This window comes from Amycolatopsis dendrobii (genome assembly GCF_014145675.1).
In the GTDB taxonomy this organism is placed as follows: domain Bacteria; phylum Actinomycetota; class Actinomycetes; order Mycobacteriales; family Pseudonocardiaceae; genus Amycolatopsis; species Amycolatopsis dendrobii.
This window is the reverse complement of sequence record NZ_JACGZW010000002.1, coordinates 1-451,480: the sequence shown is the minus strand read 5'-3', so window position 1 is coordinate 451,480 and position 451,480 is coordinate 1. Positions and strand designations below refer to the sequence as shown.

Sequence of the window (451,480 nt, the reverse complement as noted above, 5' to 3'; positions counted from 1 at the left end):
CTGCGGCTGCCTCGGCGGACGGTTCAGGCGCACGTCGTGCGGTTGCTCGGGAAGCTGGACGCGCCGTCGCGCAGCGAGCTGGCGACCACGGTGGCGCGCCGGACGGGTTGACGAAAGTCGGGGGTCGTTGGCGACGGTCGGCAGGCGCGGGTGCCCCGGCTGGAACGGCAGAGTTCCGGCATGCGCTTCCGAACCGTCCTCGCCGCCGCCCTCCTCCTCACCGCCTTAGGGGGCACGCCCGCCGCGGCGGAGACCACTTTCGAACTGCCTGCGCCAACTGGACCACACGCGATCGGCGAACGCGACGTCCACCTCGTCGACCAGGCGCGGAACCGGGAGCTGATGATCAGCGTCTGGTACCCCACCCAGCCTGGTGCTGGGCCGAAGGCGCGGTATCTGCCCGCGGCGGCCGCGCCGTACTTCGACCAGGGCGCGGCACCGGCGTTGGGGCTGCCGACCGGCAAGGTCGACTGGGCGGCCGTCAAGACGCACGCCCGCGCGAACGCGCCGGTGCGGGGGCGGTGGCCGGTGGTCGTGTACTCGCCGGGCTGGGCGTCGCTGCGGGCGCTGGGCAGCGCGACCGCCGAGGATCTTGCCAGCCGCGGGTACATCGTGGTGACCATCGACCACACCGGCGAGGCGCCGTTCGTCGTCTTCCCGGACGGGCGCGTGGTGTTCTCCCAGCAGAGCAAGGACCTGGTGGCGGGGATGCGGACGCGGGTCGCGGACGTCCGGTTCACTCTTGACCAGCTGCCCGGTATTCCCGGCCTCGGGCAGTCGATGGATCTGAGCCGCGTCGGGGCGATCGGGCATTCGTTCGGCGGGGACACGGCTGCTGAGGTATCCACAGTGGACTCCCGGGTGGACGCCGCGGCCGATCTGGACGGGTGGCTCGCCTACGACGTCGACGGCAAGCAGCTCACTCGCGCTGGCGCGGACGGGGTGCCGCGACCGGTGCTGTTGATGGGTTCGTCCGGCAGCACCAGCGACGGCCAGGCACGCAGCCATCGGACCGCACCGGCGTGGAAGTCGTTGTGGGAGCACACTTCGGCCCCGAAGCAGGACCTCACCTTGGCGACCGCGATGCACTACAGCTACACCGATGTCCAGTGGTTCCTGCCGAAGCTGGCGCGGCAAGTGCCGGTCGATCCGAAGGTGCGGCAGACGCGGATCGGGACGATTGATCCCCGGGCGAGCATCGCCGTGCAGCGATCCGCGATCGCCGGTTTCTTCGGCCGCTACGTCTCGTGAGTCACGCTCGGGTCAGGCCGGTCGAGATGCTGCGCACCAGGTTCCGGCCGAGCAGCAGGAAGAGGATGATCACCGGCAGCACGCCCAGTGTCGCGCCGGTCAGCATCAAGGCGTAGTCGGTGAAGTAGCCGCTGGCCAGCTGGGACAGGACCACTTGCACGGTCGGCGTTTGCGCCGGGTCCAGGACTACCAGCGGCCAGAAGTAGTCGTTCCAGGCGCCGAGGAAGGTCACCATGGCCAGGACGGTCGCTTGTGGACGGATCGCCGGAACTGCCACGTGCCAGAACGTGCGCAGGATCGACGCTCCGTCCACAGTGGCCGCGTCCACCAGGTCCTGGTCGATCGACCCCTCGCACGCCTGGCGCATCCAGAACACCCCGAACGCGCTCACCAGCGCGGGCACGATCACCGCCTCGAGCCTGCCGTACCAGCCGAAATCGCTCACCACCAGGTAAAGCGGGACGACGCCTAGCTGTGCGGGCACCATCGCCGAGCCGACCACGATGAAGAACAACGTATTGCGGCCGCGGAACCGGAGCCGGGCGAAGGCAAAACCCGCGAAGCTGGACAGGACCACATTGGACACCATCACCGTCGTCGCGACGATCAGCGAATTGCCGATCGCCAGCCAGAAATCGACGGTGGCGAAGACGCGCTGGATGTTGTCGAAGAGATGACCGCCGGGCAGCAGCAGCGGAGAGGTCTCGCCGATCGCCGCGTTGTCCCGAGTGGACACCACGAACGACCAGTACAGCGGGAACAGCGACGAGGCGACCAGCCCCACCAGCACCGCGTAGACCCAGCCACCGGCCCGGCCCCGGCGGATCACGGAGCACCCACGAACCGGCGCACGAGCCGGTAGTTGAAGATCGCGAACACCAGGCAGATCAGGAACATCACCCAGGACAACGCCGCCGCGTATCCGGCGTCGAATTTGCCGAAGCCCTTTTCGTACAGATACATCGTGAGGGTCTGGAACTGCCGGTCGTTGCCGCCCGCGCCGCCGTTGCCGGTGGCGTCGAACAATTGCGGCTCGGCGAACAATTGGAGCCCGTTGACCGTGCCCGCGACCGCGGTGAACGCGATCGTCGGGCGGATGCCGGGCACGGTGATCGACCAGAACGACCGCCAGCGCGAGGCACCGTCGAGGGCGGCGGCCTCGTACAGATCCTGGGGGACCGCTTGCATCGCGGCCAGGTAGATCAGCGCGTTGTAGCCGGTCCAGCGCCACATCACCATGCTCGCCACCGCGAGATGCGACGACCATTGGTGCGATTGCCAGGAAACCGGCGGCACCCCGAACCAGCCGAGCACCTCATTGACCACGCCGTAGCCCGAACTGTACAGCTGCGCGAACACCAGCCCGACCGCGACCACCGACACCAGGTTCGGCAGCAAAAGCCCGGCCCGCCACCAGGTCGCCGCGCGCAGCGGCCGGTTCAGCAGCGCGGCGATGCCCAGCGCGAGGAAGAACTGCGGAATCGCGGCGAGCAGGAAGATGCTGACGGTGTTGAAAAACGCGTTGTAGAACCGCGGATCGCTGAACAGCTCCGCGTAATTCGCGAGGCCGAGGCCGCCTTCCGGACCGGACAGCAGATCCCACCGGTGCAGTGAAACCCACGACGTGTACAGCAGCGGGAACGCGCCGAACAGTCCGAAAAGGACAAAGAACGGCAGGATGAACGCGTAGGGGGTGAGCTTCCGGTCCACGACAGCTACTTGATCGCGTCGCGGCCCATCCGGACCGCGTCGGCCCACGCCTGCTCGACGTTCTCGCTCCCGTCCTCGATCCGGCCGAGCGCGCGGCCGAATTCGGGCCGCACGTCCGCGTCGTGCAGGCCGCGGTAATTGGGCCGCAGCTTATCCGCTGACGCCGCGTAGATCTGGCCGACCGGCGCGTTCGAGAAATAGGGATCGGTGTGCGCGACGACCTGCGGATCCTGGTACACGCTGGGCTCGCTCGGCAGGATTCCGTCGGAAAGGAAAAGCCGTTTCTGCTGCGCGGGCGCGGTCAGCCACTGCGCGAGATCGTAGGCTTCCTTCGGGTGCGCGCCTTGCTTCGGCACAGTCAGGAAGGAACCGCCCTGGTTGCCGCTGTTGCCCGGCACCGTGGTGACGTCCCACTTGCCGCTGCCCGCGTCGCCGCCGGCTTCCTTGATCTGTGTGAGCATCCAGGCCGGACAGGCGATGGTCGCGAAGCTGCCCTGTTTGATCGCGACGTTCCAAGCCTGCGTGTAGGTGGTCGCGCCGGCCGTTTCATGGGCTTGCGCGAGACCGCCGGACAACTGGAAAGCGGTGCGCACGCTGGGATTGCGATCGGCGATGTAGGAATCGTCCTTGGCGGAGAAGTAGTTCTCCGGAGACTGGTTGAGCATCGCGGTGTAGACCGTGCCCGCCGAATCGGCGAACTTCACCTTCGGCAGCTTTTCGGTGAACCGGGCGGCGACATTCGCGTACCCGGTCCAGTCCGGCATCAGCGCGGCGACCGCCTTGCGGTCGGTGGGCAACCCGGCCTGCTCGAACAGATCCCGGCGGTAGCACATCGCGAGGCTGCCCATGTCCGTGCCGAGCCCGAAGACGTAATCGCCCGAAGTGCCCTGCGCCCACTTCCACGGCGCCCATTGCTGCTTGAGCTTGTCCGCGCCGTAATCGGCCAGATTGACGAATTTGTCCTTGGCCCGGATGTACTTCGGAATGTACTGCTCTTCGACCGCGACGACGTCGGCCGCGCCGCGACCGGCCGCCAGCTGCGTGGCGAGGCTCTTGAAATGCGTGTCGAAATCGGTGACCCGGCTGCGGATCTCGATGTTCGGATGGTCTTTCTCGTACTGCTCGAACAACGGCGCGTAGCCGAACTCGCCGAACGTGGCCACGCTCAGCGTGATCTTCCCCGAGGACGCGGCGGAACCGCACGCGGCCGCCAGTAACAGGAATGCGGCGGCGAGCGCGGCAACGGCCGGGCGCCGGGTCAGCTTTCGCACGTGGTGAGCATCCTTTAAATCACTCCGGCGCGCAGCGCGTAGGCGACGGCGTGCGGACGGTTCCGCAACTTGAGCCGGTTCGTCATGCCGTAGATCACGTTCTTCACGGTCCGCTCCGAGTAGCAGAGCTTGTTCGCGATTTCCGCGGTGTCCCAGCCCTCGGCCATCAGCCGCAGCACGTCGACCTCGCGCGGCGACAGGTTGGTGCGGTCGCCGTTGCGGCGCAGGGTCTCCGCCTGCTGCAGCAGATCCCGCATCGAGGTCTCGCGTCCGGAAGCGGCGGCCACGATGCTGCGCACCAGCTGGTCGCCGCCGATCGCGTCGCGCGGCAGCACCGCGGCGACGTGCCAGGCGGCCAGCTCGGCCAGATCGTCGGCGTCCACGTATCCGGCGACGAACACGATGGCCGCGGGGGTCTCCGAGGCCGCGGCCCGCAGCGCCGCTTTCACCTCGCGGGTGACGCGGTTCGCGGCGAACACGAGCACCGCGGCTTCACCGCGCTGCTGGCCCGGCATCACCCGCACCTCGCGGCGCGTGCGCAAATGGTCGATGAGGCCCGCGAGGGTGATCGGGTCCGAAGCCCATGCCGCAACCTTGACCTGATTCATCGCTGCCTCCCCGGTGCAGAGCCTGTGCTTGCCGTGTGCCGGTCAGTGTGCCCACCTCGGCTTCACGAAATCTCTAGTCGGGACGCGCTCATTCTTCACAGCGTGAAGTTGGGCCCGCCGGTGGGGTTCGGTTACCGTCACGGAGACCTGTCCAGACCAGCAGAGGAAATGATGAAGGCGCACGCACGACCCCGCTGGAGCACCACAGGAGCCGTGAGCGCGTTAATGCTCATATGTGCACTTTCCGCGTGCTCCGGGGATCGTTCCGGTTCCGGAACAGCAACGCCCGCCCCGCTCGCACCGCCGAGCGCGGGGAGTTCGCCGCAAGCCGCTCCACCTGCGTCAACCTCGCCGGCGCAGACTATGCCGGGACGGGGGACGTGCGCTTCCGCGGTGTCGGCGATGGATCCGCGGGCACGCGTGGCGCAACTGGTGGTGCCAGGCGTCAACGCGGGCGACCCGGCGGGCGTCGCGGACCTCGTGCGGCGGCAGCAGGTCGGCGGGATCTTCGTGGGAGACAAAAAGACCACGCTGTTGCAAAATGGCGCGCTCGACGGGGTCCAGCGGGCGGCGAAGATCCCGGTTTCGGTCGCCGTCGACGAAGAGGGCGGCCGCGTGCAGCGCATCGACGACCTCGACGGCTCCCTCCCGAGCGCCCGGCAACTGGCGGCCTCGAAGACCCCGGACGAGGTGCGCGCGATCGGCGAGCAGCGGGGCAAGCAACTGCGAGCACGCGGGGTGACGGTCGACTACGCACCGGACGCGGACGTGAGCGACGAACCCGACGACGCGGTGATCGGCGACCGTTCTTACAGCCCGGATCCGGAAAAGGTGCGGCAGTACGCGATGGCCTTCGCCGAGGGCCTGCGCGCGGGCGGGGTGCAGCCGGTACTGAAGCATTTCCCTGGCCACGGCCATGGTTCGGGCGACTCGCATCGAGGAACCGTCGTCACCCCGCCGCTCGACCAGCTGCGCCGGGTCGATCTGGTGCCTTACCGGGATATCTCGGAGTACGGACCGGTCGCGGTGATGGTCGGGCATCTCGAAGTGCCTGGGTTGACCGGGGACGAGCCGGCTTCGCTGGCGCCTCAGGCGTATCAGTTGCTGCGCAACGAGTTCCACTTCACTGGGCCGGTGATCACCGACGACCTGGGCGGAATGAAGGCGATCACGGACCGGTTCGCGTTGCCGGACGCGGTGTTGAAGGCTTTGCGGGCGGGGGCGGATCAGGCGTTGTTCTCGTCCGGGCACAACGACGTGGGGGCGGTCGTGGACCGGCTTCAGCGGGCGGTGGAGAGCGGGGAGTTGCCGGGGGCGAAGGTGACGGCCTCGGTGGAGCGGGTGTTGGCGGCGAAGGGGTTTTGCACTCCTTGACCTGGCGAATGGCCTGGGTAGCGTCGGAGGGTGAAGCCGATTCTGCTGCTCGACGTGGACGGGCCGCTCAACCCTTTCGCGGCTGAGGCCCCGCCGCTCGGCTACGTCGAGCACCAGTGGCGTGTTTCGCGCTGGCGACGAAAGGCCGGGCGGCGGGCCTGGCTCAATCCGGCGCACGGAGCCGCGTTGCTCGCTCTCGCCGAGCGGACCGACGCCGAACTCGCATGGGTCAGTTCGTGGGAAGACGAGGCCAACGCCACCGTCGGCCCAGCGCTCGGGCTGCCCGCGCTTCCGGTGGTCGGAGTACGCGCCTACGAGCAGCATCCGGACTGGAAGTACGGCGCGGTCGGCCGCTTCGCAGCGGGGCGGCCCTTGGCGTGGCTCGATGACGACTTCGGGCTGTTCCCGGGTGCGCGGCAGCGGTTCCTCGAACGCCGTGGACGCCTCGCGACTGCCCTGATCCCGGTCCATCCAGCTGCGGGCATAGGTCCGGACCACCTCGCTGCGGTGGAAACCGCCCTCCAGCAAGGAAAATCCTGACTCACTCCTGAAGCTGAGCCCACACCGCGGCAGCGCTCACCGTCTGTGGATGGTCCTCCCCCAGCGCCCTTCGGCACCTCGGCAGCAGGTCCTCCAGCACCTCAAGCGCCGAAGCCCGGTCGCCGAGACGGAGGTGGATCTGGACCAGATTCCCGGTAGTCCGCAAGGTGCCCAGCGCATCTGACCCCAAAGCACGGCGGGTTCGGGCCAGGACGTCTTCCGTCTGGTCGCGGGCGCGTTCGTATTCGTTCAGCCCCATATACGCCACGCAGAGGTTGCTCGCGATGATCAGCGTCAGCGGGTCGTCCTCGCCCAGAACGCGGCTCGCGCGGGGCAGGAGGCCGGACAGCAGGTCGCGGGCCTCCGCGTGTTCGGTGGTGCCGATCAGGCAACCGGCCAGGCGGTTGGCGGCGGCGAGGGTGTCCGGGTGGTCCTCGCCCAGCGCCGTGGTCCATTCGGCGTGGATGAGGCGGCCAAGAGCGGCACCGGGATGAGCTTGGCCGGAGACGAAGAGGTAGCGCAGTACTCGGATGAGCAGCGCGCGACGCTCCGGCGGTTCGTGGCTGCGGAAGTCCGGTTCGAAGGCGGCCATCCGGATGGCGTTGGCGACCCGGCGGTATCCGGGCCACGATTCCTTCAGGTCGGGATCCAGGTCCACGGAGGCTGGGGCTTCCGACAGGGGCGGCAGCACGGGGTAGGGCGCGGGCTGATCCCAGAGGGATACGGGCGCACCTGACGCGGCGAGCAGGTTCGACGGACAGCCGCGTTCGTGGAAGAGGTCGCAGCCGGAACTGAGCACCGTATGCGAGCGGCCGGAGCAGAGAACGGGCACGGGGTACGCGTGGAACGGCTCGCCCTGGTTGTCGATGACCGTGGTGCCATGGCGGCCCGCGCACGTCCAGTCCACTTCCAGCCGCCAGGCGACCTCGTGGGTGGTGGTGATCGGTTCGATCTCGAACTGCTCGACGTCGGTCGCGCTGACGGTGAACGGAAAGTCCGGGCCCTGCGCGACCAGGCGCGGCGACGGGGCGTCGAAATCGGTCGTGAAGGGGCGTGGTTCCAGGATCCCGCCGACCCGGACCAGCAGGCAGGCCGGGCGCGGCGGGGTCCGCGAGACGACCACGACCCGCGCGGATTGCAGGACGACCGCTCGGGTCGTTCTGGCTTCCACCGTGATGACGTGGACCGTCCCGCCGGGCACGGCGACCCGCGGCGGATCGGTGTCGAGCACCAGATCGGCCAGGGTTCCGCCGGGTCGCAGCCGGACCGAGGCGATGAGCGGGTCGGCCAGATCCGCCGGACTGTCGCCCGATCGGCCGACGTTGATGTCGCCGTGCACCGCCCCGGCCATGACGACCTTGTCGAACTGGCCGCCGGTGATGCGGTTGGCAGAGGACTCTTCCGCGTCCGTCACCCGAGCGAGCCTAGCCGTTAACTCAATGAACGAAAGGTTCGTCCGGGGCCGGTGCGGGGTGACTATGGTCGCGCTCGCCCGTCGATCGAGGAGGATCGGATGTCCGGACGTTTCCGTGCAGGCGTTGCCGTACTAGCGGCGGCGATCGGGCTCGGGGTGCTCGCCGCGCCAGCATCGGCTGAAGCACTGCCGGCAACTGGATGCGGGCAGGCGGTGGCGAATCCCGGCACCACAACCGTCGAGCATCTGACCTCCGGCGGGGTCGATCGCGAGTACCGGATCTACGTGCCCGCGCGGTACAACCCGCACCGGCAGTACCCCGTCGTCCTCTCCTATCACGGGCACGGCCGCACCGCGGAGTACCAAGAAGAACTGTCCGGCTTCTCCGGCTCGGACGTGATCGCGGTGTACCCGCAGGGCGTCACCGGCACCGACGGCAAGTCCGCCTGGACCGGCGCGCCCTACTCGGCCCCGGTCGACGACGTCCAGTTCACCGGCGACCTGCTCACCTCGCTGCAGCACCGGATGTGCGTGGATCCGGCGCGGATCTACGCCGCGGGCAAATCGAACGGCGGCGGGTTCGTCGGCGTGCTGGCGTGCCGGATGGCCGACCGGATCGCCGCGTTCGCCCCGGTTTCCGGTGCGTTCTACCCCCAGGGCGGCGCCTGCCATCCGAGCCGGAAGGTCGCGCTGATCGACTTCCACGGCACGGCCGACACCACCATTCCCTACACCGGCAATCCGGCCAAGGGGCTGCCGTCCATTCCGGACTGGTTGAACGGCTGGGCCGCTCGTGACCGGTGTTTCCCTTACCCGGTCTCGGTTTCTCCGGTGCGCGGCGTGGTGAAGCAGTGGTGGCCGGGGTGTTCGCTGGTGCATTACCGGGTGGAAGGGGCCGGACACGTCTGGCCTAGCACCAAACCGAACAACGACTCCGACACCCCTGCCGTCATCGACGCCACCCCGGTGATTCTTCAGTTCTTCAAGGCGCACCGGCTCGCCGGAGCCTGAATTTCCGCGCCGGGCGATCGCCGAATGTGGCATGGTGACCGCGTGCACCTGCCATCCGCGGCCGACCAGATCCGGCGCTTCGAATGTCTCCGGATCACCGACATCGAGACCCGGGATTGGGCCGGCGTCCCCGGCGAGGTGCTCGGCGGGTGGGACGGCGACGACGTCGCCCCGATCGCCGAGCTCATCGCCGAACTGCCCGCCGGGAAGTTGCTGCGCTGTTTCTTGCCCCGCTACGGGATTCGCGCGCACGGTTCCGAAGGGGTCTTGTTCGAGATCGCCTTCTGCTTCCGCTGCAACGGCGCGCTGACCCTGCTCCCCGGCCGGGACGAGCAAGACCTCATCGCGTTCGATGCTGATTCCACGCCCGCCCAGCGCCTGCTCGAGAAGTTCAAGGCTCTCGACCCGCATCCCGCCGCACCTCGCGGCGTCCCCGGATAACCCGGATAACAACGCCTCGTGCGGGCGGCTCGGCTACCGCTGAGCTCGCCCGCGCGCGCGGCATCGCCTCAGCTGATCCGCTCCGCCGGTTCCCGCTTCTTGGCGAGCATCCGGCGGAATCCCTCGGCGACGATCTTCGCGGTGTCCTTGCCGTTGTCGGCGGTAATCCGCTTGACCATCTCCGCGGACTCCGCGGCGACCTTCTCGCTGCGGGCGAACATCCGTTCCTCGTGCAGGGCCAGCGCGGTCTCGACGTCGTCCGGATGCGCGGCGAGCAGTTCGGCGAGGTCGGAGCCGTCGAGCATGGCCAGGTTCGCGCCTTCGCCGTTCGGCCCCTGCAGGTGTGCCGCGTCGCCGATCAGCGTCACGCCAGGGATTCGCTCCCACCGGGGCACGACCGGCAACTTGTAGTGCTTGCGCACGATCGGCGCGGTGTCGCTGCCGGAGATCAGCTCGCGGATTTCCGGAGCCCAGTCGGCGAACTCGGCCGCGATCCGGGCGAGAGCGTCCGAGGGGTCGAGGCCTTCAAGCGCGTCGAACCACTCGGCCGGTTTCTTGAGCATCGCGTAGGTGTGCAAGGCGTTGCGTTCGCAGTGCACCATGATGCGCCGGTCCGGTCCCGGCGAGCCCATCCCACCGCCGCCCACGACCTTCGCGGCCTCCGGATGCCGGATCTCGGCGTCGTAAAGGTACGTCTCGACAAAGGTGAGGCCCATGTACTCCGGCACCACGTCGGACAGCAGCGGCCGCACCCTCGACCACGCGCCGTCGGCTCCGACCAGCAGTTTCGCGACGACCGAACCCCCGTCGGCGAAGGAAACCTCGTGGCCGCCGTCGACCGTGCGGACGCCGCTGACCTTCCGGCCCCAGCGGACGGCGCCCTCCGGGAGCGAGTCGAGCAGCATCTGCCGCAGTTCGCCGCGCAGGAGTTCGGGACGGCCGCCGGTGCCGTCGTCGGGGTGGTCCAGCAGGACGGTGCCGTCGGGATCGAGGACCCGCATCTGCTGGCGGCCTTCGAGGATCAGGCCGCGGAACTCGTCCATCAGCCCGGCCGCCTCGACGGCGATCTGGCCGTTGTAGTCGTGAATGTCGAGCAGTCCGCCCTGGGACCGCGACATCGGCGACGGTTCGGCCTCGTAGACCTCGGCCGGGATCCCGTGCAGGTACAGGACCCGGGCCAGGGTCAGTCCGCCGAGGCCGGCGCCGATGATGGTGACTGGAGTCTGCATTGTTCTCCCCGGTTAGCTGGTGACCTCTGAAGACTGGCGGCCGTCGCTGGCATCGGCCGCACACTTCGCTGGCAGTCCGCTGCCAGGCGCTGACAGCCAGTCAGGGTCTGGGATCCGAGACAGAATCGTCCGGCGGCTACTTGGCCGGCAGGGCAGCGCTGACGTTGAGTTCGTCCAGCGCATTCACCGAAGAACCGCAGGAGGGGCACGTGGCGGCCACATTGGAGCGACGCTCGATCGACCCGGTGCCGGAGTCCGAGCGGCACGGGCATCCGCGCAGCCTCTTCACCCTGTGGTTCGCGGCGAACACGCAGATCACGTCGGCGGTCACCGGCGCGCTGACCGTGCTGGTCGGCGTGCATCCGCTGTGGGCGATCGTCGCGGTCGTGGCGGGCAACGCGCTCGGCGGCATTCCGATGGCGCTGCACGCCGCGCAGGGGCCGAAGCTCGGCATCCCGCAGATGATCCAGTCGCGCGCGCAGTTCGGCGTGTACGGCGCGGCGCTCCCGTTGGTGCTGGTCGTGGTGATGTACCTCGGCTATTTCGCGAGCGGTTCGCTGCTCGGCGGTCAGGCGGTCGCTCAGATCACGCACCTGCCGACGGACGCCGCGATCGCGGTCTACGCGCTCGCCTCGGCGCTGATCGCGATCGTCGGATACCGGCTGATCCACCGGTTCGGCTGGATCGCGTCCGCGCTGTCGGTGGTCGTCTTCCTGTACCTGACGATCCGGCTGATCAGCGGGCACGATCTCGGCACCGTGCTCGCCGCGCCGCACCTGGACTTCCCGAAGTTTCTGCTCGCGGTCTCCCTGACCGCTTCGTGGCAGCTCACCTTCGGCCCGTACGTCGCCGACACCTCGCGCTACCTGCCGTCGGCGACGTCAGTGCGCGCGACGTTCTGGTGGACGTACGGCGGCACGGTGCTCGGCGCGGTGTGGGCGATGTCGTTCGGTGCGCTGGCGTACGCCATTGCCGGGAAGGCGTTCAAGGGCCACGAAGTCGCGTACGTCGTCGGTCTCGGCGGCGAGGCGCTGCTCATCCCGCTGCTGCTGGCCATCGCGCTCGGCAAGTTCACGGTGAACGTGCTGAACATCTACGGCGGCTACATGACGGTCGCGACCGCACTGACCGGTTTCGGCCGCCGCGCCGCGCTCTCCCAGGCGACGCGGATCGGCTATATCGCGGGCGTCGGGGTGGTCGGCGCGGTGATCGCCATCCTCGGCCGCGGTCAGTTCCTGTCGAACTTCGTGTTGTTCCTCGACTTCCTGCTGTACTTCCTCACCCCGTGGAGCTCGATCAACCTGGTCGACTTCTATCTGCTGCGCAAGGAGAAGTACGACCTCGACGCGCTCTACGACCCGAACGGCCGCTACGGTCGCTGGGCCTGGCCCGCACTGGCCGCGTACGTGCTCGGCATCGCGGTGCAGATCCCGTTCGCCAACGTCGAAGGCATTTTCGTCGGCCCGATGGCCCCGCTGCTCGGCGGCGCGGACATCTCGTGGCTGCTCGGCCTCATCGTGCCCGGCGCGCTGTACGTGGCGTTCATGCGCCGGTCGGCCGCACTTCGAGGGTGACCGTCCGGGCCGGGCTCGCGCCTTGGTCCGCGCTGGCGACGGCGAACGCGGTCAACGGCAATCCGCTCTCTGCGGCGAGCACTCGGGCCGCGGAGGACGCGCGAGCCAAGGAGACCGTCGAACCGCCGCTCGCCGGTCCGCCGGGCACAGCGACGCCGTAACCGATCACGGTGACGCGAATGGACTGTCCTTTGAGTACTTGCGCCCAGCCCGTCAGCGTCGTTCGCCCTACCTCGTTCGGAGTTGTCGCGTTAGGACTGAAAAGGTTGCGGTCGAAGCTGACGGTGACCGAGTCGGAAACGACCTTTGCGGACACACCTGGTGCCGCCAGCGTTTTGGCTAGCCGCTTCAGTTTTTCCTGCCGCTCCTTGGCCGCGGTCGCGTCGCGGGATTCCTCGCCGTGGAGGCGGTCCAGTTCTGCGCGGAGACCGTCGTCCGATTTGGCCACGGTAACGACCGGAGGAGGCGGCGACTGTCGCGTGGTCAGCACCATTCCGCCCGCGATCGCGCCGCCGATCACTGCCACCGCACTGGCAGTCAGCAGGTACCGGCGAACCGGCCGCCTACACAATCGTCCGGAATGGACTTTCGCGATCACCTGGCGTCCCGCCTCCGCAGCGGAATTTCCCGGCTGCAGGGCCAAGACGGCCGCCCACGCCGCGTCCGCCGCGGCGAGATCTCCGGACTGCGCGTGCACGCGAGCGAGCAGATCGAGCCGCGCGGGATCACCCGCCGAATCCGGTTCCAGAAGCGCGACGGCCGCCTCGTAGTCGCCACGCCGGGCGAGGTCGGCGCCTTCGGCGAGGACGAGTTCCCTTTCCAGCGCCTGCGAAAGCCCGGTCATTCCCGCTCCCCGCGAAGAATCCCGCCGCCTGGCTGACCTGGCCGGTCGTCCGGAAGCAAACGGCGCAACCGGCGGTTGACGTCCGGCAGCGCGGCCCAGTTCGACGTCGCGACCAGGTGCTCGCCCTCGCGGATCAGCTCCCGCGCGCGGGCCGGGTCCGACATCGTGTCGCGCGCGGCCCGCAGCGCGTTGAACACCTCCAGGTCCAGCGAACCGTCCCGGCGCAGCAACAGCACTTGCAGGTCCAGCGCCCGGTCGGACAGCCGCTCGCCCGCCTCGACGTCGTGCGATTCGGCGATGGCCGCGTACCGGCGCTCGATCTCGGCCAGTTCGGTCCGGTCCTCGTCCGCGCCGACCCGGTCGACCAGCTCGCGGCAGTGGTCGATCTGGTCCCGCAGCCGTTCCAGCACCTCGGGAACGCGCAGCTCCGCCTCGATGTCGTCAAGATCCGCCTGCACGTCGCGCATCCGCCGTTCCGCGGCGACCGCGGCCCCCTCGTCCGCGTCGCCCGAACGCACCTCGTCGCGGATCGCCGCGACGCTGCCCTGTTCGTCCAGCCGGTTCAGCAGCCCGCGCGCCCGGTCCGAGCGCGTCCCCTCGACCTGTGTCCGCACCTGCTCGTGCCGCGCTTCCAGCTCGTTCAACAGCCGGCGCAGGGTCTGCGGATCCGGCACGTGCTGCTGTTTGAGATCGATGACCGCCTCGAACTCGTTGTCCAGCAACGGAACCTCGGCCACCACCGACACCTGCCGCGAATCGTCCATCTCGAAAGTCATCACGACCTCGCTGCCGCGCGGCAGGTCGAACCGCACGTCCTTGGCCCGGATCTCGATGACGCCCACCTGCTGGTTCCGCTCGCCGCGGCGACGTTCGCCTTCCGCGACCGGAATCCGGATCACCGAGGACGTGTTCCCTCGCAACAATGTCGCCGTGGTGAAGAACGTCTGCCGTTTCGCCGCTGGCAGCGGCGCGTTCTTCATCAGCATCGGGGTGAAGGAACCGTCGGCCTCGGTCAGACCGACCGTGTTGACCACGGTCTGGCCCATCATTTCGTTGAGCTGGTGGGTGATCGTGAGCGAGCCCGGCCGCACCGGAACAGGCGCGCCGGCCGGATCGAGCAGCTCGATCTCGAACCGGTTCGTGCTCAGCTCGTCGAGGACCGCGTCGACGGTGAACGTGCCGTCGGCGGAAAGCGAAACCTCCGACGTCCGGTAGACCGGCTTGCGCTGCGGCGCGCTGAGCGCGATCCGGAAGCGCGCCCAGTCGGCCGAACCGTCCGTCGCGCAACGGCCGGACACCGGCACGCTCGGCAGGCTGGTGGTGGCCGGATAGGACAGTTCCAGCGAGTACTCGCCGCGTTTCGCCGGGCGTACCGTCCTCGGGCGCGCCACCGTTCCGGCGTAGGCAGCGGCACCGCGCGCCACCACCGTGCTCGGGTCTTGGCTGTGGTCGAGCGGAATGCCGAGCCCGGCCGACGGATCGGCCAGCAGCTCGCGCAACCCGGGCGCGAGCGTCGGACCGCCGACGAGCAGCAGACGGTCGATGTCCGCCGGGCGCAGATTCGCCGACTCCAGCGCGGTCCGGCACAGCTGCACGGCACGGAGGTAGAACGGCCGGGCCAGCCGGTCGACGTCCTCGCGGCGCACCACGCAATCGAACAGCTCGTTCTTCCCGTCGCCCCGGTCGAGGTCGATCATCACCTGAGTCTGTTCTGCCTGGGAGAGCTGGATTTTCGCGATCTCGGCCGCGCTGCGAAGCCGGGCGAAATTCCACCGCCAGCGCGGATTGCCCCGGGTGAACTCGCTGAACCCGAACTGCCGCGCCGCCTCCGGCGCGAGCAACTGGTCCAGTACTGCCTGATCGATGTTGCGGCCGCCGAGGTGGGTGTCGCCGGCGTGATGCAGCACGCTCAGTTCGCCCTCGACGGTGCTGACCACGGCGGAGTCGAACGTGCCGCCGCCGAAGTCGAAGACCATCCAGTGCGCGCCCTTGCTTTCGTTCTGGAATCCGAAGGCGAACGCCGCCGCGGTCGGTTCCTGCACCAGCGGGCAGTTGCCGGTGAACCCGGCCAGTTTCGCGGCTTCCCGCGTCGCCTCGGTCTGGTTGAGGAGGAACGCCGCGGGCACCGTGATCACCGCCGCGTCCGGCAACTCGCCGGACGCGGAACCGCGCAACGTGCGCAGCACCTCGGCGGACAGTTCCACCGGAGTCATGCTGACCCCGGCCTTCGGGAACTCCCGCCGCGCGTCCGGCAATCCCATGGACTGCTTGAATTCGATGTGCACGCTGTCCGGGTCGTCCTCGATCCGCCGCCGCGCACCCGCCCCGACCTCGATCACGCCGCGTTTGGGCATCCAGACCGCGGACGGCGTGTAGTCCATCTGCGCGTTGTTCTTGATCACCGTCACCGCACCGTCGTCGAGCACCGCGATCGCGCTGTTCGTGGTGCCGAGGTCGATCCCGAAATCGATCGTGTCACGCATCCGTTTCCCCGTTCCCCCGGGCGGCCGGGCGCCCGACGATGACCTGTCCCATCTGGATCCGGCGGCCGGTCAGGTAAATCGACGGCCGCACGGTCTCCACCACCCGCTCGACGTCCAGGTCCGGTTCGTCCTGGAACAACAGCACCTCGAGCGCCATCCCGGAGCCGAACGGGATCCGGTCGTGGTCCTGCACCAGCACTCCTGCCGCGTCGAGCGCGTCCTGGCTCGCGCTGAGGAACCGGCCCGCCTGCCGCGCCGTCCGGTCCTCGACCCCGGCGAGCTTGCGCCGCGCCCGCCACAACGCCGTCGCCGCCTCCGCCAAGTCCGATTCGGACAGTGGCGATGCGTTGTCCGCAGCGGGCAATACCGCGGCGAGCTTTTCGAGCAGTTCCCGCAACCGAGCGCGCTCGTCGGATTGAAGCCCAGGTTCGGCGATCCGGAATTCCTTGTGCTGCTTGCGCTGTCTCGCTTCTTCGCCCCGCCGGTCTCGCATCACAAGCCCCTCTGCACCCGAACGAACGGAGCGACGTACAACAGCGCCGCCGCGACGGCGACGGCCAGCCAATAGGGCGTCTCAACCACGCTGAGAGCCAGGTAAATCCCCACGTCCAGCCCGAGCAAAGCCGGATACCGTCCCGGGCTGGTCCACGGCCGGGCCGCCACGAAGCAATTCGTCAACGCTCCGGCAACCGCGCCGAGGAAAATAACCGCCAAGAGTGCTTCCCGCGGCAGCTTGAAGGCCAGGAACACCGCTGCCGCCACCGCATGCAGCAGCGCGCCGCAGATCCGAGCCGCCGACGGCTCCCGCTCCAGAGAAGGAGTGGGCACATACACCGTGGCAGCGATCTCGTTGCGCGACACGGCTTCCAGGGTCTCCGGGTCGCGACTGCAGCGCCGCGCGACCGCGAACACCTCCCGGACCAGGCTCGCGGACGCGCCGCGCATCTCCGCGAGCGCGACCCCGATGTTGTTCGCCACCACCGCGATCGACTCCGAAAGCGAAGCTGTCCGCCGGAATTCCGCTCGTGGAACCACCTCTTCGAGCCGGTCGAACAGCGGCGCGGTCTCTTCGATAGCTCGCTCCGCGGCCGACTGCACCCGATTCCCGTCCAGATCTCCCCGAAGGTCTTTGAGCAACGCCTCGACCCGCCGGTACGTCCCGTCGGCGATAGCGGTCCGCGCGTCCTCGACGGCATGCCGATCAGCCCCGAACAACGCGAGATACCCGGTGAACCGCCGCGGCTCAGCCGACCTCGTAGCTACTTCGATCAACGGCGCGAGCAACGCGTCCGGCAGCGCCGTCCGCAGTCCGTCCACCGTGGATTCGTCAAGCCGCCGGTCGCCCAGCTTCTCGACACGATGGTTCAGATGCCGCCAGAACGATTCGCTCCGCAGGACCACCGCCCAGCAACTAGCCGCTTCGGTCCACAAGGGAGTCGGGTGATCGTCGGTGCGGTCGGCTTCCGCGTCGAGGGCCGCGGCGTAGGCGGCGACCGCGTTGTCGTGCTTGCGATGCAACTGGAGCGGGCATCCGCAGTCGGTGGGCATGCCCCAGATCCAGAAGACCTCGTCGACGAGCCGGTGTTCGGTGTTGCCCAGCGCGTCGAAGGCCGCCCGCACCTCGTCGGCGGTCACGTCCGCGGGTACTCCGTCCGGCACCGCGCCGCCGACTTCGAGCACCCCCAGGACTCGAAGTCGCCGCTCCCGCACCTCCCGCCGCGTCGCGACCGCGGTGAGGCCGACGATCCGGAACGGGTTGAGCCGGTACAGCTCGGGGGTCGACACCTCCCGCACCCGCGCCGCGGCGGTCCGGCCGCGCCCCTCGTTCGCTCCCATGCCCGGGAAGGTAAAACGACCCGGCTGGGAGGGGTCCCGGAAGAGCCGGGCTAGCTGGAACCGCTGGACTCGCGGACGACCAGCGACACCGGCAGGATCTGCGCGCCCGGCGCGACGTCCTCGCCGTCCAGCAGCCGCATCAGCGTCGTGACCATCGCGTGGACCTGCTCGCGCGGATCCTGGTGCACCGAGGTCAACGGCGGCGTCATGGCCGGAGCCAGCGCGGCGTTGTCGTCGAAGCTGACCACCGCGACGTCGCCGGGCACGTCGCGTCCGGCGTCGGAAAGCGTGCGCAGCGCGCCCACCGCCATCATGTCGCTGCCGACGAACACCGCGTCGAGGTCTGGCACCCGCTCCAGCAGCGTGGCCATCGCTTTAGCGCCGCCGGCCAGGGTGAAGTCGGCTTCCTCGGCCAGCCCGGACGGGTCGATCCCGGCGTCCACGAGCGTCGCGCGCCAGCCGGCGAGGCGGTCGATCGGCGCGCCCTGGTCCTGCGGACCCGCGATGGTCGCGATCCGGCGGCGGCCGGATTCCACCAGGTGCGTCACCGCTTGACGGGCGCCGCCTTCGTTGTCGAAATCCACCAGGTGCACGCCGCGGCGCAGGTCGGCGGCCGGGCCGCCGAACACCGTGGGCAGCTTCAGCAACCGCAACGCCCTCGGCAGCGGATCGGCACGGTGCGGAGCGAAGACGAGGACTCCGTCGACATGGCCGCCCTCGAGAAACCGCACGGTACGCCCGAGGTCTTCCCGGGTATCGCTGAAGAGCAGCACCATCTGGCAGCCGACGTCGGCCAGTTCCCGGTAGCCCGCGCGCATCACCGCGGTCCGGTACGGGTCGTCGAGCAGTCGCGCTTCCGGCTCCGAGAGCACCACCGCGATCGCGCCGGTCCGCCGGGTGACGAGCGAACGCGCGGCCTGGTTCGGCGAATACCCGAGGTCCCGCGCCGCGGCCAGCACCTTTTCGCGCGAGCGCGCGCTGACGTACGCGTCGTCGTTCAGCGCCCGGGACGCGGTGGACCGCGAGACCCCGGCGAACGCCGCGACGTCCTCCAGCGTCGGCCGCTCGTCCTCGGACCGAGGCGCCACTCCGCCCACCCCCTGCCTGTTGATCGGGTCAGCTTAACGTGGTCTGGCCGGGAGCGCTCCCGGAGACTCCGGCCTTGACATCCCCCGTTACCTGCAACACACTCGTTCGGCATCTGGGAGCGCTCCCAGAACGACTTCCAAGGGGTTGACGACGGTGACAACGTTCCGGAAGGGCCTGGTGCTGGCACTGGGCATCACGATGACCGCGGTGAGCGCCGCGGCGTGCGGCGGTGGCGACGGCGACGTGCCCGCGGCGGCCGGGCCGAACGAGCACGTGGAACTGACGCTCGCGACGTTCACGGAGTTCGGCTACGAGGCGCTCATCCCGGAGTACGAGCGGCTGCACCCGAACATCAAGATCACCCACCGCAAGACCGGCCAGGGCGGGCCGTACGCCCAGGACATGATGACGAAGCTCGCGGCGGGCTCCGGACTGGCCGACGTGCAGGCCGTCGAGGAAGGCCACCTGTCGGACATCCTCAGCAAGTCCTCGAAGTTCAACGACCTCAGCCAGATCGGCCCCTCGGGCGTCGCGCCGGACCGGTGGCTTTCGTGGAAATACGAGGCGGGCAAGGACAAAAACGGCAAGCTCATCGGCTACGGCACGGACATCGGCCCGCTCGCCATGTGCTACCGCAAGGACCTGCTCGCCGCGGCCGGGCTGCCCAGCGACCCGGAGGCGGTGAAACCGCTCTTCGCCACCTGGGACAGCTATTTCGCGGCCGGCGCCCAGTACACCGCCAAGACCGGCAAGGCGTGGTTCGATTCGGCGGCGCAGAACTTCAACTCCATGGTCAACCAGCTGCCGGTCGGCTACCTCGACACCAACGACAAGCTCACCGTGGAGAACAACCAGGGCATCAAGGACGCCTGGGCGAAGGTGACCGACGCGGTCGCGAAAGGCGAATCGGCGAAGCTCACCGCGTTCAGCAACGAATGGAATTCCGGTTTCAAGCAGAGCGCGTTCGCCACGAAGGCCTGTCCGGCGTGGATGCTCGGCGTGATCAAGGAGCAGGCCGGGCCGGACAACGCGGGCAAATGGGCGGTCACCGCGGCGTTTCCCGGCGGAGGCGGCAACTGGGGCGGTTCGTATCTGACGGTGCCGAAGCAGAGCAAGCACCCGCGGGAGGCCGCTGAACTGGCCGCCTGGCTCACCGCACCGGAGCAGCAGATCAAGGCGTTCGAGGCCAAGGGCAACTTCCCGAGCCAGGCGAAGGCGCTGGAAAGCCCGCAGCTGCTCAACGCGACCGACGCGTACTTCGGCGGCGCGAAGATCGGCGAACTGTTCGCCGAGCAGGCGAAGAAGGTGGCGAAACCGCAGTACAAGGGCCCGAACGACGGTCAGATCCAGGAAAACGTGGCCAGCCCGGCGCTGCAGTCGGTGGAACAGGGAGCTTCGGCCGCGGACGGCTGGCAGCGGCTGGTCGACGGCGCGAAGAAACTCACCCGCTGACGATGACTGTCACCGACAAGACCGCTCCGGAAAGCCGGGCCACGACGCGGCGACCCGCCGCGGCGCGGCCCGGCCTGCGGGACCGGATGGCGCGCTGGGACGTCAAAATCTCGCCCTATCTGTACGTGGCACCGTTCTTCATCGTATTCGCCATCGTGGGCATGTTCCCGTTGCTGTACACCGCGTATGTATCGCTGTTTTCCTGGAAAGCCGGCGACGACGACCCGGACTTCATCGGACTGGACAACTTCACGGAACTGTTCGCGGACACGCAGTTCTGGCACGCGCTGGAAAACACGGTCAGCATCTTCCTGTTGTCCAGCGTGCCTCAGCTGATCATCGCGGTCCTGCTCGCCGCGGTGCTCACGCTGCGGTTGCGCGGCGCGACCGGGTGGCGGGTCGGCATTCTGCTGCCCTACGCGGCGAGCCTGGTGGCACTCGGCATCATCTTCGCCAACCTGTTCGGGCCGCGGTACGGGCTCGTCAACGGCGTGCTCCAGACGCTCGGACTGTCCCCTGTGGACTGGCAGGCCAACCGGTTCGCCAGCCACGTCGCGATCGCGATCATGGTGAACTGGCGATGGACCGGCTACAACGCGCTGATCGTTCTCGCTGCCATGCAAGCGATTCCGAAGGAACTGCACGAGGCCGCACTGATCGACGGGGCAGGAACCGTGCGCCGTTTCACTCACGTGACGTTGCCGCTGCTCAGGCCCACGCTGATCTTCGTCACCATCACCTCGACGATCGGCGGGCTGCAGATCTTCACCGAGCCCAAGCTGTTCGACGCGATGCCCGGGTCGAACAACGGCGGTTCCACCCATCAGTTCCAGACCGTGACGCTGTATCTGTACCAGACCGCTTTCGAGAATTTCAATCTCGGCTACGCGTCCGCGATCGCGTGGGTGCTTTTCCTGATCATCGTCGTGATCGCGCTGATCAACTACTTCGTCACCGGGCGGCTCGCGGGGAGGCGCACATGAGCATGCAAGCAAGCTTGCGGGCGCGCGCGGCCCGGCTCGGCAAACCGCGCAAGGCGACGTACGGCGTGCTGATCGTGTTCGTGCTCGGCTCGCTGTTCCCGTTCTACTGGTCGTTTCTCGTGGCCAGCCGCGACAACGGAATGCTCACCGAACGGATACCGCCACTGCTGCCGGGCGGCAACTTCTTCGCCAACGCGGCGCGGGTATTCGACACCGTTCCGTTCTGGCGGGCGCTGGCGAACAGCGTCATTGTGTCCGGCACGGTCACGCTCACCACGGTGCTGTTCTCGTCGCTGGCCGGATTCGCCTTCGCCAAACTGCGCTTCCGCGGCTGCAACGGCTTGTTCGTGTTCATCGTGGTGACCCTCGCGGTGCCGACCCAACTCGGCATCATCCCGTTGTTCATCGCGATGTCAAAGCTCGGCTGGGCGGGCGGGCTGCAGTCGGTGATCGTGCCGAACCTGGTCACCGCCTTCGGCGTGTTCTGGATGCGGCAGTACACAGTGGACGCGTTGCCGTACGAGCTGATCGAAGCCGCGCGCGTGGACGGCTGCAGCATGATCCGGGTCTTCTGGAACGTGTGCCTGCCCGCCGTCCGCCCGGCCGCGGCGATCCTCGCGATGTTCACGTTCATGACGTCCTGGAACGATTTCCTGTGGCCGCTGGTGGTGCTCGACGCGGGCAATCCGACCGTGCAGGTGGCGCTGGAGAAACTGCAGAGCGGCTATTACGTCGACTATTCGCTGGTGCTCGCGGGCACCACGCTGGCCACGATTCCGATCCTCATCGTCTTCCTCCTGCTCGGCCGCCAGATCGTGGCCGGGATCATGCAAGGCGCCGTGAAAGGGTGACCATGTCCGCACAGCCGATCCCCGACGTGCTCGCGTTCCCGGACGCGTTCGTCTGGGGCGCCGCCACGGCGGCCTTCCAGGTCGAAGGATCGACCACAGTGGACGGACGCGAGGCGTCCGTCTGGGATACCTTCGCCGCGCGTCCGGGCGCGGTGGCCCGCGGCGACACCGGCGACCCGGCGGCCGACCACTACCGCCGCTACGCCGACGACGTGGCGTTGATGCGCTCGCTCGGACTCACCGCGTACCGGTTTTCCCTTTCCTGGCCCCGAATCCTTCCGCACGGCAAACCGGAGCCGCGCGGAATGGACTTCTACGACCGGCTCGTGGACCGGCTGCTGGCCGCGGGCATCCAGCCGTGGGCGACGCTGTATCACTGGGATCTTCCGCAGTCGCTGGAGGATCGCGGCGGCTGGACCGCGCGCGACACCGCGTACCGGTTCGCCGAATACGCCGAGACCGTCGCGGCCCGGCTCGGTGACCGCGTGGCGAGTTGGTCGACGCTGAACGAACCGTGGTGCGCGGCGATGCTCGGCTACGGTTCAGGCGTCCACGCGCCCGGCCGGACGTCGCCGGAAGGCGCTGTGGCGGCGGCGCATCACCTGCTGCTGGGACACGGACTGGCGATGGACGTGCTCCGGCAGCACACCAGCAGCCCGTCCGGGATCACGCTGAACCTGTACCCGGTCGTCGCGGATTCCCCGGCGGACGCCGACGCCGTCCGCCGGATCGACGGGCTGCAGAACCGGTTGTTCCTCGACCCGCTGCTGCGCGGCGGTTACCCCGCTGACCTGCGCGAGGACCTGGCCCGGTTCGGCTTCGACGCCGTGGTGCGCGACGGCGACGAGGCGGTGCTCGGCAAGCCGATCGACTGGCTGGGCGTGAACTACTACCGCGGCTACCGGGTGGCCGGTTCGGCGCGGCCGGGAAGCACGCCGGCGGGCCGGGAATGGCCCGGAGCCGACCACGTGCACTTCGTCCCGGACCCGGCCGCGCCGCGTACGGATTCCGGCTGGGAGGTGCGCCCCGGCGGGCTGACCGAATCGCTGCTGCAAGTGCATCGGGACTATCCGCCGGTGCCGTTGTACGTCACGGAGAACGGCGCGGCGTATCCGGACCTCCTGCGCGACGGCGAGGTTTCCGACGACGACCGCATCGCCTTCCTCGACGCGCATCTGCGGGCCGCACACGACGCGCTGGCTCACGGAGTTGATCTCCGGGGGTACTTCTACTGGTCGCTGCTGGACAATTTCGAATGGGCCGAAGGGTACGCGAAGCGCTTCGGTTTGGTGCACGTCGATTACCGCACTCAGCAGCGCACGCCGAAGCGCAGCGCACGGTGGTACGCGGAGGTGATCGCGCGCAATGCGCTGAGGTGACCTACTCCCGGGTTTATCCGCACCGCCGGGAATGACTTTCTCTTCCGGTTTCGCGTCACGAGGTCCGGACGCGGCCGTCGGACCAGTGCCGGGGCCGCCCCGAACGGCCCCGCGAGCGGAGACTGGAGTGTCCGATGACGGTGCGGAGCCGGGTGACCGACGAGGTCACCACGTGGCTGACCGGGGAATTCGCGGGCCGGGTGCCCGCCGAGGCGGTCAAGGTGGTGGTGCGGGCGGCCGGACGGGACCTCGACGGCAGGGTCGTCCCGGACGAGCACGGCGACCTGCTCTACCGAGTGGCGCGGGCCCGGTTGGTGCGGATGCTCTCCGCACCGGAAGAGCCGCGCATCCCGCGTTCGCGCGGGTAAGCCGAGATTGTGCCCGGACCCGCACGGGTCCGGGCACAAGACTTCTCCGGTGGCGTGCGGTAACCAGGCGCGCGCCGACCGTGTCCGACGCGTGCCGAGAGCCGCTACGAGCCCGGCATCCTGCTGCTCAGCGGCGCGTGCGAACGCTCCGGCGGCCACCAGACCTGGGCGGGCGGCGGGGGAACGTCGTCGTCCGGAAGCTCAAGTGCGTCCGCGCCGCTCTGCCAGCGGTTCCAGTGCACGGAACACAATCCGCGCCACAAGGAATCCTCCGCACAGTCCCGCCGGCGACACCTGCGTACCTGCTGCCCGCTATCAATCACGTCCACGACTCCAAACCGCGCTCAACCTCCCCGCCGGCTCCAGTCTGCCTCGGACCCGGCGGGAACGCCCCGTACTCGCGCCAACACAACCCTTGTGCAGCAACGGAACGAGAGATCTCACCCTACTCCAGCCGCCGGTGCGCGCACCGCGCGACCACAGTGCACTCTTTCAGCGGTTGACGCGTTCACCGCCCGGCGTCAGCGGTGAATCTCCTGTGCCGCAACGGAGAGTGCGCACCCGACGGCATACCGTAGATATGTCCACAATGGATGATCAACGCCGCGGATGGTGAGCGTCGTACTCGTGCGCGGCGGTGCGCTGGGTACGGGTGCGCAGGAGCTGCTCGTCCGGGGAGTCGTCCACATCGGCCAGTCCGAGCGCGACCGCGCGGCGGATCTGCTCGCGGTTGTCGCGCACGACGGAGGAGAAGAAGTCGTCGATGCGCGGATCCAGAAGGACTTCCAGCAGGACCCGGAAGGACGTGTCGACGGTGGCGCGGACGATCTCGTCGTGGAACGGCAGCCTGCGCAGTTTGCCGAGCTGCGGGTCTTCGGAGATCTTTTCGGTGATGATGGCGCGCAGTTCGGTCTTGTTTTCGCTGAGGGATTTGGCGAGGTTCTCCGGGTAGTTCCCGGTTTCGAGGACCTTGACCACTTCGTCGAGGACGGCGATGGTCACCGGCTTTTTGATGGCGCGGACTATGGGTTCGGAGAGTTTGTCCACCAGGCGGTAGGTGAACTGCTCCCCCACGGCGCGGTCGGCGGCCCTGCCCAGGCGGATGATCAGGAGAATTACGCCGAGCACGTGGTGGTTCGCGGTGAAGGCCGGATGCGCGACAGGGATCATCGCGAAGATTTCGTACCAGGTGCGGGCCAGGAACGCGGCACGCCAGGCTTGTTTGCGCCAGCGGTGGAGGAGTTCCAGGAAGAAGATGCCGCAGATGACGCAGTCCGCGATGAAGAACCAGTGGCTGATTTCTGGTGCCGGCGGGCTGATGAGGAGCCAGGCCAGCATGCCGGTGGAGACGACCGCCAGTGCGAGCATGATCCAGTCGTCGGCACGGACGTTGCCGGGGAGGATGCCGCTGTTGAGTTCGGCTTGGGCCGGACGGCCGGTGGTCATGCTGGCTCCCTGGTGGTGGAGGTGTGGCCGGGGGTGATGATCCCATGGGAGCGCCGGCGGGGCTGGGACCGAAGGGGCGTTTTGGACGGCTCGTGCTTCGCACATCGCCGGCGAGAGTTGCGGTGGGCCACCCCGAAGTTTGATTGTGCTGACGGTTCGGGGGTGCTTGTCAAGGCGGGAAAGATGCCTTGACAAGCACCCCCGAACCGCAGGGCGGCTTCGTATCGGGGTTGGGGGAGGGCTGGGTGCCTCGATGGGTGGGTGCGCTGACCGCGGCTTTGGCGGGCGGGGGTTTGGTGCTCAGGCAGGAGGCGGGGTTGGTGCACAGGCTGCGGTTTGGCGGGCGGAGATTTGGTGCACAGGCTGCGGGTTCGCGGTGGGCACGCGGCTTGGATGCTCGGCCGGGTCGGGGCTTGCGGCCGCTGCCCGGTGGGGGACGAGTAGCGCCCCAATGTGGCATTGGGTGCGCCAGACGCACCGAACGCCACATTGGGTGCGTCGTATGCACCGAACGCCACATTGGGGCACATCCCGGCGACCGTGGTGAGGCAGGGGCCGTGAAGGGAGACCTTGAGGGAATCCACGTCCGTGCAGGGCCCCTCACGGAACGGGCGAGTGCCGCGAGGGGAACCCCGAGGGACGCAGAGTCCCTGAAGGGGCCCTCACGGAACGCTTCGGAACCGGTTCACCTTGGAGTTCGCAGGGCGGACATCTTGACACCAAACACCCGGTACAGCAGGCTTTTCTCACGCCGCCTAGTTAGGAAAGTTTACTAACAAGGAGACCCCGAAAATGCCCGCTTCCCGGAAGGTGGCGTTGTTCGCCGCCGCTTCCGTTTCGCTTACCGCTGCGCTGGCCGGTGCTGGGCCCGCTGCCGCGGCTTCTGCTGCGCGGCCGTTTCCCGCGCACGTCACCTATCAGACCGGCGTCCGGCCCTCGGTCAGTCAGGCCGAGCAGGACGCAGCGGTCAAGAAGCAGTACGACTCCTGGAAGAAGACCTACCTCCGCCAGGCTTGCGGCGGTTACCTCGTCTGGGCGACCGACGACGCGCCCAACAAGGGCACGGTCTCCGAGGCTCAGGGATACGGGATGAACATCGTCCCGTTGATGGCGGGCTACGACGACCAGGCCAAGACGATTTTCGACGGGATGTGGAAGTTCGTCCAGGACCACCGGGACAGCAAGGGGCTCTTCCAGTGGGTGATCGACGGCAAGACCTGCAAGTACGCCGACGACGGCACGCCTGACTCGGCCACCGACGGCGACCTCGACGTCGGCTACGGGCTGATTCTCGCGGACAAGCAGTGGGGCGGCTACAGCGCCGCCGCCAAGGACTGGCTTGCCAAGATCTACAAGTACGACGTCGCGTCCGACGGGCATCTCAAGATCGCCGACGACGCGGGCAACGACGACACCCGGCCGTCCGACTTCATGCTTGACCACCTGCGCGCCTTCGCGAAGTACGACACCGCGCACGACTGGAACAAGGTCGTCACCCGGACCGAGCAGCTGATCACTCAGTTCACCGCCAAGTACTCGCCGGACGCGAATCTGCTGTCCGACTTCGTGGTCGGGGCGAACACCAACAGCCCGAAGCCGGCGCCCGCGGATCACCTGGAGAACCAGCCGGACAACATCGTCGGCTACAACTCAGTTCGCGTGCCTTGGCATATGGGCACCGACGCGCTGCTGTACGGCGGCAAGGTCGCGACCGAGGTCGCCAAGAAGGAATCGGCCAGCTACAAGAGCCACTCCGGCGGCAACCCGGCCAAGATCTATCCGCACACCAAACTGGACGGGACGCCGACCAAGACCAGCGATCAGTCCGAGGTCGCGGCCAACCCGGTCGGGGTCGCGGCGATGGTCGCGGGCGATCAGGCGTGGACCGATTCGCTGTGGAAGTACCTGGGAAGCAACCCATACGACGACACCTACTACGGCGAGACCATCAAGCTGCTCGTCTACCTGGTGATGTCCGGCAACTACTGGGCCCCGTGACCCCGGACCTGCCCGCGCGGACGGCTAACCGGCCGCGTCCGTGCGGGCAGGCGGGCACGTACCGCCGGGGGCGGTCAGCAGTTCGAAGTGCCACATCTCGTTCGCGTACACCTGGCACAGGCCGTATTTCTCGCCGTGCTGGATGAGCCAGTCGGCGGCTCGGGTGGGGGCGACGTCGACGGCCTTGCCGGACACGTGCGTCGATTTTTCCGGCGTGTTCACGAACTTCCGCGCCTCTTCCAGGCTGCCGTACTTTTCGATGCCGCCGTCGAGCAGCTTCTGCTGGTACTCCTTCGTCCGCCAACCTGACGCGATGTGAATGTCCACTTTGCGCTGACGGGCGTCGGTCGCCGCCTCCTGCAACGCTTTTCGCAATGCCGGATCGAGATTCCCGACGGCGGGGTAGCTCGTGTCGAAGGGCGTGAGCGTGACGCCTTCCGGGGCGCCGCCTTGAGCCGGGTCGTGGTCGGGATCGCCGTCGAGCACCGGGAGGCCGGAGCACCCGGCGACGAGGAACGCGGGCAGCATGAGCAGGATCTTGTTCCGCAGCACGCCGCAACTATCGCGAGCGGGTATCCCCGGAAGGTCCGGCGAATGTCCGCGCCGCGTAACAAGACCGCATGCTCAGGTAACGCCTCAGGCGGTCAGCCCGATCCCCGCTTCGGCGGTGTTGACCAGGAAGGTCAGCGTCTCGTAGAAGTACAGCTCCACAGTGGACGCGTCGTGGCTGGAGTATCCGATGGACAGATCCTGTCCGAAGTGGAGCTCGTAGTCGCCGCCGCGGGTGGACAGGACGCAGGCGCCGTTGATCGCGGGCGTGCGGATGAGTTCGCCGTCCACGATCTGCTTCAGGTGTTCCAGCACCGGATAACCGTGGTTGGCCGCCTCGTACGCGGCGGTGAACTCGTCGTCGCTGAGCAGGACGGTGTACGGGCCGGCCACGCCCGCGTCACGCAGTTCGGCGATCGCGTCTCCGATCGCCTTCGGGTAGCCCGGGGCCTCCGGCGGAAGCGCGATCGGCGACAGCGACGAGGCCGGCCGAATCCCGGTGATGCCCGCCTCGGCGAAACCGTCGAGCACGATCCGGTCCTCGGCGTACGCGATCTGCTGCGCGGCGTCCTTCACCGGCTGCCAGTCCGCGTCCTTCGCGCCCCATTCGACCGAATCGACTTCCTCGCGCGACACCGTGAACGGCACCCGCAGTTCCACGACCCGCTGCGCCGTGCGCAGGCTCGTCGCGACGCCGTCGAACTTGCCGCCGACGCGCTCGCGGCGTCCGGTGCCGACCGCGGCGAGTGTCGGGTCGCCGGTGACGACGACGTCGACCACCCGGCGCGCCGCGGCGAACTCGGCGAAGGTGCGCTTCGCTTCCTCTTCCAGATCCGCCCACGCGGCGGCGGAGATCGGGGCGAGTTCGCGATGCAGGTTGTTCATGACCGAATGCTCCTTCGCAGGCTTCCGATGCCCAGCGACGTCCCGGCGGGCGTCGCGGCAGCCGGCGGTTCCGGCTCGGGCGGGGCGTCCGGCGGATCTTCGAGGAAGTCCGCGGTCGGCACGTAGAACAGTGCGCCGGTGTGCGGCGTGGAGAAGTCGAGAATCCGGTCGTAGGTGCCCGGCGGCGACCCGACGAACATGTTCTCCAGCATTTTCTCGATCACCGCCGGAGATTTGGTGTAGCCGATGAAATAGGTGCCGAACTCGTCGTGCCCTGGACGGCCGAAGGGCATGTTGTCGCGCAGGATGTCGAGTTCGTTGCCCTCGTCGTCGGTGATCACGTTGAGCGCGATGTGCGCGTCGGCGGGCTTTTCCTCGTCCGGCATCTCCACATCGGACAGTTTGCGCCGTCCGATCACCAGCTCCTGCTGTTCGGTGGTGAGCGCGTTCCACGCCGCCATGTCGTGCAGGTACTTCTGCACGACCACGTAGCTGCCCCGGTTGAAGGGTTCGTCGTCGTCCACCAGCACCGCCTGGTTGACCCCGTTGCCGGTCGGATTCTCCGTGCCGTCGACGAAGCCGAGCACGTCGCGCGCGTCGAAGTACCGGAAGCCCTGCACCTCGTCGAGCACCGTCACCGAACCGCGCAGCCGGTCCATGATCAGCGATTCCAGCTCGAAGCAGAGGTCGAGCCGCTCGGCACGGAGGTGGAACAGCAGGTCGGCCCCGGCGGTGACGACGCTCGTGTGCTTCTCGCCGGAGAAAACCGGCAGCTCGTGCAGTTCCGCGGGCCGCGGACCGCCGTAGATCCGGTCCCAAGCCGCCGACGAGATCCCGGCGACACAGGTCAGCCCGGCCCCGGCGTCGCGGAAACCGACCGCGCGCTGCAACCCGGCGAGGTCGGCGAGGAGGTCCTTCGCGGTCTGTTCGGCACCGGCGTCGACCTGGACCATCAGGAAGATCGCCGCCCTGGTCAACGGCGCCGAAACGGCCTGCGGCTCAGGCGGTTCAAGGTCCCCCGCTTGCACGCTCGCGCACCCCTTCTCGCCCGGTGACCGTCCGACCGCATCCTAACCACGGACGGGCGAGTGCACCCGGCATCACCACTCGGGCGGGGTAACCGGCGGGGTAACCGTCAGACGAAGTGCGTGAGCAGCGCCGCGACATCGGCTTCCAAGCCGTCCGCGGCGGCGTCCTGACCGGCGAGTTGCTGCAGCAGAGCCCGCTGGAACAAGCCGTCGAAGGCGGCGTACGCGACCTCCGGCGACACCTGGGCCGGGCGGCCGGTGAACTCGGCGTAGCGCCGCACGACGCGCCACACCATGTCCTGACGCTGTTCGTCGATGTCGAGCACATCGCCGCGGAAGGACTCCTCGAACAGGCTCTGGTTGCGCAGGTCGTACCAGAGGCGGTGCATTGCCGCGTCGGTCCGCAGCGTGCCGGCCATCGCCGCGCCGAAGCCGTGTTTCAGCTCCTCGGCCGAGCCCGCCTCCGCCACCACGTCGTCGTAGCGGGTCACGCAGACCTCTTCGAACTTGCGGACCGCGTAGGTGAGCAGCTCGACCTTGTCCGCGAAGTAGTAGTGCAGGACGCCGTGCGAGAAGTCGGATTTCTGGGCGATTTCGCGCAGGCTCGTGCGGGCATAGCCCAGCTCGGCCAGCGCCTGCAGCGCGGACTCGGCCAGCTGCTCGCGGCGCTGGGCGAACTTGTCCACGGCGCGGCGGGAGATGCGCTCCTTCGCCTGTGTCACACCCGGCAGTCTAGCGCGCCACCGATTCTTGACGAGTGTCTAAGAAAATCTTGACGACTGTCCAAAGTTGGCTACGGTGTGACCTACACCGCACTCGCGGCACGTCTCAAGGAGGAGATGTCGATGGGTTCGTACGACCTGACCGGGCGCACCGCGCTGGTCACCGGCGGCGCACAGGGCCTGGGCCAGGGCATGGCCGAGGCGCTCGCGAAGGCAGGCGCGGCCGTGGTCATCGCCGACGTCCAGGAGGACCTCGGCCGTCAGACCGCCGACGCGATCAAGCAGAGCGGGGCCAGCAGCGGATTCGTCCGGCTGGACGTGACCGACGACGACAACTGGGCGCGGGCGGTCGAGGCCGTGGTCGGCGAGCACGGCGGGCTCGACATCGTCGTGAACAACGCGGGCGTGGAGATCACCGGTCTCGTCGCCGACCTCGACCCGGCCGACGTGCGCAAGATGCTCGAGGTCAACGTGCTCGGCACCTCGCTCGGCGTGAAGCACGCGTTCCGCGCCATGCGTCCTGGCGGCGTCGCCGGACGCGGCGGCGCGGTCGTGAACATCGCCTCGGTGGCCGCGACCATCGCTTTCCCCGGCATCGCGGGCTATTCGGCGACGAAGTCGGCGGTGGACCGGCTCACCCGTGTCGCGGCGATGGAGGCCGGGAAGCTCGGCTACGGCGTGCGGGTCAACTGCGTGTACCCAGGCCTGGTTCCGACGCAGATGGGCAACCAGCTCGCGGCCGACGTGGTCGACGTCGGCCTGTTCCCGAGCATCGAGGACGCGATCGGCGCGGTGGTCGCGCAGACCCCGGCCGGACGGCTCGGCGAGGTCGCGGACATGGCCGACGCCGTGGTGTTCCTCGCCTCCGACGCCGCCCGCTTCATCACCGGCGCCGGCCTCCCGGTCGACGGCGGCATGGGCATGTGAATCCCCTCCAGCGCTCCGGCACTTCAAGAAAGGAAAACCAGTCGTGACCAAGCCCGTCGTCGTTTACGGCGCGTCCGGCTACACCGGCCGCCTGATCTGCGAATACCTCCGCGAGTACAACGTGGCATTCACCGCGGCCGGCCGGGACAAGGCCCGGGTGCAGGCCGCGCTCGACCACATTCCCGGCCTCGACACGGTGGACCACGAGGTCGTCGAGGTCTCCCACGAAACCGGTCCGCTCACCGAGCTTTTCCGGGACGCGTCGGTCGTGTGCAACACCGTCGGCCCGTTCAGCGAATACGGTCACGAGGTCGTCCAGGCTTGTCTCGAATCCGGAACGCACTACCTCGACACCACCGGTGAGCAGGATTGGCTGATCTCCGCCGAAGAACGCTACGGCGCGGACATGGCCGCCAAGGGCCTGCTGCTCTCCCCCGGCATCGCGCAGATGTACACCACCGGCGAGATCGCCGCCAACCTCTGCCTTGAGACGCCCGGACTGGACACTTTGGACATCCTGGTGTTCTGGAAGGGCTACCCCACAGTCGCTTCCACGCAGACCATCCTGGTGAACGCCGCGCTGTCCGCCGCGTATTACCTTGAGCAGAACGAATACGCGCCATGGCCTGCCGACGGCGGACTGCAAGACGTCGCCGTGCCGGGGCACCACGAGATCGGGCTCGCGCTGCCGTGGGGCGGCACGTCGCATCCGGTGTGGTTCAAGAACGATCCGCGCGTGGCCAACGTGAAGGCGGTCGGCGGCGTGTTCGACCGGGCGCTGATGCAGGGCGTGCCGCAGATCGTCGCGGCCGTGCTGGAGCAGGTGAAAGACCTGCCGCTGGAAGAAAAACTCAAGGTGCTGCACGAGCAGGCGGCCGCGGTCCGGGACGAAATGCCGCCAAGGGAAAACCAGCGGATCAACACGTCGCTGGACTCGGTGCACGCGTCCGGTCCACTCGGCCGCGCGCATTGCGTGATCCACGGGACCTGCAATTACAAGCAGACTGGGCTGATGCAGGCGTACGCGGCGTACTCGCTGCTGCAACAGCCGCCGCGGCGGGCCGGGTTCGCGTCGGCGTGCCAGGCGTTCGGGCACCGCGAACTGCTCGGCGTGCTGCGGTCGTTCGGGCTGGTCTCGAATCCGGTTCTGACGGTGCAGTCCTGAGACGGGGAGACGAGCGGTGCGACTGACCGATTACCTCGACAAGGGCGCCTCGCTGGGTCCGTCGGCTCCGTGCCTCACCACGGACGGCGGTTCGCTCAGCTACGGCGAGGTCCAGCAGCTGTCCTGGCGGGTCGCCCGTGCGCTCGCGCGTTCCGGCGTGCGACCGGGCGACAAGGTGGCGATCCTCTCCGCCAACGACCCGGTGTCGTTCGGGTGCGTCTTCGGCATCAGCCGGGCAGGGGCGGTCTGGTGCCCGGTCAACCCGCGCAACGAAGCGGCGGAGAACCGGGAGTTGCTCGACCTGTTCGACTGCACGTGCCTGCTCGTGCAGGAGTCGTTCGCACCGCTCGTCTCCCGCATCGCCGGACAGCTGCCGAAGCTCGCCACCGTGGTGTGCCTCGACGGCTCGTTCGACGGCGCGATCCCGCTGGCCGAATGGCTCGACGGGCTTGCCGATTCGCCCTGGCAAGCGGATCCGCCGGACGACACGGCGATGCTCGTCGGCACCGGCGGCACCACCGGACGGCCGAAGGGCGTGGTGCTGACCGGGCACAACGTCGAAACCATGTCGGCGCTGACGTTGCTGAGCTACCCGTTCCAGCCGCGTCCGCGCTACCTCGCGCTGGCCCCGCTCACGCACGCCGCCGGGGTGCTGTGCTTCCCGGTCCTGGCGCTGGGCGGCGAAATCGTGGTGATGCCGTCGCCGGAGCTCGGCCGGTTCCTCGAACTGATCGAACGGCACCGGATCACGCACACTTTTTTGCCGCCGACGCTGATTTACCTGCTGCTGGACCATCCTGGACTGTCCACAACAGACTTCAGCTCGCTGGAATGCCTGTGGTACGGGGCCGCGCCGATGTCCGCTGCCCGGCTGGAGGAGGCGATCGCCCGGATCGGTCCGGTGCTCGGGCAGCTGTTCGGGCAGAGCGAGGCACCGATGATGATTTCCACGCTGGCCCCGGCCGACCATTTCCATCCGGACGGTTCCCTGGCGCGCGAACGCTTCACCTCCGCGGGCCGTCCGACGCCGCTGACGCAGGTGGCGATCATGGCCGAAGACGGAACCCTGCTGCCGCGCGGCGAACGCGGCGAGATCGTCGTGCGCGGGCCGCTGGTGATGCCGGGCTACTACCGCAATCCCGAGGCCACCGCGGACGTCAGCAGGCACGGCTGGCACCACACCGGCGACATCGGCTACCTCGACGAGGAGAACTTCCTGTACGTCGTGGACCGGGCGAAAGACATGATCATCACCGGCGGGTTCAACGTCTACTCGGCCGAGGTGGAGCAGGCGCTGATGACGCATCCCGCGGTGCAGGACTGCGCGGTGGTCGGCTTGCCGCACGAGAAGTGGGGCGAGCAGGTGACCGCGGTCGTCCAGCTCCACAACGGACGGTCCGCGGCTCCGGACGAACTGCGGGCCACGGTGAAGGACCTGCTCGGCAGCGTGAAGACGCCGAAGGAGGTCCTGCTCTGGCCGGATCTGCCGCGGTCGAAGGTCGGAAAGGTGCTGAAGACCGACGTCAGGGCGCAATTGCTGGCCGAGCGAGCTTAGAACTGCCCGCCGCCCGCGTGCACCGTCTGACCAGTGACCCAGCGGGCCTGGTCCGACGCCAGGAACCCCACGATGTCCGCGATGTCGCCGGGTTCGGCGATCCGGCCGAGCGGCGTCTGCTTCGCGCTGTACTCGACCACGCCCGGCGGCCCGTCCGCGAGGAGCGCCTCGGTGCGGACCGCGCCCGGGAGGACGCTGTTCACCGTCACTCCGCGCGGGCCGAGTTCCTTCGCCAGCACACGCACGAACTGGTCTCCGGCGGCCTTCGCGGCGCCGTAGATTCCGGTGCCGGGCCGGGCCGTCGCAACCACTCCGCTCGACACCACGACGATCCGGCCGCCGTCGCGTACTCGCCGGGCGGCCTCGCGCAAGGCGACGAAGGTGGGCCTCAAGTTGGTGGTGAAGATCAGGTCGTAGACCTCGTCGGTGGCTTCGGCGAGCGGCACGAACCGGGCGATCCCCACGTTCGCGACGACCACGTCGAGACCGCCGAGTTCCTGTTCCGTGCGGTCGAAAAGGCCGCGCAGCTCGGCGTCGTCAGTGACGTCCGCGCGCAGGGCGATCGCCTGCCCGCCGTCCGCGCGGATCTTGGCGACGACGGCCTCGGCCGAGTCCTGATCGGAGCGGTAGTTGACCGCGACGGAAAGCCCGTCCGCGCCGAGCCGTTCCGCGATGGCCCTGCCGATCCCGCGCGAACTCCCGGTGACCAAAGCCGCTCTTGTCTGCACGGCGTCATTCTAGTGGTGCCCGAAGTGCTGTCCCTCGTCGGCGAAACCGTGTGCGGCAAGGAAAACCATCGTCGCCACCGCGAACATCAGCAGAATTCCGACTGCCAGCTTCCGCCGCGGCGGTGCGGCTCCGAATTCCGTGACCAGCTGGTTTCCGGCCAGCAGAAGCAGCGGCTGCCAGCGGGGCCGCGCCGCAGGCGCAGGCAGATCCGCGACCACCTCGTCGAGTTCGTGCCGGTATCGCGCCGCATAGACGGCGGTGACCCGTTCTTCGACCTCGGCCAGGCTCAATCGCCCCTCGCCCGCCGCGTTGTTCAAGGCTTTCGTCGTCTGCTCGCGTTCGGCGTCGGAGTAGCGGACGGGTCGGTCTTCAGTCATGCTTTCCTCCCGGATACGGCTGGAATCAGCCGAACCGCCGCCTTCGCGAGCGGTTCGCGGACCACGAGCCCGAGCGCACCGACCCCGGCGCCGACCACGAACCCCGCGAGCACGTCGTGCGGGTAATGCGCCCCGACGTACACCCGCGAAATCCCCATCAGCACCGCGAAAACGAGCGCCCAGAGTCCCCACTTGCGGTTGACCAGCAACAACGCCACCGCGAACGCGGCGACGACGACCGTGTGGTTGCTGGGAAACGCGTAGTCGGCCGGCGGATCGCACGGCAGCAGCGTGTGCACGCCCGGAACCACCCGGCACGGCCGGACCTCGGCGAACACCGATTTCAGCACTGTGTCCACGGCGAGCGCCACCGCGATCGCGATCGGCACCCACGCCGCGGCCGCGAGCGCCGCCGGCCCCCTGGTCCGCGCGCGCCAGAGCAGCGCGAGGATCACCGGTGCCACCAGGAACACCCCGTACTCGCTGAACGTCGTTGCGATTCCAGCCAGCCAGTGCTGTGACCAGGCGAAATCCGTGACTTCGCGATATAAGCCAGCGTCGATCATCGCGTGGCGCTCCTTCGTGCGCGGACCAGTTCGACCAGCAGCGGGCTCAGCGAAAGCAGCACCACCACGGCGATGATCGGCAGCAGGTACGTGTCGATGCTGGGCACCGACGCACCCAGCCCGTACCCGGCGAGCGTCACCCCGACCGTCCACAGCAGACCGCCGAGCACCTGCCACATCGCGAACTTCGCGGCGGGCATCCCGGCGATGCCGACGAGCGGGTTCAGCACCGTCCGGACCACCGGGATGAACCGCGCCAGCACCACCGCCTTGCCCAGCCCGTATCGGGTGAGCAGCGCCGATCCGCGCGCGACGCCCTCGTGCAGGTGCTTGCTCCGCACGCGGACGAGCAGCGCGCCGCCGCCACGCCGGCCGAGGAGGTATCCGACCTGCGCGCCGAGCAGTGCTCCGGCGGCCGCGGCGACTATGACAGCGGCGAGGGGCAGGTGCAGCTTCGACGAGGCCGCCAGCACCCCTGCGGTGAACAACAGCGAGTCGCCCGGCAGGAAGAAGCCCACGAGCAGGCCGGTCTCGGCGAACATCACCGCGAAGACGCCGAGCGGGCCGAACGCGGCCAGCAGCCACTTCGGGTCGAGCATGCCCACCTCCAACTACTACACAACTGTCGAAATTCTACATGAACGTAGTAGCGAGCCGGGTTGCTTCGACAAACCGGTAGAATTTGGCTCATGCGCAACGGACGGGGCGAGAGCGCCCGGCGGGCTCCCGGCGAGCTGGAGGCCGAGGTGCTCGCGGTGCTGTGGGAATCCGACGAGCCGATGTCGGCCGCGGGCGTGCAGGAACGGATCGGCGGCGGGCTGGCCTACACCACCGTCGTCACGATCCTGTCCCGGCTGTTCGAGAAAGGCGTGGCGACCAGGGAGAAGCAGGGCCGCTCGTTCACCTACCGCGCCGCCGACGACGAACCAGGGCTCGCCGCCCGCCGGATGAGCAAGGTGCTCGACGCCGAGGCGGACCGGTCCAGCGTGTTGGCGAAATTCGTGTCGAATCTGTCCGAATCGGACGAGGCCGTGCTGCGCGACCTGCTGCGCCAGAACGGCGGCTGACCCGTGAACCTCGACCTGCTCGTTCCGCTGCTGCTGCCGCTGGCGTCCTGGCCGGTGGCGCGCTGGGTCGCGCCCCGGCTGTCGCCGCGGCTGGGCAGCTGGCTGCTCGCCGGTTCCGCGCTGGTGCTCGCCGTCGGCAGCACGGCGACGCTCGCGGTCCTCGCGGCGGCGGGCCTCGCGCAGCTGCCGTTTGTCGGCGAGCTGGGCGATTTCTCCGCGGTCGCGTTCCACGGGGCGGACGCGGTGAACCTGCCGCTGGCGATCGTCAGCGGAGTCGCGCTCGTCGTCGCCGGGGTCGCGTTGACGCGGGCGGCGATGCAGTACGCGCGCTGGCACCGGCAGGTGCACGCCGAGCTGAACACGCACACCCGCGAGGCTGGCTTCGTGTTGCTGCCGGGCGAGGAACCAGTCGCGTTCGCGGTGGCCGGAGGCGGCGGCCGGATCGCGGTGTCCAGCGGGATGCTCGCCGCGCTGGAACCTCAGGAACGCCGTGCGCTGCTTGCCCACGAACGCGCGCATCTGCGGTTGCGACACCACGTTTTCGCCGCGATCGTGACGGTCGCGACCACGGTCAACCCGGTGCTGCGTCCGCTCGGCTCGGCGGCCCGGTTCGCGCTGGAACGCTGGGCGGACGAAGCGGCCGCGGACCGGGTCGGCGATCGGAAACTGGTGGCCACGGCGGTCGCGAAGGCCGCGCTGGCCAGCCGGTCCCAGCCGTCGCTCGCGCTTGCCGCGACCGGTGGGCCGGTGCCGCAACGCGTGCGTGCGCTGCTTTCCGCCCCGGCGTCCGGTTCGCGACGGAACCCACTGGCAGCAGTGGCCGTGGCGGTCGTGCTCGGCGCGTGCGCCTGGTCAGCCGCCAGCACGCTCGACGCGGCGACCGATCTCCACTCCGGACTCGAGACCGCCCAGCACGCCGCTTGTGTGCTCGCGCAGGGGACCCACGGCGAGTCCGCGCTGCCGGCATTCCGACACCAGCACCGGGACTGCGCCAAGCGCTGACCGCCACGCTCCCGGCGCGGCGGCGACGTCGGAGTCGTGCAGCAGGATCGTGCCGCCGCCGGTCAGCTTTCGGCACACGGTGCGCACGACCGAGCGCGGAGTGGCTCGACTGGTCCAGTCGAATCCCCAGGTACTCCATAAAACGGGCCGAAGTCCAAGCATGCGCGCCGAGACCAAGGCGCTTGCGCTGAACACTCCGTACGGCGCGCGCAGCCACTGGGGTCGCCGGTTTGCGACGAGTTCGATCAGCTCGACGGTGTGCGCCAGATCGTCGTGAAGGGCCTTCGGCGAGCGGCGCAGGAAGCAGCAGTGATCCCAGCCGTGCACTGCGATCTCGTGCCCGGCCGCGGCGATCTCCCGGCCTAATTCCGGTGCCGCGGCCAGTTCCCTGCCCAGCACGAAGAAGGTCGCGCGGACGTCCAGTTTCTCGAGCTCTCGGAGGAACTGCGGGGTGGACTGCGGGTTCGGGCCGTCGTCGAAGGTCAGTGCTACGTGGCTGGGGTCGCCTCGTCCGGCCAGTTTGGGCGTTCTCAGCTGCGGCACGAAGAACGCCGCTGGTGCTGCGTGCGCGACGGCTGCCGCGGCGAGACCGCGGATCATCCGGCCGCCTTGACCGGTCGGCGCAGCAACCACTCCAGCTCCTCGGTGAGTTCGCTTGGCGAATGGACCCACGGCACGATGCCGTCGTTGTGCAGCACGGCGGCGTTCGCGCGGCCGTGGCCGGGCAGGCAGCGGTAGGTCAGCACTGGGAGGCCGGTCGCGAGTGCCTCGGACGTCGTCAGCCCTCCCGCGTTCTGCACCACGACATCGCACGCGCGCATCAATTCGGGCATCCGGTCGACCCAGCCGAATACGTGCCGATGTCCGGTTTTCCGCAGTCTTTCCGCCAGCGCTTCATTGCGGCCGCACACTACGACCGGTTCGACGAGGCCGGTCGCGAGGAGGTCGTCGGCGGTCTGTCCGATTTGGCCGACGCCCCAGGAGCCGGCCACGACCAGCGCGAGCGGGCCGTCGTGCGGAAGACCGAAGGCGAGCCGGAGCCGCAGCCGTTCGGTGATCCCGGCGGCGGGCCGGAAGGTGGGCGCGACTAGCGGACGCGAGACGAGCGTGCGACCGGCGCCGAGCGCTTGGGCCTGGCGGGCGGCGGTTTCGTTGGGAGCGACGGTGAGCGTCGCGTCCGGGCTCACGCACAGGCGGTGCACCGACGGGTCGGTGAGGTAGACGACCAGCGGCGCGGTCAGTTCGTTCGACCGCCGCAGCCTCGCGACGGCATGTGTCGCGAGCGGGTAGGTCGACACGACGACGTCGGTGTTCTCCCCCAGCAGCTCCCGCATCTTCGGCGTGGCGAGCCCGGCGAACCGGCGGGCGGCTCCAGCCAGCGCGGGGGTGCCGAGTGCGCTGAGGAGCCAGTCCCAGCTGCGCGGCATGGTGTTCAGCTGCTGGTGGTAGGCGCCGCAGAGCAGTTCGCCGAGCCTTCCCGGGAGCAGGTCCAGGAAATCGGCGCGGACGACGTGTGCGCCGCGGCCGGAAAACCACCGGTCCAGCTCCCTGGCGGCACCGTCGTGTCCCGCTCCGATCCGGGCGGACACGATCACCACGCGGGCCATCGGGCACCTCTTTCTGCTTCTACACGGCTGTAGTAAAACTACATCGCTGTAGAATGAGAGTCGAGACCGGACCGCCCGCGGAGATACACCCTCGGTCCGACATTCCGGGCGCCCTCTCCGCAATTTGGGGTAAGCGGTAACCCGTCCAGGTGAGACGCCCGCTACCGTGGGTCTTTCGACCACCGGATGTGGCAGGAAGAGGAACCCCGATGCGTCGCAAGACTTCCAGCGCGCTCCGCGTCGCCCAGGTGCTCCTGGCCGTAGTTTCGCTGCTGGTCCTCGGCGGCACCGCGTTCGCGTGGTCGAAGCTGAACCAGATCACCGACGGCCTGACCAGGTCCGATGTGATCGGCTCCGGATCGAACTCGCCGATGGACGAGCAGAACATCCTGATGGTCGGCCTCGACACGCGCACCGACGCGGAGGGCAACCCGCTGCCCGAGGACGTGCTCGACCAACTGCACGCGGGCGGAGCCGAGGACGGCGGCGACACGACCGACACGATGATCGTCGTGCACATCCCGGCGGGCGGCGGGAACGCCACCGCCATCTCCATCCCGCGCGACTCGTATGTCCAGCTTGCCGGGAAGTTCGGGAAGCACAAGATCAACTCGGCTTATACCTATGGGCAGACCGCCCGGAAGAACGAGTTGAAGGCTCAGGGCGAGTCCGGGGCGCAACTGGAGACCGACTCGGCTCAGGCTGGGGCCAAGACGGCGATCGAGACCGTGCAGCAGTTGACCGGGTTGACTATTACGCACTACGCGGCGGTTAACCTGGCTGGGTTTTACTACGTTAGCCAGGCCGTTGGCGGGGTGCCGGTTTGCCTCAAGGCACCGGTTCGGGATTCTTACTCTGGGGCTAATTTTGCCGCCGGGCCGCAGAATGTGGCTGGGGCGCAGGCGTTGCAGTTCGTGCGGCAGCGGCACGGGTTGCCCAACGGGGACCTGGATCGGATCAAGCGGCAGCAGGTCTTTATGGCCAGTATGGCTAAGACCATTCTTTCCGCTGGGACGCTTACCGACCCCGGCAAGCTGGATGCGTTGATTGGGGCGGTCAAGAAGGCTGTCGTTGTCGATACCAACTGGGATTTGCTCGGGTTTGCCCAGCAGTTGCACGGGATGAGCGCTGGGAGCATCAACTTCGTCACCGTGCCGGTGGTCAGCATTACGCTGAAGACGCCCAATGACGGGGATGCGGTGCAGGTGGATCCTCAGCAGGTGCAGAAGTTTGTCCGAGAGCAGACCGGGAGTGCTTCGTCGCCGTCGTCTTCGGCTTCCGCGCCGCCGTCTTCTGCTTCTGGGGATCCGGCGCTGGCCGGGTATGTGGTGGATGTGCGGAACTCTTCTGGCGTGGACGGGCTGGCGAACCGGGTTGCGGACAAGCTTGCCGCTGCTGGGTATCAGCGGGGATCTGTGACCAATAGCGCTACTCGGCGGACTTCTACCGTTTACTACGGGCGGGGGCAGCGCAGTCAGGCTGAGGCTATTGCGACGAAGCTTGGCGGGGTTGCGGTGGCTTCGGACAGTTCCCTGGACAAGGATCATTTCCGGGTTTATTTGGGGCAGAAGTATTCGGATGATGCCGGGGTGCATCCGGCTGCTGCTCCGGCGGTTATGGAGCCTCCGGCTGGGGGCGCTGGAAGTGCGCCGGAGATTACAGCTGATGGGGTTACTTGCGTGAACTGACTGCTCGTGCGTCGCGCATCGCGGGCGGGGTTGCGTGGGGCACCCCGAAGCTTGATTGTGATGACGGTCTGGGGTGGCTTGTCAAGGCGGGAAAGATGCCTTGACAAGCCACCCCAGACCGCATTCCGGCTTCGTATCGGGGTGCGGGGGTGGTGGTGGGTGCACTTCGAGTTGGGTGCGCTGGCCGCGGTTTCCGGCGCGTGGTTCGGGTGGTTGGCGGGGTTGTGCTTGCGGCCGCCGGTTGAGGGCGGGTAGCGCCCCAATGTGGCATTGGGTGCGTCAGACGCACCCAATGTGGCGTTCGGTGCATGCGATGCACCCAATGCCACATTGGGGCACATCTCGGAGGGCACAACTCGGAGGGCGCGGGGCGAGCGAGCGAGCGGGTCGTGAGGGGGACCCCTGACGGAATCAGAGTCCCTGCAGGTGGCCCTCACGTGCCTCGGACGGGGCGGCGGGGGACGCAAAACGGGCCGGCCCTAAGAGGACCGGCCCGTTGCTAAAGCTGGGTTATGCGTTAAATCAGGCGTTGCTGCGACGGCGGCGGACCACCAGGATCATCGCGCCGCCTGCGATCACCAGGGCTGCGCCGATGCCGATGGGCAGGGCGGCGTTCACGCCGGTGTTCGCCAGCGGGGTCTGGCCCGAGTTGTTGCCGCCGGCCGCGGGGGCGGTCGTCGCGGGCGCGGTGGTCACCGGGCCCGTTTCGGTCCAGGTGCCGGTCGCGGCGGCTTCGACGGTGCTCTTCTGCGACTGCGCCACGATCAGCGACTGCGCCGGCTTGTCCGCGTAGTTCTTGGCCACGAACAGGCGACCCGTGTTGACGTCACCAGCGGCCTTCACCGCGAGTTCGGCCGTGCCGGGCTTCGCGTCCTTCGCGACGTCCAGGAACAGCTTCGTGCCGTTCTTGATCGCCGAGGACTTGATCTCCTCGCCGTTCTCGCCGACGACCTTCACGCCCTCGGGGAGCTTGCTCGTGAAGTCGGTGACGCTGCCGGTCGTCGCGACGGTGAACGGGCCGATCTTCGTGCCCGCTTCGCCGCTTGCCTTGGCCGGCGTGATGCTCAGCGTCGGCTTCTTCTCCTCGACGCCGGTGTTGGCGTCGCCGGTCAGGTAGTTGTACAGCGCGAGGACGTCAGCCGCCTCGTCCGGGGAGCCGTTGGCCAGCGGGTTCTCGGCGTCGAGGTCCTTGCCGTCGCTGTAGTGCCACACCGCGGCCTGCGTCGCGGTCAGCGCTTCCTTCGTGGACAGACCGTCGTGGAGCTTGGCGCCCTTGTCGGTCAGCGTCTTCTCGAGCGACGCCGCGTCCTCGGAGGGGTAGCTGTGGTGCAGCACCCAGTTGATGTTCTTGTTGTTCTTGCGGAACGGCGACTTCGCGTCGGGGTAGTCGTTCCAGGCGTGTTCGACCATCGTCTCGCCGAAGCGCGCGCCGACCTCGATCTGCACGCAGTACATCTTCGAGACGGCACCGTCGGACAGCTTCAGGTTGAACAGCGTCGTCTGAACCGTGCCCTTGCCGGAGACGTTGACGTCGAAGCCAGAAGTGCCGCCGTGCTCCAAGGTGCCCGAGGCCGCGCCGCTGCGCGCCGTGGGGGCGTTGTCGTCGGCGAGGGCGACCGGCGCGGCGATCATGAGCGCCGCTGCCGCGGACACCACCGCGGCCCCTCCCCGGACCAGAATTGACCTGCCGTGCATGCTTTCTCCCATCCAGTCCCGAACCACGAACGACGGACCGCGTGAGACCACATCTCCCCGACCACGACGGCCACCAATTCGGGTGAAGAATCCACCCAGTCAAGCGATGGCGAAGCATACACAGGGCTCACATGTGCACTGTGGGTGGTCCCCTGAATGCGCTTTACTACCATCAGTCGGAGTCGTTCCTCCCCTTGCGTTGCTCTGGGTACATGTGCAAGGAGCTGCGAAAACCCGAGAGAAAGGGCGTAGAACGGTTGAACAAGCAACCTCCCGCGGACGTGCTCGCCGCGTTCGGCTGTGCCGGTGTCCCGGTTCGGCTGGAAGGCGGGAAAGGCGAGACCTGGCGCGCCGGGGACATCGTGCTGAAACCGGTGGAGTTCGCTCCGGAAACGCGATGGCGGGCGGAGGCGCTCGCCGAGGTGGCGGAGTCGGCGGAGTTCCGGATCGCCCGGCCGCTGCGGACTCTCGACGGAGAATGGATAGCCGGGAACGGGGCATCCGCCGTCCGGAATTCATCCGGCGGTCATCCGTCGCCCGGCTGGGAGGCGAGCTTGCTGGTCTCCGGCCGCCCGGACACATCCCGGCCCGACGACGCGATCCGGGCCGGGATCGCGTTCCATGAGGCGATCGCCCGGCTGCCGCGTCCGGACTTCCTCGACTTCCGCACGGATCCCTGGGCCGTCGGAGACCGGATGGCCTGGGGAGAATTGCCGCCCGAAGGCTCGGCGACCGCTCGTGACCTCCTCCGCCCGTTGTTCGAGGCGCGTCGTCCGGTCGAGTCGGCCGCGCAGGCGGTGCACGGCGATCTCCCCGGCAACGTCCTCTTCGCACCGGGAGAGCCGCCAGCGGTGATCGACTGGGCGGTCTACTGGCGTCCCCCGGCCTGGGCCGCCGCGGTGGCCGTCGCCGACGCGTTGTGCTGGTACGACGCGGATCCCAGCCTGATCGGCCGCTGGGCGCAGTTGCCGGAATGGCAGCAGATGCTGATCCGCGCGCTCATTTACCGCATCGTCACGCACGACGTCGCCGAGCACTGGACACCGGCCCAGTTCGCCGCCTACCAGCCCGCCGTCGCGGCCGTGCTCAGTTGACCAGGTTCTCCAGCGGCTCGCCCTTCGCGTAATGCGCGAGCTGCCGTTCGGCCAGCCGCTTCGCACGCGGGTAGAACGAGTCCGAACCGCCGGCGATGTGCGGGGTGATGATCGCGCCGTCGAGGGTCCACAGAGGATGGTCGGCGGGCAGCGGCTCCGGGTCGACGACGTCGAGCGCGGCGCGCAGGCGGCCGGCGGAGACCTCGGCGGTGAGCGCGTCAGTGTCCACGGCGGTGCCGCGTCCGACGTTCACGACCAGCGCCGTGTCCGGCAGCAAAGCCAGTTCCGCGGCGCCGAAGAGGCCGCGCGTCCGCGGGGTGTCGGGCAGAACCAGCACGACGATGTCCGCGGTCGGCAGGAGTTCCGGCAGTTCGTCGATGCCGTGCACACCGGCGCGAGCGGTGCTGGCGACCCGGACCACCTCGGCTTCGCCTGCTTCCAGGTACCGCTCGATGGCGCGGCCGATCGAGCCGTAGCCGACCAGGAGGACGCGGCAGTCGGCGAGCGAGCGCGTGTGCGCCCGGTCCCACGAGCCGGTCCGCTGCTGCGCGAACCAGCGCGGGAAATACCGTTGCGCGGCAAGGATCAGCGCGAGCGCGTGCTCGGCGACGCTGAGGTCGTGCAGGCCCCGGCCGTTCGCCAGCTGCACCCCGGACGGGACGAGCGACAGCAGGTTGTCGTAACCGGCGGACAGCGTCTGGACCGCGCGCAGCGACGGCAGTTCCGGGATGAGCTTGGCCGCCGCCGGGCCCTGGTCGTAGGGCAGGACGTAGAACTCGACGTCGTCGAGACCGTCCGGCGGGGTGCCGCGGCCGTCCCAGACGACCGCGTTCAGTTCGGCCGGAACGGAAATGTCGGACCAGGGCACCAGTACACGCGCGGTCATACTCGCCTTTCCTTCGTCTTCGCCGGAACCGCGAGCACCAGCACCGCGGCTGCGGCCATTGTCCCCGCCAGCATCAAGAACGCGGCGGCCGTGCTGCCGGTGGCGGATTCGAGCCAGCCGACCAGGTAGGTCCCGAGGAACCCGCCGAGCGCGCCCGCGGCGTTGACCACGGCCACCGCCACCGCGGCGGTCCGCTGCGGCAGGAGTTCGGAAATCATCGCGAAGAACGGGCCGTACGGCGCGTACAGGGCCACCGCGGCGATCGCCAGCAGCACGAACGCCCACCAGAAGTGCTGCTTGCCCAAGAGGTACGAACCGTAGAACGCGACCGCGCCGGCGAGCAACCACGGCCACACGAAGCGCCGCCGCGCCCCGGACCGGTCCGAACCGCGCGAGTTGATCAGCATCGCGACCACGGCGAACGCGTACGGGATCGCCGACAGCAGACCGGTCGCGCCGATCCCGGCCGACGAACCCGCCTTGACGATCGACGGCAGCCAGAACACGAAGCCGTAAACCCCGATGCTCCACAACAGATACTGCGCCGCCAGCAGCAGAACCGCCTTGGACCGCAACACTTCCCGCACCGGCCGCTCAGCCGGCTCCGGCAGCTGCGCCTGTTCCGTGGCGATCGCGCTCTCGACCGCGGCACGTCCGGCCGGGTCGAGCCACGGCGTGTCGGCGGGCCGGTCGCGGACCTGCGCGCGGAACACGAAAGCCCAGATCAGCGCCGGAATTCCCTCGATGATGAACATACCGCGCCAGGACGTCGCCTCGATCAGGTACCCGGAAGCCGCCGACAGCCACATCACCGTGACCGGGTTGCCGAGGATCAGGAAAGCGTTGGCCCGGCCGCGTTCCGCCTTCGTGAACCACCGCGCGAGCAGGACGACGAGCGCGGGCAGCACCGCCGCTTCCACCGCGCCGAGCAGGAACCGGACCGCGATCAGCACCGGCACCGAACTGAGCAGGCCCTGCGCGGTCGCCAGGACGCCCCACGCGAGCACCGACCAGAAGATCAGGCTGCGCACACTGCGGCGGTCGGCGTAGAGCACGCCGGGGACCTGCAGCAGGAAGTAGCCGAGGAAGAACGACGCGGCGATCAGGCCGGACGTCGTGCTCGTGAGGTTCAGTTCCTCGGCCATCCCGCCCGCGGTCGCGATCGAGAAGTTCGACCGGTCGAGGTAGGCGAGGCTGTAGGTGACGAAGACGATCGGGATCAGCCGCAGCCAGCGCTGCCTCCCGAGCGTGCCCGCCTGCTCGACGGTGTTCATTCGGTACTCCTGTCGCCGCTGACCCAAGTCCTTGACGAGCTTTCCGTAATCTGGAAAGCTATTCCGCAATGCGGTGAGAGGCAGTGTGCGTCGCCGCGCGCGGGACGTCAAGGGGGTCCGATGGCGGACATGGTCGGCAAGGCTTTACGGGTGCTGTCCCTGCTCGGCGGCTACCCCGAGGGCGTGCCGCTGTCCGAGCTCGCGCGCGCCGCCGGGTATCCGGTGAGCACCACGCATCGGCTGCTCAGTTCCTTGCAGAGCGAGGGATTCGCGCGCAATGACCCGGTGTCGAAGCGGTATTCGCTGGGGCTGCGGCTGTTCGAACTGGGCCAGTCGGTGTCACAGGCGCGCGGATTCGCCGGCGTCGCGCTGCCGGTGATGCAGAAGCTGTCCGCGGAGACCGGCGAGCCGACGCTGCTGGCCGTGCTGGACGGGCACAACCAGGTTTACGTGCACTCGGTGCAGGGGTCGCAGCGGCTGCAGATCCGCGGCGAACCGGGCGCGCGCGGGCCGTTGCACTGCACGTCGATGGGCAAATGCCTGGTCGCGTTCGCGCCCAACCGGGATGAGCTGGTCGCTTCGCTTGAACTGCCCGCGCTGGGCCCGCGCACGATCACCGCGCGCGAGGCGTTCGCGGCGGAGATCGCGGCAGTGCGCGAACGCGGTTTCGCGATCGCCGACGAGGAGCACGAGGAAGGCATCCGCGCGGTCGGCGTTCCGATCCGGACACCGGACGGGACCGCGATCGCCGCCCTGTCCACCGCGGCACCGGCTTACCGGCTGAGCGTTGCGCAGCTAGAGGAGTTCGTGCCTGCTTTGCGTGCTGCGGCAAGGGAATTGGCGGCGTTGCTGCCCCGCTGAGGTCGTGCGCGTTTATGCCGGTTCTCACCGGCATCGCCGCTCACGTGCCGATTTCGCCCCGGATCCACGAGACGAGCTGGTCCACGCGCGCCGCGGTTTCGATGCCGGGCTGCGGACAGTCCGGGCCGAAATTCTCGACCGCGATCAGCGTGTTCTTGCCCTTCACCGGCACGAAGAACGGCGAACCCGAGTCGTCCGGGCACGGGCTGTTCTCGACGGTGCGCTTCTTCAGCGGTTCAAGGGTGATCTCGTTCTTGCGCACCTCGTCGACCTGGAAGTCGCCGCGTTTGATGTGGTCGGTCTGCACGATGACCTTCGAGGACAGCGATCCCCAGCCGACGAAGGTCGTGTGCTGACCGGGATCCGGCGGACCGTCCGGCAGCGCGAGCGGTTCGATGTCGGTGACCGGCTCGGACAGTTTGGCGAGCGCGAGGTCGTTGACCGCGGACTGGCGCGTGTCCACGACCTTCAGCACGTGCCCGCGCGGATCGGAGTCGGTGAGCTTCCCGATCGCGGCGGTCATCGTGTAGTCGGGTTTGCCGCTGACGCGCGTGCCGTCGAGGTCGTGGAAGCAGTGGCCCGCGGTGACGATCCATTGCGGGGCGATCAGCGAACCGCTGCACCCGCCGGTACGGACGCCGCCGCCCTTCTCCGGAATGTCCTTTGAGGACAGTTTGACGCTGAACGGGGTAGGGTGGTCGGGCAGCGCGGGCGGCTGCGCCTTGCTGCTGGCACCGCCGACGTTGCCGGTCCCACCGCTGACTGTGCTGCTGGCGTTGCCCGCGTTGCCGCCGGCGCTGCGCGCGACCGCGACGTTCGACACCGGCTTGGCAGTCTCAGCCTCCGCCGTCCGGTGCAGGCCGACGTAGGCCCCGGCCAGCCCGGCCCCCAGGACCGTGGCGGCCGCCACGGCGCCCAGCCGAAGGCTCGCCCACTGAGCGGAACGTGACTTTGCGTGCACCACGGGGACCAAGATAGCGAAGTTGTTAAGCCGAATGAGTGAGTTTGCCCGATTAATCCGGTGACTTAGGTAGAAACTGACGCGCTTGATACGCCTAGTTTGGACTTGGTCACGGAATGCTAACGGCGCGGGGGTGTTTTGCCTGGACGCTGGGCCGTTTGGCGGCAGCGGCCGGATTGTGCGGGTTGCTCCCGATCAGTGGGACATCCGGCGGGCGCCGGGGTGGTTCGGACGGCCTTGAGGCGGTTACTTCCCGGGGGGCGTGGCGGGTTCTCGGGGGCGGCCTCGATACGGCTTCTCCGGGGCACGGCGCGCGGCGGGTTCCCGGCAGCAGCGCTCGGCAGGGCGATCCGGCTTCTCCGGGGCGCGCGCAGGTTCCCGGCGCGGCGCTCGGCAGGGCGATGCGGAGAACCAGCCGACGTGGCGCACCGGGCGGCTTCCTGCTGACGTCCCTGCACGCCAGGCCGTTCGTCGGAGGCGGAAACCCCTGCCGGGCTCAACGGCGACGGCGCGCGAAGCTCCCCTAGCCGACGGGCGCCGTCCTGCAGGTGCGAGCGGGAGCCGAGAGGCCCGTCCCGCGTTCACGCCCGCACGCTTACGCAGCGGGCAGGTACCGGGGTGCCTGCCGCGCGTGCGACGCCTGCTCGTACGCGTAGGCGAAGTTGAGCAACTGCGCGTCGTGGTATTTCGTGCCCAGGAACGAGATCCCGACTGGCAGCGGGCCGACGAACCCGGCTGGCACGGTGATGTTCGGGTATCCGGCGACGGACGTGTTGCGGGTGCTGCTCAGGAACCGCGGGTCGCCTGGGCGGTCCAGCGGTGAGGCGGGCAAGTCGCTCAGGGTGACGATTGCGTCGAGGCCTTTTGAGGCCAGTACGTCGTCGATCGATCGTTGCGCGATGCCCGTCGCGGTGGCGCGGTGGCGGCGGTAGGCCTGGTCGTTCAGGTTGCTGTCGGCCTTGTTCGAGTCGATCAGCAAGCTTTGGTCGAACAGCGGCATCTCGACGTCGCGGTGCTGATCGTTGTAGGCGATCAGTTCGGACAGGTTCCGCGGGTGGTTGCCGGGGGTCGCGGCGAGGTAGGCGTTCAGGTCGTGTTTGAACTCGGTCAGCAATGCGGGGAGCAGATCCGGTTTGACTGACCAGGAGATGTCTTCGACGTCTGCCCCGTCGACGACCGTGGCGCCCAGTGAGCGCAGAGTGTGCACTGTGGACTCGAAGATCCGGTCGGCTTGTTGGTCGATGCCGGTGTGGCCCTTTCGCCAGATGCCGATTCGCTTGCCGCGCAGGGCGTCGCGGTCCAGTCGGAAGTCTTTCGGGATTGTCGAAGCGGCGGCTACGGAGGCGGGGTCTGCTGGGTCGGCACCGGCTAGTACGGAGAGGGTTAGTGCGGCGTCGGTGACGTTGCGTGCGATCGGCCCGGGGGTGTCGTGCTGGGCGGTGATCGGCACGACGCCGGTGCGGCTCACGACGCCAAGGCTGGTTTTCACGCCGACGGTCGAGGTCGAGGCCGCTGGACACACGATCGAACCGTCGGTTTCGGTGCCGATGGCGACCGTTGCGAGGCCGGCTGCCGCGGCTACTGCCGAACCGCTGGACGAACCGCATGGGCTGCGGTCCAGTGCGTAGGGGTTGCGGGTCTGGCCCGCGATACCGCTCCAACCCGGGATTTGGCCGCCTGAGCGGAAGTTCGACCATTCCGACAGGTTCGCTTTGCCTAGCACGACCGCACCGGCGGCGCGCAGGCGTTGGACCAGGAACGCGTCTTTCGCTGGCCGTGAGCCGAGCATGGCGGTCGAGCCCGCGGTGGTGGTTTGCCGGTCCGCGGTGTCGGTGTTTTCCTTCAGCAGTACTGGGATTCCTTCCAGGGCGCTGCGGGAGGAGCGGGTTCGGCGGCGGGTGTCGCTTTCCTTGGCGGCCGACAGGGCGTCTGGATTGGTTTGCACGACGGCGTGCAGTTCGGGGTTCAGCTCTTCGATCCGGCGCAGGTAGCCGCGAGTGAGTTGTTCCGACGTCAGTTGCCGGTGGTCCATGGCGCGCTGCAGATCGGGAATTGTGGTTTGGTCCAGGAAACGAGAGGGCGAGGCGTCCGCCGCGGCGGGCAGGAGCAGGCCCGCCGCGGTGAGGGCTGCCACTGAAAGTCGCTTCAGTGAGGTGCGCATTGTTCTTCCTTTTACTCGCGGAGGCCAATGGCGTCGATGGGCTTGGCGTGCAGGGTGACCCGAGTGGACAGACCGAGCGAGACCAGGCTGAGCAAGAAGGCTCCGGCGATGATTCCGCCGAATACCGCGGGGGTTCCGGACGGCAGCGGGGTATCGCGCAGGGCAAGGTTGAGCAGTACCAACGGAATTGCTGCCACTACTGTGCCGAGCAATGCCGCGACACCGGCGGTCGTCAACGCTTCCAGGCGCATCATTCGCACGACTTGGCCGCGCGTGGTGCCGATCAATCGCAGCAGGGCGAATTCACGGGAGCGCTGCGCTGTGGTCATCACCAGCGTGTTGGCCACCGAGATCACTACGTAGCCAAGGATCACGCCGACGGCGACGAGGTTCAGGTAGAACTGTTGTTGTCCTGAAGCGCTTTCCACCGCGGAAACGGTGGAGCCTGGTGTCACGGTGAGACCTGGGTAGCGGGCGCTGAGACTGCGCAACGCGGCGGTCATCGCAGCGGGATCAGCGTTCGGGTCTTGGCGCACCAGAACGGAATTGTCCATCCGGTCGCCGGTGTGCGCGCGGGCGAGGCCGGCGGGCAGTACATATTCGCCGAAAGCCTGGTTGTGCGTGTAGACCGCGACCAGTTTCACCTTGGCCGGCCGTCCGTCCGCGAACCAGAAGTCGACCTCGTCGCCGATTTTCTTGTCGTACCAATCGGCTTCGCCCTTGCTCATCGCGACGGTGTCGCCGCGCAGGTCGGCCAGGTTCCCGGACACGACGCCGAGGTCGAGCACACCGCGGACCTGGTCGCCGTCCAATCCCTGCGCTGGGTACTTCATCACGCGCAGCCGTTTCTCCTCCGGGACCGTGGTGACGACATCGGTGCGGATCACCGAAGTGGCGGCCGCGACTCCGGGGAGCGCCCGCGCCGCCGCGGCGACCTCCGGGGAGAGCGCACCGGTGGTGCTCGTCAGGACGTGGTCCGCGGTGGTCGACCGGACGGCCTGCTCCTGCTTGGCCGCGGCGGCCGACGTCTGGCTGTAGAACATCGAGATCGCGAACGAGACCGCGAGCATCACCGGGGTGACCGCCGAGGCGAGCCGCCGGGCGTTGGCCTGGTTGTTCGCGGCGGCCAGGTAGCCGCTGATCCGCGAGACACCGGACAGCACCGGGGCGATGATCCGGGTCATGAAGGCGACCACCTTCGGCCCGAGCACGGAGAGCCCGATCACGACCACCAGCGCGGACATCGAGGAGGCCGCGAGCGCACCGTCGCCGGTCACGTACATCGGGACGGTCGAACCGCCGAAGCCGAGCACCACCAGCAGCCAGCCGATGAGGACCCGGGTCCGGCCCAGTTCGCGGCGTTCGACGGCCGCCTCGCCAAGTGCCTCGATCGGGCGGATCGACGCCGGACGCCGGGCCGCCGACCACGCGGCCAGCCGCGCCGCGCCCAAGCCGAGCAGGAACGCGACGACGAGCGGCAGCGGGCCGACCGCGAGACCGAAGTCGGGCGGAATCACGCCGATCCCGGCGAACGCGTTGCGCAATCCGTAGCCGACCGCCACGCCCAGCCCCGCGCCGAGCACTCCGGCGAGGGTCGCGACCAGCATGGTTTCGGCGCTGATCAGCTTGCGGATCTGCTTCGGCGTGGCCGCGATCGCCCGCAGCAGCGCGAATTCCCGCCGTCGCTGGTTGATCACCAACGCCAGCGTGCTCGAGACGACGAACACCGCGACCAGGATCGCGAACCCGCCGAACGAACCCGCGAGGGCGAACAGCAGCACCCGGGTTTGGCTCACGTCGAGGAATTCGACGGTGCTGCGGCTCATCCCGGTGGTCACCGTGACCGGTTCGCCGCTGACTGCCGCGCTGATCCGGTCTTCCAGCTCGCCCGTCGACACTCCGGGGGCGGCGAGCACGCCGACCGCGTGGACCTGGCCGGGCTTGCCGGAGAGATCAGCGGCGCGTGCGGCGGAGAAGAACAGGGCCGACTGCCGGGTCAGCCCGGTGCCGGATTTGGGCGTGGCGATGCCGGTGACGCGGAACTCCATCGGCGTGGAGCGAGTCGAAATCCGCACCGTGCTGCCGACCGAAACTCCGCTGCGGGCCGCCAGTTCCGCGTCGAAAACGACCTCGTTCGCTGCTTCCGGCGCATGGCCTTCGCGCAGAGAGAACGGGGCCAGCACGGCCGCGTCCCAGTTGTGTCCGCGCGACTGGGTGCCGTTCGGGCCGGTGAGCACCTGGCCGCTGGACGTCACGACGTTCGCCGGGAAGTCCTGCTCCGGTACTGCCTGCCGCACCCCGGGCACGTCGGCGATCCGCTTGATCAGCGTTTCGGGCACCGTGGTCTGTTCGGTGACCTGCTCGGACTCGCCGAAATCCGCGCCAGGGGGCTTCGTGGTCTGCACCCCGCCGACCACCACCGCCGCTTCGGCGTAACGCTGGGTCGGGACTCCGGCGCGAAGACCGGATTCCATGAGAATGCCGCAGCCCGCGACGAGCGCGGTGCCGCAGAGGATCGCGATGAACGCGCCGACGAACCCGCTCAGCCGGGTCTTCGTCGTCTGCCAAGCCAACGACCACATGGCGGTCACCACTCCCCGAGGTGGGTCATCCGCTCGGCGACCCGTTCCGGGGTCGGCTGCGGGAGATGGCCGGCGAGCTTGCCGTCGGCGAGGAACAGCACCCCGTGCGCGGCGGACGCGGCGACCGGGTCGTGGGTGACCATCAACACGGTCTGTCCCATCTGGTCGACTACGGTGCGCAACAGGTCGAGCACCTGACGCGCGGTACGGGTGTCGAGCGCGCCGGTCGGTTCGTCGGCGAGCACGACCTCGGGCCGGGTGATCAGCGCGCGGGCGATCGCGACGCGCTGCTGCTGACCGCCGGACAGTTCCGCCGGACGGTGCTCCAGCCGCTTCGCGATGCCGACGCCGTCGACGATCTCGCGCAGCCAGCGGGCGTCCGGCTTCTTGCCAGCCAACCGCATCGGCAGGGTGATGTTCTGCAGCACGTTCAGCGACGGCAGCAGGTTGTAGGCCTGGAAAATGAACCCGATCCGGGTCCGGCGCAATTCGGTGAGCGCGCGCTCGCGGAGCCCGCCGAGTTCGGTTTCGCCGAGCAGCACCTTGCCCGAACTCGGCTTGTCCAGTCCGGCCGCGCAGTGCAGGAAGGTGCTCTTTCCGGATCCGGACGGCCCCATCACCGCGGTGAACGAGCCTCGCTGGATCCCGACCGACACGCCGTCCAGCGCGGTGACCGCGCCGTCGCCGGAGCCGTAGATCTTGCGCACCGCTTCCAGCCTCAGGGCGTGTGTTCCGCCTGTGTTCATCTTCGTGTCGCTCCTCGGACCAGCAGATTCTCTGTCGGTAACGAAGCTATGGCGACAGGTGCGCGAAAACGATCCCGAGCGCGGGAGTCTTGGGGGTAGCGCAGGCACCACCACACCCGGTGAGGAAGTCCTAATGGGACACTGTGCGGGTGAAAGGCTGGCTGCGCTCGTGGTGGTCCGGACTCCGCTACTTGCTGGTCGGGGCCGCGACCTCGTTCCTCGCCATGCTGCTCTTTTTCGCCATGGCGGTCGTGCTCATGACGTGCCTGATCGGCGTCGGGATCCCCGCGCTCCCGGTGGCGCTGAAACTGATCCGCTACCCGCTGCGCTTCGAACGCCGTCGCGCCGGGCGCAGGCTCGGCGAGCCGATCGCGGAGCCGTACGCCAACGTTTCGCCGATTCGCGACCCGGCGAGTCTGCGGGACCTCGCGTGGCTCACGGTGCACGCGGTGCTCGGCTTCATCGTCGGCGTGCTCGCGTTCGGCCTGCCGCTCGGCGGGCTGCGCCAGATCCTCACCGGCGTGTTCTGGTGGCTGGTGCCCGGCGGAATCCCCAGTTCGCTGGCGTTCGTGGTGAACTCGTGGCCGCTGGCCGCGCTCTGCGTGTTCAGCGGGATCGTGATGATCGCGCTCACCTTTTGGGCCGCGCCGCTTGCTCGCTGGCAAGCGCTGGCGACGCGGGCGCTTCTCGGCCCGCGGCCCGGGGCTTCGCTGACCGACCGGGTCGTCGAACTGACCGCGACCCGCGCCGCCGCGCTCGAAGCGCACGGTGCCGAACTCCGCCGGCTCGAACGCGATCTGCACGACGGGACGCAGGCCCGGCTGTCCGCGGTCGTGCTGCAACTCGGGATCGCCGACCAGCTTTTCGAAGGAAATCCGGCCAAGGCAAGGGAACTGCTCAGCAAGGCACAGGACGCGGCGACCGAAGCGCTCGCCGAATTGCGCACGGTCGTGCGGAGCATCCACCCGCCGCTGCTGACCGACCGCGGCCTCGACGGCGCGATCACCGCACTCGCCGACCGGTGCGCGGTTCCGTGCACTGTGGACGTTCGCAGCTCCGCGCGCCGCCCGGCCGCGGTCGAGGCGGCGGTGTACTTCATCGTCGCCGAAACACTGGCGAACGTGACCAAGCATTCGGGAGCCGAACAGGCGTCGATTACGCTCGACGGCACCGTCGACACCCTGCGGATCCGCATCCGCGACGACGGGCGCGGCGGTGCGGACGAATCCCAGGGCAGCGGACTGGCCGGGATCCGGAAACGCGCCGAAGCTTTCGACGGGACGGTCACGCTCACGAGCCCGCCCGGTGGACCGACTGTTCTGGAAGTGGAGTTGCCATGCGGGTCGTGATCGTCGAGGACGACGCCCTGCTGCGAGAAGGTTTGGTGTTGCTGCTGGACACCTCGGGCATCGAGGTCGCCGCGGCTTTCGACAACACCGGCGAATTCCTCGCTTTCGTCCGCGAAGACCGCCCGGACGCGGTGATCACCGACGTCCGGCTGCCCCCGACGCACACCGACGAGGGCCTGCGTGCGGCCGTGCAAGCGCGGCAGCTGCACCCCGGGCTGCCGGTGCTGGTGTTGTCCGCGCACGTGGAAACCGGCTACGCGGCGGAACTGCTCGCGGACGGCAAGGGCGCGGTCGGGTACCTGCTCAAGGAACGCGTCGGCAAGGTCGCGAAGTTCCTCGACTCACTGCATCGGGTGGCAGACGGCGGCACGGCGATGGACCCGGAGGTGGTGACCCAGCTGCTGGCCCACCGCCGCGACCCGATCGACGCGCTGACCGCACGCGAACGCGAGGTGCTCGGCCTGATGGCCGAGGGCTACAACAACGCCACGATCGCGGAACTGCTGGTGGTCAGCGACGGAACGGTGCTCAAGCACATCCGCAACATCTTCGCGAAACTGGGCCTGCCGGAGGACAGCGGGCACCGGCGGGTGCTGGCGGTGCTGGCCTATTTGAACGGGAAGAGGTAGCGCAGGCGCTACCACGAAGTTGGGGGTCTGCGGCGTGGTTGACGCCCTCGCCTCTCCATAGTGTTCTCGGCATGGAAACTTCCCGTAGCCGCACCGCCGGCGGCCCTGTTGTGACTACCTTGCTGTGGCTGGTTTTTCTCGCCGGTGCCGCCGCCAATTCGCTCGGCCAGTTCGCCGGGCTGGAGGACACTTACCGGTACATCGGCGGCGGAATCGCGGCGGCGTGCCTGGTGTTGTTGCTGGTGCGTTTTCTGGCCCGCCGCAAGGATTGACCCGAAGAAGGGGCTGGGCAGCGCACACCCAGCCCCTTCAGTCTCAGGACACCTTGGGCGTCGCCCGCGCGCCGAAGTGCAGGTACGGCTCGCCGGTCGGCAGGGTGTAGAACAGCACCGGCGTCCAGAACTGCCCGCCCGGCATGCGGAGCACGAACAGCGTGTCCGAGACCGCCACCAGGTCGTATTCCTGGACCTTGTCCGGCATCAGCTCCGCCAGCGGTCCGGTCGTCGTGTACACGACCCGCAGGCCGCCCTCGCGTTCCACCACCTCGACGTGCGCGCCAGCGCGTTCGTACACGCCGAGGTGCCGGCTCACGTCGACGGTGACCGGCGTGGCCGGGGGTTCGAGCGGAAGCGGCATGGCGACGTCGGCGAGTTCGGCGAAGATTTCCCGGTACAGCTCGGTGAACAGGTCCCGGGCGTGGCCGCCGTTCGTCAGCAGCGTGACCGCGAGGCCCGCGTCCGGCAGCAGGCGCAGGAACGCCGACTGGCCGATCGTGTTGCCGTCGTGCCCGATGACGCGCCGGCCGCCCCACTCGTCGCGGATCCAGCCGAGGCCCCACGAATCGCCGAGCGTGTGCTTGTCCGGGACGTCCGCCTGTTTTTCCGCCATCGCGGCGGCCGATTCCGCCGACAGGATCCGCGTGCCGTCCTCGGTCAGGCCGCCGGTGAGGTGCAGGCGGGCGAACGCGAGGACGTCCTTCGCGCGCGCGGTGATCAGGCCGGCCGGTCCGGCCGAGCGGGGCAACTGCCAGACCGGGGCCGGAGCCGGATCCTGGTCATCCGGCGCGACGTGTCCGACGGCGGCGCGGAACAGCAGCGCCTCCTCCGGCAGCGTGACGGTGTGGGTGAGACCGAGCGGGGTGTACAGCTTGTCCCGCATCGCGGCGTCCCAGGTCTTCCCGGTGAGCTTCTCGATCACCCGGCCCATGAGGACGAAACCCGAGTTGCAGTAGGAGAAAGTCGCGCCGAGAGGATGGTTCTGCGCGGCCTCGTCCAGCAGGTCGACGAACTTCTCGACGCAGTCGTCGCCGCGGCCGGTGTCGGTGAAGATATCGCCGTCGATGCCGCTGGTGTGCGTCAGCAAGTGCCGCATGGTGACGCGCTTGGTCACCTCTGGGTCCGACAGGCGCAGTTCGGGCAGCACGTCGACGATCGGCGCGTCGAGGTCGAGCAGCCCCTCGTCGACGAGCTGCATCACCACGGTCGACGTCCATACCTTGGAGATCGAGCCGATCTGGAACAGCGAGTCCTCGGTGACCTCGACCTCCGTCTTCTTGCTCAGCACACCGTGGGTCGCGAACACCTCCTCGCCGGTGTCGACGCGCAGGATGCCCAGCGACGCACCGGGAACATCGTGCTTGCGCGCCAGTTCCGCCAGCCGCCGGCTCCAGTGCGCGGCCTCGATCGGCACCCGCGAACCGGCGTACTGCTCGACCCAGTCGACCACGCGCCGGTTGTAGTCGGCGCGGTGCGACGGCGGACCGTCCAAAACGAACAGATGCGCGCCGCCCGGGTACAGCACCAGGCGGGACGGCACGTCCCGCTCGCGCAGCGCGGTGAACCACTGCTCGGCCTGACCGACCGGGCAGCGGACGTCTTCGCCGCCGTGCAGGATCAGCGTCGGCGTGCGGACGTTCTCGACCTGCGCGTGCGGCGAGGAGTCCGCGTAGTGGCCCGACGAGAGTCCGGAGAATTCGTTGACAGCCATGAAATGCCCGCCGTCGGACGTGCCGGCCAGGCTGGTCAGGTCGCTGACCACGCCACCGGCGACGGCAGCGGCGAAGCGGTCGTCGCGGCTGGTCAGGTAGCAGGTCATGTAGCCGCCGTAGCTGTACCCGGTGACGGCGAGCCGGTCCGGGTCGGCGAGGCCTTCGGCGACGAGCTGGTCGATCGGTTCGAGGAAGTCCGGTGCGTCCGCTTGGCCCCACGCGCCGACCGCCGCGGTGTAGAACGCTTCGCCGTAACCGTCGCTGGCTCGCGGGTTGATCAGCAGCACTGCCCAGCCGCGCGCGGCAAGGGTCTGGTGGTACAGGTGAATCGAGTCCGCGGCACCGTTCCAGGCATTGTGCGGGCCGCCGTGGATGTCGATCAGCAGCGGCTGCGCGCCAGTGCGTTCAGCGTCGCGGATGAGCCAGCCCTGCACCACGGTGCCGTCGCTGATGGTGAATTCGCGCGATTCCCGGGTGAACAATTCCACTTCGGACACTGCGTCGCCGTGCTTCGTTCGCACGTCGACTTTGCCCGTGGCGCGGTCGAGGACGGCGACCTCGCCGAAGGATTCGTTGGTGGACAGCACAATCGCGGCCTGGTCGCCGACTAAGTCCACTCCGGACACCACATTGCCGTCACCGGTCAGCACCGCGCGAGGCTCGCCACCGGCAAGGTCCACTTCGTACAGATGAGTGCAGCCGCGGTCGCGGATCGCGAACAGCACGACGTCGCCCGCCTCGGTAAGCTGCGGCAGCGCACCCGGGTAGCCGGGGCCGCCGGGCATCACATTGCGGTCAAGGCTGGCGGCCAGGTTGACCGTCTCGCCGCCGTCGAGCGGAACGCGCAGCAGACCGAGGTGTCCAGTGGTGGTGTCGGTGCGGCCGACCACCAGCAGCGCCTTGCCGTCCTTGGTCCAGCCGACCGTGGCCGCCATGCCCTCGTCGGTGCCGACCAGGCGCGGTTCGGCGTTCCGCTCGGTGACGTCGAGGACGTAGGCGGCGGACCGGAAGGTGAGGTCGGCGTCGTCGTCCAGTGCCGCGGTGAACGCCACGTGCTTGCCGTCGGGCGACCAGGCGGGCTGGCCCGCGTGCCAATCGCCAAACGTGCGCTGCTGGACTTCGCCGGTGGCGACGTCGAGGACGTGGACGTGGCTGCGGAGCGTCTTCAGCAGGCCGGGGCCGTCGGACTTGTAGTCCAGCCGCTCGGCGACGATCGGCGTGTTCGCCGGCGGCGCTTCGACAACCGCGGCGAGGTCGATCGCCGCGGAGAACGCGATCTTGCTGCCGTCCGGGCTCCACACCGGCGCGCCCGCGCCGAGCGGGAGCTTGGTGAGCTGCTCGGCCTCGCCGCCGTCCGCCGGGAGAACCCAGACCTGCGGCGGACCGTCCTGGGCGCGCAGGAACGCCAGCCGCGAACCGTCCGGGGACCATTTCGGCGCCGCGTCCGCGTTTCCGCGTGTGAGCTGGCGGGCTTCGCCGGAGGAGGCGCCGACCGTCCACAGCGCGTCGACGTTCCGGTCCTCCTCCCGGTCCGCGGTCCGGACCACGTAGGCGATCCGGCTGCCGTCCGGCGAAAGGGCGGGCTGACTGGGCGCGGCGAGGTCGTACAGGTCATCGATGCCGAGACGGCGGGTCATACGCTGGCTCCTTGAGAGATCGCGGGCTCGTGGCCCTGGGATTCGGCACTGTGCTGATCGTTCCTGATCCGGCCACAGCCACGGCCCAATGGCTTCTTAGCAACGGTTACGTGCCGAGTGGGGGGCGGCCTTCTTTTGGCCGGATTCGGCGAAATGGCAGGCCGACGCGTGCCGCCGGGGCGCGGAGTCCTCGGCCGGATCGGCCTGGAGGCAGATCTCGCGGTCGCTCCGCACGAGAGGACCGACCGGGCAGCGCGGGTGGTACCGGCAGCCCGCGGGCGGATAGTGCGGATCCGGCGGTTCCGCGTCCGCGGTCGCACCGGGTTCCGCGTCGAACAGCGACTTGTGCGCCGACGGGGCGGCGTCGAGCAGGTCGCGGGTGTAGGGGTGTTGCGGATCGGCGAGCACCTGCTCGGCCGGTCCCGCCTCGACGATCCGGCCGAGGTACATCACCGCGACGAAATCGCTGAGATACCGGATCACGGCGAGGTTGTGCGAGATGAACAGCATCGACAGGCCGAGCTGCCGCTGCACCGAACGCACGAGGTTGAGCACCGCGCCCTGCACCGAAACGTCGAGCGCGGAGGTGATCTCGTCGGCGATCAGCGCCTCCGGCCGGCCCGCGAGAGCCCGGGCGAGCGCGACGCGTTGCCGCTGCCCGCCAGACAGCTGCCCCGGGAGATGCGTGGCCCGTTCGGGATCGAGATTGACCAGTTCCAGCAGCCGGGCGACCTCGGCCGCGCGGTCGGTCCCGCGCGGCATGGCTTCGGCGATCGACTCGCCGATGGTCATCCGCGGGTTGAGCGAGGAATACGGATCCTGGAACACCATCTGCAGCGGACGCCGGCGCGGCAGTTTCCGCACGTCGACGCCGCCGAGCAGCACCCGTCCGGCGCTCACCGGCGACAGTCCGACGGCTGCCCGCGCGAGCGTCGACTTGCCCGAGCCCGACTCGCCGACGAGCCCGACGACCTTGCCCGCCGGGACGGTCAGCGAAACGCCGTCCACCGCGGTGAGCCCGCGCCGTCCGCCGTACCGGACGCTGACCGAATCGAAAGCCAGCTCGCTCATTCCGCCCCTCCCGCCACGACGAGTCCCGCTTCTTCCGACAGTGCCGCATCCGGATGCCAGCACGCCACCCGGTGTTCCGGCGCGAGCACGGTCAGTTCCGGGTCCTCCTCGCGACACCGGTCGGTCGCCACCGGGCACCGGCTCGCGAACGCGCAGCCGGACGGCATCCGGTCCGGTTCCGGCGGACGGCCGGGGATCACCGCGAGCGGCGCGTCCGGGTCCGTGTCCAGGTCGAGTGTCGTGGCCAGCAGCGCCCGCGTGTACGGATGCCGCGGTGTGATGTCCGGTCCGGCGGCGGGCAGATCCTCGACGATCCGTCCGGCGTACATCACCAGAATCCGTTCGCACGTCTGGGAAACGACCGCGATGTCGTGGCTGATCAGGATGATCGCGGTGTCCCGTTCGGCGCGGGTCTGGGCCAGCAACCGGAGCAGCTGTCGTTGCACAGTCACGTCCAGCGCGGTCGTCGGTTCGTCCGCGATGATCAGCCGGGGGTCGCCCATCAGGCCCATGCCGATCATCGCGCGCTGCCGCATGCCGCCGGAGAACTCGTGCGGATACTGCTTCGCGCGCCGTTCCGCCGCCGGAATCCGTACCGCACGCAGCCGGTCGACGGCCCGTTCGAACGCCTTGGCCCGCGAAAGACCGTGGTGCTGCTCGGAAACCTCGGCGAGCTGGCGGCCGATCCGCCGGGTCGGGTTGAACGACGTCATCGGGTCCTGGAACACCATCGCCAGCGACGTGCCGAGCAGCGTCCGCAGTTCGCGTTCCGGCGTGGTGAGCACGGGGGTTCCGGCGAAGTCCAGCCGGTCCGCGGTCACCGAACCCGGCGATTCGATCAGCCGCGACACCGCGAGCCCGGTCAGGCTCTTGCCCGAACCGGATTCGCCGACCACTCCGATCGCCTCGCCCGCCCGCACCGTGAAACTCACACCGCGCACCGGAACCGTCCAGCCTGTCGGCCGGGGGAACGCGACTTCCAGGTTCTCGACCACCAGTACGGCGTCGTCCGCTGCCCCGGAGTCCACTTTGGACTTTCGGCGCACCCGGGGAGTCAACCGCGGCAACCGGGTCCGCACGCCGATCACCCCGGCGACAGTCTCGCCGAACAGGTTGAAAGCCAGTCCCGCGATCACCACCGCGACGCCGGGCGCGAGTGCCGCCGCGGGGTTGACGTAAATGCCGTTGAGGCCTTCGTTGAGCAGCCGTCCCCAGTCGTAATCCGGGGCCTGCACACCGATTCCGAGGAACGACAATCCGGAGAACGCCAGCAGCGAACCACCGGCGCCCATGGTGGCGTTGACCGCCAGCGGCTCGCCGATGTTCGGCAGGATGTGCCGGAACAGCAACCGGATCCGGCCCACTCCGGCGACCCGGGCAGCGGACACGAAGTCCCGCCCGGCCACCGAAGCCGACAACGTCTGCGTCAGCCGGGCGAACTGCGGCGTCAGCGCGAACCCGATCGCCATCACCGCGCCTTGCGTGCCCACGCCGAAGATCACCGCGAAGAACAGCACCAGCAGCAGGCCAGGGAACGCGACCGCGATGTTGATCGCCGCGGTCAGCAGTCTGCCGAGCGGACGCGGCAGTACCGCGGGCAGCATGCCGAGCACGAGACCGCTCGCGACACCGAGCGCCGCCGCGATCAGCGCCAGCACCACCGACAGCCGGGTCGCCACGAGCACGCGGTAGAAAATGTCGCGGCCCAGTTCGTCGGTGCCGACCAGGTGGTCGCCCGAGGGGCCCTGGCTGATCGCGTTCGTGTCGATCGCCGAAGCCGCGTTCTGCCACAGGATCGGGCCCAGCACCGCGAGCGCGATCACCAGCACGAGCAGGGCCGCGGAGAACGCGCCGAGCGGGGTGCGCACGGCGGCCAGCCATTGTTGTCCGCGCCGTTTCGCCATCTCAGTTCTCCCGGATCGTCGAACGCGGATCGAGGACCGCCAGCAGCAGGTCCACGATGAGGTTCACCAGCAGCACGCCGATGCCGTACACGAGCACGATCCCCTGCACCAGCGGATAGTCCTTCTGCAGAATGGATTGCGAGATCGTGGAACCGAGGCCCGGCCAGGCGAAGACGTTCTCCACCAGCACGGTCCCCGCGACCAGGGTGGTGAGCATCATCCCGCCGAGCGTCAGGGTCGCGGTCAGCGCGTTCGGCAGCGCGTGGCGGAGATAGACCAGGCGCGCGGGCAGCCGTTTCGCCCGTGCGGTGCGGACGAAGTCGTTGCCCAGCACGGAAAGTGCCTCCACCCGGACGATCCGGGACAGTGTCGAGGTCGGGCCCAGTGCCAGCGCGATGATCGGCAGCACCAGCGAGCCCGCGCCGTCGTGGCCGGCCACCGGGAACCAGCCGAGCTGCACCGCGAAAAACGCCACCAGCGCCACCGCGACCAGGAACTCCGGGATCGCGGCGAACAGCACCGTGGTCGAGGTGAACCCCAGTTCGGCGCCGCGGTGCCTGCCGCCGCGGGTCAGCACGGCGAACGTCAGTCCGATCGGGATCGCCAGCCCGATGACCAGCACGAAAGCGGGCAACGCCAGCTGCAGCGTCGCCGGGAGCCGGTCCGAGATGACGTCGCCGACCGGCTGCCCGGTCAGCATCGAGGTGCCGAAGTCACCGCGGAACAGGCCGCCGAAGTAGTCGAGGTACTGCTGCCACAGCGGATGGTCCAGGCCGAGCGCGGCCCGCCGGGCGTTGACCAGCTCGATCGGCGCGGTCAGGCCGAGCGCCGAGCGAACCGGATCGCCCGGGATCAGCTGGATCATCAGGAACGCCATGGTCACCAGCACCCACAGCGACACCACGAACCGCCCGAGGCGGCGGGCGCCGAAGGTCAGCCAGGGACTGACCTTCGGGCCCGCGACGGCGATCGCGCCGGTCATCAGGCGTACATCCGGATCGTGGTCGGCTTGATGTAGCCGTTGACGATCTCGAACTTCGCGTTGCTGCCGTAGGTCGGGATGACCGAGTTGGCGAACTGCACGACGTCCTGCTTCTCGAACAGCGCCGATTCCGCGGCCATCCAGTCCGCGCAGCCCGCCTGCCCGGCCTGCGTGGCCGCCTTGGCGACCAGCGCGTCGTACTGCGGGTTCTTGATGTGCGCGAAGTTCGTGCCCTGCGGCGGCTGTCCGCCGGACACGAACGGCACCAGCTGGCTGGGCAGCGTGAGGCCGAGCGGAGCCATCGAGATGTCCCACTCGCCGGTGGCGAACAGCAACTGGCTGAGACCCGGGCTGTCGACTCCCTTCAGCTTGACGTCGACGCCGACGCTCTTCCAGCCCTGCTGCATCAGCTCCGCGCCCGGGGGCATCGTCGGACCGGCCTGCGTGCCGTAGATCGCGGTCAGCGCGAGCCGCTTCCCGTCCTTCACGCGGATGCCGTCCGGTCCCGGTTTCCAGCCCGCCGCGTCGAACGCCGCCTTGGCCGCGGCGACGTCGAAGCCAGGGATCTTCCCGGTGACCGAATCGCCCTCGCACGGCCGCGGTTCGATGGTGACCATGCCCTTGACCGGCGCGCTGCCGTCGCGGGTCAGCACCTTCGCGACCTGCGGCAGGTCGATCGCCTGGGTCAGCGCGCGGCGCATCGCCTGGTCCGCGCCGAACCGGCCGGGCGCCTGGTTGAAGAACAGCTCGCCGAACGGGGAGACGATGTCGGCGTGGTACAGCCGCTGCGCCTTCAGCCGCTGCTGGTCCTGCCCGATCACCGAGCCGGCGTTGACCTCGCCGGACAGCAGCAGGTTCGACATCGTGGTCATGTTCGGGATGACCCGGATGTTGACCTTGTCCGGCAATCCCTGCTGCTTCGGGTCGAACTGGCCGGGCCCCCACGTGTAGTCCTTGCGCCGGGTCAGCGTGTAGTGGTCGTTCGGCACGATCTCGGTCATGGTGAACATGCCGGTGCCGTTTTCGCCCTTGGCGAGCGTCTTCCGGTCGGCCAGCCCCTTGGCGCAGACGATCGGCAGGCCGGCGATGTTGCGGAGCAGGAACGCGTCCGGCGCCCCGCTGGTGATCGTCACCTTGTCCGCGTTGGCGACCGCCTTCGTGCCGGGCGACACCGTGACGCCGGCGAGCGGGGACTTGTTCGCCGGATCGCCGATGAAGTTGATGTTCGCCGCGACGTCGGCCGCGGTGAGCGGGCTGCCGTCGGAGCAGGTGACGCCCTTGCGCAGGGTGAAGGACGCGGTGGTCGTAGTGGCTTCCCACTTCTCCGCGAGCGCCGCTTCCGGCTGGCCCTTCGCGTCGAGGTTGATCAGGGCGTCGTAGAGGAACTGGTCGAGGTTGCGGGCGACCGACAGCACGGTGATCGCCGGGTCGAGCGTTCCCGGATCGGTCGGGATGGCATAGGTGAAAGTCTTGCCGTCGACCAGTTTCTGGTTCGCAGTCCGGTCCGTCCCGGATTGCGCTGATCCCCCGCACGCGCTCACGGTCAAGGCCACCACGCCCGCCATCGCGGCGGTGAGCCGGGCAGTTTTCATGGGATTTCTCCTACGGGGTCACGCTCTGGAGGTGGTCGATCGCCAGCCGGGCGGCGGCGCCGATGGACGCGTCGACCGCGGGAAGGCGGTCTTCGAGAGAATGCGCGCGAGTGAACACCGCGACCGCGAACCGGCGGCCGTCCCCCAAGGTCACCACGCCTGCTTCGTTGCGGATTCCGGGCAGCGTCCCGGTTTTCGCCGCGACCCGCACGCCGGACGGGAAACCCGACGACAGCCGGTGCGGCCAGATCTGCTGCGCCATGATCGTGCGGACCCGTTCGCACGCTTGCGGTTCGCCCGCGCGGTCGGTCCAGATCGCGTCGAGCAATTCGGTGATCTCGCGCGGCGTGGACGACGTGGTGCGTTCCGGATCCCGGACCGACAGCTTGTCCATCTGTTCCGGCGTCGCTTCGCCGAACAGTGCCTCGAGATCCGAATCCGGGGTGCCGCCGAGATCCGCGACGACGGACGCGAACAGGTCCTCGCAGCAGCCGATCAGCCGGGTGCGGGCGAGCCCGAGATCGGCCAGCACCCGGTCCACCGTTTCCTGGCCGAGCCGGTGGTAGAGGACGTCGGTCGCGGCGTTGTCGCTCATCGTGAGCATGAAGTGCGCGAGGTCGCGCCAGCTCATCTCGACGTCGTCGGCGCAGCCCGCGGTGCCGATGCCGCCGATCCGGTACCGCGCGGTCACCTTCGTCCGTTCGGTGTCGTCCAGCCGTCCGGCGGCGACCTCGCGGGCATAGGCGAGCGCCACCGGGATCTTGAACACCGAGGCGAGGACGACCGGGTCGTCTCCGCCGACTGACACCGCGGGGCCCGGCACGCCGATCTCCCGGGCGTGCAGGAACCCGTCCGCGTAAGCGTCGGCGAAGACGGCCTCGATTCGTTCGCGGATCCCGCTCACTGGGAGACCCGTCGGTCCGCACGCCCGGTGTGGAGGAACTGCGCGTGGCCGTTGCCGTCGTCGCCGACGAACGCGTGTGCCATGTAGACACCGGGCAACTGCGCGGTTTTCGCGACGAACGTGTCACCCTGACTCGGCAGCAGTTCTTCTTTCCCCGAGGGTGCGCCGATCTCGGCGAAGATTCCCTTCGGAGTGCGTTCCATCCAGAGCTTGCCGTCTTCCTCGGTGACGACGGTGTCGGCGACCATCGACGAGTACTCGCCCACGTACCGGGAAAAGTCGGCCGGAGCGGCGGCGGAATTCGGCTCGGGCCGCGCCGGAACGGTGACGCCCGCGAGTTCGTCCAGCAGCTTCGTGAAAATCTCCTGGTAGACGTGCATCGGCTGACCGCCGTTGGTCAGCAGCGCGACCGCGACGCCCTTCTCCGGAACCACGCGCAGGAAGGCCGACTGGCCGATGGTGCCGCCGTCGTGGCCGATCACCTTGCCGCCGTCCCAGTCGAAGAGCATCCAGCCGAGCCCCCAGTGCTCGGCCATGCCGAGGTCAGGCACGTCGACCTGCGGTTCGCGCATCGCGAGCAGCGACTCCGGCAGCAGCACCTGGGTGCCGTCGTCGGCCTTGCCGTCGTTCAGGTGCATCCGGACGAACGTCAGCAGGTCGCGCGGGCGCATCGCGAGCGTCGACCCGGCGGGCGAGTTCGAGCGGGTGAGCGCCCAGATCGGCGCGGGCACCGGGTCGTCGCCCGGCTTCGGGGAGACGTGGCCGATCGCGGCCCGGCAGCGGATCGCGTCGTACGGGCCGGACGCCGCGTGGGTCAGGCCGAGCGGAGCGAAGAGGTGCTCGCGCACGCAGTCGTCCCAGCACTTGCCGCGCAGCACCTCGATGACGCGGCCGAGCACGCAGTAGCCGGCGTTGTTGTAGGAGAACCGCTCGCCCGGCGGGAAGAGCTGGGGCACGTCGGACAGCGTCGCGACGAACTTCTCCACCGCGTCGTCACCGACCCCGGTGTCGGTGAAAATGTCCCCTTCGAAACCGGCGGTGTGACAGGTCAGCTGACGGACGGTGATCGCCGCCGCGGCCTCGTCGTCGCCGAGCACGAACTCGGGAAGGTAGTCGCGCACCGGCCGGTCGAGGTCCAGCTTGCCCTCGTCGACGAGCTGCATCGCCAGCGTGGTCGTCCACACCTTGGTGATCGAGCCGATCTGGAACACCGAGTCCACAGTGGACTCCACGCCGGTGCCCTTGTTCAGGATGCCCGCCGCGTGGTCGATCACCTCACCGTCGGCGAGCACCGCGATCGCGGCTCCGGGGACCTGATGCTCGGCCAGCAGAGCGGCGAAGTTCTCCTGAAGCCAGGTCTCGATCTCGGAAATTTTCGACATGTGCACCTTCTGTCCGGGGGATGGTGGACCGGCGTTTCGGAAATGCTAGGTCGGTGGCGGACGTCACTTGTTCGTCCGGACCGAGGAGAGCGAGGGGAAAGTTCCTCCGCTCCGACGAATCAAGCCGCGCGCAGGGACTCCACTGCCGTCGCCGCGGCGAAACCGATGAACGCGTCGCGCTCGGGCACCCTCGACCGGGAATCCTCGGCGCGGGTGAACACGGCGACCGCGTACCGGCCGCCGTCCGGGTACTCGACCACGCCGACCTCGTTGCGCACGGCGGGCAACGTGCCGGTTTTGCCGCTGGTGCGGATGCGATCGTCCGGGAACCCGGAACGCAGCCGGTGCGGCCAGACCTGCAGTTCCATCCAGCGCCGGACGTCCGCGCACGCCTCCGGGGCGGCCGCCTCGTCGCGCCAGACCAGTCCCAGCAGGCGGGTCATTTCGGCGGCGGTGGTGCTGCAGGATTTCTCCGGTTGCAACGCGCGCAACCCGGAAACCTGTTCGTAGGTCAGTTCGGCGAGCGCCCGTTCGTCGTCCTCGTAAGAAACTCCGAGATCCTCGCCGATAGTGGCGAGCAGTTCACCGCAGTCCTGCGGCACGACGGTGTGCGTGAATCCGAGTCGCCGCAACGTGCTATTCACCGCGTCTTTGCCGACCTCGGCGAGAATGAGGTCGGTGGCGACGTTGTCACTGATTCCGATCATCAGGATCGCCAAATCGTGCCAGGACATCGAGACTTCGTGCCGGAAGGTGGCGAGGCCGTACGGGCTCGGCGTCGGATGCCCTGGCTGGACGGTGATCCGGGTACCGAGATCGAGCTTTCCTTCGGTGGCCTGACAGGCGAGTTCCAGCGCGATCGGAACCTTGAACACCGACGCGGGAACGACCGGGACATCCTCCCCGATGCCGAGACTGCGGGTGCCGTCGACCTCGGCGGCGTGCAGCCGGACCTCGACGCCGACCTCCTTGGCGCGGCGGGCGATCGTTTCGGATGCGGTGGCCATGACGCTCCTGTCTACTGTGGACTTCTCCGGCAGCAGGCAGGGAGTGGCTGGGGTGAAAGGGAACCTCGCTGTTCCGGCCTGCCGGGTTCTCATTGTGCGGGAGGTCGGACGGGAGCGGGTTGGTGCGATAGCAGGAAGGTTGCGGAGAGGTTTCCTGTTGGTGGAGCTGGGCGGGGTTCTCGTGAGTGTTTATGCCGGTTAGAACCGGCATTGCCACTCACGACGTCTCCTCGGCCCTCTCCACCCGCGGCAGCAAGTGCAACTGCACCATCGCCGCGAACCGGTCACCCGGATCGTCGAGATCGATCCCGCCGACCTCGGCCAGCCGGCGCAACCGGTACCGGAACGTGCTCGGATGCACGTACGCCGCCGCCGAAGCCGCGCTGATGTCCCCGAACGAATCGAGCCAGCACCGCAGCGTGTGCACCAGCTGGGACTGATGTTTGGTGTCGTACTCCAGCAGCCGCGCGATCGGCCCGGTCGCCACGTCGCCGCGCGCCGCGGAAAGGTCGGCCAGTTCCAGCATCAGCGCCTCGATGTGCGCGTCCTCGGCGGTGATCACCCGTTTCGAGCCGCCGTTGGTGAGCAACACGCGCAACGCCCGGTCGGCCCCGTCGCGAGACGCGCGCAGGCCGGATCCGTCGAGCGCCAAGGGGCCGATGCCGATCGCCGCGGCGACTCGGCGGCCGGTGCGCTCCAGGAAGGTCGACGCGACCCGCACCGAGCGTTCGCGGCAATCGCCGTGGTTCCCGGGCATCGGGACGATGCCGTACGCTACGTCGCCCACCAGCGCTACCGCCGATCGGGGCTGAACGGCGCTGAGGTGCATGGCGAACGCGTCGGCGACCCGCTGGCGTTCGGTGACCAACCGGAGGTCGTCGTCGGGCACCTCGAGCAAGCCCATGGCGAGCACGATCGTGGGCTGTCCCAGCAACCCGAGCCGCGCGATGGCTTCCTGCGCGCCGGAGCCGCCTTCGAGCGCGGTGCTGACCAGATCAGCTCGCAACCGCCGTTCGACGTCGGCACCCGCGCGGAGCCGAAGCATATGCAGCGCAACAATTTTCGACGCGTCGATCAACGCCGCGGTACGTTCTTCGCTGAGCTCTTTGTCGACAGCGGCCCAAATCGACCCGAGGACTTCGTCACCGGCCCGGACCGCGAGCGCGGCACGAATCATGACGATCTTCTTGTCGTAGCCGTCTCCCGGATAGACGTAAACCGGGCCCTGGTCGCGGTAGAGCCGCTCGAAAACGCCGTCTTTCTCCAGCTCGCGCGTGAACCGTTCGGGCACCTGACGGCCGAGAATCGTCTCGACGCGCGAGGGGTCGGCCTCGTCCTGACGGCCGGAGAACGCGAGCACGCGCGAGTTGCGGTCCTCGATGGTGACCGGCGCGTCGAGCAAGGCGGCGATGGCGTTGGCGAGCGCGAAAAGATCGCCGGACGGCATTCCGCCGAGCGTCTGCGGGGAAACGTCGCCGACGTCGCCCTCGGCGAGCAGCGTCCGGAGCATCGCGGCCAGCTGCGCCCATGACGCGCCGCTGGCGAGCCCGAGCAGCGCGACGCCGGAGGAAGTGGCCGCCCGCACGAGTTCCGTCGACGCCGCGACCGGCGACCGCACGACCAGCGCGGTCGCCCCGCGCGCGGCGACGGCGTGCACCAGCTGCACGATCTCGTCGGATTCGCGGACCCCGACGCCGAGGACCACCGCCTGTGCCGGGAATTCCGCGTCGTCGTGCGGGTCGTGAATCACCACCCCGCCGAGCTGCCGTCGCGTGTCGCGGCCGACGGCGACCGGTTCGAGGAGCACGTCCCCGAGAGCTTCGAGGACGCGTCCCAGACTCGTGTGCGGCTTGCTCGGCACCGGTGTCAGCACCCCCCGAAGGTAGATCCGGCCGCGGGCGGACCGGCTGGTCCGATCCGACCAAATCTACCTCCGGAATTCGTAGCTGGCTACGAACCGATCCACACCTTTGCCGTGGTCACCTCGTCGAGCAGCTCCGGAATCGGCGCCACGCCGAGGCCCGGTCCGGTCGGCACCGGCAGGTGCCCGTCGGAGAGCACGAACGGCTCGGTGATGTCGGTTTTGTAGAACCGGTCCGACGCCGAGGTGTCGCCGGGCAGGGTGAAGTTCGGCAGCGAGGCCAGCGCGACGTTCGCCGCCCGGCCGAGGCCGGTCTCGATCATCCCGCCGCACCACACCGGAATCCCGTGCGCCGCGCACACGTCGTGCACCCGCCGCGCTTCCAGGTAACCGCCGACGCGGCCCGGTTTGATGTTCACGATCTGCACCGCGCCCAGCTTGATGGCGTCCGCCGCCGCGCGCGCCGACACGATCGACTCGTCGAGGCAGATCGGTGTCTGGATCCGGCGGGCCAGTTCGGCGTGGCCGAGCACGTCCTCCTCTTCCAGCGGCTGCTCGATCAGCAGCAGCCCGAACGGGTCGAGCCGGGCCAGCTGCGGCGCGTCGCCGAGGGTGTAGGCGGTGTTCGCGTCGACCTGCAGCAGCACGTCGTCGCCGAAGCGTTCGCGGACCGCGCGCACCGGCTCGACGTCCCAGCCGGGTTCGATCTTCAGCTTGATCCGCACGTAACCCGCGTCGATGTATCCGCCGACGACGTCGAGCAGTTGCGGAATGGTGTCCATGATCCCGACCGAAACGCCGCACGGTACGGAATCGCGCACCGACCCGAGTTCGGCGGCGAACGACCGCTCGTGCGCGCGGAGTTCGGCGTCGAGAACCGCCATCTCCAGCGCGCCCTTGGCCATCCGGTGGCCCTTGAACTTGGCCAGCAGCGGCGTCACCTTCGCCGCGGTGATCTCGCCGGCCGCCAGCAGCGCCGGGATCAGGTGGTGCCGCAGCACGTGCTCGGCGCCGTCGTTGTACTCCGAGGAGTACACCGGACCGGGCATCGTCACGCATTCTCCCCAGCCTTCGCCGGCCGGCGTGACCGCGCGCAGCAGCAACAGGTCCCGGACGGACTGGGTGCCGAACGAAGTCCGGAACGGGGCGACGAGCGGCATCTGCACCCGGCGCAGTTCCACACCGCTGAGTTTCACTGCTCCTCCTTGGAGATCACGTAGAAGCCGGCTCGATCGAAGCCGGTCACCCGGCCGCCCGCGGCCATCAGGCCGCCGAGCGATTCGCGCAGCGCGGCCCGCCACGCGTCCGCCTTGCCGGGATCGGTGGTGCGCAAGCCTTCGATGTCCGGCGGTACCGAGACGAGCACCACCGGAGCGTCGGCTGACCTGACTGCCGGACCGCCGTCCGCGGCGACTTCGAGGGCCACCGCCGCGCCTTGGTCGAGCAACGCCTTCGCGTCCGTGCGGATCGGTTCGCCGAACGCGGCGGTCCGGACTGTCGGACTGGCCAGTTCCCAGGACACCATCAGCCGGTCGGTGTCGCCCGAACCGTTGATGCCGTCCGTCATCGGCCCGTAGAAGTCCCGCAGATAACGCACCGGGAGCGCGCCGAGTTTGCCGAGGTTGAAATACCCGTTGCGGCGCACCAGCGGGTCGAAGGTCCATTTGATCGTCGAGACGTCCTGCGCCAGCGCCCAGCCGCGCTGATGCAATTTCAGCGCGTATCCGATTCCGCGGCCCGCACCGGCCTTCGCGACTCCGGCGATGTGACTGTGCAGACTGCCTTTTCCGGGATTTCCGAAAAAGCCGACACACGCGCCGAGCATTTCTCCGTCGGCGAACGCGCCTGCCACGTAATTCCCCGCCGACGACAGCGCGCGCAGCAGTTCCGTGGTCACCGGCCGGGTTCCCGGCGCGGACCGCCAGATCGTCTCGAACAGCACTCCGACCGCTGTCATTTCCGCGATCTCGGTGATTTCCCGGACTTCGACCCCCGAGGCGGCGGCAGCCGCCCGAGCGGCCGCGACCGCCTCGTCGCACGTTTCCGCCGCGACGGGTCTTTCCGTGTTCATCGCAAGATTCGTCACGGGATGATCCTTTCCCGGCTTACCCACCGACGTCACCGTCGTGCTCGACCAGAATCGCCGTCCGGATTCGTCGGAATCGACGGACTTCCCTTGGTCAGCACGTTCTCCACCAATGCGGCCAGCAACGCCGTACGCCGCGGCAATTCCTCGACCAGGACATGTTCGTGATCGGCGTGCGCACCGCCGCCGACCGCGCCGAGACCGTCGAGCGTCGGCACGCCGAGACCCGCGGTGTAATTGCCGTCCGAAGCACCGCCGACGGCCGCCTCGGTCAATTCCGGCAACCCCAGTTCCGCGGCCAATTCCTTCGCCAGCCCGTACAACGCGGCCGAGGAAACCGCGTCCAGCGGCGGGCGGTTGATCCCGCCGGTGACCCGTACCTGTGCGTCTTCCAGCACCGGTCGCAACGCGCGCACCTCACGGTCGACGCGAAGCTGTTCTTCCTCGTCCCACACCCGCACGTCGACCTCGACCGCCGCTGCGGCAGGCACGGTATTCACCGTGGTACCAGCCGAAAGCACGGTCGGAACCACGCTGGTCCCGCGCTCCGGGCTGGCGAGCGCGGCGACAGCGAGCACCTGGTGCGCGATCTCGATCCCGGCGTTGATCCCCTTCTCCGGTTCAAGTCCCGCGTGCGAGGCGCGTCCGGTCACCTCGATCCGGTAGTGGGAAACGCCTTTGCGCCGGGTCTTGATCGCGCCGCCGTCCGCCGAAGCCTCCAGCACGAACGCCGCCGCGCAGCCCCGCGCCTCTTCCTCGATCAGCCCACGCGACGACGGCGAGCCCAGCTCTTCGTCCCCAGTGACCAAAATGGACAGTCCACTTCGGTCGGCCAGCGAGGCGGCGACGTGCAGCGCCATCACGACGCCGGTTTTCATGTCGAAGCAGCCCGGGCCGCGCAAGACACCGTCCTGCACGGAAAACGGATGCGTCTCCAGCGAGCCCGTCGGCCAGACCGTGTCATGATGGCCGAGCAGCAACACCCGCGGCGGACCGTCACCGAACCGCCAGCGCAGATGCGTCCGTCCATCCAGGACAATCCGCTCCGGCTCCACGCCAAGCAATGCCTTGCCGACGCCGGTCAGCACATCCGCGCTGCGCGCTACCGCGTCGAGATCAGCCGATGGGGATTCGCAGCACACCAACGTTTCGATGTCGGCGAGCAGAGCGTCCACATTGAACTCGGTCATCGCGGCTCACCTCGCAGCGGCTGGCCGGGGAAGGCGTCCGTGAGCAGCTGCCCGTCGCGCACCACCGGAGTGCCCGCGACGAACAGGTGCCGGACGCCGACCGCGGGCCGGGTCGCGTCGAAATATGTCGCGGTGTCGGTGATCGTGGCCGGATCGAGGACGACGATGTCCGCGTCCGCGCCGACGTTCAACCGGCCCTTGGTCCGCGCCCCGGGCGCGACCTCGTCGAGCACTCGCGCCGGAAGATAGGAGCAGCGCCGGAACGCCTCCAGCCAGGTCCATACCCCGGCCTCGCGCACCATCAGCCGCAGCGACTTCGAGAACGTCCCCGCCGTGCGCGGATGCGTCGCGCCACCGGACGGCAGCGGCCACTCAGTGGATTCGTTGGCCCCGTTCCGCCAGTACACCGGCATGGCGTCGCTCGCGACGATCGAATCCGGGAACGCCAGCGCCTGATGCAGCAGGGTGCGGTCGACCGGGTCCTCCTCGTCGAGAAACTCCAGAATGCACGGCGCCCCCGGCGTTTCCGCGCGGACCTGCAGCAACCGGCCCTCGTCCGCGATCCGCTCGCCGGTCTCCAGCAGGATCACCCGCGACGGGTTGAGGCCCTTCATCTTCAGCCGCTCCGGCGAGATGAAAGCCGCGCCGACCGCGGTGCTGCCCGCGCCGTACGGATAGGCCTCGACCGTCACCCGCGACCCGGCGGAACGGCCCGACTCCAGCGCGGCGAGCACGCGGTCGATGTGCCGTCCGGAGGTGCTGTTGACGTGGCAGTGGTGCATCGCCGCGCCGGTCTCGGCCGCGACGATCGCGATCTCCTCGGACCCGTCGGCAGGCGTGCCCGGGTCGACCTCGACCAGCTCGCGGACGTGCGTGTACGTCGGCGCTTCGGCCTGTTTGGCCAGCTTCGCCAGGGCCAGGAACTCGGCCGGGTCGCTGGCCGGCGCGTATCCGAGCAGCACGCCGACGCCGAGCGCGCCCGCCGCCAGCTCACCCTCCACAAGGGACAGCCAGGCGGCCAGCTCGGTCTTCGACGACGACCGCTGCCAGGCCGGATTGCCGAGCACGGAAAGCCCGGTGTTGATGTTCGCGTCCGGTTCGATGCCCGCGAGCACCTTCGCCCGCGCGGAACCCCACGAAGCCGAGAACCCGTAGTGCAGCGGACGACCCGCCGCGGCCGCCTCGGCGTAGGCCCGTTCGACCGGCATCAGCCCGGCCTCCAGGTCGAGCGCCGTCGTGACGCCGTCCATCGCCTGCAGCCGCTGTCCGGCGATCGAGTGCACGTGGCTGTGCAGATCGATGAACCCCGGTCCGACGATGTATCCGGCGACGTCGATCTCGACCTGGTCGTCCGCACTCGGCAATCCCGGTCCGACCGCGATCACCTCGCCGTCGGATACCAGCACGTCAGCTGTGCCGTCGAAGCCCGTATCCGGGTCGATGACGCGACCGCCACGCAGCAGTGTCCGCATGCTTGCCTCCTCGCCTCGCTGCTGGCGACCCTAGGAGGTTTCCCGGGCAGTACGTTCGTGCGCGCGGACGAATCCGGGGCGGCAGATCTCTCCGCGCGCACAAACCGGAATTCGCTGGGCCGGGGTGCGCGAGCGCCCTAAGCTCGCGGGATGGCCTGCCGGATCACCGAACTCGTCCTCGACTGCGCCGACCCGCAACGGATGGGTGATTTCTGGTGCGAAGTCCTCGGCTACGTCGAACTCGGCTGGGACGGCGACGACCTGGAGATCGGCCCTGAGGCTGGTTTCGGCGGCCCGCAGCCGACGTTGATCCTCAGCCGCAGCACCGACCCGAAACCGGCGAAACTGCCGCTGCACCTGGACGTGAACCCGACCGACCGGGACCAGGACGCGGAGCTGGAACGCCTGCTCGCGGCCGGTGCGCGGCCCGCCGAGGTCGGGCAGACCGGGGAGGAGTCGTGGCACGTGCTCGCGGACCCGGAGGGGAACGTGTTCTGCCTGCTCCGCCGTCGGGTCGACCCGGTGTCGTGAGTGGCGTTGCCGGTGAGAACCGGCCTCAGCACTCACGACCCCCAGCGCTGCTCCCGCCACTCCCCGTACCGAAACGGCCCGGCCCGGAGCAGGTCGCTCGCGAACACGAAGCCGTATCCGCCCCGGCCACGCCGCACCCGGCCCGCCGAGGGCGCGGGGAAATGCGTCGGCAGCAGGACGGAGTCGCCCGCCTCCTCGAGAATGCGGCTCCGAACCCTCGCCGCTTCCTCCGGATCGACGCAGTACCTCGTGCTCAGCTCCGGATGCCGGATCTGCACTCCGTGGTGCATCGTGTCCCCAGCGAGCAGCACGGTCCCAGCGCTGCCGCGGACCCGCACGCACACATTCCCCGGCGTGTGCCCAGCCGCCGGAACGAGTTCGGCGTGCTTGCCCAGCACCGCGTCCGGGGCCACAAAACTCAACTGCCCGGCCTGCTCGATCGGCAGGACGCTGTCGGTCAGGTAGTCGCCAGTCCGGCGCATGGCCGCCCCGCCGGCCTCGCTCGACCAGTACCGGAATTCCTCCTCGACCACGAAGTGCGGCGCGTCCGGGAAGACCGGTTCCCGCTGCACAGTGGCGGCCCCGACGTGATCGGTGTGCAAGTGGGTGAACACCACCGCGTCGACCTCCGCGGGGCGCAGCCCGGTCGCGAGGAACTGCCGCATCCACCGGTCCGGCAGCTGATCGAACTCCGCGCGCCGACGGTCCTTGCCCGCCCCGACGCACGCGTCGACCACCAGCACTTCGTCCGTCGAGCAGACGACGAACGACTGGATGGCGAAGACCAGCTTCCCCGCCGCGCGGTCGAACCACGGCTCCTGGGCGTACCAGCCGGCCAGGTCCGGTTCGAGTCCCGGGAAGAACTCCCCGGGCTCGATCAGCAGCCGGTCGTCCTCGATGAGGGGAACGACCGCGACGTCACCGAGATCGAACCAGTGCGCCATCGTGCTCCTTTCTCGCCTTCGGCCGCACCCGGCTCAGCCCCACCGCGCAAGCGATTGCGACCAGCACGGGAACGGCGGCCGCCAGGACGATCGTCTGCGCCGACAAGGCCAGCGCGAGAAGCAAACCCGCGACGCCCGGCCCGACGATCGACCCGATCCGCCCCAGCGCCGCGGCCCACCCGACGCCGGTGGTGCGCGTGTGTGCGGGATAGATCGAGACCGCGAGCGTCAGCTGGCCGATCTGCCCGGCCGTGACTCCGAAACCGGCACCGGCCAGCAGCACGAACAGCAGGGTCTCGCCGACCGGCACCGTCGCGACGAGGACCATGCACCCGGCCCCGATGGCGGGCATCAGGATCAGCGCGCGGGCGATGCCGATCCGCGCGGCGAGCGGGATGAGCACCAGGCCGCCCGCGATCCCGCCGAGGGTGAGGAACGCGAGTCCCAGCGGGGCCGTCCCGGCGGCGAACCCGTAACCGGTGAGCAGCGTCGGCACCCAGGAGATCAGCACGTACGCGGTGATGAAGATGAGGAACGAGAACGCCCAGATGAGCGACGTCGGCAGGCGCAGTCCCGGGCCGAACAGCCTGCTCACCTTGGCTTCCTGCTTCGCCGTGCGCTCCACCGCGGGCTCACGCGCGGGCAGCACCACGGCCATCACCGCAGCCAGCACCAACGGAGCCAGCCCGGCGACGTAGAAAACCCCGGCGGACCCGACGCTGTGCAGCAGCTTCCCGCCGAAGAACCCGCCGAGACTGCTCCCGGAAGCCAGCCCGAGGGTCACCGCCACGGAAACCAGCTCGCGACGGCTCTCCGCGCTGTGCTTCGTCGCGAGCGACACCCCGGCGGGCAGCACCAGCCCGAGTCCCAGCCCGGTGATCAGCCGGGCCGCGGCGAAGACCGGCATGGACTTCAGATGCAGGATCGCGGCGGTCAGCACGGTCGCGCCCGCGAAGATCAGGACGCCGGTGAGCACCACCGACCGCGCCTTCATCCGGGCGCCCACGTAACCCGCGGCCAGATATCCCAGGACAACCCCGATGTTGGTCAGCACCAGCGGCAGGGTGAAGGCGGCGGGGACGGAACCCCATTCGCGGGACAGAGTCGGGATCGTGAACGACAGCGCGGCGGTGTCGAAACCGTCCAGGAGAACAGCGAGAAAGCAGAGCAGGACGACGGGCCAATGAATACTCTTGCTCATGGCGTGTTCTCCAGTCTCTGAGGGGAATTCCCGATCCGGAAGCCGCTCTGCGGGCCGGGCTTGCCTGACCGCGCGAATTCGGTCCACCACAAGCGCATTTGGGTGCCTAGGCGTTCGACGTCAGCCCAGCTCGTGTCGCCCAGCATCGGGCTCCCGCGCCAGGATTCCGGGGTGCCCAGCAGGAAAGGCAGTTCGAGGCAATGGATCGCGCCGTAGCCGCCGTGGTCCGGAGTCCAGTCGAACTCGTAGGAGTACGCGCCGTACTGCTGTGCCAAGTCACGCGCCGGGCGAGCGAAAAGCGGCTCGGTCTGGACTGCGATCGCCTGCCGGATCCCGTCGTCGTGCACTCCGATCGCGAACGCCTCGCACTCCTGCGTGGTGTAGCCGATCATCAAGTCCGGCAACGGATCCGACAGCTGCACCTCGAGATCGACGATCCCGAACGGCGGCCGGGTCGACGTCGGATCCTTCGCCGCGTTCCACCGGAGAGTGCGCTGTTGCGCGGCCAGCAGCTGATCGACGGAAGCGGTAACGGGATCTCCGCCGACCGCGTCGACGAAATACCGGCCGATCTCCCGCGCTTTCCGGCGATCCTGGATGATCGCGGGATCGGGAGAACTCTGGACGATCGCCCGCCGGATGAGCGAGCGACTGTCCGGTTCGGACAGCAAGGCGAGCGTCGAAAGCGCGCCGGCGGACTGGCCGAAGACGGTGACATTGCCCGGGTCCCCGCCGAACGCCGCGATGTTGTCGCGCACCCATTCGAGCGCGAGCGCTTGGTCCGCCAGACCGAGATTGCCCTCGCTGACGCCGTCGTGGACCAGGTAGCCGAGCGCCCCGAGCCGGTAGTTGACCGACACGACCACCACGTCGCCGTCCGCGGCGAGCCGTCCGCCGTCGTACCAGGGCATGGTGCCGCCGCCGCTCAGGAAACCGCCGCCGTGCAGCCACACCAGCACCGGGCGGGCACCGGTCAGCGCGGGCGTCACGACGGCGAGGTTGAGGCAGTCCTCGGACTGGGGCGGTTCATCCCGCGGCGGCCCCATCGCGGCTTCCAGCCGCGAGCCGAGCTGCGGGCAGATCGGTCCGGGCAACACGGCGTCGGAACGGGGCTCGGCTGGCCGCGGCAGCTGAAACCGCTCAGCGGTCCCGTACCGCACTCCGCGGAAACGCAGCAGGCCGTCGTCGCTTGAAGCGCCGAGAACCGGACCGGACGGCGGCCGGGCAGTGACGGGCTGGCTTTCGGTCATCGCGGCTCTCCTTTGAGCGGGGTCCGGCACCTTCGACCCGCAGTCAGGCTAAGAAAGTCCGGAATGCCTGACCAATGCTCTTTGCCGCCCGAGACATGTTTGCCCGGCTATACCTCACCGCGAAACGCGGCTCCCCGCCTCGGCCGGCTCGGCGCGCACCATCCGATGCGCGGGCTCGGCCCGCTTGCCGCCGCCGGAAAAGATGTCCGCGAGCTTCCCGATCAGCATCCCGAGCAGCGGAAGCCAGATCGGGCACAGCATCAGCACCAGCAGTGGCCCCATGATCTTGAAAATCTCGAGGAATCCATGCATACCAGCGTCACGCCTTTTCGGTCTCGGCCAGCAGCGTCGCGAGCGTGCGCACCGCACGGTGCTGCAGCGCCCGGATGCTGTTGGGGTTCTTGTTCATCGTTTCGGCGACCTCGGCGACGGACAGTCCGGCGAAAAACCGGAGCCGCACGCACTCGCGCTGCGGTTCGCTGAGGTCGGCCAGGCACCGGCGCAGCGCCGCCGCTTCGATGCGGGCCAGCGCGAGCCGGTCGGCCCCGCCGCGGACGTCCGGCCCGTCGTGGTCCTTCCCGTCGAGGAGTTCACGCCGGTAGCGGGCCGATTTGCGGTGGTCGCGCAGCAGGTTGTCGGCGATCGTGTACAGCCAGCCGGTGAACGAGCCGACATCCGGGCGGAAGTCCGGCAGCTTCCGCCACGCGCGCAGGAACGCCTCGCTCGTCAGGTCTTCGGCGACCGTCGCCGTCGGCACCCGCATCCGCAGGTAGCGGAAGACCGGCGGCGCGTGTTCCTGGTAGATGACGGCGAACGCGGCCTGGTCGCCAGACCGCGCCCGCCCCAGCAGCTCCGTCTCCACGCGGCCTCAATCCTGCAGCCGCAACGCCGCGACCGGGCACGCCTGCACCGCCGCGTCGACGAACTGCCGGTCCGCCTCGGGCGGGGTCTCGTCGAGAACCTGCACCACGCCGTCTTCCCCGACCTCGAAGAACTGGTCGGCCATCGCCTCGCACATGCCGAGGCCCTCGCACTTTCCGCGGTCCGCGACGATCTTCAGCACGCCGCCTCCCGCACCACGGGCACGAAGTCGACCTTGTCGCGCACGCCGCAATCGGGGCACGTCCAGTCGTCCGGGATCTCCGACCACGCCGTCCCGGCGGCGAAGCCCTCCAGTTCGTTGCCCTCGGCGACGCGGTAGATGTAGCCGCAGCCAGGGCAGCGCGCGGCATCCACGTCGTCGGCCAGTTTCGCTCGGGTGTCGGCGGCGGGTTCGTCCGCGGCGGCAGCGACGACCGGGTACTTCTTCAGCAGCGACGGGAGTTTGCCCGGCTGCACGTTCGCCTGCCGGATGTCGCCGTCGAAATGCCGGTAGACCCGCGGGTCCATCACCTTGCGGAACCACGCCGGGACCAGCGCGACGACCATCATCCCGGTGTAGCCGGTCGGCAGGACCGGGCTTTCCTTGAAGTCGCGCAAGGTCTGGAACCGGCGTGTCGGGTTCGCGTGGTGATCGCTGTGCCGTTGCAGGTGGTACAGCAGCACATTCGTCGCGACGTTGTTGGAGTTCCAGGAATGCGCCGGAGTGACCCGCTCGTACCGGGTCTTGGCGCCGTTGACGACCTGCTTGCGCAGCATCCCGTAGTGCTCCATGTAATTCACGATCTCCAGCAGCGAGAACCCGAACACCGCCTGAATCACCAGATACGGCAGGATCCCGACGCCCAGCCAGGCGATCAGCGCGCCCCACAGCACCACGCTCATCAGCCACGCGTTGAGCACGTCGTTACCGAGGCGGAACGGGTGGCTTTGCTTGCGGGCATAGCGTTTCCGCTCGACGCCCCAGGCACTGCGCAGCGAACCGAAGACTGTCCGCGGCCAGAACCGGTAGAAGCTCTCGCCCATCCGGCTCGACGCCGGGTCCTCCGGAGTGGCGACGCGAACGTGGTGCCCGCGGTTGTGCTCAATGTAGAAGTGCCCGTAGAAACACTGCGCCAGCGCGATTTTCGCCGCCCAGCGTTCGGTGCTTTCCCGTTTGTGACCGAGTTCGTGCGCGGTGTTGATCGCGATGCCGGCGACCGTGCCCAACGTGATCGCGAGGCCGATCTTGCCGCCGACGGACAGCTCGCCGCGCGCGAGCATCCACGCGCCCGCCACGAAACCGGCGTATTGCAGCGGCAGGAACAGGTAGGTGATCCAGCGGTAGTAGCGGTCCTCCTCCAGTGCCTCCATCACCTCGTCCGGCGGATTGGTGTGGTCGTATCCGGCGACGAGGTCGATCAGCGGCACGAGGACCAGCACGACGAGCGGACCGAGCCACAGGACGGCGTCGGACCCGGTCGCGGCGTGCAACCCGATCGCGCCGAACGGCAGCAGCGGCACCACGAGCCCGAGCAGCCACAGGTGCCGCTTCCGGTCGTGCCATGCGGTTTCGCCGTTCGCTCCGGCGAGGCGGTACTTCTTCATGGCGGCCTCCACGCGGTCTGTCGTTTTCCCGAAGGTAGGAATTCGCGGGCGGCGGGACACTGTGCGCGGAACCGAAACGCTCGGCTGCGTTGGGTCCCGGGCACGAACCGGGCGTACGGTGCTGCCTGTGACGTCGACGGCTGCCGCCACGCTGGCCAAGGTCGCGGACTCGGTCCTGGCCGAGCTCGCGCTGCTCTGCGCGCGGATCGTGGAGGAGATCGCCGAGGCGGTCCCGGTCCTCGCACCCGACGCGCAAGCCGGGGAGCTGCTGGAAAGCTCGGTCCGGGAAAACCTCGTCGCCGCGCTGGGCGTGCTGAGCGGCGCCACCCGGCCCGCGGACGTCGGAGCCCCGCCTGCCGCGCTGGAGTTCGCGCGGCGGCTGGCGCAGCGCCGGGTGCCGATCACCGCGATGCTGCGCGCGTACCGGCTCGGCCAGGCCTCCTTCCAGCAGGAAATGATCGCCCGGATCGCGGCCGAGCCGGTTGCGACCGCGGAGATCTCGGCCGCCGCCACCGACTTGTCGCAGGTCGCGTTCACCTACATCGACAAGATCTCCGAGGAGGTGGTCGAGGCTTACCAGGCGGAACGCGACACCTGGCTGCGCCACCGCAACGCGGCCCGGCTCGCGAAGGTGCAGGCCGCGCTGTCCGGCAAGCCCGTCGACATCGCCGACGTCGAGAAAACCCTCGGCTACGCGCTGTCGGACCGGCACGTCGGCGCGGTGCTCTGGTGCGGTCCTGAGCTGGACGAAAGCGCGCGGCTGACCACCCTCGAACGCCACGCCGCCCTGCTCGCGAACGCCCTCGGGACCACCCCGCTGGTCGTGGCCCCGGACGCCTCGACCGTGTGGGCCTGGTTCCCGACGTCGACGCTCGATCTCGACGCGGTGTCCGCCGCCCTCGCCAGCTCACCCGATCCGGTGCGCGTCGCGTTGGGCGACCCGGCGAGCGGTCTCGCCGGGTTCCGCACCACCCACCAGCAGGCCCGCCAGGCCGAAGCCGTGGCGCAGATGACCGAGCGGACGCAACCGCGGCCAGTCACCGCGGCGGCGCAACTCGGGCCGTTGGCGCTGGTCGCGGCGGATCCGTCGGCGGTCGCGGGCTGGGTCCAGGCGGTGCTCGGCGCGCTGGCCGACGACGACGAGGGACACCGTCGCATGCGCGAGACGGTGTGGGCGTACCTGTCCAGCGGGAGCAGCCTGATGGTCGCCGCGCAGGAGCTCCACCTGCACAAGAACACCATCCAGTACCGGCTGCGCAAGGCCGAGCAGGAGCGGGGCCGTCCGCTGTCGGAGGGGCGGATCGACGTCGAGGTGGCGCTGCTGGCGTGCCGGCTGCTCGGTCCGGCGGTGCTGCGGCCGGTCGGCTGATTTGTGCCGCCGGACCAGTCGGGCCCCGGCCTCCCGGTCCGCGGACCGATGCCCTCGCCTGACCTCGGCGAGAAGACTCGGGCGAACGAGTTCGCCACCGCGCCTGCGAGGACAACGATGAACGACACCCGCGAAGAGACCGACGTCCTCGTGATCGGCTCCGGTTTCGGCGGTTCCGTGAGCGCGCTCCGGCTGTCCGAAAAGGACTACCGCGTCACCGTGCTGGAAGCCGGCCCCCGCCGTACCGAAGAGACGCTGCCCAAAACCTCGTGGGACGTCCGGAATTTCCTGTGGGCACCGCGCCTGGGCTGCTACGGAATCCAGCGCATCCATCTCCTCCGCGACGTCGTCATCCTCGGCGGCGCGGGCGTCGGCGGCGGTTCCCTCAACTACGCCAACACCCTCTACGAACCGCCCGCGCCGTTTTTCGAAGACCCGCAGTGGGCGCACGTCACCGACTGGCAAGCCGAACTGAAACCACACTACGACCAGGCCCGCCGGATGCTCGGCGTCACCCAGAACCCCACCGTGACCGCCGCCGATCAGGTGCTCCGCGAAGTCGCCGACGACCTGGGCGTCGGCTCGTCGTTCCGGCTCACCCCTGTCGGCGTTTTCTTCGGCGACAAGGAAACTCCGGCCGGAACCGTCGTGCCAGACCCGTTCTTCGGCGGTGCCGGACCAGCCCGCCGAACCTGCACCGAATGCGGGTCCTGCATGACCGGCTGCCGCGTCGGCGCCAAAAACACGCTGGACCGCAATTACCTCTACCTGGCTGAACAACGCGGCGCGAACGTCGTCCCGATGACCACAGTGCTCGACGTGCGCCCGGCGGACGGCGGCTACCTCGTCACCGCGGTCCGCACCGGAAAGTCGCCTCGCCGCCGCAAAAACGTGCGCACCTTCTTCGCCCGCGACGTCATCTTCAGCGCAGGCACCTACAACACGCAGAAACTGCTCCACCAAGCCCGCGAAACCGGTGCCCTGCCGCGAATTTCCGCCAGCCTCGGCCGGTTGACCCGGACGAACTCGGAATCCATCCTCGGCGCGAAATCGAAACGCAAGGACGTCGACTTCACCCACGGCGTCGCGATCACCTCGTCCGTCCACCCGGACGCGCACACGCACATCGAACCGTGCCGCTACGGCAAGGGCAGCAACGCGATGTCGCTGCTGCAAACCGCGCTCACCGACGGCGGAAAGCCTGTCCCGCGCTGGCTGACCTGGCTCGGCGCGTTCGCCAGGAACCCGCGGAACTTCACCTGGTTCTCGCCGCGCCGCTGGTCCGAACGCACCATCATCCTGCTGGTGATGCAAACCCTCGACAATTCGATCACGGTCTCGGGCAAACGCACCCGCACCGGACGGCACACACTGACATCCGCACCCGGCCACGGCGAACCGAATCCGACGTGGATCCCCGCCGGAAACGACGCCGCCCGCCGCGTCGCGGAGAAAATCGACGGCATCGCGGGCGGCACTACCGGCGAAATCCTGAACATCCCGATGACCGCACATTTCATCGGCGGCTGCGCCATTTCCGACGACCCGGCCAACGGCGTCCTGGACCCGTACCAGCGCGTCCACGGCCACCCCGGCCTGCACGTCGTCGACGGCTCGGCGATCTCCGCGAACCTGGGCGTCAACCCGTCCCTGACGATCACCGCGCAAGCCGAACGCGCGATGTCCTTCTGGCCCAACCGCGGCGAGGAGGACCGGCGTCCCCCGCTGGGCGCACCGTACGCACGCATCGCCCCAGCAGCCCCGCGTCATCCCGCGGTCCCGGCCGATGCTCCCGGCGCGCTCATTCCCTGACCGCACCACAAACCCCGGCAACATTTCCGCAGCGGAATTAAGTACGCACACAGAAGCATTTCGGCCGCGAACCAGAACAGATGCACCGCGCCGCATGTCTTTCCTGCAAAAACAAAACCGACACATCCGTCGGCCCAACTGATTCGACTGAACGCCTGAGTGTCAGCCCCTGGCAGTCCTGCTAGCGTGTTCTGCGCGGAGCACTTCGCACATCCGGAAAGTTCATCAGCGATCGCTATCGAACCCATAAGAAATGCCATCAGAAGTGCGTACAGAGGAGGACTGGTTTCCGTGAAGACCCTTCCCGAACGCTATCAGGCCCCTGAGGCCTCCTCGGTCGGCTGCTTCGCGACCGACACCCGCCGGCTGCGCCGCGGCGCCCGCGACCACCGCCGGCACGGACGTCGTCGCCGCTGAGCGAACGATCCCTTCGCGGGCGGCGAGTGCGGCCCGCTGAACTGATCTGACGTGGCTGGAGGTCGAGTGAACCGGTCTTCAGCCACGTTCGTCATCTCGTCATTCACTCGTTGAGAGCTGGCTGCCGTGAAAACCCTCCCCGAGCGCTACCAAGCCCCCAAAGCCCGCCCCGCAGGCCGTTTCGCCACCGTCACCCGCAGCTTCGGCCGCGGCAACCGCGACGCCATCCTGCACGGACTCCGCCGCCGCTGAACACACGATCACCCCGCTACTGACCCGGCCGGAAGCCGAGCCAGCCCACAGCCACGTCCGTCGTCCGAATCGAACCCGGTCGGTGTGCCGATGAACGCACTCTCGAGCAGTCTCGTCGTCCTCCCCGACTCGCCGGCCGGCACCGCGCTGTTGCCGCGAGTCCCTTACCGGCGGCCGAGCGTCCTGTTCCATTCCTCCGGCCGGCCGTGGCTGGCCGGCCGCTGGGAGCCGGGCGAAATCCGGGTCGCCATCACGGGCCGGGCGCGCGTCGCGGTGTTCGGGTTCTGCCCGATGCCGGTCGAGCGGCTGACCGCGTACACCGCCCGCCTCCGGACCGTCTCCGACGCGGACGCCCTCGCCCGCGTCCTGCCCGGCAGCGCGCACCTCATCGCGTCGGTGAACGGGCAAACCCGCCTGCAAGGCACTCTCGCGAACCTGCGCCGCGCCTTCCACACCCAAATCGGCTCCGTCCCGATCGCAGGCACCCGCGCCGACGTCCTGGCCGAGATGACCGGAGCCGACCTGGACGAGAACCTTCTCGCCGCGCACCTGACGGAAATGCAGCTTCTTCCGCCGCTGATCGAGAAATCCTGGTGGCGCACAGTGCATTCCGTGCCGCCGGACTCCGCGGTCGTGCTGACCGACGACGGACCAGCCAGCACGGTGCGATGGTGGCGCCCGCCGGAACCGGACCTGCCGATCCGCAAGGGCGCTCCCGCGGTCCGCAGCGCTTTGCGGGAATCGGTCGCGGAACGACGTCCTGCGCAAGGCCGGTTGTCGCTGGATCTGTCCGGCGGAATGGACTCGACCACGCTGTGTTTCCTCGCCGCCGCGCAGACTCCCGACCTGTTCACCTTCCGGTGGTCCGGCGGCAGTGTCGCCAACGACGATCCGATCTTCGCCGCCGAAGCCGCCCGGCTGCTCCCCGGCGTCGAACACCTGGAACGGTCCGACGCCAGCGCGCCCGCGTTGTTCGCACCGCCCTACGCGACGGGCGATCTCGAAGCGCCGTGGACGATGACCCGGGGGCTGAACGGCTCCGCCCACGGCGTGCGCGTTCTCGCCGAGCACGGCTCGGGCCTGCACTTGGCCGGACACGGCGGGGACGAGGTCTTCAGCGGATCGGCCGGCTATCTCCACACGCTGGTCCGCCGCCGCCCGCTCACCGGTCTGCGGCAGCTCCGGGTCTACCGCAGCCTCGGCCGGTGGTCGTGGCCGCAAACCCTTGCCGCGCTGGCCGACCGGCAGAGCTGGGGCGACTGGTGGCGAGATTCGGCTGACCAGCTCACCGACCCCCTTCCCCGCCCGGGGACACCGGACCTCGGCTGGGCCGATCCGGTCCGAGCCGCGCCGTGGGCCACCGGGGACGCGCTCGCGACGACCCGCCGGGTCCTGTACGAGATCGCCGCCGAGGCCGTCCCGCTCGCCGCCGACCGCGGCCAGCACCAAGCGCTGACCAGCCTGCGCGCCGCCGGGCCGCTGTGCCAGCAGATCCAGCGCGAGTACGCCGCCGAGGGTGTCCCGCTCGACCTCCCGTATCTGGACGACCGGGTCGTCGAGGCCGCACTCGCGGTCCGGACGTCCGACCGCTTCACGCCCTGGCGGTACAAACCGCTGCTCGCCGACGCCATGCGCGGGCTCGTCCCGGACGTCATCCTCGACCGCACCACCAAGGGCAACTACCAGGACGATGACGACGCCGAGGCGCACCGGCACGTGCCCGACCTGCTCGACTACTTCGCCGATTCGGCCTTGGCGGCACGCGGCCTGCTCGACCTCGACGCGTTCCGCGCCTGCCTGCTCGAACCGCGGCTGGACGACGAGGTGGAAGCACACCTGGAAACCGCGCTCGGCTGCGAAATGTGGCTTCGGGCGATCGCCGACGCGCGGCCCGCGACCGACCGGAGGACCCATGCACCTGCACCCTGACACCGCGCTCACCGACACTCCGGACGGCTCGGTCCTGCTCAACAAACGCACCGGACGCTATTGGCAGGTCAACCGGACCGGCACGCACACTCTCGACCGCCTGCTCGCCGGCGAAACCGCGGACCAGATCGCCGCCGACCTCGCTGCCCGGTACGACATCGACGCCGCCCAAGTGCAGGCCGACATCACCGCGATGACCGAAAGCCTGCTCGCCGCCGGGTTGGTCGAACCGTCGTGAGCCAGCCGACTGTGGTACCCCACCGAATTCGCCTGCCACTGCATCGAAAACTGCTGCCGCTGCTCATCGTCGGCCTCGCGACCGTGCTGACCGCGTTGTCCCCCAAGCATCTCTGCGCGATCCTGCGCTTCGCCCGCCGAGGCGCTCGCCCCGCCACCTTCGAACAAGCCCGCTTCGCGCGTCGATCGGTCGTCGCGATCAGCCTGCGCTGCGCAGGCGACGGTTGCCTGCTCCGCTCCGTCGCCGCCGCACTGCTGTGTCGCGTGCACGGCACCTGGCCGACCTGGCGCACCGGCGTGCGCACGCAACCCTTCAGCGCCCACGCGTGGATCGAAGCCGACGGCCAGGTCGTCGACGAAATCCATCCCGCGGGTTATTTCGCTCCGCTGCTGACCGTCGCCCCGCTAAGGACTGCCCGGAATGACCGTCACCGCCCCTGAAACCAGTACGTCGGCCACCGAGCAGCCCGCCCGTTCCCGGGTGGGTCTGCGCCATCTCTTCGCCGCCACCCGCGGGCACCGCAGAAACATCGCCGTCGCACTGCTTTTCACCCTGGTCGGTGCCGGACTTGGCTTGCTGCAACCAATGCTGGCCATGCAAACCATCGACGCCGTCGGAGCCGGCGGTGCCGTCGGCTGGCTGTTAGTCGCGCTCGTAACCGTGTTCGTAGCCGAAGCCGGCGCGGACACCATCGGCCGTTACTGGCTGGAACGCTCCGGCGAAGGCGTCGTACTAGGCCTGCGAGTTCGCCTGATCAGCCACCTCCTGCGCTTGCCGATGCGACTGTACGACCACCACCGCATCGGAGACCTGCTGTCCCGAACGACGGCCGACACGACCCTCCTGCGCGACACCCTCGCCTACGACCTGGTCGAAATGCTCACCGGCAGCTTCGTAGTCATCGGCGGCACCGTCGCCATGCTCTGGCTGAGCCCCCTGCTGTTCGGCATCGTGGCTGTCATCGTCGGCGGTGTCGGCGGCGTAACGCTGTTTGTGCTGGCACGCATCCGAAACGCCACCGAAAACGCGCAAGACAACCTGGGCCTGATGGCTGCGGAACTGGAACGAGCCCTCAGCGCCATCCGCACCATCCGCGCCACCCGCGCGGAAGACCGGGAAACCGCCCGCATCGGCCACTACGCCCACACGACGTATCAAGACAACGTCCGCGCCGCCCGCCTCAACTCGATCGCCGGCCCAGCAGTAACCCTCTCCGCCCACGGCGCCCTCATCGCTGTGTTGGTGACTGGCGGAATCCAAGTAGCCAACGGAAATCTCACCCTGGCCGAACTGGTGGCTTTCCTGCTCTACGTCAGCTACATCGCCGTCCCCAGCGCAGGCCTGTTCGAACTGGCCGCCACCATCCAAAGAGGACTGGCCGCGTTCCAGCGAGTCCACGACATGACCCGGCTCCCCACCGAAACCGACCACACTCCCACGTCCCTGGTTTCCCCAGCCTCCGCACCGGTCCTGGAACTACGCGACGTCTGGTTCAGCTACCACCCCGACCGCCCAGTACTGCGCGGCGTCTCCTTCACCGTCCCGCGCCGAGGCCATGTCGCTCTGGTCGGCCCTTCCGGAGCCGGAAAATCCACGATCCTCGCGCTGATCGAACGTTTCTACGAACCCGACCGCGGAACCATTCTGTTCAACGGATACCAGCCGTCGATCGCCGAATGCCGCCAGAGAATCGGCCTGGTAGAACAAACAACCCCCATCCTGCACGGCACCCTGCGCGACAACCTCACCTACGCCGCCCCCGACGCGACCGACGAGCAGATCCGCGACGTCCTGGAGAAAACCAACCTCACCGAATTCGTCTCCCGTCTCCCCGCCGGACTGGAAACCCCAGCAGGCGAACACGGCGGCATGCTCTCCGGCGGCCAACGGCAACGATTGGCCATCGCCAGAGCCCTGCTGGCACGCCCGGAACTGCTGCTCCTGGACGAGCCAACGTCCCAACTGGACGCAGCCAACGAAGCCGCTTTCGCGCAGACGCTGGATCAGGTTGCCGGAGAATGCGCGCTACTGGTCATCGCCCACCGCCCAGCTACCGTTCGACGAGCGCAGACAGTGATCGCCTTGGAGCAAGGACGGATCAGCACCGACGCGGGCCTAGTCCCCTAACGCCTCACTCTCCTACCTGCGAAAAGCAGCAGACTCACAGCCAAAATCGCGCCCCCAAGCCACGCCAGCCCCGTCCCCCACAACCCCGTGTAGTGATAAGGCCGCTCCGATTCGGGGACCGTCACCGCGATCTCGTCCACCCGATCCTGGATCTGCCGCTGCTCAGCCTCGCTCAACCCGCCTACCGCAAGGCCCTTGACCAAGTCCCCGATCTCACCGTTCTGCGCAGGCGTGAACCCAGGCAATGTCGTGCTGCCGCCGAACGAGAACTGCGGATACGCCGTGCAATCCATCGCCTCACCGGTGTCGACGCTCAAATGCAAGTGACGCTTCTCGTCGCAGGCATCACCCTCATGCCCAAACTCGATCCGGTAAGCGTCATCGACGTCGCCCTGCTGACCGAGCCCGGTGATCAGGCACCCGACACCGGAAAAGAGCGCCGCCGCAAGCAGAACGCGAGAGACGACCTGCCGCGCTGAAATCCTCATGACGCCCCAGTCTCAGCCATTCGCGCGGGACCGGTCCCGCTTCGCATACGGTTGCTGGGTGACCGATGGCGAGCAGCCAGACCTGGACGAGATCGAGGAACACTTCGTCGCACTGCTCGACGGGCGAATTACCCGCGACGCTGTCGACCGCTGGGCCGGTCGCTGGCTGGCCGACGACAGTCTCTCGTGGGATGAGCTGAACTGGTGGGCCTTGGGTCTTCTTCATGGAATCGACCTGCGCCACGGCCCCGGCGGCGCCTACCTGCATGACGACAGCCAGGTACAGGATTGGCTAGCCGAGTTCAGGAGCCGCCGCACCCGGTAACCGCTCGATACCGGCTGCCCATCGATCGGCCGACTTCGAAGATCAACGCCCCGGAAGACGGTAGAAGTTCTCTCATGCCTCTGCCCTCTCGGTCCGCCGCCCGACTCGCGACACTGGCCCTCGCGCTAGCCCTCACCAGCGGCTGCAGCCAGAAACCCCCCTACGTCCCCGAGGGCTACGCCAAGATGATGAAGCTCCCCGACATCGACCAGGCCAAAGCCACCTACACCGCCATGGTCACCGCCATCCGCGACCGGCTCACCGCCGAATTCGGCCGCACTTGGGAAAAAGGCTCCGAAGTCAACAGCTATACCTGCGGCATTGGCTACATCGGTGTTGGCTCCGACAGCTTGAAGCTGCATCTGCCCATGTGGAAGTCGTCCGGCAGCCTGGCTGAGGCCGACTGGCCCCGTGCCCAAGCCCTGGTCGGGCAACTCGCCGCGGGCTACGGCTTCAGACCCGCTCCTGAGGCCAATCAACCTGGCAACCACACCATGGGGTACACCGACCCCAACGGCGCGATGCTGCACTTCGGCACCGGCAACTTCACTGTCATCGAGGTAACGACAGGCTGCCACTTGACGGCCGAAGCACACCGCCGCGGCGGCCCCACACACGATTAGACCTCGGCGAAACCGGCTCCGCGTCAAGACCCACCCGGCGATCGAACGCAGCTGTCTCTGCTGACCGGGCAAGAACATCGAGGCGCACACCTGGTGCAGCGAAAACGGTGCCTCTGACGGGGTTCGAACAGCATCCCCACGAGCGCCGCCTGCTCGCAGAGCAGCCATTAATGCCGCGCGAAAACAGGGTTCGACTCGTCCTTCCCTCCAGGCTGGCGATCTCCGGCAGATCGGCGGGCAGTAGCTTGTCCTGGACCGCTGCCTCGTCGATGTACTCAACCGGGCACCCCCAATTGCAGGGGTCTCGAACAGACGACGGAGATGCTCTCCTTCCCCCGCTTGCCAGGATCGGCCCTGTCGGCATCGTCAAGTTCGGTGATAGCCGCCGGCACTGCCAGCCAGAGTGTGCTGCGCACGACCCGCCTGACAGCTAGACTTCCGAACACGTTCCGAATACGATGGGGCCATGATCCCCGCAGCAGACCTTTCCGGGGCGACTCGGCGCTCCTCGGATCTGAGCAAGCACTCGGCCGAGGTCTTCGCTGAGGCCGAAGACCACCCAGTGACAGTGACTCGCCGTGACGGCGAGGCGCTGGTCTTGATGTCGAAGCGTGAGGCTGAAGGCCGCTCGCGACTGCTCGATTTCGCAGCTCAGCTCATCACCGTCACCCTTGACGACCAGGGCACACTGGCTGACCGCATGGCCAAGGTTTTTCCATGGATGCTGGCGCTCTCGCCCGCGGACCGGGCGTCGTGCGCTCAGGACCTCGTCGACGCGGCGCGAGCATCCTTTTCGACCGACCAGCCTCATCTGGCGATCGCCGAGCTGACGTCCTGGAAGGAGACGGCTACGGCTGTCGCTGCGGGGCTGGGCCGCACTGACCTCGAATGGCTCGACGAGGACGAAACCGTGGAGCGTCCCTGACCGTGGCGGCGGCCAAGAAGGGGGAGCTGGTCCCTCGTCCGCCCAAGAAGATCGAGTACGAGATCCGCTTCGCCACCACTGACGCACTGAAGGGCTGGCGGGATCTCGTGGCCACCATTCGCAATGCGATGGCGGACACCTGGGACTTTCTGACGCGGACGCCACAGGCCACGACGCCGACGAATTACCGTCTGAAGGGCGAGCTGAAGACCGTCCAGCGGGGCGGCAAATCCTATGCGCGCTGGCAGCACAAGCCAACGGCTGGAGGGTCAGCGCGCATTTGGTTCTACGTCTCAGAGCGCACGGTCTATCTCGAGCAAGTGCATACACATCATCCGAACGAGACCAAGTAACCGCTGCTGAGTGTGTTTTTGCCTGCTGTTCAAGCGAAATCAGCGCGGCGCATGCTCGGACGGCTCGTGCGGTGGCCGGCGCAGTCCTGGCGTACGCGGCCCAGCAAAGCGCTATCGGTGCTTGTCCCGGCTGAGCGAAAGGCTTCGCTGCAGAAGTTCGAAGCGGACAAGCAGGCTACGGCAAGGATCTGCCGGATCTGATGCGTTGGCCTGCGACGCGTTAACCAGCTCAAGACGGACAACGGAGACCGCAAGCTGCCCGTGCCTTCCCGGCGGGTCGCGATGCTGCGCGAGCGACTGTGGATCGCCCGGAAGACAGCCGAGGTCCTACCAGCCCGGCCTTCTCGGACTCGCTGGGCGGGATTCGCGGCCCTTCGAGTACCCGGCGGGACATCCGCAACAAGCCGTCGATGACACAGGACGTGTACATGGACCGCTCGACGGTCCCACCGGCCAACGCCAGCGCACCGGAAAGCATGCGGCTCGACCCAGCCTCCGGCAATTCCGGGGATAAACCGGGGGGTTGCTCTTGGCCGAACCTCGGAAGAGTCGTCCTGACCAGAGAAAACTGTGCCCCCGACGGGGTTCGAACCCGCACTGGGTCGATTTTAAGTCGACTGCCTCTGCCAATTGGGCTACGGGGGCCCACCCACCCTAGCGAACCCCGGCCCATGCACGACAAAGCCGGGCCGCCCGAAGACGACCCGGCTTCACCAACGAACGGCTCAACCCTTGCTGGCCCGGTTGAACTCTTCCTTCGGGTTGTTGATCTGCCCCAGCGAGATGACCTCGCGCCGGAACAGCCCGCCCAGCATCCAGTCGAACAGGATGCGGATCTTGCGGTTCCACGTCGGCATCGCCTTGAGGTGGTAGGCGCGGTGGAAGAGCCACGCCGGGAAGCCCTTGATCTTCAGGTTCAGCGCGTCCGCAACGCCCTTGTGCAGGCCGAGGCTCGCGACCGCGCCCAGGTTCTTGTGGTAGTAGTCCTTCGGCTGTCCGCCGCGGATCACCTTGATGATGTTCTTCGCCAGCAGGCGGGCCTGGCGGACCGCGTGCTGGGCGTTCGGCGGGCAGGTCGCCGTCGGGTCCTGCTCGGTGCGCGAGAGGTCCGGGATCGCCGCGTTGTCGCCCGCGGTCCAGACGTCCGGGTGGCCGACTACCTGCATCGCGGCGGTGGCCTCGACACGGCCGCGCTTGTCGAGCGGCAGGTCCGAGCCGGCGAGGACCGGGTTGGCCTTCACGCCCGCGGTCCAGATGATCGTGTCGGTGTCGAACTCGGTGCCGTCCGAGAGCACGACGTGGCCGTTTTCGAACGACTTCGCCGCGGTTGACAGGTAGACCTCGATGCCGCGCTTCTCCAGCTGCTGCACCGTGTACACGCCCAGCGTCTCGCGCACCTCGGGCAGGATCCGCCCGGCCGCCTCGACCATCACCCAGCGGATGTCCGCGGGCTTGATGTTCGGGTAGTAGTTCTCGACCGCGAAGCGGGTCATGTCCTCGAGCTCGGCCAGCGCCTCGATGCCCGCGAACCCGCCGCCGACCACGGTGAACGTGAGCAGGCGCTTGCGCAGCTCGGGATCGAGCGTGCTGGCGGCTTCGTCCAGCTTGGTCATGATGTGGTTGCGCAGGTAGATCGCTTCGCCGATGGTCTTGAAGGCGATGCCCTCCTCGGCGAGGCCGGGGATCGGCAGGATCCGCGCGACGGCGCCGAGGGCGACCACGAGCACGTCGTAGTTCAGCGTCTCGATGTGGCCGTCGGCCGCCTCGACCGTGACGGCCTTGCGCTCGTTCTCGATCTTCGTGACCCGCGCGGTCAGCACGTGGCAGCGCTTCAGCACGCGGCGCAGCGGCACGACCACGTGCCGCGGCTCGATCGCGCCGGCCGCCGCCTCGGGCAGGAACGGGGCATAGGTCATGTGCGGCTGCGGGTCAACGACGGTCACGGAGGCCTCGTTGGCACGCAGCATCTTCTGAAGCCCGTACGCGGTGTACAGGCCGACGTATCCACCACCGAGGACGAGGATCCGAGTCGGTTCCGACTTCGCAGCAGCCATGTACCTATAGTCGCACTTCCGAAGCGGCTCCGCTCGGGTACCCCACCCCGCTGTGACCAGCATCGCCACGCTGGTTGTCACGATTCAGATGAGCCCGGCCGCCGAGGCCGCGGCGGTGAACGCGGTCACCACCATGGGCTGTGTCACACGACCGGTCTGGACATTGCGCGGTGACACGTGGTAGCAGCCGAACACCGCGAGGTCGCCGACCTGCATCCGGGCGCCGTGCGCGAAGGCCGGACGCGGTTTCGGCACCGGCCAGCCCGCGGCGGACAGCACCGGCAGCAGCGCCTGCCAGCCGAATGCTCCGAGCACGACGATCGAGCGCAGGGTCGGCCGCAGCAGGTCCAGTTCGTCGGCCAGCCAGTGGCGGCAGGTGTCCCGTTCAGCGGGGGTCGGCCGGTTCTCCGGCGGCGCACAGCGGACCGGCGAGACGAGCCGGGTGCCGCGCAGCGTGAGCCCGTCGCCGATGGCGGCCGACACCGGCTGCGAAGCGAGACCGACCTCGTACAGCACGCGGAAGAGGAAGTCGCCGGACGGATCGCCGGTGAACATCCGGCCGGTGCGGTTGGCCCCGTGCGCGGACGGCGCGAGCCCGACCACGGCCAGCGCGGCGTCCTCCGCGCCGAAGCCGGGGACTGGCCGCGACCAATACCTCTCGCCTGCGAACGCGGCCTTCGTCCCGGCCACGCCCTCGCGCCATTCGACGAGCCTCGGGCACGCGCGGCATTCGACCAGGGAAGCGTCGAGGTCAGCGAACGTGCGCATTGCGCCAATCTAACCGGGTCACGAGATAGGTTGGGGCCATGGCCGACACCACCGCGGACGAGACCGCCGAGAAGACCAAGGACGAGGAGACGAAGGCGGCGGAGCCCGTCGACGACCTCGTCACGACGCAGCACACCCTCACCGTCAAGCGGCGCAAGCTCGCCTACACCGCCCAGACCGGCCGGATCGTGCTCCGCCAAGAGGTCAAGAAGGACGGCAAATCCGAGGGCTACCAGGCCAAGGCCGAGGTTTTCCTCACCGCCTACACCCTCGACGACGCCGACCCCGGCACGCGGCCGGTCACCTTCGCCTTCAACGGCGGCCCCGGTTCCTCCAGCATCTGGCTCCACATGGGCCTGCTCGGACCGCGCCGGGTGCTGTCCGGCGACGTCAACGACCCGGTGCCGCCGCCGTACGGGCTCGAGGACAACCCGGAAAGCCTGCTCGCGCACAGCGACCTGGTGTTCATCGACCCGGTCCAGACCGGCTACTCGCGGGTGACCGAGGGCGGCGAATCCCAGCCGTACACCGGGTTCCAGGGCGACGTCGAATCGGTCGCGGAGATCATCCGGCTGTGGGTTTCGCGCAACCAGCGCTGGCTGTCGCCGAAGTTCCTCGCCGGCGAGTCGTACGGCACGCTGCGCGCCGCCGCGCTGGCCGGGCATTTGCAGGAGCGCTACGGCCTGTACCTCAACGGCCTGATGCTCATCTCGTCCGTTTTGGACCTCGGCACGTTGCGGTTCCACGAGGGCAACGACCTGCCGTACTCGCTGTTCCTGCCCACGTACGCGGCGATCGCGCACTACCACGGCCGGCACGGCGACCGTCCGCTCGACGACGTGCTCGCCGACGCCGAGGACTTCGCCTCGAAGGAACTGCCGTGGGCGCTTTCCCGCGGCGCGCGGCTGTCCACTCAGGACCGCACCGAGGCGGTGCAGACACTGGCGTCGCTCACCGGGCTCAGCGAGTCCTATGTGGACCGGGTGAACCTGCGGATCGAGCACATCCGGTTCTTCACCGAACTGCTGCGCGACCAGGGCAAGACCGTTGGGCGGATGGACGGCCGGTTCACCACGTGGGAACCGGACGGCGGCGTCGAGCACATGAGCGACGACCCTTCGGTGTCGCGGATCATCGGAGCCTACTCGGCCGGCTTCAACCACTACGTGCGCGCCGACCTCGGCTACGAGAACGACCTGCCGTACGAGATCCTGTCCTCTGACGTGTTCAAGTCCTGGTCCTACAAGGAGTTCGAGGGCCGTTCAGTGTCCGTTGTGGACACGCTGAGCGCGGCGATGCGGGCCAACCCGCATCTGCAAGTCCACGTCGCCTTCGGGCACTACGACGGCGCGACGGCGTACTACGCGTCCGAGTACGTGCTTTCGCAGCTGAAGATTCCGGAGGAGCTGCGGGAGAACATCGACACGGCTTACTACCCGGCCGGGCACATGATGTACGTGCACGAACCGTCGCGGGTGCAGCAGTCGAAGGACCTGGGCAAGTTCGTGAAGAAGGCGTCCAACCGCTGACCTCGTGAGTGCCTATGCCGGTCAGAACCGGCATAGGCACTCACAACCAGTCGTGCTCCCGCGCATACCGCGCCGCCTCGTGCCGCGTCCGCGTCTGCGTCTTCTGCATCGCGTTCGACAGATAGTTCCGCACGGTCCCCTCCGCCAGATGCAGTTGCGTCGCGATGTCCGCGACCGAATACCCCTCCCGCGTCGCCCGCAGCACGTCGATCTCGCGCACGGTCAACGGGCAATCGTCCACCACCGCCAGCGCCGAGACGTCCGGGTCGATCCAGCGTTTGCCCTCGTCCAGCGTCCGGATCACCGCCGCGATGTGCGCCGGTTCCGCCGATTTGCTGACGAATCCCTGCACGCCGAGCTTCAACGCCTTGCGCAGCACTCCGGGCCGGGCGTGCCGGGTCAGCATCAGGATCACCTGCTCCGGCCGTTCCCGCCGGATCCGCGCGACCGCGCCCAGTCCGTCCACATTGGGCATCTCCAGGTCGATCACCAGCACGTCCGGCCGATGCTCCACAGTGGCCCGCACCGCCGCCTCGCCGTCTTCAGCTTCGGCGAGCACGGTGATCTCGTCCTCCATCGGCAGCAACGCGGCCATCGCCTTGCGGAGCAGGGCTTCGTCGTCGGCAAGCACCACCGTCGTCATCGCGCCACCTTCTCCGGGAAGGCCGCGGCCGTCACGAATCGGCCGTCCTTCTGCTCCACGGTCAACTTTCCGCCCTGATCCGCCAGCCGGTCTGCCAATGTGGACAGTCCGCTCAGCACCGTTTCCTCGCGCTCCGGAACGCCGTCGTTGACGATGCTGATCCCCGTTTCGGTCAACGTGATCCGCACCTGCCGGGCCTGCGCGTGCCGGAGGATGTTCGTGGCGGTCTCGCGCAGCACCTGACCGAGCAGCTCGTCCGCACCCGAGCTGACCTGTGCGAGCCGATCGATCCGCACGTGGATTCCCGCCGCCTCGAAGAGGTTCTTCGCGTTCTCCAGCTCCGCGGACAGGTTGAGCCTGCGCTGGGCGTAAGCGAGTTCCTTGGTCTGCACGATGGTTTCGCCGACCAGAGTGTGCACCTCGCGCAATTCCTCTTGCGCGCGTTCGAGATCCCGGTGCAGCAGCTTCTCCGCGAGCGCGACCTTCAGCTTGACCACGTGCAGCGTATGCCCCTGGATGTCGTGCAGTTCGCTGGCGAACCGGACGCGCTCCCGGACCACCGCCAGTTCGGCTTCCTTCCCCCGGGACTCCTCCAGTTCCGCGACGAGGTCGTAGAGCTTCTGGCTGGCGAACATCAGCAGGGTCGACAGCGCCGAGCCGACCGCGGGGGTCACCACGTAGGCCAGCACTCGCGCGCCGAGATGGTCGTGGTGCAGCAGCAGAGTGGCGGAGCCGATCGCGCCGGTCAGCACGGCGAAGCCGACCAGCGCGGCGAACCGGTGCCGCGGCAGCGGCGGGATGAGGAACGACCCGACCATGCTCAGCCCGTAGAACGCCATCGGGCTGTTGTCCAGCGCGCCGGCGAGCCAGACGAACGCGGTGAGCACCAGGCACGGGCGCGCGGTGCGGATGAAGTCGCCCGCGGTCCAGCGTTCGGCGGTGGCGATCGCGGCCAGCAGCCCGATCACCTGGATGCCGACGTGCCACCAGGTCCGGCTGCTGACGATGATCAGCAGCACGCCGACCACCAGCAGCGGCGGCATCACCGTGACGAGGTTGAGCCGCCGCAGCCGGTACTGGACCGCGTCGCCGGACCAGGACATCCGGCGGGGCCGCGGCGGACGGATCTCGGTCATGGCGCTCCAGGTTCGGCCGGGCGGTTCGGCCCCAGCATGCCGCAGCCGCCGATGGCCCACCAGTGACGCAGCGTCATGTCTTCGGCTGACGTGGCCGCACTACCGCCGACCAGCGGATCCGGCTGGAATCAGAGCATGTCCACGACCCCAGTCATCGAAGTCGACCGCCTGAATCTCACCTACGGCGACTTCCAGGCCGTGCGCGATCTGTCGTTCCAGGTCGCCCGCGGCGAACTGTACGCGCTGCTCGGCACGAACGGCGCCGGGAAGACCTCGACGCTGGAGACCGTCGAGGGCCATCGCAAACCCAGCTCCGGCACCGTGCGGGTGTTCGGAAAGGACCCGCGCGACCGTGCTTCCGTGCGTCCCCGGATGGGCATCATGCTGCAGGAAAGCGGCTTCTCGCCGGACCTGACGGTGCGCGAGTCGATCCGGCTGATCGGCAGCCTGACCCAGCGCGACGACAACGTCGAGCGGCTGCTCGGCATCACCGATCTCACCCGCAAAGCCACCACCAGGGTGTCGCAGCTGTCCGGCGGCGAAAAGCGACGGCTCGACTTCGCGACCGCCGTCTACGGGACTCCGGACCTGGTCTTCCTCGACGAGCCGACCACTGGTCTGGACATCCAATCGCGCGACGCGCTCTGGGGTGCAGTGGACCGGCTCCGCGAGGACGGCACCACCATCGTCTTGACCACGCATTACCTCGAGGAAGCGCAGCAACGCGCCGATCGCATCGGGTTGATGCACCAGGGCACGCTCAACCGCGAAGGCACCGTCGCCGAACTGACCCGGACACTGCCCGCGACCATCCGCTTCGGACTCCCGCCGCACGCCCCGGTGCCGCCGCTGCAAGCGACCCGCGAAGAGGACGGCCGGTTCCTCATCGAGACCTTCGGCCTCCAAAAGGACCTGCACACCCTGCTCGGCTGGGCAGCGGACTACGCCGTGGAACTGGCCGAATTAGAAGCCGGACCGACCCGTCTGGACGACGTCTTCCGCGCCATCAGCAACGCGTAATCACCGAAAGGCTTTCCCATGCTCTCGATCGCCCGCGGCGAACTGCTCCAGCTCTTCCGAAATCGCCTGGTGCTAGTCACCTCACTGATCCTGCCCGTCGCGTTCAGCGCTTTCTTCATTTCCCGCCACGAAACCTTCGCGCAGGTCGGAAGTCTCGGCTACATCGCGGCACTGACGCTTTTCTTCATTACCGCGATCGGCCTGTACACCACCACCGTCACCACTCTCGCCGCCCGGCGGCAGAACCTCTTCCTGAAACGCCTGCGCTCCACCGCGGCCAGCGACCCCGGCATTCTCGTCGGCCTGCTCCTGCCGATCACCGCGATCACCACGATCCAGGTCGGCGTCATCCTCGCCGTGCTCGGTGCGGTCACCGGCGCGCCGAAGAACCCGCTGCTGCTGGTTGTCGCGGTCGTCGCCACCATCGCGATGATGGTCGCGCTCGGCTTGGCCACCGCCGGTCTCACGAACTCGCCGGAACACGCCCAGGTCACCACGCTGCCGATCACGATCGCGGTCCTCGCGGTAGCAAGTTGGATCGGAATCACCGGAACCGAACAGCTGTCCCTGCTGAAACGCCTTCTGCCCGGCGGCGCGGCCACCGAACTCGTATTGAATTCCTGGAATGGCGGAACCTCGGCAACCGACTCACTAGTCCTGATCGGCCCGATCGCCGCTTGGCTGATTCTCAGCGTTACGCTGGCGACCCGACTATTCCGCTGGGAACCGCGGCGCTGAAACCCCTTCCGGGACCGACGAGATCGGAGTAGCCTCGGCAACGCTCTCGATCGTCGACGTGTCCGCGGCAACGCGGCCGGAAGCCGGCCCCGACCGGCGGCCGAACCGCGGTTTCCGCGAACACAACTTGGTTTCGTGCACTTTCCCGTCAGTTTCCTGAGTTCGATTGATCTCGGCAAAGGATGGAAGACAGTGCGAAAACAACTGTTCGTCGCATTGGCGGCCGCCGCGTTGACGGTGACCGCCGCCCCGGCGTACGCGGCTCCCCCGAAGTCCGCGGTGAACTGGGGCGCCTGCCCGGCCGACGTCGCGGCGCCGCCGCAACTGCAGTGCGCGTCGCTCGACGTCCCGCTGGACTACCGGCAGCCGGACGGCAAGAAGATCAGCATCGAGATCTCGCGGCTGCAGAGCATCGATCCGGCCGCCCGGCGCGGAGTGCTGCTGTTCAACCCGGGCGGCCCCGGCGGCCTCGGCCTGACGTTCCCGCTGGACCTGGTCCGGGCAGGCATCCCGGCAAGCGTGCTCGCCCGGTACGACCTGATCGGCTTCGACCCTCGCGGCGTCGCCCACAGCAGTCCGGTGAACTGCAACCTGACCGCCGAGCAGATGGTGATCGCCCCGAAGTACGCGCACAACGAGGCCGACGTCGTCGAGGCCTCCGCCTTCGCCAAGGGGATCGCGCAACAGTGCGCGGCCTCGGAATCCGCTTCGGTGCTGCCATATCTGACCACCGCGAACACCGCGCGGGACATGGACCAGATCCGCGCCGCCCTCGGCGAATCGAAGATCTCCTACGTCGGCTACTCCTACGGCACCTACCTCGGCGGCGCGTACGCGACGCTGTTCCCGGACCAGACCGACCGAGTTGTGCTCGACAGCGTTCTCGGGCCGGGCGGGTACGACATCACCGCGGCCCGGCGATTCGCCGAAGGCATGCAGGACCGCTTCCCGGACTTCGCGAAATGGGCCGCCGTCCGCAATTCGAGCTACGGTCTCGGCGCCACCCCGACCGCCGTCACGGCGACCTTCGACAAGCTCGCGGACAAACTCGACGAGACCCCGGTGGCCGGCATCGACGGTTCGTACTTCCGGCTGGCGACGCACGGCTTGATCTACCAGAACCAGTCGTTCCCGAGGCTGGCCCAGGCGTGGCAAGCGCTTCTCGCGAACCAGGTCCCGTCGGGTGCGGTGCCGCCCGCGCCGACGCCCACCGAACAGAGCCAGACCGGCACGATGATCTCGATCCTGTGCGGGGACAACGCGTGGCCGCGGACCATTTCGACGTATCAGGACAACGTCGCGCAGGACCGAGCCGCGTACCCGATGATCGGCGCCTCGACGGCGAATGTCTGGCCGTGCGCGCACTGGCCCAAGCAGCCGATCGAAACGCCGGTCCAGTTCAGCGACCAGGGACCGTCGAACCTGCTGCTGGTCCAGAACACGCGTGACCCGGCGACCCCGCTGTCCGGCGCGCTCGAGACCCGCGCGCAGTTCGGCGACCGGGCCCGGATGGTCACCGTGGACCAGGGCGGCCACGGTGCCGCACTCCCGTTCCTGAACAGCTGCGGGTTCAGCGCGGTCACCGACTTCCTGGTGAACGGAACGCGCCCGGACACCGACAAGTTCTGCGGTGCCGAAGCGAGCGCACGCGGGCTCAGCCAGCAGCAACAGCAGGCGGCCGACAAGATCCTCGACCGGATGACCCGGCACTGAACCAGACGATGGGTGGGACGATGAAACAGACGGTGGGGCGGGTTTTCCGCCCCACCGTCGTTCTCGCACGCCCTCCCGCGGATTTCCGAGTTCGGCTATCGATCAAGGAAGGAAAACCGTGCGAAGAACATTGCTCGTCGTATTCGCCGCCGCCGCGTTGACCGCGACGGCGGTTCCGGCGTCCGCCGCACCTTTGAGATCCACAGTGAACTGGGGCCCGTGCCCGGCCGACGTCGCCTCTCCAACCCTGCAATGCGCGTCGCTCGAAGTGCCGCTGGACTACCAGCATCCGGACGGCCAGAAGATCACCGTCGAAATCTCCCGCCTCCCCAGCACCGATCCGGCGAAACGACGCGGCGTCCTGCTGTTCAACCCGGGCGGCCCTGGCGGCCCCGGGCTGGCCTTCCCATCGACCTGGGCGAATAGTGGAGCACCGGCAAGCCTGCTCGCCGAGTACGACCTGATCGGCTTTGACCCGCGAGGCGTCGACCACAGCACCCCGGTGAGCTGCGATCTGCGTCCCGACCAGCTTGTGCTCGCGCCGAAGTACGCGCACAACCGGGAAGAAGTCGTCCAGGCCTCGGCCACCGCGAAGCAGATTGCCCGGCAATGCGCCGATTCGGCATCCGCGCCGATCCTGCCGTACATCACCACCGCGAACACCGCCCGGGACATGGACCAGATCCGCGCCGCCCTCGGTGAGCAGAAGATCTCCTATTTCGGCTTGTCCTACGGAACTTACCTCGGCGGGGTCTACGCCTCGCTGTTCCCGGACCGGACCGACCGATTCGTGCTCGACAGCGTCGTCGGACCGAGCGGTGTCGACGCCACCACGGCTCGGCGCTTCGGCCAGGGAATGCAAGACCGCTTCCCCGACTTCGCGAAATGGGCCGCGGCCCGCAATTCGAGCTATGGCCTCGGTGCCACGCCCGCCGAAGTCACCGAGAACTTCTTCAAGCTCGCGGACAAACTCGACCAGCACCCGGCCGGTGGCATCGACGGCTCGCTCTTCCGGCTGGGAACGCACAGCCTGACTTACCAGACGTTGCTATTCCCCAGACTGGCGCAGACGTGGCAGGCCCTCCTCAACGGCCAGGCGGTCCCGGCCGGTTTGCTGCGGCCAGCGGCCACGAATTCGGAGCAGAGCCAGCGGTCCACCATGATCTCGGTGCTGTGCGGGGACAACGCCTGGCCACGGCAGATTTCGACCTATCAACGGAACGTCGCGCACGACCGGGCCAAATACCCGATGCTCGGGGGCGCGGCGGCGAACGTCTGGCCCTGTGCGCACTGGGCCAAGGAGCCGCTCGAACCCCCGGTGCAGTTCAGTGACCAGGGACCGTCGAACCTGCTGCTGGTCCAGAACCTGCGCGACCCGGCAACCCCGCTGTCCGGCGCGCTCGAGACCCGCGCGGCGTTCGGTGACCGGGCACGAATGGTCACTGTGGACCAGGGCGGACACGGCGTCAGCCTCCCGTATCTGAACGGCTGCGGCTTCAACGCCGTCGCTGACTACCTGGTCCACGGAACCCGGCCGGACACCGACAAATTCTGCGGTTCCGAAGCGAATTCGGGCCGAAAGCTGACCCCGCAACAACAGCAGGCAGCCGACAAGATCATGAACCGCCTTCGGCAGTACTGAAACCGGCGGTGGGGCGGAACCCCCGCCCCACCGCCGCTCGTTCAGCGCAGGTGCGCCGAACCCCGCGTCACCGCGGAATAGGCGTCCACCGAACCATGTCCGTAGAACCCGTTGAACGACGCGTCACCCAAGCAGGTAGCCGTGAACGAAGCGTCCCGGCCCTCCTTCAGGTAGTCGACCGTTCGCGGCACCGGGCACGCGATCGGCGCGGCCGTGCCCTCCAGCACCCGCTGCACCGCGTCCGGATCCATCGAAGCGGAATGCCCGGTCTTCTTGCCGTACTGGGAAACGATCAGCGCCGCGACACCAGTCGCGTGGGGAGCGGCCATCGAAGTTCCTTGCAGCCACTGGTAATAGCCGACCCGGCCGTCCGCCGCCGTCGCTTTCTGCACGCCAAGCGCGACGCCTGCCGGGGTCACATTGCCTGCCGCGTCGATGTTTCCGGCCGCCACCCCGACATTGCGCGGATACGTGGACAGGATTTCGTTCTCCACCGTCCGGTACCAAGGAGTGCCGTAACCGTCACGGAAGAAGCCGCCCGGCGCGGAAACGGAGATCTGCTCGGTGCCGTAGTTCGAGTAATCCGCCTTCGCCTGCGTCGGACCGAACGAGCCGACACCGATGGTGTGCGGGCCTTCGACCGGCAGCGAGAAGCACGAAGAATTGTCGATCTTGCGCGGATGCGTCCCGTTCGCCGGGTAGTCCGGGCTCGTGACGTCGTCGTGCGGCGCGGCCAGTTCGTCGTGCTGGTTGCCGAGCGCGACCACCATCGTCACGCCTTTGCGGTGCGCGTAGTTCAACGCCCGCGTGGTGGCTTCGATGACCGTGCGCTGTTCGGCCTGCTCCGCGGCGGAATCGGCCGGGTTCGAACGGCAGTTGTAGAGCCACGGATCCACGTAGAAGCTCATGTTGACGACGTCGAGCCCGGCGTCGCCGGAATACGTCAGCGCGTCGACCGTCGGTTGAAGGAAGAAGTACCCGGAATCCTGACCGGCACGGACGTTCACCAGCGTCACGTTCGGGGCCACCCCGGACACGCCGAATCCGTTGGCAGCCGCGGCGATCGTACCGGCGACGTGCGTGCCGTGGCCGTTGTCGTCGTGGTCAACCGGGTCGACGCAGCCGCGGTATTCGCACGGGCCGTCGACCACGGTGCCGTTGACGTCAGCGACGATGTCCTTGGTGAAGTTGCGCGAATCGGCCTTGTCGAAGTTCGGCGCGATGTCCGGGTGACTGCCGTCGACGCCGGTGTCGATGATGCCGACCTTCACCCGCTTGTCGCCGGCCTGCTTGGTGCGCGCGAGGTCGGAGCGGGTCGATTTGAGGCCCCAGAGCTGGTCGTCCAGCGGATCGGTGCCGACCGCCTTGTTCGCCGCGGCCTTGCGTGACACGCTGCCGCGGCCTTCCTTCTCGACCGCGTCCGGCTTTTCCTTCTTGCCCGCCTTCGGCGCGCTGCCGATCGATTTCGCCTTCGCCGCACCGAATACCGCGCGGTTCGCCGAAACCCGCTCAGTGAAGCCGGCCGCGGGCGCGGTGGCGGTGATGAGCCCGACCGCCGCATTGGTCGCGACGATCGTGCCACCCGCGTCGCGCACGGCCTGCTGGGCGGCGGCGACGCTTTGGCCGTCCCGGGCCAGCACGCTGAATTCCGTTACCGGCCCGGCCGGTTGGGCCGACGCCGCGCCACCGGCGACGCCGGACACCGCACCGAACAATGGCACCGCGAGTGCCACAGCGAGCAATCTTGGTCTTTTCACGAGTCCTCCTGACGAAAACCGACAATGCAACGTACATAGCGGACACTGCGTGCGGCAATCGGCAAACCGGAGGAATCGCCTGGTTACGGAACCACCGACTTCTCCTCGGCGAAGTGACAAGCCGACAGATGCCCGTCCGTCCGCGGTTCCAGCTTCGGCACCTCCGTCGCGCAAATGTCCGCGGCCTTCCAGCACCGCGTGCGGAAACGGCAGCCCGACGGCGGATCGATCGGGCTCGGCACGTCGCCCTCCAGCCGGATCACCTGCCGCTGCCCGCGCACCGCCGGGTCGGCGACCGGCACCGCCGACAGCAACGCCTGCGTGTACGGATGAGACGGTCGCTCGTAGATCTCGTCCTCAGTACCGATTTCGACGATCTTGCCCAGGTACATCACCGCGACCCGGGTGGACAGATGGCGCACCACCGACAGGTCGTGCGCGATGAACACATAGGACAGTCCGAATTCGCCCTGCAGTTCCCCGAGCAGGTTCATCACCTGCGCCTGGATCGAAACGTCCAAAGCGGACACCGGCTCGTCGCAGATGATCACCTTGGGCCGCAACGCCAGCGCCCGCGCGATGCCGATGCGCTGCCGCTGCCCGCCGGAGAACTGGTGCGGGTACCGGTTCACGTGCTCGGGGTTGAGCCCGACCACCTCCAGCAGTTCCTGCACCTTCTTCGCCCGCGAACCCTTCGGCGCGACCTCGGTGTGGATCTCGAACGGCTCGCCGACGATGTCGCCGACGGTCATCCGCGGATTCAGCGACGTGTACGGATCCTGCAGCACGATCTGGATTTCCCGGCGCATTCGCCGCAGTTCCGCACCGCGCAGTTTGAACAGGTCGCGACCCTCGAAGGTCGCGCTGCCGCTGGTCGGCTCCTCCAGGCGCATCAGCACCTGGGCGAGCGTCGACTTGCCGCAGCCGGATTCCCCGACCACGCCGAGCGTTTCGCCCGGCTGCAGGTCGAAGGACACCCCGTCGACGGCCTTCACCTGTCCGATCGTCCGTTTGAACAGCACGCCGGTGCGCACCGGGAAATGCTTCACCAGTTCGCGCACGCTGAGAATCGGCTCACCCACGGCTCTCCACCACCTCCTCGGCGAAGTGACACGCACTGACCCGGCCGAACCCGAGCGCGTGCGAGGACGGCCGCTCGTCGCGGCACCGCTGCTCAGCCCGCTTGCAACGCGGGTGGAACGGGCATCCGGACGGAATGTCGAGCAGGCTCGGCGGCAGGCCCTTGATGGTTTCCAGGGTCTGTCCTTTGAGGTCCAGCCGGGGCAGCGAATCCATCAGCGCCGCGGTGTAGGGATGCCCTGGCGAGCTGAACAGTTCCCGCACGTCGGCCTGTTCCACGATCCGTCCGGCGTACATCACCGCGATCCGGTCCGCGACCTCCGCGACCACGCCGAGGTCGTGCGTGATGAGCACGAGCCCCATCCGCCGTTCCCGCTGGATGTCCGCGAGCAGGTCCATGATCTGCGCCTGCACGGTCACGTCCAGCGCGGTGGTCGGCTCGTCCGCGATCAGCAGATCCGGGTCGAGTGCCAGCGACATCGCGATCATCGCGCGCTGCCGCATCCCGCCGGAGAACTGGTGCGGGTAGTCCTTCACCCGCCGTTGCGCGGCCGGGATCCGCACCAGGTCGAGCAGTTCGACCGCGCGCTTGCGCGCATCCTTTTTGGACATTCCCAGCCGGACGCGCAACTGCTCCTCGATCTGGAACCCGACAGTGAACACCGGGTTCAGCGCCGAAAGCGCGTCCTGGAAGATCATCGCGATCTCCGCGCCGCGCACCTGCCGCCGCCGGTCGGCCGACGCGGTGAGCAGATCCTCGCCGCGATACCGGATCGACCCGCCGGTGATCACCCCCGGCGGGGTGTCGAGGATTCCCATGATGGTCTGCGCGGTGACGCTCTTGCCGGAGCCCGATTCGCCGAGCACGGCAAGGGTTTCCCCGGCATGCACCGAGTAGCCGACCCCGTTGAGCACGTTGGCCACGCCGTCGGAAGTGCGGAACTCCACGTGCAGGTCTTCGACCTCGAGCAGCAGCTCGTGCTCCGCCGTCGGACCAGCTGGACTGGACACTGTGGACATTGCGGCTACCTCGACTTCGGGTCGAGCGCGTCGCGGATACCGTCGCCGAGCATCACGAACGCGAGCACGGTGATGGTGACGAACGCACCGGGGAACAGGAGCATGTGCGGGACCGCGCGGAAATAGTCGCGCGCGTCGCTGATCATGACGCCCCACGACACCACCGGCGGCCGCACGCCGATGCCGAGGTACGCCAGCGTCGCCTCGGCTCCGATGGCCGCGCCGAGCGCGATCGTGGCGTACACGAGCACCGGCGCGAGCGTGTTCGGCAGCAGGTGCCGGAACACGATCCGCGGCGTGCTCGCGCCGAGCGCACGGGCCGCCTTCACGTAGTCCAGTTGCTTGGCCACCAGCGTCGCGGACCGCATGATGCGCATCGCCACCGGCCAGGTCAGCACCGCGATCGAACACACCACCTGCACGATGATGGTGACCTGCCCGGGATTCGTGCCGGGCGCGTTGAACGTGGTGAGGATGACGATCGCGCCCAGCACGAACGGAAGGCCGGCGAAGATGTCGCCGAGCCGGGACAGCAGGCTGTCGACGATCCGGCCGTAGTAGCCCGCGACGATGCCGATCAACGATCCGAAAAGGACAGTCAGCAGCGTCGCGAAAACGCCGACCAGCAGCGATGCCCTTGCCCCGTAGATGGTCCGCGCGTAGACGTCGTAGCCCTGGTTGTCGTAGCCGAACCAGGCGTCCGCCGACGGACCTTCGTTGGCGTGGGTCAAATCGCTGTATCCGGCGGGACGGTGCGAGAACAGTCCCGGCGCGATCGCGATCAGCACGATCACCAGGATGATCAACGCGGAGATCACGAACGTCGGCTTGCGGCGCAGCTGCCGCCACGCGTCGCCCCACAGACTGCGCGGTTTCTTCGGACCGGCGTCGGCCGAGCTGTCCACATGCGACAGCTGTGCCGCGTCGACTCCTCCGCCGCCGACGAGATTCGGGTCAGTCATAACGGATCCTCGGGTCGAGAACGGCGTAGAGCAGGTCGACGATCAAGCTCATCAGCAGATACACCAGCACCAGCAGCACGACGACGCCGACGACGGTCGCGCTTTCCCGGTTCTGGAGGCCGCGGAAGATCAGCCCGCCGAGACCGTTGATGTTGAACACGCCCTCGGTCACGATCGCACCGCCCATGAGCGAGCCGAGGTCGGTGCCGAGGAAGGTCAGCACCGGGATCACCGAGTTGCGCAGCAAGTGAATGCCGATGACGCGACTGTTGGGCTGCCCCTTGGCGATGGCGGTGCGGATGTAGTCGGCGTGCCGGTTCTCCGCGATCGACGTTCTCGTCAACCGGGCGACGTAAGCCATCGACAGGCTGCCGAGCGCGATGCCGGGCACGATCAGCTCGCCGATGCTCGGATCGTCGGAGACGCTGGCGTCGATGATGCCCAGGTTCACGCCGAGCACGATCTGCAGCACGATCGCGGTGACGAACACCGGAAGCGAGATCAGGAACGTGGTCGAGACCAGCACCAGGTTGTCGAGGAAACCCTTGCCGCGCAAGCCGGTCAGCACCCCGGCGGTCAAGCCGATGACCGCTTCGATGAGCACCGCGACGAGCGCGAGGCGCAGCGTGATCGGGTAGGAGGTGGAGATCAGTTCGCCGACCGAGGAGCCGTTGAACGTCTCGCCCCAGTCGCCGCTGAACAGGCTCCCGAGGTATTTGAAGTACTGGACGATCAGGTTGTCGTTGAGGTGGAACTTCTCGGTCATCAGGTCGATATAGGCCTGCGGGCAGGCTTGCTGACCGCATTTTCCGGAGAACGGGTCCCCGGGCACGGCCCACACCAGTGCGTAGATCAGGAAGGTGGTGCCGAAGAACACCGGGATCAACTGGAGCAGGCGGCGCAGGACGTAGCGAATCATGCGTGGTTCCTCAGAGTGCGCGCCGGGCCCGCGAGTGCCCGCGCCTGCTTGTGGCCGGCGCGAGCACTCACGAACCGCGTGGTGGGAACGGACTAGTCAGCGCTTCACTTCTTGAGGACCTCGACCGACGAGTAGTCCGCGCGGCGGCGGAAGTCGAGGACCACGGTCTTGGTGTGCTTCGACTTGGCCGCGACGCCCTTCTCGTCCCACACCGGGATCGAGGGCAGGTCCTTCGCGATCAAGTCCTCGGCCTGCTGGTACAGCTTGACCGCGGCGTCCTTGTCCGCCGTCGAGTCGGCCTGCTTCAGCAGAGCGTCGACCTGCGGGTTGGAGTACGTCGAGTCGTTCGACGAGGCCCCGGTCCGGTAGAGCGGGTTGAGGAAGTCCTCAATGGAGGGATAGTCCGCCGCCCAGTCGGAACGGCCCATGCCGGTCAGCTTGTGCCCGGTCACGATGCTGCGCCACTGGCCGAAGTCGGTCGCCGGAACGAAATCGCATTCGACGCCGAGGGTGTTCTTGATGCTGTTGCACGCGGCCACCAGCGGCTCCTTGCGGCCGCCGTCGGCGTTCGAGGCGATGGTGAGCTTGCCCTTGAACCCGGACTTCGCGAAGAACTCCTTGGCCTTCGCCGGGTTGAACTTGCAGTATTCGCCGCACACGCCGGGCCGGAAGCCCGCGATGCCCTGCGAGACATAGCTGTCGGCCGGCACGTAGGTGTCGTGCATGACCGTCTTGGTGATCTGCTCGCGGTCGATCGCCATCGAGATCGCCCGGCGCAGGTCGAGGTTGTTGTAGCCGGGAACGTAGTACGGCACCGCGATCGTGCTGATGCCCAGCAGGTGCCCGGTGACCAGGTTGTCCTTGAGGTCGGTCTTGTACTTCTCCGCGGTGAGCGCGGACGGCGGCAGCGTCTCGATGAAGTCGAGCTTGTTGCTCAGCAGGTCCTGGTAGGCGGTTTCCTGGCTGGCGTAGATCTTGACGTCGAGGTCCTTGAACTTGACCTTGTCCGGACCCTGGTAGTCGTCGAACCGGGTCAGCTTGATGTCGACGTTCGGCGTGCGGCTGACGAACTTCATCGGGCCGTTGCCGATCGGGTGCTTCGCGAAGGCGGCGGGGTCCTTGAAGAAGGAGTCCGGCAGCGGCGCGAACGCGGTGTAGCCGATCTTGGTGGTGAACACGGAGAACGGCGCGTCCAGCGTCACCTGGAACTCGTAGTCGCCCTTCACGGCCAGCCCGGACATCTTGTCCGTGGTCGGCTTCGCCCCCTTGTCGGCGGGGTGGACGTCGGAGTAGCCCTGGATGTTCTCGAAGAACGTGCTGTTGATCTGGCCGTTCGCCGAGTTGGCCCCGTAGTTCCAGGCGTCGACGAAGTTCTTCGCCTTGACCTCGGTGCCGTCGTGGAACTTCCAGCCGTGCTTGATCTTGATGTCGTAGACCTTGGAATCGGCCGTGGTGATCGACTCCGCCATCAGGTTGAACGGTTCGCCGCTGTCGCCCTTGTACGCGACGAGGCCGGAGAACATCGGGTCGACGGCCTTGGAACCGCCGAGTTCGTTGGTGTTCGTGGGGATCAGCGTGTTCTGCGGTTCCGTGCCGTAGACCGTGAAGGTCCCGTTCGGATCCGCTTCTCCCGACGACCCGCTGCTGGATCCGCCGCCCCCACAGGCGGTCAGGAGCAGTGACAAGGTTGTCACGACTGCGGCCGCGCTCCAGAGCCTGGATGAACCCCGCATGTCCCCTCCGTTTCTCGCGTCCGAATAGCGAGATGGAGGCTAGCTGGATCAGCGCTTCGTAACCGGATCGCCGGGTTGCACCTGAATAACAACACCGTTCATCACCCAGTCAGCTCACAACTAACTGCGCTTGATGACTTTCGGTGGCTTTGGTACGGGTGCGCGCGTCCGGTGACCTCGCCGCTGCGGAGCGTTCAGGCGAGCGACAAAGCGATGCCGTCGAGGATGTCGTGCTCGCTGACCACCAACTGGTCCGGACCACCGCGCGCGGCGAGTTCTTCGGCGAGCACCTGAACGACGACCGCGCCGCCGCCGATCACGTCGACCCGGCCGGGGTGGATCACCGGGTTCTCGGCGCGGGTCGCGCGGGCGGCCGCGAGGAGCTGTCCGGCGAGCTCGTCGATCTGGCCATGCGTCAGCTTCGACAGGTGCACGCGCTCGGAGTCGTACTCGGGCAGGCCGAGCGAAACCGCTGACAACGTGGTCACGGTGCCGGCGACGCCGATCCAGGTGCGGGCCTTCGCGACGTCCACGACATTGAACGCCTCGGCGAGGATGCCGCGGGCGAGTTCCCGGGCGGCGGCGATCTCGTCCGCGGTCGGCGGGTCGTCCTTCAGCGCGCGCTCGGTGATCCGGACGCAACCGATGTCGACGGATTTCGCCGCGATCACCTCGGCCTCGCGGCCGTTCCAGGTGCCGAGGACGAGTTCGGTGGAGCCGCCGCCGACGTCGACGACCACGAACGGCCCGTCGTCCGGGTCCTGCTCGCCGACCGCTCCGGTGAAGGACAGCCGGGCTTCCTCGTCGCCGCTGATCACCTCGGCCTCGACGCCGAGCGTTTCGCGGGTCATCGCGAAGAACTCGTCGCGGTTGCTCGCGTCGCGGGTCGCGGAGGTGGCGACCATGCGCACCTTCTCGACGCCCTTGCGCCGCGCGGCGACGGTGTAGTCCGCGAGTGCGGCGCGGGTGCGTTCGAGCGCTTCCGGCGCGAGCCTGCCGGTGGCGTCGACGCCCTGGCCGAGCCGCACGATGCGCATCTCGCGGTGCAGGTCGCGCAGGTCGACCGTGCCGTCGTGGCGCGGCGTCAACTCGGCGACGAGCAGGCGGATGGAGTTGGTCCCACAGTCGATCGCAGCTACCCGAGGCATGGCTCCGACTTTACTTGGTCTCCGGCGGTTCGCAGGCGAGGCGGGCATAGGCGGGCCCTATGCCCCCTCACCGACATTTGATCTTTGCCTTTTCCTCTGTTCCGGTCCTACGGTTGACGTGTTCGCCGCATTTCGTTTCGCGGCGGTTCTTTCTCCTTTATCGAGAGGTTCATTGGCATGCCCGATTACGGGATTGCGGGAAAGCGCGCGGTCGTCACCGGCGGTTCCCGCGGAATCGGCGCGGCAATCGTGGCGCAATTGCTGGCCGCGGGCGCGACGGTGCTCACCACCGCCCGGTCGGCCGGCCCGGCGCCGGAGGGAGCGTCGTTCGTCGAGGCCGACGTCCGCACGCAGGCCGGAGCCCAGACGGTCGCCTCCGCCGCACAAGACGTCCTCGGCGGCGTCGACCTGCTGGTCCACAACGCGGGCGGCGCGCGTCCGCACCCCAGCGGCCTGGCCATCCCCGACGACGAATGGCAGGACGCGCTGTCGGTGAACCTGCTGGCCGCGGTCCGGCTGGACGCACTGCTGGCCCCGGGCATGCGAGACCGCCGATCGGGCGCGATCGTGCACGTCTCCACCGCCGCGATCCGTCCGCCGTTCCCGCCGTTCTTGCACTACGTGGCGGCGAAAACGGCGCTGGAGGCGTACAGCCGGGGCCTGGCCGCCGAACTGGCCCCGTCCGGCGTCCGCGTCAACACCGTGTCCCCCGGCCGGACCGCCACCCCCGGCGGCTTGGCGACGCGAGAGCAGTGGTCGAGCCTGTCGCCCGGCTTCGCTCTCCCCGATGTCCCGCTGGGCCGCGACGGCGAGCCCGACGACATCGCCAACGCGGTGTTGTTCCTGCTGTCCGACCAGGCGAACTGGCTGACCGGAAGCGGCCTGGCCGTCGATGGAGGCGAATACCCGCGATGAATAACTACCAGGGCAAAACCGCGGTCATTACCGGCGGCAGCGCGGGAATGGGTTTCGCCACGGCGAAATTGTTCGCCGACGGCGGAGCTCGCGTAATCATCACCGGCCGCTCGCAATCCCGTCTCGACGCGGCTTTGGCCCGGCTCGGCGAAGACGCGCTAGCCGTCCGCGGCGATGTGGCGTTGCTCTCCGATCTGGACGCGCTGGCCGCCCAGGTACCCGGCCCGATCGACGCCCTGTTCGTCAACGCCGGGATGGCCCGGACGGCACCGTTCGAGTCGGTCACCGAGGAGCAGTTCGACGCGGACTTCGCGGTCAACGTCAAGGGCGCGTACTTCACCGTGCAGAAGCTCGCGCCGCGGCTGCGTTCCGGAGCGGGCGTCGTGCTGACCACTTCGACCGCGAACGTCATGGGCCTGCCGGAAACCAGCGTCTATTCAGCAGGCAAGGCCGCACTGCGGTCGATGGCCCGCACGCTCGCCGCCGAACTGCTCCCGCGCGACATCCGGGTCAACGCGATCAGCCCCGGCCCCATCGACACCGAGATTTTGGAAGCCGGGATGTCAGCCGAGGAAGCCGCGCAGTTCAAAGCCGCGCGAGCCGCCGCCAACCCCATGAAGCGGCTGGGCACCCCCGAAGAGATCGCCCGCGCGGTCGCCTTCCTGGCCTTCGACGCCACCTTCACCACCGGCATCGAACTGGTCGTAGACGGCGGCGACACCCAGCTCTGAGCTTTCAGGCGGCCGGAGACACTGGCTGATACCAGGTCTCCTGCCGCAAAAACTCGAGCAACGCCATCTCCGCGGGCCCCGCGCCCGGCCGGACCGCCGCGACGACGGGCTGGGACACGACCGGAAACACCGGCCGGACGAGATGCTCATGCCCCTCCGGCACCGCCGACGCCGGAACGAGCGTCACTCCCAGCCCGTGCGCGGCCCATCGCACCGCTGTCGAGGTCTGCGACACCCGCGCGACCGCGGTCGGCTTCAACCCGTTGTCTCGCAACACTTCGGTCAGGAACCCGTCGAGTGCACTGGCCGGGTCGAACCTGATCCACTCCTCTTTTTCCAGCTCCCGCAACGCGATCCGGTCCTTCTTGAGCAACCGGTGTTTCGCGCCGAGGACGACCACGAACTCCTCGTCGCCGAGGTGATGCCCCTCGTACAGCCCCTCGTCGCACGCCGAGCCGATCAACGCGAGGTCCAGCACCCCACGCCGGGCCAGCTGCTCCAGCTCAGCCGGATTCGGCTCCTCGAACACGGTCACCGCCAGCCGCGGATACTTGCGCCGCAACGCAGCCAGCGCCCCCGGCAGCTGCCGAGTCCCCAACCCCATCTGCGCCGAGACGAGCAACTCGCCGACCAGCTCGTCCGCCCCCGCCCGCGCGGTCGCCTGCGCCCGCCGCGCGGCCCGCACCGCGACCTCAGCGTCCCGGAGAAACGCCCGCCCGACGACGGTGGGCACGAGCCCGGTGGGCGTCCGGGAGAAGAGCTGCACGCCGAGTTCCCGCTCGAGCCCCCGGATCTGCTGCGAAACGGACGGCTGCGCGACGTGCAGCACTTCAGCCGCAGCGGTCACCGACCCCGCCTCAGCGACCGCCAAGGCGTACTCGAACTGACGAAGACTCATCGTCTCCCCTGCGGACGTTTGTAATGGTGTAATCGAGGCTACCTGTTGTCAGCCCGCGGCCGTGGTACTGCTCTCCGGGTTGCTGCTCGACGACGAGATGCAGGTCGGAGTGGTCGACGTCGTCGCCGAGGTCGGTGCGGTACTCGATCCGCACGTCGAACTGCTGGTGGTCGGCTCTCCAGAACTGCTCGAAGGCGGCCCGGACGGACTGTTTTGCGGCGGCAGCCCGGTAGGCGTGGGCGTCACCGCCGGACCACCCGTTGCGGCCGGCGGCAACGCCGACTCGGTAGTCCTGGGCCGGTCCCCCGGATTCGCGGGCGGCGCGGAACTGGCCGTGGCCGGACCGACGGGAACCGGACTGTCCGGCACCTGCGCGACGCCCTTGCGGTAAGCCTCCGCCCAGAGAATGACCGTGGTGACGTAGGCGTCGGAGTTGTTGTAGCGGTAAATCGCGGTCCGCAACTGGTCCGGATTGGCCAGATCGAGCCCGCCGGAGCAGAGGTAGCGGGCCGCCGCGAGCGAGGCGTCGAAGAGATTGCCCGGGTCGGCCTTGCCGTCACCGTTGCCGTCCGCCGCGTAGGTCCGCCAGGTCGCCGGAATGAACTGGAACGGCCCCACCGCGCGATCCCACACCGGATCCTGGTCGAGAACGCCGTGATCAGTGTCCGGAATCGCCGCATACGGACCAGTGCCGTTGAGCTGAGGCCCCAGAATCGGCTGGATCGTGGTCCCGGCAGCGTCGACGTACCCGCCCCGCGCGTGATTCGACTCGATCCGCCCGATGCTCGCGACGAGCGCCCAGTCGATATGGCACCCCGGCTGTTCTTTCCCCAACACCTCCGCCGCGTGCCGATACGCAGCAAGCGCAGTAGCCGGAATCCCCAGCGGCCCGTCCGGAAGGTCGTACGCAGGCAGCGGTACCGGCGCGGGCGCATCCGGCAGCCGCCCGTCGACAGCGACCCCGCGGATGCCCGGGTCGTACCCCTGATCAGGCATAACGTCCGCCGAACGCACCACCGGCATCCGCCCGGCCCACCCGACGACCACACCCGCGCCGACAGTCGCCGGAAGCACCCCCAGCACTCCAGCGAGCACCGCGACGGCCGTCCGATGCCGCGAAGCCACCCGCCGAGCCCGATAGCGCGCCCGCCGCGCCCGCACCCGCCCACGCAACCGCGCCCTATCCCGCGGCGGCCCGACGAGCGCCGGGGTTCTTTTGGTTCTGGCCGTTTCTGCCGCCACGTCCTGAGCGGCTGCTGCTTCGGCGGTTTTTCCGGCGGCTACTTCGCTGTTGCCGCTTTCGTCGCTCGTACCGGCGACGACCGTTTTGCCCGCAGCCTCACCGTCGCTGCTCTCGCCATTCGCAGCGCCGACAACCGCTTCACCAGTTACGTGGCCGCCACTGTCCGCGCCACCAACACCGGCGGCAACCGCTTCACCCGCGACCTCCCCACCGCTGCCCGCATCGTCGGCATCCGCTCCGCCTGCAACCGCGTCACCACTGTCCGCGCCACCGACACCGGCGGCAACCGGTCCACCCACGCCGCCGACAACCGGTCCACCCGCGACCTCCCCACCGCTGCCCGCATCGTCGGCATCCGCTTTGCCCGTGTCCTCGCCGCCGCTGCCCACGCCACCCACACCGACGAGAACCGCCCCGGCCGCTGCGTCGTCGCCACTGCCTGCGTCGTCGGCTTCCGCTCCGCCTGCAACCGCGTCACCACTGCCCGCGCTGCCCGCATCGTCCGAGACCGCTCCGCCCGCAACCTCGCCGCCGCCCGCAGCGCCAGCAACTGCTCCGTCCGCTACCTCGCCGCCCGCACCAGCCAACTCGCGACCAGCGGCCTCGTCACCAAAGCTCCGTCCGCCAACCGCCGCGCCACCAGCAACCGCGCCAGTGCCAACCGACCCGGCACCGCCGGCTCCGTCGCCAGCCACTCCCGCACCAGCACTCACCGAACCATCGGCAACCCGCTCGCCCGCGCCCTCCGCGACCGGCTCACCCTGACTGTCCGCGGCAGGAGACGCCTCAGCACGCACCGACCGCCGAGATCTGCGTGGCACCCGCACTTTCCGCCCCTCCCCGGCGCGCCCGGCGGTGCACCCGGGCTCGCCTGCTCGGTGTGAAGCTCCGGTGCGCGCCGCGAAGCATTCCCACCCAGGCGGGCACCGGCCTCTGCTGTGCCTATCCGCGCCCGAGACCGGAGCGTTACCCGGCGCAGTCGCCCCTCGGCCAGCCCTGTTCGCGGACCCAGGCGAGGGTCTCGTCACCGAACGGGTTCACCCCTGGCCCGGCCGCGAGCGTGTGCGCGAGGTGGACGTGCAGGCATTTCACCCGCCCGGGCATGCCCCCCGCGGTCACCTGCGTGCCGAGCGACTCGATGGCATCCCGCTCAGCGAGGTACGTCTCGTGCGTGCGCTGGTATGTCGCCGCGAGTTCCGGATCGGTGGTGAGCCGTTCGGTCATCTCCTTCATCACGCCGGACGCTTCCAGCGTGCCCACCATCGACGTCAGCCGAGGGCAGGTCAAGTAATACAACGTCGGGAACGGCGTTCCGTTCTCCAACCGCGGGCTGGTCTGGACCACTGAGGGATGCCCGCTGGGACACCGCGCGGCCACCGCCCGCAAGGCCCGCGGCGGGCGTCCAAGCTGCTGCGCGATGACCTCCCGGTCGGCATCGGTGACGGGCTCGAATCGGGGTGTCTCCGTGCTGCTGTTCACGCTCTCCAGGCTAATGCCGCCGTCCGCCCGCCCCCTCGCGACCTCCGCCGAAACAGCCGAGTTGTCCACAACCGGCACACCGTGTGGACAACTCGCTCCGTCCGCCTCCGCCGCCCTTCCGATGTGGTTAGCGTGGAAGGCAGTCGAAGCTTCGCCACGAAACCAACCCACCGGAAAGAAAGGCCCAGCAGAAAAGCTGTTCGAAGATCCGGATCTCAGGCCCCGCGCAGATCCCCGCATCGAGAACTACCTGCATCCGCAACCGTGAGGAGCGTGCCTATCGAACCCATCGCCCCGGCTCCGCGAGTTCACTGGCTACCCGCCCGGCCAGGAACCTCCAGCCGAGGTCGCACCCCCTGGATACGCGACCGTGCCGCGAACCCGCGACCAGCCGACAATCTGGCTTGGCACCGGCCAGCCTGCTCGGTAACCGCGACCGGCGAGCTAGCTGCCCGGCACAGCGACGACCCACCTGGCAAGCCAACGATCCCGCCGGACCAGAAGCTCGCCAAACATCGGCCCTTACCCGGTCAGCGCGCACGGCCAAGACTTCAGCGGCCCGTCAACCGCATCCGCCAGCGATCCTGTCAAGCAACCTCAGCCCCCGGAAACCTGCGCCCACAGGTTCTCGTACCAAGGTGCCTGCGGAGCAGGCTGCTGCCCCGGCTGGGCAGCAGCCGGCGAACCAGGCTGGTCCTCCGGCAACTGGACCATCCACGGGGTCTCGCCAGGCTTCACGTACCGGAGCCGACGGCGGGCTTCCGCCTCGATCTGGGCCGGGTCGCTCAGCTGGGCTTTGCGGTCGCGCAGCTGGGCGACCTCGTGCTGGAGCTGGGCGAGCTGCGCTTCCTGGTCGCGGACCTCGGAGCGTTGGGAGAGGTAGGTGCGCAACGGGACCGCGACGGTGAACGCCAGCGCGCACACCACGATCGCCACCACGGCGGCGCGCCGGGTGGTCGACATGCCGAGCACCTTGGCCGCACCGGAGGCGCGTTTCGCCGCTAGGCCGCGGCGAAGCCGGGCCCTGGTCGTCTCCGTCGTGCCCGCGCCGGTGCGGCGCCGGGCAGACGCGGGACGGCGGGCCCTGCTGGACCCGCTTCCCGCTGCCCGGCCGCCGCGGCGGCTGCGCGCCCTCCCCCGGTCGGCCATGTGCCCCTCAGGCCTCCGCGCTGAACCGCGGGAAGGCGAGGTCGCCGGCGTAGCGCGCGGCGTCCGCGAGGGTCTCCTCGATGCGCAGGAGCTGGTTGTACTTCGCGATCCGCTCGCCGCGGGCCGGAGCGCCGGTCTTGATCTGGCCGACGCCGGTCGCGACCGCGAGGTCGGCGATGAAGGTGTCCTCGGTCTCGCCGGACCGGTGGCTCATCATCGACTTGTAGCCGTACGACGTAGCCAGCGACACCGCGTCCAGCGTCTCCGACAGCGTGCCGATCTGGTTGACCTTCACCAGCAGCGCGTTCGCCGCGCGGCGGGTGATGCCCTCCTCGAGCCGGTCCGGGTTGGTGACGAACAGGTCGTCGCCGACGAGCTGGACCTTGTCGCCGATCTCGGAGGTCAGCTGGACCCAGCCGTCCCAGTCGTCCTCGCTCAGCGGGTCCTCGATGGACACGAGCGGGTAGTCGCGCAGCAGTTCGCCGTAGTACGCGGACATCTGCTCGGCGCTGCGCTTCGAACCCTCGAAAGTGTAGGCGCCGTCGGAGTAGAACTCGGTCGCGGCGACGTCCAGCGCGAGGGCGACGTCCCGGCCCGGCGCGTAGCCGGCCTTCTCGATCGCGGCGAGGATCAGGTCGAGCGCCTCGCGGTTGTTGCCGAGGCTCGGTGCGAAACCGCCCTCGTCGCCGAGGCCGGTGGACAGGCCGCGGCCCTTCAGCACGGACTTCAGCGCGTGGTACACCTCGGTGCCCCAGCGCAGCGCCTCGCGGAACGACTCCGCGCCGATCGGCGCGATCATGAATTCCTGGATGTCGACGTCGGTGTCGGCGTGCGCGCCGCCGTTGAGGATGTTCAGCATCGGCACCGGCAGCACGTGTGCGTTCGGGCCGCCCAGGTAGCGGAACAGCTCCAGTTCGGACGATTCCGAGGCGGCCTTCGCGACGGCGAGCGAAACGCCGAGGATCGCGTTCGCGCCGAGCCGGGACTTCGCGGGCGTGCCGTCGAGGTCCACCAGCTTCTGGTCGACGATCCGCTGGTCGACCGCGTCGACGCCGACCAGGTCCGGGCCGATCTCGTCGAGCACTGCGGCGACCGCGCGCTCCACGCCCTTGCCGTTGTAGCGACCGGTGTCCCCGTCGCGCAGCTCGACCGCTTCGTGCTCGCCGGTCGACGCCCCGGACGGCACCGCCGCGCGGGCCAGCGTGCCGTCGTCGAGCGCCACCTCCACCTCGACGGTCGGGTTCCCGCGCGAATCGAGAATCTCGCGCGCGCCTACCTGCTCGATGAGAGCCACGCTCTGCTCCTTGGTGGGTCGTGCCTGCGGTGACGCCGCCCAGAGTAACCGCCCAGCGGGTTCACCCGTTGGAGGCCAGGCCGGTGCGGGGCCGTTCCGCTGCGTGTTCTCCAGCTCAGCCGGGCACTTCGCCGGTCTCCTCGGCGTCCTGGTCCTCCGGCCGGACTTCGCGCCACCCCGACGGCAGCTCGACCTGGTCGGTCACCTGCTGCCAGAACGTCCAGCTGTTGCCGCCGGGATCGGCCACGGTGAAGATCCGCGCGCCGTAAGGCTGGTCCTGCGGCGGTTCCGGCGCGGCGTCCTCGCCGAGCGCCGCGGACACGCGCTCGTGCTGCGCGTCGACGTCGGTCACGTACACGACGTTCAACTGCCCGACCGGCCCTTCGACCCCCTTGGCCTCCCAGTATTCGGGACCGACCCCGGCCAGCTGCAGGCGCGCGTCGCCCGCGCGGAGCGTCGCCTGGAAAACCTCGCCGGCCCCGTCCTCGAAGCGGACTTCCTCGGTGAAGCCGAACACCCTGGTCAGCCACGCGAGCGCGGCGGTCGCATCGCTGTAGTAGAGGTACGGCGCCAGTCCCACGTAATCGGGTTCCTGATCGCTGCTCATGGCGGAACAGTCCATCACGACTCGTCTGACGGTCGTGCAACGCCCTCCGCGCCGGTATCGTGAAGCGACCATGACGGACGCCGCAGCAGCCCCCGAACCCGACGGCGAATCGCGCTTCCGCAGGTTCCGCAACGCCGAGCATCTGGTCGCGCGGCGACGCCCGCTCGACGCGCTCAAGGAGCTAGAACCCCTGCTCGCCGACGAGCCGGACAAGCCGAGCGTGCAACTGCTCGCCGGGCGCGCGTACTTCCATTCCGCCCAGTTGCGCCGTGCCGAGAGCGCGTTCACCCGCGTCCTGGAACTGGACCCCACCGACCACTACGCCCGGTTCGTGCTCGGCCGCACCCTCCAGCGCCTCGGCCGTTTGGCCGAGGCGCTCGCACAACTGCGGATGGCGTCGGCGATGAACCCGGTGCCGGAGTACCTCGAGGCGATCAGCGAGGTCAGGGCGAGGATCACGCTGAGCGACCGCTGAGCCCGCGTGTCCCGAACGTGCACCCGCGGAGGCACGCGCGTGCAACCGCTGGATCCAGTACGGCCTCGGCGCGTCTTCTGAAGTGAACAGGGCAGCGGGGAAGCCTGGCCATCCGGCGACCCGGCTCGGCCAGTCGGCCGATCCGGGCAGACCGGGCGAAGCGCGATCCTTGGTGTCATCACAGAGAGCGATTAGAGGAGGCCGACATGACCGCGCTGACCGTGATCGGAGCGACCGCCGGGCTGCTCGTGCTGGTGCTGATGGCGCTGGCACCTGCGCTCGTCGAACTGAACGAACGCCACCCGGTCCAGCCGCGCAAGCAGCCCGTGCGCACCGAGGCCCTGCCGCAGAAGCCGGTGCGGGTGAGCGCCGCTTTGCCGACCCACTGACTGCGGATCTTGCCGAGCGGGCCACGGTTTCAGCTGTTTACCGCTGCATGACCCACGGTGAAAGACCGCACGTGGCGCGACCGGTCCTGAGGCGAGTGGCCGAAGTCAGGCAAGGGTCCGCCCGACCGCTGAGCGGTCAGGACTGCTCGCCGCGCTCAGCTTCCAGCCAAGCCAGGGGCAAGCTGCTGGTTGTCAATGAGCGACGGTCAACCGCGGCAGCCCGTACCTAACCGAGGCAAGCGCGCCGAGCCACGACGATCCAGGGCCCCACGCTCGCCACCGCACAGAAATCGGCCGGAGCGACCCGCCGAGCCGCCACGGGCCATCCAGCCAGCTCACGCCCACCCTCGCCGTCGCCAGAAATCGGCTGCGGCGCACAAGCCCGCCGACCCGCCCAGTCAGCTCAGGGCGCCACGCTCGCCGCCGCATAGTTGTCCGCGGCGGTGAAGACGTCCTGCACGTAGTTGACCGCCGGGTTGTAGAGCAGCATCGCTTTCCACCAGCCCGCCGGTGCGCCGAGGTCGTCATCGCCGGAGCAGAGGTAGCGGGCGGCCGTGAATGCCGCGTCGTCGAGGTTGCGGGGGTCCGCGGCTTTGCCGTCGCCGTTCGCTCGCTGGGCGTGTTTGTGCCAAGCGGCGGGCATGATCCGCAGCGGGCCGACCCGGTGGTCTGCCGTGCGGTCGCCGTCGAGTTTTCCGGTGTCGGTGTCCGGGCCTTCCGCGCCACCAGGGGCCACCGTCAAGGTGCCGTCCGGGCCGGGTTTTTCCGTGCCGAAGGCCAGATTTCCGATCGCCGCGAGCGTCGCCCACGACAGGTGGCACGACGGTTTTTGCCGTTGCATCCACATTTCCGCTCGTCCGTACGCGGCGAGCACTCGCGCGTCCAGATGCGTCTTTCCGGCGACTCGGGTGGCCCACGCGTCCAGTTCCGCTTGGTCGGACACGAGCGGGCGGTCCGGCGGCGCGGCCAGTCCGACCCGCGGAGCTTCGGAGCCGGGTTGCGGGCGCGGTTCCGCCTTGGCCGACACCGGCGGCGGAGCGGCCGCTGCGGGAGGAGCGGGCGGGTTCGGGTTCTGGATCCCGATCGTCACCACCAGCACGACCCCGGTCAGCACCAGCCCCAGCGCGAACGCGATACGGCTCGGGTAGCGGCGCGGCGGAACCGCCGGCGACGGCGTAATAGTCGGCTGAGTGGTATCGGCCACTCGGACAGGTTACTGATGAACCCGCCAGGGGGACGCTGGACTGGGCGAATGGCAAGCGGACGGTTAACTCCCCGCCTGGGCCGCCCAGGTCACACAATTCGTTACGTGACTCCTCAGCGACGCTCTGACCTGCGGTTACCCTAACCTAACTCCTGCCAGAACGCCGTTTTGCGCGTTTTGCCCGGCCCGCTGAGCGAACCTCCCTCTGGACTTACAGGCAAGCCTTACCTAAAAACATCAGGTCAGGTAGTCGAAGGAGGGCTGAACAGTGGTGTTTTCGAGCGCGCTCATCGGGCTGCGCGAAGGCCTCGAAGCCGCGCTTGTGGTGAGCATCCTGGTCGCCTTCCTGGTGAAGACCGAACGACGGCACGCGCTGCGGTTCGTGTGGCCGGGAGTCGGCGCGGCAGTGCTGCTGTCGGTCGGCGTCGGCGCGATCCTCACCTACAGCACCGCTCAGCTGAGTTTCGAGCATCAGGAACTGCTCGGCGGAAGTCTTTCCATCGTCGCGGTCGTCTTCGTCACCGCGATGATCTTCTGGATGCGCAAGGCTTCCCGGCACATCGCGGCCGAGTTGCGCGGAAAGATGGAGGACGCGCTCAAGGTCGGTCCGGCGGCGGTGCTGCTGCTGTCGTTCCTCGCCGTGGGCCGCGAGGGGCTCGAAACCGCCGTGTTCTTCTACTCGGCCGTGCAGACCGCGCAGTCCGACACCCTGCAGCCGCTGATCGGGTTCGTGGTCGGGATCGCCGCCGCGATCGTGCTCGCCTACCTGCTTTACCGCGGCGCGGTGCGGTTCAACCTGGCGAAGTTCTTCACGATCACCGGCGTGCTGCTGGTGTTCGTCGCCGCCGGCGTCCTCGGCTACGGGCTGCACGACCTTCAGGAAGCCGGGTTCATCCCCGGTCTGACCACGCTCGCCTTCGACGCGTCGAGCACGCTGCCGGAAACCTCCTGGTACGGCGCGCTGCTCAAGGGGATCTTCAACTATTCGCAGCAAACCACTGTGCTGCAAGCGATCGCGTGGGTCGCCTACGTGGCGATCGTGCTGCCGCTGTTTCTCAAGCCCGCCCGCAAGAACAAGACCGAGTCGGCTCCTGCCGCCCCGGCCGCCGCCAAGGAGTGACCGTGCCCCAGTTCCGCAAAACCTCGACGGCTGTGCTCACCGGCCTCGGCGCGCTTGTCGCGCTGACCGCCTGCGACAGCACGAACTCCGCGTCCGGTCCCTCCGGCGCGGCCGCGGGCGGGCCGATCAAGGTCGAGGCGTCCGACACCGCCTGCTCGGTGTCGGCGACGACCGCGGCCGCGGGCACGCTGACCTTCGAGATCGCCAACAAGGGCAGCAAGGTCACCGAGTTCTACCTCTACGCCGAGGGCGACCGGATCATGGGCGAGGTCGAGAACATCGCGCCGGGGCTGAACCGGCGGCTCATCGTCGAGGTCCCGGACGCGGGCAAGTACCAGACCGCGTGCAAGCCGGGCATGGCGGGCAACGGCATCCGCGGCGACTTCACCGTCACCGGCGGCGCGCAGGGCCAGAGCAACGCCAGCGCGCAGAAGACCGCTGCCACCAAGAGCTACGCGACCTACGTCGAGAACAACAGCGCGGCACTGGAGACCGAAACCGCGAAGTTCGTCGCTGCGGTCAAAGCGGGCAAGGTCGACGAGGCGAAGACCGAATACGCGCGCACTCGCGTGTTCTACGAGCGGATCGAGCCAGTCGCGGAGAAGTTCGGCGATCTAGACCCGTCGATCGACGCCCGCGAGGCCGACGTTGAGCCGGGCCAGCAGTTCACCGGCTTCCACCGGCTGGAGAAGGACCTGTGGACCACCGGCCTGAAGCCGGACAGCACGCAGATCGCGGACAAGCTCCTCACCGACGTCAAGGCACTCGTCGCCAAGACCAAGACGCTGCAGCTGAGCGTCCTGGACCTGGCCAACGGCGCGAAGGGCCTGCTCGACGAGGTCGCGACCAAGAAGATCACCGGCGAGGAGGAGACCTTCTCGCACACCGACCTCTGGGACTTCCAGGCCAACCTCGACGGTTCCAAGGGCGCGATCGCCGCGCTGCGGCCGATCATCCAGGAGCGCGACGCGGCCCTGGTGTCCACTTTGGACAAGGAGTTCGCGAACGTGCAGGGGCTGCTGGACAAGACCCGCTCCGGCGACGGTTTCAAGTACTACAACGAACTGTCCCAGGACCAGATCAAGGCGTTCGCCTCGGCGGTCGACGCGCTGAGCGAGCCGCTCAGCAAGGTCGCGGAGGTCGTGTCGAAGTGACCGAGGAGGGAACGCAGGTTTCCCGCCGGAAGCTGTTCGGGCTGGCCGGCGCGGGTGTCGCGCTGGCAGGCGCGGGCGCGGCGGCCGGGGTCGGCATCGACCGGCTCGGCGGCGGGACCCCGGCATCGGCCGCGGTGTCCACTGTGGACTTCCACGGCGAGCACCAGGCCGGGATCGACACCCCGACGCAGCAGAACCTGCACTTCGCCGCGCTTGACGTGACCACCAAGGACGCCAACAAGCTCCGCGAGCTGCTGCGCACCTGGACGGCCGCGGCGCGACGGATGACCGCGGGCCAGGACGTCGGGCCGAACGGGGCGCTCGGCGGGTCGGCGCAGGCCCCGCCGGACGACACCGGCGAGGCGCTCGACCTGCCCGCCTCCGACTTGACGCTGACGATCGGCTTCGGCCCTTCGCTTTTCGACGACCGATTCGGCCTCGCCGCGAAACGCCCGCCGCAGCTGATCGACCTGCCCGCGTTTCCGAAGGACAAACTCGATCCGGCCCGCAGCGGCGGCGACCTCTGCATCCAGGCCTGTGCGAACGATCCGCAAGTGGCGGTGCACGCGGTGCGCAACCTGGTGCGGCTTGGCTTCGGCGTCACCGAAGTGCGCTGGTCGCAGCTCGGGTTCGGCCGCAGTTCGTCGACCTCGCGTTCGCAGCAGACGCCGCGCAACCTGTTCGGTTTCAAGGACGGCACCAACAACATCAAGGCCGAGGACACCGACGTGCTCCGCGACCAGGTGTGGGCGCAGGCCGGTGACGGACAGGCGTGGATGGCGGGCGGCACGTACCTGGTCGCCCGCCGGATCCGGATGCACATCGAGACCTGGGACCGCGAAACGCTCGCCGGACAGGAGCAGATTGTCGGGCGCACCAAGGGAACCGGTGCCCCGCTCGGGCAGACCGGCGAGTTCGACCAGGTCGATCTGCAGGTCGGCGGCGCGGGCGGGACCCCGCTGATCGCCGAGGACGCGCACATCCGGCTGGCCTCGCGCCAGACGCGCAAGGGCGTGCAGATCCTGCGCCGCGGCTACAACTTCGTCGACGGCTCCGACGGTGTCGGGCACCTCGAGGCGGGGCTGTTCTTCCTGGCGTTCAACCGGGACACCCGCACGCAGTACGTCCCGATGCAGCAGGTGCTGTCGTCGAAGGACGCGATGATGGAGTACCTGCAGCACACCGGTTCCGCGCACTTCGCGATTCCCCCGGGCCTCACCCCGACCAGCAACTGGGGTGACGGGCTCTTCGCCTGACCAGTACAAACCTCCCCTTCCCGCCACTGCGTGGGACCGGTTGCCGGTGCCCTCCGGGCAAGCGACGGTGACCGCGTTCATCCGCGCGAGGTGAGGAGTTGGGTCGTGGTCGCTGTGGCACAGCCGCGGTTCGGGGTGTGGGCGGTCGTCTACGGGTCGTGGGGCCCGTTCGATCATCCGGACGATCCGGTGGACGCCAGCTGGGAGCGCAACCGGCGGCTGATCGTCGAGGCCGACCGGCTCGGCTTCGATTCGACGCTCATCGCGCAGCACGTGGTGAACCCGTTCGGCGACGAACTGGACCAACTGGAGACGTGGACGTCCGCGGCGGCGCTCGCCGCGCTCACCGAGCGGATCGAGATCATCGCCGCGATCAAGCCGTATCTCGTGCACCCGGTGGTGCTGGCGAAACAGGCGCTGCAGATCCAGGAGATCAGCGGCGGCCGGTTCGGGCTGAACCTCGTCAACGCCTGGTACAAGCCGGAACTGGAGCGGGCGGGCATTCCGTTCGCCGAGCACGACGAACGGTACGAGTACGGCCGCGAATGGATCAGCGTCGTGCGCGGACTGCTGGCCGGCGAGCGGGTTTCGTTCGAGGGCAAGCATTTCCAGGTCGACGGGTACCAGCTGCGGCCCGCGGGTTCGTCGCCGACCGTCTACGTCGGCGGCGAGTCGGACCCGGCGCGAGCGCTGGTCGCGGACAAGGCCGACGTGTGGTTCGTCAACGGGCAGCCGCGGGAGAACGTCGCCCGGCTGATCGAGGACGTCGCCGCCCGCCCGCGCGTCGGCCCGCCAGTCCGATTCGGGCTGTCCGCGTTCGTGGTCGCGCGCGAAACCGACGCCGAGGCGGAAGCGGAACTTGCGGCGTTGTGGGAACTGGCCGAGGCGGGCAAGGCACGCTGGGAGGCGCTTGTCGCGGACGCCGATCCCAAGGCGGTGATGTTTCAGACGTTCGCGAAGTACCCGCACATAGGCACGAACGGCGGCACCGCGGCTGGGCTGGTGGGCAGTTACGACACCGTCGCCCAGCGGATCCGCGAATGGGCTGACCTGGGAATCGAGACGTTTATGCTGCAATTTCAGCCCTTCGAAGCGGAGATGCGGCGGTTCGCCGAGCACGTGCTCCCCCGCGTGCGCTTGACTTCAAGCAAACTTGAACTTGCACGGTAGGTGCATGTTCACCGAAGCGGAACTCACCTACCTGGCCACCCAGCCGCTCGCCCGGGTCGCCACCCAGCAGCCGAACGGAACTCTGCAGGTCAGCCCGGTCGCGTTCACCTGGAATCCGGAGACGCGGACGATCGACGTGACCGGGTACAACCTGACGAAGAGCCGGAAATACCGCAACGTCGAGGCCAACGGCCAGGTCGCCATCGTGATCGACGACCAGCCCTCGACGAGCCCCATGCGCATCCGCTGCCTGGAGATCCGCGGCCGGGCGGAAGCCGTGCCGGACGCCTTCGAACCGGACGGTCACCTCGACGGAGGTGTCATCCGCATTCACCCGCAACGCATCATCAGCATGGGCATCGACGACCCCGACCGCGAACCACTGGAGGTGAAGCCGCACAACCGCAACGTCTGAAACCGCGCCGGTCCGCAGTCCCGCCCCTGCCCGGGGGAGGGACGGGACTGCGCCTGGCTTGCCGTTCCACTGGTTCATCTTCGAGCGCCCGCCACCGTGTACGCCGCCGTTCCCGCTGCGAACAGCAGCCCAGCGGTCCACCATGCCGCCGTGGAATCCGCCGTCGCCATCGGCCAAGCCACGACGTCGTAGACCTGACCGACAGCACTCGGGACGAACACCGCCGTCATCGCCCAGCCCAAGGGCAGCGTCCAGCCGAACTGGCCGCCGAACAGCGTGGCCGCCAGCCCGGTCAGGCCGATGAGCCCGGCCGCATTGCGAAGGATCCAGCCGGATTCGATCGGGTGATCGACAAAGCCTTGTACCGCGAGCATTACTCCACCGGCCACCGCACCGATCAGCAGCAGGTGCACGAGCCGCCGCGGCGGCCAGCGGAAGGAGGCCGTGCGGTCCAGATCGATGTCCTGCCCGCTGAGACCCACGCCTGCCACCGCGACCGCGGCACCGAGGGTGACTGTCGCGAAGAACGTCCTCCAGTTGTCGCCCAGCAGCGGCGGAAGAACGACGGCGCAAAGCACCACCGCCGCCAGCGACACTGAGAGGTGGCGCGACCGCGCGTACAGCGCTGTCCACCGCATCAGCGCGCACCTTCCGTGAGGACCTTCAGCGGGTCACCAGTGCAGGTCAGTTCCAGCTGCCGCGCCGAAGCGACCCGGGCGGTCTGTTCCGCCTCCGGCACCGCCTTCAAGGCGGCCCACGCCGGATCCGTCCGAGTCCGCAGCGGAGGCTGGGCGGACGAGGTCGGCGGCGTGTACGAGCCTGCCAGCCACTGCGCCATTACCCAGCGCGCGGCGTCCTCTCGATCGTTCTGCTCGCCGCCGTAGGACGCGGCGTGACAAGGCAGCGTGCCAGCGCCACTCAGCAGCGTCAGAGTGAGGCGGTGACCGCGTTTGTCATACATCGCATAGTCGTCCTGCTGCATCAGCAGGCGAGAAGGATCTCGCGGACCCACCTTGGTGGTGCCGAACGACACTGTCGATTCCTCGACCCGGCCGGGACGTTGCGGAAGTTTCTCCAGCAGCCGTAGGGCTTCCTTGCCAGGACCGGCCACTGTGGACAGCCAATCCTCGTGCAGCCGCGTGACGCACACCGGGCCGTCGCACACAAGGGCGGCAGCTGCCTTGTCGACGGTGTAGTTGTTCTCCAGGGTGGGCGGAAACAGCGGCAAGGCCGCCGCCAGCCCGGCTGCCACCGGAACCAGCGCGAGCGCTTTGATTCGCGGCGAACCGGCGAGCAGCAACAGGAATCCCGCCGCGGAGAGCCCTAGCAGCCAGCACAGCTGTCCGAACTGCGCCGAGGGCACCGGCACGTCGAACGGACCGCGCGGCTGCAACTGTCCGATCCCGAGCAGCACGGCCCGATTCGGCACCCGTGCGGTCTCGCCCGACATCTGCAGCACCAGTCCGCCGACCAGGGCGAGCACTGTGAGCGCCGGAGCAGTGATCGGATACGGCAGCAACCGCCCGAGGCCCAGCCCCAGCGCTACCCCGGCGACCACGGACAGCACGCCGAGCAGTAACTGCATTACCCACGCCGAGGTGACCATCCCGCCGTCGGCCACGACCTGCCCGACCCCGGCGGCGACCAGCACCAGGTAGCCGACCACGGCGGCGAGCCCGACCGCGAACGCGAGCGTCCTGGCCCGCTGCCCGGCGGGCCGCGGCGTGGACTGGAACAGTTCGCCGACTCCGGCGCGGGCGTCCCGCATGCCCTGGATCGCCGCGGCTCCGACGATGATCGGCCACAACAGCACCAGCAGGTAGCGGGACCATCGGACCGCGGTCAGCCAGGTGGCGTCCCAAGCCGCGGACCCGTGGCCCCACGGCCCGCGGGAGAACAACAGAAACCCCAGCCCCACCACCAGGACCACAACGGGCACCCACGGTGCGATGGTGCGCCGGAGTTCGATCCGGAACACGCTCATCACCAGGCTCCCTTCCCCTGTGCGTGGCCGAGCAGCGCCGAATAGCCGCGCTCGATCGGACTGTCGCCGACGTCCGCTTCGCTGCCAGCCGCAGCCAGATCGGCTGGCGTGCCTTGGAAAACCAGCTTCCCGCCCTCGAACAGGACGACGTCCGAGCACGCCGCGGCGACGTCTTCGACCAGGTGGGTGGACACGACGACGCACGCGTCCCTGCCGATTTCCTGCAGCAGCTCCCGGAAACGCAGCCGCTGCGCCGGATCGAGCCCGGCGGTGGGCTCGTCGAGCAGCAGGAGCACCGGGTCGTTCACGATCGCCTGCGCGATGCCGACCCGGCGGATCATGCCGCCGGACAGCGTCTTCATTTTGTCCCCGGCGCGTTCGGCGAGACCGACCCGCTCGATCGCGCGCTGCACCGCGCCCGGCACCTCGCGTTTGGGCATTTCCTTGAGCCACGCCAGGTACTCGACGAACTCGCGGACGGTGAACCGCTTGTAGTACCCGAAGGTTTGCGGCAGATAGCCGATCCGGCGGCGCAGGCCGCGCTGGTCGAAGTGCCCCCCGACAGGCTCTCCGAGCAGCGCCAGCCTGCCTTCCGTCGGCCGCAGCACCGTGGCCAAGGTGCGGATCAAGGTGGTCTTGCCCGCTCCGTTCGGCCCGAGCAGCCCGTGCACCCCCGTGCCGAGTGCGAGATCGAGGCCGTCGACCGCCATCTTCTTGCGGCCGACCCGCACTTTCAGTCCCTGTGCCTGGATTTCCCAGGCGTAGGTCGCCGGAGCGACCTCGGCGGCTTCCACAGCCCGCATCGGTGTCCCCTCTCGTTTCCGTCAGTGATGCGCAGCAAGCTGCGTGAAGGTGTTCCGGCGAAGCACTACGAACACGGTCGCGACGACGGCGGCCGCCAGCCAGCCCGGCCAGGCGACGTCCTCCAGCAGCACCGTGCCCCCGAACGCGACGCTCGGCACCACCAGTGCGCCGAGCCACAGGCCGACCAGAATCGATGCCGCCCAGGCGACACCGATGAACGTGCCGAGCGCGAGAGTCCCCGTGGTGAACGCGAGACTCGGCAGCAGCCCGAACCCCATCCGCGCGCCGACCAGCCAGCCCGCGGCGAGCAGTACCGCCAGCACCGGCACCACGACCGCCGTGGTCCGGCGCAGGATCAGCTCCAGTCCGGCGCGCGGGGTGGCCGCGGTGAGTTCGTACGACGGATCGAGCCCGCGGGTCCACGCCGCCGCCACCCCGAAGACCGGCAGCACGGGGGAAAGCAATTGCACGAACGACAGCCCGTCGTGCAATGCCCGGTCGAGGTAGACCGACAACGCGCCGACCACGAGGACCATCAACAGCCACGGCACCATCACCGGGGTCGCCCAGCAATGCAGCCGCGCCGCGGCCCGGCGCGGCATCGGCTGAGGTGCTTGGGCGAGATCCGGCTCCAGCCCGGCCCACACGGTGTCGAGCAGGCCGGTCACCTCGGCGGTGGACGCGCCGGCGAGCCGCGCCCGGCATTGCGCGCAGTTCTCCAGGTGCCCTTCGATCGCCCATGCCTCGTCCCCCGGCAGTGCGCGACCGGCGACGTAGCCGGCGAGCATCCGGTCGGATACGTGGTTCATGGCTTGACCTCCTTCAGACAGTCCTGGTTTCACGACAACGCCTCCCGCATCGCGATCCGGGCGCGCCGGGCCCGGGTTTTGACCGTGCCCTCGGGCAGGCCGAGCAGGATCGCGGTCTCCCGAACCGACAATCCGTCAAGCGCCATGGCTTGCAGGACCTCGCGCAGCTCCGGCGCGAGACTGCGCAAAGCGTCACCCACCGAATCGCCGACCGTGCCCGCCAGTGCCTCCTCTTCGGCGGCGGGCGCGGACAGCGACTCGTGCACTCCGGGCGGCGGATGCGCGTGGTGCGCACGCCGCCGGAACGCGTCGATGAGCCGCCGCACCGCGATCGTCCACACCCAGCCCACCGCGGAGCCGCCTGCGACGACGCCCGCGAACGAACCAGCGGCGCGCCACACGGCGAGGTAGGTCTCCTGCATCACCTCCGCGATGATCTGGTCATCGGAGCAGCGGTGCCGCAGGCGTATCGCGAGCCACGGCGACGTGCGGCGGTACAGCTCTTCGAACGCCGCACGATCACCGCGGGCGGTGCGCCGGAGAAGGTGTTCCTCGTCCGGCTCCCTGGGTGGCTTGTGCTTCACACCCGGCAAGACGCCACCTCCGCGCTTACGGTTCTCTAAATTAAGTGATCTGAGTCACACTTTGAATCGAGATGTCGGACGCCATCGTGCCCGGGTGGCGGCGGAGGGAGGGGCGGATGGGGCGGGGCTCCGTCGTTCGAGTGAGGGCGGTCGGCCCGGCAGGGCGCGCGCTCTGGTGTACGGGCGGTGGTGCGGATGGAGGCGGGCAGATTCTGCCTGTGCTGCGGCGAACTTGCCTCTCCAGGCCGATCCCGGGCGGCTGCGGGAGCGGGAGGAGCCCGCCGAACCGCGGGCGGCAGTGGACTGGGTGCTCGTGAGTGTTTGTCCCGGTTCTAACCGTTGCAAACACTCACGAGCACCCGGCCGCCGGTCACCAGGCTTGGGACAGGTCCGCGTGCTGGCACGGCACCACGGCACCACGGCACCACGGCACCACGGCACCACGGCACCACGGCACCACGGCACCACGGCACCACGGCACCACGGCACCACGGACGACGATCGTGTCAGGCCCCGGAGAACGCAAGTCGCGCACCGGATCCACGTAAGGCCCGGGAAAGCAGGCCGCGCCGGATCCCCAGGCGAAAGATCCCGCCAGCCGTCAATCACACCCTCGCCGCGGAAACCCCAGCACCGCAGCGAAACCGGCTCAAGCCGAGGGCCAGAACTTTCGCCAGCCTTCGGCTTCCAGCGTCGTCGGTTCGACCCCGGCCTTCCTCGCCGCCGTCTCCGCCGCGCGGATGTCGCGGGCGAACTGCTTGGCCACTGCCCTCAGCTCACCCTCGGGATCCAGCCCGCCCCGACGAGCGGTGGCCGCCGTTCGGAAGAGTTGGGCGGGGGCCGAGGTGTCCTGCGGGAACAGGTCCAGCGGGATTCCGGCCCGGCCGCTGCGCTGGCCCAGTTTTCCGGCCAGGGCGACCGCGGGCTGACCCAGTGCGACGCCGTCCACAATGGACTTGCGTTGCTTCTCGGCCTGCTTCAGCTCTTCCCACTTCAGTTCTTGATGCTCGGCCGAGGCGATGCGGGCTGCGTCGGCGAAGACGTTCGGGTGGCGGCCTACCAGTTTGTCCACTAGGTCGCGGGCTACGTCGTCGATGGTGAAAGGTGCGCGGCCGTGTTCGGCCGCTACGCGGGCGTGGAACAAGACCTGAAGGAGGACGTCGCCCAGTTCTTCGCGCAGGGCGGCGCGGTCGTTGTCCTCGATGGCTTCCAGTAGTTCGTACGTTTCCTCGACCAGGTACTGCCGCAGGGATTCGTGCGTCTGCCGGGCGTCCCACGGGCAGCCGCCAGGTGAGCGCAGGCGGTCCATGACCTCGACCGCTTCGACTAGCGGGGGTGCGGGGGTTTCGATCAGCCGCGCGCCAGCGGCGAGCATGGCAGCCGCGGTGGGTTCGGCGCGGGAAGCCGCGAGCAACACGACATCCGCGAAGGACTCGCCTATTCGCGGGACGCCGAACTGCGCCGGGTCGACGTCGGACGCGGCGTACACGGCGCTTGTGCGAAGCAGGGGCAGGGCGGCCGCGGGCAGGGTCGCGCCCCGGACCAGGACTACGGTGCCGGTCACTGCTGCGCCGGGGCACCGCCGTGCAGCGGCACGGCCACGCCCGTCACCTCGGCCGCACTGGGGGCGAGGTTCATGCCGACTGCGTCCCACACGCCGTAGCGCGGGTTGATTTTGAAGTCCACGTTGCCAACGTACGGCTGGAGCATCCGCACGCCGATCGCGCCCAGCTGCGCCGCGGTCGGCTGCTGGACCTGGTCGGTGGCGACCTTCGCGTCCGTCGTCCGCTTCCGCACCACGGCGGTGACCCACCAGGTCGGCGCGCTCGCCGGGTTCGGCTGAAACGCGATCGCGGTGTTCGCGGGCACGCCGAACAGCACGGTCGCGGCGTCCTGCGGCGACGAGAGCGCAGGAGCCTGCTGGCCCACGTTGCCCTGCGTGCCGCTCTGGATGTCGGCCTGGATCTTGCCCGGGTCGCTCGCGTATTCCTCAGCCTTGGCGATGGCCTGGCTGCGCGCGGCCTTCGGGTCGATCGACGGGGCCTGGCTCTCCGAGGTCGGCGCGCCGATGCTGGTGTAGTCGAAGTTGACCGAGAGCGTCGGCAGGTACTTGAGCGCGATTCGCTGCTGCAGATACTGATCGGTGACGGCCTCGCGGTGGTCGCGCAGCCGCCAGACGAGCTGGGTGACGGCCGCCGACTGGTCCTGCGTGACGGACTCGGGCACCGGCGACGCGAGCGGATCTTGTTGCATGGCCTCGCTGACGGTGGCCTCGTCGACGGAAATGCCTTCCTTCTGTGCGGCCTTCACGACGACCTCGTGCAGCAGCGTCTGCCGGACGATCTCGCGCCCGACGAGGTCGAGCTGATGCCGCGAGGCGAGCTGCCGGGCGTACGGCTGCTCCTGCACGGCCCGGTCGAGCAGCGCCTGGACCTGGTCGATGGTGGTCACCTGACCGTCGACGACCGCGGCCATGCCCACCTGACTGGGGCCGGTACCGCATCCGGCGAGAAGGAAAGCTCCGGCGAGAACGGCGCCCAGCGCACGGCGGCGCCCCATGATCCGCATCACAGGCCCTACCCTCTCACATGGCCTCGAAACGCAACACCATCGAGGCATTCAGCGGGCTATTGTCGACATATGGACTCTTGGTTGTCGATCGAAGTCCTCGACGGGGCCTTCGCGGCGAGCGCGTGGCAACGTGCTCACGGCGACCGGCTGACCGAGGCCGCGCTGACCAACGGCGCCGAACAGTGGACGTGGCACGTCCATCGCTGGGGCGTGACGCTGGAGATCGAGTTTTCGTCGGAAGAGAAACGCGATCGCTTCCGGCACTTGCCCGCGGTGACCGCCGCTCTCGACGCGGTGCCGGATCCGGAACGCGGCCTGCTCGTGTACCCGGGCCGCGGCGGTGGTTCGGGAGCCCGGGTGCCGCGGCATCCCCGGCCGTTGCCGATGTCCGGATGCGGGGCGCTGCCTACGCCGCAGGAGGAGGTGGCACTGCGACTGGCCACGGCGCAACCGCCGGGGTTTGAGGTCTGCTCGGCTAGCTGAACCACCGCTTGGCCACGGAAAGCGGCAGAGTCTCGCCGGGAAACCGCTGCGGGCACCGATTTCGTACCGCAGCAAAGTGTTCGGGCCGCGGCGGCACCTCGCCATCGAGGCCGCCGCGAGCACCGATTTCGTACGGAACCGGCGACGGCGGCGGCGAGGTCCGCCGCAGCACTCACACCGCCGCTGGGGTTTTCGTCAACTGCGCCAACAGCTTTGTGCACCAATCGAGCAGTTCCTGGTCTCGCAACACCGGCGCGCCCATCCGGCCGCCCGCCGGGCCTTCGGTGGGTTTAGGCACCGACACCGTGTTGGTGACCGCCTTGTACAACGCCTTGGGGTACAAGCGTTTCAGCCGCACCAGCTGCGAGTCCATCAACGGCAGCGGCGCGAACCGGATCGTGTTGCCTTGCACCGCGACCTCCGTGACACCCGCCGCGCGGCAGGCGTGCCGGAACGCTGCGACCGCGAGCAGGCGGGTGACCGGGGCCGGCGGCTGGCCGTAGCGGTCGACCAGTTCCTCGCGTACCGCGTCGAGGGCCGCGGTGTCGGGAGCTGAGGCGATCTTGCGGTACGCCTCCAGCCGCAGTCGTTCGCCGGGGACGTAATCGTGCGGGATGTGTGCGTCTACCGGCAGGTCGACGCGGACTTCGGCCAGTTCCTCGTCCTCCGCGGGCTCCGCGCCCGCGTGCCGCCGGAATGCTTCGACCGCTTCGCCGACGAGCCGGACGTACAGGTCGAATCCGACGCCCGCGATGTGTCCGGACTGTTCCGCGCCGAGGATGTTGCCCGCGCCGCGGATTTCGAGGTCCTTCATCGCGACCGCCATGCCCGCGCCGAGTTCGGTGTTCTGCGCGATGGTGGCCAGCCGGTCGTGCGCGGTCTCGGTGAGCGGGGCCTCCGGCGGGTACAGGAAGTACGCGTACCCGCGTTCGCGCCCTCGCCCGACCCGGCCGCGCAGCTGGTGCAGCTGGGCCAGGCCGAGCATGTCGCCGCGTTCCACGATCAGCGTGTTGGCGTTGGAGATGTCGAGGCCGGTTTCGACGATCGTGGTGCAGACGAGGACGTCGTACTCGTTCTCCCAGAAGCCCTGGATGATCTTTTCGAGCTTGTCCTCGTTCATCTGCCCGTGCGCGGTGACGACGCGCGCCTCCGGCACCAGTTCGCGGATCCGCTTCGCCGCCTTCTCGATCGACGACACCCGGTTGTGCACGTAGAACACCTGGCCGTCGCGCAGCAGCTCGCGCCGGACCGCGGCGCCGACCTGCTTGTCGTCGTACGCGCCGACGTAGGTCAAGATCGGGTGCCGGTCTTCCGGCGGGGTGAGGATGGTCGACATCTCGCGGATGCCGGCCAGCGACATCTCGAGCGTGCGCGGGATCGGCGTCGCCGACATGGTGAGCACGTCGACGTGCGTGCGCAGCGCCTTGATGTGTTCCTTGTGCTCCACGCCGAACCGCTGTTCCTCGTCGACGATCACGAGGCCGAGGTCCTTGTAGCGGATGCCGGTCTGCAACAGCCGGTGCGTGCCGATGACGATGTCGACCTCGCCGTCGGCGAGCTGTTCGAGGATCCGGTCCGATTCGGCCTTGTGCGTGAACCGCGAAAGGCCCTTGATGGTGACCGGGAAAGACCGCATGCGTTCGGTGAACGTGTTCAGGTGCTGCTGCGCGAGCAGCGTCGTCGGCACGAGCACGGCCACCTGTTTGCCGTCCTGCACCGCCTTGAACGCCGCGCGCACCGCGATCTCGGTCTTGCCGTAGCCGACGTCGCCGCAGATCACGCGGTCCATCGGGACGCCGCGTTCCATGTCCGACTTGACCTCGCCGATGGCCGCGAGCTGGTCGTTGGTCTCGGTGAACGGGAAGGCGTCTTCCAGCTCGGACTGCCACGGCGTGTCCGGGCCGAACGCGTGGCCGGGCGCGGCTTGCCGGGCGGCGTAGAGCTGCACCAGTTCGGCGGCGATCTCCTTGACCGCTTTCTTGGCGCGCGCCTTGGTGTTCTTCCAGTCCGAGCCGCCGAGCTTGTTGAGCGTGGGCAGTTCGCCGCCGACGTAGCGGGAGACCTCGTCGAGCTGGTCGGTGGGCACGAACAGCCGGTCGCCGGGCTGGCCGCGTTTGGACGACGCGTACTCCAGCAGCAGGTACTCGCGGGTCGCGCCGGCGACCGTGCGCTGCACCATTTCCACGAACCGGCCGATGCCGTGCTGGTCGTGCACCACGTAGTCGCCCGCCTTGAGCGCCAGCGGGTCGACCGCGCCGCGGCGGCGCGACGGCATCTTCGTGTTCAAGTCCTTTGTGGACGATCCGGCGGTGGCGCCGCGGCCGGTCAGGTCGGCCTCGGACAGCACCACGAGGGCGCGCTCCGGCGAGACGAAGCCCTCCGCGAGCCCGCCGCAGGTGACCGTGACGACCCCGGCCGGCGGCACATCGGCGAGTGCTTCGACGTGCTTCGCCGGGACCTCGGCCGCCATCAGCTGCTCGACCGCGCGGCTGGCGGTGCCCTGTCCGGCGACGACGAGCACGCCGGTGCCGCCGGACGCGAGGTGCGCGCGCAGGTCGGTCATCGCGCGCTCCAGCTCGCCCCGGTACGCGGGGGCAGGCTCGATGCCGACGCGGTACACGTCCGGGTCTTCGCTGGTCAGCTGGGTAAGCGTCCACCACGGGCGCTTCGTTTCCTGCGCGTGCGCGGCGATCTCGGCCAGATCGCGGTACGCCGACGCGCCGAGGTCGATCGGGGCCTGCCCGCCCGCCGCGGCGGTGGTCCAGGAGGCTTCGAGGAACTCCTGCCCGGTGCGGACGAGGTCGGCCGCGCGGGCGCGGATCTTCTCCGGATCTGCCAGCACCACGTGGCTGCCCTGGGGCAGGGCGTCGGTGAGCAGAGCCAGCTCGCCCTCGCAGAGCACCGGGATGAGCGCCTCCATGCCCTCGACCGGGATGCCGTCCGACAGCTTGGTGAGCATTTCGGCCAGGTGCGCGTCGGCCTCGTACGTGGTGGCCAGCTCGGCGGCGCGCGCCTTGACGTCCGGGGTGAGCAGCAGCTCGCGGCACGGCGGCGCGGTGACCCGCTGGATCTCGCCGGGCAGCGATCGCTGATCGGCCACCGCGAACGCGCGGATCTCGCTGACCTCGTCGCCCCAGAACTCGACGCGGACCGGATGCTGCGCGGTAGGCCCGAACAGGTCGAGGATGCCGCCGCGGACCGCGAACTCGCCGCGCTTCTCGACCATGTCCACGCGCGTGTACGCCAGCTCGACCAGCCGTTCGAGCAGGTCCTCGAAGCTCTGCTCCTCGCCGACGACCAGGTCGATCGGCGCGAGCGAGCCGAGCCCGGGGGCCATCGGCTGGATGAGGCTGCGCACGGTCGCGACCACGACCCGCAGGTCCTCGTCCCCGGTGTGCAGGCGGTGCAGCACTTCCAGCCGCCGCCCGACGGTGTCCGCGCGCGGCGAAAGGCGCTCGTGCGGCAGCGTCTCCCAGGACGGGAAGTCGGCCACGCGATCGGGGCCGAGCAGCGCGCCGAGCGACGCGGTCAGCTCGTCGGCCTCGCGTCCGGTGGCGGTGACGGCCAGCACCGGACGGCCCGCGCCGCCGCGCTCGGGGTCTTCGGCCAGCGCGGCGGCCACGAGCTGCCGTACGGCGACAGCGCCTTGCAGTTCGAGCAGCGGGGCGCCGGCGCGCTCGACAACGCCGCGCAGCGCCGGGTCGGGAAGGATGGCTTGGAGGAGTCCGGACAGTACAGCGTCGGTCACCGTCCCAGCCTACGTCGCGGCACCGACAGGTTTCCGCTCCCCGGCGATCACCTCCGCCAACAGGGGCAGCTGCCGCTCGACCGCACCGGGTTCCAGCGAGCCGACGCGCAGCAGCACGTGTTCCGCTCCGGCCTCCGCGTATCGGCGCACCGTCGCCGCGACTTCCTCGATCGGGCCGGTCACGGTCGCCTGAATGGTGCTGATCTGCGCCAACGGCCGTCGATAAGTCGCCTGTGCGTAGTCCTCCAGGACGCGAAGGCCACGACTGCGGTCGGGGTCGACGTAGGCAGTCAAGAACAGCGACGGCGTGACCGTGCGATCACTGGTGGCGCGGATCGTCGCGAGGCCGGACGCGTAATCCGCGGGATCCGGCGGGTACGGGAGCCAGCCGTCGTAACGCAGCGCGGTGCGGCGGAGCGCGGCCGGCGTCGCGCCGCCCAGCCAGATGGGCGGTCCGCCGGGGCGCGCGGGCCGGACCGCCTGCGGCAGCCAGTCGTAGTGCAGGACCTTCCCGTGGAACGACTGCGGCTGCCCGGTCCACAGCTCGCGCCAGAGCGTGACGACGTCGTCCAGATGCGAGAACCGCGTCCGGAAATCGACCCCGGCCAGCTCGAACTCTCGCTCGCTGAAGCCGGGGAAGCCCGCGCCGACGCCGACCGCCAGCCGTCCTTCGGAGATGAGGTCGACCGACGCGAGCGTCATCGCGGTCTGCACCGGATTGCGGTGTGCGGGCAGCAGCACGGCAGTGCCGACCGTGACGTGTTCGGTGGCCTGCGCGACCGCGGTGAGCAGGGTGAGCGGTTCGATCCTGGGCCGGGAAAGCGAGTCACCGGCCCAGATCGACGCGAATCCGAGCCGTTCGGCTTCGCGAGCCAACGCGACGAGGGCACGCGGGGTGCCGCCTGCTTCGAGCTGTGCCTGTCCGGCAGGAAGAAGTAGTCCGAATTCCACGCCGTCGACGATCCAGCGCGGCCGGGCGCCCCGGCAATTCCCTGCGGGGAATGGCAGGCGGACCCGAGCACCGGCCAGAATCGCGCAGGTGCCCACCACGTTCGCCGACGCCTTGCGCGACGCCCGTTCCCGCCGTCGGCTCAGCCAGCTCGACCTTGCCCTGAAAGCCGGGACGACGCAGCGTCACGTCAGCTTCATGGAACGCGGCCGTTCGCTGCCCGGCCGCGGCATGGTGGTGCGCGTCGCCGAGGCGCTCGGCCTGCCGCTGCGCGAGCGCAACGCCTTGCTGCTGACCGCCGGGTACGCGCCGGTCTACCCCGAAACGCGGCTGGACGACCCCGCGCTGACGCCGGTCCTGGAGTCGCTGCGCGCGCTGCTCGCCGGGCACGAGCCGTATCCGGCGCTGGTCGTGAACCGCTACGGCGACCTCGTCGCGGCGAACGACAGCTTCGATCTGCTCACCGAAGATGTCGCCGCCGATCTGCTCGAACCGCCGATCAATGTGCTGAGGCTGGCGTTGCACCCGCGCGGGATGGCACCGCGCATCCTGAACTTCGCCGATTGGGCGCAGCACGTCCTCGAACGCCCTCGCCGCGGTCTGGCGCACGGACCTGATCCGCGACATCAGGCGTTGCTGGACGAACTCACCGGCTACCTGCCGTCGCCCGGCGAACCGTCCGGCGACCATCTCGGCTTCGCCGTGCCGCTGCAAGTGTCCAGTTCAGCGGGCGAACTGCGACTGCTCACCGCGATCACGCAGTTCGCCACCGCGGTCGACGTCACGGTCGCGGAGCTGAGCCTCGAGACCTTCCTGCCCGCCGACGCTTCGACAGCGGAACTGCTCAAGGCGCGACCCACCCGGTGACCTGACCCATCGTCAGCTCCACGCCCGCCCACAGCAGTGCCGCACACAGGCTTCCGACGAAGAAGCGTCGGTACGACAGTCCGGCGGAACCGGCGACGCGCGGCACGAGAGTGCGTACGCCCGCGAGGCACCGCCCTAGAACGACTGCGGGCACGCCATAACGCGCGACGGTCGCTTCAGCCTTGTCCCACTTCGCTTCGCCGATCCGTTGCCCTACGCGCGACCGTCGCAGCTTCGGACCCCACAGTCGTCCCTCCCAGTACGCGAGCTGGTCCCCCGCTAACGCCGATGCGACACAGACTGCGAGCGCTGGCCACAGCTGTAAAGTCCCTCGTTGCACAAGGAACCCCATGAGCAGCAAGGTGGACAGCGTCGGCAGCACGATGCCGGGCAACAGCGCTGTCTCGGCCATGATCACCAGTGCGCAGATCAGGTAGACGAGCGGCGCGGGAGCGTCAAGAAGTGGCTGAAGCAGGCTGTCCATAGCGGTCCAGTCCCGACCGCACTGGCAAGGCCGCGCGGTACACGTACGCCGGCGGCAGGTTCCGCCAAACCACACTGGTGCGTTCGACAACCGCGAAGCGGCTTCGCAGCAACCGTGCGAAGCGACGCGCTGGCGGCGTCCAAGCGGTGTGCGCGTACGCGAAGGTGGTGAAGCGGCCTTGCGGCGAAAGCACTTCGCAGACGGCATTCAGTACCGCGGCCTGTGGCGCAGCGTGCATAGCTGTCCACGGCAAGCCGGAGACGACCACGTCGACCGGCATGGTCACGTACGCGGCGACGTGTTCCGCAGAGCCTTCCGCAATGTGCAACGACGGGAAGCGGGTACGTAGCTCCTGCACGAGGTGCGTGTTGATTTCTACCGCCGTGAAATGCGCGTCGCGCTGGAGCATGCGAAGCAGTACTTCGGTGAACACGCCCGTTCCCGGCCCTAGCTCCACGACGCTGTGCGCGCTTTCAACGCCCAGGCCCGCAGTCATCACTCCGGCCAGCCGTGCCGAGCTCGCCGCGATCGCGCCGGTACGCATCGGATGCCGGAAGAACTCCCTGGTAATCGACATGTTTGTGACGGTAGGAAGCGACTCGGTCGTCGCGGATCACCTCGTTCGGCGGGAAAAGTCGTCCGCTCGGAGGACCACAGCCATCCTCCGGAACGACGCGCGCGACGACGCCCGCGAGTTACGTTCGTTTCGTGCGGGGACTGGTGATGTGGGTACGCAAGCAGCGTTGGTTGCTGGACTTGCCGCTGTACGCCGTCTTCGTCGCCTTCGGCCCCAACATCGCGGATCAAGAGACGTGGCTGATCCGCATGGCTTCGATGCTGTTCCTGCTGCCGCTGTTGCTGCGTCGCCGCTTCCCGCGCACAGTCGCGCTCCTGATCCTCATCGGCGTAGCAATCGTCTACACAAACGAAGTGTGGGCATACGACCGCGGCCGCAGCGACCTCGCGATGGCAGTCATGCTGTACACGCTCGTCAAAGCCGGCGACAGATGGTTCATTGGCTTCGCGGTTGCTGTCGTCGGGCTGGACGCCTTCTGGGGATTCACCTGGGGCACCAACACCCTGAACCCGACGCTCACCATCTTCGGCGCACTGCCGCTGTACCTGGCAGCCTGGGCGCTCGGTGCGTTCTTCCGCACGAAGGAACACCTCGCCGAAGAAGAACGGTTAAGAGCGGAACTGGCGGCGTCCGAGGAACAAGCCCGCAGTCGCGCTTCAGTCGCTGAAGAGCGCACACGGATCGCGAGAGAGCTTCACGACGTACTCGCACACAGCATGAGCGTGATCGTCCTGAACGCCGAAGGAGCGAAGCTCGCACGCCATCACGATCCCGACGCTGTCGACCGTACGCTCGACACCATCAGCAAAACCGGCCGTTCCGCGCTCGCCGAACTGCGGCGGCTGTTAGAAGTGATGCATGCTGGCGAACCCGCACGCGCTCCGCAGCCGACGCTCGACCAGTTGCGCACGCTCGTCGCGCAGTCCGGCCGCGACATCACACTCGAAGTCGACGGCGACATCGCCGACCTGCCCGCCGGAGTCGCGCTTCAGGCGTACCGCATCGTCCAGGAGGCCTTGACCAACATGCTCAAACACGCGCCGCCTGACGCGACCGGCCGGGTCCGGGTCGTCTTCGCCGGTCCGGAAATCCACGTCGAGGTGACGAACTCCGGCGGACGGCAACCGGTCGAGGCCGGACTGCCCGGGTCCGGGCGGGGGCTCACCGGCATGGCCCAGCGCGTCGCGATGTACCACGGCAAGCTCGAAACCGGCGCGCTGCCGGACGGCGGCTACCGCGTGTCGGCCACGCTGCGGACGGACGCCGCATGACGTCCGTGCTCATCTGCGACGACCAGGAACTCGTGCGCGTCGGCCTGCGGATGATCGTCGACAGCCAGCCCGACCTGGAGGTGGTCGCCGAGGCGGGCGACGGCGCGGAAGCCGTCGAACTCGCCCGCGCGCGACGCCCGGACCTCGTGCTGATGGACGTCCGGATGCCGGTGCTCGACGGCGTCGCGGCCACCGCGCAGATCTGCGCCGAACTGCCGGACACCTCGGTCTTGGTGATCACGACCTTCGACCTCGACGAGTACGCCTACTCCGCGCTGCGCGCCGGGGCCAGCGGATTCCTGGTCAAGGACGCGCCGTCGGACGAAATGCTGGTGGCGATCCGAGGCGTGCTGCGCGGTGACGCGATGGTGTCGCCGTCGGTCACGAAACGCCTGCTCGACCGCTATCTCAGCGCGCACCGGACGCCGCTGGACGAGCAGAAGCTGGAGACGCTGACCGAACGCGAGAAGGACGTGCTCGGCCTGATCGCGCGCGGACTGTCGAACACCGAGATCGCCGCGACGCTGTTCATCGGCGAGACGACGGTGAAGACGCACGTCGGCCGGTTGCTGAACAAGCTCGGGCTGCGGGACCGGGTGCACGCGGTCGTGTTCGCGTATGAGTCCGGATTGGTACGCCCGGGCGGCTGAATCGAGGCATGCTTGGACTCATGCGTCTCGTCGCGTTGCTCGCCTCTGTCCTGCTGCTCGCCGCCTGCTCGGCGGCGCCGGCGAGTTCCCCGGCGAAGCCGGAGCCGAGCCGGTTCACCGTACGAGAAGTCGCGGGCGGCCTCGAACACGGCTGGGACGTCGCCTTCCTGCCCGACGGTTCACTGCTCGTGCCGCAGCGCCCCGGCAAGCTCGCGCTGGTCCGCGACGGCCGGACGACCGACGTGCACGCCGATTTCTCCGACGTCCTCGTGCAGGGCGAAGGCGGCCTGATGGGCCTGGTCCTGGCGGCGGACTTCGCGACCTCGCGCGAGTTCACCACCTGCCAGACCCACCAGGAAAACGGCCGCGCGGTGGACGTCCGGCTCGTCACCTGGCGGCTCGCCGACGACGGCGCGAGCGCGGCGAAGGTGCGCGACCTGCTGACCGGCCTGCCGGTGAACCCGAGCGGACGCCATTCCGGCTGCCGCCCGACGCTCGCTCCCGACGGCGCGCTGCTCGTCGGCACCGGCGACACCGCGCGGTCCACCGTCGCGCAGGACCGGCACAGCCTGGGCGGCAAGGTGCTGCGGATCAACGCGAAGACCGGAGAACCGTTGCCGGGCAACCCATTCCTGTCCTCCAGCGACCCGAACGAACGCCGGATCTACACCTACGGACACCGCAACGTGCAGGGCGTCGCGATCCGGCCGGGCACCGGTCAGGTGGTCACTTCCGAACACGGACCGGCGTTCGACGACGAGGTGAATCTCCTGCGTCCGGGCGGAAATTACGGCTGGGACCCGTCGAAGGGCGGCACTGACTCCAGCTACGACGAGAGCGTGCCGATGACCGACACCAAGCGGTTCCCGGACGCGGTTCGTCCATTGTGGACTAGCGGGCAGATCACCGAGGCGACCAGCGGTGACGCCTTCCTTACCGGCAAGCAGTGGGGCACGAACGAAGGCGCGCTGGTCGTGGTCGCTTTGAAGGGACAGAAACTCCTGCTGCTGCACTTGGACGCGGCTGCGAAGGTCACCGGAGTCACGCTGCCAGCGGAATTCAACGACAAGTTCGGCCGGTTGCGCGCGGCGCGAAGCGGACCGGACGGCTCGCTGTACGTGACGACTTCCAACGGCAGCAACGACAAAGTACTGCGCGTGACCCCCGGCTGAGGTCAGCCGACGTACGCGCCGCCGTTCACGTGCACGACCTGGCCGGTGACGTGTCCGGCCTCCGGGGAAGCCAGGAACCGCACCACTTCCGCGACGTCCTCCGGCTTGCCCGCGCGCTTCGTCATCGTGTTCTCGACCAGCCGCTCCTGGCGCTCGGCGGAGAGTTTCCCGCGGAAGAATTCGGTGTCCACGATCAATCCCGGCGCGACGATGTTCGCGGTGATCCCGCGCGGACCGAATTGCCGTGCGGTTTCGGTATTCCACACTTCCACCGCGGCTTTCGCCCAGCCGTACGATTCGGCGCCGGTGTGTCCGGCGATCGAACCGATCGTGACGATGCGGCCGTTGTCGGCCAGTCGCTCCTTCAACGCCGTGGTCACGAACGCGGCGCTGAACAGGTTCGCCCGGAGGTTGGCCGTCCAGGCGGCATCGAGCGCTTTCAGGTCTCCGTCGTCCGCACGCAGGAAATCCGTGTTGCCGCCGGCGTTGTTCACCAGCACGTCGATCCGTTCGGGCAACTGGTCGCGCGCTGCCTCGACCGCCTCGGGATCGCTCGCGTCGAAGCTCACCGCACGCGCGCCGAGCAGCGTCGCCGCCTCGGTAAGCACCTCCTCGCGCCGTCCGGTGATCGTGACCCGGTCGCCCGCCCTGGCAAACGCCGCGGCGATCGCGTACCCGATTCCGGTGCCGCCCCCGGTTACCACTGCTTCCCGATTCATCCCCACGTCCTTTATTGCTAAAGTACCTCTTGTGGACGACGGTACCGGCGACGGGGAAAACCCGTCAAGCGACGAGGTGGACGAGATTCAGCGGGCGTGGCTGCGGGAGCGGCCGGGCACGCCGGTGTCGTCCATCGGCGTGATCACGCGGATCTGGCACATCGCGAAACTGCTGGAGGACGACCGGCGCGCGACCATGCTCGAACTCGGGATGGACGCCTCGACCCGCACCCTGCTCAGCACGCTGCGCCGGGCCGGGCCGCCGTACCGGCTCAGCGCGGGCGAACTCGCGAAACGCTGCCGGGTCAGTCCCGGCGCGATCTCCCAGCAAACCGCGCGTGCCGAACGCGACGGGCACGTCCGCCGGGTGAAGTCCACTTCGGACCGTCGCGCGGTATACGTCGAGCTGACCCAGGCCGGCCACGAGTTGATCGAGCGAACCGTCGGCGATCTGCTGGAACACGAGGAGACCCTGGTGTCCTCGCTGTCTCCGGAGCAGCGCGATCAGCTCGCCGATCTCCTGCGCATCCTGCTCGCGGGCCTGGACCGCCGGGCGCGGAGGTAGGGTGGCTGACATGCCCACCATCGACAAAGTCGCCTGGCTGCACGTGGTCGACGGCAAGCTGCTCGCCGCGCGCTCGGCAGGCAAGGACACCTGGTACCTCCCGGGCGGGAAACGCGAGGAGGGCGAGTCGGACGTCGAGACGCTGATCCGGGAGATCGCCGAGGAACTGAGCGTGACGCTGGATCCGGCTTCCGCGCAGCCGGCCGGAACCTGGGAAGCGCAGGCGCACGGCAAAGCGGACGGCGTCGTGGTGCGGATGACCTGCTACACCGCGAAATACACCGGCGAACTGAAGCCGAGCAGCGAGATCGAGTCGTTCGGCTGGCTCGCCCACGCTGATCGCGACAAGGTGTCGGCGACAGTCCAGCTGATCCTCGACGACCTGCACACGCAAGGAAAACTGGTCTGATGCTGCGACTCGGGACCACGGTGCTCGGAGTCGCCGACCTCGAACGCGCGATGCGGTTCTGGTCCGCGGCGCTCGGGCTGGTCGAGGACCCGGAATGGGCGAGCGAGACGTGGCGGACGCTGGCTCACCCGGGCGGCGCGCACGCACTCGGGCTCATGCGAAGCGACTCGCCCGCCGAACCCATGCCGCGGCTGCACCTGGACCTCTACACCGACACCGCGGACGAACAGCGTGCCGAGGTGGAACGGCTGATCGGGCTGGGCGCACAACGGGTCGACTGGCCGCACTACCCGCCGGAGCCGGACTTCGTCGTCCTCGCCGACCCGGACGACAACCTGTTCTGCGTCGTGGATCTGAGCAACGCGCCGTCCGGCAGCTGAACGCTCAGCCGAGCAGCCGGGGCTTGTTTTCCAAGTGGGACAACCCGTTCCAGGCGAGATTCACCAGATGCGCGGCGACCTCGTCCCGCTTCGGTTTGCGCGCGTCCAGCCACCACTGCCCGGTGAGCGCGACCATGCCGACCAGCGCTTGCGCGTAAAGCGCGGACAGCTTCTCCTCATACCCGCGCGCGGCGAACTGCTGCGCGAGGATGTGCTCGACCTGGCTCGCGATGTCGTTGAGCACAGTCGAGAAGGTGCCAGTGGAACTGGCGACCGGGGAATCGCGGACGAGAATGCGGAAACCGTCGTGGGAATCCTCGACGTAGCTCAGCAACGCGACGGCCGCCTGCTCCAGCATCACCCGCGGGTGTCCACCGTGCAGCGTCGAAACCATCCGGTCGAGCAGCAGTTGCGTCTCCCGGTCGACGACAACGGCGTAGATGCCTTCCTTGCCGCCGAAGTGCTCGTAGACAACCGGTTTGGACACGTTCGCCCGCGCGGCGATCTCCTCGACCGAGGTGCCGTCGAAACCCTTTTCGGCGAACAAAGCGCGCGCCACGTTGAGCAACTGCTGCCTGCGCTCGCTGCCGGTCATCCGCACCCGGGCGACCGGTGCGGCCGGCCTCGCACCGGTGACCGCCGCTTCTCGCTTCGCCCGTCGTCTCCCCGCCATTCGCAGCAGGGTAGTCGTGAGTGGCAATCACGGTTCTAACCGGGATTGCCACTCACCACTGTTATTTACTCTCAGCCGCGATCCGGGCCAGCCGCTGCGGAGTCGGCCACCTGACGTCGTGCACCCAGCCGAACTTTTCGAACATCCAGATCAGCCGCGCCGACATGTCGATCTGGCCGCGCTTCACGCCGTGCCGAGCCGAAGTCGGGTCCGCGTGGTGCAGGTTGTGCCAGGACTCGCCGAAGGAGAAGATCGCCAGCGGCCAGAAGTTCGCCGAACGGTCGCGCGCGGCGAACGGGCGCTCGCCGATCATGTGGCAGATCGAGTTGACCGACCAGGTCACGTGGTGCAGCACGCACACGCGGACCAGGCCTGCCCAGAAGAACGCGGTGACCGCGCCCCACAGCGACCACGAGATCAGGCCGCCCAGCAGCGCCGGTCCGAACAGGCTCACCAGCGACCACAGCCAGAACAGGTCGTCGACCTTGCGGATGGCCGGGTCCTTCACCAGATCCGGCGCGAACCGCGCCTGGTTGCTCTGGTCCCGGTCGAACAGCCAGCCCATGTGCGCGTGCCAGAAACCCTTGGCGATGGCCAGCGGCGAGGTGCCGTACGCCCACGGGGAGTGCGGGTCGCCGTCGCGGTCGGAGAACGCGTGGTGGCGCCGGTGGTCGGCCACCCAGGTGATCACCGGGCCCTGCAACGCGATGCTGCCCGCGATCGCCATCGCGACGCGCAGCCACGGCTTGGCCTTGAACGAACCGTGGGTGAAGTAGCGGTGGTAGGCGACGGTGATGCCCAGCCCGCTGATCCCGTAGAACACGACGAAGAGCGCGACGTCCAGCCAGGTCAGCCCCCAGCCCCAGGCGAACGGAACCGCGACCAGCAGCGCCACGATCGGCAGCAGCACCCCGAAGTACACCGACAGCTGGACCCCGATCGACCGCTGTCCTTCGATGATCGGCTTGGGGCCCTTCGGCGGGTCGCCCGCTGACTGAGAACGATCGAGGGTGGCCGTCATGCGCTCACTTCTTTCCTCTCACAACCCCTTGCGAAGGGTGCCCTTACCTACGGTGTCGTAAGTTACGGTACAGGAGGTTTCCGGCGCTGTGGAGGCCCGAAAAGTCCGATTGCCCGGTGCCCGGGACGGCCCTGTGGCGCACGCCTCCCCCTCCTGGCGCCCCCGTCCTCGATCATCGCTATCCTGACCTGGACCGATCCGCCGTAGTGTAATCGGCAGCACTTCAGATTTTGGTTCTGACAGTTCAGGTTCGAATCCTGGCGGCGGAGCTGCACATCCGGCGAGGGCGATGGGAGTGGGGGCGGCTGAGCGAGGAACCGAGCGACCCCGCGGGCGCCCGTCGCCCGACCCTGGTCGAGATGTCGGACGCGTGGCTGGTCGGGCGCGCGCGGGAACTCATCGCGGCCGTTCAGCGCCAGGAGCACGAGAACCAGCTCGAGATCGTCAAGATCATGGACGAGCTGCTCGAAGAAACCCTCCGCCGGGGTGAGCCGACCCTCGTCGCCCAGCTGCTGCGCGCCTCCGCATTCTCCCGGCTCGTCACCCGCGGCCTCGCCGCCGAGGCCGAACCCCGGCTCGACGAGATGCTCGCGCACACCCGCCGGCACGGCCTTTCGCTGCTGCGCGCGGACGCGCACGCGCTGCGCGGGCGCCGGCTCGTGCTCGCCGCGCAAGAGGACGCCGCGCTCACCGAGATCGCCCGCGCGCTCGCGATCCTCGACGACTCCACGATCCCGGACCGCCAGGTCGGCGTCCGCAACTGGAACCGCATGCAGTCGATGGCGCTCATCGACTGCTGGATAGTGCTCAACCAGCTCGGCGTCTACGAGGCCGCCGAAGAGGTGATCGGCCGCGCGCACCAGGCGATCCGGGAAAGCGCGAGCCCGCACGAGATCACCCTGCAGCTGATGAACCGGGTCAAGATGCTGCTCGGCTGGGGGCTGCGGCTCGAGCGGATCGAGCAGTACGACGAATCGGCGGAGAAGTTCCGCACCGCGGCGTCGATGGCGGTGGCCGCGGAAGGCCCGTTCGCCGAATCGCTGTTCCCGCGCAAGATCGGCGTGTCCGCGGTCGACCAGGTCGGCGTGCTGGCCGCGGCGCTCGCACTGCACGACCCGTCGGCCGAACACGTCGAACGGCTGCAGGGCATGCATCTCGGCCACCACTATCCGCACGAGCAGGAACTGGTCGCGATCGCGCTGGCCCGCTGCCTCGACGCGGCCGGGCGCCGCTCCGACGCGCTGCAGGTGCTGCGCGAGTCTCGCGACGTGCTGGCCGAGGACGTCTCGCAGCCGTCGATGCGGCTCACCCTCTCCCGCGAACTCGCGCGGCTCGACCCGGAAGCCGCGAGCCAGTCGCTGATCGACTACGCGACCGCGCTGGAAACCGAAATGTGGGCGCTGCGCGAATCGCAGATCGCCACGCTGAACGCGCGCCGCGAGCATGAACGGCTTTCCGCCGAGCACGGTGCGATCACCCAGCAGGCACTGCAGGATCCGCTCACCGGCCTGCCGAACCGCCGCGCGCTCGACGAACGGCTGCGCTCGCTGGCGTCGTCGGCGGACGCCCAGCCGCTCGCGGTCGCGCTGGTCGACCTCGACGGGTTCAAGGGTGTCAACGACAAGCAGTCGCACGCCGAGGGCGACAACGTTTTGCGTGTTGTCGCAAGCACTCTGCGCGACGCTTTGCGCGGCGACGACGTGGTGGCCCGTTACGGCGGCGACGAGTTCATCGTGCTGCTGCCCGGCGCACCGGCGTCGGCGGCGAAGATGGCTCTCGGCCGCGCGGCCAAATCGGTCGCGACGCTCCCGCATCACCTCTCGCACGGTGTGACGTTGTCCATCGGCCTGGTATCGCTGCGTCCGCAAGAGCGGGCCGAACAGGTGCTCGCGCGCGCAGATGCGGCGATGTACGAAGCAAAACGCGGCGGTGGCAACCAGGTGGCGTCGGCCAACTCGATGGCAGGCGACGGCATGGGCGGCTGGCCTGGGGAAACGGCTCCGACCGACCCCGCGTGGAGCGCTGAAGACCCCACGTAGGATCGTTGGTGCTCGTCAACGCACCGGTGAATCGTTGGGAGACTCGTGAGCGGCCCGCTGAGCACGCTGATCCTCGCTGCGGGTGAGGGCACCCGCATGCGTTCCTCCACTCCTAAGGTGTTGCACCCGATCGCCGGAAGGCCGCTGGTGGAACACGCCGTGCGCGCCGCCGCCGGCCTCGCGCCGCAGCATCTGGTGGTCGTGATCGGACACGGCCGCGACGCCGTGCGCGCCGAACTCGATCGGGTCGGCGAGGCACTCGGCCGCGAGGTCTCCACCGCCGTGCAGGAAGAGCAGAAGGGCACCGGGCACGCCGTTTCGTGCGCGCTCGCCGAACTGCCGGAAGGACTCACCGGCACCGTGATCGTCAGCTACGGCGACGTTCCGCTGCTGGACACCGAAACCCTCGAGTCGCTCCGCGCCGAGCACGCCAAGACGGGCAACGCGGTCACCGTGCTCACCGCCGAGGTCGCCGACCCGACCGGCTACGGCCGCATCGTGCGCGGTGCGGACGGTTCGGTCAGCGCGATCGTCGAGCACAAGGACGCGACGCCGGACCAGCGCGCGATCACCGAAATCAACTCCGGTGTCTACGCCTTCGACGCGGCCGTGCTGGTCGACGGCCTGTCGCGGCTGTCGACCGACAACGCGCAGGGTGAGCTTTACCTCACCGACGTCCTCGGCATCGCCCGCGAGGACGGCAAGGGCGTCGGCGCGCTGGTGGTCGACGACCCGTGGGTCACCGAGGGCGTGAACGACCGCGTCCAGCTTTCGGTGCTCGGCGCCGAGTACAACCGCCGGATCGTGCGCCGCTGGCAGCGCGAGGGCGTCACGGTCACGGACCCGAACACCACCTGGATCGAGGCGGACGTCACGCTCTCCCGTGACGTGCTGATCGAGCCGAACACCCAGCTCAAGGGCCATTGCACGGTCGGTGAGGGCTCCGTGGTGGGTCCGGACACCACGCTGACCGACGTACAGATCGGCGCGGGCGCGTCGGTCGTCCGCGTGCACGGTTCGGGCTCTGAGCTGGGCGACGGCGCCAACGTCGGTCCGTACACGTACCTGCGGCCGGGCACGAAGCTCGGCGCGAAGGGCAAGCTGGGCGCGTTCGTCGAGACGAAGAACGCGCAAATCGGCACCGGGACGAAGGTGCCGCATCTCACGTACGTAGGCGACGCGATCGTCGGCGACCACAGCAACATCGGCTGTTCCAGTGTCTTCGTGAACTACGACGGGGTGGCCAAACACCAGACCGTTGTCGGTTCGCATGTCCGGCTTGGGGCGGACAACACGCTGGTCGCGCCGGTGCGGATCGGGGACGGCGCTTACAGTGGAGCCGGTGCGGTGATCCGCGACGACGTTCCGCCTGGCTCTCTGGCGCTGTCGGCCGGCCCGCAGCGCACCATCGAAGGCTGGGCGGTCCGGCGCAGGCCGGGCACGCCCGCGGCGGAGGCGGCGGAAGCCGCTCTCGCCGCCCAGCAGCAGGACACCGTTGTGTCCGAGTCAGCAGCAGGAACCGACGGGGAGTCGCCAGCATGAGTCCGAAGTCAGGTACGCCGAAGAAGAATCTGATGCTCTTCTCCGGCCGTGCGCACCACGAGCTCGCGGAAGAGGTCGCCAAGCACCTCAACGTGACGATCACCCCGCAGACCGCGCACACGTTCGCCAACGGCGAGCTGTTCGTGCGGTTCGAGGAGTCGGTGCGCGGTACCGACGCGTTTGTGATCCAGGCGCACACCACGCCCATCAACGAGTACGTGATGGAGCAGCTGATCATGGTGGACGCGCTCAAGCGCGCGAGCGCCAAGCGGATCACCGTGGTCATGCCGTTTTATCCGTACGCGCGGCAGGACAAGAAGCACAAGGGCCGCGAGCCGATCTCGGCGCGGCTCATCGCGGACCTGTTCAAGACCGCGGGCGCGGACCGGATCATGACGGTCGACCTGCACACCGCGCAGATCCAGGGCTTCTTCGACGGCCCGGTCGACCACCTGATGGCGCAGACGGTGCTCGCCGACCACATCAAGGCGACTTACGGCGACGCGGACATCACGGTCGTCTCGCCGGACTCGGGCCGCGTGCGGCTTGCCGAGAAGTGGGCGCAGCAGCTCGGCGACCGGCCGATCGCGTTCATCCACAAGACCCGCGACCCGGACAAGCCGAACCAGGCCGTGGCCAACCGCGTGGTCGGCAAGGTCGAGGGCAAGCTCTGCGTGCTGATCGACGACATGATCGACACCGGCGGCACGATCGTGAAGGCCACCGAGGCGCTGCTCGAGGAGGGCGCGGCGGACGTGGTCATCGCGACCACGCACGGCATCCTCTCCGACCCGGCCACCGAGCGGCTCTCGCAGTGCAAGGCCCGCGAGGTCATCGTGACGAACTCCCTGCCGATCCCGGAAGAGAAGCGCTTCCCGGGACTGACGGTGCTGTCCATCGCGCCGATGCTGGCGGAGGCCATCCAGCAGGTCTTCGAGGACGGCTCGGTCACGTCGCTGTTCGACGGCAACGCCTGAGTTTCCGCGGTTTCTGAACGACGCGGCCCGAGGTGGCGGCGCGGCCTGAATCAGGTCGGGTCGGCTGGCTCGGGTCGCGTCGTTTGGCGACCGAGCCTTTCGCCGGGACGAGGCGTGCCGGACCACGCCGCTGGCTGGCGGCGTGATACGTCCCGAACCACGGATGGGCTTCTGCTCCCGCAGACGTCCGTGAGAGGAACCCTGCGAGGGTGTTGTGGAACCTAGGTGGTCAGTCTTTGAGGTCTTCCGCTAGGCGGCGTGCTGCTTCGGTTTCGATGGGGCCGCGGGGTTCGATGTGTTCGTCGGCGAGACGCGCGGCCATGAGCCGGATCATCGCGAACTGGATCATCGCCTCGGCGCGGGCGGTTTTGCGTTCGTAGTCGCGGGTCAAGCGTCTGCACCTCGTGAGCCAGCCGAAGGTTCTCTCCGCCACCCACCGGCGGGGCAGCACCTGAAAGCCTGCCACATCAGCATTCCGCGGCACCGCCACGATCTCCGCCTTCTCTTGTCGGCGCGCCCAGTCGACGAGGGTGGCGTCCTCGGAATTGACGTAGCCCCGTCGGCCCACACCAGTTCCGGCAGGGGGAAGGCCCGCCGGATCCCGGTCAGGATCCGGCGGGCTCCGGGACGGTCCTGCACCGACGCCGACCCCACGGCCACGCCCAGGATCAGCCCGAGCGTGTCGACCAGGACATGCCGCTTGCGGCCCCGCACCCGTTTGCCCGCGTCGTAGCCGATCCGCTCCCCGCCCTCGCTGGTTTTCACCGACTGCGAGTCCAGGCTCGCCGCCGACGGCTGCGGGTCGCGGCCGTCGCGTTCGCGGACCCGGTCGCGCAGCACGTCGCGCACGCGTTGCCAGGTCCCGTCCGCGGTCCAGGCGGCGAACACCCGGTACGCCGTGGTCCACGGCGCGAGATCCCGCGGCGCCGACCGCCACGCGCACCCGCTGGCCAGCACATAACTGATCGTGTCCACCACCAGCCGACGCGAATGCACCCGCGGACGCCCGCCCACGCTCGGATGGGCCCTGGGCAGCAACGGCTCGACCACCGCCCACTGCGCGTCAGTCAACGACGAGTCATAACCCGGCTTGCGCACACAAACGCACACTCCACCGGATGATCACCACGCCACGCCGCTACCACAGCCGACACACCGAGCCGACCACCAGGTTTCACAACACCCGCTGAGGGAATCAGATTTCCTCGGGGTTTCCCTTCACGACAACAAGAACCAGCAGCCGCGCCCCCGTTGTCAGCCTGTGCGCCTCCCGCCCCGCGGGTGTCCTCACACACCTCCCATATCCGCCGACAACCACCTCTCCGGCCGCATATGGATCGCCATGTGCTCCCCCAACTGCGTCCGCTCGAACTCCACATACCCGGCCACCTTGTCGGCAGGCAGGTACCGCGAAGCCATCTCCCACGTCAACTCGTAGCTGCCCGGCCGGGTCCGCACCACCGGTCCCTCCACCGACACGTACCGGACCGTCGGCTCGACCCGTTGCACCATCAGGCTGAACCGCCCCGCCGCCTCGATCGCCTTCGCCTTGCGCGATTCCGGTTGCGTGATCACCCACAGCTCGCCGCCCGGCGTGTACTGGTACCAGATCGGCACCGTCAACGGCGCGCGGTCGGGGCGCTCGACCACCGAGAGCGCGCCGATGTGCGGTTCGGCCAGAAACTGTTCCCGTTCTTCGCTCGACAACACCATGCCCTCGAAGCTAGCGAGGGGGTACGACAAAAACCGGGTTCCGCCGGCGGCGAAAACCGGTGCGTCACCCGTACGGGACTGGCTAGCGTCACAGCCATGGGGAAATTCGAATTCGGCGTCAGCCTGCGGCTCACGGCCAACGGCACCGAGTGGACCGAAAAATGCAGGCGGGCCGAGGAGCTCGGCTACGACCATCTGACCGTTCCCGACCATCTCGGGCCGGGGCGGCTGTCGCCGTTCCCCGCGCTCACGGCCGCCGCGGCAGTGACCGAGCGGGTGCGGGTCGGCACGTTGGTGTCCAATGTGCCCTTCTACAACCTCGCGCTCTTCGCCCGCGATGTCGCTACTACCAACAAACTCACCGAAGGCCGCTTCGAACTCGGGCTCGGCTCGGGCCACATGAAGCACGAGTTCGACGACGCGGGACTGCCGTGGCGCAAAGCCGCTGACCGAATCGCCTACCTCACCGAAGGGCTCGACGAACTGCGCACGCGCGTCGAGGACGAGGGCGGCATGCCGAAGCTGCTGATCGCGGGCAACAGCGACGGCGTGCTCAAGCTCGCCGCGGAACAGGCGGACATCGCCGGATTCGCCGGACTTCGCCAGGACCGCGGCCGTCCGCCGGGCACGTTCGTGCTCGACAACGACGTGGCGATGGACGAACGGGTCGCGTATTTCCGTTCGCTGGCAGGGGATCGCGAGGTCGACTACAACATGCTGATCCAGCGCGTCGTGGTCACCGACGACCGGCGCGCGGCCGCGGCGGAGTGGCACGCCGAGACCGAGGAACGCAGCGCGGCGGACGTCGATGAACTGTTGCGCGCACCGCAGCTTCTCTTCGGCACGGTGGACGAGATGGTGCAGCAGCTGATCGCGCACCGCGAACGGTACGGCTTCTCCTACTTCACCGTTTTCGAGGCGATGATGGAGACTTTCGCTCCGGTGGTGGCTGAGCTGCGAGGTCACTAGCCGCCTGCACCTTCGCGACGGCGTCTCCGGCGATGAGCGTGAGCACCCGGCCGAGGAGCCCGTCCGGCACGGCTTCGTCGTCGATGTCGGCCTCCACGGCCAACCCATTGCTCAAGGCGAGCAGCACGACGGCGAATTCCTCGGCGGGCAAAGGAAGTTCGAGGGCCAAACCCTCGGCGAGCCGGTTCAGGGCGCGCGCGATCGTGTCGCGAACCTCCCGGCGGCGCCGGCGCAACGCGTCGCGCCGCCGGTCGTCGTGGTGCGCCATCGCGAAAAACTCGGCCAGCAGCCGGTGCCACACCGCGTCAGCGCGCATTTCGTACATCAGCACCGCGGCGACGTTCGCCAGCCCGGCGCCGCCGTCGTCCGCTTCGGCGAAACTCGTCAGGCTCGCTTCGAGCCGGTGCGCGGCGTGCTCTTCCATCAACGCCAGCACCAGTTCGTCTTTTGACGCGAAGCTCGAGTAGACCGCGCCTTTCGTCAGCCCGGCCGCCGCGGCCACCTCGGTCAGTTTCGTCGCGGCGATGCCCTGTTCCCCGAACACGGCGAAGGCGGCGTCGAGAATGCGCCGCCGCGTCTCCGCCCGCGTCGGCCGCGTCCGGCCGGTCATCGGCTTCTCCCTCATCCGGGGGTTGACAGTGGCTCAGCCCGCTCAATACCTTCAGGTATCCAATACCCACGGGTATCCAGTGTCAAGGACTCTGTCAAGGACGACAGGGAAGGACCGCTCCGATGAGGTTGCGTATCGTCCTGGCCGCCGCGGCATTGCTGACCGCCGCGTTCGCCGCCCCAGCCACCGCCGCCCCGACCGGCGGCGTCAACGATCCGGCGTGCCGGCCGAGCAGCGCGCATCCGCGCCCGGTGGTGTTCCTGCACGGACTCGGCGCGACGTCCTATGAGGACTTGAACTATCTCCAGGATCACGTCGCTGCCAAGGGATATTGCACCTTCAGCCGGACTTACGGCGCGTACCCGCAGTTCCCGCTCGTCGGCGGACTCCGCCCGATCGCCGACTCCGCAACGGAAATCAAGCAGTTCGTCGGCGAAGTACTGCAGGAAACCGGTGCGGCGCAAGTGGATCTGGTCGGCCACTCCGAGGGCGGATTCCAGTCCCTGTACGTCACGAAAACCCAAGGCATCGCCGACCGGATCGGCTCCGTCGTCGCCATCGCGCCGCCTGCGCACGGCACCACCTTCGCCGGCCTGACGAAGCTGGCGTACCTGCTGGGCGCGCGCGAAGAAGTGGGCAAGGCGCTCACCGCGTTCGGCTGCCCGGCTTGCGACAACCTGATCACCGACGGCAGCGCGGTCCAGACGCTCACGAACGGTCCCATCGCGCAGCCCGGCGTCCGCTACACCGTGCTCACGTCGCGCTTTGACGAACTGGTCACGCCCACCGAAACGTCTTTCGTGCGCGAACCGGGCGTCACGAACGAATACGTCCAGGACACCTGCCCGTTCGATCCCGTCGGGCACATCGGCGAGGCCTACGACCTCAACGTCTGGAACCTGGTCACCAACGCGCTCGACCCGGAGCACGCCACGAAATTCCTGTGCACCGCCGGATCTCCCGGCTGACCCGGCAGCAGAAAACCCGGTGGCGCCACGAGCACCACCGGGTTTTCGCGCGCTCAGTACGCCAGGGTGAACCGGGCGCGCGAGTGCTTCGGCTCCTCGATCTCGTCCAGGAACGCGATCGCCAGGTCCGCGCCGCTGATGTGCGAGCGGCCGTCGGCGTCGCTGACCAGCACGTCGCCGCCGAGGCGGAACTTGCCGGTGCGCTCGCCGGGGATCCAGGAACCGAACTCGGCAGCCGGGCTGAGGTAGAACCAGTCGACGTCGGACGGCAGCTCGCGCAGCGCCTCCAGGACGAGGACGTGGCTGCCCGCCTCCGGCTTGTACTCCTCCGGGAACTCCGGGGTGTCGATCACGCGCGGACCGTCTTCGCTGACCCGCAGCGAACCGGCACCGCCGACGATCGCCAGCCGCGCGCCGTTCGCGCGGGCCGCCTCCACCAGGATCGGCAGGGCGTCCACCAGGCGGCGGCCCTGGTCGTCCGCGCGGCCCGGCGTCGCGACCACGAGCACGTCCGCGCCCTTGGCCACCGAAGCCACGAATTCCGCGTCGTGCATGGACCCCGACCGCGCTTCGACCTCCGACGGCAATCCCTCGGCCTTGCGCGCGACCCCGGTCACGGAGTGCCCGCGCCGCAGCGCCTCGTCGGTGATCCGGCCACCGGCGAATCCCGTCGCGCCGAACACCACCAGCTTGCTCATTGCCGCTCCTCGAAAAGAAAATCCGTATCGACGCCACCGATGGTAAGGACCGGTCTTCGGCTACTTCAACGGAAGAAACGCACCTCGAGGTGAGCGTGCAGGTCAGCCGCCGAGCGCGGCGAAAGCGGTGGCCAGCTTCGCCTTCACCGCGTTCGCGTCGACCGGCGAACGCACCTCGGCGACCGCCGTCGGCTTCGCCAGCACCTGGTAGCTCGCGGTGCGGTTGGGCAGGGTGAATTTCACCGAACAGGACATCGTGATGGTCGCGTCCGCGGCGGCGTCGCCTTCGGTGGCACAGCTTTGCGAGCCGAGCGTGTCCGCGCTGATCTCCACCGAAAGCTTGATGTGCACGTTCGGTTTCGAGCCAGGCTGATTGCCGACGACGCTGTTCGAAACGTCCACTGTGGTCTTGCAGGAACCGACGTAGTCCTGGCAGTCGAGTTTGTCGTTGAGCACCGTGACGCTCGCCTGCGCGAGCCCGTCGAACGGCTGCCCGATGGCGTCGACCGCGGCGTTGAAGTCGTTGTGGAACTGCTTGATCTCGGCGTCGCCCAGCGGACGGACGCGGAACGCCGCACCCAGCTTCGGGCCGCCGCGCGGATCGAGCAGCGCGGGCGCGAACCCGGTGACCCGGTGCGGTTCGGCAGTGGTCACCTGCAACGCGCCGCCGAGGTCGTACACCTCGGTGCCGTCCGGCAGCTTCTGTTTCCGCGGCGCACCGGAACCGAGTCCGCCGAGCGCCTTGCGCAGTTCTCCGGCGAGCTTCGGCGGGGCCATCCGCACGGCCGGGTCGACCGGCAGTTCGCTGCCGACGGTGTGCACCCACCCGCTGCCGAACTGGGTGCTGTTCTCCTCCAGGCCGTGCGACTTCCAGTAGTCCGCGTCGGCCGCGAGGTACAACTGCCCGTCCGGTTCGGTCAGCCGCACCGGCTTGCCCTCCAGCGGCAGCGCGCCGAAACCGTTGCCGTCACGCGCGACGCGGTACGTCAACGTCGCCGGATTGCCGGCGCCGTCCTTCAGCGTCGCGTCGTATTGCAGCGCCGGTGCTTGCTCCAGCGCTTGCAGCGCGACGTCGACCGCCGTCTGCTGCTGCGCACGCTGAGTAGCCAGCTGCCGGTCGGCATCGGACAGTCCCGCCGTGCCGGTCACCGCGACCTGGCAGCCCGCGAGAAGCCCACCAAGCAGCACCAGTGCTGTCGCAGTCCATCGAGCCCGCATGTCGGCCGCCCCTCTTTCCGCGGAAATCATGCCACTCCCACCAGATCGGCGGGCGGGACGGGATTTGTGTCGTCACCCACCCGCGCGGGGGAGGCTGCCCGGACCCGGTGCGCGCCCGCGCGGACCGGCTGGTTTACACTTCTCGGGTTGTCTCGGCGAGGCGGGTGCGCCTGTAGGTGCCCGGCGTGATCGACGCGGCGGCTCGAGAAGCCCCGTGGCCCGCTCACGCCCGCAATCTCGCCGCCGTGCACAACCGCCCCGAGCAGAGATCGACGATCCCCGCCGCCCCCTGCCGCACGTCGTGTGATTGAAGGAGTGCTACACCGTGTCCGAGGTACGTCTTTCCGTCGAACCGCGCACCGAGTTCGGAAAGGGTGCCGCCCGCCGCACCCGTCGCGCCGGCAAAATCCCCGCGGTGCTCTACGGGCACGGCTCGGACCCGCGGCACTTCGCGCTGCCGGCCATCGAGTTCGCCCGCGTCGTCCGCGAGAACGGCACCAACGCCGTCATCACGCTGGACCTGGAGGGCTCCAGCGAGCTGGCGCTGACCAAGACCATCGTGGTCCACCCGCTCAAGAACTACATCGAGCACGTCGACCTGCTGGTCGTCAAGCGCGGCGAGAAGGTCACCGTCGACGTCCCGGTCGTCGTCACCGGCACCGCGGGCCCGGGCACCCTGGTCGCCCAGGACCTCGACACGATCCAGGTCGAGGTCGAGGCGCTGCACATTCCGGAGCAGTTCGAGGTCTCCGTCGAGGGCATCGAGGCCGGCACCCAGATCACCGCGGGCCAGGTCTCCCTGCCCGCGGGCGCCGAACTGGTCACCGACGCCGAGGCGCTCGTCGTCGCCGTCAACGAGGCGCCGCGCGGCTCCGCTGACGAGGACGCCGAAGCCGAGGAAGCCTCCGCCGAAGCTGCCGAATAAACTCGCTTTCGTGAGTGAAGACCTGCCCGGGGCCGGCGAGCTGATTCTGCTCGCCGGCCTCGGCAATCCAGGGCCCCAGTACGCCGGGAACCGGCACAACGTGGGGTTCATGGTGCTCGACGAACTGGCCGGCCGGATCGGCGGGAAGTTCAAGGCCCACCGCAGCGGGGCCGAGGTGCTCGAAGGCAGGCTGGCCGGTTCCCGCGTGGTGCTGGTGAAGCCGCGGTCGTTCATGAACCTCTCCGGCGGGCCGGTGGTCGGCGCGGCCCGGTTCTACAAGGTGCCGCCGTCCGGCGTCGTGGTGGTGCACGACGAGCTGGACGTCGATTTCGGTGCGCTGAAGCTCAAGCTCGGCGGCGGCGACAACGGGCACAACGGACTGCGGTCCATCACCAAATCGCTCGGCACGCGTGACTACTACCGCGTGCGTTTCGGCATCGGGCGGCCGCCGGGCAGGCAGGATCCGGCGGATTTCGTGCTGAAGGACTTTTCGACGGTCGAGCGCAAGGAGCTCCCGTTCGAGGTCGACCGGTGCGCGGACGCCGCCGAGGCGTTGATTTCGCGGGGGCTCGCTGCGGCGCAGAACGCGTTTCACGCCGCCTGATCTGTCTGATTTTGCCCCGGCTGGGTCCCGACGCACCCGGTGAGGTTTTCTCAGCCGCTGTGGTGCGCCCCCCAGCGGCGGCGAACCGCGTCCTCGATCAGGGCAGCTTCGTCCCCGTGCTCGCGGGGTTTCTGCCCTGGTGCGGGGGCAGGAGTGCGGTGGCGAGCTCAGCGGAAGAGAAGCTGCCGCGCATCGCGCCGCCGAGAACCCTCGGCGAGGCGTTGGGGCCGCTTGAGCCGTTGTGCGTGTGGGTGAGCAGCCGTGGCCGTCCGTGATGGATTTCTCACTCGATGGGCGGCTTCTGGGGCCCTGATCGAGTCGTCCGGGCGGGTGCGGGCTTCCCGGGGTGGCCGGGACCGGTTAGGACGGACTGCAGGAGTTCGCACCACCCCGACCCTGAATCGGAGAATGATCCATGCCGTTTACCGCCGAGGATCTCGCTGAGGTCGCTTTCGGTAACGCCCCGATCGGCCGCCGCGGCTACGCCAAGCAGGAGGTCGACGACTTCGTGCGGCGGATCGCCAAGACGATCGCCGACGAGGACGATCTCACCGCGGCCGAGGTCCACCACGTGCTGTTCTCCAAGCCGTTGATCGGCAAGCGCGGATACGACGAGCGCGAGGTCGACCAGTTTCTCGACGAGGTCGAGACGCAGCTGGCCGACCGCTCCGGACGGCGGGCTCCGCTGATTCCGGGAAGCCGGGACCACAGCGAGGCGACCGCGGGACGCGCCTCCTGGCCTGTGGTCACCGAGGCGCCAGCGGAACGGCTGCCCGGCCGATAAACCTGACGCGAAGGCCGCTGCGAGGATCCCTCGCAGCGGCCTTCGGCGCGTTCGGGCGCTATCCGCGAACGATCAAGCGTCCGCGTTCTTGGCGATCTTGTCCGCGTACTGCACCGCGGTAGCTGCCCGCTTGACCTTGCCGGACGGGGTCTTGGGCAGGCTTCCGGCCGGAAGCACCACGACCGCGAACGGGCGCATGTCCACCGCGTCTCGCACGCGGGCGGCGATTTCCTTGGCCAGCCGGTTTTCCTCAGCGGCGGCACCGGCCAGTTTGGACTCCACGACCACGGCGAAGCGTTCGCGGCGGCTGCCCGCGTCCAGGCGGACGGCGACCGCGTTGCCCGCCCGGACGCCGTCGACCGAGCCCGCGGCGCGTTCGATGTCGGTCGGGTACAGGTTGCGGCCGCCCATGATGATGACGTCCTTGCGGCGGCCGCAGATCACGATCTGGCCGTCGACCAGGTAGCCGAGGTCGCCGGTCTTCATCCAGCCGTCCGGGTCCTGGGTGTCCAGCGGGCCGTCGACGGTCAGGTAGCCGGGCGTCACGGCCTCGCCGCGCAGGCGGATCTCGCCGACCTGCCGTTCGCCCAGCACGGCACCGGATTCGTCGACGATGTCCGCTTCCAGACCGTCCAGCGGGCGGCCGAGCAGGGCGAACGAGCGCACCTCGTCCGTGCCGCGGCGGGGGTCGCCTTCCGGCACCGGGACCGCGCGGTTGTCGGCTTCCAGCGCGTCGGCTTCGACGACGTCCAGCGTGAGTCCGGTGAACAGCGGCGCGAACGAGACCGCCAGCGTCGCCTCTGCCATGCCATACGCGGGGAACACGCATTCGGGCGGCATGTTGAAGCGCTTTCCGGCGTCCACAAAGGTCTCGACGGCCGTCTCGTCGATCGGTTCGGCACCGTTGAGCGCGATGCGCAGCTTCGACAGGTCGTAGGCGTTGTCGTCCTCGACCCGGGCCATGCGCTTGCCGACGATGGCGTACGCGAAGTTCGGCGCGGCCGTCGTGGTGCCGCCGTACTTGCTGATCAGCTCCGGCCAGATCAGCGGACCGGTCAGGAATTCAACCGGGGTGATCTTGACCAGTTCGACGCCGAACGTCATCGGCACGGTCAGGAAGCCGACCATGCCCATGTCGTGGAAGGTCGGCAGCCACGACACCATCACGTCGGTGTCGAACTCGAACTCGGCGCGGTCGACCATCGCCTTGACGTTGGTGTACAGGTTGCCGTAGGTGATCCGGACGGCCTTCGGCTCCGCGGTCGATCCGCTGGTCAGCTGCAGCAGCGCGGTATCGCCCTCGGCGGTCTTCACGATCTCGGCGAGCGGTTCCGCACCGGCCAGTTCGGAGATCAGCCGGTAGCTGATGCCCTTGCCTTCGAGCACCGGGGCGAGCTGGTCGAACGGTTCGCCCAGCACGACCAGCTCGGCCCCGATCATTTCGAGCACCTTGACCGTGTCCTCGGCCCATTCGGCGAGGTCCGTGCGCGGCGTCGGCTGGTGCAGCATCGTCACGCTGCCGCCGGTGAGCCACACCGCCTGCACGGTCGGCGCGATCAGCACCGGTGCGGCGGCCAGCACCGCCACCGCGCTTCCCGGCTTCAAACCGCCGCTGACCAGCCCGCCGGCGATCCGGCGCGCTTCGTCGTGCACCTGCGCCCAGGTCCGGCGCACCGGCTCCTTGGGCTCGCCGGTCACCATGCCGCGCCGTTGCCCCCGGTCCGCCGCGTTCCCGACGAGTGTGTCCACAAACCGACTCATGTGCGTCAGATTACTGTCCGGTTTTCCGGCACTGCCCGCGGCGGCGTGAACAGCGGATGTCCGGCGTCAGGCGGGTTGCGGACGGACCGGTCCAGATGGGCCTGCGGCGGCTCGTCGCGGGTCGGTTTCCGGAACTCCGGCAGCGCGAACGTCGCCGTCCGTCCGCCGATTTTCTCGTGAGTCACTCGGCGAGTTCGGACGTCTCCAGCCACCGCGCCTCGACGTCGTCCTTCTCCGCCAGGACGGCCTTCAGCTCGGTGTTCAGCTCGATCAGCTTCTCCGGGTCGGTAGCCGCCTCCGCCAAAGCGGCGTGCAGCTTCTCTTCCCGCTTCGCGAGCTGGTCCAGCTTTCGCTCCAACCGGCCCAATTCCTTTTGCGCCGCACGGGTTTCCGCCGCACTGCGCTTGGCCTCGGTCTTCTCCGCGGCCGGTGCTTCGCGACGCGGCGCGGCCTCCTTCGCGCGAGCGCGGCGTTGCAGGTACTCCTCGATGCCGCCCGGCAGGTGGGTGACCTTGCCGTCGCCGAGAAGCGCATACGTGGCGTCGCAGACTCGCTCGACCAGGTACCGGTCGTGCGAGACCACCACCATCGTGCCCGGCCAGCCGTCGAGGAGGTCTTCGAGCTGTTGCAGGGTGTCGATGTCCAGGTCGTTCGTCGGCTCGTCCAGCAGCAGCACGTTCGGCTCGGCCATCAGCAACCGGCACAGCTGCAGCCGGCGACGCTCACCACCGGACAGGTCGCCGACCGGCGTCCACTGCCGAGCCGCCGGGAAGCCGAGCTTTTCGCCGAGCTGCGACGCGGTCATCTCCTGCTTGCCGAACACGACGCGACCGGAGACCTGCTCGATCGCTTGCAGCACGCGAAGGTCAGCGGGCAGGTCGTCCAGTTCCTGGCGCAGGTGCGCGAGCGCGACCGTCTTGCCCTGCACCCGCCGTCCGGTCGGCGATTCGACGTCGCCGCCCAGCAGCTTCAGCAGCGTGGTCTTGCCGGAGCCGTTCACGCCGACCAGACCGATCCGGTCGCCAGGGCCGATCCGCCACGTCACGTGATCTAGCAAGGTCCGGTCGCCAACCCGCAGCGATGCGTCTTCCAGCTCCAGCACCGTCTTGCCGAGCCGGCGCTTCGCGAACGCCATCAGCTCCACCGAATCGCGCGGCGGCGGCACGTCGGCGATCAGCGCCTCGGCGGCTTCGACGCGGTAGCGCGGCTTCGAGGAACGCGCCTGCGGACCGCGCCGCAGCCACGCCAATTCCTTGCGCGCCAGGTTCTGCCGCTTCTCCTCCGCGGTCGCGGCGAGGCGGGCGCGTTCGGCGCGGGCGAAAATCCAGTCGGCGTAACCGCCTTCGTACTGCTCGACCCGGCCGTTCGCGACCTCCCAGGTGAGGCTCGCGACGGTGTCGAGGAACCACCGGTCGTGCGTCACGACCACGACCGCGATCCGGCGGCCCAGCAGATGGTCGGCGAGCCAGCGAACGCCTTCGACGTCAAGGTGGTTAGTGGGCTCGTCGAGCACCACGAGGTCCAGCTCGCCGGTCAGCGCGGCGGCCAGCGCGACCCGACGGCGTTCGCCGCCGGACAGGTTCGCGGTCGGGGTGTCGAGTCCGATCGCGGTGATGCCCAGACCGTCCACAATAGACCGGACGCGCGCGTCGGCGGCCCATTCGTGCTCGGCCCCGTAACGTTGCAGCACCACGTCGCCGACCGTGCTGCCGGTCGGCAGTTCGGTGCGCTGGGTGACGACGGCCATCCGCAGGTCGCGCACCTGGCTCACCCGGCCGGAATCCGGTTCGCTCAGTCCGGAAAGGACTTCGAGCAGCGTCGTCTTGCCGCCGCCGTTGAGCCCGACTACGCCGATCCGCTGCCCCTCGGCGACGCCGAGGGAAACGTTGTCCAGCAACGGCTTCACGCCGTAGGACTTGCTCACCGATTCCAGGTTGACCAGGTTGGCCATCCGGATCCTTTCCACTGTGGACTATTGATTCAAGCTTTGCGGTTCAGGCGTGCACGCGCGGCGGCGCGTTGCGCGGAGCGTCGTCGCCGCCGACCACCCTGGCCCCGGGCACCGGGCCGTGCGCGACCCGCACCGTCCGGCATACCCCCGCGCCGGACAGCTCGGCGGCCACCTCGACCGCGGTTTCCGCGTCGGAGCACAGGAACGCGCACGTCGGCCCGGAGCCGGACACGCATCCGGCAAGCGCGCCCGCGTTCACCCCGGCACGCAGCGTGCGGCGCAGGCCGGGCCGCAGCGACACCGCGGCCGCCTGCAAGTCATTGCCGAGCAACAGGGCGAGTTGGCGAGGATCGCCCGACGCGAGCGCCTCCACGACCGGCGTGTGCGACCCGATCCGCGGCGGCTTGCCGTCCGCGCGCAGCCGGTCGAGTTCGCCGAACACCTTGGGCGTGGACAGGCCTTCCTCGTCGAAGGCCAGCACCCAATGGAACGTGTGGCGCGCGAGCACCGGAACGAGCTGCTCGCCGCGGCCGGTGCCGAGCGCGGTGCCGCCGTACAGCGCGAAGGGCACGTCGCTGCCCAGCCGGCCGGCGATGGTGGCCAGCTCGTCGCGGGTGATGTCGAGTTTCCAGAGCGACGAGAGCCCGACCAGCGCCGCGGCCGCGTCCGCGCTCCCGCCCGCCATGCCGCCCGCGACCGGAATGCCCTTGCGCAGCACGATTCGCACCTTCGGCTCATCCGCGTCCGGCCGTCCGGCGTAAGAGGCCAGCTCGCGCGCGGCTCGCCAGGCGAGGTTGGCGCCGTCGGTGGGCACCGTGCGCTCCCCCTCGCCGTACACCTCGAGCCCTGGCTCGTCGGTGGCCGCGACGGTCACCTCGTCGGTGAGCGAAAGCGCCTGGAAGACGGTGACCAGCTCGTGGAACCCGTCCGCCCGCAGGTCGCCGACGGCCAGGTGCAGGTTGACCTTGGCCGGGACCCGGACGGTGACTGGTGGTGGAACGACGGCGAGCACCCGTCCAGCCTACGTGGCTGTCGCTGACCGGGTGCCGTCAGGAGAAAACGTTGGCACGGAAGTTCCCCCAGTCGTCGCTCCGGAGTGGCCAGCCGGACTAATTTGGAACTACTTTGTAACTATGCGCACGCCGGAGGTCAACCTGTCCGAGCTGTCCCTGCACCCGCGCCGGGTCACCGACCAGCTCGAAGGTTCGCCGACCCGGTCGGTCCGGATTCGCCGACGGGAGAAGGACAAACCCGATCTGGTGCTCGTCACCGCCGAGCGCGCCGAGCAGGCGGCGGCCGGGTTTTCGGCGGCCGTCGCGATCCTCGTGGAACTGCTGCGCCGCAGTGCCGAGACGGTCGCGCTCGCCGCCGAGGCGCTGCCCGCCGCGTTCCCGTGGGCGCGCTACCTGTCGGCGGAAGAGGTGCGGACGTTCGTCGGCGAACTGGCCGAAACCCTGGAGCGAACCGAATCCCTCGGCAACCCGGCGCCGTTCGCCGCCCTCGTGGCGAAGTGGAAGCAGGCCGCCGAGGCGCACGCGGATCCGGAGCTGGCGGAGATCGTGCGCCGGAACGACCACAATGGACAGACTTCAGGACGCGTGTCCTAGAACCTTGACCGCATGTCCTGATCTCTCGGGCGATGCGTCCCGCAGATGCGGCGAGGGCCGCCCCAATCGAATGGGACGGCCCTCGGAAAACAGCTCGGTGAAAGGGAAATCAGGCGGCGACGACGCTCTGCGGACCGCGCGCCGGCTGGCTCACGTGCGCGCCCCGGTCGGAGATCCAGGACAGCGCGGCATCGGCCCGCTCGCCGCGGACGCCGAGGCGGAACCGGGCGATCGGGGTGTCCCCGATGCGGGTGAGGCCGCCGCCGATGGTGGCGAGCTCCACGTCGAACCGGCTGGCCGCCTCGGGCAGCAGGGCGCCAACCGAAGCGAAGCCGATCAGGACGACGTCGACCGCGCGGTCGTACTTCGCGGACTGGGCGCGCGAGGTCTCGACCGACGGCAGCACCGCCTGCGCGGTCCAGCTGTCCGGCGTCGAGATCAGGTCGAGCACCGTGCCGCGCTCGACGATCGCGCCGTTGTCGAGCACCGCGACGTCGTCGCAGACCCGGCGGACGACGTCCGCGTCCGGCGTGGTGACGACGATCGTCACGCCCAGCTCGGCCCGCGCCCGGTCGAGCACGGCGAGCACCGCGCCCGCGTCCTCGGCCGCGATCCCGGCGGTCGGGTCGTCAGCGAGAAGCACGGCCGGTCCGGCGGCGAGCGCCTTGGCGACCGCGACCCGGCGGAGCTGGCCTTCGGTGAGTTCTTCGGGCTTCTGCGCGGCGCGGGCGGTGAGGCCGACCAGGTCGAGCAGCGAGCCGACCCGGCTGCGCCGCTGCGGGCCGTCGACGCCGAGTTGCTCCAGCGGGCTGGCGATATTGCCCGCGATGGTGCGTTCGGCGATCAGCTCCGGCTTGGTCCCGACGACGCCCAGCTGGCGGCGGATCTCCCGCAGCCGCTTGCCGTCGAGCGTCGCGGTGTTGAGGCCGTCGAGCCGCACGACGCCGCGGTCGGGGCGCTCCTGCAGCGCGATGCAGCGGGCGAGGGTCGACTTGCCGGAACCGGAGGGACCCACAACCCCGAACAGCGAACCGGCTTGCACGTCAACGCTCACGTCGCGCAGCGCGGCGACACGATTTCCGTGGAAGGGAAAGGACTTGGACACGTTTTCGACAGTGATCACGAAAGGGCTCCAGGCAAACGAGGCGCAGCGCCGATTCCGGGCGCGCCAGGCGTCATCGAATTACCGTCCACTGTGGACGGCGCAAGAAACTGCGGAAAAAACGATCAGGCGATGACCATGGAGCGTTGACACGCACATACCGAGCGGCGACCTTCGTCGACTACGCGCCGACGGGTCAGCAGGAGCGGGCGGGTGACCCTCTTCATCGAAAACAGCCTCCATCGGTCCTGGCGGTAGCACCTGCCCTGCGGAGGGTGGTTGCTGCGACTTCGGCGAGCCAGGTCTCTCAGTCGCTCGGGATGGACGCTTTCGAGTAAAGCCGATCCCATTGGCTGAACGCAAGCGCGTTGGTGCAGATCACACGTCTGGTGGTGCCCGCATGCCGGAACACCGCGTCCAAGAACCGGAAACCCGGAACCTCGGTCGCCGAACAGTGCCTCGACCTGCGAAACACCCGCGGCGGACCTCGGCGGCGAACTAGTTCGTTCCACTGTGGACGATCAAGGATCGTTGTGGAACAAGAGTTTTCTCGTTGTCAAGTGGCGGCGGTTCGCGAGCCTCGACGCTCGGCTCACGGAGGCCTCGACCGGGTCGAGATAGGTCAGCGGAGCGAAGCACCTCGGGTCGGCACCGCTGAACAATCCGGAGCGCGGAGCAGCCGGACTCCCCCGAATGCCGAGCTGCTCGTCACGGGTGGAGGGCGGTTTCTGCCGTAGCCGCGTGATCACTAAGAGTATCTGGATGGCGGCGGGTGACTCACAATCAGCGACGACACAAGATCATCGGACAACGCAGCGAAACCAGGGAATACCCGCCGCCCCGCCGGAGTTGGACGGCACAAGCGAGCGCCGCGAGAGGGGGTCAGCTTCCGGCAGCCGCGATCCGCGCGAACGCGTGCACGTCCAACTGCTCCCCGCGCGTCTTCGGGTCGATCCCCGCCTCCGCGAGCAGTTCGCCGGCCCGCTCGGCAGAACCGGCCCACCCGGCCAGCGCGGCCCGCAAAGTCTTGCGTCGCTGCGAGAACGCCGCGTCGACCACCGCGAACAGCCGTGCGCGATCCACGCCGGAAACCGGGTCGGTCCGGCTGAACGAGACCAGCGCGGAATCGACGTTCGGCACCGGCCAGAACACCGCGCGCGGCACCGCGGCGACCTTCCGCGCCGGGCCGTACCAAGCGAGCTTCACACTCGGCACTCCGTAGGTGCGGCTTCCCGGACCCGCTGCCATCCGGTCAGCGACCTCGGTCTGGACCATTACCAGCCCGCTGCGCAGCGACGGCAGCTCGGCCAGCAGGTGCAGCACCACCGGTACCGCGACGTTGTACGGCAGGTTCGCGACGATCGACACCGGCTCAGCCGGGAGATCAGCGGCCCGCACCCGCAACGCGTCCGCGCCGACGACGGTCAGCCGCTCCGCTGCCTCAGGCGCGCGCTCGGCCACTGTGCGCGGCAGGCGGGCGGCCAGCACCGGATCGATCTCCACGGCGACCACCTGAGCGCCCGCGGCGAGCAGGCCCAGCGTCAGCGAGCCGAGGCCGGGACCGACCTCCAGGACGACATCCCCGGGCTGCACGCCGCCGAGTTCGACGATGCGGCGGACCGTGTTGGGGTCGTGCACGAAGTTCTGCCCGAGCTTCTTCGTGGGCCGGACGTCGAGTTCGTCGGCCAGCCCGCGGATTTCGGCAGGCCCCAGCAGTTCCACCACCGCACGAGCCTACCCAGCGCCGTCAGCGCCCCGGCAACGCGGAGTACGAAAACAGGCGGCCGTGAGCTCGAAACTCACAGCCGCCTGCCGGGAAAACTCAGGTCACGCCTTCGCGCCGCACACCGGCCAGGCACCGTAGCCGCCACCGCGAGCGGCACGGACCTTCTCGGCCACCGCGATCTGCTGCTCGCGGCTGGCCTGGCTCGGCAGCGCCGCGTACTGGTCGCCGCCGTAGGCGTTCCAGGTCTGCTTGTCGAACTGAAGGCCGCCGTAGTAGCCGTTGCCGGTGTTGATCGACCAGTTGCCGCCCGACTCGCACTGCGCGATGCGGTCCCACGCGGATCCGTCGCCGATCGCCGGCTGCGGCGGCTTCTTGGTGCCGACCTTGATGATCTTGGCCTTGGCCTCGACGAGCACCTTCTCCGAGACCTGCTCGCGCGCGACTTCCTCGCCGTTTTTCTTCGTGACCTTGTAGGTCACCAGCTTCTTGCCCGGCGTGCCCGGGTCCTCGACGCTCTGCTGGCCCTGCAGCTGCGTCGGGTCGTCGACCTTCTGCACCTCGGGGTCGATGGTCTCTTCCTGGTTGACCATCGACACGCCCATGCGGCTGACGTGGACCTCGGCGCCGTTCTTCAGGCTGACGTCGAGGCCGCCCTCGATCGCGTCGTCCGGGCCCAGGTTCAGCTTCAGGTCGGAGGCGAGCTCCTTGGTGGTCACCGCGGTGGTGTCCACCTTGCGGGGCGCGTTGGTGCCGTCGAAAAGCGTGATGTGCTTGAGGGTCTTGACCTGGACGGTCGAACCCTCCAGCGGCAGTTCGCCGGACGACGGCATCGACGTCCACGCGCCCTGGGAAAGCATGCTGCCCATGCCGAGCTGGCCCATGGCCTCGCCGAGCGTGGTCGCGCGGACCCACGAGGGCCGGGACACGCCGTCCACGACGAGGTTCAGCTGACGGCCGCGCTCAAGCTTGATGACGCCGCCGTCGCCGACCGCCGCCTGCGGCGAGGGCGAAAGCGCGTCGTGCTCGCCGACCGACAGGCCCGCGTCCTCGAGCACCTCGCCGACGGTGCCGCCGTAGCTGTGCACGGTCTGCTGGTGGCCGTCGACGTCGACGGTGATGCTCTTGTTCATCGCGAGCGCCGCCGCGCCGCCACCGCCGACGGTGACCAGCAGCGAAAGCACGGCACCCTTGAGGAAGCGGCGCTTCCAGGTCTTGGTCGCCTCGCGCAGCCCTTCCTCGACCGCGGCCTTCTTGGCCTGCGGGGAGGCGGTGCGGTCCTGCTCGACCTCGTCCGGGAGGACGAGCGGCGGAAGCATCGTGGTTTCCGCGTTGATGAGGCGGATCAGCTCGTCGACGTCGACGTCGATTTCCGACATCAGCATGTCGGCGTCCGGGCCGAGCGCGGCGAGCACGTCCTGCTCGGTCACCCGGAGCTCGTCGGAGAAGTCAAGCTGCCCGTAAGCGGTGTCCTCAAGCTCGCGGTCGAGCACGGCCACCGAGGACGCGGAGGAGGAGAAATACGCCGAACCCGCGTCAAGACGCGAGTCATCCTGCCGACTACCAGTCACCGGGTCGTTCCCTTTCCCAAGACACCGCGCGTCGTTCGCGCGTCGTCCTTCGTTCGCGACGCACCCTCGGGCGCGCCTCTCAAGTCCGACACCCCCAGCCAGCGCCATCGTCACGGTCCCGAGTCGTACCAACCTCGGTTCCGCTTCCCCGACGTGCACTGACGTGACTGGTGGGCGTATCAGCCGGCTCCGCGTCGCGGTACCGACCGGCACGATCACGGGACAGTAACGGGTGTTGGCAGGTTGCGCAAACACCCCCCGGAGTGTCGTGACTTGTGTCACTCATCAGGTGGACGAATGCGCGGTCTCGAATGTCGCAATCCGTGCAACTCGTTGTGACACTACGGAATCAGGCGGGCAGCCGATATGCGCGTTCGGCAGTGGTCCGGACCGCTTCGGCCACCTCGTGGACCGCTTCGCCGCGCAGCTGAGCGAGGAAGCGAACGGTGTAGGCAGTGCAATACGGCTCGTTCGGCCGCCCACGGTAGGGATGAGGCGTCAAAAACGGCGCGTCAGTCTCCGCGAGGAACTGCCCACGCGGCACGAGACGCGCGGCCTCATGCAGCCCGCGCGCGTTCTTAAAGGTGACCGTGCCCGCGAAGGACAGGATGTAGCCCTTGTCGACACAGCGGCGCGCGATGTGCTCGTCGCCAGAGAAGCAGTGGAAGACCACCGTCTCGGGCGCACCTTCCTCGTCGAGGATGCGAAGCACGTCCTCGTGCGCGTCGCGGTCGTGGATCATCAGAGCCTTGCCAAGCCGCTTCGCGAGGTCGATGTGCCAGCGAAACGCAGCCTGCTGCGCATCGTGCGGCGAGTAGTCCCAGTAGTAATCGAGCCCCGTCTCGCCGACCGCGACCACCCGCTCGCCACGCGCCAGACGCTCCACTTCGGACTGTTCGGCGGCCCCGAATTCCTTGGTGCGCGTGGGATGAATAGCCACTGCGGCAAACACCCGCGAGTCCCAGGTGGACGCCTCGGACGCCCAACGAGCAGCAGCGAGGTCGTCCGCGACAGTGACAACCCGCGCGACCCCAGCCCGTTCCGCGCGGTCAACCATCTCCGCGACGTCAGCCGCAGTCTCCGCACCGCACGCGTCGAGATGAGTGTGCGCGTCAACCACCGTCACCGGCAGCCGGTCGGGAATCGGGGGAAGTTCGCGCTTCTCGTCACCCATGACCCCAAGCTACTGCGCCCCCGCCCGCAGATGCCGTGAGGGGAACCCTGCGGGACCCAGATTCCCCAGGGTTCCCTTCGCGACCCGCACCCGGGTCGCGAGGGGCCCCTTCACGGACCGCCCGCCCAGCGCAGCCGCAGGGGTACGCCCCAATGTGGCGTTGGGTGCATCCCACGCACCGAACGCCACATTGGGTGCGCCACATGCACCCAACGCCACATTGGGGCGCTAGCCCCACTCACAAACCGCAGCCGACGCACCCACCGACGGAGGCACCCCACACCGCCCCCAACCCCGCTCCGAAGCCGCCCTGCGGTTCGGGGGTGCTTGTCAAGGCATCTTTCCCGCCTTGACAAGCACCCCCGAACCGTCAGCACAATAAAACTTCGGGGGTGGGGCCACCCCGAGCGCAATGTCGCCCCCAGGGCGACGAGCCCGCCCGAGACCTCAATCAGTCACGATCGGAGCCCACTCCGGCCCAGTCTCCCCCAACTTCGGATCCAGCTTCGTGAACAACGGAGTCGGCTTCTCCAACGGCCGCCCAACCTCAACCGGCTGAGACTCCCACTTAGCCTGCTCCCCGGCGTAATCCCCGGTCAGAATCGGATTGACCCGCCCAGGCAGGTCAAGATCCTCAACCTCCTGAAGCTCAGGCTGCGCAGCCCAAACCCCAGTCCCGCCAAGCGCCTCGTGCACCTTCTGCGCCGAATGCGGCAGGAACGGCGTCAACAACGTATTGGCGTCGCTGACCACCTGCAACGCCGTGTGCAACACCGCGTCCCGCCGGTCCGGATCGTCCTTGAGCTTCCACGGCTCCTGATCCGACAGATACCGGTTGGCCGCCGTAACCACCCGCATCGCCTCAGCCGCGGCCAGCTTGAACCGCGACCGCGCCAGATGCCCCCCAGCGGTCTCAAACGCCTGCCGGGACAACGCCTTCAGCTCCTCGTCCGCGGGCGCAGGCGCGGTCGGGGCCGGAATCGCCCCATTGTTCTTGTGCGCCATGGAAATCGACCGGTTGACGAGGTTCCCCCACTCGTTGGCCAGCTCGAAGTTCGTCCGCCGCACGAACTCGTCCCACGTGAAGTCCGTGTCCTGCGTCTCCGGCCCGGCCACCGAGATGAAGTACCGCAGCGCGTCCGGCCCGAACTCCCGCAGGAAGTCGTGCACGTAGATGACGGTTCCCCGGGAGGTGGAGAACTTCGACCCGCTCATGGTGAGGAACTCGCTGGACACGATCTCGTCCGGCAGGTGCAGCTTGCCGTACTTGCCCGGCTCGCCGCCGCGGTCGCCGCTGCCGTTCTGGCCGAGCAGCAGCGCGGGCCAGATCTGGGCGTGGAAGGTGATGTTGTCCTTGCCCATGAAGTAGTAGGCGCGCGCGGCGTCGTTGGCCCACCACTCCTGCCAGGCGTCCGGGGTGCCGTTGCGGCGCGCCCATTCGACGCTGGCGGAGAAGTAGCCGATGACCGCGTCGAACCAGACGTAGAACCGCTTGAGCGGCTGGTCGCGCCAGCCGTCCAGCGGGATCTTCACGCCCCAGTCGAGGTCGCGGGTGATCGGCCGCGGCCGCATGTCGTCGATCAGGTTTTTGGTGAAGTTGAGGACGTTCGGGCGCCAGTCGGTTTTGGTGCCGAGCCAGTCGCCGAGGGTCCGGGTGAACGCGGGCAGGTCGAGGAAGTAGTGCTCGGTCTCGACGAACTTCGGCGTCTCGCCGTTGATCCGCGACTTCGGGTTGATCAGCTCGGCGGCGTCGAGCTGGTTGCCGCAGTTGTCGCACTGGTCGCCGCGCGCGCCGTCGTAGCCGCAGATCGGGCAGGTGCCCTCGATGTAGCGGTCGGGCAGCGTGCGGCCGGTGGACGGGCTGATCGCGCCGCGGGTGGTCTTCGGGACGACGTAGCCGTTGCGGTTGAGCGCGAGGAAGATCTCCTGCGTCACCGCGGCGTGGTTGCCGGTGGTGGTGCGGGTGAACAGGTCGTAGGAAAGGCCGAGGCCGCGCAGGTCCTCGTCGATCTGGCGGGTGTACTTGTCCGCGGTCTGCTGCGGGGTCATCCCCTCTTTGTCCGCCTGGACGGTGATCGGCGTGCCGTGTTCGTCGGTCCCGGACACCATGAGCACCCGGTTGCCGGCCATTCGCTGGTAGCGGGAGAAGACGTCGGACGGGACGCCGAATCCGGACACGTGGCCGATGTGGCGGGGGCCGTTGGCGTAGGGCCAGGCCACCGCGGTCAACACAGGGGTGCTCATACCTGTTTAGCCTACGGATGCGCTCCAGGGCGTTTCCTGGCGGTCGGGGAAGGGAGAGCCGGTGTCGGCGACGCGTCTGCTGGTGCTCGGGGTCGTGCGGATGTTCGGCCGCGCGCACGGCTACCAGGTGCGCCGCGAACTGCTGTCGTGGTCGGCGGACAAGTGGGCGAACGTCCAGCCCGGTTCGATCTACCACGCGCTCAAGAAGATGGCCGCCGAGGACCTGCTCGAGAAGATCGACGTCGAACCGGGCGACGGCGGTCCGGACCGGGTCGCCTACCGGCTCTCGCAAGCGGGCGAGCAGGAGTTCCAGATCCTCATCGCGAAGGGCTTGTCCGATCCGGCCGCGAGCAACGCGGAGCTGTGCGCGGCGGTGAGCCTGATGCCCGCGCTCCCGCGGAAGTACACGATCAGCCTGCTCAGGCAGAACCTGGTCCACTTCGAGGCGGAAGAGCGCCGATCGCGGTTGAGCCTCGAGGACGACACCTGGGGGAAACCGCCGCACGTCGCCGAACTGTTCCGCCTGTGGGGCGGGATCGCCAGCGCGAGCCGGGAATGGCTCACCGGCCTGATCGGCAGGCTCGAGGCGGGCGAGTACGTGATGGCCGACGACCCGGGTTCGGCCTTCGCTCCGCCAGCCCCCGAGTAATCAAATTTGACTAACCCCTCCTTCCTCGGGCACAGTGTGCGCGTCAACTAGTCAAGATTGACTAGTTGATCTTCTTGGGAGGAGAGGGGCAATCCATGATCACGGCACGCGGACTCGAGCGGCGGTTCCGCCGCAAGGGCCGAGCCGGTGGCGAAGTGCACGCGGTGAAGGGGGTCGATCTCGACGTCGAGGCGGGCGAGCTGGTCGGGTTCCTCGGCCCGAACGGGGCGGGCAAGACCACGACGCTGCGCATGCTCACCACCTTGTTGAGACCGACCGCGGGCACGGCGACCGTCGGCGGGCACGACCTGCTCACCGACGCGGCGGGGGTGCGCCGCAACATCGGGTACGTCGCCCAGGGCGGCGGAACCGCGCCTGAATCGCGCGTCGGCGAAGAGCTGGAGCTGCAGGGCAGGCTGTACCGGATGAGCAGGGCCGACGCGATCGCGCGCGGCAAGGTGCTCGCCGAACAGCTCGACCTGACCGGGCTCGAACAGCGGGCCACGAAGACGCTCTCCGGGGGTCAGCGGCGCAGGCTCGACATCGCACTGGGGCTGATCCATTCGCCGGGGCTGGTCTTCCTGGACGAGCCGTCCACCGGGCTCGACCCGCAGAGCCGGGCGAACCTGTGGGGACACATCCGGCGGCTGCGCGCGGAGCAGGGCGTCACGATCTTCCTGACCACGCATTACCTCGACGAGGCGGACGCGCTGGCCGACCGGCTGATCGTGATCGACGACGGCCGGATCGTCGCCGAGGGGCATCCGGACGCACTGAAGGAGCAGGTCTCCGGCGACGGGGTGGCGATCGAGGTGGATCCGCGATCCGCCGAGGCCGCCGCCGACCTGGCCCGGCAGCTGCCCGGCGCGCACGAGTTCGCGGTGCGCGAGGGGTCGATCCGGTTCCGGGTGCCGCGCGGCGACACCGCGATGCCGGAGCTGCTGCGCGCGCTCGACGCCAAGGAGATCGCGACGACCTCGATGCAGGTCACGCGGCCGACCTTGGACGACGTATTCCTTACCCTCACCGGCCGGTCGCTGCGCGAAGCCGAGCAGCCCGCGCCGGCGGAACCGGAGGTGTCCGGTGTTGCATGACACCTGGCTGATTTTCCGGCGCGACATGGCGGGCGCGCTGCGGAATCCGGCGTGGCTGCTGATCGGGCTCGCCCAGCCGTTGCTGTACCTGTTCTTCTTCGGCCCGCTGCTGGTGAAGTCGCTCAGCGCGCAGGGGATATCCGAGGTCGACGGCTGGATGGTGCTCACGCCCGCGCTGATCGCGCAGCTGGCGCTGTTCGGCAGTTCCTTCGTGGGCTTCGGGCTGCTGGCCGAGTTCCGGTCCGGCGTGGTCGAGCGGCTGCGCGTCACCCCGGTGCACCGGGCCGCGCTGCTGCTCGGGAAGGTGCTGGCGAACGCGTTGCAGGCGACCGTGCAATCGGTGCTGATCATCCTGCTCGCCTACCTGGTGTTCGACCTGAACGCCCCGGTCGGCGGCGTGCTGCTCAGCCTGGCGATCGTGTTCCTGCTCGCGCTCACGCTGGCGTCGTGCTCCTACGCGCTGGCGCTCACGCTCAAGAGCGAGGAGGCGTTCCCGGCGCTGCTCAACGCGGTGCTCATGCCGTTGCTGCTGCTGTCCGGGATCCTGATCCCGATCACCGCCGGGCTGGCCCCGAAGTGGCTGTACACGATCTCGCAGATCAACCCGTTCCGGCACGTGGTCGACGTGGAGCGCAACAGCTTCCGCGGCGACTTCTCGATGGACGCGCTGTTCACCGGGAGCGTGGTCGTGCTGGTCATGGCCGTTTTGGCGATCTGGTGGGGAACGCGCACCTTCCAACGGGAAAACGCCTGATCAAAGCCTATCGACACGCCGGGAAAGGTCACCCCGCTCCGGAATTCCGGACGTAGGGTGGCCTTTCACCCGTCGTGGGGCTTGTCAGGGGTGCGAGGTGGCGGAACCGGAGAGTGGGCGCGGACTCACGCTCACTCATCGCGAGCAAGTGCTCGATTGGGCGGCGGTGCGCGGCGCCGACGTGCGGTTCGCCTCGGTCACGATCAGCGAGAACGTCAACTGGAGTGATCCGGGCGCGGAACGGACGCTGGCCGCGGCCCAGCACGCGGGCATCCACACCGGGGCCCGGCACTACGCGCGTCCTGGAGCGGTGCACGACCAGGCCGACCATTTCGTCCGGACGGCGAGCAGGCTCGGCGCGTTCGCACCCGGATCGCTCGCTCCCGCACTGGAAGTGGACGCGCAGAGCGTCGACGACCGGTTCGTGAAGGCGTGGATCAAGCACGTGCGGCACGCGGCGCGGATCCGCCGGGTCCTCGTGTACGCCGGGCACGACTGCTGGGCGCACCGGCTGCACCCGGACCGCTGGGCCGATTCCGACGTCGTGCTGTGGCTGGTGCGGCACAACGGCATCCCCGGACGGCCCGGCTGGTTCCATTCGCGGCTCGGGCTGCACCAGCACGCCTTCGCGCCGGACGTGCCCGGCGTCGACGGGCCGGTGGCGCAGGACGCGGTGGTGTATCCGTTCGCGCTGTCCGATGTGCTGCTCTGATCACCTTTTCCGCTGGTCACCGCCGGTTTCCGGCACAATGGCGCGATGCGTTTCCAGCGGCTGCGGACCGACCTGACCCCTTCTCGGGTGCTCGTTCTGCTGTCCGTGTACGCCCGGGCGCACGGCCTGCCCGAACCCGCCGCGGTCTGCGGGAACTGGTTCGGGTCGCCGGCGGTGGTGGCGCCGTTCGTGGCGGTGACTCCGCGGCCCTTCCCGTCGGCCTTTTCGGTCTCGGGTCCGTCCGAGCGGATCGGTGGCGGGTGGTTCGGGTTTCTGGCTTACGACCAGGCGGATCCGTCCGGCCGCTCCACCGGGGTTCCGGAGTCGGCCTGGGGCTGGGCGGATCACGTACTGCGCTGGGACGCGGCGGGAGTGTGCTGGTTCGAGTCGCTCGAAGGCGACGCCGACGCGCAGCTTGCCGTGATCGAACGCGCGCTGGCTGGGTCCGCGGAGCTGTCGTGGTCCGCCAGCGCGTTGGACCGGCCTTCCGGACACGAGCAGGCGGTGAAGGCGTGCGTGCACGAGATCGAGGCAGGCGAACTGTTCCAGGCGAACATCTGCTCGCGGTTCACCGGGACGTTCGAGGGGTCGCCCGCCGCGCTGTTCGCCGAAGGGGTGCGACGGCTGGCTCCGCGGCGGGCGGCTTACGTCACCGGTGAATGGGGTTCGGTGGTTTCGCTGTCGCCAGAGCTGTTCTTGGCACGCCACGGCCGACGCGTGCGGTCGTCGCCGATCAAGGGGACGTTGCCCCGTCGCGGTCCGGCGGATGACGGCAACGCGCTCCGGTTGCGGAAGTCGGCGAAGGACGTCGCGGAGAACGTGATGATCACCGACCTGGTGCGCAACGACCTCGGGCGGGTGTGCGAGGTCGGCAGCGTCGTGGTGCCGGAACTGCTTGCCGTGCATCCGGCTCCCGGCGTGTGGCATCTGGCGTCCACAGTGGAGGGTCGGCTGGCGGACGGCGTGACGGATGCCGGGTTGCTGGCGGCGACGTTCCCGCCGGGTTCGGTTACCGGCGCGCCGAAGATTCGGGCACTGGACCTGATCGCCGAGCTGGAACCGACGGCGCGCGGCGTATACACCGGCGCCGCCGGAATGCTGTCGCCGCTGGCGGGGCTGGAGCTGAACGTGGCGATCCGGACGTTCGAGATCAGCGGGGACCGGATCGCGCTCGGCGTCGGCGGCGGGATCACCGCGGACTCGGACAGCGCCGCGGAATGGCAGGAATGCCTGCACAAAGCCGCGCCGCTGGAGTCCTTGCTGGCCAGCCCTCGTGAGCGGTAAAGCCGGTGCTAACCGGGTTTACCGCTCACGAGCCTTACTTACGCGGGTCGAGCAGCAACTTGCCCGTCGTGCCTCGGGACCGCAGCGCCTCGTGCGCCTTCCGCGCGTCCGCCAGCGCGTACTCGCCGCCCGCGATCGCGCGGAGCTTGCCGTCCTGCACCATGGTGAACAAGTCGCTGAGCGCGGTGCCGAAAACGTTGCCCGGCAAGCGGAACACGTGCGGCAGCCACATCCCGGCGACGGTCGTGCTGTGGCCGAGCAGATTGCGCAATTCGATCGGCTTCGGCGACCGGCGGCCGGCCATCCCGTAGAAGACCAGGCGGCCGAACGGGGCCAGCGCGGCGATGCTCTGGTCGGTCGTGGTGCCGCCGACCATGTCGAGAACGATGTCGACCCGCTTGCCGCCGTTGGCCTCCCGCAGAACCTCGGTCATGTTCTCCGCGCGGGAATCGACCGCGACGTCCGCGCCGAGTTCGATCGCCAGTTCGCGCTTTTCCTCGCTGCTCGCGGTCGCGATCACCCGGCCCGCGCCCCACGCGTTCGCCAACTGCACCGCGATCGATCCGACCCCGCCCGCCGCGGCGTGCACGACCACGGTCTCGCCTGGCTCGAGGTGGGCGTTCTTGCGCAGCATGATCCACGCGGTCGCGCCCTGGACCAGCATCGACAGCGCGTTCAGGTCGTCGACGCCATCCGGAACCGGAAACGTCATGGCCTCGTCGGCCACGACGCGCTCGGCGTAGCCGCCGCCGTCGTTGAGCAGCGCGACCACGCGCTTGCCGTCCGCCGTGCGGCCGACGACCTCGCCGCCTGGCACGAGCGGCAGCTTGCTCGGAGCGAGATACGAGTTCTCCGCCTGATGCGTATCCGCGTAATTCAGCCCGACGCGGTCGACCTCGATCAGCACCTGCCCCGGCCCGGCCACCGGATCCGGCAGCTCGACCGGCTTCAGCACCTCCGGACCGCCGAACTCGGTCACCTGCACAGCACGCATCTTCGCGGCTCCTCTCGTCGTGAGACATCCTGCCATACGTCTCACCTCTGGGACACTCTCTGCTAACGTCTCACCCATCGACACGCCACTGTCAACCCGCACCTCGCGACCCGACGCGGTCGCGGCCTTCCGCCTTGCCCGCGCCCGGTTCCTCGCCGGAGACCGCGTCGACATGCGCGACCTGGCCGGCGACCTCGGCGTCAGCCGCGCGACCCTGCATCGCTGGGTCGGCAGCCGGGACCATCTGCTGAGCGAAATCCTGTGGGCGGAGACCTCCTCGGTGCTGGATAACGTCAGTTACGCGGGCCGCGGCGGGGACGGCGTCGCGGAGGCGATCGGGACGTTCGTGCGCACGGTCAACGCTTCCGAACCGTTCCGCGCGTTCTTGCGCCGGGAGCCGGAGCGTGCGCTGCGGTTGCTGACGACCAAGGCGAGCCTGGTGCAGTCGCGGACCATCGAGAAGGTGCAGGCGTTGCTGTCCGACGAGGTCGCGGCTGGGCGGCTGGAGTCACCGCTGCCGGTAGCGGATCTGGCGTATCTGCTGGTTCGGGTCGGAGAGTCGTTCATCTACACCGATGCCATCACCGGCGAGGAGCCGGACGCGGAAAAGGCTTTGGTAGCGGCGAAAATGCTGTTGCGCGGTCGGTAAAGTTTTCTGGTGACTGCTGTCCAGGCCATCGCCCGGATCCCGACCGCTTCGATCGGCAAGCTGGTGTGCCATCCGAAACTGCCGCTCGTCGCCGGGATCGATCAGGACCGGCCCGCGGTGCATCTCTACTACGCCGAGCGAGTACTCCGCGAAATCGGCTCGGTAGGCGCGGATTCCGCGGAATACGGGAAGTTCGACCACTGGCCCGTCGTCGCCTGGCATCCGGAGCGGCCGGAACTGGTCGTATCCTCTGGCGGGGAAACGGTTCGCTGGACTCGGTCCGGCACCTCCGCGCTGGACATCGCTGTCTCCGACGACATGGCCTTCAGCCCCGACGGCCAGTCGCTGTGGACGTCGACCGATCTCTGCGACCGTTCGGGTGTGGGTCACCGGGGTCGCCGCGCATCCTGCGGGAGGGCTGGTCGCCACGCTGCAGAGCGACCAGGGCGCGACCTTTGTTCTCTTCTCCCGCCCAGGCGAGAAGCTGCGGTTCCTCGACTGGGCCCTGATTCTGGAATCCAACTGCTGGGGGCTTCCAGTCTTCAGCTCCGACGGGCGGTACCTGGCGATTCGCGGCAACACCTACGAACACCAGGTCCTGGTGTTCGAGTTCCCTTCGCTGCGCCGGACCAGGAAGATCTCGCTCGGCGACCCGAAACGGCCCAACCGGAATTTCTCCTGGCTCTGGGAGAACGTCGCCTTCGGTGCGCGGCCCGGCGTACTGTGGATCGGGACGCCGTCCGGCACCTTGCTGGAGCGGGACGTCGAGCGGTGACCTCGTGGTCGCCGAGGACGACGAACTCGCACTGGTGCCGGTTCCCGGTTCCCGCACCGCCGCGGATCCGGCCACCGTCGCCGAGTTCCTCTCCAGCACAACGGAAATCCCCGACGACGGCCTGCTGGACGACCACGTCGTGCACACCAACAGCATCCGCACTTGGCGACCGGAGGACCTGGCCACGATCACCAAAACCTCACCCGGTGACCCGATGTGGCTGCAGTTTTTAGCCGAGGACAATGCCCGGCGCTGACTCACTTCCGGGCCGCGAGCACCGCCGCGTAAAGCTCCTTCGTGGACACCCCAGCCGCACCGGCCACCTCGGCCGCGACGGTCTTCAGCCGTTCCCCCGAAGCGACCCGCTCCGCCACCTCCGGCACCAGGTCCGCCACCGACGCCTGCCGAGGAGCCGCGCCCTCCAGCACCACCGAGATCTCGCCGCGGACCCCGTCCGCTGCCCACTCGGCAAGTTCCGCGAGAGTGCCGCGTTTGACCTCTTCGTACGTCTTCGTCAGCTCCCGGCACACCGCGGCCCGCCGAGACCCGCCCAGCGCGGCGGCAGCGTCCGACAGCAGGGACGCGATCCGGTGCGGCGATTCGAAGAACACGACAGTCCGGCGCTCGCTCACCAGCTCCGCGAACCACTTCGACCGCTCGCCAGGCTTGCGCGGCGCGAAGCCCTCGAAGCAGAACCGGTCGCAGGGCAGCCCGGACAACGCGAGCGCCGTCGTCACCGCCGACGGGCCGGGAAGGCAGGTGATCGGCAGATCCTCCTCGACGCACGCGGCCACGAGACGGAAGCCCGGATCGGACACGCTCGGCATCCCGGCATCGGTCACGACCAGCACCGTCTCGCCGCCGTGCAGCGCCTCCAGCAGCTTCGGCAACCGGGCGGTCTCGACGTCCTCGTAGAAGCTGACCACCCGCCCGGTTGGCGACACGCCGAGCGCGGAAGCGAGCCCGCGCAGCCGCCGCGTGTCCTCGGCCGCGATCACGTCTGCCGAGCCCAGCGCCTCGATCAGCCGGGCGGACGCGTCGCCGGGATCGCCCAGCGGGGTGGCGGCGAGGACGAGCCGGCCGGAGGCAGAAGTCATGGCAGTCAGCCTAACCAGACGCCACCGGTGGATCAGGCCGTACTATCGGGCCCCGTGACCGCGCTGCTGACCCGTGCCGACGACGAGAGCGTGCGGCCGGACCCGGTCGACGCGCGCCGTCCCCCGACCGACCGCGAAGCCACCCTGCTCGGCCGGGCCATGCCCGCCGACCGGCTGCGCGGCTGGATCGTCACGATCGTGCTGACCGTGATCGGCGGCGTCGTCCGGCTGCAGAATCTGGGCCTTCCCACTGACCACAACAGTCCCGTCTTCGACGAGAAGCACTACGTGCCCCAGGCCGCGCAGATGCTGCGCAACGGCGGGTACGAGGACAACGCCGGGTACGAGCTGATCGTGCACCCGCCGCTGGCCAAGGACTTCATCGCGTTCGGCGAGTGGCTCTTCGGCTACAACGGCTGGGGCTGGCGGTTCATGTCGGCCGTGGCCGGCACGCTGATCGTGCTGCTCACCGTGCGCATCGCGCGCAGGCTGACCCGCTCGACGCTGCTCGGCGGCATCGCGGGCGTGCTGGTGATCTGCGACGGCGTGCTGCACCTGCAGTCGCGGATGGGGATGCTCGACATCTTCATCGCGTTCTTCGTGCTCGCCGCGTTCGCCTGCGTGCTCTGCGACCGCGACCAGGTACGGCAGCGGCTGGCCGTCGCGGTGCGCGAGGGCTGGGTCGGCGAATCGCAGTGGGGGCCGAAGCTCGGCTTCCGGTGGTGGCGGTTCGCGGCCGGGCTGATGATCGGCCTGACCTTCGGCGTGAAGTGGTCGGCGCTCTACTACATCGCCGCCTTCGGCCTGCTCACCGTGTTCTTCGACGTCGCGGCCCGGCGCGCGGCGGGCGTGCAGCGGCCGTGGGTCGGGACGATCCGCCGCGACGTCGCGCCCGCGCTGTGGGCGATCCTCGTCGTGCCGGTGCTGATGTACCTGGCGGCGTACTGGGCGTGGTTCGCCAGCGAGACCGCGACGGACCGGCACTACACCGAGATCAAGAACCTCGACCCGGGCATGTTCGGCTGGATCCCGCCCGCGCTGCGCTCGCTCGGCAGCTACACCGCCAACGTGCTGCATTTCCACGAAACCCTGCTGACGCCCAAGGACAATCCGCATCCGTGGGAGTCGAAGCCGTGGACGTGGCCGATGGGCCTGCGGCCGATGCTCTACTACTACGACGGCAACGTCACCGGCTGCGGCGAATCGCGCTGCCTCGGCGCGACGATGCTGATCGGCACGCCCGCGATGTGGTGGCTGGCCGTCCCGATGCTCGGCTGGGGCCTGTGGCGCTGGTTCTTCCGCGCGGACTGGCGCTACGCCGCCGTGCTCACCGGTTACTTCGCCGGCTACCTGCCCTGGTTCACCAACATCGACCGGCAGATGTACTTCTTCTACGCCACCCCGATGGCCCCGTTCCTGGTGCTCGGGCTGGTACTGGCGCTCGGGCAGATCCTCGGCAGCGCCAAACGCGGATTCGAACGGCGGGGCACCGGTCTGCTCGTCGTCTCGCTCTACGTCGGACTGGTGGTCGCGAACTTCGCCTGGCTGTGGCCGATCCTCAACGGCATCCCGATCACGAACGACCATTGGCAGGCGGAGATGTGGCTGCCTTCGTGGCGCTGAAGTAGGCGCCCGGCGGCGGATAGCAGGGGCGGCGCTACGGCCGTCGGCTCCAGCAGCTCGAACGCCTCGTGAGTGTTGATCACCGTTCTAACCGTGATCAACACTCACGAGGCTCACCGGGACGACCGGCGCGGCACAATCTGCGTGACCGGCCCGTCCAGTGCCTTGCCCTGCCGGCTCAGCCAGCCGTCGACCTCGCGCCGCACCGAGTTCAGCGTCGGGCGGCGGCGCGGCTCCGGGTCCAGCGACGCCGCCAGGATCCGCGCGTGCACCGAACGCTGCGGCAGGTGCGTGACCGGATCGGCGCGCGCCGCGGCCATCAGCGCGGCCATCGGCGTCTCGCGGGTGCCGCGCGGCGGCTGGCCGGACAGCGCGTAGCTGACCGTGGCGGCGAGCTGCCAGGCGTCCGACGCCGGGCTCGCCGGGGACCCCATCGCCTGTTCCGGCGCGACGAAATCGGGCGTGCCGATCATCATCCCGGTGGCGGTCATCTTGGAATCGCCCTGGCTGCGGGCGATGCCGAAGTCGATGAGGTGCGCGATGCCCGCCGGGTCGAGGATGACGTTGGACGGCTTCACGTCACGGTGCAGGACGCCCCGCTCGTGCGCCGCGACCAGCGCACCCGCCATCGTCGACCACAGCCGGCCGGCGGCGACGTCGTCGATCGGGCCCTGTCCGTCGACCACCTCGGCGAGCGGGCGGCCCTGGAGGTACTCCATGACGAGCGCGAGCCCGTCCGGTTCCTCGACCAGGTCGTACACGCGGACGCAGTTGGGGTGGTTCACCACGGCCAGCGCCCGCGCCTCGCGCTGCATGCGCTCCTCGGTGTCGCGGTCGGGCGCGTGCGCGATCTTGAGCGCGACAGTGCGGTTGAGCTGCGTGTCGACGGCTTCCCAGACCGTGCCGAACCCGCCGTGCCCGAGCTGGCGGACGCGCCGGTACCGGCTGCTGCCCGCGTTGCGCGAACCGGGCGGCGGCGGGATCGCGCCGGGCGCGGCGGCCAGCATCCCGGCGGGCGGCGGCTCCGGAGCGGACGCCAGCGCGGTGGCCGGGTACTGCTTGTTCTGCGGCGGCGGAGGCGGCGGCAGCTGCTCCCGGCGCGGCGGAGGCGGCGCGGCGGGCGGTTCGTCGCGGCGCGGTTCCGGCCGGTTGATCACCGACCACGGCGGCGGGCCGACCAGCGCGACCGGGATCAGCCCCAGGATGCTGAACGGCAGGAAGCCGAGCCAGAAGTGCACGGCGGTGTTGGCCGACATGCCCGAGCTCGCGACCGCCATGACCACGAAGGGGATCCAGAAGAACCGCGACGGCCACTTCGGCCCGCGGCGGAAGGCGGTGCGCGCTTGCAGCATCACGAACAGCAGCGAGCCGACCGGCAGCACGGTGAAGGCGAGCAGGTACAGCGCGTACGACAGCTTGAGACCGCGCGGGTAGAAGAGCGTCTCGAAGACGTTCGGCCCACCGCCGAGGTAGGTCTTCTGCACGCCGATGAACGAGCAGTAGTTCGTGCTCAGCTTGGCGGTTTCGGAGGCGGACAGGCCGCTCGCGCTGCCCGCGTTGGCCGCGCGGAAAGTCTCTGAGATGCCCGAGGCCATCAGCCACGGCAGCACCAGGACGCTGACCACGCCGATGAGCCCGAACACGGTGAGCGTCGTCGCGTCGTACCGGTTGCCGGTCCCCTTGCGGACGATCGCCACGATCAGCGCCCCGGCCGCCGGGAAGAGCGCGACGAGCGCACCCGCTGTGGTCGTCGCCCACACCCAGTCGCCGGGGCAGAACCCCGGGCCGAACAAGGTGTGCGCGAGCGAGAGCAGCGCGCTCGCGATTCCGCTCACCGGCTGGTTCCCCTCACTGTCAGTGTTGTCCTCGTGCCGCTGCGCGGCCGTTCCCCACGGTCCAGCTTAGGACGCACACAGCCGCCGCGGGGTTGCCGGGTCGCGCCGGGATCGTGATCCACCGCATCGATCTCGCCTGACCTCGCTGACCTGCGTTCCGCCGCGGGAAAGGCCATCATGAGGGCAGATTCGGCCGTCTGAAGTCAAAGGAGACCTCGTGGGCGCGTACACCGAGACGTATCGGCGCAGTCTGGACGACCCGGAGCGGTTCTGGCTCGAGGCTGCCCGGGCGATCGACTGGACGCAGCGGCCCACCCGCGCGCTCGACTCGTCCGCCGCGCCGTTCTACCGCTGGTATCCCGACGGCGAACTGAACACCTCCTACAACGCGCTCGACCGGCACGCGGACGGCGGCCGCGGCGCGCAGGACGCGCTGATCTGGGATTCGCCGGTCACCGGCCGCAAACGCCGCTACACCTACGCGGAGCTGCGGGACGAGGTCGCGACCTTCGCCGGCGCTCTCGCGTCGCTCGGCGTGACCCGCGGCGACCGCGTGATCCTCTATCTGCCCATGATCCCGCAGGCCGTCATCGCGATGCTCGCCTGCGCGCGGATCGGTGCGGTGCACTCCGTGGTGTTCGGCGGGTTCGCGCCGAAGGAACTGGCGGCGCGGATCGAAGACGCCAAGCCGAAGCTGATCCTCGCCGCGTCGTGCGGGATCGAGCCGACGCGGGTCGTCGAGTACAAGCCGATCATCGACGCCGCTCTCGAGACCACCGAGCACCAGCCGGACCATGTCGTGGTGTTCCAGCGCGAGCAGGCGCGCGCGGAACTGTCCGGCGCCGACCTCGACTGGACCGAACTGGTCGCCGACGCCGACCCGGTCGATCCGGTCCCGGTGAAGGCGACCGATCCGCTCTACATCCTCTACACGTCCGGCACCACCGGGCGGCCGAAGGGCGTGGTCCGCGACGCGGGCGGGCACGCGGTCGCGCTGGCGTGGTCGATGGGCGCGCTGTACGACGTCCACGCCGGGGACGTGTGGTGGACGGCTTCCGACGTCGGCTGGGTCGTCGGGCATTCGTACATCGTCTACGCGCCGCTGCTGGTCGGCGCGACAACCGTGCTGTACGAAGGAAAACCCGTCGGAACGCCGGATGCGGGCGCGTTCTGGCGGGTCATTTCCGAGCACGGCGTGCAAGCGCTGTTCACCGCGCCGACGGCGTTGCGCGCGGTGAAGAAGGTGGACCCGGACGCCGACGAGCTCAAAAAGTACGACCTTTCCCAGTTCCGCACCCTGTTCATGGCGGGCGAGCGGCTCGACCCGGAGACCTACCACTGGGCGCACGACATCCTCGGCACGCCGGTCGTCGACCACTGGTGGCAGACCGAAACCGGCTGGCCGATCGCGGCGAACCCGCGCGGTCTCGAACCGATGCCGGTCAAACCCGGATCGGCGACGAAACCGGTGCCCGGCTGGGACGTGCGCATTCTTGATCAAGCAGGCGAGGAGCTGCCAGCCGGTCGAGAGGGCGCGATCACGCTGAAACTGCCGCTGCCGCCGGGTTCGCTGCCGACGCTGTGGGGCGACGACGAGCGCTACCGCGAGGCGTACCTGTCGCGCTACCCCGGCTACTACCTGACCGGTGACTCGGGTTACCTCGACGAGGACGGCTACCTGTTCGTCATGGGCCGCACCGACGACGTGATCAACGTGGCCGGGCACCGGCTGTCGACCGGTTCGATGGAAGCCGTGCTGGCGTCGCATCCGGCGGTCGCGGAGTGTGCCGTGATCGGGGTCGCGGACCAGTTGAAGGGGCAGGTGCCGCGCGGGTTCGTGGTGCTGAAGTCCGGCGTGGAGGTGCCTGAGGAGCAGTTGCGGGACGAGCTGGTGGCGCTGGTTCGCCGCGATATCGGGCCGGTGGCGGCGTTCCGGGACGTCTCGGTGGTCAGCGCTTTGCCGAAGACGCGCTCGGGGAAGATCCTGCGCAAGACGATGCGCGGAATCGCCGACGGACGCGACGAGGCGGTTCCGTCGACGATCGAGGACCCGTCGGTGTTGGACGCGCTGCGGGCGATCCTGCGGCCCTGAGCATCGTCCCCATGGGGTTTTCTCAGCAGCGTGCTGCGCGGCGGGATCCCTCTCGCGATGCTCGCCGAGGGATGCGCACCACCGCTACCGAGAAACCCGCAATGTGGCATTGGAGCGCTGCGGGCATCCCGGCGAACGGGACATCAGGTGTCAGCCGACCCTTTCGGACGTTGTCAGCGGCGTGCGAAGTGGTCTATACCTCTTGGAGTCCGCCTTCTCCGCGACGCGACCGGAGGTATGCCGTGAGGAAGACCCTGTCCAGGGCCGTGCTTGGGGTGACCGTGCTCGGGCTCGCCGCGGTGGGAGTGCCCGGGCCGGCCGCGGCGAGTCCCGCGCCCAGCGAACGGCAGGTCACCGACCTCGTACCGATGCCGGTGCATGCCGTGGCGAAGGCGGACGCCACCTTCCGGCTCACGCCGCTGACCGTCATCCGCGCCGGGCACGGCACCGGCGACGTCGCCGCGTACCTGCGCGGCCTGCTGCGCCCCGCGACTGGCTTCCCGCTGCCGGTCGTCCCGGCGAGCCCGGGATTGTCCGCGATCTCGCTCGACCTCGGCCACGCCGACCCGCGCGTCGGCGACGAGGGATACCAGCTCGACGTCACGAAGAACGGCGTCCGGCTGCGCGCCAACACTTCCGCCGGGCTGTTCACGGGCGTCCAGTCGCTGCGGCAACTGCTGCCGTCGGCGATCGAGGCGAAGAGCGTGCAGCACCGCACGTGGACGATCGCGGGCGGCAGCGTCCTCGACTACCCGCGCTTCGCCCACCGCGGCGCGATGCTCGACGTCGCGCGGCATTTCTTCACTCCTGCGCAGGTGAAGAAGTACATCGACCAGATCGTCCAATACAAGATCAACACGCTGCACCTGCACCTCAGCGACGACCAGGGCTGGCGCATCGAAATCAAGAGCTGGCCGCGATTGGCGACCGAGGGCGGCAAGACCGCGGCCTACGGCGACCCGGGCGGCTACTACACGCAGGAGCAGTACCGCGACATCGTCGCCTACGCCGCGAGCCGACACATCACGGTCGTGCCGGAGATCGACATGCCCGGGCACACGAACTCCGCCCAGTCGGTGTACGCGGAACTGAACTGCGACGGGGTCGCGGTCCCGCCGCGCACCGACATCGAGGTCGGTTACAGCTCGCTGTGCATCAATTCGCCTACGACATACCGATTCGTCGAAGACGTGATCCGCGAACTCGCCGCGATCACGCCTGGCAAGTACATCGCGATCGGCGGCGACGAAGCACATTCGACGTCCGCGGCGGACTACAAAACCTTCTACGAGAAGGTAAGCCCGATGGTCGCCAAATACGGCAAGCTGATCACCGGCTGGCACGAAATCGTGAAGACGCCGCTGCCGACGTCCGCCGTGCCGCAATACTGGGACCAGGGCGGCCCGAACGCGGACATGGCCGCCGCCGCGGCGCGTGGGAACAAGTTCATCATGTCGCCCGCCAACCACGCTTATCTCGACATGAAGTACACCGAATCGACAAAACTGGGCCAGGATTGGGCCGGTCTGGTCGAAGTCCGCGACGCCTACGAATGGGACCCGGCGACGCTCGTCCCGGGTGTCGAGGAGAAGTCCGTGGCCGGTGTCGAAGCTCCGCTGTGGACGGAAACCATCCGGACCAACGACGACATCGAGTACATGGCGTTCCCGCGCCTGCCCGGCGTCGCGGAAATCGGCTGGTCGCCGCGAGCTTCCCGAACCTGGGACGGATATCGGGAGCGAATCGCCAAGCAAGCGCCGCGCTGGGAAGCGCAGGGAATCGACTTCTACCGCTCACCGCAGGTCGACTGGAAGTAACCCCTTCGCCCGGTCCACTTTGGACTTGATCCCTTTGCGATAGCTTCCGGGCAGTACGGTCGACTTCAGCACGCGCTCGGCCAGCTCCAGCATCGGCCGCGGTTCAGGCAGCTGCGCGTAATTCGCCGACGCGACCAGAAAGGTCTCCGCGACGGTCGGCCCCTCGGCCCGCTCCACGAGGTCGAGCGGGCCAGCCGTCGGGACCATGCCCGGACGCAGCACGCGCAGATACCAGCCGCAGCGATTCGTGCTGATCATCGCGGGAACGACGTCCTTGCGCCCGGTCCGCATCGCGAGCTTGAAGCACGGATGCCGCGGCTGGGCGATCTGCACGAGCGCGTCGCCCCAAGCCCAAACATCGCCGATCCGCGCGTCGCTCTCGAGCATGCCTTCGACGGAGAGGTTCTCGCCGAAGTCGCCGTGCGCCACGGAGTACCCCTCCGCGGTCCACACCGGATAGTGCTCGGCCGGATAGACGTAGACGGCTTTGTCCGGGCCGCCGTGCACCGAAAGGTCGGCTTGGCGGTCGCCGTCCAGGTTGAGCTCGGACAGTGCCAGCTCCGGGGTGTCGACCCGGGTTTTCCGGATGGCGCTCAGGACAGGCTGGTCCCGCTGGTGGCCGAGAACGGTCGGCTCGCCCACGTAGACGTCTTTCAGCGACAGCATGAGCTGAACCTAGCAAGTTTCCTCGGCTACTTGGACCGGTCGGGGAAGCCAGAGGTGCGGCTCCGCACGTAGACCGTCTCCTCCGGACCGGATTTCACGAACGCCGAGAAGGTCGCGTGGTACGGCGTCTCGAGGCGGGTGTAGAGACTGGCCTTCGCCTTCGGATCGTAGGTCCAGCCGAACTGCCGCATCTCGTCCGCGTCGAACGGAGGCCGCGCCTCGTCATACGGCGGCCGCGCGTCGCCGATCGGCCACGTGCGGGTCGGGTTCGCCGGGTCATCGCCGTAGCGCTTCAGGAATTCGTCCACACAGGACTTCGGTGCCACGAAGGCGAAGGCGAGCCGTTCGGTGAGTCGCGGCTGGACGTCGAAATGGAATTCCTTCACCGGACAGGGCGGCAGCGTCATCTGGAACCGGGCGGAGGCCGCTTCCCAGCTGACGCCGCTCTCACTGCCCGGATACGCCCGCGGATCCGGTTGGCCATCGCAGCCGGCCAAAAACGCGACAGAAAGGAGAAGGGCAGCGACCGCTTTCTTCGTCATTCCTTTGACGCAGCCGTTAATTCGGGGCACCAGTGGTCAGACTCCAGGCGTACACCGTCTCCTCGGCGCCCGATTTGACGTACAACCAGAACGTCGATTTGTTCGGGGTCCGAAAACCGTTGTACAGAGCGGACTTCGCCGTCAAGTCATAGGTCCAGCCGTATCGCTGCGACTTGTCCTCCCGGAACGGCGGATGGTTGTCGTCCCGAGGCCATTTCAGCGCCGGGTGCGCGGGGTCCGAACCGTAATGCGCCAAAAAGCCGTCCACACACGACTTCGAGGCCACGAAGGTGAACACGAGATGGTCCCGAAGCCGGGGCTGCACGTCGAATCGGAACTCCTTGGTCGGACACGACGGCAACGCGATCGCGTACCGCGCGGCAGCCTCCTCCCAACTGACCCCGTCCTCGCTGCCGGGATATGCCCTCGGGTCCGGCGGCCCACTGCACGCGGCCACCACTACGGCGGCAAGCACCGCGCCCGCCACCGTCGCCCGCGACGCCATGACTTTCCCTTTCCGTTGACGCCCTTGCCGCAGCCGTCACCAGGACGGCTGCGGCAAGGGCCGAGCACTGACCGATCAGGAGCCGCCAGGCAGGTCGAGGTGCTGGTTCGTACTCCCTACCACGGTGTAGTCCCGCGCCAGACCGACTGTGGGCATCCGCGAGAGGTCCTTGACGTTGTACGGAACTCCCCACACCTTGATCGGCGGCTTGTCCGCGTCGAAGTTGTACTGCTTCCTCAAATCGACTCGGTAGTCACCGCTCAACTGCACCTTCCCCGGGCCGGTCACCCGTGCCGACAAGTCACCCGTGACCCGATACTCGAACGCATGCAGAGCCAGGATGTGATCCGGCACCTGCTCGAAGGTCAAGCCCAGCCAGTTCGTGTTCAAGTTCAGGGCGCACGTCGTTCCAACCGGACCAGTGCACTTGGCCGCGGCCTGGTCCGCGTAGATGCTCAGACTGTCGTTCAGCTTAGCCTGCCATTGCGGGTCGCTGAACAGGTCCCGCATCTGCCCGTCGCTGAGGACATAGTCAGACCCGCTCTTCTGGGCCCAGTGATTGAACAGTTCGCAGGCAATAGGCCGGTTGTGGCAAGCGATCAAGGCAGCAGCGGCCTGCTCGTCGGAGAGCGCCTTGATCAAGTCTTGAATCCCGAACCGTTCCCAGGCATCCGGCTCGTGGAACGCCGGGTGGCCAGCCTCGTCGTCCGAATACGGGTGTCCGTCCTCGTCGGTCAAGTCCGGCGGACCCCCGAACATCTCCCGGAAGTAAAGCTCCCCCGCCCGCTTCCAAGCATCCGCGGCCGCCTGCACAGCCTCGTCCCGGCTGCGTCCGGCGTCCTGAGCCGACTTCGCCGCGTCGTTGGCCGCCGAGCGTGCGCTGGATGCCGAACCGGCTGCGTCCGAGGCCGAGGCCTGTGCCTGGCTGGCCGACTTCTGCGCCGACCGGGCCGCCTGTGCTGCCCTGGCTTCGGCGTCCGTCGCTTGCTTAGCCGACGCGACCGCGGCCTCGGCAGACTTCTTCGCCTCCGCGGCTGACGCAGACGCCTGGTTCGAGTACGTCTGCGCTTCGGCAGCCGACTTCTCTGCCTCTGAGGCGTACCTGGCAGCGTCGTCGGCCGCACCGCGAGCGATGGCGGCAGCACGAGCGGCGTCGAAAGCGTTCTGCCGCGCCAAAGCGGCGGACTGAGCGGCATCAGAGACGTAACCGGCGACCTCAGCGCGGTGCGTCGCGGTCAGGGCGTCCCGCTGCTGTGCCCGGTAAAGACCCGACTCGACGAAGGTCCGGACATAGCTCGGCGGGCCGGCCAATGCGGCTCGGCCTGCTGCCTTGACCTCCGGGCCGCCTGTGGCGACCGCCTGGGTGGCCAGCACGCGATCGTCGGCTTCGCGGGCGGTGTACTGGCCGGTGCGGATGAACTCGCGGACGTCGTCATCCGTTCCGGCGACGGCTTTCCGGCCCGCTGCCTGCACGCCAGGACCGCCGGCGGCGATGATCTGCGTGGCCAGCACGCGGTCGTCGGCGGAGCGGCCGGGGTACTTCCGGTTGTGCAGGAAGTCCTGGACCTCCGCGTCGGTGCCGGTCACCACCGTCTTCGCGGTCTGAGCCTCGGCGGCGTGCTCGGTCGAGGCCGCGATCGCGGCGACGCTCGCCCGGTCGTCCTGGTGCACCGCCCCGGGCTGGATGGTGAAGACGAAGCTGCGCACGTCGGCGTCATCGCCGATCAGCGCGGCTTCGGCTGCGGTGCGGGTGAACGGGCCACCGAGTTTGAACAAACCGGCGGCGGCCAGGCGGCCGTCGTGCACGACCACCGCTGGGTCGGCGCCCGGAGTGCGTGCTTCGGTGAGCAGCCGCTGGATTTCCGCGTCCTGCTTGGCTTCCTGTCCGGCAGTCCAGGTCGCGTCGGCTTTGGCCGCGGCTTCGGCGTCCTTCGCGGCTTGGGCGTCGGCGGTGTCCTCCGCTTCCTGCTGGACGAGCCGCTCGTCGTCGGCCTTGCGAGCGGTGGCGGCGACGGACGCGGCAGTGTCGGACGCGGTCTTCGCGTCGGTCGCTGCCTTGTCGGCTTCGGCGGCCGCAGCCTCGGCACGCTCAGCCGCGTGCTCGGCTTCCCCGGCGTGCGCGGCAGCTTCATCGGCGGCGTCGGCGGCAGCGGATGCGTGTGCTGCGGCCGAATCCGCCGCAGCGGCTGCCTGGTCGGCCGCGGCGACCGCTTCGTTGGCCAGTGATCGGGCGGCGGCCGCTGCCCGGCTCGCTTCCGCGGCTTGCGCCCTCGCTGCCGCAGCCGCGCGACGCGCTCGTTTCGCCTGTTCGCTGGCGTTACCGGCGTATCCGGCAGCAGCGTCGGCCGCGTCGCTGGCGAGGGCCGCATTCTGGCCTGCCGATGCCGCCGCGGTAGCGGCACCAGCGGCAGCGAATGCCGCGGTGACCGCGCCACGAGCAGCCTCGGCTGCTCGACGGGCATTCAGTGCGACACCTCGGGCGTCCACCGCCGCTTGCCTTGCCTGGTCTGCCTTTCCGGCGTCGGTAGCCGCTGCCGAGGCAGCACTCCGCGCCCTGGTCGCGGCCTGGCCCGCCTGCACCGCTGCGGTCGCGGCCTGAGCCGCGGCATTCGCGGCGACGCGGGCCGAGTTAGTCGCTGCCGACGCCGCGTGAATCGCCGTTCGCGCGGCGTCGGCGGCTCGGCTCGCGGCATCTGCGGCGCGACCGGCCGCAGCGGCGGCGAGTTGTGAATCGTCATGCGCAGCTTGCGTTTCGTCGGCGGCCTTCTGCGCGGCCTGCCGGGCGAGCTCCGCAGCCTGTACGGCCTGCGCCGACGCTTCCTTCGCGGTCTCGGTCTGCGCGGCGGCACGAGTCTGTGCGTCTGCCGCGAGATCGGCCAGTTGCGCGACGGTCAGCGTCTCGTGGTCCTGTGCGACCGCGACCTGGTAGCCGGTGGTGAGAAACTCCGCGACGTCGTCGGCAGTGCCGTTGAGAGCGATCTGCGCGGCCCGCTTCACCTGCGGACCGCCGGCGGCCATCAATTGCGTGACCCGCACCCGGTCATCCCCGGCCTGTGCCTTCGCCCGGCCGGTGCTGAGGAATTCCTGCTGCTGCTCCGGGGTCCCGGCGAGCGCTTCCCGAGCCGCGCGCTGGACGCCGGGGCCGCCCGCCGCGAGCGCCTGCGTGACCTCGACGCGGATGTCGTCGAGCCGAGGCTGCGCCCATCCGTCGGCCAGGAATGCCTGCATTTCCGCGACCGTGCCGCCAACCACCGCCTGCGCGGCACGGCGCACGCCCGGACCGGAATGCGCGATCAGCTGGGTGACCCGCACTCGCAGGTCCCGTTCGGCTGCGGTACCGAGGCCGGAGGTCAGGAACGCGTGCACGTCGGCATCGGTTCCGGTGAGCGCCAGTTCGGCGGCCGCTTTGACGCCGGGCCCGCCGGTTTTGAGCTGTTCGAGGGCTTGGCTCCGCTCGGACGGCGGCGCTGGATCGGCGGCTGCCGCGGGTATCGCGGAAAGCCCGGAAAACACGGTCGCCGCGGCGACCGCCACTGCCAAGGATCTGCGGAAAGGTTTCACAGTGTTCCTCCCCTGGACACGACGAGACAGCGAGCCGAACCGCGCCCGGAAAAGGGCGCGGACGACTCACCGAAGGTTTTTCAGCAGGAACTGTTCAGGATTTCCCGGACCGCAATTCGACGAGCGGTGTGAACCCGTTTTTCGGGTCAACGCCTTCACCGACCGGCGTGTAGGTGTTCTTCGGGATGTCGGTCGGCGTGGCGACGTTCTTGACCACCACGGTCGCCTTCAACTCGTGCTGGTCGCCGGTGACTGCGTAGACGTCCGGCACGTCCATGGTGAGGTAGCCGGATTCCCCGGTGACGCGGAAGCAGAAGAAGTCGTTCGCCGCGGCACGGCTCCACACCTTGACGAGCGTGCCGCCGGAGGCGCAGTCGGCGAACAGGATGTGGCCGTCGCCCTTCAGCAGCCGAATGTGGTACTGAGCGTAGATCTGGTCCGCCCCGGGATAGTCGAAGTCCTCGACAATAGGCGGCGGAGCGTCGTCGGCCGCGGCAATCCCGGAAGCGAATGGAAAAACGGCAACGGAAAGCATTGCCGTGGCGAGTACCCGCCCGGACAGTTTCACTGGTATCCCCTCGAAAAGGGCAGCTTGCGGCTTGCCCCCAGTCCCCGAACCACCAGGAAGCTTAATGGCGCGCTTAGCCGAGAGTCAACAAATAAACGGCGGTGCCCGATGAGCGGGAAACGCTCACCGACACCGCCGCCACTGACCTTTTTGTCCTGTTTACCCGTTCAGCTCAGCCGACTCCTCGTCGCTGAGCAACCGAGACCGGATGAGGAACCGCACCCCCTCCGGGGCCTCCACAGAGAACCCGCTGCCCCGTCCGGGAACCACGTCGATCGTCAGATGCGTATGCCGCCAGTACTCGAATTGCGGCCCCGACATCCACACCGGCACCGCGTCGATGCCGTCCACCGCCAGGTCGCCCAGATGGACATCGCGGGCGCCGACCCGGAATTCGCCGATCGGGTAGCACATCGGGGCGCTGCCGTCGCAGCATCCGCCGGACTGGTGGAACATCACCGGTCCGTGGACTGGCACCAGCCGCCGCAGGAGGTCGGCGGCGGCTGGGGTCAGGTCCACCCGCTGGGGCATCAGAAGAAGCCCAGCGCCTGGTCGGAGTAGGAGACCAGCATGTTCTTCGTCTGCTGGTAGTGGTCCAGCATCATCTTGTGGTTCTCGCGGCCGATGCCGGACGCCTTGTAGCCGCCGAAGGCCGCGTGGGCCGGGTAGGCGTGGTAGTTGTTCACCCACACGCGGCCGGCCTGGATGTCGCGGCCCGCGCGGTAAGCGGTGTTGCCGTCGCGGGACCAGACGCCGGCGCCGAGGCCGTACAGGGTGTCGTTGGCGATCTTGAGCGCGTCGTCGTAGTCGTCGAACTTCGCCACGGACACCACCGGACCGAAGATCTCCTCCTGGAAGATCCGCATCTTGTTGTCGCCCTCGAACACCGTCGGCTGCACGTAGTAGCCGCCGGACAGGTCGCCGCCGAGGTCGGACTGCTCGCCGCCGGTGAGGACCTTCGCGCCCTCCTGCTTCCCGATGTCGATGTAGGACAGGATTTTCTCGAGCTGGTCGTTCGAGGCCTGCGCGCCGATCATCGTCTCGGTGTCGAGCGGGTTGCCCTGTTTGATCTTCTTCACGCGCTCGACCGCGTCGCCGAGGAACCGGTCGTAGATGCCGGACTGGATCAGCGCGCGCGACGGGCAGGTGCAGACCTCGCCCTGGTTGAGCGCGAAGAGCGCGAAGCCTTCCTGCGCCTTGTCGTAGAACGCGTCGTTGGCCGCGGCGACGTCGTCGAAGAAGATGTTCGGGCTCTTGCCGCCGAGTTCGACGGTCACCGGGATGATGTTTTCGCTGGCGTACTGCAGGATCAGCCGCCCGGTGGTGGTCTCGCCGGTGAACGCGACCTTGCGCACCCGGTCGCTCGATGCGAGCGGCTTGCCCGCCTCGACGCCGAAGCCGTTGACGATGTTCAGCACACCCGGCGGGATCAGGTCGCCGATGATCGACATCAGCAGATGGATCGACGCCGGGGTCTGCTCGGCGGGCTTGAGCACGATCGCGTTGCCCGCGGCCAGCGCCGGGGCGAGCTTCCAGACCGCCATGAGCAGCGGGAAGTTCCACGGGATGATCTGGCCGACGACGCCGAGCGGCTCGTGGAAGTGGTAGGCGACCGTGTTGTCGTCGATCTGCGAGATGCCGCCCTCCTGGGCGCGCAGGGCGCCGGCGAAGTAGCGGAAGTGGTCGATCGCGAGCGGGATGTCCGCGGCGAGGGTCTCGCGGACCGGCTTGCCGTTCTCCCAGGACTCGGCGACCGCGATCCGCTCGAGGTTCTGCTCAATCCGGTCGGCGATCTTGAGCAGGATGTTCGCGCGCTCCTCGGGCGAGGTACGACCCCACGCGGGCGCGGCGCCCTCGGCCGCGTCGAGCGCCCGGTCGATGTCCGCCGCCGTCCCTCGGGCGATCTCGGTGAAGGTTTTGCCGGTCACCGGCGTCGGGTTCTCGAAGTACTGCCCGCCGGCCGGCGCGACGTATTCGCCGCCGATGTAGTGGTCGTAGCGGGTCTCGTAGTCGACGACGGAGCCGTCGGTGTTCGGTGCGGCGTATACGGCCATCTTGCCCTGCCTCGTTGCTGGTCGGTGACGGTCGGCAGCGACCGTAGGCCGGGCAACGTTGCGCCGACGTTGCAGCCTTGTGACCAGGGTCTCTACTCTCGTTCGTGTGGCAGAGCCGCCCGAACCCGACCTGCTGCGCGATCCGGAGTCGTACGCGCAGCTGCTCCGGCACGTCCGCGAAGCGGTCCTGTCCGGGGCTTCCGCGCCGCGCTCGCCGCGCTCGGTGGTGTCGGCGTCGTGGGAACGCTCGCTGGCCGCGCACGTCGATCCGGACGCAGGCGAGGCCCCGCTGATCTGCGAGGCGGACGAGCTCACCGACCTGCGCGCGGAGCATCCGCTGGCCCCGGTGCTGCCACTGCTGCGCGAGATGCTGGTGAGCATCGCCGACGACGCCGAGCACATGATGATCGTGACCGACGCGAACGGGCTCATCCTGTGGCGCGAGGGCGCGACCGGCGTGCTGCTGCGTGCGGACCAGGTCGCGCTCACCGAGGGCACGCGGTGGAGCGAAGAGGCGATCGGCACGAACGCGATGGGCACCACGCTCGCGACCGGACAGCCGGTGCAGATCTACTCCGCCGAACACCTCGTCCGCCGCTATCACACGTGGACCTGCGCGGCGGCGCCGGTACGCGACCCGGACACCGGCGCACTGCTCGGCTCGATCGACGTCAGCGGACCGCTCCGCACGGTGCATCCGGCGATGTTGTCGCTGGTCACCGCCACGGCGCAGCTTGCCGAGGGACGGCTGCGAGCCCAACTGGCGGTCCGCGACGAGAAGGTGCGCCGGGCGAACATGCCGCACCTGGCGTCGTTGCGCGGCCGCCCCGGCGCACTCCTTTCGGCGGGCGGGCGGGTGCTGGCCGCCGAAGCGTGCACCCTTCCATCCACTGTGGAGGTACGAAAAGGCGGCGGCACCGTGACCCTCCCGGACGGCCGGGTCGCCACCGTCGACCCGCTCGACGAGGGCTATCTGCTGCGGATCGCCACGTCCGGCTCCGCGACCCGGCGGAAGTTGTCGCTCGAATACCTCACCGACGGTCCCGGATCGACCACTGTGGACGGTCGAGACATCCCGTTCACCTTGCGGCACGCCGAATTGCTTACTCTGCTTGCGCTTCAGCCGCGCGGTTTGTCGGCGGAGAAGCTGGCGTTGCAGCTGTACGGCGAAGCCGGCAACCCGGTAACCGTGCGCGCCGAAATCCACCGCTTGCGCACCCAGCTGGGCACCGGGGTGTTGCAGACGCGCCCGTACCGCCTCGCGGCCACCGTGGACGCGGATTTCCTGCGCACCAAAGCCGCTCTGCGCGCCGGGGACGCCGCGGCGGCGGTCCGGTCGTTCCAGGGACCGCTGCTCGCCGAGTCGGAATCGCCCGCGATCCTGGAGGAACGCGAGTCGATCAGCGCGCAGGTCCGGCAGCTGGCATTGAACAGCGGCGACGCGGATACGTTGTGGTCGTTCTGGGAAACCTCCTGTGGTGCTGATGATCTGGCGATCCTGGATGCGCTGGCCTCGGTGCTCGCCCCGTCGGATCCGCGGTTGGCGGCGGTGCGGACGCACCGGGCCCGGCTGGGTTGAGTGCTACCGCGCCACAGCGGTTTCCCGGATCGCCCCGTCCACCGGAGCCGGGTAGTTGAGCTCCAAATACAGCTCCCGCAACAACAATCCGTCCATGTGCTGCACCGTCAGCCCCGGCTGTTTCCCGCTCAGCCCGTTGAGGAACCCGCCGAGTTTGAACGCGCCGCGCACCGGCCAGGACGGCATTGGGCGCACCCGGCGCGGTCGCCCCGCCGCCGCGGCCAGCCGGGCGAACATGTCCGTCCACTGGAGATTTTCCTCTGCTACCGGGATATCCGCGCCCGACGCCTGCTCCAGCGCATCCACCGTCGCGACGCCAACCCCGCGCGCGCTCGTCGCGGCGGTCCCGCCGGGTGGTGCGAAGAGCGGCGAGTTGGAACGGACCCACTTGACGATCGGCACCGACCACTGCGGCACCCGGCCCTCCGCAACACCGAAGACAAACGGCACTTCGATCACCGCGACCGGCAACCCCGGCCCGGCAGTTTCGCGCGCCACGCGGGCCTGCTCCAGCCGACTGCGCACGTACGGATGCTTCGCGGCCAACCCCCATTCAGGGCGCACGCGGTCGAAGTACGTGTAGTACGACCCAAGCACCGCCGCGCGCGTACAGCCTGCTTCGCGCGCCGCGCGCAACAACGCGGCGACTGGTGCGACGTTGCCCGCGCGCAGCCGAGGCTCGACCGGTCCGCGTCCGACCGCACGGTCGTCCATGCCACCCGCGAAGACGACACCGTCGTGTCCGTCGAGCGCTTCGCGCAGTTCGGCGTGCGAAGCCTTCGAGACGTCGAGCGTCCGGTCGACTCCTTCACGTGCCGTACGCGCGACGGCGGTCGTCTCGTGCCCGCGGTTCCGCAGCTCGTCGAGCACGTGCTGGCCCAGCAGGCCACTGCCGCCTACCACCAAGATTTTCATAGTTCGTTCCATGCCGTCACGCCGTCATGATGACGCAACGCACCGACAAAACGCTTGAGCGGCTCGATGATCCGCCCGGCAGAGGTCTTCGCTGCCTCTGCCGGGCGCGCCGGGGTGATCAGTTGAAGATCACGTCCGAGCAGGAGTAGAAGGCCTCTCCGGAATCGGGCCAGTGGCGCTGCCAGATCGAGTAGATCAGGTGCCGGCCGGTGCGTCCGCCGGGCAGGTTCGCCTGAAGCTGGTAGGCGTTGCCCGCGATCGGCGGGTTGTCCTGCTTGTAGAACGGGGTGTCCTCCAGGTCGGACCACTTGAGCGGTTTCGTCGGGTCGTAACCGGGCTTGGTGACATACAGCTCGAAGGTGCCCTCGTGCGCGGCGGTCAACTGGTACTGGAAGGTGTACGGACCGCTGCTCGGCAACGTGGTCGCGGGCCAGTCGTCGCGGGCGAGGTCGAGCCCCTTGTACTTGTCGCGGCCGGCGCTGCACAGCTTGCCGTCCGGGATGATCTCGCGGCTGCGGCCGCTGGCGTCGCCGATGTTGACCTCGTCCCAGTCGTAGATCGGCCAGCTGTCGCCGACCGCGACGGCGGCCTTGCACGCGGCGGACTGCGGATTCTCCGGACCCTCCTGGAAACACTGCATGATCCGGCTGATCGGGTTGCCCATCGAGCCGTGCGCGAGGGCCGGGACGGCGGTGAACACCGAAACCGTGCCGAGCACGGCGGTCAGTATCCCGACTTTGACGGCGGCGCGGGAAAACTTCATCGCGGGATTCCTCTCCTGAGAGGTCTAGACCACACCCACGGTAGGGGCCCGGAAGCACTGCGTTGTAGACCCGAAAGTCGGGCGCACCCGAGGTAGACAGCGTCTACTTACTTTGATAGACAGTGTCTACAAGATGAACCAGGGGTTACGGAGAGCGGAATGGGTTTCCACACGTTCGTCGCCGTCGGCGACAGCTGCGCGGAGGGGCTGGACGATCCCTACCCGGATCACAGCCGGTACCGCGGCTGGGCGGACTACGTCGCCAGCCGGCTCGCGCGCGACGAAACCGCGTTCCGTTACGCCAATCTCGCCGTTCGCGGCCGGCGGCTGGACCAGATCGCCGCGGAGCAGCTGCCCACGGCCGAGCGGCACGAGCCGGATCTGATCGCCTTGTTCGGCGGTGGCAATGACGTGATGAGCCGCGGCTGGGACGCTCGCACGGTCGCTCGCCGGGTCGACACCGCGATCCGGCAGTGCACGCAGATCGCGCCGACGGTCGTCACCTTCACCTTGAGCGACATCGCGCACCGCATGCCGCTGGGCGGGCGGATGCGGCCGCGGGTCACCGCGCTCAACAACGCCATCCGCGAGGCGTCGGTCAGCTACGGCGCGAAGCTCGTCGACCTGTGGCCGGACCAGGCCGCACACGACTCGCGTTACTTCGGGCCGGACCGGTTGCACCTGTCGCAGGCCGGGCATCTGCGCGTCGCTGGCCACGTGCTCGACCGGCTCGGCGTCGCGCACGACGGCAGCTGGCTCCAGCCGCTTCCCGGCGCTCCGGCCCAGGGCAGCGCGATCGCCGACCTGCGCTGGCTGTGGCAGGAGGTGCTGCCGGTGGGAATCACGCGGCTGCGCAACCGCCTCACCGGCCGGTCCCCTGGCGACGGCTTCCTGCCGAAGCGTCCAGAGCTGCTGCCGGTGGCCTTCTCCGAAGCTCAGGTATGAGCGCACGGCAGCGGTTGATCCGCACCGCGGCGGATCTGCTCGTCGGCTCCGGCGTCGAGGCCGTGACGTTGCGCGGTATCGCGAAGGCAGCAGGCGTGTCGCACGGTGCGCCGCTTCGTCACTTCTCGGGACGCGCGGAGCTGCTGTCAGCCGTAGCGACGCTTGGCTTCACACAGCTGCTCCATCGCGGCGCACAGTTGCCCGATGGCACCCCGCGCGAACGCGTCACGGCCGCCTGTCACGCGTACGTCGACTTCGCGGTTACGAACCCTGCGATGTTCGAGCTGATGTTCCGTCGCGACCTCATCGACCCGCAGGAGCCGGGGCTGGTCGCGGCCAGCAGTGCCGTCTTCGACACCTTCGCCGAGCTAGTGCGGCTTGACCGCGCCGAAGCGGACGACGACCGGCTGCGTCCGGGTACGGATCCTCGGCTGGTCGCGGCGTCGCTGTGGGCGGCTTTACACGGTCTCGCGCAGCTGTGGCTGTGGGGCGGGCTGGCCGGGGCCAGCTTCGCGCCTTCGCCGGAATCGGCGCTGGCGGTGACGCTCGACGCGTATCTGGGGTGAAGCTCAGCGGAGAGCCCGGAATCCTCCCCACCCCTGGCTCTCCGCCGAACAGCGGGAATGGATGACCATTCAGAACCGACCGTAACCGCTCGATCCCGTCCGCGGAATCCGCCCTTCGCCGCAGCCGCGGGTAAACCCTCGCGGTAGGCGGCCTGCCGCGATCGCGGTACGGAATTGGGAAACCGCCGGTCAGGGAGGTAGTTTCGGCGCGTGATGCGGATCCTGCGGGCGCGGCCGCTGTGCACGGATTCGCTCCTGGCGGCTGCGGTCGGACTATTCCTTTTCGCCGGGGCGGCGGTCCACCACGGCTCCCTCGGCGACCGGCCGGGGCTGTTCGGGCTGCTGCTCGCCGCGGCGGGCGCGGCCCCGCTGGTGGTCCGGCGACGCTACCCGATCAGCGCGCTGATCGCGGTGACCCTGCTGGTCGGCGCGTTCGCGCTGGCCGGATACCGCGCGACGCTCGGCCGTCCCGACCTGATGATCGCCGCGTACACAGTGTGGGCGCGCTATCCGATCCGGCAGGCCTGGCCGCCTTCGCTGTTCGCGGTGGCCGGCTTCGAGATCACGATGCTCGTCGGCGACAACTCGAATCCCGTCGGCGACACAGTGATCGCGGCACTGCAAGCGTGCGTGATCATCCTTATTGGACACTCGGTCTACCTTCGCGGGCTCGCCCTCGACGCGACCGCGGAGCGTGCTGACCGCGCCGAACTGGCGGTCGTCGAAGAGCGGCTGCGTATCGCCCGCGAACTGCACGACGTTGTCTCGCATCATCTGTCGGTGATCTCCGTGCAGGCCAACCTCGCGCGGTACGTCTTCGAGTCCGCGCCGGACACCGCGCGCGGCGCGCTCGACACGATCACCGGCACGACCACCGAGGCGCTGGACGAACTCCGCCGTCTGCTCAGCGTGCTGCGCCCGCCGCACCACGAGCCGGGCGAATACCGTCCGCAGCCGGGTCTCGAAGAGCTTCCCTCGCTGGTCAGCCGGGTCCGCGAGGCCGGGCTGACCGTGCGGCTGCGGGTCACCGGAACGCCGCGGACGTTGCCGTCGGGGCAGCAACTGTGCGCGTACCGGGTCGCCCAAGAAGCGCTCACGAACGTCCTGAAGCACGCGCCGGATTCCTTCGCCGCGCTGGATGTCGAGTACCTGTCCGACGCATTGCGGCTGAGCGTCGCCGACTCCGGCGGCGGACCGCGCGCCGACGGCAATCCCGCCGGTCACGGCCTCGTCGGCATGCGGGAGCGGGCGCGTATGTACGGTGGCGAGATCGAAATCGGGCCACGCGAACCGGCGGGGTTCGAGGTGGTGCTGACCCTCCCGTACTCGGACCGGACCGGTGGAGAACCGAAGTGACCAGTGTGCTCGTGGTGGACGACCAGGATCTCGTCCGCGCCGGCCTCGTCGCGCTGCTCAACGCCGCGCCGGGCGTCGAAGTCGTCGGCGAGGCGCGGGACGGTTTGGAAGCCGTGCACGAGGCGGCGCGGCTGCGGCCCGAGGTGATCCTGATGGACATCCGGCTGCCCGGTCTCGACGGCGTTTCGGCCACCGCCCGCATCCTCGCCGGGCCGGACAACCCGCGCGTGCTGATCCTGACCGTCTTCGACCTCGACGAGTACGTCTACCGCGCGCTGCGGGCCGGTGCGGCCGGATTCCTGCTCAAGGACAGCCCTCCGGAGACGCTGATCTCCGGCATCCAGTCAGTGGCGCGCGGAGACATGCTGTTCGGCCCGACAATCACGCGGCGGCTGGTGGAGGCGTACACGAGTACGCCGCCCGCGGAACCCGCGCCGGAGCTGAGCGCGCTGACCGAGCGCGAACGCGAGGTGCTCCGGTTGGTGGGGACGGGGATGCCGAACGGGGAGATCGCGACTCGGTTGCTGGTCAGCGAGGCGACGGTGAAGACTCATCTCAACCGGCTGATGCCGAAGCTCGGGATTTCCAGCCGCGCACAGGCAGTGGTGGTCGCTTACGAAACCGGCTTGGTCCGGCCGGGACGGTAGCCGAATTCGTTGCGCAGCACCCGTTCCGCGGCGTGTTGACCGGCCATTCCGTGCACTCCCGGCCCGGGCGGGGTCGCGGCTGAGCACAGGTAGACGCCACGCAATGGGGTTCGGTACGGGTCCCAGCGCAGGATCGGCCGACCCAGCACCTGGCGCAGCGTGACCGCGGCGGCCGCGATGTCGCCGCCGACGTAATTGGCGTTGTAAGCCTCGAAATCGCGCGCCGGGATCGCGCGCGAGGCGAGGATCGTGTCGCGGAAACCGGGAGCGAAGCGTTCGATGCGGCGGATGATCGCGGCGGTCGGGTCGAGCGGATCTCCGTGCGGGACATGGGCGTAGGCCCAGATCGGCTGCTTGCCGGGGAGGCCACGGGACGGGTCGGCGGTCATCGGCTGGGAAAGGAGGACGAACGGATCCCGCGCCCGCTTTCCGGCAGCGACTGCGTTGTCGGCCGCGTACACTTCTGCTCTTGTCCCTCCGATGTGGATAGTCCCGGCCCGGCCGAGTTCCGTTTCGCGCCACGGGATCGCTTCGGAGACCAGGAAGTCGACCTTCGCCGCGGCCGGCCCGTATCGGACATTCTCCAGCGCTCTGCGGTACTGCTGGGGCAGCAACCGTCCGGCGATATCGAGGACGCCTTTCGGCGCTAGGTCCAAGAGGACGGCGCGTGCGTGCGCTAAGTCGCGTACGTCGGTGACGCGCGCGTTGGTGCGTACGCGACCACCGTGGGCCTCGATGTCGGCGACGAGAGCATCGGTGATCCGTTGCGAACCGCCGCGGGGAATCGGCCAGCCTGTGCTGTGCGCGAGATGCGTCAGCAGGACCGCGATCCCGCTGCCGATGAGTGAAGGCAGTTTGCCGAGCGCGTGTGCCTCGACACCGGCTATGAGCGCTGCCGCTTCCTTGCTCTTGAAGGAGTTAGCCGCGAGAGCGCGCGTCGCGATGTACGCCGCCGTACGCGGATGCGGCGGGTGGCGAAGGTCGCCGAGGAGTACTTCGGTGATCTCAGCACTGTGCTCGATCAGCGGTGCCATGAAGCGCCGCCAACGCGCACCGTCGGTTCCTAGCCGGGCACAGGTGCGGTCGAGGTCCGCGTACGCGATGGCTGCGGTCTTCTCGTCGATCGGGTGCGCGTACGGGATTTCGGGATGGCAGAGGTCCAGATCGAACTGCCTGAGGAACGGCGAAGCCGCGGCCATCGGATGGACCGCCGAGCAGATGTCATGGATAACGTCCGCGTCGAACAATCGCTTCGATCGCGCCCCGCCGCCGGGCTCGGCCGCTGCCTCGTACACCTCGACCGACAACCCGGCCCGCGCCAGCACTACGGCCGCGGCCAGGCCGTTCGGGCCCGAGCCGACGACCGCGACGTCCAGCGTGACGGGCGGAAACACGTCCCGATCGTAGGACCGCGACGAACCGGGCGCCCAGTGTCACTCCCGAACATCTGATCGAATATTGTCGTACCCCACGCCTACCGTGCACCCCATGCCGGTCCGCACGGGCCGCGCCTGCTGGAGAGGGGGGGTCATGCCCGACCACGACACGTTGCTGGAGCGCGTGCGGAAGCTGCTGGCCAAGGCCGAGGACCCGGCCGTCACGCCCGCCGAAGCCGAGCTGTACAACACCAAAGCGGCGCAGCTGATCGCGCGGCACGGGATCGACAACGCGATGCTGGCCGCGTCCGGTCAGAGCGGCGACGACATCACGGTGCTGAAGCTGCCGATCTCCAATCCGTACAGCCGAGACAAAGCCAGTCTGCTCACCAGCATCGCGTACCCGCTGCGCTGCCGGACCTTGCTGCACCGGGTCGGCCAAGGGGTCGAAGAGGTCACCGTGTTCGGCTTCCGCACCGACCTCGCGCGGGTCGAGTTGCTGTTCACCAGCCTGTTGCTGCAAGCGAGCACCCAGCTCACACGCGTGCGGCCGGAGGAACGGGTGTTCCGCGAATCGCTGGCGGCGTACCGGCGGACGTGGCTGCACGGGTTCGCGCGTGCGGTGCACGAGCGGCTGACCGCGGCGGAGGAGAACGCCGCGCGGACGTATTCCGATGTCGCAGGCGGGAAGTCGGCGGAGCTGGTGGTGCGGGACCGGACGGCGTTGGTGCAGCAGGCCTTCGACCGCGAGTACGGCGACCTGCGCTCGGCGGCCCCGCGACGGTTGTCGGGGTCGGGGTATCGGGAGGGGCACCGGGCCGGGACCCGGGCGAATCTCGACCCGGCGGCGCTGGGCAGGCGGCGGTCGGCGCTCCCGGTGCGCTGAACCGGTGGGCGTCGTGCTGCGCATCGAAGACCTCGCTACCCGCCCGGAGCTGCGGGTTCCCGCGCTCCAGCTGGGGTTCGTCGGCGGAGAGTTCCTCGGCCAAGGCCTCACCGCGGGGCTGGCCAGCTCGAGGCGCATCGCCCCCGAGTTCTTCCTGGTACTGCTCGACGACGGTGTTCCGGTAGCGCGAGCAGCGGCGATTCCGGTCGCTTTCCCCGCTCCAGAACGACCCGAGCTGCCGGACCACGGCTGGGACAGCGCCCTCGTCTGGGCTGCCGAAGACCACCTCGACGGACGGGAACCCACCACGCTGGTCGCGCTGGAGGTGTACGTCGCGGAATCCGCGCGCGGACAAGGCATTGCCGCGCAAGCACTCGTCGAGCTGAAGAACCGGGCGCGCCGGGCTGGGCTTTCCCGGCTGGTCGTGCCCGTGCGGCCGACCGGCAAACCACCGCTGGAGTCCATTGTGGACTATCTTGGCCGGCGCGCCGATCCCTGGCTGCGCAGTCACGAGCGACTGGGCGCGGAGTTCCGGAAGATCGCGCCGTTCGCGATGACCGTCACCGGCACGCTCGCGCAGTGGGAACAGTGGACCGGCATTCGGCTCGAAGACGGACACACCGTCGTGCCCGGCGGGATCGCGCCGGTGCTCGCGGCAACGGAACAGGATCTGGGCGTGTACGTCGAGCCGAACGTCTGGTACGAACACCCGCTCTGACTACGCCTGCTCCCACCCGGGCAGCCAAACTCCGTCGCCCGGTTCCGGCCCGGTCACCAGGTGATCGCGCAGTTTCCGCACGTCCGGATGCGCGGGCTCCCGCCGCCACAGCAGCGACATCGGGTACACCGGCGTCGGGTCGACCACCAGCACCCGGCGGAGGTCGTACTCGTCCGGCCAGAAATAGCGCGAGCCAGCGCCCACGAAGGTCGACAGGTCGGGCGAGACCGCCAGTTCGTCCAGCATCGTTTCGTTGCCGAAGACCGGGCCGGACACGTCGATGGTCAGGTCGAACGCCTCGGCCAGCTCCGCGTAGTACGCGCCCCATTCCATGCTCGCCGACAGCCCCGGCATCCAGATCCGGTGGCCGACGAGCTTCCCGATCGGCACCGAGGGCAGGTCGGCGAACGGATGGCGCGGGCCGACCAGCAGCTCGTGCGCGTCGTAGTCCACCACTCCGCTCGTCACGCCGCCTGGCAGGTCGCGCTTCGGCACACCGCGGAACGCCGCGTCGACCGAACCGGCCGCGACCGCGGCGACGGCCGCGTCGAAGCTCAGTTCGGCGCCGGTGGTCACGACCTCCAGCTCCACTTCCGGAAACGCCCGGTGGAAGCCCAGCGCGAGTTGCGCCGACTTGGTCCGCCGGTTCAGCACGTCGACCCGCAGCGGACGCTTCTCCGGCCGCACCGCGGCGAGCGCGCTTTTCTCCGCGTCGAGCAGCACGCGTGCGTGCGGCAGGAACGCCGCGCCGTCGCTGCTCAACCGGGCCCCGCGCGCGGTGCGCGTGAACAACCGCACGCCGAGCTCGCGTTCCAGCGCACCGACGCGTTTGGACACTGCTTGCTGCGTGATCCCCAGCTCCGCGGCCGCTTCCTGGAACTGCCCTCCGTCCACGACGGCGACGAAGGTCCGCACGAAATCCAGCTCCACGGGGCAATCCTAAGCGCTCGCGCCGCGCGCCGCGTCGGCTTGGCTTAACCCCGCTACTTGTCTGAGGAGTTGTGCTACGCTCCGGCTCGATGTTCACGCGCTTCCTTCTCCTTCGCCGCCACGGCGGGGCCTGACCGGACCGGCCCCCCGCCGTGGGGCAAGCACGCGCGCCGGTCGGCTTCCGACCACCTGAAGGACCGCAGATGAGCACCGCTTGGAACCGGCAGCGAGCCTCCCGCATGCCGTCGTACCGCTACCGCGACGTCTACCAGCGCGTCGACGTCCCCAACGCCGGGCGCGCCTGGCCCGGCAACCGGATCACGCAAGCCCCGCTGTGGGTGCCGGTCGACCTGCGCGACGGCAACCAGGCACTCGCCGAACCGATGGACCCGGCGCGCAAACGCCGGTTCTTCGAGCTGATGATCAGCATGGGGTACAAGGAAATCGAGGTCGGCTACCCGTCCGCCTCGCAGACCGACTACGACTTCGTCCGGCTGCTCGCGGACACCGACCTGGCCCCGGACGACGTCACCATCGTCGTGTTCACCCCGGCGCGGCGCGACCTGATCGAGCGCACCGTGGAGTCCGTCCGCGGCATCCGCAATGACGTCGTGATCCACCTGTACACCGCCACCGCACCGACCTGGCGCACGGTGGTCCTCGGCCACGATCAGGCGTCGCTGAAAGAACTGATCCTCGACGGCGCCCGCGACGTTCTGCGCGCGGCCGGCGACCTGCCGAACGTCCGCTTCGAGTTCTCCCCCGAGGTCTTCAACCTCACCGAACCCGACTATGTCCTGGAAGTCTGCGACGCGGTCACCGAGACGTGGGAGGCGAGCCCGGACCGTCCGGTGATCCTGAACCTGCCGGCGACGGTCGAGATCGCGACACCCAATGTGTACGCCGACCAGATCGAGTACATGCACCGCAACCTCGCGCGCCGCGATTCGGTGATCCTTTCCGTGCACCCGCACAACGACCGCGGCACCGGTGTCGCCTGCGCCGAACTCGCCGTGCTGGCCGGGGCCGAACGCGTCGAGGGCTGCATCTTCGGCAACGGCGAGCGCACCGGCAACGTCGACCTGGCGACTCTGGCGCTCAACCTGCACGCGCAGGGCGTCGACCCGATGATCGACTTCTCGGACATCGACGAGATCCGCCGCACCGTCGAGTACTGCAACCGAATCGAGGTCCACGCCCGGCATCCGTACGTCGGCGACCTCGTGCACACCGCGTTCAGCGGCACGCATCAGGACGCGATCAAGAAGGGCTTCGCGGAGCATCACGCGCGCGCCGCGGAAACCGGCGTGCCCGCGCACGAACTGGAGTGGCGCGTCCCGTACCTGCCGATCGACCCCGCCGACCTCGGTCGCGACTACGCCGCCGTGATCCGGGTGAACTCGCAGTCCGGCAAGGGCGGAATCGCCTACCTGCTGGAAAGCGAGTACGGGATCACGCTGCCGCGCCGGCTGCAGATCGACTTCGCGCGCCGCGTCCAAGGCCACACCGACGACTCCGGCCACGAGGTGACCGCGACCGAACTGTGGCAGCTCTTCGAAGCCGCGTACCTCCAGCCGAATCCGGCGATCACGTTGTCCCGCTTCGAAAACTCCGCCGACGAGCACACCAGCATCACCCTGCGCGCCGACGGAATCGAGCACACCAGCACACACGCCGGAACCGGCCCGGTCGAAGCGCTCACCGCGGCACTCGGCGAGCACGGCCGGAAGGTGGACATCGTGGCGTTGCACCAGACGAGCATCGGCTCCGGCAACGACAGTGAAGCGTTGACTCTGCTGGAGTATCGCACTGACAGCGGTACCCAGTGGACAGCCGGGCGCGATCGTTCGGTACTCGCGGCCAGCCTGACCGCGGTAGTGAACGCGGCGTAAGACCCAGCGGTGCGAGCGCGAACCGCGCTCGCACCGCCTCAGCCGCTACCGCGAAGAAACGCCAACACCGCCAGTACTCGCCGATTCCCGTCATCTGTCGGCGGGAGGTCAAGCTTCGACAGGATGCTCCCGACATGCTTGCCCACCGCGGCGTCGGACACCACCAGCCGCCGGGCGATCGAGGCGTTCGAGTGTCCCTCGGCGATCAGCGACAGGACTTCCCGTTCTCTCGCCGACAACCGGGCGATCGGGTCGGCCCGGCGGCGCAGCAGCTGGCGCACCACCTGCGGATCCACCGCCGTTCCGCCGTCCACGACCTGGCGCAGCGTCCCGACGAATTCCTCGACGTCGACCACCCGGTCCTTCAGCAGGTAGCCGACCCCGCGCCCCTCGGCGGAGTCGAGCAGGTCGGCCGCGTGGTGGTGTTCGACGTATTGGCTCAGCACCACCACGGCCAGCTCCGGTCGCGTGCGGCGCAGTTCGACCGCGGCGCGCAGCCCCTCGTCCGAATGGCCGGGCGGCATCCGGATGTCGGTGAGCACCAGGTCCGGATCGTGCTCGCGCACGGCGGCGTGCAAGCCCTCGGCATCGCCGACCGCGGCGACGACCGCGAAGCCGAACCGCTCCAGCAACCCGCACAATCCCTCGCGCAGCAGCACCTCGTCTTCGGCGAGGACGACCCGCATCGGCTCTCCGCTCAGCACGGCAGCTCCACTCGCACGACGGTCGGCCCGCCGACCGGACTGCGCACCCACATCCGGCCGCCCAGCACGGCGACCCGATCGCTCAACCCGGTGATCCCCGTGCCGCGCGACGGCTCAGCACCGCCTGCTCCGTTGTCCCATACCTCAATAGCAAGGATCCGGCCGACAATTCCGGCGGTCACCGAAGCGCAACTGGCCGCGGAATGCTTGGCGACATTGGTCAGCGACTCGGCCACCACGAAGTACGCGGTGGATTCCACCGGCTCCGGCAACCGCACCGGCACCGCCACATCGACGGTGACCGGCACCGCGCAGCCGTCGGCGAGTTCCTCCAGCGCGGCGGGCAAACCGAGTTCGGCGAGCGCGCGCGGGTGGATTCCGTTGATCAGCTCGCGCAGCTCGACCATCAGCTTCTTAGCCTGGTCGTGCGCGTCCGACACCGCCTTCGCCGCCGCGGAATCCGGCGGCAGATCGACCTTCGCGAGCCCGAGTTGCAGGCTCAGCCCGACCAGCCGCTGCTGCGCGCCGTCGTGCAGATCGCGTTCGATGCGCTTGCGTTCCGCGTCAAACGCCGACAACAGCCGGGTGCGGGATTGCGACACCTCGGTCAGCTCGCCGCGGAGCTTCTCGGCAGCCCCGTCGGTGAGCAGCGAACGGGCCAGCATCGCGTGCAGACCAGCGAACCCGGACAGCAGATAGCCCGACAGAACGAGCAGGACCGCACCGGCCAGTGCGTACGGGACCGCGCCTCCGGGAGTGGAAACCTCGGTGAAACCCACGGAAATCGTGTCGTTCGCGTTGACGAGCAACGGACTCGCCACCAGAACCGCGGCGAACAACGCGACCATGCCGGCCACTGAGTACAGCGCGGGAATCGCGGTGCACAACAGAACCGCGTAGCCGAGTTCGCGCCATGCCGCCGGCTCGGTGTACCGCGTTCGCATTCGCGGCCACCAACCCGGTTCGCTGATCGGTCCAAAGGGGACAGTCACCGGGTTGAGGTCGACCATGCGCAGCCGCTGCCGTTCGACCCCGGCCACCACCGCCGCCCACGCCGGGCCAGCGCTCAGGAACAGCAGCATGCCGAACACCGAGAACGCCGCGACGAGCGCCAGATCGGAGGTCTGCCCGTGCACGACGCGGCTGACCAGCACCGCGAGCGGCAACAGGCAGCATCCGAACGGAAGGCCGAACAGCAGCGTCATTGGGCCGGTGCTGAGCCCGTAAAGCAGCGCCCGCCACGGCCAGGAGGAAATCAGGAACTTCCGATGCGACAGGGCATCCAGCACAGTGCGCGGATTCGCGGTCGTAGAGACGGTAGCCACGAGATCCAGATTAGCCAGCGGACTGTCCGGTTTCGATCAGCTTGCCCGTAGTCTCGAGGGTAGGGCTAGGCATACCACGGCGGCAGGTTGCCCCCAGTGGACGAACCGGCGCATCCGGGTTTCGTAACTGCGGAGGTCGCCTGCCTCGATTGCCGCGGCCAACGCCTCCGCGCCCATGATCGCCATCGTGGTGGCGAGCCCGCCCACGCCGTACCGTCGAGCAGCATGGCACTCAACGGCGCGTCCCTGATCTGGCACGCCGCGCCGGATTCCGCTCCCACCGCAACCCAGTTCCAGCAAGCGGTCTCGGCATTGACTTCAAGTTAAGTTGAAGTTTTACCTTCGACGTCGTGACCGAAACGACTGACGCCGGAGTGCGGCGCCCACCGAGATCCTTGCTGGCGACGCTGCTCGGCGTCAGCACCATGACCATCATGGCCAGCGCCACGATCACACCCGCGTTGCCGGGCATGCAACGACATTTCGCCGCCGAACCGCACGCGGAGCTCCTCGTCCGGCTGGTGCTCACCTTGCCGGGCCTGGCGATCATGGTGTCCGCACCGTTGCTCGCCAAACTGAGCGGCCGGACCGGACGCGTCCCGCTGCTGATCGGCTGCCTCGCCCTCTACACCGTCGGCGGCGGATCCGGCCTGCTGCTGGACTCCCTCCCCGCACTGCTCGTCGGACGGGCCGTGCTCGGGATCGGCATCGCCGGCATCATGACCACGTCAACCGCGTTGATCGCCGACCACCATGCCCCCGAGGAACACGGCCGTGTGCTCGGACTGCAAGGCGCGGCAATGGGTTTCGGCGGTGTCGTCGCACTGCTGCTCGGCGGCTTGCTGGCCGCGCTGGACTGGCGGGGCCCGTTCGCGATCTACCTGCTGGCGATTCCGATGCTGGCGCTCGTGCTCCGATTCGTGCCGGACGCACCCGTCCAGCCGGCCGATCCGACGGACACCACCACGGCCGCATCGCCGTGGCAGCCACGGCTGCTGGGGTTGTACGCGCTGATCTTCATCGGTGTCGTGGTCTTCTACACCGTTCCGACGCAGGCTCCGTTCTGGCTGGCCGAAGTCGGCGGCGCGGGACCAGCGGTCGCGGGAGCCTTGATCGCCGCGGTCAATCTGGTGATGACCCTGGTGGGACTGAACTTCCGGCGGCTGCGCGCTCGCTGGTCCTTTCCGATGCTGGCCATCGCGATGTTCGCCGCCTTCGCCGTCGGACTGGTCGTCCTCGGCACCGCCGGCGCGTTGTGGACGGCCGCGCTGGGCATGGTCGTGGTCGGACTCGGCGTGGGTCTGCAAAACCCGACCGTCAACGGATGGCTGGTTTCCACCGCTTCCCCCGGGGTACGGACCAGGTCACTCGGGTTGCTGACGTCCGCGTTGTTCCTCGGCCAGTTCTCGTCGCCGCTGATCGCGCAGCCGGTGATCGACGCAGTCGGGATGGGGACGACGTTCATTCTGGCCGGAGCTTTGGCCGCGGTCGTCGGCACTATCGTGGCGGCGATCCATCGGCGCTCGGCCTTGAAACGTAGTCGACGACTTGCGCGTGCGTAGCGAACCAAACCCCGTCGTGCGAAGCGATGTGCTCCAGCAGCTCGGCGAGAATCGTGATGCGGGAACGATGTCCGATGATGTGCGGGTGCATGGTGAGCTGGAAGAGCCCGCCCTCGGCCAAGGCGAGGTCGAACTCGTCGCGCCAGATCGGCAGCACTTCCCGCGGCGGGGTGTACGGGCGCTGCGAGCCGAAGCGGTTCATCGTGAAGTACGGCGCGTCGTCGCGGATCCATTCCACCGGAAGCTCGACAATGCCGGTCGGTTCGCCGTCGGCGAGGATCTCGTAGCAGTCGTTGTCCGCCATCAGCGAGGAGTCGTAAGCCAGGCCCAGTTCGCGGATGATCGCGAGGGAGCTTTCGGAGAAGTCCCACGACGGGGTGCGAATGCCGACCGGACGGGTGCCGGTGAGCCGTTCCAACGCATCGGCGGCCCGGAACGTGAGGTCACGTTCCGCAAGAGACGGCAGTTGCGCATTGCTTTCGTGGATCCAGCCGTGCAACGCGACCTCGTGTCCGGCCTCCACATAGGACTGTGCCTCGCCGTCGTGCAGCAACCCCGACACCGCGGGCATGAAGAACGTCGACGGCGCCCCGAACCGCTCAAGCAGCTTCAGCACCCGCGGCACGCCGACCCGCGAGCCGTACTCGCCTTGCGACAGCTTGCCCGGCAGCACCTGGCCGTCGCGCAGCGAGATCGTCTCGTGGTCGGAGTCGAACGACAACGCCACGGCCACTCGCGCCCCGCCCGGCCAGGATTCCGGCCGCAACGGCCGGCCGGCACGCACGCGACCGACGTGGTTGCGCCAGGTCTGCTCGCTCCACTGCCACGGTTCGGTCATGCTTCCTCCCCCTGTGCCGCGAGGCTTCATCGTATCGCTGTGCCACCGACCAAGAGGCCTACAAGCCGGCCAGTGGCGCCCGGAAGCCAGCAAGGCGGCTCATGGTCGGGTCGCGGCACCTGGACCAGGGAGGCATTCGCGCGCGACGGAGCCGCCGTGCTGGCCGCCGAGCCGGTCGAATCCACCGTCGTAGCAGGCGGTCGAGACCGCTACGGCGACCGGAACTACGCCCGCCGTCCGCCGTCGACCGACAGCGTCGCCCCGGTGACGTACGACGCGGCGTCCGAACAAAGCCAGACCACGGCCGCGGCGGCTTCCTCCGGAGTGGCCAGCCTGCCGAGCGGAGTGATCGCCTCCTGCCGGGCGATCATTCCGGGGTCGCCGGCCCACTTGTCGAACCCCGGCGTCCGCGTCGGCCCCGGGCACACCGCGTTGACGCGGATGCCGTCCGCCGCGTAGTCGACCGCCGCGACCTTGGTCAGGCCCACGATCCCGTGCTTCGCCGCGACGTAAGCCGGCGCGTTCGGAATCGCGTACAACCCGCCGTTGGACGCGACGTTCACGATCGCGCCGCCCTTCAGGTGCGGCAGTTCGTACTTCATGCAGAGGAAGGTCCCGGACAGATTCACCTGCACGACGCGCTCGAACTCAGCGAGAGTCAACTGGTCGACGCGTTTGCGCGACGACAATCCGGCGTTGTTCACCGCGAAGTCGAGCCCGCCGTACGCCTCGACCGTCTGCTTGACCGCGGCCTGCACTGACGGCTCGTCGGCGATGTCGACCTGTACGGCGAGCGCTTCCCCGCCGTCCTTCTTGATCAATTCGACGGTTTCCGCCGCGGCCGCCGCGTCGATGTCCAGCACGCCCACCGCTGCCCCGGTGCGCGCGAACTCGATCGCCGCCGCCCGGCCGATCCCGCTGCCCGCACCGGTGACGAGCCCACGCCGCCGGTTCACGACAGCGACTCGTGGTTCGCCCAGGCCACGCGGTACGAATGCCGCGCCTGCCACCGCTCGATCACCTCGTGCAGTTCGGGTGCGGTGAAGCTCTTGGCCAGCGTGTCGAGGTCGGCGAGGGTGACCTGGACGATCGCCGTCGCGATGAGCGCCGGGATGGCGTCTTCACCGGGGATCGGCAGGTGCCGCCGGGTCTGCACCGACTCGGCGAACCCGGTCGCCAGCATGGCCTGTTTGATATCGCTGAGGTACTGATCCAGCTCACTGTCGGGGAGCGGCTGGTCGAACGAAACAATCATCGTGTGCGTGATCATGCTTCAAGTTTTGCCCCGGTGCCGACTGGACGTCCAAGACCGATTCGCTATTTGGCGATAACCTGGAGGCATGGCTGAACTGGAGACGCGCGAACTCGAGTACTTCCTGGCAGTCGCCAGCGAGCTGCACTTCGGCCGCGCCGCGGTGCGGCTGTCGATCGCCCAGCCCGCGCTCTCGAAGGCGATCCAGCGCATCGAAACCCGGCTCGGCGTGCAACTGTTCGCCCGCTCGAGCCGCCACGTCGAACTCACCGCGGCCGGCGAGGCACTCCAGGAACACGGACGGCACGCGCTCAACGCGGTCAGCGCCGCCGCCCGCAACGCCCGCCGCGCCGGCGAAAGCCACCTGCGCCTGGTGCTCAAACCGGGCGGCGACGCCGGGCTGCTGTCCGGAATCCTCGCCGAGTACTCCCGTCATCCCGACGCGCACCAGGTCGACATCCTCTTCAGCGGCCCCGCCGACCGTGCCGACTTTCTCCTCAGCGGCCGCGCGGACGTCGGCCTCCTGTTCGTCCCGTTCGACAACCTGACCGGGCTTGCCTACGAAACCCTGCACGCCGAGGACCGGGTGGCCATCGTCCCCAGCACGCACCGGCTGGCACAGCACGCGTCCGTCCGGCTGTCCGATTTGGACGGAGAAACGCTCCCGTCGTGGAAGGGCGTGCCCGGCGTCGACGGAACCGGCCCGGAGGTGGCGGACGTGGTCCAGCTGCTGCACCTCATCTCGCTGGAGCGGATGGTCGGCGTACTGCCGCGATCGCTGGTCGACCAGGTCCCGCCGGGCGTCGTCTGCGTGCCGATCGGGGACGCGCCGCCCAGTCAGCTGGTGCTCGCCTGGAACGAGCAGGACCGGCGGCCGCAGGTGGCTTCGTTCGTGAACGCGGCGCTAGATTCGGTGCGCTGAAGCTCGTTTGAAGGCCGCCAGCAGCAACGCGGCTACCGCGATGGCGTACCCGATGGTGCTCAGCAGGGCGGTCGTCCGCGGAATGTCCATGTCCCGCGCGTGAAACCAGCCAACCCAGACATAGGTGACCAGCGCACCCGCGGCGAGCGCGAGCCGGTGCGGCGCGCCCCAGCCGGCAGACCGGCACCACCGGAACACCAGCGCAACTGCCGCCGCGACCAGCACGCACCAGCCCGCCGCGACCGCCGGTTGCGCAACCCCGTCCGGCAGGAATTCCCGGCACCACACCAGGCTCGTCGCCCCGAACGCCGCGACCCCCACGACCGCGGGTGCGGGAGCGGCACCGTCCCGGCGCGGCACCGGCCTCCTGCCCAGCCAAAATCCCAGCGCGACCAACCCGGCGACGGCCGCGCCCGCCCAACCCAGCTGACCCGCCGAAGCCACGAACCCCGTCGAGGCGATCTGCATCGCGCACAACGCCGCCGACCCGGCCGCGAAGACCACCGCGACCACTGGCAGTCCGGCTTTGCCCAGCCACGGCTGAGTGCGGTCCCGGCAGAACGCTTCCACGATGGCGATCGGCACGCAGATGCTCCAGACCGGGTGCATGGTCAGCACGTCCTGAAGCAGCTGAACACTCGTGCCCAGCGCCGGGACGTACGTTTCGGAGTAGACGGCCGCGAGGTCGAATCCGCCGTAAGCCGGGTTCCACAGCATCATGTCGATCGGTCCCTCCTCCAGCAGCGCGTACGCCGCCGCGAACGGGACGATCGCCGCCCAGCCGCGCCCGGTGCGTCGCGCGACCTCGCGGATCAGCAGCGCGCCACCGCCGTACATCGGCGCGAACAGGAAGAGCGAGCCGACGTCGGTCACCGGCGTGTTGCCCAGCAGGTACTCGCCGACCAGCGGAGCGAGAAAGAAGAGTGCGATTGCCTGCCTGACCACGCGAACCAGGCTAGAGCGGCCGAGCAGGCGAAACATCCGCCCGCGGTCGATCGCCGATAGCCGCCGGGCTAATTGCGTTCAGTCCTGTGGCCAGGAGTGTCATGCTGGTTCGGTGGAGGACATCATCGCAGCGGTCGGCCCCCGGCTCCGCCATTTCCGTCGGCAACGGAACCGCACCCTGGACGAACTGTCGAACGCGACCGGCATCTCCATCAGCACTCTTTCCCGGCTCGAATCCGGCCAGCGCAAGGCCACCCTCGAACTGCTGCTCCCCATCGCCCGCGCGCACCGCGTCCCGCTGGACGAACTGGTCGGCACCGCCCCGCTGCACCCGGTCACCCGCGGCGACCGGACCGTCGTGCCGCTCACCCGGCAACCCGGCCGGCTGCAATCGCTCAAGATGATCTTCGACGCCACCCCATGCGAACCCGATCCGCGCACGCATCCAGGCCACGAGTGGTTCTGCGTGCTCAGCGGCAAGGGCAGGCTCGTGCTCGGCGAACACGACGTCGTCCTGAAAGCGGGCGAGGTCGCCGAATTCGACACCCGGATCCCGCATTGGTTCGGCAGCACCGGAGAGGGTCCGGTCGAGATCCTCAGCATGTTCGGCAAGCAGGGCGAGCGCATCCGCGTCCGGGCCACCACGCGCTGATTGCTCCACTCGGCGGCATAACACTGGGCACCGGGGAAAACCTATGCCCCCGCTGACCTGCGCCGACCCGAACACACCGTCGAAAGTCGGTGCCTAGCAACGAAAATCCCGACTTAACATCCGTGTCCCGCGGACGGACACTCTCTTCCCTCCGCGCGTTTCCTTCGCCCACGACGAGGAGATGCATCGATGCGGAAACTCTTTGCCCTGCTCACTTCCGCCCTGGCGGCCGCGGCCGTCGTCGCCGGCAGCCCGCCGGTCTCCGCGGCTCCGGACAGCGGGGTGGTGCCCGGGCTGACCGGGGCCGCCGCGAAAGCCGCCGCCGGGACCGCCGCGGACAAGTTCCTCCAGTTGCGCCGCGAAAAAGCCGGCCGCTCCGTCAAGCCGCGGATCGACGCGCAGCAGCACACCTTCTGGGGCCCTGAACCGCAGTTGTCCAGCGGCGCGGACGGAATTCTCGTCACGCACAGTGTCGTTCCCGACCTCCGCCTCTCCAACAGCGCGGACGTCGTCTACGCCCCGACGGTCAAGCCGACCGGCCATTCCTGCATCGAGGTCGTCACCGCGTACGGACTCGACCAGGGCGGTCAGGTCTGGGCCTGGGACTGGTGCGGGACGATCGGACCGGCGAAGGTCGTCCCGCTGGACAGCTCGTTCCTCGGCAACTACACGTCCACAGTGGATGGACACCCGGCGTTCACCGTGCAAGAGGTCCAGACCGACGCGGGCAGCAACCGCTGGACCGCCTCGCTCTACAACGTGAAGACCGGCAAGTGGGACGACCTGTTCTCGCAAAGCGGGAGCGACCAGAGCACTCTCAACGAGGGCTGGGACATCTTCGAGCTGTACTCGACCGTCGACCCGTCGACCGGCCAGGCGTACTACTGCTCGGACGCCAAGGGCAAGGTGTTCGAATCCAGCCAGCTGCAACTGCGCATCGGCGGCCAGTGGACGCCCGCGACGGAGTCGAACTCGCCGCTGCAGCCGACCGCCAACCCGAACCCCAGTGACTACAGCTGCTCGTCGCTGCAGTTCGAGGTGCCGACGCCGAACAGCAACTGGCGCGTCACCGTCTAGGCCCCGGCCGGCAGGAGTGCGTGCCACCAGCGGTCGAACGCGGCACTGCACCCCTGCCGGTCGGCGTAATCCCGGGTCACCTTCCGGGATATCTCGCCTGCCCGGTCCGCGACCGCCGTGCCCGGCCGGTAGCACAACCGCAGCTCCTGCCACAGCGGCGCGTCCTCGATCGCCCGCACCACGATCCCGCCGTGGCGATCCTCCCGAGTCGCCAACGCCGGCGCGACCGCCATGCCCTCGCGGACCAAATCCAGCAGCGTAGCCAGGCACTGCGGCCGATGCGGCTGATCGAGCACGACCCCGCGCTGCCGGCAGACCTCCTGCAAGTACACCGACCACCGCGTCGTCCACGGCGGATCGTCCGCCCAGGGATACGCGGCCAGCTCCGCCAGCGGTATCTCCCCGCTGGAAGCCAGCGGATGATCTTCCGCGAGAATCACGAAAACCGGCTCCCGCGCCTGCACGACGACACTCTCGACGCCGTCCGGAACGATCCGATCCGGAAGCGGCGCAAGATAAACCAGCGCGAGATCCAGTTCCCCGTCCGCGAGCGCCGCCAACGTCCGTGCCTCGTCCTGCTCTTCGTGCACTCGGACCGCGGGACACCACGGCTGATCCCGCAACCACCTCGCCAACGCGAGATGCAAAAACCCGCTGTACCCGCCTAGACGCATCGCCCCAGCCGGCTCCCGCCGCGCGCCCGCCCGCTCGGTCAGCGCCGACATCCCCGCCAGCACCGCGCGCGCGTCCGCGACGACGTCCTCCCCGAGCGGCGTCGGCACACATCCCGTCGGCGAGCGTGCGAACAAACTCCCGCCGACCGACCGTTCGACGCGCCGCAGCAACCCGGACAACGCCGGTTGAGACACGTGCAACGCCTTGGCCGCGCGAACGAGACTGTGCGCGTCGGCGATGGCCACGAGCGCACGCAGGTGGCGCAGTTCCAGCTCCATGACTCCTCCGGCCGCCGCCCCTCTCGCCTGGTCACTGTAACGCCGTAGATCGTGGGGAATCACCGACGCGAGTCGGTACTCGACCGCGAAGGCGCCACCGCCGCCGGACACGCAGGTCAGTACCGGTGTCCGATGAGGCACCCCTCGACCGATTTAGTTGACCTCTCCACCACCCAGGCCCGACGCTCTGGTCCCGTAATCCAGCACAGCGAAGGGGATTTTCCGTGACGGCAAGGACACGCGCCGCCCTGGTGCCAGCGATCCTGTTGAGCCTCGCGGCGTGCGGCTCGACCGACGTGGCCGGTACGCCCGGACCGGCGGCCCCGGCACCGAGCACCGCCCCCAAGCCGTCCGAAGCGGAGCCCGCGTCCGGTGCCCCGGCCTATCAGACCGCGGTCGAACGCTGGGTCACCCAGATCCTGCAGAAGCACTACGAGAAAGCCTGCCTGTCCAGCGCTCCGGTGCTGCCGCCCGGCAAAGACGCCAAGACGCTGTGCAAGAGCCCCGCGGCGCGCAAGAGCGCCGAGTCGCTGCACGACGCCTGGGCCAAGCCCGGCGTCACCTTGCCGCCGCAGGGGAAAGTCACCGTGGACGAGGTCAGCACGTCCGGAGACCAGGTCACCGTGCCCGACACCGCGGTCAAGCTCGACGGCCGCACCCTGCGCAGCCTCGAACTCATCGGATCCACCGGCAACACGAGTTCGTTCAGCCTCGCCTTCAAGGTTCAGAAGCACGAGGGAGCCTGGTACGTGCAGGGCTTCGACCTCAACGCCTGATCCCGACTTTCGTCGGTCCAATAGGTCTGGACAACTTCGCAAGTGGTCTAGACAATAGCTAGCCAGGGGGTCGCATCGGACCGGAGGAACCGCAATGAAGCGTGCTCGTTTCCTCGTCGTGCTCCTGCTCGCCGCAGCCGGACTTGTCGTCGGCGGGCCGGCGCAGGCGGCGAACCTGCTCGCCAACCCCGGTTTCGAAGCCGGTTCGACATCCGGCTGGACCTGCCCGGCAGGCACCGCGGTGAAGACGCCGGTGCACTCGGGAACCTACGCGCTGGCCGTTACGCCAGGCGCTTCCGACCAGGGCCAATGCACTCAAACCGTGTCCGTGCGCCCCAGCACGACCTACTCGGTTTCCGCCTGGGTGCAAGGCGCGCCGGTCTACCTCGGCGTCACCGGCGGCTCGTCCACTTGGACCAACGCCTCCGCGTACAGCCAGCTTTCGCTGTCCTTCACCACCTCCGCGAACCAGACGTCCGCTGAGCTGTACCTGCACGGCTGGTACGGCGCCAGCACGTACTACGCCGACGACGTAGTCCTCGACGGTCCCGGCGGCGACACCCCCGGCGGACCCGGCGTCCCGGGAACCCCGACCGTCGGCACCGTCTCCGACACGTCGATCGCGTTGAGCTGGGGCGCAGCCGCGGGCACCGTCACCGGCTACCGCGTCTACGAAGACAACGCCCTGCGCGCCACCGTGCCCGGAACGTCCACGACGCTTTCCGGCCTGACCGCCTGCACCTCGCACAGCTACTCGGTCACCGCGTACAACGACAAGGCCGAATCCGCCCACACCCCCGCGGTTTCCGCGACCACCAGCGGTTGCACCAGCGCCGGCCTGCCGAAACACGCACTGATCGGCTACGTCCACGCAAGCTTCGCGAACGGCTCGGGGTACCTGAAGCTCGCCGACGTCCCGAACGCGTGGGACATCATCGACCTGGCCTTCGCCGAACCAACCTCGGTGACCTCCGGCGACGTCCGCTTCAACCGCTGCTCCGCGACCGAATGCCCCGGCGTGGAAAGCGACGCGGACTTCATCGCCGCGATCCGCGCGAAGCAGGCGCAAGGCAAGAAGGTCCTGATCTCGATCGGCGGCCAGAACGGCGAAGTCCAGCTCACGACCACCGCCGCCCGCGACAACTTCGTCAACTCGGTCTCGGCGATCATCGACAAGTACGGCTTGGACGGCCTGGACGTCGACTTCGAAAGCCAGTCCCTGTCTCTGAACTCGGGCGACACGGACTTCCACAACCCGACCACGCCGGTGATCGTCAACTTGATCGCCGCGCTGAAGACCTTGAAAGCCCGCTACGGAGCCAAATTCGTCCTGACGATGGCCCCCGAAACCTTCTTCGTCCAGGTGGGCTACCAGTTCTACGGCGGCGCGGGCGGCGGCGACAGCCGAACCGGGGCCTACCTGCCGGTCATCTACGCCATGCGCGACGACCTCACGGTGCTGCACGTCCAGGACTACAACTCCGGCCCAGTCATGGGATTGGACAACCAGTACCACACCATGGGCGGCGCGGACTTCCTGATCGCGATGACCGACATGCTGAAGTCCGGTTTCAAGGTCGCGAACACCGGCCAGACCTTCCCCGGCCTCCGCGAGGACCAAATCGCCGTCGGCCTGCCCGCGGCCGTCAGCGCAGGCAACGGCTACGTCTCCCCGACCGAAGTCCAAACCGCCGTAACCTGCCTGGCCCACGGAACCGGCTGCGGGTCCTACACCCTGCGCGGCGGACCGTCACCCGCGCTGCGAGGATTGATGACCTGGTCGGTGAACTGGGATCGGTACTACAAATGGGAGTTCCAGAAGGCTCATCGACCGTTCTTGGACGGACTCGGCTGAGGAAGCCGTACGTCAGCCACGTACGGGGACCTGGCGGCAACCCCTCGGTGTTCGCCTTGACGGCAACGGTCGCCCTCGCTTCGCCTTGTTCGGACTCGTGCCCTCCGATCAGCCTGCCGGACGGCATCAGCCAGCCCGGTGCTCAGCAGACCGCGTTGGACCGTTGAGTTCGTGGACCATTTCGACGACCTGGTCCAGCGTCGGGTTGCCGATCACTTTCTCGCTGGCGCCGACGAAATCCGTGCCCGCGTCGCGCACCAGCTCGCGGGACACCGACGCGAGCATGGCCAGCAGCGAGATCGAGTCACCGCCAAGCAGGTTGAAGTCCCCCTGACGGATCACCTCGGCGATGCCGATCCCGAGGGTGTCGGCCCAGATCCGGGCGACCTGGGTCGCGATGTCGTCGAGCGGCTCGGTCTGGCGCTCGGCGTCGGCCCTCGCCGGATAGGGGTCGGGCAATGCCTTGACGTCGATCTTTCCGTTGGCGATGCGGGGAAACTCCGCCATCGTGAGCACCACCGACGGGACCAGGTGCCGTGGCAACAGGGACGCGGCATGCGCGATCAATTCCGCGGACGGCACTGGCCGGGACAGCACGACATAGCCGCACAGCGTCGTTTGTTCGTGCCCGGTGTCCCGGGTGTGCGGCACGACCAGCGCCTGAACCACCGCGTCATGCTTTTCCAGCGCGCCTGCCACTTCGGTGGGCTCGATCCGGTGGCCGAGGATCTTGATCTGGTCGTCGATGCGTCCCATGTGCTCCAGTTCGCCGCCGGGCAGCATCCGGGCCAGATCGCCACTGCGGTAGGCGCGGGTTCCGTCGGCGAGTTGGACGAAGCGTTCCTTGTTCAGCTCCGGGCGATCGTGGTAGCCCCGGCACAGCTGTATGCCCGCGAAGTACATCTCGCCGACCTCGCCTTCGGGCACCGCGACACCGTTGGGGTCGTGCAGCGTTATGACGGTCCCCCGCACCGGACGGCCGATCGGCACCGAACGCGCGGGGTCGTCGAGGTCGGGGTCATACCGATGCAACGTGCAGCCGCCGCTCATTTCGGTGAGACCGTCGGCGTTGAAGATCCGGCATTCCGGCCCGAAGATCTCCTGGGCCCGCGCTGCCACCGAACTGCGCAAGCGCTCGCCCCCGAACACCACCAAGCGGATGCCCTCGGCCCGCACGTCGAGCCTGTTGATCAGTTCGAGGTGTGACGGTGTCACCTTGAGGCAGTTCACCCCGCGCTCGCGCAGCAGCCGGCGCAGGGTCACGTGATTCGGTTCGCCGGTCGCGAGCTCGATCCGGCCACCGGCGAACAACGGCAGGAACACCGCGGTGTACGGCCCCACATAGGCGAGGGAGCTGAACATGGCGAAACAGCAGTCCGCGTCGATTCCGAGTGCCTCGATGGCCCAGCCCGCATAGCCGGCCAGGTTGCGGTGCTCGAGTTCGACACCCTTCGGCCTGCCGGTCGAACCGGACGTGTAGAACACCGCCGCGAGATCTTCAGGGGCGACCGCGATCTCGACGGTCTCCTCAGTCGTGGTGGGCAGGTCCTCCAGCACGAGAGCCGCACAACCCGCCGGGACCGCGGGCCGGCCGGCATGTGCCCGCTCCACCACACACACCCGCGCCGCCGCGGCCGTGAGCACACTGGCCAGGCGCGCATCGGGATGTTCGGTGTCCAACGGCAGGAACGCCGCACCGGCCCTGAGAATGCCGAAGATCGCCGCGATCGCGGCGATCGAACGACCGGCTAAGACGCCGACGACGTCGCCAGTCCGGACGCCGCGCCGGCGCAGCTCGGCCGCCACCGCGGTCACCCGCAGGTCGAGTTCGGCAAACGTGACCTCGGAGTCGTCGGTGGACAGCGCGATCGAGTCAGGGTGGGCGGCGACGGCCGCGCGGAACAGGCTGACCAGTGTGCCCTGCTCGTATCGCGGGTCCGGCGTGCCACCGGACAGACGACTTTCCGGTGGTGCCAATCTGTCGACGATGCCGTCCAGCAACTGCTCGCCCCGGGCGGTCAGCGCCGGATCGTCGTCCATGCTCAGCACGATCTCGGTGTGTCGGTCGCACTCGATGATGCTGATCGTCGGTGGCACCAGCAGACCGCGCCACGGCGCGGAGTACACGGTCCGCGCCTGAAAGTCCGCCGTGCTGAACTCGGCCAGTTCGACTTGGCCGAGATGGGTGATCGCGAAGTGCCACGGCGCCTGACCTCGCCGGCTCAGCGTCGCGTCGGCCAGTTGGCCGGTCGCCCGGTGCAGTCCCAGGGGCAGGCGCAGGATCGACGCGGCCGCCTTCGACGTCGGCAAGCTGGCGAGTTCCTCGTTGCGGCTCAGGGCGAGCAGCAGACGCTGGTGGATCTGCTGCCAGGTCATCGACGCACTGATCGGCAGGGTGAGTCCGCCGGACAGATTCGCGGTCAGCCTGGCCTGCGGCCGGTGGCGACGCAGGTCGACCGGAATCAGGCAGATCAGCTCGTCGGCGTCGTGCTGCCGGACCAGTGCTTCGGTGATCTTGGCGACCAGCGCCGGATGGTTCCCGGTGACGCTGCGCCGCAGGCGGACCCCTGTCCTCCGGCTTGCCGCCGCGCGACTTTCGAGGACCACATCGACGAAGCGGCGAGCGGGAGGTTGGGGCTCCACACCGGCCTGCGCCAGCAGGTCGGCTTCGGTCACTGCATCCACCGCGGGCCGGCCCTGCTCGCCACGTAGCGCCGCGAACACCTCGGCCACCCAGGTGAGTGCGCCTCGACCGTCCATGAGTGCGTGATGCGTACGGAACACCATCGTCGGCGTTGGCCCGGGGAACAGCACGACCTCGGTCATGGGCCGTCCCCGGTCGCCCCGGAGCGGGCGGGCCAGCGCCGGCGAGTTGATCAGGTCCGGCACGTCTGCCGCGTGGCCTGCCACGACCCGGACTTCCGGAGCGATACCGGAGTCGACCCACCGGCGCCCGCGACGCACGAGGCGTGCGCCTGGACAGGCATCGCCCGCCACCGCCACCGCGTGCCGGAGCCGTTCGACATCCAGGGAACCAGCGCCTTCGACGACGATCTGGATGGCCATCGAGTCCGGTGGACTGGCCAGCCGCATCCATTCCAATGGCGATATCGGCCTGGTGAACACCTCACTGACGGCCACGAGACGCTCCTTCCATGGTGCTCGTTTCGATGATGGATTCGTTGAGCTGCCGTGCGGGCCGGTCCAGGCAGAAGTGCCCACCGGGGTAGCCGGTCATGGCGAAGTGCCCGGACGTGTGCGCGTCGTCGAGCGAAGCGGAAAGCACACCAGCCGGACGGTGCGGTGAGAGGCAGGACCGAAACCGCGGATCCACCGACCGTCTTCCATGCGCGCTCCTCAGGTGATGCCGAATTGGTCGCTGATGAACTGGATGCGCTCGGCGTCGGTGGCGGCGGTGAGTTCGACCGCCTGCACCGAGTCGAAGCCGATCTCCCGGAAACTCCGAGTCAGATCCAGTTCGGCCCGGTCGCGATAGCCGAGCAGATCCGCGATCTTCGTGCGAACCAGGTCGGACCGGCGCCGTGTCCGTTCTCGGACGCTGAGCCCGCCAGGTTGCTCGCGGAGCGCGTCATCCGAGAAGGCGGCTCGCGCACGCATGCGGTTGAGGCGGCAGTGGTCGCTTCGAGGATTCGGTCCATGAGGTTGGTCGGCCGAGCGGTCTGAACCGACTCCGCGAACCAGGACCAGTCGATCGCACCGATCACAACCGCACCGCGGTCGTCACGCACGGCTTGGTCCAGGCCCGGTATCGCGAGTTTCGGTGGCATGGCAGGCAAACCACGACTGTCGAGTTGTCGTTGGCCCGCGATGTTGTTGCCGAAGCGGCAGCCCGCAGACGTTCGTTCTCCTGGCACGGCTGCTGAGCCCGCGATCGTCACCTCGTCGAGGATGGCGGGCAGTTGCTCCCAGTTGTCGAACAGCGCCAGCGCGCCAAGGACGATCAAGGCAGCGATGTGTGCCTGGCTCGTGGGCTGTGACCTCGTCAAGATCGGCCTCCGCTTCGGGCGGAATACCACGCGCGACACAGCCGGTGCGCAGCGGTAACGGGCCCGCGAACGCCTCGACGAGATCCGCCGGGTTTCCGCCGGGTTCCAGCACTTTCAATTGCTGGCCGACCAGTACGCCGATCATCGGCCGCAACTTGTGGATCTGCCCAGCGGTGAAATAGGGCGGCAGAAAACTTCGGATCTCCACGTGGACAGGTCGTCGCCCTCCGCTGCGAGACTCGCGGCGGGCACCCCGTCAGCACCGGTCGTCATTAGCCGCGCATCGGTTCCCCACGGCATCGTCACTGGATCCAGGCAGTAGCGTCGCGCGTGTGATGGCAGCAGATCCTGATCGCTCATGGGAATCCTTCGCGTCCGCACGGGCATCCCGCCGGCTCATGCCGAACGGCCGTGGCAGGATGTCAGGGCGATCACGATGCCATCAAGTTCACGTGTACAACTGCTGGAAATGAAAAAGTTGAACGCGGCAATCGAATTCGACCGCAGTTCGCGCATTCACGTACGCTCCAGGGCCACGATCGCCACCACTCCCGCAACCCGACTATCGCGCGATCGATATAGAAAAGGACACTAAGAACTTTTCGGACAATTACCACAGCATCGTACGACTCGTTCGCGACCATCCCCGATTCCTGGGCAACGCGCGGCATTCCTGGTCGCCCGGACAAAGCCCGGGAGACTGATGGTTGCGCATCAGATAGCCGGTCGCCGTCCAGCCTGGCGGTCCCTGACAGCAGTGCACGACGTAGTCGACAGCATCCGCCCGGACCGAGCCACCCTCCAGCGCACGAAGACCCGCCGCAGCCGCCACGCCCAACGCGGCCGTCCCATCCGAGACGTGAGTTCCCGCCAGTCCGCCTCAGCCAGCAGGTTGTCGACAGAGAGCACTCCGGACCTGGCCCAGAAGTACTGGCCGGGCAGCGACTGGGAGTGCTCGACCCGCCGCATCCGGCCGATCCGGTCATCGACGACCCCGCGACTGCGCCACGGAGAACGTGTTGCAGCAGGCCGGACTGGCGGAACGCGTGGGAAATACTGCGTGTCGTGATCGATCCTTGTGGTGCACGGCAACGCCGACCAGAGCCATGCAGCTTGCCGAACTGGCCGTCGGAGCCAAATTCCTTGATCCCTGGCTCCGCCAAGCCGAAGACTTTCTTGCCCAAATTTTAGCCGCTCCCCTGAACTGGGTTCGCATGACCCGCACTGCTTCACTTTTCGAAGAAGCCCACGACACGCGGCTGAAACTGCATCAGGAAGAGAAGAAAGGGCCCGTCGCCGAGCCGTACGCCTAAGACGCACGTCAACTTCTCTTAGCGGAAGAGCGCATTGCTCGCCTTCAGCTTCTTGAGGCACAGCAGCAGGCGAACAAACTGTCCACAGTGGACCAGGCCAGTGCTGCGAGCAAGCACCGCCGACGAGGACCATCAAGGACATCCGGGACTGCCTGCGGAGCGCGCTCAAACGACCTGCGTCCTCGTCGTGATCATGGCCATGCGCGAAGGTGAAGTACTCGGCCGGCCTGTCGTGGCAGCGGCGCTGAAGCTGCGCATAAAGCGCAGGACCGGGACCGCGAGAACGCCAACGCCCGGACAGACAGCAACCTGCCGCTCACCGCCCAGCTCGGCACTCCTGTCGAGCCGCGCAACTCCCTTCGCCTCGGACTGCCCGCCGCGCTAAGACCGACGTTCGCGCTCCGACGTCCACCCGCGCGTTGCACGGAGATCTACGCGGAGGTCTCGCCGAGCAAACGCGGGCGACGGTCAAGAAGACGGAAGACAAGCCTCCGATGAGCCGCTGCGGTACTTCTGCAGCTGTGCAGGCACGAAAAAGGCCCTCCCCGGTATCCGGGGAGGGCCTTTTTACTTGCTGTGGACCTGCCGGGATCCCACTACAACACAAACGTGCAGGTCAGGAAGCTGGAAGCACTGGCCAAGCGGCTACCTGCAGCAGGCACGCAACCTGCAGCAACACCCAAACGGCGTAAGCCGCGACGCGCTAAGCAGCTGAGCGACGAGCAAATCAGCGAGCTCACCGCGGCCTACCAAGCTGGCAGCACCGTGTATGACCTGGCCGAGCGTTTCAAGATCAGCCGGAAGACCGTGAGCAGCATCCTGCACCGCACCGGCGTGCAGATCCGAGGACGGCTAACCGCCGAGCAAGTCGACAAAGCGGTGCAACTCTACGTATCAGGGCAGTCACTGGCCCGGATCGCCAACAAACTTGGTACGACCGCGAACACCGTGCGCACCCGACTGTTCGAGCGCGGGGTACGCACCCGAGACCGTCACGGAAGGGAGCGCTGATTCCTGCCATGGTCGGCCCGACGGCGACACCAGATCTTTGGCGGTGTTCTCATCGAAACCCGAAAGGCTCTCCGAGAGGAACCTCCGCCAGAGCGACACTCGCCCGATGGCTGCAGCGTCGCCACCATCAACTGACCCGAATTCTGTAGCCGGTCCCGGGTGGGACGCCGCGGACCAACGGTCAGAGCTCTTGCCTCCGTCCGGAGCGCCTCCGCAATGGTGAAGGTGTCGGCGGTCAAGATACTAACGTGACAGGAACCGATCTCGACGTACGGTTGGATGCGATCAGCCGACTCCAGAGCCCGGCTACTCGAGGCCGAGAGCTTGAAGACTTCGTCGCCGAAGTGTTCCGCCAATCTCACTTCAAGGTCACCCTGAACTCGGGCGTGGCACGGCCGCGACAGACTGACGTCCTCGCGACCAGGGACACGGAAACCTTCTTGATCGAGTGCAAGTGGCGCAGCGGCCGAGCCGACATTAACGATCTCGACAGTCTGCGCTCGCGGCTGGGGCGGACCAACAGCGATGTAGTCGGTATCCTGCTGAGCTTTCCAGGGTTCGCCGGCTCAGTTCTATCGGATGTCGAACATCACCGACACCAACCTATTTTTCTGATCTCCGGCGACGAGCTCCGGCTCATTTCCAGCGGACTCGAGTCGCTAACGAAGCTGCTGTGGCGCAAGAAGGACGCGCTACTCACCGATGGTACAGTTCTGCTCGATGAGCCCTTCAAGAAGCGCTCAGCTGTACGTCGTCGCTTCGAGCTGCCGAAGGCTGAAGGTCAGTTCATGTGGCCTGACAGTGTGCGAAGCCAGGTGATCGAATGCGTAGGCCAGTTTGGCCAGTTTGTCTTCGCTCACAAGCTCCCCGACATCGACTGGGTGCCAGCTTCCGGCAACGGCGTCACCCTCGACGTATCGCCAACAATACTCAGCCAATCTGACCTCCTCGATCTCGTAGACAAGCTCGCGGCCATGGGGTGGGCAACTCCAGACGCGCGCTGGAGTATGCAGCAAGCGAATCGAAACTGGCACGGCCTCGGCTGTGCTGCGTTCGCGAACCAGTTGACTCTATGGCAACAGCGCGCCGACACACCTGATGCCCACCACAGCGAGGAGATCTGTTATCTCGATCGCTGTGACGGCGGCTTCTACACGCTCACGGCGAACCTGGCATCCCACCGAATCCGCCAGGCGACGGCAGTCACACTCTCATTCCAGCTGGAAGGCCTGCCGCTTGACACTGCGCCGCTGCTGCAGCTCTGCCGCTCGATCGGCGCTCACGAGAGCTTGTACTTCCGACCACGTACTGAGCGATCTGTTGCACGAAGCCGCGCACCTCACATTACCGTCAAAGACGTGCAGGCACTCGCCTACCTGATCGGGCCCGAGCGTCTCTTGTCCGACGCACCGACCGAATGGGTCACAGGCATCGTCATCACCAACCCGTTCTACGCCACGCCCGCGAGCAAGCGCACTGCCGAGCTACCCGTCGGCCTCGAGCTGATACAGGACAGTCAGCACCTGATCTGCGATCTCGCCGAGCACCACAAACTCGACGACCTCAGTCGTTACACCTACGAGTTCCAAGGCTTCGAGAGCGCACGAACGTCGGGAGCTCTAGTTTGTCGGCCCATCGCGAACTGGAACCATCAGGACGATGCAGCACGCGATGCGGCTAGGCCGCCCCGCCGAACTTCAGCTCAGTAACTGGCCGCCCACACAGACGAACGCGGCGGCCGCGCCTGTCCAGCCGCCGCGTTCGAGTTACGTTCCGCAATGCTTCAGGCCGACGACTACCGGCCAGCCGCGGCGCGCACGTGACCGAGCGCTGTCTCCAATTGGTCCGCAATCCGATCAGATATCGCCTCCAAACGTGCCAGTGCCGGCTCACCGTTCGACGCCGTCACAGACCAGCTCAAATCGAGACTACAATCCGGTGACTCCAGAATTGCTTCGCGGCTAAACTTACGCCACCGCGGACTTTCCGTTGCCGTCCGAGTTGACTTCTTGACTTTTGAATGTCGACGATATTCTTGAACGAACTCTTCGAGGTCCGCGCGCTTCAGTGGGTTTGCTTTTAGGGAGAACCTGTTGTCCGAACGAAGGTCATAAACGAGTATCTCCTCCCCGTTCTTCTCTACCGGAGGAGCCTGATCGAAGAAGATCACGTTCGCCTTGACACCGGCCGCGTAGAAGAGACCCGTCGGCAGTCGCAATAGTGTATGAACATTGCAGGTTTCCAGAAGTCGACGTCGAATCGCAGCGCCTGCCCCAGCCTCATACAGCACGTTGTCCGGCAAAACCAATGCCGCACGCCCACCCGGCTTCAGCAACGAAACTACATGCTGAACGAAGTTCAACTGCTTGTTGGCCGTCGCAACCCAAAAATCGGGCCTACGAGCCGTAAGGTCATCGGCAGTACGTCGAGTCTTACCGTCCTTTGAGTAGGTAACACTGCCCTTGACACCGAACGGCGGATTCGTGAGCACGACGTCAACTTGCTGGGCGGGCGGAGTCGCCAAACTGTCAGCGCGACTGATTGGCAGATCGTCGTCCGAATCCGCCGACACGCCGTGCAGCAGAAGGTTCATCGTCGCCAGCCGAGCCACCTCTTCGACAAGCTCAACCCCACGAACTGACTTAGCACGAAGGTGGTCTCGCTCCGCTTTCGTCAGTGTCTTCTTACTGGACGACATATAGTCATGCGCAGCCAAAAGGAACCCAGCGGTGCCACAGGCGGGATCGCTGACCACCTCACCAACGACCGGGTTAACACACTCGACGATGGCTTCAATCAGAGGGCGCGGCGTGAAGTACTGACCTGCACCACTCTTCGTGTCTCTCGCATTTTTCTCCAAGAGCCCCTCATAGGCATCTCCCTTGAGGTCAGCCGAAATCCCGTTCCAGTCGAATGCGCCGATTAGATCCGCCACAAGGAGCCGCAACTTGGCGGGATCCTGGATCTTATTCTTCGCATTTCGAAAGATAAGCCCCAGAGTGCCTGGATACTTCCCAAGCTCCGACAACACCTTCGAGTATCGTTCATGCATCGACGGGGCATCCAAGTCGACAAACGTTTCCCAACCGAGATTCGACGGTACCGCGCCATCACCTTGCTCGTCCGCCATCTTCAAGAAGAGCAAGTACGTAAGTTGCTCTACATAATCGGGGTACGACAGCCCATCATCGCGAAGGACGTTACAGTATTGCCACAGTCGCCGGACCAGTGCCGACGAACTCGTAACGGACTCAGCCCTACCTTTAGCCATCACACCACCTTTAGGAGCTTCAGAACGATATCTTTGATCCACCACTCGTGGCTAAAAGTCTCGATATACGCACAAGCGGCACTTGAGTACGAACTTCTGGGCTTTGCCAGTTCTACCAGGTCACGTATAACAGTCCTGAATTCACCAGCTACCGAACTCAGGTACATCCGACTCGGCTGCGGAGCAAGGCTACTGCCTCTGTCTACAAGCCGTTCTACGTTATGGTAAACGTTGAGACGATCTTCGCGAAACTTTGGCCAGTTCAGGTGTAAATACCGCATACTATCATCGAGACGTTTTTCCGCAGTAGGGTCGCCTTTAAAAATTGGTGCCAGAGTAGCGTCCCCGGACGTATCGAAGCTCAGCATCGCAACGTCGATAACGTTTGTCGGATCAAGTAAGGTCGGTTGTTCCAGGCGAATTTCATCGGTTTCAACATATGCACGCTTCGTTGGGTCGATAAGAGGGAAATGATCAGCCTTGCCGCTGGATTCTCCCGTATCCGGATTGACTCGAGGTCGATTCGCGCGGTGACAACTCAGTCGAAGGTTGGTCCAGTCGAATGCCAGCCAGTAGTACCCCTCATGCTCGTCGTCCTCTGCGACCCTGCCCTTGGGGCGAAAATGGTCAATATCGTCATCGGATCCAGGGTTCTTCGACTCTGTATACCAGCACTTTCCGTACGAAAACTCGTCAAAGGCCTTTCGAAGGGCAACCCAGCGGGGACGATACCGTTTAATAAGAGCGGCACGCAACTCTGGGTCTGTCTCCTTGTTAACTTCGGCCTGAGCTTCCTTTAGAGGCGGGATCAGGTCCCGAATCTTCGGCTTCAGCTCTTCCTGGTCAATAAACCTCACTCTTCGACCCCCTCGCTACGAAGCTCCGCGATTAGTTCACGTGCGAGCTGGTCACGAGCACGAAGCTGCTCCGGCGTAAACTCTACAGCCTCACTCCACGCGGGATCTTCTCGTTCCGTCCACGCACGAACAAATAGCTGATATAAAGGGTCCCGAGTTGCCTGCGTGAGCCCCTTCCCATGCAGGAACTCATTCAATTGCCGGAGCTCATCTTCTTCCTCCGGCGTCTTTTCCTTGACCGCCAACCTTCGCTGCCGGTCAAGGTCAGCCTGCGTCTGCGAATCGAGAGTGGAACGCAGCCGAAATAAGTCGCTGGTGAGAATCGCCGCCACGCCCATTCCCTGCGGATCTTCGTCGGGAACATCAACTATAGCTCGACCATCATGTCCGCGCCGCAAAATGCTGACCTGTTCGCGTTTAAGGCCAGCGAAGACCAGCGGATCATGAGACGACATGACAATATGGCAGCTCTCTTCACGCTCACGCATACGAATAAAGCGGTCCAAGAATGTGAGATACTGCGTGCTCCAGATGGGGTTCAGGTGCGTATCAGGTTCATCGAGCAAGAAAAGGGCTTCGTCTCGAGCAGTAAACTTGAGCAAGCCCAGCAAGAGCAGGAGTTGCTGCTCCCCTTCACTCAAATCGCGGTATGTAACCTCTCCTCCACCCCCCGCAGGAGTCATACGGACCCTTGTCCGAACCTCTCCTAAGAGCTTGGAGAGATGAGTGCTCTCCAGGGCGGTGAAGAACTCATATTGCGAATCATATGTTCGGTAAACCTGTTCGAGTGCAGAGGCATCTCGAAGGAATAGGTAAAGGCTCTCAACCCGAGCAGTCCGCGTAAACTCCTGCGGAACGCGTCGCTCCATGCGCATAGGCAACGTTGCGGCCGAATAGAGCCGGTCTAAGAACTGGCTCACCTCGCCTTCAGCATGCCAGAATCGTTCGTCCCCCCCGTTCTTACGACGCCATTCAGGCTCATTCATGACGAATAGCACGCTGTCAAGACCATCGATCTGCAAGTGTTCACGCAAGAAGGCGCGGTCTTCGTCGTCGCCAGACGCAGCCGCCTCCATAAAGAAGGCTAGGAGAACGAACTGCCCATGCAGAGTCTGCGCATAGAAGAGCCTCCGCAATTCGTTCGGATCTTTGATGTTCTTAGGTCGCCGTTCGGGCGGCTTGATGATCCAGTTGTAAAATCGCTCTTTATGCTTCTCATACAGCGAAGCAAGGCGGTCGCTGGGGCCGGAGTAATAGCCAAAAACGAAGGCCGGCCTATAGAGAGGTTTGCCGGATTCATCAACGGCCATAAACCGCTTCTTCGTCAAATCCGTGTAGGCCGAAATAAGCGCCTCTTCGTCCTTGACGCGGAAGGTCGGAGAGGCGTCAGCTGCAGCGGTGATCCACAGCCGATTCCCACGGCAATAGTATTCAATCTCGTACCCGAACGGAGCTGGCGCATCCAGATCGAGGTTGCGAAATATGAGTGTCAGCGCTTCGATGAGATTAGATTTTCCAGCACCATTCTCCCCCACCAAGACGGTATAAGGAGACTCTTGGTCAAAGTTGACATGCAAATCCCGGAGGTTCTTGAATTCATCAATCGCAACTCTAACTAGTCGCATCTTCAAGAACCTCCAGGACAGCGTTCTCAGCTGTGCGACCAGTCACGCTTCGCAGCGTGACATCAAGTTCAGCCCTTAGCGCGACGTAGAATTCTTCAACATCCTGAGTAGAATCGGGCTCAAAGCCGGCTTTCCGCAACAGTTCACGTAACTCGAGTGAGCCGCCAGCCTCGTGCAAGACATCAGCCAAGCGTCCACGACGGTGCATGCCGCGGGTAGCGCGCTCGATCGATCGCTGTTCATTATCATCGACTTGCGCCATCAGTTCACTCGATTCACTGAGGTCTACCGTACTAAATTCGCTTGGGTCGATCGGCGAGTCGCCAGCGTGTTTAGCCAGTAGAACGTCAGCCGACTCGTCCTTGGGATCCTGGTCTGCGAGAAGACCCGCCGTTGCAGAGGCGAACAACTCAGCCTCCATGCCACTCAAACTATCGAGCGCTGTGCGGATACCCTGCTCTTGAGCGGCAGAATTCTCGAGCCTCCGAGCCGCATCATCTACGATGCGACGTTGTTCTGCATGCGGCGGTACCGGCATCGGGATCGCGGCGAAGCGTTTTACTGATAGGTGCGCGATATTGGTCGTCCAACGAGACGACGCTCGGAACACACCTGAATGCAGGTAGTGCCGAAACACGAGCAGTGCATATTCGGATAGAACGAGCCAGTGCGGCCGAAACCGGATAAGCGAGTTCTGGAAGCAACACCCGGGCACTTCGTCCCGGTATATCGCTGGCCGACCGACAAGCTCCGGACTTTGGCCTTCGTTCAGCAGGACGTCCCCGTCGCGAAGTGCAAACCTCTTGTATTCAGTCGGCGAGAAAGGCATCTCAAAAACATCTGACGTGTCGATGCGGTTTTCTTGCACGTTAGCGACGCGAAGATATGGACGCAAGTTAGGTCCACCACTTTCACGTGGGTTCCTAGCCTTTCCAAGCAATACCTGTCCCGTCTGGCCTATTTCCACGGCGGTCCAGCCCGGAGGCACGGAAGCCACTGCCTCAGGCTCCACGCCCCGCTCCTGGCTGTCGTCCGTGCCTTCTGCGAAAGTGAGCTGACTTGACCCGAGGTCATCGCTGATCTGCGACATCAGCATGTCAGCTGATTCAAACTCGCGATTCTCACGCTTGGCGATCTCATACTCATGCTCGACCAGTTCACCAGCGACAGCAGCGGCAATAATTTGTTCATTTTGTTCGCGCGTAAGTTCGAGCGTATCTTCGAGAAGCTTCCGAGCTGACGTAAGTTCCTCAAGCCGCCTTGCGGCTTCTTTGACGATGCGGCGTTGTTCAGCTAGGGGTGGCAGCCGGAAGTCCAGCATGGCGAGGCGCTTCGCACCGAGATGCTGGATCCCGACACCACGAGCTGTGCGAGCAAAGACGCCTGACGCAGCGTAGTGCTGAAATACGATCAGTGCGTACTCGGGCAGGACTGCTCGTGGTCTGAACCGAATAACTGTGTTCTGATAGCAACAGTTCGGCACTTGGCCCTGCCATATCGCCGCGCGCCCGACTTGTGCTGAACTGCCAGACGCCTCGGTAAGGAGTATGTCGCCAACCCGGAGCGAGTACACCAACCGCTCGTCAGGCGTGAAGTCCATCTCTGACAGGTCAGAGATGTCCAGGCCAGCCGGCGTAATGTTTGCCGCGCGCACGTACTTGGTTGAGTATCGCCCGGTGTGTTTGTCAGGCGATCGTTGACGCCCTAAGCGCACATCGCCGACCGCACCAACCTCGGTCAGGATCCATCCGGCAGGAAGGTTATCCTCGTCATGCTGGCCCACCTGCCGGCTCCCTGCCCCTTCGTCACACGTCGTTAGTGCACATCACGCAGCGAGCGCCCTCGATACGCGGGCACACGCCGGTTTGTAGCCTACATGCAGCAGTGACTGCGAGCATGTAGGCTGGTCGCCCTCATCTGGCTACATAACGTAGTGTCTCGGTCACGTGTCCTTGACGTTCCCGATCAGTGGTGGTCACCGTCGGCTATCGCGCTCGAAGCACTGCAGGTTGTCGATAACACGATCTTGCGAGTGTTGAACTGGACGAGCGACGACATCCCCGAAATACCTACCCAAGCTGACCAGTGCGAGGGCCAATCAGCGCGTCTCGTAACCCAGCGGCCTCTGACCAGGCCCGATGCGACTCAGCTGTTCGAGCGGAGACTGCGGCCGACGGGTCAGAAGACCGACGTGGGTGGGCCGGAGTGCCGACTCGCCCCCGCGGTTAGGGCCGGCGAGCAACTCCACCCTGTCGACGCCTCCAGCGTTGGAACTTGCATGGTTAGAGTTGCTGGCGGCGATGGCAACGAGGGGAGCAGTGCATGAGCAAACCGCACGTTAGGTTTGTAGCGAAGACGATCAAGGGCCGCTTCTCAGACCTCATCGATGTGTCGGACCAGACGAACCCTTCGCCGGAAGCGCGCCACCAGGCATTCCTCAGCAGAGGTCTTGCCGCTCTGGCTCGTCAGATGGTGAGCCCGTGCACGGACGTCACCGCGGCCCAGTCGGTTGTCGATGGCCGAGACGATTGTGGCGTCGACGCGGTCGCGGTGGATCCACCCTCGCCACAGCCACACATCTGGCTCATCCAAGCGAAGTGGAGCGACGGCCTCAAGGGCACGTTTGGCATGGACGAGGTCAACCGGATGATCGACGGCCTCAACTACATCGTTGACTTGAACTTCGAAAAGTTCAACAACCGATTCAGGCCCCACATTCCCCAGCTCGAAGAGGCGCTTGACAACGCCAGCCCCAGGATCACGCTCGTCTTGGCGTTAATGCGCGTCGACCCATTGCACCCTGACATAGTGCAGCTACTCAAGGAAAAGATTAAGCGCTTTAACCAGGTCGAGGAGATGGTAGACTATAAGATACTAGATCTCCGGGATTTCCACAGAGCGCTTCTTGGCGATGCGGCCGCCCCGAAGATCGATACACGTGTGCAACTTCAAGGATTTGGCCAAGAGATCAGCCCTGCCCGAGCTTTTTACGGGACAATGACTGCCCCTGCAATCGCCGATTTATTTGCCGAGCATCGGCGCGGATTATTTGCTCGAAACATCCGCGATGCACTGGACCTAACTGACGTAAACGTGAAAATCAGGAACACGTTGCTTGACCAACCGGAACATTTCTGGTATTTCAGCAACGGTATTACAGTGCTATGCGAATCCATTCAGCCCATTGGCAGAAGTCTTCCGGGAGGCGTAGGCGACTTTGCCCTCACGGGCGCGAGTGTCGTAAACGGCGCGCAGACCGTCAGTGCCATCCACAGGGCTTTTAGCGAGAACCCCGATCAAGCGCAGCACGGCCGCGTTCTAGTGAGGTTAATATCCCTGGAGAATTGCCCTCCCGGGTTTGGAGATCAGGTCACTACCAATACAAATACGCAAAACCCGATCGAAGATCGCGACTTCAAATCGTTGGACAACGCCCAAATAACGCTTCGAGACGAGTTCGCTCTTGCCCTAGGTTTGAGCTACGTGATCCGACGCGGGGAACAAGTGCCGGACCCAGAGCACGGCTGCTCCATTACTGAGGCAGCAGAAGCTTTGGCAGCAACTCACGAAAAACCTGAGTACGCGGCGTTAGCCAAGCGTGATCCCTCCGCCTTGTGGCAAGATGAGGCGTACCAAGAGCTGTTTGGCGCGACACCGAACGTCCATCACGTCTGGAGAAGCGTCCAGTTGCTACGCGTCGTTCGCAACGAACTTGCCAAACTGCGCGACTCATCGGTATCGCGGCCAGCCGCTATGGCGGGATACGGCGACTTGCTCATTGCACATGTCGTCTATCAGCAACTCGACAACACTGATATCGAAGATCCCGACGGGACGTGGGACAAGCAACTCGCCCAAGTGCCGACACTTGTGGCAGACGCCATAAAATGGTCGCTTCAGTCGATAAACCGAGAGTTTGGCCCAAAGAGCCACATTATCGCAGCGGTCCGCAACACTGAACGCATACGGCGAGTGGTACGTAGCGCGGTTACTGGCATGTCGGCTGACCCATCGAGCGCAACCGAGCGCCAGGAACGTGCGCCGCGTGTGCGTCAGATCGAGACAGTCAAAACCCTGTTGACTGCAGAGCGTATTTCCGACGGAACAGTTTTGGAATTCCGGCCGGTCACGCGGACAGATCGCCGCGAGATGGCGGGCTGGCTAGACGAAGACGCGGCGCGCGGCCGGGCGGTTTGGCGCAATAATGACCGCGCGCAGTTGCAGTGGCAGGCAGACAAGAAGTGGTATTCACCAACCGGACTGGTGCGCAAAATGCGTACCATGGCGTACGGCATGGAACAACCCGTGCAGGGCACACTCTACTGGTACGTTCCCGACGAGGGATCACTAATCGATCTAGCTGACTCCATTCGGGCAGAGCAAGATCTCGTTGTGGAGGAGGAGTCGGTACCTGGCGACGCCTAGACCTTATTTGAGCCGCCTTATCGCGAAGACATCTTCTCGGTGCTGACGGAGCTGGGTCTGGACAATCCCGGCACGAGTGGCGTCAGGCAACTCGGCGACCAGCACCTCGAAGTGCTGGTCTCGTAACGCAGCGGCAGCCCATGATCGGCCGGTCCGAAAAGGCTTGGCAGCGGCCTCGTCCGAAAAACACAAGATCAACCGCGGCCGTACGGGCAGCGTCGACGCGATCCAGCTGAGTTTGAAGGCATCGGCCAGGACTTTGTGTCATTGAGCTGCTTTCGGCGGACCCTGGTGTGCCCATGCCTCGACGAGCACCGTGCGGCCGTCATCAACGTCATCGACCTCGACTCTGGCACCGGTCGAGGTCTCGATCGGCTGCGGGCGCAGCGCAATGCCGAGCTCGTTCGCGACCCAAGTGATCATCAGCAGCTCAGCAGCGCGCTGCTCGGTGTTCGATCCGGGTGGCACCTCGGTCGACGGGGTCACGAGCACCGCTTCCGTAGGCTCTGCCGCAGTACGAGGCTCGACCGAGTCCGACGGGCTGGTCATAGGGCATCGCCATTCGACTGGTCGGCTACCTGCGCCGCTTCCTTGCTCGTCTTGGCCAAACTGCGCAGTCGGCCGTCGAGCTGGCGATGCAGTGCAACGGCTCGTTCGACGCTCCATGCCACGGCCTTTTGCCGCGCGCTGTCGTCGGCATCCTCGAGATCGAACCCTTCGAGGTAGGTGGCGACACGGCTGCCTCGGTTGTTGTTGAGTCGGTCCCAGCTCAACTCGGATCCAAGGGCCTGCTGCAGGGCCTCACCATCCGCGGCGAGCTGGTCGTAGATCCACTTGGTGGAGCCCTTGTCGCCGGTGTCGAGGTAGATCTCGACGCGGTAGCCCTGCTTGCTGAACGACAGGCAGTAGTAGCCGAACGGGCCGGCGGCGAAGCTGCACCAGCTGGTGACCTGGGTCTTTGGGGTGCGGATCGTGGGGTAGGCGGTTGCCATCAGGTCGAAGACGTCTTCGAAGAAGGCCATGCGCTGCTGGTTCTTCGGCGAGACGGAAGCCTTGGACGTCTCCTTCGCTGCTTTGGCCCAGTCGTTCGGCTCCACGACAACATCGAGCACCGGCGCACGCAGCGAATCGCCGATGTGGACCACGCTGACCTCGATGCCGAAGGCGCGGACGTCGGAGTCGGTCCGCTCGTTGAGCCAGATCAGTGCGCTGCGGTGCTCCTCGCGCAGTCGCGTCGTGATCCAGATGGCAGTCGACGCTTCGAGGCCACTGGCGTAGACGAGCAGCTGTCCGAGGTGCGAGTGGTCGCTGGGCTCGAGCTGGTTCTCGATCACAACAGGCTTGCCGTCCGGGTCCGTGGCGTGAATGTCGAGACGGAAGTCGCCGACCAGCACCTCCTGCCCCTCCACTGTGAGCGGCAGACCGATCGCGTCGCTGAGCACGTCAATGTTTGCGGCCAGCCACGGCGTGAAGTCGCCAGCTTCGTTTTGCCAGATGTCACGAGGGCTCGCGAGCCGCTCCAGGCGTCCGAGGCCGTATGCGTCTTCTCCCATCGCTCAGAGGTAGCACGCTCCATCTCATCGGCGCTATGCGCGGACAAGAGTTCCCTGAATACCTGGCGGCCACGTCGACCCCCCACTATTGCGCTCGCGTCACACTGTCGTTATGTCGAAGTCCACGCTCGAGGTCCTAAGAGCGCTTGCAGACTGGTCGCCCTGGGTGCCGTTCGCCGCGGCACGCGAGACGGCACCTCGCCTGCCAGGCGTCTATCTCGCCCGCGAGGGCGCGGACGGCGAACTCGTCTACGTGGGGATGGCCGGCGAGCGGAGCGGCGCTGGCATCCGTGGACGCCTCACCCGGTATGCCAGCGGGAAGGCGATCGCCAGCGGCCTCGGTGAAGCTGCATTCGACCGTGCTCTCGCGGATCCCGCATGGTTACGTATGCGTCTGGCCGAAGCCGAGGCCGGCCGGCCGAAACGAGCTGCGCAGTGGGGCAAATTAGCTCTCGAACATGCCGACCTGCACCTCTGCTGGTCTGTCACGGCCGACGAACTTGCTGCCCGCGCTCTCGAGCAGACGATCATCGGTACTTTGCAGGCGCACAGTGGGTTGTGGAACCGCAGGCGATAGGTAGGCTTGGCGCTCCTCTCTGAGCTTCGTTGGAACTTCGCAGGCACGTTTCGTCTCAGCAAACATGCTGTCGATCATGAGGGATCGATGCCCATACTTCAGAGATGACATTGACGTCCGGGCCTGCACCGATATCAGTTCAACGCGGCTGGGAATACGCACGCTGCGCCTTCGCACTGCGCCAAGACTTGACTTCCGCGGGCGCGGAAGCCCTCTACGACCATGCCCTGAACAACGGTCTCGCCGTCATCGTTGCGACCGCCTGGCCAGATGCAGAGCTCCAGCCGGTCGAACGAAAGGCTTCCACGCCAGGTGCGCTCAGGGTCAAACCAGCTTCAGAGCTCTTGAAAACTCTGGTCGAGAAGGCTGAAAGCCACACGGTCACCGTGTCGGGAGACAGACCGGCGGCGACGCAAGTGCGTGTCACCGACATACAGCTTTCATCGGACTCCGACGGAGAACCGCAAGTGGTGACGATGACGGCGTCAACTCTTGGCGAAAACGACCCGCCTACGACCACGTTCTTCTTCGGCGAAAATCAGGAAGAGCAGATCGTGCCCGCCGACACGGTCACGATCAACGTCGCAGTCCTACGAGAAGCGATCGAAATCGTCCACCCAGTTCGACATGGACGGGCAAGAACCGGCTCCCTCGAGCAACGGCACCTCGATGCGCTCCTTGCGTTAGACGAACACCCGCGGCTTCAGGGATTGGATGGCCTAGAGGTGGACGCGAGCTACGTCGAGGACAAAGCTCGGGACCTATGGCTCTGGGACAACGCCGTCGACTACCTGGAGCTACTCAGCGACGACGAGATCGCGCGTCGCGTCGAAGCCGCCGATGCTCATGCCCATAGAAGTGCAGCTGAATGGGGCCTGCAAAGCTGCCCAGTGTGCAATAACGAAACATTGATTCCAACGCACATCGATGACTTTGGACTAGGGATCGGCGTCGGCACCTGTTTCGTATGCGGGTTCTGGAGGAGTCAACGGGCCGTAGATGAGGAATCCCAGAACATGATGTGGGAACTTCACCATAAATACGATTGACCTCACTAAAAGACCACAATTTCAGAATCTGATCAGTGGCGCTGTCGATCCCCGCTGACTCGACCTGGGAGCTATCGCTTGTACGCGAAGTACACCTTGTCATCGCCGACAGTGCCTACTTGGATAGTCAAGTCGCCGGGCGCGTCCACGAAGCCGACGCGGAAGGTGAGGTTCTTGCCGGGAAGGATCTCCTGGCTGGGCGATCCGCCGAGGCCCGCTGCGGAGTCGTAAACCTCATCGGCGGGGGCGTTCCCTGCAGTGGCCTGAATGAGCAGCATAGCCGCCGACCACGGCTTGTCTGAGTGGTTCGCGACGGTGACCTGGAAGCTGGTGGCTTTGGCGTTCTGCTTCGGTGCCGCGTTGTCGCTGGTGGTGAATGCTTTGGGGTCGGCGATCGTGATGTCGACGTCGGTGCCGCGGTGGGTCTGCCCGACCGCGTAGGTCTGGCCGGTGGCATTGTGGTCTGCGGCAGGCGCGCCGAGTTTGGCGTTGAGATCGGCGACCGCGGCGTTCTGGGCGACGACCGTGAATACGACCGCCAGGACGCACAGGGCCACCCCGATCCCTGCCAGGACCTTCTTCGTGCCGAAGAGCGCGATGACGCCGAGGACGAAGCCGACGCCGGCGGCGATCGCGGTGACGTTGTTCAAGAAGATGACCGGCGAACCGACCGCCCCGACGATCCCGAGGATGAGCGCGGTCCAGGCCAGTGCCGCGAACTTGGCTGGCTTCGGCATAGGCGTCGGGGTCGGGGTCGGTGCCTCGGCAGAGGGACGTTCGGACGGATGGCTCATCGCGTATAACTCCAGAAGTCGAGAGACCGCTCCGTCGACCGGAGCTGCGTTGTTGGTGAACGTCAAGCACTTCGCAGAGTTGTGACAATGTGTTACGGCAGCCGGTCCGTAGTAACCGGAACGTCACCATCGTTGATCTAATCGGGTGAACCGCGGCGGCGCACCCGCAGGCACGCGCCGCCCCGCAATCGCCTCGGATACTCGCCAGCACCTGGACCGGCCAGATCGACACCGTGGACGGGGACGTGCTCATCGTCAGCGAAGAGTTCGCCGGTGCCGGGCGTCGCATCGACCGAGGGCCACGTGGTGGTCACCGAGCACAAACGGACTGACGGAGCGCACCTCAATCTCCAGGCACCGCTACGGCGCGATGGTCTCCGCGCCCACCTTCGGCGACGTCAGCAAGGCGAATTCAGGTACTAAGATTTTGTATCGTCAGCTGCACCATCCGCAAGCGAATTAACCCACTGCGAAAGTCGCCTTGTGTCTTCGCCTACCGGAAGAGACTTAGCAAGGCTTTCAAACAAGCCATCCCGCGCGTACCGCCGAAAGTTAAAGTACGGCATCGGAGGCTTACCGTATCGCCAGGGCACGGCAGACCACGGGACGCTATTCGCCATTTTGAAGCGCACCGCATCAAATGCCTGTCGCCGGGCTTCCAGTTCATACGTACGGTACCTGCCTCCTCCTCGGCGCGGAGGAAAGCAGGAACAAAGAATATCCCACTCGCTGTCAGTCAAATCCGTGACGGCCGACGCAGTTACACTCTCCCATACTCGGAGCAATTCAGGTGGACTCGCCTGCTCCGCGATATCGAATCCATCCGGGAGAAGCTCGTAATCCGAGCTAGGCGAAGCTTCCTTCACATAACCGACCCTGTCAGCCAATTCCATGAGTTGATCGTGCGTGGCGTGCACATCCAGCCACGTCGCCACGTCCGCCTTCATATCCTCCGCGGGCACGCCCCAATCACTCCTGCCTTCAAGCAGCTCCCCGAGTGACGGCACTGCGGCAACCGCGGCGCGACGAACCAGCCAGCCGAGTTCACCGGGATCATAGGTATCAATAAGCTCGTCCGTCCAGCCCTCGTCGCTATGCTCCGGGCCGATCGCCGAAAGCTCCTGCAGCCAAGGCAGTACGTCAGACGGCAGACCAGCAGACAGGTACTCGCTGGCTGCAGCCCTGAGCTCAGCGGTCCACCCTTGGGCACCGTTCCCAGGAACCCCCAGGTCGTAGATATTCCCGAAGGTGGGATCAAGATGGTTCGCCAATAGCTCATACTGCATATATTTTATATATACCTCGAATTACGTCGTTTATCAAGGTCGACAAGAGATGGAATATGACGCATCCAGCATCTTGGAGCACGCACAGCTTAGCCCCATAAAAAGCACGAAGAAGCCCGGCATCATCGGGTGCCGGGCTTCTTCGTTTGCTCACACCGTTAGATCACGGATGCCACCCAACGCCCTGCTTCAATCCGGTCAAGGCCGGGCAGCTTGCGAGAACCCTGTTCAGGTAGGGCATCGCAGCCAGGTACACCTTCAGGCGGTTGGCCAATGACCGCGGAGACCTACTGCAGGCAACGGATGCCGAGACGGTGGGCAGGTGCAGCCGCACACTCAGTCGACGATGCATCCAGCCGCCTCTCCCCATCGTGCGCACGTACGACACGGGCGCAGCGGCAAAGTGCGGGTCGACATGCGGAGTGCCCGCCGCCAAACCGGTGTCCCATCGCTACGCTGGCCGCACATCAGCTGCCAGGTGTCACCGCGCCACGCACCCCTTGCCGAAAGGTTCGTTCATGGCCCAGAAAGTTCTTGTAGAAATCGTCGATGACTTGGACGGCGGGGTCGCGACGCAGACGGTGCCGTTCGCGCTCGACGGCCTCTCGTACGAGATCGACTTGTCGGACGAGAACGCCCAGACGCTACGCGAGCAGCTCGCGCGTTATATCGACGCAGGTCGACGCGTCGGCGGGCGGCGCATTCGGACCGCGGTCGGCCAGTCGACGACCTCCGGCGGCAGTCACAACGGGCCGGCAACCGCCTCCAACCGAGAGCGCAACCAACGAGTGCGGGCCAGGGCGCAAGCCAATGGCTACAAAATCTCCGATCGTGGGCGAATCTCCAACGAGGTCTATGCAGCATTCGAAGCCGGTGAATCAGCCGTGCCTGTTGTCGAACTTGAACCTGCCGCGGAGACGCCTGCCAAGCCCGCGCGGAAGCGTGCACCGAGGAAGAAGACTGTCGGCAAGTAATCCGAGGGAACAGACCCCACAGGTCGGCGCCGGTAGGGCCATGCGCCGGTCATTACCCATCTCGTCGAAGCGCGGACATCTAACTCTGACGACCGGTAGCACCTCAACCTCGCTGAGTCATCAGTGTGAAGACCGACGTGGGAGCCTTGAGGTCGAAGAAGGTCGGGCGCGAGGGCGAGGATGCCCTCGGTCTCAGCCTGAGGACCAACATCCACTCGACGACGACAGCATCTCGAAGCCCCTTATCATCATGGGAAGCATTTCCACGGTGGGCGGAACTTGGTTGAATGGCAACGTGGCTCTTGGCATCAGCACGAACTGCCATATCAGTACCCGAGCAGCCAGAGTCCGCTGTTCGTTTTGCCGAATCCCTGAACCTTGACTATCCAGTCGGTTCGCCCGATCGCTGAGGCGGCTTCGACGAATTCGCGCCACAACGGTTCGCGCCAACTTTTCTCGCGCCGTGTCACCATTCCGATGATCATGGCCGCAGCCAGGCCGCGAGCATGCCAATAGCGGTTTTGGTGACGGCGCATGGCCACCGCAGCCGTGTAGTAGCTATCACTGACCTCGACGGGGACATCTTGCATACCGTGGATTTGTTCCCTCGCCTGGTCGCTGAGGCGCATTGTGTCGAACACCGATTCTTCGACGCCGTACATGAACAGGCCAGCAGTACCGAATGTCGACAGCGTCAACCGCTGAATATTCAGCAGGTCTAATTGATAGTTCAGCTTGTCGCGGACGAACCAGTCCTGGAGGTTGTCGACCTGCAGCTCAATGGTTCGTGTGTCTTGCGCCAGAACGCACAACCTCACGATGTGCATTCGGAATTCGGGCACCCAGCGGAGACCGCGAATCCGCTGCAATTGAGTGAATGCCTGCTCGGCCTCTTCCAAGCGGGAGTAGCTACTAAGAGTCCCGTTCGCGTCGCGATACGGCCGGGTCGCGAACTGTGCCATATCCTCAAGCGAGAACTCAGTGTCCTCGTCGGGATCATCCTCCCAGACCGCGAGTTGCCTGGTGAGCGCGACTTCGGTGGTCGCCTGGGTCAGCTGGGCGTCAAGGAGCGCGTCGTGCAGGTAGAAGCGGGAGGGCTGGTCGTTGACGGTCATCAAAGAGCGCCGTGCGCGCACTTCGTGCGCCTGATCCAGCCATTCCTCCGCCCGGGCCAGGTGGCTCATCGGGTCTGCGTGATCCGCACCTGGACCCGCTCGCAGGTGAACGCGGGCCAGTCGACGTGCGGCGTCGATCGCGCCGCGGACAGCACCGATGTCTCCGCCAATGCGGATGTAGCAGGTGAAGGCGTGTTCCAGGGCCGCGACGGCATCAGTCCACCGGCACTGATCGTAGTGGAAACGCGACAGCGACATCGCATTCTCGGCGCTGCCTTTCATCTGGGGAATGTCATAGCCGTCCAGCGCAGCCGTCACCTGTTCCTTGGGGAACGGCTTAATCCCGTCCACAACGTGGGCAAGCTGGTATGAGAGCTCCCATTCGGTATCACAGTGGAGCCGAATGCGATTCGCCTCCTGATGTTGCTCGGTCGACACCTCGCCGAGCAACCATGCGCCGTCGTTGTCGCGACTGAACCCGGCATCCATGACGACGGTGGTCATCAACTCTGAGTAGAACTCGAAGAACAGCGACACGAACTGATCGCGTTCGGTCTTGTCGTATCCCTGCCAGAGTGCGCGAATCGCCACGATGGCGTACAGGTGCTTCACCGATTTCACGGCCTCCATGACGGCGGCACCGATTTGCCGGTACGCCCGGACGACCATCGTGCCGAGTCTTGCCAGGCGCTTCACATCGTCAGCAGACAACGATTGTAAAACCGCCGGATCCGTGGCGTCGAACTCAGTAACAGCCCGCGCCACGTGGGGTGCCCACAGAACTATGTCGCCCATCAGCGGCTCGTCCGGCTTCCACTCGTCGACGGTAAGCAGTTCGTCGACCGTGTCACGCACTCGTTTGTAAACGCCCGCAGCCTGCTCACGGCGGAGTTCGCGCAGGATCGCCAAGGTGAGTTGGTGCATGACGATGCGGCCACCCTCGGAACGAATGATCCCGAAGTCAGCCAGCCCGCGAAGGCCCGCGTCCCGTTCTATCCCCGCGACGGGGTCGAGGTAGACCAGTGTCGCCGCCTTCTGCAGAGTTGCGCCGGGCCAGCGGTGCGCGGCGAGTGCTGATGCCACATGGTTGTTCAGCGAGCGCATCGCCTCCGCAGCCGCTTCGGCTGACCCCACCGCGATACTGTCTACCCAGAGGAACCTCAACATGTCCTCGGTCACCAGGCCGGGCACGGTGAACAGAATGTAGTCAAGGGCACGAAGTGCTTCAGGCGAACCAACAAGCCGGTCGAGCGCTAACTCATAGATCCTCGTCAGCGTCGGCTCGGCTCGCCCACCGCCGGCTAGCCTCAGTGTGTGCGCGGGCCGCTGCGACAACGCGGCACAGTACTCTGCAACCGGCCGGCCAGTGGCGCGCAGGAACGAACAGGAGTGCTCCATCGCCAACGGACGCCCTCTAAGGGCGATCATGAGACGCCGGATGTCCTCGTCCTCGACTCCGGGAAGTCTGGAGCGAATCATCTGCTCGGATTCTGCAGCCGTCATATTGGACAGTTCGAGCAGGGGACCGTCGTATCCGTCGTATCCGTCATATCCGCCGTTCTGCGGCGGACGCTCGAGGCTGGTGAAGATCAGGAACGATGACGAGCTGCGGGCCGCTGCCATGAGGGTTTTCGCGAGGTCGTCATATGGCATGTCATCGAAGACAAGAACCTGCGGCAGGTTGCTATTGCTGAGTCGGCTCACAAACAGGGCCTTCCACGTAGCCGAATTGACCTCGGCAGGGTTCGCACCTATGTCTACGAGCAACTGTATAGCTCTGTCTTGGAATTCTTTTTCGTCCCGTGGCTTGAAGAAGGGAACATCACGCTCAGCAATGAGGTCGCGGTTGGCTGCCAGCGCCAGTCGGCTCTTGCCCGTTCCAGCATCGCCCCACAGCCACACAAACGACTCGCCAGTGTCCCGGAGCTGTCGGATCGCCTGCTCGTAATCTGAACGGGGCACATACTCATCGGCGAGAACCGACCGGACGACCAGCATCCGGCCCGTCTGCACTCGCTCAGGCGTCGAGGTGAACGGAAAGGCTGGGTTGGCGATAATTTTCGCGAGCGATTCTCGCAATAGCGATAGATATCGCCTCAGCGTTGAGCCACCCCCGTCGAACCCAATCGCGTCCTTTAGCGCCTGAAGCACCTTGTTATAATGCTTGCTGCCAAAATCATCGTACGCGACATCATCCATGTCGACTTCTTTGACTGCTGGATGACCACTCGGTGAACCGTCGAGATTGAAGTAGCGCAGGGCCACTTCCTGATTCGTTACTCGCCTGTCCGGCTTCCACTTTCCACCGCTCGGGAAGTTGCCGTCAAGTTGGTTGATCGCTGCCCGGAGTGTTAACTCGACCGCATGGGCGCGGTTCTGGTTCCATGGCTCGAGGAAGTTGTCCTCGGCAACTCTGCCCAATACGCGCAGTTCGAGCGGCCCTAACGCCTTGTAGCCGTCCTGGGCAGGGAGGCCGAACACGCGAGGTACCAGCCGCTCAGCCACCGACTGCAGGTCAGCCTTGACGTCCTCTACCTCATACGATCTGTCAACCTCCACCGCGCCAGTATGCACGACCCCGGCGCGCGTAGCCGGGAGGCCGACCTGGCGATGACACGGCCTCGTCGGTCGTCAGCCTCGTCACCAGCGGCGGAAATCTTCGTTGGAGATATGGCTGTCAAGGTACCGCGCTGTCGACTCGTCGAGCCAGTCGGCCCAAACAAGTCGTGGTACGACGCCGTCCGCCACTGCCACTTCTTGCCCGAGACCTTCACTTTGAAGGATTGCCACGATCCCTTCGACGATCTGCGCTTTCACTTCAGGATTACCAGTATTTCGGCGTAGTAGGTCCACGGCCATCTCGACCGCAGGGCCCCTTGAATATTCCGATGCCAGTTCGCCTACCGCCATCTCGCGGTACACATCGAGGGCGTTCGACAGGTCCGCTCCATTCTTCGACAGGTCATCCATTAGGTCATCGAGGAGCTCGTTGTACATATGAAGCTCAGCGGACCCATCACTTAATGGAGACCCTTCTCTTTCAAATTGGGTCTTTTCCGCCAGGGCCAACGCGCTCACAAGTCCGGCGATCTGACGCGGTTCCATCTTCTCCAGATCGAACGGCGAGTTCAGTCGTTCCCGTTCGTCGTGTTGTTCCGGTGTTGCTGCTGGTGGGGCACCTTCGTGCTTCATAGCTGATTCCTGTTTAACAAGATCAACTATGCGGTGAGCAGCCTACTTTGTCAATACATCTTACCTCGCACGCACGCGTATCGGCTGCCCTCTCGCCTGGTCCAGGACTTGACGCTCGACTTGGCGCTCACCTCCAGGACCAAGGTGAGCGCCAAGTCGAGCCTTAAAACCTATCACGAACAAGGGCGACTTGGGATCGTTTGATTTGCCCGCTACACACTGCGAGCTGGTACGACCGGCTCCTTGATAACGCAATAGAGGAGGTGCAGTGAACCCGCAATGGATCGACGTGGCTCTCGTCATCGGCGCATACCTGGTTGGACGTTTCCAGCAGTTTGCGCGCGATGCGAAACTGGCAATGAGTAAGAAGTAGGTTCGCTGGGGCGGGTGGTGGTGCCGTGCCGGTTGCCCCCACTCGCCCCTCACCAAAGAAAAGGTGCATCCATCGCAGCCTCGGTCACGGAGAGGACACGTTTGGGGATTTCCTGATCCTCGGGCGCACCGACGGCGATGGGGTTGCTCCGCAAGGTTGATGGTTGAGGTGGCACCGTGCCTGACGTCCAGGTGCCACACGACCGACGCTCCAGAGCTGGCGGGGTCGGGTTAGCCAGCCCTATTCGGTGTGCTTTAGTCAGCTCAAGCATCCAGCAGGCGGGACAGCCCACTACGTGTCGTTGCCGCCCTTCGCCGGCCACAGCTCCCATCGGCCGCGGTTGCCCTGCCGCACCTCGGCGGTCGGATACTTGGCCTGAAGCTCCTGCAGTTTGGCCATGACGTCGGCGATCGGGCCCGGCGGTATGGTGGCGAGCGGCTGCGGTTTCGGCTTGGCGGGCTTCTTCTTGATCGGCTCAGGCGCGAAGGTGGACCGCAGCAACGGCGGCAGCATGGCCTGCCACTGCTCTCCGGTGAAGTCCGGCAATGCATGCGGTTCGCCCCAGCCGTGGCCGATCGCGTAGCTCGTAGACGCATGGCACCGCTCCCACCAACCGGGCATGAGTCGGGCGATGACCTCCGCTTGGGATCCCTTGGCCGGCGGTGAGCGGAACAGGCAGAGCGAGATGTCGTACTCGTGCCACTCGGCCGGGGCCTGGCACTCCGAGCACATTCGGGCCACCTCTGGCACCGGCATGTTCAACAACGCGGTGAACCGGCGACGGCCCCGTTTTCGCAGCTCTCGCAGTGCGGGGTAACGCCAGTAGCGCATGTGCTCGTCGAGGTGTTGCTTCCGCCGTTCGGCAGGCAGGTACCCGCGCTCGTCGAGGACGTCCTCCGGATCACCAACCTGCTTGCGGAGTTCCTCGGCCTCCGATTTGCATCTGGCCGCCCGGCGTTCGGCGTCCTCGCGCTGCGCCGCGTTCGCCGGTTTGTCGGCCACGTGCTGGAAGAACGCAGCATCGGCCTCTTTGCGGAGAAGCTGAAGCCGGGCGCTCGCCCGGTCCTTGTCGTACGACTGCGCAACAAGCTCCGCACGCCGCTTCTTCTCAGCTTCGCGCTTCGCGTCCTGCTCGTCATTCCACCGCTGCACGAAGGCTTCGACTTCCTCGTCAGTCTGCTCGCGCTGATCCGCGCCGTTCTCCCATTCCTCGAGGATCGCCCACACCCGGCTCTGCTCTCGACTGTGCCGGTCCTCCTCCCACCAATTCCACAGCAGCTCGACATCGGTGTGCATCCGCGTGGAAACCGACAGCGCTCCAAGCAGTTGGGCTCCCGTTGACAGGCCGCCAGGCCGCCGAGTCCAGATCACGCCGCCCGGGGCGGTGACCTGCACCAGGCGGGTTTCGTCGGGTTCGTTGTCCATCTGGCTTCTCCGTCGGCGCTCGACAGGCCGATCTACGACGGCACCTATGGACGGGCAGCCCACGTAACCGCAGTGCTGTTCCTAGCGACTTACCCGTGTCGCCGCAACCGGGAGGTGCCTGATGCATCGTGACGTCGCATGGCGCGCACTTGCTGCCGCCTACAGCGCCGTCGCCCTGGCCCAGCTCTACCTCGCATTCACCATGGACGTCTCTTGGGCTTGGGTTCTCGCCTCGATCTGTGCAGGGGTTGCCGTCGGATCCGGCATCGCCGCCGCATTGCGCCCGCAGGCCCAGCGGGGCGTAACAGCTGACTCAGCGACGGCGACCACTACGCAGGAACGTCCGCATCCAGGAGGCATCCGGCGTGCACCCAGCCACAACGATCACTCCTAACCACGAGGACTACGCACGGCAGCACGAGCTCCTCGACCGGTGTGTCCGCGGCACGAACCGCGCTCAGTCTGTCGATGCACTGCGCAGCTACTTCGGCCGCGATGGCAGCCAGCCCTACACCGGCAGCTGGTTCGAACGCTTCGCCGGCGGCGGCCGGACCAACGACGCGAACGTCGTCACCGAAGCCGACGTTCTGGCCCTCAACTTCCTCAGCATTACCGACCTCGCGCACGTCGCCGTCGACGTCACGACCGTCTACCGGGACCAGATACGCGAGCTGCTCGAGCAGATCCCGGCCGACCTCCCGATGCATGAGGCACCCTGGACCCACTACGCGCCCGGTTCGCCGGCAGACCGGTTGTGGGAACTCTTCAAGCACTGCGGCGGGAAGAATCGCTGGGTCACCGCCAATAAGCTCCTCGCCCGCAAACGCCCGCACCTGCTGCCGGTCTACGACAGGCAAGTCAGAACACTGCTCGGCGCACCGACGAGCTTTTGGGCCTGCCTGTGGAGCTGGTTCGATGCTGATCCAAGCCGAGCAGATGCAGTATCCGGTTTGCGCGCCGACGTCGGCGGCATCGATGACATCAGTCTGCTGCGCTGCCTCGACGTGATCTTGTGGATGCGAGCCACCCGCAATGCCGGCACGGAAACCATCGGAGAAGGAGGCCCCGCATGACCGCGGCGACGAGACCGGGCAATACCGACCAGGCAGCCGTCTTCATCGACTTCGAGAACCTGGCAATCGGTGCCGCAAACAGCCTGCCCGACCAAGCCAACCCCGTGCCGTACGCCGCCCTCGAGCTGGTCTGCCGGGACTACGGCAACGCCTCCATCCGCCGCGCCTACGCCGACTGGGCAAAGCCACAGTTCGGCAAGTACCAGCAAGACCTGGCCATGAACGGCGTCGACCTCATCCAGCTGCACCGGTTCGGCATCCAGCAAAAGAACGCCGCGGACATCCGGCTCGCCGTCGACGCCATGGAAACCCTGATAACCCACCCGGACATCGGGACCTACCTGCTGGTGGCCGGCGACGGCGACTATTCCCCGCGCGTCCAACGACTGCGGGAGTTCGGCAAGCACGTCGTCGGTGTCGGCACCGAAGCGTCTGCGAGCCCGCGGCTGGTCTCGGTCTGCTCCGAATACAAGTACTGGGGCACGCTGGTAGCTGCGGTCGAGCCGAGCGCACAACCCGCGGTCAAGGCATCGTTCGACATCAAGGACGGCGAACGCCTCCTCGTCCATGCCATGCGGTTACGCGACGGGGATGACGCTCCTGGGGCATGGCTCAAGCACAAGATGCGCGCCCTGGACCCGGCCTTTGACGAGCAGAACTACGGCTGTAAGAGCTTCAAGGAATTCCTCGGTCGGCTAGGCGAAACTGTGGCGGTACAAGCAAGCGACGGCCCTGGCGACCTGCGCGTTCGTCTTGTCGAACCGCACACCGTTCGATCGAGCGCAGTGAATGAGCAACAATAAAAAACACCCCACGCGTGCACCCGGACGCGAAGCGTCTTCGGGTGTCGGTGCGTGGGGTTGGTTGTTCCTAGGCATCCGGGTCCGTGAATTTCCTGATCAGGTCCTCCGCCACGGAGGTCGACGCAGGCATCACCACTTCACCGTCAGCGTTGATGCTCCACCCGGCTGGCCACTGATCGCGGGGCAGGGATTCGAGCTTGTCTCTGAGCTGGTCATTGACGCTGCTTGCTTGGGAGCCAAGAGCCTTGATGCGCTCCAAGGGATCACCTGAGAACACCGCAATCTCCTTGCGGTCTCCACAATGAGGAACTTCCTCATGCATGGCCTGCGAACGCAGGCAGGTGATCTCAAATTGATTGAGAGCATTCGTCCACGGTAGCTTGAGTACAGTATGATACTTTTGCCGTAAAAAGTCAAGAGTCTTTGCGAGCGCGCGTACGTTCTTCAAGCTCACGATACCAGCGCCTCCCCCGCTCGCCACAGGTATCACGAATATGCAATTTAAGGTTTCTGGTCAGGTCATTATACGACTCGACGTCCGTACGGAGCGAAGCAACATCGGCGCGCAGCTCATCGACCGTTCTTCGCAACTCGGAAGCGGTTGCCTTCACGGACGAGACATAGTCTGCCATCTTTCCGCGCGGCGACTTACCTTTGCGTGCTCCCGTCAGCTCTTTAAGATGTCTTCCAAACTCGTTCGCTTGCTCAGCCAACGCGTCGCGCGAAACGGCGAACCCCCTCATTGAACGATAATATCCGTCCGCTATCTGCTTCGATTCGAAATGCTTCGCGGCCAGCATATGAAAGTTCGCCTCGCCGCGCGAGTCGCGCTTGATGCTCTCTACCTTTTTGCGCGCATTGATCACCTCTTGTCGTTTGCGCGAGACTTCACCAATGGTCTTTCTAGCCGATGCTTGGATGATCTTTGCCGCCCCCACACTCCTGTCGGCGCGGCGAACAAGCTCGGCCTTCCTCTGATACCTGCGATAGATATAAGCGCTTAGCGCGACAAGCAGGACTGCAACACCAAGCCAGAAGAGAATCGGGTAGTGCGTTGCAACCCAACTCAGGCCATAACCGAGGTAGCCGATTACCACCAAGATCAGAAATAAGACGAGCAAGGGCCCTATGAGCTCCTCCATGGCTATCTCAGCTTCCGAAGGGCACTAATAGAGTTCTCTGCCGACCCGAAGTTTATCGCCTGCCCCAACTTCACCCAGCCGTCACGGTTATCGCGGTTAATACCTACCAGCTGACCAGTAAAAACAGTCATTGTGGATAGCGCAGTCTGTCGCTCGTCGCTCGGAAGCGACATGTCGCGAGCAGCTTGCCCCACCAATCCGATGCAGGCAATCACGGCGTTCACAGAAACTTGAGACATATGCGCATCACGCTTCGCTTGGTCAAAAAGTCCGACCAGCATACCTTCATAACTCCTCACCGCGGCGAGCGCGACATCTCGCTGTGCAAGAAGTCGCTTTTTCTCAATGTGAAGCTGAGCGAGTTCCGTCGTGCAAACCCCCACTGTTGTTAACGCATGAGCCGCAAACCCCAACGGACTGAGAGAAGTCGCAAAATGTTTCACCGCATCGCTCACCGTTGCGCGACCGTTTTTCACTTCGATCAATCGACCAGGCACGTTCCGCCGTCCAATCTCGCCAGGTTCCAGCTCGTCCCTAAGACGGTCGCAGGATCGAGGGGGACGTTACCGGAGTTTCCAAAACGCAACGTTTGCCAACGGTCACCATCGGCGAGAAGGAACAACTCCATCAACCATCACGACCCTATGTGGCACCAGGCAGACCGCAGGAACATGTTGCGAAGATGACAAGTTCGCGATTCCGTTGGCGACGACGCGGAGGTTCCGCGGCGATGATGCCTGCCAGCTGCGCCGACCGTAACGCCACGGCCGAGGCCGGCGACCTTGACCCCATGCGGGCCGCTCCAGGTTGTCCTTCGTTCACGTCCACAGAAAGCCGCGAAGGCCCAGAGCGAGCACCACACCACCTGTCAGGATCACCCGTGGGGAGCAAGCCATGACCGACCTCAAACCCCGGCCTTACTACCGCCACGGCCTTGACTCCAGCTCGGAGAGCGTATCCGAACGACTAAAAGTGCCTCCACCGACGATGGACCGACGGATTACGCGAACCGAATCTACGTGGAAATCCTGCGACAGCTGGTGGCCATCCGACGGCACGCGCTGATCACAACCTCTATATTGGTCGCGTGGGCTGCGCTGACCGCCATCGCGTTCTACGTCCTGCTGACCCTCTTGCCCACCAGTTCGAGCACCCTTCATTGCTGAGCGATACAACAGCTGGGCTCAACGGGTGACTAGAACGAGTACCGGTAACACAGAGCAACCGTCGCAGGTTCATCTCGCGGCACACCGCTTGTGCGACGCGAGCCGTCTTGATGTCCTTCGGCTGACCGGAGTGTCTGCCGATGGGCTTGTATATGCCGGTCCCTCTGCCTGGCCGGTTCTGCTACAGCACGCGCATCGGCGGACGTCGACTGCCCCACCGGTCCCGTTCGGCGAGCTGCGCGTGATGGACTATATGGAGTGCGGCACCTGCTTCGGCCGTTCGTCGAGCATGGACGTCGGCACGTACGGCTACCTGGTAGACAAAAAACGCGGTCGTCGCTACGGCGAGAGCAGCGCAAGTCGACCCAAGCAAAGACAAGGAGAGGGCTGCGGTGGCTTACTCCTTCACCTTCCACAATGTCCCCGCGTTGACTAGGTACGGCTTCAAGAACGACGGCATGAATGCGCCGCCGGACTGGGTATACAACGAGGACGTAGTCCTCGACATGGGAATCACTGTTTCTATAGCTGAGGTAATAGCGCAGCCAGTAACACCCACTGGCGATCTGCAAGTTTGACTGGTCAAGCGGGACTCAGCACTGCATAGCGCAACAAATTATCCGCACAAGCTACAGCGAGTTGAACGCATAGAAATTCCTAAGCACCAAACCGGGCATCCGCGTCGACAGACCGCAGCCAGATGCCCTGCCCGCTTGACCCGAAACGGGTGCGCACCCTCACGCTGGCGGGGCCTCGGCCGAGGCCCCGCCAGCGTGGACACTAGGACAGGTGATGCACCAACCAGACGACCAGCTTGACAACCTGAAGGATGGACCATGCAGCCCTGCACGACCAACCAACCCATTTCTTCACTCGCTTTCCGATGATAGGATCGCCTTGCCCGCAAACAAACTTAATCAGAGCACTCATAGATAATTCCTCCAATAATATTCCTCAACTTTCGGCGCTCTTTGCCGTCAAACTTAGTCTAACTGATCGGAATTTTCTTAGAAGACACTCAATGAAAGATCTTTATGGAAGCCATGCGAGTCATCTACACGCCGGAAAAGTAAATTACGTAAAGAAAATTCTGACCAGCGAAAACTGCGAGCTAGATCCCAACGCTTGCAGAAGTGGTTGTGACTCAAATCACACACCTGCGTCGCTTGTGGGCAACGCGAACCAGCGGTTCCCGTCGCCCACAGTCTTGCCCCGCCCAGTCAGGCGAAGACTTCTGCGCCTGCTCCCAGTTCGTCCTGAAGAACCCACACGAAGGCCACACCCGCCCGCGGGAAGACTTGGCCGTCGAATCGCACGTCCACTGTCTTGGCCGGAGCTGCTGCCGGCGACTGCACGACCCGAGCCGCTTCCGGGCTGGAGAAGTAGTCCAGCACATTTACCCGTCGGATATCGGCCTGCGCGTAGTCAAGCTGGACGTGCACACCTTTGGCCGGCCTCGGAAGATCCAAGTAGAGCAAGTGGCCATGTCGCTGGACGAGTGCGCGGTAGGTGTAAGAGATGGTCACTTCGCGGCCCACCGCTCCCTGACCTAGGCTGACTGCGGCGACCTGGCTTCCCTCTCGAGCAGATCGCCGTATGTTCCGGTCCCGCCCGTCGACGCTGAGTTGCAGCAGCGAAAAGACTTCCGGGTCAGCGGCGTCAAGCCCGGCGGAAGGATCGAAGTACCAGATAGAGGCCGTACTCGGATCGCGGCGCACGTCCCGATATTCGTCAAGGTCGGACACGCAAGCGAATCGCATCGTCGGGCTCGCCGACCGGACCTTATACTCCCAACGCACGGTCGCGACCAGCATCGAACCTGGTCCGCTCGCGGGGCCAGCTGTCCATGGACTGAGCGATACCGACACGTCGACGTCACGCCAGCGCTCCGGGGAACGAATAACTTGTTCCTTCAGATCGGCGTAGGCGTCCCGCGCTAGCTTCTCGTCGCCGAGACGGAGCCCGATCGCGTTCGTGGCTATCTTGTCGAGCGTCTCGTCCGACGCGATGCTCCGCATCGTCTCGGGTTCGAAGGCAAAGCTGTCAAGGACAGCATCTCGGATGGCTGGTGCTTCCCGACGGATCGCGTCCCGGAAGTGCTCGGTCGCTCGTTCTTCCGCTTCTTTGCGGGCGTAGTACTCAAAGATGACCGCTATAACCCCAGCGCTGAGCAGCGTCGTGCCCAGTTCGTTCGTGGGCCACCCAATGAGCCAGCTCAGAGTTGCCGTTGCGGCAACGGCTTTCGACAAGAACAGGAAGCCAACGCCGACCACAGCGGTCACCAACCCGGCGAGCCGGAGTTTGGTCTTGTAGAGCTGGTCGAGCAGGTGGTTCATCTACTTCATATTGTAGCAAAGTTTGTTTTCCTGTTGAATAGCAAAAGAGAGCCCCTGGACGGGTACAGCGTCCAGGGGCTCTCGCTACCTCAGAGCGGGGTCACGTGCCACCGCCACCGCCATCCTGCTTTGCGATACCCATGCCCTCCACCCCCTCTCCTGGTTGCCAAAGCCGGCCGGCGCGTCGGGGTCTGCGCCGCGTCGCCACGATATCCGATTTTGGGATATCGGCAAGGATTACTGTCCGCTACCTCGGTGGACAAGTCGATCTACACTGCTGAGTACCAGCGGCTTTGCGCGCTCCTCCGAGAGCTGCGCCACGAAGCAGGGCTGACGCAGGTACAGGTCGCCGAGCGGCTTGGGGAGCCGCAGTCCTTCGTGAGCAAGTATGAAGCTGGTGAGCGACGGCTCGATGTCGTCGAGCTACACCAGATCGGGGCGGCACTCGGGACCACCATCGTCGCGATCCTCCAACGCCTCTGGCCCGAGAGCTAACCCTTCGGCCTGACCTCAGCGTCCGACATCTGGATCAAGTTCCGCGTAGGCGAATCCACCCGACGTCCGTGCCGTGAGCGCCTTGTCGAGCTGCGACCAGAGGCGGGGCTTGAGCAGGGACTTCGCCTCGGTCAGGCTCACAAACTTCAGACCACCCAGTTCATCGTCGGTTAGACGCAGGTCCCCCACCGCCGCATCGTCAAGCGTGCCACCGTCGAAGAGAAACATCAGCTGGTCGTCCCATGGACCGTGCGGCGGCACCCACTCGATCAGCAGCAGTCCGCCGACGGTCAGCGTCAACCCAAGCTCTTCGCGCAGTTCCCGTTCGGCAGCAGCTCGGGGCTTCTCGTTCGCCTCGACCATCCCGCCAGGGATGTCCCATCCCTCCTTGTAGGTGGGATCAACCAGCAGGACACGTCCAGCCCGGTCGGTGATTAGGACGTCGGCGGCGACTCGCTTGCGTGCCTGCTTAGCGTTGCCTTCAGCTAGGTAGGCGAAGCGGGCCGCGTCGTCCTCAGTCACACCGGCCACGATGTGTCGGAGTCCGGCATGGCCGCGGGTTGCAAGACATGAGAGCAGTCTGCCAGGAACAGCTGCACGGCGGGAACTGAGCGGTACGGCCGCAGCGTCACTTGGAGCTCGGCGAGCCGACGACGTACGCGCTTGGAGGTCAGCGAACCAGCCGCAGCACAGATCTCACGGCCAAGGGCAGCGGCCTCGTCGATCTCACCGCCGCCGACCAGAACCTCGGCGAGCGTCAACTGCCCGAATGCCCGGCTTCGCACCCGGTCGCCGACGCGTAGCTCAAGTACGCGGCGTGCTTGCCGTTCGGCCTGATGTCGGTCGCCGAGTGCGTCGTAGCAGAGGGCTGCTTCACCAGCCAGCGATGCCTCGTCGAACTGACTGATCCATTCCGCCGGGGTGTCTTCGTGCAGACGCTCCAGGACACGTTCTGCGTCAATGAGGGCTCGACGGCTGGCCTCGGCGTCGCCTTGCATGGCGAAACCGCGGGCGCTCATAGCGTGCAGTCGCGCTGACAGCCGCTGCCGCGCAGGACCGCCCTCGGCGTGCGTCAAGCCGATATGGGCAATCCGGACGGCGTCTGTCGCCTGGTGAAGCTGGCCGGCGAGGTGGCTCATGCTGGCGCATATGTTGGCGAGAAGGGCTGGGTGATCCGCGGCTTTGGCCAGCTGGTACGACCGGCTGAAGTGGCGCTGCGCGTGCTGGTCGCGGCCGCTGTCGTGAGCCATCCATCCGGCGATCTCGGTCAGCGAGGCGGCTGCCTCGAACAGGCGCTCGCCTGAGATGTCGCTACCTGGGTCGAAGAGCCGCGGACTGATCTCGGTCTGCAGGTAATGCACCACGGTCGAGTAGATCTGGCCGCCGCCGACTTTCCGGTCTGCTATCTGGAAAGCCGTGGCCATGGCCTGGATGGTGGCGAGGTCGGCTTGTCGATCTGGCTGCGTCGGTCGGGTCGGGCGGAGAAGGCGTACATCGGCGAATGACTGCACTGAACGTCGCTGCTCGTCGCCACGTGCGGCCGCAGCCACGTCGGCGGTCTCGAGTTCGCTACTGACTTCAACTACTCCATACCCCGGGCCAACGCGAAGCAGTTCCTCGAGCCGGTCCGCGCTGACGTTCAGGACAGCGGCCAACTTGGGCCGCTTGTACGGCAGCGGCTCGGTCTTCCCGGACTCCCAGTTGCCGACCGTCTTGACGTCGACTGCAAGCGCCTCGGCGAGCCGTTCCTGCGTGTAGCCAGCTGCCCGCCGTGCCCGTGCCAGTTCGTCGCGCTTGGCGACCATACGCGCCCCTCCGTATACGGTCCGTGCCGCCTGGCCACATTACCGCAGGTCAGCCCCTGTGGTTGGGGTTCTTCTTCGCCAATTTTCCCGATCTCTTCCCTGGTTTCCGGCTCTGCGGCCAACCAAGGTCAAAAGCGGCATCCGGTGCCGAGGTGGGTGCTATATCCCACGGGCACCACTGGCCGTTCTTCCCTCGGCGGCCGGGCGAAGCCCTCGGCATCGGATGCCGTCCACGATCGACGACGAGACGGACGGAGCGGTCAGCATGGCCGTACGAGCGATCGACCCGCATAGCGGACCACGAGTGTCCTGCACCGGGCAACGACGGCTGAACCGGCTGTCGGCAACGGTCAACGAGCGGATCCCGGAGCCCGCACAGCTCTACAGCCTGATCACCCTGACCTTCGTGCTGCACGAGCCCAATCCGGCGAGCGGCGACTGCGCCTGCTGCGAGACCGGCTGGCCCTGCGAGACCGTATGCCAGGCATACCGGTTGCGCGAAGGTTTCTGACGGTGGACACGTCCTTCCAGGTTCTCGTCCCCGGCTCCGAACTCGGGGGTTCTGCTCGAACTAGGCCGACCGCTCACCATCCGACCAATCGGTCTCGTCCAAGACTCCACGCCAAAAACAGCGTGGTGGTAGGGAAAAGGAGAAGCAAAGCATGACGACCCGTATGTCACTCACCGACGCGGACGAGCGTTTCGGGCTCGGCGTCCGCCGCGGATTCGTTCCGACGGCGGAACCAGTCTCGGACACGGAGAACACTCCGTTCGGTCTGACGCTGCGAACCGCACCCGCTCCTCGCAACGTCGTCGTCTTGCGCACCGGCAGCGGTGTCACGATGGCGACGGAAAGCGTGACCGAGCAATCCACCGACGGCCAGGACGAGGGCGACACCCGCTTCGACGTCGCCAACGACATCTGACGGCACCGACGACCATAAGAACTCGCTGACGCCATGAAACTCGAATCAGACCTCAGCGCCAGCACTGTGCTGGTCTTGACGGAGCCGAGCGACAAATCAGCCGATCTCGTCGTCCGCGAGCTGGAGCGCCGGAACACGCGAGTGTTCCGGGCGGACACCGGCGACTTCCCGCTCTCAGTGAGCGTGAGCGCCTGGTTCGATGGCTCTTGGGACGGCGAGATCCGCAGTCCGGACGGAGCGGTCGGCCTGCGCGACATTCGCAGCGTGTATGTCCGCCGGCCGACCGCGTTCACCTTCCCGCCGGGGATGAACGACGCCGAACAACGGTTCGCCGCGCGCGAAGCCCGCCGAGCGTTCGGCGGGCTGCTCATGAGCCTGCCGTGGTGCTCGTGGGTGAACGACCCGTCGAAGGCGGCCGACGCGGAGTACAAGCCGCTCCAGCTCGCCACCGCCGCGGCGTGCGGCCTGCGCGTACCGCGCACCGCCATCACCAACGCCCCCGGCGACGCCGTCGGCCTCCGCGACCGGCTCGGAGACTCGGTCGTCTACAAGACGCTCTCGGGTGCCTCGGTCCCCGACGGGCAACGGGTGTCGCTCGTCTACACGACTCCGGTCACGGTGGCGGACATGGCCGACGACCGGATTGCGCTTACCGCCCACCAGTTTCAGGAACGGATACCGAAAACTCGGGACGTTCGCGCGACCGTCGTCGGCAGGCGCGTGTTCGCCGCGAACATCCTCGTCGCCGACGAGGACGCGGGAGAACTGCTCGACTGGCGCGCGGACTACACGGCATTGCGCTACGAGCCCGTAAGCCTCCCGGAGAGCGTCGAGTCGGCACTGCTCAAGATGACCGATCACCTCGGCCTGGCGTTCGCCGCGGCCGATTTCGTCGTCACCGCTGACAACACCCACTACTTCGTGGACTTGAACCCCAGCGGGCAATGGGGCTGGATAGAAGACGCGACAGCGCTGCCCATCGCGGACGCGATCGCCGCCCTACTCACAGGAGAAGACCAGTGACCCACGCGATCGAGCAGGACAGCAGGCTCAGCCAGTTGGCCGTCGACCTCAACACCGACCTCGTCGAGGGCCTGGAGACCTCCGGAAAGCTGACCGCTCGCGCATGGCGGGCCGCGTTCGAGGACGTCCCTCGCCACCTCTTCGCGCCGCGGTTCACCCTCCCGGACAACCTCGGTGGCATGGTCTTGGGCATCGTGGACGGCACACGGCCCGAGGAATGGCTCAACGCGGTCTACCACGACGAGGCGCTGCTGACGATTTTCGACGAGCGCGAGATGGTCACGACCTCGTGCTCAGCGCCCTCGGTCGTGGCGATCATGCTGGAGTACAGCCAAGCGGCCGAAGGCGACACCGTGCTCGAAATCGGTACCGGCACGGGATGGACGGCGGGTCTGCTTTCCCACCGCCTCGGGCCGGATGCCGTCACCTCCGTGGACATCGACCCGCGTTGCGTTGCCGAGGCGCGGGAACGTCTGGACCGCCTCGGCCTGGACCCGACGCTCGCCGTCGCGGACGGCTACCTCGGTTACCCGGCACGCGCGCAGTACGACCGGATCATCGCCACGGCGTCCCTGCGTAAGGTGCCGCCGACCTGGCTGACCCAAATACGACCAGGCGGCACGATCCTGGCCGACTTGCGCGGCGACTTCGCAGGCAACCTCGCCCGCCTCACCGTGAACAAGGACAGGTCCGCGAACGGTCGCTTCCTGCCCCAGCGGGTGAACTTCATGCCCCTGCGCAGCAAAGAAGAATACCTCCACGAGCTGCCCGAACTGGCGTCTCGCGCCGTCAGCGCTCCCGGCCCGCACCGGCAAACCGGCCTCGCTCCCTCCGCACTGCGCACGTGGGATTTCGCCTTCCTCGCACAACTGTCGATGCCCGGAGCGCGAGCCGGACGCGTCAGAGTCCAGGGCGGCCCGATGTACTACTGCCTCACAGACCCGCAAACCGAGTCTTGGGCGCGGGTCGACCCAGACGCCGACGACACCGAACGCGAAGTCACCCAAGGCGGAGACCGTCGACTATGGGACGAGCTGGAGGCTGCGTATGAACACTGGATCCGGCTCAATCAGCCTCAGCCTGCCGACTTCACCATCACGGTTGCGCCGGACGGCGGCCAGGCCGTCACTCTCCCCTCCACCGACAAGCAGTGGTCTCTGTCCTTGTAGGGATGGACCGGCGACGAAGCTTCCGTGCATGCCTACACCTTCTCGCCACTCAGCTGCGAAGCAGGTCGAGGGTGTTGTCGAGGGTGCCGGTGATGTAGCCGGGGTTGCCGGGTCCGCAGACGATGCCGACGTCGCCGTGGGGGTTGTCGCGGAGGTAGGTGAGGACGCGGCCGTGGTCGAGGCTGTCCACGGCGGTCAGTGGCAGGCTGGACACCCGACGGCCTCCGGCGCGGGCGGCGACGTAGAGCTGGTGGCTGGCTTCCCGCCGAGACCCCATGACGGCGCGGAGCTGGTCGGCGGGGGTGGTGACGGTGTAGTCGCTGGTGGTGTCGAGGTCGTACGACTCGTCGCTCCGGCTCGTGTTCCCGTCGTACTCGGCTTTCGGCACGGTGAACTCGCGGATGTTCGCAGCCGGGAAGTCGGGCAGCTGGTCGACGACGGCGCGGACGAGCTGGTTCGCGCCGATCGCGGTCAGGGTGAGCTGATCGTCCTCGACGGTGGCCAGCACGGCGCTGCGGCCGGTTGCGACGGCGAGCAGAGCGCGGTCGCGGTCGTGTCGGTCGGCCGACCAGCCGTAGCATTCGGCGTCGGCGTTCGCGACCGCCAGCATCAGGTCGCGGAATTCGCCGGTGACCCGGTTAGTGCGCAGGTTGTAGAACCCCGGCTCGGCCAACACTTGCCGGGTCAGGTCGTCCAGGCGCGCCGCGGCGTCGTCCTCGACCCAGACGTCGACAACGCCCAGCACCGGATGTGCCGGGCCGATCCGTTCCCATTCCCAGGCTTTCGCTACCGCCAGGCGCGGCAGGGTCACTGGTTCGTCGAGCAGCATCACGTTGTTTCCCCTCGATACAGCTGATGCTGCTTACTTGCCGATGACCGGTGGAGTGGCTTTGCCGTCGTAGCCGAACAAGGAATTCGGGTCGGCTTCCTGGAGGTAGGAAGCGGCCTTCTTCTCCTTGTCCTCCTCGCCTTTGCCGCCCTTGCCAGCTGCGCCGGCCATCGGCATGCCGTTTGCGCCCTTGGCACCAGGCGCACCGTTGTTCGCTGTTCCGCCGCGAGCGCCGGGCTCCGGTTCGCCGAACCGGCCTAAGCCGCTTGACCCGCCCTGACCGGCCGCTCCTCCCGGGCCGCCGCGAACGGACGAGCCAGGGCCGCCTGATCCAGTGCCGCCGGAGCCGGGCGCTCCGGTTCCGCCGACAGGCCCGAACGACCCGGGCATGCTGCCCACATACCCGGGGCTTTGATAGTTGCTGGAGCCGCCTGGCCCGGCACCCGGCACATAGGTAGAGCCGGTAGGTCCGAACTGCGCCGGGACGTTGTTCACGCCGGTCGAGCCGGGCGGGGTATATCCGGAGGTGTGCGTGCTGTCCCCGCCGTGCGCGGCTGCAGGCACGTAGGGCTGAGACTGCTGTTGCCCGCCGGAGACCCAACTGGGTCCCGGCGGCGGTGCGAACGATCCGGGCGGAGGCGTGGTCCCTGGGCCGCCCTGGTCAGGCGGGCCGTAGGAATGGCTGGGCGGATACGGGGTGAAGCTTTCCTTCTTGCGCGGCTCAGGCGGATGCTCGACCGGTCCCTTCTCCGGAGCGAGGCCGTAGGTGCCGTCCGAGGAATCGGGGACTTGCCCGTAGTCGACGGGCATCTTCTGCGCATGGCCGTCGCTGGTGTCGGTGAAGCTTTGATACGTGGCGTTGTTCTGCTGGATGGCGGCGTTGCGCTGGTTGATCTTGTCTTCGTTGTCGGTATCCCACGGGGTGGCCGTGTCCCAGGCGGACTTCGACGGCGCGTCGTCGGACACGTCCTGCAGCGAATCCCGGGTCGAGGTGAACGCGTGTCCTTGATCGGCGAGAGTGTTCTGACTGTCGTGCAACGCCATCGACGCTGACGTCGCCACGTCCGCCAGCGGCTTCAGCGATCCCCGTGCCGCGTCGCCGCTCTGCCCCGACCAGGCAGCCTCCAGCCGGCCGACCGCCGTCAGGGTGTCGGACTCGATGCCCTGCTGCTCAGTCGATTGCTTCGCCGCGGCGTACTGCGCCTGCCCGAGACTGTCCGGCCCAGGCCCGGCCTTCACTCGCCGCACCAGCTCACCCGGAAGGATGATCTTCCCCTCGGCCTGCATCTGCTTCAGGAACTCGTTGAACCTGTCCGCGATGAAACTCATCGTCACGCCCCGGCCTTGAGCGTGGTGACGACGGCGTCGCCGATGCGGCGCGCCGCTTCGCACGGGTCGGATCCCGGTTTTCCGACATTTGCGCGCGAGATGGTCGCGTCGGCCTCGAATGCCATCGTGTCGGAGATCCCGATGGCGACACCGCAGCGGCCGGTGGAGCTGTCGTCGCTCGGCCCGTACGCCACGGCCGGGTACCCCTGCACCGGTGCGAGTTCCTTGAAGAACCCCTCGTTCTTCTTGGCGTAGACGTGTCCGAGGCCATCCTTCCACGCGTAGACGAGCTGCACGCTGATGCCTGAGCCCCGGTCCAGGTTCGCCCAGTGACAAGCCTTGGCGACCCCTGTGTCCTTCGCCGGTTGCACATCCGGAGAAGAGGTGCCCAGCAAGGTGCTGATCTGGCCAGCGGTCAGTGTGCTGCACGGATCTCGGTCAAGCGTCCCGGCAGGAAGGGGGTTCGGCACCTTCGGCGCACCGGACCCGGCTGCGGAGGGGGACTGCGAGGGAACTGCGGGCGACGACGGCTGCGCCGTGCCCGGGTTGCCGGAGCATGCGCTCAGGACGAGCGCTGAGGTTGCAAGCCCGACGGCGGCCAGGCGGGTGCGTGTGGTCATCAGATTGGTTCCTGGCCTGCCTGGTTGATGTCGTGTCCTGCTTGTTCGTCATGTGAGCTGTGGATGCCGAGCGCGTCCTCCATCTTCTGGATGACGGTGCCGAGGTAGGCGCTTTGCCGCGTCAGGTGGCCCTGGTAGAGGTTCCCGGAGTTGTTGCTGGCGTCGGTGTTCCGCAGGGACGCAGGATCCTGCCCTGGAGGCGTAATCGACCACATCGGCCGAGCGTTATTGATCTGTGCCTCGATACGCGCTTGCAGCTTTTTCAGGTTCGTGAGTTCGGCGGTCATGGCGTCCTTGCTCAGGTAGAAGCCGGGTGCGCCGCCGCCTCCGCCGGACGCGCCACCACCTCCGGGCGAGCCGTCGGCGACGAAAAAGCTTGCCCCGGTGAGCATGCCGATCGCACCTGTATCGCCTGGTGGTGTCGCCTGCTCAGCCATCTGCATCCTCCCCTTGCGGCTAGCCCCGCCCATAGCTTCCTAAGCCGAACCGATGGTAGCCAACACGCAACCGTGTGTCCCGGGAACGCTGTAGATCACTGCGTGTCAGACTTCCGGGTGTCGGCACTGACGTCCACCTGGCCACTCGTCAGCCTGCGCGACCAAAGCCTCCGCGGCGGTCATCAGCGCGGACATGGTGGGTCTCAACCCGGCGGCCAGATCCCACAAACGCGACTGCCACGGCCCGTTTGCCTTGTTCGAGCCTCAGCAGCTGGTCCGGTATGGCAGGCAGCGGCTCCGAGTGGCCAGCTTCCCGGCCTCGAATGCTCGCCGGATCAGCGGGAAGAAGCGCAGCCAACGCCTCTGGCGCAAGCCCAGTGACCTTCCGCGCACACGCTAATCAGGTCCGGGGTACCCATGGTCGCCGCTCTTCCCGGGCTACACTGTACTGGCGACATTACTCAGTTCATGGCGCATATTGCCGGGTTTCGTCCTCGATTTTCCCCCGGTTCGCCCGCTGGTTTGGACGCGACGCTCCGGGGCACGGCTGAACGCCTGAGACCTGCATTCCGACAACTCCAAGAAACCATTGATGCCTAACGTGAACGACCGCAATCCGCGCCCGGAGCAGGGGCCTGATGAATCCTTGACCAACGCCGCCGCACAGCTGCGTCGGGCGATCGACGCCGGTACAGCACCGCCGAAAGCGGCTGCCGAGTCGGCCGCACTCCTCGACAAGTTGATTGAACAAGCTGAGCCTCCGGTCGAACGCGCAGAAAAGCATTCCTCCCAGGAAGCAGCCGAGTAGTTCTACTCACGGTGGCCGAGTAGATCTTCTTGATCGCGCCCGCGATCGTTGAGACGAACCAACTGGTCCCGTACCGTGATGGAGCGACTACAGGAGGGGACGCAGATGGGGTTCCGAACGGTTCCGGACGAACTGCGAGCCGCAGGCAAAGCCGCGATCGACGCGGCAGGGGCGCTGCGCAGCGCACACTGCGCCGAGCCAGTTGGCCAGCTCCCCAACGCACTGCCCGGCGGCGCAGCAGCCGGGGCAGCCACGTCCTTCAGCCAGTCTTGGGAGTCGGACCTCACCACCTGGTGCACCGATGCCGAACGCTTCGGCACCGACCTCGGCACCGCTGCCCGCAACTACCAGGCCAGCGACCAGACCGCGCATAGTGGCATCAACCGCGCCGGAACCCTACGGGGGCCGCAGTAATGGTCGGCCTTTCCGACGTCAAACGCTGGAACACCGGCCAGCTCGACGAGATCTTCAAAACCGTCCAGCAACGGCTCCAAGTCCTCACCCATTCCGGGGATGATTTCGGCAAAGTCATCCCGGTCGCGGACTGGTCCGGCCCCGCCGCGGACAACGCCCGCTCCGCCCACAGCAGCCTCATGTTCCGCATCGACAAAATGGCCGCCGGGGCAAGCATCGTCGGCAAGGCCATCGGACAGGCCGCCGACGCCATCACCGGCGTCCAACACGCCATCGCCGGAGCTGAAGAACTCTCCCGCAAGTACGGCTACCAAATCGCCGACAACGGCACGGTCACCGACCTCTATCCCGAGGGGAAAGCGCCACCGGAGCTTCACCCAGAGGACCGTGCCCGCGCCAAGACCGAAGCCAGCGACGCCATCGCCCAAGCACTGCGCACCGCCGACGACATCGACCGCGACCTCGCCTCCGTCCTGCAGCGCGCGCAACAGGGCGACTTCGGCACCGGCAACGAAGGCACCGTGACCGCCGCGGCCGCCGACGGCTCCCTCGATCCCGGCCTCACCCTGCTGGAACCGCCCAAAGACGACAGTCCGACCCAGAATGCCGGCTGGTGGAACTCTCTCTCGCCCGCTGGACAGGCCATCCTCCTGCGCGACCACCCAGACTGGCTCGGCAACCTCGACGGACTGCCCGGCGGCGTCCGGTCACAAGCCAACCTGGCTCGTCTCCCAGCGATCCGCGCCGACCTGGAACGCCAACTCGCCGAACTCCGCAAACCTATGGACGGCCCTGTTCTCGGTGAGTACGACATGCAGATCCGCGCCGACGAAATCGCCGCAGTCGAAGCCAAACTGCACTCGCTCGACGCAGTGCAGACGACCATGGCAAAAGGCGGACGACAGCTGTTGTTCCTTGATGCCACCCACCCGCGGGTCGAAGCAGCCGTCGCCGTCGGCAACGTCGACACCGCTACCAACGTCGCGGTCTTCACACCCGGCTTCACCACCACCGTCGACGGCAGTCTCGGCCGATACGACAACAACATGGCGAACCTCGTCGCTACAGGCAACACCATCGAGAGGTCGTATGGCGGTGGGCCCACCGCCGCAGTCACGTGGATCGGCTACCAGGCACCGCAGGCGGACGGCGGCTTGGTCGACCCGACGCAATCGGTCGCCAGTCCGCTTGCCGCCCAGGCCGGGGGCGACAACCTCGCCCGCTTCTACAACGGCATCGGCGCAGCGCATGGCGCGACGAACACGCCGCTGCACCTCACTGCCCTCGGACACTCGTACGGTTCCGTCACTACCGGCTTTGCACTGGGCCACGACACCCCGGTCAACGACGCCGTTCTGTTCGGCTCGCCGGGCCAGGGTGCGGACCACCTGAACGTACCTGCGGGACACCTCTACTCCGAACACAACACCGGCGACAACCTCGTGCCGACCGTCCACGGCACGCTCGGCCCCAGCCCCTACTACAGTCCCAACGCTGTGCCGAACTACCACCAGCTGTCGACCGACGCCAGCGTGACCGGTGTCGGCCCCTTCAATGCCAGCTACGACCACAGCGGCTACCTCGACAACCAGTCCACCAGCCTGTACAACATGGCCGCGATCACCACGGGCCACAACGACCTGGCCGTCACCTACCAACCCCCACCCCCTCCGCCGGACGTGCGCCCCATCCCATCCGGCGTTCCCGCCTCCCCACCAGCGACAACACCACCTCCGCCCGTCGCGTCACCGCCGGGTGCCACGCCTACACCACCCCCGCGGTAGGACAGCTTGTGATCACTAGCCACGTGCAGCAGCCAGAAACTCAGACGTGCCGGCCGAACCACCCGCCGGAGAACGAGTCACGGTGCCCGAACGGACCGACCCAGACGCGCCGCCCCCATCGCGCGCTCCTCATTGCAGCCGCCGCAGCCGCCATCCTGCTGCTCAGCAGCTGCGGAACCTCAAACGAACCTCTTGACCCGGGAACAGGCGTGGACGCAGACACTTCCTTGACCGACCTGATGAAGCTGCCCGACATCGACCAAGCCGCACAGCAATACCAGCAGATGGCGACCGAGCTCCAGACTGCCCTCGGCACCCAGGTTCCGGCACTCAAACAGTGGAACGTCGCCGACGAACCCATCCGCGCCGCCTGCGGTGCCGACCACCCGAACCTCGGCTCCGCCGCGGAAACACTGCGACTGGAAAACCACATCGCACCCGGAACGCTTTCGGACGCGGACTACGAAAAAGCACTGGCTGCTATCGGACCAGTCGTCACCAAACACGGATTCACCGCAGGCCCGCAGCGATTGCACGACACCCCGGGCTCACACGACGCCGTCTTCCACAACTACAAAGACGGCAGCTCTCTTCAATTCGGCAGCCACGTCAACACCGTGTTCAGCATCTCCATCGGCTGCCATCTCACCGCCGAAACCAAGAAACTCGGACACGTCCCGCCAACGCCCAGCTACTGACGTGCGCCCGGGTCGCGGACTGCCTAACAGGGCAGGTCACCCGACAAGATCAGCCCACCGACCCGATTACGGTGCTACCAAAGCCGGGCGTGCAAACTAGGCAGTGATTCCCAACGCGCCCTCGGCGGCCAGTCGAGGGAAGCGTTGCGCATTGGGGCAAGCCTTCCGCAGAAGCTGACGATAACCATGCGGACTCGGGACTCGTTGATACCGACGAAAGCCAGTTCCAAGGTCTAGACTCCCTCCTGCGGGCCAGTCTTGGCCCCTCCCCCTCAGCTGAGGCTGGCCCGCGCGGTGGAACCTTTTTGCTTCATAGGCCGTGATCGAACGCCAAGCAAGCAGATTCTGTTCAACCTGCAGCGCACGACCGCAGATGCCCACTCGCCCGCAGCTTGGTTGTCCCTACTTCCCATGCCGCCTGGACACCTGATATCTCAGCGGCGACGGACGAGCGGTACTTTGACACATAGGTCTGATCTTCCAAAATCTGGTGTAGGCTCCACATCGGAAGCTACCTAACCACTCCTCAACTTGTCCTGAAAGGTCGACTATGAGCGTCCTTCTGGAACCACTAGACGACCAACAGAAGAACCTGCTGGAGTTGGTGTGGTCACTGTTTAGGGAGAAGAATCAGTTTCCAGTATATCAGTACGTTGAGTACATGCTGCGCCAACGGGGATACGAGGCCACTGAGATACTTTCCTCATTTCCATCGATTAGTCCGGACGGATCCCAGGCTCACTACGCTGCTGTTTACGCCGACCCTAACACCGGCACCTATCTCCCCGACAATCGTGTTTGTCTTACAATAGCCGGGCTTTTCCATGCGAGAGACCATCTTGCCATGGAGATCATCGGGAACTTCCTTGTCTACCTCCGCGCCCTGACTGTGGCGCAGGAGCGCATCAAGGAAAGCCCCTTCGCCGTTGTTGACGTTGAGGCAGGACTAGTAGCGGCGCTACGGGACGCGGGCCGTGACGAGACGACCCTGCCGTGGGTTTCGAAGCTTGTCGGGCGTGAATGGCTTGGTGTCCAGGTGTGGAATCAAAACGCTAACGACAACGACGTCGTGAGCAGACTGAGCTTTCTTACGAGTGCGAACTTCTACACTGTTGAGGAGTACCTCACGGCCATCACTGTCGCGGCCACTCCCATGCCTCGCGTAGTCGCACCTGAGTACCGTGATCCTCGGGCGTTATCCCGAGCGATCACAAACTTCGACATCACATGCGAACTGGTGCTGAAGACACCCCTGATCACGAAGCCGGCGATCGACCGCACGGCCCTGTTCGCCCAGGACGCTGCAACTGATGCTGAGTTCAGGGAGGGATTAAGTGCCCTGGGAGAATTACTCGGCGGCTTCTCCGTGCCAGGCAAGAGCCCGAGTCATGCAGTCGGGCGACTTCTGGACCACCTTGCCCAAGCCTTGCCGAATATCGATCAAGCTCAGGTGCAGCGAGCCATCGACTTGTTCGATGCCGTACGAGATCTACGCAATTCATCCCAGCACCGGAAACCCTCAGAGAAGCTGATTCAGGCATGTGAGCGGCTTGGCCTACCCTTCATGCAGCGCGATTCGAAGCAAGCTTGGGACATTGTCCGGGGCCAAATGACTGACGCGTTCACCATTCTTCAAGAAGAGATATATGCGGCTCGACCCTGACGATCGCCGCCTTCGACTATGCCGATGAACGCGGGCAGGGCATTGCACGAGCCATATCCTCACGTCAACACCATAAGCACCCGCCATGTCGTCGCACGTATCTTCTCTTGAGTACAGCACTCCGACTAATGTGGAAGTCAACGAGAGCGCCGCATCAAAGGAATATGAGCTGCGCGATAGGTGTCATTATTAATAGATCTTTTTGTTTGCCAACCCTTACCTGTCACACATACACCGCTTCAGTGGAATGCGAATGGTACTACTCTGGCGGATTCAGGGGAAGGTGAGCCAGAGTCTGCATCAGTAGAACTACCACTGAGTTATCAGGCTGATCTGTCGATAGACCTTCATGGACGCCACCGCTGCGCATATGTACCCGTTCTTCGCCACCGCAGCCCCGGTGGCCGGTGGTCGCCGCCTTTGGTCTCTACTCTTTAGCCGCCTGGTGCTGGTGATGTATGAGCCAGGCCAATGCCTCGCTCCCTCCATGGAGAAGATGAACCTTGATGGCAAGGGCGTCACGCCGACTATTCCGGTTCCTCATCAACTGCATCTGATGCCCGAACGTCTTCGCTCCAGTCCTGCTGCGCACGCAAAAGCGACGAAACGAGCATCAGAGCAACCAAGGCGTTACGACGCGTGAAATGCTGGACACTTGGTTGGTGTGCTACCACGTGGCGCGAAAGATAGTCAGGCGGCGGAACATTCTGGTGTCGATGCCATGTTGTGAAGAACTTCGGGATCGGCGCTGCAAGAGCTTGCCAAATGACATCTCGACGGTGCGGATCGAGCCGTGCTTCGTCAAGCTCGAGTTCGGCTCGTCTATATCCGCTGTTCTTCCGAACCAGGGCTTCCCATGCTTTACGGTGCTGATTTGAATCGAACGCGCGTACGCGCGGTTCTGCACCCCACGCGGCTAACGGCTCGCCGAGACTGACCGCCAGTGCCATCCCCGCCTCATGGAAGCCTGAGCGATGGGCATCGACAGCCCGAAGCGCTAACAACACCGTTGAGGCGAGCCAAGGATCGGTGCACTCGCCGAGTGCCGCTGAGCAATCTTCCAAGATATCGTGTTCGTTGGCCAGCAGAACCTGCGAGCGCTCAACATCATCTTCGGCCCTCGCCAGCAGTGAGATAATTTCACGCCGTGGCACCCATGCGAGAGGAATGCCCTCACCTCTAGATATAGATATGAGTGTTCCAGGCTCAACTCCAAGGCCCCACCAGTTCCCGGGCCGCGATATTTCTAGCGCAATCCTTAGCGCAGGTGAATTATCAATACGCTGCAGCACGTTGGGATCATCGACGTGCTGAAACTCTTGCTCAACATCCGCCCAACGCTGGAACCGGCTCTCCGTCATGGAGCTAGCGTGCCAGGGCGGTGGAAGACCTGCAAGGGTCACGCTAGGGGCAACGTAGCCCTCTAGCAGTGTTTGTTATTTGCAACCTACTATTCAAGACAATAGGAGCGAAAGCTTGCTAATTTATGCCTTTTGGCTCCCGCCCAGTCTGGGCCGAGGTTCAACCAGCTCACGCGCCATATGTAGCTTTATTTACCTCACCAGCGAACACACGGTTGCTCTGGTGTCAGGTTTGAGGGATATATAGGACAGCCAGCGGGTTGCCGTCGCCGCTGGCACCACCTCGTCGGTGGCCTGCAGCTTCCCGATGACAAACCGGTCGTCAGCTGCATAACCACCGAGGAGGTCACTCGCCATGAGCGAGCCGACAAGCACCGCGGGCTCTGGTCAGCTGAAGACGCTGGCCGTCCGTATCACCGAGGACCTGCGAGCTCAGCTGGACATCGTTGCCCAGCTCACGGGCCGCAGCGCGACCGAGGAGATCCGTCTGGCCTTGGAACACTGGATCGCGAAGACCAAGGCCGACCCGGCCATCTTGAAGAAGGCCGAGCAGGTTCGTGCGGAGATCGAACGCAAGGCCCAGACCGAGCAGGCTGCGATCGCGGCCATCTTCGGCAAGAGCGACAAACCTGCTGCCAGCAGCTCCCAAGCTGGGCCACGTCGAGGAAAGCCCGCCGGCGAGTAACAAGTGGGAGTTCATCGACAGCGCTCATGGCCCATGAGTCGCTTTGGTGAACTCCCATCTTAACTACATGCACGTTGTCATATCTCGACTATATGTATTTGGGAGTCGAAACTTGCCCCAAAATGGCGACGGCAACCAAAAATCATCCAAAAGAAACACCCCGGCCGCAAGCGGACACAAGGGTGTTCTTCACTAGCGGGTCGAGGTGGATTTATTAGGCGTGCCGACAGTCAGTCACCGGAGCGCTTCAGTCGACAGTTGATCTCACGCAGAACAGTAGTCGCTTGAGTCAGGGCTCGTTCGAGTCTAGTGATCGCCTCCACTAGCACTTCCGTCCCTGAGATATCGCTATCCGGGAGACACCGCCTAGCCAGAACGAGTTCGCTCATGCGGGTCATAGCAGCACTCTCCCGAGCCTTAATGACTTCCGGTCGTACACCGCGCAGAGACGCAAGAGCGCTCCGACGCCCCTTTAGGCTCGGGTGACTTCCTTCACCGCCAAAGGCGTTACGAAGAGCTTCAGTATTCTCGTCTTGCGGCATGGAATCTAGAATTCTCCAGAGGAGTGAGCATACTCGTTCGCCGTTCGACAATCCAAAGTCGGCGGCATACAGCATTGCTCGCTCGGGAGTTAGCCCGGTGCGTTCCGCCAGCCGTCCTATCAGCTCTCGTATGCGAAGCTGCTTCGCTCGCAAATCATCGACGCTAATTTGCATTTCCGACATCAGAGGTGCCTCCGTGGTCGATCCAGACAGGGCACACCGACCACTGAGCAAGCGGGCGGTGTGCCACATCCGGAGACCATGAGCACGACATGCGTCAACGCCTAATCGATTACGCATGTTTATTTAAGCACATAATGTAATCTTAGTCAATATTCAGAAATCGCGAAGCGGAAAGGTTTCACCCAAGCGACACCTTTACCGTGAACAGAATAAATCCACCATTCTGCCCGAGATACCCATCTTGCTTGTCGCCGAGCAAGACACCGTCTTTTACCATGTTTTGTTGGCCACCCTTAAATGCTATCCCCTCTTTTGGCGTGACATTGGTAAACATGCGCGCCGAACCTGGTTGGTACTCGACCGTCACCGGCTGTGGAGAAATTAAATTGCATGAGTCCCATACTTTTGCGGGGTTTGAGTTGTCAGCGGTGAGCATCCCCACGACGGCTGGATTGTAGGTATGAGGACTCGGCAGAATCACTTGAGCGCGCGCATTTTGGAGCTTCGCAGCTAAGTTCCCTTCAATAAACGGCGAGGGAGACGCGATACTATCGAGGTTTGCCGCAGCATCGTTATTGAAGAAGATCAAACACTCGTAAGAATGTTGATCATGAGCAATGAGCTCGTCCTCCCAGCCCGCGCCAGGTTTGCCACTATCGGCCAGATCATGACACTGAACGAAGTTGCGCTCGTCACCGTGCGGGTTGCTGTCGGTGATGGAGTTGAACACAGGATACGGTGCGGGCGTCTTACTGGTGAATGTCTTGCGGTCAGGGCCCCATCCGTGTGTATTGTCGATCTTAACGTTGCTGGGTGGCGGCACTTGCCCAGCGCCTCCCGCGCCAGCGGACTCCACTTCCTGGATACTGGCTTCTTGGCGCGTTGGCACAACGAGTGAGTAGTATGAAAAAATCGCACTAGCCGCCATAGCGACTGCCAGCACAGCCCCGTACGTGACGAACCGCTGCTTGTCGGCTGACCAGTGCCTCGCTACCCAGCCCTTGGACGAATACCACCACTGAGAGAAGGCAACTGCCACCCCCTTCTGCGGGGAGTGTCGCCATCTCGAGCTGCGGGGCTGTCGAGTGAGCGCCGCCGAACCACGGTCGGGGTCCGCTGCGTAGAGCGTGTCCTCAGGTGGTCTCCCAGAGTCGGCGTGATCGGGCCCGTTGCTACTGGTAGCTCCGAAATTTTCCAGGGGCTCTGATGTCGCTGAGTCAGCGTGCGCTTGAGCGTGGCGAAGGATGAGGCGCGCTATGACCTCAAGTCCATCGTCCTCGTAGCGCCTATGCGTGCGCGCGTCTGATGGCATGAAGAAAAAACCTGCGTCTGGCGGAGGGTCGCCGTCGCCGCACGCCCACTTCCGCCGTTGCGTGAGGTTGCCGTGGGTTACAAGATCATTTCCTTCGTTGTCGTGCCCGATGGCGAGCGCTACCCGTACGGCCTTCGAGATCAGACGTCGATTCGACTTCATCTTCGGGCCCAGGTCGCTCGACGCCCACGTGTTCTCCTCATCGAACATGCCCGTGACCAACTGCTCGAGTACCGCGCGCCCAGCTTTTGGATCGCCCGGGGCCATGAGGAGATCGAGGAACCAGGCATATTCGTGATCTGCCAGTTTCTCGATGGTGACACCGTCACCCTCCCTCAGAGCTTTGAACGCAGCTACGAGTCTGTCGGCGTCGCTCAACCTGGCATCCCTCCGCTTCGTCGCCGCGAGTATCCCCCATCACGCCGCTGAGCTGCAGGGGACAGTCGTGGACAGGCGAGGACAATTGAACTGCCCTCCCATCTGTCCTGTCTTGTCCCCCGCCCTCCCGCTCATGGTTGATCTGCGCGGCCGCCCGGTCTCCGCGCACATCCCCGCAGAGCAGGAGGGAGCCGCTCATGCCCCGAACCCGCTACACCCGCCTCGTGCACAAGCAAGACGAGGCCCGCCTGAACCACCAGATCCGCGCTCTTAACCACCTCGCCTACCAGCTCCGTCGTCGGCCCGCCGAGTTGGTCGAGCTGGCGGCAGTCATCGACCTCAGGGACCGTCGTCGCGCTCGCCTTGAGCAACAGCGTCGTCACAAGCTCGCACCGTCCGTCACCGCGGCAATCCCGCTCGGTGATCACGGTGCGCTCGCCTAGTCGACTGGTGGGGCGGCTCTGCCGCCCCACCTCCCTCTTGTCCCCGTCTACAGATCGGAGGTGCTTCCTGTCTGCCTACGTCTCCTTCCTCAGCCGCATCGTCGTCGTCCTGCTGGCCGCGGTCCTCGCCGTGACCGCCTGCGGTGCGCCCACGTCCGCTCCGAACGACCTGGCGACCAACCAGCAGCGACTCACCCAGTGCGACCCGGCGAGGCCGCCGGCCGCGCTCGTCGCTATCGACGGCACCGGCTCGAGCGCATCTGACCAAATCGCGCAGGAGCGCATGCAGGTCGTCGAGGCCATCGCCACGCGCACCGCGGTGTGCGGCGGCCACCTGCGCGTCTTGGTCTTCACCGCATCCAGTGCGGCTGCCACCGTCTTGTTCGACGGCTCGCTCAAGATGGCCGGCGCGACGGACAACGCCCGCCTGCGCCGCGTCCCGGCCGCGGTGGCCGAGCTCATGGCGACGGTCCGGGCTGCGTACGCCCCTACGGTGGCGGCGCTGCCCCGAAGCGCCAGCGACATCACGGCGCAGTACCGGCTGGCCAGTGAATGGGTCCAGCAACTCGGCGGACCGTACCGGCTCGACTTCACGATCCTCACTGACGGTTTCCAGAACGTTCGGGTGGATCTCGGGGCGCGTGCGCTGAGCAAGCAGGAAGCCGCGGCTCTAGCCGACCAGGAGACCGTCCCCACGCTGTCCGGCGCGTCGGTGACGGCGGCTGGGCTCGGCCGAATCGCGAACGGCACGCCGTCGTCGTCCGTGGTCGAGGGGTTGGTGGCCTACTACGACGAGTTGTGCCGCCACGCCTCAGCCGTGAAGTGCACGTCGGTCACCGACTACGCGGAGGCCGCCAAATGAGCCGCCGCACCGGAGCCGCGCGCGTCGATTTCCCCGCGGCAGAGGACGCGACAAGCTCGTGGGACGAGACGACAGACGAGATCGCCTTGCCTCGAATCGACGAGGCGACGAGCGTGCCCCGGTCGACGGAGGTCGGCACGTTCTATTCGGAGGACGAGTACGGCCGCCTTGCCGAGGAGCAGGAGCAGCTGTGGTCGGCGGCTGGCGAAGCGGTGGCCCGTGAACACACGGTTCCAGCACGAGGGCTCGATGCTGCAGCCGATGCCGCGTTGGAGCTGGTGGCCGAGAGCAGCAAGGCGGTGGCCGCGGCGTACGAGCACCAACGACACGCGGCGCGGGTCCTGACACCGCACGTCCGTCGCCAGCCTGGCGCGAAGCTGAGGTACTGGATTGCCTGGCCGCTGTTGACCTTGGGCGAGGCCAGCGGCCTTTGGTCGGCGGCGATTTCATGGGGCGATGTGCCCGCGATCGCGGCCGGTCAGGCACTCTCAGCGGGGCTGGCTGGCGCGTGCAGCGGCCTCGTCGGCAGTGAACTCAAGCAGCTGCAGCTGGCCCGTATGCGTCGCCGCGAGCCGGAGTCGCTGAGCGCGGACGAACTGCGGTACCAGCGGCTGTTTGCTGGCACTGAGAACGGCGCGGGGGTCGTGAAGCTCGTCGGCGTCATCTCGATCGTCGTCGCGGCGCTGCTGGCGTTCGCCGTGTTCGCCCTGCGCTCGTCGGTGGAAGGCGTCTCGTCGGGCCTCACCTATGGCCTCATCGCGGTCGCGACCGCGCTGGCGTCGGGGTTGCTCGGCTACCAGGCGGAAGACGACGTCGCGGATCTCCTCAGTACGTATGCCAAGCGGGTGGCACGCGCTGAGCGGCATCACCGGCGGCTGGCCGGCGACGCCGCGATCAGGGCGCGGGCAGAGGCTGTTGAGGCAGCCCGTTCCGCCCAGGCCGAAGCGGTGCTCCGTGGCCACGCTGCGAACAAACGGGTGCAGGCGCTCAGTTTCCGTGTCCTCCGGCGTAATCCCGGCGTTGCCGGTCATGGCTACGCGAACGGTTACGTCAGCGGGGTGATCGGGCGGCGGCTCCGCCAGGACGGCGGTGCCCGGTGATGCCCCGCGGCGTGCTCCTGCCGAGCACCGTCCTGCCGGGCCGGTTGCTCGGGAACGCACCTCAAACCGAGGCAACTGACGCCCCGCAACCGAGGTACGTGCTGGGGCATCCCGGCCGACCGGCGGCCATGCCGACACTGCTTATCGCGGTGTTCGACAACTCCGGGTCGGTCGTCTCGCCGATCGGGGCAGATCCCCTGTCGAACCGATTCGCCGAGGTCGACCGGGCCTTCTCCGCCATCGCGCGTAACGGAGCGCCGCACGAACTCGGCATGGTGGTGCACTTCGACACCCCGTCGAGCGGCGAGGTCGGCCCGGTCCCGATCACCCGCACAGGCGTCCGTCAACTCCGCCGCGGGCTGCAGATCCCCCGAGACGGCGCGGGGTCCAGCGAACTCGCGCCCAGCCTCCGCCGAGCGACCAAGATCGCCAAGGCGCACCCGGCGCGCGAGGTGACGCTGGTCGTGCTGTCGGATTTCTTGCTCATGGACGCCGATCCGCGCGGGGTACTCAGCGACCTTGCCGCGTTCCCCGGCACCGTCCACGCGGTGGTCCTCGGCACGCACCTTCCCGCGGGCGTGTTGGACGACGCCATCACCGTGAGCCAGATCGAACGAGATGATCCGCCCGGCACCGTGGCCCGTGCGCTCTTTACGAGTCTGGTGCAACACCGTAAGCGACGCCGTCCTGCGTCTCGAAACCGTAGAAAATAGTACAACGCTTCCGGACGCCGTTTGTCGTCGCGGCTACCGGCGCATTCTTTTGGGCTAGTTGCAGTGGGTTCGCTCGAATGTTCGCCCGAACCTTCGAGCGAACCCACGGTTCCCCTTAAACCCCGACCTTCGTTTAACTGGCAGCAACTCCTGGCCCGCACAAACCGCCAGGAAGCAGAAAGGAGGCACACATGCAAAAGGAGGTTCGTTCACCACAACCCAGCACGCCAACCACGTTCCGCACCATCCTGGCCGACCCACCGTGGGATATCCAGCAAAAAGGTGGCCGCGGAGCCGTCCAGCACTACTCACTCATGAGCCTCAAGCGCATCAAGGCGCTGCCCGTGAATGAACTGGCCGCGCCCGACGCCCACTTGTGGCTGTGGGTCACGAATGCGACCCTGCGTGACGGTTTTGACGTGGCCGAGGCGTGGGGCTTCACCGTCCGTTCCCCCTTGACCTGGGTGAAATTCCGGCTGGGGCTCGGCACCTACCTACGTAACTCGACGGAGCATCTCCTCTTCGCTACCAGAGGCAACGCCCCAGTCCGGTTTCGCAGCCAGCCAACCTGGATCAACGCGCCGGTGCAGGAACACTCCCGCAAGCCCGACGAGCAGTACGCCGTCATCGAGCGTATCTCGGACGGCCCATTCCTGGAACTGTTCGCCCGCAGGCGACCCCCGAGCGTGCAGCACTGGTCGGTCTGGGGCAACCAGATCCCCTCGGACATCACGATTCCCGGTTATCCCATCCCCAGCGACCTGCAGCGCAGCGGAGACGCCCCGTGAACGACAAGGGCGGACCCCGAAACCCGGTCGTGTGGCTGCTGCGCGTCAGCCTGGCACTGCTCGGCGCGTCCGTCGCGCTCAACGTGGCGGTCGGATTCCTGCAGCCTGTCGTTCCCTGGTTGGCCGGCGGGTTCGTGATCGGGCTCCTCATCTGGTGCGTCGCGGCCTACATCCGGTGGCGACGCTCCCGTTGGTGACCGGACGGAAACCGACACATGTCACACACCCGTGTTGTCAAATGAACAAACATTCTTGACGGACCGTCCAAAATAGTCAATAAGTAAACCCGTTGCCAAGTGTTGAATCCATGCAGCATAAGCCATAAAGAGAAAGTGAGGTGATCTATGGCCCCAGCCCCCAAAGACCGTAAGACCAATAAACAACTCCATCGCGAGCGACGCCTACGCGTCCGCAGCGTTCGCCGGGACACCCCGGACATGCGAAAGCTCTCCAAAGCCATTATTGGCCTTGCCCTGGCGGAAGCCGAGCGCGAAGCCCAGGCGCAAGCCGCCGAAGGTCGACCAGCCAACAGCAGCGTCACGCCCCCGCCGGGGAAGAATGGCGGTCGCCATGGTGCCTGAGGCGACCTCCCTTGTCTTCTCCCAGCTGCACCTGCCGCGTCCGCTGGAACTCCCCGCAGTGCTCCGGTTCCTGGAGCGTCTGGCGTCCGACCGGGACGAGCCGCGCGTCGTCTTCGAAGCCCGCGCAGGCGTCGCTGACACCCAACATCTACTCGGTTGCCGGACCAGCGACGTCCATCCGCTCCGGCGGCTGCTGGGCGACCTGCTGCCCGGCACGATCCTGACGGGTACCGCGTCGACTGGCCCAGACCCGCGGCCCGCGGTCAACGTGGCCAGGCAGCTCCGGCTGCAGTCCGCGAATCTGCCCCTGCGCACGGACACCGCTGAGCAGACGACGCTCGCCCTGCTCTCGGCGCTAGCGGTCCGTCTCCACGCCGGCGAGTCGTTGGTGCTCCAGATCGTCCTCGGCCCGCGGCACGCCCCACGACCAGTTCATCGGAGCACGCCCGACCCCGACAGCACATTGCTCGACGCCCTCACGATCGGCACCAGGCCTGCCAGCTCCGAAACACGGCAGCGCCTGGAGGAACGGGTCTCCCAAGCTGGCTTTCGCGTCACCATCCGGCTCGGTGCCGCCAGTAGCGACGGCGACCGGCGGCGACGCTTCGTCACCGGGCTGCTGAGCGCCATCTCCACGGCGCGCAGTCCGGGCGTACAGATCAGCTTGGCACCGGAGAAAGCAGCGGCCCTCAACGAAGCCCGGCTGCCCCGGCGCTGGCCGTTGCACCTGGCGGCGGCGGAACTGGTGGGCCTACTCGGCTGGCCGATTGGCGACGGTGAACTGCCGGGGCTTCCGCCGCTCCACCCCAAGGTGCTCCGCGCCGCGCCCACTGTCCACATCGGCCCGCGCGTCTTCGCGACGAGCGCGGCACCAGGCGACACCCGCCAGATCGGTATCTCGCCGCAGGACCAGACCTACCACGGGATCGCCTACGGCCCAAGCGGCTCCGGCAAGACCAGCGCCATCCAGCACCTCATCCTGGCCGACATCGAGGCGGGTAGGCCGGTCGCGGTCCTCGACCCCAAGCGGCAGCTCATCGATGACCTCATGGCTCGCATCCCCAAAAGCCGCATCGACGATGTTGTCGAGCTCAACGCCGGTGACGCCACACCGGTCGGCTTCAACCCGCTCGACGTCGGGCAGCGCGACCCCGATGTCGTGGTCGACGGCATCCTGGCCGTCTTCGCCGCCGTCTTCAGCGACGGTTGGGGACCGCGGACGCAGGACATCTTCTCGGCGTGTCTACGCACCCTGGCCAGAGCCAGCACCCCAGCGGAACCAGCCACACTCGTCGATCTGACCCGGCTGCTCACCGACCCCGCCTTCCGCCACCGACAGGTTGGCCGCATCCAGGGCGACCTGGCGCTAGCTGGGTTCTGGGCCTGGTACGACGGACAGTCGCCCCAGGCACAAGCCGGGGCCATCGCGAGTCCGCTCAATAAGCTCCGCCAATTCTTGCTGCGCCCAGCGCTGATCCGGATGCTGGACCAGCGCAGCGGCCGCTTCCGGCTCCGTGATCTGTTCCGTGACAACAAGATCGTTCTACTCCCGCTCAATGAAGGTCTCATAGGGCCAGGCACCGCCAGTTTGCTCGGAAGCTTGGCTGTCGCTGACATCTGGCAGGCCACGCAGGAACGCGCCAGCGACCCGGCGGTGGCCAAGAACCCGGCGACCGTCTTCATCGACGAAGCTCCGAGGTTCCTGCACCTCCCCGTATCGATCGCCGACGCGCTCGCCGTATCGCGTTCGCTCGGCGTCGGCTGGTTTTTGGCCGCCCAGTTCCGTTCCCAGTTTCCCGGTCCCTTACGCACGGCCGTCGACTTGAACGCCCGCTCCAAGCTCCAATTCGCGACTGAGTACGAGGATGCCCGCGACACCGCCAAACTCGCCCCGGACCTCACACCCGAGGACGTTATGGCCCTGCCGCAGTTCCACGCCTACGCCAACCTCGTGGCAGGCGGCCATCCGTCCGGCTGGGCGCTCGTCAAGACGCTGCCGCCAACGCCGCCGACCATCGACCCGGCGCTGGTCCGGGCCGCCTCGCAGGCCAACTACGGCCCGCTGCCCACAGACACGGTGCACGACGCCTCGGAAACCGACAGCCAGCCGCAAACAGCTATACCTCCATCAACTCCTCCGCCTATCAAGCGAATCGGTCGGAAGCGGAGGACGACATGAACAAATCGACGAACACCAGAAGCAGTGTCTCCGCCCGTATGTTCGCCAGTATCTTCAGGTTGACCACCCGTCCGCATACCCGCAGGTCATACCCCCTACCTATCCCCTTCTGGGATGGGACTGACCCCCACTTTGGGGGTCACCAGGCGGGGCCGGGAGGCGCGCGATGAGCCCGGCTGACGTCACCGCATTGCTGGTTCATCTGTCGGACCGGGACGTCTCGATCCTGCAGTCGATCAGCGCCCACCGTTTGCTCACCACCGCGCACATCCGCAGGCTGCATTTCGCCCGCGGCCACGCCAGTCTCGGTGCAGCGGCTGGGGCGGTCATGCGCGTACTGACCAGACTCGAGGCGAAGAACCTCGTCGCTCGGCTCGCCCGCCGGATCGGTGGCGTCCGGGCCGGGTCATCCGGCATTACCTGGCAGCTCGGTGCGACCGGCGAGCGCCTAATCCGCACCATGGAGGGCAAGAAGTACCGCCGTCGCTTCATCGAGCCAGGCACCGCGTTTGCGGCACACACCCTCGCGACCGCCGAACTTGCCGTCACCCTCCGCGAGCTCGACCAGGCCGGCGACCTCGAGGTGACCACCATCGAGACCGAACCGTCCTGCTGGCGATCGTTCACCGGCCCGCACGGCACGCTCGAATGGCTCAAGCCCGACCTGTTCGCCATCACCGTCAGCGGCGACTTCGAAGACCACTGGTACCTCGAAGCGGATCTCGCGACCGAACATCCCACCGTGGTGGTGCGCAAAGCAAAGGCGTACCAGCGCTACGCCGCGACCGGCGGCTATCAAGCGCGCCACGGGCTCTTTCCCGCGGTTGGGTGGGTGGTCCCGGATGCCGCGCGCCGACGGGCGCTCTCTACCGCTTTTGCGGCGGACCCGGCTATTCAACGCGACCTCTTCCAGGTCGTCACGACAGCCGAGTTCAAACAGCTCATGGCCAGCGGCGCACCCGGCCCGCCGACCGTGGCCGAACCCGCGCCGCACACCCAACTACTCACACCGAAAGGAGGGACACCCTAATGGAACCGCAACCAGAACACACCGAACCGGTCGATGACGCCGACACCGATCCATGGCACCGCACTGCCGAACGGCAACAGGCCCGCCAGCCGCGGGTTTACGTCACCGACCTCGCCAGCACAGAGCGCGGCATCGACCACGGCCTGTGGGTCGACGCCAACCAGTCCGCCGACGACATCGCGGCCGACATCGACGCAATGCTGGCCAGCTCGCCCGTACCCGGAGCCAAGCTCTGGGTAGTCCGCGCCACCGAAGACTTCGACGACATCGATCTCTCGACCGTCAGCACCAGTGCCGCGATCGCCGAACTAGCGCAAGGACTTGTCCGGCACGGCCGCGCGTTTACGGCCTGGGTCCGTCATATCGACCACGATTACACAAGGCTTGCCGACTTCCCGAGCGAGTACGTCGGCAGCTACCAGTCGCCCGAGGCGTGGGCCTGGAGCTTGGCAGAAAGCCTTGGCTGGCATCAAGAACTCGATCGACGCATCACCGACACCTTGATCCGGCCGTACGTCACGCTCGACTACGCCGCGATCGCCCAGGACGCGAGCGCCAGCTGGCACGTCCTGCGTGATCCAGACGGCACGGTGCACGTCTTCACGCGCTGACACCGGCCCGCCCACCTATCCAACACACCGAAAGGAGGTACCACTTGGAACAACACCCACGTAGCCCTGACGACAGGGATCGCCACATACCCAACCGCGAAAAGCTGGACTCCGGCGAGATCGACCTCACCGGCAGCGTCCCGCAACCCGGAGCCCTAGCCGACGTCATCTTCGACGCCGTCTCTGAGGCCGGCGGCGACGGCGAGAAGATCCCCGACTGGGGTGCCCGCGTCATCGCCCGTGAACTGGCCAACCGAATCCCCGTTCCCGGCACCCTGCACCACTACGCCGTGACCGGAACCGTCGACCACGTCGGACTCGCCCGTGAACTCGAGATCCACGCAAACTTTGGCGACCCGCAGACAAAAGAACTCGCCGACCTGCTCGGGCTCTACCTGATCAAGCAGCCTGCCGGGCGACCTGGTCACCAGAGCGACGGTGCTACGCCAGTCGAACGCGGCCTCCGTGAGCACGGCGCGCCGTTCTGGGCTTTCCTCCAGCTCAAAAACATCGACACGGACAGCGACGAGCTCGTCCAACGCTTCGCCGACTTCCACATCGGCAGCTTCGCCAGCCTGAGCGAGATCCTCGACACTCTGACTGAGATCAAGGGGTTCAAAGCCGCGATCAAGGAAGTCGCAGAACGCTGGGGCTTCGAAGACTACATCGTGCTGGACCGAGAGCGCCTGGCAAGAACAGTCCTCGCCACCTGGGACGTCGTTGAATTCAATGGAAAATTCCATGTGTTCATGCGCTAACCACCGCTGCCGACCTGCAGCGTCAAGACATCGCGGAATCCCGCAATTCGGGATCCTGTTGCGTAATTGTCAACAATGGGTGCTTTCCTGCGCAAACGGAGGTAAAATAGGGAAACAAATAAGGGAAATTTTTGTACGCATGACGGACGAATCCGCGCGCCAATTTGGCGCATATCTCAAAGACCTACGCGCTCAGCGCAAGCAGAGCGTTCGTGGCCTCGCGGCTTCGGCTGGCATCGACAGTGGAACCGTCTCCCGGCTCGAGCAAGGTGCCATCCATGCACCTAGCCCGGACACCCTGAAGCAGCTGTCAACCGCCCTTAACGTGCCGCTCGCCGACTTGTTCGCCGTTGTCGGATATGTTACGCCGCAAGACCTTCCGAGCATCACGCCGTATATCCATGCGAAGTATGGACATCTACCTACGCAGGCGCGCATCGAGATCGCTGACTACTGCAACCAGGTCGATTCACACTACAAAACTCACCTACAGGAAGGAGGTGCCAATGAAGGATACGAATCCTGAAGGTTCACCAAATCGAGACGCCAAACCACCACGACTGTTTACAGTGAACGAAACGAGCGAGCGCCTCCGAGTAAGCCGGTGGCAAGTCTATACCCTTATCAATCGTCGAAAGTTGAAGACGATACGCATCGGACGTCGACGACTTATCGCGGAGCCTGACCTTACTGCACTCATCGAGTCGCTCCGCGAAGAGGAATTCTCGCGATGAGTCGCAAGGCAAACGGCGAAGGAACCCTCTACCGCCGAGCAGATGGACGTTACGAGGGTGCCGTCATGTTGCCAACCTCGAGCGGTACGCGAAAGCGCATTCGTCTATACGGCAAGACCAGGCAAGAAGTCCATAAGAAGCTGACACGCACGATTGAAGAAGCGCGGCAGGGAATACTCCCAGCCGAGGAGATGTGGAAGATTGCCGACTATCTAGACTTCTGGCTCGAGCGAGAGAAGCGCCGACCGCTTACTCGAAAGCGCCACGAGTCGATCGTGCGCCTCTACATCAAACCTCGGCTTGGCCATCTCCGACTGGATGCCCTATCGGTACGGATCGTACAGAATTTTCTTGACGACCTCATCGCCGAGGGTAAGTCAGTCGCAACGATCCACCAGACACGCAAGGTTCTGAGCGCGGCCCTGACCTACGCCATGCGGCAGGAGCTGATCATGCGAAACGTCGCTCGCCTCGTCGAACTACCGCGCTATCGAGCAACCGAAGCCAGCCACTGGACACCAGAGGAGACATCACGTTTCCTCGATGCCGCCCGCACCGATCCGCTCTATCCGGTCTTCGTACTGCTCGCGCTCTACGGGTTGCGCCGCGGTGAGGCAGTCGGCCTCCGGTGGCGCGACGTCGATTTTGACCACGGCGTACTCCGCATCCGACAGCAAGTCCAACGCATCGATGGCGAGCTGCGGCAAGTCGAGCTCAAGACCGAAACCAGCGAACGAGACGAACCACTGCTCGCGACCGCGCGCGAGGCGCTCCTACGTCAGCGCGACGCTCAAGCAGCTGCCAGGGCCGAAGCCGGAGAGGCATGGCAGGGCACCAACGATGAGGACGAGTTGGTGTTCACCACCCGAACCGGCCGCCCACTGGAGTCTCATAACCTTGCCCGATCGTTCTTCCGTATCTGCACTCAACAGGGCCTGCGGCGGATCACTATCCACGGGCTGCGACACAGCAACGCTACTGCACAGAAGGATCTGAAGGTTCACGCTCGTGACACTCAGGCGATCCTTGGGCATGGCGACATCCGCACCACGGGTATCTACGAGCACGTTGGCCTAGACAACAAGCGTGCTGCCCTCAGGAAGGTCGAAGGACGACTATTCGCGGAAACCGCCAACAGAGAGAATTGCCGTCAAAATTGCCGTCAAGGCTCAAAATCGAACCTTGGCACGAACTCGAAGTCTCTACAAAAGAAAGCATCCACCCCCGAAGGGTTGGATGCTTTCTTTGGTGGCTCCTCCCAGATTCGAACTGGGGACACAAGGCTCTTCAGAGCTTTCGGAACTACCGTGGAGCAGCGCTTGACCTCTATAAGCAATGTCGTGCTAACACATGCGCGCACATGGAAATTAGGCTGCGTTGCCGTCAACATTGCCGTCAAAGACATATCCATGTAACAACAGACAGCAAGAAGATTGCCAGAATCTCCAGGAGATACCCAAGATCACGCCGCCGCCCTTGAAAATATGTACTCGTAGTCCAGGGAAGTCAGCCCTCACGTAGACGACACACATAAATTATCTGCGCCAACGAGAGAGGAGGCAAAATGACCGAACAAGCCCTCAATCGCCACGTGGCGAAGCTTGCTGTGGATGTACACCGCAAACGAGCGGTGCTCTACCTACGCGTGTCCACGCCAGGCCAGGTCAATACTGACTACAACCCTGAAGGCATATCGATCCCTGCTCAACGCCTTGCAGGGCAGCAAAAAGCCGAGCAGCTCGGCGCGGACATTGTGCGGGAGTTCGTTGAGCCGGGCCGGACAGCCACCAGCATCGACAAACGCCCGACCTTCCAAGAGATGATCGCCTGGGTCAAGTCCCAGAAGGACATCGACTACGTCATCGTCTATCACTTCAACAGGGTGTTCCGAAACAGCGTTGACGCTGGCATCACGAAGCGCGACCTCAAGAAGGTCGGCACACGGGTCGTCTCCACCATCCTCGACATGGGCGAAAGCCCTGAGAGCGCCATGGTGGAGACCATCCTGCACGCCGTCGACCAGTACCAGTCCGAAGCCAGCGGCGCGGACATCAGCTACAAAATGGGTCAGAAGGTCCGCAACGGCGGCACCGTCGGGGTCGCCCGGCTCGGGTACCTCAACGTCCGTGAACCGAAGCCCGACGGCGGCGAGATTCGCACCATTGCCGTCGATCCGGAGCGCGCACCCCTGATCAAGCTGGCTTTCGAGCTGTACGCGACAGGTGACTACACCCTCGCCGACCTCGACGACGAACTCTACGACCGCGGGCTCCGGACTCGCCCGTCCCCTCGTCGGCCAGCCAAGCGAGTCTCAATCAACAAGCTGTCGCTGATGCTGCGCGACCGGTACTACCTCGGTTTCGTGACACACGACGGCGAGGAGATCCGTGGTCGCCACGAATCCCTCGTAGACCCCGTTCTCTTCGAGCAGGTCCAAACCATCGCCAGTTCACGAACCGCCGCAAAGGAGCGCCGACGCGTGCATCACCACTACCTCAAAGGGACGCTGTTCTGCGGCCGCTGCCAGAAGAACGGCACCACGTCGCGCATGATCATCCAGCACACCGTCAACTCGCGCGGGTACGAGTACACCTACTTCTTCTGCCGGAACAAGCAGAGTGGCACCTGCAACTCGCCGCACATCAACGTCCTCCACATCGAAGACGCGGTTGAGAGGCACTACGCGACCATCCAGTTCAGCCCCAGCTTCATCGCAGACGTCCGCGCTCATGTCGCCGCCACCCTCCAGGACGAGCAGGCCGCCACACAGCTGCTGCATCAGCAGCTCACAACGCAGCTCCGCGACCTCGACACGAAGGAAGGAAAACTGATCGACCTCGCCTCCGGCGATGACGAAATCCCGCGGGAGAAGATCAAAGAGAGGCTCCGCGACATCGGACGGCAGCGCCAGCGTGTCACCGAACGACTGGCCGAGACCACGGAAGAAGTCTCGGAAGCTGCCCGGCTAGTCGAACTGTGCCTCACGCTGCTCGACGATCCACAGGAGCTGTACCGGCGCTGCGACGACCAACAACGACGGCTGCTCAACCAGGCGCTCTTCGAGCACATCTTCATCGAGGATGAAGACATCACCGACTACGACTGGCAAGAACCGTTCGCCACGCTGCACTCAGTCGAGAAGCGCTACCAGCACGCGACGAGTGACAAGTCTGATCCTGAAACCACGGACGTGCCGCACACACATAACGCGAGGGGTGTCTCCAAACTTGGAGACACCCCTCGCGTTATAAATGATCTTGAAGTCTTACTAGCGGGCATGGACTTGGTCCAATGTTCTAGTAAGCCCTCTAGGGTGGAGCTGAGGGGAATCGAACCCCTGACCTTCTCGATGCGAACGAGACGCGCTACCAACTGCGCTACAGCCCCTAGGAGCGTGAGCCCCTGTTGTTCAGTGCTTGGAAAGCTTAGCAGCGCCCTCCAGGCACCGAACAGCGGGGGGTCACTCTCCGACTGCCCGGCGGTACGGGCCCGCGGTGGGCTCGGCGAGTTCCTCGAAAGCGGGGTCCTCGTCGTCCAGATCGACGACGACCGCTTGCCGGCGGATGCGGGACATCGGGGACGGTTTGCGCTCCACGATGTCGCGCGGCACCTCGGGTGCGACGACCTCGACGTCTTCCTCTTCCTCCTCGAAAGAGTCGTACGCCTCGTAAGCAGGAGCAGGAGCCGTCGTCGAATAGCGGGCCATCCGGCGCTGCCGGATCTCGTTCTCGATGCGGACCTGACGGCGGAGGTACACGAGGTAGCCGACGAGGGCGATGTCGACCGCGGCGTGTGCCCACCAGGCGAGCGAGAGCGCGAATCCGGCGATCGCGGCCGTGACGACGGCGGCGATCAGCAGGATGACGACCACTCGCTGACGGAACGCGTACTTGGCCTTGGCCGCGATTTCCGCCGCTTCCGGGTCGAAGCCGCCTCGGCCGGGCCGGTAGCTGCGGCGTTCGCGACGCGGCGCGGCGGCCCGTTCGGCGCGAGCGGGCTGCGGGAGCGGCTCCGGCTCGGGTTCGGGCTCCTCGTCCAGGTCAGCGTCGAGTTCCGCCTCGAGTTCGGCGAGATCATCCTCCACCGAAGGATTCGCGTTGTCGGACACGGCGTCGTCCTCCTGTCCCTCGTTGCGAGCACTGCCCCTTCGCACTACCCGGGCGGCCAGCGCGGAGGTTGGCGTCCGCGCGACTTGCTGGCGTTTGCGAGCCACCATGGGCACGAGAACGACGAGCCATGCCGCGGCGAGCGCGACGATGATCACCGAACTGGGCATCTCCCGTCACCTCCCCCGATCCTCTGCTGTAGTCACGCTAGCCACAACAGTCACACAGGAGGCGCAGACTCGCCGGGTTCGATCACGAAAATGCATCACCGCATTAGGTGAATCTCACAGGATGTGGTAACGCGTGATCGGTTTAGAACGCGTAGTCACCGTTAGGCCAGGTCGGCGCGGCCGGATGCCACCAGCCGGGACACCAGTCCGTCGCCGGTCTCCTCTTTCGTCACGGCGAAGCACAGGTGGTCACGCCAGGCCCCGGCGACGTCGAGGTACCGCTCGAACAGCCCTTCCTGCCGATATCCGGCCTTCGTGAGCACGCGGATGCTCGCGTTGTTCTCCGGCCGCACGGTCGCTTCCAGCCGGTGCAGCCCGGCGGCATCGAAAGCGTGATCTGTCACGAGCGCGACGGCCGCGGTGGCCACGCCTCCCCGTACGAGCTCGGACGACACCCAGTACCCGATCCAGGCCGACCGGAGTGCGGCGCGGATCACATTACCGACAGTGATCTGCCCCGCGAACTTTCCGTCAACCGTGATCGTGAACGGCAGGCACTGCCCTCGCCGCGCGAGCCCGCGCAGGGCCGCCCACTGCGACGGCCACGACCAGAACGCGTTGCGGTCGGCCCACGGCCCGATCCCGGTCGGCTCCCACTCCTCGAGGTGCTCACGGTCGCGCAGCCGGACGCGGCTCCACTCGCCGGCGTCGCGCAGCCGCACCGGGCGCACGGCGAGCATGCCTGCCGGGATCCGCAGGGGGCCGAGCGTGGCGGGCCAGCCGGGGTGCCGGTTTTCGACCGAGTCGGCGAGTGCGGCCACGGATCAGGCGCGCTGGGCGAGGAAGGTGACCTTGACCTGGTCGCCCGCGGCTACCTCGGTGAGATCCTCCTCGACGGTGATGAGGCAGTTGGCCTCGGCCAGCGACGCGAGCAGGTGCGCGCCCGACGTCCCGAGCGGCTGTACCAGGTACTCGCCGTTCGCCTCGTCGCGCAGCAACTGGCCGCGCAGGTAGCCGCGACGGCCCTTCGTCGAGGTGATCGACGACAGCAGCCGCGCCCCGACCACCCGGCGGTGCGGGTTGCGCGTGCCGCGCGCGGTGCGGATCAGCGGCCGCACCAGCACCTCGAACACCACGAGCGCGCTCATCGGGTTGCCCGGGATGAGGAACGTCGGCACCGAGTCCGGGCCGAGCCTGCCGAAGCCCTGCACCGAGCCGGGATGCATCGCGACCCGCGTCAGGTCGATGTGCCCGAGGTCGGACAGCGCGGCGTGCACCTCGTCGCCGGAAGACCCGCCTGCCCCGCCCGCGACGACCACGATCTCGGACATCAGCAGCCGTCCTTCGACGACCTCGCGCAGCCGCTTCGGGTCGCCCGGCACGATGCCGACCCGGCTCACCTCGGCACCGGCGTCGCGCGCGGCGGCGGCCAGCGCGTACGAGTTGACGTCGTAGACCTGGCCGACCGACGGCGTGCGGTCGATGTCCACGAGTTCGTCGCCGACCGACACGATCGACACCCGCGGCCGCGGGTAGACCAGCACTTTCGCGCGGCCGACCGCGGCCAGCAGCCCGACCTGCGCGGAGCCGATGGTGTCGCCCTTGCGCACCGCGACGTCGCCGATCTGCACGTCCTCACCGGCCCGCCGCACGTAGCCGGCCGATGGCACGGACCGAGTGATGGTCACCTTGGCCTGGTGCCCATCGGTGTAAGCGGTCGGGACGACGGCGTCCGCGAGCGTGGGAAGCGGCGCGCCGGTATCGACCCGAACCGCCTGGCCCGGCTGGAGCCGTCGCGGCTGCCGCGAGCCAGCCGGGATCTCGCCGACGACCGGCAACTGGACCGGTTCTTGTCCAGCGGTCTGCACGTCGACGCTCCGGACCGCGTAACCGTCCACCGCCGCCTGGTCGAACCCGGGCAGCGCGTGCTCGGCGACGACTTCCTCCGCACAGAGCAGGCCCTGCGCCTCGGAAATCGCGACGCGAACCGGACGCGGGCGCACGGCGGCGTCGAGGGTCAGCGCGATCTGCTCGTCGACCGAGCGGAAATCGCCGGACTCGGCGGATTCCTCCGTCGAGGCAACGATTTCCGCCGATTCCGCCGCGGCGACGGCCTGGACCGCAGGTTCGGTCGCGTCTTCGGTCGGGATGGCTGGGGTGGAATCGAGGGAGTCCGTCATGGGCGATCGTTTCCGATCCGTTCGGTCAGCCAGGTGCGCAGCGAAGGCCCGTAATCCGGGTCCTCGAGCGCGAAATCGACGGCGGCGCGCAGGAATCCGCCCGGGTTGCCCAGGTCGTGCCGCCCGCCGCGGTGGACGACGATGTGCACGGGGTGCCCCTCCTGGATCAGCAGCGCGACCGCGTCGGTGAGCTGCAGCTCACCGCCCGCGCCGGGCTCGATCCGGCGCAGCGCGTCGAAAATCGCCCGGTCGAGCAGGTACCGCCCAGCCGCGGCGTAGGTCGACGGCGCGTCCTCCGGCTTTGGCTTCTCGACCATGCCGTGGACCTGCTTGACGTCCGGGTCGTCGGTGTCGGTGACGTCGAAGACGCCGTACGGGGAGATCTGTTCCTTCGGGATGTCGAAGGCGCAAAGCACGCTTCCGCCGTGCTGGGCGCGAACGGCCGACATCCGGTCGAGGACCCCGGCGGGCAACACGAGGTCGTCGGGCAGGAGAACGGCGACAGCGGTGTCCTCGTCGGTGAGGTTCGGCTCGGCCTGGGCGACCGCGTGCCCGAGCCCGAGTGCCTGTTCCTGGATCGCGACCTCGACGTCCAGCAGCTCCGGCCCGCGGCGAACCTTCGCCAGCAGTTCGGTCTTGCCCTTGTCCTCGAGCGTCTTCTCCAGGTCCGGCTTCGCCTCGAAGTACCGGACGACAGCTTCCTTGCCCGGCGAGGTGACGATCACCAGCCGCTTCGCTCCCGCACTCGCCGCCTCCGTCGCGACGATCTCGATCCCCGGCGTGTCGACTACTGGCAGCAGCTCTTTGGGCACCGCTTTCGTGGTCGGCAGGAATCGCGTGCCGAGGCCTGCGGCAGGCACGATGGCGGTTCTGAAGGTCTGGGTGGTTGAGGCGCCCGTCATGGGCGCAAAGCCTAACCTGGTCTCATGCACGAGCCGGGCAATGAGACCCCGAGCAAGGCGGAGTGGCGGACACGAATCCTTCGCGCCCGCGCCGAACTGCCTCCCGAAGCCCACGCTCGCGAGGCCGCCGCCCTGGCAACCGCGGCGTCGTCCATCCAAGCGGAAACGGTCTGCGCGTACCTCCCTTTCGGCACTGAGCCTGGTCGGCTCTCCCTGGTAAACGCCCTGGCCGCGACGGGCGCACGCGTCCTGCTGCCAGTCATTCCGGACACGCCGGGCCCACTCGGCTGGTCCGAATACACCGGCCCAGACACCCTGGTCCCCGGACGTCTCCGCGGCGTCCTGGAACCATCCGGCCCGCGCCTGGGCACCGCTGCGGTGGCTTCGGCGCAGGTGCTGCTGATCCCAGCCCTGGCCGTCGACCGCCACGGCACCCGGCTCGGCCGCGGAGCCGGTTACTACGACCGCACCCTGACCGCCGCGCCCGACACCGCCCGCGTGGCTGTGGTGCGCGCGGAGGAGGTCGTCGACCGTCTCCCTGCCGAACCGCACGACGTGCCCATGACCGCCGTCCTGACGCCCTCCGGCCTCATTCAGCTGCCAACGGCTGCCACTGCTCGGTAAGGCCGCGGCTCAGCGCAGCACAGTGCGGCGTGGATCAGCGCGGGTTCGGCGCAGCGTGGCTAAGCACGGCGCGGCTCTTTCGACTCGGCGCGGCTCAGCTCGACGCGGAGCGATCCGGCGCAGCGCGTCTCGACTCGGCGCACGAGGCTCGGAAGTGGTCAAGACCACTCGATCGGCCACCCGTGTTCAATGCCGCCGCCCGAACCCGATGACCACCGTCATGGCCAACCGCCGAGCCTGATGACCGCCAAGGCACCCCGCCGCCAGAATCCGCTGACCGCCGTCCAGCCTCGAACCACCCAAACCGCGCATCGGCACACAACCCACTCGAGCGCCTGCCTCCTCACGACTGCCAAAACCGCCGCGAGCAAGCCCGCCCACAGGCCGCACCAGGCCCCGCCCACCAGCCCGCCGACAGCCCGACCGACCGGACCAGCCGCAGTCCAGTCACCCAGCCGCCGATACCCCGGACGCCCTGACCAGCACTAACCCACCGACGCCCCTTCCTCGCCCGCACTGTGAGCAAGGGGTAATTGCGCTGAGGGAATGCCGTCCAGCACAATTGGGTTAGCACTCTTGTAGGTCGAGTGCCAGTGCATGAAGGAGCTTCAGTGCCCACGTACCAGTACGCCTGCAAGGAATGTGACCACCGCTTCGAGGCGGTGCAGTCCTTCTCCGACCCCAGCCTGACCGTCTGCCCGCAGTGCTCCGGTCCACTGCGCAAGGTCTTCAGCTCGGTCGGCGTGGTCTTCAAGGGCAGCGGGTTCTACCGCACGGATTCGCGTGATTCGAGCAAGTCGAGCACCTCCGCGACCCCGGCCAAGACCGAGAGCGCCAAGTCCGACTCGTCGTCCACCACCTCCTCTTCGTCGACGTCTTCTTCGTCCTCGAACACATCCTCCACGACGAGCACGACGAAAACGGCTTCCACGCCCTCCTGACCCCCGAGTTATCCACAAGGGGCCAGTTGTCCACAGGTTCGCGAATCGGCTCTTCCGGCCGGTTCGCGACGTCCTTAACGTCGGATTCGTGCGGTATTCCGCCGCACCGGAACCGACGAGGGGACAACCGTGAACACCTTGCTCAGCCGCCTTCCCGCGCTGCCTGACGTCCGTCTACCGCGCGGGCGGCGAGCCCGGATGCTCCGCCGGTGTCTCGCGGCGGCCTTGCTCTTGGCCGGCCTGCTCGTCCTGTTCCTCCCGCCCTCCGCACGGGGCGCACCCGCCGCCTTGACGGTGGTCTCCGCACGCGATCTGCCCGCTGGCTCGGTCCTGCGCGCCGCCGACGTGCGGACCGTCGCGCTGCCCGAGGACCTCCGGCCGTCCGGCTCGCTCGCGGCCGCCGACGCGGCAGTGGGCCGTCTTCTGTCCGGCGCGGCGCGGGCCGGCGAGCCCATCACCGACGTCCGGCTTCTGGGCAACAACCTCCCCGTAACGGGTGAACCCGGAACGGTCACCGTGGCCGTCCGGCTCGCCGACGCGGCCGTCGCCGAGTTGCTCCAGCCGGGCCAGCGCGTTGACGTCGTCGCGGGCGCGGATACCACAAATTCCGCGTCCGTGCTGGCCAGCGGGGCTTCGGTGGTCACCGTCCGGCGTTCCGACGACGCCGGGAACCACACCTTGGGCCCGCCGCAGAAGGGTCCGCTGGTCCTTCTCGCACTGCCGGCGCCGGTTGCCACGCAGGTCGCTGCTTCCTCGCTCGAACGACCGGTAACGGTTACTCTCCGCTAACCCGACCCTGTTCCGACGGGCGACGGCTGTCCGAAGACGGCCAGACGCCTGTCCTGAATCCCCTGGGAGCAGCAGTGCTGAAAGGTTTCAAGGACTTTCTGATGCGCGGCAACGTCGTCGACCTCGCGGTCGCCGTCGTGATCGGCGCCGCGTTCACCGCGATCGTCACGGCGTTCACCAACGGCCTGATCAAGCCGTTGATCAACGCACTCGGCGGCTCGGACGCGGCGAAAGGCCTCGGCTTCAACGTCCTGCACGGCAACGACTCGACGTTCATGGACTTCGGCGGCGTGATCAACGCGGCGATCAACTTCGTGATCGTCGCCGCGATCGTCTACTTCCTGATCGTCCTGCCGATGAAGCACATCCAGGAGCGCCGCAAGCGCGGCGAGGAGAAGGGTCCGGCCGAGCCGACGGACGTCGAGCTGCTCACCGAAATCCGCGACCTGCTGCGCGCGCAGCAGGGCAACGGCCCCTCCAGCCGCGGCAACTGAGGGGTCACCGATCGTGATGCGGGGGCCGGTTCTCGAGATACCACGAATCCGGAGTGGTCTCCGGGCCCCGGCCCCGCTCATCGGACGTGGTCTCCGGCAGGACGTCGCCGAAGATCTCGTCGACCCGGCGGCGGCGCTGAGCCTCGTCTGCGCGGGGGCGTCGTTCCTCGTGCGGCATGGGTCCATCGTCCCACCTGTTGTTTGACAAGTGCAGAGAGACATCCGCCGCCGAACGGCCGGGCTCAGACCTCTTCGAGGCCGGAGAGCTCGTCGATCACGTGCGGGACCAGCGAGGAGAGGGTCGCCATGCCGTCGCGCACAGCCGCGCGCGAGCCAGCCAGGTTGACCACCAGTGTGCTGCCCGAAACGCCGGCGAGACCGCGGGAGATCCCGGCGTCGACCGCGCCCGCGGCCAGCCCCGAGGCGCGCAGGGCCTCGCCGATGCCCGGGATCGGGCGGTCGAGCACCCCGGCGGTGGCGTCCGGCGTGCGGTCGCGCGGCGACACTCCGGTGCCGCCGACCGTGATCACCAGGTCCGCCCCGCCGATCACCGCCGTGTTGAGCGCGTTGCGGATGCCCGCGGTCTCGGCCTCGACCACCACGACGCCGTCGACGATGAATCCGGCCTCCTCGAGCAGCTCGGTGACGAGCGGCCCGGAGGTGTCCTCGTGCTCCCCGTGCGCGACCCGGTCGTCCACAATCACCACGAGTGCCCGGCCCAGCCGCTGTGCGCTCCGTTCCATGCCGACACCGTATCCGGTTCCGGGCCCGCTTCGCCGCCACGGGCCCGGTGATTTCTGACGATTCGGTGACGTGGTCCGCGCAGGCCGCGCGCACCCTGGGGCAAGCGGCCTAGCGTCGGCGAGGTGCGAGTGCTCATCACCGGCGGCGCCGGGTTCATCGGGTCCCGGATCGCCGATCAGCTGGCCGACGACGGCGACGAGGTCGTCGTGCTGGACAACCTGCTGTCCACCGCGCACGGCTCCACCACGCCGCCCGAATACACCCAGCGGCACCGCTTCCTTCGCGGTGACGTCACCGACACCGAGATCGTCGCCGAATTGCTCGACGGCGTCGACGCGGTCTGCCACCAGGCCGCGGTGGTCGGGCACGGCGTCGATCCCTCCGACGCGCCCTCGTATGCGCTGAACAACGACTATGGCACCGCTGTGCTGCTGGCGGCGATGCACGCGGCGAAGGTGCGCAAGCTCGTGCTCGCCTCGTCGATGGTGGTCTACGGCGAGGGGCGTTACGCGTGCGCGGAACACGGTGTCGTTCCGCCGTCGCCTCGCCGGCAGTCCGATGTGGACGCCGGACGATTCGAACCCGCTTGCCCGCACTGCGGTGCCGAGTTGGACTGGCAACTCGTACCCGAAAGCGCGCCGCTGTTGCCTCGAAGCACCTACGCGGCAACGAAACTGGCGCAAGAGCATCTCGCGGGTGCCTGGGCGCGGCAGACCGGCGGCACGGTCTGGGCGTTGCGCTATCACAACGTCTACGGCCCGCGGATGCCCCAGAACACGCCGTACGCCGGCGTCGCGTCGCTGTTCCGTTCGGCGTTGGAGCGGGGCGAAGCGCCGATCGTACTGGAGGACGGGCGGCAGCAGCGGGATTTCGTGCACGTGGACGACGTGGCCCGAGCGAACGTCCTCGCGCTCCGGAACGACGGTCCGGAGGCAGACCTCACGCCGCTGAACATCTGTTCCGGACAACCGCGCAGCGTCAGCGACCTGGCCCGGGAACTGGCCTGCGCCTGCGGAGGGCCGGAGCCGCGGATCGTCGGCGGTGCGCGGCCCGCCGACGTCCGGCACGTCGTCGCCGACCCGGCCCGAGCACGGGAGCTGCTCGGGTTCCAGGCGAAAACTTCCTTCGCGGAGGGCATCGCCGCGTTCGCCACCGCGGAGCTGCGAGCCTCCGTCACCCGATGAGGTGAAGATCACGTTCCGGAATGAATCGACCGGACCGGATCTTGATGCTGAGCATGCGTTCCATCGTGGTGGGGGACATCGAAATCCACGCACTGACCGACGGACGGCTGCAGCTGCCGTCGTCGTTCTTCCCGGGACTTCAGGGCAAGCGCTCGGCGCCGAGCACCGTGCCCGTGGTCATCGGAGCATTCCTGCTCCGGACGGGCGGCCGCACCGTGCTGGTCGACGCCGGTTTCGGACCGCGTGCGTCCAGCGAGCCGCATCTGCCGCAGCACTCCAAAGAGCAACTGCACCCGGTGGTCAGCGACGCCGAGGCAGAGCACACCGGAGGCTTGCCCGCGGCGCTCGCTGAAGCCGGAGTCGGCCGCGAAGACATCGACACCGTGGTGCTGACTCATCTGCACGCCGACCACATCGGCTGGGTCGCACCGAACGGCCAGCCGTACTTCCCGAATGCCGACGTGCGGTACGGCGCGCCCGATTGGGCAGCGTTCATCGAACCGGCTGGGCGGCACGACCGCGGCCGCGTAGCGCTGGAAACCCTTCGCGCCCAGGGCAAACTGCGTCCGCTGCTTGACGGCGAAATGGTCGCTCCCGGCGTCACCGTCCGGCATGCGCCCGGACACACGCCAGGGCATCACGTGCTGGAAGCCGCGGATCAGGACCGTCGCGCCGTCCTGATCGGCGACGTCTTCCAGATTCCGGAGCAGATGGCCGATCCGACGATCGGCGCGGCGTCCGACGCCGATCCGGGGCAGGCGGAGCTGACCCGCCGCCGCTGGCTCGGCGAAGTGGTCGGCACCGGCACGATCGTCGCGGCAGCGCATTTCCCGGACGAGCCGTTCTTCCGGATCGCGGCCGACCGCACCGTGGAGCCGATCTCGGCGGTCGCCGCTTCCTGACCGTCTGCAATAGACAGATCAGGACGCTGCCAACGGCAACCGCACCTCGAAGCGGCATCCTGGGCCGTGGTTCTGCACGCCGATCCGTCCCCGGTGTGCCTCCACCAGGCCCTTCGCGATCGCCAGGCCCAGCCCGCCGCCGCTGGTGGTGCCGCTGCGGTCAGGGGTGCGGGCTTGTGTGCCGCGGAAGGCGACGTCGAAGACCCGGCTGATCTCGTCGTCCGGAATCCCGCCGCAGCCGTCGTCCACAGCCAGCAGCGCCTGGTCTCCGTCGATGCCGATCTGCACGGCGACCGTGCCGTCCGGCGGAGTGTGCCGGATGGCGTTGGACACGAGGTTCCGCACGATCCGCGCCAGCTCCGGATCGCTGCCGGACACCACCGGCCACGCCGACGCGTTTTCCAGCACCCGCACGCGTTTGCGGTCAGCCACCGGTGCCTGCGCGGCGACCGCGTCGCTCACCACGTCGCGCAACGGCACCGCCGACATGCTCAGTTCGAGTGCGCCGGCGGTGATCCGGGACAGCTCGAACAGGTCCCCCACCATGCCGGACAGCCGGGTGGTCTCGCCGCTGATGCGCTGGGCGTAGTCGGCCACCTCGGCGCGCTCCGAAACCACGCCGTCGGCCAGCGCCTCCGCCATTGCCTGGATCCCGGCGAGCGGGCTGCGAAGGTCGTGGCTGATCCACGCGACCAGTTCGCGACGCGACGCTTCCGCCGCGCGTTCGCGGTCCCGCGCCTCGCGTTCCCACACACTGCGCCGCGCGATGACCCGGCCCAGCACCATCGCCGCGGGTACCGCCACCAGTGCCACGAGCAAGCACACCAGCAGTTCCGTGGTCAGGGCCTCGGTGAACATGAAGCCGCTCACGCCGAGGATCCCGACCAGCATCGCGGCGACCGGCGTCAGCACGAGCGTGGTCATCGTGGTGGCCAGCGACCGGTGCCGCAGCAGGTAAAGCGCGAGTCCGCCCAGCGCCGCCACCGGCAGCGCGAACATCAAGGCGAGCGGCAGGATGTGCAGGACGTGGACGAACAGGTCCCACGCCGACTCGCCCGAGCCGATCACGGCTGTGTCCGGTCGTAGCGGTAGCCGACGCCCCACACCGTCGCGACGCGGACCGGTTTGGCCGGGTCACGTTCGATTTTCTCGCGCAACCGGCGCACGTGGACCGTCACTGTGGACTGGTCGCCGAAGTCCCAGCCCCACACCTTTTCCAGCAGGTCGGCTCGGCTGAACGCGACGCCGGGATGAGAGAGGAAGAACGCGAGGAGATCGAACTCGCGCGTGGTCAGCGGCAGCACCGCGCCGTCGAGCGTCGCCTGGCGGGCGGTCATCTGAAGCCGGAGGTTGCCGTCCGTCAGTTCAGCCGTCGGCGGCTCGGGCCGAGGCATCCGGGCCCGGCGCAGCACGGACGCCACGCGCAGCGTGAGTTCCTTGGGGCTGAACGGTTTGGTGACGTAATCGTCGGCCCCCAGCTGCAGTCCGGCGATGCGGTTTTCCTCCTCGCCGAGCGCGGTGAGCATGACGATCGGCACCTGGCTCGTCTGCCGCAGCCGACGGCACACCTCCAGACCGTTCAGGCCGGGCATCATCACGTCGAGCACCACCAGGTCCGGCACGCGCTCGGCGAACCGAGCGAGAGCCGCCGCACCGTCGCCGGCCAGATCGACGGTGAAACCGGCGGTTTCGAGGTAACGGCGGACGACGTCGCGCACGGTCTCGTCGTCGTCCACCACGAGCACGCGACCCGCTTGGTCCTCCATGCCTCACCTCACCAGTTCGTCAGCAGCAGGTGGTTGACCGCGAGCGCGACCACCGCCTGTCCGGCCAGCCACCAGCGGCGGTGGCCCGCCGGAAGCAGCGCCGTGGCCGGGATCAGCCACGCGCCGAACGGTAGCCAGATCCGTTCTACCTCAGCCTTCGACAGGCCGGACGAATCAGCGAACACGATCGTGAGCACGGCCGCCGCCACGATCAGCAGCACCGGATCGCGCAGGATCGTCCGGCGAGAAGGCAAGAAGATCGCGGTAGCCATCCCCCGCCGGGCCGCCGCGACCACTGCCGGTCCGCAGGCGACCGCCACCGCGGCCAGGTCGGCCCACACCCAGTAGGAATACGGCCGCACCAGCGCAACGCCCTGGTAGTAGCGCTCGACCACGAGGTGGTAGCCGTCGAACCACCAGAAACCGGCGAGCGCGAACACGGCGACCACGGCAACGGCACCGAGGACAGCGGCTGCCGCGGCCCGCCACTGCCTGCCGAGCACGGCGACGGCCAGCGCGATCAAGCCGAGCAGGACGAGGCCGTAGGAGAGGAAGATCCCGAAGCCGATGAGAATCCCGGCTGCCAACGCCGTGGGCCAGGCGTAACCACGGCGCTCTCGGAAGCCCGCCGACGCGAGGACGAGCAGCGCGATGCCGGTGGCGGTCACGCCAGCGAAGAGGCCGTCCGCGGACACGCCCAGCCACACCGCACCTGGGCTGAGCACGGCGAACGGAAGCGCCGCGCGAGCGGCGTCGGGACGGCCGAGCAAGGCGATCGTCGCTGGCACCGCGACCGCGACCAGCGCGGCCACCAGCACCACCGCGGTCGACGCCCAGGCACCGCCGCCGAGGCCGAGGCGGTCGAGCCAGACGAAGACGAGGGTCGCGCCGGGCGGGTGGCCGGATACGTGAGTGGTCCACGAGTTCGGCTGGAAATCGAGGATGCGCGAGGAGAATTCGCGGAGGAACCGCGGGATGTCCGTGATGCCGGGGACTTCGTGCAGGTACTCCTGCGGAGTGGTGAGCCGGCCGGCGAAGCCGCGCGTCCAGCCGTCCACCATGGCGAGCGAGAAGATCCAGGCGAGAGAAGCCAAGTAACCCGCGGCGAGGGCGCGTCGCCACCGCAGCCGGGCGGCCAGAGTCGGGCCGTACAGGACGACGCCAGCGGCGATCAGGACGGCGAACACCGAGCCGGGGCCGACGTGCGGCAGCCAATGCGCGAACAACGGCGGCGCGAACGCGTAGATCACCACGCCCGAACCGGGCCGGTTGTAGTACACGCCAACCGCGGTCGCGGCGGCGATCACCACGAGGGTGACGCCGACCGTCACGAGATCGGCGCGGAACCGGGGACGGACGGGAACCGGGGACGGCGGCTCGGCGAGCCGGGCAGCCTTCGTCGACTCGCTCATCGCCGGTCACGATAACCCCGGGAGCGGCCGCCCGGCAGGTTTCCGGGGGATCCGTGAGAAGTCGGTAAGATCTTGGCGAACGTCAGGATTTGGTAAGCACAGCAAGGGTTCTGCACTGTCCTTTCCAGACTTACCGTACGCCTCGTGAACGAATTCGGAGTGGACGTCGTCCTTCCCTGCCTCGACGAGGCGGCCGCGCTGCCCGGCGTGCTCGCCAGCCTGCCGCCAGGGTATCGCGCGATCGTCGTGGACAACGGGTCGCGTGACGGTTCCCCCGGTGTCGCCGCCGCACACGGCGCGAAAGTCGTCGATGAGCCGCGGCGCGGTTACGGTGCCGCCGTCCACGCCGGGTTGGAGAACGCGACCGCAGACATCGTCTGTTTCGCGGATGCAGACGGATCGCTCGATCTGGCCGAGTTGCCGCGACTGGTCGCGGCGGTCGTGGATGGTGCCGACCTCGCGGTCGGGCGCCGAGTGCCGGTGTCTCGGGCGGCTTGGCCGTGGCACGCAAGAGCAGGCAATGCCGTCCTCTCGCTGCTCTTGCGGTCTCGTGGGCTGCCAGTGCGGGACATCGCGCCGCTGCGGGCGGTGCGTCGCCGGGAGTTGCTGGCTCTCGGCGTCGTGGACCGGGCGTTCGGCTATCCGCTTGAGCTGCTGGTGAAGGCTCAGCGCGCGGGCTGGGCGGTCCAGGAACTCGACGTCGCTTACCGGGAACGGGCGCGGGGCACGAAATCGAAGGTGTCCGGTTCGATGCGCGGCACGGCGCGAGCCGTTCGGGACTTCGGGCGGGTGTTGGCCCGATGACGTTCTGCCTGCTTGTGGTCGCGAAAGCCCCGGTGCCGGGGTTCGCGAAGACTCGGTTGTGCCCTCCGGCGACGCCGGCACAGGCCGCGGAGATCGCCGCCTCCGCACTGCTGGACACGCTGGACGCTGCGTTCGCCACGGACGGCGCGATCACCGTGGTGGCGATGACGGGCGACCTCGCGGAAGCAGCGCGGGGGGCCGAAATCGGCCGAGCGTTGCGGAAGGCGACCGTGATCGCACAGCGGGGCTGGGATTTCGGTACCCGGCTGGCCAACGCGCATTCCGACACAGCTGCGGTGCATGCCGGGTTGCCCGTGCTGCAGATCGGCATGGATACGCCCCAGGTCTCCCCTGGATTGCTGGCTTCGGCGATCAAGCCGGTCGTCAGCGGAGCCAGCCGCGCAGTGCTGGGCCGCGCGGAAGACGGTGGCTGGTGGGGGCTTGGGCTGGCTGATCCGCGGCAGGCGCAAGTGCTCGCCGGAGTTCCGATGTCGCGTCCAGACACCGGATTCCGCACCCGCATGGCATTGGAAGCAACAGGGCTCCGAGTTGGCGAACTGCCCGAACTGTCCGATGTGGACACCATGGAGGACGCGTCGCGAGTCGCCGCGATCCGGCCGGACAGCAGGTTCGCGGCCGCGGTCGACGCGGTGGGAGTCGTGGCATGAAACTCGCGACTGGCCGGGAATTCGATCGCGGACTGCTCGGCCATCACTGCTGGCTGGAGCTCGCGAACGGCGACCGGATAGAGCTTCCGGTCGGACGTTGGGCAGACGGTTGCGGTGCGGGCGACGCCGTGCTGCTGGACGCGTGCGAGGGTCCGACGCTCGATGTCGGCTGCGGACCCGGTCGGCTGACTGCCGCTTTGACGCGCCGAGGCGTGGTGGCTCTCGGCGTGGACAGTTCGCCGGTCGCGGTGCGGCTGACTCGGCGCCGCGGGGCGAGTGCGTTGCAGCGCAACGTTTTTACTCGCCTTCCTGGCGAGGGACGATGGAATCATGTGCTGCTGGCCGACGGCAACATCGGGATCGGCGGCGATCCCGATGCGCTGCTGCGGCGAGTGCACGAGTTGCTCACGCCGGACGGCAACGTGCTCGTGGAACTGGAGGAGCCGGGCCAAGGGGTGCGCCAGGACCACGTCCGCCTGCGGCCGGATCCCGCTGACGGGCGGTGGTTCACCTGGGCATGGGTCGGAGTCGACGCCATTGCGGAAATCGCGGTGCGGACTGGGTTTCGAGTGGTGTGGACGACCAATCGCGGCCGTCGCTGGTTCGCGAAGCTGGCGCGCGCGTGAAACGGCTGGCAGCCGCGTGGCGCGGCCTCGACGAGCGGGTTACCGCAGCACAAGCCAAGATCGGCGAACGGGCCCGTGCCGTCGATCGCCGGGTCCCGAAGGCGGAGCAATTCAAGGGCGGCGCGCACGGCGAGCGCGCGACGGCCCGGGTCGGCAGTCTGCTCGGGCTCGCGTTCCTGATCTGCTTCGGCACCGGACTGCTGAGCCACTTGATCCAACATCCGCCTGAATGGTTCTTCTGGCCGAGCCGGCCGGTTTGGCTGTACCGGGTCACGCAGGGTGCGCACGTGCTGTCCGGAATCGCGGCGATTCCGCTGCTGCTGGCCAAACTGTGGAGCGTCTACCCGAAGCTGTTCGAGCGGCCGCTGGTGCGCTCGGTGCCGCACGCGGTGGAGAGGCTGTCGATCCTCGTCCTGTCCGGCGCGGCCTTCTTCGAGCTGAGTTCGGGGCTGCTGAACGTCGCGCAGAACTACCCGTGGAATTTCTACTTTCCGCAGGTGCACTACGCGGTGGCGTGGGTCGCGATCGGGTCGATCTTCGTGCACGTCGCGGTGAAACTCCCGGTGCTCCGGCGGGCGCTGACCCGGGAACGCAAGCCAGTCCAGCAGCCTGGCCCCGGGTTGTCGCGCCGCGGATTCCTGACCACCACGGGGATCGCGACCGGAGTCGCCGTACTGGCCACCGCGGGAGCGACCGTCCCCGCGCTGCGGAACGTCTCCGGGCTGTCGTGGCGATCAGACAAGGGCACGCAGAAGTTGCCGGTCAACCGAACGGCCGCGGCAGCGCAGGTCGCACGGGCCGCGCAGGACCCCGGATGGCGACTGGATGTGGTGACTCCGGCGGGGACCCGGCAGTTCACGCTGGCCGAGTTGCGGGCGTTGCCGCAGACCACTGTGGACTTGCCGATCGCGTGTGTCGAAGGGTGGAGCCAGATGGCGACGTGGCGCGGCATCTCGTTCCCGGACCTGCTGCGCGCTAGCGGCAGTTCGCCCGGTGCAGACGTGCATGTGTCGTCGCTGGAGAAGAACGGTCTGTACGGCGTCAGTGTGCTGCCTGGCGAGCACACCGCCGACCCGCTCACGTTGCTGGCGCTGGAACTGAACGGCGAGGTGCTGAACCTCGACCACGGCTATCCGTGCCGCGTGATCGCGCCCAGCCGGCCGGGTGTGCTGCAGACGAAGTGGGTCGAGAAGCTGGAGGTGCGGTGAAGACCGCGCGAATTCTGCTGGCGCTGCCCGGATTAGCGGCGTTGGCGTACGGGATCGTGCTGTTCCTCGACTACGCGGCGCCGGCGTGGCCGGACAGCTTCACGACGGTGCTGTGGATCGGCGGCGGTCCGATCGTCAACGACGCGGTGTTCGCTCCGGTCGCGGGTGTCGTCGGCGTGCTGCTCGCTCGGGTCCTGCCGCAGCCGTGGCGAGGGCCGGTACAGGTCGGCGCGCTGGTGACCGCGGTGCTGGGTTTCGTGGCGTTTCCACTGCTGTGGCGCGCTTATGGCGTGCCACCGAAGCCAGGACTGCACGATGGGAACGCGTGGCTGGGGCTGCTGGCGACGCTCGCGGTGGTGTGGAGTGCGGTACTGGTCGTGTCGATCGTCCGGATTGTCTGGGTCCGGCGTCGGGTGGCACAGAAAATTCGGTCGCGCGCACGTAGTTGACCTGGGTTTTCTTCCGGTACCGGAATTTTCCCGCGGATTCGGCGTTTGGGACAACGTGCGCGTGGGCACCTCACCGCACGCGGAGAGGCTCTCCGTGCCGAGTCGGAGGCGGCACGGAGAGCCTCTTCGTGTTTTCGTGCGCGAGCCGGTTTTCGGGCGCTGGCCGTAAAAACGGCCACGCGCGACCGGCTCTTGTGCTCCGGTCGCGCGTGGCCTGCAAAGGTTCGGCCCCAGCGCGGATAGGGGGTCGAGCCGTGGCTGGTCTCGGCCGCGCCTCGGCGGCCGAGCGAACTAGTTGGCCGGTACCGCCTGTCCGCCCAGGGTGACCTGCACCGTCCGCCCATCCGCGAGAGTGAAGGTGGTCTGGTCGTTCGGGGCGCGCGTGCGGATCGCGGCGACGAGCGTGTTGGCGCTGTCGATGACGCGGTCGTCGATCTTGGTCACCACGTCGCCGGACTTCAGGCCAGCCTTCTCCGCCGGGCTGCCCGGCGTGATGTCGCCGAGCTGGGCGCCGCCCTGGGGCGCGTCGGTGACCTTCGCGCCGATGAACGTCTGGGTCGCGTGCCCGGTCTTGATGATGTCCTGCGCGGTGCGGCGCGCCTGGTCGATCGGGATGGCGAAGCCGATGCCGACGTTGCCGCCCTCGCCGCCGCTGCCCTGGCCGCGTCCCGAATTCGGGCTGTAGATGGCCGAGTTGATGCCGATGACCTGGCCGCTCATGTTCGACAGCGGACCGCCCGAGTTGCCGGGGTTGATCGCGGCGTCGGTCTGGATCGCGTCCATCACCGTGGTCTGGTCGGTTTCGTCGCCGCCCGCCTGCACCGGGCGGTGCAGCGAGCTGACGATGCCCGAGGTGACCGTGCCGGTCAGCTCGTACGGCGAGCCGATGGCCACCACCTGCTGCCCGACCCGCAGGTCGTCGGAGCGGCCCAGTTCGACCGGCGTGAGGTTGCTGACCCCGGACACCTTGACCACGGCGATGTCCGTGGTCGGGTCCCGGCCGACGACCTTCGCCGCGGCCTTCTTGCCGTCCTGGAACACGGCCTGGATCTGGCCGCCGTTCGCGGCGACCTGCACGACGTGGTTGTTGGTAAGGATGTAGCCGTCGCTGCTGAGCACGAAGCCGGAACCCTCGCCCGCCGCGGTCCGGCCGGACACCTGCAGCTCGACCACGCTCGGCGACAGCTTCTGCGCCACCGATTCGACCGAGCCCGCGGGCACGTTGCCGGTCTGCTGCGCGGGTTTCGGCGCGTCGAGCGCGCTCACCGACGAACCGGATCCACCGGTCAGGTACCCGACGGTCCCGCCCGCCACGCCGCCGATCACGAGCGAGATCGCGGCGACGCTCGCGAGGAGCTTGCCCGCTGAACCCTTCTTCTCGCGCTGCGCGGGCACGCCGTACACCGAGGTTCCCGGTGCGCCGTAAGGATTGGCCGGGGCGCCAGCGGGCGGAGTGTGCGTCCCGCCGGGGTATTGGCTGCCGTACGGCTGACCCGCCGCGGGCTGCTGCTGAGCGCCGGGGATCGCGCCGCTCTGGGGCGCGCCAGCGTGCGGCGCGGCCGCGCCTTGGGCCGACCACGGATTCGGCGTGCCTCCAGTCGGAGCAGCGGCCCCGTACGCCGGGGCGGCACCGTACTGCCCCGCGGGCGCTCCGTACGCGCCGGAAGCGTCACCGGTCGCCGTGCCGGAGCCGGACGTCCCTGCCGAGCCCTCAGCGACCGAACCGTACGCGGCAGTCGAACCAGTCGCGCCGGAAGCTGACTGTCCCGCATCTGCCGCGGAAGAGGGTTGATCCGGCTGAGCCGGGGTCTGCTGCCAGGCCGCCTGGCCTTCGGCGCCCGGCTGGGCGCCCGGGTCCTGGCGACCCGCCGCGGAGTCGGGCACGTGGGGGTCGTTCTCGGTCATGTCCTCACCTAAGCGGCTGGGCCTGAGAGGTTCCTGAGTCGAACCTGTGTTTCGTAGATGAGTATGCCGCGAGTTCCGGTCAGCCTGCCGAACGAAGCCGTTCCGCGATCTGCTCCGGGGTGGCGTCGTTGATCCAGACCGCCATGCCCGACTCGGATCCGGCCAGGTACTTCAGCTTGTCCTTGGCCCGCAGCACGGAGAACAGCTCCAGATGCAGCCACGACAGCTCCCGGTCCCGCCGCACCGGAGCCTGGTGCCAGCCCGCGATGTAGGGCAGCGGCCTGCCGTACAGCGCGTCACACCGGCGCAGCACGTCCAGGTACACGCGGGAAAAGTCGTCGCGCTCGGCGTCGGTGAGCGACGGGAGGTCCGGCACCTGGCGGTGCGGGACGAGCTGAATGTGCACCGGCCACCGCGCGGCAGGCGGCACGAAAGCCGTCCAGTGCTCGCCGGTCGCGATCACGCGCTCGCCCGATTTCTGTTCCGCCGCCAGCACGTCGCCGAGCACCGATCCGCCGTGTTCGCGCGCGACCGCCAGCATTCGCTCGGTCTTCGGCGTGACGAACGGGTAGCCGTAGATCTGGCCGTGCGGATGCGAGAGCGTGACGCCGATTTCCTCGCCGCGGTTCTCGAACGGGAAGACCTGTTCCACGCCAGGCGTCTGCGCGAGCGCGGCGGTGCGGTCGGCCCAGGTGTCCACCACGAGGCGCACCTGTTCCGGAGTCAGCCGGGAGAACGCGCCGTCGTGGTCGCTGGTGAAGCACACGACCTCGCAGCGGCCGAGGCCCGGCGCGGTCGGCACCAGACCCAACCCGTCCACAGTGGACGGATTGCCGGTCGCCTGCTGCGAGAACGACGGGAACCGGTTCTCGAACACGACCACGTCGTAGTCGGCTTCGGGGATTTCGCTCGGCTTGCCCGGCCGGGTCGGGCAGAGCGGGCAGAGGTCGGCCGGCGGCTTGTACGTGCGCGTCTGTCGGTGCGCCGCCATCGCGACCCACTCGCCGGTGAGCGGGTCGCGGCGGATCTCGGAGGCAGCCGCGACCGGCGGCAGGTCCCGGGTGTCCGCGGCGAGCCGCTCGTGGGCGTCGGTGTGGTCGAAATAGATGATTTCCCGGCCGTCGGCCAGGTGCGCCACAGTGCGTTTCACGCTTCTTCTGCCTCGAGGTTCTCCGCCGTTTCGGCGATCATGAGTTCTCCGACCCGCTCCGCGAGGTCTTCCCGCGCACGGTCGTCCAGTCCATCGTCGGTCACCACGACCTGCGCTTCTTCCAGGTCCGCGATCGTGGAAATGCCGACGGTGCCCCACTTCGTGTGGTCGGCGAGCACCACCAGCCGCCGCCCGGCCTCCACCAGCGCGCGGTCGGTTTCGCTTTCGGTGAGGTTCGGGGTGGTGAACCCGGGCCCCACCGCCATTCCGTGCACGCCGAGGAACACCAGGTCGAGGTGCAGCGTGCGCAGGCTCTGCACGGCGACCGGGCCGACCAGCGCGTCCGACGGGGTGCGCACCCCGCCGGTGAGGACCACCGTGCGGTCCGGCTGTCCCGCGTTGCGCAGCACGTCCGCGACCTGGATCGAGTTGGTGACGATGGTGAGGCCCTCGATGCCGTCGAGCGCGTGCGCGAGCGTCCAGGTGGTGGTGCCCGCGGACAGGCCGATCGCGGTGCCCGGTTTGACGAGGGTGGCCGCCAGTTCGGCGATGGCTTCCTTCTGTGCGCGCTGACGCACCGATTTCGCCTCAAAACCCGGTTCGTCGGTGCTCTTGCCGACCAGCGAGGTCGCGCCGCCGTAGACCTTCTCGACCAGGCCGCGGCCCGCGAGCACGTCGAGGTCGCGGCGGACCGTCATGTCGGAGACGCCGAGCCTCGCGACGAGGTCACTGACCCGGACCGCACCGGTCCGGCGTGCTTCCTCGAGGATCACCGCCTGTCGCTGCCGCGCGAGCACCGCCACTCCCCAAGCACACCCATCAACTGCACAAAATCCTACACGATTCAACATCAGGTGTGCGCGACGTGCAGATCAAGCGTCCCCCTGCCGGGCGACAGCCAAGCGTGGCGGGCAGCTCAGGCGACGGGCGCCCCTGGTAGCCGGATGGTGAGCAGAGCCCCGCCTTCCGGTGCCCGGTTGGCGTAAACCGTGCCGCCGTGCCGTTCCGCGGCGTGCTTCACGATCGCCAGCCCGAGGCCGGATCCGGGCAGGGTGCGTGCCTCCGACGAGCGGTAGAAACGGTCGAACACCTTGGGCAGGTCTTCCTCGGCGATGCCGGGTCCGGAGTCCGCGACCTCGACCACCGCGGTGCCGTCGCCGAGCGGACGCAGCGTGACCCGCACCCGCGAACCCTGCGGCGAGAACTTCACCGCGTTGTCCAGCAGGTTCAGCACCGCCCGTTCGAGCGAGCTGTTGTCCCCGGTGAGCACCCACGGCTGCAGCGCGACCTCGAACTCGATCTCGCCCGCCCGCCTGCGCGCCCGGTCGAGCGCGCGCTCGACCACGTCCATCAGGTCGACGCGCTCGGCCTGCTCGCGCGGTTCGTCCTGGCGCGCCAGTTCCACGAGGTCGCCGATGAGCTGGGTCAGTTCGTCGAGTTGCCCGCGAATGTCGGCCTCGATGTCGGCGCGGTCCTCGTCCGGCAACGACGGCGCGCCCGGGCGGCTGGCCGACAGCAGCAGTTCCAGGTTGGTGCGCATGGAAGTCAGCGGGGTGCGCAGCTCGTGCCCGGCATCGGCGACCAGCTGCCGCTGCCGTTCCTGCGAGTCCGCGACCGTGCCGAGCATGATGTTGAAGCTGTGCGTGAGCCGGGCGAGTTCGTCGTCGCCGCTCACCGGGATCGGACGCAGGTCGCCGGTCGCGGCCACCCGTTCGGCAGCCGAGGTCAGCCGGTCGACGGGGCGCAGCCCGGCTCGCGCGACCGCCGTGCCCGCGCCCGCGGCCACCACGATCCCGGCACCGCCGACCAGGAACAGCACCACGGACAGCTGGTTCAGCGCGCGCATCGTCGGAGCCATCGACTGCGCCAGCACGATCGCCTGGCCGTGTCCGAGCGGCACCGCGACCACTCGCATGCCAGTGGTCGCGTCGGTGCGCAACGACTGCGGAAGCACTCCGGTCGCGACGCGCATCTCGGCCGGACCCACCGGCGGCCGCGTGCCCGGCTGCGGATAGATCAGGTCGCCGGTGAGGCCGTTGAGCTGGCCGATCTGCAGGTCAGCGCTGGCGAGCAAGGCTCCCGGGACCTCGCGCAACTGGTCGGTCGGCACCTGCGGCGAGTTCGCCGCGGCCTGCGCACGGGCCAGCAGGTTGTCGTCGAGCTGGGTCAGCAGGTTGTTGCGCACCACCAGGTACGCGCACAGCGAAACGAGCGCCACCGCACCCGCCACGCACGCCGCGGCCAGCAGCGTGACGCGCCCGCGCAGCGAGAACCGGCGAGTGCTCCACCGGGTGCCCCGCGGATCCGGGACCTCCGCCTCCGGCGCGGCATACGCGCCCGCCGGGTGGTCGGTCACGGCGGGGTCTCGCGCAGGACGTACCCCACTCCACGCACCGTGTGGATCAGCCTCGGTTCGTTGTCCGCTTCCGTCTTGCGGCGCAAATAGCCGACGTAGACCTCCAGCGCGTTGCCCGACGTCGGGAAGTCGTAACCCCATACTTCCTCCAGGATCCTTCCGCGGGTCAGCACGTGCTTGGGGTACGAGAGGAAAAGCTCGAGCAGCGCGAACTCGGTGCGGGTGAGACTGATCTCGCGACCGCCGCGGCGGACCTCGCGAGTGCCGGGGTCCAGCGTGAGGTCGGCGAACGACAGCACCTCCGACGTCTCGCCCTGCTGAGCGTCCGGCGCGGCGCGGCGCAGCAGGGCGCGCAACCGGGCGAGCAGCTCCTCCAGGGCGAACGGCTTGGGCAGGTAGTCGTCGGCGCCTGCGTCGAGGCCGGAGACCCGGTCGGAGACGGTGTCGCGGGCGGTCAGCACGAGAATGGGCAGGTCATCGCCGGTGCTGCGGAGCCTGCGGGCCACTTCGAGCCCGTCGAGGCGCGGCATCATCACGTCGAGAACCATCGCGTCCGGACGGTTGGCGAGGATCGTCTCCAACGCCTGCGCACCATCGCTCGCGAGCTCCACGGTGTAGCCGTTGAACTCCAAAGACCGCCTGAGCGATTCACGGACGGCACGGTCGTCGTCCACTACGAGGATGCGCATGCCGTCAGTCTTACGCAGAGTGCTGAGACCCGCCTAAGAACACACGCAGAACACACAAAGAGCATTTCCGGACGACCCCGGACAGCAGGCCCATTCGCACTGGCCGCGCCGGGGATCGCGGAAGCGAAAATCACAACGAGCGCTCTTCCGGCGGCCGGGCGACCGGAGCGTTCCAGTGTCGCCAGAGCGTGAGCACGCGGATCGCGACCACGACCACCGCCGACCCGGTCGTGACCGCACCGGCCGGAAGGTTCAGCGCGTGGCCCGCCCAGACGCATACCGCGCCGGTCAGCGCGGCCATCGCGTAGATCTCCTTGCGCAGCACGAGCGGGATCTCCCGCAGCAGCAGGTCGCGGACCGCACCGCCGCCGATGCCGCTGGTCATGCCGATCAGGCAGGCGGCGTATCCGGTCGCGCCCGCGTTGAGCGCCAGCGTCGTGCCTGCTGTGGCGAACACTCCGAGCCCCACCGCGTCCGCGAGCAGCACCGCGTGCCGCAGCCGGGCGACCTGCGGGTGGAAGGCGAACACGACCAGCGCCGTCACCGCGCAGACGGCCAGGTACGGCCAGTTGCGCAGGGACGTCGGCGGATGGATGCCGAGGAGCACGTCGCGGATGATGCCGCCGCCGAGCGCCGTGGTCAGGCCGACCACGACGACCCCGAACACGTCCAGCCGCGCCCGGACCGCGGCCAGCGCCCCGGACGCCGCGAACGCCACCAGCCCGAGGAACTCGAGCGCGGTCAGCAGCATGTGCTGGTTCTACTGGTCGAGAAGCCCGCCGCGGTAGGCCAACAGCGCGGCCTGCACCCGGTTGGCCGCGCCGATCTTCGACAGCACCGCCGAGACGTAGCCCTTCACCGTCGCCTCGGACAGGTGCAGCCGGCCGCCGATCTCGGCGTTCGACAGGCCCTGCCCGATCAGCGCGACGACCTCGCGTTCGCGTTCGGACAGCGAGGCCAGCAGCTTGCGCGCCGGCTGCGCGGCCCGCTGCTCGTCGCGGTGGCTCTGCACCATGCGCACCGCCACGCCCGGGTCGAGGACGGCACCGCCCTTGGCCAGGTCGCGCACGGCCCGCAGCAGCGCCGCCGGGTCGATGTCCTTCAGCAGGAAGCCGTTGGCGCCGAGCCGCAGCGCGAGGCTGACGTACTCGTCGATGTCGAAGGTGGTGAGCATGGCGACGGTCGGCGGATCGGGCAGCGCGAGAATGGCCCGAAGCGCGCGAATGCCGTCGTCAGGGGCGCGCATCTTGATGTCGAGCAGCGCGACGTCGGGGTGATAGCGACGGGCGACCTCGACCGCCGATCTGCCGTCGCTTGCCTCGCCCACGATCTCGATGTCCGACGCCCCGGACATCATGGCGCGCAGCCCCGACCGAACTAGTTCCTCGTCGTCGGCGAACATGAGCTTGATCAACGAAGCCCTCCGGCAGACCGTGGGTTGGAGGCGGCTCCCCGCACCCGTTACGGAAGATTACCTACTGTTGTTCACGGTTTCGAAACCAGACACGACCAGGTGACTCGACTGGTCCACCGGAGCGGCCGAGAACAGCAGTCGACCCTGTTGCTGGTCACCCACTTGAGTGACTTCTTCGGGTGGGCACCGCCGAGTTGCGTAACCGATCCAGAAGAAGCGGATGTTCATCGGCCGCACACCCTCGGCTGGTTCGGGAAGCCGCCGAACCGGCCGGGAGTCCGCACGAAAAAGGTGACCGCCAGGCGCTCCGCCACTGATACGGTCGCGGCGATGTTCCAGTTCATCGTCCTCTTCAGCTGACGGTCCTGCGACCCGCCCCTCGCAGATCCAGCACCGGCCCGGGCGGGTCTCAGCGCGCCGTTTTCGGCGCGGGACCCCGTCAGCCGCGCGCATCGAGTCGCGCTGTGCACTGGAGAACGACGTGTCAACTGAACACCTTTCCTACTGGAGCGCGCTGCGCCAGCCCCAGGTGGTGCGCTCCTTCCTGCCGAGCATCCTTGGCCGGTCGTCGCTGGCGATGTCCGGACTCGCGCTCGTGTTCCTCCTCGAATCCGGCAGCGGATCGTTCGCCGCCGCCGGAGCCGTCACGGCCGTGCTGGGAATCGCCAACGTCGTTGCGACGCCCTGGCGAGCGCGCGCCGTAGACCGTTTCGGCCAGACAGCGGTCCTGTCCGCACTGGGCGCGGTCCACACGATGGCCCTCGTGGTGTTCGCCGCGAATCCGGGCGCGCCGTTGCCGTTCTTGCTGGGCCTTGGCGCAGTCGCGGGGTTGTCGCTTCCGCCGTTCGGATCGACTATGCGCGTCGTGTGGTCGGCGGCGCTTGTCAGCGGACCGCTGCGCACTCGCGGGTTGAGCCTGGACGCGGTCGCCGAAGAGCTGATTTTCGCTGTTGGGCCCTTGACCTCCGCGGTCCTCACCGCGCTCGCGGACCCGACGCTGGCGCTTTACGTCTCGGCCGGCTTCGTCGCCACGGGCAGTGGCCTTTTCGTGCTCAGTCCGCTGTCCCGGCAACAGCGCGGACACCGCGCCAAGCGAACCGCGGAAGCGCCGAAACCTTTGCGGTCGCCCGGATTTCTCCCGGTGGTGGTCGCCATCATGGCACCGGGAATCATCCTCGGCGCGGTCGAGATCGTGGCACCAGCCATGGGGACAGCCGAGGGTTCCGCGGTTCTCCCGGGCGTCGTCTTGGCCCTGTTCGCGGGGGCCAGCGCGCTCGGCGGTTTGCTGTACGGCCGCCTCACTCCGCGAATGCCGGTCGAGCGACAGCTGCTCGTTCTCGGAGCAGCGCTGATCGGCGTCAGCGCGACGGCTGGGCTCATCGGGTCCACGCCAGTGCTCGTCGTCGGCATCGGCATCGCGGGCGGCTTCATCGCGCCGCTGCTCATCGTCGGGTACCTCGCGGCTGACGCTCGCACCGATCCCACCGTGCGGACCGAAGCGAGCAGCTGGATCAACACCGCAGTCAACCTCGGTGCCGCCGCTGGCTCGGGTTTCCTCGGCGCGACGACAGAAACCACGACACCCGGCACCGCACTCGCGATCTGCACTGCGGCCGCAGCGCTCGTCCTGCTCGCCAGCGCGCCACGACGCCGTCGCGCAGTGCCGTGAACAGCCGGTCGATGCGCGTGCGGTGATCCTTCACCACCGCGCGATCCGGCTCGCCCTCGACCGCGGCGAGCTGGAACGTCCGGCTGCCGCCGACACGGATATTGACGGAGCGGCGTTTATCGCCCGCGCCCGGGCCGGAGTCGAGAAAACCGTTTGCCACCAAGCCATCCCGCTCGCTATTGCTGGACAGGACGAGGGAAGGCCGCGCGATGACGGACGAACGCAAGACTTTTGAGATCAGGGTGGGCATCTACGCGACCGAAGACCAGGCGCGAGAGCTGATCGAGCAGGTCAAGCTCCTGCTGTGCCCCGAACCCGAGCACAGTTCGCCCTGCCCGGTTCCCTGGGCGATCGGCTTGCTGTCCGAGGACGAGTTCCCGGCCGACCTCAGCTATCCGGAGCTCAAGGAGCAGTACCTGGTCGAACGAGGCAGCCAGTAGGCCTCAACCATGCCGTCAGGTTATCGCCGGATAGCGAACCAGTCTTGGAGCCAAGTCCAGGCGGTGGCAAAACTTGAGGCATGGCCGCCGCTATTCGCCGTCCGGTTCCCGGCTCTGATACCCGTCGAGCAGCAGCTTCGTAGTCAGCTCGATGTGGTCCCGCAGGGCATCGACCGTGCCCGCGACGTCTCGCTCGATCGCGCGCTCGCACATCAGCCGATGCTCCGCCGCGACGTCCCGATGGCTGTCTTCGCTTGAGGCGCGCGCCCGCGAGCAGGTCGGACTCCCATTCGATGGTGCCGTGCGCGAGGGCTTCGCGCAGGACGCCGCTGCTGGCGTCGTAGTCCCCTTTGAGCGCCTCCACGCGCGCCGGCGTCGGCGTTGAACTGGACGACGGCGGGTACTGGATGCCGTTGTTCGTCACGCTGACCGACGGGGCCCGGCTCGATGAGCCGCTGCGGCAACGGATCCTCGCGGCCATCCGCCGAGGCGCTTCGGCACGGCATGTTCCGGACGAGGTCATTGCCGCGCCAGGGATTCCGCATACTCGGACCGGGAAGAAGCTGGAGGTTCCGGTGAAACGACTGCTGCTCGGCGATGACCCGGATGCTGTGGTCGATTCCGGCAGCGTCGACCAGCCTGAGCTTCTCGACAGGTATCGGCGCTTCCAGCACCGCCGCTCAGCCGTCCGTCAAGCAGCGCTGCACGAGCGGTCCGAACCGGCTGACCAGCTCGTCGATTGACGCTGACGCCATCGGCTCGATCCGCACGACATACCTCGCCACGGCGATGCCCAGGAGCTGGACGTTGACCATGCCCGCCCGGAACGCGGCGTCCGGGGTGTCCAGCAGGTTCGCCAGCCGCCCGGTGATCTCCCGGTCGATGTATTCGCGGAGAAGGGCGTCGGCTGGATCGCCTGCTCGGCTGAGCATGGCCAGTGGGGTCCGGCCCGAGGCGTCCAGGTTCTTCACGAGAGTCCGGACGATGCGCTCGCCGAGGCCGTCGAGCCCGCCGGCGAAGACTTCCTCGAGAGCGGGCGGGACCTGGGCGGACATCTCGATCGCCGCCGCGAAGAGGCCCTGTTTGGTGCCGAAAAAGTAGAACACCATCCCGGGGTCGACCCCCGCCTCGCCCGCGACCGCGCGCACCGTGGTGCCGCCGTAGCCGTGCTCCCGGAACAGCGCACGTGCCGCGTCCAGGATCCGCTGCTTGCTCTCCGCCCCGCTTCGCCAGCGTCCGGGCCGGGCGGGGGAACTCTGTTCTGTCATCGCCCCGGCGAGTCTAGCCGAGTTTTCTTCATCATTGGTGGAGTTTACCGGCGAGCCGCGCTAGCCTGAACTTCATCAGCGATGAAGAAACGGGGTTGTGATGAAAGTGATCGTGATCGGCGCAGGTCTGGGCGGCTTGACGCTCGCACAGGGACTGCGCCGGGCGGGGATCGACGTAGCCGTATACGAGCGAGACGGCGCGCGGGGCCGGACGCAAGGAGTAAGCCTGCACGTCGACGACCGAGGCACCGCGGCGCTGCAGGGTTGCCTGCCCTCGGCGCACGTCGCGATGATCGACGCCACCATGGGCGGCCCACGCGAACAGACTCTCTCGCTGTCCGAAGTGGACGGATCCCTAGCCGTCGTCGGAGTTGAGCCATCCGTCGCGAGGCCTGGGCGGCAGGCGCATCGTCCGTTGCTGCGAGCGATCCTGCTGACCGGATTGGAGGTTCGCTTCGGGACCGAGTTCACGCGATTCGAGCAACTTCCGGACGGCCTGGTCCGGGCTTGGTTCGCCGATGGCAGCACCGACACTGCCGATGTCCTGGTCGGCGCGGACGGGATCGGTTCCGCAGTCCGTCGGCAATACCTGCCGCAGGCACAGGTGATCGACACCGGACGACGCATGCTCATGGGCGCGACCGCTCTGCGCCTGACACCGGAATTGCCCGACCTGATCGGCGACAACCCCGCCGTCGCACGGATACCCGACACCACGATGGTGGTGGCAGCGCTGCGCTTCACCTCGCCGCCAACCGTGGCGCGACAACGGTTTCTGCCCGCGCTGCCCCACAGCGCGGTCGCCCTTGAGGACTACCTGATGTGGGCTTTACCCGGCCCGGCCGGGGATCTTCCTCGCGCCTTCCAACGGATCGTCGACAAAGCGTGGCCAGAGATGACGTCCGAACTGCGCACCGGGACGATCCCGCCGATCCCCGCCTGGCCCGCCAGCCCGGTGACGGTCCTCGGCGATGCCATCCGTCTAGCTCCGGGCTTCGGCGGCAACCTCGCCATGCGAGATGCGCACCGCCTTTGCCTGGCACTGGCCGAAGCGGACCGCGGGCAACTCCCCCTGCTCGACGCGATCGGCTCCTACGAAGACACGATGCGCACGTCCGTGCCCGTCCCGGCCAAGGCGCGCCGATGAGACTCGCGCTTCTGACCGAGAAGTCGTTGTCCTTGTTCGCTGCGGTGGGCGGGTGGCGAACGGTCGCCGAAGGGGTCGCGTCGCGGGTGGTGTTCCTGATCGCCTACCTGGTGACCGGTGAAATCCTGACCGCGGAACTAATCGCGGTCGGCGGAGTGGTGGTGTTCGCCGTGATACGCGTGTTCACCGACCGAAAGTACTGGCAGGCGGTGATCGGCTTGGCGATCACGGGATTGTCCGCTTTGCTGGCCGGGCGCACTGGGCAGGCAGTCGACTTCTACCTGCCCGCGGTGCTCATGCAGGTGGCCGGAGGCGCTGTGTTCCTGCTGTCGATCCTCGTGCGGTTGCCGTTGGTCGGAGTAGTGCTGGGAGCAATGCGAGGGGAACGGTTCGGTTGGCGTCGGGACCCCTTGCAACGGCGGCATTATCAGCTGTGCACGGGGATCTTCTTGGCGAAGTTCGTTGTCGTCACCGCGGTGTTGGTACCGCTGTACACGCGCGGGCTGGTGACTCCGCTGGCGATCGCCACCTTGCTGAGCGGCGCCCCGGCAGCGGGATTCTGCGGTTATCTTTGCTGGCGGGTTTTGCGGGCCCAGGGTGCGCTGGCCCGCTGAGTTTGCTTGGCCGTCAACGTATTTCGAGCAAACCGTCGCGGAGAGCGGGCAGGTAGGTCTGGTCGGTCTCCGCTTCGATCCGCAGACTTGCCCACGGCTGGTTGATCTCGATCTCGATGTCGACATGCCCGCCGCTGCTCATGGCTAGCTTGACCGAAAAGTCAACGCGGTAATCGCCATTGAGTTCGGCAGTACCGGCCAGGTCCTGCCACATGCGGTCAACTTCGTCAGCGAACCGCTCAAGGTCACCTGCGTCAAGCCAGGAATCGCGGACAGCGCTGAAACCTTCACGGGTAGCGCTGATGACGACCTGCTGGAAGCCGTCCCGACTGGGAGCAGCTTGAATCGCGAGCGACACTTCGCCCGCTCGCCAGGTCATCTCGGAGTGCATTCGAGCAGCGTAGAGCTGTCATGTGATTGCGCGGTACGGCTTTTCCTTGCCCGGCCCGAAGCGGCGCGCGCCTTGAACATGAAAGGAAACTCCGAACACAGTGGCCACGCCAGTGGCACGCCGTTCAAGGGTCTGCATCCGCACGACTTCCGACGCTATGTCGCCGCCGTGCTAGACACCGCCGGCCTGACGGCCAGGGAAGTCGCGGACCACGAAGGCATCAGCAGGACTACATGGAGCGCGGCGTGGTCGGCGATGATGCCGGTCCCGCGCTCGGCGAACGGGCGGGACATCGAACCGCCCAAGGACGAGAGTTAAGCATGGGCTCGGCGAAAATGAGCCCCGGACACCTCATTGACCAGCAAAGATGTGCCCCCGGCAGGATTCGAACCTGCGACACCGGCTTTAGGAGAGCCGTGCTCTATCCCCTGAGCTACGAGGGCCGTCGTGCGTTGCAGGCTACATCCTAGCGGGGCCCGCGGGCGGTGAGGTCAGGTACGCCAGTGCCATCTCCGCCGCCTCCTCCGCCCACGTTTCCCATGGACGGTCGTCCGGCCAGAATCTGCTGGTCGCGGCGCGGTGGACGCAGGCGCCGATGATCGTTCGGGCGGCCATTTTCAGGCTCTCGACCTCCGGCGGGGTGAGCGGCAGGGCTTCCAGCAGGGCGTCTTGGATCGCGGACAGAGCGGCCAGGCCGCGGTCTCGGCCGTCGGAGCGTTGGGCGTCCAGGAGTTCCGGGAAGATCCGGTCGTGTTCCTCGAAGGTCTGCGCCAGGGCCGCTACGAAGGCGGTGATGATCGAGCGGAGGTCCGGGGGCGCTGAGCGGAGAGCGTCTCGGACGCTGGTTTCCAGCTCGGTCAACAGCCGGTCCTTGACGGCGCGCAGCAGTTGTTCCTTGCCGTCGAAACGACGGTAGATCGTGCCGACCGACATGCCTGCTCGCGAGGCCACCGCGGCGACAGTGAAGGACTCCAAGCCCTGCTCGGCGAGGACTTGTTCGGCGGCGGTCAGGAGTTTCTGCAGCGCGGCGCGGCTGCGGGCTTGTTGCGGCGGGCGGAAGCCCTCGCTCGTTTCGCTCACTCGCGGCACGTTACTGGTAGCGTCGCGCATATGCGAATGATAATTTCGGTTCGCATCCAGGAGGGGGAGCCATGGTCAGCATCGAGGTGCGCAACGCCTACGTCGACTTTCCGATCTTCGACGCCAAGACCCGGTCATTGAAGAAGCGCGTGCTCGGGAAGGTCGGGGGCAAGATCGACGGCGGAGCGAAGGTGCCGGTGATCGAGGCGCTGCGGGACGTGTCGTTCCGGCTTGGCGAGGGTGATCGGGTCGGGCTGGTGGGGCATAACGGGGCTGGGAAGTCCACGTTGTTGCGATTGTTGTCCGGGATCTACGAGCCGACCCGCGGCGGCCGGAAGGTCACGGGGCGGGTCGCGCCGGTGTTCGACCTCGGGGTCGGACTGGACCCGGAGGTGTCCGGGCTCGAGAACATCCTGATCCAGGGGCTCTTTCTGGGGATGAGCCGGCGGCAGATGGCCAAGCGGGTCGAGGAGATCGCGGAGTTCACTGAACTGGGCGACTATCTCGAACTGCCGTTGCGCACCTACTCGGCCGGCATGCGGGTGCGGCTCGCGCTCGGGGTGGTGACCACGATCGATCCGGAGATTCTGCTGCTCGACGAGGGACTCGGCGCGGTCGACGCCGCGTTCCTCGCCAAGGCGCGCGATCGGCTCAAGGACCTGGTTCGGCGGTCGGGGATTCTGGTGTTCGCGAATCACTCCGACGAACTGCTCGCGGAGTTTTGCGATACCGCGCTGTGGATGGACGAGGGGCAGGTCCGGCAGCACGGTTCGTTGTCCGAGGTCCTTGCCGCCTACAGCGGGAAGCCTGCGGCTTAGCGCGGGAGCGACAGTCCGCGCTCAGTTGCCTTGTGTTTCCTCGAAACAATGCCGGTGCGCCGTCGCGAACTCGCGGAAGCTCCGCGGCCGCTGGCCGGTGACGTCCTCGACCGTCGAGGTCACGGTTTCCGCGCCGCCGTCCAGGTACGTATTGCACACCTCGACCAGCGCCCTGGCGTGAAACGAGGACATTCCGGCTTCGGCCAACGCGGAAAGTGCTTGCTCGTTCGACATTCCGCGGTATGCGATCGGACGGCCGAGCACTTCGGACAGCACTGCCGCGGCCTCGTCGTACGTCAGCGCCTCGGGACCGCTGAGCGCGTACGCCTTGCCTGCGTGGCCGTCCTCGGTCAGCGCTCGAAACGCCACGCGGGCAACGTCTTCGGCGTCCACGAAGGCGATCGGGCCGCGGATCAGCGGGCTGGCGAAGAAATTCCCGGAGCGGATGGTTCCGGCCCAGTTTCCGGAGAACGCCTGGAGATAGAAGTTCGCCCGGAGAAATGTCCAGGACAGCGGCGAGGTTTCCAGCATCCGCTCGACCGGACGGTGCAGCCGGGCGATCGGCGTGAGTTCCTCGTCCGCCCGCCACAGCGACTGTTTCACCACGTGCGAGACCCCGGCGGACACGGCGGCTTCGACCACATTGGACTCGTTGCCGGTCTGCCCGGGGCTCATCGCGCCCAGCAGGAACACCTTCGACACCCCGGCCAGCGCCGGTTGCACGGTGGCCGGATCGGACATTTCGACGGTGACCGCGTCAATTCCGTCCGCGGCGGCTTTCTTGGCCTTCTCGGCGGAATGGTAAGCGGCCCGGAACGGCACCTCGGCCGCGCGCAACTGCTTGACCAGCGCCGATCCCACGTTGCCGCTCGCACCCGTCACCAGAATCATGCGCCCCCGCCTTCGCGTGTAAGACGAGGCAGTCTAGTGGATCAGCGACCGTCCGCCGGGACAGCTTCCGCCTCCGCCCGGCGCTGCACCAGTTCCGCGACCGCCGAAGGCAGCGTGGTTTCGAAGTCGATGAGCTTCGCCCAGGTCGGCGTGACCACGACGCGGACCATGCCGTCGACGTACAGCGAGCGGATTTCGGCCTCCCATTCGACCCGCTGCTCGGCCGTCATCTCGTAGGAGCCGTTCATTTCGAGGTACTCATCCGGGATTCCGTCGACGTAGTCCAGCTCGACGCGGCCGCGGACGAGGAGGATCTTCGGCGGATGCGATTCGGTGTCGATGGTCAGCGCGACCATCGGGTTCGCCCGCAGCGACGGCAGTTTCGGAGCGTTCTTGGTGGTGCACAGGACGATCTCAGCACCATTCCAGCTGAACGCGATCGGGACGCTGCGCGGCGTGCCGTCCTTCGCGACGTAGGCCAGCCGGGCGATGTCACGGGCGAGCAGCTCACGGCTGTACGGGCGGTTCAGGACCTCGGCGACTTCCTGCGGTTCCATGACGGTCTCCTTCTCGGTCTGCGGCCTCGCTGTCGGCCAGGTGCTGCGGGGACGGAGCCGGGACGGCGTTCTCGACATTACCTCGGCAGTGACCTGAGCCACACTGATGACTAAAACACTTGTACAAGTGATTGACAGTTATCCGGCGGATGGCGTTGAGTACCTCCAGAGCCCGGAGAGGCGGGAGGCGCGGGCGATGACACTCGTCGTCGTGAAGCCCGGTCTACCGGCTCTGGGTTAACTCTGCGTGAGCTTCGTTCTCAGCGTGTACACAGCGTGTGTGCAGAACAGTGGTTAACCATGACGCCCCGGCACCGGAAGGCCTGATGACCGACCCTCACGACAGACGTGCCGCCGCATCCCGCAGTGCGGCGGCACGTGGCGTCGCCGCCCGCGCCGCGGCCCGGCGAAGGCGGATCACCGGCCGGGTCGCGCTGGCCCTCGCGGCCGCGCTGACGCTCTCGCTGACCGGGTACGGCTGGGCGGCCTACCACGGCGTCGTGTCCGGGCTGCAGGTTTCCGACGTGCTCGACGGGCAGTCGACCTCCAGCGGCGGCGACACCAACATCCTCATCATGGGCCTCGATTCACGGCTCGACGAGAACGGCAACCCGCTGCCGAAGGACATCTACAACTCGCTGCACGCCGGGGACCAGCAGGACGGCGGCTACAACGCCAATGTGCTGATGCTGCTGCACGTCCCCGGCGACGGCGGCAAGGCGACCTCGATCTCGATTCCGCGCGACGATTACGTTCCGCTGGCGGGCTGTCCGGACAACGTGTGCAAGGGCAAGATCAAACAGGAATACGGGCTGGCGTTCGACGAAAAGGCCAAACAGCTCGTCTCGCAGAATGTCACCGACAAGTCCCAGCGCGAGCAGCAGGCCCGGGACGCGGGCCGCCGGGCGGAAATCGACACCGTGCGGAAATTCCTCGGCGACGTCCCGATCGACCATTTCGTCGAGGTCACCCTCGTGGCGTTCTTCGAGATCGCCCAGGTCGTCCAGCCGATCACGGTGTGCCTCAACGAGGACACCCAGGACAGCTACTCGGGCGCGAATTTCCGCGCGGGCCAGCAGGAGATCAGCGCCGAACAGGCCGTCGAATTCGTCCGGCAGCGCCGCGACAACGTGCATCCTTCGCTCAATTTCACCGACCTCGACCGTGAACGCAGGCAACAGGCGTTCATCGCCTCGCTGGCCTATCAGCTCAAACAGGGCGGGACTTTCACGAATCCGGCGAAACTCCAAGGGATCATGGACGTCGCGAAGCAGAACACCGCGGTCGACAGTTCGCTGGACCTGCTCGCGCTCGCGAAGCAAGCATCCAGCCTGACCGGCGGGAATGTCAGTTTCGTGACTCTTCCGGTCGATCATTTCGGCAAGAGCCCGTCCGGCGAAGACGTCAACTTCGTGAATACCGGGCAAATTCAGTCCCTGGTCGCGCAACTGCTGAGCGGTGCTCCGGTGCCGACGCCGGCCGCGTATGTGACCCCGATGACGCACAGCAGCAGCGTTCCCGCTCCCCCGCCCGCGTTGAGCGGCGGCGGAATCCCTTGTGTGAAATAACTTCAGCGAGGAAACCCCGCGCGCCTCAATGTCCTATCAGGACGGTTAGGGCATAATCGGCCCGGCGCGTTCATTCCCCGCGCCGAAAATCGGCGGACGGCGGTGCGCGAGTGGCTACGACACGGAACAGACGAACCCGGGTTCCGGTCGCGATCGTCGGCTGGCTCTCCCGGCCGCTGGCGTCGTTCCACCTCGTGCTCGCGCTGTGCGGGCTGCTCACGCTGCTCGGCGTGATCATGGTGCTGTCGGCGTCCTCGGCGCAGCCGGGCGGCGTGTACAGCACGTTCCAGAAACACGTCATTTTCGTCCTCATCGGCCTGGTCGCCCTGTGGGCCGGGCTGCGGGTTCCGTTGCGGCGGATCAGGTCCCTCTCGCCGATGCTGATGCTCGTGACACTGGCGATGCTCGCGCTCGTGCTCACCCCGCTCGGCGCGAAGGTGAACGGCGCGCAGCGGTGGTTCGCGCTCGGACCGCTGACGCTGCAACCGGTCGAGGTCGCGAAGGTCGCGTTGACCCTGTGGGGCGCGCACATTCTCGTGGTGAAAGCCCGGCTGCTGCACCACTGGCGACACCTGCTGGTGCCGCTCGTGCCGGTCGCGCTGCTGATGTTCGCCCTGGTCATGGCGCAGCCGAACCTCAGCGGGACGATCTCGCTCGGCATCGTGCTGCTGTCGCTGCTGTGGTTCTCCGGCGCGCCGGGACGCCTCTTCGGCGCGCTGCTGGCCGGCGGAGTGGCCGGATTCGTGGTGCTCGCGCTGGTCGCGGACTACCGGCTCGCACGCGTGCTGTCGTTCCTCTCCCCCGACGCGGACACCTCCGGTGCCGGGTACCAAGCGGTGCAGGCGCAGTACGCGCTCGCCGAGGGCGGGTTGTTCGGGGTCGGGCTCGGCCAGGGCGCGTCGAAGTGGAAGTACCTGCCGAACGTGCAGAACGACTTCATTTTCGCGCTGATCGGCGAGGAACTCGGCTTCCTCGGCTGCGCGGTGGTGCTGCTGCTGTTCGGCGGGCTCGCGCTGGTCGGCCTGCGGATCGCGACGCGCAACCTCGACCCGTGGATCCGCATCGTCGCCGCGACGATCACCGTGTTGCTGGTGGCGCAGGCGGCGGTCAACATCGGGTACGTGGTGAACGCGCTCCCGGTCACCGGGGTGACGCTGCCGCTGGTGTCGTACGGCGGGACGTCGCTGATCGTGACCATGTTCCTGTTCGGCGTGCTCGCCAGTTGTGCCCGGCACGAACCCGCGGCGGTGGCGGACTTGAACCATCTGGGGCCGGGGAAGATCGGGCGGATCCTGCGGTTGCCGGTGCCGGAGCCGTACCGGCCGGTCCGGACGCCGGGAAAGCCGACTCGTGCGCGTCGACCAGTTCGGCCTCGCTGATCAAGGTGCGCTCGCCGGGTGCCGGGACGCGGGTTGACGGCTGCGGGCTGACCCCGGCGAGCGTTTTCTCGCCATCACGCCAGGTTTCACCGTTTCGGCCAATGCCAAGCCGGTTGGTCCAACCTCCCCTGCCCAGCCACCACAGTCGCACCAAAGTCCTTCTCCAGCTCCAAAACCGAAGCGTCCTCGAGAAACCGCACCAGCAGCTGGGAGTGCGACACCACCAGCAGTTGCGTTTTCTTCGCCGCAGCGGTGATCAACGCGGCCAGCGCTGGCAGCAGGTCCGGGTGCAGGCTCGTTTCCGGTTCGTTCAGCACCAGCAGCTCCGGCGGGCGCGGGCTGAGCAAAGCCGCGGCCCACAGCAAGAAGCGCAGGGTTCCGTCGGAGAGTTCGGCGGCGCTGAGGGGGCGGAGCAGACCGTGTTGGTGGAACCGGAGGTCGAAGCGGCCGTCGGTGGTGGCTATTTCCACCGACGAGCCGGGGAACGCGTCGTCGATTGCGGCGGTCAGGGCGTCGGCGTCGGCGGATTCCTGGATGGTGCGCAGGGCCGCGGCCAGGTCGCCGCCGTCGTGGTCCAGGGCCCAGGTTCGGGTGCCGATGCGGCTTTGCCTCCCTGGGGCGTCGGCGTCGGTGCGGAAGTGGTCGTAGAACCGCCACGCGCGGACTCGGTCTCGGACGATCAGGAGTTCCGGGCAGAGGCGAGGGTCGGCGAATTCGCTCAGCATGCTGTCGGTGAGGGCGATCGAGTGGCCGCTTTCGACCCAGGCCCCGGACTCGTCGCGGATGCGGACTCTCGTACCGGAGCGGTCGGCCAGCAGCGCGGACGGGCGCAGTACTGGGCCGTGCCAGACGCATTCGCGTTTGTATTCCGGGTCCAGGTTGAAAGCCGTTGGAGAGGGCTCGCGGCTGGGCACGGGCAGGCCGAAATCCAGGGCGTAGCCGAATTCGTCGCCGGAATAGCCGAGTCGCAGGCCGACCGCGGTGGTTCGTTGCAAGGGTTGCACTGGTGACCGGCCCTCGCGGACGGCGCGGCCGATCTTTTCCGGGCCCGCCCACAGCGTTGACGGCAGGCCGCCTTCTCCGGCAAGGGCCGCGACTGCGCCGTTGCGGCCCGCGTCGGCTAGCAGGCGTAGTGCGCGGTACAGGCTGGACTTGCCGGTGCCGTTCGCGCCGACGATCACGGTCAGCTGCGAAAGCGGCAGCACCAGGTCACGCAGCGAGCGGTAGTTCTGGATCGCCAGGGTGGTCAGCACACCGTCACCTCCGCGGGCTGGCCGAAGCGCGGGAACAACTCGGGTTCGAGGAACCACGTGACGGTGCGGATTCGGTCGCCCCACGGTGCGAGGACGAGGATTCCGGCGGGATAACCCACCGTTCCGTCGGGTTCCGTGAGGTAGCAGGCGAAGGCTGGCTGGGTGTTGGCACGCGTCGGGAGCAGTCGGAATCGTCGGGTGCCGCGCCATTGCCCGAACCTGGTGAGGAACGCGGTGACGGCTTCGCGGCCGACGTACTCATGCGGAGCGGGCGGCATGGCGAGCCAGCCGTCGTCGGTCAGGAGGGCGACTACTCCTTCGACGTCGCCCTCGCTGAACGCGTCCGCGAACCGTTGCGCGATCTCCCGTTCGCGCGGTGCTGGCGGAGCAGGTTCGACGGTCTGCCGCAGCTGGGCTCGCGCACGTTGCAGGGCGCCTTTGACCGCGGTGGAGCTGGTGTCCAGCAGGTCGGCGACCTCGGCGGTCGAGTAGTCGAGCACGTCCCGGAGCACGAGGACGGCGGCTTGGCGCGGCGGGAGTTTCTGCAAGGCCGCGACGAATGCCAACTCGAAGGTTTCCTTGGCGCTGTACTGCGTGGCGGGGTCGTCCGGGGCGGGCTGCAGCCAGGTCACTTCGGTACGGCGCGTGGGCTCGGTCGGGGTGAACGGCGGCGACGGTTCGGCCGGGACGCGACGGCCGGCGTCGCGGAGGGCGTTGAGGCAGCGGTTGGTGGCGATCCGGTACAGCCAGGAGCGCACGGACGCGCGACCGGCGTAGCCGTCCAGCCCGCGCCAGGCGGCGAGGAGGGTCTCTTGCAGGAGATCTTCGGCGTCGGTGAGGGAACCGAGGATGCGGTAGCAGTGCACTTGCAGCTCGTGCCGATAGGGCTCGACCAGCTCGCGGAAGGCGTGCGCGTCTCCGGCGCGTGCGCGATCGAGGATGTCCTGGCCCACTCTCGCATCCTGCCATCGTTCCGTTTCCGGGGCGGGCGGTGTCTGTACTGGTGACCCCTGAGAAAGGCGAAACGATGAACCCTGTCGACGATCTGGCCGCGGTCCTCGATTCCACCAGCGCGCTGGTCGCGGGCGTGTCTCGCTGGGACGCGCCGACGCCGTGCCCGGAGTGGACGGTCCGCGAACTGGTGAACCATCTGGTCCTCGGGCACCGGCTGTTCACCGCCGTCCTGCGCGGCGAAGAGGGCGGCTCGCTGGACCCTCGTACCTTCGACGCGCTAGGCGACGACCCGGTGGCGGCCTATCGGGACGCCGTTGCCGGTCTGCTCGCGGCGTTCCGGCAGCCGGGGGTGCTGGAACAGGTTGTCGAGGTCCCAGCCGGGACGGTTCCGGGGATCGCCGCGGTGCAGCTGCGGATCGTCGAGGAACTCGTGCACGGCTGGGACCTCGCGCGCGCCACTGGGCAGGAGGCGAAGTTCGACGACGCCATGGTGGAGCGGGAAATCGCGTTCAGTACGGCGAAACTCGCTGATCTTCCGCCGGAGCGAAGCCCGTTCGCGCCGCCAGTGCCGGTCGCCGAGGACGCGCCGCCGTTGGATCGGCTCGTCGCGTTGCTCGGACGGTCGCCGCGTTAGGCGACGCGGAATTCCAGGAGACCTCGCTGGTCGGTCAACGGGATGGCCGATTCCAGGACCAAACCTGCCGAATCGGCGAGGGTGCGGAACTCTTCCACCCGTCGTTCACGGCCGCCGAAATGGACCAGCATGACCAAGTCCATTTCGGTGCGCGCGTGAATTCCGCTGACCGCTTCGATGGCGAGAATCCGGCCGGACTGTCCTGCCGCCTCCGCGCACCGCTTCAGGACGAGGCGAGCGTTCTCGTCGTCCCAGTTGTGCAGGATGTCCACCAGGACATAGGCATCCGCACCAGCTGGAAGTGGATCGAAGAAGCTGCCGCCGCGGACCTCGACCCGGTCAGCGAGCCCGCGGGCAGCGAAGGCAGCGCGGGCCTCGCTCGCGGTCGGTTCGAGGTCGATCAGGTGGGCGCGCAATTTCGGATTGGCATCGAGGATCGCGGCGAGCAAATCTCCTCGACCGCCGCCGACGTCGACCACCGTGGCAAAAGAAGACCAGTCTATTCCGGCGACCACTTGCGGAATCTCCGTGCGGAACCGGTTCGTCATCTGCTGGTCGAAGGACTTCCGCAAATGCGGCTGTTCGGCGAGATCGGCCCAGAAATCCTTGCCGTAACGACGGGAGTATGCCGCCTCGCCGGTCCGGATGCTGTGCGCCAACTCGACGAAAGCGAGTTCGGCGCGACCGGCGGCACGGTCCAGGTGCAGGAGGTTGGCTACCCCGTTTTCCTTGTCCTGACAGAGATTCGCGCCGTACGCGGTCGTCAGGTAGCCCTCGTCGGTGCGCTCGACCACGCCGAGGGTGACCAGGTGGCCGAGCAGGACGTCGAGCGCGATCGGCGAGAGATCCAGTTCAGCGGCGACATCGTCGACGGTGCCAGGGGCGCGCAGCCGGTCGGGCAAGCCGAGCGTTACCGCGACTCGCAACGCCATCGGGGTCGCCAGACTGGCAGCACGGAGGAGGTGGTTCGCGTCATCACTCACGTGACCCCACTTTGCCATCCTGGTCAACCGATTTTCCGGGCATACAGCGGTATCGGCGAATTCCGCGAACCAGCCGGACGGCTGATCGCCCGCTCCGGTCGAAGCGTTCGCCGGCGAGGTCGGAGTACACAGTGGACACAATCGCACCGAAGAAGAGCGGTCTTCGATTCTCCCTGCAAGGCAACGAAATCCGGAAGCAGACAACCTGACAGAAGATCCGGACTATTTCGTCCGCTTATCCAAGCTAGCCTAAGCTGACGGGCAGTGTCCAGGCACCGCGAGGAGAACCGATGTCCCGCCCGCGCAAGGTCCGCAAGGACGCGGAGGCCAACCGTGAACGGCTGCTGTCCGCGGCTGCCGCGGCGATGCTTCGCGAAGGCCGGCATGTCCCGCTGGCCACCATCGCCGCCGAGGCCGGTCTCGGGATCGGCACGCTCTATCGCAGCTACGCCGACCGCGACGCGTTGCTCCAAGCGCTGGAGCACCGCGCGTACGGCCTGCTCAACAACCTGCTCGACCAGATCGACGACGACAGCACCGGCCTGGAGCAGGTCCGCCGCTACCTCGAAGGCACCGTGGACATCGCCGACCAGCTCGTCCTTCCGCTGCACGGCGCGCCTCCGCTGGTCACCCCGGAAGCGGTAGCGGCCCGGAAGTCGATTTACCGACGGCTCGAGTTCTTCCTCGCGACCGGCCGCGAGGACGGCAGCATCCGCGGTCCGGTCAACGCCACCGATCTCATCGCGTTCAGCACCCTGCTCACGCAGCCGAAGGCGTCCGTTCTCGACTGGACTCACCTGGCGAGACGGCAGATCGCGCACTTCCTCAACGGCCTCGCGGCCGAGGGGCCGATCGAAGTGCCTGGTCCCGCTGTCGAGCGCGACGAGGTCGAGCGAGCCTTCGAAGACCGGATGAACAGTTAGAAGGTCTTCCGAACGATCGGCCATGTTACCGTCGGGCGTCGTCAAGGAGGTGGGGATGCCCGCAGCAGGCACCCGCAAACCGATGCGCGAACGGTTCCGCGAGCAGGTGCGCGAGGAGGTCAAATCCGCCGCACTCGACCAGCTCGCGGCGGGGGGCGCGCAGGCGATCTCCATCAACGCCATCGCCAAGCAGCTCGGCGTGTCCGGCCCGGCGCTGTACCGCTACTTCTCCAGCCGCGACGAACTGCTGAACGTCCTGGTCATCGACGCGTACAACGACCTCCGCGAGGCCATGGCGCAAGCTCTCGGCACCGACGCACCGGACGCGGAAGCGCGGATCCGGCTGCTGGCCGCCGCCTACCGGGGTTGGGCCCGCGAAGAGCCGCACCGGTACGAATTGCTGTTCAAGGCACCGTTCCCCGGCTACGACGCGCACGCCAAACCGCTCGCCGACGCGGCCCGCGGGCTGATGGGCGTGGTGCTAGGGGTGTTGCACGACCCCGACACCGGCGGAAAGCCGTATGACAACGAGGAAGTGCTCGACGCCCGGCGCGCGAACACCGAGAACCATCAGCTGGCAGTCGCGTTGTGGTCGCGGCTGCATGGCTTTGTCAGCCTCGAAATCGGCGGCGGCTTCACCGCGATGGGCCTCGACGCCGACGCGTTGTTCGAGACCGAAGTACAGGTGCTGACCGACCGGGTCCGCCGCGCCGGCTGATCACCGGCGGGACGCGCGTGGCTTCGCCCCCAACGCCACTGCCAGCACGGCTCCGGCGACCATGCACGCGCCGACCACCCACAAACCGGTCCGCTGCGTGCCGGTCAAGTCGCGCAGCCAGCCCGTCACGTACGGCGCGACGAACCCGCTCAGGTTGCCCAGCGCGTTGATCAACGCGATCCCGCCCGCGGCCGCCGCGCCGGACAGGAAGTTCGAGGGCAGTGCCCAGAACGTCGGCAGCGCCGCGCACACGCCCATCGCGCAGATGGTGACCGCGGTCATGGTGGCGTAAGGGTTTCCGAGGTACAGCGCGACCGGGATCGCCGCGCCGCCGACGAGCATCGGCAGCGCGACGTGCCACGTCCGTTCCCCGGTCCGGTCGCCGTGGCGCGCCCACGGGACCATCACCAGCGCACCCGCGACGTACGGGATCGCGTTCACCAAACCCGCCTGCAACACGGTGAGTTTCGTGCCGAACTCCTCGCCGAACCCGGCGATGATCGTCGGCAGGAAGAAGCCCAGCGCGTACAGGCCGTAAACCACCGCGAAGTACACGAAAGCCAGCCCCAGGATCCGCGGATGCGTGAGCGCTTTCCGCAGCGGCCAGTGGTGTTCGGCTTCCGTGGCGCGGCGTTCGGCGTCGAGTTCGCTGGTGAGCCAGTCGCGCTCCTCGGCCGACAGCCACTTCGCGGTTTCCGGCCGGTCGCTCAGGCAGAACCACGTGACGACCGCCAGCAGGATCGCCGGAATGCCTTCGACGAGGAACATGAACCGCCAGCCGGACAGCCCGAAGATGCCGTGCCCGCCGCTGATCAGCAGGCTGGAGACGGTCGAGCCGATCGCGCTCGAAACCGGCACCGCGCACATGAACAGCGCGACCGCCTTCGCCCGCTGCGCCGCCGGGAACCAGTACGTCAGATACAAAATGATGCCGGGGAAGAACCCCGCTTCGGCAACGCCGAGCACGAACCGCAGCACCACTAGCGTCGTGGTATTCGGCACGAACGCCATCGCGACGGCCACCGCGCCCCAGGTGATCATGATCCGCGCGATCCAGCGGCGCGCGCCGAACCGGTGCAGGGCGAGATTGCTCGGCACCTCGAGGATCAGGTAGCCGATGAAAAAGATCCCGGACGCGAGCCCGAACGCCGTCGCGGTGAGGCCGAGTTCCTTGTTCATCCCGTTCGGACCGGCGAACCCGATGTTGACCCGGTCCAGGTAGTTGACGAAGTACAGCAGCATCAGCAGCGGCATGATCCGTACCGCCGCCTTGGCCATGACCCGGTTGCCCAGTGCGCTCGTCTTCGTCGACATGTCCGGATCTCACCCGCCCGGACCCCGCTGAGTCAAGGTTTCGCGTAATGCTCGGCGACCGCCGCGAACGCCTCCTTCGGTTCCCAGTTCAGCCCCGGGTACGCCGTGCCCGACCCGACCTCCAGCATCCGCACCAGCCCGAAGCTCGCGAGGTCGAGCTCACCGGGGTAGTTGTAGAGCGCGAACAGGAACACGAACGCGCTGTCCACTCCCTCCGCGTCGAAGATCTCCAGCAGCTCGCGCAGATACGCGGCCTGTCCGGCTTCGTCCCGCTCGTACTCGCCGTCGATGCGAAGCGGATCGCCGGTGTCCTTGTCGTACTCGACGATTTCCATGCTTCGCGGCGCGACGTCGCCGGATCCGCGCCAGGTCGCCGTGCCGAAGCCGGTGATCGCGACCGGTTTCCCTTGCGCCACCAGCGTTCGCACGCCTTGCTGGAAGACGTCGGCGACCTCGGCGGAGCGGATGAGCTCCACCGTGACGAAGTCGAACCGGCTCCAGTCCACCTGCTCGAACTGGATGCACGCGTAGGTGACCGGGCCGTGGAACCGTTCCCGCACGATCTTGACCGCGGTGTCGAGGAACGGGTCGAGCCGTTTGCCCACCTCGGCCAGCCGTTCGGCGCGGCCCTCCGGTTCGGCGAGCAGCAGGCTGACGCGTTCGGCGGTGTCCTTGCCCGGCAGGAAGCCTTCGTTCATCACGCTCAGCTCGACGCCGGTGACGAACACGACCTTCGCCCCGGTGGCGCGCAACCGTTCCGCGCGGGTGGCACAGTCGGCGAAAAGGGCGAGCATCTCGTCGCGGGACTGCTCCAGCGGATACGGCGAGAACCACACCTCCAGCCCCAGTTCGGCGGCCCACCGCGAGGCCTGCTCCAGCCGATCCGGATCGCCGCCGACGACGTGCACCGCGGTGCAGTGCAGGTCGTCGCGGATGATCGCCAGTTCGCGTTTCACCACCTCCGGTTCGAAGCTCTCCCTCGACGACCGTCCATTGCGGACGAATCCGGTCTCGTACGTCATTCCCTTGCCGCGCATGGCGGTTTCCTCTCGTTCGGGGACGCCGCCCACCCTACGCACGAAACTTGCGTACACGCAAGTTTGCGTAGGCGCATGAACCCTGCGAGACTGACCGGGTGACCGGATTGCGCGAACGGAAGAAGCAGGCCACTCGGGTCGCCTTGCGCGAAGCAGCCCTGCGGCTGGCGATCGAACACGGGCCGGCGAACGTGCGCGTCGACGACATCGCCGAAGCGGCCGGAGTGTCGCCGCGGACTTACAACAACTACTTCTCCAGCCGCGAGGAAGCGATCGTCGCGGCGGTCACCGCGGACCGCGAGAACCGGATCGCCGCCGCTGTCGCCGAGCGCTCGCCGGACACCCGGCTGGCCGAGGCGATCCCCGACGCGATCGCGGAGCAGTACACGGATCCCGGCGGGCAGAGCCGCGACGCCCTCTTGCTGATCACCACGGATCCCGGGCTGCGCACGGCATTTCTCGACGCTCCGGCCGCTCTCGAAGACCCGCTGCAGGAGGTGATCGCGGCCCGGGTCGGCGACCCGCGGACCGCGCGCGTGCTGGCCGCGTCCGTCGCCGCGGCAGTCCGGGTCGCACTGGAGCAGTGGACGCAACCGGCAGGCAACGGCCTGGTGGTCGTGTCCGGCTCGCTGCCGGATCTGCTGCGGCGAACGCTCGAACCGCTCGTTCCGGCGCTCGACGCCGCGGAAGCGAGCTAGACCGCGATCTCCTCGAAGATGTGCGAGTACGACACGATGTCGTCGGGAAACTCGGCCGCCACCCGCTGGAATTCGGGGTTGCTCAACGCCGCGGCGAGCGCCTCGGTCGATTCCCAGACCGCGACGTTCAGCAGCAGTTGACTCCCCGCCGTTCCCTGGTGCATCCGCAGCGAGACGAATCCGGGCTGAGCCCTCATGAACTCGGCCTGCTTCCGGAATAGCGCCAGGAACTCGGCAGTCCGCTCCTTCGGGACGACGAAGGTGTTGGCGAGGACGATCTGCCCGGTCTTCTCCTTGAACTGAGCGAACATCGGCGTATGCGGGTCGAGGCTCTGCAACTTGGCCATTCCGGCACTTCTCCTTGCTGTCGACTGAATCTAGCGCTGCTAGATACTGGTTCGACGCTAGCACTGCTGCCGCTCGATTGTCTAGCAGTGCTAGCACTAGGCCAGGCCGGTGATTCCCCATCCACTCGCCGTTCAGCTCCAACATTGTCTTCACAACTTTATGAACGCTGTGTACCTTCTGAACTATTCAGAGGGGAAGGAGCGACGATGACCCGTCAGGCAGGACTCCCGCTCGCAAGGGGCGCGTGTCCGTTCGATCCGGTGCCGGCCCAGCGCACGCAGGCTCCGGTCGAGCCGCTGACGTATCCGGACGGCACCCAAGGCTGGTTCGTCACCGGGTACCACGAAGTACGGGCGGTGCTCGCGGACAAACGGATGTCCGCACGCGCGGAACTGGCGAAGATTCCGTTCGATTTCGGCCCGCTGCCGCCGCCGAAGCCCGCCGACCCGGGGGTGTTCACCGGAATGGACGACCCGGACCACCACCGCTACCGCAAGCTGCTGACCGGGGCGTTCACCGTGCACCGGATGCGCACACTGGAGGACCGCGTCGCCGAGATCGTCGATGCCCACCTCGACGCGATGGCCGCCGCGGACGGTCCGGTCGACCTGGTGGAAGCGTTTGCGCGGCCGGTGCCGTCGCTGGTGATCTGCGAGTTGCTCGGCGCGCCGTACGAACGCCGTGCCGAGTTCGACGGCTACACCACCACGATGTTCTCGAAGGACGTGCCGATCGCCGAGCGGATCGACGCGACCCAGGGCGTCGTCGCGTTCATCGCCGAGCAGATCGAGGAGAAGCGCGCGAACCCGGGCGACGACCTGCTGTCCGACCTGGTCCGCGGCGGGGAGCTGACCGACGAGGAACTCGCCAACATCGGCATGATGCTGCTGGTCGCCGGATTCGAGACGACCCGCAACATGATCGCGCTCGGCACGCTGGCGCTGCTGGAGAACCCGGAGCAGCTGGCGAAGTTCAAGGCCGATCCGGAGCTCACCGCGGGCACGGTCGAGGAACTGATGCGCTACCTCAGCGTGATCCACATCGGGCCGATCCGCACCGCGCTCGAAGACGTCGAACTCGGCGGTATGACGATCAAGGCGGGCGATCCGATCGTCATGTCGCTTCCGGTCGCCAACCGGGATCCGGAGAAGTTCCCGGACCCGGACCGCCTTGACGTCACGCGCAAGGCGACCGGGCAGCTCGGCTTCGGCCACGGTGTGCACCAATGTCTCGGGCAGCAGCTGGCGCGGGTCGAGATGCGGATCGCGTTGTTCCGGCTGTTCGCGCGGTTTCCGGACCTACGGCTCGCGGTGCCGTTCGCCGAGGTGGACCTGCCGCACGACGCGTCGATCTACGGTCCGGTGCGGCTGCCGGTGACCTGGCGGCGGGAGTAGCCTGGCAGCGGCGGGCCGAACACCGGGATCGAGGTTTTCCAAGCTGTGCATGCGATTGCTCTGATTGGCGCCTTCACGTTCGTCTGGTTCGGGATGGTGCTCGCCATCTCGTTCCTGGAAGCCCCGCTGAAGTTCCGCGCGCCGGGGGTCACCATCCCGATCGGCCTCGGCATCGGCCGGATCGTGTTCCGCGCCTTGAACATCGCCGAGGTGCTGCTCGCGGCGGCGGTCGTGGTCACGGTGGTGGCCGGGCAGCCGGGTACCGCCGTGACGGTGCTGGCGGCGGTGGCGGCAGTGGTGCTGATCGGGCAACTGGGGGCGGTCCGTCCGGCGTTGAACCGGCGGACGGACCGCGTCCTCGCCGCCCCGGAAGGCGTGGAGCTGCCGCGCTCCCGCGCGCATTTCGTTTACCTCGCCGCGGAAACCGTGAAAGTGCTCGTGCTGCTGGCGCTCGGGATCCTGACCGTGGCGGGTTAGCGGCTCACGCGAACCCTTCCAGTTCCGCGATGCGGCGGAACACCTCGCGGGTGTCCACGCGCTCCATCTCCGGGTCGAGTTCGTAGTACACCGCGAGCACGTTCTGCGCGAGGCGGCCCCGTTCGTCGAGGTCCGCGAACCGGCCCAGCGAGATGTCCCGCATCGCCTCCTCCGAGGTCATCCCCCGGCGGTGCCGGTCGGCGGCCTCGGCCCGCACCCACTGCAGGTAATCGCGGACCGAACGGATGCCGTCGGCGTCGGTGACCGGGCCGTGGCCGGGGACGACGAACTCGGCGTCCATCTTGAGCATCGCGTCGCAGGCGGCGATCCAGTTCGTCACCGGTCCCGCCCAGGTGATCGGGGTGCCGCCGATGAACAGCAGGTCTCCCGCGTAGAGCACGCCCTCGTCGGGGACCAGCACAACGCTGTCGCCCTCGGTGTGCGCGGGGCCGAGGCAGCGGATTTCCACCGCGACGCCGCCGATGTCGAGCTTCAGCTGCTCGGCGAACGTCCGGGTCGCCGGGGTCGCGGTGATGGAGTCGAAGTCGAACGGATGGAGGATGTGCTGGGCGAAGCGGCCCAGCGGGCCTTCCTGACCCACCAGGCCGCGCATGAGGTCGGGGCCGTTGGTGCGCATCTCTTCCGCCGTGGCTTCGGACGCGATGATGGAGGCGTCGGCGACCAGTTCGTTGCCGAACCAGTGGTCTCCGTTCGCGTGCGTGTTCACGACTGTCTTGATAGGACTGTCCACTGTGGTTTCGCGAAGCCCGTCGAGCAGCTCGCGGGTCATCGGCACGTCGAAGAGCGTGTCGACCAGGAGGGATTCTCCGGTGCCAGCGATCAGTCCGGCGTTGCTCCAGCCCCAGGTTCCGTCCGGGACCAGCCAGGCCGAACAGTGTTCGGTGAGCCGGTGATGTCCTTTGGTGTAGGGAATTTCGTTGGGCATGCCTGCCTCCTAGCGGACGTGCACTTCAGGTGCACCCTGATACGAAGCCAATCCCGCACCGTCCGGCGCGATCTGCCGTGGTCCCACCGGGTTCCGCAGCGCACCGATGCCAGATGCGGCGAGTTCCACCACATCGCCCGGCTGGATCCAGCGGTCCAGTTCCAGCCCGCATCCGCCGCCGACGGTGCCGAGCCCGAAAAATTCGCCGGGATAAACGTCTTCGTCCAGCGACGCCCATGCGAGCACTTCCGCGAACGAGAACTGGCGGTCCTTTGTGGACCCCGATGCCCAGACCTCACCGTTGACCGCGGCCGTCATCCGCACCGCCCATTCGTCGACCTCGTCCATCGTGAGCACGCACGGCCCCATCGCGGTGCAGAAGTGTTTTCCTTTGGACGGACCGATGGTCATGCTCATCTCGAACATCTGGATGTCGCGGGCGCTGACGTCGTTGAAGATCGTGACCCCGGCAATGCGTCCGGCCGCCTCGGCTGGCGTGAGGTTCCGGCCGCCGCCGGAGGTGAAGAACCCCAGTTCGAGTTCGAAGTCGAGCTGCGCGGTGTAGGACGGCCACAGCAACGGCTCGTCGGGCCCGATCACCGTCTCGACGTTGCCCTGGTAGCAGATCGGCATCGCCGCGAAGGCAGGCGGAACGTCGAGGCCAGAGCCCTGGGCGTGCTGCGTATAGGTCAGATAGTCGCGGATCCGGCGTGGCCTCGGCACCGGCGCGAGCAGGCGGACTTCCTCTCGCGGAAGGACTGCTGGACGACCTTCGTCGACCAAGACCTCGCCCTTTTCGGTCGCTGCGCCGGCGAGCTGAAGCGCCTGCTCAGCCCTTCCGCGCGCCTCCGCCCCGCCCTCGAAGAAGGCGACCATCTCGGTCGCGGCTTCGGCTCCGGCCTTCGCCGCCCGCAAGACCCGCGCCGGATCCACCACGACGTCGCCATGCAGCACACCGAGCCTGGCCGCGCCCGCGGATTCGTAGGTGACCAGCCGCATCGCCGCCTCCTTGAACTGGAGTATAAGTTTGGACCTGCGTCCAATTTATGCCGCGACGTAAGTAGCGTCAAGGGCGCCATTCAGCAGGCGCCGCGCGGAAATGATGGTTGACTGCGAGGCATGACGGCAGAAGCGACGAGCGATCGGCGGACCAGGCAGCGACACGAACGCCGCGACCGGCTGTTCCAGGCGGCCGTGGAGCTGTTCGTGGAACGCGGCTACGAGAACACGACGATGGAGGACATCGCCGAGCGCGCCGACACCGCGCGCGCCACCGTGTTCAACCACTTCCAGCGCAAGACGGCGTTCCTCGACGAGTGGAGCCTGCGCCGCCGCGAACGCGCGATGACCGCGGTGCGCGCCGAGAACCTGGAAGACCGGCCGCTGCGCGAGGTGCTCAGCCGGTATCTGATCGAACTGGCGCGCAACAGCCTCGACTCCCGAGCGGAAACCGTCGCCTGCATGGGCGCGGCGATCCACTCCACCAACGTGTTCGGCAATCCGGAACTGGCACGTCAATTCGGCGCGTTCGTCGCGCGGGCGCAGGAGACGGGGGAAATCCGGCCGGATATCGATCCGGCACAAGCGGGACTGCTGCTGGCGACGGCATATTTCGGAACGCTCAGCTCATGGATCGAGAGCGAGGCGGCGCCGTTTGATCTCCAGGAGCACTTGCTGCACATGCTGGAGATGATTTTGCGCGGTATCGCGGTGCGTTAACGCCGAATCCCGGCGATCCCGGACAACAACTCGCCCATATCGATCACCACCCGCGATGCGCCGCCGTCCAGTGGCACCGCGGTGATCCGGCCGCCGAGGTCGGACACGTAAGCGACCTCGTCGTCCACCGCCAGGCCGATCGCCTCGGTGAAGCCGCTCGCCAGGATCTCGGGCTCGGCGCCTTTCTCCCCCGGGGCGGGAATCGGTGCTCGGTTCAGCGTGTTGCCCTTCGGGGCCGCGCCGCGGTCGGTCCAGTACAGGTATCCGCCGTGGATCTCCAGGTCGATCGGTTCCGGCAGGTGATCCCACAGGGTCTCGATGTCGGACCGGTCGCGTGCGGTCTCCCCCGACGGAATCTCCAGTCCAGCACGGAAAATCCGGCCGACGCCGCCCTTCGCCGGGCCCTTCTGCGTCCAGTAGAGCTGCGTAGCGTCGACAGTGACGCCGACACATTCCTGCATCCCGCTGTCGTCCGGCTCGTTCACGATCAGGTCCGTGAGCCCCGTGCCATCCGGATTGACCCGGGTGATCCGATAGCCTTCCCGGTCGCCCCAATACAGAGAACCGTTGTACGCCAATTGTTTCCCGGTGGTCAGAGTTCCATTCGGGACGACATCGCGTGCGCCGGTGCCGTCGAAGGAAACCGCGTGCAGACCGCCGTTTCGCGCCGAGTAGTCGAGGCCGGCCTCACCCGGCACCGACGGGTCGCGCGAAGGCATGCCCATGGTGGTCCAGTAAACAGTGCCATCGGCGACGACAACGCCATCCGGTGAGACGCCGGCGTCTTTGTACAGCGGGGTAACCTGCCCGTCGGGAAGTCCGACGCGGTAAATCGTCCCGGTGCGAATGCCCAGCACCACTAGCTCGCTGAACATGTCACCTCCACTCTGGACGGTGCGATCCCCTCGGGATCAACGGATTCGTGTAATAGCCCGGAGTCTCGGACATCCGGATTTGTTCGGTGACGCCGCGGTAGCGACCGAGCGGGGTGTCCGCGGTGAATGTCTCGGGATCGAAGTATTCGTGCCCTGGTGCGACACCGGCGACCTCCGCGGCGTAGCCCTTGTCGAAGATTCCCAGGCTCAGCAACCACAAGGCGACGCGCGTGAGCGAAACCTGCACCCGATAAGAACCGCCCCACTCGGCGCGAAGCATGAGTGCGCGCAGGATTCCCAGTTGCAGGAACCATGACGTGATGTAGTCATTCACCACTGGCACGGCCGGCAGCGACGGAACTCCGCCCTCGCCTTCCAGCAGCATGACTCCGGACAGGCAGCCGGCCGTCTGGTCGAAGCCGACCCGTCCGGACCACGGGCCGGTGCCGCCGTTGAGCGTCACCTCGGCGTGGATGATTCCGGGCCGGATCTCGGCGGCGGTTTCCGCGTCGAGTCCGTGCCGCGCAAGGTATCCGGGGCGGCGGTTGGCGTAGAAGATGTCCGCGCCGGCGAGCAGCCAGTGCATTCGCTCTTGATCGGCCGGGCGGCGGAAATCGAGCCGGGTGGAGCGAACGCCCACATTGGACGTCGCGTACAGCAGCGGCAGTTCGTATTCGCCCGGGTCCCACACGTTCAGCACGTCCGCGCCGTGCAATGCCAAAGCCCGGCCACAGCCGGCACCCGCGATGATGTGCGCCCGGCCGAGTGCGCGGATTCCTTCGAGCGGCGTGGAAGGGTTGGGGTGCAATGGCTCCGGCGGGCTATCGCCGATCCGCTCGACGATCACCGGCGGCATCGTCGAGAGCACCGATTGGTACTGCTCGGTCGCCATCAGCTCTTCGGTCGTCCGCACCACCGGCATGATGACACCGGCGGCCTCCGCGGCGTCCTCCAGCTCGAACGAGTTCCACTGCGCGATCGCTTGCCGCACCACGGCATCCCGCTCAGGAACGCCGAGGAGCGCGGCGGCGTCGTTGCGCAGCTTCGGATACGGGCTGATCGGGTGCACCCAGCGGCCGTCCGCGGTGGCGTAGAAGCGGTCAGTGCCAAAGGCGGGATCGACGCGCGCCGGATCGCCCTGCGGGTAGCCGTCGAGCAGTTCCCATTTCTTGTCGTAGAACGGGCACAGCCGGTGCGGCGCGGTCCGCAGGTCCATCGAAATGTCCTGCCCGCGTCCGCCGCGCAGCTGCCAGATTTTAGCCACCGCAACGGATTTCGCCGCCAGCGCGATGGACGTCGCCCCGGCCAGCCGCAGCGCGCCCGGCAGCACCGGGTCAGCCCCGGTGAACTCAATCTGGCCACCAGCGTCGGATTCTTGCAGGCCGACCGAACCCAGCAAGTCGGCGAGCGGCTGGTGCAGATCGTATTCGTCAGTGGTCGCAGGGTTGGCGAGCGAGGCCTCGAGTTGCTCGGTGAGGCTCATTCCTTCTCCAGCGCGTCCAGCAGCGCGCGGGTCCGGCTGTCGCGCGCTTCGACCCGCTCGGCGTAGGTGTCCGCGGCCCCGTAGGTCTGCTCGACCTCGTCGATCACCGCATCGAGGTGTTCCCGGTCCGGACGGCCGATCTCGAACTTCATCTGCGAGCCGACGTGAGTCACCAGGTGCCGGATCCCGTCCGGGCCGCCGCCGAGGTGCATGCTCTCGAACGGCCCGATGGTCGCCCACCGCGGCCCGAGCGACGCCTTGACCAGCTCGTCCAGGTCGCCCGCGGAAATCACGCCCTGCTGCACGAGGTACATCGCCTGGTCGTTGAAGACCTTCTGCAGCCGGTTCCCGACGAAGCCGGGCACTTCCTTCTTCAGCGTGATCGGCTTCTTGCCCAGCCCGCGATAGACCTCGACGGCCTTTGCCACGGTCTCCGAAGAGGTCGAGACCCCGGGCACCACCTCGACCAGCGGCATCAGCTCCGGCGGGTTGAAGGGATGCCCGATGACGATCCGCGAGGCCGCCGCGTTGCCCTCGGCGATCACCGAGGGCAACAGCGACGACGAGGAGGACGCCAGTACCACGTCGTCACGCGTGGCGGCGGCGAGCGTCGCGAACATTTCCCGCTTCAGCTCGATCCGCTCCGGGCCCGACTCCTGGACGAAGTCGGCGCCTTCGGCGGCTTCCGCGAGGTCCGCGACTGCCGTAGCGGGCAGCCCGGCGAGGTCGCGAGAGACGATTTCCCGCAGGTCCGGGCGTGGATCAGTGACCCGCACCGTCCAGCCGGCCTCGGCGAACAGCCGAGCCCACGACACTCCGATGACCCCTGCGCCGACGATCGCGACGACCGGCATGGCGCGCTCCTTTCTCAGGCGGTGACCGCGTCCGCGTTGTTGAGCAGCGCGCTCGGCGGCGTCAGCAACGCGTCCGACGCTAGCGCGCGGCGGCGGGCCGCGCTCACTCCGCCGTAACTCTCCGTGATGGCGATGAGGCGCGCCGCGTGGTGCGCGACCTCTGATTCGTAAGTCATTCCGATGCCGCCGTGCAGCTGGACGATCTCCTCGGCGGTCGCGGTCGCCGCGTCGCACACGAACACGAACGCGTCGTCAGCCGCGGCATCAAGGTCCACAGTGGAGGCGCCGTTGTCGTACGCCTCGACCGTCGCGGTGGCCCACAGCGCCAGCGAACGGGCCAGCTCGACCTTCGCGTACAGGTCGGCGGCACGGTGCACGAGCGCCTGGAACGCCGCCAGCGGAACGCCGAACTGCTTGCGGGTCTTGAGGTACTCGACGGTCATCGCGAGCCCGGTCTCCATCAGGCCGATCGCCTCGCCGGTCACCGCGACTCGCACCCGCGAGAACGCGCGACGCAACGCGGCCGATACGTCAGCTTCCGAGGTGCCGAGGAGAACCGCAGGCGTACCAGCGAATTCGACCTGCGACGTGTGACCCCAGTCCGCGGCCCGGCCGTCCACGCGAGTGATGCCTTCAGCGGTCGCCTCGACCAGGTACACCCCGGTGCGGCCGTTCTCGTCGACCGCGGTGACCAGGAACTTGTCGGCTTGATCGGCGTTGCGCACCGGCGACTTCGTGCCGGAAAGCGCGGAACCGCTCGCCGACACCGACGGAGCGACGCCCCACGGACGTCCCGGTTCGGCGTGCGCGACCGCGATCGTCGTGCCGCCGCTGGCGAGCAGCGGCAGCAGCTCCTTGACCTGGTCGTCGGTGCCCAGTTCGGCGATGATCCACGACGGCAGGAACACGCCGTCGAGCAGCGGTTCGGCCGCCGCGTGCTTGCCCATCGCCTCCAGCGTCGCGTAGACCTCGACCGGGCCCGCGCCCGCGCCGTCGTGGTCCGCGGAGATCGGGAGACCGGCGAGACCCAGCTCGCCGAGGGTGCTCCAGACCTGGTCGTTCCAGCCGAGCTCGCTGCTCGTCGCGGCCGCGCGGCCGCCTGCCGGGTAGCCGCGGCCGACCGCCGTGTCGACGGTCTCGAACAGCAGCTTCTGGTCTTCGTTGAATTCGAGGTTCATGAGTCGCCGTCCCTTACAGACCGAGGATCGTCTTCGCGATGACGCCGCGCTGGATTTCGTTGGAGCCGCCGAAAATCGACAGTTTCCGCTGGTTCAGGTACTGCGCCGCGGCCACGACCGCGGCCTCGTCGGCGCGCACCGGCGATTCGGTGTCCAGCAGCATGCCGTCGGACCCGGCCGCGCGCATGCGCAGCTTCGTCAGCGCCTGAAGGGCCTGCGTGCCCTCCATCTTGAGCAGCGACGACACCGGGCTCGGCTGGCCGTTTTCCGAGGCGGCGGTGACCCGCATCTGGGTCGCCTCCAGCGCGAGCAGCGTGGTCTTAGCGGTGTGCATGGCGGCGCGGAATTCCGCGTCGCCGGAGAGCGGACCGTCCTCGGTGGGCAGATCGGCGGCCGCGGCGGCGAGGTCGGCGAAGATCCGCTGACCGGTGCCGACCTGGGCGATGCCGTTGCGCTCGTTGCCGAGCAGGAACTTCGCGTACGTCCAGCCCTTGTTCTCCTCGCCGACGAGGTTCTCCGCCGGGATCACCACGTTGTCGAAGAAGAACTCGTTGACCTCGGCGGACCCGTCGACCAGTTTGATCGGACGGCGCTCGATGCCCGGCGTGTTCAGGTCGAGCAGCAGGAAGGACAGGCCCTGCTGTTTGCGCGGCGCGTCCGGGTTGGTCCGCGCGAGCACGAACATCCAGTCGCCGTACTGGCCGAGCGTGGTCCAGGTCTTCTGTCCATTGAGGACGTAGTGGTCGCCGTCGCGCTTCGCGGTGGTGCGCAGCCCGGCGAGGTCGGAACCGGCCTCCGGCTCGGAGAAGCCCTGCGACCACCAGATGTCGAGATTCGCGGTGGCCGGGAGGAACTTCTGCTTCTGCTCCTCGCTCCCGAACTCGGCGATGATCGGGCCGACCATGCTCGCGTTGAAGGCGAGCGGCTGCGGCACCGCGTTGCGCTGGAGTTCGGAGGCGTAAATGTGGGATTGCGTCGGAGTCCAATCGCGACCGCCCCACTTGACCGGCCAGTGCGGGACGGCCAGACCGTGCTCGTTCAGGATCCGCTGGCTCGTGACGATGTCGTCGCGCGTGATCAGGCCGAGCGCGCTGCGCTTGCGGATAACCTCTGGAATCGCGCCGAGGAACACCTCCCGCAATCCGTCCCGGAACGCGAGGTCCTCTTTAGACAGTTCGAGATCCATCGATCAAACCCCTTCAGTGGTGCGTACGGCTCCGACGACTTCGGCGGTGCTCGCTCCGGCGCGTTCGGCGTGCCTGCGGAACCCGGCCGGGGTCCGCGAGAAATGCAGCGGGCTCTCCACGACGCGGATCGTGCCCTCGGTCGGGTGTTCCCGCTCGGTGATCAGCCCGACTTCCTGAACGTACGGGTCGGTCGGCAGGTCGGCGATGTCGACGACGACCGCGTACGGAACGTCGTGGGCGGTCAGGTACTCCTCCCACTCCGCGGTGGTGCGGCTGGCGGAGTTGGCCAGCACCTTCTCCACTCCCGCGGTGAAAATCTCCCGGTCGATCACCGGGGAGTCCCAGGCCGGATCGGCCGCGGCGTCCTCGAGGCCGGCGCCGATCAGCAGCGTCCGCACGGCGTCGTTGGTGTAGGGCACCGCGGCGATCGCGCCGCCGTCGGCCGTGCGCATGGCCGCGTGCGTGTCGCTGAGCGAAAGCGGGTTGCCGACGTCACCGGCGGCTGGGACGAAGACGTCGCCCGCCAGGTGCTCGACCAGGTTGACCGCGATCATCGCGTCGGCCATCGCGAGTTCGACCTGCTGGCCCTTGCCGGTGCGCTGCTGGTCGAAGAGCGCGGCGAGCACGCCGTTGAGCAGGTACAGCGCGGCGGTCTTGTCGGCGATGAAGGTCGGGACGAACTGCAGTGTGCCGCCCGCCCGGTCCTGCAAGCTGACCAGGCCGGACGTGGCCTGGATGACCTCGTCGTAGGCGGGCCGGTTGGCGCGCGACGAGCCGGGCGCGAAACCCTGCGCGTGCGCGTAGACCAGGCGAGGGAAGCGTTCGCGCAGCTGCTCGTAGCCGAGGCCGAGCCGGTCGAGCGCGGCTGCGCGCATGTTGGTGACGAGGACGTCGGCGTCGGCGAGCAGGGCGAAGAGGTCTTCGCGGCCGGCGGGGTCCTTGAGGTCGAGTTCGATACTGCGTTTGTTCTGGTTGACCTGCATGTACAGCGGGGCCATCCCGGGCGTGCGGCCGGTGTTGGCCGGCGAGTGCCGGGCGACGTCGCGCAGCGGTTCGACCCGGATCACGTCGGCGCCGAAGTCGCCGAGGATCTGCGTGGCGTACGGGCCCATCACCGCGGACGACAGGTCGAGCACCTTAACCCCGGAAAGCGGTCCGGTGGCATCCATCTTCGCGGTCCTCCCGTTGACGATCTTTGCTTCACCACAGACGCTAAGCGCTTGCTCACCAGAAGGGAATGACCGAGTGCATCAGATCGGTATGACCACCGTGATAACACCGTGGGTACGCTGCTCAGCGTGGAGATTCACCACCTGCGGTACTTCCTCGCGGTCGCGCGCGAGCTGAACTTCACCCGTGCGGCGCGGGCGCTGAACATGTCCGTTCCGCCGCTCAGCCAGCGCATTCGCGACCTCGAACGCGAACTGGGGGAACCGCTGTTCGACCGTTCCACCCACCACACCCGGCTGTCCGAGGCCGGCGAAGCGCTGCTGCCGCTCGCCGAATCGGTCGTTTCGGGTTTCGACGCCATTCCGGTCCGGATGCGCACCCGCGACCAGCGCGCCGACGTCCGGCTCGCCATCCCCGACGTGCTCAACCCCGCGCACCGCCGCCAGCTCAGCGAATCGATCCGCGCGCTCGACGGCTCCTACCGGTTCACCCTGCGGCAGATGCCGTCGCTCGGAATGGAATCGGCGCTGCTCAGCAACTCGCTCGACCTCGCCGTGTCGCACCTGGGCACTTCCGACGACCGGCTGTCGACCATCGTCCTTTACCGCGAACCGCTCGGGGCCGTCGTGGACGCGTCGCGGTTTCCTGACCGGACCTCGCTCACCCTCGCCGATCTGCGCGGATTCCAGTATCTGCAGGGCCCGCGGCACTGGGATCTCGGCTCCCGGCGCGCGGAGCAGCTCGCCGCCAAGGGCGTGCTGGTCGATCCGGAAGCGCAGTTCTCCGACGTCAGCGGGTTGTTGATCTTCCTGCGCAGCACCAAAAGCTTCACCCTCGCGCCGGTCGAATCCGCGACCGCGCTGGCCCTGGATCCGAACGAATGCGCGGTCCTGCCGATCGACGATCTCGTCGCCACGCTCACCACGTTCCTGATCCGGCGCACCGCCGACACGCGGCTGGATCCCGTGGTCGAGGTGCTGCGGCACGCCCGCGTCCCCGACTGACCCGCGGACGAGGCCCCGTCCGCGGATTCACCCGGCCGTGGTGACTTTACATTTCATACCCTCTTGTCAATCGAGGTGTACATGTCTTACCTTCATGTAAAGCCAGCCAACGGAGGAGGGCGCGATGAGCGAGATGACCGGCACGGTGCCGCTGGGGTCGACCGAACGCTGGACCGACAAGAAGCGGTACCTGTGGCTGATCGGGCTGGTCGTGCCGTCGCTCGCGTTCCTCGCGATCGGCCTGCACGCCGCGACCGGCTGGGGCGTCTGGTTCTGGATCGGGCCGATCGTGATCCTGGCGATCGTGCCCGCGATCGACCTGGTCGCGGGCCTCGACCGGAGCAATCCGCCGGACGACGTGATCGAACGGCTCGAACAGGACCGCTACTACCGCTGGATCACCTACCTGTTCCTGCCGATCCAGTACGTCGGATTCGTCTTCGCGTTCTGGCTCATCGTCCGCGGCGAACTGTCCGTCGCGGACAAGATCGGGCTGGCGATCTCGATCGGCTGCATCGGCGGGATCGGCATCAACACCGCGCACGAACTGGGCCACAAGAAGGAAAGCCACGAGCGCTGGCTGTCGAAGATCGCGCTGGCGCAAAGCTTCTACGGGCACTTCTACATCGAGCACAACCGCGGCCACCACGTGCGCGTCGCGACTCCGGAGGACCCGGCGTCGAGCCGTGTTGGCGAGAGCTTCTACCGGTTCTGGCCGCGTACGGTGTTCGGCTCGCTGAAATCCGCGTGGGGACTGGAGCGCAAGCGTTACGCCCGTCGCGACAAGCATCCGTTCCGGATCGGCAATGACGTGCTCAACGCGTGGCTGATGTCCGCTGTGCTGTGGGTGGCGATGGTGGCCTGGCTCGGTGTCGGGATCCTGCCGTACCTGGTGATCCAGGCGGTGATCGGGTTCTCGCTGCTGGAAGTCGTGAACTACATGGAGCACTACGGGATGCTGCGTCAGAAGGTCGGGCCGCCGGAGCGCCGTCGCTACGAGCGCGTGGATCCCAGCCACAGCTGGAATTCCAACAACATCGCGACGAACGTCCTGCTGTACCACCTGCAGCGGCACAGCGATCACCACGCCAACCCGACGCGCCGCTACCAGACCCTGCGCGACTTCGCCGAATCTCCGGTGCTGCCGACCGGGTACGCCGGGATGATCGTGCTCGCGCTGTTCCCGCCGCTGTGGCGGCGAGTGATGGACCAGCGGGTGCTCAACCACTTCGACGGCGACATCAGCCGGGCGAACATCCAGCCGTCGAAGCGGGAGAAAATCCTTGCCCGGTATGGCTCTTCGGCTCACGAGGCGGTTTCCGTGCCGGAAGACGTGCGCGGCGACGCCAGCGAAGGCGGGATGTGCCCCGGTTGCGGATACGTGTACGACGAGCAGCGCGGCGACCCGCGTGAAGGCTTCCCGGCCGGTACGCCGTGGTCGTCCATTCCGGACAGTTGGTGCTGTCCCGACTGCGGCGTAAGGGAAAAGGTCGACTTCGTTGCTCCCGGAAGGATGAGTGTCTGATGCGGATCGAAGCGGATTTGAACAAGTGTGACGGCCTGGGCATGTGCGAAGCGATGGCCCCGGACTTCTTCGAGGTGGGCGACGAGGGCACGGTCGTGGTGCTCGACGGCAACCCCAGCGAGGAGCACCGGACCGATCTCGCCGCGGCGGTCGACGCCTGCCCGGTGCTAGCGCTGAAACTGGTGTCATGACGCTCGCGGTGGTGGGCGCGTCGCTGGCGGGACTGCGAGCGGTCGAATCGGCGCGGCGGATCGGATACGACGGGAAGATCGTGCTGATCGGCGCGGAGGACCGTCTGCCGTACGACCGGCCGCCGCTGTCGAAGGCCTTCCTCGCGGCGGACGGACCGGCTGCGGTGGAGCCGTTTCTCAGCGCGGACGACCTGCGCGAGCTCCGCGTCGAACTCCGGCTGGGCACTCCCGCGACCGGACTCGACCCGATCGCCAGGGAGATCCGCACCGGCGACACGACCGTCCCGTACGACGCGGCTGTCATCGCCACCGGAGCCGCCGCCCGCGTTCTCCCCGGCACCGACGAGATCTCCGGCATTCACTCGCTGCGCACCGCGGACGACGCCGCGGCCATTCGGTCCGCATTGGACAGTGGTGCTAGGACAGTCGTGATCGGTGCCGGGTTCATCGGATCGGAAGTCGCTTCAGCCGCACGCAAACGCGGCCTGCCAGTGTCCATTGTGGAAACACTGGAAACGCCGTTGGTCCGCGCGATCGGCCCCGAAGTCGGCGAGGTCTGCGCGGATCTGCATCGCACGGCAGGCACCGATCTCCGGCTGGGCACCAGGGTCACCGGCTTCACGTCGCAGGACGGTGCGGTGACCGGCGTCCAGCTGTCCACCGGCGAAGTCCTCCCAGCCGACCTCGTGGTCGCCGGAATCGGCGCGGCCCCGGCCACCGGCTGGCTGCGCGACAGCGGACTTCTGCTGCACGAACGCGACGGCGGCGTCATCTGCGACGGCACCCTCGCCGCCGCACACGGCGTTTATGCGGCCGGAGACGTCGCACACGTGGCGAACGCGCTGTTCGACGGCGAACTGATGCGGCTGGAACACTGGACGAACGCGGCCGAGCAGGGTGCCGCCGCGGCGCGGCACGCGCTGGACCCAGCGAGTGCCCGGGTGTTCAGCGCCGTGCCGTACTTCTGGTCCGATTGGTACTCGCACCGCATTCAGTTCGTCGGAACGCCGCGCGCGGACGAGGTCGTCGTCGCGGTCCCGGCGGAGCACGGCTTCACCGCGCTGTACCGCCGCGGCGACCGGCTCGTCGGCGCGTTCACCGTCGACCGGCCGCGCGACATCATGAAGTACCGCAAACGGATCGCCGCGCGAGCGCCGTGGTCCGAGGCAGTCGCCTTCGCGCTGGAAACAAAAGAACGCTGCGTGGCGTAGCCACTCGGTTGAGGGCGGTGGAGGGGAGGAAGGTGGAGATAAGATGACGGTCATGAGCGTGCTTCCGGTGCCCGCGGGCGGCCAGTACCGGCAGCCCATCATCACCGCCGCCATCGAACTCACCGCGAAATCCGGCTGGTCAGCGGTCACCATGGCGCGCTTGGCCGATCTGGTCGGGGTGAGCAGGCAGACCGTCTACAACGAGATCGGCTCGAAAACCGCGCTCGCCGAGGCGATGATCTCGCACGAGCTGCGCCGGTTCCTCGCGGTCGTGAGCACCGCGTTCGACCGGCATCCGGACGACCTGGTCGAGGCGATCTACGACGCCGTCCGCGCGGTGCTCGAACTGGCCGACGACAACATCCTGCTGCGCGCCATCGCCTCCGCGACACACGGCACCGACAACGAATTCCTGCCACTGCTGACCACCCGCGCCGGCACCTTGCTCACCGAAGCGAAAGCCGTCCTGCGCGGCCGGGTCCGCGGCTACGCGCCGCCACTCGACGACGGCCAGCTCACCGTGGTCATGGACCTCGTCGTGCGCACCGTGCTCAGCCACGTCATGCAGCCCTCAGGCACCCCCGCCGAAACCGCCGACGGCCTGGCCTGGGTCGCCGCGCGCGTGCTCGGCACCGCCCCGTCGGCCTCGATGCGCACCCGCTCGTAAACAAGATGCGCGGTCCTGCGCGCACGTGTCAGCGTGGCGCGCGTGAACCGTGAACGACTTTCCGCACTCGCCCACACCCGGCACCCCATCGCCGCCCCGATCAGCGACGACGAGGTCCAGCGCCTGCTCGCTCGCAGCATCCCGCGCGAGGACGCTGTTGTCCTGGACCTGGGCTGCGGTGGTGCCGAATGGCTCATCCGCGCCCTCACCGCGTACCCGAAGCTCCGCGCGGTCGGCGTCGACACCTCGGAATTCGCCCTCGCCCGCGCCCGCTCCGCGGCGACCGAACGAGGCGTCGCCGACCGCCTGACCCTCCACCAGCGCTCCGCCACCGAATTCCCCGCCGCAGCCGAGTTCGACACCGTCCTGTGCATCGGCTCTACCCACGCCTTCGGCGGGTTGACGGACACCCTCGCCGCACTGCGAACCCACGTCCGCCCTGGCGGCCGCGCCCTGATCGGCGACGCCTACTGGGAAGCCGAGCCAACCCCCGCCGCCCTCGAGATCTTCGGCGACCTGCCAGACCTGCCGGAACTGCTCGACCAGATGGTTTCCGCCGGCTGGACGCCGACCCACGGCCACACCAGCACCCGCGGCGAACTGGACTCCTACGAATGGTCGTGGACCGGCAGCCTCACCGAGTGGGCCCTCGACCACCCGGAAGACCCAGACCAGGCCGAAGCCCTCGCCGCCGCGGCCACCCACCGCGACGAGTGGCTCCGCGACTACCGGCATTCGTTCGGCTTCGCGTGCGTCGTGCTGCGCGCTTGACAAAACTTCTTGTCAATGCCACGTTCGGACCTGAACCCAACCCGCGAAAGGGCAGTCCGATGACCGATCTCGTCCCGTTCCTGATGTTCCAGAAGCGCGACGCCGCCGAGGCGATGTCCTTCTACACCTCGCTGTTCCCCGGCGACTCCGTGCTGTCCGAGGAGCGCTACGGCGCCGACGGCCCCGGCCCGGAGGGAACGATCGTGATGGCCGAGTTCACCGTCGCCGGGCAGCGGGTGCGGTGCAGCGACAGCTTCATCCAGCACGGCTTCGATTTCACGCCGTCCACCTCGCTGTTCGTCACGGTGGACTCGACTGACGAACTCAAGCGGACCTACGAGGCACTCGGCGAGGGCGGCGGAACCCTGATGCCGCTCGACGATTACGGCTTCGGCCCGTTCGCCTGGGTGAACGACCGGTGGGGCGTGTCGTGGCAGTTGAGTGCGAAGGGCTGAGGCACTGAACCGAGCGATGGACCCGCGCAGGCGCGAGCCGGCCGCCGCCGCCGGCGAGCTCGCCCGTCGGTTGTTCGCGGACGCCCGGGTCGTGATCGTCGGCGGCAGTGTGCTGACCGACCGGCGCACGGCGACGTCCGATCTCGACCTCGTGGTGGTCACCGGACCCCGCGACGCCCCGCGCCGGCAGTCGTTCACCTGGGAAAACTGGCCTGTGGAAGCACTGGTGCACGACGAAGAAACCTTGCGCGCCTATTGCGCCGACAATCTGGCCCGCCGCTGGCCAGGCATCCCCCGGCTCATCGCCGAGGGAGCGCTCGTGGCCGACGACGGCCTCGGTGCCCGGCTGCAAACCGAGATGCGGCAACGCCTGGCCGCGGGACCCGCCGCCGCGACGTCAAGCGAACTCGACGCGCAGCGATACGAACTCACCGACCAGCTCGACGACCTGACCGGAGCCGACGACCCGGCCGAGATCGCCTTCATCGCCGCCCGGGTGCTGACCAAGACAGCGCAACTCGCCCTGCTGGCCGGTCAGCATTGGCAAGGCACCGGCAAATGGCTGTGGCGCGAACTGCGCGAGCACGATCCCCGTCTGGCCGAACAGCTGGCCACTGCCTTGCCGGACGCGCCTCGGCTCGGCGCGGTCGCCCGTGCGGTGCTTGACCGCGCTGGCGGACCGCTGCGGGATGGATACCGGATCACCGATCCCCGTTGTCCTTGACCGCGGAGTGGCCAGCAAGATACGTGTACGGTTTCTTTTTGCGATCGCTAATCGCTGCGGATCCGCAGCTCGAGAGCAATTCCGTCCACTATTGACGTGACGCCAGATACCGCGAAGAGAAATACGACCCGGTGACCCACGGACGGGTTAAGCAGTGCTATTCAGACCCCGCTATGGTGGGCATTGGGAGGTTGGCAATCAGCCTGAGGGGGGCCGATACCGCATCCCGGGGCCAGCCGCTTCACCTGCAGTAGTTCCGCTTGGACGGCACTGCGCGGGGCAAGCGGCTGGCCCTTGTGCCGTACTTCGAAATCAAGAGCCACGACAGTGTTTCCGACACCGAAACGTTGAGGCCAGAAGAATCGCCGCAACGGAATTCGCGAACCTAGGCGGCACGGTTCCGGTACAGCCACCACCCGTCGCGGCCGAATGACCAGCTCAGCATCGCCACCGAAATACCCGCCAAGACCCCCGGTGCGACTCCCGCAACCGCGGCGGTCAGGGCGATTCCCTGCAAAGCCGCCACTGCCTTCCGGGCCCGGCTGGGGCGCAGCGGGGCACGGAGCCACGGCCACAGCCGGGCCGCGGCGACGAAGGCGTACCGCATCAGGCCAATCACCAGGACCCACGGGCCGACCGTGGTGGCGGCCAGGACACTCAGCACCAGGATCAGGAAAGCGTCCGCTTCCATGTCGAAGCGGGCGCCCAGCGCGGAGACGGTACCGGTGCGGCGGGCGACGTATCCGTCGAGTGCGTCCAGGGCCAGGGCGACCGCGGCGATGGGGACGATCAAGGTCAGCGCCGGGTGCCCGCCCAGGCGGTCGGCGACCAGGGCGGTCACGGTGCCGATCAGGGCCGCTCGGGCGAGGGTCACCTGATCGGCGGGGCCCAGGCGGTACACCCGGATTCGCCAGGCACCCTGGGTGAGCAGCACTAACAGGCCGAGGAGGTACGCCACGCCGACTGCCCAGCCGGCCAAGCCGAGGCCGGTCGTGACCGTCAGCAGGGTCAGCAGGGCGAGTTGCGCCAGCAGCGCGGGGGCCTGCTGGACGACCGTTGAACCCAGCTCGGCCGGGGTTCGTGTACAGGTGGAGACAGCCATTTCTCCTCGATCCGGCAGCAACGGAGGACAACCTTGACACGGGCGGCGCAGGCCTTCTGGTTCACTTCGGCCGCGGGCGGGGAGCTCCGATCGGCCGAGGTGGCTGCTCCGGGAGCCGGCGAAGTGCTGGTCCGAACGCGTTTTTCGGCGTTGAGCCGCGGCACGGAAAGTCTCGTGCTGCGCGGCGGGGTGCCGGAGAGCCAGCACGGCATCATGCGCGCGCCGTATCAGGAGGGCGACTTTCCGTGGCCGGTCAAGTACGGCTACCTGAACGTCGGCGAGGTCCTTTCCGGACCGCCGGAGCTGACCGGCCGCACGGTGTTCTGCCTCTATCCACATCAGACCGAGTACGTGGTGCCCGCGTCGGCGGTCACAGTGGTGCCGGACGACGTCCCCGCGGCGCGGGCGGTGCTCGCCGGGACGGTCGAGACCGCGGTGAACGCGCTCTGGGACGCGGCACCGCTGGTCGGCGACCGGATCGCAGTGGTCGGGGCAGGGATGGTCGGCTGCAGTGTCGCGCGGCTGCTGTCCCGGTTTCCCGGCGTTGACGTCCAGCTCGTCGACCCCGATCCGGACCGCGCGGAGGTCGCGGACGCGTTCGGCATCCGTTACACCGCCCCGGAAACCGCGACTGGCGACCTCGACCTCGTGGTGCACGCCAGCGCGACCGACGCCGGGCTCGCGCGTTCGCTGGAACTCCTCGGCAACGAGGGCACGGTGGTCGAGCTGAGCTGGTACGGCGACCGTCAGGTGTCAGTGCCGCTCGGAGAGAACTTCCATTCGCGACGACTCACTGTGCGCGGCAGCCAGGTCGGTACCGTCTCGCCGGCTCGCGCGGCGCGGCGCGGTTACGGCGACCGGATGGCGCTGGCGTTGCGGCTGCTCGCGGACCCGGCGTTCGACGCGCTGATCACCAGCGAATCCACCTTCGCCGAACTGCCGGACGTCGCGGCGCGGCTAGCGGACGGAACGCTGCGCGGACTGGCTCACCGGATCACCTACCCGTAAAGGAGAACGCGTTGTTCAGTGTCACCGTGCGCGATCACATCATGGTCGCCCACAGTTTCCGCGGCGAGGTTTTCGGCCCGGCGCAACGCTTGCACGGCGCGACGTTCGTGGTCGACGCGACGTTCCGGCGGTCCGAATTGGACTCGGACAACATCGTCGTCGACATCGGGCTCGCGACTCAGCAGCTCGGCGCGGTGCTCGCTGACCTGAACTACCGGAATCTGGACGACGAACCCGATTTCGCCGGGATCAACACGTCGACGGAATACCTCGCCAAGGTGATCGCCGACCGGCTCGCGGACCGGATCCACGCCGGAGAACTCGGCGAGAACGCCCGCGGACTGGCCCAGATTTCAGTGACCCTGCACGAATCCCACGCCGCTTCGGCCGGATACGAGCGCTCCTTGTGACCACAGTGGACTCTTCCGGTTACGCGCCGGAATGGCTGCGGCTCAGAGAGCCAGCCGACACCGCGGCCCGGGCGGCCGATCTGGTCGCCTTGCTCCCGGCCGGCCCGGCGGTCGTGCGCGACCTCGGCTGCGGGACCGGGGCGATGGGACGGTGGCTGTCCGGCCGGCTTCCGAAACCGCAGCGGTGGATTCTGCACGACCAGGACCCGCGGCTGCTCGAGATCGCCGCACGCAGTCTTCCGCCGGGGATCAGCGTCGAGACGGAGCAAGCCGATGCGACTCGGCTGAATCTGACCGGCACTTCTTTGGTGACAGCTTCCGCGCTGCTGGATCTCCTTGCCAAGGAGGAGATCCAGCGATTAGTGAAGTCCTGTGTGGACGCACAAAGCCCGGCACTGTTCACGTTGTCCGTGACCGGATCGGCTCGAATCACGCCGGCGGACGCAGCGGACGAAGCACTCAACAACGCCTTCAACGACCACCAACGCCGCGCCGGAAAGCTAGGCCCAGAAGCCGCCGCCTTCACCGCGGCAGAGTTCACAAGGCACGGCTGGACCGTCCACACCAGACCGTCACCGTGGCAGCTCGGCCCGGAACACCGCGAACTCATCGACACCTGGTACCGCGGATTCGTCGCCGCGGCACGAGAACAGCAACCCGACCTGGCGGTACCCGAGGACCGGCAGATCACCGAGGTCACCGTGCACCACCAGGATCTACTCGCTCTCCCCTGATTCCCGGCGCGCCCGGGCCCGGCGTTTGCCCTCGTGCATCGCCGCGACCCGGGCGACCGGGATCGTGTGCCCCTCGGCGACGAGATCCGCCGGAAGTTCCTGCGGTTCCGGCAATTCCTCCGCCCACGGATCAGCGTTGCCCAACAGCTCCACCGCGGTCTTCACCGTGAAATCCGCCGGTGTGACGTTGTCCGCATCGGCCCAGCGGACCGGGAACGACACCGGTGTGCCCGGCCGGATCCGCGGGCTGTAAACCGCCGCCACGGTCGCCCCTCCCGCACGGGTCGAATCGAGAAACACCTTGCCGTGCCGGTCTTCCCGGATGAACGCCGTGGTCGCCAGCCGCGGATCGATCCGTTCCGCTCGCGCACCGACCGCCCGGGTCGCCGCCGCGACGTCCTCGAAAGACAGACCGGGAACCAGCGGCACGAACACGTGCACGCCCTTGGACCCGCTGGTCTTCAACGCACCGGCGAGCCCGGCGTCGGCCAACGCCTGCCGCACCAGCCGAGCCGCCGCCACCGCGACGCTGAAGTCCGCGCCGTCGGGCGGATCGAGGTCCATGATCAGATCGGTCTGGCCGATCGGATCCACCCGGGTCAGCGCGGGATGCAATTCGACCGCGCGCTGGTTGCCGAACCACAGCAGCGTCCGGCGGTCGTTGCACAGGCCGTAGGTGACTGTCCGTTGTGAACTCTCCGCCCACAGTTTCGCCCGCGGCACCCACTCCGGCGTGTATTTCGGCAGGTTCTTCTGCATGAACGCGTCCTGTCCGCGCAGCACGCGCATCACCGACAGCGGACGATCGCGCAGCACCGGCAGCAACCGGTCCGAAACGGCGTCGAAGTAGTCGACGAGGTCGCGCTTGGTCACCCCGGCGTCGGCGAACAGCTCCTGGTCAAGGTTGGTCAGGGAAACCCCTTCGCGCACCTCATCCGCTTTGCTCATGCTGCCTCCGCGGCAGAAAGTACGTCGGCAGTGGCCATCCGCCAACCCTTGCCGACCGGCGCAGTCCGGTCAACCGCTTAGACGAGCGGTTTTCCTTTCCGCAACCGCCGCCGGAAGTCCGCGAGGCACGCGTCATAAGGGAAACGCCGCGCCCGCACCGGAAGCGGTTCGACCATTCGGCCGATCCCGCGCATCAGCCGATCGAACCGGCGCTGCTGCGCGGCCGACCACGGCAGCCGCATCTGCTCGCGGAACACTTCCGGCAGGAAGCCGGTCGTGACGAAGCGGTGGAACCGTCCGAAGAGGAACGAGAATGGCCGCGGCAGGAATTCCAGATTCGCGATGGCGGTGAGGTACTCGCGGAGCCGGTCGTCGATGTCCACTTGGGCCAGTCCGTCCGCCCAGTACGCGGCGAAGTCCTCCGGCCAGTCTTCCGGACGCACCTGCAGCGTCGTGCCCAGCACCGCGGCCTCGGCGTACCACGATTCCGGAGCGGGCCGGCCGAGAAACACGCGATGCACGTCCTCGACGCCATGGGCCAGACAGGCGGCGACCCACAGCTGCAGCTCCCGGTCGAAAGCCCGGTACCGCACCGGACTCGCCTCGGTCGAGACCACGTGTGCGTGCACCGAATTCACCGCTCGCCGGTACGCCGCCCGGTCCGCGTCGGTGCCCAGCACGGCGACCGCGAGGTAGGTGACGGTGGTGCGCGTGCGTTTCAGCGGATGCTTGAACAGATTCCCCGAGTCGATCCGGCTTTCCAGCACGCCGTACCCGACCGCGGGCCGGCCCAGCTGCATGATCACGTTCGCGCCGCCCGCGAGCAGGCTGACGCCGAGCACGCCGTCCTGGAGCATCCGTCCAGGGGAACGCCTCCGTTGACACGTTGTCAAGAGCCCTCAGGCACGTACGACCCGCACGTCCGAAACCTCCAGCAGCCCGTCCAGGTGCACCCGGGCCCGCGTTTGCGCCGGATCGACGATCAGACCGTCGCGCCGGACCAGGTCGAGGACGCGTTCCGCCAGCGGCAGCACCAGGTGCCGTCCCCAGCAGCGTTCGTTGCTGTGCCCGAACGGGAAGTAGCCGGGGTGGGTGTCCGGGTCGAGCGCGGCCCAGCGGCTCGGCCGGAACTCGTCGGGCGCGTCCCACAGTTCGGGGTCGCGGTGGCTGAGCAGCGGCAGCAGCAGGACGTCGTCGCCAGTGCCGATCCGGGCGTCCACCTCGGTGAACTCCGGCGAACGCACGCGCAGGATGTTCCACGACGGCGGCAGGAGGCGCAGTGCCTCGTTGAGCACGTACTCGGTCGGCACGTCGTCCTCCAGCGGCGAACTGAGCCACAGGGCGTTCGTGACCAGCGCGGCGACGGTGAAGCAGACCGGACCGGCCACGCGCCGGTAGAGGTACATCGCGAAGCGGCGCTGGTCGTAGGTGTCCGCTTCCAGCACCATCCGCGCCAAAGTGGACAGCGCGACCTCGGGCGCGGGCCGTCCCCAGAGCGCGGCTCCGGTGGCGACCGCCGCCCAGGTGATCTTCGGTGTCAGCTCCAACCGGCGGTCGACGAGAACCCGGAACCGCCGCTGTTCGCGGCCGAACACCAGGTCACGCAGGTAGTTGTGCGCCGTGGCGGGCCATGTCCCGGCGAGGTCGGCCCCGCCGAGCGGCTTTTTGAGCGCGGCACGCACGTCCGCGCCGACCGCGCGCATCAGCGCCGACGATTCCGGCCGCGTGACCACCCGGCCGCGCACCGGCTTGAACGTCGGCCGCTCCTCGGCGTTCGGCGGCCTGCTGCGCAGCAGCGCGTCCATCAACTCGGCCCCGGCGATGCCGACAGTGTCCGGTTCCAGCCGAAAGAAGGATTTCCCCCGATAACGGTCGAACAGTTCTTGAATCCGCGGCGCGAATACCACCTGCCGCACTTTGTTCCGTTCAGCGGGAATGGTCACGCACAACTCCTCTTGAGCGGCAAACCGGCCGGTTCCGGGGAATTCCGAAACCGGCCGGTCCCGTTTAACGGGACGGTCAGATCCAGCCGTACCAGGCATAAGACTTCAGACTCTTGCCCGGAAGGGCCTTGCGCACGAGACGAACAAGCTTCACGGAAATACCTCCGCCTTCTCCGGAACTTCGACCGCGCTCGCGGCCGATTCCGACAGTACGACGAATTTCCGCGAATTCGCGGCAAGACAACCTGAACGGCCCACTCGACCGGTTCTGTTCGGGAGTTCCCGGTCGTCGATTCGGGAATTCCGGCCCGAATTCCTTGGCGAGTCCGAGGCGGCGTGGGTATCCTTCGCCGCTCGCTAGAGCGCCGACTGGGCAAACTCGATGAGCGCCCGGGCCGCGGGCCCGGCCGGGCCGTTGGACCGCCACGCCAGCGCCAGCTGCCCGCGCAGTTCCGGCCGCAGCCGCAGGGTGTGCAGTTCCCCGGCGTAGTACCGGGCCAGCGATCGCGGGACCAGCGCCACCCCGAGGCCGCGCATCGCCAGCTTGGCCAGCACGTTCGGGTCGCTCGCCTCGATCGTCACCCGCGAACGCAGCCCGGCCGCGGCGAACCCGCGATCCAGCACGCCCCGCATACCGGTGCCCTTCGGCAGGCAGATCAGCGACCGTTCGGCCAGGTCGGCGAGGGTGAGCGAAGTACGGTCAGCGAATTCGTCACGCGGCGCGGTGACCGCGACCAGCTCCTCGTCGAGCACGATCTGAGCGGTCAGCCCGGCAGGCACGCCGTCGGCGAGGCCGATCACCGCGACGTCCATCCGGCCCTCGCGCAACGCCTCGATCATCAGATCGGAATTCGCTTCGCTGAGCGTGATTTCCACCCCCGGGTACCGCTCTGCGAACCCGGCCAGGAACTCCGGCAGCTCCACCGGTCCAAGAGAAGTCACCATCCCCATCGCCACCTGCCCGCGCACCAGCCCCTCGTGCTCGGCGACCGTCTCGCGCACCGCTGCCACCGCCGCGAGCGCGGCCCGGGCGTGCGGCAGCGCGGCCTCGCCGACGCCGGTGAGCCGTACCGTGCGCCCGGACCGGTCGAACAGCGGCTGCCCCAGCTCCCGTTCCAGTCGCCGGATCTGCGCGCTGACCCCGGGCTGCGCGACGTGCATCCGGGCCGCCGCGCGCGTGAAGTTGGCTTCCTCCGCGACCGCGACGAAGTACTCGAGCTGATGCAGTTCCATAACCAGTAATTCTAGCTGCTGGAACTAGTATCTCTTGGACTTATCACTGAAACGCCAGCACGCTGATGGCATGCAGACGTTCACCCCTGACCAGGCCGGTTACCGCGACGAGATCGCCGGGTTCCAGACCGGCATCACCTCAACCCCGCAACTGGTCGTCGCCGCCACCAGCGCGGACGACGTCGCCGCCGCGGTCCGGCTCGCGGCCGAGCGCGACCTGCCGGTTTCCGTGCAGGCGACCGGCCACGGGCTGCGCGCGCCTGCCGAGGGCGTGCTGATCTCGACGCGCCGGATGACCGGCGTGACCATCGATCCGGACCGCAAGGCGGCCCGCGTCGAAGCCGGAACCACCTGGGGCAGCGTCATCACCGCGGCCGCGGAGCACGGGCTCGCGCCGCTGAGCGGTTCGGCCCCCGGCGTCGGCGTGGTCGGCTACACCCTCGGCGGCGGTTTCGGTCTCCTCGGCCGGCACTTCGGACTGGCCTCGGACCGCGTCCGCTCCGCCGAGATCGTCCGTCCCGACGGCAGGCGCACGACCGGTCCGATCGACGCCGGGATCGTGACCTCGCTGGAGTTCGAACTGGTGCCAGTGACCACGCTTTACGGCGGCGGACTGTACTTCGACACCGCCAAGATCCCGGACGTCCTGCGCACCTGGCGCGACTGGACCCTCGACCTGCCGGACACCGTCGGCACCTCGGTCGCGATGGTGCCGTACCCGAATCTGCCGATGGTGCCGGAACCGTTGCGCGGCAAGCACATCGCGCACATCCGCGTGGCTTATCCCGGCATTGGCGGAGACGAGCTCGTCGCGCCGCTGCGTGCCCTCGGCCCGCTCCAGGAAACGCTGACCACGATGCCGTTCACCGATTCCGGGAAGATCGCCGCGGAACCGCCGAACCCGCACTCGTACCTCGGCGACAACCGCGTGCTGCCGGAGCTCCGGGACGACGTGCTGAGCACTGTGCTCGACCACGCCGGCCCGGACGCCCCGGTTCCGACTGTGCTGATCATCGATCTGCTCGGCGGCGCGTACCGGCACTCATCCGCACCGGACTTCACCGCTGATTCGCGCTACACCGTGCGCGCGCTGTCGATGATCGAACCGGACGCGGCGACCGTGCGGGCCGCGCACGCCAAGCTGTTCGCTCCGCTGGACCCGATGTCGACTGGACGGTTGCGGAGCTTCGTCTACGGACAGCCGCTGGACTGAGTCAGCGCTCGAGAACGAAGACCGGGATCAGCCGCTCGGTCTTCTTCTCGTACTCCGCGAAACCCTCCGCGTGCTCGACCATCTTGGCGTACAGCCGGTCGCGCTCGGCGCGGTCGGTCACGAGCTTCGCCTTCGCCGGGAACTTGTCGGTGCCGATCTCGACCGTGACGGCCGGGTTCGCGACGAGGTTGTGGTACCAGTCCGGGTTGGTGTCCGCGCCGCCCTTGGACGCGACGATCACGATCCGGTCGCCGTCAGTGGTGTACACCAGCGGGCTGACCCGCTGTTTGCCGCTTTTCGCGCCGGTGTGCGTGATCAGCACCATGTTCTTGCCCTCGAACATGCCGCCGACCTTGCCCGCGTTCGCGCGGAACTCGTCGATGATCTGCTGGTTCCAGTCCGACATCGGAAAACTCCCTGATTGATGATGTAACAACAAACCTAGGATCGCGCGAATCGGGCTGTCAACACACGCGCAGGTACTGTCGCGGCATGGCCACCGAATCCGGCCCGACCGTCGAGGACGGGGTCCGCGAACTGCTGCTGCTCATGCCCCGTCTCGTCGGGCGCGCGAAGCGGACGCCGCCGCCTCCGGAACTCGACGACGTCGCGCTCGCGCCGCGGCATTTGTCCCTGCTGGCCTACCTGTTGTTCGACGGCCCGATGACGGTCAACGAACTCGCCGGACGGCTCGAAATCGCGCCCACCACAGCGAGTCTGATGATCGGCGATCTGTCCCGGCAAGGCGTGCTGGAGCGCGCCGAGGACCCGGACGACCGGCGGCGCACCATCGTGAGCATCCACGCGGACAAGCGGCCCGCCGTGGACGCGTGGCTCGCACGCGGGGCGAAGGCGTGGGAGGCGGCACTGGCGCCGTTGAGTCCTGGCGAGCGGGCAGTGGTGATCAGGACGTTGCGGGCGTATGAGGAGTACGGGTCGTGAGTGGCAACGCCGGTTCTAACCGGTATTGCCACTCACGAGGCGACTAGCCACTGCGCCTGCGGTCCCGCACATTTCCGCGGCCAAGCGGCGTCGTGCTGATACCACCAGGCCTCGCAGGCCCGCCCGTCCGGCAGCGTGTACTGCGGCGGGCCCGGCACCCGGCGCAGTCCGGCCGCTTCCAGCGAACGGCCGCTCGCGACGTTGCCGACCTCCGCGCCCGCGCGCACCCGCGAAAGCCCGAGATGCTCATGCGCCAGCACCAGGCCCGCGGCGAACAGGTCGCGGCCGAATCCTTGCCCGCGATACCCCGGCGCGAGATAGCCGCCGGTTTCCGGGCCGCCGTCCTCGCCGGCGTGCACGCTCACGAGACCGGCGCAGCGGCCCGCCACGAGATCGATCGCGACGACGTCCACCGAATGCGGGTCCGGCGTGGTCCAGTCCGGTCCGGTGCCGGGGATGACGCGCAGCGCCTCGCCGCGCATCGGCTCGGCCACCACCGAATCGGGAAGCCAGCCGAGCCAGCGCTGCGCGGCCGGATCGCTGCCGCCCGCGACCGCCGCCGCGTACTCCCAGGCGGTGGGGGTGCGGAAAAGGAACCGGCCGAACGCGAAGGCATGTCCCCGGCGGTCGCAGGTGCGTTTTGCCATCAGCCGTCCGCGGCGGGTCAGCCGGCTCACCAAAGGTGCATTGCTCACAAACGCCATCGCGCCGGGAATGCTACCCCTCGCCAGTTGCCAATCCGACCGGAAGGCAGGCGGAGACGGTCCGCAGCCGATGTGCTCGCCGGAAACCCGTCTCCGCCTCTGGCGGTAGTCGGATTGGCAGCGAACCGCGCTGTATGGTGATCGGGTGACGGCCGTACCGGAAGCAGCCGACGTCGACGGCGGGCGCGCGACCCAGCCAAGGCACCTCATTGTGTCGGTCTACGGCGTGCATCACCAGGCGGGCGGCGAATGGCTTTCGGTCGCCTCGCTGATCGATTTGCTGGCCGCGGTCGGGGTCGACGAACCCGCCGTGCGGTCGTCGATTTCCCGGCTCAAACGGCGCGGCGTGCTCGAAGCGGTGCGCCGCGACGGAGCCGCCGGGTACGAATTGTCCGGTACCGCACTGGATTTGCTGCGCGAAGGCGACGAGCGGATCTTCCGCCGGGACCGCGCGAAGCTCGCCGACGGCTGGCTGCTCGCGGTGTTTTCGGTGCCGGAAGCCGAACGGCACAAGCGGCACGTGCTGCGGACACAGTTGTCGAGGCTCGGGTTCGGCACCGCGTCCTCAGGCGTCTGGATCGCGCCGGCGCACCTGTACGAGGTCACCGTCGGCACGCTGGAGCGGCTCGGACTCGCCGAGTACGCCGACCTGTTCCGCGCCGAGCACCTCGCCTTCGGCGACCCGCGCGAGAAGGTGCGCGAATGGTGGGACCTGGACCAGCTGGACGAGCTGTACACGGCGTTCCTCGAAGAACACGAAGCGGCGCTGCGCCGGTGGCAGCGCCGTCGCACGACGCCCGCCGACGAAGCATTCGCCGACTACCTGCGCGTGCTCACCGGCTGGCGGCGGATGCCGTATCTCGACCCGTGCTTGCCCGCGGAATTGCTGCCCGAGGGCTGGTCCGGCATCCGCGCCGCCGAGGTGTTCTTCACGCTGCACGACCGGCTCGAGGAAGCCGCCCGCACGCACCTGCGGCAGGTGCTCAGCGGTTGACCACCGCGTAGCCCTGCACTTCCACCAGCGCCTCGACGTCCCACAGCCGGTTGACGCCGATGCCCGCCATCGCCGGGTAATCCGCGCCGACCAGCCGCTTCCACACGCGGCCGATTTCGCGCGCGTGTGCCTGGTAGTCGTCCATGTCGACGATGTAGACGGTCAGGCCGCACAGGTCCGCGGGTTCGCCGCCGGCCGCGCGCAACGCGGTGAGCAGGTTGCCGAGCGCGCGCTCGAACTGCTCCACGACGCCGTCGCCGACGATCCGGTTGTCCGCGTCCAATGCGGTCTGTCCGGCGAGGAACACCAGCCTGCCCTGCGCCGCCACCGCGTGCGAGAACCCCGACGGCTTGCCCAGTTCGGGGGGATTGATCCGCTCCATGCCGGTGAGCGTAACCCATCTATCGTCTTCTTGACGACCGTAGGACAGACGACATACCCTGGTTCGCGTGCGGATTTCAGTAGTCGGCGGCGGGCCAGCGGGCCTCTACTTCGCCGTGCTCGCGAAACAACTCGGCCCGGACCACGAGATCACGGTCTGGGAGCGCAACGCGCCTGACGACACGTTCGGCTTCGGCGTCGTCTTCTCGGACGAGACGCTCGGCGGCATCGAGCACGCCGACTCGGCTGTGCACGAGGCGATGAGCCGGGAGTTCGCGCGCTGGGACGACATCGACGTGCATTACCGCGGCACCGTGTCAACTTCGGGCGGGCACGGCTTCGCCGCGATGAGCCGCAAACGGCTGCTCGCGATCCTGCAGCAGCGGTGTCGCGAAATGGGCATTGATGTCCGATTCCGCAGTGTCGCGCCGGATCCCGCCGAACTGGCCGCTTCCTCGGACCTCGTGGTCGCGGCGGACGGGGTGAATTCCGCGGTGCGCACGGCGTTCGCCGATTCGTTCCGGCCGAGCGTCGAGACCCGGCAGTGCCGCTACCTCTGGCTCGGCACCGACCTCGTGTTCGACGCGTTCAAGTTCTACGTGCTCGAAACCCCGCATGGCATCATGCAGGTCCACGGCTATCCGTACGGCCGGGACGGCAGCACGTTCATCCTCGAGATGCACGATGACGTGTGGCAGCGGGCGTTCGGTCCGATCGCCGCGACCGGACTCGGCCCGGGTGAAAGCGACGAGAAGTCGATCGAGCTGATCCGCGAGCTGTGCGGCGACATTTTCGACGGACATCAGTTGCTGGCCAACAACTCCAAGTGGGCCACCTTCGGCACGGTCCGCTGCGAAAGCTGGGTCCACGACAATGTCGTGTTGCTTGGCGACGCGGCACACACCGCGCATTTCTCGATCGGATCGGGCACGAAGCTCGCCATGGAGGACGCGCTCGCGCTTGCCGCGTGTCTGCACGAGCAGCCGAGTGTTCCGGAAGCCCTTGCCGCGTATGAAGAAGAGCGACGTCCAGTGGTCGCTTCTACGCAGCGTGCGGCGCAGGCGAGCCTGGAGTGGTTCGAGAATCTGGCGCAGTACACGCATCAGGAACCGGAACAGTTCGCGTTCAACCTGCTTACCCGCAGCCGTCGCGTCACCTACGACAACCTGAAGCTGCGGGACAAGGAATTCGCCGCCTCGCTGGACCAGTGGTTCGCCGATTCGCTCGGCACTTCCGTCGCGCCGCCGATGTTCCAGCCGGTGCGGATCGGTTCGCTCGAATTGCCGAACCGGATCATCGTGTCGCCGATGGACATGTACTCCGCGGTCGACGGCGTTCCCGGCGAATTCCACCTGGTGCACTTGGGAAGCAAGGCACTCGGCGGGGCCGGGATAGTCATGACCGAGATGATCTGCGTGTCCGCCGAAGGCCGGATCACGCCGGGCTGCCCCGGCCTGTACACCTCCGGGCAGGAAGCCGCGTGGCAGCGGATCGTCGAGTTCGTGCACCGCGAAACCCCGGCGAAGATCGGGTTGCAGCTAGGGCATTCCGGCCGCAAGGGCTCCACGAAACTGATGTGGGAAGGCATCGACGACCCGCTGCCGGAAGGCAACTGGGAGGTCTGCGCGCCGTCCGCGCTGCCGTACTCGCCGAACAACCAGACGCCGCGTGAGCTGTCCGTCGCCGAACTGGGCGAGATCCGGGACCAGTTCGTCTCGGCCGCGGAAGCTGCCGCACGCGCCGGGTTCGATCTGCTCGAACTGCACTGCGCACACGGCTATCTGTTGTCGTCGTTCCTGTCCCCGCTCACCAACCACCGCACCGATTCCTACGGCGGCTCCCCGGAAAACCGGCTGCGCTTCCCGCTGGAAGTCTTCGACGCGATCCGCGCGGTGTGGCCGGCCGACCGTCCGCTCACCGTCCGGATCTCCGCCACCGACTGGTTCGAAGGCGGCAACGACGCCGACGAAGCCGTCGCCATCGCGCAAGCGTTCGCCGAACACGGCGCGGCCGCGATCGACGTGTCGACCGGTCAGGTGGTCAGCGAGGAGAAGCCGAAGTTCGGCCGCAGCTACCAAACGCCGTACGCCGACCGGATCCGCAATGAAGTCGGCCGCCGCTATGGCACCGCGGTGATCGCCGTCGGCGCGATTTCCTCTTACGACGACGTCAACTCGCTCATCCTGGCGGGCCGGGCCGACCTGTGCGCACTCGGCCGCACCCACCTGTTCAATCCACAATGGACCCTGCACGCGGCCGCCGCGCAGGAGTATCCGGTGGCGTGGCCGAAACAGTGGGCAGCGGGCAAACGCCCGCCGCAAACCGGCCGCACCGACGGTCCAGAACCGCGGCTCGACCTGGTCCGCACCGGCGGCCACCAGACCGCCCATGCCCGCTGGCGACCGGAGGACGCCCGATGAACGCTTTCGCTTTCACTCCGGAACAGACCGCGTACTCCGCTTCCGTCCGGAAAATCGCCGCCGAACAGCTAGTCGACCTGGCCGCTGCCGGCGCCGAAGGCGCGGTCAACCGTCCACTGCTCAAGGCCATGGGCGCCCACGGTTTGCTCGCTCGACTGTTCCCCGGGGTCGAAAGCGGACAGCCGACCCGGCAAGCCGCCGCGACCGACCTGTGCTTGCTGCGCGAAGCTCTCGCCACGCAAAGCACCGAAGCCGAGACTGCCTTGGCATTGCAGGGTTTGGGCAGCTACCCGGTACTTCAGTCCGGTTTGGACGAGCAGGTCCAACGCTGGCTCCCCGCCGTAGCCGCCGGTGACGCCGTCGCCGCTTTCGCACTGACCGAACCGGACGCGGGATCCGACGCCGCCGCGCTGCAACTCGCCGCCGAACCAGACGGCGACGGCTGGCGGCTCACCGGCACGAAAATGTGGATCTCGAACGCCCCGGAAGCCGACTTCTACACGGTCTTCGCCCGCACGACTCCCGACGCCGGAGCACGCGGCGTCAGCGCCTTCGTCGTCCCCGGCGATCGCGCCGGACTCAGCGGCGAACACCTGGATTTGGTGAGCCCGCACCCGATCGGCACGGTGGTATTCGACGGCGTCCGGGTGAATCGCGACGAACTGCTCGGCGAGGAGAACCGCGGTTTCGCCGTAGCCATGCGGACTTTGGACCTGTTCCGTCCGAGCGTCGGCGCTTTCGCGGTCGGCATGGCACAAGCCGCCCTCGACGCGACCGTGGAGTACACAGCTTCGCGCGAGGCCTTCGGCGGCCCGTTGGTGAAGCAGCAAACTGTGGCACACACGCTGGCCGAAATGGCCACGCGAACGGAAGCCGGCCGCCTCCTGGTCTACGCCGCAGCAGCCGCTTACGACGCGGGCGAGCAGAATCTGGCCGGTCGCGCGGCGATGGCGAAGTTGTTCGCGACCGAGACCGCGCAATATGTGGTGGATCAAGCGGTGCAATTGCACGGCGCACGAGCACTGCGGCGCGGGCATTTGCTGGAGCATCTCTACCGGGAGGTCCGGGCGCCGCGCATTTACGAAGGCGCGTCCGAGATCCAGCGGACGATCATCGCGCGGTCGTTGCAGCGGCGCGGATGAGCCGGCATTCGGTGTACCCCTCGCACCGAATGCGTCCGCGCCGCCTGCTGGTTTTCTAACAAGCAGGCGGCGCGGACGACAAACTATTCAGCCAGGGCTAAACACTCGCGCGGCGGTTCGGCTTCCGGTCGAGCCACAGCTGCGCCGCGATCAGCGCGACCGTCCAGCTCACCCACGCCCCGAGCGCCGCGATCGACTGCCCCAGCGCGATTTCGCTGCCGCCGAACGTGGTGGCGAGCTGCGGTTCCAGGAAGATCGCCGCGATCGGGCCGATCAGCCGGTTGAGGATGATCGACATCGTCAGCGCGAAACTGCGGACCATCCAGCGCCGGTGATCGCCGAACCGGCGTTCGCGAGCGGCACGATAGCCCGCCCACGTCGTACCGAGCCACACCACGGCGAGCAGCACGTCACTGGCCCGGGTCACCGGCCCGAACGGAGTCGCCGCGCCGATCGTCAACGCCAGCAGCCCGGAGGGCAGCACGCCGGCGAACACGTACGCGCGGCCGGAGCAGCGGTGCAGCACCGGGTACTTCCGCCGGATCCACGGCCAGATCTGCAGCGCCGCGGTCACCATCGCGACCGATCCGAACACCACGTGCCCCACCAGGAACAAGTAGTGCGCGGGGAACGTCGACGGCACCCGTGACCGCGCCGGATCGAATGCCAGATACGGCGGCAGCGAATACGCCAGGAACGCGACCACCACCAGTCCCAACGGCCCCACCCACGGCCGCCGCCACCAGTGCTTCTTCGGCTCGACCCGTTTCGTTCGGTCCGCTGCGGGCGGCACCCGCGGTGGTCGAAGATCCGTCCCCGCCGTCATCTCGGCCTCTCTCCGTCGTCCGTTCTCGGCTGGCACTTCCGAACGTAGGACGGCGGCTGCCGGCGAACCATGGTGCCGACTGGCGTCACCGCGGTGGGGACAGCCTTACCCTCGGCCAGGTGACCCGCTGAACCGAGCGTGACCATTGCCGCAGAGGTCCAGACCAGGCATACTTCTCCTACTTTGTTGCCCGCCACAACAAAGCACTCCCTGGCTTTAGGTTCCTCCCCGAAACCGAGGTGACCACGCATGCCCAGTTTCCTCAGACGTCTCCCAACCGCACTCGCCGCGGCCGCGCTGCTGGCGCTCGGCCTCCAGGCCGCGCCCGCCGTACTGGCCCCGCCCACCGCGGCGGCCGCCGACAGTTTCACCGACGATTTCAACGGACCCGCCGGAGCCGCCGCCGACGCGTCGAAATGGACCTACGAAACCGGCGACAACAACGGAAACAACCACGAACGCCAGTGGTACACCGCGGGAGCCGCGAACGGCGCGCTCGATGGCCAGGGCCACCTGGTGATCACCGCGAAACGCGAAAACTCCGGGCACACCTGCTGGTACGGCACCTGCCAGTACACCTCCGCCCGGCTCAACACCGCCGGCAAATTCAGCCAGGCCTACGGGCACGTCGAAACCCGGATGAAGATCCCGCGCGGCCAGGGCATGTGGCCCGCGTTCTGGATGCTCGGCGGCGGAAACTGGCCTAACGACGGCGAAATCGACGTCATGGAGAACATCGGCCGCGAGCCGAACACCGTGCACGGCACCATCCACGGCCCCGGCTACTCCGGAGCAGGCGGCATCGGCGCGGCGTACAACGGTCCGGTCTTCGCCGACGCTTTCCACACCTACGCGGTCGACTGGTCGCCGAACAAGATCGTCTGGTCGGTCGACGGCAACGCCTACCAGACCCGCACCCCCGCCGATCTGAACGGCAACCGCTGGGTCTTCGACCATCCCTTCTACCTGATCCTGAACCTCGCGGTCGGCGGCGACTGGCCCGGTGATCCGGACGGCGGCACGCAATTCCCGCAGCAATTGGTCGTCGACTACGTGCACGTGACCACGAGCGGCACCGGCGGGTCGAGCGGCCGGATCATCGGCATCGGCGGCAAATGCGTCGACGTGCCCTGGGCCAATCCGGCGAACTTCACCCAGTTGCAGATCACCGACTGCAACGGCAACGCCGCGCAGGACTGGACGATCGGCGGCGACGGGACCATTCGCGCGCTCGGCAAATGCATGGACGTCAAGTACTCCGGCACCGCCGACGGCACCCCGGTCCAGATGTACGACTGCAACAACAGCGACGCACAGCAGTGGGTCGTGACCGCCGCGCACGACATCGTCAACCCGCACGCGAACAAGTGCCTCGACGCCGCCGGGGTCAGTTCGGCCAACGGGACGAAACTGCAGCTGTGGACGTGCACCGGGAACGTCAACCAGAAATGGTCGGTGAACCAGTAGTCGTCCACTATGGACACTGCGGACGAAGGAAGGACGGCGGGCCGTGACCTCCCCCCGGTGGCCACGGCCCGCCGCGGACACCGCGTGGGCCGGGCGGGAACCAAGGTCTTCCGCCCGGCCGTGGGCCGGCCTCCGCGCGTCGGCTGGGGGTCCCGGCGCCCGGGGCGGCACGCTCACGCGGCCCACTGCCGAAGGTAGCCAGGCCGCGTGCGCCGTGGAGCCTTCCCGGTGACAGGAGGGGCCGAACGGCCATTCTCGCTGCCTTCCCGGGCAAACCGGCCGGTTTCGGCCGAACCGCTCAGCGGGTCCCGGACAACTCCGCGTAGGCCTCGACCAGCTGCGCCTCGGCGTCGTCGAGGTAGCCGGCGAGCATCTCCGCCGCAGCGATCCCGTCGCCGGTCGCGAGCACGTCCAGGATTTCGTGGTTCCGCGGCAGATACCGCTCGTGAAAGCGGCGCGGGTCGGCCATCACGTGGAACACCAGCCGCAGCTCCGCGGCGAGCGCCTGCATCAGCTCGACGATGCGCTCGCTGCCGCTGAGCGCCGCCAGCTCCGCGTGGAAACGGATATTCGCGGTACCCAGGTCCTGCCATTGCGCCTGCTTCGCCGCGCGATCGCCGTCCGCGACGGTGCTGGCGATCTTCTCGTATGCCGCCGGCTTCTCGGTCACGTCGCGGACCGCCGCGCATTCGATGATCTTGCGGACGCGGTAGATGTCGCGGACGTCCCCGACGCTCGGCACCCGCACGAACACGCCGCGGTTCAGCTCGTGCACCAGCAGGCGTTCGTGAGTCAACAGCCGGAAAGCTTCACGGAGCGTGTTCCGCGAGACCCCGAGCGCGCTGCCGATGTCCTGCTCCGAAAGCCGTACTCCCGGCAGGAAGTACCCCTCGGAAACGCGCGTGCGCAGCACGCCCGCGACTCGCTCCGCGGTGCTCGTCCGGCCGAGCAGGCCGCGATCCGCTTCCAGGCCCATCGGCTCTCCGTCGGTGACCACGTCGCCCAGCGTAGCCAGCGGACGGTGAACAATAAAATGAGGGACTTGTGGAATTGTTGAACGATCCGTACGGTAGCGGCCATGTGACTCGTGCCACCATGAGTTCGTCCCCCTTGTGAGGTGCCCTATGAACGTCAACGTCGCCGACGGCACCGCGAACGCGGCCCGCCCGTTCGGCTGGTATCGCTCGCTCGGCCACAAGGGCCGCCGCGCCTTCCTCGGCGCGTTCGGCGGCTACGGCCTCGATTCGTTCGACTACCAGACCCTTCCCTTCGGCCTGGCCGCGATCACCGCCTACTTCGGCATCACGTCCGGCGAAGCGGGCCTGCTCAGCACCGTCACGCTGGTCGTGTCCGCGATCGGCGGCGTCGGAGCAGGCGTGCTCGCCGACCGCATCGGCCGCGTCCGCACGCTGCAGCTGACCATCGCGATGTACACGATCTTCACGGTGCTCTGCGGTTTCGCGCCCAACTTCGAAACGCTGCTGATCTTCCGCGGTTTGCAGGGCCTCGGGTTCGGCGGCGAATGGGCGGTCGGCGCCGCGCTGGTCGCCGAGTACTGCTCGGCCAAGTACCGCGGCCGCACGGTGGCGTTCGTGCAGAGCGCGTGGGCGGTCGGCTGGGGCCTGCTGGTGATCGTCTACACGGTGCTGTTCAGCGTCCTCGACCAGGACATCGCCTGGCGCGTGCTGTTCTGGGTCGGCGTGATTCCGGCGCTGCTCGTGCTGTGGGTGCGGCGCAGTGTCGAGGACGCGCCGGAAGCGTCCGCGCGCCGCGTCTCCGCGAAGGTCAAAGGCTCGCTCGCCGGGATTTTCCGGCCGGAACTCCTGCGCACCACGGTGTTCGCCGCGCTGCTCGCGACCGGCGTCCAGGGCGGTTACTACACGCTGTTCACCTGGATGCCGAAGTATCTGCAGAGCAGCCGCGGCCTGTCCGTGGTCAACACCGGCGGCTACTTCGCGCTGCTGATCCCTGGCGCGTTCATCGGCTACGTCTGCGGCGGCTACCTCACCGACCTGCTCGGCCGGAAGAAGACGTTCCTGCTGTTCTCCGTCGTTTCGGCGCTGCTGATCGTGCTGTTCGTGCAACTGCCCTACGGCGCGAACGGCCTGATGCTGCTGATCAGTTTCCCGCTCGGCTTCTCGACTTCAGCGATCTTCAGCGGCTTCGGCGCGTACCTCGCCGAGCTGTACCCGACCGCCCTGCGCGCCACCGGACAAGGCTTCACCTACAACTTCGGCCGCGCGGTCGGTGCCGCTTTCCCCGCCGTGGTTGGCTTTCTCGGCGCTGGCGGCGCGATCGTGCTCGGTGCGGTCGGCTACGCGATCGCCGCGGCAGCACTGCTCGGGCTGCCGGAAACGCGAGGCAAGGAATTGGTGGAGGCATGACCACTTCCTACGATCCGTCGACGCTCACCCCGGCCGAGGCCCGCGCGCTCTTCCGCGCCGGCACCGAACGCCCGACCACCGGCTGGGCCGACGGTTATGCCCAGACGAACCTGATCGCCGTCCCGGCGGACTGGGCCGACGACGTCCGCGAGTTCTGCGCCCGCAACCCGCGACCGTGCCCGGTGCTCGACGTCAGCGAACCCGGCGATCCGACCACGAAGCTCGCTCCCGGCGCAGACCTGCGCACCGATCTGCCGCGCTACCGGGTCTGGCACAACGGCGCGCTGACCAGCGAGATCACCGACACCACCGGGGTGTGGCGCAGTGACCTGGTCGCGTTCTCCATCGGCTGCAGCTTCAGTTTCGAGACGTTGCTGCGCGCCGCGGGCATCCCGCTGCGGCACGTGGAGCAGGGCCGCAACGTTTCGATGTACGTGACGAACCGGCAGTGCGAACCGGCTGGCCGGCTGAGCGGCCCGATGGTGGTGTCGATGCGGCAAATCCCGGAAACCCTGATCGGGGACGCTGTGCGCGTCACCGGCGCGATGCCCGCGGTGCACGGCGCTCCGGTGCACGTCGGAGACCCGGCTGAGCTGGGCATCGCCGACCTCGCCCGGCCGGATTTCGGCGATCCGGTCGACGCTCGGCCCGGTGACGTGCCGGTGTTCTGGGCCTGCGGCGTCACCCCGCAGGCGGCGCTGATGGCGTCGCGTCCGCCGTTCGCCATCACGCACGCCCCCGGGTACATGTTCTTGACCGACCGACCCGACCGCGATTACCAGGTGGGATGACATGGACCTCAACAGCGACCTCGGCGAAGGCTTCGGCGCCTGGACCATGGGCGACGACGAAGCCATGCTCGACATCGTGACCAGCGCGAACGTCGCGTGCGGCTTTCACGCGGGCGACGCGAGCGTGATGCGCCGCGTGTGCGAACGCGCGGCCGAACGCGGCGTCACCATCGGTGCGCACGTCGGCTACCGCGACCTGGCCGGCTTCGGCCGTCGCGCGCTCGACATCGCGCCGGAAGACCTCGCGGACGAAGTGCTGTACCAAATCGGCGCTCTCGACGCCTTCGCGCGCGCGGCGCACAGTTGCGTGCGTTACGTGAAGGCGCACGGCGCGCTCTACAACACCGCTGCGGTCGATCCGGAGCAGGCGGCTGCGCTTGTCGAAGGCGTACGGCGCTATCACACCGATCTGGCACTGCTGTGTCCTCCAGATTCCGAAATGCTGCGCGCAGCTCAAGCGGCGGGCGTGCCCGCGTACGCAGAAGCGTTCGCCGACCGCGCGTACACGCCGGAAGGACGACTGGTGTCGCGCAAACTGCCAGGCGCGGTGCTGCACGACGCCGACGAAGTCGCCGCGCGTGCGCTCACCATGGCGAACACCGGCGAAGTCGTCGACGTCGAGGGGAACAAGCTCACGCTGCGGGCGGATTCCCTGTGCGTTCACGGAGATACGCCCGGCGCGGTCGAGCTGGCCCGGCGGATTCGCGAGCTGCTCACCGAATCCGGCGTCGTGCTGAGGTCGTTCGGATGAGCCAGCCGAGCACTGTGTTGCGCTACGGCCGTTCCGCGTTGCTGGTGGAGGTCGACGACGTACTCGGGTTCCAGGCGGCTTGCGAAGCCGCTCAGCCTGAGGGCGTCGTCGAACTCGTGCCCGCCGCACGCACCCTGCTGGTCCGGTTCGACCGGACCAGCACCGATTCGGCCACACTGGCACGTTCGCTTGCTTCACTGTCCACAGTGGACGTATCGGAGCGCTCCGCGGACACCGTCACCTTGCAGGTGCGCTACGACGGCGCTGACCTGGCGGACGTCGCCGAGGCCATCGGGCTGTCGGTTTCCGAGGTCGTGCAACGGCATTCGGCAGCCACCTACGTCGCCGCGTTCTGTGGTTTCGCACCCGGTTTCGCTTACCTGACCGGCCTCGATCCGGTGCTGCACCTGCCGCGTCGCAGCACGCCGCGCACGCGCGTGCCCGCGGGTGCGGTCGCGATCGCCGGCGAATACAGCGCGATCTACCCGCATCCGTCGCCCGGCGGATGGAACCTGCTCGGCCATAGCGACGCCCAGGTGTGGGATGTCGGCCGCGAGCAGCCGAACCTGCTGGTCCCGGGCACCCGAGTGCGGTTCGAGGCGATTCGGTGACCGGAAAGATCGAGATCCTCGCGCCCGGTCCGTTCGCGACCGTGCAAGACCTCGGCCGTCCCGGATACGCGGCAGTCGGCGTCGGCCGGTCCGGCGCGGCCGACCGGGGTTCGCTGAAGCTGGCGAACCGGCTCGTCGGCAACCCGGAAACGCACGCGGCACTGGAGGTCACCCTCGGCGGCCTGCGGCTGCGGGTTTCGGAACACACCGTCGTCGCGGTCACCGGCGCACAGCTGCCGATCCGCGCTGGTGGACGTGCTGCGGCCGTCGGTGCACCGATCGTCCTGCGCCCTGGCGACGAACTCGAACTGGGCGTCGCGTCGCTCGGTCTGCGCAGCTACCTCGCGGTACGCGGCGGCCTCGACGTCCCGCCGGTGCTCGGCGCGCGAGCCACCGACACGCTGGGCAAACTCGGCCCGCCGGTCCTCGCCGCCGGGATGTCGCTGCCGATCGGTTCGGTGGTGCAGCGCAGCCCTTGCGTCGATCTCGCCCCGCTGCGCCGACTCGCGGAAGAACCGCTGCTGCGCTTGGAACCCGGACCGCGGCTGGACTGGTTCACCCCGTCCGCACTGTCCACTTTGCTCACTGGTGCCTACACCGTGACCAGTGACCTCGACCGCGTCGGCGTCCGGCTGGACGGCCCCGCGCTGACCCGTGCCCGTGTCGGCGAACTAGCCCCCGAAGCCGCCGTGCCGGGCGCGCTCCAGGTGCCGCCTTCCGGTGTGCCGATCTTGTTTCTGGCTGACCATCCGGTAACCGGCGGTTATCCCGTCGCCGCTGTCGTCGACGAGGACGACCTGGATCTCGCCGCCCAGCTCCGGCCCGGGCAGCGGGTCCGATTCACATTCCCGAAACTCGCAGCGTCAGATTGAGCCGTCCGGTCAGGCCAAGATCCGGATCCGCCGTGCCGGGCAGGGTTTTCGGCACGCCGTGGAACGCCAGCCGCGCCGGGCCGCCGAACACGAACAGGTCGCCCGAGCGCAGCTCGACATCGGTGTACGGCCGGTTCCGGTGCTCGGTGTTGCCGAAGCGGAACACGCAGGCGTCGCCGAGGCTCAGCGAGACCACCGGTTCCGTCGAATGCTCGTCTTTGTCCTGGTGCATGCCCATTTTCGCGGAGGCGTCGTAGTAGTTCACGAGCGCGACGTCGGGCTGGTAGTCCTCAGCTGGCCGGTCGTAGGCGGCGGCGAGCGCGCGGCGGCCGAGGTCGGCCAGCCAGTCGGGGAACGGCTCCACCGGCGAACCGTCCTCGCGCAGCCGGTCGTAGCGGTACGGCCGCCACTGCCAGCCCAGGCAGACCGTGCGCACCGACATCACGCCGCCGCCCGGCAGCCGGGTCGACCGGTAACCGCGCCAGCCACGACAGGCCGTGACGAGGTCGCGTTGTTCTTGAACGGTGAGCCAATCCGGGACGTGCACCGCGCCCGGGGTGATTTCCCGGCGCGGACGCGGCAGCAGCTCCATCACGCCACCTCGCGGCCGGTGGCCGCAGGAGTCACCCGGACGGGCGCTCCTGCGGCGGGTTCCCCTCGCCACTTGCCGCCAAGCTTCGGAGAATTCCACACCGCCTCGGCTCCCGCCAGACCTTGGCCAGCTACAACTCGGACTCGCCACCGAGGGTGTTTGCCGGTCACCATTCGTCACCCGAACTCGACGACAGTTACCCCGGCCCGGGCGGGCACCGGATCACTCATCGCAGCAAGCGCCGCTGGCACCCCGTCCAGTCCGATGCGGGTGCCGATCAACCCGGCCAGATCGATGCCGGACCGCTCCACCACGCCCAGCAGTTCGGGGTACTCGTACGCCTGCAAGCCGTGGATCCCGACGATTTCCAGCTCTCCGCCGACCACCCGATGCATCGGAATCGGCGGCACTCCCTGGCTGGGCGGCATCAACCCGGCCTGCACGTGCCGGCCGCGCTTGCGCAAACTGCCCACCGAAGCCGCACAGGTGGCCGGAGAGCCGAGACAGTCCAGTGACACGTGCGCACCGCCGTCAGTGCGCTCACGGACGTATGCGGCCAACTCTTCGGGCCCGTCAAACGCGCTGGCGTCGACGCTCAACACAGCACCAGACCGCTCCGCCGCGGCACGCGCCTGCGGCGAGACGTCAACCGCAACCACCTTCGCACCAGCAGCGGTCGCCAAGAGGACCGCAGAGATGCCTACGCCGCCACAGCCGTACACAGAGACCCACTGCCCCGCGCGTACGCCGCCCTGACGCAACACTGCGCGGAAAGCCGTCCCGAAGCGGCAACCGAGCGCAGCAGCTTCCGCCGACGACATCGAGTCCGGCAACGCGACCAGGTTCGTCTGCGCGTGCTCGATGGCGACCTTCTCGGCGAACGAACCCCAGTGGGTCGCGCCGGGCTGGAACTCGTCGTCGCAGATCTGCTGGTCGCCCTTGGCGCACTGGGCACAGACACCGCACGCGCACACGAACGGGACGGTGACCCGGTCGCCCTTCGTCCAGCCCACGACGCCCGCACCGACCTCGACGATCCGCCCCGCGAGCTCATGCCCGGCCACATGCGGCAGCCGCACCGCCTCGTCGTGCCCCTGCCAGGTATGCCAATCGCTGCGGCACACCCCGGTCGCTTCGACCTCGATGACGACCCCGCCGTCGGGGGTCACCGGATCCGGTACTTCCCGCACTTCGGGAAGCACGCCGAACTCTTCGATCACGACCGCACGCATGGGTCCGATCGTAGAAGCCGCCTTGCGGGCCAGTGGCTTCAGCTCACCCGCGCGGGAAGCGCCCCCGCCAAGCCCGGCGCGCTCCTCGCGGAGGTCCGTGAAGGGCCCCTTGACGGAATCTGATTCCCCCCAAGGGGACCCTCACGGACTACCGCAGAAGCCGCGCGGGCAGGCCCGGGCGAACGCGGCGGACGACGGTGCGTAAGCGTCGGGATACGCTTGCGCGCTCGCCGTCCGCCGCGGCCGGGCGCGCTCAGGAGAGCGGCGGGCCCGGCTGATGGAACTGGCCGCGCGGACGCGGCGGGCCGAGCAGCCTGCGCAGCGATCCGTCCGGGACGCCGAGGATCTGCTCGAGATTTCGCAGTGCCCGCAAGGATTCCGGGCGTTCCGGGCGGCAGCGGCCGGACTGCCAGTGGCTCAATGTCGCGAGACTGACCGTGGTTCCCCTTCCCCGCAGCCGATATCTGATGCGTTCAAGGCCGAGCCCGCGGGCCCGGATGGCCGCGCGCAGCGCTTCGGCGAAGGGGCCGGTTTCGAGCAATTGCCCGAGATCCCGCCCTGTTGTACTCCCCCGGTCGATCGTCGGTGTTCGCTGACCGGTCATCGCACACGCTCCGAACCACGTCGCTGGGAAACCTCGGAGCGTAGGCCGGACAACGCATGATCGGAAGGGCTTTCACCCTTGTGCGGAGAGCGCCCGGGCAATCGCGGCAAACGGTTCCGCATAGCCGGAATTGACCGTGACACAGGAAATCCCCCACCGCTCTCGCCAGCGGAGAAGCATTTCCCCAGCGGCGTCAGGGTTTTCCGGCAGCACGGTGACAGCTTTCTCCGCGACCAGTTGCGGCACGTCAACCCCGGTGTAGCGGGCGAGCTGCGGAGAAGACTTGTCCCCGATCGCGGTGAGGTTCACCGCCAATTCGACGTCCCGGCTTCCCGCGAACGAGCGAAAAGTGTCCACAATGGAGTCAGCCTGGTCCTCGGTCGTGCGCGGTCCCCAGGAAAACGTCACGACGTCGGCGGTGCGCGCGGCGAGCGCGAGCATTTTGGGCCCGGAACCCGCGAGCAATAGCCGCGGCCGCTCGGGGCGCTGCGCAAGCACCTCGATGGTGTCCGCCAACCGGGCGACGCGTTCACCCGGCGAAAGGAACTCGCGGCCCAGCATCGCGGCGTGCTTGCCCGCGCCGGGATGGCCGACGCCCAGCCCCAGCAGGAAGCGGCCGCCCGTCGCCTGATGCAGTGAATCGGCCTGCCACGCGAGGGTCCGGGCGTCGCGGAACGGATCGGCCAGCACGAAGGTGCCGACGGTGAGCTTGCTGGTGACCGCGGCGGCGGCCGGAACGAGCGTCAACGGGTCGAGCCCGCCGACCGGGTCGGTCGCGAACATCGTGTCGAGACCCAGCTCCTCGATCCGGCGGGCCTGCGCGGTCCAGGACTCCAGATCCGGGGCGTACCCGGCGACGATGCCGAAGCGGAACGGCTTGGTAGTGGTCATGCCGACCATCGTCGGCGGGTTCGCCGCCGCACACATCCGCCCGGCAGCGACACTCGCGCGTACGCTCCTCAGCGCAGGCCTGGTGAGTGGCTACGCCGGTTCTCACCGGCGTGAACACTCACGAGCCCTCAGCGCAGGGTGACCGACAACGCCTGCGCGATCTCCTTGCCGATGGCGTGCGTGGCGGCGTCCGGCGGCTGTCCGACCTTCACCACCATCGGCCCGCCGAACGGTTGCCGCTCGACGACCTCGATGCGCTCGCCGAGCCCGATCGCGTGCTCGGTGAGGTAGCGCAGCAGGTCCGGGTCGGTGTCCCACACGCGGACGATCTCGCCGACCGCACCGGGCGGCAGGTCGTCCAGGATGCGCATCGGAAGTTCCTCGACGCTGCCGTCCGGAGCCGGGATGGGGTCGCCGTGCGGATCGCGCACGGGATTGCCGAGCTTGGCCGCGATCCGGTCGACGAGCCGATCGGAGACGGCGTGCTCCAGCGCGTCGGCCTCGGCGTGGACCTCGTCCCAGGTGTAGCCGAGTTCGGAGACGAGGTACGTCTCGATCAGCCGGTGCCTGCGCAGCACCGACCGCGCGAGCTGCCGCCCCTCCGAGGTCAGCTCGATGCCGCGGTAGGGCACGTGCGCGACCAGGCCGAGCTGCGAAAGCTTCGTGACCATCCCCGACGCCGACGACGGACTCACCTCAAGCCGCCCGGCCAGCGACGCGTTGGTGACCGCCTCGCCCCGTTCGACCAGTCCGTAAATCACCCGCACGTAGTCCTCGACCGACGACGACCTCCGGACGGAACCATCTCCCATGCCGCATACGATACGGGGCCCAGCCTGCCGGGGTCGGCCGGTCAGGGCGCTGGCGGCGGGCCGCGTGGTCTTGTCGCGAGGCGCCGGTCAGCGGTACTCAGGCACGGAGAACGTCGCGCGGCCGGCGACACCCGGCCATGCCCCGGTTCCCCGCCGTCGCGATCATCAGGCTCTTCACCACTGCCCGTCCCTCGACCGCCTGGTCACGGCCGCCAGCGGTAGCGGATCCAGCCCGGCACCGGCTCCGCGCCGAGTTGCGCGTAGAACGCCTCCGCCTTGGCGTTTCCAGCCTGCATGTCCCACTCGACGCGCCCCGTCGTGCGGGCGCGGAGTGCGTCGAGCAGTTCCCTGCCCAGCCCGTGCCTGCGGTGCTCCGGACGGATGAACAGATCGTCCAGCCAAATGCCGGGACGACCTTCCCACGTGGAGAAATTCCAACTGCAGAAGGCGAATCCCGCGACGACGTCCGGACGTCCCGGCGGCGTGCACATCAGCACCCACGCCTTCGGCTCCGGACCGAACAGGTGGCTGCTCATCTCGGCGCGGTCGAGTTTGAGGTCGTGCTTGTCCTCGTAGACCGCGTGTTCCTCGATGAGGCTGCAGATCTCCTCGACGTCCTCGAAGACGGCATCGCGAACGGGCATCGGGCACCCCTTTTTTTGTCGGTGGTGGCGGCTACGGTGCAGGTATCAGAGCAGGGCAGCAGGAATCCGGCGCGGCGGAGCCGGTGCGGAGCGGTACGAGACGGGAGGAGCTGGTGACGGTTGATCGGTGAATCGACAAGTGAATAGGCGCGTGAGCCGACCGGGGAGCGGCCAAGCGGTGGCGGGCATGCACGCCAACCGCTGGGCAGCGAAGACCGCGCAAGCTGCTCGCCGAACCGCGGGGAGCACGCGGGCAAGCCGCCGAACCGCGGGGAGCGCGCGGGCAAGCCGCCGAACCGCGGGGAGCACGCGGGCAAGCCGCCAAGCGGTGGCGAGCATCCAAGCCAACTGGCAGGCAAACCAGCCCGCCAGCCGACCGCGACACCGCCATCCCCATCACGCGGCCTCGTACCGGAGCTCTCCGCCCACCACCGTGCCGAGCACGCGAGCGTCCTCCACAGTGGACAGTGGGTCCGCGGACAGCACCACGAAATCCGCGAGCTTGCCTGGGTCCAAGGTGCCGAGGTAGCTCTCCGCGAAGGTCGCGTAGGCCGAGCCGTACGTGTAGGCGCGCAGGGCTTCCGCCGGGGTCAGCGCTTCTTCTACCGCGAACGGTTCGCCGGTGGACGTGCGGCGGTGGACCATGTCGGCGAGGCCCAGCAGTGGGGCGCCGTCGACGACGGGGCGGTCTGAGCTGGCGGGCAGGACGCATCCGGCGTCCAGGACGCTGCGGAGGCGGTAGCACCACGGCACGCGCGCTTCGCCGAGAGCCGCGCGCATGCCGTCGCCTAGCTCGTTCACGAACCGGCCTTGCGGGGAGGCGATCAGGCCCAGCGAGGCCAGGCGGGTCAGCTCCGCGGGCGGGAGTACGGCGCAGTGTTCGATGCGGTGCCGGTGGTCGGGGCGCGGGTTGGCGGCCAGGGCGGCTTCGTAGGCGTCCAGGACTGCCGTGATGGCCCGGTCGCCGATGGCGTGGGTCGCGATTTGCCAGCCGGCGTCGTGGGCTTGGCGGATGGTGCGCGCCAGCTCGTCCTCGGGTACCTGGAAGTAGCCGCGGTTGTCCGGTTCGCCGTCGAACGGTTCGTGCATCGCGCAGGTGCGGCCGACCAGCGAACCGTCGGCGAAGAGTTTCATCGGGCCGATCCGCAGCCACTCGTCGCCGAGGCCGGTGCGCAGGCCCAGGTCCAGTCCGAAGCCTGCGCCGTCGGGCAGGTCGTGCAGGACACTCGCGGCGACCATCACCGTGCCGCGCACTCGCAGGACTCCGCGTTCGCGCGCGAGCTGGTACGCGGCCAGTTCCGCAGGGGTCTCGCCGACCAGGCCGCCGCCGATTCCGGCTTCCTGGACGCTCGTGATGCCCTCCGACAGGTACTGCCGGCTCGCCCGGTCGAGACCTCGGACCACCGATTCGAGCGGCGTCGGGTACGTCAGCGGGCGCAGCAGCAACTGCGCCTGCTCGCGCAGCAGACCGGTCGGCGAGCCGTCGGCGGACTGGACTACGTCGCCGCCCACAGGGACGTTCGCGAGGTCCAGCCGGTCCAGCACGGCGGTGTTGACCAGCGTCATGTGGCCGGACGTGTGCTTGAGCCGCACGAGCATGCCGGGGGCGGCGCGGTCGAGGCCGTGCCGGTCGGGGTGTTCGCCGCCGGCGAGTTTGTTCTGGTCGTAGCCGCTGCCGACGACCCAGCTCCCGGCGGGCAGTTCGGCCGCGCGCCGCGCCACCGCGTCGTAGATCTCGTCGACGCTGCGGCAGTCGCTGAGCGGCACGTCGTCCAGGCCCATGCCGAACCAGGCCATGTGGTTGTGCGCGTCGTGGAATCCGGGCGCGACGAAACCCCCGCCGAGATCCACCCGGCGACGGGCGGACAGTTCGCGCGCGTCGTCGCCCAGCGCCACGATCCGGCCGTGCAGCACCGCCAGCGCGGTGTCGCCGGTGACCAGCCTGGCGTTTTCGTACACCGCGTCAACCTGCATGCCTCCGACACTATCGATCGATCGATCGAACGTCTAGGCTCCCCTCCATGAGCACCGTTGACCTGGCCGTCGAGGGCGGCATCGCGCAGATCCGGCTGAATCGGCCCGAGCGGCTCAACGCCGTCGCGCCCGTGCTGGTGGACGACTTCCTCACCGCACTGGAGGAGGTCGCGCACAGCGCCGCCCGCGTCGTCCTGCTCACGGGCAACGGCCGCGCCTTCTGTGCCGGGCACGACCTGAAGGAACCCACCCCCGAGGGTGACTCCCGGGCGAGGCTGGAGCGGCTCCAGGACGTCACGCGCCGGCTGCGCGCGCTGCGTCAGCCGGTGATCGCCGCCGTCCACGGGTACGCGATCGGCGCGGGCGCGGAGTTCGCGCTGGGCTGCGACCTGATCCTGGCCGCCGAGGACGCGGTGTTCGCTTTCCCCGAGGTGTCGCTGGGGCTGAGCGTCACCGGTGCCGCCTCGAGACTGCTCCCGCTGCTGGTCGGACCGGTCAAGGCGAAGGAACTGCTGCTGCTCGGCGACCGGTTCGACGGCCGCCGCGCGCACGACCTCGGCCTGGTCAACGCCGCCGTGCCAGCGGACGAGCTGATGCCCCTCGCGCTCGGCTGGGCCGAGAAGATCGCCCACCACCCGCCGGAGGCCGCCGCGATGGCGAAGCGGGCGCTGGACGCCGGGATCGACCACGCCTTCGATTCAGCGCTGGAACTCGAGGTCACCCATGCCCTGATCACCGAGCACTCGGCCGCCGTCCGCGAGTCGACCGAAGCGTTCCGGAGCCGGGCGTGACTCCGCTGCAGAACGTCGACACGCTGGTCGCCCTGGTCACGCGCGCCGCGCAGCTCTGGCCGGAGCGCACCGCGTGGATCTTCGACAGCACCGGCGCCCGGTTCACCTTCGCCGAGGTCGACGACCGCAGCGGACGCCTGGCGAAAGCGCTCCAGGACCAAGGCATTCAGGCAGGCGACCGGGTCGCGGTGATGCTCCGCAACGAGCCGGAATTCCCGCTCATGTGGCTCGCGCTCGCCAAACTCGGCGCCGTTCTGGTTCCGGTGAACATCAACTACCGCGAATTCGACGGCGCACACGTCCTGCGCCACTCCGGCGCACGCCTGGCGGTAGCCGCCGAAGAGTTCGTGGAACTGCTGGAGAAAATCGCGCCGGAAACGGCCGTGGAACGCGTCCTCACGCCGGACGCGCTGAAGTCGGAAACACGCTGCGAACCGGAATCGGTGGTCGCCGAACAGCCGGTCAACATCCAGTACACCTCGGGCACCACCGGCGCGCCGAAGGGCTGCGTGCTGCCGCATCGTTACTGGACCACGCTCGCGATCGGACTAGCCACCGACTTCCCCGCCGTCAGCGAAGACGACGTTCTGCTTACCGCGCAACCGTTCCACTACATTGATCCACAGTGGAACGTCGCACTCGCGCTGGCCGCCGGAGCGACGCTCGTCGTACTGGACCGCTTCCACCCGTCCACTTTCTGGGCGAAGGTCCGCGAGCACGAGGTCACCTGGTTCTACTGCCTCGGCCTGATGCCGACGCTGCTGCTGCGCCAGCCTCCGCATCCAGACGACCGGAACCACCGCGTCCGCGCGATCAGCGCGTCGGCGATCCCGCCGGACCTGCACGCTCAGCTGGAAGAACGCTGGGGCGTGCCGTGGTACGAGGCGTTCGGGATGACCGAGACCGGCGGGGACATCCGGGTTTCCGAGTCCGATCACGATGCCGCGGTGGGCACCGGCTGCATCGGACGGCCGAGCCGCGACCGCGAGGCGATGATCGCCGGCGAGGACGGGAAACCGTTGCCTCGCGGGGAAACCGGCGAACTGCTGATCCGTGGCATCGGGTTGATGCACGGCTACCACGAGGATGCCGAAGCGACCGCGCGCGCCTTCGCGGGCGGCTGGTTCCACACCGGCGACCTCGCCCGGATGGACGACGAGGGCCGGGTCTACTACCTCGGCCGCACCAAGGACATGATCCGGCGCAGCGGCGAGAACATCTCCGCCGACGAGGTCGAGCGCGCGCTGCTGCAGCATCCGAAAGTGCAGCTCGCGGCCGTCCTCGCGGTGCCGGACGAGCTGCGCGGCGAGGAAGTGAAGGCGTACGTCGTGTGCGGCGAGAACCGGCCGTCGCCCGAGGAGCTGGCGGAGTTCTGCGCACAGCAACTGGCGTACTTCAAGGTGCCGAGGTTCTGGACGTTCGCGGACGACCTGCCGCGCACGCCGTCCGAACGCGTCGCGAAGGGCGAGCTGAGGAAGGTCGCGGACCTCCGAGCCGGTTCCTGGGACCGGAGCACCGGGGAGTGGCGATGAGCAGCGCCGAACGCGTCCGGGCCGCGGCCGTGAAACTGTTCGCCACCAAGGGTTTCCACGGCACAGGCATTCGGGATCTGGCCCAGGAAGCCGAACTTTCTTCGGCGACGCTCTACCACTACATGGGCACCAAGGAAGATCTTCTTGTCGAGATCATGACGACCTCGCTGCACCGGCTGATCGACGCGGTGGCGAAGGCCACCGCGGGCAGCGACGATCCGGTGGTCCGGATGCGCACGCTGGTCGCGCTGCACGTCCTCGCGCATGCCGCCCAGCCGGGCGAAACCCGGGTGGTGGACAACGAAGTCGACGCGCTTTCGGCTCCGGCGCGTGCCCGGGTCGTCGCGCTGCGGGACGAATACGAGCAGTTCTGGGCGAAGGCGATCGAGGACGGCACCGCGGCGAACGTGTTCCACACCGCACAACCGGCCGTGACGCGGCTCGCATTGCTGGAAATGTGCAGCGGCGTGGCCAGGTGGTATTCGCCGAAGGGCCCGCTCAAGCTCGAAGACCTGGCCACGCACTACGCGGAGCTGGCATTGCGGGCCCTCGGACATCCGGTCGCGATGCGTGCGCACGACCTCCGGCAATGCCTCGAAGTGGTCGCCCAGGTGTGGGACTTGCCTGTCCAAGAGGGCTTTTAGCGCCATACGCCTTGCTCAGACGGCGAACGTGGGGGACGCTCGAAGGGTGACTGAGCAAACGATCCAACTCGAACTGGACGACTCGGGTCTCTCTCCTGGCCTGCCCGCACCTTCAAACCCGCGCGATCAGGTCCAGGACGTGCCGTATCGACCAGTCGAGTTTCGTGACGACGACCTGCCCAGCGCGCTCGAGCGCTGTGCAGTATGGCTGCGCCAAGCGCAGGAGTGGCTGGGAGAACCGCTCGACGTCCTCGCGATCCACCTAGACTACGACGAGCGACAGGGTTCGCCCTACTACGATGTGAAGCTGCTTTGCAATGAGGAGGACCTAGCCGGGGTCCCCATCGCAATGCGCAACAACAAGTAGCACTCGTCATCCACGCCGCGAAGGCCCTCTCGGACTCCGAGGGGGCCTTCGCCGCGTTCGCGGATAGGGGCATGACAAACCGCGGCGCACCCCGGCAAGATCGGAGGCGGACGAGGGAGGGTATGCCGGTGACCGAAATCGTGGTGCGCTGGTCCGAACCGCTGCCTGCGGAGGACCGCTACCTGAAACTGCTGGACGACCTGGAGCGCGGCCGCTACGACGCGTACCGGCTCGAAATCGACCAGCGCCGCTTCCTGACCGGCCGGGTGCTCGCGAAGACCCTCGTCGCGGAACGGCTCGGGGACGCGGCGGAGTCCGTGCGCTTCGACGCGACCTGCGACGACTGCGGCAAACCGCACGGCCGTCCGCGCGTGCCGGGCTCGGACCTCGTGCTGTCGATCTCGCATTCGGGCGATCTGATCGGCCTCGCGGTCGCTGACGGCGTGCCAGTAGGCCTCGACGTCGAGACCGCCAGCCGCAAGGCGGACGCCTCGCTCGTCGAGTACGCGCTGAGCCCGGCCGAACGGGAAGCCGTCGCGGGCCTGTCGGACGAGGAGCGTTCGGCGGCCTTCTTCATCTACTGGACGCGCAAGGAAGCGGTGATGAAGGCCACCGGCAAGGGCCTGAAGATCCCGCTGCAGAGCATCACGTTCTCCCGCTACGACGCCCCGGCCGAGCTGGTCGCGTCCGGTGACGAGGCGCTGGACCCGGCGCGGACCCGGCTCGCCGACCTCAAGGCGGCCGACGGGCACCGGGCGGCGGTCGCGGCGTTGACCTCGGACAGCCTGAGCGTCACCGAGGAGCACTGGCTGCCGTAAACCTCACGACGCGCTGTCGTCCAGCCCCATCGCGCCGAGCAGCGTGCGGAACTTCGCGATCGTCTCCTGGTACTCGGTGTCCGGATCCGACGCGGGCACGATGCCGCCGCCCGCGAAGAGCCGCATCGACGTCTCAGCCACCTCGGCGCACCGGATCGCGACGGCCCATTCGCCGTCTCCCGCCGCGTCGACCCAGCCGACCGCGCCCGCGTAGTACCCGCGGTCGAACGGCTCCAGTTCCTTGACCAGGTCGCGCGCGGCGACAGTCGGGGTGCCGCAGACCGCCGGCGTCGGATGCATCGCGGCGGCGAGGTCGAGTGCGGTCACCGAACGGTCCGTCAGCTCACCGGTGATGGACGTCCGCAGATGCCAGATGGCGGGCGTGGAGACCAGCTCAGGACCGGCCGGGACGTCGAGCTTGCGGCAGAACGGCCGCAGCGACTCGACGACGTAGTCGATCACCAGGTCGTGCTCTTCCCGGTCCTTCGCGGACGCCAGGAGGGCTTCGCCGTTGGCCCGGTCGGTCTCCGGATCGGCCGAACGCGGCATCGACCCGGCGTGCGGGGTCGTGAACACGGAGTCGCCCGTGCGGGAAAGCAGCAGCTCAGGGGTGGCCCCGACGAGGGTGCGGCCGCCCGGCAGTTCGGCGGCGTAAGTGAAATGGCGCGGGTTACCGCGCGCGAGGTTGCGCACGATCCCCTCGACCGGGATCGGCGCGTCGAATTCCAGCTCCAGCGCGCGGGCCAGGACGGCTTTGCGCAGGTCACGGTCGCGCAGAGCGGCGACGGCCGCCCGCACGTTCTCGCGGTGGCCTTCGGCGGAGGGAAGCCGCCGGGTGGCCGCCGGAGCGGGCAGGTCGGCGGCGGGCGGCACGGCCGGGGTCTCGGCGTCGGCCTGGGCGCGATGCACCGTCCGGGGCAGCACGAGGTGCCCCGGCGAGGCAGCGCCGGGTCCGGTGTCGAACGGCAGCACGCCGACGGCGAGCGGCACGCCGGAACGGTCCAGCTCGGCGGCTGCCGAGCGGGCGAGGCGGCGTGGGTCGGCGTCGGTGACGGTTCCGAGCGCACCGCGGGCGAGCAGGGCGCGCCGGGCGGTCGCGAACAAGAAGTCGCCACGCTGGTAGCGGACGGTGGTCTGCGCCGGGGTCGCCGGCGCGGTACTGGTCGTCACTTCACCAGCGTCTCAGGATCCGGGAGCGCCGCGGGGAAAGTGTCGCCGGTGCAACACACCGCGCACCTTCCCCGCGGCCGCCGGATCAGCGTTACTTGAGCGCGTCGATCAGCGCTTCGCGCTGCCGTTCGCCCAGGCCCGCGGCCCGGCGGTCGGGGTCGATCCCCGCCTGCTCGAGCAGCGCGGCGACCTTGACCGCACCGAGGCCGGGCACCGCCTTGAGGAGCTGCGTGACCTTCGTCTTGCCGATGGTCTTGTTCTCCTTGGCCTGCTTGAGCACCGACTCGATGCTCTCCTTGCCGGACTTGATCGAAGCGAGCAGCTCCGAGCGCGCCTTACGAGCCTCTGCCGCCTTGGCGAGGGCCTCGGCGCGCTGCTCCGGAGTCAACGTGGGCAGAGCCAACGTAATGTCCTTTCCTCTCAGGTCTCCGCTTTCGCGGCCGACGGTCTCAGCCGATGCTTGCAGCTGCAAGCGCTGGCCAGCCGTCACTTACCACGGCCCCAGTAAACGCCACGTGCCCGCGGTACGCGCAACCGACACGCACTTATCACCCGTCGACGGGCGCGGCGGACCTGCGCGAGGGGACCCCTCGCGACCTGTGAAAACGGCCTCGAAGGGCTCATTTCCGCCCCCATTACCTCACCCGAACGGGAGTGTATTTCGACGCAGTTAACACAACGCATTTTCTTGTCCCGCAACAGGAATCGCGACAGAAGTGGATCATGAAAGCGCGGGGCCGCCACCCGATGGCGGGAGAGGGCCGACAAGCCGTGACCGAACTTGTTCGTGCCCGATCCGGCGGATCCGCATTAGAGTCGGGCGCACCCCAGTTCACCGGCGAACGAGCACCACGGGAGTCACCCATGTTGAGCACGATGCAGGACGGACAGCTGTCGCTCGCGAAGCTGCTGCGCCACGGCACGAAGGTGCACGCGAAGAGCGAAGTCGTCACCTGGACCGGTTCAGAAGCCCGCCGGGAGACCTACGCGGAGCTCGGCAAGCACGCCGCCCGGCTCGCGAACGCGCTGCGCGGTCTCGGCGTCACCGGCGACCAGCGGGTCGGCACGTTCATGTGGAACAACGCCGAGCACCTCGCCGCCTACCTCGCGGTGCCCGCCATGGGCGCGGTGCTGCACACGCTGAACATCCGGCTGTTCCCGGAGCAGCTGGTCTTCGTGGCGAACCACGCGGAGGACCACGTCATCATCGTCGACGGGACGCTCGTGCCGCTGCTGGCGAGCAACCTGCCGGGGATGAAGACGGTCAAGCACGTCGTCGTGGCCAACGGCGACGCGTCCGCGCTGACCGCGCCCGAGGGCGTCACCGTGCACTCCTACGACGTGCTGCTGGCCGGCCAGTCCGACGAGTTCGACTGGCCGGAGATCGACGAGCGGGCCGCGGCCGCGATGTGTTACACCTCCGGCACCACGGGCGACCCGAAGGGCGTCGTCTACTCGCACCGGTCGATCTGGCTGCACTCGATGCAGGTCTGCATGACCGACAGCATGCGGCTCGCCCAGGAGGACCTGGCTCTGGCGATCGTGCCGATGTTCCACGCGATGTCGTGGGGCCTGCCGTACGCGGCGATGATGGTCGGGGCCTCGCTGCTGATGCCGGACCGGTTCCTGCAGCCCGCCCCGATCGCCGCGCTGCTGGCCGCGGAGAAGCCGACCTTCGCCGCCGCGGTGCCGACGATCTGGCAGGGCCTGCTCGCGCACCTGGACGCGAACCCGCAGGACATCAGCCACGTGCGCGAGGTGGTCGTCGGCGGGTCGGCCGCGCCGCCGTCGCTGATGCACGCCTTCGAGGAGCGCTACGACGTGCCGATCCTGCACGCGTGGGGCATGACCGAGACGTCGCCGCTGGGCAGCGTCGCACGTCCGCCCGCCAGCGCGACCGGCGAGGAGCGCTGGGCCTACCGCTACACCCAGGGCCGGTTCCCGGCGTCCGTAGCGGCCCGGCTGATCGGCGACAACGGCGAGGAACTGCCGTGGGACAACGAGGCGGTCGGCGAGCTGGAGGTCTCCGGTCCGTGGATCGCGGGTGCTTACCACGGCGGGTCCGATATCGACCCGGAGAAGTTCCACGACGGCTGGCTGCGCACCGGTGACGTCGGCAAGATCAGCCCGGACGGCTTCCTGACCCTGACCGACCGCGCCAAGGACGTGATCAAGTCCGGCGGCGAGTGGATCTCGTCGGTGGACCTGGAGAACGCGGTGATGGGCCATCCGGCGGTAGCCGAGGCGGCGGTCGTCGGCATCCCGGACGAGAAATGGGACGAACGCCCGCTGGTCGCCGTCGTGGTGAAGGAGGGCCAGCAGGTCACCGCCGAAGAACTGCGCGAGTACCTGTCGGACAAGGTCGCGAAGTGGCAGCTGCCGGAGAACTGGACGTTCGTGGAGGAGGTGCCCAAGACGAGTGTCGGCAAGTTCGACAAGAAGCGGCTGCGCGCGTCCTACTCCGAGGGAAAGCTCGACATCTCACACCTCTGAGCGGTAAATCTCCGGCGAGTTGTCGGCCTGGGAAGGGCTCCGTGCGGGAATCTGTTGGACGCAAGGAGTCCTTCCCAGCACGTCGGAGGAGAACTGGGGATGCAGCAGCGAAGCAGGAGGGCGTTCCTGTCGTTGGCGGGAACGGCGGCGGTGGGCGCGGTCGCGGCCGCGTGCGGGTCGAACACCGGGCGTCCTGGGGATCCGCCGCCGTCCACGGCGATGTCGGCGGGAGCCTCGACCCCGTCGCAGGCCCCGAAGGCCACGCTGCAGCAGTGGTACCACGCCTACGGCGAGGACGGCGTGCAGCAAGCCGTCAAGAACTACGCGGCCAGCTATCCGGGCGCGAAGGTCAACGTGGTGTGGAACCCCGGCGACTACGACTCGAAGATCGTCACCGCGCTGCAGAACAGCCCGGTGCCGGACGTGTTCGAGGCTCAGGTGAAGATCGACTGGGTCCGGCAGAACCAGGTGGTGCCGCTCGACGACATCATCGGGCCGGTCAAGAACGACTTCAGCCCCGCCGTGCTCGCCGCGCAGACCGTGGAGGGCAAGGTCTACGGCATTCCGCAGGCCACCGACACGCAGGTCCTCTTCTACCGCAAGAGCATGCTGCAGGCCGCGGGCGTGCAGCCGCCGCAGACCGTGGACGAGCTGATCGACGCCGCGAGCAAGCTGTCGAAGGACGGCGTGAAGGGGTTCTTCGCGGGCAATGACGGCGGCGTCGGCACGCTCACCGGGCCGCTGCTGTGGTCGGCCGGGCTGGACTACCTGAAGAACAACAATCGCGAGGTCGGCTTCGACGATCCGCGCGCGGCCGCCGCGTTCAGCAAGCTGCACACGTTGAACGCCAACGGTTCCCTGCTGCTCGGCGCGCCCGCCGACTGGTCGGACCCCGGCGCGTTCGTCGACGGGCTCTGCGCGATGCAGTGGACCGGGCTGTGGAACGTCCCGAAGATCCGCGACGCGCTCAACGACGACTTCGGCGTGCTGCCGTTCCCGAAGCTGGACGACAGCGGCAAGCCGTCGGTCCCGGTCGGCGCGTACGGTGCGATGGTCAATGCGAAGAGCGCGCACGTCAACGAGGCCAAGGCGTTCGTGAAGTGGCTGTGGATCGACCAGACCGACAGCCAGCTGGAGTTCGCCACCCGCTATGGCTTCCACGTGCCCGCCCGGCAAAGCCTGATCGACAAAGCGCAGACGCTGCAAAGCGGTCCGGCCGCGGACGTGGTGAAGTTCGTCAAGGAGAACAGCCACCTCATCGGCGGTCCAGTGTGGACGCAGACGTCGAACACCGCGCTGTCGGACGCGGTCGCGAAGATCGCCAAGGAGGGTGCGGATCCGGTGGCGCAGACGAAGGCCGCGGTGACCGTCGCGCAGGCCGAGCTGAAACGCCTGTTCGGATGAAGCTGTCCCGGAAAACCCGGGACACGCTGGCGTTCTGGGGGTTCGTGGGTCCGTTCCTGCTCGGCCTGGCGATCTTCGCCTACGTGCCGATCGGGTGGAGCCTGTACCTGTCGTTCTTCGACGCGCGCAACACGGTCACCCCCAGCGTCTTCGTCGGACTGGACAACTACGCGCACATGCTCTCCGACGGCCCGTTCGTCGCGAGCCTCGGCACGTTCAGCGTGTTCGCCCTCTTTATCGTGCCGCTGACGTTCGTGCTGTCGCTGGCGTTGGCGGTCGGCGTGAACCAGTTGCGGTTCGCGAAGGCGTTCTTCCGCTCGGTGTTCTTCCTGCCGTTCGCGTGTTCGTACGTGGTGGCGTCGCTGATCTGGAAGACGTCGCTGTTTTCCGGCGTCCGCTACGGTCTCGCGAACACCGTGCTCGGCGTCTTCGGCATCGACCCGGTGGCGTGGACCGGCACCGTGCACCCGCCGCTGTACTGGGTCGTGCTGGTGACCGCCCGGCTGTGGCTGCAGCTCGGCTTCTACATGATCCTGTTCCTCGCCGCACTGCAACGGATTCCGCAGCATCTGTACGAAGCGGCGTGGCTCGACGGAGCGAAGCCCGGCTGGCAGGTGTTCCGGCACATCACCCTGCCGCAGCTGCGCGCGACGTCGGTGGCCGTGCTGCTGCTGAATCTGATCAACGCCTACCAGGCGTTCGACGAGTTCTACAACATCATGGGCGATTCCCGGGGTTACCCGCCGTTCGCGCGGCCGCCGCTGGTGTACCTCTACTACACCTCGCTCGGCTCCGGCGGCCAGGATCTCGGCCGCGGCAGCGCGGGCGCGATCATCCTGGCGCTGCTGATCGCCGTGGTCACCCTCCTCCAGGGCAAGCTCTTCCGGTTCGATCGGAGCGCGACATGATCCGCGCGGTGCTTCGCTGGACAGCGCTCGCGGTGTCCGCGATCCTCTTCCTGCTGCCGTTCTACCTGTTGCTGCGCAACGGTCTCGCCTCGCGCGCGGAGCTCACCGCGCCGGGCTGGACGCTGTGGCCGAAGCAGATCCACTGGGAGAATTTCACGAAGCTGTTCGACCAGCAGGACGTGCCGTTCGCGCGCAGCATCGTGAACTCGGTCGTCGTCGCGGTGCTGCAAACCGCGGGCCTGCTGGTGGTGTGCTCGCTCGCCGGCTACGGCCTGGCGCGGGTGCCCTACCGCTACTCGAAGCCGGTGTTCTACGCGGTGCTGGCGACGCTGATGATCCCGACCTCGGTGACGTTCGTGCCGAGTTTCGTGGTGGTGTCGACGCTCGGCTGGCTCTCGGATTTCCGCGGCCTGGTCATCCCCGGCCTGTTCAGCGCGTTCAGCGTTTTCCTGTTCCGGCAGTACTTCCTGGACTTCCCGAAGGAACTGGAGGACGCAGGCCGCGTCGACGGCCTGTCCCGCTGGGGCGTCTTCCGCAAGATCGTGGTGCCAAACTCTCGGGGCTTCTTCGCCGCGATCGCGGTGATCACCGTCATCGGCAGCTGGAACGCGTTCCTGTGGCCGCTGATCATCGCGCAGTCGCCGGACTCGTGGACGGTGCAGGTCGCCCTGTCCGGGCTGCTGACCGCGCAGAACCCGCAGCTGAACCTGCTGTTCCTGGCCGCGGTGCTGTCGATCGTGCCGATCGTGCTGCTCTTCGCGTTCCTCCAGCGATATCTGGTGCGCGGGGTCACCGAATCCGGGTTGAAAGGCTGAAAACCGTCACATCGACCGGCGACCGCGCGTAACGTTTCGCCGTTAGCCGCCGACGACTCACCGTCGCCACAGTCGCAGCAGGAGTGCAGCCATGACGGACCCGTACCAGCAGCAGCCCTATCCCGGCCAGGACCCGGCGCAGGGGCATCCTTCCGGGCCGGTGCCCTCGCCGGGGTATCCGTCCGGGCCCACGCCCGCGCCCGGATACGGTCAGCCGCCGGTGCCTTACGGGACGCCGATGTACGGGGCGCCGTATGGGGCTCCGTACCCGGGGGCCGCGCCGTTGAAGACGAGCGGGCTCGCGATCGCCGGGATGGTGGTCGGGATTGTCGCGTTGATCTTCTTCTGGGTGCCGTTCTTCGACGTGGTCGCGGCTATCACGGCGATCGGGTTGTCCTGGGCCGGGATGGTGCAGGGCGGGAAGCCTGGATGGACTGGGCAGGGGATGGGGATCGCCGGGTTGGTCTGCGGGATCCTGGCGGCTATCCCGGCGGTGATCTTCTTAGTGTGGTTCTTTGTGTCGTTGTCCGCTGTTGGGGCTACTTGCGCGTTTTACTGCTGAGGATCGGCGTCTGCTCGTCGCCTGGCGGCGACATTGCACCCGGTCGTGCGGCGGGCACCCCGAAGCTTGATGGTGATGACGGACGGCAGGTGCTTGTCAAGGCGGGAAAGATGCCTTGACAAGCACCTGCCGTCCGCATTTTGGCTTCGTATCGGGGTGCGGGGGCGGGCTGGGTGCCTCGATCGCTGGGAGCACCGGTGCGCTTCGCGGTGGTTGGGGCTTGCGCCCCAATGTGGCGTTGGGTGCATGCGACGCACCCAATGTGGCGTTCGGTGCGTCTGACGCACCCAACGTGGCATTGGGGCATGGCGGCGGGGCGTGAAGGGCCCATTGAGGGAATCTAAGTCCGTGAAGGAGCCCTTCACGGACCGCTTGCCGCCGTGATCTCGCCCTCCGTTCGGCGGTAGTGGCACCCGTCTCCGTGTGACAGAGTCTCCCGCATTGTCACGGCAAATGTGAGAGACCTTCGCGTTCTGCTTCGGCGTAGTTCACCGGCCCGTCATGGGGGTCCGGGAGCGTGCGAGGGGCCGGCGAGACGGGGAGCGAAAAACATGGCGGAACTGACCAGGCGGGCGTTCACCACCGCGGGTGCGGCTGGGGTGGGGTTGCTGCTGTGCACTCCCACGGCCAATGCGCTGGACCGTGCGTTGAGGCGGACCACGCAGCGGGCCGTGCGGACTGCTGGGACCACGCTTGACCAGGCCGCTTCCGGGGCGGCCACGGGGTACTCGCGGCTTTCCGCCGGGCCGGGCTGGCCGGTCGCTGTCCGGGCGGATCTGGTTGAGGGCAAGACTGGCCGGGACGACCGGCGGACTGCGCTCGGGGCGTTCGTGCAGTTCACTGACCTGCACATCACCGACACCGAATCGCCTGCTCGGTTCGAGTATCTGCATCCGTTCATCGGGTCCGCGCATCGGCCGCAGGAAACGCTGGGCACGGTGGCGACCAGTGCGCTCGTCAAGCGGGTCAACAGTTTGCGCGCGGGACCGTTCACCGGGCGGCAGTTCGACTTCGTCATGACCACCGGCGACAACACCGACAACCACGAGCTGCTCGAACTCGACTGGTTCCTCACCACACTCAACGGCGGCGCGATCACGCCCAACTCCGGCGACCCGAACCGCTACGAGGGTGTGCAGGCGTCGGGCAATCCGGAGTTCTGGAATCCGGGCACGCGGCTCGCCAACGACTACACCAAGAAGGGCTTTCCGCAGATCCCCGGGCTGCTCGAAGCCGGGATCGCGTCGTTCACCGCGCCGGGATTGAACCTGCCCTGGTACTGCACGTTCGGCAATCACGACGACAGCGTCGTCGGCACGCTGCCGGAGGGTATCCCGGGCATCGAGGGCTGGTACACCGGCAAATACAAGGTCATCGGCAAGGACGAGAGCAGCGCGCGCAAGCTCGGCACCGCCATTCAGCAAGGCAAGAGCGTGCCGCTCGCCGAGTTGTTCGGCGGCGGCACCATTCGCGAGGTCACGCCGGATCCGCGGCGGCGTCCGTTCAGTACCTCGGAGTTCGTCAAAGCGCATCTGGCCGCGAAGAACACCGGGCCCGGGCCGGTCGGGCACGGCTTTACCGACGCCAACTCCGACGGGCGCGACGTCTACTACACCTTCCGGATCGCGCCCGGCGTCACCGGGATCAGCCTCGACACCACCACGCAGGGCGGGTTCGCGGACGGTTCGATCGGGCTCGCGCAGTTCAACTGGGTCGAGGCGACGCTCAAGCGCAACAGCTCGACGTATTACGACTTCTTCGGCCGCAAGGTCACCCACTCCGTGACCGACGAGCTGTTCGTCGTCTTCAGCCACCACACCAGCGGCACCATGGGCAACCTCCTGCCCGACGCGCGCCATCTGCTCGACCCGCGGCTGGGCGGCGACACGTTCGTCGCGATGTTGCAGCGCTTCCCGAACGTCGTGGCGTGGGTCAACGGGCACACCCACCTCAACAAGATCACCCCGCACGTCGGCAAAACCCCGACGCAGAGCTTCTGGGAGATCAACACTGCCAGCCACATCGACTTCCCGCAGCACGCGCGGATCATCGAACTGGCCGACAACCACGACGGCACGCTGTCGGTGTTCACCACGCTCATCGAGGCCGACGCCCCGTACGCCGTCGACTACTCCGCCCGGACCCCCGACGCGCTCGCCTCGATGTACCGCGAGTTCTCCTACAACGACATCCACGCGAACCTCAGCCACGTCGGCGAAGCGGGTGACCGCAACACCGAACTGCTGCTGACCAACCCGCTCAGCTGATTACCCGCGAGGTAATCGACGCCACGCGCCGGCTGCGGTTGACTGCTCGGCATGACCGACGTCGAAGGCACGCAGCTGTTCCACAAGACGATGCCGTTCAGCGAGCGGCTCGGCATCGAGGTGCTGGAGCACGGCCCGGACCTGGTCCGCAGCCGGCTCGCGTGGGACGAATCGCTGTGCACGCTCGGCGGCGTGCTGCACGGCGGGGCGCTGATGGCGCTGGCCGATTCGACCGGCGCCGTCTGCGCGTTCCTCAATCTTCCCGAGGGCGCGCAGGGCACGACGACGCTGGAGTCCAAGACGAACTTCCTGCGCGGCGTCCGTTCGGGGTATGCCACGGCGTCGGCCAAACCATTGCACGCCGGGCGCCGCGTGGTGGTGGTCGAGACCGAAATCCGCGACGACGACGGCAAGCTCGCGGCGAAAATCACCCAGACGCAAGCAGTGTTGTAGCGGCGGCTCTTTACTTACCCGCCCCGGAAGGCGAAAATCTTTGGCTACCACTGGGGTCTGGGGACGGAGCCGGAATGCGGGTTCGCGGGTTGGTCACGTTACTGTCCATCGTCATGCTCACGGCTGGTGCGGCACAGGCCGCCGCGGAACCGCAGCACGCGCGCAACGACGAGGCCATCGACTATCACGAGTGGTCGTCCGGCTCGTTCTTCGCGGGCAGGCTCGACGGGCTCGGCTTCGGCTACGGCGGCCTGCGGATCACGCATCCGATCGGCAGCGTCGCGCACACCGAACCGGGGCTCGGCACCACACGCACCTACGACTACGGCACCTGGACGTCGCCGAAGTACCGGCAGGGCTTCGACGCGACCCAGCTGATCGCGTCGTGGAACGCACGCACCCCGGCCAAGACCTGGCTTGAAGTGCAGGCGCGCGGCCGGACCTCGGCTGGGGCCGAGACCACGTGGTACACGATGGGCCGCTGGGCCAGCGGGGACGCGGATATCCACCGCACCAGCGTCGACGGGCAGAGCGACGACAACGCCTCGGTCGACGTCGACACGCTCGCCACGAAGGCAGGCGTCACGCTGCGCTCGTACCAGCTGCGCGTGACGCTCTACCGCGAGCAGGGTTCGCCGACCACGCCGACGCTGTCCTCTCTCGGCGCGATGACCTCGAACGTTCCGGACCGGTTCGACGTACAGACCACCAAGCCCGGCCGGGCGCGCGGGATCGAGCTGAAGGTGCCGCCGTTCGCCCAGAACATCCACAAAGGACAGTTTCCGCAGTACGGCGGCGGCGGAGAGGCTTGGTGCAGCCCGACCTCGACCGAGATGGTCGCCGAATACTGGGGACGCAAGCCGACCGCGGAGCAGATGGACTGGATCCCGGCGGACTACCAGGACCGGTCGGTCGTCTACGCCGCGCGCGGCACCTACGACTACGCGTACGACGGCACGGGCAACTGGCCGTTCAACACCGCGTACGCCGCTTCGCTTGGCTTGCGCGGGCACATCACGCGACTGCACGACCTCAACGAACTCGAGGGCTACATCGCACGCGGCATCCCGGTGATCACCTCGCAGTCGTTCCTGGCCAGCGAACTCGACGGCGCGGGCTACGGCACGGCCGGCCACCTGATGGTCGTCGTCGGCTTCACCCAGGCGGGCGACGTGATCGCGAACGACCCGGCGTCCAGCTCCGACGGTCGCGTGCGCACGGTGTACAAGCGGGACCAGTTCGAGAAGATCTGGCAGCGCACGAAGCGGCACACGGAGAGCGGCGCGGTGGCTGGCGGACCGGGCGGTGTGGTTTACCTGATCACGCCGTAAACGCGCTGGTTCGCCTCGCGGTTTCGCGGCTACAGTCCAGCCCGTGACTGAGCCTCCGGATTCACTGTCGGACCCTCGCGAGCTGCTGCTCGCTTACCTCGACTACTACCGGGACACGCTGCTGCGCAAGCTGGACGGCCTGTCCGAGACCGAGCTGCGCATCAGCAGGCTTCCGTCGGGCTGGACTCCGCTGGAGTTGCTCAAGCACCTCGCGTTCGTGGAGCGACGGTGGCTGCGCTGGGGATTCATGGGCGAGCACGTGGATCCAGTGTGGGGCGAGAACGACCCCGAGACCGGGAAGTGGTCGGTCGGGGCGGACGAATCGGCCGAGTCGGTCCGGACCCTCTTCCGGGAGGAATGCGCGGCCTCTCGCGCGATCGTGTCCGGTGCGCGGCTTGCGGACATCGCCCGCGGTGGCGGCCGCTTCGGGCCGGGGCAGCCGCCTGCGTTGAGCTGGATCCTCTTTCACGTGCTGCAGGAGTACGCGCGGCATGTCGGGCAGCTCGACGTGGTGCGCGAACTGGCCGACGGGGCGACCGGCGAGTAGCGACCGATCCGGGCTATGGCGACATGCGCATGATCCGTGATTAGCTGCCCGCGAGATGCCGTCGCGGTGAAAGGTTGTGCGCATGCCGTACGAGGTCCAGGGAGTCGTGTCGCGGGCCAAGGGTGAGCCGGTCACGCTCGAGACGGTGGTGGTGCCCGATCCCGGACCGGGCGAGGCGGTCGTCTCGGTGCAGGCCTGCGGGGTCTGCCACACCGACCTGCACTATCGCGAGGGCGGGATCAACGACGAGTTCCCGTTCCTGCTCGGCCACGAGGCCGCGGGACGGGTCGACAAGGTCGGCGCGGGCGTCACCGATCTCGCGCCCGGCGACTACGTGATCCTCAACTGGCGCGCGGTCTGCGGCACCTGCCGGGCCTGCAAGCGCGGCAAGCCCTGGTACTGCTTCTCGACTTTCAACGCCGAGCAGCCGATGACGCTCACCGACGGCACGAAGCTGTCGCCCGCGCTGGGCGTCGGAGCGTTCCTCGGCAAGACGCTCGTCCACAGTGGACAGTGCACCAAGGTCGACGAGCGGGCCGAACCCGCCGTCGCCGGGTTGCTGGGCTGCGGGGTGATGGCGGGCCTGGGCGCGGCCATCAACACCGGCTCGGTCGGGCGCGGCGATTCAGTCGCGGTGATCGGCTGCGGCGGGGTCGGCGACGCGGCCATCGCGGGCGCGCGGCTGGCCGGGGCGACCACGATCGTCGCGATCGACACCGACGACCGGAAGCTCCAGTGGGCCAAGGACTTCGGGGCCACGCACACGGTCAACAGCCGCGGCCTGAGCGAGGAGGACGTGGTCGCCGCGATGCAGGACGCGACGAACTCGTTCGGCCCGGACGTCGTGATCGACGCGGTCGGCCGTCCGGAAACCTGGCGGCAGGCGTTCTACGGCCGCGACCTCGCGGGCACCGTCGTGCTCGTCGGCGTGCCGACGCCGGACATGAAGCTGAACGACCTGCCGCTGATCGACTTCTTCTCGCGCGGCGGTTCGCTGAAGTCGTCGTGGTACGGCGACTGCCTGCCGTCGCGGGACTTCCCGATGCTGGTCGACCTGTACCTGCAAGGCAGGCTGCCGCTGGACAAGTTCGTCACGGAGCGGATCGGCGTCGACGGCGTGGAGCAGGCTTTCGAGCGGATGCACCACGGCGACGTACTGCGCAGCGTGGTGGAGTTCTGATCCTTTTCGCCGACGCGGACTATCCGGCCGACCCGTACCCGGGCACGCGGCCGGACTGTTCGTACGTACACCTCGACGGCGCGGGACACGCCTTGGACACCGCGCCGCCGGGGTGGCGTTCGCGCACGCCGGTGCTCGCGTACGGGTCGAACGCCTGTCCGTCGAAGATCACCTGGCTGCGCACCCAGCTCGGCCTGACCGGGCCGGTCGTCGCGGCGCGCGTTCAGTGCACCGGGCTCGCCGCGGTGTGGGCCGCCGGGCTGCGGCAACGCGACGGCCAGCGCCCGGCGACGCTCACCGCGCTGCCGGGCGTGACGGAGGACCATTTCGTCTGGTTCGCGACGCCGGAACAGCTGGCGGTGCTGGACGTCTGCGAGGGCCGCGGTAACCGGTACGACTTGGCGATGCTGGACAACGCCGACATCCGGCTGGACGGCGTGCTGCTTTCCGGAGTGCACGCTTACGTCGGTGCCGCGCCGGTCCGTTTTCCGTTGCTGGTCAACGGGTCCCCGGTCCGCGTCGCCGAAGTCGCCCAGGCGGACGCGGCGTTGCTCACTGGCGAACCGGCGGCCGGACACGGCCTCGCCTGCACCGTCCTGCCGCCGGAGCGCACCTTCAGCTGATCCGCGGGTCTGGAATCGCGCGCACGGTCAGGAAGCCCAGCGGCTCCTGCGCCAGCCGGGCATGGCGTTCCGGATCAACCGCGGCTGAGGCCTCGGGCGGTCGTCCCTCGCGCAGCTGCTCGATCAGGAATCCGGCCTCGCGCAGTTCCTCGCAGGTGCGTTCCAGCGGAGCCAGCCAGTACCGCACCTTCCAGCCGCGGCTCCAGACCTCCTCGATCACCCGGACCTCGAAGTAGTTGCCGCCGTGCCGGAGCCAGTCACCGGTCGGATGCTGCCTCGACAGCACCAGTGCACCACCTGGCCGCAGTACCCGGCGGAACTCGCGCAGCGCGCCGACCCGGTCGTCCACGTACTCCAGCGCGAGGGCGAACAGCACCTGGTCCACCGACTCGTCCGGCAGCCAGCTCAACGGTTCTGCCAGGTCCTGGACGCGGAACTCGCCCGCCGGCACCCGCTCCCGGCTCAGCTCGACCATGCGCGGGCTGAGGTCGAAGCCGGTCACCCGTGCGCCGCGAGCGGTCAGTTCTTCGGCGTAGAGGCCAGGACCGCACGCGGCGTCGAGGACGTGCTGACCGGCGACGTCGCCCAGCAATTCCAGGCAGGCCGGGCGGTCGTAGTGCGCGTTGTAGAACCCGTTCTGCGCGTGGTCGAGGAATTCGTCGGCGAACACTTCGTATTGCGGAAAGGAACCCACTGCATCGCTCACCCGCGCCAGTCTGCCCGCGCGGGCGCGTTCAGCCGAGCAGTTTTCCGGGGTTCAGGATCCCGGTCGGGTCCACCGCGGACTTGGCCGCGCGCAGCACGTCCAGCCCGATCCGGCCGATCTCCGCCTCCAGGTACGGCGCGTGGTCGACCCCGACCGCGTGGTGGTGGCTGATCGTCCCGATGCCGGTGATCGCCTCGCACGCCGCCGCCTTCGCGCGCTGCCACTGTCCGACTGGATCGGTGTCGTCGCGCGAGGTCAGCACGGTGAAGTACAGCGACGCACCGGTTTCGTAAGCGTGCGAAACGTGGCACATCACGATCGCCCGGCCCAGCGAGGCCACCAAAGCCGCGCGCACCGCGTCGTGCAGTTCGTCCAAATTGGACCAGTAGGCCGCGGTTTCCAGGGTTTCCACGCACACGCCGAGATCCAGCAACGCGTCGCGCTGCCGCGGTCCGTTGAACCGGCCGTGCCGCCAGGATTCGCCGAGCACCTTGCCGATCCGCACGGCACCGGAGCACTTCAGCATCGCCGACGTCCGCCGCCGGCGCCGGGCGACGTCGCCTTCCCAGCCGACGATCAGCAGGCACGGATTCTTGATTCCGCGCGCCTTGAGATAGGTCTTCAACGCGGCAGTCTTCAGCCCGGCGTTGAGCGAGAACGACACGTTCGTTTCGTCCACATCGGACAGCCGGGTGACGTCCGCCAGCGCGTGGTCCTGAGCGAGCTTGCGCACCGCCGCCGCCCCGGCCTCCCAGCCGTCGACGATCCAGCCCTCGTAATGCCGCTGCTCCGGCAACGGGCGGACCCGCAGCGCGACCTCGGTGATCACGCCGAGCGTGCCCTCGCTGCCGACCGCGAGCTGCCGCAGGTCCGGTCCGGCCGCGGACGCCGGCGCGACGCCGAGCCGCCACTCGCCCTTCGGCGTGGCCAGCCGCACCCCGGCGACCATGTCCTCGAACCGGCCGTAACCGGACGACGCCTGCCCGGCCGATCGCGTGGCCGCGAACCCGCCGATGGTCGCGCGCTCGAACGACTGCGGCACGTGGCCGAGCGTGTATCCGTGCGCCGCGAGCAGCCGCTCCGCTTCCGGACCGCGCACTCCGGCCTGCAACACCGCGATCCGCGACACCGGGTCTACCGACACCAGCTCGTCGAGCCGCATCAGGTCCAGCACGACCACCGCTGTCTTGTCGCCGCGCAGCGCCGCGACCCCGCCGACCACCGACGTGCCGCCGCCGAACGGGACCACGCCGATGTCGTGCTTCACGCACAGGTCCAGCACGGCCTGCACCTGGTCCGGGTCCGCGGGCAGCAGCACCGCGTCCGGCACCGGCACCTCGTCGCCCGCCCGCGTGTGCAGCAGGTCCAGATAGGACAGACCACCGGTGCGGCCGAGCCGTTCCCGAGGGTCGACCAGCACGTGGTCCGCGCCGAGAAGGTCCTCGAATTCGGTACGGACGGGCACAGTCAGCGCGGGCTCCGCGACCGGTGCCGGAGCGCCGGTTTTCCCGCCTCGATCAGGGCCGACCTGGCCGATACGCTGGCCGAGCCACCGGACCGCGCGGTCGGGCAGACCGGCCGAGGCCCCGCCCTGTTCGGTCCACGAACGCCGGATGCGGTGGTTGATGAGATCGCTCACGACTACAGTGTGACACATGGACGTCAAACGTCACTCCCGTCCGGGAGCGGCCCCCTCCGCGCTCGCGGACGCCCGCAGCCGCCCGACCTCGGCTCGTGTCGCCGACGACGAGCTCCTCGACGCCGCGCGCCAGTGCGTGCTCGCGGTCGGCGTCCGGCGCACCACACTCGCCGAAATCGCCCGAACCGCGCAGGTCAGCCGCATGACGGTATACCGGCGGTTCCCCGATGTCCGCAGTGTGCTCGCCGCGCTGATGACGCGCGAGTTCAGCGGTCTGCTGCAACGGGTGACCGAGACCGGCGACCAGGCGGCGCACGCGCGCGACCGCATCGTGCACCTGGCGGCAGCCAGCGTCGGCGCGCTGTCGGCCGACCCGTTGTTCCGGACGCTGCTGGATGTCGACGCCGAACTGGTGCTGCCGTACATCGTCGAACGACTCGGTGCGACCCAGCACTTCGCCGAGCACGTGCTCCGAAGCCTGCTCGAAGAAGGGCACCGGGACGGCTCGGTGCGCAGCGCCGAGGTCGCCGCGCAGGCCCGGTCGGTGCTGCTGGTCGTGCAGTCGTTCGCGTTCTCGCTGCGTCCGGCCACCGCCGACGTCGACGAGGCCGCACTGCTCGCCGAATTCCGGCACCTGCTCGAAGCGGGGTTGAAACCATGAGCACCGGATCACTCAACGCGCGCCGCCGCGAACGCGAACTGTCCCGGCTGGTCGACGGCGAACGCGTCGACCTTCTGGTAGTCGGCGGCGGCGTCACCGGCGCGGGCATCGCACTCGACGCGGCCGCACGGGGGCTCTCCGTCGCACTGGTGGAGGCGCACGACCTCGCGTTCGGCACGTCGCGCTGGTCCAGCAAGCTCGTGCACGGCGGATTGCGGTATCTCGCGAAGGGCGAACTCGGGCTTGCCCACGAGAGCGCTGTGGAGCGCGGGATCCTCATGACACGCACCGCGCCGCACCTCACGCGCGCGATGCCGCAGCTTTTCCCGCTCTATCCCGGTACTTCCGCCGCGCAGCAGGCGCTGATCGCCACCGGCCTCCGAGCTGGCGACGGGTTGCGGCGAGCCGCGCGTACGCCGTCCTCGGTGCTGCCTGGGCCGCGCCGGATTCCGGCCGCCGAGGCGTTGGCCCTGTCCCCCGGACTCGCTCCTGGCGGGCTTCGCGGGGCCCTGCTGGCGTACGACGGTGCTTTGGTTGACGACGCGCGTCTTGTGGTCAGCATTGCCCGTACGGCGGCTTTGCTCGGCGCTCGAATCCTCACGCGTTTGTCGGCGATTTCCTTGTCCGGCAACGAAGCCCAGGTCAGTGATGGCGTCTCGTCGTACACACTGCGTGCGCGACAGGTCATCAACGCGACCGGCGTCTGGGCAGACACGCTGACTGATTCTGTGCAGCTGCGCCCTTCCCGCGGATCTCATCTGGTTCTCGCACCGGACACCGTGCGAGTCGGAGCCACGTCGGTCAACATCCCGGTTCCCGGCGAGACCAACCGGTTCGTGTTCCTGCTGCCACAGCTCGACGGTCGCGTCTACTTAGGACTCACCGATGAACCGGTGCCCGGCGGAGTCCCCGATGTCCCTGCCGTTCCTGAGTCCGATGTGGACTTCCTGCTGTCGACCGCGTCTTCGGTCCTGAGTCGTCCGCTGACCGCCGCTGACGTGATCGGTTCCTACGCCGGATTGCGGCCGCTCGTCTCCGGTTCCGCCGGACGCAGTGCGGATCTCTCGCGGAAACACGCGGTAGTCACCGGTTCCGACGGCGTGCTCACCGTAGTCGGCGGAAAGCTGACGACGTATCGGCGCATGGCCGAAGACGCCGTCGATGCCGCGCTGACGCACGCCGGATTGCCCGCTGGCCCGTCGCGAACATCGAAGCTGCCGCTGCTCGGCGCCGCACCACGCTCGCGGCTGTCGCTTGTGGACGCTCCAGCACGGTTGGTGGCCAAGTACGGCACCGAAGCACCCCGCGTGGCGGCACTCGGCGAACTGGAGCCGGAGTTCGCTGCCCCGTTGTGCGCGTCGACGGAAATCACCGCGGCCGAGGTGGTGTGGGCCGTCCGCCACGAGGGTGCGACGACTGTCGAGGACGTCCTCGAACGCCGCACCCGGCTGGCCCTCGTCCCCGCCGACGCCGAAGCCGCCCGCGAACGAGTGGCCGAACTGGTGGAGAAAACGCTGGCCGGACTGTCCTGACCGTTGCCCAGCCCGCACTGCCCCAATGTGGCGTTGGGTGCGTCAGACGCACCGAACGCCACATTGGGTGCATCGCATGCACCCAATGCCACATTGGGGACGGTGCCACGGACGAGTGGTTGTCGCGGTATTCACGCACGAGGGGGCCACTCGCGCACGTTTTACTCGCACACTTCTCAATGACCGCGCAACCTGGACAGATGCGCAAAGGAAACTGGGAGCGACACCCGGTGCTGCACGAAGCCGCCGGGAAGGTAGTCCGAACCGCCGAGCTTGAAGAGCTGGGCATGTCCAGGAGCAGCATTTATCGTCGCTGCCTTCCCGGCGGCCCCTGGCGACGGATCTTGCCTGGTGTCGTGCTGCTGCTCCCGTGCGAGCCGGATTCAGCACAGCAGATGGAAGCAGCGTTGTTGCGAGGCGGCCCTGACGCGATGGTGACTGGCCTATGGGCGGCGCGACTACACGGGCTCTGCCAAGTCCCTGAACCCGGCCAGATCCATCTGCTGGTTCCCGACAGACGGGAAGTAAGCAGCGTGGGCTTCATGCTCGTGGAACGCACAACTCGACTTCCCCAACCTGTCGCCAGGAACGGGATTCCGGTAGCACCCGCCTACCGCGCGGTGCTGGACGCAGTTAGGCGAATCCGCGATTTCGATGCTGTACGAGCGCTATTGGCCGAGTCTGTGCAACGACGACGTTGCACCTTGGAACAGCTGGGTCGCGAACTAAGCCGTGGAAGCCAGCGTGGGTCTGCGCTGCCACGCCGGGCGCTGACCGCGCTTCTGGCAGGTACACAGTCGGTCGCCGAGGCCGACGCTTGGGAAATCTGGAAAACAACAGGTCTGCCTGAAGCCGAGTGGAACGTAGTAGTCACTACCGGCAGAGGCGAGTTCGTGGCCAGGCCAGATGCATGGTGGGACGACGTGGCATTCGCCTGGGAGATTGACTCACGAGCCTGGCACGAGAAATGGGACGACTACTCCGCCACACTCCAGCGGAACGCTCGCTACGCGGCCGCGGGGATTGTCGTTCTCCAGACGCTTCCGATCAGGTTGCGCACCGAACCGGACCAAGTGGCGGCCGAGCTTCGCGCCGCGCACGAAGCTGCGGCACGCCGGCCACGTCCATCCGTGATCCGCCGCCACGCAGCCTGACCGGCAAGCGCCCCAATGCGGCATTGGGTGCGTCAGACGCACCGAACGCCACATTGGGTGCATCGCATGCACCCAATGCCACATTGGGGCGGACAACTACCGGCAAGGCAGCTTGACGGGTCGTTGGGTTTTTGCAACAGTGCGGTCCATGAGCCCGGTGCGGCGTGGCAAGGAGCTGCCGATCCACAACCGGCTGCCGGTACTGCGTGCGGAGCGCGGGATGAGCCGGGCGGAGCTCGCCGAGGCGGTCGAGGTCAATCCGCAGACGATCGGGGCGCTGGAGCGCGGGGATCATTACCCGAGTCTTGACCTGGCGTTGCGCATCTGCGCGGTGTTCGACCTGCCGGTGGAGGCCGTGTTCAGCCGTGCGCCGCTGGAGGGGGACGCGTGACGCTGGAGATCGACCGGATCAGCAAGCGGTTCGGCGCGAAAACCGCGCTCGACGGCGTGAGTTTCACCGCGGCGCCCGGCGAGCTGTTCGGGTTCGTCGGCAGCAACGGGGCGGGCAAAACCACCACGATGCGGATCGCGCTCGGCGTGCTGGCCGCCGATTCCGGCGAGGTGCGGTTCGCCGGGCGTCCGGTCACCCACGACACCCGCGCGCAGATCGGGTACATGCCCGAAGAGCGCGGTCTGTACCCGAAAATGAAGGTCATCGACCAGCTCGTCTACCTCGCCGAACTGCACGGGCTCAGCACCAACGACGCACACCGCGCCGCCGAGTTGTGGATCGCGCGGCTCGGGCTCGGGCCGAAGCGCAAGGACGACATCCAGAAGCTCAGTCTCGGCAATCAGCAACGCGTGCAGCTCGCCGCCGCGCTGGTGCACGACCCGGCGCTGCTCGTGCTCGACGAACCGTTTTCCGGCCTCGACCCGCTCGCCGTCGACGTGCTGAGCGGCGTGTTGCGCGAGAAGGCGGCGACGGGCGTGCCAGTGGTGTTTTCCAGCCATCAGCTCGACCTCGTGGAGCGGCTGTGCGACCGCGTCGGCATCATCCGCGACGGCCGGATGGTCGCGGTCGGCACCATGGACGAGCTGACCCGCGACGCCGGACGCCGGTTGGTGGTCACCGCACCCAGCGCCGATCCCGGTTGGGCGACAACGGTTCCTGGCACTCGCGTGCTCGAAAGCCGCGGCAGCACGACTGTGCTGGAGTTGTCGCCGAGCGCCGACGACCAGGCCGTGCTCGCCGCCGCGCTGGCCACCGGTCCGGTGACGGAATTCAGCCACCGCCGTCGTACGCTGACTGACCTGTTCCGCGATTCCGTCGCCACGCCGGGAGCACCTCGATGAGCCGGATCCGTCCTGCCCGCGCGGTGCGGCTGGTGGCCAAACGGGAGCTCAACGCACGGCTGCGCACCCGGTCCTTTGTGGTCAGCACCGCGGTGATGCTGTTGCTGCTGCTGGGTTACGTCACGCTGCAGGTATTCCTGGCCCATGACCGGTCGACCACGAAAGTCGCGCTCGCCGGGCAAGCGCAGGGCATCGCCACGCAACTGGAGAACAACGAGCGGAACCTCAAGATCGTCCTAGTACAGTCCGAATCGGACGGATTGACCCAGGTCCGCGACGGCGACGTCGACGCGCTCGTGTCCGGCAGCGCTTCCCGGCCGCGGGTGATCGTGAAGTCCACTTTGGACCCAAAGCTGCGGACGACGCTGGACAACATCGCCCAGCAACAAGTCCTGGACGCTCAGCTGTACTCCGCGAACCTCGATCCCGCCGTCGTACACCAGGCAGTGTCCGCCACCCACGCCGACGTCCAGTCGCTCGAACCGGCGGATCCCGAAGCCGGCACGAAACTCGTGACCGGGATCGTGGTCGCGATTCTGCTGTACGTCAGCATCATGACCTACGGGATGTTCGTCGCGCAGGGCGTGGTCGAGGAAAAATCCAGCCGGGTGGTGGAGATCCTGCTCGCGACGGTCCGGCCGGTGCATTTGCTGCTGGGCAAGGTCATCGGACTCGGCCTGGTCGGGTTGACGCAGCTCGCGATCCTCGCCGCGGCGGGTCTGGCGGCCGGTGGCGTGTCCGGCGTGTTCTCGATCTCGAGCGTCGCGCTGGGGGCTCTGGGCTGGGGTCTCGTCTGGTATCTGCTCGGTTTTCTCCTCTACGCCATGCTGTACGGCGCGGCTGGCGCGCTGGTGTCCCGGCAGGAGGACACCCAGGCGGTGGTCGGGCCGGTGAACATCGCGCTGGTCATCGGGTTTGTCGCCGGAATCAACCTGCTGACGCAAGCACCGCAGGGAGCGGCGACGCGGATCGTGTCGCTGATCCCGTTGCTGTCGCCGGTCCTGATGCCCGCACGGATCGCGCTCGGCACGGTCGAGCCGTGGGAAATCGCGCTGTCTCTGGTGTTGACGATCGCGCTGATCGCGGTGGTCACCTGGGCCGGAGCGCGGGTGTACCGCAACGGAGTACTGCGGGTCGGCAGCCGGGTGCGGCTGGTTGACGCGTTACGCCGTTAGGGCGTCCGGCCTGACTTCGACCCGGCGAAGTGTCCGAGACCGGTGAAACTGCACGATCTCGGCGAGGATCGGCAACGCGACCCCTCGCTGGCGGAAAACCACGAACGGGCCGACGACACTGAGGTCCGCAGCCGGAGTGGCTCGACCACGATATGTCCAGGCTAAGACCCGGTAATCGCCCCGTACCGCTGCAGCGCGACCTGCCGCTCCTCCGCGTGGTCCACGATCGGCTCCGGGTACTCCTCCGGACGCTCCTTGAGCACGTGCACCGCTTTCCCCTCCACGCCACGCAGTTCCGGCACATACCGGCGCACGTAATCGCCCTGCGGATCGAATTTCTGGCCCTGTGTGGTCGGATTGAAGATCCGGAAGTACGGCGCGGCGTCCGTCCCGGATCCGGCGACCCATTGCCAGTTCAGCTGATTCGACGCCAGATCGCCGTCGACCAAGTGCTTCATGAAGTGCCGGGCACCCCACCACCACGGCAAATGCAGGTCCTTCACCAGGAAACTCGCCACGATCATCCGGACCCGGTTGTGCATCCAGCCCTCGGCCAGCAGTTGCCGCATGCCAGCGTCGACGATTGGGTAGCCGGTCCGCCCCTCGCGCCACTGCGCGAACATTTCCTGCGCGGTTTTCCCGGTGTCGTAACGCATTCCGTCGAATCGCCGGTCATAGTTCTGCCGCGCGGTTTCCGGCCGGTTCCACAGGACGTCGGCGTGAAACTCGCGCCAGCACAGCTCGGACCGCAAGGCCTGCGCGCCCTCGGACCGTTTCCCGGCCAGGTCGGCCAGCATCGTCCGCGGATGGATCGCGCCCCAGCGCAGATAGGGCGAAAGCTTTGTGGTGCCGGCATGATCCGGGCGATCGCGTTCGGTCGCGTAATCCGCGAGACCGTCGGAGAGAAATTCCTGCCACACCGCCAGTGCGGCTTCCTCCCCCGCCGGCGGCAGTTCGCACTCCACCTCCAGAGTTTCCGGCAGCGATGCCGAGGAAGAAGGCTTGATCCAGTCCACAATAGACACATTGGTGCCGGCCGGACGGGGCCAGCCGTGCTGTGCCCAAGCGCGATAGAACGGGGTGAACACCCGGTACGGGGTACCGTCCGGCTTGGTCACCCGTCCCGGCGTCACGGCATACGGCGAACCCGTCTCCACCCACTGAATTCGATGCTCTGCCAAGGCGGAAGCCACCGCTTCGTCACGCGCACGCCCATATGGTGCGGTATCCGCAGAGACATGCACTGCCGCTGCCCGGATCTCCCGGGCCGCGGCCACGACCTCTCGCGCCGGATCGCCATAGCGCACCATCAACCGGCCGGACAGCGATTTGTCCAGCTCCCGCAAGGAATTCAGCAGGAACGCGACCCGCGGCGAACCGGCAGGTTTGAGGAGCCGGTCGTCCAGCACGTAGAGCGCCAGAATGTGCTTGCTGTGCTTGGCCGCCTCGAACAGGGCGGCGTGGTCGGCCAACCGCAGGTCCCGGCGGAACCACAGCACGACCGGCGCTTCCATCGTCATGCCGCACAACGATAAACGCCCCGCCGCGCGAAGGCACGGCGGGGCGTTTCACCAAGCGGAGATTCAGCGCTCCGACATCGGCGTGTAGTCCCGGGAGGCGTGGCCGGTGTAGATCTGGCGCGGGCGGCCGATCTTCGTCTGCGGGTCGTTGATCATCTCGCGCCAGTGCGCGATCCAGCCGGGGAGCCGGCCGAGCGCGAACAGCACGGTGAAGAACTTCGTCGGGAACCCGAGCGCACGGTAGATCAGACCGGTGTAGAAGTCCACGTTCGGGTACAGCTTGCGCTCGACGAAGTAGTCGTCGGACAGCGCGGTTTCCTCGAGCTTCTTGGCGATGTCGAGCAGCTGGTCGCCGCCCTTGAGCTTGCCGAGGATCTCGTCCGCGGTGTTCTTGATGATCTTCGCGCGCGGGTCGTAGTTCTTGTAGACCCGGTGCCCGAAGCCCATGAGCTTGACACCTTGTTCCTTGTTCTTCACGCGGTTGACGAACGTCGCGACATCGCCGCCGTCGTCGCGGATGCCCTCGAGCATCTCCAGCACCGCCGCGTTCGCGCCGCCGTGCAGCGGGCCGAACAGCGCGTTGATGCCCGCCGAGATGCTGGCGAACAGGTTCGCCTCGGACGAGCCGACGAGCCGCACCGTGGAGGTGGAGCAGTTCTGCTCGTGGTCGGCGTGCAGGATGAACAGCAGGTCGAGCGCCTTCGCGATGTCCGGGTCGACCTCGTACGGCTCGGCCGGGAAGCCGAACGTCATCCGCAGGAAGTTCTCGACGAGGCCCAGCGAATTGTCCGGGTACAGCAGCGGCTGGCCGACGGACTTCTTGTACGCGTACGCCGCGAGCGTCGGCACCTTCGCCAGCAGGCGGATGGTGGACAGCTCGACGTTGGGCTCGTCGAACGGGTTCAGCGAGTCCTGGTAGAAGGTCGACAGCGCGGACACGGCGCTGGACAGCACCGGCATCGGGTGCGCGTCGCGCGGGAAGCCGGAGAAGAACGCCTTGAGGTCCTCGTGCAGCAGGGTGTGCCGCTGGATCCGCTCGGTGAAGTCAGCCAGCTGGGCCTCGGTCGGCAGCTCGCCGTAGATGAGCAGGTAGGACACCTCGATGAAGGTGGACTTCTCCGCCAGCTGCTCGATCGGGTAGCCGCGGTAGCGCAGGATGCCCGCATCACCGTCGATGTAGGTGATGGCCGACGACGCGGCGCCGGTGTTGACGAACCCGGGGTCGTAGGTGATGTACCCCGTCTGCGCCAGCAGCTTTCCCAGCTCGATCCCCGGCGCGCCCTCGACCGGGTTGACGACCTTGAACTCGTGCTCGCCACTCGGCAGGCGCAGCGTCGCGGTTTCGCCGCCGGACTGCCCCGCATTCGTCGCGTCGGACATGCAGGTCCCTCTCACGTTGGGCACGGGACGGCGGCGCCTGCAAGGTTCCGCAGTAGCCACGTGTTCACGCGAGGAAACACGCGCCTCGCTGCACACCGCCCCGCTGGGTATGAATTCACCACTACGCTAGTCGAAGGGTGGGTCAGTCCGCACTCGCTGCGTTGCCCCAAAAGGCCCCATTGGGACCAGGTTCACACGGTGGCCGCCATATCCGCCGCGGTCGGCGGCTCCGCTCCGCTGCGGGAGACCGTGATGGACGCCGCTTTCGCCGCATAAGCAAGCGCTTCGGTCCACGCGTCGGCGTCGAGTGCGGCCAGGTCGCGCACGGTGCGCTCGTGCAGCCAGGCCAGCAGCGCGCCCTGCACGGTGTCGCCGGCGCCGATCGTGTCCGCGACCGCGACCTTGCGGGAGGGAACGTGTGCCAGCTCACCAGCCGAAGTGATCACAGACAAGCCTTCCGCGCCCCGGGTGAGCACGACGGCGTCCACACCGGACTCCACCCACGATTTCGCGGCGGCCACCGGGTCGGCCCCTTCGGCGAGCCACGCGGCGTCGTCGTCGGAGGTTTTCAGCAGCCGCACGTCCGGCAGCCACGAGGCGAAGCGCGCGCGGTAAGCCGCCGGGTCGGCGATGAGCGCCTCCCGGATGTTCGGGTCGAGCACCGTCAGGGTCCCACGCGCGGATTCGCGGCGCAGAATTCGCTCGTACGCGCTCGCGCCGGGTTCGAGCACCATGCCGAGCGTTCCGAGCGACAGCGCGGTGGTTTCTTCCGGCAGCGCACCAGGATCGGAGACCAGCCGATCGGCGGTTCCCTCGACGTAGAAGGTGTATCGCGCGGCGCCGCGTTCGTCGAGCGCGACGACGGCGAGCGTCGTCGGCTCGTTGCCGCGCTGCAGCAACGAAGTGTCGACGTGCGAAGCGGAAAGGCGATCCACCAACGCGACGCCGAACCGGTCAGTGGAAACCCGGGACAGGAACGACGCGGGAACGCCGAGGCGGCCCGCGGCGAGCGCGACGTTGTATGGACCACCGCCGAGCCGGGGCAGCAGCGCGCGCAACCCACCGTCCACAGTGGAATCCAACGGTTCGCCAGGAACGAGGTCGACCAGCGCCTCTCCACCCACCACGATCACAAGCGGCGAGTGTAGAGGAACTCATGCTGACAATTCCTGTCCCGATGCGGACACATCAGTTCTTGTCGAGTCCGCCGAGCAAAAGTTCGCCGAGCGCGGTGAACGCTTCCGCGTCGGACACATCGGTGCGCCTGCCGAGCACCCCGGTCTGAATGCCCTCGATGATCAGTCCGGTCATTTCGGCCACGAGCCGCGCGTGCACGTCGCGGAACACCCCGTCGGCGACGCCCTTGTCGATGAACGCGCGGATCCGGCGAGCGGCGGCGCGGCTGTTGAGCTGATAGGTGTCGCGGGCGGGCGCGAAGGCGGCGATGTCGGCCATGAACTCCGGAGACGCCCGGTTCAGGTGCTCGGAGACGCCGGAGAGGTACTCGCCGATCAGCTCGCGCGCGTCGTCGATGCCCGCGATCCGCTTTTCTAGACGTTCGGCGGCGTCGCGGAAGAAGTGCGCGACGACCTTGACCGCGAGCTGCTCCTTGCTCGGCGCGAGCGCGTACAGCGTCGATTTCGAACAGCGGAGCCGGGCGGCGAGATCGTCGAGCGTGAAGCCGGCGAAGCCCTCCGCCAGGAACAACGCCTCGAGCTCGCGCAGCAGCGCCTGCTGCCGCGCGGTGGGCCGGCGACGAGCTTCAGGGGTGGACATCACGTCACTATCTCCTACCGATCAGGGACAGCCCCGCTCCGCATACGGTACTCTCAATCATCCGTCAGTACTGTTTTCAGTACCGCCGCCTGGGAGGAAGCCATGCCGGTCGACCGTCTGCTGCCGACGCCGGAGTCCGAAGACCTGCTCGCGCTCGTCACGGAAATCGCCCGTGACGAGCTGAAACCGCGCGCTTCGGCCGACGAGGAGGCCGAGAAATTCCCGCGCGACCTGTTCACCCTGATGGGCAAGTCCGGCCTGCTGGGCCTGCCGTACCCGGAGCGCTGGGGCGGTGCCGAGCAGCCGTACGAGGTCTACCTGCAGGCGCTCGAGGAGATCGCCAGCGCGTGGATGAGCGTCGGCGTCGGACTGTCGGTGCACACGATGTCCTGCTACGCGCTCGCGCACTACGGCACGGAGGAACAGCAGGATCGCTGGCTGCCGGACATGCTGGGCGGCTCACTGCTCGGCGCGTACGCCCTGTCGGAAACGCACGCCGGCTCGGACGCGGCCGCGCTGTCCACCCGCGCACGGCTGACCGAGGACGAGTACGTCGTCAATGGCACGAAAGCGTGGATCACCCACGCGGGAGTCGCGGACTTCTACACGACGATGGTCCGCACGAGCGACGACGGCGGCCGAGGCATCTCGTGCCTGCTTGTCGACTCATCGACTCCGGGCCTGTCCGCGGCTCCGCGCGAGCGGAAAATGGGCCTCACCGGGTCGCCGACCGCGCAGATGCTGTTCGAAGACGCTCACGTCCCGGCTGATCGCCTTATCGGCGGCGAGGGCGCCGGGCTGAAGATCGCTCTGTCGTCGCTCAGCTCGGGACGGCTCGGGATCGCCGCCTGCGCGGTGGGCCTGGCGCAGGCGGCCCTGGACGAGGCCGTGGAGTACGCGAAGGGCCGCACCCAGTTCGGCCGTCCGATCGCGGACTTCCAGGGCTTGGAATTCCTGCTGGCCGACATGGCGGCGACGGTCGAATCGGCCCGCGCGACCTATCTCGACGCGGCCCGCCGCCGCGACCGCGGGCTGGACTTCCAGCGCCAGTCGTCGATCGCGAAGCTGGTGGCGACGGACGGCGCGATGAAAGTGACCACGGACGCGGTCCAGGTCCTCGGCGGCGCCGGGTACACGCGGGATTTCCCGGTGGAGCGGTACATGCGGGAGGCGAAAGTGCCGCAGATCTTCGAGGGGACCAACCAGATCCAGCGGATGGTGATCGCGCGGTCCCTGAAGAACGCCTAGTCCGTTTTGCCGTCATAAGCCGCGCGGGCGGCATGAACGCGGCCCGCGTTGGCTTTCGACCAGTCGGCGATCGCCCCGGTCAAGGCCCCCACGTCCCGGCCGAGATCCGTCAGCGCGTACTCCACGCGCGGCGGGATCGTCGGGTAGATCGTGCGGGTGACTAGCCCGTCGCGTTCGAGATTGCGCAGCACCTGGGTGAGCGATTTCTGCGTCACGCCTTCGACGCCGCGGCGCAACTCGGTGAACCGCAGCGGACGCTCGTGCTGGCGGAGCAGGCCGAGGACGTAGAGCGTCCACTTGTTCGCCAGCACGTCCATCACGGTGCGCGACGGGCACGCTTTCGCATACTTGGTATCCATTAGGTACCTATAGATCGTCGAGGTGCCTTCTTCACAAACGATACCGGTGGCGAGCAGTCTCTTTCGCATGATCTTGACGACCGGAGCCACCGGCACAATCGGCAGGGAAGTCGTCCGCCTGCTCGGACCCGTCCGGACGCTCGTCCGCAGCCCCTCGGGCGGCCCTGACGAGGTGATCGGCGATTTCGACCGGCCGGACACCCTCGACGCGGCCCTGCGCGGGGTCGACACCCTCCTGCTGATCGGGCCCGCGGCGGCCTCGCAGATCACGGTGCTCGATCGCGCGGTCGCGCACGGGGTGCGGCACGTCGTGCGGGTTACCAACCACAAGGCTGTAGCGGATTCGCCAGTCGCCCGGCGGCGGGTGCACGCGCGGATTGACGCGCACCTCAAGGCGTCCGGGATGGAGTACACGCTGCTGGCGCCGAACTTCTTTATGCAGAATCTGCTGGCCCTCGCGCCGGAGATCGCTGCGACGGGCGGCTTTTCTTCGTCCGCGGGGGATGGCCGGATCGGAATGATCGACGCCCGGGACGTCGCGGCCACGGCTGCCACGATCGCGAAGGCCCCGGCGGAGCATGCCGGGCGGACGTATCTGCTGACGGGGCCGGAGCTGGTCACGTTCGCCGACATGGCCCGGGAATGGGCTGCGGTTACCGGCCGTCCGGTGGAGTACCGGCGGATTTCGGCTGCGGAGCACCAGGCGGTGATGGAGTCGAAGGGGGTGCCGGAGGCGGGGTCGAATGCGCAGGTCTTCGAGCTGCTGGCGGCCGGGGACGGGGCTTGGCTGAGCGACGATTTCGCCGCGGTGACCAGGGGTTCGCCGCGGGGGTTGGGGACGTTCCTGGCGGACCACCTCTTCTCTTGAGCGCAAGCCGAGCATGATCAACCCGGCGGCGAAACATGGCTCTTCGTGTCGATATGGTCACTGACAGTTTCACCGCAGGCGTGAGACAATCCCGGTGACGTGAGGAGACGCTGTGACAGCACTTCCCGAGCCGACGCGTGGTGAATTCCCCTGGGAGATCCCGGATCACCTGCTGTCGATCGAGGAATACGCGGCCCTCGGTGAAACCGACTCCGGCTTCACTGAGCTCGTGGAGGGCCGCTTGATGATGTCACCCAGTCCGAGACCGGAACACGGGCTCGCCATGCTGGAGCTTGCCCACCAGTTGCGGCCCTCCGTGCCGGAGGAGTTCAAAACGGTGGCGGAGACCGACATCGACCTTGAGCTGACCCCAGCCGGAGGACCAGGCTTTTCCCGCCGTCCCGACCTGATGGTCGTCAGCAAGGCGGAACTCGCGCGCCGCCGTCAGGAAGGCGGGCTGCTTCGCGCGACTGGAGTCCTCCTCGTCGTCGAGATCGTGTCGCCTGGTTCGAAGCGCACCGACTACGCCACCAAGCACGACGAGTACGCCGACGCCGGAATCCCGTTCTACTGGATCCTCGACCTCGACGACCCGGTCTCCCTCGTCGCCTGCCACCAGGCCGGAGAGCTCGGCTACCAGGACGCCCCGGCCCGCACCGGGAAATTCCGCACCACCGAGCCGTTCCCGGCGGAAATCGACCTCACCGCGCTGCTCGGTTGAGGCGGCCGTCCGGGCCGCCTCAACCGAGGGTTCAGCGAGCTTCCCGGTACCGCCGATCCGCCGAAACGCCCTCGCCGGTCGTCTCGTCGAAGTGGTACACCTCCTGGCCCCGCACGAACACCCGCATCGCGCGGTTCATCACGTCCAGCGGGTCGCCCGACCACACCACCACGTCGGCGTCCAGGCCGGGCGTCAGAGTGCCGATCCGGTCGTCGAGGCCGAGCATCTGCGCCGGGTGCAGCGTCAGGGCCTTCAAAGCGGTCTCCGGGTCAAGGCCGTCCTTCACCGCCAAAGCCGCCTGGTACACCAGGAAGTTGATGGGGATGACCGGGTGGTCCGTGGTGATCGCGATCTTCACCCCGGCCCGCGCGAGGATTCCCGCCGAGCGCAGGGTGCGGTTGCGCAGTTCCACCTTGGACTTCGTGGTGAACAGCGGGCCGAGGATCACCGGGATGTCGCGTTCGGCCAGCAGGTCCGCGATCAGGTGGCCTTCGGTGCCGTGGTTGATCACCAGTTTGTAGCCGAATTCGTCGGCGAGCCGGATCGCGGTCACCATGTCGTCGGCGCGGTGCACGTGCTGGTCCCAGTACAGCTCGCCGTCCAGGACCTTGGCGAGCGTTTCGTTCGTCAGGTCCGTTTCGAACGGCTTGCCCTCCGACCGCGTGTGCTCGCGCTTCTCCTGGTAATTGCGCGCCTTCGTGAACGCCTCGCGCAGGATCGCGGCCACGCCGAGCCTGGTCGAGGGCGTGACCTTCTTTTCGCCGTAAACCCTCTTCGGGTTCTCGCCCAGCGCGCTCTTCACGCTCACCTGCTCGGCGAAGACCATGTCCAGAATGGACCGGCCCCACGTCTTCACGCCGATGGTCTGCCCGCCGATCGGGTTGCCCGACCCCGGCTTGATCACCACGCTCGTGACGCCGCCCGCCAGCGCGTCGTCGAAGCCCGGTTCGTACGGGTCGATCCCGTCGATCGCGCGGAAGCGGGCTCCGTTCGGGTCGGTCATTTCGTTGGTGTCGTTGCCCGCCCAGCCTTCGCCGTCCTCGTGGACGCCGAGGTGCGCGTGCGCGTCGATGAATCCCGGCAGTACCCAGCTGCCGGACGCGTCCACCAGTTCCGCGTCCTCCGGCACCTCGACGTCGGCCTCAGCCCCGACGTGGGTGATCCGGCCGTCTTCGATGAGCACAGTGCCGCCCTCGATCGGAGCGGCGCCGACGGGGACCACATAGCCCCCGACAATCGCCTTGTAAGCCATAGTTTGACACGCTAACGAACTCACCCGGGTTCGCGCATCCGGGGTTTTTCCAGGTGCACCAACTGATAGTCCGCTTCCGGCGACCGATGCGTCTCGCGGTAACCGAGCTTTCGGTACAAATAGAGCGGTCCGGCCGAACGCTCGCCGGTGAACAGCCGGAACACCGTCACCTCCGCCGGAGTCGCCTCCTCCGCGGCCGTCAGCAGCGCGGTACCGAGTCCCTCGCCCTGGCGATCCGGTGCCACCACGAGCCTGCCGATCTCGCCGACCGGACCGTCCACTCGCATCCGCACGCTCGCCACGAGCCTGCCGCCGTCGCGGAAGCCCCAGACCGTGATCGACGGGTCGGCGATGGCCGCGCGCACATGGTCGAGGGTGTCCAGCAACGGCGGCAGGTCGAAGTTCTGGTGCGCCCGCGCCTCAGTGAGGTACGCGGCCTGCTGCAAGGTCAACAGCTCACCCGCGGCGGCCTCGGTCAGCAGTTCGAGCTTCACGGGACCCGGATTCCCCAGCTGCCCGTCCACGACGTGGCCGGTTCCAGGTCGATGATGTCGGTGCGGGTGTTGAGCGCGTCCGCCGGGCAGGTCATCGGCTCGATCGCGACCGCGCGGCCTCGGCCGACCAGGTCGTCCGGCGTGAACACCTGCACCCAGCGGAAGTCCGCGCCGGTCCAGACCACCAGCTGGCGGTCGCCGTGGGACAGCACGTACTGGTGGGTGCCGTCCGCGGCGAGTTCCAGCCCGCCGAACGCGGTGTCCAGGTCGACGCCTTCGAGCAGCTTGCCCTGCCGGAAGTCGTACTCGGTGCCCTCGACGTCCTGCTCGTCCGCGTACGGCATCTGCTGATCGCCCTCGTACGGCCGGACGCGCGTGGCGGGCAGCGTGAGGGTCAGCTCGTCGGTGGGCGCGTCGCCGATCCGGAAGTACGGGTGGGTTCCGACGCCGACACCGATCGGCTTCTCCCCCTCGTTGCGGATCTCGTGCGTGATCACGAGTTCGCGCGGTTGCAGGTCGTACGTGATCGTCGCGCGCAGCGGGACCGGCCAGCCGGGCTGCGCCTCGACGTCGATGGCCAGCGTGATCGACGTTTCGGCGTGCTCCAGCAGCTCCCATTCCCGGTGCCGGGTCAGGCCGTGGATGGCGTTGCCGCGCGCTTCCTCGGTGATCTCCAGCTGCTGCTCTTCGCCCTCGAACTCCCACTTGCCGCCCTTGGTCCGGTTCGGCCACGGCAGCAGCACCTGGCCGAGCCCCTTCGGCGGCTTCTCGTCCTCGGCGAACGTCTCGACATACGGCACTCCGCTGATCTCGAACGCGCGCAGGCCGGCACCGATCTCGGTGATGACGGCGCGCGCGTTGCCGCGGGTGATCTCGAACTGCTCTCCGGTGGGGTTCGCCATGGCGCTGAGGTTACCGATCGGCCGCGCCGGGCGGGCAGGGCTCGAAACTAACTAGACCGGTCGTCATAGTTTGAGCTACGGTGGGACGCATGGTCAACCGCACCGACACGCGCCGCCGGATGCTCGAATCGGCGGCTGAGCTGTTTCGCACCCAGGGCTACCACGCCACCGGGATGACCCAGCTCGTGTCCGAAAGCCGGGCCCCGAAGGGTTCGCTGTACTTCCATTTCCCCGGCGGCAAGGAACAGCTCGCCGCCGAGGCGGTGCGGCTTTCCGGCGAGCGGCTGGCCGGGGTTTTCCGCGAAATCACCGCCAGCGCACCGGATCCGGCCACCGCCGTCGACCTCATCGTGACCGCTCTGGCCACCTCGCTGTCCGAATCGGACTTCCGCTGCGGCTGTCCGATCGCGACTGTCGCATTGGAAGCCGCTGACAGCGAACCGATCCGCGCCGCCTGCGATCAGGGTTACGAAGGCTGGCTGCGCGACATTTCCGCTTACTTCACCAAGTGCGGCCTCGCCGAGGACCGCGCCGCTTCTCTGGCGACAATCGCGCTGTCCGCGATCGAAGGCGCATTGCTGCTCGCGCGCACTCGACGGGACATCGCACCGCTGCAAGCCGTCGCCGCCCACCTGCACACCACTGTTGAACGGGAGTTCGCCTAATGCGAGTACACCACTTCAACTGCGGCACCATGCGTCCGATCGGCGGCAAGCTGGTCGACGGAAAACCAGGACTGCTGCGGCGCGCCACCCTTGTGTGCCACTGCATGCTGGTCGAAACCGGCACCGGACTGACCCTCATCGAAACCGGAATGGGTTCACCCACCGTCACCGACGCCGCACGCTGGCTCGGTCCGCGCTTCCTGCGCACGTCCAACCCGATGCGGGACGAAAACGAAACCGCGCTGAGCCGTATCCGCGCGCTGGGCTTCGACCCGGCCGACGTCCGCGACATCGTCCTCACTCACCTCGACCTCGACCACGCCGGCGGGCTCGTCGACTTCCCGCAGGCCCGCGTGCACGTCTACGGCAAGGAACTCGACGCTTACCGCGCCGGAAACCCGCGGTACCGCGATGTCCAGTTCCGCCACGGTCCACAGTGGAAGTCCTATTCGGACACTGGCGACAGCTGGTTCGGCCTCGACGCGGTCCGTGAACTGGACGGAGTCGAGGGCGTCGCGCTCGTGCCGCTCGCCGGGCACACCGCCGGACACGCCGGGGTGGCTGTCGACACCGGATCCGGCTGGGTGCTCAACGCGGGCGATGCGTATTTCTTCCACCAGGAGATCGACGCCGAGCCCTATTGCCCGCCCGGATTGGCTATGTTCGAACGGCGGGTCCAGACGCTGCCCGGGCCGCGGCGCGAAAACCAGCGCCGGTTGCGCGAGCTGCGCCGGGACCACGCCGACGAGGTGACCGTGTTCGCCTCGCACGACCTGACCGATTTCGTCCGGCTCAGCGAGAGGAGCACGGTATGAAGGTGCACCACCTCAACTGCGGCACGATGCGTCCGCTCGGCGGCAAGGCCCTCGACGGCCGCCCCGGAATGCTGCGGCGCAGCTCGATCGTGGCGCACTGCCTGCTCGTGGAGACCGCCGACGCGCTCGTGCTGGTCGACACTGGATTCGGCACCCGCGGCGTCACCGAATCGCGGCGCTGGCTCGGCGGTCCGTTCATGGCGATGGTCGGGGCGAAGCCGATCATGGAAGAAACCGCCGTCGCACAGATCCGGGCGCTGGGCCACGATCCCGCCGACGTGCGGCACATCGTGATGACCCACCTCGACGTGGACCACGCCGGCGGTCTCGCCGATTTCCCCGACGCCACCGTGCATGTCCGCACCACCGAACGCCGCGCGGCGGACAACCCGAAGAGCTTCCCGGAGAAAACGCGGTACCGCGCTGAGCAATTCGCGCACAGTCCACTGTGGAGCACCTATGACGAGGCCGGCGAGAAATGGTTCGGCTTCGACGCGGTGCGGCCGCTGCGCGGTCTGCCGCCGGAGATCCTGCTCGTCCCGCTGCCCGGCCACACGCACGGCCACTCCGGCGTCGCGGTCGACACCGGCGACGGCTGGCTCCTGCACGCCGGCGACGCGTATTTCTTCCACGGCGAAGTCGCCCCGGTGAGCCCGCACTGCCCGCCCGGCATGCGCGCGTTCGAGGTGATGAACCAGATGGACGGAGCCACCCGCCGCGCCAACCTCGCCCGGTTGCAGACCCTCGCCCGCGAGCACCAGGACGAGGTCTCGGTGTTCAGCGCGCACAGCCCGGTCGAATTCCAGGCGCTGCGGCGGAATACCGCGCAACCCACCGCGAGTTGACTACCCGCGTGACGCGCATCTGGTACGTCGGCGGCCCGACCGCCCTCATCGAGTACGGCGAGACCCGCCTGCTCACCGACCCCACCTTCGACAGCCCCGGCGATTACCCGATCGGCACTCGCAAGCTGGCGAAAACCGCTGGTCCCGCGATCTCGGCGGCGGAGGTCGGCGAGGTGGACGCGGTGCTGCTTTCCCACGACCAGCACCCGGACAACCTGGACGCGGCGGGGCGGGAGTACGCCCTCGACGCCCCGCTCGTCCTGTCCACCGCTTCGGCGAGGGAGCGGATCGGCGACCCTGTTCGGGCGCTGGCCAACTGGGAGTCGCACGACCTCGGCGGCGTCTTCGTCACCGGAGTGCCCGCGCGGCACGGGCCGGACGGCAGCGAGCATCTCGTCGGCGAGGTCACCGGTTTCGTGCTCGAAGGCGAGGGCCAGCCGACCGTTTACGTCAGCGGCGACAACGCTTCCCTCGACGTAGTGCGGCAGATCGCCGAGCGCTTCGAGCGGATCGACATCGCCGTCCTGTTCGCCGGCGGGGCACGAACCCCGCTGGTCGGCGACGCGTATCTGACGCTGCCCAGCGAGGGCGCGGCCGAGGCAGCCCGGATCCTGAACGCGCGCCAGGTCGTCCCGCTGCACTTCGAGCATTGGGCGCATTTCACCCAGGGCCCGGACACGCTGCGGCCGGCGTTCACGTCGGCTGGGCTCGCAGACCGGCTGCATCTGCTCAAGCCGGGCGAACAGGTCAGCTTCCGGTAAGCACGAACCCTCCGTCGACGGTGATCACCGCACCGGTGACGAACCTGTTCTCCATCAAGTACACATTGGTCGCCGCGATCTGGTCCGCTTCGCCGACCGATTTGGTCAGCGTTCGTTCGGTGAACGCGGCGACCATCGCGTCGAGCTGCGGCTGCGGAAGGCCGTCCCACATCGGCGTGTGGACCGGCCCCGGGCGGACCGTGTTGACCCGCACCGGTGCCAGATCGACGGCCAGACCGCGCGCCAGCCCCTCGACCGCGCCGGCGGAACCGGCTGCGAGCGCTGCTCCGGGCGTCGGACGGACTCCGATGATCCCGGACGTCAGCACGATCGAACCGCCCGGGCGGATCCGCGGCGCGGCGTGCTTCACCGCGCTCACGACGCCCCAGTAGCGGACATAGAACCCGCTCTGCGCGTCATCGAGCGACAGGTCGGCGAGCGGCTGCGGAGGCAGCGCGTCGCCGGCGGTGTAGACGAGGTGGTCGAGCGTGCCGACCTGCTCGAACAGCGCCGCGACGTTCGCGTCGTCACGTACGTCGGCGACGAATCCTTCGCAGGTGTCCGGCAATTCGGCGAGTGCCGCGTCCAGTCGTTCCTTGCCGCTCGCCGCGATCGTGACGGACGCGCCCGCCGCCGCTGCGGCTCGAGCGGTCGCCAATCCCATTCCCGAGCTGCCGCCGATGACGACAACCCGCTGGTCAAGCAAAGACATGAGGAGTCCTTCCCGAGGTTGATGACTCAGTGAGACATCAACTGTAGCAGTGATGACCCACTGAGTCATCACTGCTAAGATCACTGCATGCCGCGCTGGGATCCCGAAGCCAAGGAGCGGCTCCGCGCGGCCGCGCTGGAGCTGTTCGCCGAGCACGGCTACGAGAACGCCACGGTCACGCAGATCACCGAGCGTGCCGGGCTGACCCGCCGCACGTTCTCGCGTTACTTCGCGGACAAGCGCGACGTGTTGTTCGCCGGGTCCGAGCGGCTCCCGGACGCCATGGCCGACGCTGTCCGACGCGCCGATTCCGCGCTTCCGCCGTTCCCAGCGCTGCTGGCCGCGCTGGTCGACGCTGGCGATTTGTTCGCCGGCCTGGTTTCGCATGCCGCGCAACGACGCGCGATCATCGCGTCCAGCCCGGAGTTGCAAGAACGAGAGCGCACGAAACTGGCGGCTGTCACTGCCGCAGTCGTCGAGGCATTGCGGGAACGCGGTGCGACCGAATCGAGCGCGAAAATGCTTGCCCAGGTCGGCATCGCGATCTTTCAAACCGCGTTCGAGCGCTGGACCGAACAGCCCGAGGGCACGGATTTCGCCGCACAGGTGCGGGAGGCGGCAACCGAACTCGCCGCCCACCTCACCCCGTGATCAGGCTTTCTCGCGCACCAGCGTCGAATCTTCCAATTCCGCTTCCGCGGCCCGCCTCGTCCGTCCGGTCATCCGCAGCACCAGATAGGCCACCACGAGCAGGACGAAGAACGGAATCCCGAACTTCCACGCCGGGTCGAGACCTTCGATCCAGAACGTCGAAATCAGTACGGTGGCAAGGAAAGCGATCACCACGACGTTCACCACCGGCGCGCCCCAGAGCCGCACTGGCGATGGCGGCAGCCCGGCGCGGCGACGGCGGATCCGGAACGCCAGGTGTGTCACCAGAATGATCATCCACACGACGAGCGCGGCGAAGATCGAAATGCCGAACAGCACGAGATACGCGTTGGAATCGGAATTCTTGGACAGGACGGTCGCGATCACCAGGCCCGCGGTGGACAGCACGAGCGCGTTGCGCGGCACTCCAGATCGCGTCAGCCGTCCGGCCCAGGACGGGGCGAATCGATGCTCGGCAAGGGAATGCAACATGCGCGTGGTGAGGTAGAGGTTGGTGTTCGCGCTCGACAACGCGGCGGTGAGGACGACGAAGTTCATGATCGTCGCCGCCGCCGGAACTCCGGCCGCTTGGAAGACGCGGACGAACGGGCTGGCCGTAATGGATCCGCCTTCGCCGGTCACCATCCACGGCACCACCAGCACCACTACGAGCATTGCCGCGACGTAGAAGATCGCCAATCGCACCACCATTGCCCGAGCCGCGCGCGGGATGTCGCGGGTGGGATTCTCGGATTCGGCCGCGGTCACCGAGACCACCTCGGTGCCGATATAGCTGAACAGCACGAACACCATGGCCAGCAGCAGACCGGACACGCCGTTCGGCAGGAATCCGCCGCCCGCGCTGAGATTGGCGAGACCAGGCGCAGGCGCCTTCGGCAGGCCGAAGAAGACGAGAATCAGGCCGAGTGCGACGAACACCAGGATCGCGCACACCTTGATCATCGCGAACCAGTACTCGAACTCGCCGAAAATGTGCACCGCCGCGCCGTTGACGATGATCACCAGCAGCGAGAACACCGCGACCGGCACCCACAGCGGAATCCGCGGCCACCAGAACTGGACGTACACGCCGGCCGCGATCGTCTCGCCGCCGATCGCGATCACTTGCATGGCCCAGTACGCCCAGCGCACCACGAATCCGCTGCCCGCACCGAGATACTTGTGCGCGATGCTGCCGAACGCGCCGGCGGCCGGGTGCACCACCACCATTTCCGCCAGCGCCCAGGAAATCGCCAGCGCCACCAGTCCACAAAGGACGTATGCGAGCACCACGGCCGGTCCCGCGTGCGAGATCGCCAGGCTCGATCCGAGGAACAGGCCGGTGCCGATGGCCCCGCCGATTCCGATCATCGTCAACTGCCTGCTGCGCAGCCTCCGCTGCAACCGGTTCGGGGACGGGGACTCGGCCATGTCTGCTCCCTACTGGCTCGCCCGGTACTCGGCGATCGCCGCGAGGACGGCGTCGAGATCGGACTCGACGTTGTAGTAGTGCAAGGACATCCGCAGCACGTCGCCGCGGGCACTGCACACGATCCGCCGCCCGGCGAGGAACGCCGCCAGCGCGTCGGGATCCCGGTCGGCCAAGGCGACGAGCGGACCGCGCCGCGCGTCGTCCAGCGGGGACCGGAGCTGTTCCCCAGCGTCGAGCAACCGCTGCTGCAATTGCCCGGTCAGCCCGCCGATGTGGGCACGCACCCGGTGCGCGTCCACCTGACGCACCAGCTTCAGCCCGGCGACCGCACCGTACGCGGACGGGATCGACGGCGTCCCGCTCTCGAAGCGGCGGGCGTGCTCGGGATAGTCGAGGTGCCGCGGATCGAATTCAAACGGGTTCGTGCGGCCGAACCAGCCGGTCAGCGGCGGGGAAACCGCGTCGCGCAAGCCAGGCCGCACATACAGGAACGCGATCCCGGAGATGCCGAGCAGGTATTTCAGGCTGCCGCTGACGAGGTAGTCGCAGCCAAGCTCGGCGACGTCGACCGGTTCGACACCGAGGCCCTGGTACGCGTCGACAAAACTCCGCGCACCGTTTTCCCGGGCCAGCGCGGCGACTTCGCGCACCGGGAAGCGCAAACCGTTCGCGTAGCTGACCAATGGAACCGACACCAGTTGCGTCTGCTCGGTGATGAGCTCGGCGTAGTCCTCGGTATCGACCAGGCCGTCATGGTGCGCGACGAATTGAACGTCCGCGCCGCGCCCCTGCTGCGCCAACCAAACATGGCCCAGCGACGGGAATTCCAGGTCGGTCGTGACGATTCCCGGCCGCTCCGACCATGTCTGCGTCGACGCGACTTGATATGCCCCTTCGGACGCGGACGGCACGACGGCGATGTCGTCGGTGTCCGCGCCGATCAACTGGGCGAACAAGGCCCGTGCCTCGGCGACCTTCGCCATCCACTTGTCCCACGGCGCCCCGTGTTCGCGGATCGTGTGCTGGAACTCGAAAAGCTCCGCGGTCAGCGCGTCCGAGAGCGCGCCCTGGCTGCAGCTCGCGAGGTGCACCGAGTCGGCGAAGGCGGGGAAATGCGCCCGGAAAGCGACTGGGCTGGGCTGGTCGGTCACGACACTCCGTTCCTTGACTGGCGGGCGACCGGTCCGTTCGCCACCGTAACGGCGCGAGCACTGTGCGTCGATGCTCCGTCCGGCTTCGGAGTCCGGGTCAAACCTCCGCGCGTTCACCCTGGCTGATCTCTGACGGCTATTCCGTCAGTGCTGCTGAAACCGGTACTGTAGATATGGCCTTCCGCGCTGTCAACGACCGTCAGGGATCCGCAATAGCGCGCTTCGCGACCGAGAGGACGCACCGATGAGCACTCCCGCCGAAACCGGGGTCGACCAGCTCCTGGCCCAGCTGGCGCAGGGCCGGCTTCAGGTCGTCGACCTCACCAACAAGCTCAGCGCCGCAACCCCGACGCTTCAGCTGCCCGAGCCGTTCGCGAACCTGATCGACTTCAGCCTCGAATCGGTCAGCGAGTTCGACGATTCCGGACCGCTGTGGCGGCACAACAACATCCACACCGGCGAGCACATCGGCACCCACCTCGACGCACCGCGGCATTGGATCTCCAACCGCGACGGCGCGGACGTTTCGGAACTGCCGGTCGACAGGCTGATCGGTCCCGCGCACGTCCTCGACATCTCCGCGCGCGTCGCCGACAATCCGGACTTCCTGCTGGAGATCGACGACATCCGGGCCTGGGAAGCCGAGCACGGACCATTGCGCGCCGGCGGCTGGCTGCTCGTGCACTCCGGGTGGGACCGATACGCGCAAGACCGCGACGCGTTCCTCAATTTCTCCGACGGGGCCAGCCACACGCCCGGCATCTCGGCCGCCGCTGCGAAATGGCTCGCCGAGGAAACGCCGATCGCCGGCTACGGTGTGGAAACTGTCGGCATCGACGCCGGGAACGGCTTCGCGCTCGACCCGCCGATGCCCGCGCACCACCATTTGCTCGGCGCGGACAAGTACGGCATTACCTCCTTGCAGAATCTCGGTTCGCTGCCGCCGACCGGTGCGCTCGTCGTGATCTGCCCGCTGCCGATCGTCGGCGGGACCGGCAGTCCGGCGCGGGTGCTCGCGGTGACGCCGGGAGTTCAGTCGTGAACGTTGCCCAAGCCGTCGGGATCGCGTTGGCGCGCTTCGGCGTCCGCAAGGCGTTCGGCGTGGTGGGGAGCGGGAACTTCCACTTGACCAACGGCCTGATCCAGGGCGGGGCCGAGTTCGTCGCGGCCCGGCACGAGGGCGGCGCGACCACGATGGCCGACGCCTACGCGCGGTGCAGCGGCGAGGTCGCGGCGGTGTCGGTGCACCAGGGCTGCGGGCTGGGCAACGCGACCACTGGGATCGGCGAGGCGGCGAAGAGCCGGACGCCGCTGGTCGTCGTGACCGGCGAGGCGACGGATCCGCTGTCGAACTTTCACATCGACCAGGACGCGCTGGCCCGGGCAGTGGGGGCGAGCAGCATTCTGGTGCGGTCGGCGAAAACCGCGCTGTCCGACGTGCGGCGGGCGTTCACGCAAGCTCGACGGGATCGGCGGACCGTCCTTTTGCGACTCCCGTTGGAAGTCCAGGCCGAGCCGTTCGATGAAGGCCTTCTCGAGGGGCTGACCGCCATTGAACCCCTGCCGCAGCCACGTGCTGCCGAGGCAGACGTGAAGGCGCTCGCTTCGATCCTGCAACGAGCCGAGCGTCCAGTATTCCTTTGTGGACGCGGATCTCGGAAAGCCCGGGCCGAACTGGTCGCATTGGCAGAGCGCTGCGGGGCACTGCTTGCCGAGGGTGCGGTCGCGAAAGGACTGTTCACTGGCGAACCGTGGGCGATCGGGGTGTCCGGCGGGTTCTCGGCTCCGCTGACCGCCGAGCTGATCCAGGGTGCGGACGTCGTGGTCGGCTGGGGATCCGCGCTCAACGACTGGACTACCGCGCACGGACGGCTGCTCTCGCCGGAAACGAAGCTGGTGCAGGTCGATCTGGAATCCGCCGCGCTGGGCCGGAACCGGCCGATCGACCTTGGCATCGTCGGCGATGCCGGCGGCACCGCACGGGCGGTCGCCGACCTGGTCGAAGTCCACAACGGATACCGCAGTGACGATCTCAAGGACCGGATCGCCCGGGAAGCCCGCTGGCGCGACAACGAACACGACGACGCCGGGACCGCCGAGGCGATCGACCCGCGCACGCTGTCCGCCGCACTGGACGACCTCATTCCGGCGAACCGGGTCGTCGGCGTCGATTCCGGGAACTTCATGGGCTACCCCACGATGTACCTGGACGTCCCGGACGAGAACGGTTTCTGCTTCACCCAGGCGTTCCAGTCGATCGGCCTCGGACTGGCCACCGCGATCGGCGCGGCACTCGCCCAGCCGGACCGCTTCCCGGTCGCGGCGTGCGGCGACGGCGGGTTCCTGATGAGCATCGCCGAACTGGAAACCGTCGTCCGCCTGAAGCTCCCGATGCTGATCGTCGTCTACAACGACCACGCCTACGGCGCCGAGGTGTACTTCTTCGAGCCCGGCGGACATCCGGCCGACACGGTGACCTTCCCGGACACCGACATCGCCGCCGTCGCGCGCGGCTACGGCTGCGACGCGGTCACCGTCCGGGCCAAGGAAGACCTCGACGAGGTAGCGACGCGGGTCGCCGCCGGGCTCGACCGTCCGCTGGTGGTCGACGCGAAGATCGCCGGGTTCAGCGCCTGGTGGCTCCAGGCCGCGATGACGCACCACTGAGCGCCCGCTTCACCAGGAGGTTCACCACCCACAGCACGAGGCCGACGGCGAGCAGGATGCCGGCCACCTGGTAATCCTGTGCCGGACGGCCGGAGAGCGGACTGACCAGGTACAGGCAGAACACCGCGGCCAGCACCGGCACCACGGTCGGCGCACGGAAGTGTTTGTGCGCCACCTTGTCCTTGCGCAGCACCAACAGCGCGATGTTGACGATGGCGAACACCACGAGCAGCAGCAACGCGGTCGTGCCGCCGAGCGCACTGATGTCCACAAAGGACACCAGGCCGATGGCGATGACACTGGTGAAGATGATCGACACCCACGGCGTCCGGCGCGTCGGGTGCACCCGGCCGAACACCGGCGGCAGGACGCGTTCATTCGCAAGGCCGTACAGCAGGCGGCTGGCCATCAGCATGTTGATCAAGGCGGAATTGATCACCGCGAACAGGCCGATGGCGGAGAAGATCTCGCGCGGGAAGCCCGGCGCGCCGACGTCGAGCACCTTCAGCAGCGCGTCGCTCTTCGCGCCGGCCAGTTCGACGGCCGGAACCAACAGCGAGGACGTCACCGAGACGAGCACGTAGATGGTCGCGGCGATGACCATGCCCCACAGCATCGCGCGCGGGAAAATCCGCACCGGGTCGTGGCATTCCTCGGCCATGTTCACCGAGTCCTCGAAGCCCACCATCGCGAAGAACGCCAGCGACGTCGCCGAGGAGATGGCGACCAGCCACGTCTTGTCCGCGGTGTCGATCTCGACCAGCCGCGACGGTTCGCCGTCCCCGTTCAGCACCGCCCACACGCCGACGCCGATGATGATCAACAGTCCGGACAGTTCGATGCAGGTGAGGACGACGTTGGCCTTCACCGATTCGCCGACGCCGCGGAAGTTGATCAGCGCCAGCAGGACCACGAACGCGATGCCGACCAGCACCGTCGGCAGCTTCACGAACGCCGCGAGATAGGTCGCGCCGAACGCCACCGCGGCCGACGAAGCGGACGTGATGCCGGAGCACATCACCGCGAACGCGACCATGAAGGTCAGGAACGGCACCCCGAACGCCTTGTTCGTGTACAGCGCCGCGCCCGCCGCGCGCGGATACTTGCCGACCAGTTCGAGATAGCTGAACGCGGTCATGAAGGCGACCACGAACGCCAGCAGGAACGGCAGCCACAACGCGCCGCCGACGCGTCCGGCCACCTGTCCGGTCAGCGCGTACACGCCGGTGCCGATGATGTCGCCGACCACGAAGAACAGCAGCAGCTTCGGGCCCATGACCCGCAGCAAAGCCGGTTCGGCGACCTTGGCTGTACCCTCGCTCACGTCCGTCATGGGCGATTAGTGTGCCTTGTCCGGACGGGTACGCAAAGTCGGCCGGTCAGGCCTTGGCCACCGCCGTGTGCACCAGCGGGGTCATCATTTCCTTGGTCATCTTGACCGGTCCGGTGTAGTTGACCAGCACCGGAACCCCGTTGGACACCTTCGCCGCGGCGAGCGTGGCGGTCTTCTGCTCGTCGGTGTAGAAAACGGCGCCGTCTGGGAAGCCCGGCACGTCGACCGCGCCCGGCTTGGCCTTCTTGATCGCGGCGATCATGTCGGCGGGCTTGGCCTTGCGGCCCTCGTATCGGGTCACCGCGAGCGCGCCCGCGGTCTTGCCTTCGACGACGTATTCGCAGCTCGTGGCCTTGCCGCCGTTGCTCGGATTGTCGTGGGCGGGGCCGGCCTTCGACGTGATGCCGGGGATCTTGATCGCCTTGCTGACGTCGTCGGACGGCAGCAAGGAGCAGGTGTCGGCGGCCTTGGCCGCGGGCGCGGACGAGGAGGCAGGCGCCTTGCTCGCGGGCGGCGGGGCAGGCGCGGCGGCTTTCTGCTCGCCAGAAGAGCAGGCAGTGAGAACAGCGGCGGCGGAGATCAGCAGAGCGATCGGATATGCACGCATATCGGGCATGCTATTCCGAACGGAGTAACGCGAGTGTCAGTGGCCCTCTTCCACCGGAGCCCGATACCGCCAGAACCCGGGCAAAACCGCCAGCGAGGCCACCGTCAGCACGATCACCAGCAACCCGCCGCCGGTCGCCGCGACCTTGGTCCCCCACGCCGCCGCGGACCAGCCGTGCGTGAGGTCGGCGATCCGCGGCCCGCCCGCGACGACCACGGTGAAGACGCCCTGGAGCCGTCCGCGCATCTCGTCGGTGGTGGCGGTCTGCAGGATCGCCTGCCGGTAGACCGAGCTGACCATGTCCGCCGCGCCGCCGAGCGCCATGAAGAGCACGGCCAGCCACAGCGAATGCGCGAGCCCGAACGCCGCCATCGCCGCGCCCCAGCAGCAGATCGCGATGACGACCGCCGCGCCTTGCCGCTGCACCCGGTGCAGCCAGCCGGAGAACAACCCGATCAGCATCGCGCCCGCGGGCAGCGCGGCGTAGAGCATGCCGAGCGCCGGACCGCCGCCGGGCGGATCGCCGAACGTCCGCTCGGCCATCTCCGGGATCAACGCCCTCGGCATGCCCGCGACCATCGCGATGATGTCCACGACGAACGACGCCAGCAGCACCTTTTGGTGCGCCAGGTAACGGAATCCGTCGACGACCGAGCCGATCCCGGCCTTGCGCGTCCCCTCGCCGAGCGGCGGGATCGAGGGCAGCCGCCACACCGCGATCAGCGTGATCGCCAGCGCACAGACATCCACCAAGTACAAAGTGGACAGTCCGATCACCGGGATCAGCGCCCCGCCGAACAGCGGCCCGAACACCGCGCCGAAGGTGGACATCGTGGTGTTGAGCGCGTTCGCCGACGGCAGCAATGGAGCAGGCACCAGCCGCGCGACGACCGCGCCGCGGGTCGGCATATTGATCGCGAAGAACGCCTGGTTCGCGGCGAGCAGCGCGAGCACCACCCACACCGAGTGCATCCCGGTGAACGCCTGAAGCCACAGCAGCGCGGAGGTGATCGCGACGCCGACGTTGGTGACGAGCAGCAGCTTGCGCCGGTCGACCGCGTCCGCGATCGCCCCGCCCCACAGCCCGAACACGAGCAGCGGAACGAGCGCGACCGCGCCGGTCAGCCCGACGTACCCGGACGATCCGGTGATGTCGAAAACCTGCTTCGGCACCGCGACCGCGGTGAGCTGGGACCCGACCGCGGTCACCGCGGTGGACATCCACAGCCGCCGGAACGCCGGAATCTTGAGCGGACGAGTGTCGACGACAATCCGGCCGAGGAGCTTGCGGGCCCCGGTACGGGGCGGGCGTATCCCCGGTTCTGAAGTCACGAGCTATCAGCTTAGTTGCGCTAACGAAGCTGGTGCAGGTGATTTTCCCCGCAGGCAGGCGAGCGCGAGGTTGCCGACTGCCGGGACCTGGCTGAAGGCGGGCTGGGCGGCGGGTCCAAGCGCCCCAATGCCGCATTGGGTGCGTCCCACGCAACAAACGCCGCATTCGCCGGACCGCGGCTCGGGCCGCGTGGCTCTCTCCGCTCCCGCCGACCCGCCACACGCCGCGTTAGCCAGCCTCACACTACGAAACGCCGCCCCCTGGCCAAAGCCAAGGGACGGCGTCCGAAGCAGCAACGATCAGGGAGCCAGCCGCTCCACGTGCCACCCGTCGTGAGTCCGGTGAAAACGAAGCCGATCGTGCATCCGATCCTCGCGCCCCTGCCAGAACTCGACAAAGTCCGGCCGAATCCGCCACCCGCCCCAATGCGGCGGAGCCGGGATCTGCTCGACATCGCCGAACCGGCGTTCGATATTGCGCAGGGCGTTGTCGAGCGCCCGCCGCCCCTCGACTACGCGCGACTGCGGCGACGCCCACGCTCCCAGCTGCGACCCGCGCGGGCGCTGGGCCCAGTAGGCGGCCGTCTCGTCCGCGCTGACCTTCTCGACCTCGCCGCGTACCGTCACCTGGCGGTGCAGCGGGTACCAGGGGAAGGTGGCCGACGCGTAGCGCGTCGCCGTGAGGTCGTGGCTCTTCGCCGACGTGTAGTTCGTGTAGAAAACCACTCCGCGTTCGTCGAAGCCCTTGCACAGCACCGTGCGCGAAGAAGGCCTGCCTTCGGCGTCGGCGGTCGCGAGCACCATCGCGTTGGGTTCGGCGAGTGCTTCGGACACCGCCTGGCTCAGCCAGCTCTCCAGCTGGTCATGCCACGTGGCCGCGAGCGCGGACTCGTCAAACGGCGCGCTGTCGTAGGCCACCCGCATGCCAGGCAGCCGCACGACCGCCTCGTCGATCTCCGGTGTCATCCGGCCCAACCTCCGTTACCCCTGGTGAGGGTGTCGAATCACGGCTATTCAGCGACGGTATTGGGTCGCCGGTCCGGGCGAAACCCACCGAACGGTGACTCCTGCCACGCCCGGCCCGCCATCGGGCCGTAACCGCAGGACGCCGAGTTGTAACGCGTCGTTCACGAGCTGGTCCCTGATCGATACAGGCCGCACCTACCTTTCGACCTGCTCCGGCACCCGTCCCCAGTTACGGAGGCAGGTCAGATGACCGAAACTCTGTCCGAACGCGACGGCACGCGAAAGCCGCAACGCACCTACGCCGCACTCGCCGCCGACGAAAACCGCGAGGATTACTCACTGCGCTTCGCCGCGCAATCGTTCCGGCGCTGGTCGCCCTTGGTCGTCGCGACGACCGCGCTCGGCGGGATCGCCTACCTCGCCGACTTCGCCATCGGCGCCAGCATCGTGCTGTCCTACGGCTTCACCTCAGGAGTCCTCGCCATCCTGGCCGCCGCTGTGGTGATCTTCGTGACCGGAGTACCGATCGCGCGCGCCTGCGCGACCTACGGCGTGGACATGGACCTGCTCACCCGCGGCGCCGGATTCGGCTACTTCGGGTCCACCCTCACCTCGCTCGTCTATGCCAGCTTCACCGTGATCTTCTTCTCCCTCGAAGGCTCGATCATGGGTCAGGCGTTCCAGCTGGCGCTCGGCATTCCGCTGCCGGTCGGCTACTTGCTGGCGACGCTGATCGTGCTGCCGTTCGCGCTCTACGGGATGGGCGCGGTCGCGAAGATGCAGACCTGGACGCAGCCGATCTGGATCGCCGGACTGGTACTGCCGTTCGTCGTCGTGCTCGTGCGGGAACCCGGACGATTCGCCGAGTTCGCGACGTTCGGCGGCATCGAGGGCGCGGGTTCCGGATTCTCCGCGGTCGGCTTCGGGTTCGGGATGGGCATCGCGCTGTCGCTGATCGGGCAGATCGGCGAGCAGGCCGACTACCTGCGCTTCATGCCGGCGAAGACGGCGGAGAACAAGCGCTCCTGGTGGGCCGCGGTGCTCGCCGCCGGGCCAGGCTGGGTGGTGCTCGGCGCGGCCAAGCAGATCGGCGGCGCCCTGCTGGCGTTCCTCGCGCTCGGGGCGGTCGGCAAGACCGCGGCGCTGGAGCCGATCGCGCCCTATCTCGAGGCGGTGCGGCCCGCGCTCGGACCGGCCGCGCTCACCTTCGCCGCGTTGTTCGTGGTGGTTTCGCAGATCAAGATCAATACGACGAACGCGTACTCCGGCTCGCTGTCCTTCGCGAACTTCTTCTCCCGGGTACTGCACCGGCACCCGGGCCGCGCCTGGTACGTGCTGGTCAACTGCGGGATCGCGCTCGCGCTGATGGAGTTCGGCGCGTTCGGTTTCCTGAACAAGATCCTCGGCTTTTATTCGAACGTCGCGATCGCCTGGATCGGCGCGGTGTGCGCGGACCTCGTGATCGCGAAACCGCTCGACCTTTCCCCGCGCTACATCGAATTCAAACGCGCTTACCTGCACAAGATCAACCCGGTCGGCTTCGGCGCCATGCTGATCGCTTCCGCGGTGTCGATCGCGGCGTACTTCGGCGCGTTCGGCGAGTATCCGGCGGCCTTCAGCCCACTGCTGGCGCTGGTGATCGCCGTTGTGCTGGTGCCGGTGCTCGCGGTGGCCACCCGCGGCCGGTACTACCTGGTGCGGCCCAACCTCGTTTCCGGTCCCGAGGTCGACCAGGACCGCACCGCCACGCACAACTGCTCGGTCTGCGGCGACGCCTACGAACTGCCGGACATCGCCGACTGCGCGAACCAGGGCGGCGCGATCTGCTCGCTGTGCTGCACGCTCGACAGCAGCTGCCACGACATGTGCCGCACCGCCGGCCCGGTCTCACTGCCCGAGCCGACTTTCCGCTCCGCGGGCTGACCCGAGTCTCGACGCGGTCACCACGTCCGGGCCGACCGCGGTCGTCAGCGTGCCGCCCGCGGCGAGCGGGGTCCGCGACCACCACGGTCCGGACTCCGCTCGCCGCTGCGGACCGCCGAACTCCAACTCGGTCACCAGCACTCGATGCCCGGCGAGGACAGCGAGGCTGGCGTCCAGCGCGACATCGCCCACCGTCTGTGTCTGCCGGAGCGCCGGGACTCCGCCGCAGGTCACGTGCACTGTGGAGGACAACCGGCCCGGACGCTCGCCTTCCCGGCCGAGGACGAGGACTTCCCGGGTGTGGAACCGAGCGTCGGCAGCCAGGTCGGCGCGCAGCACGGCGACGTGGTCGGCGCGGACGGTGACGACGGTCGGCTCCGGCAAGTACTCGAAGGAACCACCGTCCTCGACGACGACCTCCACAGTGGACAAACTGGGCACCTCGCGCAGACCGGGCAAGGCGAGGGTCGCCGCGACGCCGGACAACTTCAGTTCCGCACCCGGCCCGACGTGGATCTCGAGCCGCAGTTCATCGCCGCCGAGCGGAGCGGTGGCCGAGTTGACCAGGTGCACCATCGCGCCGGAGCCGCGCTGGCGGCGCGGGACGAGCGTCAGCGGCGCCATCGACTTCAGTTCTCGCAGCACCGTCCGTCCGTCGTCGAGGGCGGCAACCAGGCGCGCGTGTGCTTTCACCCCTGCCGGACCGGCACCAGCGAACGCACCCAGTCCGCCACGGCGGGAGCGTCCGGAGTGTCCACTAGGGACTGGGTGAACACCGGCAGGTCGCCGCGCATGTGGTGGGCGTCCGAGGTCATCACGGTCAGGTCGGCCCCGACCAGCGGGGCGAGGTCGGTTTTGTTGATCACCAGCAGGTCGGCCGTCGTCACGCCGGGGCCGCCCTTGCGCGGCACCTTGTCCCCGCCCGCGACGTCGACCACGAAGATCTGGCTGTCGGCCAGTCCCCGGCTGAACACCGCGGTGAGGTTGTCGCCGCCGCTTTCCACGATGACCAGCTCCAGGCCGGGGAACTTCTCCTCCAGCCGTTCGACCGCGTCGAGATTCGCGGTGATGTCGTCGCGGATCGCGGTGTGCGGACAGGCTCCGGTCTGCACCGCCTCGATCCGCTCCGGGTCCAGCACGCCTGCCCGGCGCAGGAAATCGGCGTCCTCGGTCGTGTAGATGTCGTTGGTGACCACGGCCAGGTTCAGTTCCCCGCCGAGCGCGCGGCACAGCGCGGCGGTGAGCGCGGTTTTGCCGCTGCCGACCGGGCCGCCGATGCCGATCCGGTACGCGCGTCCGGCGGTCGGCGCCGCGTCGTAATGGTCCGGTTCGGCGGCGGTCGGGTCGAAGTTGACCGCGTGGAAGTGCCCGTGACCGTGTTCAGCTGGCAAAGAGACGCACCTCTTCCTGATGATGCCGAGCGTGTTCCTCGGCGAACAGATCCAGCGCCGGCGACGCTGGCGCGGGCAACTCGGCCGGATCGGCACCGGCGGTTTCGGCAGCCTGGCCGCTGACCTCGCGCAACGGCCCGGCGAGCCGCGCGACCACCGCGTTCACGGCGAACGGGTCCAGCCCGAGCAGGCGAACCGCCGCGCTCGCGGGACCGCTCACGGCGAGGTAAGCGATCGCCATGGCCGCGTCGAACGGACTGCCGCCGCTGATGCCGACGAGCGCGCCGCTGATGATCGGATGGTGCGGGCGCGGGGTCTCAGCGAGCAGTTGGGACAGCACTGGCGACGGCCACGCCGCACGTCCGGCTCGCGCGGTGCCGCGGCCTTGTGCTCGCGACGCTTCCCGTTGCGCGAGCGAGGGCGTGCGGGCGTCGAGTTCCTGATCGAGCCGTAGCCAATGGACACTCTCGACTGCTCGAGCCGCGGCGTGCGCTGAGGCAGCAGCGAATACGGCGGCGAGCAGTCCCGCGGTACGCAACCGTCCAAAGAGGAACCCCGGCAAGTCTCGTTCGGACCGGACGATTCCGCGCGCGGCTGCCTCTTCGAGGCCGCCGGAATGCACGTGCCCGCCACCCGGGAACCGCGAGTCGGCGATAATGAGGGCGACTGGGTCCATCAGAACAGGAAATACCGTTGTGCCATGGGCAGTTCGGCCACCGGATGCGGTTCGATCAGTTCTCCGTCCACACGCACCGCGAAGCTGTCCGGATCCACTCGCACCTCCGGAGTCGCGTCGTTCAGCACCATGTCCGCTTTCGTCCGACGGCGAGTGTTCGCGACCGGAACCAACGGCCGGGCGATGCGGAATTGTTCGGCCAAACCGGAATCCAGCGCTTCCGGAGCCACGAAATGCAGGCTGGACGCCGCCGCCACAGCAGGCGCGGCGCCGAACATCGGCTGCGCGAGCACCGGTTGCGGCGTGGGAATCGAAGCGTTCGCGTCTCCCATCGCCGCCCACGCCGGGAAGCCGCCCTTCAACACCACATGCGGACGCACGCCGAAGAATTTCGGTTCCCACAGCACCAGATCGGCGAGCTTGCCGATCTCCACCGAACCGATCTCCGCGTCCATTCCGTGCGCGATCGCCGGGTTGATCGTGTACTTCGCGACGTAACGACGGGCCCGCAGGTTGTCCGCGGCGCCATCGCCGGGAAGCGCGCCGCGGCGGCCTTTCATGACGTGCGCGGTCTGCCAGGTCCGGATGATCACCTCGCCGATCCGCCCCATCGCCTGCGAATCGGAACTCATCATCGAGATCGCGCCCAGATCGTGCAGCACGTCCTCGGCGGCGATCGTGCTCGGCCGGATCCGGCTTTCCGCGAACGCGAGATCCTCGGGCACCGACGGGTTCAGGTGGTGGCACACCATCAGCATGTCGAGGTGCTCGTCGAGGGTGTTGACGGTGTGCGGCCGGGTCGGATTCGTCGATGACGGAAGGAAGTTCGCCATTCCGGACACCTCGATGATGTCCGGCGCGTGCCCGCCGCCCGCGCCCTCGGTGTGGTAGGCATTGATCGACCGGCCGCCGATCGCCTCCACAGTGGACTCCAGAAACCCGGCCTCGTTGAGCGTGTCCGTGTGGATCGCGACCTGAACGCCGGATTCATCGGCGACAGTGAGACAGGCATCGATCGCCGCTGGCGTCGAACCCCAGTCCTCGTGCAGCTTGAACCCGCCCGCTCCGGCCGCCAACTGTTCCCGCAGAGCTTCATGCCGGACAGTGTTTCCCTTGCCCAGCAGCAACACGTTCACCGGCTGTCCGTCCATTGCGGACAACATCCGGCCGAGGTTCCAGGAGCCGGGAGTCACCGTGGTCGCCTTGGTGCCCTCATTCGGCCCGGTGCCGCCACCGACCAAGGTGGTCAGTCCGGCCGCGAGCGCGGTGTCCACCAGCTGCGGGCACACGAAATGGACGTGACAGTCGATGCCGCCGGCGGTGAGGATTTTCCCGTTGCCCGCCAGCACTTCCGTGGACGGCCCGATCACCAGCGCCGGATCGACACCGTCCATAGTGTCTGGATTACCCGCCTTGCCGATGCCGACGACGCGTCCGTCGCGGACACCGACGTCCGCCTTCACCACACCCCAATGGTCGAGAATCACCGCGCCGGTGATCACCAGGTCCGGCGCTCCCTCGGCGCGGGTCGCCATGCCCTGGCCCATCGACTCGCGGATCACCTTCCCGCCGCCGAACAGCACCTCGTCGCCGCTGCCGCCGGGACCGATCGAGCGGTCCTCGGTCACCTCGATCAGCAGATCGGTGTCCGCGAGCCGGATCCGGTCCCCCGCGGTCGGGCCGAACAGTTCGGCGTAGCGAGCGCGGTCGATCTCCGGCATCAGAACTCCCCGGCGTATTCGGCGCGCAGGCCCGGCACCCGCCGGTGCCCGCTGAGCGGGACCAGCTCGACTTCCCGGTCAATGCCCGGTTCGAAGCGCACCGAGGTCCCGGCGGGCACGTCGAGCCGGTGCCCGCGGGCGGCTTCGCGGTCAAACTCCAGACCGGGGTTGACCGCGGCGAAGTGGTAGTGCGAACCGACCTGCACCGGCCGGTCGCCGAGGTTGCGCACGCGCAGCCGGACCCGGGCACGCCCCGGATTCAGCGGTACCGGCTCGTCGCCGGGAATGATCTCGCCTGGCCGCAAGAATTCCTCCTCAACCGATCGGTTCGTGCACCGTGACGAGTTTCGTGCCGTCCGGGAAAGTGGCTTCCACTTGCACTGAATCGACCATTTCCGGCACCCCGTCGAGCACTTGCGCCCGGGTCAGCACGGTGCGCCCGCCCGCCGCGAGTTCACTGACCGTGCGCCCGTCGCGAGCGCCCTCCAGGACGTAGTCGGTGATGAGCGCGACGGCTTCGGGATGATTGAGCCGAAGACCGCGTTCGAGCCGTTTGCGAGCAACGTCCGCCGCGACGTGGACCAGCAGTTTGTCGCGTTCCTGCGGGCTCAGGTGCATGGCAAGTTCTTACCACCGGACAAGGCGCTCCGCCTGATTCGGATACACGGTGTTTACACGACGACAGAAGCACATTCCCGTCATCCAGGAACTCGCGCCGGGAGAAGGCAGCCTGCGCACACAAGCCGGCGGGGCAGCCCGGAACACCCAGGCCGCCCCGCCGGCTAGAAAGCGTTACCTATTAGTGCAACGGGTGCCGTCGGTCGTCGCGGTCCGGGTGTACCAAGCGCCCCGCGGATCGCCGTCGAACTGCCCGACCCCGCGCTCGGAATGCGGCTTGAAGCAGTACTCGCCGCGAAGGTTGTCCGCCGAATAGTCGATGAAGATCCAGGCCCAGTCGTTGCCGCAGTGGTTGTAGAAGGAGTTGCTGCCCACCCTCGAAAACCCGCACGGTGACGCCGGTGAAGCCTCGGCGGTGGGCGCACACGTCGCCACAGCCAGCGTCGCGGCCGCTGCGGCTAACAGGAATCGCTTCTTCATGTTTTCCCCTCGGTTACTCAGAGCAACTGGTCAGTAAATAACTTAGCGGAAGCCGTCATCGAGATCTTGCAACTTCACAGATTCACCTGACCGGGTCCGCCCGCGCCGCCACCGGCAGCCGGAGTCACGTCCCTCGGCAAGCCGGGGTTCACCTCGTCGCCACCGGGGTACCAGTCTGCGGTCACCTCGCTGGACGGGAGAAAGTCGCGTCCCGGCCCCACCTGGACTGAATCGTTCTCGTAATCGTGACCGAAACCACGACATCTTCCGTTGCCCCGGCCGGGCAAAGGGAGCATGGTTTGTCCCACCGTGCGATGAGGCGCGCAAGGAGCCAGCGTGTATCCCGTCCGCGCGTGCACAACACAGCCGGGGAATGCGCATCGAAAGGGTTCGCGAAGAGTGACTACCTCCACGATCAGCACCACCAACGAAGCCGACGACGGGTTCCGGCCTGGTCTCGAAGGCGTCGTCGCGTTTCGAACCGAAATCGCCGAACCCGACCGGGACGGCGGTGCGCTGCGCTACCGCGGCGTCGACATCGAGGACCTCGCCGGGAAGGTGACCTTCGGCGACGTATGGGGCCTCCTGGTCGACGGGCGGTTCGGGACCGGGCTTCCGCCCGCCGAGCCGTTCCCGCTTCCGGTGCACACCGGCGACGTGCGGGTCGACGTCCAGGCCGCGCTCGCCATGCTCGCCCCGATCTGGGGTTACCGGCCGCTGCTCGACATCACCGACGAAGAGGCGCGCGACCAGCTCGCCCGCGCTTCGGTGATGGCGCTGTCCTACGTCGCGCAGTCCGCGCGCGGCATCGGCCAGCCCGCCGTGCCGCAGTCGCGGGTCGACGAGGCCAAGTCGATCACCGAGCGGTTCATGATCCGCTGGCGCGGCGAGCCGGACCCGGCGCACGTCAAGGCGGTCGACGCGTACTGGGTTTCCGCCGCCGAGCACGGCCTCAACGCCTCCACCTTCACCGCGCGCGTCATCGCCTCCACCGGGGCGGACGTCGCGGCGTCGCTGTCCGGCGCGATCGGCGCGATGTCCGGCCCGCTGCACGGCGGGGCACCGGCGCGCGTGCTGCCGATGATCGAGGAGGTCGAGCGCTCGGGTGACGCCCGCGCGCTGGTCAAGGGCATCCTCGACCGCAAGGAGCGGCTGATGGGCTTCGGCCACCGCGTGTACCGTGCGGAGGACCCGCGCGCCCGCGTGCTGCGCCGCACCTGCAAGGAACTGGGCGCGGAGCGCTACGAGGTGGCCGCCGCGCTGGAGCAGGCCGCGCTGGCCGAGCTGCGCGAGCGCCGTCCGGACCACCCGATCGAAACGAACGTCGAGTTCTGGGCCGCGGTGATCCTGGACTTCGCGAAGGTGCCGCCGCACATGATGCCCGCGATGTTCTCCTCCGCACGCACCGCCGGCTGGGCGGCGCACATCCTGGAGCAGAAGCAGACCGGCCGCCTGGTCCGTCCGTCGGCGAAGTACGTCGGCCCCGGCCCGCGCACGCCGTCCGAGGTCGAAGGCTGGGACCTCGTCACCCAGATCTGAGCCATTTGTCCGTGAAGGACTCCTTGCGGGAATCTAATTCCCGCAAGGAGTCCTTCACGGCGTTGTGGCCAGATGCGCGTCGGTGGCGGCGAGCATCGCGGTGAGCTGATCGACCAGCCAGCCGTCCAGCGTTTCGCGCGGGACGGTGCCTTCTTGCAGCCACGACAGCAGCGCGCCCTCGACCACGGCGGTCCAGCAGCGCAGGGTCAGCAGCACCAACGGTGACGGTTCCGGGATCGCCAGCGCTTCGAGGATCAGCTCGACGGCACGGTTGCGGACCTCGTCGATCGCCGCGTCCGTCTCCGAAGTGGCGATGACCGAACCGCTGCGCAGCAACGCGACATAGCCTTCGCGGTAGTGCGCGGCGACATCGACGAGACCCCGCACGGCCGCGCGCAGCCGTTCTTCCGGTGGGCCTTCCTCAAGGGTCGCGAGCCGGTCGACCAAACCGTCGGTGACCGTGCGCAAGGCCTGCATTTGCAGTTCTCGCAGACTCGGGAAATACCGGTAGAACAACGGCCGCGACACCTCGGCGCGCGCCACGATGTCGTCCACCGTGACCAATTCCGGAGCCCGGGTGCCGAACAAATCCAGCGCGGCCGCGATCAGATCGTCCCGCCGGGCCTGCGCGGTCATCCGGCGCGGACGGCTCACGGCGTGACGTCCAGTTTCGCCGCTGCCCGAAGCAAACCCGGCGTCAGTCGCGAAAGGACCAGCGCGACCTTCGCTTCCGGAGTGGACGGCTGGATCGCGACGTTCTTCTCCACCGCACGCAGAATGTCGTGCGCGACGCGTTCCGGGCCGAAATTGCGGCGGGCGTAGAGCTTCGACGATTCCTTCTGCCGCCGCTTCTCCTCGACTTCGTCCACGCCAACGAACTTGGTGGTCTTGGTGATGTTCGTGTTCACCAGCCCCGGGCAAACCGCGGTGACGCCGATTCCCTCGGACGCCAGCTCCGCGCGCAAGCCATTGCTCAATGCGAGCACGGCGGCCTTCGTGGTGCCGTAAGCGGTGAGGATCTTCGACGGCAGATAAGCCGCGGCAGAAGCGAGGTTGACGATCTGGCCGCCCTCAGCGCGTTCCTTCATCATCGGCGCGAACGCGCGGCACCCGTGGATCACGCCCCACAGGTTGACGTCCACGACCTTCTCCCAGTCCTCGATCGTCGTGTCGAGGAACGGGCCGGACATGCCGATCCCGGCGTTGTTCACCACGATGTCCGGCACGCCGAACTCGTCTCGCACCTGCGCGGCGAACCGGGCGACCGCCTCGCCGTCCGAAGAGTCCACTGTGTACTCACCGGCGTCGACCCCGCGCTCCCGCACCAGTTTCGCGGTTTCCGCGGCCGAATCGCCGTTGATGTCGCTGACGACCACGTCGGCGCCCTCGGCCGCGAATGCCAGCGCGGTCTCGCGGCCGATCCCGCTGCCCGCGCCGGTCACGACCACGAGGTGATGCGCGAAGCGACCGCTGCCGCGACCGACCCGCGCCCGCCGCAGCGCCCGCGTTTCCTCGCCGGTCTCCACCGACGCGATCAGCTCAGCCGCCGCGGCCGCAACCACTTCCGGCTTGGTGCGGGTAATCCAGTGCGACCCGATCACCCGCCGGACGTGCAGGTCCGGCACCCAGCGCTCGACCTCGGTCTGCAGTGGCGTGGTGACGTACGAATCACCGTTCGGCGCGAGCACCTGCACGGGGATTTCCGCCGGACGCGGACGCGGCCGGGAGAGCCGCGGGCCCATGTTCGCCCGGTACAGCTTCAGTCCGTGCACGCCGTCTGCCGTCTTCGGCGAGGACTCGGCGGGCTCCAGCTTCCGGATCAGCGTGCGCATGATTCCGGTGCGCCACAACAGTTCCGGGATCAACGGCACCTGGAACGCGACGATGTAGTACGAGTGCAGGAACTGCCGCAACGCGTGCCCGAGGCGACGCGGCGTCGGCCGGGTCAGCTGATCGCGGAACCACGCGCCGGCGTGATCGAGACTGGGCCCGGAAAGCGAGGTGTACGAAGCGATCCGGCCGCGCAACTGGTCGCCGGTGACCGCGTGCCAGGCCTGGATCGAACCCCAGTCGTGCGCGACGAGGTGAACCTTGCCGAATGGCTGCACCTCGTGGACCACCGCGGCGAGGTCGTCGGCGAGCTGGTCCAGCCGGTACGCCCGGCGCTCTCGCGGTTTGTCGGATTCGCCCGCCCCGCGCACGTCGTAGACGACCACGCGGTGCTCGCGGCGCAGCTCCTCGGCGACGCCGTCCCACATCGAGCTGTTGTCCGGATACCCGTGCACGAGCACGACCGTGGGTCCGTCGGGGTTGCCGCTCACCCGGACCGAAAGGCGGACTCCGTCGCTGGCAGTCACCTGCTTGTGAGACATCTTGTCATGTTAGACAACTTGTCAATAGCGAGCGTCGTGGTTCCACGGGAAACCAGTGTGTCCACCGTTCGATGGACAGCCCGATTCCACTGCCCGGACGTCCCGCGGACCGCCCTCCGCGGCGCACGCTGAACCCATGAGCACAGCAGTGCGAGTGCGCGGACTGCGCAAGGAGTACCCGGGCCACCTCGCCGTGGCCGGGATCGATCTCGACATCCCCGACGGCGAGGTGTTCGCCCTGCTCGGGCCCAACGGCGCGGGCAAAACGACCACCGTCGAGATCCTGGAGGGGCACCGGCAGCGGACGGCGGGGGAAGCCACTGTCCTCGGCGAGGACCCGGGTACCGCGGGACGCGCGTGGCGCGCCCGCCTCGGCATCGTGTTGCAGACGGCCACCGACGCGGCGGAATTGACCGTCGCGGAGACCGTGCGGCACTTCGCGAAGTACTACCCGAACCCGCGGGATCCGGAAGAGGTGATCGACCAGGTCGGCCTCACCGCGAAGGCGGGCGCGCGGGTGAAGTCGTTGTCCGGCGGGCAGCGCCGCCGCGTGGACGTCGCGCTCGGCATCATCGGCCGTCCGGAGTTGCTGTTCCTCGACGAGCCGACCACCGGATTCGACCCCGAGGCGCGGCGGCAGTTCTGGGCGCTCATCGACGGACTCGCCCACGAGGGCACCACGATCCTGTTGACCACGCATTACCTCGACGAGGTCGAGGCACTGGCCGACCGGCTCGCGGTGATCGCACGAGGTTCGGTCGTCGCGGAGGGGACGCCGGCCACGCTCGGCGGCCGCGAACGCGCCGAGGCCGTCGTGCGATGGCAGGACGAACGCGGCAGTCACGAGGAACGCACGCAGTTCCCGACGAAGCTCGTCTCGCAACTCGCCGCCGACCACGGGGAACTCGCCGGTCTCACGGTGACGCGCCCCAGCCTGGAAGACGTCTATCTCGACCTGATCGGGGAGCAACCGTGACCACGACAATGGCCGTGCCGGGCACGTTCAGTCTCGGCCTCGCCCGCGGCGCACTCGAACTGCGGCAGTTCTTCCGCAACCGCGAGCAGGTGGTGTTCACCTTCTCGCTGCCCGCGGTGCTGATGATCCTGCTCGGCTCCATCCTCGACGGTCCGACCGGGCAGACCGGGGTGTCGTCCGGGCAACTGCTCGCCGCCGGGATGATCGGCGCGGGCATCGTGTCCACGTCGTTCAACAGCGTCGGCATCGGCATCGCCGCGGACCGGGAAATCGGCGCGCTGAAACGCTTGCGCGGCACACCGATGCCCGCGGCGGCCTACTTCGTCGGCAAGATGGTGATGGTCGCGGTGACCAGCGTGTCGCAGACCGTCCTGATGGCCGCGGTGGCGATGCTGCTGTTCCGCCTCGAATTGCCGTCCGATCCGGCCAAGTGGCTGACCCTGGTCTGGGTGCTGCTGCTCGGGATCGTCTCCTCGACGCTGCTGGGCATCGCGATCAGCTCGGTCACCCGCACCGCGAACGGCACCGTGGCGCTGGTGCAGCTGGTGTACTTGGTGCTGCAGTTCATTTCCGGGGTGTTCGTCACGCCGATCACGCACCTGCCGAGGATCATGGTCGACGTCGCGTCGTTCTTCCCGCTGAAATGGATCTGCCAGGGCTTCCGCTCGGTGTTCCTTCCGCCGGAGGCCGCGACCCAGGAAATGGCGGGGACATGGGAGCTTCCGAAGGTGGCGCTGGTGCTGGCGGTGTGGTGCGTGGTGGGCCTGGTGCTCGCGAGGGTGACGTTCCGGTGGACGAACGAAGCGAAGTGAACCAAGCCGACGCGTGGGAACGGTCGTACTGGTCCTGGGAGGTGCTGTTCGCGGTCGCCTACGCGGCGACCGCGGTCCTGGTGCTCGTCAACGACGGTTCGGCAGCCGCGAAGATCGTGGCCGAAGCCGCGCTGGGCGCCATCGCCATCGGGTATCTGTCCGTGGGGCGGCGCGTCGTGCACGGCGAGGACAACGAGACCGCCCGCGTCGTCGCGGCGGTGGCGCTGATCGCGTTGAGCGCCACCGCCATTCTCGCGTCCACCACGGCGAGCTTCGTGCTGTTCGTCGCTTGCCCACTGGTGTTCATGCTGCTGGAACTGCGCCCCGGGATCGTCGCGACGACGCTGCTGATCCTGCTCGAACCCGTTTCCGCGGTACTGAACGGCGGCTGGGACAACCAGTTGCTGTCGGTCCTGCTGCCGATGACCGCGATTCTCATCGTCTTCAGCGTGCTGGCCGGAAAGTTCACCAGCGACGTCCTGCGGCAGAGCCGCGCCCGCGCCGAGCTGATCCGCGAACTGGAATCCAGCCAGGCCGAAGTCGCGCGGCTGTCGCGGGAAGCGGGCACCGCGGCCGAACGCGAACGGCTGGCGCGGGAAATCCACGACACGCTCGCCCAAGGGTTCACCAGCATCATCACGCTGACCCAGGCGATCGAGTCCGAACTGGACACCAACCTGTCCGCGGTGCGCAAACATCTCGCGCTCGCCGGCCGCACCGCGCGCGAGAATCTCGCCGAAGCCCGAGCGATGGTAGCCGCGCTCGCACCGTCCGATTTGGCCACTGGTTCGTTGCCGGAAGCCGTGCAGCGTCAGGCTGATCGGCTCGCCGAGGAGATCGGCGTCCCGGTCGAGTGCGAAGTGGACGATGCGCTGCCGCCACTGTCCACTGCGGTCGAAGTGGTGCTGCTGCGCGCGGTGCAGGAGGCGTTGTCGAACGTGCGCAAGCATTCGGGCGCGACGCTCGTCCGCGTGCGAATGTCCGCTGTGGACGGAGCGATACGGTTGCGCGTGGAGGACAACGGGTGCGGCTTCACCCCGGACGCCGACGGAGCCGGATTCGGGTTGCGCGGCATGCGTTCGCGGGCCGAGCAGGTGGGCGGCACTTTGGCAGTGCGGACCGGCGCGAACGGCGGCACCGAACTGGAACTGGAGGTGCCCGCGTGATCACGATCATGCTGGTCGACGACCATCCTGTGGTGCGCGAAGGACTGCGCGGCATGCTCGAAGCCGAGGACGACCTCACGGTGGTCGGCGAAGCCGGGTCCGGCGACGAAGCGGTGGCGCTCGACCGCGTGAAACAGCCCGACGTCGTCCTGATGGACCTGCGCATGCCGGGCCTCGACGGCGTCGGCGCGATCCACGCGATCCTCAAGGAAACGCCCGCACGCCGGATCGTCGTGCTCACCACGTACGAAACCGATGCGGACATCCTGCGCGCGGTCGAGGCGGGCGCGTCGGGGTACCTGCTGAAAGACGCGTCGCGCACCGAATTGGCCGGGGCGATCCGGGCCGCGCATCGCGGCGAGACCGTGCTGGCGCCGTCGGTCGCGGGCAAGCTCGTGCACCGGATGCGGAACCCGGAACCGGTGTCGCCGCTGTCCGCGCGCGAGGTGGAGGTGCTGCGGCTGGTCGCGAAGGGCCGCACCAACGCCGAAATCGGCCGCGAGCTGCACATCGGCGAGGCGACGGTGAAGACGCATCTGCTGCGGGTGTTCTCGAAGCTCGGCGTTTCCGACCGCACGGCGGCGGTCACGACGGCGCTGGACCGGCAACTGCTCGGCTGAGCTGCCCGGGCAGAATGACGGCCATGCTCGACACCACCGAACTCGCCCTGTACCGACGGCTCGCACACGAGCAGTCCGTCAGCCGCGCCCCGTCCCTCGTCGCCGCTGTCGTCCGAGGCGGCGAGGTCGTCTGGTCCGGTGCCCGCGGCCGCGTCGGCGACCAGCGGCCGGACGACAACACGCAGTACCGGCTGGGGTCGATCACCAAAACGATGATCGCGACCGCGGTCATGCGGCTGCGCGACGAGGGCAAACTCAACCTCACCGACCCGCTGGAGCGGCACCTGCCGGGTACCGCGTTCGGCTCGGTCACGATCGCGCAGCTGCTGTCGCACACCTCCGGCCTCACGTCGGAATCGCCCGGCCAGTGGTGGGAGCGCGCGCCCGGCGCGGACTGGGCGGCGCTCGTCGCGAGCCTCGAGAAGAACGCGACGAAGCTTCGCCCCGGCTTCAAGTTCCACTACTCGAACGTCGGCTACGGCGTCCTCGGCGAACTGGTCGCCCGGCACCGCGAGCGACCGTGGTTCGATGTCGTGCGCGACGAAATCCTTACCCCGCTGGGCATGAACCGCACGACCCCGCACCCGGAGGGCGCACACGCCGAGGGATTCGCCGTGCACCCGTTCGCCGACGTGCTCATGCCGGAGAAGTGGCCGGACGCCGGCGCGATGGCCCCGGCAGGCCAGCTCTGGTCCACGATCACCGACCTCGGCCGCTGGACGTCGTTCCTCGGCGGCCACACCGGCGACGTGCTGTCCGCGGACACCGTCGACGAGATGCGGACGATGAACACCGTCGACGACACCGAGGTGTGGTCGACCGGATTCGGCCTCGGCCTGATGGTCGTGCGCTACCAGGGCAGGCACCTGGCCGGGCACACCGGCTCGATGCCCGGTTTCCTCGCCGCGACCATCGTCGACCCGCGCAGCGGCACCGGCGCGCTGTGCCTCGCGAACTCCACCGGAGGCGTCGGCATCACCCAGCTGTGCCTCGACCTGCTCACGACGGCCGACGACCTCGAACCCGCGCTGCCCGCGGAGTGGTTCCCGTCCGCTGTGGACCCGGAACTGCTCGCGCTGACCGGGCTGTGGCACTGGGGCCCGTCGCCGTACTTCCTGCGCGTGCAGGGCGACGGCCTGATCTCGCTGAACCCGGCCGTCGGCGCCGGCCGGGCCTCGCGGTTCCGTCCCGAGGGCCCGGACACCTGGATCGGGCTGGACGGCTACTACGCGGGCGAAACGCTCACCGTCGGCCGCGCCGCGGACGGGACGGCGAACCACCTGAACCTCGCGACGTTCATCTTCAGCCGCACGCCGTACGACCCGGCCGCGCCGATTCCAGGCGGCCTGGACGAGACCGGGTGGCGCTGAGTTCGCCAGCCGCGACCTTGCCGCCGGGCTCCTCGGCGTCAAGGTCGGCTGCCCGTCCGGCAGGCGACAGCCACGCCTTCGCGTAGCAGCCCTGGCCGGGCAGGCCTACCAGGACGTCGCCGACCTGCGGGGTGCCGAACACCCACAGCCGCCGGTGCTCGATCAGCTCGGCGGCGATCTCCGGCGGGCAGTGCTCGATCCCGAACCGCCCTGGCCAGCCGGGTTCGAGCACGAGCCAGCCGGTCACCACGGTGCCCGGCCACACGTGCCGGTCGGGCAGCGCCGCCCAGACCGGAGTCAGCGCGCCCTGCCCCCAGTGCCAGGTCTCGCGGACCTGCCCGGCCCACGCCACCGCCACGCCGCCCCAGACCAGCGCGGGAATCAGCACCGGCCAGCCGGAGCCCCCGAGGAACCAGAACGCCGCGACCACTCCGCCCACCGCGATCGCCACCGCGAGCACCGCGGCGGGCACGGCGACGGCAGCCTGCCAGCGCAGCCTTCGCAGCGAGCGCTTCCGGATCGGCAGTCCCGCCGGATCAGTCGTGTAGCTCCCCGGCGTCGCGACCCCGCCGATCTCCACCGTGACCCGGCCGCGGGCGTCCGGTTCGTCCAGCCGCAGCCGTCCGGTCCGCCGGAGTTCGCGCGCCTGCTCCGGCGGGCAGTCGAGCAGCGTGAGAAAGCCGCGCGGACGGACCGTGACGCGCAGCAGTCTCGGGATCTCCTGCCCGTGGTCCCACTGAGTGGTATCCCCGTCGAGCACGGCGCGGACCTCGCGCGTTGATCCTTTCGGCGGCACCCGGCCCCACGGCCGCCACCACCACAGCGTCCCGGCGAGGAACGCGACAGCGAGCACGAGTGCGAAAACGGCGGAGCCGACCTCGTCGGGATTCGGCGGCTCGACGAAGAACCCGACGACGACGAACGCGGTGAACGCCACGGAAAGAGCGAACAGCGCAGCAGGAACCGCTCGGCGGCGGAACCACGCTCGTCGCCACGGCACGAAAGCCAGCACCATCGTCGCCGCGAGTCCGACCGGAAGGCCGATCAGCGCAGACGAGTCCCACGGGTGCACCAGGGCCGCCAAGGCGAAGAGCGCAAACCACCGCCAGCGCGGCCGGTAACCGTGCGTTTCCGTCACGATTCCACATGTCGGACACCCGCCAACCGCCGTTACCTGCGTTGTCCCGACCTGAGAGACTAAGCACATGACCGACGCTGAGTTGACGATCCCAGCAGACCTCAAGCCGGCCGACGGCCGCTTCGGCTGCGGACCCTCGAAGGTCCGCGAAGAGCAGCTCGCCGCCCTCGCCCGGTCCGGTTCCACCTACCTCGGCACCTCGCACCGGCAGAAGCCGGTCAAGTCGCTCGTCGGCCGCGTGCGCGCCGGGCTGTCCGAGCTGTTCTCGCTCCCGGACGGGTACGAGGTCATCCTCGGCAACGGCGGGACGACCGCGTTCTGGGACGCCGCCGCGTTCGGCCTCGTGCGCGAGCGCGCCCAGCACTTCACCTACGGCGAGTTCTCCTCGAAGTTCGCGACCGTCACGAACAAGGCCCCGTTCCTCGGCGAGTCGATCGTGGTGAAGGCGGATCCGGGCAGCGCGCCGGAAATCGCCTATCAGCAGGGTGCGGACCTCGTCGGCTGGGCGCACAACGAGACCTCCACCGGCGTCGCGGTGCCGGTGCGGCGTCCCGAGGGCAGCGACGGCGCGCTGGTCGCGATCGACGCGACGTCCGGCGCCGGCGGGCTCCCGGTCAAGGCCGAGGACTTCGACGTCTACTACTTCGCGCCGCAGAAGTCGTTCGCGTCCGACGGCGGGCTGTGGATCGCGCTCGCCTCGCCCGCCGCGATCGAGCGGATCGGCGAGATCGGCGGCGGCGACCGCTGGATCCCCGAATTCCTGTCGCTCACCACCGCGCTCGACAACTCGCGCAAGGACCAGACCTACAACACCCCCGCCGTCTCCACGCTTTTCCTGCTCGCCGAGCAAATCGAGTGGATGAACGGACAGGGCGGCCTCGACTGGACCACCTCGCGCACCAAGGAATCCTCGACCCGGCTCTACGATTGGGCCGAGAAAACCTCGTACACCACGCCGTTCGTGGCGAACCCGGACCTGCGCTCGCAGGTCGTCGGCACGGTCGACTTCGCCGACGAGGTCGATGCCGCCGCGGTCGCGAAGGCGTTGCGCGCCAACGGGATCGTCGACACCGAGCCGTACCGGAAGCTGGGCCGCAACCAGCTGCGCGTCGGCCTGTTCCCGGCGATCGACCCGGACGACGTCACGAAGCTCACCCAGAGCATCGAGTACGTCGTGGAACGCCTGGGCTGAACGAAAAACGCCCAAACCGCCCCGCCTGCCGCCTGGCTCGCGGGGCGGTTCGCGTTGACGACCACTCGTTCGTGACACACCGTGGTCGGCGTGTCACGGCGGTGACCGATCAGCGGGACCACGAAAATGACGGGGAAAGTGTCGTCGGATTGAGTTCGGATGGGTGAGGCGTCGGCGCGCCTCGCACGTCAAGCCGACGCGCCGTTCTAACGTGGGCACCCACAAAGGTGAACACCGGGGAGGCGAGAAATGCGGGCGTTGCGGGTGGTCGGGCTGCACGAGGACGGGAAGTCCCTCGTGCTGGAGGACCCGGCGAGCCGTACCCGCTTCCTGCTCCCGGCCGACGAGAGACTGCGTGCGGCGGCGAGGGGGGACATAGCCCGGCTGGGCCAGATCGAGATCGAGTTGGAGAGCCAGATGCGGCCACGCGAGATCCAGGCGCGAATCCGCGCGGGCGAGTCCGTCGAGCAGGTCGCGAGCAGCGCGGGCGTCTCGACGCAGCGGGTGGAGCGATTCGCTTATCCGGTGCTGCTCGAACGGTCCCGCACGGCGGAACTCGCGCAGTCGGCGCACCCGGTCCGCGAGGACGGGCCCGACGTCCAGACGCTCGGCGAGGTCATCGCCTACGCCTTCGGCGTCCGCGGCCACGACTACAACCAGGCGGCCTGGGACGCCTGGCGCGGCGACGACGGCAAGTGGGTCGTCGTGCTGCGCTGGAAGGCGGGCCGCTCCGACAACCGCGCGCACTGGTCGTTCTCGCCCGGCGCACACGGCGGAACGGTGCACGCGCTCGACGAGAACGCCGAAGTCCTGCTGAACCCGAACTCGTACGTCGCCCCGCGCACCGTGCGCGCACTGGCCCCCGCCCGCGATTCGGTGGTGCAGCCGACGCTCGACGCCGTCGAGGAACCGCGCGCGATCGAGGGCCCGGACGAGGGCGACGACGAGACTCGCGAAATCCCGCGCGTCCCGGGCGAGTCCGACGGCGACGACGCCGAGCAGCCGCGTACGAAGGCGAAGAAGAACCATCCGATCGTGCCGTCCTGGGAGGACGTGCTCCTCGGGGTCCGCACCCAGCGCGGCTGATCTCGCCTGCGCCAAGCACCCCAATGTGGCGTTGGGTGCATCCCACGCACCCAACGTGGCATTCGGTGCATCCCACGCAC

Annotated in this window: 443 protein-coding genes, 5 tRNA genes, 3 pseudogenes and 1 riboswitch (1 of these 452 cut by a window edge); of the genes and pseudogenes, 219 read left to right on the top strand and 232 right to left on the bottom strand. The window is 67.8% G+C overall.

Annotation, left to right across the window (positions count from 1 at the left end; genetic code table 11):
• On the top strand, positions 1-111 hold the end of the coding sequence (locus H4281_RS06260; protein ID WP_182889904.1) for an ATP-binding protein. Its footprint begins 3,510 nt before the window's first position; the window shows 111 of its 3,621 coding nt (coding positions 3,511-3,621); the start codon falls outside the window, past its left edge; it ends in the stop codon at positions 109-111.
• Between the two features lie 69 nt (positions 112-180).
• Positions 181-1,251: an alpha/beta hydrolase family protein gene (locus tag H4281_RS06255; protein WP_182889903.1), complete on the top strand. Its 1,071-nt coding sequence runs from the start codon at positions 181-183 to the stop codon at positions 1,249-1,251.
• A gap of 1 nt (position 1,252) precedes the next feature.
• Here H4281_RS06255 and H4281_RS06250 read toward each other — a convergent pair whose 3' ends face one another.
• From H4281_RS06250 to H4281_RS06235, 4 genes are read right to left on the bottom strand one after another with little or no spacing between them, the layout of a single operon-like run.
• Positions 1,253-2,080: a carbohydrate ABC transporter permease gene (locus H4281_RS06250; protein ID WP_370648130.1), complete on the bottom strand. Its 828-nt coding sequence runs from the start codon at positions 2,078-2,080 to the stop codon at positions 1,253-1,255.
• Positions 2,077-2,961 carry a carbohydrate ABC transporter permease gene (locus tag H4281_RS06245; RefSeq protein WP_182889902.1) on the bottom strand — a complete coding sequence of 295 codons (885 nt, stop codon included), beginning with the start codon at positions 2,959-2,961 and terminating at the stop codon, positions 2,077-2,079. Before H4281_RS06245 ends, H4281_RS06250 begins: the two co-directional genes overlap by 4 nt.
• 5 nt (positions 2,962-2,966) lie before the next feature.
• Positions 2,967-4,232 (bottom strand): ABC transporter substrate-binding protein, encoded by a 1,266-nt coding sequence (locus tag H4281_RS06240; protein ID WP_182889901.1) that lies wholly within the window; start codon positions 4,230-4,232, stop codon positions 2,967-2,969.
• Between the two features lie 14 nt (positions 4,233-4,246).
• The gene (locus H4281_RS06235) at positions 4,247-4,840 is read right to left on the bottom strand and encodes a helix-turn-helix transcriptional regulator (protein ID WP_009083220.1); all 594 of its coding nucleotides are present in this window, start codon (positions 4,838-4,840) and stop codon (positions 4,247-4,249) included.
• A 402-nt stretch (positions 4,841-5,242) separates the two neighbouring features.
• Here H4281_RS06235 and H4281_RS06230 point away from each other — a divergent pair, with 402 nt between their 5' ends.
• Both H4281_RS06230 and H4281_RS06225 read left to right on the top strand, forming a co-directional pair.
• Positions 5,243-6,214 (top strand): glycoside hydrolase family 3 N-terminal domain-containing protein, encoded by a 972-nt coding sequence (locus H4281_RS06230; RefSeq protein ID WP_237597220.1) that lies wholly within the window; start codon positions 5,243-5,245, stop codon positions 6,212-6,214.
• A gap of 30 nt (positions 6,215-6,244) precedes the next feature.
• A complete protein-coding gene (locus H4281_RS06225) occupies positions 6,245-6,754 on the top strand; it encodes an HAD domain-containing protein (RefSeq protein ID WP_182889900.1) in 510 nt (169 codons plus the stop codon).
• Between the two features lies 1 nt (position 6,755).
• On the opposite strand, the gene H4281_RS46525 is transcribed toward H4281_RS06225, so the two are convergent.
• Complete coding sequence (locus tag H4281_RS46525; RefSeq protein WP_220506764.1) at positions 6,756-8,168, bottom strand: tetratricopeptide repeat protein; 1,413 nt, start codon at positions 8,166-8,168, stop codon at positions 6,756-6,758.
• A gap of 99 nt (positions 8,169-8,267) precedes the next feature.
• On the opposite strand from H4281_RS46525, the gene H4281_RS06215 reads away from it, so the two are divergent.
• Together H4281_RS06215 and H4281_RS06210 are read left to right on the top strand one after the other, a co-directional pair.
• Positions 8,268-9,179 (top strand): CE1 family esterase, encoded by a 912-nt coding sequence (locus tag H4281_RS06215; protein ID WP_182889899.1) that lies wholly within the window; start codon positions 8,268-8,270, stop codon positions 9,177-9,179.
• Between the two features lie 42 nt (positions 9,180-9,221).
• Positions 9,222-9,620 (top strand): hypothetical protein, encoded by a 399-nt coding sequence (locus H4281_RS06210; protein ID WP_182889898.1) that lies wholly within the window; start codon positions 9,222-9,224, stop codon positions 9,618-9,620.
• A 68-nt stretch (positions 9,621-9,688) separates the two neighbouring features.
• On the opposite strand, the gene H4281_RS06205 is transcribed toward H4281_RS06210, so the two are convergent.
• Positions 9,689-10,849: an FAD-dependent oxidoreductase gene (locus H4281_RS06205; RefSeq protein WP_182889897.1), complete on the bottom strand. Its 1,161-nt coding sequence runs from the start codon at positions 10,847-10,849 to the stop codon at positions 9,689-9,691.
• Positions 10,850-11,058: 209 nt separating this feature from the next.
• On the opposite strand from H4281_RS06205, the gene H4281_RS06200 reads away from it, so the two are divergent.
• Positions 11,059-12,423, top strand: coding sequence for a purine-cytosine permease family protein (locus tag H4281_RS06200; protein WP_182889896.1), 1,365 nt, complete (start codon positions 11,059-11,061; stop codon positions 12,421-12,423).
• On the opposite strand, the gene H4281_RS06195 is transcribed toward H4281_RS06200, so the two are convergent.
• From H4281_RS06195 to H4281_RS06175, 5 genes are read right to left on the bottom strand one after another with little or no spacing between them, the layout of a single operon-like run.
• A complete protein-coding gene (locus H4281_RS06195) occupies positions 12,392-13,267 on the bottom strand; it encodes a hypothetical protein (protein ID WP_182889895.1) in 876 nt (291 codons plus the stop codon). The two genes, H4281_RS06200 and H4281_RS06195, sit on opposite strands and share 32 nt — an antisense overlap.
• On the bottom strand, positions 13,264-15,750 hold the full coding sequence (locus tag H4281_RS06190) for an Hsp70 family protein (protein ID WP_182889894.1): 2,487 nt from the start codon (positions 15,748-15,750) through the stop codon (positions 13,264-13,266). The genes H4281_RS06195 and H4281_RS06190 overlap by 4 nt, the downstream gene beginning before the upstream one ends.
• Complete coding sequence (locus H4281_RS06185) at positions 15,743-16,243, bottom strand: hypothetical protein (RefSeq protein ID WP_182889893.1); 501 nt, start codon at positions 16,241-16,243, stop codon at positions 15,743-15,745. The genes H4281_RS06190 and H4281_RS06185 overlap by 8 nt, the downstream gene beginning before the upstream one ends.
• Positions 16,243-17,586, bottom strand: coding sequence for a hypothetical protein (locus H4281_RS06180; protein WP_182889892.1), 1,344 nt, complete (start codon positions 17,584-17,586; stop codon positions 16,243-16,245). The genes H4281_RS06185 and H4281_RS06180 overlap by 1 nt, the downstream gene beginning before the upstream one ends.
• A gap of 50 nt (positions 17,587-17,636) precedes the next feature.
• Positions 17,637-18,674 carry a LacI family DNA-binding transcriptional regulator gene (locus H4281_RS06175; RefSeq protein WP_182889891.1) on the bottom strand — a complete coding sequence of 346 codons (1,038 nt, stop codon included), beginning with the start codon at positions 18,672-18,674 and terminating at the stop codon, positions 17,637-17,639.
• 199 nt (positions 18,675-18,873) lie between these two features.
• On the opposite strand from H4281_RS06175, the gene H4281_RS06170 reads away from it, so the two are divergent.
• The 5 genes from H4281_RS06170 to H4281_RS06150 all read left to right on the top strand — a co-directional run bounded on the left by H4281_RS06170 (position 18,874) and on the right by H4281_RS06150 (position 23,708).
• A complete protein-coding gene (locus H4281_RS06170) occupies positions 18,874-20,127 on the top strand; it encodes an ABC transporter substrate-binding protein (protein ID WP_220506860.1) in 1,254 nt (417 codons plus the stop codon).
• A 2-nt stretch (positions 20,128-20,129) separates the two neighbouring features.
• Positions 20,130-21,110, top strand: a complete 981-nt coding sequence (locus tag H4281_RS06165; protein ID WP_182889889.1) for a carbohydrate ABC transporter permease — start codon at positions 20,130-20,132, stop codon at positions 21,108-21,110.
• 2 nt (positions 21,111-21,112) lie between these two features.
• Positions 21,113-21,961, top strand: coding sequence for a carbohydrate ABC transporter permease (locus H4281_RS06160; protein WP_246411532.1), 849 nt, complete (start codon positions 21,113-21,115; stop codon positions 21,959-21,961).
• 2 nt (positions 21,962-21,963) lie between these two features.
• A complete protein-coding gene (locus H4281_RS06155) occupies positions 21,964-23,340 on the top strand; it encodes a GH1 family beta-glucosidase (RefSeq protein WP_182889887.1) in 1,377 nt (458 codons plus the stop codon).
• A 134-nt stretch (positions 23,341-23,474) separates the two neighbouring features.
• Positions 23,475-23,708 carry a hypothetical protein gene (locus tag H4281_RS06150; RefSeq protein ID WP_182889886.1) on the top strand — a complete coding sequence of 78 codons (234 nt, stop codon included), beginning with the start codon at positions 23,475-23,477 and terminating at the stop codon, positions 23,706-23,708.
• Positions 23,709-24,305: 597 nt separating this feature from the next.
• On the opposite strand, the gene H4281_RS06145 is transcribed toward H4281_RS06150, so the two are convergent.
• Positions 24,306-25,154 (bottom strand): ion transporter, encoded by an 849-nt coding sequence (locus tag H4281_RS06145; protein ID WP_182889885.1) that lies wholly within the window; start codon positions 25,152-25,154, stop codon positions 24,306-24,308.
• Between the two features lie 792 nt (positions 25,155-25,946).
• On the opposite strand from H4281_RS06145, the gene H4281_RS06140 reads away from it, so the two are divergent.
• Positions 25,947-27,152 carry a family 8 glycosyl hydrolase gene (locus H4281_RS06140; RefSeq protein WP_182889884.1) on the top strand — a complete coding sequence of 402 codons (1,206 nt, stop codon included), beginning with the start codon at positions 25,947-25,949 and terminating at the stop codon, positions 27,150-27,152.
• Between the two features lie 24 nt (positions 27,153-27,176).
• Here H4281_RS06140 and H4281_RS06135 read toward each other — a convergent pair whose 3' ends face one another.
• The 4 genes from H4281_RS06135 to H4281_RS06120 form a co-directional block, all read right to left on the bottom strand.
• The gene (locus tag H4281_RS06135) at positions 27,177-27,704 is read right to left on the bottom strand and encodes a M15 family metallopeptidase (RefSeq protein ID WP_182889883.1); all 528 of its coding nucleotides are present in this window, start codon (positions 27,702-27,704) and stop codon (positions 27,177-27,179) included.
• An 84-nt stretch (positions 27,705-27,788) separates the two neighbouring features.
• Entirely contained in the window at positions 27,789-28,586 is a 798-nt protein-coding gene (locus H4281_RS06130; RefSeq protein ID WP_182889882.1) for a family 1 encapsulin nanocompartment shell protein, read from the bottom strand.
• Positions 28,583-29,614: a Dyp-type peroxidase gene (locus H4281_RS06125; protein ID WP_182889881.1), complete on the bottom strand. Its 1,032-nt coding sequence runs from the start codon at positions 29,612-29,614 to the stop codon at positions 28,583-28,585. The genes H4281_RS06130 and H4281_RS06125 overlap by 4 nt, the downstream gene beginning before the upstream one ends.
• 107 nt (positions 29,615-29,721) lie before the next feature.
• A complete protein-coding gene (locus tag H4281_RS06120) occupies positions 29,722-30,336 on the bottom strand; it encodes a TetR/AcrR family transcriptional regulator (RefSeq protein ID WP_043828030.1) in 615 nt (204 codons plus the stop codon).
• Positions 30,337-30,414: 78 nt separating this feature from the next.
• On the opposite strand from H4281_RS06120, the gene H4281_RS06115 reads away from it, so the two are divergent.
• Genes H4281_RS06115 through H4281_RS06105 form a run of 3 tightly spaced genes read left to right on the top strand, consistent with a single transcriptional unit; the run spans position 30,415 to position 33,983 of the window.
• A complete protein-coding gene (locus tag H4281_RS06115) occupies positions 30,415-31,263 on the top strand; it encodes an SDR family NAD(P)-dependent oxidoreductase (RefSeq protein WP_237597231.1) in 849 nt (282 codons plus the stop codon).
• Between the two features lie 43 nt (positions 31,264-31,306).
• Entirely contained in the window at positions 31,307-32,428 is a 1,122-nt protein-coding gene (locus H4281_RS46520) for a DUF5938 domain-containing protein (RefSeq protein ID WP_182889880.1), read from the top strand.
• Positions 32,429-32,444: 16 nt separating this feature from the next.
• Complete coding sequence (locus H4281_RS06105; RefSeq protein ID WP_182889879.1) at positions 32,445-33,983, top strand: acyl-CoA synthetase; 1,539 nt, start codon at positions 32,445-32,447, stop codon at positions 33,981-33,983.
• Here H4281_RS06105 and H4281_RS06100 read toward each other — a convergent pair.
• The 4 genes from H4281_RS06100 to H4281_RS06085 are packed head-to-tail and all read right to left on the bottom strand — an operon-like array spanning position 33,980 to position 36,254.
• Positions 33,980-34,711, bottom strand: a complete 732-nt coding sequence (locus H4281_RS06100; protein WP_182889878.1) for an SDR family oxidoreductase — start codon at positions 34,709-34,711, stop codon at positions 33,980-33,982. The genes H4281_RS06105 and H4281_RS06100 overlap by 4 nt on opposite strands.
• Positions 34,712-34,720: 9 nt before the next feature.
• Positions 34,721-35,089 (bottom strand): DUF1707 SHOCT-like domain-containing protein, encoded by a 369-nt coding sequence (locus H4281_RS06095; RefSeq protein WP_182889877.1) that lies wholly within the window; start codon positions 35,087-35,089, stop codon positions 34,721-34,723.
• Positions 35,086-35,655, bottom strand: coding sequence for a phosphatase PAP2 family protein (locus H4281_RS06090; RefSeq protein WP_182889876.1), 570 nt, complete (start codon positions 35,653-35,655; stop codon positions 35,086-35,088). Before H4281_RS06090 ends, H4281_RS06095 begins: the two co-directional genes overlap by 4 nt.
• Entirely contained in the window at positions 35,652-36,254 is a 603-nt protein-coding gene (locus H4281_RS06085; protein WP_182889875.1) for a DedA family protein, read from the bottom strand. The genes H4281_RS06090 and H4281_RS06085 overlap by 4 nt, the downstream gene beginning before the upstream one ends.
• 90 nt (positions 36,255-36,344) lie before the next feature.
• On the opposite strand from H4281_RS06085, the gene H4281_RS06080 reads away from it, so the two are divergent.
• Together H4281_RS06080 and H4281_RS06075 are read left to right on the top strand one after the other, a co-directional pair.
• Complete coding sequence (locus tag H4281_RS06080) at positions 36,345-36,722, top strand: BlaI/MecI/CopY family transcriptional regulator (protein ID WP_043828018.1); 378 nt, start codon at positions 36,345-36,347, stop codon at positions 36,720-36,722.
• Positions 36,723-36,725: 3 nt separating this feature from the next.
• A complete protein-coding gene (locus H4281_RS06075) occupies positions 36,726-37,724 on the top strand; it encodes a M56 family metallopeptidase (RefSeq protein WP_182889874.1) in 999 nt (332 codons plus the stop codon).
• A 156-nt stretch (positions 37,725-37,880) separates the two neighbouring features.
• On the opposite strand, the pseudogene H4281_RS45165 reads toward H4281_RS06075, so the two are convergent.
• A pseudogene (locus H4281_RS45165) lies at positions 37,881-38,324 on the bottom strand (polysaccharide deacetylase family protein); the annotation flags it as partial.
• Complete coding sequence (locus tag H4281_RS06065) at positions 38,321-39,331, bottom strand: MGDG synthase family glycosyltransferase (protein ID WP_182889873.1); 1,011 nt, start codon at positions 39,329-39,331, stop codon at positions 38,321-38,323. The pseudogene H4281_RS45165 and the gene H4281_RS06065, both read right to left, overlap by 4 nt.
• Before the next feature lie 209 nt (positions 39,332-39,540).
• Here H4281_RS06065 and H4281_RS06060 point away from each other — a divergent pair, with 209 nt between their 5' ends.
• Positions 39,541-41,019: an LCP family protein gene (locus H4281_RS06060; RefSeq protein ID WP_182889872.1), complete on the top strand. Its 1,479-nt coding sequence runs from the start codon at positions 39,541-39,543 to the stop codon at positions 41,017-41,019.
• A gap of 522 nt (positions 41,020-41,541) precedes the next feature.
• On the opposite strand, the gene H4281_RS06055 is transcribed toward H4281_RS06060, so the two are convergent.
• Positions 41,542-42,714 (bottom strand): thioester domain-containing protein, encoded by a 1,173-nt coding sequence (locus tag H4281_RS06055; protein WP_182889871.1) that lies wholly within the window; start codon positions 42,712-42,714, stop codon positions 41,542-41,544.
• Positions 42,715-42,971: 257 nt separating this feature from the next.
• Here H4281_RS06055 and H4281_RS06050 point away from each other — a divergent pair, with 257 nt between their 5' ends.
• Entirely contained in the window at positions 42,972-43,808 is an 837-nt protein-coding gene (locus tag H4281_RS06050; protein WP_182889870.1) for a TIGR02569 family protein, read from the top strand.
• On the opposite strand, the gene H4281_RS06045 is transcribed toward H4281_RS06050, so the two are convergent.
• A complete protein-coding gene (locus H4281_RS06045) occupies positions 43,801-44,694 on the bottom strand; it encodes a 2-hydroxyacid dehydrogenase (RefSeq protein WP_182889869.1) in 894 nt (297 codons plus the stop codon). The two genes, H4281_RS06050 and H4281_RS06045, sit on opposite strands and share 8 nt — an antisense overlap.
• The gene (locus tag H4281_RS06040; RefSeq protein WP_182889868.1) at positions 44,691-45,968 is read right to left on the bottom strand and encodes an MFS transporter; all 1,278 of its coding nucleotides are present in this window, start codon (positions 45,966-45,968) and stop codon (positions 44,691-44,693) included. The genes H4281_RS06045 and H4281_RS06040 overlap by 4 nt, the downstream gene beginning before the upstream one ends.
• A 120-nt stretch (positions 45,969-46,088) precedes the next feature.
• Between H4281_RS06040 and H4281_RS06035 the strand changes: the two genes are divergently transcribed.
• Complete coding sequence (locus H4281_RS06035) at positions 46,089-46,829, top strand: IclR family transcriptional regulator (RefSeq protein WP_182889867.1); 741 nt, start codon at positions 46,089-46,091, stop codon at positions 46,827-46,829.
• A 40-nt stretch (positions 46,830-46,869) separates the two neighbouring features.
• On the opposite strand, the gene H4281_RS06030 is transcribed toward H4281_RS06035, so the two are convergent.
• The 4 genes from H4281_RS06030 to H4281_RS06015 form a co-directional block, all read right to left on the bottom strand.
• On the bottom strand, positions 46,870-47,739 hold the full coding sequence (locus tag H4281_RS06030) for a S1 family peptidase (protein ID WP_182889866.1): 870 nt from the start codon (positions 47,737-47,739) through the stop codon (positions 46,870-46,872).
• 646 nt (positions 47,740-48,385) lie between these two features.
• Complete coding sequence (locus H4281_RS06025; protein ID WP_182889865.1) at positions 48,386-49,951, bottom strand: amidase; 1,566 nt, start codon at positions 49,949-49,951, stop codon at positions 48,386-48,388.
• Positions 49,952-49,962: 11 nt separating this feature from the next.
• On the bottom strand, positions 49,963-52,533 hold the full coding sequence (locus tag H4281_RS06020; RefSeq protein ID WP_182890238.1) for an FtsX-like permease family protein: 2,571 nt from the start codon (positions 52,531-52,533) through the stop codon (positions 49,963-49,965).
• Between the two features lie 5 nt (positions 52,534-52,538).
• Positions 52,539-53,279, bottom strand: coding sequence for an ABC transporter ATP-binding protein (locus tag H4281_RS06015; RefSeq protein WP_182889864.1), 741 nt, complete (start codon positions 53,277-53,279; stop codon positions 52,539-52,541).
• A gap of 149 nt (positions 53,280-53,428) precedes the next feature.
• On the opposite strand from H4281_RS06015, the gene H4281_RS06010 reads away from it, so the two are divergent.
• The 3 genes from H4281_RS06010 (at position 53,429) to H4281_RS06000 (ending at position 55,529) form a co-directional block, all read left to right on the top strand.
• Positions 53,429-54,628: a sensor histidine kinase gene (locus tag H4281_RS06010; protein ID WP_182889863.1), complete on the top strand. Its 1,200-nt coding sequence runs from the start codon at positions 53,429-53,431 to the stop codon at positions 54,626-54,628.
• Positions 54,616-55,257: a response regulator gene (locus H4281_RS06005; protein ID WP_182889862.1), complete on the top strand. Its 642-nt coding sequence runs from the start codon at positions 54,616-54,618 to the stop codon at positions 55,255-55,257. The genes H4281_RS06010 and H4281_RS06005 overlap by 13 nt, the downstream gene beginning before the upstream one ends.
• A 71-nt stretch (positions 55,258-55,328) precedes the next feature.
• Entirely contained in the window at positions 55,329-55,529 is a 201-nt protein-coding gene (locus H4281_RS06000; protein WP_182889861.1) for a hypothetical protein, read from the top strand.
• A 43-nt stretch (positions 55,530-55,572) separates the two neighbouring features.
• Here H4281_RS06000 and H4281_RS05995 read toward each other — a convergent pair whose 3' ends face one another.
• The 13 genes from H4281_RS05995 to H4281_RS05935 form a co-directional block, all read right to left on the bottom strand.
• Positions 55,573-58,881 carry a serine hydrolase gene (locus H4281_RS05995; protein WP_182889860.1) on the bottom strand — a complete coding sequence of 1,103 codons (3,309 nt, stop codon included), beginning with the start codon at positions 58,879-58,881 and terminating at the stop codon, positions 55,573-55,575.
• A gap of 96 nt (positions 58,882-58,977) precedes the next feature.
• Positions 58,978-59,952 carry an ABC transporter ATP-binding protein gene (locus H4281_RS05990; RefSeq protein WP_182889859.1) on the bottom strand — a complete coding sequence of 325 codons (975 nt, stop codon included), beginning with the start codon at positions 59,950-59,952 and terminating at the stop codon, positions 58,978-58,980.
• Positions 59,949-61,856, bottom strand: a complete 1,908-nt coding sequence (locus tag H4281_RS05985) for a dipeptide/oligopeptide/nickel ABC transporter permease/ATP-binding protein (protein WP_182889858.1) — start codon at positions 61,854-61,856, stop codon at positions 59,949-59,951. The genes H4281_RS05990 and H4281_RS05985 overlap by 4 nt, the downstream gene beginning before the upstream one ends.
• A 1-nt stretch (position 61,857) precedes the next feature.
• Positions 61,858-62,838: an ABC transporter permease gene (locus tag H4281_RS05980; RefSeq protein ID WP_182889857.1), complete on the bottom strand. Its 981-nt coding sequence runs from the start codon at positions 62,836-62,838 to the stop codon at positions 61,858-61,860.
• Positions 62,838-64,430 carry an ABC transporter substrate-binding protein gene (locus H4281_RS05975; protein WP_182889856.1) on the bottom strand — a complete coding sequence of 531 codons (1,593 nt, stop codon included), beginning with the start codon at positions 64,428-64,430 and terminating at the stop codon, positions 62,838-62,840. Before H4281_RS05975 ends, H4281_RS05980 begins: the two co-directional genes overlap by 1 nt.
• Positions 64,431-64,440: 10 nt before the next feature.
• Entirely contained in the window at positions 64,441-65,334 is an 894-nt protein-coding gene (locus H4281_RS05970; RefSeq protein WP_182889855.1) for a serine hydrolase, read from the bottom strand.
• The gene (locus tag H4281_RS05965; RefSeq protein ID WP_182889854.1) at positions 65,331-66,716 is read right to left on the bottom strand and encodes a serine hydrolase; all 1,386 of its coding nucleotides are present in this window, start codon (positions 66,714-66,716) and stop codon (positions 65,331-65,333) included. Before H4281_RS05965 ends, H4281_RS05970 begins: the two co-directional genes overlap by 4 nt.
• 119 nt (positions 66,717-66,835) lie before the next feature.
• Positions 66,836-67,723 (bottom strand): serine hydrolase, encoded by an 888-nt coding sequence (locus H4281_RS05960; protein WP_182889853.1) that lies wholly within the window; start codon positions 67,721-67,723, stop codon positions 66,836-66,838.
• A gap of 217 nt (positions 67,724-67,940) precedes the next feature.
• Complete coding sequence (locus H4281_RS05955; RefSeq protein WP_182889852.1) at positions 67,941-69,596, bottom strand: PucR family transcriptional regulator; 1,656 nt, start codon at positions 69,594-69,596, stop codon at positions 67,941-67,943.
• A gap of 77 nt (positions 69,597-69,673) precedes the next feature.
• Entirely contained in the window at positions 69,674-70,780 is a 1,107-nt protein-coding gene (menC, locus tag H4281_RS05950) for an o-succinylbenzoate synthase (RefSeq protein ID WP_182889851.1), read from the bottom strand.
• Positions 70,777-71,655 carry a GNAT family N-acetyltransferase gene (locus tag H4281_RS05945; RefSeq protein ID WP_182890237.1) on the bottom strand — a complete coding sequence of 293 codons (879 nt, stop codon included), beginning with the start codon at positions 71,653-71,655 and terminating at the stop codon, positions 70,777-70,779. Before H4281_RS05945 ends, menC begins: the two co-directional genes overlap by 4 nt.
• Before the next feature lie 47 nt (positions 71,656-71,702).
• Entirely contained in the window at positions 71,703-72,860 is a 1,158-nt protein-coding gene (locus H4281_RS05940) for a M20 family metallopeptidase (protein WP_220506761.1), read from the bottom strand.
• Positions 72,857-74,332, bottom strand: coding sequence for an amidohydrolase family protein (locus H4281_RS05935; RefSeq protein WP_182889850.1), 1,476 nt, complete (start codon positions 74,330-74,332; stop codon positions 72,857-72,859). The genes H4281_RS05940 and H4281_RS05935 overlap by 4 nt, the downstream gene beginning before the upstream one ends.
• A 150-nt stretch (positions 74,333-74,482) precedes the next feature.
• Between H4281_RS05935 and H4281_RS05930 the strand changes: the two genes are divergently transcribed.
• On the top strand, positions 74,483-74,863 hold the full coding sequence (locus H4281_RS05930; RefSeq protein ID WP_182889849.1) for a VOC family protein: 381 nt from the start codon (positions 74,483-74,485) through the stop codon (positions 74,861-74,863).
• A gap of 32 nt (positions 74,864-74,895) precedes the next feature.
• Here H4281_RS05930 and H4281_RS05925 read toward each other — a convergent pair whose 3' ends face one another.
• The 7 genes from H4281_RS05925 to H4281_RS05895 form a co-directional block, all read right to left on the bottom strand.
• Complete coding sequence (locus H4281_RS05925) at positions 74,896-75,807, bottom strand: MBL fold metallo-hydrolase (protein ID WP_182889848.1); 912 nt, start codon at positions 75,805-75,807, stop codon at positions 74,896-74,898.
• Positions 75,782-77,008, bottom strand: coding sequence for an MFS transporter (locus H4281_RS05920; protein WP_182889847.1), 1,227 nt, complete (start codon positions 77,006-77,008; stop codon positions 75,782-75,784). The genes H4281_RS05925 and H4281_RS05920 overlap by 26 nt, the downstream gene beginning before the upstream one ends.
• Positions 77,005-78,258 carry a carboxylesterase family protein gene (locus tag H4281_RS05915; protein WP_182889846.1) on the bottom strand — a complete coding sequence of 418 codons (1,254 nt, stop codon included), beginning with the start codon at positions 78,256-78,258 and terminating at the stop codon, positions 77,005-77,007. Before H4281_RS05915 ends, H4281_RS05920 begins: the two co-directional genes overlap by 4 nt.
• A 114-nt stretch (positions 78,259-78,372) precedes the next feature.
• Entirely contained in the window at positions 78,373-78,540 is a 168-nt protein-coding gene (locus H4281_RS05910; protein ID WP_182889845.1) for a hypothetical protein, read from the bottom strand.
• Between the two features lie 37 nt (positions 78,541-78,577).
• Positions 78,578-79,120 (bottom strand): RNA polymerase sigma factor, encoded by a 543-nt coding sequence (locus H4281_RS05905; RefSeq protein WP_182889844.1) that lies wholly within the window; start codon positions 79,118-79,120, stop codon positions 78,578-78,580.
• A 6-nt stretch (positions 79,121-79,126) separates the two neighbouring features.
• Entirely contained in the window at positions 79,127-79,321 is a 195-nt protein-coding gene (locus H4281_RS05900; RefSeq protein WP_376771822.1) for a ferredoxin, read from the bottom strand.
• Positions 79,315-80,724: a fatty acid desaturase gene (locus tag H4281_RS05895; RefSeq protein WP_182889843.1), complete on the bottom strand. Its 1,410-nt coding sequence runs from the start codon at positions 80,722-80,724 to the stop codon at positions 79,315-79,317. Before H4281_RS05895 ends, H4281_RS05900 begins: the two co-directional genes overlap by 7 nt.
• 127 nt (positions 80,725-80,851) lie before the next feature.
• On the opposite strand from H4281_RS05895, the gene H4281_RS05890 reads away from it, so the two are divergent.
• The 8 genes from H4281_RS05890 to H4281_RS05865 all read left to right on the top strand — a co-directional run bounded on the left by H4281_RS05890 (position 80,852) and on the right by H4281_RS05865 (position 88,868).
• The gene (locus H4281_RS05890) at positions 80,852-82,093 is read left to right on the top strand and encodes a PucR family transcriptional regulator (protein ID WP_312872064.1); all 1,242 of its coding nucleotides are present in this window, start codon (positions 80,852-80,854) and stop codon (positions 82,091-82,093) included.
• Positions 82,094-82,210: 117 nt separating this feature from the next.
• Complete coding sequence (locus H4281_RS05885; protein ID WP_182889841.1) at positions 82,211-83,905, top strand: GMC oxidoreductase; 1,695 nt, start codon at positions 82,211-82,213, stop codon at positions 83,903-83,905.
• 291 nt (positions 83,906-84,196) lie between these two features.
• Positions 84,197-84,322, top strand: coding sequence for a hypothetical protein (locus H4281_RS46140; RefSeq protein ID WP_255751035.1), 126 nt, complete (start codon positions 84,197-84,199; stop codon positions 84,320-84,322).
• Between the two features lie 126 nt (positions 84,323-84,448).
• Positions 84,449-84,574 (top strand): hypothetical protein, encoded by a 126-nt coding sequence (locus H4281_RS46135; protein ID WP_255751036.1) that lies wholly within the window; start codon positions 84,449-84,451, stop codon positions 84,572-84,574.
• Positions 84,575-84,664: 90 nt separating this feature from the next.
• Positions 84,665-86,503 carry an asparagine synthase-related protein gene (locus H4281_RS05880; protein WP_182889840.1) on the top strand — a complete coding sequence of 613 codons (1,839 nt, stop codon included), beginning with the start codon at positions 84,665-84,667 and terminating at the stop codon, positions 86,501-86,503.
• Entirely contained in the window at positions 86,487-86,741 is a 255-nt protein-coding gene (locus H4281_RS05875) for a lasso peptide biosynthesis PqqD family chaperone (RefSeq protein ID WP_182889839.1), read from the top strand. The genes H4281_RS05880 and H4281_RS05875 overlap by 17 nt, the downstream gene beginning before the upstream one ends.
• Positions 86,738-87,181, top strand: a complete 444-nt coding sequence (locus H4281_RS05870; RefSeq protein WP_182889838.1) for a lasso peptide biosynthesis B2 protein — start codon at positions 86,738-86,740, stop codon at positions 87,179-87,181. Before H4281_RS05875 ends, H4281_RS05870 begins: the two co-directional genes overlap by 4 nt.
• Positions 87,162-88,868 (top strand): ABC transporter ATP-binding protein, encoded by a 1,707-nt coding sequence (locus tag H4281_RS05865; protein ID WP_182889837.1) that lies wholly within the window; start codon positions 87,162-87,164, stop codon positions 88,866-88,868. Before H4281_RS05870 ends, H4281_RS05865 begins: the two co-directional genes overlap by 20 nt.
• Here the strand turns inward: H4281_RS05865 and H4281_RS05860 are convergent.
• Complete coding sequence (locus H4281_RS05860; RefSeq protein WP_182889836.1) at positions 88,865-89,356, bottom strand: hypothetical protein; 492 nt, start codon at positions 89,354-89,356, stop codon at positions 88,865-88,867. The two genes, H4281_RS05865 and H4281_RS05860, sit on opposite strands and share 4 nt — an antisense overlap.
• Before the next feature lie 58 nt (positions 89,357-89,414).
• Between H4281_RS05860 and H4281_RS05855 the strand changes: the two genes are divergently transcribed.
• The 4 genes from H4281_RS05855 (at position 89,415) to H4281_RS05840 (ending at position 91,582) form a co-directional block, all read left to right on the top strand.
• Positions 89,415-89,681, top strand: coding sequence for a YxzC family protein (locus H4281_RS05855; protein ID WP_182889835.1), 267 nt, complete (start codon positions 89,415-89,417; stop codon positions 89,679-89,681).
• Positions 89,682-89,755: 74 nt separating this feature from the next.
• Positions 89,756-90,304 carry an LppA family lipoprotein gene (locus H4281_RS05850; protein WP_281390282.1) on the top strand — a complete coding sequence of 183 codons (549 nt, stop codon included), beginning with the start codon at positions 89,756-89,758 and terminating at the stop codon, positions 90,302-90,304.
• 466 nt (positions 90,305-90,770) lie between these two features.
• Positions 90,771-91,229 (top strand): prevent-host-death protein, encoded by a 459-nt coding sequence (locus H4281_RS05845; RefSeq protein WP_182889833.1) that lies wholly within the window; start codon positions 90,771-90,773, stop codon positions 91,227-91,229.
• Positions 91,230-91,231: 2 nt separating this feature from the next.
• On the top strand, positions 91,232-91,582 hold the full coding sequence (locus tag H4281_RS05840) for a hypothetical protein (protein ID WP_312872063.1): 351 nt from the start codon (positions 91,232-91,234) through the stop codon (positions 91,580-91,582).
• Positions 91,583-92,153: 571 nt separating this feature from the next.
• Here H4281_RS05840 and H4281_RS05835 read toward each other — a convergent pair.
• From H4281_RS05835 to H4281_RS05825, 3 genes are all read right to left on the bottom strand, one after another.
• Positions 92,154-92,227, bottom strand: a tRNA-Leu gene (locus tag H4281_RS05835).
• Positions 92,228-92,307: 80 nt separating this feature from the next.
• Positions 92,308-93,636 (bottom strand): NAD(P)/FAD-dependent oxidoreductase, encoded by a 1,329-nt coding sequence (locus tag H4281_RS05830; RefSeq protein ID WP_182889831.1) that lies wholly within the window; start codon positions 93,634-93,636, stop codon positions 92,308-92,310.
• A gap of 84 nt (positions 93,637-93,720) precedes the next feature.
• Entirely contained in the window at positions 93,721-94,404 is a 684-nt protein-coding gene (locus H4281_RS05825; RefSeq protein WP_182889830.1) for a uracil-DNA glycosylase, read from the bottom strand.
• Between the two features lie 38 nt (positions 94,405-94,442).
• Here H4281_RS05825 and H4281_RS05820 point away from each other — a divergent pair, with 38 nt between their 5' ends.
• Positions 94,443-95,933 carry a S10 family peptidase gene (locus H4281_RS05820; protein ID WP_182889829.1) on the top strand — a complete coding sequence of 497 codons (1,491 nt, stop codon included), beginning with the start codon at positions 94,443-94,445 and terminating at the stop codon, positions 95,931-95,933.
• Between the two features lie 40 nt (positions 95,934-95,973).
• On the opposite strand, the gene H4281_RS05815 is transcribed toward H4281_RS05820, so the two are convergent.
• Positions 95,974-96,576, bottom strand: coding sequence for a response regulator transcription factor (locus H4281_RS05815; RefSeq protein WP_037820278.1), 603 nt, complete (start codon positions 96,574-96,576; stop codon positions 95,974-95,976).
• Positions 96,573-97,712, bottom strand: coding sequence for a sensor histidine kinase (locus tag H4281_RS05810; RefSeq protein ID WP_182889828.1), 1,140 nt, complete (start codon positions 97,710-97,712; stop codon positions 96,573-96,575). Before H4281_RS05810 ends, H4281_RS05815 begins: the two co-directional genes overlap by 4 nt.
• Positions 97,713-97,847: 135 nt before the next feature.
• Between H4281_RS05810 and H4281_RS05805 the strand changes: the two genes are divergently transcribed.
• The 4 genes from H4281_RS05805 to H4281_RS05790 all read left to right on the top strand — a co-directional run bounded on the left by H4281_RS05805 (position 97,848) and on the right by H4281_RS05790 (position 102,825).
• A complete protein-coding gene (locus tag H4281_RS05805) occupies positions 97,848-98,732 on the top strand; it encodes an ABC transporter ATP-binding protein (protein ID WP_182889827.1) in 885 nt (294 codons plus the stop codon).
• A gap of 18 nt (positions 98,733-98,750) precedes the next feature.
• Positions 98,751-99,470, top strand: a complete 720-nt coding sequence (locus H4281_RS05800; protein WP_182889826.1) for an ABC transporter permease — start codon at positions 98,751-98,753, stop codon at positions 99,468-99,470.
• Positions 99,471-99,662: 192 nt separating this feature from the next.
• The gene (locus H4281_RS05795; RefSeq protein ID WP_237597257.1) at positions 99,663-101,183 is read left to right on the top strand and encodes an alpha/beta hydrolase; all 1,521 of its coding nucleotides are present in this window, start codon (positions 99,663-99,665) and stop codon (positions 101,181-101,183) included.
• A 118-nt stretch (positions 101,184-101,301) separates the two neighbouring features.
• Positions 101,302-102,825, top strand: coding sequence for an alpha/beta hydrolase (locus tag H4281_RS05790; RefSeq protein WP_312872062.1), 1,524 nt, complete (start codon positions 101,302-101,304; stop codon positions 102,823-102,825).
• Positions 102,826-102,866: 41 nt separating this feature from the next.
• Here the strand turns inward: H4281_RS05790 and H4281_RS05785 are convergent, their stop codons facing one another.
• From H4281_RS05785 to H4281_RS05755, 7 genes are all read right to left on the bottom strand, one after another.
• On the bottom strand, positions 102,867-104,582 hold the full coding sequence (locus H4281_RS05785) for a S8 family serine peptidase (protein WP_182889825.1): 1,716 nt from the start codon (positions 104,580-104,582) through the stop codon (positions 102,867-102,869).
• 83 nt (positions 104,583-104,665) lie between these two features.
• A complete protein-coding gene (locus H4281_RS05780) occupies positions 104,666-105,664 on the bottom strand; it encodes an ABC transporter ATP-binding protein (protein ID WP_182889824.1) in 999 nt (332 codons plus the stop codon).
• The gene (locus tag H4281_RS05775; protein WP_182889823.1) at positions 105,657-106,682 is read right to left on the bottom strand and encodes an ABC transporter ATP-binding protein; all 1,026 of its coding nucleotides are present in this window, start codon (positions 106,680-106,682) and stop codon (positions 105,657-105,659) included. The genes H4281_RS05780 and H4281_RS05775 overlap by 8 nt, the downstream gene beginning before the upstream one ends.
• Before the next feature lie 5 nt (positions 106,683-106,687).
• On the bottom strand, positions 106,688-107,644 hold the full coding sequence (locus H4281_RS05770; RefSeq protein WP_182889822.1) for an ABC transporter permease: 957 nt from the start codon (positions 107,642-107,644) through the stop codon (positions 106,688-106,690).
• Positions 107,637-108,563: an ABC transporter permease gene (locus tag H4281_RS05765; protein WP_182889821.1), complete on the bottom strand. Its 927-nt coding sequence runs from the start codon at positions 108,561-108,563 to the stop codon at positions 107,637-107,639. Before H4281_RS05765 ends, H4281_RS05770 begins: the two co-directional genes overlap by 8 nt.
• A 104-nt stretch (positions 108,564-108,667) precedes the next feature.
• Entirely contained in the window at positions 108,668-110,296 is a 1,629-nt protein-coding gene (locus tag H4281_RS05760; protein WP_182889820.1) for a peptide ABC transporter substrate-binding protein, read from the bottom strand.
• 194 nt (positions 110,297-110,490) lie between these two features.
• Positions 110,491-111,444 carry a Ppx/GppA phosphatase family protein gene (locus H4281_RS05755; protein ID WP_182889819.1) on the bottom strand — a complete coding sequence of 318 codons (954 nt, stop codon included), beginning with the start codon at positions 111,442-111,444 and terminating at the stop codon, positions 110,491-110,493.
• Between the two features lie 177 nt (positions 111,445-111,621).
• Between H4281_RS05755 and H4281_RS05750 the strand changes: the two genes are divergently transcribed.
• Both H4281_RS05750 and H4281_RS05745 read left to right on the top strand, forming a co-directional pair.
• Positions 111,622-112,359 (top strand): oxidoreductase, encoded by a 738-nt coding sequence (locus H4281_RS05750; protein ID WP_182889818.1) that lies wholly within the window; start codon positions 111,622-111,624, stop codon positions 112,357-112,359.
• Positions 112,356-113,090, top strand: coding sequence for an SDR family oxidoreductase (locus H4281_RS05745; RefSeq protein ID WP_182889817.1), 735 nt, complete (start codon positions 112,356-112,358; stop codon positions 113,088-113,090). The genes H4281_RS05750 and H4281_RS05745 overlap by 4 nt, the downstream gene beginning before the upstream one ends.
• Positions 113,091-113,094: 4 nt before the next feature.
• On the opposite strand, the gene H4281_RS05740 is transcribed toward H4281_RS05745, so the two are convergent.
• The gene (locus tag H4281_RS05740; RefSeq protein WP_182889816.1) at positions 113,095-113,988 is read right to left on the bottom strand and encodes a LysR family transcriptional regulator; all 894 of its coding nucleotides are present in this window, start codon (positions 113,986-113,988) and stop codon (positions 113,095-113,097) included.
• A 48-nt stretch (positions 113,989-114,036) separates the two neighbouring features.
• Positions 114,037-115,113, bottom strand: a complete 1,077-nt coding sequence (locus H4281_RS05735) for a lytic transglycosylase domain-containing protein (protein ID WP_312872061.1) — start codon at positions 115,111-115,113, stop codon at positions 114,037-114,039.
• Here H4281_RS05735 and H4281_RS05730 point away from each other — a divergent pair.
• Positions 115,099-116,115: a hypothetical protein gene (locus H4281_RS05730; RefSeq protein ID WP_182890283.1), complete on the top strand. Its 1,017-nt coding sequence runs from the start codon at positions 115,099-115,101 to the stop codon at positions 116,113-116,115. The two genes, H4281_RS05735 and H4281_RS05730, sit on opposite strands and share 15 nt — an antisense overlap.
• An 82-nt stretch (positions 116,116-116,197) precedes the next feature.
• Here H4281_RS05730 and H4281_RS05725 read toward each other — a convergent pair whose 3' ends face one another.
• The 4 genes from H4281_RS05725 to H4281_RS05710 form a co-directional block, all read right to left on the bottom strand.
• Positions 116,198-116,719 (bottom strand): DUF501 domain-containing protein, encoded by a 522-nt coding sequence (locus tag H4281_RS05725; RefSeq protein WP_182890232.1) that lies wholly within the window; start codon positions 116,717-116,719, stop codon positions 116,198-116,200.
• A gap of 588 nt (positions 116,720-117,307) precedes the next feature.
• On the bottom strand, positions 117,308-117,673 hold the full coding sequence (locus tag H4281_RS05720) for a septum formation initiator family protein (RefSeq protein ID WP_182889814.1): 366 nt from the start codon (positions 117,671-117,673) through the stop codon (positions 117,308-117,310).
• Between the two features lie 193 nt (positions 117,674-117,866).
• Positions 117,867-119,153 (bottom strand): phosphopyruvate hydratase, encoded by a 1,287-nt coding sequence (gene eno, locus H4281_RS05715; RefSeq protein ID WP_182889813.1) that lies wholly within the window; start codon positions 119,151-119,153, stop codon positions 117,867-117,869.
• Positions 119,154-119,268: 115 nt separating this feature from the next.
• The gene (locus H4281_RS05710; RefSeq protein ID WP_237597266.1) at positions 119,269-119,760 is read right to left on the bottom strand and encodes a VOC family protein; all 492 of its coding nucleotides are present in this window, start codon (positions 119,758-119,760) and stop codon (positions 119,269-119,271) included.
• Positions 119,761-119,830: 70 nt separating this feature from the next.
• Between H4281_RS05710 and H4281_RS05705 the strand changes: the two genes are divergently transcribed.
• Entirely contained in the window at positions 119,831-120,235 is a 405-nt protein-coding gene (locus H4281_RS05705) for a tetratricopeptide repeat protein (RefSeq protein ID WP_182889811.1), read from the top strand.
• Positions 120,236-120,441: 206 nt separating this feature from the next.
• On the top strand, positions 120,442-120,624 hold the full coding sequence (locus tag H4281_RS05700; RefSeq protein ID WP_182889810.1) for a hypothetical protein: 183 nt from the start codon (positions 120,442-120,444) through the stop codon (positions 120,622-120,624).
• A 403-nt stretch (positions 120,625-121,027) separates the two neighbouring features.
• On the opposite strand, the gene H4281_RS05695 is transcribed toward H4281_RS05700, so the two are convergent.
• On the bottom strand, positions 121,028-121,828 hold the full coding sequence (locus H4281_RS05695; RefSeq protein ID WP_237597267.1) for a lysozyme family protein: 801 nt from the start codon (positions 121,826-121,828) through the stop codon (positions 121,028-121,030).
• Positions 121,829-122,096: 268 nt separating this feature from the next.
• Between H4281_RS05695 and efeU the strand changes: the two genes are divergently transcribed.
• The 5 genes from efeU (at position 122,097) to H4281_RS05670 (ending at position 126,943) form a co-directional block, all read left to right on the top strand.
• Positions 122,097-122,948, top strand: coding sequence for an iron uptake transporter permease EfeU (gene efeU / locus H4281_RS05690; protein ID WP_182889809.1), 852 nt, complete (start codon positions 122,097-122,099; stop codon positions 122,946-122,948).
• A 2-nt stretch (positions 122,949-122,950) separates the two neighbouring features.
• Positions 122,951-124,102 (top strand): iron uptake system protein EfeO, encoded by a 1,152-nt coding sequence (efeO, locus tag H4281_RS05685; protein ID WP_237597268.1) that lies wholly within the window; start codon positions 122,951-122,953, stop codon positions 124,100-124,102.
• Entirely contained in the window at positions 124,099-125,358 is a 1,260-nt protein-coding gene (gene efeB, locus H4281_RS05680; RefSeq protein ID WP_182889807.1) for an iron uptake transporter deferrochelatase/peroxidase subunit, read from the top strand. Before efeO ends, efeB begins: the two co-directional genes overlap by 4 nt.
• A gap of 105 nt (positions 125,359-125,463) precedes the next feature.
• Complete coding sequence (locus H4281_RS05675) at positions 125,464-126,528, top strand: LLM class flavin-dependent oxidoreductase (protein WP_312872060.1); 1,065 nt, start codon at positions 125,464-125,466, stop codon at positions 126,526-126,528.
• A gap of 4 nt (positions 126,529-126,532) precedes the next feature.
• Positions 126,533-126,943, top strand: coding sequence for a PPOX class F420-dependent oxidoreductase (locus tag H4281_RS05670; RefSeq protein WP_182889806.1), 411 nt, complete (start codon positions 126,533-126,535; stop codon positions 126,941-126,943).
• Between the two features lie 74 nt (positions 126,944-127,017).
• Here the strand turns inward: H4281_RS05670 and H4281_RS05665 are convergent, their stop codons facing one another.
• The 7 genes from H4281_RS05665 to H4281_RS05635 all read right to left on the bottom strand — a co-directional run bounded on the left by H4281_RS05665 (position 127,018) and on the right by H4281_RS05635 (position 133,683).
• Positions 127,018-127,581: a hypothetical protein gene (locus tag H4281_RS05665; protein ID WP_182889805.1), complete on the bottom strand. Its 564-nt coding sequence runs from the start codon at positions 127,579-127,581 to the stop codon at positions 127,018-127,020.
• Positions 127,581-128,927 (bottom strand): hypothetical protein, encoded by a 1,347-nt coding sequence (locus H4281_RS05660; protein WP_182889804.1) that lies wholly within the window; start codon positions 128,925-128,927, stop codon positions 127,581-127,583. Before H4281_RS05660 ends, H4281_RS05665 begins: the two co-directional genes overlap by 1 nt.
• Complete coding sequence (locus H4281_RS05655; protein WP_182889803.1) at positions 128,927-129,730, bottom strand: ABC transporter ATP-binding protein; 804 nt, start codon at positions 129,728-129,730, stop codon at positions 128,927-128,929. The genes H4281_RS05660 and H4281_RS05655 overlap by 1 nt, the downstream gene beginning before the upstream one ends.
• 21 nt (positions 129,731-129,751) lie before the next feature.
• Positions 129,752-130,540, bottom strand: a complete 789-nt coding sequence (locus H4281_RS05650; RefSeq protein ID WP_182889802.1) for a zf-HC2 domain-containing protein — start codon at positions 130,538-130,540, stop codon at positions 129,752-129,754.
• Between the two features lie 29 nt (positions 130,541-130,569).
• The gene (locus H4281_RS05645) at positions 130,570-131,124 is read right to left on the bottom strand and encodes an RNA polymerase sigma factor (RefSeq protein ID WP_182890229.1); all 555 of its coding nucleotides are present in this window, start codon (positions 131,122-131,124) and stop codon (positions 130,570-130,572) included.
• A 649-nt stretch (positions 131,125-131,773) separates the two neighbouring features.
• On the bottom strand, positions 131,774-132,688 hold the full coding sequence (locus H4281_RS05640) for a nucleoside triphosphate pyrophosphohydrolase (protein ID WP_182889801.1): 915 nt from the start codon (positions 132,686-132,688) through the stop codon (positions 131,774-131,776).
• On the bottom strand, positions 132,685-133,683 hold the full coding sequence (locus H4281_RS05635; protein ID WP_312872059.1) for a hypothetical protein: 999 nt from the start codon (positions 133,681-133,683) through the stop codon (positions 132,685-132,687). The genes H4281_RS05640 and H4281_RS05635 overlap by 4 nt, the downstream gene beginning before the upstream one ends.
• Positions 133,684-133,764: 81 nt before the next feature.
• Between H4281_RS05635 and H4281_RS05630 the strand changes: the two genes are divergently transcribed.
• Positions 133,765-134,178 carry a hypothetical protein gene (locus H4281_RS05630; protein WP_182889799.1) on the top strand — a complete coding sequence of 138 codons (414 nt, stop codon included), beginning with the start codon at positions 133,765-133,767 and terminating at the stop codon, positions 134,176-134,178.
• 172 nt (positions 134,179-134,350) lie between these two features.
• On the opposite strand, the gene mfd is transcribed toward H4281_RS05630, so the two are convergent.
• Entirely contained in the window at positions 134,351-137,911 is a 3,561-nt protein-coding gene (gene mfd, locus H4281_RS05625; RefSeq protein WP_182890228.1) for a transcription-repair coupling factor, read from the bottom strand.
• Between the two features lie 24 nt (positions 137,912-137,935).
• A complete protein-coding gene (locus H4281_RS05620; protein ID WP_182889798.1) occupies positions 137,936-138,877 on the bottom strand; it encodes an LLM class flavin-dependent oxidoreductase in 942 nt (313 codons plus the stop codon).
• Between the two features lie 88 nt (positions 138,878-138,965).
• Between H4281_RS05620 and H4281_RS05615 the strand changes: the two genes are divergently transcribed.
• Positions 138,966-139,742, top strand: coding sequence for a helix-turn-helix transcriptional regulator (locus H4281_RS05615; protein WP_182889797.1), 777 nt, complete (start codon positions 138,966-138,968; stop codon positions 139,740-139,742).
• Here the strand turns inward: H4281_RS05615 and H4281_RS05610 are convergent.
• Positions 139,720-140,226: a DedA family protein gene (locus tag H4281_RS05610; protein WP_182889796.1), complete on the bottom strand. Its 507-nt coding sequence runs from the start codon at positions 140,224-140,226 to the stop codon at positions 139,720-139,722. The genes H4281_RS05615 and H4281_RS05610 overlap by 23 nt on opposite strands.
• Entirely contained in the window at positions 140,198-140,803 is a 606-nt protein-coding gene (locus H4281_RS05605) for a class I SAM-dependent methyltransferase (RefSeq protein WP_182889795.1), read from the bottom strand. The genes H4281_RS05610 and H4281_RS05605 overlap by 29 nt, the downstream gene beginning before the upstream one ends.
• Before the next feature lie 146 nt (positions 140,804-140,949).
• Between H4281_RS05605 and H4281_RS05600 the strand changes: the two genes are divergently transcribed.
• The 3 genes from H4281_RS05600 to H4281_RS05590 are packed head-to-tail and all read left to right on the top strand — an operon-like array spanning position 140,950 to position 143,896.
• Complete coding sequence (locus tag H4281_RS05600; RefSeq protein ID WP_182890227.1) at positions 140,950-142,074, top strand: sensor histidine kinase; 1,125 nt, start codon at positions 140,950-140,952, stop codon at positions 142,072-142,074.
• Positions 142,071-142,724 carry a response regulator gene (locus H4281_RS05595; RefSeq protein ID WP_182889794.1) on the top strand — a complete coding sequence of 218 codons (654 nt, stop codon included), beginning with the start codon at positions 142,071-142,073 and terminating at the stop codon, positions 142,722-142,724. The genes H4281_RS05600 and H4281_RS05595 overlap by 4 nt, the downstream gene beginning before the upstream one ends.
• A 20-nt stretch (positions 142,725-142,744) precedes the next feature.
• The gene (locus H4281_RS05590; protein WP_182889793.1) at positions 142,745-143,896 is read left to right on the top strand and encodes a PQQ-dependent sugar dehydrogenase; all 1,152 of its coding nucleotides are present in this window, start codon (positions 142,745-142,747) and stop codon (positions 143,894-143,896) included.
• Positions 143,897-143,898: 2 nt separating this feature from the next.
• Here the strand turns inward: H4281_RS05590 and H4281_RS05585 are convergent, their stop codons facing one another.
• On the bottom strand, positions 143,899-144,621 hold the full coding sequence (locus tag H4281_RS05585; protein WP_446680382.1) for an SDR family NAD(P)-dependent oxidoreductase: 723 nt from the start codon (positions 144,619-144,621) through the stop codon (positions 143,899-143,901).
• A gap of 25 nt (positions 144,622-144,646) precedes the next feature.
• Here H4281_RS05585 and H4281_RS05580 point away from each other — a divergent pair, with 25 nt between their 5' ends.
• Genes H4281_RS05580 through H4281_RS05570 form a run of 3 tightly spaced genes read left to right on the top strand, consistent with a single transcriptional unit; the run spans position 144,647 to position 145,969 of the window.
• On the top strand, positions 144,647-145,180 hold the full coding sequence (locus H4281_RS05580) for a MarR family winged helix-turn-helix transcriptional regulator (protein ID WP_182889791.1): 534 nt from the start codon (positions 144,647-144,649) through the stop codon (positions 145,178-145,180).
• 10 nt (positions 145,181-145,190) lie between these two features.
• On the top strand, positions 145,191-145,589 hold the full coding sequence (locus H4281_RS05575) for an NUDIX hydrolase (RefSeq protein WP_182889790.1): 399 nt from the start codon (positions 145,191-145,193) through the stop codon (positions 145,587-145,589).
• Positions 145,589-145,969: a VOC family protein gene (locus H4281_RS05570; RefSeq protein ID WP_182889789.1), complete on the top strand. Its 381-nt coding sequence runs from the start codon at positions 145,589-145,591 to the stop codon at positions 145,967-145,969. The genes H4281_RS05575 and H4281_RS05570 overlap by 1 nt, the downstream gene beginning before the upstream one ends.
• 4 nt (positions 145,970-145,973) lie before the next feature.
• On the opposite strand, the gene H4281_RS05565 is transcribed toward H4281_RS05570, so the two are convergent.
• Together H4281_RS05565 and H4281_RS05560 are read right to left on the bottom strand one after the other, a co-directional pair.
• Positions 145,974-146,564, bottom strand: a complete 591-nt coding sequence (locus tag H4281_RS05565) for a TetR/AcrR family transcriptional regulator (protein WP_033288150.1) — start codon at positions 146,562-146,564, stop codon at positions 145,974-145,976.
• A gap of 139 nt (positions 146,565-146,703) precedes the next feature.
• On the bottom strand, positions 146,704-147,663 hold the full coding sequence (locus H4281_RS05560; protein WP_182889788.1) for an acyl-CoA desaturase: 960 nt from the start codon (positions 147,661-147,663) through the stop codon (positions 146,704-146,706).
• A gap of 197 nt (positions 147,664-147,860) precedes the next feature.
• Between H4281_RS05560 and H4281_RS05555 the strand changes: the two genes are divergently transcribed.
• The 4 genes from H4281_RS05555 to H4281_RS05540 all read left to right on the top strand — a co-directional run bounded on the left by H4281_RS05555 (position 147,861) and on the right by H4281_RS05540 (position 152,221).
• Positions 147,861-147,932 (top strand) — tRNA-Gln (locus H4281_RS05555).
• Between the two features lie 90 nt (positions 147,933-148,022).
• Positions 148,023-149,702 carry a GGDEF domain-containing protein gene (locus H4281_RS05550; protein WP_182889787.1) on the top strand — a complete coding sequence of 560 codons (1,680 nt, stop codon included), beginning with the start codon at positions 148,023-148,025 and terminating at the stop codon, positions 149,700-149,702.
• Positions 149,703-149,747: 45 nt separating this feature from the next.
• Positions 149,748-151,244, top strand: coding sequence for a bifunctional UDP-N-acetylglucosamine diphosphorylase/glucosamine-1-phosphate N-acetyltransferase GlmU (gene glmU, locus H4281_RS05545; protein ID WP_182889786.1), 1,497 nt, complete (start codon positions 149,748-149,750; stop codon positions 151,242-151,244).
• The gene (locus H4281_RS05540) at positions 151,241-152,221 is read left to right on the top strand and encodes a ribose-phosphate diphosphokinase (protein WP_182889785.1); all 981 of its coding nucleotides are present in this window, start codon (positions 151,241-151,243) and stop codon (positions 152,219-152,221) included. The genes glmU and H4281_RS05540 overlap by 4 nt, the downstream gene beginning before the upstream one ends.
• Before the next feature lie 229 nt (positions 152,222-152,450).
• Here H4281_RS05540 and H4281_RS05535 read toward each other — a convergent pair.
• Together H4281_RS05535 and H4281_RS05530 are read right to left on the bottom strand one after the other, a co-directional pair.
• Positions 152,451-153,331 (bottom strand): IS5 family transposase gene (locus H4281_RS05535; RefSeq protein WP_182889784.1). Its coding sequence is split into 2 segments (ribosomal slippage): positions 152,451-152,779 and positions 152,779-153,331, totalling 882 coding nucleotides; the frame shifts between segments, so codons are not numbered across the junction.
• Between the two features lie 177 nt (positions 153,332-153,508).
• Positions 153,509-153,934, bottom strand: coding sequence for a pyridoxamine 5'-phosphate oxidase family protein (locus tag H4281_RS05530; RefSeq protein ID WP_182889783.1), 426 nt, complete (start codon positions 153,932-153,934; stop codon positions 153,509-153,511).
• 96 nt (positions 153,935-154,030) lie between these two features.
• Between H4281_RS05530 and H4281_RS05525 the strand changes: the two genes are divergently transcribed.
• Positions 154,031-154,903 (top strand): TIGR03621 family F420-dependent LLM class oxidoreductase, encoded by an 873-nt coding sequence (locus H4281_RS05525; protein ID WP_182889782.1) that lies wholly within the window; start codon positions 154,031-154,033, stop codon positions 154,901-154,903.
• On the opposite strand, the gene H4281_RS05520 is transcribed toward H4281_RS05525, so the two are convergent.
• Positions 154,839-155,513 carry a TetR/AcrR family transcriptional regulator gene (locus H4281_RS05520; protein WP_182889781.1) on the bottom strand — a complete coding sequence of 225 codons (675 nt, stop codon included), beginning with the start codon at positions 155,511-155,513 and terminating at the stop codon, positions 154,839-154,841. The two genes, H4281_RS05525 and H4281_RS05520, sit on opposite strands and share 65 nt — an antisense overlap.
• 122 nt (positions 155,514-155,635) lie before the next feature.
• Here H4281_RS05520 and H4281_RS05515 point away from each other — a divergent pair, with 122 nt between their 5' ends.
• Complete coding sequence (locus tag H4281_RS05515) at positions 155,636-156,481, top strand: esterase/lipase family protein (RefSeq protein ID WP_182889780.1); 846 nt, start codon at positions 155,636-155,638, stop codon at positions 156,479-156,481.
• Positions 156,482-156,534: 53 nt separating this feature from the next.
• On the opposite strand, the gene H4281_RS05510 is transcribed toward H4281_RS05515, so the two are convergent.
• Both H4281_RS05510 and H4281_RS05505 read right to left on the bottom strand, forming a co-directional pair.
• The gene (locus H4281_RS05510; protein WP_182889779.1) at positions 156,535-157,179 is read right to left on the bottom strand and encodes an NAD(P)-dependent oxidoreductase; all 645 of its coding nucleotides are present in this window, start codon (positions 157,177-157,179) and stop codon (positions 156,535-156,537) included.
• A gap of 102 nt (positions 157,180-157,281) precedes the next feature.
• Entirely contained in the window at positions 157,282-158,397 is a 1,116-nt protein-coding gene (locus H4281_RS05505) for a hypothetical protein (protein ID WP_220506756.1), read from the bottom strand.
• A 325-nt stretch (positions 158,398-158,722) separates the two neighbouring features.
• On the opposite strand from H4281_RS05505, the gene H4281_RS05500 reads away from it, so the two are divergent.
• From H4281_RS05500 to H4281_RS05490, 3 genes are all read left to right on the top strand, one after another.
• Positions 158,723-159,322: a 50S ribosomal protein L25/general stress protein Ctc gene (locus H4281_RS05500; RefSeq protein ID WP_182889777.1), complete on the top strand. Its 600-nt coding sequence runs from the start codon at positions 158,723-158,725 to the stop codon at positions 159,320-159,322.
• Positions 159,323-159,332: 10 nt separating this feature from the next.
• A complete protein-coding gene (gene pth / locus H4281_RS05495) occupies positions 159,333-159,926 on the top strand; it encodes an aminoacyl-tRNA hydrolase (protein ID WP_067575582.1) in 594 nt (197 codons plus the stop codon).
• A 415-nt stretch (positions 159,927-160,341) separates the two neighbouring features.
• Positions 160,342-160,710 carry a DivIVA domain-containing protein gene (locus tag H4281_RS05490; protein ID WP_182889776.1) on the top strand — a complete coding sequence of 123 codons (369 nt, stop codon included), beginning with the start codon at positions 160,342-160,344 and terminating at the stop codon, positions 160,708-160,710.
• A 72-nt stretch (positions 160,711-160,782) separates the two neighbouring features.
• On the opposite strand, the gene H4281_RS05485 is transcribed toward H4281_RS05490, so the two are convergent.
• From H4281_RS05485 to H4281_RS05470, 4 genes are read right to left on the bottom strand one after another with little or no spacing between them, the layout of a single operon-like run.
• Complete coding sequence (locus H4281_RS05485) at positions 160,783-162,471, bottom strand: fatty acyl-AMP ligase (protein WP_182889775.1); 1,689 nt, start codon at positions 162,469-162,471, stop codon at positions 160,783-160,785.
• A 5-nt stretch (positions 162,472-162,476) separates the two neighbouring features.
• The gene (locus tag H4281_RS05480; RefSeq protein WP_182889774.1) at positions 162,477-162,656 is read right to left on the bottom strand and encodes a hypothetical protein; all 180 of its coding nucleotides are present in this window, start codon (positions 162,654-162,656) and stop codon (positions 162,477-162,479) included.
• Positions 162,653-164,422 (bottom strand): ABC-F family ATP-binding cassette domain-containing protein, encoded by a 1,770-nt coding sequence (locus tag H4281_RS05475; protein WP_182889773.1) that lies wholly within the window; start codon positions 164,420-164,422, stop codon positions 162,653-162,655. Before H4281_RS05475 ends, H4281_RS05480 begins: the two co-directional genes overlap by 4 nt.
• A gap of 43 nt (positions 164,423-164,465) precedes the next feature.
• The gene (locus H4281_RS05470; protein WP_037820169.1) at positions 164,466-165,434 is read right to left on the bottom strand and encodes a 4-(cytidine 5'-diphospho)-2-C-methyl-D-erythritol kinase; all 969 of its coding nucleotides are present in this window, start codon (positions 165,432-165,434) and stop codon (positions 164,466-164,468) included.
• Between the two features lie 121 nt (positions 165,435-165,555).
• Here H4281_RS05470 and H4281_RS05465 point away from each other — a divergent pair, with 121 nt between their 5' ends.
• Positions 165,556-166,029, top strand: coding sequence for a hypothetical protein (locus tag H4281_RS05465; protein ID WP_182889772.1), 474 nt, complete (start codon positions 165,556-165,558; stop codon positions 166,027-166,029).
• A gap of 109 nt (positions 166,030-166,138) precedes the next feature.
• On the opposite strand, the gene H4281_RS05460 is transcribed toward H4281_RS05465, so the two are convergent.
• The 5 genes from H4281_RS05460 to metG form a co-directional block, all read right to left on the bottom strand.
• The gene (locus H4281_RS05460; protein WP_182889771.1) at positions 166,139-167,152 is read right to left on the bottom strand and encodes a methionine ABC transporter ATP-binding protein; all 1,014 of its coding nucleotides are present in this window, start codon (positions 167,150-167,152) and stop codon (positions 166,139-166,141) included.
• A gap of 215 nt (positions 167,153-167,367) precedes the next feature.
• Positions 167,368-167,458: riboswitch (SAM riboswitch) on the bottom strand.
• 555 nt (positions 167,459-168,013) lie between these two features.
• Entirely contained in the window at positions 168,014-168,856 is an 843-nt protein-coding gene (gene rsmA / locus H4281_RS05455) for a 16S rRNA (adenine(1518)-N(6)/adenine(1519)-N(6))-dimethyltransferase RsmA (protein ID WP_182889770.1), read from the bottom strand.
• A 102-nt stretch (positions 168,857-168,958) separates the two neighbouring features.
• Positions 168,959-170,347: a resuscitation-promoting factor gene (locus H4281_RS46130; RefSeq protein ID WP_182890226.1), complete on the bottom strand. Its 1,389-nt coding sequence runs from the start codon at positions 170,345-170,347 to the stop codon at positions 168,959-168,961.
• A 427-nt stretch (positions 170,348-170,774) separates the two neighbouring features.
• Positions 170,775-171,599: a TatD family hydrolase gene (locus H4281_RS05445; protein ID WP_182889769.1), complete on the bottom strand. Its 825-nt coding sequence runs from the start codon at positions 171,597-171,599 to the stop codon at positions 170,775-170,777.
• Between the two features lie 447 nt (positions 171,600-172,046).
• Entirely contained in the window at positions 172,047-173,843 is a 1,797-nt protein-coding gene (gene metG / locus H4281_RS05440; protein WP_182889768.1) for a methionine--tRNA ligase, read from the bottom strand.
• 61 nt (positions 173,844-173,904) lie between these two features.
• On the opposite strand from metG, the gene H4281_RS05435 reads away from it, so the two are divergent.
• The 5 genes from H4281_RS05435 to H4281_RS05415 all read left to right on the top strand — a co-directional run bounded on the left by H4281_RS05435 (position 173,905) and on the right by H4281_RS05415 (position 178,336).
• A complete protein-coding gene (locus H4281_RS05435) occupies positions 173,905-174,492 on the top strand; it encodes a PadR family transcriptional regulator (RefSeq protein ID WP_182889767.1) in 588 nt (195 codons plus the stop codon).
• A gap of 95 nt (positions 174,493-174,587) precedes the next feature.
• Positions 174,588-175,586 (top strand): ATP-binding cassette domain-containing protein, encoded by a 999-nt coding sequence (locus tag H4281_RS05430; protein ID WP_182889766.1) that lies wholly within the window; start codon positions 174,588-174,590, stop codon positions 175,584-175,586.
• Entirely contained in the window at positions 175,576-176,340 is a 765-nt protein-coding gene (locus tag H4281_RS05425; RefSeq protein ID WP_182889765.1) for an ABC transporter permease, read from the top strand. The genes H4281_RS05430 and H4281_RS05425 overlap by 11 nt, the downstream gene beginning before the upstream one ends.
• Positions 176,341-176,437: 97 nt before the next feature.
• Positions 176,438-177,052, top strand: coding sequence for a glycoside hydrolase family 25 protein (locus tag H4281_RS05420; protein WP_182889764.1), 615 nt, complete (start codon positions 176,438-176,440; stop codon positions 177,050-177,052).
• 45 nt (positions 177,053-177,097) lie between these two features.
• Positions 177,098-178,336, top strand: a complete 1,239-nt coding sequence (locus tag H4281_RS05415; RefSeq protein ID WP_182889763.1) for an aminodeoxychorismate synthase component I — start codon at positions 177,098-177,100, stop codon at positions 178,334-178,336.
• A gap of 34 nt (positions 178,337-178,370) precedes the next feature.
• On the opposite strand, the gene H4281_RS05410 is transcribed toward H4281_RS05415, so the two are convergent.
• A complete protein-coding gene (locus tag H4281_RS05410) occupies positions 178,371-179,330 on the bottom strand; it encodes a quinone oxidoreductase family protein (protein WP_182889762.1) in 960 nt (319 codons plus the stop codon).
• 172 nt (positions 179,331-179,502) lie between these two features.
• On the opposite strand from H4281_RS05410, the gene H4281_RS05405 reads away from it, so the two are divergent.
• The 3 genes from H4281_RS05405 (at position 179,503) to H4281_RS05395 (ending at position 181,010) form a co-directional block, all read left to right on the top strand.
• Positions 179,503-179,979 carry a QsdR family transcriptional regulator gene (locus H4281_RS05405; protein WP_182889761.1) on the top strand — a complete coding sequence of 159 codons (477 nt, stop codon included), beginning with the start codon at positions 179,503-179,505 and terminating at the stop codon, positions 179,977-179,979.
• Between the two features lie 379 nt (positions 179,980-180,358).
• On the top strand, positions 180,359-180,754 hold the full coding sequence (locus H4281_RS05400; protein WP_182889760.1) for a hypothetical protein: 396 nt from the start codon (positions 180,359-180,361) through the stop codon (positions 180,752-180,754).
• A 4-nt stretch (positions 180,755-180,758) separates the two neighbouring features.
• Positions 180,759-181,010: a hypothetical protein gene (locus tag H4281_RS05395; RefSeq protein ID WP_182889759.1), complete on the top strand. Its 252-nt coding sequence runs from the start codon at positions 180,759-180,761 to the stop codon at positions 181,008-181,010.
• Between the two features lies 1 nt (position 181,011).
• Here the strand turns inward: H4281_RS05395 and rsmI are convergent, their stop codons facing one another.
• A complete protein-coding gene (gene rsmI, locus H4281_RS05390; protein ID WP_182889758.1) occupies positions 181,012-181,851 on the bottom strand; it encodes a 16S rRNA (cytidine(1402)-2'-O)-methyltransferase in 840 nt (279 codons plus the stop codon).
• Positions 181,852-181,905: 54 nt separating this feature from the next.
• Between rsmI and H4281_RS05385 the strand changes: the two genes are divergently transcribed.
• On the top strand, positions 181,906-183,474 hold the full coding sequence (locus H4281_RS05385) for a dolichyl-phosphate-mannose--protein mannosyltransferase (RefSeq protein WP_182889757.1): 1,569 nt from the start codon (positions 181,906-181,908) through the stop codon (positions 183,472-183,474).
• A gap of 113 nt (positions 183,475-183,587) precedes the next feature.
• Here H4281_RS05385 and H4281_RS05380 read toward each other — a convergent pair whose 3' ends face one another.
• The gene (locus H4281_RS05380; RefSeq protein ID WP_043832524.1) at positions 183,588-185,309 is read right to left on the bottom strand and encodes a serine/threonine-protein kinase; all 1,722 of its coding nucleotides are present in this window, start codon (positions 185,307-185,309) and stop codon (positions 183,588-183,590) included.
• A 217-nt stretch (positions 185,310-185,526) separates the two neighbouring features.
• Between H4281_RS05380 and H4281_RS05375 the strand changes: the two genes are divergently transcribed.
• Both H4281_RS05375 and H4281_RS05370 read left to right on the top strand, forming a co-directional pair.
• Complete coding sequence (locus H4281_RS05375; protein WP_182889756.1) at positions 185,527-187,401, top strand: propionyl-CoA synthetase; 1,875 nt, start codon at positions 185,527-185,529, stop codon at positions 187,399-187,401.
• Between the two features lie 242 nt (positions 187,402-187,643).
• Positions 187,644-189,218: a beta-N-acetylhexosaminidase gene (locus tag H4281_RS05370; RefSeq protein ID WP_182889755.1), complete on the top strand. Its 1,575-nt coding sequence runs from the start codon at positions 187,644-187,646 to the stop codon at positions 189,216-189,218.
• Here the strand turns inward: H4281_RS05370 and H4281_RS05365 are convergent.
• The 7 genes from H4281_RS05365 to adh all read right to left on the bottom strand — a co-directional run bounded on the left by H4281_RS05365 (position 189,195) and on the right by adh (position 197,114).
• Positions 189,195-189,884, bottom strand: coding sequence for an MOSC domain-containing protein (locus H4281_RS05365; RefSeq protein WP_182889754.1), 690 nt, complete (start codon positions 189,882-189,884; stop codon positions 189,195-189,197). The two genes, H4281_RS05370 and H4281_RS05365, sit on opposite strands and share 24 nt — an antisense overlap.
• Positions 189,885-189,910: 26 nt before the next feature.
• Positions 189,911-190,426, bottom strand: a complete 516-nt coding sequence (locus H4281_RS05360) for a hypothetical protein (RefSeq protein ID WP_182889753.1) — start codon at positions 190,424-190,426, stop codon at positions 189,911-189,913.
• A 16-nt stretch (positions 190,427-190,442) separates the two neighbouring features.
• Positions 190,443-190,931, bottom strand: coding sequence for a hypothetical protein (locus H4281_RS05355; protein ID WP_182889752.1), 489 nt, complete (start codon positions 190,929-190,931; stop codon positions 190,443-190,445).
• A 75-nt stretch (positions 190,932-191,006) separates the two neighbouring features.
• Positions 191,007-194,492, bottom strand: coding sequence for an ALF repeat-containing protein (locus tag H4281_RS05350; RefSeq protein ID WP_182889751.1), 3,486 nt, complete (start codon positions 194,490-194,492; stop codon positions 191,007-191,009).
• A 94-nt stretch (positions 194,493-194,586) separates the two neighbouring features.
• Positions 194,587-195,060: a hypothetical protein gene (locus tag H4281_RS05345; RefSeq protein WP_182889750.1), complete on the bottom strand. Its 474-nt coding sequence runs from the start codon at positions 195,058-195,060 to the stop codon at positions 194,587-194,589.
• Positions 195,061-195,219: 159 nt separating this feature from the next.
• The gene (locus H4281_RS05340; RefSeq protein WP_182889749.1) at positions 195,220-195,591 is read right to left on the bottom strand and encodes a DUF779 domain-containing protein; all 372 of its coding nucleotides are present in this window, start codon (positions 195,589-195,591) and stop codon (positions 195,220-195,222) included.
• Positions 195,591-197,114 carry an aldehyde dehydrogenase gene (gene adh / locus H4281_RS05335; protein WP_182889748.1) on the bottom strand — a complete coding sequence of 508 codons (1,524 nt, stop codon included), beginning with the start codon at positions 197,112-197,114 and terminating at the stop codon, positions 195,591-195,593. The genes H4281_RS05340 and adh overlap by 1 nt, the downstream gene beginning before the upstream one ends.
• A gap of 106 nt (positions 197,115-197,220) precedes the next feature.
• Here adh and H4281_RS05330 point away from each other — a divergent pair, with 106 nt between their 5' ends.
• Entirely contained in the window at positions 197,221-198,693 is a 1,473-nt protein-coding gene (locus H4281_RS05330; protein ID WP_312872058.1) for a helix-turn-helix domain-containing protein, read from the top strand.
• Between the two features lie 3 nt (positions 198,694-198,696).
• Here the strand turns inward: H4281_RS05330 and H4281_RS05325 are convergent, their stop codons facing one another.
• Both H4281_RS05325 and H4281_RS05320 read right to left on the bottom strand, forming a co-directional pair.
• A complete protein-coding gene (locus H4281_RS05325; RefSeq protein ID WP_182889747.1) occupies positions 198,697-199,608 on the bottom strand; it encodes an NAD-dependent epimerase/dehydratase family protein in 912 nt (303 codons plus the stop codon).
• A 118-nt stretch (positions 199,609-199,726) separates the two neighbouring features.
• Positions 199,727-200,371, bottom strand: a complete 645-nt coding sequence (locus H4281_RS05320) for a lytic polysaccharide monooxygenase auxiliary activity family 9 protein (RefSeq protein ID WP_182889746.1) — start codon at positions 200,369-200,371, stop codon at positions 199,727-199,729.
• A 159-nt stretch (positions 200,372-200,530) separates the two neighbouring features.
• Between H4281_RS05320 and H4281_RS05315 the strand changes: the two genes are divergently transcribed.
• The 4 genes from H4281_RS05315 to H4281_RS05300 all read left to right on the top strand — a co-directional run bounded on the left by H4281_RS05315 (position 200,531) and on the right by H4281_RS05300 (position 203,885).
• The gene (locus H4281_RS05315) at positions 200,531-201,316 is read left to right on the top strand and encodes an SGNH/GDSL hydrolase family protein (protein WP_182889745.1); all 786 of its coding nucleotides are present in this window, start codon (positions 200,531-200,533) and stop codon (positions 201,314-201,316) included.
• Positions 201,313-201,882 carry a TetR/AcrR family transcriptional regulator gene (locus tag H4281_RS05310; protein ID WP_182889744.1) on the top strand — a complete coding sequence of 190 codons (570 nt, stop codon included), beginning with the start codon at positions 201,313-201,315 and terminating at the stop codon, positions 201,880-201,882. The genes H4281_RS05315 and H4281_RS05310 overlap by 4 nt, the downstream gene beginning before the upstream one ends.
• A 213-nt stretch (positions 201,883-202,095) precedes the next feature.
• Positions 202,096-203,238, top strand: a complete 1,143-nt coding sequence (locus tag H4281_RS05305; protein WP_182890224.1) for a sensor histidine kinase — start codon at positions 202,096-202,098, stop codon at positions 203,236-203,238.
• Positions 203,235-203,885, top strand: a complete 651-nt coding sequence (locus H4281_RS05300; RefSeq protein ID WP_182889743.1) for a response regulator — start codon at positions 203,235-203,237, stop codon at positions 203,883-203,885. The genes H4281_RS05305 and H4281_RS05300 overlap by 4 nt, the downstream gene beginning before the upstream one ends.
• Here the strand turns inward: H4281_RS05300 and H4281_RS05295 are convergent.
• Entirely contained in the window at positions 203,852-205,279 is a 1,428-nt protein-coding gene (locus tag H4281_RS05295) for a phytoene desaturase family protein (RefSeq protein WP_182889742.1), read from the bottom strand. The two genes, H4281_RS05300 and H4281_RS05295, sit on opposite strands and share 34 nt — an antisense overlap.
• Before the next feature lie 136 nt (positions 205,280-205,415).
• On the opposite strand from H4281_RS05295, the gene H4281_RS05290 reads away from it, so the two are divergent.
• Positions 205,416-206,147 carry a DUF2786 domain-containing protein gene (locus tag H4281_RS05290; protein ID WP_037811165.1) on the top strand — a complete coding sequence of 244 codons (732 nt, stop codon included), beginning with the start codon at positions 205,416-205,418 and terminating at the stop codon, positions 206,145-206,147.
• Positions 206,148-206,163: 16 nt separating this feature from the next.
• Positions 206,164-206,865 carry a GNAT family N-acetyltransferase gene (locus H4281_RS05285; RefSeq protein ID WP_220506821.1) on the top strand — a complete coding sequence of 234 codons (702 nt, stop codon included), beginning with the start codon at positions 206,164-206,166 and terminating at the stop codon, positions 206,863-206,865.
• On the opposite strand, the gene H4281_RS05280 is transcribed toward H4281_RS05285, so the two are convergent.
• The gene (locus H4281_RS05280; RefSeq protein ID WP_182889741.1) at positions 206,866-207,795 is read right to left on the bottom strand and encodes a LysR family transcriptional regulator; all 930 of its coding nucleotides are present in this window, start codon (positions 207,793-207,795) and stop codon (positions 206,866-206,868) included.
• A gap of 203 nt (positions 207,796-207,998) precedes the next feature.
• Between H4281_RS05280 and H4281_RS05275 the strand changes: the two genes are divergently transcribed.
• Positions 207,999-209,687, top strand: a complete 1,689-nt coding sequence (locus tag H4281_RS05275; RefSeq protein ID WP_182889740.1) for a 2-isopropylmalate synthase — start codon at positions 207,999-208,001, stop codon at positions 209,685-209,687.
• A 38-nt stretch (positions 209,688-209,725) separates the two neighbouring features.
• Here the strand turns inward: H4281_RS05275 and H4281_RS05270 are convergent, their stop codons facing one another.
• Together H4281_RS05270 and H4281_RS05265 are read right to left on the bottom strand one after the other, a co-directional pair.
• On the bottom strand, positions 209,726-210,373 hold the full coding sequence (locus H4281_RS05270; protein WP_182890222.1) for a response regulator: 648 nt from the start codon (positions 210,371-210,373) through the stop codon (positions 209,726-209,728).
• Positions 210,374-210,384: 11 nt separating this feature from the next.
• The gene (locus H4281_RS05265; protein WP_220506753.1) at positions 210,385-211,716 is read right to left on the bottom strand and encodes a sensor histidine kinase; all 1,332 of its coding nucleotides are present in this window, start codon (positions 211,714-211,716) and stop codon (positions 210,385-210,387) included.
• 350 nt (positions 211,717-212,066) lie between these two features.
• Here H4281_RS05265 and H4281_RS05260 point away from each other — a divergent pair, with 350 nt between their 5' ends.
• The gene (locus H4281_RS05260) at positions 212,067-213,278 is read left to right on the top strand and encodes an MFS transporter (protein WP_182889739.1); all 1,212 of its coding nucleotides are present in this window, start codon (positions 212,067-212,069) and stop codon (positions 213,276-213,278) included.
• Here the strand turns inward: H4281_RS05260 and H4281_RS05255 are convergent.
• From H4281_RS05255 to H4281_RS05245, 3 genes are all read right to left on the bottom strand, one after another.
• On the bottom strand, positions 213,214-214,116 hold the full coding sequence (locus tag H4281_RS05255) for a polysaccharide deacetylase family protein (protein WP_182889738.1): 903 nt from the start codon (positions 214,114-214,116) through the stop codon (positions 213,214-213,216). The genes H4281_RS05260 and H4281_RS05255 overlap by 65 nt on opposite strands.
• Before the next feature lie 224 nt (positions 214,117-214,340).
• Positions 214,341-215,072 (bottom strand): SDR family NAD(P)-dependent oxidoreductase, encoded by a 732-nt coding sequence (locus tag H4281_RS05250; protein WP_312872057.1) that lies wholly within the window; start codon positions 215,070-215,072, stop codon positions 214,341-214,343.
• On the bottom strand, positions 215,069-215,386 hold the full coding sequence (locus tag H4281_RS05245) for a hypothetical protein (protein WP_182889737.1): 318 nt from the start codon (positions 215,384-215,386) through the stop codon (positions 215,069-215,071). The genes H4281_RS05250 and H4281_RS05245 overlap by 4 nt, the downstream gene beginning before the upstream one ends.
• Before the next feature lie 70 nt (positions 215,387-215,456).
• Here H4281_RS05245 and H4281_RS05240 point away from each other — a divergent pair, with 70 nt between their 5' ends.
• Positions 215,457-216,290: a LysR family transcriptional regulator gene (locus H4281_RS05240; protein WP_182889736.1), complete on the top strand. Its 834-nt coding sequence runs from the start codon at positions 215,457-215,459 to the stop codon at positions 216,288-216,290.
• Here the strand turns inward: H4281_RS05240 and H4281_RS05235 are convergent.
• Entirely contained in the window at positions 216,273-217,235 is a 963-nt protein-coding gene (locus H4281_RS05235; protein WP_182889735.1) for an AF_0692 family protein, read from the bottom strand. The two genes, H4281_RS05240 and H4281_RS05235, sit on opposite strands and share 18 nt — an antisense overlap.
• Before the next feature lie 112 nt (positions 217,236-217,347).
• Between H4281_RS05235 and H4281_RS45475 the strand changes: the two genes are divergently transcribed.
• The gene (locus H4281_RS45475; protein ID WP_182889734.1) at positions 217,348-217,887 is read left to right on the top strand and encodes a helix-turn-helix domain-containing protein; all 540 of its coding nucleotides are present in this window, start codon (positions 217,348-217,350) and stop codon (positions 217,885-217,887) included.
• A gap of 189 nt (positions 217,888-218,076) precedes the next feature.
• On the top strand, positions 218,077-218,964 hold the full coding sequence (locus H4281_RS05225; protein WP_182889733.1) for a carbohydrate-binding protein: 888 nt from the start codon (positions 218,077-218,079) through the stop codon (positions 218,962-218,964).
• Here the strand turns inward: H4281_RS05225 and H4281_RS05220 are convergent.
• The gene (locus H4281_RS05220; protein ID WP_182889732.1) at positions 218,961-219,917 is read right to left on the bottom strand and encodes a LysR family transcriptional regulator; all 957 of its coding nucleotides are present in this window, start codon (positions 219,915-219,917) and stop codon (positions 218,961-218,963) included. The genes H4281_RS05225 and H4281_RS05220 overlap by 4 nt on opposite strands.
• Positions 219,918-220,141: 224 nt before the next feature.
• Between H4281_RS05220 and H4281_RS45470 the strand changes: the two genes are divergently transcribed.
• Positions 220,142-220,693, top strand: a complete 552-nt coding sequence (locus H4281_RS45470) for a hypothetical protein (RefSeq protein WP_246411442.1) — start codon at positions 220,142-220,144, stop codon at positions 220,691-220,693.
• A gap of 94 nt (positions 220,694-220,787) precedes the next feature.
• Positions 220,788-222,548 (top strand): chitinase, encoded by a 1,761-nt coding sequence (locus tag H4281_RS05210; RefSeq protein WP_182889731.1) that lies wholly within the window; start codon positions 220,788-220,790, stop codon positions 222,546-222,548.
• Positions 222,549-222,674: 126 nt separating this feature from the next.
• On the opposite strand, the gene H4281_RS46515 is transcribed toward H4281_RS05210, so the two are convergent.
• The 4 genes from H4281_RS46515 to H4281_RS05190 all read right to left on the bottom strand — a co-directional run bounded on the left by H4281_RS46515 (position 222,675) and on the right by H4281_RS05190 (position 226,763).
• Positions 222,675-225,689, bottom strand: a complete 3,015-nt coding sequence (locus H4281_RS46515; protein ID WP_182889730.1) for a non-ribosomal peptide synthetase — start codon at positions 225,687-225,689, stop codon at positions 222,675-222,677.
• Positions 225,676-225,834, bottom strand: coding sequence for a hypothetical protein (locus H4281_RS05200; protein WP_182889729.1), 159 nt, complete (start codon positions 225,832-225,834; stop codon positions 225,676-225,678). Before H4281_RS05200 ends, H4281_RS46515 begins: the two co-directional genes overlap by 14 nt.
• A 71-nt stretch (positions 225,835-225,905) precedes the next feature.
• Positions 225,906-226,166: an acyl carrier protein gene (locus tag H4281_RS05195; protein WP_182889728.1), complete on the bottom strand. Its 261-nt coding sequence runs from the start codon at positions 226,164-226,166 to the stop codon at positions 225,906-225,908.
• Between the two features lie 123 nt (positions 226,167-226,289).
• Complete coding sequence (locus H4281_RS05190; protein WP_182889727.1) at positions 226,290-226,763, bottom strand: hypothetical protein; 474 nt, start codon at positions 226,761-226,763, stop codon at positions 226,290-226,292.
• 808 nt (positions 226,764-227,571) lie between these two features.
• On the opposite strand from H4281_RS05190, the gene H4281_RS05185 reads away from it, so the two are divergent.
• The 3 genes from H4281_RS05185 to H4281_RS05175 all read left to right on the top strand — a co-directional run bounded on the left by H4281_RS05185 (position 227,572) and on the right by H4281_RS05175 (position 230,588).
• On the top strand, positions 227,572-227,868 hold the full coding sequence (locus tag H4281_RS05185) for a hypothetical protein (RefSeq protein ID WP_182889726.1): 297 nt from the start codon (positions 227,572-227,574) through the stop codon (positions 227,866-227,868).
• 576 nt (positions 227,869-228,444) lie between these two features.
• A complete protein-coding gene (locus tag H4281_RS05180) occupies positions 228,445-228,879 on the top strand; it encodes a helix-turn-helix domain containing protein (protein WP_312872056.1) in 435 nt (144 codons plus the stop codon).
• 248 nt (positions 228,880-229,127) lie between these two features.
• Entirely contained in the window at positions 229,128-230,588 is a 1,461-nt protein-coding gene (locus H4281_RS05175; protein WP_182889725.1) for a restriction endonuclease, read from the top strand.
• 86 nt (positions 230,589-230,674) lie between these two features.
• Here H4281_RS05175 and H4281_RS05170 read toward each other — a convergent pair whose 3' ends face one another.
• The 4 genes from H4281_RS05170 to H4281_RS05155 are packed head-to-tail and all read right to left on the bottom strand — an operon-like array spanning position 230,675 to position 236,415.
• Entirely contained in the window at positions 230,675-232,150 is a 1,476-nt protein-coding gene (locus tag H4281_RS05170; protein WP_182889724.1) for a class I SAM-dependent DNA methyltransferase, read from the bottom strand.
• On the bottom strand, positions 232,150-233,007 hold the full coding sequence (locus H4281_RS05165; protein WP_182889723.1) for an HNH endonuclease family protein: 858 nt from the start codon (positions 233,005-233,007) through the stop codon (positions 232,150-232,152). The genes H4281_RS05170 and H4281_RS05165 overlap by 1 nt, the downstream gene beginning before the upstream one ends.
• Positions 233,004-234,632, bottom strand: coding sequence for an AAA family ATPase (locus H4281_RS05160; RefSeq protein WP_182889722.1), 1,629 nt, complete (start codon positions 234,630-234,632; stop codon positions 233,004-233,006). Before H4281_RS05160 ends, H4281_RS05165 begins: the two co-directional genes overlap by 4 nt.
• Entirely contained in the window at positions 234,619-236,415 is a 1,797-nt protein-coding gene (locus tag H4281_RS05155; RefSeq protein ID WP_182889721.1) for a restriction endonuclease subunit S, read from the bottom strand. The genes H4281_RS05160 and H4281_RS05155 overlap by 14 nt, the downstream gene beginning before the upstream one ends.
• 539 nt (positions 236,416-236,954) lie before the next feature.
• Here H4281_RS05155 and H4281_RS05150 point away from each other — a divergent pair.
• Positions 236,955-239,057: an AIPR family protein gene (locus H4281_RS05150; RefSeq protein ID WP_182889720.1), complete on the top strand. Its 2,103-nt coding sequence runs from the start codon at positions 236,955-236,957 to the stop codon at positions 239,055-239,057.
• Positions 239,058-239,321: 264 nt separating this feature from the next.
• On the opposite strand, the gene H4281_RS05145 is transcribed toward H4281_RS05150, so the two are convergent.
• A complete protein-coding gene (locus H4281_RS05145) occupies positions 239,322-239,543 on the bottom strand; it encodes a hypothetical protein (protein ID WP_182889719.1) in 222 nt (73 codons plus the stop codon).
• Positions 239,544-239,602: 59 nt separating this feature from the next.
• The gene (locus H4281_RS05140; RefSeq protein WP_182889718.1) at positions 239,603-240,610 is read right to left on the bottom strand and encodes a DUF4268 domain-containing protein; all 1,008 of its coding nucleotides are present in this window, start codon (positions 240,608-240,610) and stop codon (positions 239,603-239,605) included.
• Positions 240,611-240,722: 112 nt separating this feature from the next.
• Here H4281_RS05140 and H4281_RS05135 point away from each other — a divergent pair, with 112 nt between their 5' ends.
• On the top strand, positions 240,723-241,187 hold the full coding sequence (locus H4281_RS05135) for a hypothetical protein (protein ID WP_182889717.1): 465 nt from the start codon (positions 240,723-240,725) through the stop codon (positions 241,185-241,187).
• A gap of 104 nt (positions 241,188-241,291) precedes the next feature.
• Positions 241,292-242,236, top strand: coding sequence for a hypothetical protein (locus H4281_RS05130; RefSeq protein ID WP_182889716.1), 945 nt, complete (start codon positions 241,292-241,294; stop codon positions 242,234-242,236).
• Between the two features lie 71 nt (positions 242,237-242,307).
• On the opposite strand, the gene H4281_RS05125 is transcribed toward H4281_RS05130, so the two are convergent.
• Both H4281_RS05125 and H4281_RS05120 read right to left on the bottom strand, forming a co-directional pair.
• Complete coding sequence (locus H4281_RS05125; RefSeq protein WP_182889715.1) at positions 242,308-243,096, bottom strand: hypothetical protein; 789 nt, start codon at positions 243,094-243,096, stop codon at positions 242,308-242,310.
• A gap of 353 nt (positions 243,097-243,449) precedes the next feature.
• Positions 243,450-244,316 carry a transposase gene (locus H4281_RS05120; protein ID WP_182889714.1) on the bottom strand — a complete coding sequence of 289 codons (867 nt, stop codon included), beginning with the start codon at positions 244,314-244,316 and terminating at the stop codon, positions 243,450-243,452.
• A 518-nt stretch (positions 244,317-244,834) separates the two neighbouring features.
• On the opposite strand from H4281_RS05120, the gene H4281_RS05115 reads away from it, so the two are divergent.
• A complete protein-coding gene (locus tag H4281_RS05115) occupies positions 244,835-245,290 on the top strand; it encodes a histone-like nucleoid-structuring protein Lsr2 (protein WP_182889713.1) in 456 nt (151 codons plus the stop codon).
• 326 nt (positions 245,291-245,616) lie between these two features.
• Here H4281_RS05115 and H4281_RS05110 read toward each other — a convergent pair whose 3' ends face one another.
• The 3 genes from H4281_RS05110 to H4281_RS05100 all read right to left on the bottom strand — a co-directional run bounded on the left by H4281_RS05110 (position 245,617) and on the right by H4281_RS05100 (position 251,395).
• Positions 245,617-248,964, bottom strand: coding sequence for a tetratricopeptide repeat-containing protein (locus H4281_RS05110; protein ID WP_182889712.1), 3,348 nt, complete (start codon positions 248,962-248,964; stop codon positions 245,617-245,619).
• Positions 248,965-249,045: 81 nt separating this feature from the next.
• Complete coding sequence (locus H4281_RS05105) at positions 249,046-249,597, bottom strand: hypothetical protein (protein WP_182889711.1); 552 nt, start codon at positions 249,595-249,597, stop codon at positions 249,046-249,048.
• Between the two features lie 664 nt (positions 249,598-250,261).
• Positions 250,262-251,395, bottom strand: a complete 1,134-nt coding sequence (locus H4281_RS05100) for a hypothetical protein (RefSeq protein ID WP_182889710.1) — start codon at positions 251,393-251,395, stop codon at positions 250,262-250,264.
• 365 nt (positions 251,396-251,760) lie between these two features.
• Between H4281_RS05100 and H4281_RS05095 the strand changes: the two genes are divergently transcribed.
• A complete protein-coding gene (locus H4281_RS05095; RefSeq protein WP_182889709.1) occupies positions 251,761-252,468 on the top strand; it encodes a DUF6308 family protein in 708 nt (235 codons plus the stop codon).
• A complete protein-coding gene (locus H4281_RS05090; protein WP_182889708.1) occupies positions 252,465-253,271 on the top strand; it encodes an NYN domain-containing protein in 807 nt (268 codons plus the stop codon). The genes H4281_RS05095 and H4281_RS05090 overlap by 4 nt, the downstream gene beginning before the upstream one ends.
• A 67-nt stretch (positions 253,272-253,338) precedes the next feature.
• Here H4281_RS05090 and H4281_RS05085 read toward each other — a convergent pair whose 3' ends face one another.
• The 3 genes from H4281_RS05085 to H4281_RS05075 are packed head-to-tail and all read right to left on the bottom strand — an operon-like array spanning position 253,339 to position 254,898.
• Positions 253,339-253,725, bottom strand: coding sequence for a hypothetical protein (locus H4281_RS05085; RefSeq protein ID WP_182889707.1), 387 nt, complete (start codon positions 253,723-253,725; stop codon positions 253,339-253,341).
• Positions 253,685-254,413: a hypothetical protein gene (locus H4281_RS05080; protein ID WP_182889706.1), complete on the bottom strand. Its 729-nt coding sequence runs from the start codon at positions 254,411-254,413 to the stop codon at positions 253,685-253,687. The genes H4281_RS05085 and H4281_RS05080 overlap by 41 nt, the downstream gene beginning before the upstream one ends.
• Before the next feature lie 2 nt (positions 254,414-254,415).
• On the bottom strand, positions 254,416-254,898 hold the full coding sequence (locus H4281_RS05075) for a hypothetical protein (protein ID WP_182889705.1): 483 nt from the start codon (positions 254,896-254,898) through the stop codon (positions 254,416-254,418).
• Positions 254,899-255,971: 1,073 nt separating this feature from the next.
• Here H4281_RS05075 and H4281_RS05070 point away from each other — a divergent pair.
• A complete protein-coding gene (locus H4281_RS05070; RefSeq protein WP_182889704.1) occupies positions 255,972-256,157 on the top strand; it encodes a hypothetical protein in 186 nt (61 codons plus the stop codon).
• A 642-nt stretch (positions 256,158-256,799) separates the two neighbouring features.
• Here the strand turns inward: H4281_RS05070 and H4281_RS05065 are convergent.
• On the bottom strand, positions 256,800-257,915 hold the full coding sequence (locus H4281_RS05065) for a hypothetical protein (protein ID WP_182889703.1): 1,116 nt from the start codon (positions 257,913-257,915) through the stop codon (positions 256,800-256,802).
• Between the two features lie 255 nt (positions 257,916-258,170).
• Here H4281_RS05065 and H4281_RS05060 point away from each other — a divergent pair, with 255 nt between their 5' ends.
• Positions 258,171-258,410, top strand: a complete 240-nt coding sequence (locus tag H4281_RS05060) for a helix-turn-helix domain-containing protein (protein ID WP_182889702.1) — start codon at positions 258,171-258,173, stop codon at positions 258,408-258,410.
• A 15-nt stretch (positions 258,411-258,425) separates the two neighbouring features.
• Here H4281_RS05060 and H4281_RS05055 read toward each other — a convergent pair whose 3' ends face one another.
• Together H4281_RS05055 and H4281_RS05050 are read right to left on the bottom strand one after the other, a co-directional pair.
• On the bottom strand, positions 258,426-258,932 hold the full coding sequence (locus tag H4281_RS05055; protein WP_312872055.1) for an NUDIX domain-containing protein: 507 nt from the start codon (positions 258,930-258,932) through the stop codon (positions 258,426-258,428).
• Entirely contained in the window at positions 258,929-260,215 is a 1,287-nt protein-coding gene (locus tag H4281_RS05050) for a helix-turn-helix domain-containing protein (protein ID WP_182889700.1), read from the bottom strand. Before H4281_RS05050 ends, H4281_RS05055 begins: the two co-directional genes overlap by 4 nt.
• A 223-nt stretch (positions 260,216-260,438) precedes the next feature.
• On the opposite strand from H4281_RS05050, the gene H4281_RS05045 reads away from it, so the two are divergent.
• The 4 genes from H4281_RS05045 (at position 260,439) to H4281_RS05030 (ending at position 263,333) form a co-directional block, all read left to right on the top strand.
• A complete protein-coding gene (locus H4281_RS05045; protein WP_182889699.1) occupies positions 260,439-260,726 on the top strand; it encodes a hypothetical protein in 288 nt (95 codons plus the stop codon).
• 151 nt (positions 260,727-260,877) lie between these two features.
• Complete coding sequence (locus H4281_RS05040) at positions 260,878-261,141, top strand: hypothetical protein (RefSeq protein ID WP_182889698.1); 264 nt, start codon at positions 260,878-260,880, stop codon at positions 261,139-261,141.
• A 33-nt stretch (positions 261,142-261,174) separates the two neighbouring features.
• Positions 261,175-262,164: an ATP-grasp ribosomal peptide maturase gene (gene tgmB, locus H4281_RS05035; protein WP_182889697.1), complete on the top strand. Its 990-nt coding sequence runs from the start codon at positions 261,175-261,177 to the stop codon at positions 262,162-262,164.
• A complete protein-coding gene (locus H4281_RS05030) occupies positions 262,161-263,333 on the top strand; it encodes a methyltransferase domain-containing protein (protein ID WP_312872054.1) in 1,173 nt (390 codons plus the stop codon). The genes tgmB and H4281_RS05030 overlap by 4 nt, the downstream gene beginning before the upstream one ends.
• 49 nt (positions 263,334-263,382) lie before the next feature.
• Here the strand turns inward: H4281_RS05030 and H4281_RS05025 are convergent, their stop codons facing one another.
• From H4281_RS05025 to H4281_RS05010, 4 genes are read right to left on the bottom strand one after another with little or no spacing between them, the layout of a single operon-like run.
• Positions 263,383-264,162, bottom strand: a complete 780-nt coding sequence (locus H4281_RS05025) for an ESX secretion-associated protein EspG (protein ID WP_246411485.1) — start codon at positions 264,160-264,162, stop codon at positions 263,383-263,385.
• A 33-nt stretch (positions 264,163-264,195) separates the two neighbouring features.
• Positions 264,196-265,497 (bottom strand): hypothetical protein, encoded by a 1,302-nt coding sequence (locus tag H4281_RS05020; protein ID WP_182889694.1) that lies wholly within the window; start codon positions 265,495-265,497, stop codon positions 264,196-264,198.
• Positions 265,494-266,111, bottom strand: coding sequence for a DUF3558 domain-containing protein (locus H4281_RS05015; protein ID WP_182889693.1), 618 nt, complete (start codon positions 266,109-266,111; stop codon positions 265,494-265,496). Before H4281_RS05015 ends, H4281_RS05020 begins: the two co-directional genes overlap by 4 nt.
• Positions 266,111-266,548, bottom strand: coding sequence for a hypothetical protein (locus H4281_RS05010; RefSeq protein WP_182889692.1), 438 nt, complete (start codon positions 266,546-266,548; stop codon positions 266,111-266,113). Before H4281_RS05010 ends, H4281_RS05015 begins: the two co-directional genes overlap by 1 nt.
• Positions 266,549-267,140: 592 nt before the next feature.
• Here H4281_RS05010 and H4281_RS05005 point away from each other — a divergent pair.
• From H4281_RS05005 to H4281_RS04985, 5 genes are all read left to right on the top strand, one after another.
• Positions 267,141-267,356, top strand: a complete 216-nt coding sequence (locus H4281_RS05005; RefSeq protein ID WP_182889691.1) for a hypothetical protein — start codon at positions 267,141-267,143, stop codon at positions 267,354-267,356.
• A 105-nt stretch (positions 267,357-267,461) separates the two neighbouring features.
• Positions 267,462-267,770 (top strand): hypothetical protein, encoded by a 309-nt coding sequence (locus tag H4281_RS05000; RefSeq protein WP_182889690.1) that lies wholly within the window; start codon positions 267,462-267,464, stop codon positions 267,768-267,770.
• Entirely contained in the window at positions 267,770-269,554 is a 1,785-nt protein-coding gene (locus H4281_RS46125) for an alpha/beta hydrolase (protein ID WP_182889689.1), read from the top strand. Before H4281_RS05000 ends, H4281_RS46125 begins: the two co-directional genes overlap by 1 nt.
• A gap of 209 nt (positions 269,555-269,763) precedes the next feature.
• On the top strand, positions 269,764-270,252 hold the full coding sequence (locus H4281_RS04990) for an LppA family lipoprotein (protein ID WP_312872053.1): 489 nt from the start codon (positions 269,764-269,766) through the stop codon (positions 270,250-270,252).
• A 550-nt stretch (positions 270,253-270,802) separates the two neighbouring features.
• Positions 270,803-271,915, top strand: coding sequence for a hypothetical protein (locus H4281_RS04985; RefSeq protein ID WP_182889688.1), 1,113 nt, complete (start codon positions 270,803-270,805; stop codon positions 271,913-271,915).
• A gap of 527 nt (positions 271,916-272,442) precedes the next feature.
• Here the strand turns inward: H4281_RS04985 and H4281_RS04980 are convergent.
• Positions 272,443-273,276 carry a hypothetical protein gene (locus H4281_RS04980; RefSeq protein WP_182889687.1) on the bottom strand — a complete coding sequence of 278 codons (834 nt, stop codon included), beginning with the start codon at positions 273,274-273,276 and terminating at the stop codon, positions 272,443-272,445.
• Positions 273,277-273,631: 355 nt separating this feature from the next.
• Here H4281_RS04980 and H4281_RS04975 point away from each other — a divergent pair, with 355 nt between their 5' ends.
• The gene (locus H4281_RS04975) at positions 273,632-273,961 is read left to right on the top strand and encodes a YlcI/YnfO family protein (RefSeq protein ID WP_182889686.1); all 330 of its coding nucleotides are present in this window, start codon (positions 273,632-273,634) and stop codon (positions 273,959-273,961) included.
• A gap of 903 nt (positions 273,962-274,864) precedes the next feature.
• On the opposite strand, the gene H4281_RS04970 is transcribed toward H4281_RS04975, so the two are convergent.
• Positions 274,865-276,376 carry a hypothetical protein gene (locus H4281_RS04970; RefSeq protein ID WP_182889685.1) on the bottom strand — a complete coding sequence of 504 codons (1,512 nt, stop codon included), beginning with the start codon at positions 276,374-276,376 and terminating at the stop codon, positions 274,865-274,867.
• A 197-nt stretch (positions 276,377-276,573) separates the two neighbouring features.
• Between H4281_RS04970 and H4281_RS04965 the strand changes: the two genes are divergently transcribed.
• The 13 genes and pseudogenes from H4281_RS04965 to H4281_RS46760 form a co-directional block, all read left to right on the top strand.
• Positions 276,574-276,819: a hypothetical protein gene (locus H4281_RS04965; protein WP_182889684.1), complete on the top strand. Its 246-nt coding sequence runs from the start codon at positions 276,574-276,576 to the stop codon at positions 276,817-276,819.
• A 37-nt stretch (positions 276,820-276,856) separates the two neighbouring features.
• A complete protein-coding gene (locus tag H4281_RS04960; RefSeq protein ID WP_182889683.1) occupies positions 276,857-277,681 on the top strand; it encodes a hypothetical protein in 825 nt (274 codons plus the stop codon).
• A complete protein-coding gene (locus H4281_RS04955; protein ID WP_182889682.1) occupies positions 277,678-278,781 on the top strand; it encodes a hypothetical protein in 1,104 nt (367 codons plus the stop codon). Before H4281_RS04960 ends, H4281_RS04955 begins: the two co-directional genes overlap by 4 nt.
• A gap of 128 nt (positions 278,782-278,909) precedes the next feature.
• Complete coding sequence (locus tag H4281_RS04950) at positions 278,910-279,494, top strand: hypothetical protein (protein ID WP_182889681.1); 585 nt, start codon at positions 278,910-278,912, stop codon at positions 279,492-279,494.
• A 191-nt stretch (positions 279,495-279,685) separates the two neighbouring features.
• Positions 279,686-280,282, top strand: coding sequence for an MT-A70 family methyltransferase (locus tag H4281_RS04945; protein ID WP_182889680.1), 597 nt, complete (start codon positions 279,686-279,688; stop codon positions 280,280-280,282).
• Positions 280,279-280,479: a hypothetical protein gene (locus tag H4281_RS04940; protein WP_182889679.1), complete on the top strand. Its 201-nt coding sequence runs from the start codon at positions 280,279-280,281 to the stop codon at positions 280,477-280,479. The genes H4281_RS04945 and H4281_RS04940 overlap by 4 nt, the downstream gene beginning before the upstream one ends.
• A gap of 361 nt (positions 280,480-280,840) precedes the next feature.
• Positions 280,841-283,042 carry a type IV secretory system conjugative DNA transfer family protein gene (locus tag H4281_RS04935; protein ID WP_220506750.1) on the top strand — a complete coding sequence of 734 codons (2,202 nt, stop codon included), beginning with the start codon at positions 280,841-280,843 and terminating at the stop codon, positions 283,040-283,042.
• A 166-nt stretch (positions 283,043-283,208) separates the two neighbouring features.
• On the top strand, positions 283,209-284,072 hold the full coding sequence (locus H4281_RS04930) for a replication-relaxation family protein (RefSeq protein ID WP_182889678.1): 864 nt from the start codon (positions 283,209-283,211) through the stop codon (positions 284,070-284,072).
• Entirely contained in the window at positions 284,072-284,683 is a 612-nt protein-coding gene (locus H4281_RS04925; protein WP_182889677.1) for an antirestriction protein ArdA, read from the top strand. Before H4281_RS04930 ends, H4281_RS04925 begins: the two co-directional genes overlap by 1 nt.
• Positions 284,684-284,727: 44 nt before the next feature.
• Positions 284,728-285,441: a hypothetical protein gene (locus H4281_RS04920; RefSeq protein ID WP_182889676.1), complete on the top strand. Its 714-nt coding sequence runs from the start codon at positions 284,728-284,730 to the stop codon at positions 285,439-285,441.
• Between the two features lie 139 nt (positions 285,442-285,580).
• Positions 285,581-285,967 carry a helix-turn-helix domain-containing protein gene (locus H4281_RS04915; RefSeq protein WP_182889675.1) on the top strand — a complete coding sequence of 129 codons (387 nt, stop codon included), beginning with the start codon at positions 285,581-285,583 and terminating at the stop codon, positions 285,965-285,967.
• Positions 285,852-286,175 (top strand): helix-turn-helix domain-containing protein, encoded by a 324-nt coding sequence (locus H4281_RS46765; RefSeq protein ID WP_376771818.1) that lies wholly within the window; start codon positions 285,852-285,854, stop codon positions 286,173-286,175. Before H4281_RS04915 ends, H4281_RS46765 begins: the two co-directional genes overlap by 116 nt.
• Positions 286,172-287,185, top strand: a pseudogene (locus H4281_RS46760) (tyrosine-type recombinase/integrase); the annotation flags it as partial. The gene H4281_RS46765 and the pseudogene H4281_RS46760, both read left to right, overlap by 4 nt.
• Before the next feature lie 236 nt (positions 287,186-287,421).
• Here H4281_RS46760 and H4281_RS04895 read toward each other — a convergent pair.
• Positions 287,422-287,489 (bottom strand) — tRNA-Ser (locus H4281_RS04895).
• A gap of 250 nt (positions 287,490-287,739) precedes the next feature.
• On the opposite strand from H4281_RS04895, the pseudogene H4281_RS46755 reads away from it, so the two are divergent.
• Positions 287,740-288,795, top strand: a pseudogene (locus H4281_RS46755) (recombinase family protein); the annotation flags it as partial.
• Positions 288,796-289,140: 345 nt separating this feature from the next.
• Here H4281_RS46755 and H4281_RS04880 read toward each other — a convergent pair.
• From H4281_RS04880 to H4281_RS04855, 6 genes are all read right to left on the bottom strand, one after another.
• Entirely contained in the window at positions 289,141-289,305 is a 165-nt protein-coding gene (locus tag H4281_RS04880) for a hypothetical protein (RefSeq protein WP_182889673.1), read from the bottom strand.
• A gap of 184 nt (positions 289,306-289,489) precedes the next feature.
• Positions 289,490-289,562: transfer RNA gene (locus H4281_RS04875), tRNA-Ala, on the bottom strand.
• A gap of 73 nt (positions 289,563-289,635) precedes the next feature.
• Positions 289,636-290,451, bottom strand: a complete 816-nt coding sequence (gene sepX / locus H4281_RS04870) for a divisome protein SepX/GlpR (protein WP_182889672.1) — start codon at positions 290,449-290,451, stop codon at positions 289,636-289,638.
• Between the two features lie 161 nt (positions 290,452-290,612).
• Positions 290,613-291,191: a GNAT family N-acetyltransferase gene (locus tag H4281_RS04865; RefSeq protein WP_220506813.1), complete on the bottom strand. Its 579-nt coding sequence runs from the start codon at positions 291,189-291,191 to the stop codon at positions 290,613-290,615.
• Positions 291,192-291,275: 84 nt separating this feature from the next.
• The gene (glp, locus tag H4281_RS04860; RefSeq protein WP_220506749.1) at positions 291,276-292,631 is read right to left on the bottom strand and encodes a molybdotransferase-like divisome protein Glp; all 1,356 of its coding nucleotides are present in this window, start codon (positions 292,629-292,631) and stop codon (positions 291,276-291,278) included.
• Complete coding sequence (locus tag H4281_RS04855) at positions 292,628-293,533, bottom strand: UTP--glucose-1-phosphate uridylyltransferase (RefSeq protein WP_182889670.1); 906 nt, start codon at positions 293,531-293,533, stop codon at positions 292,628-292,630. Before H4281_RS04855 ends, glp begins: the two co-directional genes overlap by 4 nt.
• 24 nt (positions 293,534-293,557) lie before the next feature.
• On the opposite strand from H4281_RS04855, the gene H4281_RS04850 reads away from it, so the two are divergent.
• The 4 genes from H4281_RS04850 (at position 293,558) to mscL (ending at position 296,381) form a co-directional block, all read left to right on the top strand.
• Positions 293,558-294,157: a 5-formyltetrahydrofolate cyclo-ligase gene (locus tag H4281_RS04850; protein WP_182889669.1), complete on the top strand. Its 600-nt coding sequence runs from the start codon at positions 293,558-293,560 to the stop codon at positions 294,155-294,157.
• Positions 294,158-294,768: 611 nt separating this feature from the next.
• Entirely contained in the window at positions 294,769-295,098 is a 330-nt protein-coding gene (locus tag H4281_RS04845) for an FmdB family zinc ribbon protein (RefSeq protein ID WP_182889668.1), read from the top strand.
• Between the two features lie 129 nt (positions 295,099-295,227).
• The gene (locus H4281_RS04840; RefSeq protein ID WP_312872052.1) at positions 295,228-295,887 is read left to right on the top strand and encodes an SAF domain-containing protein; all 660 of its coding nucleotides are present in this window, start codon (positions 295,228-295,230) and stop codon (positions 295,885-295,887) included.
• A gap of 74 nt (positions 295,888-295,961) precedes the next feature.
• Entirely contained in the window at positions 295,962-296,381 is a 420-nt protein-coding gene (gene mscL / locus H4281_RS04835) for a large-conductance mechanosensitive channel protein MscL (RefSeq protein WP_182889667.1), read from the top strand.
• A 4-nt stretch (positions 296,382-296,385) separates the two neighbouring features.
• Here mscL and H4281_RS04830 read toward each other — a convergent pair whose 3' ends face one another.
• Together H4281_RS04830 and H4281_RS04825 are read right to left on the bottom strand one after the other, a co-directional pair.
• On the bottom strand, positions 296,386-296,559 hold the full coding sequence (locus tag H4281_RS04830) for a hypothetical protein (RefSeq protein ID WP_182889666.1): 174 nt from the start codon (positions 296,557-296,559) through the stop codon (positions 296,386-296,388).
• A gap of 64 nt (positions 296,560-296,623) precedes the next feature.
• Positions 296,624-297,124 (bottom strand): MogA/MoaB family molybdenum cofactor biosynthesis protein, encoded by a 501-nt coding sequence (locus H4281_RS04825; RefSeq protein WP_009083558.1) that lies wholly within the window; start codon positions 297,122-297,124, stop codon positions 296,624-296,626.
• Positions 297,125-297,247: 123 nt separating this feature from the next.
• Between H4281_RS04825 and H4281_RS04820 the strand changes: the two genes are divergently transcribed.
• Both H4281_RS04820 and H4281_RS04815 read left to right on the top strand, forming a co-directional pair.
• Positions 297,248-298,309: an NAD-dependent epimerase/dehydratase family protein gene (locus tag H4281_RS04820; protein WP_182889665.1), complete on the top strand. Its 1,062-nt coding sequence runs from the start codon at positions 297,248-297,250 to the stop codon at positions 298,307-298,309.
• A 53-nt stretch (positions 298,310-298,362) separates the two neighbouring features.
• Entirely contained in the window at positions 298,363-299,211 is an 849-nt protein-coding gene (locus tag H4281_RS04815) for an MBL fold metallo-hydrolase (protein WP_237597321.1), read from the top strand.
• A gap of 18 nt (positions 299,212-299,229) precedes the next feature.
• Here the strand turns inward: H4281_RS04815 and H4281_RS04810 are convergent, their stop codons facing one another.
• From H4281_RS04810 to H4281_RS04800, 3 genes are read right to left on the bottom strand one after another with little or no spacing between them, the layout of a single operon-like run.
• A complete protein-coding gene (locus H4281_RS04810; RefSeq protein ID WP_182889663.1) occupies positions 299,230-300,279 on the bottom strand; it encodes a sensor histidine kinase in 1,050 nt (349 codons plus the stop codon).
• Positions 300,276-300,977 carry a response regulator transcription factor gene (locus tag H4281_RS04805; protein ID WP_182889662.1) on the bottom strand — a complete coding sequence of 234 codons (702 nt, stop codon included), beginning with the start codon at positions 300,975-300,977 and terminating at the stop codon, positions 300,276-300,278. The genes H4281_RS04810 and H4281_RS04805 overlap by 4 nt, the downstream gene beginning before the upstream one ends.
• Before the next feature lie 8 nt (positions 300,978-300,985).
• On the bottom strand, positions 300,986-302,389 hold the full coding sequence (locus tag H4281_RS04800; RefSeq protein WP_182889661.1) for a hypothetical protein: 1,404 nt from the start codon (positions 302,387-302,389) through the stop codon (positions 300,986-300,988).
• Positions 302,390-302,548: 159 nt separating this feature from the next.
• Here H4281_RS04800 and H4281_RS04795 point away from each other — a divergent pair, with 159 nt between their 5' ends.
• Genes H4281_RS04795 through H4281_RS04775 form a run of 5 tightly spaced genes read left to right on the top strand, consistent with a single transcriptional unit; the run spans position 302,549 to position 306,144 of the window.
• Complete coding sequence (locus H4281_RS04795; RefSeq protein ID WP_182890213.1) at positions 302,549-303,193, top strand: glycosyltransferase family 2 protein; 645 nt, start codon at positions 302,549-302,551, stop codon at positions 303,191-303,193.
• Positions 303,190-303,861 carry a TIGR04282 family arsenosugar biosynthesis glycosyltransferase gene (locus H4281_RS04790; protein WP_182889660.1) on the top strand — a complete coding sequence of 224 codons (672 nt, stop codon included), beginning with the start codon at positions 303,190-303,192 and terminating at the stop codon, positions 303,859-303,861. The genes H4281_RS04795 and H4281_RS04790 overlap by 4 nt, the downstream gene beginning before the upstream one ends.
• A complete protein-coding gene (locus H4281_RS04785; protein WP_182889659.1) occupies positions 303,858-304,487 on the top strand; it encodes a methyltransferase domain-containing protein in 630 nt (209 codons plus the stop codon). Before H4281_RS04790 ends, H4281_RS04785 begins: the two co-directional genes overlap by 4 nt.
• A gap of 59 nt (positions 304,488-304,546) precedes the next feature.
• Positions 304,547-305,695: a molybdopterin-dependent oxidoreductase gene (locus tag H4281_RS04780; RefSeq protein WP_182890212.1), complete on the top strand. Its 1,149-nt coding sequence runs from the start codon at positions 304,547-304,549 to the stop codon at positions 305,693-305,695.
• Positions 305,692-306,144 (top strand): hypothetical protein, encoded by a 453-nt coding sequence (locus H4281_RS04775; RefSeq protein ID WP_182889658.1) that lies wholly within the window; start codon positions 305,692-305,694, stop codon positions 306,142-306,144. The genes H4281_RS04780 and H4281_RS04775 overlap by 4 nt, the downstream gene beginning before the upstream one ends.
• 291 nt (positions 306,145-306,435) lie before the next feature.
• On the opposite strand, the gene H4281_RS04770 is transcribed toward H4281_RS04775, so the two are convergent.
• The 7 genes from H4281_RS04770 to H4281_RS04740 form a co-directional block, all read right to left on the bottom strand.
• Positions 306,436-308,049: a trypsin-like peptidase domain-containing protein gene (locus H4281_RS04770; RefSeq protein ID WP_182889657.1), complete on the bottom strand. Its 1,614-nt coding sequence runs from the start codon at positions 308,047-308,049 to the stop codon at positions 306,436-306,438.
• 79 nt (positions 308,050-308,128) lie between these two features.
• On the bottom strand, positions 308,129-309,199 hold the full coding sequence (gene galT / locus H4281_RS04765; protein ID WP_182889656.1) for a galactose-1-phosphate uridylyltransferase: 1,071 nt from the start codon (positions 309,197-309,199) through the stop codon (positions 308,129-308,131).
• Positions 309,196-309,996, bottom strand: coding sequence for a DeoR/GlpR family DNA-binding transcription regulator (locus H4281_RS04760; RefSeq protein WP_093575557.1), 801 nt, complete (start codon positions 309,994-309,996; stop codon positions 309,196-309,198). The genes galT and H4281_RS04760 overlap by 4 nt, the downstream gene beginning before the upstream one ends.
• A gap of 119 nt (positions 309,997-310,115) precedes the next feature.
• Positions 310,116-311,555 (bottom strand): sensor histidine kinase, encoded by a 1,440-nt coding sequence (locus H4281_RS04755; RefSeq protein WP_182889655.1) that lies wholly within the window; start codon positions 311,553-311,555, stop codon positions 310,116-310,118.
• Positions 311,552-312,244, bottom strand: a complete 693-nt coding sequence (locus H4281_RS04750) for a response regulator transcription factor (RefSeq protein WP_037811118.1) — start codon at positions 312,242-312,244, stop codon at positions 311,552-311,554. Before H4281_RS04750 ends, H4281_RS04755 begins: the two co-directional genes overlap by 4 nt.
• Positions 312,245-312,374: 130 nt before the next feature.
• Positions 312,375-312,995 carry a trimeric intracellular cation channel family protein gene (locus H4281_RS04745; protein ID WP_182889654.1) on the bottom strand — a complete coding sequence of 207 codons (621 nt, stop codon included), beginning with the start codon at positions 312,993-312,995 and terminating at the stop codon, positions 312,375-312,377.
• Between the two features lie 9 nt (positions 312,996-313,004).
• A complete protein-coding gene (locus tag H4281_RS04740; RefSeq protein WP_009083595.1) occupies positions 313,005-313,658 on the bottom strand; it encodes a response regulator in 654 nt (217 codons plus the stop codon).
• A gap of 481 nt (positions 313,659-314,139) precedes the next feature.
• On the opposite strand from H4281_RS04740, the gene H4281_RS04735 reads away from it, so the two are divergent.
• Both H4281_RS04735 and H4281_RS04730 read left to right on the top strand, forming a co-directional pair.
• Entirely contained in the window at positions 314,140-315,327 is a 1,188-nt protein-coding gene (locus H4281_RS04735; protein ID WP_220506747.1) for an MFS transporter, read from the top strand.
• Positions 315,328-315,536: 209 nt separating this feature from the next.
• Complete coding sequence (locus H4281_RS04730; RefSeq protein WP_182889653.1) at positions 315,537-315,767, top strand: hypothetical protein; 231 nt, start codon at positions 315,537-315,539, stop codon at positions 315,765-315,767.
• Between the two features lie 90 nt (positions 315,768-315,857).
• Here H4281_RS04730 and H4281_RS46120 read toward each other — a convergent pair whose 3' ends face one another.
• Complete coding sequence (locus tag H4281_RS46120) at positions 315,858-315,980, bottom strand: hypothetical protein (protein WP_255751042.1); 123 nt, start codon at positions 315,978-315,980, stop codon at positions 315,858-315,860.
• Between the two features lie 137 nt (positions 315,981-316,117).
• Here H4281_RS46120 and H4281_RS04725 point away from each other — a divergent pair, with 137 nt between their 5' ends.
• A complete protein-coding gene (locus H4281_RS04725) occupies positions 316,118-316,510 on the top strand; it encodes an AMP-binding enzyme (RefSeq protein ID WP_182889652.1) in 393 nt (130 codons plus the stop codon).
• On the opposite strand, the gene H4281_RS04720 is transcribed toward H4281_RS04725, so the two are convergent.
• A complete protein-coding gene (locus H4281_RS04720; RefSeq protein ID WP_182889651.1) occupies positions 316,448-317,035 on the bottom strand; it encodes a TetR/AcrR family transcriptional regulator in 588 nt (195 codons plus the stop codon). The genes H4281_RS04725 and H4281_RS04720 overlap by 63 nt on opposite strands.
• 100 nt (positions 317,036-317,135) lie before the next feature.
• Here H4281_RS04720 and H4281_RS04715 point away from each other — a divergent pair, with 100 nt between their 5' ends.
• Together H4281_RS04715 and H4281_RS04710 are read left to right on the top strand one after the other, a co-directional pair.
• Positions 317,136-318,182: an FAD-dependent oxidoreductase gene (locus H4281_RS04715; RefSeq protein ID WP_182889650.1), complete on the top strand. Its 1,047-nt coding sequence runs from the start codon at positions 317,136-317,138 to the stop codon at positions 318,180-318,182.
• Positions 318,179-318,796: a DUF3159 domain-containing protein gene (locus H4281_RS04710; RefSeq protein WP_182889649.1), complete on the top strand. Its 618-nt coding sequence runs from the start codon at positions 318,179-318,181 to the stop codon at positions 318,794-318,796. The genes H4281_RS04715 and H4281_RS04710 overlap by 4 nt, the downstream gene beginning before the upstream one ends.
• 13 nt (positions 318,797-318,809) lie before the next feature.
• On the opposite strand, the gene H4281_RS04705 is transcribed toward H4281_RS04710, so the two are convergent.
• On the bottom strand, positions 318,810-319,187 hold the full coding sequence (locus H4281_RS04705) for a WapI family immunity protein (protein WP_182889648.1): 378 nt from the start codon (positions 319,185-319,187) through the stop codon (positions 318,810-318,812).
• On the opposite strand from H4281_RS04705, the gene H4281_RS04700 reads away from it, so the two are divergent.
• Positions 319,182-319,505 carry a hypothetical protein gene (locus H4281_RS04700; protein ID WP_182889647.1) on the top strand — a complete coding sequence of 108 codons (324 nt, stop codon included), beginning with the start codon at positions 319,182-319,184 and terminating at the stop codon, positions 319,503-319,505. The two genes, H4281_RS04705 and H4281_RS04700, sit on opposite strands and share 6 nt — an antisense overlap.
• 52 nt (positions 319,506-319,557) lie before the next feature.
• On the opposite strand, the gene H4281_RS04695 is transcribed toward H4281_RS04700, so the two are convergent.
• Together H4281_RS04695 and H4281_RS04690 are read right to left on the bottom strand one after the other, a co-directional pair.
• A tRNA-Arg gene (locus H4281_RS04695) sits at positions 319,558-319,630 on the bottom strand.
• Positions 319,631-319,646: 16 nt separating this feature from the next.
• The gene (locus tag H4281_RS04690; protein WP_312872051.1) at positions 319,647-320,267 is read right to left on the bottom strand and encodes a TetR/AcrR family transcriptional regulator; all 621 of its coding nucleotides are present in this window, start codon (positions 320,265-320,267) and stop codon (positions 319,647-319,649) included.
• A gap of 71 nt (positions 320,268-320,338) precedes the next feature.
• On the opposite strand from H4281_RS04690, the gene wzt reads away from it, so the two are divergent.
• Complete coding sequence (wzt, locus tag H4281_RS04685) at positions 320,339-321,085, top strand: galactan export ABC transporter ATP-binding subunit Wzt/RfbE (RefSeq protein WP_182889645.1); 747 nt, start codon at positions 320,339-320,341, stop codon at positions 321,083-321,085.
• Between the two features lie 21 nt (positions 321,086-321,106).
• Here the strand turns inward: wzt and H4281_RS04680 are convergent, their stop codons facing one another.
• Both H4281_RS04680 and H4281_RS04675 read right to left on the bottom strand, forming a co-directional pair.
• A complete protein-coding gene (locus H4281_RS04680) occupies positions 321,107-321,976 on the bottom strand; it encodes an SDR family oxidoreductase (protein ID WP_182889644.1) in 870 nt (289 codons plus the stop codon).
• Positions 321,977-322,017: 41 nt separating this feature from the next.
• Entirely contained in the window at positions 322,018-322,533 is a 516-nt protein-coding gene (locus H4281_RS04675) for a pyridoxamine 5'-phosphate oxidase family protein (protein ID WP_182889643.1), read from the bottom strand.
• Between the two features lie 326 nt (positions 322,534-322,859).
• Here H4281_RS04675 and H4281_RS04670 point away from each other — a divergent pair, with 326 nt between their 5' ends.
• Together H4281_RS04670 and ftsW are read left to right on the top strand one after the other, a co-directional pair.
• Positions 322,860-324,101, top strand: a complete 1,242-nt coding sequence (locus H4281_RS04670) for an LCP family protein (RefSeq protein WP_182889642.1) — start codon at positions 322,860-322,862, stop codon at positions 324,099-324,101.
• 110 nt (positions 324,102-324,211) lie between these two features.
• A complete protein-coding gene (ftsW, locus tag H4281_RS04665; RefSeq protein ID WP_182889641.1) occupies positions 324,212-325,480 on the top strand; it encodes a putative lipid II flippase FtsW in 1,269 nt (422 codons plus the stop codon).
• Positions 325,481-325,566: 86 nt separating this feature from the next.
• On the opposite strand, the gene H4281_RS04660 is transcribed toward ftsW, so the two are convergent.
• Positions 325,567-326,733, bottom strand: coding sequence for an AAA family ATPase (locus H4281_RS04660; RefSeq protein ID WP_182889640.1), 1,167 nt, complete (start codon positions 326,731-326,733; stop codon positions 325,567-325,569).
• Positions 326,727-327,686, bottom strand: a complete 960-nt coding sequence (locus H4281_RS04655; protein WP_182889639.1) for an RNA polymerase subunit sigma-70 — start codon at positions 327,684-327,686, stop codon at positions 326,727-326,729. Before H4281_RS04655 ends, H4281_RS04660 begins: the two co-directional genes overlap by 7 nt.
• Positions 327,687-327,760: 74 nt before the next feature.
• Between H4281_RS04655 and H4281_RS04650 the strand changes: the two genes are divergently transcribed.
• Positions 327,761-328,321, top strand: a complete 561-nt coding sequence (locus H4281_RS04650) for a TIGR03086 family metal-binding protein (protein ID WP_182889638.1) — start codon at positions 327,761-327,763, stop codon at positions 328,319-328,321.
• Here the strand turns inward: H4281_RS04650 and H4281_RS04645 are convergent.
• Positions 328,318-329,304: a methyltransferase gene (locus H4281_RS04645; protein WP_446680381.1), complete on the bottom strand. Its 987-nt coding sequence runs from the start codon at positions 329,302-329,304 to the stop codon at positions 328,318-328,320. The two genes, H4281_RS04650 and H4281_RS04645, sit on opposite strands and share 4 nt — an antisense overlap.
• 290 nt (positions 329,305-329,594) lie before the next feature.
• Between H4281_RS04645 and H4281_RS04640 the strand changes: the two genes are divergently transcribed.
• Positions 329,595-330,227 carry a TetR/AcrR family transcriptional regulator gene (locus tag H4281_RS04640; protein ID WP_182889636.1) on the top strand — a complete coding sequence of 211 codons (633 nt, stop codon included), beginning with the start codon at positions 329,595-329,597 and terminating at the stop codon, positions 330,225-330,227.
• Between the two features lie 55 nt (positions 330,228-330,282).
• Positions 330,283-330,945 carry a TetR/AcrR family transcriptional regulator gene (locus tag H4281_RS04635; protein ID WP_182889635.1) on the top strand — a complete coding sequence of 221 codons (663 nt, stop codon included), beginning with the start codon at positions 330,283-330,285 and terminating at the stop codon, positions 330,943-330,945.
• On the opposite strand, the gene H4281_RS04630 is transcribed toward H4281_RS04635, so the two are convergent.
• Both H4281_RS04630 and H4281_RS04625 read right to left on the bottom strand, forming a co-directional pair.
• Positions 330,946-332,259 (bottom strand): MFS transporter, encoded by a 1,314-nt coding sequence (locus H4281_RS04630; RefSeq protein ID WP_182889634.1) that lies wholly within the window; start codon positions 332,257-332,259, stop codon positions 330,946-330,948.
• A 32-nt stretch (positions 332,260-332,291) separates the two neighbouring features.
• Positions 332,292-333,296 carry a glycoside hydrolase family 113 protein gene (locus H4281_RS04625; RefSeq protein WP_182889633.1) on the bottom strand — a complete coding sequence of 335 codons (1,005 nt, stop codon included), beginning with the start codon at positions 333,294-333,296 and terminating at the stop codon, positions 332,292-332,294.
• A 98-nt stretch (positions 333,297-333,394) separates the two neighbouring features.
• Between H4281_RS04625 and H4281_RS04620 the strand changes: the two genes are divergently transcribed.
• Positions 333,395-333,994 carry a TetR/AcrR family transcriptional regulator gene (locus H4281_RS04620; protein WP_182889632.1) on the top strand — a complete coding sequence of 200 codons (600 nt, stop codon included), beginning with the start codon at positions 333,395-333,397 and terminating at the stop codon, positions 333,992-333,994.
• Here the strand turns inward: H4281_RS04620 and H4281_RS04615 are convergent.
• Positions 333,991-334,341 carry an antibiotic biosynthesis monooxygenase family protein gene (locus tag H4281_RS04615; protein ID WP_182889631.1) on the bottom strand — a complete coding sequence of 117 codons (351 nt, stop codon included), beginning with the start codon at positions 334,339-334,341 and terminating at the stop codon, positions 333,991-333,993. The two genes, H4281_RS04620 and H4281_RS04615, sit on opposite strands and share 4 nt — an antisense overlap.
• A 207-nt stretch (positions 334,342-334,548) precedes the next feature.
• Here H4281_RS04615 and H4281_RS04610 point away from each other — a divergent pair, with 207 nt between their 5' ends.
• Both H4281_RS04610 and H4281_RS04605 read left to right on the top strand, forming a co-directional pair.
• Complete coding sequence (locus H4281_RS04610) at positions 334,549-335,736, top strand: cytochrome P450 (protein WP_182889630.1); 1,188 nt, start codon at positions 334,549-334,551, stop codon at positions 335,734-335,736.
• A 93-nt stretch (positions 335,737-335,829) separates the two neighbouring features.
• Positions 335,830-336,213 carry a hypothetical protein gene (locus tag H4281_RS04605; RefSeq protein WP_182890210.1) on the top strand — a complete coding sequence of 128 codons (384 nt, stop codon included), beginning with the start codon at positions 335,830-335,832 and terminating at the stop codon, positions 336,211-336,213.
• A 4-nt stretch (positions 336,214-336,217) separates the two neighbouring features.
• On the opposite strand, the gene H4281_RS04600 is transcribed toward H4281_RS04605, so the two are convergent.
• A complete protein-coding gene (locus H4281_RS04600; RefSeq protein ID WP_182889629.1) occupies positions 336,218-337,159 on the bottom strand; it encodes an MBL fold metallo-hydrolase in 942 nt (313 codons plus the stop codon).
• Between the two features lie 9 nt (positions 337,160-337,168).
• Positions 337,169-338,158 carry a fumarylacetoacetate hydrolase family protein gene (locus H4281_RS04595; RefSeq protein ID WP_182889628.1) on the bottom strand — a complete coding sequence of 330 codons (990 nt, stop codon included), beginning with the start codon at positions 338,156-338,158 and terminating at the stop codon, positions 337,169-337,171.
• 120 nt (positions 338,159-338,278) lie between these two features.
• Between H4281_RS04595 and H4281_RS04590 the strand changes: the two genes are divergently transcribed.
• Positions 338,279-338,878, top strand: coding sequence for a TetR/AcrR family transcriptional regulator (locus H4281_RS04590; protein ID WP_182889627.1), 600 nt, complete (start codon positions 338,279-338,281; stop codon positions 338,876-338,878).
• Here the strand turns inward: H4281_RS04590 and H4281_RS04585 are convergent.
• From H4281_RS04585 to H4281_RS04560, 6 genes are read right to left on the bottom strand one after another with little or no spacing between them, the layout of a single operon-like run.
• Positions 338,875-339,753 carry an SMP-30/gluconolactonase/LRE family protein gene (locus H4281_RS04585; RefSeq protein ID WP_182889626.1) on the bottom strand — a complete coding sequence of 293 codons (879 nt, stop codon included), beginning with the start codon at positions 339,751-339,753 and terminating at the stop codon, positions 338,875-338,877. The two genes, H4281_RS04590 and H4281_RS04585, sit on opposite strands and share 4 nt — an antisense overlap.
• 1 nt (position 339,754) lies before the next feature.
• Positions 339,755-341,236, bottom strand: a complete 1,482-nt coding sequence (locus tag H4281_RS04580; protein ID WP_182889625.1) for a CoA transferase — start codon at positions 341,234-341,236, stop codon at positions 339,755-339,757.
• Positions 341,233-342,090 (bottom strand): 3-hydroxyacyl-CoA dehydrogenase NAD-binding domain-containing protein, encoded by an 858-nt coding sequence (locus tag H4281_RS04575; protein ID WP_182889624.1) that lies wholly within the window; start codon positions 342,088-342,090, stop codon positions 341,233-341,235. Before H4281_RS04575 ends, H4281_RS04580 begins: the two co-directional genes overlap by 4 nt.
• Before the next feature lie 14 nt (positions 342,091-342,104).
• Positions 342,105-343,268, bottom strand: a complete 1,164-nt coding sequence (locus H4281_RS04570; RefSeq protein ID WP_182889623.1) for an acyl-CoA dehydrogenase family protein — start codon at positions 343,266-343,268, stop codon at positions 342,105-342,107.
• A 13-nt stretch (positions 343,269-343,281) separates the two neighbouring features.
• Entirely contained in the window at positions 343,282-344,454 is a 1,173-nt protein-coding gene (locus tag H4281_RS04565) for an acyl-CoA dehydrogenase family protein (RefSeq protein ID WP_182889622.1), read from the bottom strand.
• A 3-nt stretch (positions 344,455-344,457) separates the two neighbouring features.
• Positions 344,458-345,624: a CaiB/BaiF CoA transferase family protein gene (locus tag H4281_RS04560; RefSeq protein WP_182889621.1), complete on the bottom strand. Its 1,167-nt coding sequence runs from the start codon at positions 345,622-345,624 to the stop codon at positions 344,458-344,460.
• Between the two features lie 129 nt (positions 345,625-345,753).
• Between H4281_RS04560 and H4281_RS04555 the strand changes: the two genes are divergently transcribed.
• The 8 genes from H4281_RS04555 (at position 345,754) to H4281_RS04520 (ending at position 352,173) form a co-directional block, all read left to right on the top strand.
• Positions 345,754-346,629, top strand: a complete 876-nt coding sequence (locus tag H4281_RS04555; RefSeq protein WP_182889620.1) for a LysR family transcriptional regulator — start codon at positions 345,754-345,756, stop codon at positions 346,627-346,629.
• A 124-nt stretch (positions 346,630-346,753) separates the two neighbouring features.
• The gene (locus tag H4281_RS04550) at positions 346,754-348,154 is read left to right on the top strand and encodes a fatty acid desaturase (protein WP_182889619.1); all 1,401 of its coding nucleotides are present in this window, start codon (positions 346,754-346,756) and stop codon (positions 348,152-348,154) included.
• Positions 348,154-348,345, top strand: coding sequence for a ferredoxin (locus H4281_RS04545; RefSeq protein WP_182889618.1), 192 nt, complete (start codon positions 348,154-348,156; stop codon positions 348,343-348,345). Before H4281_RS04550 ends, H4281_RS04545 begins: the two co-directional genes overlap by 1 nt.
• Positions 348,342-349,556, top strand: a complete 1,215-nt coding sequence (locus H4281_RS04540) for an NAD(P)/FAD-dependent oxidoreductase (RefSeq protein WP_182889617.1) — start codon at positions 348,342-348,344, stop codon at positions 349,554-349,556. The genes H4281_RS04545 and H4281_RS04540 overlap by 4 nt, the downstream gene beginning before the upstream one ends.
• A 43-nt stretch (positions 349,557-349,599) precedes the next feature.
• On the top strand, positions 349,600-350,223 hold the full coding sequence (locus H4281_RS04535) for a TetR/AcrR family transcriptional regulator (RefSeq protein WP_182889616.1): 624 nt from the start codon (positions 349,600-349,602) through the stop codon (positions 350,221-350,223).
• A 42-nt stretch (positions 350,224-350,265) separates the two neighbouring features.
• The gene (locus tag H4281_RS04530; RefSeq protein WP_182889615.1) at positions 350,266-350,994 is read left to right on the top strand and encodes an SAM-dependent methyltransferase; all 729 of its coding nucleotides are present in this window, start codon (positions 350,266-350,268) and stop codon (positions 350,992-350,994) included.
• 59 nt (positions 350,995-351,053) lie between these two features.
• Positions 351,054-351,449, top strand: a complete 396-nt coding sequence (locus H4281_RS04525) for a VOC family protein (RefSeq protein WP_182889614.1) — start codon at positions 351,054-351,056, stop codon at positions 351,447-351,449.
• Between the two features lie 16 nt (positions 351,450-351,465).
• Positions 351,466-352,173, top strand: a complete 708-nt coding sequence (locus tag H4281_RS04520; protein ID WP_182889613.1) for a nucleotidyltransferase domain-containing protein — start codon at positions 351,466-351,468, stop codon at positions 352,171-352,173.
• Positions 352,174-352,558: 385 nt separating this feature from the next.
• Here H4281_RS04520 and H4281_RS04515 read toward each other — a convergent pair whose 3' ends face one another.
• Positions 352,559-353,275, bottom strand: a complete 717-nt coding sequence (locus H4281_RS04515) for a CDP-alcohol phosphatidyltransferase family protein (protein ID WP_182889612.1) — start codon at positions 353,273-353,275, stop codon at positions 352,559-352,561.
• A gap of 33 nt (positions 353,276-353,308) precedes the next feature.
• Here H4281_RS04515 and H4281_RS04510 point away from each other — a divergent pair, with 33 nt between their 5' ends.
• Genes H4281_RS04510 through H4281_RS04500 form a run of 3 tightly spaced genes read left to right on the top strand, consistent with a single transcriptional unit; the run spans position 353,309 to position 355,427 of the window.
• Positions 353,309-354,283, top strand: a complete 975-nt coding sequence (locus H4281_RS04510) for a zinc-dependent alcohol dehydrogenase (protein ID WP_182889611.1) — start codon at positions 353,309-353,311, stop codon at positions 354,281-354,283.
• Between the two features lie 11 nt (positions 354,284-354,294).
• Positions 354,295-354,693 carry a 6-pyruvoyl trahydropterin synthase family protein gene (locus tag H4281_RS04505; RefSeq protein WP_037811036.1) on the top strand — a complete coding sequence of 133 codons (399 nt, stop codon included), beginning with the start codon at positions 354,295-354,297 and terminating at the stop codon, positions 354,691-354,693.
• On the top strand, positions 354,690-355,427 hold the full coding sequence (locus H4281_RS04500) for a class I SAM-dependent methyltransferase (protein WP_182889610.1): 738 nt from the start codon (positions 354,690-354,692) through the stop codon (positions 355,425-355,427). Before H4281_RS04505 ends, H4281_RS04500 begins: the two co-directional genes overlap by 4 nt.
• Here the strand turns inward: H4281_RS04500 and H4281_RS04495 are convergent.
• The 5 genes from H4281_RS04495 to H4281_RS04480 form a co-directional block, all read right to left on the bottom strand.
• Positions 355,410-356,375 (bottom strand): DNA polymerase domain-containing protein, encoded by a 966-nt coding sequence (locus tag H4281_RS04495; RefSeq protein WP_182889609.1) that lies wholly within the window; start codon positions 356,373-356,375, stop codon positions 355,410-355,412. The genes H4281_RS04500 and H4281_RS04495 overlap by 18 nt on opposite strands.
• A gap of 77 nt (positions 356,376-356,452) precedes the next feature.
• Positions 356,453-357,232: an oxygenase MpaB family protein gene (locus tag H4281_RS04490; protein WP_182889608.1), complete on the bottom strand. Its 780-nt coding sequence runs from the start codon at positions 357,230-357,232 to the stop codon at positions 356,453-356,455.
• 42 nt (positions 357,233-357,274) lie between these two features.
• Positions 357,275-358,318, bottom strand: a complete 1,044-nt coding sequence (locus H4281_RS04485; protein WP_312872049.1) for a cytochrome P450 — start codon at positions 358,316-358,318, stop codon at positions 357,275-357,277.
• 76 nt (positions 358,319-358,394) lie between these two features.
• Positions 358,395-358,472, bottom strand: coding sequence for a tryptorubin family RiPP precursor (locus H4281_RS46750; protein ID WP_369333442.1), 78 nt, complete (start codon positions 358,470-358,472; stop codon positions 358,395-358,397).
• 203 nt (positions 358,473-358,675) lie between these two features.
• A complete protein-coding gene (locus tag H4281_RS04480) occupies positions 358,676-359,551 on the bottom strand; it encodes a LysR family transcriptional regulator (RefSeq protein ID WP_182889607.1) in 876 nt (291 codons plus the stop codon).
• A gap of 70 nt (positions 359,552-359,621) precedes the next feature.
• Here H4281_RS04480 and H4281_RS04475 point away from each other — a divergent pair, with 70 nt between their 5' ends.
• Positions 359,622-360,764: an FAD-binding oxidoreductase gene (locus H4281_RS04475; protein ID WP_182889606.1), complete on the top strand. Its 1,143-nt coding sequence runs from the start codon at positions 359,622-359,624 to the stop codon at positions 360,762-360,764.
• Between the two features lies 1 nt (position 360,765).
• Here H4281_RS04475 and H4281_RS04470 read toward each other — a convergent pair whose 3' ends face one another.
• Positions 360,766-361,170 carry a nitroreductase family deazaflavin-dependent oxidoreductase gene (locus tag H4281_RS04470; RefSeq protein ID WP_037811027.1) on the bottom strand — a complete coding sequence of 135 codons (405 nt, stop codon included), beginning with the start codon at positions 361,168-361,170 and terminating at the stop codon, positions 360,766-360,768.
• 86 nt (positions 361,171-361,256) lie between these two features.
• Here H4281_RS04470 and H4281_RS04465 point away from each other — a divergent pair, with 86 nt between their 5' ends.
• Positions 361,257-361,706, top strand: a complete 450-nt coding sequence (locus H4281_RS04465; protein ID WP_182889605.1) for a MarR family winged helix-turn-helix transcriptional regulator — start codon at positions 361,257-361,259, stop codon at positions 361,704-361,706.
• A gap of 32 nt (positions 361,707-361,738) precedes the next feature.
• On the opposite strand, the gene H4281_RS04460 is transcribed toward H4281_RS04465, so the two are convergent.
• Complete coding sequence (locus H4281_RS04460) at positions 361,739-362,353, bottom strand: GNAT family N-acetyltransferase (RefSeq protein ID WP_237597358.1); 615 nt, start codon at positions 362,351-362,353, stop codon at positions 361,739-361,741.
• A 202-nt stretch (positions 362,354-362,555) separates the two neighbouring features.
• On the opposite strand from H4281_RS04460, the gene H4281_RS04455 reads away from it, so the two are divergent.
• Positions 362,556-363,404, top strand: a complete 849-nt coding sequence (locus H4281_RS04455; RefSeq protein WP_182889603.1) for a PaaX family transcriptional regulator — start codon at positions 362,556-362,558, stop codon at positions 363,402-363,404.
• On the opposite strand, the gene H4281_RS04450 is transcribed toward H4281_RS04455, so the two are convergent.
• Positions 363,394-363,786: a RidA family protein gene (locus tag H4281_RS04450; protein WP_182889602.1), complete on the bottom strand. Its 393-nt coding sequence runs from the start codon at positions 363,784-363,786 to the stop codon at positions 363,394-363,396. The two genes, H4281_RS04455 and H4281_RS04450, sit on opposite strands and share 11 nt — an antisense overlap.
• A gap of 67 nt (positions 363,787-363,853) precedes the next feature.
• Here H4281_RS04450 and H4281_RS04445 point away from each other — a divergent pair, with 67 nt between their 5' ends.
• Positions 363,854-366,205, top strand: coding sequence for a bifunctional salicylyl-CoA 5-hydroxylase/oxidoreductase (locus H4281_RS04445; RefSeq protein ID WP_182889601.1), 2,352 nt, complete (start codon positions 363,854-363,856; stop codon positions 366,203-366,205).
• Complete coding sequence (locus tag H4281_RS04440) at positions 366,202-367,347, top strand: acyl-CoA dehydrogenase family protein (RefSeq protein WP_182889600.1); 1,146 nt, start codon at positions 366,202-366,204, stop codon at positions 367,345-367,347. The genes H4281_RS04445 and H4281_RS04440 overlap by 4 nt, the downstream gene beginning before the upstream one ends.
• Before the next feature lie 97 nt (positions 367,348-367,444).
• Here H4281_RS04440 and H4281_RS04435 read toward each other — a convergent pair whose 3' ends face one another.
• A complete protein-coding gene (locus H4281_RS04435) occupies positions 367,445-368,173 on the bottom strand; it encodes a DUF2306 domain-containing protein (RefSeq protein ID WP_182889599.1) in 729 nt (242 codons plus the stop codon).
• Between the two features lie 249 nt (positions 368,174-368,422).
• Between H4281_RS04435 and H4281_RS04430 the strand changes: the two genes are divergently transcribed.
• The gene (locus tag H4281_RS04430) at positions 368,423-369,640 is read left to right on the top strand and encodes a glycoside hydrolase family 16 protein (RefSeq protein ID WP_182889598.1); all 1,218 of its coding nucleotides are present in this window, start codon (positions 368,423-368,425) and stop codon (positions 369,638-369,640) included.
• Between the two features lie 298 nt (positions 369,641-369,938).
• On the opposite strand, the gene H4281_RS04425 is transcribed toward H4281_RS04430, so the two are convergent.
• Positions 369,939-370,616 (bottom strand): GntR family transcriptional regulator, encoded by a 678-nt coding sequence (locus tag H4281_RS04425; RefSeq protein ID WP_182890208.1) that lies wholly within the window; start codon positions 370,614-370,616, stop codon positions 369,939-369,941.
• Positions 370,617-370,764: 148 nt separating this feature from the next.
• On the opposite strand from H4281_RS04425, the gene H4281_RS04420 reads away from it, so the two are divergent.
• From H4281_RS04420 to H4281_RS04400, 5 genes are read left to right on the top strand one after another with little or no spacing between them, the layout of a single operon-like run.
• The gene (locus tag H4281_RS04420) at positions 370,765-372,024 is read left to right on the top strand and encodes an MFS transporter (RefSeq protein WP_182889597.1); all 1,260 of its coding nucleotides are present in this window, start codon (positions 370,765-370,767) and stop codon (positions 372,022-372,024) included.
• Positions 372,021-372,815 (top strand): putative hydro-lyase, encoded by a 795-nt coding sequence (locus H4281_RS04415; protein ID WP_182889596.1) that lies wholly within the window; start codon positions 372,021-372,023, stop codon positions 372,813-372,815. The genes H4281_RS04420 and H4281_RS04415 overlap by 4 nt, the downstream gene beginning before the upstream one ends.
• Before the next feature lies 1 nt (position 372,816).
• Entirely contained in the window at positions 372,817-373,566 is a 750-nt protein-coding gene (locus tag H4281_RS04410) for a LamB/YcsF family protein (RefSeq protein ID WP_182889595.1), read from the top strand.
• Positions 373,563-374,177, top strand: coding sequence for a 5-oxoprolinase subunit B family protein (locus H4281_RS04405; protein ID WP_182889594.1), 615 nt, complete (start codon positions 373,563-373,565; stop codon positions 374,175-374,177). Before H4281_RS04410 ends, H4281_RS04405 begins: the two co-directional genes overlap by 4 nt.
• The gene (locus H4281_RS04400) at positions 374,174-375,049 is read left to right on the top strand and encodes a 5-oxoprolinase subunit C family protein (RefSeq protein WP_182889593.1); all 876 of its coding nucleotides are present in this window, start codon (positions 374,174-374,176) and stop codon (positions 375,047-375,049) included. The genes H4281_RS04405 and H4281_RS04400 overlap by 4 nt, the downstream gene beginning before the upstream one ends.
• On the opposite strand, the gene H4281_RS04395 is transcribed toward H4281_RS04400, so the two are convergent.
• The 7 genes from H4281_RS04395 to H4281_RS04365 form a co-directional block, all read right to left on the bottom strand.
• Complete coding sequence (locus H4281_RS04395) at positions 375,018-375,644, bottom strand: alpha-ketoglutarate-dependent dioxygenase AlkB family protein (protein WP_182889592.1); 627 nt, start codon at positions 375,642-375,644, stop codon at positions 375,018-375,020. The two genes, H4281_RS04400 and H4281_RS04395, sit on opposite strands and share 32 nt — an antisense overlap.
• A 173-nt stretch (positions 375,645-375,817) precedes the next feature.
• Positions 375,818-376,873, bottom strand: coding sequence for a zinc-dependent alcohol dehydrogenase family protein (locus tag H4281_RS04390; protein ID WP_182889591.1), 1,056 nt, complete (start codon positions 376,871-376,873; stop codon positions 375,818-375,820).
• Between the two features lie 253 nt (positions 376,874-377,126).
• A complete protein-coding gene (locus H4281_RS04385; RefSeq protein WP_182889590.1) occupies positions 377,127-377,477 on the bottom strand; it encodes a DISARM anti-phage system protein DrmE domain-containing protein in 351 nt (116 codons plus the stop codon).
• A gap of 72 nt (positions 377,478-377,549) precedes the next feature.
• Positions 377,550-378,368, bottom strand: coding sequence for an LLM class flavin-dependent oxidoreductase (locus H4281_RS04380; protein ID WP_182889589.1), 819 nt, complete (start codon positions 378,366-378,368; stop codon positions 377,550-377,552).
• A gap of 128 nt (positions 378,369-378,496) precedes the next feature.
• On the bottom strand, positions 378,497-379,180 hold the full coding sequence (locus H4281_RS04375) for a metal-dependent transcriptional regulator (protein ID WP_009083739.1): 684 nt from the start codon (positions 379,178-379,180) through the stop codon (positions 378,497-378,499).
• 203 nt (positions 379,181-379,383) lie between these two features.
• Positions 379,384-379,824, bottom strand: a complete 441-nt coding sequence (locus tag H4281_RS04370) for a GNAT family N-acetyltransferase (protein WP_043830620.1) — start codon at positions 379,822-379,824, stop codon at positions 379,384-379,386.
• Between the two features lie 396 nt (positions 379,825-380,220).
• Positions 380,221-381,798 carry an amidohydrolase gene (locus tag H4281_RS04365; RefSeq protein ID WP_182889588.1) on the bottom strand — a complete coding sequence of 526 codons (1,578 nt, stop codon included), beginning with the start codon at positions 381,796-381,798 and terminating at the stop codon, positions 380,221-380,223.
• 47 nt (positions 381,799-381,845) lie between these two features.
• Here H4281_RS04365 and H4281_RS04360 point away from each other — a divergent pair, with 47 nt between their 5' ends.
• The 5 genes from H4281_RS04360 (at position 381,846) to H4281_RS04340 (ending at position 385,950) form a co-directional block, all read left to right on the top strand.
• Complete coding sequence (locus H4281_RS04360) at positions 381,846-382,589, top strand: enoyl-CoA hydratase/isomerase family protein (RefSeq protein ID WP_182889587.1); 744 nt, start codon at positions 381,846-381,848, stop codon at positions 382,587-382,589.
• Complete coding sequence (locus H4281_RS04355; protein ID WP_182889586.1) at positions 382,586-384,121, top strand: ATP-dependent acyl-CoA ligase; 1,536 nt, start codon at positions 382,586-382,588, stop codon at positions 384,119-384,121. Before H4281_RS04360 ends, H4281_RS04355 begins: the two co-directional genes overlap by 4 nt.
• On the top strand, positions 384,118-384,765 hold the full coding sequence (locus H4281_RS04350) for a TetR/AcrR family transcriptional regulator (RefSeq protein ID WP_182889585.1): 648 nt from the start codon (positions 384,118-384,120) through the stop codon (positions 384,763-384,765). The genes H4281_RS04355 and H4281_RS04350 overlap by 4 nt, the downstream gene beginning before the upstream one ends.
• Before the next feature lie 46 nt (positions 384,766-384,811).
• Complete coding sequence (locus H4281_RS04345; RefSeq protein ID WP_182889584.1) at positions 384,812-385,132, top strand: hypothetical protein; 321 nt, start codon at positions 384,812-384,814, stop codon at positions 385,130-385,132.
• 128 nt (positions 385,133-385,260) lie between these two features.
• Positions 385,261-385,950 (top strand): 4'-phosphopantetheinyl transferase family protein, encoded by a 690-nt coding sequence (locus H4281_RS04340; RefSeq protein WP_182889583.1) that lies wholly within the window; start codon positions 385,261-385,263, stop codon positions 385,948-385,950.
• A gap of 3 nt (positions 385,951-385,953) precedes the next feature.
• Here H4281_RS04340 and H4281_RS04335 read toward each other — a convergent pair whose 3' ends face one another.
• Both H4281_RS04335 and mihF read right to left on the bottom strand, forming a co-directional pair.
• Positions 385,954-387,120, bottom strand: coding sequence for an isochorismate synthase (locus H4281_RS04335; protein WP_182889582.1), 1,167 nt, complete (start codon positions 387,118-387,120; stop codon positions 385,954-385,956).
• 91 nt (positions 387,121-387,211) lie between these two features.
• Positions 387,212-387,523 (bottom strand): integration host factor, actinobacterial type, encoded by a 312-nt coding sequence (gene mihF / locus H4281_RS04330; RefSeq protein WP_050788348.1) that lies wholly within the window; start codon positions 387,521-387,523, stop codon positions 387,212-387,214.
• Positions 387,524-387,984: 461 nt separating this feature from the next.
• On the opposite strand from mihF, the gene H4281_RS04325 reads away from it, so the two are divergent.
• The 11 genes from H4281_RS04325 to H4281_RS04275 all read left to right on the top strand — a co-directional run bounded on the left by H4281_RS04325 (position 387,985) and on the right by H4281_RS04275 (position 399,703).
• Entirely contained in the window at positions 387,985-389,613 is a 1,629-nt protein-coding gene (locus tag H4281_RS04325) for a long-chain fatty acid--CoA ligase (protein ID WP_182889581.1), read from the top strand.
• A 99-nt stretch (positions 389,614-389,712) separates the two neighbouring features.
• On the top strand, positions 389,713-391,017 hold the full coding sequence (locus tag H4281_RS04320) for an ABC transporter substrate-binding protein (RefSeq protein ID WP_182889580.1): 1,305 nt from the start codon (positions 389,713-389,715) through the stop codon (positions 391,015-391,017).
• Entirely contained in the window at positions 391,014-391,925 is a 912-nt protein-coding gene (locus H4281_RS04315) for a carbohydrate ABC transporter permease (RefSeq protein WP_037810979.1), read from the top strand. The genes H4281_RS04320 and H4281_RS04315 overlap by 4 nt, the downstream gene beginning before the upstream one ends.
• Positions 391,922-392,740, top strand: a complete 819-nt coding sequence (locus tag H4281_RS04310; protein ID WP_182889579.1) for a carbohydrate ABC transporter permease — start codon at positions 391,922-391,924, stop codon at positions 392,738-392,740. The genes H4281_RS04315 and H4281_RS04310 overlap by 4 nt, the downstream gene beginning before the upstream one ends.
• A gap of 91 nt (positions 392,741-392,831) precedes the next feature.
• Complete coding sequence (locus H4281_RS04305) at positions 392,832-393,302, top strand: DUF4190 domain-containing protein (RefSeq protein WP_182889578.1); 471 nt, start codon at positions 392,832-392,834, stop codon at positions 393,300-393,302.
• Positions 393,303-393,853: 551 nt separating this feature from the next.
• Positions 393,854-395,569 (top strand): TIGR03767 family metallophosphoesterase, encoded by a 1,716-nt coding sequence (locus tag H4281_RS04300; protein WP_182889577.1) that lies wholly within the window; start codon positions 393,854-393,856, stop codon positions 395,567-395,569.
• Positions 395,570-395,620: 51 nt separating this feature from the next.
• Positions 395,621-396,022: a PaaI family thioesterase gene (locus tag H4281_RS04295; protein WP_182889576.1), complete on the top strand. Its 402-nt coding sequence runs from the start codon at positions 395,621-395,623 to the stop codon at positions 396,020-396,022.
• 74 nt (positions 396,023-396,096) lie between these two features.
• Complete coding sequence (locus H4281_RS04290) at positions 396,097-397,353, top strand: C39 family peptidase (protein WP_182889575.1); 1,257 nt, start codon at positions 396,097-396,099, stop codon at positions 397,351-397,353.
• A gap of 43 nt (positions 397,354-397,396) precedes the next feature.
• Positions 397,397-397,900 (top strand): DinB family protein, encoded by a 504-nt coding sequence (locus tag H4281_RS04285; RefSeq protein WP_312872048.1) that lies wholly within the window; start codon positions 397,397-397,399, stop codon positions 397,898-397,900.
• A gap of 82 nt (positions 397,901-397,982) precedes the next feature.
• A complete protein-coding gene (locus H4281_RS04280) occupies positions 397,983-399,080 on the top strand; it encodes an S-(hydroxymethyl)mycothiol dehydrogenase (RefSeq protein WP_182889574.1) in 1,098 nt (365 codons plus the stop codon).
• Between the two features lie 92 nt (positions 399,081-399,172).
• Positions 399,173-399,703 (top strand): gamma-glutamylcyclotransferase, encoded by a 531-nt coding sequence (locus H4281_RS04275; RefSeq protein WP_182889573.1) that lies wholly within the window; start codon positions 399,173-399,175, stop codon positions 399,701-399,703.
• Here the strand turns inward: H4281_RS04275 and H4281_RS04270 are convergent.
• Both H4281_RS04270 and H4281_RS04265 read right to left on the bottom strand, forming a co-directional pair.
• Positions 399,696-400,409, bottom strand: a complete 714-nt coding sequence (locus tag H4281_RS04270; RefSeq protein WP_182889572.1) for a class I SAM-dependent methyltransferase — start codon at positions 400,407-400,409, stop codon at positions 399,696-399,698. The genes H4281_RS04275 and H4281_RS04270 overlap by 8 nt on opposite strands.
• Positions 400,410-400,437: 28 nt before the next feature.
• Complete coding sequence (locus H4281_RS04265) at positions 400,438-402,048, bottom strand: FAD-binding oxidoreductase (RefSeq protein ID WP_182889571.1); 1,611 nt, start codon at positions 402,046-402,048, stop codon at positions 400,438-400,440.
• A 16-nt stretch (positions 402,049-402,064) separates the two neighbouring features.
• Here H4281_RS04265 and H4281_RS04260 point away from each other — a divergent pair, with 16 nt between their 5' ends.
• From H4281_RS04260 to H4281_RS04240, 5 genes are all read left to right on the top strand, one after another.
• Positions 402,065-402,709, top strand: a complete 645-nt coding sequence (locus H4281_RS04260) for a TetR/AcrR family transcriptional regulator (RefSeq protein WP_182889570.1) — start codon at positions 402,065-402,067, stop codon at positions 402,707-402,709.
• A complete protein-coding gene (locus tag H4281_RS04255; protein WP_182889569.1) occupies positions 402,706-404,241 on the top strand; it encodes a glycerol-3-phosphate dehydrogenase/oxidase in 1,536 nt (511 codons plus the stop codon). The genes H4281_RS04260 and H4281_RS04255 overlap by 4 nt, the downstream gene beginning before the upstream one ends.
• 1,302 nt (positions 404,242-405,543) lie before the next feature.
• On the top strand, positions 405,544-405,786 hold the full coding sequence (locus tag H4281_RS04250; RefSeq protein WP_037715776.1) for a helix-turn-helix transcriptional regulator: 243 nt from the start codon (positions 405,544-405,546) through the stop codon (positions 405,784-405,786).
• Between the two features lie 2 nt (positions 405,787-405,788).
• Positions 405,789-406,688 (top strand): ABC transporter ATP-binding protein, encoded by a 900-nt coding sequence (locus H4281_RS04245; RefSeq protein WP_220506793.1) that lies wholly within the window; start codon positions 405,789-405,791, stop codon positions 406,686-406,688.
• The gene (locus H4281_RS04240) at positions 406,685-407,863 is read left to right on the top strand and encodes an ABC transporter permease (protein WP_182889567.1); all 1,179 of its coding nucleotides are present in this window, start codon (positions 406,685-406,687) and stop codon (positions 407,861-407,863) included. The genes H4281_RS04245 and H4281_RS04240 overlap by 4 nt, the downstream gene beginning before the upstream one ends.
• 161 nt (positions 407,864-408,024) lie before the next feature.
• On the opposite strand, the gene H4281_RS04235 is transcribed toward H4281_RS04240, so the two are convergent.
• The 4 genes from H4281_RS04235 to H4281_RS04220 all read right to left on the bottom strand — a co-directional run bounded on the left by H4281_RS04235 (position 408,025) and on the right by H4281_RS04220 (position 412,539).
• A complete protein-coding gene (locus H4281_RS04235; RefSeq protein WP_182889566.1) occupies positions 408,025-409,383 on the bottom strand; it encodes a cryptochrome/photolyase family protein in 1,359 nt (452 codons plus the stop codon).
• 63 nt (positions 409,384-409,446) lie between these two features.
• A complete protein-coding gene (locus H4281_RS04230) occupies positions 409,447-410,763 on the bottom strand; it encodes a citrate synthase (protein ID WP_182889565.1) in 1,317 nt (438 codons plus the stop codon).
• A gap of 191 nt (positions 410,764-410,954) precedes the next feature.
• Positions 410,955-411,896 carry a carbohydrate kinase family protein gene (locus tag H4281_RS04225; RefSeq protein WP_182889564.1) on the bottom strand — a complete coding sequence of 314 codons (942 nt, stop codon included), beginning with the start codon at positions 411,894-411,896 and terminating at the stop codon, positions 410,955-410,957.
• A 55-nt stretch (positions 411,897-411,951) separates the two neighbouring features.
• A complete protein-coding gene (locus H4281_RS04220; RefSeq protein WP_037369544.1) occupies positions 411,952-412,539 on the bottom strand; it encodes a TetR/AcrR family transcriptional regulator in 588 nt (195 codons plus the stop codon).
• A gap of 102 nt (positions 412,540-412,641) precedes the next feature.
• On the opposite strand from H4281_RS04220, the gene H4281_RS04215 reads away from it, so the two are divergent.
• The gene (locus H4281_RS04215) at positions 412,642-413,787 is read left to right on the top strand and encodes an acyl-CoA dehydrogenase family protein (protein WP_182889563.1); all 1,146 of its coding nucleotides are present in this window, start codon (positions 412,642-412,644) and stop codon (positions 413,785-413,787) included.
• Here the strand turns inward: H4281_RS04215 and H4281_RS04210 are convergent.
• Positions 413,784-414,146, bottom strand: coding sequence for a winged helix-turn-helix transcriptional regulator (locus H4281_RS04210; RefSeq protein WP_182889562.1), 363 nt, complete (start codon positions 414,144-414,146; stop codon positions 413,784-413,786). The two genes, H4281_RS04215 and H4281_RS04210, sit on opposite strands and share 4 nt — an antisense overlap.
• A gap of 67 nt (positions 414,147-414,213) precedes the next feature.
• On the opposite strand from H4281_RS04210, the gene H4281_RS04205 reads away from it, so the two are divergent.
• The gene (locus H4281_RS04205; protein WP_182889561.1) at positions 414,214-415,014 is read left to right on the top strand and encodes an NmrA family NAD(P)-binding protein; all 801 of its coding nucleotides are present in this window, start codon (positions 414,214-414,216) and stop codon (positions 415,012-415,014) included.
• A gap of 112 nt (positions 415,015-415,126) precedes the next feature.
• Positions 415,127-415,735 (top strand): Uma2 family endonuclease, encoded by a 609-nt coding sequence (locus H4281_RS04200; RefSeq protein ID WP_182889560.1) that lies wholly within the window; start codon positions 415,127-415,129, stop codon positions 415,733-415,735.
• Positions 415,736-415,766: 31 nt separating this feature from the next.
• Here H4281_RS04200 and H4281_RS04195 read toward each other — a convergent pair whose 3' ends face one another.
• From H4281_RS04195 to H4281_RS04185, 3 genes are read right to left on the bottom strand one after another with little or no spacing between them, the layout of a single operon-like run.
• On the bottom strand, positions 415,767-416,987 hold the full coding sequence (locus tag H4281_RS04195; protein ID WP_182889559.1) for an amidohydrolase: 1,221 nt from the start codon (positions 416,985-416,987) through the stop codon (positions 415,767-415,769).
• Between the two features lie 20 nt (positions 416,988-417,007).
• Positions 417,008-417,511: a GNAT family N-acetyltransferase gene (locus H4281_RS04190; protein WP_182889558.1), complete on the bottom strand. Its 504-nt coding sequence runs from the start codon at positions 417,509-417,511 to the stop codon at positions 417,008-417,010.
• Entirely contained in the window at positions 417,478-418,383 is a 906-nt protein-coding gene (locus H4281_RS04185) for an aldose 1-epimerase family protein (protein WP_182889557.1), read from the bottom strand. Before H4281_RS04185 ends, H4281_RS04190 begins: the two co-directional genes overlap by 34 nt.
• Before the next feature lie 89 nt (positions 418,384-418,472).
• On the opposite strand from H4281_RS04185, the gene H4281_RS04180 reads away from it, so the two are divergent.
• From H4281_RS04180 to H4281_RS04165, 4 genes are read left to right on the top strand one after another with little or no spacing between them, the layout of a single operon-like run.
• The gene (locus H4281_RS04180; protein WP_182889556.1) at positions 418,473-419,048 is read left to right on the top strand and encodes a TetR/AcrR family transcriptional regulator; all 576 of its coding nucleotides are present in this window, start codon (positions 418,473-418,475) and stop codon (positions 419,046-419,048) included.
• On the top strand, positions 419,048-419,863 hold the full coding sequence (locus H4281_RS04175) for an MBL fold metallo-hydrolase (RefSeq protein ID WP_182889555.1): 816 nt from the start codon (positions 419,048-419,050) through the stop codon (positions 419,861-419,863). Before H4281_RS04180 ends, H4281_RS04175 begins: the two co-directional genes overlap by 1 nt.
• The gene (locus tag H4281_RS45430; RefSeq protein ID WP_182889554.1) at positions 419,860-420,708 is read left to right on the top strand and encodes an MBL fold metallo-hydrolase; all 849 of its coding nucleotides are present in this window, start codon (positions 419,860-419,862) and stop codon (positions 420,706-420,708) included. Before H4281_RS04175 ends, H4281_RS45430 begins: the two co-directional genes overlap by 4 nt.
• Positions 420,709-420,716: 8 nt before the next feature.
• Complete coding sequence (locus H4281_RS04165) at positions 420,717-421,469, top strand: MBL fold metallo-hydrolase (RefSeq protein ID WP_182889553.1); 753 nt, start codon at positions 420,717-420,719, stop codon at positions 421,467-421,469.
• Here the strand turns inward: H4281_RS04165 and H4281_RS04160 are convergent.
• Positions 421,456-422,181, bottom strand: coding sequence for an SDR family oxidoreductase (locus tag H4281_RS04160; protein WP_182889552.1), 726 nt, complete (start codon positions 422,179-422,181; stop codon positions 421,456-421,458). The genes H4281_RS04165 and H4281_RS04160 overlap by 14 nt on opposite strands.
• Before the next feature lie 87 nt (positions 422,182-422,268).
• Between H4281_RS04160 and H4281_RS04155 the strand changes: the two genes are divergently transcribed.
• A complete protein-coding gene (locus H4281_RS04155) occupies positions 422,269-422,832 on the top strand; it encodes a TetR family transcriptional regulator (RefSeq protein WP_182889551.1) in 564 nt (187 codons plus the stop codon).
• Here the strand turns inward: H4281_RS04155 and H4281_RS04150 are convergent, their stop codons facing one another.
• Both H4281_RS04150 and H4281_RS04145 read right to left on the bottom strand, forming a co-directional pair.
• A complete protein-coding gene (locus H4281_RS04150) occupies positions 422,833-424,263 on the bottom strand; it encodes an amino acid permease (RefSeq protein ID WP_182889550.1) in 1,431 nt (476 codons plus the stop codon). It abuts the gene before it with no gap.
• A 9-nt stretch (positions 424,264-424,272) separates the two neighbouring features.
• Positions 424,273-425,415 carry an aminotransferase class V-fold PLP-dependent enzyme gene (locus tag H4281_RS04145; RefSeq protein ID WP_182889549.1) on the bottom strand — a complete coding sequence of 381 codons (1,143 nt, stop codon included), beginning with the start codon at positions 425,413-425,415 and terminating at the stop codon, positions 424,273-424,275.
• Positions 425,416-425,659: 244 nt separating this feature from the next.
• Between H4281_RS04145 and H4281_RS04140 the strand changes: the two genes are divergently transcribed.
• Positions 425,660-426,457 (top strand): cyclase family protein, encoded by a 798-nt coding sequence (locus H4281_RS04140; protein ID WP_182889548.1) that lies wholly within the window; start codon positions 425,660-425,662, stop codon positions 426,455-426,457.
• Positions 426,454-428,082 (top strand): thiamine pyrophosphate-binding protein, encoded by a 1,629-nt coding sequence (locus H4281_RS04135; protein ID WP_182889547.1) that lies wholly within the window; start codon positions 426,454-426,456, stop codon positions 428,080-428,082. The genes H4281_RS04140 and H4281_RS04135 overlap by 4 nt, the downstream gene beginning before the upstream one ends.
• On the opposite strand, the gene H4281_RS04130 is transcribed toward H4281_RS04135, so the two are convergent.
• From H4281_RS04130 to pdxH, 4 genes are all read right to left on the bottom strand, one after another.
• On the bottom strand, positions 428,042-429,415 hold the full coding sequence (locus H4281_RS04130; RefSeq protein ID WP_182889546.1) for an APC family permease: 1,374 nt from the start codon (positions 429,413-429,415) through the stop codon (positions 428,042-428,044). The two genes, H4281_RS04135 and H4281_RS04130, sit on opposite strands and share 41 nt — an antisense overlap.
• Before the next feature lie 46 nt (positions 429,416-429,461).
• Positions 429,462-430,022: a DUF3558 family protein gene (locus H4281_RS04125; RefSeq protein ID WP_220506740.1), complete on the bottom strand. Its 561-nt coding sequence runs from the start codon at positions 430,020-430,022 to the stop codon at positions 429,462-429,464.
• Positions 430,023-430,058: 36 nt separating this feature from the next.
• Positions 430,059-431,354, bottom strand: coding sequence for an MFS transporter (locus H4281_RS04120; RefSeq protein ID WP_182889544.1), 1,296 nt, complete (start codon positions 431,352-431,354; stop codon positions 430,059-430,061).
• Between the two features lie 300 nt (positions 431,355-431,654).
• Positions 431,655-432,320, bottom strand: a complete 666-nt coding sequence (gene pdxH / locus H4281_RS04115; protein WP_037819929.1) for a pyridoxamine 5'-phosphate oxidase — start codon at positions 432,318-432,320, stop codon at positions 431,655-431,657.
• Between the two features lie 246 nt (positions 432,321-432,566).
• Here pdxH and H4281_RS04110 point away from each other — a divergent pair, with 246 nt between their 5' ends.
• A complete protein-coding gene (locus H4281_RS04110; RefSeq protein WP_182889543.1) occupies positions 432,567-434,243 on the top strand; it encodes a purine-cytosine permease family protein in 1,677 nt (558 codons plus the stop codon).
• Here the strand turns inward: H4281_RS04110 and H4281_RS04105 are convergent.
• From H4281_RS04105 to H4281_RS04075, 7 genes are all read right to left on the bottom strand, one after another.
• On the bottom strand, positions 434,208-434,936 hold the full coding sequence (locus H4281_RS04105; RefSeq protein WP_182889542.1) for an urease accessory protein UreD: 729 nt from the start codon (positions 434,934-434,936) through the stop codon (positions 434,208-434,210). The two genes, H4281_RS04110 and H4281_RS04105, sit on opposite strands and share 36 nt — an antisense overlap.
• Entirely contained in the window at positions 434,933-435,634 is a 702-nt protein-coding gene (gene ureG / locus H4281_RS04100) for an urease accessory protein UreG (RefSeq protein WP_182889541.1), read from the bottom strand. The genes H4281_RS04105 and ureG overlap by 4 nt, the downstream gene beginning before the upstream one ends.
• Positions 435,624-436,310 carry an urease accessory protein UreF gene (locus H4281_RS04095; protein WP_182889540.1) on the bottom strand — a complete coding sequence of 229 codons (687 nt, stop codon included), beginning with the start codon at positions 436,308-436,310 and terminating at the stop codon, positions 435,624-435,626. The genes ureG and H4281_RS04095 overlap by 11 nt, the downstream gene beginning before the upstream one ends.
• Positions 436,310-438,031: an urease subunit alpha gene (locus tag H4281_RS04090; RefSeq protein WP_182889539.1), complete on the bottom strand. Its 1,722-nt coding sequence runs from the start codon at positions 438,029-438,031 to the stop codon at positions 436,310-436,312. Before H4281_RS04090 ends, H4281_RS04095 begins: the two co-directional genes overlap by 1 nt.
• Positions 438,031-438,336, bottom strand: a complete 306-nt coding sequence (locus H4281_RS04085) for an urease subunit beta (RefSeq protein WP_182889538.1) — start codon at positions 438,334-438,336, stop codon at positions 438,031-438,033. The genes H4281_RS04090 and H4281_RS04085 overlap by 1 nt, the downstream gene beginning before the upstream one ends.
• A 10-nt stretch (positions 438,337-438,346) precedes the next feature.
• Entirely contained in the window at positions 438,347-438,649 is a 303-nt protein-coding gene (locus H4281_RS04080) for an urease subunit gamma (protein ID WP_182889537.1), read from the bottom strand.
• A 174-nt stretch (positions 438,650-438,823) separates the two neighbouring features.
• The gene (locus H4281_RS04075; RefSeq protein ID WP_246411429.1) at positions 438,824-439,129 is read right to left on the bottom strand and encodes a DUF6355 family natural product biosynthesis protein; all 306 of its coding nucleotides are present in this window, start codon (positions 439,127-439,129) and stop codon (positions 438,824-438,826) included.
• Positions 439,130-439,528: 399 nt separating this feature from the next.
• Between H4281_RS04075 and H4281_RS04070 the strand changes: the two genes are divergently transcribed.
• Positions 439,529-440,668 (top strand): citrate synthase 2, encoded by a 1,140-nt coding sequence (locus H4281_RS04070; RefSeq protein WP_182889535.1) that lies wholly within the window; start codon positions 439,529-439,531, stop codon positions 440,666-440,668.
• Between the two features lie 54 nt (positions 440,669-440,722).
• On the opposite strand, the gene H4281_RS04065 is transcribed toward H4281_RS04070, so the two are convergent.
• Together H4281_RS04065 and H4281_RS04060 are read right to left on the bottom strand one after the other, a co-directional pair.
• Complete coding sequence (locus H4281_RS04065) at positions 440,723-441,304, bottom strand: TetR/AcrR family transcriptional regulator (protein ID WP_182890206.1); 582 nt, start codon at positions 441,302-441,304, stop codon at positions 440,723-440,725.
• Positions 441,305-441,318: 14 nt separating this feature from the next.
• On the bottom strand, positions 441,319-443,025 hold the full coding sequence (locus tag H4281_RS04060; RefSeq protein ID WP_182890205.1) for an SDR family oxidoreductase: 1,707 nt from the start codon (positions 443,023-443,025) through the stop codon (positions 441,319-441,321).
• A gap of 151 nt (positions 443,026-443,176) precedes the next feature.
• Between H4281_RS04060 and H4281_RS04055 the strand changes: the two genes are divergently transcribed.
• From H4281_RS04055 to H4281_RS04035, 5 genes are read left to right on the top strand one after another with little or no spacing between them, the layout of a single operon-like run.
• A complete protein-coding gene (locus tag H4281_RS04055) occupies positions 443,177-444,016 on the top strand; it encodes an ABC transporter ATP-binding protein (protein ID WP_182889534.1) in 840 nt (279 codons plus the stop codon).
• A complete protein-coding gene (locus tag H4281_RS04050) occupies positions 444,013-444,828 on the top strand; it encodes an ABC transporter permease (RefSeq protein WP_237597383.1) in 816 nt (271 codons plus the stop codon). Before H4281_RS04055 ends, H4281_RS04050 begins: the two co-directional genes overlap by 4 nt.
• Positions 444,807-445,994 (top strand): sensor histidine kinase, encoded by a 1,188-nt coding sequence (locus H4281_RS04045; RefSeq protein WP_237597384.1) that lies wholly within the window; start codon positions 444,807-444,809, stop codon positions 445,992-445,994. Before H4281_RS04050 ends, H4281_RS04045 begins: the two co-directional genes overlap by 22 nt.
• Positions 445,991-446,614: a response regulator gene (locus H4281_RS04040; RefSeq protein WP_067575181.1), complete on the top strand. Its 624-nt coding sequence runs from the start codon at positions 445,991-445,993 to the stop codon at positions 446,612-446,614. The genes H4281_RS04045 and H4281_RS04040 overlap by 4 nt, the downstream gene beginning before the upstream one ends.
• A 23-nt stretch (positions 446,615-446,637) precedes the next feature.
• Complete coding sequence (locus tag H4281_RS04035) at positions 446,638-447,984, top strand: serine hydrolase domain-containing protein (RefSeq protein ID WP_182889533.1); 1,347 nt, start codon at positions 446,638-446,640, stop codon at positions 447,982-447,984.
• Here H4281_RS04035 and H4281_RS04030 read toward each other — a convergent pair.
• Positions 447,917-449,122, bottom strand: a complete 1,206-nt coding sequence (locus H4281_RS04030; protein WP_182889532.1) for a hypothetical protein — start codon at positions 449,120-449,122, stop codon at positions 447,917-447,919. The genes H4281_RS04035 and H4281_RS04030 overlap by 68 nt on opposite strands.
• 67 nt (positions 449,123-449,189) lie before the next feature.
• Between H4281_RS04030 and serC the strand changes: the two genes are divergently transcribed.
• Positions 449,190-450,314, top strand: a complete 1,125-nt coding sequence (gene serC / locus H4281_RS04025; RefSeq protein WP_182889531.1) for a phosphoserine transaminase — start codon at positions 449,190-449,192, stop codon at positions 450,312-450,314.
• A gap of 249 nt (positions 450,315-450,563) precedes the next feature.
• On the top strand, positions 450,564-451,400 hold the full coding sequence (sepH, locus tag H4281_RS04020; RefSeq protein ID WP_182889530.1) for a septation protein SepH: 837 nt from the start codon (positions 450,564-450,566) through the stop codon (positions 451,398-451,400).
• The last annotated feature ends 80 nt before the right edge of the window (positions 451,401-451,480 follow it).

Excerpts from the sequence above, each read along its gene's own strand:
- H4281_RS04415 (WP_182889596.1), top strand. The coding sequence starts at position 372,021 with ATGACCACTTCCTACGATCCGTCGACGCTCACCCCGGCCGAGGCCCGC.
- H4281_RS04450 (WP_182889602.1), bottom strand. The coding sequence starts at position 363,786 with ATGGAGCGGATCAATCCCCCCGAACTGGGCAAGCCGTCGGGGTTCTCG.
- H4281_RS04670 (WP_182889642.1), top strand. The coding sequence starts at position 322,860 with ATGACCGACCCTCACGACAGACGTGCCGCCGCATCCCGCAGTGCGGCG.
- H4281_RS05520 (WP_182889781.1), bottom strand. The coding sequence starts at position 155,513 with ATGACCGGCCGGACGCGGCCGACGCGGGCGGAGACGCGGCGGCGCATT.
- H4281_RS05430 (WP_182889766.1), top strand. The coding sequence starts at position 174,588 with ATGATCACGGCACGCGGACTCGAGCGGCGGTTCCGCCGCAAGGGCCGA.
- H4281_RS46120 (WP_255751042.1), bottom strand. The coding sequence starts at position 315,980 with ATGTGCGAGCGCGCGATCGAGCGAGACGTCGCGGGCACGGTCGATGCC.
- H4281_RS05510 (WP_182889779.1), bottom strand. The coding sequence starts at position 157,179 with ATGAGCAAGCTGGTGGTGTTCGGCGCGACGGGATTCGCCGGTGGCCGG.
- H4281_RS04435 (WP_182889599.1), bottom strand. The coding sequence starts at position 368,173 with ATGACGGCGGGGACGGATCTTCGACCACCGCGGGTGCCGCCCGCAGCG.
- H4281_RS06160 (WP_246411532.1), top strand. The coding sequence starts at position 21,113 with ATGCAAGCAAGCTTGCGGGCGCGCGCGGCCCGGCTCGGCAAACCGCGC.
- H4281_RS04210 (WP_182889562.1), bottom strand. The coding sequence starts at position 414,146 with ATGGATACCAAGTATGCGAAAGCGTGCCCGTCGCGCACCGTGATGGAC.
- H4281_RS04490 (WP_182889608.1), bottom strand. The coding sequence starts at position 357,232 with ATGCTCCAGGACGGCGTGCTCGGCGTCAGCCTGCTCGCGGGCGGCGCG.
- H4281_RS05485 (WP_182889775.1), bottom strand. The coding sequence starts at position 162,471 with ATGAGTCGGTTTGTGGACACACTCGTCGGGAACGCGGCGGACCGGGGG.
- H4281_RS05045 (WP_182889699.1), top strand. The coding sequence starts at position 260,439 with ATGCCGTCCACGATCGACGACGAGACGGACGGAGCGGTCAGCATGGCC.
- H4281_RS06055 (WP_182889871.1), bottom strand. The coding sequence starts at position 42,714 with ATGCACGGCAGGTCAATTCTGGTCCGGGGAGGGGCCGCGGTGGTGTCC.
- H4281_RS05320 (WP_182889746.1), bottom strand. The coding sequence starts at position 200,371 with ATGAAGTTTTCCCGCGCCGCCGTCAAAGTCGGGATACTGACCGCCGTG.
- H4281_RS05015 (WP_182889693.1), bottom strand. The coding sequence starts at position 266,111 with ATGACCACACGCACCCGCCTGGCCGCCGTCGGGCTTGCAACCTCAGCG.
- rsmI (WP_182889758.1), bottom strand. The coding sequence starts at position 181,851 with ATGACTTCTGCCTCCGGCCGGCTCGTCCTCGCCGCCACCCCGCTGGGC.
- H4281_RS05245 (WP_182889737.1), bottom strand. The coding sequence starts at position 215,386 with ATGATCACGCACACGATGATTGTTTCGTTCGACCAGCCGCTCCCCGAC.
- H4281_RS04605 (WP_182890210.1), top strand. The coding sequence starts at position 335,830 with ATGGTGCTCGCCATCTCGTTCCTGGAAGCCCCGCTGAAGTTCCGCGCG.
- H4281_RS04945 (WP_182889680.1), top strand. The coding sequence starts at position 279,686 with ATGCAAAAGGAGGTTCGTTCACCACAACCCAGCACGCCAACCACGTTC.
- H4281_RS04375 (WP_009083739.1), bottom strand. The coding sequence starts at position 379,180 with ATGGGAGATGGTTCCGTCCGGAGGTCGTCGTCGGTCGAGGACTACGTG.
- H4281_RS05100 (WP_182889710.1), bottom strand. The coding sequence starts at position 251,395 with ATGGACAACGAACCCGACGAAACCCGCCTGGTGCAGGTCACCGCCCCG.
- H4281_RS04425 (WP_182890208.1), bottom strand. The coding sequence starts at position 370,616 with ATGGGCCTGGAAGCGGATCGCGGCCTGCTCGGCCGGACGAGCACCGCG.
- H4281_RS04925 (WP_182889677.1), top strand. The coding sequence starts at position 284,072 with ATGGAACCGCAACCAGAACACACCGAACCGGTCGATGACGCCGACACC.
- H4281_RS04520 (WP_182889613.1), top strand. The coding sequence starts at position 351,466 with ATGGACCCGCGCAGGCGCGAGCCGGCCGCCGCCGCCGGCGAGCTCGCC.
- H4281_RS06180 (WP_182889892.1), bottom strand. The coding sequence starts at position 17,586 with ATGGGAGCGAACGAGGGGCGCGGCCGGACCGCCGCGGCGCGGGTGCGG.
- H4281_RS05135 (WP_182889717.1), top strand. The coding sequence starts at position 240,723 with ATGTCGAAGTCCACGCTCGAGGTCCTAAGAGCGCTTGCAGACTGGTCG.
- H4281_RS05820 (WP_182889829.1), top strand. The coding sequence starts at position 94,443 with ATGGCCGACACCACCGCGGACGAGACCGCCGAGAAGACCAAGGACGAG.
- H4281_RS05810 (WP_182889828.1), bottom strand. The coding sequence starts at position 97,712 with ATGACCGAGATCCGTCCGCCGCGGCCCCGCCGGATGTCCTGGTCCGGC.
- H4281_RS04295 (WP_182889576.1), top strand. The coding sequence starts at position 395,621 with ATGACCGACGTCGAAGGCACGCAGCTGTTCCACAAGACGATGCCGTTC.
- H4281_RS04635 (WP_182889635.1), top strand. The coding sequence starts at position 330,283 with ATGCCCGCAGCAGGCACCCGCAAACCGATGCGCGAACGGTTCCGCGAG.
- H4281_RS04365 (WP_182889588.1), bottom strand. The coding sequence starts at position 381,798 with ATGCAGGTTGACGCGGTGTACGAAAACGCCAGGCTGGTCACCGGCGAC.
- H4281_RS04965 (WP_182889684.1), top strand. The coding sequence starts at position 276,574 with ATGCCCCGAACCCGCTACACCCGCCTCGTGCACAAGCAAGACGAGGCC.
- H4281_RS05160 (WP_182889722.1), bottom strand. The coding sequence starts at position 234,632 with ATGCGACTAGTTAGAGTTGCGATTGATGAATTCAAGAACCTCCGGGAT.
- H4281_RS04130 (WP_182889546.1), bottom strand. The coding sequence starts at position 429,415 with ATGACGGACGTGAGCGAGGGTACAGCCAAGGTCGCCGAACCGGCTTTG.
- H4281_RS05310 (WP_182889744.1), top strand. The coding sequence starts at position 201,313 with ATGAGCGCACGGCAGCGGTTGATCCGCACCGCGGCGGATCTGCTCGTC.
- H4281_RS04390 (WP_182889591.1), bottom strand. The coding sequence starts at position 376,873 with ATGCGTGCGGTCGTGATCGAAGAGTTCGGCGTGCTTCCCGAAGTGCGG.
- H4281_RS04855 (WP_182889670.1), bottom strand. The coding sequence starts at position 293,533 with ATGACGGGCGCCTCAACCACCCAGACCTTCAGAACCGCCATCGTGCCT.
- H4281_RS05220 (WP_182889732.1), bottom strand. The coding sequence starts at position 219,917 with ATGGAGCTGGAACTGCGCCACCTGCGTGCGCTCGTGGCCATCGCCGAC.
- H4281_RS05405 (WP_182889761.1), top strand. The coding sequence starts at position 179,503 with ATGCGCGACCTGGCCGGCGACCTCGGCGTCAGCCGCGCGACCCTGCAT.
- H4281_RS04220 (WP_037369544.1), bottom strand. The coding sequence starts at position 412,539 with ATGTCCACCCCTGAAGCTCGTCGCCGGCCCACCGCGCGGCAGCAGGCG.
- H4281_RS04480 (WP_182889607.1), bottom strand. The coding sequence starts at position 359,551 with ATGGAACTGCATCAGCTCGAGTACTTCGTCGCGGTCGCGGAGGAAGCC.
- H4281_RS06040 (WP_182889868.1), bottom strand. The coding sequence starts at position 45,968 with ATGAACACCGTCGAGCAGGCGGGCACGCTCGGGAGGCAGCGCTGGCTG.
- H4281_RS05710 (WP_237597266.1), bottom strand. The coding sequence starts at position 119,760 with ATGAGCAGCGATCAGGAACCCGATTACGTGGGACTGGCGCCGTACCTC.
- H4281_RS05805 (WP_182889827.1), top strand. The coding sequence starts at position 97,848 with ATGTCCACGACCCCAGTCATCGAAGTCGACCGCCTGAATCTCACCTAC.
- H4281_RS04460 (WP_237597358.1), bottom strand. The coding sequence starts at position 362,353 with ATGGCAAAACGCACCTGCGACCGCCGGGGACATGCCTTCGCGTTCGGC.
- H4281_RS04915 (WP_182889675.1), top strand. The coding sequence starts at position 285,581 with ATGACGGACGAATCCGCGCGCCAATTTGGCGCATATCTCAAAGACCTA.
- H4281_RS06060 (WP_182889872.1), top strand. The coding sequence starts at position 39,541 with ATGCGTCGCAAGACTTCCAGCGCGCTCCGCGTCGCCCAGGTGCTCCTG.
- H4281_RS04615 (WP_182889631.1), bottom strand. The coding sequence starts at position 334,341 with ATGGCCAAGTTGCAGAGCCTCGACCCGCATACGCCGATGTTCGCTCAG.
- H4281_RS04625 (WP_182889633.1), bottom strand. The coding sequence starts at position 333,296 with ATGCGCGGCAAGGGAATGACGTACGAGACCGGATTCGTCCGCAATGGA.
- H4281_RS04195 (WP_182889559.1), bottom strand. The coding sequence starts at position 416,987 with ATGGCTTACAAGGCGATTGTCGGGGGCTATGTGGTCCCCGTCGGCGCC.
- H4281_RS04930 (WP_182889678.1), top strand. The coding sequence starts at position 283,209 with ATGAGCCCGGCTGACGTCACCGCATTGCTGGTTCATCTGTCGGACCGG.
- wzt (WP_182889645.1), top strand. The coding sequence starts at position 320,339 with ATGGTCAGCATCGAGGTGCGCAACGCCTACGTCGACTTTCCGATCTTC.
- H4281_RS05705 (WP_182889811.1), top strand. The coding sequence starts at position 119,831 with ATGACGGACGCCGCAGCAGCCCCCGAACCCGACGGCGAATCGCGCTTC.
- H4281_RS04935 (WP_220506750.1), top strand. The coding sequence starts at position 280,841 with ATGGCGGTCGCCATGGTGCCTGAGGCGACCTCCCTTGTCTTCTCCCAG.
- H4281_RS04680 (WP_182889644.1), bottom strand. The coding sequence starts at position 321,976 with ATGATTCTGGTGACGGGTGCGAGCGGCAACGTGGGATCGGCGCTGGTC.
- H4281_RS04535 (WP_182889616.1), top strand. The coding sequence starts at position 349,600 with ATGACGGTCATGAGCGTGCTTCCGGTGCCCGCGGGCGGCCAGTACCGG.
- H4281_RS04470 (WP_037811027.1), bottom strand. The coding sequence starts at position 361,170 with ATGTCGGACTGGAACCAGCAGATCATCGACGAGTTCCGCGCGAACGCG.
- H4281_RS05140 (WP_182889718.1), bottom strand. The coding sequence starts at position 240,610 with ATGGGAGAAGACGCATACGGCCTCGGACGCCTGGAGCGGCTCGCGAGC.
- H4281_RS06145 (WP_182889885.1), bottom strand. The coding sequence starts at position 25,154 with ATGACCACCGGCCGTCCGGCCCAAGCCGAACTCAACAGCGGCATCCTC.
- H4281_RS04370 (WP_043830620.1), bottom strand. The coding sequence starts at position 379,824 with ATGCCCGTTCGCGATGCCGTCTTCGAGGACGTCGAGGAGATCTGCAGC.
- H4281_RS05590 (WP_182889793.1), top strand. The coding sequence starts at position 142,745 with ATGCGTCTCGTCGCGTTGCTCGCCTCTGTCCTGCTGCTCGCCGCCTGC.
- H4281_RS04235 (WP_182889566.1), bottom strand. The coding sequence starts at position 409,383 with ATGACGATGGAAGCGCCGGTCGTGCTGTGGTTCCGCCGGGACCTGCGG.
- H4281_RS04750 (WP_037811118.1), bottom strand. The coding sequence starts at position 312,244 with ATGCGCATCCTCGTAGTGGACGACGACCGTGCCGTCCGTGAATCGCTC.
- H4281_RS05975 (WP_182889856.1), bottom strand. The coding sequence starts at position 64,430 with ATGAAAACTGCCCGGCTCACCGCCGCGATGGCGGGCGTGGTGGCCTTG.
- H4281_RS06150 (WP_182889886.1), top strand. The coding sequence starts at position 23,475 with ATGACGGTGCGGAGCCGGGTGACCGACGAGGTCACCACGTGGCTGACC.
- H4281_RS06170 (WP_220506860.1), top strand. The coding sequence starts at position 18,874 with ATGACCGCGGTGAGCGCCGCGGCGTGCGGCGGTGGCGACGGCGACGTG.
- H4281_RS04475 (WP_182889606.1), top strand. The coding sequence starts at position 359,622 with ATGCAGACGTTCACCCCTGACCAGGCCGGTTACCGCGACGAGATCGCC.
- H4281_RS04360 (WP_182889587.1), top strand. The coding sequence starts at position 381,846 with ATGAGCACCGTTGACCTGGCCGTCGAGGGCGGCATCGCGCAGATCCGG.
- tgmB (WP_182889697.1), top strand. The coding sequence starts at position 261,175 with ATGAAACTCGAATCAGACCTCAGCGCCAGCACTGTGCTGGTCTTGACG.
- H4281_RS05305 (WP_182890224.1), top strand. The coding sequence starts at position 202,096 with ATGCGGATCCTGCGGGCGCGGCCGCTGTGCACGGATTCGCTCCTGGCG.
- H4281_RS04710 (WP_182889649.1), top strand. The coding sequence starts at position 318,179 with ATGAGACTCGCGCTTCTGACCGAGAAGTCGTTGTCCTTGTTCGCTGCG.
- H4281_RS04380 (WP_182889589.1), bottom strand. The coding sequence starts at position 378,368 with ATGACCACTACCAAGCCGTTCCGCTTCGGCATCGTCGCCGGGTACGCC.
- H4281_RS05560 (WP_182889788.1), bottom strand. The coding sequence starts at position 147,663 with ATGACGGCCACCCTCGATCGTTCTCAGTCAGCGGGCGACCCGCCGAAG.
- H4281_RS05980 (WP_182889857.1), bottom strand. The coding sequence starts at position 62,838 with ATGACCGGCGCGATCGCCGTCGCGGGCCCGAAGGTCAGTCCCTGGCTG.
- H4281_RS05360 (WP_182889753.1), bottom strand. The coding sequence starts at position 190,426 with ATGACGAAGAAAGCGGTCGCTGCCCTTCTCCTTTCTGTCGCGTTTTTG.
- H4281_RS06190 (WP_182889894.1), bottom strand. The coding sequence starts at position 15,750 with ATGCGTGACACGATCGATTTCGGGATCGACCTCGGCACCACGAACAGC.
- H4281_RS06090 (WP_182889876.1), bottom strand. The coding sequence starts at position 35,655 with ATGATCGACGCTGGCTTATATCGCGAAGTCACGGATTTCGCCTGGTCA.
- H4281_RS05750 (WP_182889818.1), top strand. The coding sequence starts at position 111,622 with ATGCCCGATTACGGGATTGCGGGAAAGCGCGCGGTCGTCACCGGCGGT.
- H4281_RS05635 (WP_312872059.1), bottom strand. The coding sequence starts at position 133,683 with ATGGGGCGCCGCCGTGCGCTGGGCGCCGTTCTCGCCGGAGCTTTCCTT.
- H4281_RS06085 (WP_182889875.1), bottom strand. The coding sequence starts at position 36,254 with ATGCTCGACCCGAAGTGGCTGCTGGCCGCGTTCGGCCCGCTCGGCGTC.
- H4281_RS05770 (WP_182889822.1), bottom strand. The coding sequence starts at position 107,644 with ATGACTGACCCGAATCTCGTCGGCGGCGGAGGAGTCGACGCGGCACAG.
- H4281_RS04865 (WP_220506813.1), bottom strand. The coding sequence starts at position 291,191 with ATGCTCGCCGTGCGCCCGGTGCGGCTGCGCGACGCCGGCGAGTGGAGC.
- H4281_RS06155 (WP_182889887.1), top strand. The coding sequence starts at position 21,964 with ATGTCCGCACAGCCGATCCCCGACGTGCTCGCGTTCCCGGACGCGTTC.
- H4281_RS05325 (WP_182889747.1), bottom strand. The coding sequence starts at position 199,608 with ATGAAAATCTTGGTGGTAGGCGGCAGTGGCCTGCTGGGCCAGCACGTG.
- H4281_RS05600 (WP_182890227.1), top strand. The coding sequence starts at position 140,950 with ATGTGGGTACGCAAGCAGCGTTGGTTGCTGGACTTGCCGCTGTACGCC.
- H4281_RS05740 (WP_182889816.1), bottom strand. The coding sequence starts at position 113,988 with ATGAGTCTTCGTCAGTTCGAGTACGCCTTGGCGGTCGCTGAGGCGGGG.
- H4281_RS05730 (WP_182890283.1), top strand. The coding sequence starts at position 115,099 with ATGCCGCGAAGCCACCCGCCGAGCCCGATAGCGCGCCCGCCGCGCCCG.
- H4281_RS05760 (WP_182889820.1), bottom strand. The coding sequence starts at position 110,296 with ATGCGGGGTTCATCCAGGCTCTGGAGCGCGGCCGCAGTCGTGACAACC.
- H4281_RS04260 (WP_182889570.1), top strand. The coding sequence starts at position 402,065 with ATGGACGTCAAACGTCACTCCCGTCCGGGAGCGGCCCCCTCCGCGCTC.
- H4281_RS05595 (WP_182889794.1), top strand. The coding sequence starts at position 142,071 with ATGACGTCCGTGCTCATCTGCGACGACCAGGAACTCGTGCGCGTCGGC.
- H4281_RS06255 (WP_182889903.1), top strand. The coding sequence starts at position 181 with ATGCGCTTCCGAACCGTCCTCGCCGCCGCCCTCCTCCTCACCGCCTTA.
- H4281_RS05025 (WP_246411485.1), bottom strand. The coding sequence starts at position 264,162 with ATGCTGCTCGACGAACCAGTGACCCTGCCGCGCCTGGCGGTAGCGAAA.
- H4281_RS05910 (WP_182889845.1), bottom strand. The coding sequence starts at position 78,540 with ATGGGGCCACTGCTGGTGCTGATGCTGTGCCCGATCTGGCTTCCGCTG.
- H4281_RS05720 (WP_182889814.1), bottom strand. The coding sequence starts at position 117,673 with ATGTCGACCACCCGGCGCGCCGCCGTGGTGGCGATCGTGGTGTGCGCG.
- H4281_RS04570 (WP_182889623.1), bottom strand. The coding sequence starts at position 343,268 with ATGAACCTCGAATTCAACGAAGACCAGAAGCTGCTGTTCGAGACCGTC.
- H4281_RS05700 (WP_182889810.1), top strand. The coding sequence starts at position 120,442 with ATGACCGCGCTGACCGTGATCGGAGCGACCGCCGGGCTGCTCGTGCTG.
- H4281_RS05195 (WP_182889728.1), bottom strand. The coding sequence starts at position 226,166 with ATGCGTGCGCGAGCCGCCTTCTCGGATGACGCGCTCCGCGAGCAACCT.
- H4281_RS04065 (WP_182890206.1), bottom strand. The coding sequence starts at position 441,304 with ATGACCGCGCAGGCCCGGCGGGACGATCTGATCGCGGCCGCGCTGGAT.
- H4281_RS04180 (WP_182889556.1), top strand. The coding sequence starts at position 418,473 with ATGGTCAACCGCACCGACACGCGCCGCCGGATGCTCGAATCGGCGGCT.
- H4281_RS05105 (WP_182889711.1), bottom strand. The coding sequence starts at position 249,597 with ATGAAGCACGAAGGTGCCCCACCAGCAGCAACACCGGAACAACACGAC.
- H4281_RS05860 (WP_182889836.1), bottom strand. The coding sequence starts at position 89,356 with ATGAGGATTTCAGCGCGGCAGGTCGTCTCTCGCGTTCTGCTTGCGGCG.
- H4281_RS05815 (WP_037820278.1), bottom strand. The coding sequence starts at position 96,576 with ATGACGACGGTGGTGCTTGCCGACGACGAAGCCCTGCTCCGCAAGGCG.
- H4281_RS04575 (WP_182889624.1), bottom strand. The coding sequence starts at position 342,090 with ATGCCGGTCGTCGCGATCGTCGGCGCAGGGGTCATCGGAGTGTCGTGG.
- H4281_RS05920 (WP_182889847.1), bottom strand. The coding sequence starts at position 77,008 with ATGAGCAAGAGTATTCATTGGCCCGTCGTCCTGCTCTGCTTTCTCGCT.
- H4281_RS05655 (WP_182889803.1), bottom strand. The coding sequence starts at position 129,730 with ATGCGGGCTGTGGAAGCCGCCGAGGTCGCTCCGGCGACCTACGCCTGG.
- H4281_RS04600 (WP_182889629.1), bottom strand. The coding sequence starts at position 337,159 with ATGCCCAACGAAATTCCCTACACCAAAGGACATCACCGGCTCACCGAA.
- pdxH (WP_037819929.1), bottom strand. The coding sequence starts at position 432,320 with ATGACACCGGAGATCGACGAGGCGGTCGTGCGGCTGCCTGGCATGCGG.
- H4281_RS04565 (WP_182889622.1), bottom strand. The coding sequence starts at position 344,454 with ATGGATCTCGAACTGTCTAAAGAGGACCTCGCGTTCCGGGACGGATTG.
- H4281_RS05410 (WP_182889762.1), bottom strand. The coding sequence starts at position 179,330 with ATGCGTGCTGTGCAGGTGACCGAGTTCGGCGGTCCGGAGGTGCTGAAG.
- H4281_RS05170 (WP_182889724.1), bottom strand. The coding sequence starts at position 232,150 with ATGGCTAAAGGTAGGGCTGAGTCCGTTACGAGTTCGTCGGCACTGGTC.
- H4281_RS04240 (WP_182889567.1), top strand. The coding sequence starts at position 406,685 with ATGAGCCGGATCCGTCCTGCCCGCGCGGTGCGGCTGGTGGCCAAACGG.
- H4281_RS05530 (WP_182889783.1), bottom strand. The coding sequence starts at position 153,934 with ATGGTGTTGTCGAGCGAAGAACGGGAACAGTTTCTGGCCGAACCGCAC.
- H4281_RS05050 (WP_182889700.1), bottom strand. The coding sequence starts at position 260,215 with ATGGTCGCCAAGCGCGACGAACTGGCACGGGCACGGCGGGCAGCTGGC.
- H4281_RS05010 (WP_182889692.1), bottom strand. The coding sequence starts at position 266,548 with ATGGCTGAGCAGGCGACACCACCAGGCGATACAGGTGCGATCGGCATG.
- H4281_RS04215 (WP_182889563.1), top strand. The coding sequence starts at position 412,642 with ATGCCGGTCGACCGTCTGCTGCCGACGCCGGAGTCCGAAGACCTGCTC.
- H4281_RS06230 (WP_237597220.1), top strand. The coding sequence starts at position 5,243 with ATGGATCCGCGGGCACGCGTGGCGCAACTGGTGGTGCCAGGCGTCAAC.
- H4281_RS05490 (WP_182889776.1), top strand. The coding sequence starts at position 160,342 with ATGCCGTTTACCGCCGAGGATCTCGCTGAGGTCGCTTTCGGTAACGCC.
- H4281_RS05940 (WP_220506761.1), bottom strand. The coding sequence starts at position 72,860 with ATGACCGAGTTCAATGTGGACGCTCTGCTCGCCGACATCGAAACGTTG.
- H4281_RS04715 (WP_182889650.1), top strand. The coding sequence starts at position 317,136 with ATGAAAGTGATCGTGATCGGCGCAGGTCTGGGCGGCTTGACGCTCGCA.
- H4281_RS04585 (WP_182889626.1), bottom strand. The coding sequence starts at position 339,753 with ATGTTCAGCGAGCTAGTGGTGCTGGGCATTCGCACCGGGACGATTTAC.
- H4281_RS05995 (WP_182889860.1), bottom strand. The coding sequence starts at position 58,881 with ATGACCCGCCGTCTCGGCATCGATGACCTGTACGACCTCGCCGCGCCC.
- H4281_RS04525 (WP_182889614.1), top strand. The coding sequence starts at position 351,054 with ATGACCGATCTCGTCCCGTTCCTGATGTTCCAGAAGCGCGACGCCGCC.
- H4281_RS06000 (WP_182889861.1), top strand. The coding sequence starts at position 55,329 with ATGGAAACTTCCCGTAGCCGCACCGCCGGCGGCCCTGTTGTGACTACC.
- H4281_RS06015 (WP_182889864.1), bottom strand. The coding sequence starts at position 53,279 with ATGAACACAGGCGGAACACACGCCCTGAGGCTGGAAGCGGTGCGCAAG.
- H4281_RS04080 (WP_182889537.1), bottom strand. The coding sequence starts at position 438,649 with ATGCACCTGAGCCCGCAGGAACGCGACAAACTGCTGGTCCACGTCGCG.
- H4281_RS05505 (WP_220506756.1), bottom strand. The coding sequence starts at position 158,397 with ATGCGGGCTCGATGGACTGCGACAGCACTGGTGCTGCTTGGTGGGCTT.
- H4281_RS04090 (WP_182889539.1), bottom strand. The coding sequence starts at position 438,031 with ATGCCGGAGATCGACCGCGCTCGCTACGCCGAACTGTTCGGCCCGACC.
- H4281_RS05800 (WP_182889826.1), top strand. The coding sequence starts at position 98,751 with ATGCTCTCGATCGCCCGCGGCGAACTGCTCCAGCTCTTCCGAAATCGC.
- H4281_RS05630 (WP_182889799.1), top strand. The coding sequence starts at position 133,765 with ATGGACTCTTGGTTGTCGATCGAAGTCCTCGACGGGGCCTTCGCGGCG.
- serC (WP_182889531.1), top strand. The coding sequence starts at position 449,190 with ATGACCGACGCTGAGTTGACGATCCCAGCAGACCTCAAGCCGGCCGAC.
- H4281_RS05465 (WP_182889772.1), top strand. The coding sequence starts at position 165,556 with ATGCGCACGCCGGAGGTCAACCTGTCCGAGCTGTCCCTGCACCCGCGC.
- H4281_RS04185 (WP_182889557.1), bottom strand. The coding sequence starts at position 418,383 with ATGGCGAACCCCACCGGAGAGCAGTTCGAGATCACCCGCGGCAACGCG.
- H4281_RS04290 (WP_182889575.1), top strand. The coding sequence starts at position 396,097 with ATGCGGGTTCGCGGGTTGGTCACGTTACTGTCCATCGTCATGCTCACG.
- H4281_RS04630 (WP_182889634.1), bottom strand. The coding sequence starts at position 332,259 with ATGTCGACGAAGACGAGCGCACTGGGCAACCGGGTCATGGCCAAGGCG.
- H4281_RS05965 (WP_182889854.1), bottom strand. The coding sequence starts at position 66,716 with ATGTCGAAAATTTCCGAGATCGAGACCTGGCTTCAGGAGAACTTCGCC.
- H4281_RS04075 (WP_246411429.1), bottom strand. The coding sequence starts at position 439,129 with ATGAAGAAGCGATTCCTGTTAGCCGCAGCGGCCGCGACGCTGGCTGTG.
- H4281_RS05960 (WP_182889853.1), bottom strand. The coding sequence starts at position 67,723 with ATGGCCACCGCATCCGAAACGATCGCCCGCCGCGCCAAGGAGGTCGGC.
- H4281_RS05270 (WP_182890222.1), bottom strand. The coding sequence starts at position 210,373 with ATGCGGGTCGTCCTCGCCGAAGACGAGGTGCTGCTGCGCGAGGGATTG.
- H4281_RS05925 (WP_182889848.1), bottom strand. The coding sequence starts at position 75,807 with ATGGCGCACTGGTTCGATCTCGGTGACGTCGCGGTCGTTCCCCTCATC.
- H4281_RS04790 (WP_182889660.1), top strand. The coding sequence starts at position 303,190 with ATGACGTTCTGCCTGCTTGTGGTCGCGAAAGCCCCGGTGCCGGGGTTC.
- H4281_RS46125 (WP_182889689.1), top strand. The coding sequence starts at position 267,770 with ATGGTCGGCCTTTCCGACGTCAAACGCTGGAACACCGGCCAGCTCGAC.
- H4281_RS05895 (WP_182889843.1), bottom strand. The coding sequence starts at position 80,724 with ATGAAGAAGTACCGCCTCGCCGGAGCGAACGGCGAAACCGCATGGCAC.
- H4281_RS04955 (WP_182889682.1), top strand. The coding sequence starts at position 277,678 with ATGAGCCGCCGCACCGGAGCCGCGCGCGTCGATTTCCCCGCGGCAGAG.
- H4281_RS06080 (WP_043828018.1), top strand. The coding sequence starts at position 36,345 with ATGCGCAACGGACGGGGCGAGAGCGCCCGGCGGGCTCCCGGCGAGCTG.
- H4281_RS06195 (WP_182889895.1), bottom strand. The coding sequence starts at position 13,267 with ATGACCGGGCTTTCGCAGGCGCTGGAAAGGGAACTCGTCCTCGCCGAA.
- H4281_RS04650 (WP_182889638.1), top strand. The coding sequence starts at position 327,761 with ATGAACCCTGTCGACGATCTGGCCGCGGTCCTCGATTCCACCAGCGCG.
- H4281_RS04305 (WP_182889578.1), top strand. The coding sequence starts at position 392,832 with ATGACGGACCCGTACCAGCAGCAGCCCTATCCCGGCCAGGACCCGGCG.
- H4281_RS04125 (WP_220506740.1), bottom strand. The coding sequence starts at position 430,022 with ATGCGTGCATATCCGATCGCTCTGCTGATCTCCGCCGCCGCTGTTCTC.
- H4281_RS04160 (WP_182889552.1), bottom strand. The coding sequence starts at position 422,181 with ATGTCTTTGCTTGACCAGCGGGTTGTCGTCATCGGCGGCAGCTCGGGA.
- H4281_RS05875 (WP_182889839.1), top strand. The coding sequence starts at position 86,487 with ATGCACCTGCACCCTGACACCGCGCTCACCGACACTCCGGACGGCTCG.
- H4281_RS04310 (WP_182889579.1), top strand. The coding sequence starts at position 391,922 with ATGATCCGCGCGGTGCTTCGCTGGACAGCGCTCGCGGTGTCCGCGATC.
- H4281_RS06235 (WP_009083220.1), bottom strand. The coding sequence starts at position 4,840 with ATGAATCAGGTCAAGGTTGCGGCATGGGCTTCGGACCCGATCACCCTC.
- H4281_RS04730 (WP_182889653.1), top strand. The coding sequence starts at position 315,537 with ATGACGGACGAACGCAAGACTTTTGAGATCAGGGTGGGCATCTACGCG.
- H4281_RS05225 (WP_182889733.1), top strand. The coding sequence starts at position 218,077 with ATGCGGAAACTCTTTGCCCTGCTCACTTCCGCCCTGGCGGCCGCGGCC.
- H4281_RS04350 (WP_182889585.1), top strand. The coding sequence starts at position 384,118 with ATGAGCAGCGCCGAACGCGTCCGGGCCGCGGCCGTGAAACTGTTCGCC.
- H4281_RS04300 (WP_182889577.1), top strand. The coding sequence starts at position 393,854 with ATGGCGGAACTGACCAGGCGGGCGTTCACCACCGCGGGTGCGGCTGGG.
- H4281_RS06165 (WP_182889889.1), top strand. The coding sequence starts at position 20,130 with ATGACTGTCACCGACAAGACCGCTCCGGAAAGCCGGGCCACGACGCGG.
- H4281_RS05240 (WP_182889736.1), top strand. The coding sequence starts at position 215,457 with ATGGCTGAACTGGAGACGCGCGAACTCGAGTACTTCCTGGCAGTCGCC.
- glp (WP_220506749.1), bottom strand. The coding sequence starts at position 292,631 with ATGACGGACTCCCTCGATTCCACCCCAGCCATCCCGACCGAAGACGCG.
- H4281_RS04850 (WP_182889669.1), top strand. The coding sequence starts at position 293,558 with ATGCACGAGCCGGGCAATGAGACCCCGAGCAAGGCGGAGTGGCGGACA.
- H4281_RS04595 (WP_182889628.1), bottom strand. The coding sequence starts at position 338,158 with ATGCGGCTGGTCACCTACGAATCCGCGGGCGCGGCCAGGCTCGGTGTG.
- H4281_RS04280 (WP_182889574.1), top strand. The coding sequence starts at position 397,983 with ATGCCGTACGAGGTCCAGGGAGTCGTGTCGCGGGCCAAGGGTGAGCCG.
- H4281_RS06215 (WP_182889899.1), top strand. The coding sequence starts at position 8,268 with ATGTCCGGACGTTTCCGTGCAGGCGTTGCCGTACTAGCGGCGGCGATC.
- H4281_RS04705 (WP_182889648.1), bottom strand. The coding sequence starts at position 319,187 with ATGCACTCCGAGATGACCTGGCGAGCGGGCGAAGTGTCGCTCGCGATT.
- H4281_RS04140 (WP_182889548.1), top strand. The coding sequence starts at position 425,660 with ATGAGCACTCCCGCCGAAACCGGGGTCGACCAGCTCCTGGCCCAGCTG.
- H4281_RS04545 (WP_182889618.1), top strand. The coding sequence starts at position 348,154 with ATGCGGATCGAAGCGGATTTGAACAAGTGTGACGGCCTGGGCATGTGC.
- H4281_RS05845 (WP_182889833.1), top strand. The coding sequence starts at position 90,771 with ATGATCCCCGCAGCAGACCTTTCCGGGGCGACTCGGCGCTCCTCGGAT.
- H4281_RS04785 (WP_182889659.1), top strand. The coding sequence starts at position 303,858 with ATGAAACTCGCGACTGGCCGGGAATTCGATCGCGGACTGCTCGGCCAT.
- adh (WP_182889748.1), bottom strand. The coding sequence starts at position 197,114 with ATGGCCGTATACGCCGCACCGAACACCGACGGCTCCGTCGTCGACTAC.
- H4281_RS05825 (WP_182889830.1), bottom strand. The coding sequence starts at position 94,404 with ATGCGCACGTTCGCTGACCTCGACGCTTCCCTGGTCGAATGCCGCGCG.
- H4281_RS45430 (WP_182889554.1), top strand. The coding sequence starts at position 419,860 with ATGAAGGTGCACCACCTCAACTGCGGCACGATGCGTCCGCTCGGCGGC.
- H4281_RS05665 (WP_182889805.1), bottom strand. The coding sequence starts at position 127,581 with ATGCGGTGGACAGCGCTGTACGCGCGGTCGCGCCACCTCTCAGTGTCG.
- H4281_RS04825 (WP_009083558.1), bottom strand. The coding sequence starts at position 297,124 with ATGGAACGGAGCGCACAGCGGCTGGGCCGGGCACTCGTGGTGATTGTG.
- H4281_RS05150 (WP_182889720.1), top strand. The coding sequence starts at position 236,955 with ATGAGCAAACCGCACGTTAGGTTTGTAGCGAAGACGATCAAGGGCCGC.
- H4281_RS05570 (WP_182889789.1), top strand. The coding sequence starts at position 145,589 with ATGCTGCGACTCGGGACCACGGTGCTCGGAGTCGCCGACCTCGAACGC.
- H4281_RS05515 (WP_182889780.1), top strand. The coding sequence starts at position 155,636 with ATGAGGTTGCGTATCGTCCTGGCCGCCGCGGCATTGCTGACCGCCGCG.
- H4281_RS04175 (WP_182889555.1), top strand. The coding sequence starts at position 419,048 with ATGCGAGTACACCACTTCAACTGCGGCACCATGCGTCCGATCGGCGGC.
- H4281_RS05080 (WP_182889706.1), bottom strand. The coding sequence starts at position 254,413 with ATGGAGGAGCTCATAGGGCCCTTGCTCGTCTTATTTCTGATCTTGGTG.
- H4281_RS04975 (WP_182889686.1), top strand. The coding sequence starts at position 273,632 with ATGAGCGAGCCGACAAGCACCGCGGGCTCTGGTCAGCTGAAGACGCTG.
- metG (WP_182889768.1), bottom strand. The coding sequence starts at position 173,843 with ATGAGCACCCCTGTGTTGACCGCGGTGGCCTGGCCCTACGCCAACGGC.
- H4281_RS05210 (WP_182889731.1), top strand. The coding sequence starts at position 220,788 with ATGAAGCGTGCTCGTTTCCTCGTCGTGCTCCTGCTCGCCGCAGCCGGA.
- H4281_RS04315 (WP_037810979.1), top strand. The coding sequence starts at position 391,014 with ATGAAGCTGTCCCGGAAAACCCGGGACACGCTGGCGTTCTGGGGGTTC.
- H4281_RS04540 (WP_182889617.1), top strand. The coding sequence starts at position 348,342 with ATGACGCTCGCGGTGGTGGGCGCGTCGCTGGCGGGACTGCGAGCGGTC.
- H4281_RS04815 (WP_237597321.1), top strand. The coding sequence starts at position 298,363 with ATGCGTTCCATCGTGGTGGGGGACATCGAAATCCACGCACTGACCGAC.
- H4281_RS04720 (WP_182889651.1), bottom strand. The coding sequence starts at position 317,035 with ATGACAGAACAGAGTTCCCCCGCCCGGCCCGGACGCTGGCGAAGCGGG.
- H4281_RS05610 (WP_182889796.1), bottom strand. The coding sequence starts at position 140,226 with ATGGACAGCCTGCTTCAGCCACTTCTTGACGCTCCCGCGCCGCTCGTC.
- H4281_RS05115 (WP_182889713.1), top strand. The coding sequence starts at position 244,835 with ATGGCCCAGAAAGTTCTTGTAGAAATCGTCGATGACTTGGACGGCGGG.
- H4281_RS04150 (WP_182889550.1), bottom strand. The coding sequence starts at position 424,263 with ATGGCCGAGTCCCCGTCCCCGAACCGGTTGCAGCGGAGGCTGCGCAGC.
- H4281_RS05445 (WP_182889769.1), bottom strand. The coding sequence starts at position 171,599 with ATGGGTGACGAGAAGCGCGAACTTCCCCCGATTCCCGACCGGCTGCCG.
- H4281_RS04095 (WP_182889540.1), bottom strand. The coding sequence starts at position 436,310 with ATGGACCCAGTCGCCCTCATTATCGCCGACTCGCGGTTCCCGGGTGGC.
- H4281_RS04980 (WP_182889687.1), bottom strand. The coding sequence starts at position 273,276 with ATGACGGAGAGCCGGTTCCAGCGTTGGGCGGATGTTGAGCAAGAGTTT.
- H4281_RS05005 (WP_182889691.1), top strand. The coding sequence starts at position 267,141 with ATGCCTAACGTGAACGACCGCAATCCGCGCCCGGAGCAGGGGCCTGAT.
- H4281_RS06065 (WP_182889873.1), bottom strand. The coding sequence starts at position 39,331 with ATGGCCCGCGTGGTGATCGTGTCCGCCCGGATCGGAGCGGGACACGAC.
- H4281_RS05130 (WP_182889716.1), top strand. The coding sequence starts at position 241,292 with ATGACATTGACGTCCGGGCCTGCACCGATATCAGTTCAACGCGGCTGG.
- H4281_RS04800 (WP_182889661.1), bottom strand. The coding sequence starts at position 302,389 with ATGAGCGAGTCGACGAAGGCTGCCCGGCTCGCCGAGCCGCCGTCCCCG.
- sepX (WP_182889672.1), bottom strand. The coding sequence starts at position 290,451 with ATGCCCAGTTCGGTGATCATCGTCGCGCTCGCCGCGGCATGGCTCGTC.
- H4281_RS05090 (WP_182889708.1), top strand. The coding sequence starts at position 252,465 with ATGACCGCGGCGACGAGACCGGGCAATACCGACCAGGCAGCCGTCTTC.
- H4281_RS04590 (WP_182889627.1), top strand. The coding sequence starts at position 338,279 with ATGACGGCAGAAGCGACGAGCGATCGGCGGACCAGGCAGCGACACGAA.
- H4281_RS04035 (WP_182889533.1), top strand. The coding sequence starts at position 446,638 with ATGCTCGACACCACCGAACTCGCCCTGTACCGACGGCTCGCACACGAG.
- H4281_RS05000 (WP_182889690.1), top strand. The coding sequence starts at position 267,462 with ATGGGGTTCCGAACGGTTCCGGACGAACTGCGAGCCGCAGGCAAAGCC.
- H4281_RS05290 (WP_037811165.1), top strand. The coding sequence starts at position 205,416 with ATGCCCGACCACGACACGTTGCTGGAGCGCGTGCGGAAGCTGCTGGCC.
- H4281_RS06045 (WP_182889869.1), bottom strand. The coding sequence starts at position 44,694 with ATGACCGCGCGTGTACTGGTGCCCTGGTCCGACATTTCCGTTCCGGCC.
- H4281_RS05830 (WP_182889831.1), bottom strand. The coding sequence starts at position 93,636 with ATGGCTGCTGCGAAGTCGGAACCGACTCGGATCCTCGTCCTCGGTGGT.
- H4281_RS05670 (WP_182889806.1), top strand. The coding sequence starts at position 126,533 with ATGTTCACCGAAGCGGAACTCACCTACCTGGCCACCCAGCCGCTCGCC.
- H4281_RS05575 (WP_182889790.1), top strand. The coding sequence starts at position 145,191 with ATGCCCACCATCGACAAAGTCGCCTGGCTGCACGTGGTCGACGGCAAG.
- H4281_RS05605 (WP_182889795.1), bottom strand. The coding sequence starts at position 140,803 with ATGTCGATTACCAGGGAGTTCTTCCGGCATCCGATGCGTACCGGCGCG.
- H4281_RS05340 (WP_182889749.1), bottom strand. The coding sequence starts at position 195,591 with ATGCCCCAGCGGGTGGACCTGACCCCAGCCGCCGCCGACCTCCTGCGG.
- H4281_RS05525 (WP_182889782.1), top strand. The coding sequence starts at position 154,031 with ATGGGGAAATTCGAATTCGGCGTCAGCCTGCGGCTCACGGCCAACGGC.
- H4281_RS05540 (WP_182889785.1), top strand. The coding sequence starts at position 151,241 with ATGAGTCCGAAGTCAGGTACGCCGAAGAAGAATCTGATGCTCTTCTCC.
- H4281_RS06130 (WP_182889882.1), bottom strand. The coding sequence starts at position 28,586 with ATGAACAACCTGCATCGCGAACTCGCCCCGATCTCCGCCGCCGCGTGG.
- H4281_RS04985 (WP_182889688.1), top strand. The coding sequence starts at position 270,803 with ATGAGCGTCCTTCTGGAACCACTAGACGACCAACAGAAGAACCTGCTG.
- H4281_RS04250 (WP_037715776.1), top strand. The coding sequence starts at position 405,544 with ATGAGCCCGGTGCGGCGTGGCAAGGAGCTGCCGATCCACAACCGGCTG.
- H4281_RS05065 (WP_182889703.1), bottom strand. The coding sequence starts at position 257,915 with ATGAACCACCTGCTCGACCAGCTCTACAAGACCAAACTCCGGCTCGCC.
- H4281_RS04550 (WP_182889619.1), top strand. The coding sequence starts at position 346,754 with ATGAGCGAGATGACCGGCACGGTGCCGCTGGGGTCGACCGAACGCTGG.
- H4281_RS04410 (WP_182889595.1), top strand. The coding sequence starts at position 372,817 with ATGGACCTCAACAGCGACCTCGGCGAAGGCTTCGGCGCCTGGACCATG.
- sepH (WP_182889530.1), top strand. The coding sequence starts at position 450,564 with ATGCGGGCGTTGCGGGTGGTCGGGCTGCACGAGGACGGGAAGTCCCTC.
- H4281_RS05755 (WP_182889819.1), bottom strand. The coding sequence starts at position 111,444 with ATGCCTCGGGTAGCTGCGATCGACTGTGGGACCAACTCCATCCGCCTG.
- H4281_RS06140 (WP_182889884.1), top strand. The coding sequence starts at position 25,947 with ATGCCCGCTTCCCGGAAGGTGGCGTTGTTCGCCGCCGCTTCCGTTTCG.
- H4281_RS05850 (WP_281390282.1), top strand. The coding sequence starts at position 89,756 with ATGCCTCTGCCCTCTCGGTCCGCCGCCCGACTCGCGACACTGGCCCTC.
- H4281_RS04805 (WP_182889662.1), bottom strand. The coding sequence starts at position 300,977 with ATGGAGGACCAAGCGGGTCGCGTGCTCGTGGTGGACGACGACGAGACC.
- H4281_RS04230 (WP_182889565.1), bottom strand. The coding sequence starts at position 410,763 with ATGTCCGACGCGACGAATGCGGGGCAGTCCGGCGGCGAAACCGCGACG.
- H4281_RS05415 (WP_182889763.1), top strand. The coding sequence starts at position 177,098 with ATGCGTTTCCAGCGGCTGCGGACCGACCTGACCCCTTCTCGGGTGCTC.
- H4281_RS06005 (WP_182889862.1), top strand. The coding sequence starts at position 54,616 with ATGCGGGTCGTGATCGTCGAGGACGACGCCCTGCTGCGAGAAGGTTTG.
- H4281_RS04055 (WP_182889534.1), top strand. The coding sequence starts at position 443,177 with ATGAGCACAGCAGTGCGAGTGCGCGGACTGCGCAAGGAGTACCCGGGC.
- H4281_RS04325 (WP_182889581.1), top strand. The coding sequence starts at position 387,985 with ATGTTGAGCACGATGCAGGACGGACAGCTGTCGCTCGCGAAGCTGCTG.
- H4281_RS05040 (WP_182889698.1), top strand. The coding sequence starts at position 260,878 with ATGACGACCCGTATGTCACTCACCGACGCGGACGAGCGTTTCGGGCTC.
- H4281_RS05765 (WP_182889821.1), bottom strand. The coding sequence starts at position 108,563 with ATGATTCGCTACGTCCTGCGCCGCCTGCTCCAGTTGATCCCGGTGTTC.
- H4281_RS05550 (WP_182889787.1), top strand. The coding sequence starts at position 148,023 with ATGTCGGACGCGTGGCTGGTCGGGCGCGCGCGGGAACTCATCGCGGCC.
- H4281_RS04255 (WP_182889569.1), top strand. The coding sequence starts at position 402,706 with ATGAGCACCGGATCACTCAACGCGCGCCGCCGCGAACGCGAACTGTCC.
- H4281_RS05650 (WP_182889802.1), bottom strand. The coding sequence starts at position 130,540 with ATGAACCACGTATCCGACCGGATGCTCGCCGGCTACGTCGCCGGTCGC.
- H4281_RS05365 (WP_182889754.1), bottom strand. The coding sequence starts at position 189,884 with ATGCTGTCGCTGAAAGACGTCTACGTGGGCGAGCCGACCGTTCTCGGC.
- H4281_RS46765 (WP_376771818.1), top strand. The coding sequence starts at position 285,852 with ATGGACATCTACCTACGCAGGCGCGCATCGAGATCGCTGACTACTGCA.
- H4281_RS05315 (WP_182889745.1), top strand. The coding sequence starts at position 200,531 with ATGGGTTTCCACACGTTCGTCGCCGTCGGCGACAGCTGCGCGGAGGGG.
- H4281_RS05930 (WP_182889849.1), top strand. The coding sequence starts at position 74,483 with ATGGCCTGCCGGATCACCGAACTCGTCCTCGACTGCGCCGACCCGCAA.
- H4281_RS05935 (WP_182889850.1), bottom strand. The coding sequence starts at position 74,332 with ATGCGGACACTGCTGCGTGGCGGTCGCGTCATCGACCCGGATACGGGC.
- H4281_RS06020 (WP_182890238.1), bottom strand. The coding sequence starts at position 52,533 with ATGTGGTCGTTGGCTTGGCAGACGACGAAGACCCGGCTGAGCGGGTTC.
- H4281_RS05660 (WP_182889804.1), bottom strand. The coding sequence starts at position 128,927 with ATGAGCGTGTTCCGGATCGAACTCCGGCGCACCATCGCACCGTGGGTG.
- H4281_RS04745 (WP_182889654.1), bottom strand. The coding sequence starts at position 312,995 with ATGCTGCTGACCGCGCTCGAGTTCCTCGGGCTGGTGGCGTTCGCGGCG.
- H4281_RS06185 (WP_182889893.1), bottom strand. The coding sequence starts at position 16,243 with ATGCGAGACCGGCGGGGCGAAGAAGCGAGACAGCGCAAGCAGCACAAG.
- H4281_RS04110 (WP_182889543.1), top strand. The coding sequence starts at position 432,567 with ATGACCGAAACTCTGTCCGAACGCGACGGCACGCGAAAGCCGCAACGC.
- H4281_RS05915 (WP_182889846.1), bottom strand. The coding sequence starts at position 78,258 with ATGACCGAAAGCCAGCCCGTCACTGCCCGGCCGCCGTCCGGTCCGGTT.
- H4281_RS05475 (WP_182889773.1), bottom strand. The coding sequence starts at position 164,422 with ATGGCCAACCTGGTCAACCTGGAATCGGTGAGCAAGTCCTACGGCGTG.
- H4281_RS05990 (WP_182889859.1), bottom strand. The coding sequence starts at position 59,952 with ATGAGCGAGCTGGCTTTCGATTCGGTCAGCGTCCGGTACGGCGGACGG.
- H4281_RS04420 (WP_182889597.1), top strand. The coding sequence starts at position 370,765 with ATGAACGTCAACGTCGCCGACGGCACCGCGAACGCGGCCCGCCCGTTC.
- H4281_RS06205 (WP_182889897.1), bottom strand. The coding sequence starts at position 10,849 with ATGCAGACTCCAGTCACCATCATCGGCGCCGGCCTCGGCGGACTGACC.
- H4281_RS05985 (WP_182889858.1), bottom strand. The coding sequence starts at position 61,856 with ATGGCGAAACGGCGCGGACAACAATGGCTGGCCGCCGTGCGCACCCCG.
- H4281_RS04465 (WP_182889605.1), top strand. The coding sequence starts at position 361,257 with ATGGCCACCGAATCCGGCCCGACCGTCGAGGACGGGGTCCGCGAACTG.
- H4281_RS04580 (WP_182889625.1), bottom strand. The coding sequence starts at position 341,236 with ATGAGCCTCACCGAGCAACTCGAGGCCTCGCTCGCCAACCCTGCGACC.
- H4281_RS05945 (WP_182890237.1), bottom strand. The coding sequence starts at position 71,655 with ATGAACACGGAAAGACCCGTCGCGGCGGAAACGTGCGACGAGGCGGTC.
- H4281_RS04320 (WP_182889580.1), top strand. The coding sequence starts at position 389,713 with ATGCAGCAGCGAAGCAGGAGGGCGTTCCTGTCGTTGGCGGGAACGGCG.
- H4281_RS05880 (WP_182889840.1), top strand. The coding sequence starts at position 84,665 with ATGAACGCACTCTCGAGCAGTCTCGTCGTCCTCCCCGACTCGCCGGCC.
- H4281_RS04640 (WP_182889636.1), top strand. The coding sequence starts at position 329,595 with ATGTCCCGCCCGCGCAAGGTCCGCAAGGACGCGGAGGCCAACCGTGAA.
- H4281_RS04155 (WP_182889551.1), top strand. The coding sequence starts at position 422,269 with ATGCCGCGCTGGGATCCCGAAGCCAAGGAGCGGCTCCGCGCGGCCGCG.
- H4281_RS05865 (WP_182889837.1), top strand. The coding sequence starts at position 87,162 with ATGACCGTCACCGCCCCTGAAACCAGTACGTCGGCCACCGAGCAGCCC.
- H4281_RS04385 (WP_182889590.1), bottom strand. The coding sequence starts at position 377,477 with ATGACCGGTCAGCGAACACCGACGATCGACCGGGGGAGTACAACAGGG.
- H4281_RS06025 (WP_182889865.1), bottom strand. The coding sequence starts at position 49,951 with ATGCGCACCTCACTGAAGCGACTTTCAGTGGCAGCCCTCACCGCGGCG.
- H4281_RS04950 (WP_182889681.1), top strand. The coding sequence starts at position 278,910 with ATGCCGACACTGCTTATCGCGGTGTTCGACAACTCCGGGTCGGTCGTC.
- H4281_RS05355 (WP_182889752.1), bottom strand. The coding sequence starts at position 190,931 with ATGGCGTCGCGGGCGACGGTGGCGGGCGCGGTGCTTGCCGCCGTAGTG.
- H4281_RS04405 (WP_182889594.1), top strand. The coding sequence starts at position 373,563 with ATGAGCCAGCCGAGCACTGTGTTGCGCTACGGCCGTTCCGCGTTGCTG.
- H4281_RS06035 (WP_182889867.1), top strand. The coding sequence starts at position 46,089 with ATGGCGGACATGGTCGGCAAGGCTTTACGGGTGCTGTCCCTGCTCGGC.
- H4281_RS04830 (WP_182889666.1), bottom strand. The coding sequence starts at position 296,559 with ATGCCGCACGAGGAACGACGCCCCCGCGCAGACGAGGCTCAGCGCCGC.
- H4281_RS05565 (WP_033288150.1), bottom strand. The coding sequence starts at position 146,564 with ATGACCGGCAGCGAGCGCAGGCAGCAGTTGCTCAACGTGGCGCGCGCT.
- H4281_RS04675 (WP_182889643.1), bottom strand. The coding sequence starts at position 322,533 with ATGGAACCGCAGGAAGTCGCCGAGGTCCTGAACCGCCCGTACAGCCGT.
- H4281_RS05775 (WP_182889823.1), bottom strand. The coding sequence starts at position 106,682 with ATGTCCACAGTGTCCAGTCCAGCTGGTCCGACGGCGGAGCACGAGCTG.
- H4281_RS04770 (WP_182889657.1), bottom strand. The coding sequence starts at position 308,049 with ATGACCGAGAACGACCCCCACGTGCCCGACTCCGCGGCGGGTCGCCAG.
- H4281_RS05745 (WP_182889817.1), top strand. The coding sequence starts at position 112,356 with ATGAATAACTACCAGGGCAAAACCGCGGTCATTACCGGCGGCAGCGCG.
- H4281_RS04205 (WP_182889561.1), top strand. The coding sequence starts at position 414,214 with ATGATCTTGACGACCGGAGCCACCGGCACAATCGGCAGGGAAGTCGTC.
- H4281_RS04560 (WP_182889621.1), bottom strand. The coding sequence starts at position 345,624 with ATGGATGCCACCGGACCGCTTTCCGGGGTTAAGGTGCTCGACCTGTCG.
- H4281_RS06095 (WP_182889877.1), bottom strand. The coding sequence starts at position 35,089 with ATGACTGAAGACCGACCCGTCCGCTACTCCGACGCCGAACGCGAGCAG.
- H4281_RS05255 (WP_182889738.1), bottom strand. The coding sequence starts at position 214,116 with ATGACCGAACCGTGGCAGTGGAGCGAGCAGACCTGGCGCAACCACGTC.
- H4281_RS04430 (WP_182889598.1), top strand. The coding sequence starts at position 368,423 with ATGCCCAGTTTCCTCAGACGTCTCCCAACCGCACTCGCCGCGGCCGCG.
- H4281_RS04495 (WP_182889609.1), bottom strand. The coding sequence starts at position 356,375 with ATGAGCAAAGCGGATGAGGTGCGCGAAGGGGTTTCCCTGACCAACCTT.
- H4281_RS04440 (WP_182889600.1), top strand. The coding sequence starts at position 366,202 with ATGAACGCTTTCGCTTTCACTCCGGAACAGACCGCGTACTCCGCTTCC.
- H4281_RS05885 (WP_182889841.1), top strand. The coding sequence starts at position 82,211 with ATGAACGACACCCGCGAAGAGACCGACGTCCTCGTGATCGGCTCCGGT.
- H4281_RS04515 (WP_182889612.1), bottom strand. The coding sequence starts at position 353,275 with ATGGCTGTCTCCACCTGTACACGAACCCCGGCCGAGCTGGGTTCAACG.
- H4281_RS05275 (WP_182889740.1), top strand. The coding sequence starts at position 207,999 with ATGAGCACCGCTTGGAACCGGCAGCGAGCCTCCCGCATGCCGTCGTAC.
- H4281_RS05120 (WP_182889714.1), bottom strand. The coding sequence starts at position 244,316 with ATGCAGTATGAGCTATTGGCGAACCATCTTGATCCCACCTTCGGGAAT.
- H4281_RS04610 (WP_182889630.1), top strand. The coding sequence starts at position 334,549 with ATGACCCGTCAGGCAGGACTCCCGCTCGCAAGGGGCGCGTGTCCGTTC.